This is a genomic window from Bradyrhizobium sp. USDA 4011 (assembly GCF_054063415.1).
The window spans coordinates 7756983-8206422 of record NZ_JBSSGG010000001.1 but is presented as its reverse complement, the minus strand read 5'-3'; the positions used below and the strand labels follow the sequence as shown (position 1 = coordinate 8206422).

At 64.4% G+C, this 449440-nt stretch carries 430 protein-coding genes, 7 tRNA genes, 14 pseudogenes and 1 riboswitch (2 of these 452 only partly in view); of the genes and pseudogenes, 164 read left to right on the top strand and 287 right to left on the bottom strand.

The features are described from left to right. The 4 genes from clpX to ACVW1C_RS38970 form a co-directional block, all read right to left on the bottom strand. Positions 1–1162, bottom strand: partial view of an ATP-dependent Clp protease ATP-binding subunit ClpX gene (gene clpX, locus ACVW1C_RS38985; protein WP_018271869.1) — the 5' portion only. The gene continues 113 nt to the left of window position 1, outside the view; 1162 of the gene's 1275 nt are visible here — the first part of the coding sequence; the start codon lies at positions 1160–1162; the stop codon falls past the left edge of the window. A gap of 454 nt (positions 1163–1616) precedes the next feature. Then, positions 1617–2252: an ATP-dependent Clp protease proteolytic subunit gene (locus ACVW1C_RS38980; protein ID WP_097673521.1), complete on the bottom strand. Its 636-nt coding sequence runs from the start codon at positions 2250–2252 to the stop codon at positions 1617–1619. Between the two features lie 206 nt (positions 2253–2458). Then, complete coding sequence (gene tig, locus ACVW1C_RS38975; RefSeq protein ID WP_456762757.1) at positions 2459–3817, bottom strand: trigger factor; 1359 nt, start codon at positions 3815–3817, stop codon at positions 2459–2461. Between the two features lie 165 nt (positions 3818–3982). Next, positions 3983–4067: transfer RNA gene (locus ACVW1C_RS38970), tRNA-Leu, on the bottom strand. Positions 4068–4202: 135 nt separating this feature from the next. Here ACVW1C_RS38970 and ACVW1C_RS38965 point away from each other — a divergent pair. From ACVW1C_RS38965 to ACVW1C_RS38950, 4 genes are all read left to right on the top strand, one after another. After that, complete coding sequence (locus ACVW1C_RS38965) at positions 4203–5534, top strand: multicopper oxidase family protein (protein WP_456763281.1); 1332 nt, start codon at positions 4203–4205, stop codon at positions 5532–5534. Between the two features lie 31 nt (positions 5535–5565). Beyond that, positions 5566–6651, top strand: a complete 1086-nt coding sequence (locus tag ACVW1C_RS38960; RefSeq protein ID WP_456762756.1) for an enolase C-terminal domain-like protein — start codon at positions 5566–5568, stop codon at positions 6649–6651. A gap of 97 nt (positions 6652–6748) precedes the next feature. After that, positions 6749–7627 (top strand): hypothetical protein, encoded by an 879-nt coding sequence (locus ACVW1C_RS38955; protein ID WP_456763280.1) that lies wholly within the window; start codon positions 6749–6751, stop codon positions 7625–7627. A 103-nt stretch (positions 7628–7730) separates the two neighbouring features. After that, entirely contained in the window at positions 7731–8441 is a 711-nt protein-coding gene (locus ACVW1C_RS38950; protein ID WP_173642607.1) for a hypothetical protein, read from the top strand. Positions 8442–8474: 33 nt separating this feature from the next. Here ACVW1C_RS38950 and ACVW1C_RS38945 read toward each other — a convergent pair whose 3' ends face one another. Both ACVW1C_RS38945 and ACVW1C_RS38940 read right to left on the bottom strand, forming a co-directional pair. Then, complete coding sequence (locus ACVW1C_RS38945; protein ID WP_456762755.1) at positions 8475–9302, bottom strand: tetratricopeptide repeat protein; 828 nt, start codon at positions 9300–9302, stop codon at positions 8475–8477. Positions 9303–9460: 158 nt separating this feature from the next. Next, positions 9461–10426 carry a LysR family transcriptional regulator gene (locus ACVW1C_RS38940; protein ID WP_456762754.1) on the bottom strand — a complete coding sequence of 322 codons (966 nt, stop codon included), beginning with the start codon at positions 10424–10426 and terminating at the stop codon, positions 9461–9463. 101 nt (positions 10427–10527) lie between these two features. Between ACVW1C_RS38940 and ACVW1C_RS38935 the strand changes: the two genes are divergently transcribed. Beyond that, on the top strand, positions 10528–11355 hold the full coding sequence (locus tag ACVW1C_RS38935; protein WP_456762753.1) for an oxidoreductase: 828 nt from the start codon (positions 10528–10530) through the stop codon (positions 11353–11355). Between the two features lie 46 nt (positions 11356–11401). Here the strand turns inward: ACVW1C_RS38935 and ACVW1C_RS38930 are convergent, their stop codons facing one another. The 4 genes from ACVW1C_RS38930 to ACVW1C_RS38915 all read right to left on the bottom strand — a co-directional run bounded on the left by ACVW1C_RS38930 (position 11402) and on the right by ACVW1C_RS38915 (position 14591). Beyond that, positions 11402–11701 (bottom strand): DUF1330 domain-containing protein, encoded by a 300-nt coding sequence (locus ACVW1C_RS38930; RefSeq protein WP_097673515.1) that lies wholly within the window; start codon positions 11699–11701, stop codon positions 11402–11404. After that, positions 11698–12480: a Crp/Fnr family transcriptional regulator gene (locus ACVW1C_RS38925; protein ID WP_456762752.1), complete on the bottom strand. Its 783-nt coding sequence runs from the start codon at positions 12478–12480 to the stop codon at positions 11698–11700. Before ACVW1C_RS38925 ends, ACVW1C_RS38930 begins: the two co-directional genes overlap by 4 nt. Positions 12481–12652: 172 nt before the next feature. Next, entirely contained in the window at positions 12653–13117 is a 465-nt protein-coding gene (locus ACVW1C_RS38920; RefSeq protein WP_456762751.1) for a GNAT family N-acetyltransferase, read from the bottom strand. Further along, positions 13092–14591 carry an NAD(P)H-hydrate dehydratase gene (locus ACVW1C_RS38915; RefSeq protein WP_456762750.1) on the bottom strand — a complete coding sequence of 500 codons (1500 nt, stop codon included), beginning with the start codon at positions 14589–14591 and terminating at the stop codon, positions 13092–13094. The genes ACVW1C_RS38920 and ACVW1C_RS38915 overlap by 26 nt, the downstream gene beginning before the upstream one ends. 354 nt (positions 14592–14945) lie before the next feature. On the opposite strand from ACVW1C_RS38915, the gene ACVW1C_RS38910 reads away from it, so the two are divergent. From ACVW1C_RS38910 to ACVW1C_RS38900, 3 genes are all read left to right on the top strand, one after another. Beyond that, entirely contained in the window at positions 14946–15284 is a 339-nt protein-coding gene (locus tag ACVW1C_RS38910) for a P-II family nitrogen regulator (protein WP_011441447.1), read from the top strand. Between the two features lie 151 nt (positions 15285–15435). Next, the gene (gene glnA, locus ACVW1C_RS38905) at positions 15436–16845 is read left to right on the top strand and encodes a type I glutamate--ammonia ligase (RefSeq protein ID WP_456762749.1); all 1410 of its coding nucleotides are present in this window, start codon (positions 15436–15438) and stop codon (positions 16843–16845) included. A 158-nt stretch (positions 16846–17003) separates the two neighbouring features. Beyond that, a complete protein-coding gene (locus ACVW1C_RS38900; protein WP_456762748.1) occupies positions 17004–17453 on the top strand; it encodes a GNAT family N-acetyltransferase in 450 nt (149 codons plus the stop codon). 204 nt (positions 17454–17657) lie between these two features. Here ACVW1C_RS38900 and ACVW1C_RS38895 read toward each other — a convergent pair whose 3' ends face one another. Next, entirely contained in the window at positions 17658–17921 is a 264-nt protein-coding gene (locus tag ACVW1C_RS38895) for a tautomerase family protein (RefSeq protein ID WP_456762747.1), read from the bottom strand. 152 nt (positions 17922–18073) lie between these two features. Here ACVW1C_RS38895 and ACVW1C_RS38890 point away from each other — a divergent pair, with 152 nt between their 5' ends. Beyond that, the gene (locus ACVW1C_RS38890) at positions 18074–19051 is read left to right on the top strand and encodes a GlxA family transcriptional regulator (RefSeq protein ID WP_456762746.1); all 978 of its coding nucleotides are present in this window, start codon (positions 18074–18076) and stop codon (positions 19049–19051) included. A gap of 64 nt (positions 19052–19115) precedes the next feature. Here ACVW1C_RS38890 and ACVW1C_RS38885 read toward each other — a convergent pair whose 3' ends face one another. From ACVW1C_RS38885 to ACVW1C_RS38860, 6 genes are all read right to left on the bottom strand, one after another. After that, positions 19116–20012: a haloalkane dehalogenase gene (locus ACVW1C_RS38885; protein WP_456762745.1), complete on the bottom strand. Its 897-nt coding sequence runs from the start codon at positions 20010–20012 to the stop codon at positions 19116–19118. A 60-nt stretch (positions 20013–20072) separates the two neighbouring features. After that, on the bottom strand, positions 20073–21140 hold the full coding sequence (locus tag ACVW1C_RS38880) for an extracellular solute-binding protein (RefSeq protein ID WP_456762744.1): 1068 nt from the start codon (positions 21138–21140) through the stop codon (positions 20073–20075). A 90-nt stretch (positions 21141–21230) separates the two neighbouring features. Then, the gene (locus tag ACVW1C_RS38875; RefSeq protein WP_456762743.1) at positions 21231–21422 is read right to left on the bottom strand and encodes a membrane dipeptidase; all 192 of its coding nucleotides are present in this window, start codon (positions 21420–21422) and stop codon (positions 21231–21233) included. 75 nt (positions 21423–21497) lie between these two features. Beyond that, a complete protein-coding gene (locus ACVW1C_RS38870; protein WP_456762742.1) occupies positions 21498–21725 on the bottom strand; it encodes a hypothetical protein in 228 nt (75 codons plus the stop codon). Continuing rightward, on the bottom strand, positions 21647–23803 hold the full coding sequence (locus tag ACVW1C_RS38865) for a PAS domain S-box protein (protein ID WP_456762741.1): 2157 nt from the start codon (positions 23801–23803) through the stop codon (positions 21647–21649). The genes ACVW1C_RS38870 and ACVW1C_RS38865 overlap by 79 nt, the downstream gene beginning before the upstream one ends. A gap of 478 nt (positions 23804–24281) precedes the next feature. Further along, on the bottom strand, positions 24282–25052 hold the full coding sequence (locus ACVW1C_RS38860; protein ID WP_456762740.1) for a gamma-glutamyl-gamma-aminobutyrate hydrolase family protein: 771 nt from the start codon (positions 25050–25052) through the stop codon (positions 24282–24284). 276 nt (positions 25053–25328) lie between these two features. Here ACVW1C_RS38860 and ACVW1C_RS38855 point away from each other — a divergent pair, with 276 nt between their 5' ends. Further along, entirely contained in the window at positions 25329–26492 is a 1164-nt protein-coding gene (locus ACVW1C_RS38855) for an AI-2E family transporter (RefSeq protein WP_456762739.1), read from the top strand. Here the strand turns inward: ACVW1C_RS38855 and ACVW1C_RS38850 are convergent. The 5 genes from ACVW1C_RS38850 to ACVW1C_RS38830 all read right to left on the bottom strand — a co-directional run bounded on the left by ACVW1C_RS38850 (position 26485) and on the right by ACVW1C_RS38830 (position 29750). Then, entirely contained in the window at positions 26485–26721 is a 237-nt protein-coding gene (locus ACVW1C_RS38850; RefSeq protein WP_456762738.1) for a hypothetical protein, read from the bottom strand. The two genes, ACVW1C_RS38855 and ACVW1C_RS38850, sit on opposite strands and share 8 nt — an antisense overlap. A gap of 43 nt (positions 26722–26764) precedes the next feature. Beyond that, positions 26765–27982 (bottom strand): GGDEF domain-containing protein, encoded by a 1218-nt coding sequence (locus ACVW1C_RS38845; protein WP_456762737.1) that lies wholly within the window; start codon positions 27980–27982, stop codon positions 26765–26767. A gap of 246 nt (positions 27983–28228) precedes the next feature. Further along, on the bottom strand, positions 28229–28705 hold the full coding sequence (gene rpsI, locus ACVW1C_RS38840) for a 30S ribosomal protein S9 (RefSeq protein WP_092114692.1): 477 nt from the start codon (positions 28703–28705) through the stop codon (positions 28229–28231). Beyond that, a complete protein-coding gene (rplM, locus tag ACVW1C_RS38835; protein ID WP_050405657.1) occupies positions 28705–29169 on the bottom strand; it encodes a 50S ribosomal protein L13 in 465 nt (154 codons plus the stop codon). The genes rpsI and rplM overlap by 1 nt, the downstream gene beginning before the upstream one ends. A 152-nt stretch (positions 29170–29321) precedes the next feature. After that, positions 29322–29750 (bottom strand): PaaI family thioesterase, encoded by a 429-nt coding sequence (locus tag ACVW1C_RS38830; RefSeq protein WP_456762736.1) that lies wholly within the window; start codon positions 29748–29750, stop codon positions 29322–29324. Between the two features lie 70 nt (positions 29751–29820). On the opposite strand from ACVW1C_RS38830, the gene ACVW1C_RS38825 reads away from it, so the two are divergent. From ACVW1C_RS38825 to nadC, 8 genes are all read left to right on the top strand, one after another. After that, a complete protein-coding gene (locus ACVW1C_RS38825) occupies positions 29821–30648 on the top strand; it encodes an enoyl-CoA hydratase (protein ID WP_456762735.1) in 828 nt (275 codons plus the stop codon). A gap of 106 nt (positions 30649–30754) precedes the next feature. Beyond that, entirely contained in the window at positions 30755–31339 is a 585-nt protein-coding gene (locus ACVW1C_RS38820; RefSeq protein WP_456762734.1) for a CoA-binding protein, read from the top strand. A 149-nt stretch (positions 31340–31488) separates the two neighbouring features. Then, a complete protein-coding gene (locus ACVW1C_RS38815) occupies positions 31489–32769 on the top strand; it encodes an O-acetylhomoserine aminocarboxypropyltransferase (RefSeq protein ID WP_456762733.1) in 1281 nt (426 codons plus the stop codon). Positions 32770–32925: 156 nt separating this feature from the next. Beyond that, positions 32926–33330, top strand: a complete 405-nt coding sequence (locus ACVW1C_RS38810; protein ID WP_456762732.1) for a hypothetical protein — start codon at positions 32926–32928, stop codon at positions 33328–33330. Between the two features lie 14 nt (positions 33331–33344). Beyond that, the gene (locus ACVW1C_RS38805; RefSeq protein WP_456762731.1) at positions 33345–34304 is read left to right on the top strand and encodes an NUDIX hydrolase; all 960 of its coding nucleotides are present in this window, start codon (positions 33345–33347) and stop codon (positions 34302–34304) included. A 54-nt stretch (positions 34305–34358) separates the two neighbouring features. Beyond that, positions 34359–35345, top strand: coding sequence for a quinolinate synthase NadA (gene nadA / locus ACVW1C_RS38800; RefSeq protein WP_456762730.1), 987 nt, complete (start codon positions 34359–34361; stop codon positions 35343–35345). Then, positions 35342–36892 carry an L-aspartate oxidase gene (locus ACVW1C_RS38795; RefSeq protein ID WP_456762729.1) on the top strand — a complete coding sequence of 517 codons (1551 nt, stop codon included), beginning with the start codon at positions 35342–35344 and terminating at the stop codon, positions 36890–36892. Before nadA ends, ACVW1C_RS38795 begins: the two co-directional genes overlap by 4 nt. Continuing rightward, positions 36889–37740 (top strand): carboxylating nicotinate-nucleotide diphosphorylase, encoded by an 852-nt coding sequence (nadC, locus tag ACVW1C_RS38790; RefSeq protein WP_456762728.1) that lies wholly within the window; start codon positions 36889–36891, stop codon positions 37738–37740. The genes ACVW1C_RS38795 and nadC overlap by 4 nt, the downstream gene beginning before the upstream one ends. A gap of 21 nt (positions 37741–37761) precedes the next feature. Here the strand turns inward: nadC and ACVW1C_RS38785 are convergent, their stop codons facing one another. Then, the gene (locus ACVW1C_RS38785) at positions 37762–38847 is read right to left on the bottom strand and encodes a COX15/CtaA family protein (RefSeq protein ID WP_456762727.1); all 1086 of its coding nucleotides are present in this window, start codon (positions 38845–38847) and stop codon (positions 37762–37764) included. Between the two features lie 193 nt (positions 38848–39040). On the opposite strand from ACVW1C_RS38785, the gene ACVW1C_RS38780 reads away from it, so the two are divergent. Next, on the top strand, positions 39041–39250 hold the full coding sequence (locus ACVW1C_RS38780; RefSeq protein WP_050400909.1) for a DUF2842 domain-containing protein: 210 nt from the start codon (positions 39041–39043) through the stop codon (positions 39248–39250). Here ACVW1C_RS38780 and ACVW1C_RS38775 read toward each other — a convergent pair. Further along, on the bottom strand, positions 39247–40275 hold the full coding sequence (locus ACVW1C_RS38775) for a polysaccharide deacetylase family protein (protein ID WP_456762726.1): 1029 nt from the start codon (positions 40273–40275) through the stop codon (positions 39247–39249). The genes ACVW1C_RS38780 and ACVW1C_RS38775 overlap by 4 nt on opposite strands. Before the next feature lie 169 nt (positions 40276–40444). Here ACVW1C_RS38775 and ACVW1C_RS38770 point away from each other — a divergent pair, with 169 nt between their 5' ends. Then, the gene (locus tag ACVW1C_RS38770; protein WP_456762725.1) at positions 40445–41638 is read left to right on the top strand and encodes a GNAT family N-acetyltransferase; all 1194 of its coding nucleotides are present in this window, start codon (positions 40445–40447) and stop codon (positions 41636–41638) included. Positions 41639–41641: 3 nt separating this feature from the next. Here the strand turns inward: ACVW1C_RS38770 and ACVW1C_RS38765 are convergent, their stop codons facing one another. Continuing rightward, positions 41642–42580 (bottom strand): LysR family transcriptional regulator, encoded by a 939-nt coding sequence (locus ACVW1C_RS38765; protein WP_456762724.1) that lies wholly within the window; start codon positions 42578–42580, stop codon positions 41642–41644. Positions 42581–42901: 321 nt separating this feature from the next. Between ACVW1C_RS38765 and ACVW1C_RS38760 the strand changes: the two genes are divergently transcribed. Then, entirely contained in the window at positions 42902–44239 is a 1338-nt protein-coding gene (locus ACVW1C_RS38760) for an MFS transporter (RefSeq protein WP_456762723.1), read from the top strand. Between the two features lie 37 nt (positions 44240–44276). Here ACVW1C_RS38760 and ACVW1C_RS38755 read toward each other — a convergent pair whose 3' ends face one another. Then, positions 44277–45236 (bottom strand): LysR family transcriptional regulator, encoded by a 960-nt coding sequence (locus tag ACVW1C_RS38755; RefSeq protein WP_456762722.1) that lies wholly within the window; start codon positions 45234–45236, stop codon positions 44277–44279. A gap of 137 nt (positions 45237–45373) precedes the next feature. Between ACVW1C_RS38755 and ACVW1C_RS38750 the strand changes: the two genes are divergently transcribed. Further along, positions 45374–46354, top strand: a complete 981-nt coding sequence (locus tag ACVW1C_RS38750) for a tripartite tricarboxylate transporter substrate-binding protein (protein WP_456762721.1) — start codon at positions 45374–45376, stop codon at positions 46352–46354. 9 nt (positions 46355–46363) lie between these two features. Here ACVW1C_RS38750 and ACVW1C_RS38745 read toward each other — a convergent pair whose 3' ends face one another. Beyond that, complete coding sequence (locus ACVW1C_RS38745; protein WP_456762720.1) at positions 46364–48700, bottom strand: GumC family protein; 2337 nt, start codon at positions 48698–48700, stop codon at positions 46364–46366. 175 nt (positions 48701–48875) lie between these two features. Here ACVW1C_RS38745 and ACVW1C_RS38740 point away from each other — a divergent pair, with 175 nt between their 5' ends. The 4 genes from ACVW1C_RS38740 (at position 48876) to ACVW1C_RS38725 (ending at position 53726) form a co-directional block, all read left to right on the top strand. Then, positions 48876–49514, top strand: a complete 639-nt coding sequence (locus ACVW1C_RS38740; protein ID WP_456762719.1) for a polysaccharide biosynthesis/export family protein — start codon at positions 48876–48878, stop codon at positions 49512–49514. 3 nt (positions 49515–49517) lie between these two features. Next, a complete protein-coding gene (locus ACVW1C_RS38735) occupies positions 49518–50657 on the top strand; it encodes a glycosyltransferase family 4 protein (protein WP_456762718.1) in 1140 nt (379 codons plus the stop codon). Between the two features lie 115 nt (positions 50658–50772). Next, the gene (locus ACVW1C_RS38730) at positions 50773–52314 is read left to right on the top strand and encodes an undecaprenyl-phosphate glucose phosphotransferase (protein ID WP_456762717.1); all 1542 of its coding nucleotides are present in this window, start codon (positions 50773–50775) and stop codon (positions 52312–52314) included. A gap of 143 nt (positions 52315–52457) precedes the next feature. Next, entirely contained in the window at positions 52458–53726 is a 1269-nt protein-coding gene (locus tag ACVW1C_RS38725) for an O-antigen ligase family protein (protein WP_456762716.1), read from the top strand. Here the strand turns inward: ACVW1C_RS38725 and ACVW1C_RS38720 are convergent. After that, positions 53698–54192, bottom strand: a complete 495-nt coding sequence (locus tag ACVW1C_RS38720) for a MarR family transcriptional regulator (RefSeq protein WP_456763279.1) — start codon at positions 54190–54192, stop codon at positions 53698–53700. The genes ACVW1C_RS38725 and ACVW1C_RS38720 overlap by 29 nt on opposite strands. 123 nt (positions 54193–54315) lie before the next feature. Between ACVW1C_RS38720 and ACVW1C_RS38715 the strand changes: the two genes are divergently transcribed. Next, the gene (locus ACVW1C_RS38715; RefSeq protein WP_456762715.1) at positions 54316–55515 is read left to right on the top strand and encodes an FAD-dependent monooxygenase; all 1200 of its coding nucleotides are present in this window, start codon (positions 54316–54318) and stop codon (positions 55513–55515) included. A gap of 131 nt (positions 55516–55646) precedes the next feature. On the opposite strand, the gene ACVW1C_RS38710 is transcribed toward ACVW1C_RS38715, so the two are convergent. The 3 genes from ACVW1C_RS38710 to ACVW1C_RS38700 form a co-directional block, all read right to left on the bottom strand. Continuing rightward, entirely contained in the window at positions 55647–56822 is a 1176-nt protein-coding gene (locus ACVW1C_RS38710) for a saccharopine dehydrogenase family protein (protein ID WP_456762714.1), read from the bottom strand. A 92-nt stretch (positions 56823–56914) separates the two neighbouring features. Then, positions 56915–57700, bottom strand: a complete 786-nt coding sequence (locus ACVW1C_RS38705) for a DUF169 domain-containing protein (RefSeq protein WP_456762713.1) — start codon at positions 57698–57700, stop codon at positions 56915–56917. Between the two features lie 91 nt (positions 57701–57791). Beyond that, entirely contained in the window at positions 57792–58586 is a 795-nt protein-coding gene (locus ACVW1C_RS38700) for a YdcF family protein (RefSeq protein WP_456762712.1), read from the bottom strand. A 66-nt stretch (positions 58587–58652) separates the two neighbouring features. On the opposite strand from ACVW1C_RS38700, the gene ACVW1C_RS38695 reads away from it, so the two are divergent. From ACVW1C_RS38695 to ACVW1C_RS38680, 4 genes are all read left to right on the top strand, one after another. Continuing rightward, complete coding sequence (locus ACVW1C_RS38695) at positions 58653–59594, top strand: acetamidase/formamidase family protein (protein WP_456762711.1); 942 nt, start codon at positions 58653–58655, stop codon at positions 59592–59594. A gap of 87 nt (positions 59595–59681) precedes the next feature. Then, a complete protein-coding gene (locus ACVW1C_RS38690; RefSeq protein ID WP_456762710.1) occupies positions 59682–61508 on the top strand; it encodes an AMP-binding protein in 1827 nt (608 codons plus the stop codon). A 173-nt stretch (positions 61509–61681) separates the two neighbouring features. Beyond that, positions 61682–61882, top strand: coding sequence for a hypothetical protein (locus ACVW1C_RS38685; protein WP_016844973.1), 201 nt, complete (start codon positions 61682–61684; stop codon positions 61880–61882). Between the two features lie 109 nt (positions 61883–61991). Beyond that, a complete protein-coding gene (locus tag ACVW1C_RS38680) occupies positions 61992–62468 on the top strand; it encodes a GcrA family cell cycle regulator (RefSeq protein WP_456763278.1) in 477 nt (158 codons plus the stop codon). Between the two features lie 140 nt (positions 62469–62608). On the opposite strand, the gene ACVW1C_RS38675 is transcribed toward ACVW1C_RS38680, so the two are convergent. The 3 genes from ACVW1C_RS38675 to ACVW1C_RS38665 form a co-directional block, all read right to left on the bottom strand. Then, positions 62609–63571, bottom strand: coding sequence for an SDR family oxidoreductase (locus ACVW1C_RS38675; RefSeq protein WP_092114716.1), 963 nt, complete (start codon positions 63569–63571; stop codon positions 62609–62611). A 379-nt stretch (positions 63572–63950) separates the two neighbouring features. Further along, positions 63951–64130, bottom strand: a complete 180-nt coding sequence (locus ACVW1C_RS38670; protein WP_456763277.1) for a hypothetical protein — start codon at positions 64128–64130, stop codon at positions 63951–63953. A 440-nt stretch (positions 64131–64570) separates the two neighbouring features. After that, positions 64571–66106: a porin gene (locus ACVW1C_RS38665; RefSeq protein ID WP_456762709.1), complete on the bottom strand. Its 1536-nt coding sequence runs from the start codon at positions 66104–66106 to the stop codon at positions 64571–64573. 453 nt (positions 66107–66559) lie between these two features. On the opposite strand from ACVW1C_RS38665, the gene ACVW1C_RS38660 reads away from it, so the two are divergent. Next, a complete protein-coding gene (locus ACVW1C_RS38660; RefSeq protein WP_456762708.1) occupies positions 66560–67072 on the top strand; it encodes a MarR family winged helix-turn-helix transcriptional regulator in 513 nt (170 codons plus the stop codon). A 62-nt stretch (positions 67073–67134) separates the two neighbouring features. On the opposite strand, the gene ACVW1C_RS38655 is transcribed toward ACVW1C_RS38660, so the two are convergent. The 7 genes from ACVW1C_RS38655 to ACVW1C_RS38625 form a co-directional block, all read right to left on the bottom strand. Continuing rightward, positions 67135–67212: transfer RNA gene (locus ACVW1C_RS38655), tRNA-Pro, on the bottom strand. Between the two features lie 97 nt (positions 67213–67309). Next, complete coding sequence (locus tag ACVW1C_RS38650; protein WP_456762707.1) at positions 67310–67903, bottom strand: MerR family transcriptional regulator; 594 nt, start codon at positions 67901–67903, stop codon at positions 67310–67312. A gap of 123 nt (positions 67904–68026) precedes the next feature. Beyond that, complete coding sequence (locus ACVW1C_RS38645) at positions 68027–68362, bottom strand: integration host factor subunit alpha (RefSeq protein WP_456762706.1); 336 nt, start codon at positions 68360–68362, stop codon at positions 68027–68029. A 130-nt stretch (positions 68363–68492) separates the two neighbouring features. Continuing rightward, positions 68493–69470, bottom strand: coding sequence for a beta-ketoacyl-ACP synthase III (locus tag ACVW1C_RS38640; protein WP_456762705.1), 978 nt, complete (start codon positions 69468–69470; stop codon positions 68493–68495). Continuing rightward, on the bottom strand, positions 69467–70528 hold the full coding sequence (plsX, locus tag ACVW1C_RS38635; protein ID WP_456762704.1) for a phosphate acyltransferase PlsX: 1062 nt from the start codon (positions 70526–70528) through the stop codon (positions 69467–69469). The genes ACVW1C_RS38640 and plsX overlap by 4 nt, the downstream gene beginning before the upstream one ends. A gap of 325 nt (positions 70529–70853) precedes the next feature. Beyond that, positions 70854–71441: a YceD family protein gene (locus tag ACVW1C_RS38630; RefSeq protein ID WP_456763276.1), complete on the bottom strand. Its 588-nt coding sequence runs from the start codon at positions 71439–71441 to the stop codon at positions 70854–70856. Next, entirely contained in the window at positions 71438–71989 is a 552-nt protein-coding gene (locus ACVW1C_RS38625) for a ubiquinol-cytochrome C chaperone family protein (protein ID WP_456762703.1), read from the bottom strand. Before ACVW1C_RS38625 ends, ACVW1C_RS38630 begins: the two co-directional genes overlap by 4 nt. 191 nt (positions 71990–72180) lie before the next feature. Here ACVW1C_RS38625 and ACVW1C_RS38620 point away from each other — a divergent pair, with 191 nt between their 5' ends. Continuing rightward, positions 72181–72606: an outer membrane protein assembly factor BamE gene (locus ACVW1C_RS38620; protein ID WP_224924451.1), complete on the top strand. Its 426-nt coding sequence runs from the start codon at positions 72181–72183 to the stop codon at positions 72604–72606. Between the two features lie 151 nt (positions 72607–72757). Then, the gene (locus ACVW1C_RS38615; RefSeq protein WP_456762702.1) at positions 72758–73765 is read left to right on the top strand and encodes a Bug family tripartite tricarboxylate transporter substrate binding protein; all 1008 of its coding nucleotides are present in this window, start codon (positions 72758–72760) and stop codon (positions 73763–73765) included. 167 nt (positions 73766–73932) lie between these two features. On the opposite strand, the gene ACVW1C_RS38610 is transcribed toward ACVW1C_RS38615, so the two are convergent. The 9 genes and pseudogenes from ACVW1C_RS38610 to glyA all read right to left on the bottom strand — a co-directional run bounded on the left by ACVW1C_RS38610 (position 73933) and on the right by glyA (position 82507). Further along, a complete protein-coding gene (locus ACVW1C_RS38610) occupies positions 73933–74088 on the bottom strand; it encodes a hypothetical protein (RefSeq protein ID WP_456762701.1) in 156 nt (51 codons plus the stop codon). Between the two features lie 151 nt (positions 74089–74239). Next, positions 74240–76361 (bottom strand): annotated as a pseudogene (locus ACVW1C_RS38605) (sodium-translocating pyrophosphatase). Between the two features lie 223 nt (positions 76362–76584). Next, the gene (gene thiL, locus ACVW1C_RS38600) at positions 76585–77586 is read right to left on the bottom strand and encodes a thiamine-phosphate kinase (protein WP_456762700.1); all 1002 of its coding nucleotides are present in this window, start codon (positions 77584–77586) and stop codon (positions 76585–76587) included. Between the two features lie 138 nt (positions 77587–77724). Further along, a complete protein-coding gene (gene nusB / locus ACVW1C_RS38595) occupies positions 77725–78219 on the bottom strand; it encodes a transcription antitermination factor NusB (RefSeq protein WP_092114726.1) in 495 nt (164 codons plus the stop codon). Between the two features lie 2 nt (positions 78220–78221). Then, positions 78222–78713: a 6,7-dimethyl-8-ribityllumazine synthase gene (gene ribH, locus ACVW1C_RS38590; RefSeq protein WP_092114727.1), complete on the bottom strand. Its 492-nt coding sequence runs from the start codon at positions 78711–78713 to the stop codon at positions 78222–78224. 213 nt (positions 78714–78926) lie between these two features. Further along, entirely contained in the window at positions 78927–79535 is a 609-nt protein-coding gene (locus ACVW1C_RS38585; protein WP_456762699.1) for a riboflavin synthase, read from the bottom strand. Further along, positions 79535–80695 (bottom strand): bifunctional diaminohydroxyphosphoribosylaminopyrimidine deaminase/5-amino-6-(5-phosphoribosylamino)uracil reductase RibD, encoded by a 1161-nt coding sequence (gene ribD / locus ACVW1C_RS38580; RefSeq protein ID WP_456762698.1) that lies wholly within the window; start codon positions 80693–80695, stop codon positions 79535–79537. Before ribD ends, ACVW1C_RS38585 begins: the two co-directional genes overlap by 1 nt. Continuing rightward, positions 80692–81174, bottom strand: a complete 483-nt coding sequence (nrdR, locus tag ACVW1C_RS38575; RefSeq protein ID WP_050400938.1) for a transcriptional regulator NrdR — start codon at positions 81172–81174, stop codon at positions 80692–80694. The genes ribD and nrdR overlap by 4 nt, the downstream gene beginning before the upstream one ends. Before the next feature lie 31 nt (positions 81175–81205). Continuing rightward, the gene (gene glyA / locus ACVW1C_RS38570; RefSeq protein ID WP_456762697.1) at positions 81206–82507 is read right to left on the bottom strand and encodes a serine hydroxymethyltransferase; all 1302 of its coding nucleotides are present in this window, start codon (positions 82505–82507) and stop codon (positions 81206–81208) included. Between the two features lie 846 nt (positions 82508–83353). On the opposite strand from glyA, the gene ACVW1C_RS38565 reads away from it, so the two are divergent. Then, positions 83354–85633 (top strand): TonB-dependent siderophore receptor, encoded by a 2280-nt coding sequence (locus ACVW1C_RS38565; protein ID WP_456762696.1) that lies wholly within the window; start codon positions 83354–83356, stop codon positions 85631–85633. Between the two features lie 236 nt (positions 85634–85869). Here ACVW1C_RS38565 and ACVW1C_RS38560 read toward each other — a convergent pair whose 3' ends face one another. The 5 genes from ACVW1C_RS38560 to ACVW1C_RS38540 all read right to left on the bottom strand — a co-directional run bounded on the left by ACVW1C_RS38560 (position 85870) and on the right by ACVW1C_RS38540 (position 92043). Then, entirely contained in the window at positions 85870–88086 is a 2217-nt protein-coding gene (locus ACVW1C_RS38560) for a TonB-dependent receptor family protein (protein ID WP_456762695.1), read from the bottom strand. Between the two features lie 52 nt (positions 88087–88138). Then, the gene (locus ACVW1C_RS38555) at positions 88139–88522 is read right to left on the bottom strand and encodes a DUF2946 family protein (protein WP_456762694.1); all 384 of its coding nucleotides are present in this window, start codon (positions 88520–88522) and stop codon (positions 88139–88141) included. A gap of 556 nt (positions 88523–89078) precedes the next feature. Further along, complete coding sequence (locus ACVW1C_RS38550) at positions 89079–90578, bottom strand: tripartite tricarboxylate transporter permease (protein ID WP_456762693.1); 1500 nt, start codon at positions 90576–90578, stop codon at positions 89079–89081. Then, positions 90578–91078, bottom strand: coding sequence for a tripartite tricarboxylate transporter TctB family protein (locus ACVW1C_RS38545; protein ID WP_456762692.1), 501 nt, complete (start codon positions 91076–91078; stop codon positions 90578–90580). Before ACVW1C_RS38545 ends, ACVW1C_RS38550 begins: the two co-directional genes overlap by 1 nt. Beyond that, positions 91075–92043, bottom strand: coding sequence for a Bug family tripartite tricarboxylate transporter substrate binding protein (locus ACVW1C_RS38540; protein ID WP_456762691.1), 969 nt, complete (start codon positions 92041–92043; stop codon positions 91075–91077). Before ACVW1C_RS38540 ends, ACVW1C_RS38545 begins: the two co-directional genes overlap by 4 nt. A gap of 410 nt (positions 92044–92453) precedes the next feature. Between ACVW1C_RS38540 and ACVW1C_RS38535 the strand changes: the two genes are divergently transcribed. The 4 genes from ACVW1C_RS38535 to ACVW1C_RS38520 all read left to right on the top strand — a co-directional run bounded on the left by ACVW1C_RS38535 (position 92454) and on the right by ACVW1C_RS38520 (position 95159). Beyond that, positions 92454–92687 carry a hypothetical protein gene (locus ACVW1C_RS38535; RefSeq protein ID WP_456762690.1) on the top strand — a complete coding sequence of 78 codons (234 nt, stop codon included), beginning with the start codon at positions 92454–92456 and terminating at the stop codon, positions 92685–92687. A 111-nt stretch (positions 92688–92798) separates the two neighbouring features. Then, positions 92799–93188 carry a PRC-barrel domain-containing protein gene (locus ACVW1C_RS38530; protein WP_456762689.1) on the top strand — a complete coding sequence of 130 codons (390 nt, stop codon included), beginning with the start codon at positions 92799–92801 and terminating at the stop codon, positions 93186–93188. Positions 93189–93438: 250 nt separating this feature from the next. Then, positions 93439–94202 (top strand): IS5 family transposase gene (locus ACVW1C_RS38525; RefSeq protein ID WP_456762688.1). Its coding sequence is split into 2 segments (ribosomal slippage): positions 93439–93774 and positions 93777–94202, totalling 762 coding nucleotides; the frame shifts between segments, so codons are not numbered across the junction. Between the two features lie 834 nt (positions 94203–95036). Beyond that, positions 95037–95159 (top strand): hypothetical protein, encoded by a 123-nt coding sequence (locus ACVW1C_RS38520; RefSeq protein ID WP_456762687.1) that lies wholly within the window; start codon positions 95037–95039, stop codon positions 95157–95159. A gap of 626 nt (positions 95160–95785) precedes the next feature. Here ACVW1C_RS38520 and ACVW1C_RS38515 read toward each other — a convergent pair. From ACVW1C_RS38515 to ACVW1C_RS38500, 4 genes are all read right to left on the bottom strand, one after another. Continuing rightward, positions 95786–96007: a hypothetical protein gene (locus ACVW1C_RS38515; protein WP_021078384.1), complete on the bottom strand. Its 222-nt coding sequence runs from the start codon at positions 96005–96007 to the stop codon at positions 95786–95788. Between the two features lie 20 nt (positions 96008–96027). After that, a complete protein-coding gene (locus ACVW1C_RS38510) occupies positions 96028–96258 on the bottom strand; it encodes a hypothetical protein (protein WP_298369124.1) in 231 nt (76 codons plus the stop codon). Positions 96259–96444: 186 nt separating this feature from the next. Next, positions 96445–96963: a transcriptional regulator LdtR gene (ldtR, locus tag ACVW1C_RS38505; protein ID WP_024583358.1), complete on the bottom strand. Its 519-nt coding sequence runs from the start codon at positions 96961–96963 to the stop codon at positions 96445–96447. A 664-nt stretch (positions 96964–97627) separates the two neighbouring features. Next, positions 97628–98089, bottom strand: coding sequence for a DUF6163 family protein (locus ACVW1C_RS38500; protein ID WP_016845013.1), 462 nt, complete (start codon positions 98087–98089; stop codon positions 97628–97630). A 207-nt stretch (positions 98090–98296) separates the two neighbouring features. Here ACVW1C_RS38500 and hemB point away from each other — a divergent pair, with 207 nt between their 5' ends. Then, positions 98297–99361 carry a porphobilinogen synthase gene (hemB, locus tag ACVW1C_RS38495; RefSeq protein WP_456655464.1) on the top strand — a complete coding sequence of 355 codons (1065 nt, stop codon included), beginning with the start codon at positions 98297–98299 and terminating at the stop codon, positions 99359–99361. Positions 99362–99366: 5 nt separating this feature from the next. Here the strand turns inward: hemB and ACVW1C_RS38490 are convergent, their stop codons facing one another. Further along, positions 99367–100005: a DUF6151 family protein gene (locus ACVW1C_RS38490; RefSeq protein WP_456762686.1), complete on the bottom strand. Its 639-nt coding sequence runs from the start codon at positions 100003–100005 to the stop codon at positions 99367–99369. A gap of 157 nt (positions 100006–100162) precedes the next feature. Between ACVW1C_RS38490 and ACVW1C_RS38485 the strand changes: the two genes are divergently transcribed. Both ACVW1C_RS38485 and ACVW1C_RS38480 read left to right on the top strand, forming a co-directional pair. Further along, on the top strand, positions 100163–100720 hold the full coding sequence (locus ACVW1C_RS38485; RefSeq protein WP_456762685.1) for an RDD family protein: 558 nt from the start codon (positions 100163–100165) through the stop codon (positions 100718–100720). An 86-nt stretch (positions 100721–100806) separates the two neighbouring features. Further along, positions 100807–101583 carry an arginyltransferase gene (locus tag ACVW1C_RS38480; protein ID WP_092114746.1) on the top strand — a complete coding sequence of 259 codons (777 nt, stop codon included), beginning with the start codon at positions 100807–100809 and terminating at the stop codon, positions 101581–101583. An 11-nt stretch (positions 101584–101594) separates the two neighbouring features. Here the strand turns inward: ACVW1C_RS38480 and ACVW1C_RS38475 are convergent, their stop codons facing one another. Further along, a complete protein-coding gene (locus ACVW1C_RS38475) occupies positions 101595–102977 on the bottom strand; it encodes an Nramp family divalent metal transporter (protein WP_456762684.1) in 1383 nt (460 codons plus the stop codon). A gap of 121 nt (positions 102978–103098) precedes the next feature. On the opposite strand from ACVW1C_RS38475, the gene ACVW1C_RS38470 reads away from it, so the two are divergent. The 4 genes from ACVW1C_RS38470 (at position 103099) to ACVW1C_RS38455 (ending at position 108071) form a co-directional block, all read left to right on the top strand. Further along, positions 103099–104229 (top strand): PspA/IM30 family protein, encoded by a 1131-nt coding sequence (locus tag ACVW1C_RS38470; RefSeq protein ID WP_456762683.1) that lies wholly within the window; start codon positions 103099–103101, stop codon positions 104227–104229. Beyond that, positions 104226–104885, top strand: coding sequence for an OB-fold-containig protein (locus ACVW1C_RS38465; protein ID WP_456762682.1), 660 nt, complete (start codon positions 104226–104228; stop codon positions 104883–104885). The genes ACVW1C_RS38470 and ACVW1C_RS38465 overlap by 4 nt, the downstream gene beginning before the upstream one ends. A 3-nt stretch (positions 104886–104888) precedes the next feature. Next, on the top strand, positions 104889–106634 hold the full coding sequence (locus tag ACVW1C_RS38460; RefSeq protein WP_456762681.1) for a flotillin family protein: 1746 nt from the start codon (positions 104889–104891) through the stop codon (positions 106632–106634). Between the two features lie 195 nt (positions 106635–106829). Then, positions 106830–108071, top strand: a complete 1242-nt coding sequence (locus tag ACVW1C_RS38455; RefSeq protein ID WP_456762680.1) for an MFS transporter — start codon at positions 106830–106832, stop codon at positions 108069–108071. Positions 108072–108178: 107 nt separating this feature from the next. Here the strand turns inward: ACVW1C_RS38455 and ACVW1C_RS38450 are convergent, their stop codons facing one another. Beyond that, positions 108179–109432, bottom strand: coding sequence for an adenylate/guanylate cyclase domain-containing protein (locus ACVW1C_RS38450; protein ID WP_456762679.1), 1254 nt, complete (start codon positions 109430–109432; stop codon positions 108179–108181). 176 nt (positions 109433–109608) lie between these two features. Here ACVW1C_RS38450 and ACVW1C_RS38445 point away from each other — a divergent pair, with 176 nt between their 5' ends. Continuing rightward, positions 109609–109800 (top strand): hypothetical protein, encoded by a 192-nt coding sequence (locus ACVW1C_RS38445; RefSeq protein ID WP_456762678.1) that lies wholly within the window; start codon positions 109609–109611, stop codon positions 109798–109800. A gap of 46 nt (positions 109801–109846) precedes the next feature. Here ACVW1C_RS38445 and ACVW1C_RS38440 read toward each other — a convergent pair. The 12 genes and pseudogenes from ACVW1C_RS38440 to rpoZ form a co-directional block, all read right to left on the bottom strand. Then, positions 109847–109969, bottom strand: a pseudogene (locus ACVW1C_RS38440) (N-acyl homoserine lactonase family protein); the annotation flags it as partial. Positions 109970–110124: 155 nt separating this feature from the next. Next, positions 110125–111087 (bottom strand): cation diffusion facilitator family transporter, encoded by a 963-nt coding sequence (locus tag ACVW1C_RS38435; protein WP_456762677.1) that lies wholly within the window; start codon positions 111085–111087, stop codon positions 110125–110127. Between the two features lie 115 nt (positions 111088–111202). Then, positions 111203–113458, bottom strand: coding sequence for a DNA topoisomerase IV subunit A (gene parC / locus ACVW1C_RS38430; RefSeq protein WP_456762676.1), 2256 nt, complete (start codon positions 113456–113458; stop codon positions 111203–111205). Positions 113459–113530: 72 nt separating this feature from the next. After that, complete coding sequence (gene recO, locus ACVW1C_RS38425) at positions 113531–114280, bottom strand: DNA repair protein RecO (protein WP_456762675.1); 750 nt, start codon at positions 114278–114280, stop codon at positions 113531–113533. A 141-nt stretch (positions 114281–114421) separates the two neighbouring features. Then, the gene (locus tag ACVW1C_RS38420) at positions 114422–114802 is read right to left on the bottom strand and encodes a hypothetical protein (RefSeq protein WP_456762674.1); all 381 of its coding nucleotides are present in this window, start codon (positions 114800–114802) and stop codon (positions 114422–114424) included. Positions 114803–114846: 44 nt separating this feature from the next. Further along, positions 114847–115770, bottom strand: coding sequence for a GTPase Era (gene era / locus ACVW1C_RS38415; RefSeq protein ID WP_456762673.1), 924 nt, complete (start codon positions 115768–115770; stop codon positions 114847–114849). Continuing rightward, positions 115763–116584 (bottom strand): ribonuclease III, encoded by an 822-nt coding sequence (gene rnc, locus ACVW1C_RS38410; protein ID WP_050422613.1) that lies wholly within the window; start codon positions 116582–116584, stop codon positions 115763–115765. The genes era and rnc overlap by 8 nt, the downstream gene beginning before the upstream one ends. Beyond that, positions 116581–117342: a signal peptidase I gene (lepB, locus tag ACVW1C_RS38405; RefSeq protein WP_456762672.1), complete on the bottom strand. Its 762-nt coding sequence runs from the start codon at positions 117340–117342 to the stop codon at positions 116581–116583. Before lepB (ACVW1C_RS38405) ends, rnc begins: the two co-directional genes overlap by 4 nt. Before the next feature lie 282 nt (positions 117343–117624). Beyond that, positions 117625–118041 carry a holo-ACP synthase gene (gene acpS, locus ACVW1C_RS38400; protein WP_298369081.1) on the bottom strand — a complete coding sequence of 139 codons (417 nt, stop codon included), beginning with the start codon at positions 118039–118041 and terminating at the stop codon, positions 117625–117627. Further along, entirely contained in the window at positions 118038–118811 is a 774-nt protein-coding gene (locus ACVW1C_RS38395) for a pyridoxine 5'-phosphate synthase (RefSeq protein ID WP_456762671.1), read from the bottom strand. The genes acpS and ACVW1C_RS38395 overlap by 4 nt, the downstream gene beginning before the upstream one ends. An 89-nt stretch (positions 118812–118900) precedes the next feature. Then, positions 118901–121192, bottom strand: a complete 2292-nt coding sequence (locus tag ACVW1C_RS38390) for a RelA/SpoT family protein (protein ID WP_456762670.1) — start codon at positions 121190–121192, stop codon at positions 118901–118903. Between the two features lie 216 nt (positions 121193–121408). Beyond that, positions 121409–121801, bottom strand: coding sequence for a DNA-directed RNA polymerase subunit omega (gene rpoZ, locus ACVW1C_RS38385; RefSeq protein WP_016844003.1), 393 nt, complete (start codon positions 121799–121801; stop codon positions 121409–121411). A 360-nt stretch (positions 121802–122161) separates the two neighbouring features. Between rpoZ and ACVW1C_RS38380 the strand changes: the two genes are divergently transcribed. Beyond that, a complete protein-coding gene (locus tag ACVW1C_RS38380) occupies positions 122162–122794 on the top strand; it encodes a LabA-like NYN domain-containing protein (RefSeq protein ID WP_016844002.1) in 633 nt (210 codons plus the stop codon). Continuing rightward, positions 122775–123434: a uracil-DNA glycosylase gene (locus tag ACVW1C_RS38375; protein WP_456762669.1), complete on the top strand. Its 660-nt coding sequence runs from the start codon at positions 122775–122777 to the stop codon at positions 123432–123434. Before ACVW1C_RS38380 ends, ACVW1C_RS38375 begins: the two co-directional genes overlap by 20 nt. Before the next feature lie 41 nt (positions 123435–123475). Here ACVW1C_RS38375 and ACVW1C_RS38370 read toward each other — a convergent pair whose 3' ends face one another. From ACVW1C_RS38370 to dapA, 4 genes are all read right to left on the bottom strand, one after another. Further along, the gene (locus ACVW1C_RS38370; RefSeq protein WP_456762668.1) at positions 123476–124072 is read right to left on the bottom strand and encodes a peroxiredoxin; all 597 of its coding nucleotides are present in this window, start codon (positions 124070–124072) and stop codon (positions 123476–123478) included. A gap of 49 nt (positions 124073–124121) precedes the next feature. Then, positions 124122–124595, bottom strand: a complete 474-nt coding sequence (gene smpB / locus ACVW1C_RS38365) for an SsrA-binding protein SmpB (RefSeq protein WP_456762667.1) — start codon at positions 124593–124595, stop codon at positions 124122–124124. A 1-nt stretch (position 124596) separates the two neighbouring features. Beyond that, positions 124597–125013 (bottom strand): large conductance mechanosensitive channel protein MscL, encoded by a 417-nt coding sequence (mscL, locus tag ACVW1C_RS38360; protein WP_456762666.1) that lies wholly within the window; start codon positions 125011–125013, stop codon positions 124597–124599. A gap of 84 nt (positions 125014–125097) precedes the next feature. Further along, a complete protein-coding gene (dapA, locus tag ACVW1C_RS38355; protein WP_456762665.1) occupies positions 125098–125988 on the bottom strand; it encodes a 4-hydroxy-tetrahydrodipicolinate synthase in 891 nt (296 codons plus the stop codon). A 306-nt stretch (positions 125989–126294) separates the two neighbouring features. On the opposite strand from dapA, the gene ACVW1C_RS38350 reads away from it, so the two are divergent. The 5 genes from ACVW1C_RS38350 (at position 126295) to ACVW1C_RS38330 (ending at position 130866) form a co-directional block, all read left to right on the top strand. After that, entirely contained in the window at positions 126295–128823 is a 2529-nt protein-coding gene (locus tag ACVW1C_RS38350; protein ID WP_456762664.1) for a lytic transglycosylase domain-containing protein, read from the top strand. A gap of 262 nt (positions 128824–129085) precedes the next feature. After that, a tRNA-Ser gene (locus ACVW1C_RS38345) sits at positions 129086–129179 on the top strand. 198 nt (positions 129180–129377) lie between these two features. Beyond that, positions 129378–129659 carry a hypothetical protein gene (locus ACVW1C_RS38340; RefSeq protein WP_456762663.1) on the top strand — a complete coding sequence of 94 codons (282 nt, stop codon included), beginning with the start codon at positions 129378–129380 and terminating at the stop codon, positions 129657–129659. Between the two features lie 110 nt (positions 129660–129769). Continuing rightward, positions 129770–130450 (top strand): hypothetical protein, encoded by a 681-nt coding sequence (locus ACVW1C_RS38335; protein ID WP_456762662.1) that lies wholly within the window; start codon positions 129770–129772, stop codon positions 130448–130450. Between the two features lie 134 nt (positions 130451–130584). After that, positions 130585–130866 carry a hypothetical protein gene (locus ACVW1C_RS38330; protein ID WP_456762661.1) on the top strand — a complete coding sequence of 94 codons (282 nt, stop codon included), beginning with the start codon at positions 130585–130587 and terminating at the stop codon, positions 130864–130866. Between the two features lie 748 nt (positions 130867–131614). On the opposite strand, the gene ACVW1C_RS38325 is transcribed toward ACVW1C_RS38330, so the two are convergent. Then, positions 131615–132520 (bottom strand): DMT family transporter, encoded by a 906-nt coding sequence (locus tag ACVW1C_RS38325; RefSeq protein WP_456762660.1) that lies wholly within the window; start codon positions 132518–132520, stop codon positions 131615–131617. 111 nt (positions 132521–132631) lie between these two features. Here ACVW1C_RS38325 and ACVW1C_RS38320 point away from each other — a divergent pair, with 111 nt between their 5' ends. Continuing rightward, on the top strand, positions 132632–133405 hold the full coding sequence (locus ACVW1C_RS38320) for an AraC family transcriptional regulator (protein ID WP_456762659.1): 774 nt from the start codon (positions 132632–132634) through the stop codon (positions 133403–133405). An 11-nt stretch (positions 133406–133416) separates the two neighbouring features. On the opposite strand, the gene gcvA is transcribed toward ACVW1C_RS38320, so the two are convergent. After that, complete coding sequence (gene gcvA, locus ACVW1C_RS38315; RefSeq protein ID WP_456762658.1) at positions 133417–134319, bottom strand: transcriptional regulator GcvA; 903 nt, start codon at positions 134317–134319, stop codon at positions 133417–133419. Positions 134320–134514: 195 nt separating this feature from the next. Between gcvA and ACVW1C_RS38310 the strand changes: the two genes are divergently transcribed. From ACVW1C_RS38310 to ACVW1C_RS38295, 4 genes are all read left to right on the top strand, one after another. Further along, positions 134515–135018: a PaaI family thioesterase gene (locus ACVW1C_RS38310; protein ID WP_456762657.1), complete on the top strand. Its 504-nt coding sequence runs from the start codon at positions 134515–134517 to the stop codon at positions 135016–135018. Next, positions 135015–136277: an MFS transporter gene (locus tag ACVW1C_RS38305; protein WP_456762656.1), complete on the top strand. Its 1263-nt coding sequence runs from the start codon at positions 135015–135017 to the stop codon at positions 136275–136277. The genes ACVW1C_RS38310 and ACVW1C_RS38305 overlap by 4 nt, the downstream gene beginning before the upstream one ends. Positions 136278–136354: 77 nt before the next feature. Continuing rightward, on the top strand, positions 136355–137059 hold the full coding sequence (locus ACVW1C_RS38300) for a helix-turn-helix domain-containing protein (RefSeq protein ID WP_456762655.1): 705 nt from the start codon (positions 136355–136357) through the stop codon (positions 137057–137059). A gap of 74 nt (positions 137060–137133) precedes the next feature. Beyond that, positions 137134–137898: a sulfite exporter TauE/SafE family protein gene (locus ACVW1C_RS38295; RefSeq protein WP_456762654.1), complete on the top strand. Its 765-nt coding sequence runs from the start codon at positions 137134–137136 to the stop codon at positions 137896–137898. 96 nt (positions 137899–137994) lie between these two features. On the opposite strand, the gene ACVW1C_RS38290 is transcribed toward ACVW1C_RS38295, so the two are convergent. Continuing rightward, positions 137995–138261, bottom strand: coding sequence for a hypothetical protein (locus tag ACVW1C_RS38290; RefSeq protein WP_021078341.1), 267 nt, complete (start codon positions 138259–138261; stop codon positions 137995–137997). Positions 138262–138732: 471 nt separating this feature from the next. On the opposite strand from ACVW1C_RS38290, the gene ACVW1C_RS38285 reads away from it, so the two are divergent. Continuing rightward, positions 138733–138966, top strand: coding sequence for a hypothetical protein (locus ACVW1C_RS38285; RefSeq protein WP_456762653.1), 234 nt, complete (start codon positions 138733–138735; stop codon positions 138964–138966). 821 nt (positions 138967–139787) lie between these two features. Here ACVW1C_RS38285 and gatB read toward each other — a convergent pair. The 6 genes from gatB to gatC form a co-directional block, all read right to left on the bottom strand. Further along, positions 139788–141275, bottom strand: a complete 1488-nt coding sequence (gatB, locus tag ACVW1C_RS38280) for an Asp-tRNA(Asn)/Glu-tRNA(Gln) amidotransferase subunit GatB (RefSeq protein ID WP_456762652.1) — start codon at positions 141273–141275, stop codon at positions 139788–139790. Between the two features lie 118 nt (positions 141276–141393). Continuing rightward, positions 141394–142755: a patatin-like phospholipase family protein gene (locus ACVW1C_RS38275; protein WP_456763275.1), complete on the bottom strand. Its 1362-nt coding sequence runs from the start codon at positions 142753–142755 to the stop codon at positions 141394–141396. 177 nt (positions 142756–142932) lie between these two features. Then, a complete protein-coding gene (locus ACVW1C_RS38270; protein ID WP_456762651.1) occupies positions 142933–143214 on the bottom strand; it encodes a hypothetical protein in 282 nt (93 codons plus the stop codon). A gap of 3 nt (positions 143215–143217) precedes the next feature. Beyond that, a complete protein-coding gene (gene gatA, locus ACVW1C_RS38265; RefSeq protein ID WP_456762650.1) occupies positions 143218–144693 on the bottom strand; it encodes an Asp-tRNA(Asn)/Glu-tRNA(Gln) amidotransferase subunit GatA in 1476 nt (491 codons plus the stop codon). After that, positions 144690–144932, bottom strand: a complete 243-nt coding sequence (locus ACVW1C_RS38260; protein ID WP_456655437.1) for a hypothetical protein — start codon at positions 144930–144932, stop codon at positions 144690–144692. Before ACVW1C_RS38260 ends, gatA begins: the two co-directional genes overlap by 4 nt. A gap of 23 nt (positions 144933–144955) precedes the next feature. Beyond that, positions 144956–145243, bottom strand: coding sequence for an Asp-tRNA(Asn)/Glu-tRNA(Gln) amidotransferase subunit GatC (gene gatC, locus ACVW1C_RS38255; RefSeq protein ID WP_092114784.1), 288 nt, complete (start codon positions 145241–145243; stop codon positions 144956–144958). A 360-nt stretch (positions 145244–145603) separates the two neighbouring features. Between gatC and ACVW1C_RS38250 the strand changes: the two genes are divergently transcribed. Then, on the top strand, positions 145604–145780 hold the full coding sequence (locus tag ACVW1C_RS38250; protein ID WP_456762649.1) for a hypothetical protein: 177 nt from the start codon (positions 145604–145606) through the stop codon (positions 145778–145780). Between the two features lie 68 nt (positions 145781–145848). Here ACVW1C_RS38250 and ACVW1C_RS38245 read toward each other — a convergent pair whose 3' ends face one another. From ACVW1C_RS38245 to ACVW1C_RS38235, 3 genes are all read right to left on the bottom strand, one after another. Then, on the bottom strand, positions 145849–146163 hold the full coding sequence (locus ACVW1C_RS38245; protein ID WP_456762648.1) for an NIPSNAP family protein: 315 nt from the start codon (positions 146161–146163) through the stop codon (positions 145849–145851). A 126-nt stretch (positions 146164–146289) separates the two neighbouring features. Beyond that, positions 146290–147366 carry an NAD(P)H-dependent flavin oxidoreductase gene (locus tag ACVW1C_RS38240; RefSeq protein ID WP_456762647.1) on the bottom strand — a complete coding sequence of 359 codons (1077 nt, stop codon included), beginning with the start codon at positions 147364–147366 and terminating at the stop codon, positions 146290–146292. A gap of 18 nt (positions 147367–147384) precedes the next feature. Further along, positions 147385–148365 carry an NAD(P)H-dependent flavin oxidoreductase gene (locus ACVW1C_RS38235; RefSeq protein ID WP_456762646.1) on the bottom strand — a complete coding sequence of 327 codons (981 nt, stop codon included), beginning with the start codon at positions 148363–148365 and terminating at the stop codon, positions 147385–147387. A gap of 117 nt (positions 148366–148482) precedes the next feature. Between ACVW1C_RS38235 and ACVW1C_RS38230 the strand changes: the two genes are divergently transcribed. The 3 genes from ACVW1C_RS38230 (at position 148483) to ACVW1C_RS38220 (ending at position 150861) form a co-directional block, all read left to right on the top strand. Continuing rightward, complete coding sequence (locus ACVW1C_RS38230; RefSeq protein WP_456762645.1) at positions 148483–149373, top strand: LysR substrate-binding domain-containing protein; 891 nt, start codon at positions 148483–148485, stop codon at positions 149371–149373. Positions 149374–149449: 76 nt separating this feature from the next. Continuing rightward, positions 149450–149932, top strand: coding sequence for a Holliday junction resolvase RuvX (gene ruvX / locus ACVW1C_RS38225; RefSeq protein WP_456762644.1), 483 nt, complete (start codon positions 149450–149452; stop codon positions 149930–149932). A 2-nt stretch (positions 149933–149934) separates the two neighbouring features. Continuing rightward, entirely contained in the window at positions 149935–150861 is a 927-nt protein-coding gene (locus ACVW1C_RS38220) for an AEC family transporter (protein ID WP_456762643.1), read from the top strand. 46 nt (positions 150862–150907) lie between these two features. Here ACVW1C_RS38220 and ACVW1C_RS38215 read toward each other — a convergent pair whose 3' ends face one another. The 5 genes from ACVW1C_RS38215 to ACVW1C_RS38195 all read right to left on the bottom strand — a co-directional run bounded on the left by ACVW1C_RS38215 (position 150908) and on the right by ACVW1C_RS38195 (position 156387). After that, positions 150908–152119: an ABC transporter substrate-binding protein gene (locus ACVW1C_RS38215; RefSeq protein ID WP_456762642.1), complete on the bottom strand. Its 1212-nt coding sequence runs from the start codon at positions 152117–152119 to the stop codon at positions 150908–150910. Between the two features lie 228 nt (positions 152120–152347). Further along, on the bottom strand, positions 152348–153106 hold the full coding sequence (locus tag ACVW1C_RS38210) for a hypothetical protein (protein WP_456762641.1): 759 nt from the start codon (positions 153104–153106) through the stop codon (positions 152348–152350). 157 nt (positions 153107–153263) lie between these two features. Continuing rightward, positions 153264–154037, bottom strand: coding sequence for a CPBP family intramembrane glutamic endopeptidase (locus tag ACVW1C_RS38205; protein WP_456762640.1), 774 nt, complete (start codon positions 154035–154037; stop codon positions 153264–153266). A 10-nt stretch (positions 154038–154047) separates the two neighbouring features. Next, the gene (locus ACVW1C_RS38200; protein WP_456762639.1) at positions 154048–155691 is read right to left on the bottom strand and encodes an acyl-CoA dehydrogenase family protein; all 1644 of its coding nucleotides are present in this window, start codon (positions 155689–155691) and stop codon (positions 154048–154050) included. 24 nt (positions 155692–155715) lie between these two features. Continuing rightward, on the bottom strand, positions 155716–156387 hold the full coding sequence (locus ACVW1C_RS38195) for a M15 family metallopeptidase (RefSeq protein ID WP_456763274.1): 672 nt from the start codon (positions 156385–156387) through the stop codon (positions 155716–155718). A 332-nt stretch (positions 156388–156719) separates the two neighbouring features. Between ACVW1C_RS38195 and ACVW1C_RS38190 the strand changes: the two genes are divergently transcribed. From ACVW1C_RS38190 to plsY (ACVW1C_RS38180), 3 genes are all read left to right on the top strand, one after another. After that, positions 156720–157673: an aspartate carbamoyltransferase catalytic subunit gene (locus tag ACVW1C_RS38190; RefSeq protein ID WP_456665126.1), complete on the top strand. Its 954-nt coding sequence runs from the start codon at positions 156720–156722 to the stop codon at positions 157671–157673. A 4-nt stretch (positions 157674–157677) separates the two neighbouring features. Further along, complete coding sequence (locus ACVW1C_RS38185) at positions 157678–158979, top strand: dihydroorotase (RefSeq protein WP_456762638.1); 1302 nt, start codon at positions 157678–157680, stop codon at positions 158977–158979. Positions 158980–159205: 226 nt separating this feature from the next. After that, a complete protein-coding gene (plsY, locus tag ACVW1C_RS38180; protein WP_456762637.1) occupies positions 159206–159802 on the top strand; it encodes a glycerol-3-phosphate 1-O-acyltransferase PlsY in 597 nt (198 codons plus the stop codon). Between the two features lie 140 nt (positions 159803–159942). On the opposite strand, the gene ACVW1C_RS38175 is transcribed toward plsY (ACVW1C_RS38180), so the two are convergent. After that, a complete protein-coding gene (locus ACVW1C_RS38175) occupies positions 159943–161181 on the bottom strand; it encodes an amidase (RefSeq protein ID WP_456762636.1) in 1239 nt (412 codons plus the stop codon). A gap of 101 nt (positions 161182–161282) precedes the next feature. Here ACVW1C_RS38175 and dprA point away from each other — a divergent pair. Next, a pseudogene (dprA, locus tag ACVW1C_RS38170) lies at positions 161283–162397 on the top strand (DNA-processing protein DprA). A gap of 148 nt (positions 162398–162545) precedes the next feature. On the opposite strand, the gene ACVW1C_RS38165 reads toward dprA, so the two are convergent. Then, complete coding sequence (locus tag ACVW1C_RS38165; RefSeq protein WP_456762635.1) at positions 162546–162947, bottom strand: winged helix-turn-helix transcriptional regulator; 402 nt, start codon at positions 162945–162947, stop codon at positions 162546–162548. A 99-nt stretch (positions 162948–163046) separates the two neighbouring features. Between ACVW1C_RS38165 and ACVW1C_RS38160 the strand changes: the two genes are divergently transcribed. Beyond that, positions 163047–163655 carry an FMN-dependent NADH-azoreductase gene (locus tag ACVW1C_RS38160; RefSeq protein WP_456762634.1) on the top strand — a complete coding sequence of 203 codons (609 nt, stop codon included), beginning with the start codon at positions 163047–163049 and terminating at the stop codon, positions 163653–163655. Between the two features lie 56 nt (positions 163656–163711). Here ACVW1C_RS38160 and ACVW1C_RS38155 read toward each other — a convergent pair whose 3' ends face one another. Next, the gene (locus ACVW1C_RS38155; RefSeq protein WP_456762633.1) at positions 163712–163876 is read right to left on the bottom strand and encodes a hypothetical protein; all 165 of its coding nucleotides are present in this window, start codon (positions 163874–163876) and stop codon (positions 163712–163714) included. A 159-nt stretch (positions 163877–164035) separates the two neighbouring features. After that, complete coding sequence (locus ACVW1C_RS38150; RefSeq protein ID WP_456762632.1) at positions 164036–164809, bottom strand: SDR family NAD(P)-dependent oxidoreductase; 774 nt, start codon at positions 164807–164809, stop codon at positions 164036–164038. Positions 164810–164918: 109 nt separating this feature from the next. Between ACVW1C_RS38150 and ACVW1C_RS38145 the strand changes: the two genes are divergently transcribed. Next, entirely contained in the window at positions 164919–165392 is a 474-nt protein-coding gene (locus ACVW1C_RS38145; protein WP_456762631.1) for a winged helix-turn-helix transcriptional regulator, read from the top strand. A 300-nt stretch (positions 165393–165692) separates the two neighbouring features. Here the strand turns inward: ACVW1C_RS38145 and ACVW1C_RS38140 are convergent, their stop codons facing one another. Next, positions 165693–165836, bottom strand: coding sequence for a hypothetical protein (locus ACVW1C_RS38140; protein WP_456762630.1), 144 nt, complete (start codon positions 165834–165836; stop codon positions 165693–165695). Positions 165837–166161: 325 nt separating this feature from the next. On the opposite strand from ACVW1C_RS38140, the gene topA reads away from it, so the two are divergent. From topA to ACVW1C_RS38120, 4 genes are read left to right on the top strand one after another with little or no spacing between them, the layout of a single operon-like run. Beyond that, positions 166162–168933 carry a type I DNA topoisomerase gene (gene topA, locus ACVW1C_RS38135; RefSeq protein WP_456762629.1) on the top strand — a complete coding sequence of 924 codons (2772 nt, stop codon included), beginning with the start codon at positions 166162–166164 and terminating at the stop codon, positions 168931–168933. Then, a complete protein-coding gene (rnr, locus tag ACVW1C_RS38130) occupies positions 168934–171294 on the top strand; it encodes a ribonuclease R (RefSeq protein ID WP_456762628.1) in 2361 nt (786 codons plus the stop codon). Next, positions 171285–171722, top strand: coding sequence for a DUF983 domain-containing protein (locus ACVW1C_RS38125; RefSeq protein WP_456762627.1), 438 nt, complete (start codon positions 171285–171287; stop codon positions 171720–171722). The genes rnr and ACVW1C_RS38125 overlap by 10 nt, the downstream gene beginning before the upstream one ends. A 36-nt stretch (positions 171723–171758) precedes the next feature. Further along, positions 171759–172508 carry an NUDIX hydrolase gene (locus ACVW1C_RS38120; RefSeq protein WP_456762626.1) on the top strand — a complete coding sequence of 250 codons (750 nt, stop codon included), beginning with the start codon at positions 171759–171761 and terminating at the stop codon, positions 172506–172508. A gap of 28 nt (positions 172509–172536) precedes the next feature. Here ACVW1C_RS38120 and ACVW1C_RS38115 read toward each other — a convergent pair whose 3' ends face one another. Further along, positions 172537–173052, bottom strand: a complete 516-nt coding sequence (locus ACVW1C_RS38115) for a GDSL-type esterase/lipase family protein (protein WP_456762625.1) — start codon at positions 173050–173052, stop codon at positions 172537–172539. 147 nt (positions 173053–173199) lie between these two features. Between ACVW1C_RS38115 and ACVW1C_RS38110 the strand changes: the two genes are divergently transcribed. From ACVW1C_RS38110 to ACVW1C_RS38100, 3 genes are all read left to right on the top strand, one after another. Further along, positions 173200–174525, top strand: a complete 1326-nt coding sequence (locus ACVW1C_RS38110) for an LLM class flavin-dependent oxidoreductase (RefSeq protein ID WP_456762624.1) — start codon at positions 173200–173202, stop codon at positions 174523–174525. Between the two features lie 128 nt (positions 174526–174653). After that, positions 174654–174821 carry a 50S ribosomal protein L33 gene (rpmG, locus tag ACVW1C_RS38105; protein WP_018271988.1) on the top strand — a complete coding sequence of 56 codons (168 nt, stop codon included), beginning with the start codon at positions 174654–174656 and terminating at the stop codon, positions 174819–174821. Positions 174822–174931: 110 nt separating this feature from the next. Next, a complete protein-coding gene (locus tag ACVW1C_RS38100) occupies positions 174932–175462 on the top strand; it encodes a hypothetical protein (protein ID WP_456762623.1) in 531 nt (176 codons plus the stop codon). Here ACVW1C_RS38100 and ACVW1C_RS38095 read toward each other — a convergent pair. The 3 genes from ACVW1C_RS38095 to ACVW1C_RS38085 all read right to left on the bottom strand — a co-directional run bounded on the left by ACVW1C_RS38095 (position 175459) and on the right by ACVW1C_RS38085 (position 178798). Next, positions 175459–175587, bottom strand: a complete 129-nt coding sequence (locus tag ACVW1C_RS38095) for an inositol phosphorylceramide synthase regulatory subunit KEI1 (RefSeq protein ID WP_244549481.1) — start codon at positions 175585–175587, stop codon at positions 175459–175461. The genes ACVW1C_RS38100 and ACVW1C_RS38095 overlap by 4 nt on opposite strands. A gap of 71 nt (positions 175588–175658) precedes the next feature. Beyond that, positions 175659–177062, bottom strand: a complete 1404-nt coding sequence (locus ACVW1C_RS38090) for an ammonium transporter (protein ID WP_456762622.1) — start codon at positions 177060–177062, stop codon at positions 175659–175661. 503 nt (positions 177063–177565) lie between these two features. Beyond that, positions 177566–178798, bottom strand: coding sequence for an MFS transporter (locus tag ACVW1C_RS38085; RefSeq protein ID WP_456762621.1), 1233 nt, complete (start codon positions 178796–178798; stop codon positions 177566–177568). Positions 178799–178931: 133 nt separating this feature from the next. Between ACVW1C_RS38085 and ACVW1C_RS38080 the strand changes: the two genes are divergently transcribed. Both ACVW1C_RS38080 and ACVW1C_RS38075 read left to right on the top strand, forming a co-directional pair. Then, the gene (locus tag ACVW1C_RS38080; RefSeq protein WP_456762620.1) at positions 178932–179534 is read left to right on the top strand and encodes a TetR/AcrR family transcriptional regulator; all 603 of its coding nucleotides are present in this window, start codon (positions 178932–178934) and stop codon (positions 179532–179534) included. A gap of 132 nt (positions 179535–179666) precedes the next feature. Then, positions 179667–180872, top strand: a complete 1206-nt coding sequence (locus ACVW1C_RS38075) for a serine hydrolase domain-containing protein (protein ID WP_456762619.1) — start codon at positions 179667–179669, stop codon at positions 180870–180872. 141 nt (positions 180873–181013) lie between these two features. Here the strand turns inward: ACVW1C_RS38075 and ACVW1C_RS38070 are convergent, their stop codons facing one another. Next, the gene (locus ACVW1C_RS38070; protein ID WP_456762618.1) at positions 181014–182387 is read right to left on the bottom strand and encodes a PleD family two-component system response regulator; all 1374 of its coding nucleotides are present in this window, start codon (positions 182385–182387) and stop codon (positions 181014–181016) included. Between the two features lie 15 nt (positions 182388–182402). Beyond that, positions 182403–182768 (bottom strand): response regulator, encoded by a 366-nt coding sequence (locus ACVW1C_RS38065; RefSeq protein ID WP_057845669.1) that lies wholly within the window; start codon positions 182766–182768, stop codon positions 182403–182405. Positions 182769–182996: 228 nt separating this feature from the next. On the opposite strand from ACVW1C_RS38065, the gene ACVW1C_RS38060 reads away from it, so the two are divergent. Continuing rightward, positions 182997–183296 carry a DUF3572 domain-containing protein gene (locus ACVW1C_RS38060; RefSeq protein WP_050425563.1) on the top strand — a complete coding sequence of 100 codons (300 nt, stop codon included), beginning with the start codon at positions 182997–182999 and terminating at the stop codon, positions 183294–183296. Beyond that, positions 183275–184591: a DNA polymerase IV gene (locus ACVW1C_RS38055; RefSeq protein WP_456762617.1), complete on the top strand. Its 1317-nt coding sequence runs from the start codon at positions 183275–183277 to the stop codon at positions 184589–184591. Before ACVW1C_RS38060 ends, ACVW1C_RS38055 begins: the two co-directional genes overlap by 22 nt. Positions 184592–184757: 166 nt before the next feature. Here ACVW1C_RS38055 and ACVW1C_RS38050 read toward each other — a convergent pair whose 3' ends face one another. Both ACVW1C_RS38050 and ACVW1C_RS38045 read right to left on the bottom strand, forming a co-directional pair. After that, positions 184758–185159: a RidA family protein gene (locus ACVW1C_RS38050; protein WP_194460999.1), complete on the bottom strand. Its 402-nt coding sequence runs from the start codon at positions 185157–185159 to the stop codon at positions 184758–184760. Positions 185160–185285: 126 nt separating this feature from the next. Beyond that, on the bottom strand, positions 185286–186149 hold the full coding sequence (locus ACVW1C_RS38045; protein WP_456762616.1) for a cell envelope integrity EipB family protein: 864 nt from the start codon (positions 186147–186149) through the stop codon (positions 185286–185288). Positions 186150–186412: 263 nt separating this feature from the next. Here ACVW1C_RS38045 and ACVW1C_RS38040 point away from each other — a divergent pair, with 263 nt between their 5' ends. From ACVW1C_RS38040 to ACVW1C_RS38025, 4 genes and pseudogenes are all read left to right on the top strand, one after another. After that, positions 186413–186880, top strand: coding sequence for a RidA family protein (locus tag ACVW1C_RS38040; protein ID WP_456762615.1), 468 nt, complete (start codon positions 186413–186415; stop codon positions 186878–186880). Between the two features lie 3 nt (positions 186881–186883). Further along, entirely contained in the window at positions 186884–187636 is a 753-nt protein-coding gene (locus ACVW1C_RS38035) for a glycerophosphodiester phosphodiesterase (RefSeq protein WP_456762614.1), read from the top strand. A 178-nt stretch (positions 187637–187814) separates the two neighbouring features. Next, a complete protein-coding gene (locus ACVW1C_RS38030) occupies positions 187815–189065 on the top strand; it encodes a GNAT family N-acetyltransferase (RefSeq protein ID WP_456762613.1) in 1251 nt (416 codons plus the stop codon). A 52-nt stretch (positions 189066–189117) separates the two neighbouring features. Beyond that, positions 189118–189545: pseudogene (locus ACVW1C_RS38025) on the top strand (HIT domain-containing protein). 108 nt (positions 189546–189653) lie between these two features. Here the strand turns inward: ACVW1C_RS38025 and tsaA are convergent. The 3 genes from tsaA to ACVW1C_RS38010 all read right to left on the bottom strand — a co-directional run bounded on the left by tsaA (position 189654) and on the right by ACVW1C_RS38010 (position 192573). Next, the gene (gene tsaA, locus ACVW1C_RS38020; protein ID WP_176530837.1) at positions 189654–190145 is read right to left on the bottom strand and encodes a tRNA (N6-threonylcarbamoyladenosine(37)-N6)-methyltransferase TrmO; all 492 of its coding nucleotides are present in this window, start codon (positions 190143–190145) and stop codon (positions 189654–189656) included. A gap of 3 nt (positions 190146–190148) precedes the next feature. Next, positions 190149–191129, bottom strand: coding sequence for a Bug family tripartite tricarboxylate transporter substrate binding protein (locus ACVW1C_RS38015; RefSeq protein WP_456762612.1), 981 nt, complete (start codon positions 191127–191129; stop codon positions 190149–190151). A gap of 361 nt (positions 191130–191490) precedes the next feature. After that, on the bottom strand, positions 191491–192573 hold the full coding sequence (locus ACVW1C_RS38010; protein WP_456762611.1) for a transglycosylase SLT domain-containing protein: 1083 nt from the start codon (positions 192571–192573) through the stop codon (positions 191491–191493). A gap of 121 nt (positions 192574–192694) precedes the next feature. On the opposite strand from ACVW1C_RS38010, the gene ACVW1C_RS38005 reads away from it, so the two are divergent. Next, complete coding sequence (locus ACVW1C_RS38005; protein WP_456762610.1) at positions 192695–193624, top strand: glycine/sarcosine/betaine reductase selenoprotein B family protein; 930 nt, start codon at positions 192695–192697, stop codon at positions 193622–193624. A gap of 228 nt (positions 193625–193852) precedes the next feature. Here the strand turns inward: ACVW1C_RS38005 and ACVW1C_RS38000 are convergent, their stop codons facing one another. Continuing rightward, positions 193853–194866: a bile acid:sodium symporter family protein gene (locus tag ACVW1C_RS38000; RefSeq protein WP_456762609.1), complete on the bottom strand. Its 1014-nt coding sequence runs from the start codon at positions 194864–194866 to the stop codon at positions 193853–193855. A gap of 104 nt (positions 194867–194970) precedes the next feature. Here ACVW1C_RS38000 and ACVW1C_RS37995 point away from each other — a divergent pair, with 104 nt between their 5' ends. Beyond that, positions 194971–195822 carry a LysR substrate-binding domain-containing protein gene (locus ACVW1C_RS37995; RefSeq protein ID WP_456762608.1) on the top strand — a complete coding sequence of 284 codons (852 nt, stop codon included), beginning with the start codon at positions 194971–194973 and terminating at the stop codon, positions 195820–195822. 285 nt (positions 195823–196107) lie between these two features. Here the strand turns inward: ACVW1C_RS37995 and ACVW1C_RS37990 are convergent. Continuing rightward, positions 196108–197161, bottom strand: a pseudogene (locus ACVW1C_RS37990) (phenylacetaldoxime dehydratase family protein). Positions 197162–197196: 35 nt separating this feature from the next. Beyond that, positions 197197–198207, bottom strand: a complete 1011-nt coding sequence (locus ACVW1C_RS37985) for a carbon-nitrogen hydrolase family protein (protein ID WP_456762607.1) — start codon at positions 198205–198207, stop codon at positions 197197–197199. Between the two features lie 208 nt (positions 198208–198415). Between ACVW1C_RS37985 and ACVW1C_RS37980 the strand changes: the two genes are divergently transcribed. The 3 genes from ACVW1C_RS37980 to ACVW1C_RS37970 all read left to right on the top strand — a co-directional run bounded on the left by ACVW1C_RS37980 (position 198416) and on the right by ACVW1C_RS37970 (position 201427). Next, the gene (locus tag ACVW1C_RS37980; RefSeq protein ID WP_456762606.1) at positions 198416–199372 is read left to right on the top strand and encodes an AraC-like ligand-binding domain-containing protein; all 957 of its coding nucleotides are present in this window, start codon (positions 198416–198418) and stop codon (positions 199370–199372) included. A gap of 149 nt (positions 199373–199521) precedes the next feature. After that, positions 199522–199875 carry a PilZ domain-containing protein gene (locus ACVW1C_RS37975; RefSeq protein ID WP_456762605.1) on the top strand — a complete coding sequence of 118 codons (354 nt, stop codon included), beginning with the start codon at positions 199522–199524 and terminating at the stop codon, positions 199873–199875. A 130-nt stretch (positions 199876–200005) separates the two neighbouring features. Further along, complete coding sequence (locus tag ACVW1C_RS37970; RefSeq protein WP_456762604.1) at positions 200006–201427, top strand: MFS transporter; 1422 nt, start codon at positions 200006–200008, stop codon at positions 201425–201427. Positions 201428–201512: 85 nt separating this feature from the next. On the opposite strand, the gene clpA is transcribed toward ACVW1C_RS37970, so the two are convergent. Both clpA and clpS read right to left on the bottom strand, forming a co-directional pair. Continuing rightward, entirely contained in the window at positions 201513–203918 is a 2406-nt protein-coding gene (gene clpA, locus ACVW1C_RS37965; RefSeq protein WP_456762603.1) for an ATP-dependent Clp protease ATP-binding subunit ClpA, read from the bottom strand. 259 nt (positions 203919–204177) lie between these two features. Beyond that, entirely contained in the window at positions 204178–204510 is a 333-nt protein-coding gene (clpS, locus tag ACVW1C_RS37960; protein WP_106318898.1) for an ATP-dependent Clp protease adapter ClpS, read from the bottom strand. A gap of 498 nt (positions 204511–205008) precedes the next feature. Between clpS and ACVW1C_RS37955 the strand changes: the two genes are divergently transcribed. Continuing rightward, entirely contained in the window at positions 205009–206904 is a 1896-nt protein-coding gene (locus ACVW1C_RS37955) for a pilus assembly protein TadG-related protein (RefSeq protein WP_456762602.1), read from the top strand. Positions 206905–206977: 73 nt separating this feature from the next. Here the strand turns inward: ACVW1C_RS37955 and ACVW1C_RS37950 are convergent, their stop codons facing one another. Next, a complete protein-coding gene (locus ACVW1C_RS37950) occupies positions 206978–207313 on the bottom strand; it encodes a phasin family protein (protein WP_021078275.1) in 336 nt (111 codons plus the stop codon). A gap of 425 nt (positions 207314–207738) precedes the next feature. Between ACVW1C_RS37950 and ACVW1C_RS37945 the strand changes: the two genes are divergently transcribed. Continuing rightward, a complete protein-coding gene (locus ACVW1C_RS37945) occupies positions 207739–209532 on the top strand; it encodes a serine hydrolase (protein ID WP_456762601.1) in 1794 nt (597 codons plus the stop codon). Positions 209533–209778: 246 nt separating this feature from the next. Here the strand turns inward: ACVW1C_RS37945 and ACVW1C_RS37940 are convergent, their stop codons facing one another. Continuing rightward, the gene (locus ACVW1C_RS37940; RefSeq protein WP_456762600.1) at positions 209779–210498 is read right to left on the bottom strand and encodes a DnaJ domain-containing protein; all 720 of its coding nucleotides are present in this window, start codon (positions 210496–210498) and stop codon (positions 209779–209781) included. A gap of 129 nt (positions 210499–210627) precedes the next feature. Between ACVW1C_RS37940 and ACVW1C_RS37935 the strand changes: the two genes are divergently transcribed. Further along, on the top strand, positions 210628–211035 hold the full coding sequence (locus tag ACVW1C_RS37935; RefSeq protein ID WP_456762599.1) for a DUF302 domain-containing protein: 408 nt from the start codon (positions 210628–210630) through the stop codon (positions 211033–211035). A 13-nt stretch (positions 211036–211048) separates the two neighbouring features. Here ACVW1C_RS37935 and ACVW1C_RS37930 read toward each other — a convergent pair whose 3' ends face one another. The 3 genes from ACVW1C_RS37930 to ACVW1C_RS37920 all read right to left on the bottom strand — a co-directional run bounded on the left by ACVW1C_RS37930 (position 211049) and on the right by ACVW1C_RS37920 (position 214513). Continuing rightward, complete coding sequence (locus ACVW1C_RS37930) at positions 211049–211789, bottom strand: VWA domain-containing protein (RefSeq protein ID WP_456762598.1); 741 nt, start codon at positions 211787–211789, stop codon at positions 211049–211051. Between the two features lie 93 nt (positions 211790–211882). Further along, a complete protein-coding gene (locus ACVW1C_RS37925; RefSeq protein ID WP_456762597.1) occupies positions 211883–212824 on the bottom strand; it encodes an alpha/beta hydrolase family protein in 942 nt (313 codons plus the stop codon). A gap of 765 nt (positions 212825–213589) precedes the next feature. Further along, on the bottom strand, positions 213590–214513 hold the full coding sequence (locus ACVW1C_RS37920) for a division plane positioning ATPase MipZ (protein WP_456762596.1): 924 nt from the start codon (positions 214511–214513) through the stop codon (positions 213590–213592). A gap of 289 nt (positions 214514–214802) precedes the next feature. Between ACVW1C_RS37920 and panC the strand changes: the two genes are divergently transcribed. Beyond that, complete coding sequence (panC, locus tag ACVW1C_RS37915; RefSeq protein WP_456762595.1) at positions 214803–215654, top strand: pantoate--beta-alanine ligase; 852 nt, start codon at positions 214803–214805, stop codon at positions 215652–215654. Between the two features lie 117 nt (positions 215655–215771). Here the strand turns inward: panC and ACVW1C_RS37910 are convergent, their stop codons facing one another. From ACVW1C_RS37910 to ACVW1C_RS37890, 5 genes are all read right to left on the bottom strand, one after another. Then, positions 215772–216212, bottom strand: coding sequence for a DUF1489 family protein (locus ACVW1C_RS37910; protein WP_420964403.1), 441 nt, complete (start codon positions 216210–216212; stop codon positions 215772–215774). A gap of 119 nt (positions 216213–216331) precedes the next feature. Further along, entirely contained in the window at positions 216332–217267 is a 936-nt protein-coding gene (locus ACVW1C_RS37905) for a hypothetical protein (RefSeq protein WP_456762594.1), read from the bottom strand. Between the two features lie 151 nt (positions 217268–217418). Then, on the bottom strand, positions 217419–217622 hold the full coding sequence (locus ACVW1C_RS37900; RefSeq protein WP_092114848.1) for a hypothetical protein: 204 nt from the start codon (positions 217620–217622) through the stop codon (positions 217419–217421). 216 nt (positions 217623–217838) lie between these two features. Beyond that, positions 217839–218207 (bottom strand): YidB family protein, encoded by a 369-nt coding sequence (locus tag ACVW1C_RS37895; RefSeq protein ID WP_456762593.1) that lies wholly within the window; start codon positions 218205–218207, stop codon positions 217839–217841. Between the two features lie 116 nt (positions 218208–218323). Then, positions 218324–218977 (bottom strand): glutathione S-transferase family protein, encoded by a 654-nt coding sequence (locus tag ACVW1C_RS37890; RefSeq protein ID WP_456762592.1) that lies wholly within the window; start codon positions 218975–218977, stop codon positions 218324–218326. Positions 218978–219101: 124 nt separating this feature from the next. On the opposite strand from ACVW1C_RS37890, the gene ACVW1C_RS37885 reads away from it, so the two are divergent. Then, a complete protein-coding gene (locus tag ACVW1C_RS37885) occupies positions 219102–219779 on the top strand; it encodes a DUF599 domain-containing protein (protein WP_456762591.1) in 678 nt (225 codons plus the stop codon). A gap of 13 nt (positions 219780–219792) precedes the next feature. Here ACVW1C_RS37885 and ACVW1C_RS37880 read toward each other — a convergent pair whose 3' ends face one another. The 5 genes from ACVW1C_RS37880 to ACVW1C_RS37860 form a co-directional block, all read right to left on the bottom strand. Next, on the bottom strand, positions 219793–220701 hold the full coding sequence (locus ACVW1C_RS37880) for a hypothetical protein (protein WP_456762590.1): 909 nt from the start codon (positions 220699–220701) through the stop codon (positions 219793–219795). Positions 220702–220929: 228 nt separating this feature from the next. Then, a complete protein-coding gene (locus ACVW1C_RS37875) occupies positions 220930–221106 on the bottom strand; it encodes a hypothetical protein (protein ID WP_456762589.1) in 177 nt (58 codons plus the stop codon). A 171-nt stretch (positions 221107–221277) separates the two neighbouring features. Beyond that, positions 221278–222063 carry an aldo/keto reductase gene (locus ACVW1C_RS37870; protein ID WP_456762588.1) on the bottom strand — a complete coding sequence of 262 codons (786 nt, stop codon included), beginning with the start codon at positions 222061–222063 and terminating at the stop codon, positions 221278–221280. A gap of 72 nt (positions 222064–222135) precedes the next feature. Then, positions 222136–223455, bottom strand: a complete 1320-nt coding sequence (locus ACVW1C_RS37865) for a cytochrome-c peroxidase (RefSeq protein ID WP_456762587.1) — start codon at positions 223453–223455, stop codon at positions 222136–222138. Between the two features lie 36 nt (positions 223456–223491). Next, entirely contained in the window at positions 223492–225201 is a 1710-nt protein-coding gene (locus ACVW1C_RS37860) for a phospholipase C (RefSeq protein ID WP_456762586.1), read from the bottom strand. A gap of 156 nt (positions 225202–225357) precedes the next feature. Here ACVW1C_RS37860 and ACVW1C_RS37855 point away from each other — a divergent pair, with 156 nt between their 5' ends. Next, positions 225358–225969, top strand: coding sequence for a LysR substrate-binding domain-containing protein (locus ACVW1C_RS37855; RefSeq protein WP_456762585.1), 612 nt, complete (start codon positions 225358–225360; stop codon positions 225967–225969). Here ACVW1C_RS37855 and ACVW1C_RS37850 read toward each other — a convergent pair. The 4 genes from ACVW1C_RS37850 to ACVW1C_RS37835 are packed head-to-tail and all read right to left on the bottom strand — an operon-like array spanning position 225938 to position 228568. Then, positions 225938–227104 (bottom strand): MFS transporter, encoded by a 1167-nt coding sequence (locus tag ACVW1C_RS37850; RefSeq protein ID WP_456762584.1) that lies wholly within the window; start codon positions 227102–227104, stop codon positions 225938–225940. The two genes, ACVW1C_RS37855 and ACVW1C_RS37850, sit on opposite strands and share 32 nt — an antisense overlap. Then, positions 227101–227526: an arsenate reductase (glutaredoxin) gene (arsC, locus tag ACVW1C_RS37845; protein ID WP_456762583.1), complete on the bottom strand. Its 426-nt coding sequence runs from the start codon at positions 227524–227526 to the stop codon at positions 227101–227103. The genes ACVW1C_RS37850 and arsC overlap by 4 nt, the downstream gene beginning before the upstream one ends. Further along, complete coding sequence (locus ACVW1C_RS37840) at positions 227523–228209, bottom strand: aquaporin (protein ID WP_456762582.1); 687 nt, start codon at positions 228207–228209, stop codon at positions 227523–227525. Before ACVW1C_RS37840 ends, arsC begins: the two co-directional genes overlap by 4 nt. After that, on the bottom strand, positions 228209–228568 hold the full coding sequence (locus ACVW1C_RS37835) for an ArsR/SmtB family transcription factor (protein WP_456762581.1): 360 nt from the start codon (positions 228566–228568) through the stop codon (positions 228209–228211). The genes ACVW1C_RS37840 and ACVW1C_RS37835 overlap by 1 nt, the downstream gene beginning before the upstream one ends. Positions 228569–228617: 49 nt before the next feature. On the opposite strand from ACVW1C_RS37835, the gene ACVW1C_RS37830 reads away from it, so the two are divergent. Further along, positions 228618–229169 (top strand): DUF6428 family protein, encoded by a 552-nt coding sequence (locus tag ACVW1C_RS37830; RefSeq protein WP_456762580.1) that lies wholly within the window; start codon positions 228618–228620, stop codon positions 229167–229169. A 15-nt stretch (positions 229170–229184) separates the two neighbouring features. Here the strand turns inward: ACVW1C_RS37830 and ACVW1C_RS37825 are convergent, their stop codons facing one another. The 3 genes from ACVW1C_RS37825 to mgtE form a co-directional block, all read right to left on the bottom strand. After that, positions 229185–229394, bottom strand: coding sequence for a hypothetical protein (locus tag ACVW1C_RS37825; RefSeq protein WP_456762579.1), 210 nt, complete (start codon positions 229392–229394; stop codon positions 229185–229187). Positions 229395–229587: 193 nt separating this feature from the next. Further along, entirely contained in the window at positions 229588–229908 is a 321-nt protein-coding gene (locus ACVW1C_RS37820; RefSeq protein WP_456762578.1) for a helix-turn-helix domain-containing protein, read from the bottom strand. Positions 229909–230002: 94 nt separating this feature from the next. After that, entirely contained in the window at positions 230003–231424 is a 1422-nt protein-coding gene (mgtE, locus tag ACVW1C_RS37815; RefSeq protein ID WP_456762577.1) for a magnesium transporter, read from the bottom strand. Positions 231425–231523: 99 nt separating this feature from the next. Between mgtE and ACVW1C_RS37810 the strand changes: the two genes are divergently transcribed. Both ACVW1C_RS37810 and ACVW1C_RS37805 read left to right on the top strand, forming a co-directional pair. Further along, positions 231524–232363, top strand: a complete 840-nt coding sequence (locus tag ACVW1C_RS37810; RefSeq protein ID WP_456762576.1) for a polysaccharide deacetylase family protein — start codon at positions 231524–231526, stop codon at positions 232361–232363. Between the two features lie 95 nt (positions 232364–232458). Beyond that, positions 232459–233835 (top strand): polysaccharide deacetylase family protein, encoded by a 1377-nt coding sequence (locus ACVW1C_RS37805; protein WP_456762575.1) that lies wholly within the window; start codon positions 232459–232461, stop codon positions 233833–233835. Positions 233836–233848: 13 nt separating this feature from the next. Here the strand turns inward: ACVW1C_RS37805 and ACVW1C_RS37800 are convergent, their stop codons facing one another. The 8 genes from ACVW1C_RS37800 to ACVW1C_RS37765 all read right to left on the bottom strand — a co-directional run bounded on the left by ACVW1C_RS37800 (position 233849) and on the right by ACVW1C_RS37765 (position 240898). Continuing rightward, positions 233849–234235 (bottom strand): transposase, encoded by a 387-nt coding sequence (locus tag ACVW1C_RS37800; protein ID WP_456762574.1) that lies wholly within the window; start codon positions 234233–234235, stop codon positions 233849–233851. A 279-nt stretch (positions 234236–234514) separates the two neighbouring features. Beyond that, positions 234515–235507 carry a Csu type fimbrial protein gene (locus ACVW1C_RS37795; RefSeq protein WP_456762573.1) on the bottom strand — a complete coding sequence of 331 codons (993 nt, stop codon included), beginning with the start codon at positions 235505–235507 and terminating at the stop codon, positions 234515–234517. Positions 235508–235595: 88 nt separating this feature from the next. Beyond that, positions 235596–238019: a fimbria/pilus outer membrane usher protein gene (locus ACVW1C_RS37790; RefSeq protein ID WP_456762572.1), complete on the bottom strand. Its 2424-nt coding sequence runs from the start codon at positions 238017–238019 to the stop codon at positions 235596–235598. A 16-nt stretch (positions 238020–238035) separates the two neighbouring features. Further along, complete coding sequence (locus ACVW1C_RS37785; protein ID WP_456762571.1) at positions 238036–238716, bottom strand: fimbrial biogenesis chaperone; 681 nt, start codon at positions 238714–238716, stop codon at positions 238036–238038. A gap of 143 nt (positions 238717–238859) precedes the next feature. Further along, entirely contained in the window at positions 238860–239510 is a 651-nt protein-coding gene (locus ACVW1C_RS37780) for a Csu type fimbrial protein (protein WP_456762570.1), read from the bottom strand. A gap of 343 nt (positions 239511–239853) precedes the next feature. Then, on the bottom strand, positions 239854–240228 hold the full coding sequence (locus tag ACVW1C_RS37775; RefSeq protein WP_456762569.1) for a hypothetical protein: 375 nt from the start codon (positions 240226–240228) through the stop codon (positions 239854–239856). Between the two features lie 247 nt (positions 240229–240475). Then, positions 240476–240560, bottom strand: a tRNA-Leu gene (locus tag ACVW1C_RS37770). Positions 240561–240652: 92 nt separating this feature from the next. Beyond that, entirely contained in the window at positions 240653–240898 is a 246-nt protein-coding gene (locus ACVW1C_RS37765; RefSeq protein ID WP_021080574.1) for a FliM/FliN family flagellar motor switch protein, read from the bottom strand. Positions 240899–240958: 60 nt separating this feature from the next. Between ACVW1C_RS37765 and lipB the strand changes: the two genes are divergently transcribed. Then, a complete protein-coding gene (gene lipB / locus ACVW1C_RS37760) occupies positions 240959–241687 on the top strand; it encodes a lipoyl(octanoyl) transferase LipB (RefSeq protein ID WP_456762568.1) in 729 nt (242 codons plus the stop codon). A gap of 3 nt (positions 241688–241690) precedes the next feature. Here lipB and ACVW1C_RS37755 read toward each other — a convergent pair whose 3' ends face one another. After that, positions 241691–242116, bottom strand: a complete 426-nt coding sequence (locus ACVW1C_RS37755) for a tautomerase family protein (protein WP_456762567.1) — start codon at positions 242114–242116, stop codon at positions 241691–241693. Positions 242117–242231: 115 nt separating this feature from the next. Here ACVW1C_RS37755 and ACVW1C_RS37750 point away from each other — a divergent pair, with 115 nt between their 5' ends. After that, positions 242232–243089: a LysR family transcriptional regulator gene (locus ACVW1C_RS37750; RefSeq protein WP_456762566.1), complete on the top strand. Its 858-nt coding sequence runs from the start codon at positions 242232–242234 to the stop codon at positions 243087–243089. 32 nt (positions 243090–243121) lie between these two features. Here ACVW1C_RS37750 and ACVW1C_RS37745 read toward each other — a convergent pair whose 3' ends face one another. From ACVW1C_RS37745 to ACVW1C_RS37735, 3 genes are read right to left on the bottom strand one after another with little or no spacing between them, the layout of a single operon-like run. Next, the gene (locus ACVW1C_RS37745; RefSeq protein ID WP_456762565.1) at positions 243122–244558 is read right to left on the bottom strand and encodes a TIGR01777 family oxidoreductase; all 1437 of its coding nucleotides are present in this window, start codon (positions 244556–244558) and stop codon (positions 243122–243124) included. After that, positions 244555–245220: a DUF4166 domain-containing protein gene (locus ACVW1C_RS37740; protein ID WP_456762564.1), complete on the bottom strand. Its 666-nt coding sequence runs from the start codon at positions 245218–245220 to the stop codon at positions 244555–244557. Before ACVW1C_RS37740 ends, ACVW1C_RS37745 begins: the two co-directional genes overlap by 4 nt. 23 nt (positions 245221–245243) lie before the next feature. Continuing rightward, complete coding sequence (locus ACVW1C_RS37735) at positions 245244–245801, bottom strand: GbsR/MarR family transcriptional regulator (RefSeq protein WP_456762563.1); 558 nt, start codon at positions 245799–245801, stop codon at positions 245244–245246. A 167-nt stretch (positions 245802–245968) separates the two neighbouring features. Here ACVW1C_RS37735 and ACVW1C_RS37730 point away from each other — a divergent pair, with 167 nt between their 5' ends. Next, the gene (locus tag ACVW1C_RS37730; RefSeq protein WP_456762562.1) at positions 245969–246781 is read left to right on the top strand and encodes a class I SAM-dependent methyltransferase; all 813 of its coding nucleotides are present in this window, start codon (positions 245969–245971) and stop codon (positions 246779–246781) included. A 7-nt stretch (positions 246782–246788) separates the two neighbouring features. Here the strand turns inward: ACVW1C_RS37730 and ACVW1C_RS37725 are convergent, their stop codons facing one another. From ACVW1C_RS37725 to ACVW1C_RS37705, 5 genes are all read right to left on the bottom strand, one after another. Beyond that, positions 246789–247088, bottom strand: coding sequence for an acylphosphatase (locus ACVW1C_RS37725; protein WP_456762561.1), 300 nt, complete (start codon positions 247086–247088; stop codon positions 246789–246791). Beyond that, positions 247085–247951, bottom strand: coding sequence for an isocitrate lyase/PEP mutase family protein (locus tag ACVW1C_RS37720; RefSeq protein WP_456762560.1), 867 nt, complete (start codon positions 247949–247951; stop codon positions 247085–247087). The genes ACVW1C_RS37725 and ACVW1C_RS37720 overlap by 4 nt, the downstream gene beginning before the upstream one ends. 101 nt (positions 247952–248052) lie before the next feature. Further along, on the bottom strand, positions 248053–250068 hold the full coding sequence (locus ACVW1C_RS37715) for an acetyl-CoA carboxylase biotin carboxylase subunit (RefSeq protein ID WP_456762559.1): 2016 nt from the start codon (positions 250066–250068) through the stop codon (positions 248053–248055). Between the two features lie 175 nt (positions 250069–250243). After that, a complete protein-coding gene (locus tag ACVW1C_RS37710) occupies positions 250244–250450 on the bottom strand; it encodes a hypothetical protein (RefSeq protein WP_456762558.1) in 207 nt (68 codons plus the stop codon). Between the two features lie 53 nt (positions 250451–250503). Further along, positions 250504–250632, bottom strand: coding sequence for a hypothetical protein (locus ACVW1C_RS37705; RefSeq protein WP_456762557.1), 129 nt, complete (start codon positions 250630–250632; stop codon positions 250504–250506). Between the two features lie 158 nt (positions 250633–250790). Here ACVW1C_RS37705 and ACVW1C_RS37700 point away from each other — a divergent pair, with 158 nt between their 5' ends. Both ACVW1C_RS37700 and ACVW1C_RS37695 read left to right on the top strand, forming a co-directional pair. Beyond that, a complete protein-coding gene (locus tag ACVW1C_RS37700) occupies positions 250791–251588 on the top strand; it encodes a thermonuclease family protein (RefSeq protein ID WP_456762556.1) in 798 nt (265 codons plus the stop codon). Between the two features lie 80 nt (positions 251589–251668). Then, positions 251669–254137 carry a PAS domain-containing protein gene (locus ACVW1C_RS37695; RefSeq protein WP_456762555.1) on the top strand — a complete coding sequence of 823 codons (2469 nt, stop codon included), beginning with the start codon at positions 251669–251671 and terminating at the stop codon, positions 254135–254137. Positions 254138–254156: 19 nt separating this feature from the next. On the opposite strand, the gene ACVW1C_RS37690 is transcribed toward ACVW1C_RS37695, so the two are convergent. The 4 genes from ACVW1C_RS37690 to ACVW1C_RS37675 form a co-directional block, all read right to left on the bottom strand. Next, a complete protein-coding gene (locus ACVW1C_RS37690) occupies positions 254157–254405 on the bottom strand; it encodes a septal ring lytic transglycosylase RlpA family protein (RefSeq protein WP_456763273.1) in 249 nt (82 codons plus the stop codon). Positions 254406–254560: 155 nt separating this feature from the next. Beyond that, positions 254561–257272: a bifunctional diguanylate cyclase/phosphodiesterase gene (locus ACVW1C_RS37685; protein ID WP_456762554.1), complete on the bottom strand. Its 2712-nt coding sequence runs from the start codon at positions 257270–257272 to the stop codon at positions 254561–254563. A gap of 132 nt (positions 257273–257404) precedes the next feature. After that, positions 257405–257923: a hypothetical protein gene (locus ACVW1C_RS37680; protein ID WP_456762553.1), complete on the bottom strand. Its 519-nt coding sequence runs from the start codon at positions 257921–257923 to the stop codon at positions 257405–257407. A gap of 147 nt (positions 257924–258070) precedes the next feature. Next, positions 258071–258565 carry an ArsI/CadI family heavy metal resistance metalloenzyme gene (locus ACVW1C_RS37675; protein WP_456762552.1) on the bottom strand — a complete coding sequence of 165 codons (495 nt, stop codon included), beginning with the start codon at positions 258563–258565 and terminating at the stop codon, positions 258071–258073. A gap of 94 nt (positions 258566–258659) precedes the next feature. Here ACVW1C_RS37675 and ACVW1C_RS37670 point away from each other — a divergent pair, with 94 nt between their 5' ends. The 5 genes and pseudogenes from ACVW1C_RS37670 (at position 258660) to ACVW1C_RS37650 (ending at position 265864) form a co-directional block, all read left to right on the top strand. Then, positions 258660–258887: a hypothetical protein gene (locus ACVW1C_RS37670; RefSeq protein ID WP_456762551.1), complete on the top strand. Its 228-nt coding sequence runs from the start codon at positions 258660–258662 to the stop codon at positions 258885–258887. 92 nt (positions 258888–258979) lie between these two features. Further along, positions 258980–259330: a hypothetical protein gene (locus ACVW1C_RS37665; RefSeq protein ID WP_456762550.1), complete on the top strand. Its 351-nt coding sequence runs from the start codon at positions 258980–258982 to the stop codon at positions 259328–259330. A 114-nt stretch (positions 259331–259444) separates the two neighbouring features. Next, positions 259445–260668, top strand: coding sequence for an efflux RND transporter periplasmic adaptor subunit (locus ACVW1C_RS37660; protein ID WP_456762549.1), 1224 nt, complete (start codon positions 259445–259447; stop codon positions 260666–260668). Continuing rightward, entirely contained in the window at positions 260661–263885 is a 3225-nt protein-coding gene (locus tag ACVW1C_RS37655; RefSeq protein ID WP_456762548.1) for an efflux RND transporter permease subunit, read from the top strand. Before ACVW1C_RS37660 ends, ACVW1C_RS37655 begins: the two co-directional genes overlap by 8 nt. A gap of 138 nt (positions 263886–264023) precedes the next feature. Continuing rightward, positions 264024–265864 (top strand): annotated as a pseudogene (locus ACVW1C_RS37650) (alkaline phosphatase family protein). 39 nt (positions 265865–265903) lie between these two features. Here the strand turns inward: ACVW1C_RS37650 and ACVW1C_RS37645 are convergent. Next, a complete protein-coding gene (locus tag ACVW1C_RS37645) occupies positions 265904–266485 on the bottom strand; it encodes a hypothetical protein (RefSeq protein ID WP_456762547.1) in 582 nt (193 codons plus the stop codon). 388 nt (positions 266486–266873) lie between these two features. Here ACVW1C_RS37645 and ACVW1C_RS37640 point away from each other — a divergent pair, with 388 nt between their 5' ends. Together ACVW1C_RS37640 and ACVW1C_RS37635 are read left to right on the top strand one after the other, a co-directional pair. Then, positions 266874–267533, top strand: coding sequence for a peroxiredoxin (locus tag ACVW1C_RS37640; protein ID WP_207830171.1), 660 nt, complete (start codon positions 266874–266876; stop codon positions 267531–267533). Positions 267534–267554: 21 nt separating this feature from the next. Beyond that, entirely contained in the window at positions 267555–269018 is a 1464-nt protein-coding gene (locus ACVW1C_RS37635; protein WP_456762546.1) for a cryptochrome/photolyase family protein, read from the top strand. 72 nt (positions 269019–269090) lie between these two features. Here ACVW1C_RS37635 and ACVW1C_RS37630 read toward each other — a convergent pair whose 3' ends face one another. Further along, entirely contained in the window at positions 269091–269963 is an 873-nt protein-coding gene (locus ACVW1C_RS37630) for a DMT family transporter (RefSeq protein ID WP_456762545.1), read from the bottom strand. Between the two features lie 177 nt (positions 269964–270140). Here ACVW1C_RS37630 and ACVW1C_RS37625 point away from each other — a divergent pair, with 177 nt between their 5' ends. Then, positions 270141–270311, top strand: coding sequence for a hypothetical protein (locus ACVW1C_RS37625; protein ID WP_456762544.1), 171 nt, complete (start codon positions 270141–270143; stop codon positions 270309–270311). 154 nt (positions 270312–270465) lie between these two features. Here ACVW1C_RS37625 and ACVW1C_RS37620 read toward each other — a convergent pair whose 3' ends face one another. Beyond that, complete coding sequence (locus ACVW1C_RS37620; RefSeq protein ID WP_456763272.1) at positions 270466–271980, bottom strand: winged helix-turn-helix domain-containing tetratricopeptide repeat protein; 1515 nt, start codon at positions 271978–271980, stop codon at positions 270466–270468. Positions 271981–272137: 157 nt separating this feature from the next. Between ACVW1C_RS37620 and ACVW1C_RS37615 the strand changes: the two genes are divergently transcribed. Next, positions 272138–273346, top strand: a complete 1209-nt coding sequence (locus tag ACVW1C_RS37615; RefSeq protein WP_456762543.1) for an acyl-CoA dehydrogenase family protein — start codon at positions 272138–272140, stop codon at positions 273344–273346. Next, positions 273343–274278, top strand: coding sequence for a GNAT family N-acetyltransferase (locus ACVW1C_RS37610; protein WP_456762542.1), 936 nt, complete (start codon positions 273343–273345; stop codon positions 274276–274278). Before ACVW1C_RS37615 ends, ACVW1C_RS37610 begins: the two co-directional genes overlap by 4 nt. 41 nt (positions 274279–274319) lie before the next feature. Here ACVW1C_RS37610 and ACVW1C_RS37605 read toward each other — a convergent pair whose 3' ends face one another. After that, positions 274320–274667 (bottom strand): hypothetical protein, encoded by a 348-nt coding sequence (locus ACVW1C_RS37605; RefSeq protein WP_456762541.1) that lies wholly within the window; start codon positions 274665–274667, stop codon positions 274320–274322. A gap of 290 nt (positions 274668–274957) precedes the next feature. Here ACVW1C_RS37605 and ACVW1C_RS37600 point away from each other — a divergent pair. After that, positions 274958–275243, top strand: a pseudogene (locus tag ACVW1C_RS37600) (helix-turn-helix domain-containing protein); the annotation flags it as partial. Between the two features lie 271 nt (positions 275244–275514). Here ACVW1C_RS37600 and ACVW1C_RS37595 read toward each other — a convergent pair. Further along, positions 275515–275637: a hypothetical protein gene (locus ACVW1C_RS37595; RefSeq protein WP_256459054.1), complete on the bottom strand. Its 123-nt coding sequence runs from the start codon at positions 275635–275637 to the stop codon at positions 275515–275517. 233 nt (positions 275638–275870) lie between these two features. Further along, positions 275871–276317 (bottom strand): hypothetical protein, encoded by a 447-nt coding sequence (locus ACVW1C_RS37590; protein ID WP_021080599.1) that lies wholly within the window; start codon positions 276315–276317, stop codon positions 275871–275873. A gap of 222 nt (positions 276318–276539) precedes the next feature. Between ACVW1C_RS37590 and ACVW1C_RS37585 the strand changes: the two genes are divergently transcribed. Further along, a complete protein-coding gene (locus tag ACVW1C_RS37585) occupies positions 276540–276827 on the top strand; it encodes a hypothetical protein (protein WP_456762540.1) in 288 nt (95 codons plus the stop codon). Between the two features lie 86 nt (positions 276828–276913). Continuing rightward, positions 276914–276990 (top strand) — tRNA-Arg (locus tag ACVW1C_RS37580). Positions 276991–278688: 1698 nt separating this feature from the next. Here the strand turns inward: ACVW1C_RS37580 and ACVW1C_RS37575 are convergent. Beyond that, on the bottom strand, positions 278689–279054 hold the full coding sequence (locus tag ACVW1C_RS37575; protein ID WP_456762539.1) for a VanZ family protein: 366 nt from the start codon (positions 279052–279054) through the stop codon (positions 278689–278691). 603 nt (positions 279055–279657) lie between these two features. Here ACVW1C_RS37575 and ACVW1C_RS37570 point away from each other — a divergent pair. Continuing rightward, a complete protein-coding gene (locus tag ACVW1C_RS37570; RefSeq protein WP_456762538.1) occupies positions 279658–280512 on the top strand; it encodes a sterol desaturase family protein in 855 nt (284 codons plus the stop codon). Between the two features lie 97 nt (positions 280513–280609). Here ACVW1C_RS37570 and ACVW1C_RS37565 read toward each other — a convergent pair whose 3' ends face one another. After that, the gene (locus ACVW1C_RS37565) at positions 280610–281620 is read right to left on the bottom strand and encodes a helix-turn-helix domain-containing protein (RefSeq protein ID WP_456762537.1); all 1011 of its coding nucleotides are present in this window, start codon (positions 281618–281620) and stop codon (positions 280610–280612) included. Positions 281621–281792: 172 nt separating this feature from the next. On the opposite strand from ACVW1C_RS37565, the gene ACVW1C_RS37560 reads away from it, so the two are divergent. After that, positions 281793–282938, top strand: a complete 1146-nt coding sequence (locus ACVW1C_RS37560; protein ID WP_456762536.1) for an alkane 1-monooxygenase — start codon at positions 281793–281795, stop codon at positions 282936–282938. A gap of 26 nt (positions 282939–282964) precedes the next feature. Here ACVW1C_RS37560 and ACVW1C_RS37555 read toward each other — a convergent pair whose 3' ends face one another. The 6 genes from ACVW1C_RS37555 to ACVW1C_RS37530 all read right to left on the bottom strand — a co-directional run bounded on the left by ACVW1C_RS37555 (position 282965) and on the right by ACVW1C_RS37530 (position 286287). After that, positions 282965–283180: a hypothetical protein gene (locus ACVW1C_RS37555; RefSeq protein WP_456762535.1), complete on the bottom strand. Its 216-nt coding sequence runs from the start codon at positions 283178–283180 to the stop codon at positions 282965–282967. A gap of 103 nt (positions 283181–283283) precedes the next feature. Next, positions 283284–283655 carry a hypothetical protein gene (locus ACVW1C_RS37550; RefSeq protein WP_456762534.1) on the bottom strand — a complete coding sequence of 124 codons (372 nt, stop codon included), beginning with the start codon at positions 283653–283655 and terminating at the stop codon, positions 283284–283286. Positions 283656–283791: 136 nt separating this feature from the next. After that, positions 283792–284085: a hypothetical protein gene (locus ACVW1C_RS37545; RefSeq protein ID WP_342728547.1), complete on the bottom strand. Its 294-nt coding sequence runs from the start codon at positions 284083–284085 to the stop codon at positions 283792–283794. 203 nt (positions 284086–284288) lie between these two features. Continuing rightward, the gene (locus ACVW1C_RS37540) at positions 284289–284711 is read right to left on the bottom strand and encodes a zinc-ribbon domain containing protein (protein ID WP_456762533.1); all 423 of its coding nucleotides are present in this window, start codon (positions 284709–284711) and stop codon (positions 284289–284291) included. 138 nt (positions 284712–284849) lie between these two features. After that, positions 284850–285302: a MaoC/PaaZ C-terminal domain-containing protein gene (locus ACVW1C_RS37535; RefSeq protein WP_456762532.1), complete on the bottom strand. Its 453-nt coding sequence runs from the start codon at positions 285300–285302 to the stop codon at positions 284850–284852. 151 nt (positions 285303–285453) lie between these two features. After that, positions 285454–286287 carry a bifunctional 5,10-methylenetetrahydrofolate dehydrogenase/5,10-methenyltetrahydrofolate cyclohydrolase gene (locus ACVW1C_RS37530; RefSeq protein WP_456762531.1) on the bottom strand — a complete coding sequence of 278 codons (834 nt, stop codon included), beginning with the start codon at positions 286285–286287 and terminating at the stop codon, positions 285454–285456. Positions 286288–286333: 46 nt separating this feature from the next. Beyond that, a riboswitch (ZMP/ZTP riboswitch) is annotated at positions 286334–286413 on the bottom strand. Between the two features lie 215 nt (positions 286414–286628). Between ACVW1C_RS37530 and ACVW1C_RS37525 the strand changes: the two genes are divergently transcribed. Then, a complete protein-coding gene (locus tag ACVW1C_RS37525) occupies positions 286629–287045 on the top strand; it encodes a hypothetical protein (protein WP_173642391.1) in 417 nt (138 codons plus the stop codon). A gap of 121 nt (positions 287046–287166) precedes the next feature. On the opposite strand, the gene ACVW1C_RS37520 is transcribed toward ACVW1C_RS37525, so the two are convergent. Both ACVW1C_RS37520 and ACVW1C_RS37515 read right to left on the bottom strand, forming a co-directional pair. After that, positions 287167–287685 (bottom strand): hypothetical protein, encoded by a 519-nt coding sequence (locus ACVW1C_RS37520; protein WP_456762530.1) that lies wholly within the window; start codon positions 287683–287685, stop codon positions 287167–287169. Between the two features lie 217 nt (positions 287686–287902). Further along, on the bottom strand, positions 287903–288541 hold the full coding sequence (locus ACVW1C_RS37515; RefSeq protein WP_456762529.1) for a hypothetical protein: 639 nt from the start codon (positions 288539–288541) through the stop codon (positions 287903–287905). A 261-nt stretch (positions 288542–288802) separates the two neighbouring features. Between ACVW1C_RS37515 and ACVW1C_RS37510 the strand changes: the two genes are divergently transcribed. Further along, positions 288803–289186, top strand: coding sequence for a VOC family protein (locus ACVW1C_RS37510; protein ID WP_173642388.1), 384 nt, complete (start codon positions 288803–288805; stop codon positions 289184–289186). Between the two features lie 15 nt (positions 289187–289201). Here the strand turns inward: ACVW1C_RS37510 and ACVW1C_RS37505 are convergent, their stop codons facing one another. Next, positions 289202–289633, bottom strand: coding sequence for a hypothetical protein (locus tag ACVW1C_RS37505; protein ID WP_375789532.1), 432 nt, complete (start codon positions 289631–289633; stop codon positions 289202–289204). Between the two features lie 238 nt (positions 289634–289871). Between ACVW1C_RS37505 and ACVW1C_RS37500 the strand changes: the two genes are divergently transcribed. Beyond that, positions 289872–290222 (top strand): GrlR family regulatory protein, encoded by a 351-nt coding sequence (locus ACVW1C_RS37500; protein ID WP_456762528.1) that lies wholly within the window; start codon positions 289872–289874, stop codon positions 290220–290222. Positions 290223–290439: 217 nt separating this feature from the next. Here the strand turns inward: ACVW1C_RS37500 and ACVW1C_RS37495 are convergent. The 13 genes and pseudogenes from ACVW1C_RS37495 to ACVW1C_RS37435 all read right to left on the bottom strand — a co-directional run. Beyond that, positions 290440–290640 (bottom strand): annotated as a pseudogene (locus ACVW1C_RS37495) (SMP-30/gluconolactonase/LRE family protein); the annotation flags it as partial. Between the two features lie 163 nt (positions 290641–290803). Further along, positions 290804–293485: a PAS domain S-box protein gene (locus tag ACVW1C_RS37490; protein ID WP_456762527.1), complete on the bottom strand. Its 2682-nt coding sequence runs from the start codon at positions 293483–293485 to the stop codon at positions 290804–290806. Positions 293486–293751: 266 nt separating this feature from the next. Continuing rightward, on the bottom strand, positions 293752–294693 hold the full coding sequence (locus tag ACVW1C_RS37485; protein ID WP_456762526.1) for a DMT family transporter: 942 nt from the start codon (positions 294691–294693) through the stop codon (positions 293752–293754). Next, the gene (locus tag ACVW1C_RS37480) at positions 294669–295613 is read right to left on the bottom strand and encodes an alpha/beta hydrolase (protein ID WP_456762525.1); all 945 of its coding nucleotides are present in this window, start codon (positions 295611–295613) and stop codon (positions 294669–294671) included. The genes ACVW1C_RS37485 and ACVW1C_RS37480 overlap by 25 nt, the downstream gene beginning before the upstream one ends. Positions 295614–295731: 118 nt before the next feature. Further along, positions 295732–296529, bottom strand: coding sequence for an NUDIX hydrolase (locus tag ACVW1C_RS37475; protein ID WP_456762524.1), 798 nt, complete (start codon positions 296527–296529; stop codon positions 295732–295734). Continuing rightward, a complete protein-coding gene (locus ACVW1C_RS37470) occupies positions 296529–297488 on the bottom strand; it encodes a dihydrodipicolinate synthase family protein (RefSeq protein WP_456762523.1) in 960 nt (319 codons plus the stop codon). The genes ACVW1C_RS37475 and ACVW1C_RS37470 overlap by 1 nt, the downstream gene beginning before the upstream one ends. Before the next feature lie 159 nt (positions 297489–297647). Then, positions 297648–298526: an SDR family oxidoreductase gene (locus ACVW1C_RS37465; RefSeq protein WP_456762522.1), complete on the bottom strand. Its 879-nt coding sequence runs from the start codon at positions 298524–298526 to the stop codon at positions 297648–297650. Positions 298527–298708: 182 nt separating this feature from the next. Further along, on the bottom strand, positions 298709–299569 hold the full coding sequence (locus ACVW1C_RS37460) for a MaoC/PaaZ C-terminal domain-containing protein (protein WP_456762521.1): 861 nt from the start codon (positions 299567–299569) through the stop codon (positions 298709–298711). 253 nt (positions 299570–299822) lie between these two features. Next, a complete protein-coding gene (locus ACVW1C_RS37455) occupies positions 299823–300212 on the bottom strand; it encodes a Zn-ribbon domain-containing OB-fold protein (protein ID WP_021080623.1) in 390 nt (129 codons plus the stop codon). Continuing rightward, a pseudogene (locus tag ACVW1C_RS37450) lies at positions 300212–301370 on the bottom strand (thiolase domain-containing protein). The gene ACVW1C_RS37455 and the pseudogene ACVW1C_RS37450 overlap by 1 nt, the downstream one beginning before the upstream one ends. A 326-nt stretch (positions 301371–301696) precedes the next feature. Beyond that, positions 301697–302782 carry an IS4 family transposase gene (locus ACVW1C_RS37445; RefSeq protein ID WP_456756830.1) on the bottom strand — a complete coding sequence of 362 codons (1086 nt, stop codon included), beginning with the start codon at positions 302780–302782 and terminating at the stop codon, positions 301697–301699. A 228-nt stretch (positions 302783–303010) separates the two neighbouring features. Further along, entirely contained in the window at positions 303011–303373 is a 363-nt protein-coding gene (locus tag ACVW1C_RS37440) for a hypothetical protein (protein WP_456762520.1), read from the bottom strand. Positions 303374–303445: 72 nt separating this feature from the next. Continuing rightward, complete coding sequence (locus ACVW1C_RS37435; RefSeq protein ID WP_456762519.1) at positions 303446–306940, bottom strand: indolepyruvate ferredoxin oxidoreductase family protein; 3495 nt, start codon at positions 306938–306940, stop codon at positions 303446–303448. Positions 306941–307174: 234 nt separating this feature from the next. On the opposite strand from ACVW1C_RS37435, the gene ACVW1C_RS37430 reads away from it, so the two are divergent. Continuing rightward, positions 307175–308401 carry a c-type cytochrome gene (locus ACVW1C_RS37430; protein WP_456762518.1) on the top strand — a complete coding sequence of 409 codons (1227 nt, stop codon included), beginning with the start codon at positions 307175–307177 and terminating at the stop codon, positions 308399–308401. Positions 308402–308405: 4 nt separating this feature from the next. On the opposite strand, the gene ACVW1C_RS37425 is transcribed toward ACVW1C_RS37430, so the two are convergent. After that, a complete protein-coding gene (locus tag ACVW1C_RS37425; protein ID WP_176530683.1) occupies positions 308406–309047 on the bottom strand; it encodes a trimeric intracellular cation channel family protein in 642 nt (213 codons plus the stop codon). Between the two features lie 157 nt (positions 309048–309204). Between ACVW1C_RS37425 and ACVW1C_RS37420 the strand changes: the two genes are divergently transcribed. After that, positions 309205–309633 (top strand): hypothetical protein, encoded by a 429-nt coding sequence (locus ACVW1C_RS37420; protein ID WP_456762517.1) that lies wholly within the window; start codon positions 309205–309207, stop codon positions 309631–309633. 64 nt (positions 309634–309697) lie between these two features. Here the strand turns inward: ACVW1C_RS37420 and ACVW1C_RS37415 are convergent, their stop codons facing one another. Genes ACVW1C_RS37415 through ACVW1C_RS37405 form a run of 3 tightly spaced genes read right to left on the bottom strand, consistent with a single transcriptional unit; the run spans position 309698 to position 311264 of the window. After that, positions 309698–310516, bottom strand: a complete 819-nt coding sequence (locus tag ACVW1C_RS37415) for an isocitrate lyase/PEP mutase family protein (protein ID WP_456762516.1) — start codon at positions 310514–310516, stop codon at positions 309698–309700. A gap of 56 nt (positions 310517–310572) precedes the next feature. Beyond that, on the bottom strand, positions 310573–310926 hold the full coding sequence (locus ACVW1C_RS37410; protein ID WP_456762515.1) for an antibiotic biosynthesis monooxygenase family protein: 354 nt from the start codon (positions 310924–310926) through the stop codon (positions 310573–310575). A 29-nt stretch (positions 310927–310955) separates the two neighbouring features. Next, the gene (locus tag ACVW1C_RS37405) at positions 310956–311264 is read right to left on the bottom strand and encodes an NIPSNAP family protein (protein ID WP_229167744.1); all 309 of its coding nucleotides are present in this window, start codon (positions 311262–311264) and stop codon (positions 310956–310958) included. Positions 311265–311429: 165 nt separating this feature from the next. On the opposite strand from ACVW1C_RS37405, the pseudogene ACVW1C_RS37400 reads away from it, so the two are divergent. After that, a pseudogene (locus ACVW1C_RS37400) lies at positions 311430–312127 on the top strand (ArsR/SmtB family transcription factor). Positions 312128–312438: 311 nt separating this feature from the next. Next, the gene (locus tag ACVW1C_RS37395; protein WP_456762514.1) at positions 312439–312708 is read left to right on the top strand and encodes a GCG_CRPN prefix-to-repeats domain-containing protein; all 270 of its coding nucleotides are present in this window, start codon (positions 312439–312441) and stop codon (positions 312706–312708) included. 69 nt (positions 312709–312777) lie between these two features. On the opposite strand, the gene ACVW1C_RS37390 is transcribed toward ACVW1C_RS37395, so the two are convergent. The 3 genes from ACVW1C_RS37390 to ACVW1C_RS37380 all read right to left on the bottom strand — a co-directional run bounded on the left by ACVW1C_RS37390 (position 312778) and on the right by ACVW1C_RS37380 (position 315532). Next, positions 312778–313089 carry a twin-arginine translocation signal domain-containing protein gene (locus ACVW1C_RS37390; protein WP_456762513.1) on the bottom strand — a complete coding sequence of 104 codons (312 nt, stop codon included), beginning with the start codon at positions 313087–313089 and terminating at the stop codon, positions 312778–312780. A 425-nt stretch (positions 313090–313514) separates the two neighbouring features. Next, positions 313515–313862 (bottom strand): hypothetical protein, encoded by a 348-nt coding sequence (locus ACVW1C_RS37385; RefSeq protein ID WP_176530676.1) that lies wholly within the window; start codon positions 313860–313862, stop codon positions 313515–313517. Positions 313863–313999: 137 nt separating this feature from the next. Then, positions 314000–315532, bottom strand: a complete 1533-nt coding sequence (locus tag ACVW1C_RS37380; protein WP_456762512.1) for an acyl-CoA carboxylase subunit beta — start codon at positions 315530–315532, stop codon at positions 314000–314002. 161 nt (positions 315533–315693) lie between these two features. Here ACVW1C_RS37380 and ACVW1C_RS37375 point away from each other — a divergent pair, with 161 nt between their 5' ends. Continuing rightward, entirely contained in the window at positions 315694–316095 is a 402-nt protein-coding gene (locus ACVW1C_RS37375; protein ID WP_456762511.1) for a DUF4260 domain-containing protein, read from the top strand. Here the strand turns inward: ACVW1C_RS37375 and ACVW1C_RS37370 are convergent. Then, positions 316088–316888 carry a PilZ domain-containing protein gene (locus tag ACVW1C_RS37370; protein WP_456762510.1) on the bottom strand — a complete coding sequence of 267 codons (801 nt, stop codon included), beginning with the start codon at positions 316886–316888 and terminating at the stop codon, positions 316088–316090. The two genes, ACVW1C_RS37375 and ACVW1C_RS37370, sit on opposite strands and share 8 nt — an antisense overlap. 163 nt (positions 316889–317051) lie before the next feature. Here ACVW1C_RS37370 and ACVW1C_RS37365 point away from each other — a divergent pair, with 163 nt between their 5' ends. Continuing rightward, positions 317052–318053 (top strand): dienelactone hydrolase family protein, encoded by a 1002-nt coding sequence (locus ACVW1C_RS37365; RefSeq protein ID WP_456762509.1) that lies wholly within the window; start codon positions 317052–317054, stop codon positions 318051–318053. 9 nt (positions 318054–318062) lie between these two features. Here ACVW1C_RS37365 and ACVW1C_RS37360 read toward each other — a convergent pair whose 3' ends face one another. Continuing rightward, a complete protein-coding gene (locus ACVW1C_RS37360) occupies positions 318063–318989 on the bottom strand; it encodes a DMT family transporter (protein WP_456762508.1) in 927 nt (308 codons plus the stop codon). 153 nt (positions 318990–319142) lie between these two features. Between ACVW1C_RS37360 and ACVW1C_RS37355 the strand changes: the two genes are divergently transcribed. Beyond that, complete coding sequence (locus ACVW1C_RS37355) at positions 319143–320498, top strand: aminotransferase-like domain-containing protein (protein WP_456763271.1); 1356 nt, start codon at positions 319143–319145, stop codon at positions 320496–320498. A 61-nt stretch (positions 320499–320559) separates the two neighbouring features. On the opposite strand, the gene blaOXA is transcribed toward ACVW1C_RS37355, so the two are convergent. The 4 genes from blaOXA to ACVW1C_RS37335 all read right to left on the bottom strand — a co-directional run bounded on the left by blaOXA (position 320560) and on the right by ACVW1C_RS37335 (position 324195). Then, positions 320560–321372: a class D beta-lactamase gene (gene blaOXA / locus ACVW1C_RS37350; protein ID WP_456762507.1), complete on the bottom strand. Its 813-nt coding sequence runs from the start codon at positions 321370–321372 to the stop codon at positions 320560–320562. 132 nt (positions 321373–321504) lie between these two features. After that, positions 321505–321768 carry an EscU/YscU/HrcU family type III secretion system export apparatus switch protein gene (locus tag ACVW1C_RS37345; protein WP_456655294.1) on the bottom strand — a complete coding sequence of 88 codons (264 nt, stop codon included), beginning with the start codon at positions 321766–321768 and terminating at the stop codon, positions 321505–321507. After that, entirely contained in the window at positions 321765–323345 is a 1581-nt protein-coding gene (fliK, locus tag ACVW1C_RS37340) for a flagellar hook-length control protein FliK (protein ID WP_456762506.1), read from the bottom strand. Before fliK ends, ACVW1C_RS37345 begins: the two co-directional genes overlap by 4 nt. A 64-nt stretch (positions 323346–323409) precedes the next feature. Beyond that, complete coding sequence (locus tag ACVW1C_RS37335; RefSeq protein ID WP_456762505.1) at positions 323410–324195, bottom strand: ATP12 family chaperone protein; 786 nt, start codon at positions 324193–324195, stop codon at positions 323410–323412. Positions 324196–324265: 70 nt separating this feature from the next. Between ACVW1C_RS37335 and ACVW1C_RS37330 the strand changes: the two genes are divergently transcribed. The 5 genes from ACVW1C_RS37330 (at position 324266) to ACVW1C_RS37310 (ending at position 330819) form a co-directional block, all read left to right on the top strand. Next, positions 324266–324721 carry a hypothetical protein gene (locus ACVW1C_RS37330; protein WP_456762504.1) on the top strand — a complete coding sequence of 152 codons (456 nt, stop codon included), beginning with the start codon at positions 324266–324268 and terminating at the stop codon, positions 324719–324721. Positions 324722–325068: 347 nt separating this feature from the next. Then, positions 325069–326877 carry a multicopper oxidase family protein gene (locus ACVW1C_RS37325; RefSeq protein ID WP_456762503.1) on the top strand — a complete coding sequence of 603 codons (1809 nt, stop codon included), beginning with the start codon at positions 325069–325071 and terminating at the stop codon, positions 326875–326877. After that, a complete protein-coding gene (locus ACVW1C_RS37320; protein WP_456762502.1) occupies positions 326877–329033 on the top strand; it encodes an alkaline phosphatase family protein in 2157 nt (718 codons plus the stop codon). Before ACVW1C_RS37325 ends, ACVW1C_RS37320 begins: the two co-directional genes overlap by 1 nt. A gap of 135 nt (positions 329034–329168) precedes the next feature. After that, the gene (locus ACVW1C_RS37315) at positions 329169–329627 is read left to right on the top strand and encodes an N-acetyltransferase family protein (protein WP_456762501.1); all 459 of its coding nucleotides are present in this window, start codon (positions 329169–329171) and stop codon (positions 329625–329627) included. A gap of 133 nt (positions 329628–329760) precedes the next feature. Next, a complete protein-coding gene (locus ACVW1C_RS37310; RefSeq protein ID WP_456762500.1) occupies positions 329761–330819 on the top strand; it encodes an MBL fold metallo-hydrolase in 1059 nt (352 codons plus the stop codon). 41 nt (positions 330820–330860) lie between these two features. Here ACVW1C_RS37310 and ACVW1C_RS37305 read toward each other — a convergent pair whose 3' ends face one another. Together ACVW1C_RS37305 and ACVW1C_RS37300 are read right to left on the bottom strand one after the other, a co-directional pair. Continuing rightward, positions 330861–332075 (bottom strand): amidohydrolase family protein, encoded by a 1215-nt coding sequence (locus ACVW1C_RS37305; RefSeq protein WP_456762499.1) that lies wholly within the window; start codon positions 332073–332075, stop codon positions 330861–330863. A 123-nt stretch (positions 332076–332198) separates the two neighbouring features. Continuing rightward, complete coding sequence (locus tag ACVW1C_RS37300) at positions 332199–333392, bottom strand: RluA family pseudouridine synthase (RefSeq protein WP_456762498.1); 1194 nt, start codon at positions 333390–333392, stop codon at positions 332199–332201. A 39-nt stretch (positions 333393–333431) separates the two neighbouring features. Between ACVW1C_RS37300 and ACVW1C_RS37295 the strand changes: the two genes are divergently transcribed. Further along, a complete protein-coding gene (locus ACVW1C_RS37295; RefSeq protein WP_456762497.1) occupies positions 333432–333629 on the top strand; it encodes a hypothetical protein in 198 nt (65 codons plus the stop codon). A 324-nt stretch (positions 333630–333953) separates the two neighbouring features. Here the strand turns inward: ACVW1C_RS37295 and ACVW1C_RS37290 are convergent, their stop codons facing one another. Then, positions 333954–334364: a hypothetical protein gene (locus ACVW1C_RS37290; RefSeq protein WP_456762496.1), complete on the bottom strand. Its 411-nt coding sequence runs from the start codon at positions 334362–334364 to the stop codon at positions 333954–333956. 405 nt (positions 334365–334769) lie between these two features. Between ACVW1C_RS37290 and ACVW1C_RS37285 the strand changes: the two genes are divergently transcribed. Next, positions 334770–335096, top strand: a complete 327-nt coding sequence (locus tag ACVW1C_RS37285) for a hypothetical protein (protein ID WP_456762495.1) — start codon at positions 334770–334772, stop codon at positions 335094–335096. Between the two features lie 233 nt (positions 335097–335329). On the opposite strand, the gene ACVW1C_RS37280 is transcribed toward ACVW1C_RS37285, so the two are convergent. The 3 genes from ACVW1C_RS37280 to ACVW1C_RS37270 all read right to left on the bottom strand — a co-directional run bounded on the left by ACVW1C_RS37280 (position 335330) and on the right by ACVW1C_RS37270 (position 339772). After that, entirely contained in the window at positions 335330–336868 is a 1539-nt protein-coding gene (locus tag ACVW1C_RS37280; RefSeq protein WP_456762494.1) for an arylsulfatase B, read from the bottom strand. A 214-nt stretch (positions 336869–337082) separates the two neighbouring features. Then, positions 337083–338417 (bottom strand): replication-associated recombination protein A, encoded by a 1335-nt coding sequence (locus tag ACVW1C_RS37275; protein ID WP_456762493.1) that lies wholly within the window; start codon positions 338415–338417, stop codon positions 337083–337085. Beyond that, positions 338414–339772 (bottom strand): DegQ family serine endoprotease, encoded by a 1359-nt coding sequence (locus tag ACVW1C_RS37270; protein ID WP_456763270.1) that lies wholly within the window; start codon positions 339770–339772, stop codon positions 338414–338416. Before ACVW1C_RS37270 ends, ACVW1C_RS37275 begins: the two co-directional genes overlap by 4 nt. A gap of 344 nt (positions 339773–340116) precedes the next feature. Between ACVW1C_RS37270 and ACVW1C_RS37265 the strand changes: the two genes are divergently transcribed. Next, positions 340117–341715, top strand: coding sequence for an OprO/OprP family phosphate-selective porin (locus ACVW1C_RS37265; RefSeq protein WP_456762492.1), 1599 nt, complete (start codon positions 340117–340119; stop codon positions 341713–341715). Positions 341716–341787: 72 nt separating this feature from the next. Here ACVW1C_RS37265 and ACVW1C_RS37260 read toward each other — a convergent pair whose 3' ends face one another. Further along, positions 341788–342168, bottom strand: a complete 381-nt coding sequence (locus ACVW1C_RS37260; RefSeq protein WP_456762491.1) for a winged helix-turn-helix transcriptional regulator — start codon at positions 342166–342168, stop codon at positions 341788–341790. Positions 342169–342286: 118 nt separating this feature from the next. Here ACVW1C_RS37260 and ACVW1C_RS37255 point away from each other — a divergent pair, with 118 nt between their 5' ends. The 3 genes from ACVW1C_RS37255 to ACVW1C_RS37245 all read left to right on the top strand — a co-directional run bounded on the left by ACVW1C_RS37255 (position 342287) and on the right by ACVW1C_RS37245 (position 345811). Continuing rightward, positions 342287–343300: a zinc-binding alcohol dehydrogenase family protein gene (locus ACVW1C_RS37255; RefSeq protein ID WP_456762490.1), complete on the top strand. Its 1014-nt coding sequence runs from the start codon at positions 342287–342289 to the stop codon at positions 343298–343300. 241 nt (positions 343301–343541) lie between these two features. Next, positions 343542–344621 carry a phosphotransferase gene (locus ACVW1C_RS37250; RefSeq protein WP_456762489.1) on the top strand — a complete coding sequence of 360 codons (1080 nt, stop codon included), beginning with the start codon at positions 343542–343544 and terminating at the stop codon, positions 344619–344621. A 62-nt stretch (positions 344622–344683) separates the two neighbouring features. Continuing rightward, positions 344684–345811: a hypothetical protein gene (locus ACVW1C_RS37245; protein ID WP_456762488.1), complete on the top strand. Its 1128-nt coding sequence runs from the start codon at positions 344684–344686 to the stop codon at positions 345809–345811. Between the two features lie 6 nt (positions 345812–345817). Here the strand turns inward: ACVW1C_RS37245 and ACVW1C_RS37240 are convergent, their stop codons facing one another. The 33 genes from ACVW1C_RS37240 to rpsL form a co-directional block, all read right to left on the bottom strand. Then, complete coding sequence (locus tag ACVW1C_RS37240) at positions 345818–346114, bottom strand: DUF1330 domain-containing protein (protein WP_456762487.1); 297 nt, start codon at positions 346112–346114, stop codon at positions 345818–345820. A 9-nt stretch (positions 346115–346123) separates the two neighbouring features. After that, positions 346124–346918, bottom strand: a complete 795-nt coding sequence (locus tag ACVW1C_RS37235; RefSeq protein ID WP_456762486.1) for an SDR family NAD(P)-dependent oxidoreductase — start codon at positions 346916–346918, stop codon at positions 346124–346126. A gap of 219 nt (positions 346919–347137) precedes the next feature. After that, positions 347138–347554: a 50S ribosomal protein L17 gene (rplQ, locus tag ACVW1C_RS37230; RefSeq protein ID WP_176530652.1), complete on the bottom strand. Its 417-nt coding sequence runs from the start codon at positions 347552–347554 to the stop codon at positions 347138–347140. A gap of 207 nt (positions 347555–347761) precedes the next feature. Continuing rightward, positions 347762–348793, bottom strand: a complete 1032-nt coding sequence (locus ACVW1C_RS37225) for a DNA-directed RNA polymerase subunit alpha (protein WP_092114981.1) — start codon at positions 348791–348793, stop codon at positions 347762–347764. A gap of 118 nt (positions 348794–348911) precedes the next feature. Continuing rightward, positions 348912–349301: a 30S ribosomal protein S11 gene (gene rpsK, locus ACVW1C_RS37220; RefSeq protein WP_006021048.1), complete on the bottom strand. Its 390-nt coding sequence runs from the start codon at positions 349299–349301 to the stop codon at positions 348912–348914. 114 nt (positions 349302–349415) lie between these two features. Continuing rightward, positions 349416–349784: a 30S ribosomal protein S13 gene (gene rpsM / locus ACVW1C_RS37215; protein ID WP_173637151.1), complete on the bottom strand. Its 369-nt coding sequence runs from the start codon at positions 349782–349784 to the stop codon at positions 349416–349418. Positions 349785–349975: 191 nt separating this feature from the next. Next, on the bottom strand, positions 349976–350902 hold the full coding sequence (locus ACVW1C_RS37210; protein WP_456762485.1) for an adenylate kinase: 927 nt from the start codon (positions 350900–350902) through the stop codon (positions 349976–349978). A gap of 71 nt (positions 350903–350973) precedes the next feature. After that, entirely contained in the window at positions 350974–352308 is a 1335-nt protein-coding gene (secY, locus tag ACVW1C_RS37205; protein WP_024578584.1) for a preprotein translocase subunit SecY, read from the bottom strand. 157 nt (positions 352309–352465) lie between these two features. Continuing rightward, on the bottom strand, positions 352466–352951 hold the full coding sequence (gene rplO / locus ACVW1C_RS37200; RefSeq protein ID WP_176530648.1) for a 50S ribosomal protein L15: 486 nt from the start codon (positions 352949–352951) through the stop codon (positions 352466–352468). 21 nt (positions 352952–352972) lie between these two features. Further along, positions 352973–353164 carry a 50S ribosomal protein L30 gene (gene rpmD / locus ACVW1C_RS37195; protein WP_092114985.1) on the bottom strand — a complete coding sequence of 64 codons (192 nt, stop codon included), beginning with the start codon at positions 353162–353164 and terminating at the stop codon, positions 352973–352975. A 39-nt stretch (positions 353165–353203) separates the two neighbouring features. Continuing rightward, positions 353204–353779, bottom strand: a complete 576-nt coding sequence (gene rpsE, locus ACVW1C_RS37190) for a 30S ribosomal protein S5 (protein WP_028349043.1) — start codon at positions 353777–353779, stop codon at positions 353204–353206. Positions 353780–353837: 58 nt separating this feature from the next. After that, the gene (gene rplR / locus ACVW1C_RS37185) at positions 353838–354197 is read right to left on the bottom strand and encodes a 50S ribosomal protein L18 (protein WP_029081760.1); all 360 of its coding nucleotides are present in this window, start codon (positions 354195–354197) and stop codon (positions 353838–353840) included. Positions 354198–354208: 11 nt separating this feature from the next. After that, positions 354209–354742: a 50S ribosomal protein L6 gene (gene rplF, locus ACVW1C_RS37180; RefSeq protein WP_092114986.1), complete on the bottom strand. Its 534-nt coding sequence runs from the start codon at positions 354740–354742 to the stop codon at positions 354209–354211. Between the two features lie 14 nt (positions 354743–354756). Next, positions 354757–355155: a 30S ribosomal protein S8 gene (rpsH, locus tag ACVW1C_RS37175; protein WP_021081651.1), complete on the bottom strand. Its 399-nt coding sequence runs from the start codon at positions 355153–355155 to the stop codon at positions 354757–354759. Between the two features lie 16 nt (positions 355156–355171). Next, positions 355172–355477 carry a 30S ribosomal protein S14 gene (rpsN, locus tag ACVW1C_RS37170; protein ID WP_074126938.1) on the bottom strand — a complete coding sequence of 102 codons (306 nt, stop codon included), beginning with the start codon at positions 355475–355477 and terminating at the stop codon, positions 355172–355174. Between the two features lie 46 nt (positions 355478–355523). Next, a complete protein-coding gene (gene rplE / locus ACVW1C_RS37165) occupies positions 355524–356081 on the bottom strand; it encodes a 50S ribosomal protein L5 (RefSeq protein WP_021081652.1) in 558 nt (185 codons plus the stop codon). Then, positions 356074–356388 carry a 50S ribosomal protein L24 gene (gene rplX, locus ACVW1C_RS37160; protein ID WP_173637157.1) on the bottom strand — a complete coding sequence of 105 codons (315 nt, stop codon included), beginning with the start codon at positions 356386–356388 and terminating at the stop codon, positions 356074–356076. The genes rplE and rplX overlap by 8 nt, the downstream gene beginning before the upstream one ends. Next, the gene (rplN, locus tag ACVW1C_RS37155) at positions 356388–356756 is read right to left on the bottom strand and encodes a 50S ribosomal protein L14 (protein ID WP_011473865.1); all 369 of its coding nucleotides are present in this window, start codon (positions 356754–356756) and stop codon (positions 356388–356390) included. Before rplN ends, rplX begins: the two co-directional genes overlap by 1 nt. Before the next feature lie 75 nt (positions 356757–356831). After that, the gene (gene rpsQ, locus ACVW1C_RS37150; protein WP_092114991.1) at positions 356832–357080 is read right to left on the bottom strand and encodes a 30S ribosomal protein S17; all 249 of its coding nucleotides are present in this window, start codon (positions 357078–357080) and stop codon (positions 356832–356834) included. Between the two features lie 10 nt (positions 357081–357090). After that, positions 357091–357297: a 50S ribosomal protein L29 gene (gene rpmC / locus ACVW1C_RS37145; RefSeq protein WP_021081654.1), complete on the bottom strand. Its 207-nt coding sequence runs from the start codon at positions 357295–357297 to the stop codon at positions 357091–357093. A gap of 5 nt (positions 357298–357302) precedes the next feature. Next, positions 357303–357716 carry a 50S ribosomal protein L16 gene (gene rplP / locus ACVW1C_RS37140; protein ID WP_016843752.1) on the bottom strand — a complete coding sequence of 138 codons (414 nt, stop codon included), beginning with the start codon at positions 357714–357716 and terminating at the stop codon, positions 357303–357305. 30 nt (positions 357717–357746) lie between these two features. Further along, positions 357747–358448, bottom strand: coding sequence for a 30S ribosomal protein S3 (gene rpsC / locus ACVW1C_RS37135; protein WP_018272135.1), 702 nt, complete (start codon positions 358446–358448; stop codon positions 357747–357749). A 20-nt stretch (positions 358449–358468) separates the two neighbouring features. Beyond that, positions 358469–358855, bottom strand: a complete 387-nt coding sequence (gene rplV / locus ACVW1C_RS37130) for a 50S ribosomal protein L22 (RefSeq protein WP_018272136.1) — start codon at positions 358853–358855, stop codon at positions 358469–358471. Between the two features lie 10 nt (positions 358856–358865). Then, positions 358866–359144, bottom strand: a complete 279-nt coding sequence (gene rpsS / locus ACVW1C_RS37125; RefSeq protein ID WP_018272137.1) for a 30S ribosomal protein S19 — start codon at positions 359142–359144, stop codon at positions 358866–358868. Between the two features lie 12 nt (positions 359145–359156). Next, positions 359157–359990 carry a 50S ribosomal protein L2 gene (rplB, locus tag ACVW1C_RS37120; protein WP_021081655.1) on the bottom strand — a complete coding sequence of 278 codons (834 nt, stop codon included), beginning with the start codon at positions 359988–359990 and terminating at the stop codon, positions 359157–359159. 12 nt (positions 359991–360002) lie between these two features. After that, on the bottom strand, positions 360003–360302 hold the full coding sequence (locus tag ACVW1C_RS37115) for a 50S ribosomal protein L23 (RefSeq protein WP_029081770.1): 300 nt from the start codon (positions 360300–360302) through the stop codon (positions 360003–360005). After that, complete coding sequence (gene rplD, locus ACVW1C_RS37110; protein WP_173637158.1) at positions 360299–360919, bottom strand: 50S ribosomal protein L4; 621 nt, start codon at positions 360917–360919, stop codon at positions 360299–360301. The genes ACVW1C_RS37115 and rplD overlap by 4 nt, the downstream gene beginning before the upstream one ends. A 1-nt stretch (position 360920) precedes the next feature. Continuing rightward, entirely contained in the window at positions 360921–361640 is a 720-nt protein-coding gene (gene rplC, locus ACVW1C_RS37105; RefSeq protein WP_456762484.1) for a 50S ribosomal protein L3, read from the bottom strand. Positions 361641–361694: 54 nt separating this feature from the next. Continuing rightward, entirely contained in the window at positions 361695–362003 is a 309-nt protein-coding gene (gene rpsJ, locus ACVW1C_RS37100) for a 30S ribosomal protein S10 (RefSeq protein ID WP_002712302.1), read from the bottom strand. 94 nt (positions 362004–362097) lie between these two features. After that, positions 362098–363288 carry an elongation factor Tu gene (gene tuf, locus ACVW1C_RS37095; protein WP_456762483.1) on the bottom strand — a complete coding sequence of 397 codons (1191 nt, stop codon included), beginning with the start codon at positions 363286–363288 and terminating at the stop codon, positions 362098–362100. 39 nt (positions 363289–363327) lie between these two features. After that, positions 363328–365400, bottom strand: coding sequence for an elongation factor G (gene fusA, locus ACVW1C_RS37090; protein WP_456762482.1), 2073 nt, complete (start codon positions 365398–365400; stop codon positions 363328–363330). 30 nt (positions 365401–365430) lie between these two features. Next, entirely contained in the window at positions 365431–365901 is a 471-nt protein-coding gene (gene rpsG / locus ACVW1C_RS37085; protein ID WP_050402248.1) for a 30S ribosomal protein S7, read from the bottom strand. A gap of 15 nt (positions 365902–365916) precedes the next feature. Then, positions 365917–366288: a 30S ribosomal protein S12 gene (rpsL, locus tag ACVW1C_RS37080; RefSeq protein ID WP_006611834.1), complete on the bottom strand. Its 372-nt coding sequence runs from the start codon at positions 366286–366288 to the stop codon at positions 365917–365919. Between the two features lie 698 nt (positions 366289–366986). Between rpsL and ACVW1C_RS37075 the strand changes: the two genes are divergently transcribed. After that, on the top strand, positions 366987–368195 hold the full coding sequence (locus tag ACVW1C_RS37075; RefSeq protein ID WP_456762481.1) for an FAD-dependent oxidoreductase: 1209 nt from the start codon (positions 366987–366989) through the stop codon (positions 368193–368195). A gap of 96 nt (positions 368196–368291) precedes the next feature. Here the strand turns inward: ACVW1C_RS37075 and ACVW1C_RS37070 are convergent, their stop codons facing one another. From ACVW1C_RS37070 to ACVW1C_RS37010, 13 genes are all read right to left on the bottom strand, one after another. Then, positions 368292–370304 (bottom strand): ABC transporter ATP-binding protein, encoded by a 2013-nt coding sequence (locus tag ACVW1C_RS37070; RefSeq protein WP_456762480.1) that lies wholly within the window; start codon positions 370302–370304, stop codon positions 368292–368294. A gap of 229 nt (positions 370305–370533) precedes the next feature. Beyond that, positions 370534–372594, bottom strand: coding sequence for an FAD-dependent oxidoreductase (locus ACVW1C_RS37065; RefSeq protein WP_456762479.1), 2061 nt, complete (start codon positions 372592–372594; stop codon positions 370534–370536). Positions 372595–372775: 181 nt separating this feature from the next. Then, a complete protein-coding gene (rpoC, locus tag ACVW1C_RS37060; protein ID WP_456762478.1) occupies positions 372776–376978 on the bottom strand; it encodes a DNA-directed RNA polymerase subunit beta' in 4203 nt (1400 codons plus the stop codon). Between the two features lie 127 nt (positions 376979–377105). Then, positions 377106–381224: a DNA-directed RNA polymerase subunit beta gene (rpoB, locus tag ACVW1C_RS37055; RefSeq protein WP_456762477.1), complete on the bottom strand. Its 4119-nt coding sequence runs from the start codon at positions 381222–381224 to the stop codon at positions 377106–377108. 441 nt (positions 381225–381665) lie between these two features. Then, positions 381666–382043 carry a 50S ribosomal protein L7/L12 gene (gene rplL / locus ACVW1C_RS37050; protein ID WP_050420389.1) on the bottom strand — a complete coding sequence of 126 codons (378 nt, stop codon included), beginning with the start codon at positions 382041–382043 and terminating at the stop codon, positions 381666–381668. Positions 382044–382097: 54 nt separating this feature from the next. Beyond that, positions 382098–382616: a 50S ribosomal protein L10 gene (gene rplJ / locus ACVW1C_RS37045; RefSeq protein ID WP_050402242.1), complete on the bottom strand. Its 519-nt coding sequence runs from the start codon at positions 382614–382616 to the stop codon at positions 382098–382100. 579 nt (positions 382617–383195) lie between these two features. Further along, positions 383196–384149, bottom strand: a complete 954-nt coding sequence (locus ACVW1C_RS37040; protein ID WP_456762476.1) for a 2-hydroxyacid dehydrogenase — start codon at positions 384147–384149, stop codon at positions 383196–383198. Positions 384150–384346: 197 nt separating this feature from the next. Beyond that, positions 384347–385039, bottom strand: a complete 693-nt coding sequence (gene rplA / locus ACVW1C_RS37035; RefSeq protein WP_029081784.1) for a 50S ribosomal protein L1 — start codon at positions 385037–385039, stop codon at positions 384347–384349. 6 nt (positions 385040–385045) lie between these two features. After that, a complete protein-coding gene (rplK, locus tag ACVW1C_RS37030; RefSeq protein ID WP_066499365.1) occupies positions 385046–385474 on the bottom strand; it encodes a 50S ribosomal protein L11 in 429 nt (142 codons plus the stop codon). Between the two features lie 130 nt (positions 385475–385604). Beyond that, positions 385605–386138, bottom strand: a complete 534-nt coding sequence (gene nusG / locus ACVW1C_RS37025) for a transcription termination/antitermination protein NusG (protein WP_044538613.1) — start codon at positions 386136–386138, stop codon at positions 385605–385607. Positions 386139–386158: 20 nt separating this feature from the next. Further along, positions 386159–386350 carry a preprotein translocase subunit SecE gene (gene secE / locus ACVW1C_RS37020; protein WP_173637168.1) on the bottom strand — a complete coding sequence of 64 codons (192 nt, stop codon included), beginning with the start codon at positions 386348–386350 and terminating at the stop codon, positions 386159–386161. A gap of 332 nt (positions 386351–386682) precedes the next feature. Next, positions 386683–388296, bottom strand: a complete 1614-nt coding sequence (locus ACVW1C_RS37015; protein WP_456762475.1) for an acyl-CoA synthetase — start codon at positions 388294–388296, stop codon at positions 386683–386685. A 54-nt stretch (positions 388297–388350) separates the two neighbouring features. Next, a complete protein-coding gene (locus tag ACVW1C_RS37010) occupies positions 388351–389115 on the bottom strand; it encodes a FadR/GntR family transcriptional regulator (protein WP_456763269.1) in 765 nt (254 codons plus the stop codon). A 183-nt stretch (positions 389116–389298) separates the two neighbouring features. Between ACVW1C_RS37010 and ACVW1C_RS37005 the strand changes: the two genes are divergently transcribed. From ACVW1C_RS37005 to ACVW1C_RS36990, 4 genes are all read left to right on the top strand, one after another. Further along, positions 389299–390504 (top strand): ABC transporter substrate-binding protein, encoded by a 1206-nt coding sequence (locus tag ACVW1C_RS37005; RefSeq protein WP_456762474.1) that lies wholly within the window; start codon positions 389299–389301, stop codon positions 390502–390504. Between the two features lie 665 nt (positions 390505–391169). Beyond that, on the top strand, positions 391170–391454 hold the full coding sequence (locus ACVW1C_RS37000) for a hypothetical protein (protein ID WP_456762473.1): 285 nt from the start codon (positions 391170–391172) through the stop codon (positions 391452–391454). Positions 391455–391478: 24 nt separating this feature from the next. Continuing rightward, entirely contained in the window at positions 391479–392447 is a 969-nt protein-coding gene (locus ACVW1C_RS36995; RefSeq protein WP_456762472.1) for a DUF4238 domain-containing protein, read from the top strand. Between the two features lie 427 nt (positions 392448–392874). After that, positions 392875–393474, top strand: coding sequence for a hypothetical protein (locus tag ACVW1C_RS36990; RefSeq protein ID WP_456762471.1), 600 nt, complete (start codon positions 392875–392877; stop codon positions 393472–393474). 446 nt (positions 393475–393920) lie between these two features. Here ACVW1C_RS36990 and ACVW1C_RS36985 read toward each other — a convergent pair whose 3' ends face one another. After that, positions 393921–398060: a HigA family addiction module antitoxin gene (locus ACVW1C_RS36985; RefSeq protein WP_456762470.1), complete on the bottom strand. Its 4140-nt coding sequence runs from the start codon at positions 398058–398060 to the stop codon at positions 393921–393923. A 397-nt stretch (positions 398061–398457) separates the two neighbouring features. On the opposite strand from ACVW1C_RS36985, the gene ACVW1C_RS36980 reads away from it, so the two are divergent. Next, the gene (locus ACVW1C_RS36980; protein ID WP_456762469.1) at positions 398458–399840 is read left to right on the top strand and encodes a peptidoglycan-binding protein; all 1383 of its coding nucleotides are present in this window, start codon (positions 398458–398460) and stop codon (positions 399838–399840) included. A 922-nt stretch (positions 399841–400762) separates the two neighbouring features. On the opposite strand, the gene ACVW1C_RS36975 is transcribed toward ACVW1C_RS36980, so the two are convergent. The 8 genes from ACVW1C_RS36975 to ACVW1C_RS36940 form a co-directional block, all read right to left on the bottom strand. Then, the gene (locus ACVW1C_RS36975) at positions 400763–401047 is read right to left on the bottom strand and encodes a hypothetical protein (protein WP_456762468.1); all 285 of its coding nucleotides are present in this window, start codon (positions 401045–401047) and stop codon (positions 400763–400765) included. A 75-nt stretch (positions 401048–401122) separates the two neighbouring features. Next, positions 401123–401326: a hypothetical protein gene (locus tag ACVW1C_RS36970; RefSeq protein ID WP_456762467.1), complete on the bottom strand. Its 204-nt coding sequence runs from the start codon at positions 401324–401326 to the stop codon at positions 401123–401125. A 362-nt stretch (positions 401327–401688) separates the two neighbouring features. Beyond that, positions 401689–401925, bottom strand: coding sequence for a hypothetical protein (locus ACVW1C_RS36965; protein WP_456762466.1), 237 nt, complete (start codon positions 401923–401925; stop codon positions 401689–401691). Positions 401926–401930: 5 nt separating this feature from the next. Beyond that, on the bottom strand, positions 401931–402830 hold the full coding sequence (locus ACVW1C_RS36960; RefSeq protein WP_456762465.1) for a hypothetical protein: 900 nt from the start codon (positions 402828–402830) through the stop codon (positions 401931–401933). Further along, complete coding sequence (locus ACVW1C_RS36955; RefSeq protein WP_456762464.1) at positions 402830–403630, bottom strand: helix-turn-helix domain-containing protein; 801 nt, start codon at positions 403628–403630, stop codon at positions 402830–402832. Before ACVW1C_RS36955 ends, ACVW1C_RS36960 begins: the two co-directional genes overlap by 1 nt. Positions 403631–404147: 517 nt before the next feature. Continuing rightward, the gene (locus tag ACVW1C_RS36950; RefSeq protein WP_456762463.1) at positions 404148–405080 is read right to left on the bottom strand and encodes a hypothetical protein; all 933 of its coding nucleotides are present in this window, start codon (positions 405078–405080) and stop codon (positions 404148–404150) included. A gap of 41 nt (positions 405081–405121) precedes the next feature. Further along, positions 405122–405199, bottom strand: a tRNA-Asp gene (locus tag ACVW1C_RS36945). Positions 405200–405238: 39 nt separating this feature from the next. Continuing rightward, the gene (locus tag ACVW1C_RS36940) at positions 405239–405448 is read right to left on the bottom strand and encodes a helix-turn-helix domain-containing protein (RefSeq protein WP_456762462.1); all 210 of its coding nucleotides are present in this window, start codon (positions 405446–405448) and stop codon (positions 405239–405241) included. A 116-nt stretch (positions 405449–405564) separates the two neighbouring features. On the opposite strand from ACVW1C_RS36940, the gene ACVW1C_RS36935 reads away from it, so the two are divergent. Next, positions 405565–405921 (top strand): hypothetical protein, encoded by a 357-nt coding sequence (locus ACVW1C_RS36935; protein WP_456762461.1) that lies wholly within the window; start codon positions 405565–405567, stop codon positions 405919–405921. Next, on the top strand, positions 405921–407150 hold the full coding sequence (locus ACVW1C_RS36930) for a tyrosine-type recombinase/integrase (protein ID WP_456762460.1): 1230 nt from the start codon (positions 405921–405923) through the stop codon (positions 407148–407150). The genes ACVW1C_RS36935 and ACVW1C_RS36930 overlap by 1 nt, the downstream gene beginning before the upstream one ends. A gap of 84 nt (positions 407151–407234) precedes the next feature. Here the strand turns inward: ACVW1C_RS36930 and ACVW1C_RS36925 are convergent. Beyond that, a tRNA-Trp gene (locus ACVW1C_RS36925) sits at positions 407235–407310 on the bottom strand. Positions 407311–407490: 180 nt separating this feature from the next. On the opposite strand from ACVW1C_RS36925, the gene ACVW1C_RS36920 reads away from it, so the two are divergent. After that, positions 407491–408714, top strand: a complete 1224-nt coding sequence (locus ACVW1C_RS36920; protein ID WP_456762459.1) for a serine hydrolase domain-containing protein — start codon at positions 407491–407493, stop codon at positions 408712–408714. Between the two features lie 83 nt (positions 408715–408797). On the opposite strand, the gene ACVW1C_RS36915 is transcribed toward ACVW1C_RS36920, so the two are convergent. Continuing rightward, entirely contained in the window at positions 408798–409565 is a 768-nt protein-coding gene (locus ACVW1C_RS36915) for an SDR family NAD(P)-dependent oxidoreductase (protein WP_456762458.1), read from the bottom strand. Positions 409566–409640: 75 nt separating this feature from the next. Next, positions 409641–410348: a histidine phosphatase family protein gene (locus tag ACVW1C_RS36910; protein ID WP_173637173.1), complete on the bottom strand. Its 708-nt coding sequence runs from the start codon at positions 410346–410348 to the stop codon at positions 409641–409643. Positions 410349–410488: 140 nt separating this feature from the next. Here ACVW1C_RS36910 and ACVW1C_RS36905 point away from each other — a divergent pair, with 140 nt between their 5' ends. Next, a complete protein-coding gene (locus ACVW1C_RS36905; RefSeq protein ID WP_456762457.1) occupies positions 410489–411274 on the top strand; it encodes an SDR family NAD(P)-dependent oxidoreductase in 786 nt (261 codons plus the stop codon). Positions 411275–411575: 301 nt separating this feature from the next. Here the strand turns inward: ACVW1C_RS36905 and ACVW1C_RS36900 are convergent, their stop codons facing one another. Then, on the bottom strand, positions 411576–412661 hold the full coding sequence (locus ACVW1C_RS36900; RefSeq protein ID WP_456762456.1) for an IS4 family transposase: 1086 nt from the start codon (positions 412659–412661) through the stop codon (positions 411576–411578). A 349-nt stretch (positions 412662–413010) separates the two neighbouring features. Between ACVW1C_RS36900 and argE the strand changes: the two are divergent. Further along, positions 413011–414181: pseudogene (gene argE / locus ACVW1C_RS36895) on the top strand (acetylornithine deacetylase). A gap of 39 nt (positions 414182–414220) precedes the next feature. Continuing rightward, on the top strand, positions 414221–414979 hold the full coding sequence (gene lepB / locus ACVW1C_RS36890; RefSeq protein ID WP_456762455.1) for a signal peptidase I: 759 nt from the start codon (positions 414221–414223) through the stop codon (positions 414977–414979). 36 nt (positions 414980–415015) lie between these two features. On the opposite strand, the gene ACVW1C_RS36885 is transcribed toward lepB (ACVW1C_RS36890), so the two are convergent. The 3 genes from ACVW1C_RS36885 to ACVW1C_RS36875 all read right to left on the bottom strand — a co-directional run bounded on the left by ACVW1C_RS36885 (position 415016) and on the right by ACVW1C_RS36875 (position 418681). After that, positions 415016–415930, bottom strand: coding sequence for a DMT family transporter (locus ACVW1C_RS36885; RefSeq protein ID WP_456762454.1), 915 nt, complete (start codon positions 415928–415930; stop codon positions 415016–415018). A 324-nt stretch (positions 415931–416254) separates the two neighbouring features. Further along, entirely contained in the window at positions 416255–417313 is a 1059-nt protein-coding gene (locus ACVW1C_RS36880; protein WP_456762453.1) for a phosphotransferase family protein, read from the bottom strand. A 135-nt stretch (positions 417314–417448) separates the two neighbouring features. Then, positions 417449–418681, bottom strand: a complete 1233-nt coding sequence (locus ACVW1C_RS36875) for an acyl-CoA dehydrogenase family protein (protein ID WP_456762452.1) — start codon at positions 418679–418681, stop codon at positions 417449–417451. Between the two features lie 285 nt (positions 418682–418966). Between ACVW1C_RS36875 and ACVW1C_RS36870 the strand changes: the two genes are divergently transcribed. Beyond that, positions 418967–419656, top strand: coding sequence for a TetR/AcrR family transcriptional regulator (locus ACVW1C_RS36870; RefSeq protein WP_456762451.1), 690 nt, complete (start codon positions 418967–418969; stop codon positions 419654–419656). Positions 419657–419665: 9 nt separating this feature from the next. On the opposite strand, the gene ACVW1C_RS36865 is transcribed toward ACVW1C_RS36870, so the two are convergent. Next, positions 419666–420061, bottom strand: coding sequence for a Rid family hydrolase (locus tag ACVW1C_RS36865; protein WP_456762450.1), 396 nt, complete (start codon positions 420059–420061; stop codon positions 419666–419668). Between the two features lie 241 nt (positions 420062–420302). Beyond that, positions 420303–421529 (bottom strand): CaiB/BaiF CoA transferase family protein, encoded by a 1227-nt coding sequence (locus tag ACVW1C_RS36860; RefSeq protein WP_456762449.1) that lies wholly within the window; start codon positions 421527–421529, stop codon positions 420303–420305. 286 nt (positions 421530–421815) lie between these two features. Here ACVW1C_RS36860 and ACVW1C_RS36855 point away from each other — a divergent pair, with 286 nt between their 5' ends. Further along, positions 421816–422061 carry a hypothetical protein gene (locus tag ACVW1C_RS36855; protein ID WP_456762448.1) on the top strand — a complete coding sequence of 82 codons (246 nt, stop codon included), beginning with the start codon at positions 421816–421818 and terminating at the stop codon, positions 422059–422061. 93 nt (positions 422062–422154) lie between these two features. Here the strand turns inward: ACVW1C_RS36855 and ACVW1C_RS36850 are convergent, their stop codons facing one another. The 7 genes from ACVW1C_RS36850 to nirB all read right to left on the bottom strand — a co-directional run bounded on the left by ACVW1C_RS36850 (position 422155) and on the right by nirB (position 435193). Next, positions 422155–422697 carry a carboxymuconolactone decarboxylase family protein gene (locus ACVW1C_RS36850; protein WP_456762447.1) on the bottom strand — a complete coding sequence of 181 codons (543 nt, stop codon included), beginning with the start codon at positions 422695–422697 and terminating at the stop codon, positions 422155–422157. 4 nt (positions 422698–422701) lie between these two features. Beyond that, positions 422702–424450, bottom strand: a complete 1749-nt coding sequence (locus ACVW1C_RS36845) for a thiamine pyrophosphate-binding protein (RefSeq protein WP_456762446.1) — start codon at positions 424448–424450, stop codon at positions 422702–422704. Next, complete coding sequence (locus tag ACVW1C_RS36840) at positions 424447–425976, bottom strand: flavin monoamine oxidase family protein (protein ID WP_456762445.1); 1530 nt, start codon at positions 425974–425976, stop codon at positions 424447–424449. The genes ACVW1C_RS36845 and ACVW1C_RS36840 overlap by 4 nt, the downstream gene beginning before the upstream one ends. A 14-nt stretch (positions 425977–425990) precedes the next feature. Beyond that, positions 425991–429395 carry an AAA family ATPase gene (locus tag ACVW1C_RS36835; RefSeq protein ID WP_456762444.1) on the bottom strand — a complete coding sequence of 1135 codons (3405 nt, stop codon included), beginning with the start codon at positions 429393–429395 and terminating at the stop codon, positions 425991–425993. Between the two features lie 327 nt (positions 429396–429722). Further along, positions 429723–432386, bottom strand: coding sequence for a nitrate reductase (locus ACVW1C_RS36830; protein WP_456762443.1), 2664 nt, complete (start codon positions 432384–432386; stop codon positions 429723–429725). 21 nt (positions 432387–432407) lie between these two features. Further along, positions 432408–432737 (bottom strand): nitrite reductase small subunit NirD, encoded by a 330-nt coding sequence (gene nirD, locus ACVW1C_RS36825; RefSeq protein WP_456762442.1) that lies wholly within the window; start codon positions 432735–432737, stop codon positions 432408–432410. Next, a complete protein-coding gene (nirB, locus tag ACVW1C_RS36820) occupies positions 432734–435193 on the bottom strand; it encodes a nitrite reductase large subunit NirB (protein WP_456762441.1) in 2460 nt (819 codons plus the stop codon). Before nirB ends, nirD begins: the two co-directional genes overlap by 4 nt. Positions 435194–435306: 113 nt before the next feature. On the opposite strand from nirB, the gene ACVW1C_RS36815 reads away from it, so the two are divergent. The 3 genes from ACVW1C_RS36815 (at position 435307) to ACVW1C_RS36805 (ending at position 438923) form a co-directional block, all read left to right on the top strand. Further along, positions 435307–435507, top strand: coding sequence for a hypothetical protein (locus ACVW1C_RS36815; RefSeq protein WP_456762440.1), 201 nt, complete (start codon positions 435307–435309; stop codon positions 435505–435507). A 321-nt stretch (positions 435508–435828) separates the two neighbouring features. Beyond that, the gene (locus ACVW1C_RS36810) at positions 435829–437088 is read left to right on the top strand and encodes an MFS transporter (protein ID WP_456762439.1); all 1260 of its coding nucleotides are present in this window, start codon (positions 435829–435831) and stop codon (positions 437086–437088) included. Positions 437089–437219: 131 nt separating this feature from the next. Further along, positions 437220–438923: a protein kinase domain-containing protein gene (locus tag ACVW1C_RS36805; RefSeq protein WP_456762438.1), complete on the top strand. Its 1704-nt coding sequence runs from the start codon at positions 437220–437222 to the stop codon at positions 438921–438923. Between the two features lie 101 nt (positions 438924–439024). Here ACVW1C_RS36805 and ACVW1C_RS36800 read toward each other — a convergent pair whose 3' ends face one another. Then, positions 439025–440245 (bottom strand): ABC transporter substrate-binding protein, encoded by a 1221-nt coding sequence (locus tag ACVW1C_RS36800; protein ID WP_456762437.1) that lies wholly within the window; start codon positions 440243–440245, stop codon positions 439025–439027. 36 nt (positions 440246–440281) lie between these two features. Beyond that, positions 440282–442066, bottom strand: a complete 1785-nt coding sequence (locus ACVW1C_RS36795; protein WP_456762436.1) for an acyl-CoA dehydrogenase family protein — start codon at positions 442064–442066, stop codon at positions 440282–440284. A gap of 295 nt (positions 442067–442361) precedes the next feature. Between ACVW1C_RS36795 and ACVW1C_RS36790 the strand changes: the two genes are divergently transcribed. Further along, positions 442362–443300: an IclR family transcriptional regulator gene (locus tag ACVW1C_RS36790; RefSeq protein ID WP_456762435.1), complete on the top strand. Its 939-nt coding sequence runs from the start codon at positions 442362–442364 to the stop codon at positions 443298–443300. A gap of 257 nt (positions 443301–443557) precedes the next feature. After that, positions 443558–443845 (top strand): annotated as a pseudogene (locus tag ACVW1C_RS36785) (sugar kinase); the annotation flags it as partial. Positions 443846–443872: 27 nt separating this feature from the next. Here ACVW1C_RS36785 and ACVW1C_RS36780 read toward each other — a convergent pair. The 3 genes from ACVW1C_RS36780 to ACVW1C_RS36770 all read right to left on the bottom strand — a co-directional run bounded on the left by ACVW1C_RS36780 (position 443873) and on the right by ACVW1C_RS36770 (position 445224). Further along, positions 443873–444055: a hypothetical protein gene (locus ACVW1C_RS36780; RefSeq protein ID WP_231168917.1), complete on the bottom strand. Its 183-nt coding sequence runs from the start codon at positions 444053–444055 to the stop codon at positions 443873–443875. Positions 444056–444144: 89 nt separating this feature from the next. Continuing rightward, positions 444145–444600: a cupin domain-containing protein gene (locus tag ACVW1C_RS36775; protein ID WP_173637199.1), complete on the bottom strand. Its 456-nt coding sequence runs from the start codon at positions 444598–444600 to the stop codon at positions 444145–444147. Positions 444601–444708: 108 nt separating this feature from the next. Next, positions 444709–445224, bottom strand: coding sequence for an N-acetyltransferase family protein (locus ACVW1C_RS36770; RefSeq protein WP_456762434.1), 516 nt, complete (start codon positions 445222–445224; stop codon positions 444709–444711). A 195-nt stretch (positions 445225–445419) separates the two neighbouring features. Between ACVW1C_RS36770 and plsY (ACVW1C_RS36765) the strand changes: the two genes are divergently transcribed. After that, complete coding sequence (gene plsY, locus ACVW1C_RS36765; RefSeq protein WP_456763268.1) at positions 445420–446106, top strand: glycerol-3-phosphate 1-O-acyltransferase PlsY; 687 nt, start codon at positions 445420–445422, stop codon at positions 446104–446106. 28 nt (positions 446107–446134) lie between these two features. Here the strand turns inward: plsY (ACVW1C_RS36765) and ACVW1C_RS36760 are convergent, their stop codons facing one another. Beyond that, the gene (locus ACVW1C_RS36760; protein ID WP_456763267.1) at positions 446135–446491 is read right to left on the bottom strand and encodes a cysteine hydrolase family protein; all 357 of its coding nucleotides are present in this window, start codon (positions 446489–446491) and stop codon (positions 446135–446137) included. 2 nt (positions 446492–446493) lie between these two features. On the opposite strand from ACVW1C_RS36760, the pseudogene ACVW1C_RS36755 reads away from it, so the two are divergent. The 4 genes and pseudogenes from ACVW1C_RS36755 to ACVW1C_RS36740 form a co-directional block, all read left to right on the top strand. After that, positions 446494–446982, top strand: a pseudogene (locus ACVW1C_RS36755) (amidohydrolase family protein); the annotation flags it as partial. Positions 446983–447203: 221 nt separating this feature from the next. Continuing rightward, a pseudogene (locus tag ACVW1C_RS36750) lies at positions 447204–447284 on the top strand (TetR/AcrR family transcriptional regulator); the annotation flags it as partial. Positions 447285–447290: 6 nt separating this feature from the next. Continuing rightward, positions 447291–447473, top strand: coding sequence for a hypothetical protein (locus ACVW1C_RS36745; protein ID WP_456762433.1), 183 nt, complete (start codon positions 447291–447293; stop codon positions 447471–447473). 42 nt (positions 447474–447515) lie between these two features. Next, a complete protein-coding gene (locus tag ACVW1C_RS36740) occupies positions 447516–447761 on the top strand; it encodes a hypothetical protein (RefSeq protein WP_456762432.1) in 246 nt (81 codons plus the stop codon). 138 nt (positions 447762–447899) lie between these two features. Here ACVW1C_RS36740 and ACVW1C_RS36735 read toward each other — a convergent pair whose 3' ends face one another. Further along, positions 447900–449440, bottom strand: the 3' portion of a protein-coding gene (locus ACVW1C_RS36735; protein WP_456762431.1) for a gamma-glutamyltransferase family protein. The gene runs 49 nt beyond the window's last position; the window shows 1541 of its 1590 coding nt (coding positions 50–1590); its start codon lies beyond the right edge, outside the window; the stop codon is at positions 447900–447902.

The following is a 449440-nucleotide window of genomic DNA, read 5'->3' as shown; positions in this document are numbered from 1 at the left end:
CGAGGCCCGGGAGGTCGAACATGGTCTCGAGCAGGATGCTCTCCAGGATCGACCGCAGGCCGCGTGCGCCGGTCTTGCGCTCGATCGCCTTGCGGGCGACCGCGCCAAGCGCCTCGTCGGCAAAGGTCAGCTCGATGTTCTCCATCTCGAACAGCCGCTGGTACTGCTTCACCAGCGCGTTCTTGGGATCGGTCAGGATCTTCTTCAGCGAGGTCTCGTCGAGGTCCTCCAGCGTCGCAACGACGGGCAGACGGCCGACGAATTCCGGGATCAGGCCATACTTCAGCAGGTCCTCCGGCTCGACGTGACGGAAGATCTCGCCGGTACGGCGATCCTCCGGCGCCAGCACCTGCGCCGCGAAGCCGATCGAGGTCGAACGGCCGCGCGCGGAGATGATCTTCTCGAGGCCCGAGAAGGCACCGCCGCAGATGAACAGGATGTTGGTGGTATCCACCTGCAAGAACTCCTGCTGCGGATGCTTGCGGCCGCCCTGAGGCGGAACCGAGGCCACCGTGCCTTCCATGATCTTCAGCAGCGCCTGCTGGACGCCCTCGCCCGACACGTCGCGGGTGATCGAGGGATTGTCCGACTTGCGGCTGATCTTGTCGATTTCGTCGATATAGACGATGCCGCGCTGCGCGCGCTCGACGTTGTAGTCGGCGGCCTGTAGCAGCTTCAGGATGATGTTCTCGACGTCCTCACCGACATAGCCGGCTTCGGTCAGCGTCGTCGCGTCAGCCATGGTGAACGGCACGTCGAGGATGCGGGCCAGCGTCTGCGCGAGCAGCGTCTTGCCCGAGCCGGTCGGACCGATCAGCAGGATGTTCGACTTCGCCAGCTCGACGTCGTTGTGCTTGGTCTGATGGTTAAGCCGCTTGTAGTGATTGTGGACGGCGACCGAGAGCACCTTCTTGGCATGGCTCTGGCCGATCACGTAGTCGTCCAGGACCTTGCAGATTTCCTTCGGCGTCGGGATGCCGTCGCGCGACTTCACCAGCGAGGACTTGTTCTCCTCGCGAATGATGTCCATGCAGAGTTCGACACACTCGTCGCAAATGAAGACAGTCGGTCCGGCAATCAGCTTGCGAACTTCATGCTGGCTCTTGCCGCAGAACGAGCAATATAGCGTGTTCTTGGCGTCGCTCGTGCCGACCTTACTCATTCATTATCTCCGTCCGCCGTTCGACCTCGTTTGCCAGATCGACCCAATCCGGCACAAAACCGGAGTATTTGGGTAGATAGAGCAAATTCCGTACCAAAAAAGACCCTACGCAATACTGACCGTGTGGATCACGGTTTATTCGAATCTCCGCGATCATAGCCGATGCATTACAGCCAACCATGCTGGCACCCGACTATCAAGAATTCGCTAATCGGGAGGCCGGCTCAAGACCGTGACAATACCGTGATTTTCCACGATCGCACGTGGAATACGCGTCGAAATCCACGGAACGTTGCGGGATTACCACGCCGGGCATTGAGCACGAAAGCGGAACTTTCTGCCCCACATATGCGCTTGCGGGGTACTCCGCCGTCCTGCTTTGCCGACTATGTGAGGCGTCAATGTGGAGATCACACCGACGCCTCGAGTCGCCTGTCCAGATCAGGCAGCTTTGTTAGGCCGCCTTGGCCGCCGACGGATCTTCCGGCCGCTTGTCGATGACCTTGTCGACGAGACCGAACGCCTTGGCGTCCTCGGCGGTGAGGAACTTGTCGCGCTCGAGCGCGTCCTCGATCGCCTTGTAGGTCTGGCCGGTGTGCTTCACATAGATCTCGTTGAGGCGCTTTTTGAGATTCAGGATCTCCTGCGCGTGCAGCATGATGTCGGTGGCCTGACCCTGGAAGCCGCCGGACGGCTGGTGCACCATGATGCGGGAGTTCGGCAGCGTGAAGCGCATGTCCTTCTCGCCGGCTGCGAGCAGCAGCGAGCCCATCGAGGCCGCCTGCCCCGTGCACAGCGTCGATACCGGCGGACGGATGAACTGCATCGTGTCGTAGATCGCAAGGCCCGACGTCACCACGCCACCCGGCGAGTTGATGTACATCGAGATTTCCTTCTTCGGATTCTCGGCCTCGAGGAACAACAGCTGCGCGACGGTCAGCGTCGACATGCCGTCTTCCACCGGACCGGTGACGAAGATGATGCGCTCTTTCAGCAGGCGCGAGAAAATGTCGTAGGCGCGTTCGCCGCGATTGGTCTGCTCGACGACCATCGGCACGAGGTTCATGTAGGTTTCAACGGGATCGCGCATGAAGGAACCCAAGGGTTAGGGGTGATGCAGAACGTTAAGGCTTAACCCAGATATGGACCAATTTCCGGCCGACAAGACCGGCACTGGCCGTACTAGCCACCTGGGCAGGACGCAGAAGTTCAAGCCGATTCGCGTCGGCACGCCTAGCGACGGGGACCCGCCGCGGGCGTGCTTTCGCGGTTCATCATTAACGCGAGGTGCCGCAATTAGGCGGCAGTCTGCTCGGCGTCTTCATCCTTGAACAGCTCATCCTTAGAGACCTTCTTCTCGGTCACGTTGGCGAGCTCCAGGACGAAGTCGACGACCTTGTCCTCGTAGATCGGAGCGCGGAGCTGGGCCAGCGCCTGGGCGTTGTTGCGGTAGTAATCCCAGACTTCCTTCTCGCGGCCCGGCATCTGGCGTGCGCGCTCGATCACGGCGCGCGAGACCTCGTCGTCGGTCACGGTGATCTTGTTCTTCTCGCCGATCTCCGACAGCACGAGGCCGAGGCGGACACGGCGGTCGGCGATCTTCTGGTACTCTTCCTTGGCCGCATCCTCGGTGGTGTTCTCGTCGGCGAAGGACTTGCCGGTCGAGTCCATCTCGGCCTTGATCGAGTTCCACATCAGGTTGAACTCTTCGGCGACAAGCGACGGCGGCGCCTCGAATTTGTGGCTCTCGTCGAGCTGGTCGAGCAGCGCGCGCTTGACCTTCTGACGGGTCGCCCCGGCGAACTCGGCAGTCAGGCGCTCGCGCGCGGCCTCCTTCAGCTTGTCGAGCGACTCGAGGCCGAGCGTCTTGGCGAACTCGTCGTCGATCGTGGTCTCACCGGGCGCCTCGATCAGCGTTGCGGTGGTCTCGAACTCGGCCGGCTGGCCGGCGAGCTTGTCGTTCAGGTAGTTCTTCGGAAAACCAACTTTCAGCGTGCGGGTCTCGCCCGTGCCGATGCCGATCAGCTGCTCCTCGAAGCCTGGAATGAACTGGCCGGCGCCGATCACGACCTGGATGCCCTCGCCGGTGCCGCCCTCGAAGGCTTCACCGTTGATGGTGCCCTTGAAGTTGATGGTGACGCGGTCGCCCTTCTCCGCCGCGCCCTCGGTCTTGGCGCTGTACGGGCGGCTGCCTTCGGCGATGCGCTTGATGGCATCGTCGACGTCGGCGTCGGAGACATCGACGACCGGCTTCTCGACCGAGAACGACTTGAAATCGGCGAGCTGGATCTGCGGCACGACCTCGATCGCGACGGTGTAGGTCAGGTCAGTCTTGCCTGACAGCAATTCCTCGACCTGATCCTTCTCGGTCGGCATCGTGATCTTCGGCTCGCCGGCGAGGCGGAAGCCGCGATCTTCGAAAATCTGCCGGTTGGTGTCGCTGATGGTCTGGTCGATGGTCTCGGCCATGACAGAGCGGCCGTAGATCTTCTTCAGGTGCGCGACCGGCACCTTGCCGGGACGGAAGCCGTTGAGACGGACCTTGTCCTTGAGGTCGACCAGCTTGGCGCCCGCCTTGGCATCGAGATCGGATGCCGGAACGCTGATCTTGAATTCGTGCTTCAGTCCCTCGTTGAGGGTCTCGGTGACCTGCATAGTATCAATCTTCTTCCGCTTTTGCCGCGGCCCGAGCGGCCGTGGCAGTGTTCAATCTGTTCGACGGTAAGCCTTGCGGCCTAACGTCTGTGGGTTCGGCGAACCCTCGTGCCCTTCGGGGTCCAAGGTTCTCCAAGAATTCGTCATGCAAACGCTGTAAGCGCTTGGTGCGGGCGGAGGGACTCGAACCCCCACAACTTTCGTCACTGGAACCTAAATCCAGCGCGTCTACCAGTTCCGCCACGCCCGCGCGAAAAGCATCCAGTCCGGCCGCGATGCCGCGGGCGGCCGGGCTTATAACATGCGCCCACCGGTTCGCAGCAAAAAAATGGCCGCTGGAGAGCCCGCCCTGCGACCGATCGCGACTGGACAGGTACACTTGAAAATGGTCCGCATCGGCCGGATGGCAAGCCCCCTAGCAAGTCCCGGATTTTCCCTTACCCGGCGCGACCTGATCGCCGGCCTCGGCGCCGCGACGCTTTGCCCCGCCTGGCCGGCCACCGGCTCGGCGCAGGGCCGGACGGCCGTTGCGCTGCAGGCCAAAGCCGACCGCATCTCGCTTCGTCCCGACGGACCGGAGACCCCGGTCTGGTCGCTCGGCGGCGGCGATCTCCGCTTCAACCGCGGCGAGGTGCTCGACGTGACATTCGGCAACGAGCTGCCGGTTGCCGCCGCGCTCCATTGCCGCGGGCTCGATGGCGTCCCGGCCGCGGAGCCGCTGGCCTCCCGGGCGCCCCTTGCCACGGGGGCAAAGGATACCTTCCAGCTGCCGCTTCGGCATGCCGGCACCTTCCTGTGCGAGCCGTTGTTCGGGGACGGCACGGCGCCGGCACGCCCGCGCCCGCTGATCGTGACCGGCACCTCGCCGGTCGCTGTGGATCGCGACGAGGTCTTGCTGATCGAGGAATGGCGTCTGCAGTCCGATGGAACCGCGATCCCGCCCGGCAGCGATCCAAAAGATTCGACGCAAATTCATACGATTAACGGCAAAGCCTCATACAATATCTCGGCACCGGCCAATGCCCGCCTCAGACTCCGCTTTATCAATGGCAGCCAACGCAGCGTGCTGGCGGTCAAGCTGGACAACCTCGACGTCCGGGTGATGGCGATCGACGGCCAGCCGTCCGAACCGTTCCCGGCCCGCAACGGCGCGCTGGTCCTGGCTCCCGGAAGCCGCACGGATGTCTTTGTCGATGCGGCCGGTCCGGCCGGAACGAGCTTCCCGATCCTGCTGCACGACGGCAAGCAAGCCCGCCCGGTCGGCAAGCTCGCCGTCTCGAACGAACCGCCGATCCGAACGGCGCCGTTCCCGCCGGCGCCACCGCTGCCCGGCAACGACATGCCCGCCCAGCTCGATCTGAAGAGCGCTACGCGATTCGATCTGCCGCTCGGCGCGCCCACCGAGTGGTTCCGCCCGGCAGATTTCAAGCCGTCGACCGCCCCGGCCTTTCAGGCCAAGGCAGGCCGAACCGTCGTGCTGGCCCTGACCAACCGGGGCGTGATCGCCAGCGTCTTTCATCTGCACGGCCACCACTTCCGTCTGCTCGACCGGCTCGACGACGGCTGGAAGCCGTTCTGGCTCGACACGCTCGCGGTCGAACCGGGCCAAACCCAGCACATCGCCTTCCTCGCCGAATATCCGGGCCGCTATCTGATCGAGCAGGTCGCGACCGATTGGGCCGCGCCGCGGCTCGTGCGATGGTACGGTGTCCAATAACAAGAAGTGGAAACCGCTTGAGGAAAGACCGATGAGCCAGACAGTTGCAGCGATTCGCGGAGTGAAGGCACGAAGCGTCGTGGTGCCGCTCAAGCGTCCTGTGAAGACGGCGTTTGGCGTGATCGATTCCGGTCCGCTGGTGCTGATCGATGTCGAGACCGATCAAGGCGTTACCGGCCGCACCTACATCTTCGCCTACAGCAAGCTCACACTTAACCCTCTCTGTTATCTGATCGAAGAAATCGGTCGCGAGCTGATCGGCAGGCCGGTCGCCCCGTTCGATCTGATGAAGGCGATGGACGCCAAGTTTCGGCTGCTCAGCGCGCAAGGTCTGGTCGGGATGGCCGTGTCGGGCCTCGACATGGCCTACTGGGATGTGCTCGGCCAACTCGCCGGCCGGCCGCTGGTCGAACTGCTCGGCGGCTCGGCGAGGCCGATCAAGGCCTATGACAGCTACGGCGCGGTCGATCCCGTGGCCGACGAGCGCGCGCTGCGCCGCTCGCTCGACCAAGGCTTCAAGGGCATCAAGATCAAGGGCGGCGACGGCGATGCCGCCAATGACGAGCGCGTCGTGAAGGGCGTGCGCGCCCTGCTCGGCCCCGACGTCGCGCTGATGATCGATTTCAACCAGTCGCTCGATCCGGCGGAAGCCACCCGTCGCATCTCCCGGCTTGCGCCCTACGACCTGCACTGGATCGAGGAGCCGGTGCCGCAGGAAAGCCTGTCCGGCCATGCCAAGGTCCGCGAGACCTCGCCGACACCGATCCAGGCCGGCGAGAACTGGTGGTTCCCGCGCGGCTTCGCCGAGGCGATCGCGGCCGGCGCATCCGACTTCATCATGCCCGACGTGATGAAGGTCGGCGGCGTCACCGGCTGGATGCAGGTCGCGGGACAGGCCGATGCAGCGTCGATCCCGATGTCGAGTCATCTGTTCGCGGAAGTCAGCGCGCATCTGCTCGCGGTGACGCCGACCGCGCACTGGCTCGAGTTCCTCGACTTCGCGGGCGCGATCCTCGCAAGGCCCGCCGAGATCATAGACGGCGCGGTGACCGCCCGCGGTCCCGGGCTCGGCATCGAATGGAACGAGCCGGCGGTGGCGAAGTATCTCGTGAGCTAGCGGCTCGCGGGGTCAAGGGAGGAGCCCAAGGGTCGTGCCAGTTTCTTCGCGCATTCTGCCCCCCTCTTTCGGCGATTTTCCGTCGTTGCCGGGCCTTGTGCTGGCCTGTTTCATCGGCTCATGCCTGGCCGGACCAGCGTTCGGCAAAGATCGCGACGACGACAGCGGCGCTCCGAACCCGGCAGGGGCTACGCCAAATATCTATCTCGATTTGCGGACAAGCTACGCAACGGTGCCGGCCGGCGCTTTGCCGGTAGGTTTCGGCAGCCCGGCTCTGTTTAGCGCGCTGCAGTCACTTGCGCTCGCGAACGGCAGCTCGCTTCCGACCGGCGTCTCCTTGCCGTCCCGGCAATCCCTCGCCGTCGATCTTCCATTGACGGTAGATGTCACCGATGCGGTCTCGCTGTATGCCGGCATTTCCGGCACCACGACCTATGGCCCCGCGCAGGGGTGGTCGGCCTTCGACGTCACCAGCTGGAACGTCGGCTTTCAGGCGGACCTCTACAGCCAGAACGGTGGCTCAATCCCGACCATCACGTGGCAATCGACAATCACCCAGGCAATCCCGAACGGGCCGACTGGGACGACGACCTTCAACAACATTCTCGAGTTCGACTATGCCTTCGACAAGGACGGAACGCGCGGAATGCTGGCGGGCATCCAGGACACCCGCGTCGAGGTAGCGACCGATCTCGCACGGATCCATCCAAATATCATCGGCTACGTCGGCGGCTATTATCAGTGGCCGAGCAACTGGAAATTCACCGGCCGGGTCGGAGTACAGCATTTCGGCGGCGCGCAGCTCCTGAACTTCACGCCAATCCAGTCCTTCACCGAGCCCATCCTCCGGCTTGACCTCGACCGGATGGATGACAACGACAATCGACTGTTCGGGGTCACGGCCCAAATCATCTGGGCGCCGAAGCCATCCTATCAGCTGACGCTGAGAACGCCGCTCTACCTTGTGCGCAATTGATGGAGCCTGCGGACCGCTCTTGCAATCTGCCGATCTTGCGCCTGATCGTGAGCTTCACCTTTGCAACGCATTCATGTAGGTCATCACGACATCGGAGCGCCCAATGTCCACCAACAGCAAACTGACGCTCAAATTTCGCTGTCCGAAGGAGCTTGAGGGACTAATTCCGGCCCCCATCCCGGCGGCGCAGGGCGTTCCCGATTGGCTCAAGACAATGCCTGCGACGGCCTTCTCCTCGATCAACCTGCACGACGAGGACACCATCAAGCGCTGCCCGCCCTTCGTGGACGCGATGACCTGCGGGTTCCTGCTGCCACTGGTCTGCGATCTCAGGGTCGAGAACGGCGAAATCACCTGGGATCACGACCTGCCGCCCGGAGGCACACCCGAATTTCCGCGCTCGCCGATCGGATTTCACGATCCGGGTCAGGTCAGCGGCACGCCATTGTTCGAAGCGGGCCGCTTCTTTCTCAAATTCCACAATCTGTGGACCGTCGAGGCGCCCGAAGGCTACGCGATCTACTTCACCCATCCCGTCAACCGCTTCGACCTGCCGTTCACCACGCTCAGCGGCCTGGTCAATTCGGACCTCTATACCGACAATTGGGTGCATTTCCCGGCATACTGGCACGACCGGAATTTCAGAGGTGTCCTCCCCAAGGGGACTCCGATCGCGCAATGCATCCCGGTCAAGCGAGACGACTGGACTGCGCAGGCATCCTCCTTCACCGCGGAAGAAGCCAAGCGCGTCGGCCAGTTCCGGAGTGAGCTCAGGCGGCAGCCCAACCTCTACCGGAGAAACTTCAGGGCGTGAGGCGCGACGAGATTTCGTCCAATGCGCCCGGCCTCACTCCCCGCCGAGGAATTTCGCAACGTCGCGCTGGGAGAAGAAGAAGCGACCATGCGATGTCGCGGCCATGACGAATGCCGCGCGACCCAGCAGCTGGGGCTGACCACGAATGATGGAGCGCAGCGCCGCTTCGGCAGCGTCGCGCTCACCCTGCTCGAACAAGGATGTGGCAAGGTAGGCGCGGGTCGAGCGATCGTCCGGATAGAGCGCGAGCACGCGGCGGAAAGCGTCCGCGGCTGCGGCGTAGTCGCCATGAAGGATCAGGACCCGCCCAAGCTGGTTAAGAATGTCCGGGCGTCCCGGCGCAGCATCACGTGCGGCGGTCAGGACACTCGCAGCCCGCGCGAAGTCATTTGTATCATGCAACAGCCGCCCGAGATCGAGCTTCAGATCGACGCTCTCGGGAGCCAGCGCGAGGCCCGCCTCGATCGTGCTGATCGCCTCGTCGTATTGACCGGCCTTGGCAAGCTGCCCAGCGAGTTCCTGAAACGAAGGGAGATATGGTGGGCGGCGTGCCGCCGTGCGCCGAAGCTGTGCGAGGCCGTCCGTGGCGCGCCCCGCACCGCACAGCAATGCGCCAAGCAAGGTCTCCACCTCGCCATCGTCGCCGCGGCGTGCAAGCCGCTCGAGCGGTGCAATCGCCTCGCCTCCCCGCTTTTGCCCCATCAGGGCATGCGCCAGGAGAAGCGCCGCGTGTCTGTCCTTGCGGTTTGATTTCAGGATGCTTGTCGCGATCCGCTCTGCCTCAGCAAACTGCCGCGCCCGCAACGCGGATGCGCCTTGTTGCAGCGCCTGAGCGAGGAAACTGTTCTGCCTGTCACTCACGAGGGAGATTCACGGGATGCAAAGGGATGTCATGCGGCTTTAACCCGCCTCTTCCCACGCGTCCACCAAAAGTGTCGTGACGCAGCCATGGCGGGACCGACGCAGTCGCGTCCACGCCGGCGAAGCCATCGGCCGAACACCCGGGTTGCCGCGACGGCTCAAGCGCGCTTGCGACGATCGCCCGATCGTTTGGCCCGGGGCGAGTGGACCTCCCCGCCCCTGGCAGCCATTTTCGTCTCCTCCCGCACCATATCGACGAAAGCACGAAGCCCGGCCGTCATGTGCCGGTGCCGCGGATAGTAGAGGCGCAAGCCGGGAAATGGCGGCGTCCAGTCGTCCAGCACGGCGCGCAGAGTGCCGGCGGCGAGATGCCCCGCTACCCAAAAATCGCTGACGAACGCCAGTCCCACGCCTTCGAGCGCGGCTTCGACCATCAGACTGTCATTGTCGAGGGTCAGCCTGCCCCTGACGTCCACCACCATCTGCTCGCCACCGCGCTTCTCGAACTCCCAGTGATAAAGCTTGCCGCTGGGCATCCGCCTGCGAATGCACTCATGGGCGAGCAGATCGAGCGGAGACCACGGCACCGAACAGCGCGCGAAATAATCGGGCGCGCCGACGACAATGAAGCGCGTGTCCGGGCCGCAGGGGATCGCGACCATGTCCTGCGGCACGGCTTCGGCGAGCCGGATGCCGGCGTCGAAACCTTCCGCGACGATATCGATGGGACGTCCCTCCAAGGTCAGCTCGACGTTCATGTCGGGATAGCGCCGCAGAAACTTTGCGACGACCGGGCGGAGGATCTGGTGCGCGGCGCGCTCCTTCAGGTTGATGCGCAGCGTTCCCGCGGGCGTGTCGCGGAACTCGTTCACATCCTCCATCGCGCCGGCAATCTCGCGCAGCGCGGGACTGACCCTGGCGAGGAAACGCTCCCCCGCTTCCGACAGCGCGACGCTGCGCGTCGTCCGATTGATGAGGCGCACGCCCAACCGCTTTTCCAGCACGGCGATCGCATGGCTCAACGCCGAGGGCGAAATGCCGAGCTCAGTCGCGGCCGCGCGAAAGCTGCGGTGCGTTGAAATCGCGACGACGGCGTTCAGCTCGAAAAGGCCAACATGCTGCATTGTTCTATTATCTGCATTAGGTCATGCCACTCTATGCCGATTATTGCACTAATCAAATCGCCTATATCGAGCCCGCAATCTCGATCCAAAGGACATCTCCTATGGCAAAGACCTTCCTCATCACGGGCGTTTCGTCCGGCTTCGGCCGCGCGTTGGCCGAGGCAGCATTGGGCGACGGCCATAGCGTCGCCGGCACCGTGCGCAACGAGAATGACAAGCGGACATTCGAAGCGCTCGGCGCCGGCGGACACGCGGTGGTTCTTGACGTCACCAACACCGAGGCCATCGCGCCCGCCGTCGCCGACGTCGAGCACAGGATCGGCGCGATCGACATTCTGGTGAACAATGCCGGCTATGGCCACGAGGGCATTCTGGAGGAATCATCGATCGACGATCTGCGACGCCAGTTCGAGGTCAACGTCTTCGGCGCGGTGGCGATGATCCAGGCGGTGCTGCCCTTCATGCGCAAGCGGCGCGCCGGGCATATCCTCAACATCACGTCGATGGGCGGGATCATCACGATGCCCGGCCTCAGCTACTACCACGGCAGCAAGTTCGCGCTGGAAGGGATATCGGAATCCCTCGGCAAGGAAGTCAGGCATCTCGGCATCAAGGTCACCGCGGTCGAGCCGGGCGGCTTTCGCACCGACTGGGCCGGACGATCGATGGTACGGGCGGAGCGGTCGATCGGAGACTATGACGCTATCATCGATCCAATCCGCAAACGCCGCATGGAGCTGAGTGGCTGGCAGGTCGGCGATCCCCAAAAGGCCGCGCAGGCGATGCTGAAACTCGCACTGTCGGCCGATCCGCCGGCGCATCTGCTGCTTGGCAGCGATGCCGTGCGACTGGTCGAGGAGAAAATGAAACTGCTGCAAGCCGAATTCGATGCGTGGAAGAGCATTTCGCTTTCCACCGACGTTGCTTGAGCGACATCAGCGCCGCCCACGCGCCGGTATGGCTATTCGTGCTTGCTCATGGCGGCGACGGCAGCCCCTTTACCAGCAGTGACAGCACGGTCGCACCGGCGATGCGATCCCTGGATATTTCCTGATAGGCGGGCGAGTCGAGAAAGCGGGTCGCCTCCGCCTCATCGGGAAACTCCATGATCACGACCTTGTCGCGCGTCCACTCCCCATCGAGAACCTTCGGCCTCTCGTCGGCCGCCAGCAGACGGCCGTTGAACGCCTTGAAGACGCCGGCAAAGCGGGACTGATAGCGGCGGTAGTATTCCTCCTGCGTGAACTTCACCAGTGCGATCACATAGACGGTCATTCCTGGTCCTCATTTTTGAAATGGCGTGGATTGGCGCCGTCGATACCGTCCGGACGGCGGCGGCGCGCTGATGCGACGAAATCGGCTAGACGCGCCGGCTGCGCGATCGTGATCCTGCTTCGCCGCTTGGAGATCAGCGACATCCGCTCGAACTCGGCAAGGGCGGCACCGATCCAGGAGCGGCTGACGCCGACCATGCTGGCCAGGTCTTCCTGGGTCAGCCCCGTGATCGTCGGGCATGAATTGCGGCTGTCGTTGCGGGCGAGCGACGTCAGGATGCTGCCGAGACGCACCCAGGCGTCGTCCAGGGCCTGCGGGCCGGTGCGCTCGATGCTCTCGACCGAGAGCAGCGCCAACAGCCGCGTGATGTTGTCGAGGAAACCGGGCACGCTTCGCGTGCAGGCGACAAAGTCCCGCCGCGGCATCACTGAGACCACAACGTCATCGATGGCCTCCGCGGTGAGGATACGCGGCCGGTCGAGTACCAGCGCGGCGAGGCCGAGGATCGCGCCTCCAACGAACACACCGAAGGTGAATTGCTCGCCGCTGGGCTGGGCCTGCAACAGCCTGACGCGGCCGTCCTCCAGGACGACCATCGTGTCGCTGGGCGCACCTTGCCGGAACAGGATCGAGCGTGGCGGCAGGGTCATGGTCCGCATTCGGCTGCGGATGTCCTTGCGCTGTGCCGCCGACAGTCCCGCGAGCGCGAGGCTCCATTTCGGCGACAGGCCGTCCTCCGCCGACGCAACCGGCGACTTTAACTTCGCTGCACGGCTCAACGACGATGGCCTCCTGCCGCGGAAACGCCCAGGCAATCGAGGCACTTCTCAAACGGCTTTCCAAGGGTCAGCGGCTGCCGAGACATGCTTGCTCCTCTTGCAGGGGGTTGCTCCGGTATAGCCCACGACCGGCGAATTTGAATGTCGACAAGTCGACATTCGCCGAACGCGGTCAGCCGGCCGGCCTGCGCGTCCAGAGATAGCGCATGTCGGGCTCCCTCTCCTGATTGCGGCTCCCGTCAGTCCCCTCGACCTGGACGAAGCCGCGCGACTCGTAGAAACGGCGCGCCCGCGCGTTGCGCTGGAAGGTCCAGAGTTGCAGCCGGTCCGCACCCTGCTGTGCGATCTCGAGCAGCGCGCCGCCGATGCCGTGGCCCTGCGCGGCCAGCAGCACATAGAGCTGCTCGATCCAGTCGTCGTCGAATGCGATGACGCCGCTCATCGCCTCGCCGTCGAACGCGCCCCACAGCGTGCAGGTCGCAAACATCCGCTCGCGATAGAACCAGCGATCTTCATCCGGCGTGTGCAGGCCCGCGAGCCACGGCAACGCTTCGTCGAACGCCGCGCGGTGCACGCGTGCGGCGGCATCCATGTCGGCAAGCTGGAGCCGCCTAATACTCAATCCCGAACTCGTCATAGAGACGGCGGAACACGGCCGGCAGCACTTCGGTGAGATCTTCCGCGATCAGGCCGGGCCCCGCCTCGCTGGCCCCTTCACCGTGCAACCACACACCGATGCTGGCCGCCTCGAATGCCGCCACGCCCTGCGCCAGGAAGCCGGCGATGATGCCCGCCAGCACGTCGCCGGCACCGGCGGTGGCAAGCCATGGCGGCGCGTTGGCGGCGATGGTGGCGCGGCCGTCCGGAGACGCGATCACCGTATCGGCGCCCTTCAGCAGCACCACCGCGCCGGAGCGCTCCGCCGCCGCGCGCACGCGCTCGAGCTTCGAGCGGCCGGGATGCTTGTTGGAGATATCGCTGAACAGCCGCGGAAACTCGCCCTCATGCGGAGTGAGCACCACCCCAAGACCGTCGGAGGCCTTGATCGCCTCGAACAGCCGGTCCGGCGAACCGGCAAAGCTGGTCAGCGCGTCGGCGTCGAGCACCAGATGCCGCTGCGCCGACAGCGCGGTGTGAACGAAGTCGCGGGTGCGCGCGCTGACGCCGGCACCGGGCCCGATCACGCAAGCGTTGAGGCGCTTGTCGTCGAGCAGTTCGGCGAACTGGATCGGATTGTCGACCGCGCGCACCATCACCGCGGTCAGCGCCGCCGCGTTGACCGCGAGCGCATCGCGCGGCGAGGCCAGCGTCACGAGGCCGGCGCCGGCCCGCAGCGCCGCGCGCGCAGCGAGCCGCGCCGCCCCGGTCGAGGCGATATCACCCGACACCACGACGGCATGGCCCCTTGCGTATTTGTGGCCGTCGATCCGCGGCACCGGGAACGACCAGCGCCAGGCCTGCGGCAGGTTCTCGGTGGTCAGCGGCTTGATCTCGTCGAGCACCTGCGCCGCGATGCCGATGTCGGCGACGCGCACCCGGCCGCAATACATCCGGCCGGGCAGCAGCAGATGCGCCGGCTTCTTGCGGAAGAAGGTGACGGTTTCCGTCGCCTGCACGGCCGCGCCCATGACGGCGCCTGACGTGCCGTTGATGCCGCTCGGCAGGTCGACCGCCAGCACCCGCGCACCGTTGGCGTTGATGGCCGCTATCATCTCCAGCGGGTCACCCTTGACCGGACGATTGAGCCCGGCGCCGAACAGCGCATCGATGATCAGCGCCGGCTTGCCCAACGCCTGCGGGTTGAACGGCAGCACCGGATATTTCCAGCCCTTGGCCGCCAGCGCCGCGTCGCCCTGCAGGCTGTCGCGCTCGCAGAGCAGGATCACCGACACCTCGCGGCCGCGCGCGGCGAGCTCGGCGGCGGCGACAAAGCCGTCGCCGCCATTGTTGCCGCGGCCGGCGACCACGACGATCGGCCCCTGCTCGACCAGGTCCATCGCGGCTTCAGCGACGGCCTGGCCGGCGCTCATCATCAGCGCGAAGCCCGGCGTACCGGCTGCGATGGTCAGCCGGTCGGCGCGCTCCATCTCGGTGGTGGTCAGAACGTCCATGCCGAATCCTCAATCGCTTCGCCTTTTCGAGAGGCAATTCCTGTGACGTTCGCGGGGTTTCTACTGGCCGACTGCATACGGATTGATCTATTTGCCTATTTGTTGAGCTTGGATATCATGGCCGATGTGGTTCGATACCAGCCGACTGCCTGTTAAAAGGCTGATAACATTCCGAAATCGGGGACCTTAACAACTTGGCATAGACCCTGCTTTTGAGGAAGCCGCGTACAATGCCGCTCGATGCGACCATTGCGCGTGTTTCCGGCCACCCGCCGGAAGGCTTAAGACCAACCAGACTGCGCCCCACGCGCATCGAAATCGACCCTGCAATCTGCAATGCCCGGGAGGCGCTCAGTGAAGAAGATTGAAGCCATCATCAAGCCCTTCAAGCTCGACGAGGTGAAGGAAGCGCTCCAGGAAGTCGGACTGCAAGGCATCACCGTAACTGAGGCCAAGGGATTTGGCCGCCAGAAGGGCCACGCCGAACTGTATCGCGGTGCGGAATACATCGTCGATTTCCTGCCCAAGGTGAAGATCGAGATCGTGATCGGCGACGACCTGGTCGAGAAGGCGATTGACGCGATCCGCCGCGCGGCCCAGACCGGGCGGATCGGCGACGGCAAGATCTTCGTCTCCAACATCGAGGAAGCCATCCGCATCCGGACCGGCGAATCCGGGCTGGACGCTATTTGAGCCCGGTGCTATCCGGATTTTCTGACGGCAAAAGAGAAAAAGGGCTGCTTCGGCAGCCTCATTTCGTTTCAGCAGTCACACGAACTCGCCAAAAGCGAGAATAACGTCCCTCTCCGCTGGAAACCGACCCGCACATCCATAAGGGGTATTCATGAAGACCGCCAAAGACGTCCTGAAATCGATCAAGGACAACGACGTCAAATACGTCGACCTGCGCTTCACCGATCCGCGCGGCAAGTGGCAGCACGTGACCTTCGACGTCGGCATGATCGAAGAGGACACCTTTTCCGAAGGCCAGATGTTCGACGGCTCCTCGATCGCCGGCTGGAAGGCGATCAATGAATCCGACATGTGCCTGATGCCGGACCCGGTCACCGCGACGATCGACCCGTTCTTCGCCGAGACCACCATGGTCATCACCTGCGACGTGCTCGAGCCGACCACCGGCGAGCCCTATAACCGCGATCCCCGCGGCATCGCCAAGAAGGCCGAGGCCATGGTGAAGTCGATGGGCGTGGGCGACACCGTGTTCGTCGGCCCCGAGGCCGAGTTCTTCGTGTTCGACGACGTGCGCTACTCGGCCGAACCCTACAACACCGGCTTCCGCCTCGACTCCTCCGAGCTGCCGATCAACTCGGCCACCGAATATGAAGGCGGCAACCTCGGCCACCGCATCCGCACCAAGGCCGGCTACTTCCCGGTGCCGCCGCAGGACTCGGTGCAGGACATGCGCTCCGAGATGCTCGGCGCGATGGCCAAGATGGGCGTCAAGGTCGAGAAGCACCACCATGAAGTCGCTTCGGCCCAGCACGAACTCGGCATGAAGTTCGACACGCTGACGCTAATGGCCGACCATATGCAGATCTACAAATACTGCATCCACCAGGTCGCCCACATCTACGGCAAGACCGCCACCTTCATGCCGAAGCCGGTCTATGGCGACAACGGCTCGGGCATGCACGTCCACCAGTCGATCTGGAAGGACGGCAAGCCGACCTTCGCCGGCAACAAGTATGCCGATTTGTCGGAGACCTGCCTGCACTACATCGGTGGCATCATCAAGCACGCCAAGGCGATCAACGCCTTCACCAACCCGTCGACCAACTCCTACAAGCGTCTGGTCCCGGGCTATGAGGCGCCGGTGCTGCTCGCCTACTCAGCGCGCAACCGTTCGGCGTCCTGCCGCATCCCCTATACGGCGAACCCGAAGGCCAAGCGCGTCGAGGTGCGTTTCCCCGACCCGATGGCCAATCCCTATCTCGGCTTCGCCGCGATGCTGATGGCCGGCCTCGACGGCATCAAGAACAAGATCGATCCGGGTCCGGCGATGGACAAGGACCTCTACGACCTGCCGAAGGAAGAGCTGAAGCAGATCCCGACCGTGTGCGGCAGCTTGCGCGAGGCGCTCGAGAGCCTCGACAAGGATCGCGCGTTCCTCAAGAACGGCGGCGTGTTCGACGACGACTTCATCGACGCCTATATCGAGCTGAAGATGACCGAGGTCGCCCGTTTCGAAATGACCCCGCACCCGGTCGAGTTCGAGATGTACTACTCGCTGTAAGTTCTGCGGCACTCACGAATGCGAAAGGCGCTTCCACCGGAAGCGCCTTTCGTTTTGGGTGAACGATGCCTAGGATGGGTAGAGCGAAGCGAAATCCATCATCTCAAGGCTTGCACCGGCGCGATGGGTTGCGAAACTATGATCCCGGTAATCAGCCCATGACCGAAGCGATCGTCCGATCTGCGGCAGCGCACGAACTGCCCGAGCTGCTGGAGCTTTACCGACACCTTCACCCGCACGATCCTGAGCTGGAGACAGCCGCTGCCGAGCGGGTCTGGTCGAATTTGCTTTCATCCAGCTTCATGACCGTGATCGTGGCGCAAGCAGCGGAGCTGCTTGTCTCCTCGTGCACGCTCGCGATCGTGCCCAACCTGTCGCGAGGTGGCAGATCATATGCCGTGATCGAGAACGTCGTCACCCACGCCGACTACCGTCGGCTAGGGCTTGGCCGACGGATTCTTGCGCACGCGCTCGATGTTGCCTGGCAGGCCGACTGCTACAAGGTTCTGTTGGCGACGGGCTCGAAACGGGAGGCCACGCTCCGCTTCTATGAGGAAGCGGGCTTTGAGCGTGGCGGCAAGACCTACTTCGAGGTGCGCCGGCCATAGCTACCGTCTTGAACAGATCGTGCCGCGTGCAAAAGGCGCCTCCACCGGAAGCGCCCTTTGTTTTTGGTTCCGTATCTCTCCGTCATCGCGAGGAGCGAAGCGACGAAGCAATCCACACATCCGCGTACACGCAGAGATGGATCGCTTCGCTTCGCTCGCAATGACGATGCCGTGAAGGCGGGCGCGCGCGCCCCGTTTCTTCGCTTAAGCTTTCGCCTTGGCGACCCGCCGTCCGGCGGCGTCGAGCGCCCCGAAATTGCCCGCGATCATGTCGGGCGTCGGGATCATGCCGCCGAGCGACCAGCTCGCCGGTTCGCCCTCCTCGATCTTGACCCAGACGTTGCGGCGGAAGTCGGGGTTACCCTGCCCCTCGACCTCGACCATGAGATCGGTGACGCGCTGCAGCAGCGCCTGCTTCTGCGCGACATCGAAGATGCCGCGGACGGTGGAAATGGTGACGTAAGGCATAGACTCTCTCCATTGCTGAGGTTGTGACAACGCAACGAAGATGGACCGGCACGGTGCGATCAGGCAGTGGCCGATCAGACAGAGATCGGGCAATATCTGCCACCGCCTGCCTGCGTCGATCGGGTAGGATGACGGCAAATTCCGGAGGTCCCATGAAGCTCGCGATCCTCGCGCTGGAAGGCTGCATGCAATCGGCAGTCGCCGGCATCGCCGACATCCTCACGCTTGGCAACCATGTGATGGAACTGCGCGGCGGCAAGGCGCGCTTCACCTGGCAGACGCTCTCGCTCGACGGCAAGGCGGTGCGCGCCGGCGGCGGCAAGCTGCTCGCCGTGGACGGCGCGGTCAGCAAGCGGGCGGCGTTCGACGCGATCATCGTGCCGGGCAGCCTGGTCGACCATCTGACCGCCGAGCGCCTGCAACCGCAATATGACCGGGCCGGCGCCTGGCTGCGCCAGCAACATGCTGGTGGACGATTGATCGGCGCCTTCTGCAGCGGCGTGCTGCTGCTCGCCAATGCCGGCCTGCTCGATGGCCGCCGCGCCACCATCACCTGGTGGCTGCAGAGCGAACTCCGCCGCCGCCATCCGAGAATCGACCTCGCCAGCGATGCCGTGCTCACCCAGGCCGACCGCCTGGTCTGTGCCGCCGGCCCGATGTCGTGGGTCGATCTGTTGCTGCGGCTGATCGAGCTCGTCGAAGGCCCGGAGGTCGCAAAGGTCTGCGCCGACTATGCGGTGATCGACACCGCGCAACGCACGCAGGCGATCTTCATGCCGCTCGGCTACATGCTCGCCCAGGACCCGCTGCTGATGAAGGCGGATATGCTGGTGCGGCGCACCGGCAAGGCGCCGATCACGGTGCGCGGCCTCGCGCAGGCGCTGGGCCTGAGCGAGCGCACGCTGAACCGCCGCTTCCGCGAACTGACCCACGAGCCGCCGCAGGCCTTCATCATGCGACGCCGTGTCGAGCACGCCCGCACGCTGCTGGAGACGACGGCGCAACCGATCAAGGCGATCGCTCGCGCCACCGGCTATGAGGACGAGAGCAGCTTTCGCAAGGCCTTCCGCAAGCTGACGCTGCTGTCGCCGCAGGCCTATCGCGCGCAGCGGGTGATGCGTGCAGCCTGAGATTACCCATCGGTTCAAGCTTTGCGACGCGGCTGCGGTTGCCCGGCTCTGCCCCCCTGCGCGTTCAGGACAGAAGCGGCAGCGCGCCCTTCAGGACATCCTCACCCCATTCCTGCACGAAGTGCCCGGCCGCGGTGAGCGTGACTGGCTCGGGGCAATTGCGGACCGTTTGCCGCATCTCCGCCATGACGGCCGGCCCGAGCACCGGGTCGGTCATGCCGATCACCATCGCGGTCTTGCCGGAGTATTCGCTTCGCCACCATTCGCGCGCCCTGCGTGACAGGGCCGCGCCACCGGCATTTGGCTGGTCCGGCACGAGATTCGGGAAGCGGCACACGCCGGACTTGTAGCTGGCATCGGGGAAAGGCGCGTCATAGGCCGCGGCTTCCGCGGACGAGAGTTGCGGGCAGGCACGCGCCATCAGCTTGCCGACGGCCATGTCGGGATTTGCGTTGCTCCACGCGCGCCAATCCATGAAGCCCTTCGTCAGCGGGCGGTCGCCGGTCGCGAGCATGGTATTCATGATCAGCAGCGCTTCGAAGCGGTCGGTCATGTCCATCGGGATGGTAAGACCGAGCAAGCCGCCCCAGTCTTGGCAGACCAGCGTCATGCGACCGAGATCGAGCGCGCGGATCAGGGCGACCAGGCTCTCGCGATGGAAGTCAAAGGTGTAGACGGCCTCCTCGACAGGCTTGTCGGAGCGACCGAACCCGAACATATCGGGCGCGATCACCCGATAGCCGGAGGCGACGAGGCCGGGAATCATCTTGCGGTAAAGGTAGCTCCAGGTCGGCTGGCCATGCAGGCAAAGCGCAACGCGGGCATTGCCCTTTCCCTCGTCGAGATAGTGCATGCGCAAACCGGCATAGCCGGGAAGATCGTCGCGATAGTTGGGCGCGAACGCATAGCCGGGAAGGCCATCAAAGCGTGCATCCGCGGTCCGCAAAGCCCCGATCGCCATTGTCCAATGCTCCTCGTTGTTGACTTCGCTCCCACGATGGAGGGAAGCGAAGACCGGTCGTCACACCCGGAACAGCTTCGCGTAGCGCGCCTTGATTTCCTCGCTCTGCGCCTGCACCTGGGCCGGATCGGCCTTCAGCATCTTCAGCTTGTCGAGCGGGACGTGCCCGGCCTTTTCCTTCACCCTGGCGTGGAACGAACGGTGCGCGAACTCGTCGACCAGCATCTGCTGGGTTTCGGCGCTGAAGAAGTAGCTCTGGAACAGCCGTGCCGCGTTCGGGTTCGGCGCGCTCTTGAACACGCCGCTCGGCACGATGATCAGCGGCGCGCCCTCGGTCGGGTAGACCACCTCGACCGGCTTGCCCTGATCCCTGGCCAGCACGAGGTTGTAGTCGTTGCCGTCGGCCATGACCGCGCGTTCGCCGAGCAGGATCTTCTTCGGCGGATCGGCCGCCGACTGCACCTGCATCACCCGCTGCTGCGCGAGCTTTTCCAGATACGGCCAGCCGAGATCGCGCGCCAGCACGAAGGTCGCGGTCAAGATCGCGCCGGAGTAGCCCGGGTGGCCCTTGACGATCTTGCCGCGCCATTTCGGGTCGAGCAGATCGGCGTAGCTCTTCGGCGCCTCCTCGTGCTTCACCTGCTCGGTGTTGTAGCCGATCACCTCGAACCAGGCGCAGGACGTCGCCGAAGTGCCGTCGGGATCGATCTGATCGGCCGGAAAATGCCTGGCGACGTCTTCCGGCAGATAGGCCGCGAGCCAGTCGTTCTTCTTCCAGTCGAGGTAATGCGCGGGATCGGTCGAGTTGGCTACGTCGACGGCATGGATGCCGCTGCCCTGCTCCTGCGCGATGCGCTGGAAGATGCGCTCCGCGCCGGAGCGCTCCACCCGAACGCTGATGCCGGGATATTTCTGCTCGAAGTCGCGCGCCAGACGCTCCGCCGTGTTCAGCTCGAGCGCGCTGTAGAACGAGATCTTGCCTTCCTCCTTCGCCGCCGCGATCAGCTGCGGCGTCACGGCCTCGGCTGGCGGCGGCGCCGCCCGCAGCGGTTCGGCGAACACCATGCCCGCGGCCGTCGCCGCCGTCGCCCTGAGCCAGTCGCGTCTCGACCATTCGCGGTCCTGCATTCCATGCTCCCTGAATCGGGCCGTTAACCGTCCGCGTCGTTGTTGTGCGCCGACAATAGATCACGATCGACGGAAAGAGTGCAGCGATTTTCACCGCCAGCTTCGACGGAACGCCCGCATCCAATTGTCGAACGCGATCTTGCGCAACGTGACCTCATCGAAGCCGTCCGCGCGCAAACCCTGGATCAAGTTCGGGAGGTGGCTTGCGTCCTTCAACAGAACGGGCGTGAGCGCGCCATCGCCCGCCTTCCCGGTATTCAGCGAGCTGCTGAGCCGCGTCATTATGGCCGTCGAAGATCGCAACCTTGCCGCCTTATCGAGCCGGGGCTTGCGAAAGCGATGGGTCCACGCTGTGGACTAGTTCTTCTCAGGGTTGTCGCGCAGGAAGCGTTCCAGATCGGGCTGCACGGAGTAAGGCTGCGGAACCGGATCGCCTTGAAAGTCGACCTGAAGATCGAGGCAGCGCCGCAGCATCCGCGCCAGCTCGCCGCGCCGATAGGGCTTGGTCAGCAGCGGAATGCCATGGCCGCCACGGCCCTGTTGCGCCGGCAGCGCGCCATCGCTGTAGCCCGAGGTGAACAGCACCCGCAGCCCCGCGCCGGGCGCCCGGCCATCAACGTCTCCGCCAATTGCCGGCCGTTCATGCTGCCCGGCATCACGATGTCGGTGAACAGGAGATCGAACCCGGTGCCGCGGCTGACGATCTCGAGCGCGGCATCTGCGTTTGCCGCGACCAGCACCTTGTAGCCGAGGCTTTCGAGCTGGCCCATCACATAGTCGCGGATCGTGGGGTCGTCCTCGACGCACAGGATGGTCTCGTTGCCGCCCCTGACCGGCAGATCGTCCTCCTCGATCGCGCCCTGCACCGTGCCGTCCGCCTTGGGCAGATAGATCCTGAAGATGGTGCCGCGCCCCTGCTCGCTCTTGACCTCGATCCCGCCGCCGCTCTGCTTGACGAAGCCGAATACCATGCTGAGCCCGAGCCCGGTGCCCTGCCCGACCTCCTTGGTGGAGAAGAACGGATCGAAGATCTTCTCCAGATGCGACGGCGAAATTCCGGTACCGGTATCGCTCACCTCGATCACGAGATGGTCGCCGGCCCGCTCGACGCCGTGCGCGACGGCATCGGGAACCCCGAGCTGCATGTTGCGGGTCGCAAAGGTCAGCGTGCCGCCATCAGGCATCGCATCGCGCGCATTGATGGCGAGATTGACCAGCGCGGCGCCGAGCTGGCTGCGGTCGACAAAGGCGAGCCAGGCGTCGCGGCCGAGCTCCGTCCTGATCTCGGTCTGCGACCCCAGCGTCTGCGACAGCAGCCGGACCACTTCGCCGATCAGGTCGTTGACGTCGGTCTCGGCGGGCTGCAACGGCTGCTTGCGCGCGAATGCCAGCAGGCTTGAGGTGAGTTGCGCGCCGCGATCGGCGGCATCGCTGATCAGCTTGGCGATCGCGGCAAGCTGCGGGTTATCCCTGACGCCGTCGGCGAGGATCTCGATCGTGCCGGTGATCACGGTCAGCATGTTGTTGAAGTCGTGCGCGATGCCGCCGGTCAACCGCCCGAGCGATTCCGTCTTCTGCGCCTGGATCAATTGCTCTTCGGCGCGCCGGCGCTGGGTGACGTCCCTGACAAAGGAATTGATGATCCAGCCATCGCCGCGGCGCAGCGCATTGAGCGACACCTCGACATAGAACCGGTGGCCGTCGCGGTGCACGGATGCGGTTTCATAGCGCATGCCCATGCCGCCGGCCGCGGTCTCCTGCAGGAAGCGGGTGATGCGCTGCCGGTGCGCAACCCGCAACTCCTCCGGAAAAACCAGTTCGACCACGCGCTGGCCGACCGCCTCGGCGCGCGTCCAGCCGGTCAATGCCTCGGACTGCGGGCTCCAGTCGAGCACGATGCCGTCCTGGTCGGTCTGAACGAAGGCGTCGAGCGCGGTCCTGACGATGGCCTGCGCCATCTGCTCGCTCTCCACCAGCGCCTGATGCGCCTGACGCTCCGCGGTGACGTCGCGCAGCACGATGACCGCGCCGCGCAAATTGCCGGCATCGTCGCGCAGCGGCCTGGCGTTGGCGACAAGGCAGACAGCCGGTTCCGGCCGCAGGGGTTTGACGATCAGCTCGCAATCGTCGACGTCATCGCCGCGCAGCGCACGCGCCATCGGCGTCTCAGCGATCGGCATCACAGTCGTGCCGTCAGCATAGTAGTTCTGAAAGGTGCGAACGTCGGTCAGGGTGTCAAAACCGGGTTCGACATGGTACAGCCGCCGCGCCGCGGCGTTGACGATCACGATCATCGCATGCTCGTCCGCGACCACCACCGGATCGCGGATGCTCTCGACGGTCTTCTCCAGCAGGTGCTGCCTGCTGCCCAATTGCGCGGACAGTTCGGCAAGCGTCGCAGCGAGCTGAGCGGCCTCGTCGTCGCCGCTCGGGCGTATCGAGACCGGCTCGCCGCGCGACAGCGCCTCCGCAGCCCGCACCAACTGGGCGGGCGTTCCGGACTGCGACCTCGCAATCATCTCAGCCGTCATGAACACCACCGAAACCACACCACCGGCGAGCAGAATGCCCGGCCAGTCGACGCCATGGATGAAGCCCAGCGCGAGCAGGAGTGTGACGACGGGAAGCACCATCCCGGCCGCCAGTCGGCCCGACAAATTCATCCCGACCAACTCACCGTGAGCAGTTGCACCGGAAAATGGAAAAGCAAAACAATATCGAAAAGGGTCGTCGGCGCCGGGGCAATATCGGGTGGCTTCCGCTTCTTGCTTAGCCGAGTCCGGCCCAGCAATCCGCCACTTTCGTATCCGTATAAGTACGGAGAAAGGTCGGTTAGGCGCGGAGCCCGGCGGGGTCGCGTCTCAGATGAATTTTGTGGCATCAACGCACCGATCCGGGCCAGCAAAGCCCTAAGTCGCTCCGCTCGAACGCCAGCAGAGCTCGGACGGTTCATATCGCGAGAATGCGGAAGTGTGCCTCATAAACGGTGCCGCGCATTCAGCGTCGTCCCAGCGAAAGCAGGGATCAATAACCACCGATGGTCATCGTTGAGCAGCGTTGGGACGACGAGTCTTTTCCACAGCAACCGCCGCGGAGTATGGGGTCCCTGCTTTCGCAGGGACGGCAGCGCTGCGGAGGTGCCTACGCGGCCCGCCGCCGCTCGCGCAGTGCGTCGCCGAATGCCTCGAACAGGGCGCGGTTGATCGGATTGCGCTGCGGATCGTATTCAGCGTGCCATTGCACGCCGAGCGCAAAGCCCGGCGCATCGGCGATGCGGATCGCCTCGATGGTGCCGTCCTCGGCGATGCCCTCGATCACGACGCGCCTGCCGGGCTCGAGGATGCCCTGGCCGTGCAGCGAATTGACCCGAATGGTCTCGCGGCCGAGAATCCTTGCGAAGGCGCCGCCCGGCGTCAGCGCGACGTCGTGACGGTCGGCGAACACCACGGTGGGATCGGGATGGATCTCGCCGTTCTCCAGCCGCGGCATCCGGTGGTTCATGCGGCCGGGGATCTCGCGGATCTCCGGATGCAGCGAGCCGCCGAACGCGACGTTCATCTCCTGCAGGCCGCGGCAGATGCCAAAGATCGGCACGCCGCGCGCGACGCAGGCCTCCGACAGCGCCAGCGCGACGTCGTCGCGGTGGATGTCGTAGGGCTCGTGGGCCGCGCAAGGTTCGGCGTTGAAGCGGGTCGGATGAACATTGGCACGGGCCCCGGTCAGCACCACGCCGTCGACCACGTCGAGCAGGGCGCCGACATCGGTGATTTCGGGGCTGCCCGCGAACATCAAGGGCACGGCACCCGACACCTCGGCAACCGCGCGAAGGTTGCGCTCTCCGACCATCTGGACTGTGAAACGATTTTCAATGCGATGGGCGTTTCCGATCACGCCGACCACGGGCCGTCTCATTATTGAAGTCTCGCGCAATGATTATTCTAAGTTTGCGACTTTGCGGAAACGATCATGCCTTCGAGTTCCCCCCGGATCAACTGCCTATATCTGCACAGGGGACCTTGCAGTCCTGCACAGATTCGCAGCCCTCGTGGCCCCAAATTCGGCCTGGCGCCCCACGGTCGCGCCCGGACCACGGCGCGTCAGCGGCAAACCGGCACGGCCCGCCCAGCTTGATCCCGGCGGGATTTTCGCCAAACACTGCCAGACACCGTCGCGAAGGGGGAATCACCCGTGACAGACTCGGCTGACAATCGCCTGCAGGCCCGCAATGATTTGGCGTGGGCGGTCGCCGTCGGCGGCATCGGCATCGTGCTGTTCGCCGCCCTGCTCCTGTTCGCCTGGCAGTTCGCCGCGACCCTGTTCCTGCTGTTCGCGGGCATGCTGCTCGGGGTCGGCCTGAACGCGATGACGACCCTGCTCGGCCGGCTGACCGGGCTGCCTCACGCGTTGCGGCTTGCGATCGTCTGCCTGGCGATGGCGGGACTGTTGTCCGGCATCGTGTTCCTCGGCGGCACCACCATCGCGCAGCAGGCCACGGTGTTGAGCAACACGATCAAATCGCAGCTCGGCAGCGTCAAGGAGTTTCTCGAGCAGCATGGTGTCGACACCAGCTATCTCGATTTCACCAACGCCGCTGGCGAGACAAAGCCGGAAGCGGTAACGACGACAACAACGACGCCGGCAGCGCCCCAATCGCATGGCATCCCCGGCGCCGGCGCGCTGGCTTCCAGCGGCGGCGCGATCATCAGCCAGACGCTGAAGGTGCTGCTCGGCACGGTCAGCGTCGTCGGCAACTTCTTCATCGTGCTGTTCCTCGGGCTCGCCTTCGCGGCCCAGCCGAGCATCTACCGCGCCGGGCTGCTGTTCATCGCGCCGGCCAAATACCGCGCGCAGGCAACCGTCATCGTCGACCGCATCGGCGAGACGCTGGAACGCTGGCTGATCGCGCAAATCATCACCATGACCGCGGTGTTCCTCGTCACCTGGATCGGGCTTGCCATCATCGGAATTCCGAGCTCGTTCATCCTCGGCATCCAGGCCGGCCTGCTCGCCTTCATCCCGACGGTCGGCGCGATCCTGGGCGGGCTGATCGTGGTGCTGGCGAGCCTCGCGAGCGGGTGGATCGCGGCGCTGTCGGCTTTCATCCTGTTCCTCGGCGTGCACGCGCTGGAAAGCTACGTGCTGACCCCGATCATCCAGCGCCAGGCGCTCGACATCCCGCCGGCAACACTGTTCGCGTTCCAGATCCTGCTCGGGGTCGTGTTCGGCATCTGGGGGCTCGCGCTGGCGCTGCCGCTGATGGCGATCGCCAAGGTGATGATCGACCACTTCAAGGCGGAGGATCAGGCGCCGGCGCAGACGCCCGCTCCGTCGAACGTGCCGCAGCTCAGTTGAAGAGCAGGACAGTACCGACGACCATCAGCATCACGCCGACCAGCATCGCGATCGGCCAGCGGCGCCTCGCCGGTTGGTATCGTCCCTGCGCGCGGCGTTCGGCGATCAGCGCGGTCTCGTACTCATCGGAGTCCGAGAACAGGCAGGCGAAGCCGCCGCGCGCCGAAGCCGCGTCGGCTTCGAGCGACATCAGGGCCAATTGCGGATTGCGAGTGCTGATCGACTCCATGCCGAAAGCATGGGATCGAATAGTTAACGAGCTGTTACCGCGCTCACGCGCGGGCAGGCGCCGGCTTTTGCCGCGCCGATGCCGGCAGGCCCGCGGTCTTGCGCCGCCAGTTCTCCAGCGACAGCGGCAATTCTTCCGCGGCCTCGACGCGGTTGCGGCCGCCGCGCTTGGCCTGATAGAGCGCGGTGTCGGCCGAGGCCAAGAGCACCTCGAGCTCGGTCCCGGCGGGTCCGCCGGCCACGCCGATGCTGACCGTGGTGTCGACCGCGCCGTCCTCGCAGGTGATGTTGCTGTTCTCGAACGCCTCACGCACGCGCTCGGCGACCAAGACGCCCTCCTCCAGCGAGCACGGCAGCAACGCCGCGAATTCCTCGCCGCCGATCCGGCCCGACAGATCGCTGATCCTGAGGCTGTTGACCACCACGGCTGAGAACAGTTTCAGGATCTCGTCACCGGCGGGATGGCCGAAGCGATCGTTGATCGACTTGAAGTGGTCGATGTCGAAGATCATCACGGTGACCGGCCGGCCGGCAACGGCCTCCCGCTCGATCACCCGCGTGCAGGCCTCGGTGAAGCCGCGGCGGTTGAGCATCCCGCTCAACGGATCGATCGACGCAGCGGTCTTGTGCACGGCGACCGCGCGGTCCGACACCATCATGAAGATCACGAACACCGTGCCGATCGCGTACAGCACGAGCTCGATCGAGAACAGCGTGACCCAGAAACTGCTGACGAAATTCTGGCCGTTCAGCCGCAGTACGTCGCCGACCAGGATCGGCAGCATCAGGACGCAGCCATGTGCGACCGGGATCGCGATCGCAATCCAGCGCCTCTGCATCGCGCGACGGCGCTCGCTCCAGAGTTCGGAGGCGGTCAGCGCGGCGTAGATCGCGACGATCCCGGCACCGATCGTCAGGCGCATCGCCGGATCCGCGATTGATGTCACGGCGCCGATCCACACGATCGGGCCGAGCATGAGACCCGGCAGGTTGGCCTTGCGGCCGTGGAAGATGCGCGCAGCATTCCAGACCATGCCGCAGGCGGCGAAGCCGATCGCATTGAGGCCCAGCAGAACCATCGGATCGAGCGTCGAGCTGCCGACTGTCCACAGCGCGACGGAAGCCGCACCGAGCAGATAGGCGGTGCCCCACCATTTCAGCGCGGGAATGTCCTCCTGCCTGCCGAACAACCAGAGCATGGCGCCGAGCATGCCCGCGACCATGGTGGCGAACAGATAAAGCGTCGATGGATCGAACGACATAGTGTCACCCCAGCCCGGTGATGCAACGTTCGCAGGCGCAAATAATACGGTGATGCAGCGCCAGTGCGAGCCAGCAAGCTAAAAGGCCCGAGTTCCAATTTCGTTTGCACGCACACGCAAGTTTTCATGAAAAACTACGCTAATTCGCGCCGAAGCACGCCCGGTCGAGCGCAGCAAAAAGGGCGCCTTGCGGCGCCCTCTGCAACTCGATGCTCGCGGCAATTGCCGCGAATTTGACAACCCGAATTAGCGCTTCGAGAACTGGAAGGACTTGCGGGCCTTGGCCTTGCCGTACTTCTTGCGCTCCACCGTACGGGAGTCACGGGTCAGGAAGCCGCCCTTCTTGAGGACGCCGCGCAGCTCGGGCTCGAAGTTGGTCAGCGCCTTCGAGATGCCGTGGCGGACCGCACCGGCCTGGCCGGACAGACCGCCGCCGGCGACGGTGCAGATCACGTCGTACTGGCCGTTACGGGCGGCAGCGACCAGCGGCTGCTGGATCATCATGCGCAGCACCGGGCGGGCGAAGTAGATTTCGATGTCGCGGGTGTTGACCGAGATCTTGCCGGCGCCCGGCTTGATCCAGACGCGGGCGACCGCGTCCTTGCGCTTGCCGGTGGCGTAAGCGCGGTTGAACTTGTCGACCTTCTTGACGTACTTCGGCGCGTCGGGAGCGGCCGGCTTGACCTGCGAGAGCTGGTCGAGGGACTGCAAAGTATCGGACATTATGCGGCCCTCGTGTTCTTGCGATTCAGGGAAGCGATATCGACCTTCTCGGGGCTCTGGGCCTCATGCGGATGCTCGGCACCCGGATAGACGCGCAGATTGCCCATCTGCATGCGGCCGAGCGGACCGCGCGGGATCATGCGCTCGATCGCCTTCTCGACGACGCGCTCGGGGAAGCGACCCTCGAGGATCTGCTTCGCGGTGCGCTCCTTGATGCCACCGATGAAGCCGGTGTGCTTGTAGTAGACCTTCTGGTCGCGCTTGCGACCGGTCAGCACCACATGCGCGGCGTTGACGATGATGACATTGTCACCGCAATCGACGTGCGGGGTGTAGGTGGGCAGGTGTTTGCCGCGCAGGCGCATCGCGACGAGCGTGGCGAGACGACCGACGACCAGACCCTTGGCGTCGATCACGACCCACTTCTTCGTCACTTCGGCGGGCTTGGCCGAGAACGTGCTCATGTGTGAAATCCGTGAAAAGGAAATCGGCGCCGTATGCGCCGAACTGGCGGCTTTCTAGAGAAGGTGCGGCCGCACGTCAACGTAGACGCGCGCGATTTAGATGAGCTAAAACAACAGCTTGTAAATATGGTGTAATAATACCGCTAAGAAGCCTATTGATTTGGAATGGAATAGGTCGCGGTAACATGGGCGATCGGATCGGGCGAGGTGCCAGACAGCAGGTTTACTTCACCAACCGCAAGCCGCTTGCCGAGCTTGAGCAGTCTGGCGACCGCGAGCACGTCCTGCCCCGGCAGCCCCTTGCGCAGGAAGTTGATGTTGAGGTTGGTGGTGACGGCAAGGCCGATCGGCCCGATCGCCGACAATAGCACCACATACATCGCGAAATCCGCCAACCCCATCAGGGTCGGCCCGGACACCGTGCCGCCCGGCCGCAGCATGCGCTCGCTGAAACGCTGGCGCAGCAGGGCCGTCTCGCCGTCGGCGCTTTCGATCCTGATGTCGTCGTGGGTGAACGCCTGCGGAAATTCCTTGCGCAGGAACTCCTCCAGATCAGCCACGCTCATTTTCGCAATCGCCATGCCGCCCCTGCCCTCGCTTCAGCCTGCCTGTTACATTAAGTTGTCATACAGACCAACGTGGAATTTCACCATGTCCTCCCAAGCCGCCCGCGCGGAAGCGCCGCAACACCAGCCGATCCTGCTGCGCGAGACCATCGGCAGTATCGCGCTACTGACGCTCAATCGCCCCGCGGCGCGCAACAGCCTGTCCGAGGGACTGATCGGCGAGGTGCACGCGGCGCTGAACGATATCGGTGGTGACAAGAGCATCCGTGCGGTCGTGCTCGCCGCCAACGGCCCGGCCTTCTGCGCCGGCCACGACCTCAAGGAGCTTACCGCGCGCCGCACCGACGCCGACCGCGGCCGCGCCTATTTCGCAGAGATCATGAACGCCTGCAGCGCGATGATGCAGGCGATCGTGCACCTGCCGAAACCGGTGGTCGCCTCCGTTCAGGGCATCGCCACCGCGGCGGGCTGCCAGTTCGTCGCGAGCTGCGACCTCGCGGTCGCCTCCGAAGCGGCGGCGTTTGCGACGCCGGGCGTCGACATCGGGCTGTTCTGCTCGACGCCGATGGTGGCGCTGTCGCGCAACGTGCCGCGCAAGCAGGCGATGGAGATGCTGCTGACCGGTGAACCGGTCTCGGCGGCAACGGCGCAGAGCATCGGCCTCGTCAACCGCGTGGTATCGGCCGGCACCGAACGCGACGCCGCGATGGCGTTGGCCGAGAAGGTCGCGCTGAAGTCGGCCTACACCGTCAAGCTCGGCAAGGAGGCATTCTATCGCCAGGCCGAGATGAACCTCGCGGACGCCTATCGCTTCGCGGCCGAGGTGATGACCGAGAACATGATGGCGCGCGACGCCGAGGAAGGCATCGGCGCCTTCATCGAGAAGCGCGCCCCGAAGTGGCAGGACAAGTGACATTCCGTCATTGCGAGCGAAGCGAAGCAATCCATCTCGCCACCAGGAAATATGGATTGCTTCGTCGCTTCGCTCCTCGCAATGACGCAACTGAAAAAGACCGGTAATGAATCACGACGCCTACGACGACAACTACATCCGCAGCATCCTGAACAACGTGAAATCGATCGCGATGGTCGGCGCCTCGCCGGTCAATGTGCGGCCGAGCTATTTCGCATTCAAATATCTGGCGCAGCGCGGCTACGACATGATTCCGGTGAATCCCGGCCATGTCGGCAAGGCGCTGATGGGCAAACCGTTCGTCGCATCGCTCGCGGACGTCGACCGTCCGATCGACATGATCGACATCTTCCGCAATTCGAGCCACATCATGCCGGTGGTCGAGGAGGCGCTGAAATTGTCGCCGCTGCCGAAGGTGATCTGGATGCAGCTCGGCGCACGCGACGATGCCGCCGCCGAGAAGGCGGAAGCCGCCGGTCTCAAGGTGGTGATGAACCGCTGCCCGAAGATCGAGTATGGCCGGCTGTCGTCGGAGATCTCCTGGATGGGCGTCAATTCGCGCACGCTGAGTTCGAAGCGCGCGCCGATCCCGACGCAGGGCATGCGGCTGTCGCTCAACCGCATGAGCGTCGGGGGCGGCCAGACTGCGGCATCCGACCGCGCCGCAAAAAACAAGACCGAGACGAGCTGACGTTTCAGCGGAATAATCGTCGCGATCATCCGGTCAAGCGCAGCATGCCCGTTTCAAACCGCGGCGCGCGCGCCGACGCGGCTTGACGGCGAGCGTCGTCGCCATCAGCATGCCGCGCGTTTCGACCAGGCCACAACAGGACACAAAGAATGACCGATCGCCTTCCGGGATTTTCCACCCTCGCCGTGCACGCCGGCGCACAGCCTGATCCCACCACCGGCGCGCGGGCGACGCCGATCTACCAGACCACGTCATTCGTCTTCAACGACGCCGACCATGCGGCTTCGCTGTTCGGCTTGCAGGCATTCGGCAACATCTATACCCGCATCGGCAATCCGACCAACGCCGTGCTCGAAGAGCGCGTCGCAGCGCTCGAAGGCGGCACGGCGGCACTTGCGGTTGCCTCCGGCCACGCCGCGCAGCTCGTCGTGCTGCAGCAGTTGATGAGGCCCGGCGACGAGGTGATTGCGGCGCGCAAGCTCTACGGCGGCTCGATCAACCAGTTCACCCACGCCTTCAAGGCGTTCGGCTGGAACGTGGCCTGGGCCGATCCCGACGATATCGCCAGCTTCGAACAGGCGGTGACGCCTCACACCAAGGCGATCTTCATCGAATCGATCGCCAATCCGGCCGGCAGCATCACCGACATCGAGGCAATCGCAGCCGTCGCGCGCAAGGCCGGCGTGCCGCTGATCGTCGACAACACGCTGGCCTCGCCCTATCTGATCAAGCCGATCGACCATGGTGCCGACATCGTCGTGCACTCCCTGACCAAGTTCCTCGGCGGCCACGGCAACTCGCTCGGCGGCATCATCGTCGACGCCGGCACCTTCGACTGGTCGAAGGACAACAAATATCCGATGCTGAGCGAGCCGCGCCCGGAATATCACGGCATCCGGATCCAGGAGACCTTTGGCAATTTCGCCTTTGCGATCGCCTGCCGCGTGCTCGGCCTGCGCGACCTCGGTCCCGCGCTGTCGCCGTTCAACGCCTTCATGATCCTCACCGGAATCGAGACGCTGCCGTTGCGCATGCAGAAGCACTGCGACAATGCCAAGGCGGTGGCGGAGTTCCTCTCCACCCACCCGGCCGTGTCAGGCGTGAACTATGCCGGCCTGCCCGGCGACAGGTACAACGCCCTGCAGCGCAAATACGCGCCGAAGGGCGCCGGCGCGGTGTTCACCTTCAGCCTCAAGGGCGGCTACGACGCGGGCGTCAACCTGGTGTCGAACCTGAAGCTGTTCTCGCATCTTGCGAATGTCGGCGACACCCGCTCGCTGGTGATCCACCCGGCCTCCACCACCCATAGCCAGCTCGATGACGCCGCCAAGGTGAAATCGGGTGCGGCGCCCGAGGTGGTGCGGCTGTCGATCGGCATCGAGGACAAGGAAGACCTGATCGCGGACCTCGACCAGGCCCTGCGCGCCTGATCCCGACATTGGTTCCGGAGCGGTGCGCCCGCATCGCTCCGGCGACCTTGCCCAAACGACCGTCTCGTTAACGCTTAATACCGACGGGTCTCTCGTTAACGCTCATTCCGGCATAAAGTGGCAGTGATAGGCTCCGGATGATTCGGGAGACCATTGATGCTGCGCTGGATATTGCCGCTCGCGATCGCGCTGTTTGCGATCTCGTCTGCTGACGCCGCCGACGGCCCTGTCGTCACCAAACGCGCCACCGTCAAGGCCGCGCGCCAGCTGCCGGCCGGCCTGCCGCGCCGGCACTACGCCTACCGCACCACCATCACGCAGCCGACCTATGTGCGGCGCGGACGCCAGCTCGTGGTCATCGAGCCCGAAGTGATCCCGCTCAACGCAGAGCCGTATATCCCGTTCGTGCCGGGCGAACCGCTGCTGCCGGGGTCATCGTCGCTGCCCGGCTATTACGGCAACTGGCATTCCTACAACTATTTCGGCCCGTATTACGGCGGCGCCTATGTCGACTACTGGGATCGCCTGCCCTACGCCTGCGGCGTCTACGGCTACTGCTAGCCCGGGACGCGCGCGTGGCCAGATCGCCGCAGAAGAAGACCAGCGCACCGGCTTCGGGCAACGCGGTGACCGCCGACCTCGTCGCGGTGCTGGTCGCCGTGACCGACGGCACGCCGAAGATCATGACCATCGCCGGCGGCTCAGCGCTGCCGAGCGGCCCGTTCGAGTTCACCCACCGTTCGCTGCAGACCGCGCTGCGGGCCTGGGTCGAGGCGCAGACCGGCCATCCGCTCGGCTATGTCGAGCAGCTCTACACCTTTGCCGACCGCGGCCGGTCCGGCGACGCCAGGACGCCGCATAGCGTCTCGATCAGCTATCTCGGCCTGACCCGCGAGGACCAGGTCGGCGAAGATTTCGAGGCGCATTGGTCCGGCTGGTACGACTATTTCCCCTGGGAGGATCATCGCGCCGGCACGCCGGTCTGCCTTGCGAAGATGATCGCGCCGAAGCTGAAGACGTGGGCGAAGGCGGCCCCGTCACCCACGCTGCAGCGCGAGCGCTGGCAGCGCTGCGCGATCACCTTCGGTCTCGATGACCGCGACTGGAACGAAGAACTCGTGTTGCAGCGCTACGAATTGCTGTACGAGGTGTTGCTGATCCCGGAAGCCGGACGCGCGCATGACCGCGAGGCGCCAATCGTGCCGGGCAAGCCGATGACGGCGGATCATCGCCGCATCCTCGCAACCGGGATCGCGCGGCTGCGCGCCAAGATCAAATACCGTCCGGTGGTATTCGAGTTGATGCCGGCCGAGTTCACCCTGCTGCAACTGCAACGCAGTGTTGAAGCACTCGCAGGCCGGCTGGTCCACAAGCAGAACTTCCGCCGGCTCATCGAACAGCAGGAACTCGTTGAAGAGACTGGCGCAATGGCCGCCGACACCGTCGGACGGCCGGCCAAGCTATTCCGCTTCCGCCATGCCGTGTTGGCCGAACGGGCCCTCGTCGGCACCAAGCTCCCGCTTTCGCGCACTTGACACGCCTTATGCTCAGGATAAGTATAAGCCATCTTATGCTCAAGGAGAGTATAAATGGCTGCACTCGATACCGACCTGCTCACCCGCACCGCGCCGCTCTATGAGCGCGTCAAGCGCGTCATCCCGCCGTTCGAGTGGGCCACTTTCGCCGAGGATGTCGATGCGATCCTCGAACTGAAGCGCCGCCGCAACGCGGTGGTGCTGGCGCACAACTACCAGACCCCGGAGATCTTCCACGGCGTCGCCGATATCGTCGGCGACAGCCTCCTGCTTGCGCGTGAAGCGACCAAGGTCGACGCCGATGTCATCGTGCTCGCCGGCGTGCACTTCATGGCCGAGACGGCGAAGCTGTTGAACCCGGCCAAGACGGTGCTGATCCCCGATCTCAAGGCCGGCTGCTCGCTGGCGGATTCCATCACGGCGCAGGACGTACGGCTGATGCGCGCGCGCTATCCGGACGCGCCTGTTATCGCCTATGTCAACACCTCGACCGCGGTGAAGGCCGAGTCCGACATCTGCTGCACGTCAGGCAATGCGCTCAAGGTGGTGGAATCGCTCGGTGCCGAGCGCGTCATCATGCTGCCGGATGAATATCTGGCGCAGAACATCGCCAAGCAGACCAGCAAGAAGATCATCGCCTGGAAGGGCCATTGCGAGGTGCACGAGCTGTTCACCACCGATGACGTGCGCCAGCTGCGTGAAAATTATCCGGACGTCACCATCCTGGCGCATCCGGAATGCCCGCCCGAGGTGGTTGCCGAAGCGGACTTTTCGGGATCGACCGCTACGATGCAGTCTTTCGTCGAGACCAAACGTCCGCCGCGCGTCGTGCTGCTGACGGAATGTTCGATGAGCGACAACATCGCGGCCAGCAATCCCGATGTCGACTTCGTCCGCCCCTGCAATCTCTGTCCGCACATGAAGCGGATCACGCTGAAGAACATCCGCCACGCGCTGGAGACCAATCAGCACGAGGTCACGATCGACCCCGCGATCGCCGATCGCGCGCGCAGGAGCGTCGAAAGGATGCTGGCAATATGAGGACCGATCTCTCCGATCTCAACGGCCGCCCGGTGATCATCGGCGGCGGCGCCGCGGGACTGATGACCGCGCTTCGACTCGCGCCCGAGCCGGTCGTGCTGCTGTCGAAATCGCCGCTCGGCGCCGAAGCATCCAGCATGTGGGCGCAGGGTGGCCTCGCCGCGCCGGTCGGTGCGGATGACACTCCTGCCCTCCATCTCGCCGATACGCTTGCGGCCGGCGCCGGCCTCTGTGATGCGGCCGCGGCATCCCGGATCGTTCATGCCGCGCCTGCTGCCGTGGAGCATCTGGCCGAGCTCGGCGTCGCCTTCGACCGGCGCGCCGACGGCAGCTGGCGCCTCGGGCTCGAGGCCGCGCACGGCCGCAACCGCATCGTGCACGCCACCGGCGACGGCACCGGCCGCGAGATCATGCGGGCGCTGATCGCCACGGTCCGCCAGACGCCGTCGATCACCTTGCTGGAAGGCGTCGAGGCGCGGCGGCTGCTGGTCGAGGACAATGCGGTCAGGGGCGTGCTCGCAGCCAGCGACCGCGGTACGCTCACGATCGCGACCAACCGCGTCGTGGTCGCGACCGGCGGCATCGGCGGGCTGTTCTCAGACAGCACCAACCCGGGCGGATGTTTCGGCCAAGGGCTCGCGCTCGCGGCCCATGCCGGCGCAAAACTGTCGGATCTCGAATTCGTGCAGTTTCATCCGACCGCCTTCGACGGGCCGTCGCGGCCGATGCCGCTGCTGACCGAGGCGATCCGCGGCGACGGCGCGACCCTGATCGACGAGACCGGCCGGCGCTTCATGGCCGATCAGCCCGGCGCCGAGCTCGCACCACGCGACATCGTCGCACGCGCCGTCTGGCGCCATCGCGCCGCGGGACATCGCACCTTCCTTGATGCGCGCAAGCATCCGGGGGCGGATTTCGCGCAGCGCTATCCCGTGATCAGTGCGTTCTGCAAGATGGCCGGCATCGATCCCGCCAGCGATCCGATCCCGATCCGGCCGGCGGTTCACTACCACATGGGCGGCATCGCGGTTGACGGGCATGGCCGCAGCACGGTGCAAGGCCTGTGGGCCTGCGGCGAGGCCGCGCGCACCGGGCTGCACGGCGCCAACCGGCTCGCCAGCAACTCGCTGATGGAAGCGATCGTCTGCGCGCGCTGGGTCGCCGAGAGCATCGAAGGCGTCAGCGCAGGTCCACGCGCGATGCTGAGCGACGAGGTGATGTCGCCCGCCGCCGATGCTTCCGCCGTGCGTCCGATCCTCACCCAGGGGCTCGGCGTGCTGCGCGACCGCGACGGCATCGCACGCGCGATCCGCGGCCTCTATCCGCTCGCGCGCAGTCCGAGTGCGGCATCCGACGCAGCATTGGTCGGACTAATGATCGCGGTTGCCGCCATCAGACGTGAGGAAAGCCGCGGCGGTCATTTCCGCACCGATTTCCCGCACACCGCTTTGTCGGCGACGCCGTCTTCCCTCACCCGTGACGAGGCGCTCGCCGCCGCGCACGACATCGTTGAATCCCAGCTACCAGCCAGGAGTGCGCGCTCATGACCCTCAATCCCCTGTTGCCGCTGCTGTATGAACCGATCGTGCAAACCGCATTGCGCGAGGATCTCGGCCGCGCCGGCGATATCACGGCGGACGCCATCGTGCCGGCGAGCCAGCAAGCCCGGCTGGTGATGCGGGCGCGGCAGCCCGGCGTGATCGCCGGGCTCGACATCGCACGGTCAGCCTTCCAGACGGTGTCGCCGGCGATCGAGCTGCGCGCCGAGCGGCCCGACGGCAGCGCGGTCGAACCCGACCAGGTGATCGCGATCATCGACGGTCCGGCGCGCAGCCTGCTCACCGCCGAGCGCACCGCGCTGAACTTTCTCTGCCATCTGAGCGGCGTCGCGACCGCAACCGCCACGCTCGTCAAGGCTGTCGCTGGCACGCGCGCGCAGATCGTCTGCACCCGCAAGACCACGCCGGGGCTTCGTGCGCTGGAGAAATATGCGGTGCGCGCCGGCGGCGGCGGCAATCACCGTTTTGGGCTCGACGACGCCGTGCTGATCAAGGACAACCACATCGCGCTCGCCGGCGGCATCCGCCTTGCGATCGAACGTGCCAAGGCCAATACCGGTCATCTCGTGAAGATCGAAGTCGAGGTTGACACACTGGCGCAGCTTGAAGAGGCGCTGGCACTCGGCGTCGACGCGGTCCTGCTCGACAACATGACGACCGAACAGCTCAGCCAGGCGGTGGCGATGGCGCGCGGCAAGGCGCTCACCGAAGCCTCCGGCCGCATCACGGCTGCGACCGCCGCGGCGATCGCCGCCACCGGCGTCGATTTGATCTCGGTCGGCTGGGTGACCCACAGCTCGGCCGCGCTCGATATCGGGCTCGACTATCTGTCCTGATGGATCAGCCGGCTTGATCGATCAAAGCGGCTGGCCGACCGGAACGAGGGTCGGCTGGTCGCGCTCGGTCCGGCGCGCCGCGAAGCGCTCGGCCTGCAACACCGCCAATGTCAGCACGACGATCGCGACCGCCTGGTGCGCTAGCGCCAGATCGATCGGCACCTGATGCAGCAGCGTCAGGATGCCGAGCGTCGCCTGCAGCGTGATCGCCGCCACCAGCCACCAGGCCCCCGCGATGACCGCACTTCCGGCGCGTGCACGCACCGCATCGATCGCATGCGCGATCGCCAGCGCGAACAGCAAATAAGCGGTCATGCGATGCTCGAACTGCACAGTCAGCGTGTTGTCGAACAGATTGCGCCACCACGGCGTCTCGAACCACAGCCGGTCAGCCGACGGAATCAAGCCGCCGTCGATCTCGGGCCAGGTGTTGTAGACCCGCCCCGCGCGCAGACCCGCGACCAGCGCGCCGAAATAGAGCTGCACGAAGGTGAGCACGAGCAGCACGGCGCTGGTGATCTTCAGCCTGAGCGGCGCGATCACGGACGGACGGTCCGTCAAGCGCCGCAGCGTCCAGACGATCGCCGCGAAGATCAGGAGCGCCAGCACGAGATGCGTCGCCAGCCGATACTGCGACACCTCGACGCGCTCCGAGAGGCCGGACGCCACCATCCACCAGCCGACGCCGCCCTGCAGCGCACCGAGACCGAAGATCACCCACAGCCGCCGGCCGAGTTCGCCGCTCACCGCGCCGCGCCACAGGAAATACAGGAACGGCAGCAGATAGGCGGCGCCGATTACCCGGCCGAGCAGCCGGTGGCTCCACTCCCACCAGAAAATCGTCTTGAATTGCGCGAGCGTCATCCCGGCGTTGAGCTCGCGATATTGCGGGATGGTCTTGTAGCCCTCAAAAGCCTTCATCCACTGCGCCCCGGTCAGCGGGGGCAGCGCGCCGGTCACCGGCTTCCATTCGACGATCGACAGGCCGGACTCGGTGAGCCGTGTGGCGCCGCCGACCAAGACCATCAGCGCGATCAGGGCGGCGACCGCGATCAGCCAGACCCTGACGGCGCGGAGCTGCGATGGTTGTGCGGAAATGCCGGCCATTTCGCCCTGACTTGATTGGATTTTCGGGCCCCTTATAGTCCGGCCCGCAAGCGGCGCAAGCGCCGCCTGAGGCCTCGTTCCGATCGGTCGGAACGAGGCCTCAGCAATCTTTTGTTTTGACGCGTTTTCTTTGCGCGAACCGGTGTCTGCTTCGCTCGAAAACGCTCTGGATCACGAGTCATACATATCCGCCATGGCCATACGCACCCGCAAATTGCTCGGAACCATCGCCCTGCTCATCCTGGTCGTGGTGTGGTCGCTGCTCGGCATGACGGTCGCCCAGACCCCGTGGCTCGCCAATTCGGGGCTGCTGCAGGCGATCTTCTACGTCGTCGCGGGCCTCGGCTGGGTGCTGCCGGCGATGCCGATCGTCTCCTGGATGTCGCGGCCTGACCGCGCCTAGATCGCGCCCTCGTCGCGCGCATGCCGCGTCGGCCGCACCGGCGCGAACATCACGCCCGAGAGCAGCACGCGCATCATCCGCAGCGACCGCACGCGGCCGTCCCATGCGATGCGCGGCAGTGCGTGAAGGTTGGTGCGCCCCTGCGCCTCGACCACACCTGATATGGTCGACACTGCGCTGGCGAAGCCGGCCTCCTCGGCCATCACGACATGCGGACGGCGGAACGCGTCGCGGTCCCCGAAGGGGAATGCGAAATGCTCGATCGGTCGCCGCAGCGCGCTCTCGGCAACCGCCTTTCCCATCGCGATCTCACGCTGCGCGTCGGCATCCCTGAGGCTCGACAGGGCGGAATAGTTCACCGTAGCGCTGCCGAACGTCACGTTCGGATCAGCCGCAAGCTTCGCCAGGTCCTGCCAGTCGAGCAAGGCACTGCGTGACAATTGCGCCGCATCGGCCGAATAGCGCCGGCCGAGATCGTTCACCGCATAGGACAGATCACGTGGCGACAGCTTGCGCAGCCAGCCGGACAGGAAATCGAACAGCTCGTATTTGTCCGACAGGCTCGAGACCACGAAGTGCCGTTCCCTGCCGTCGATCATCAGGCTGATGCGGCTCTCGCGCGCGATGATGTCCTCGAGCACCAGCCACCACGCCGTGCCCACGCCGTCCGGGAAGGCCGTCGGCAGATAAAGGGTGAAGGGGACGCCGTGTCTGGCAAGCACGGGATAGCCATGTGTGACGATGTCCCTGGTCGCACCATCGAAGCTCAGGCAAACAAAGCGGCGGCGCTCCGGCAGGGTCACCGCGCGGCGGCAGGCCTCGTCGATCCCGACGATGTCGTACTTCCAGCGCTTCAGCGCGCGGATGGTGCGATCGAGGAAGGCAGGCGTGATCTCCTGGGATTTCAGCGGCTGGAACCGGCCTTGGCGCGGAGGCCGGACGCGCGCGAAGCGCAGGATCACTCCGGCGCCCCCGGCCTCGTGTTCCCGCAGCCTGAAGGCGCCGCTGAAATAGGCGAGCTCCATTCGGGCCCGCCGCAAAATCCCGCTGTCCGGCGTCAAAATCCCCGCCTCTGCCCGGCGGTTCCCACAGCCCGCCGCGGCATTGTTATTACTCTTTGTTGACATTTCCCTGCGAAGGTCGGCCGCAGCCGAGACCTGTAAATCAATACCTTTAAAAAATTTGGGCTCCGAAATGATCATGGCGGCGGCAGTTGAAGGCCAGACGGCGGGAACGCGACCATGGCCGAATGCGATCCGCGTTGCCGGCGTCGACATCTTTCATGACCTCACTGCGGCCGAGGCGACCTGGCGCAGCCTCGAGACACCGCAACACAGCTACACGCCCTATCAGCGCTTCGATTTCCTCGCCAACTGGCAGCGCCAGGTCGGCGAGCGCGAGGGCCTGCGGCCCTTCATCGTCGTCGCCCATGACAGCGAACGCCGTCCGCTGCTGCTGTTGCCGCTCGCCATCGAGTCCCGTCTCGGCGCGAACTGCGCGGGCTTCATGGGCGGGAAGCATGCGACTTTCAACATGGCGCTGTACGACAAGGACTTCGCCGCCAACGCAACCGAGGCCGACATCACGGCCCTGACCGGATCGATCACCGAGCGGTCTCGCGTCGACGCGCTCGTGCTGTGTCAGCAGCCGCTGCGCTGGCAGGACCAACCCAATCCGCTGGCGTTGCTACCGCACCAGGCTTCGGTGAACGACTGCCCGCTGCTGGTGATCGAGCCCGGCGCGGCACCCGCGGCGCTGATCAGCAACTCGTTCCGCCGCCGCCTCAAGGGCAAGGAGCGCAAGCTGCAGGCGCTGCCCGGCTACCGCTACCATGTCGCAAGCGACAGCGCCGACGTCTGCCGCCTGCTCGACTGGTTCTTCCGCGTCAAGCCGCAGCGCATGGCCGAGCAGAAGCTACCCGACGTGTTCGCCGAGCCCGGCGTCGAGCAGTTCATTCGCAGCGCCTGCCTCGCGCCGCGCGCCGACGGCAAGGGCTACGCGATCGACATCCACGCGCTGGAGTGCGACGAGGAAGTGATTGCGATCTTCGCCGGCGTCTCCGACGGTCATCGGTTCTCGATGATGTTCAACACCTACACGATGTCGGCGAATTCCAAGTTCAGCCCCGGCCTTATCCTGATGCGCGACATCATCGATCGCCATGCCGGCCTAAACTACCGCGCCTTCGACCTCGGCATCGGCTCGGACGAGTACAAGCGGCTGTTCTGCAAGAACGACGAAGCGATCGTCGACAGCTTCATTCCGCTCAGCCTGCGCGGCAAGCCGGCGGCAAGCGCGCTGTCGGCCATCAGCCGCGCCAAGCGCGCCGTGAAGCAAAATCCGGCGCTGTTCGAGATTGCGCAGAACCTGCGCAGCATGTTCCGCTGAGCCTCAGCTCGCCGCTTCACCCTGCTCTGCGTCGCCACTCGGTACGCCGAGCCGCCTCATCGCGTCGAATAGCAGCGCCGCGGCGGGTGAAAGCGCACGCTTGCGCAGCTTGATCAGGCCATAATTCTCCAACAGGAGCCGGTCGCGAAGACGCAGCATCTTGAATCGCTGCGGGTCGACCAGATCGAACACCAGCATGGGAACCGGCACGATCGCGTCGATGCCGGCGGCGATTCCAACCGAGGCAAAGAATGACTCGGTGTTGATGACCCGGCGCGGCGGCGTCACGCCGCGGCTCATGAACAGCCTCTCCAGCGCCTGGCGCATGAAGGATTCCCGCGGCTGGCAAATCCACTGCTGGTCGGCCATATCCTCCAGCTCGATGGTCTCGCGGCCGGCCAATGGATGCTCCGCACGAACCAGCAGCACCGCCTCTTCTGCGCCGATCTCATAATAGTCGAATTGCCGGGGATCGATGCCGGCCGGAATCCTGGCGACGACGAAGTCGAACTCGAGCGCGAGCAGACGCGTAATCAATGGCGGGCTGGTGCTGACATCGAGCGAGATGTTCACCCGGTTCAGCTTCTCGCCGAGATACTGGATCACGTCGACGACCAGGTCGATGCTGGGTTTGGCGACTGTTCCGACGGATACGGTGCCGAGCTCGCCGGACTTGTAGCCCGCGAACTCGTCGGTGACCTGGTCGAGATCGGCCAACACGCTCTTGCCGCCGCGAATCAGGATCGAGCCATAGGCGGTGGGCTCGACGCCGCGCGCCGTCCGCTCAAACAGGGGAACCCGCGCCAGCGCCTCGATTTCGGCGAGCATCTTCGATGCCGCAGACTGGGTGATGTTCAACCGCTCGGCCGCTAGCTGCAGCTTGCGCTCATTGTCGAGAGCGACCAGCAGGCGCAGCTGGCGCAATTTCAGGTTATTGATCACGGCCTGCTACCATCCTGCCCGGCAAGGGCCTCTTCGTTCCGATTAGATCGGAACGGGGCTCCAGATTCTGTCTTGACGCGTTTTTCTTACGCGAACCGGTGTCCGTTTCGCTGGAAAATACTCTGGGGTTCCCGCGCTTATACCGCGGCGCATCATGACAGTTTCGCCGTGGCTCCATTCCCAAATGCCATTAGTCACGCGGCTGTCGATTACACAACAATGAATGCAATACTTGCAAGGGCAAGGCGACGGCCTGCGGCTGCACGAAGATGCCGCCCGGACAGCGCGATCACCGCGCGCCGAATCGAATAACCGGAAGGGATGGGAACGATGAGTGACGATGTCGAGAAGCGCGCAATCGGAAAGATGATGCGGCGGCTGATTCCGTTCCTCATCCTGTGTTACTTCGTGGCCTATCTCGATCGCGTTAATGTCGGCTTCGCCAAGCTGCACATGAATACGGCGCTTGGCCTCAGCGAGGCCGCCTACGGGCTCGGCGCGGGCCTGTTCTTCGTCGGCTACTTCTTCTTCGAAGTGCCTTCCAACATTCTTCTGGAACGGTTTGGCGCCCGGCGCTGGATCGCCCGCATCATGATCAGCTGGGGCATCGTCTCGGCGGCATTTGCGTTCATCCCGCAGATGTCCGCGGCGACCGGAATCTCGAGCGAGTGGGTGTTCTACTGCCTGCGGCTCCTGCTCGGCGCCTGCGAGGCCGGTTTCTTCCCCGGCATCATTTTCTATCAGACGCTCTGGTTCCCTTCGGTGTATCGCGCGCGCGTCATCAGCCTGTTCATGCTCGCGATCCCGATCTCGAGCATCATCGGGGCGCCGATCTCGGGTCTGCTCCTCAACCTGTCGGGGTTCAACCTGCACGGCTGGCAGTGGCTGTTCATCTGCGAGGCGCTGCCGTCGGTCCTGGTCGGCTTCGGTGTGCTCGCCTTCCTGCCCGACTTCCCACGTCAGGCGAGCTGGCTACATCCCGACGAGATCAGATGGATCCAGACCACGCTCGAACGCGAGCGGCAGCAAACCGAGGCCGTGGAGCACATCTCCGTGTTGCAGTCGCTGACCGATTCGCGGGTTCTTGCCTGTGCCTTCGTGTATTTCTGCCTCAATGCGGCGAGCTACGGCGTCGCGTTCTTCCTGCCCACCATCATCAAGGCATTTGGCGTCACCGACACCCAGACCGGCCTGATCGCGGCCCTGCCCTTCGTGTTCGGCGCGGTCGGCATGGTGCTGCTCGGCCGCCATTCCGACAAGACCGGCGAGCGGCGATACCATGTCGCCGGCGCGCTGACGCTCGCAGCCGTCGGCATCGGCCTCGCCGGTCTGGTCTCGAGCCCGTTCTTGATCGTCGGCCTGCTCTGCCTCGCGCAGATCGGCGTGTCGGCGGTGCCGCCGATGTTCTGGCCGATGCCGGCCAGCATCCTCACCGGCGCCTCGGCCGCGGCGGGCATTGCCGCGATCAACTCGCTCGGCAATCTGTCGGGCTTCGCCGGTCCCTTCGCCGTCGGCTACCTGAAGGACCTGACCGGCAGCTTCACCGCAGGGCTGCTGCTGCTCGCCGTGATGGGACTGATCGGCGCGCTGGTCACGATCAGGCTGCGGATCGATCCCGTGCTCGAACGCGCCGCGCGCGCGCCGGTGATGGCGCACTGACACCTGCGGCGGAAGAGCGCGGTGCTCGCACTGCCCGTCACGTGCGAGCACCCGTCTTGCTTGCCGCGATTTTCGCTACCTCGCGGATGCATGCGATGAATCGCTCGGCACTTGGTCGCAACGTGCGGCCTTTCAGCGTGACGATCGCGGCCGAGACGGCCGCCGTGCGCGGGAGCTGAACCGGGAGGATCTTCAGCCCGAGATCGGCGCCAGCCCACTGCGCAACCGAGCCCGGCAGAACGGTGACGAAGCGGCCAGTCGCGGCCAGCCGGCAGCACAAGTGAAGCGACAGTGTCGCAATCGGCGCATCCGGCGTCGGAATTCCGCCACAGCGGAGCATGTCCGCTACCGCGGTGCCTGGAAAGGTATCGGGCGGAGGCAGCACCCAACGCGCTTTCACAAGGTCGGCCAGCTGCAACTTGGACGCGTGCGCCAATTTGCTTCTCCTTCCCGCGACCACCACGCGCGGATCATGCAGCAAAGGCTCGACCGCCAGATCCTTCTCGTTAAACGGCGTCGGCGTCCATCCGAGCAACAGATCGATGGTGCGCTCGCGCAGCTCGCGGTAACGCAAGTCGCTGAGAACCGTCTGCGCGACGTTGATGCGGATTCCGGGATGCTGCCGCGTGAACCGGTCGATCGCCACCGGAAGCAAGCCGGCTGCGATGCTCTCCGTACTGCCCACGCGCAACTCTCCGACGCTCGGATCGGCAAGAAACTCGAGCTCCTGGAGCCCCTGCGTAAGCTCGTCGAAGATCGACACTCCGCGTCTGACCAGAGCAGCGCCATAAGCCGTCAGTTCGATGCCGCTTCGGCAGCGGTCGAACAGCCGAACCCCGAGCGCCTGCTCCATGTCAGCGACGGCGCGAGAGATTGCCGGCTGCGACATGGCGAGTTCGGCTGCGGCCTTCGCCATGCTGCCGCGCTGGCTGATGACGAGCAGGATGTGCAGATCGCGCAGCTTGATCCGGCGTCGGGCACGCTCGATGTCCTGCATCAGCATCCTTACCAAAACGGTTATCGACGCCTCAGACACTAGCATTGGACGTTTATCCCCGCCTCACGCATCCTCCGCGTGCGATGACACAGATCGTCGCGCCCCCACGGCGCGGCTCAAAGACCATGGAGGCATGCATGTTGACTCGTCGCGACTTCCTGACCGCATCAGCCGCCGGTGCCGCCCTCGTCGCCACGGGCCGGACACGGCCACTTGCCGCCCAGTCCCGCCTGAAGACGGCGCATATCTTGACCGGCTTCACGCCCGGACTGCCGGACGCCGTTGCCAGGCTCCTCGCCGGACAGATGAAGGATTATGCCGACACCATCGTCGTGGAGACCCGGCCCGGCGCCAGCGGCCGTATTGCTGTCGAGGCTGTCAAGAGCGCCCAGCCCGATGGATCGGTCATGCTGCTCGCGCCGCTTGGCTTCATCGCGCTGTTCCCGCACACCTACAAGACGCTCGGATACGCGCCACAGGACTTCACGCCGGTATCCACCGTCGGCTCGTTCGCGACACTGTTGGCAGTGGGGTCGAAGGTGCCGAACGAAGTCAGGAGTCTCGCCGACTTCGTCGCCTGGTGCCGCGCCAACCCGACCCAGGCGGCCTATGGCACGCCCGGCGTCGGCACCACGCTTCACTTCATCGGAGCGATGCTCGGCCGCACCGCCGGCTTCGACTATCTCCACGTACCCTACCAGGGCAGAGCAGCGGTCCAGGACCTCCTGAAAGGCGAGATCGCGTCGGCGGTGATGCCGATCGACAGCCTGCTCGGCCAGGTCCAGTCCGGACAGCTTCGCGCCTTGGCGACGACGGGTCCGAGCCGCCTCAAGTCTCTCCCCGAGGTGCCGACGGTCGCAGAAGCCGGCTACCCCACGCTTCAGGACGTGACCTGGTTCGGCATTTTCCTGCCGGCGAAGACGCCGCCGGCCGTCCTCGCGCAACTCAACAACTCGATCCAGGCTTCACTGCGCACCGACCAGGTCAAGTCCGGCATGGCCGGACTGTCGGTCGACGTCGACGCCATCGCGATGAACGACTTCGCGCGGCTGCTTACGTCGGAATCGGAACGCTGGAAAGGCATCGTGCAGGCGACCGGATTTACCCCCACCGGCTGACGGTGACGGTCAGGCCGCCACCACCCGCGGGCCTGCAGCGACCGTTTCCGACGGCGCACACGGCTTGCTCAGCATGGTCACGTCGGAGAAGCCGACGGCCCTGAGCTGATTGACCATCGAGCGGCGGGCATCCTGCGCCATGGCGGCGTCGGGCACGACGACCGCTTGCGCCTTTGCAGTCAGCAGCTCGGCCGGCAGGTCGACAGCCGTGCCGGCGTCGAGCAGCACGTGGTCGTAAACCCGGAGCAGCGCGTCGATCGCAAGCGCCAGCCGGGGCGATTGCAGATGCGAACGATCGAAGCCCGGACGCCCGGCGCTGACGATCTGAACCCGCGATTGCCGATCCTTGGTGATGATCTGCGCGAACGTCGCCTCGCCCTGCATCAATTCGGCAAGGCCGGGCGCGCCGGGATCGACCGTGGCCGCCGTCAGCACCGGCGAGGACGCGACGAGATCGACCACCACGACCTTGGCCTGACGCGCCATCAGACGGGCCAGCGTCAGCGCGGTCAGTGTGACGCTCTCGGCGGCAGCCGGGCCGAGCACCGTGACCATGTGGGCGGCGGGACCGGCCGCGATCAGACGCTCGGCCAGCTCATCGATCTCATTGGCCGTCCGGGTGGGCGCAGGCTGCGGCTCGCTGACGGCCGGCTCATAGGCAACTGCGGGGTCGGGCCTCAGATCAGGCTCGGGCGACAGGCTGGGCGCGAGCGGCGACGCGAGTTCAGGTTCGGGCGGCAGCGCCGGTGCCGGCTCGTCGACAGTTGCGGTCTCCATGACGGGTTCGCGGCGCCGGATCACTGCCGCGGCCGGCGCGAAGGCACGGCCCACCGCACCGGGCGCGGAGATGCGCAGCAGCTCGCCGGTGATGATGATGCCGGACGACAGCAGCAGCGTCGCCAGCGTCGCGATCAGCACGATCGGCAGCTTCTTCGGATAGGCCGGCGTGTTCGAGACCGTGGCGCGCGAGATGATGCGGCCGTCGGTCGGCGCGGCCTCGATGTTCTCGCGCGCGGTCGCCTCGCGATATTTCGCGAGATAGGCTTCCAGCAGATCGCGCTGCGCCTTGGCTTCACGCTCGAATCCGCGCAGCTGCACGTCCTGGCTGTTGCTCGACGACGCCTGCTTCTTCGATTGATCCAGGCTCACTTGCAGCGCCTGGACCCGGCCGTCGGCGACGCGGGCGTCGTTGTCCAGCGAGCGCGAAATCTTACCGGCTTCCTCGCGCAGTTGGCGGTCGAGGTCGGCGATCTGCGCCTTCAGTTCCTTGATGCGCGGATGGTTGTCGAGCAGCGTCGACGACTGCTCGGCGAGCTGTGCGCGCAGCGTGCCGCGCTGTTCGGCGAGCCGGCGGATCAGCTCGGAATTGAGCACTTCCGTAGCCTCGATCGGCTTGCCGCCCTGAAGCATCTCGCGGATCAGGCGCGCCTTGGTCTCGGCATCCGCCTTCAGCGCGCGGGCATTGTTGAGCTGCGTGTTCAGCTCGCCCATCTGCTGGTTCGACAGCGGGATGTTGTTGGTGCCGACGAACAGGCTCGACTTGGAGCGGAATTCCTCGACCCGCGAATCCGCTTCCGCGACCTTGCTGCGCAGCTTGTCGATCTCGCCCAGCAGCCAGGTGCTGGCGGACTTGGCCTGGTCCTGCCGCGCCGCCTGCTGCAGCACCAGATAGCCGTCGGCAATCGAGTTGGCGACGCGCGCCGCAAGCTCGGGATCCTCCGACTGGAATTCAATCACCATGACGCGCGACTTGTCGACCGCATAGGCCTGGAAGCGCTCGTAATAGGAATCGAGCACCCGCTCTTCCGGCGTCAGGCTGAACGGGTCACGGCCGATGCCGAACAGCGCCAGCAGCGACTTCAACGGGGAAAAGCCCCGCAGCACCGGATCGAACTCGGGACGTTCGGCGAGCTTGTTCTTCTTGATGATGTCGCGGGCGAGATCGCGCGACAGCAGCAGTTGCACCTGGCTGGTCACGGCCTCGGCGTCGAGCGAGGTGCGCTCGATGTCGCGCTCGCCGTTCGGGCGCAGGAAGGCGTTTTCGCGATTGTCGATCAGGATTCGCGCTTCCGACTTGTAGCGCGGCGTCACGACGTTGACTGCGGCAAGCGACACTGCAAACACGAGCACGGTCGGCACGATGATCCAGCTTCGCTTGCGCGCCAGCGCGCGCCCGAGCACATGCAGATCGAGATCGGTCGCCTCCGCCGGAGGCGCCGGCTTGTCGGGAGCTGATATCGGCGAAGCCGGCCTCGCAACGGCTTCGGCGGCAACGGGCGCAGACTTCGGCAATGCCCGTTGCACCGCGGCCTTTTCCTTGCCTCTACGCCAGAATGCAAAACGCATAACGAACTCCCGCGGACGCCGCGATTCCATCTCAATGGCGGCGATTACAGTCCATTAAGGTTGCTGCTGGGTTAATCGGCACGGTTGACGGATGCGGCGGCCACCACCGCTCCGTCATCGTTTGTTAACCATGCGTGCCGTTAATCGACGCCGATATTGTTGCGGGATTCCTCACATGCGCGATCTGCGCGCTCCCCTCGTTTGTCTGATTGCTGCGCTCGCGCTGTCGGGCTGCATGGGCCGGACGTCGCCGGTTGCCGGTGACCCGGCCTTCGATTCGATGGCGTATGGGCAGCCGGCCTTCGCTGCACCCGCGCCGATGGCCGTGGCCTATGCCGACCCCGCCCCGACCCGCGAGGCCTACAATCTCGGCCCCGGCGACAAGCTTCGTGTCGTGGTCTATGGCCAGGAAGGCCTGACCAATTCCTATGCGATCGATGCGGCCGGCGCGATCACCATGCCGCTGATCGGCTCGGTGCCGGCGCGCGGCCGCACCCCTACCGGGCTCGCCGCCGAGATCACGGGCCGGCTGCGCAACGGCTACATCCGCGAGCCTTCGGTGGCGGTCGAGATCGAGACCTACCGCCCGTTCTTCATCCTCGGTGAGGTCGCAGCCCCCGGCCAATATCCCTATGTACCCAACATGACGGTCGAGAGCGCGGTGGCGATCGCCGGCGGCTTCTCGCCGCGCGCCCGGCGCGACCAGGTCACCCTCACCCAGACCGATACATCGGGCGCCGGCCACTTCGTCGTTCCCTTGGGCACGCCGATCGGGCCCGGCGACACCGTCTTCGTCGGCGAACGCTGGTTCTGATCGATGGCAAAGAATCAAAATCAGGAACGGCCGCTCCGCATCCTGCATGTCGTCCGCGCCCCGGTCGGCGGCATCATCCGTCACATCCTCGATGTCGCCAACGGCCAGATCGAACGCGGTCACCATGTCGGCATCGTCGCCGACAGCCTGACCGGCGGCACGCGGGCTGACGCGGTCCTCGCCGAGATCGAACCGCGCCTCAAGCTCGGTGTCCACCGGGTGGCGATACGCCGCGAGCCGCGCTTCGCCGACTTCATGGTCTGGGCGCATATCGCCGGCCTGATCCGGAAACTGAAGCCCGATGTCGTGCATGGTCATGGCGCCAAGGCCGGCGCCTATGTCCGGCTGCGGCGGCGCTCGAACAAGGTGATCCGGGTCTACACGCCGCATGGCGGCTCGCTGCACTATCCGCTCGACACCTGGAAGGGCCGCTTCTACAGCCAGCTCGAGCGCACGCTGATGAACAGCACCGACCTGTTCCTGTTCGAGAGCGCGTTTGCCCGCGATACCTATCAGCGCACCGTGGGCAAGCCCTCGGGCCTCGTCCGCTGCGTCTTCAACGGCGTCACGTCGGAGGAATTCGAACCGGTCGCCAAGGCCGACGACGCTACCGACGTGGCCTATGTCGGCGAATTCCGGCGCATCAAGGGCGCCGACCTCCTGATCGACGCGGTCGCCAAGTTGCGCGCCGACGGCAAGCCGGTGACGCTGACGCTCGGCGGCGACGGCGAGGAGTTCGAACGGCTCAAGGAGCAGGTCAAGCGGCTATCGCTCGGCGACGCCGTCCGCTTCATCGGCCACGTCAAGGCGCGCTACGGCTTCTCGAAGGGCAGCATTCTCGTGGTGCCGTCACGGGGCGATTCGATGCCTTATGTCGTGATCGAGGCCGGCGCGGCGGGAATTCCGATGATCGCCGCCAATGTCGGCGGCATCCCGGAGATCTTCGATACCCATACCGACGCGCTGTTCGCGCCCAGCAACGCCGGCGCGATGGCCGACGCCATCAAGGCCGCGCTCGACAATCCCGCCGCGACCGCGGCGCGCGCCGAGCAACTGCGCGAACGGATTTCCGAACATTTCTCGCAGGGTGCGATGGTCGAGGGCGTGCTGGCCGGCTATCGCGACGCGTTTGCCAGACATTAACCATTTCTTGCACACGTAACCGTTTCTTCCGATTTGTCCCCTTAACTCGCGTCCGGGGGAATTTCACTGCTGCGCGCGGATGCTCATCTGCAAGCACAGGAATGGACGTGGACTCGTGGAACCGTTTAACGCACGCTCGATGCTGGATGCCGCTGCGTCTGCGACGGCAGCTCAGCCGAAGGTCGAACGCCGCCGCCGCCTGTCGCCGGCAGCGCTCGCCGTTACCAATCAGAAAGTTCGCAGCGCCTATTCGCCGGTCGTGATCGCCGGCGTGGTTCGTCTTGCCGATTTCGTGCTGCTCAGCCTGGTCGGCGTCGGGCTCTATCTCGCCTATGTCAGGCCGCTCGCCGGCGGCATCCACTGGGGATACATCGGTTCGATTCTCGGCATGTCGGCTGCGGCGGTGGTCTGCTTCCAGGCCGCCGACATCTATCAGGTGCAGATCTTCCGCGGCCAGCTCCGCCAGATGACGCGGATGATCTCGTCATGGGCGTTCGTGTTCCTGCTGTTCATCGGCGTCTCCTTCCTGGCCAAGCTCGGCGGCGAGGTTTCCCGGGTCTGGCTGTCGTCGTTCTTCTGCGTCGGCCTTGCAGTGCTGATCGCCGAACGGCTGGCGCTGCGCTCGATGGTGCGCGCCTGGGCCCATGATGGCCGGCTCGACCGCCGCACCATCATCGTCGGCGCCGACCAGAACGGCGAGAAGCTGATCGAGGCGCTGAACGCCGACGACGACACGGACATCCACGTGCTCGGCGTGTTCGACGACCGCAATGACGCCCGCGCGATGGACACCTGCGCCGGCTCACCGAAGCTCGGCAAGGTCGACGACATCGTCGAATTCGCCCGCCGCACCCGCGTCGACCTCGTGCTGTTTGCGCTGCCGATCTCGGCGGAGACACGCATCCTGGAGATGCTGAAGAAGCTCTGGGTGCTGCCGGTCGACATCCGCCTGTCGGCCCATACCAACAAGCTACGCTTCCGCCCCCGCTCCTATTCCTATGTCGGCAAGGTGCCGACGCTCGATGTGTTCGAGGCGCCGATCACCGACTGGGATCTGGTGCTGAAATGGCTGTTCGACCGCGTGGTCGGCGGCCTGGCCTTGCTTGCGGCACTGCCGGTGCTCGGACTGGTGGCGCTTGCGGTGAAGCTCGACAGCCCCGGGCCCGTGCTGTTCCGCCAGAAGCGCTTCGGCTTCAACAATGAGCGGATCGACGTCTACAAGTTCCGCTCGCTCTACCATCACCAGGCCGATCCGACCGCCTCCAAGGTGGTGACCAAGAACGATCCGCGCGTTACCCGCGTCGGTCGCTTCATCCGCAAGTCCTCGCTCGACGAACTGCCGCAGCTGTTCAATGTCGTACTGAAGGGCAATCTCTCGCTGGTCGGCCCGCGTCCGCACGCCGTGCAGAGCAAGCTGGAAAACCGCCTGTTCGACGAGGCGGTCGACGGCTATTTCGCCCGCCACCGCGTCAAGCCCGGCATCACCGGCTGGGCGCAGATCAACGGCTGGCGCGGCGAGGTCGACACCGACGAGAAGATCCAGAAGCGCGTCGAATACGACCTCTACTACATCGAGAACTGGTCTGTGCTGTTCGACCTCTACATCCTGCTCAAGACCCCGTTCTCGCTGCTGACCAAGAGCGAGAACGCGTACTGAGAATTGAACTAGCCACCGTCATTGCGAGCGAAGCGAAGCAATCCATATCGTAGCTCGAGATAGGGTCGATTGCTTCGTCGCTTCGCTTCTCGCAATGACGAAGCGGTTATTGTGTGTTTTGTACGGCGTTGCGTGAGTATCCGATGGCCTATGCGGCGACAGCCGGGACGTCCCATTCCCCGACATCGGCGCCGCCAGGCGTGCTGGCGCTGCAGCGGGCGCTGGTGTGGCTCGCCGGCGCCTCGATCGCCATCGTGTTCATCGAACCGAGCCCGTATGAACTCGTCACGCTGACCGCCTGCGTGCTGTTCTTTGGTACGGGCCTGCGCATGCAGCTCGTGTTCATGCCGCTGTTGTTCGCGCTGATCGTGCTCAATGTCGGCTACAGCATCAGCGCGGTGCCGTTCCTCGACAAGCCGGAAGTGGTGAACTGGGTCCTCACCTCCTGGTACATGGCCGTCACCGTCATCTTCTTCGCGATGGTGATGTCGGAGGATACCGAAGCGCGGCTCGACATGCTGCGCCGCGGCCTGATCGTCGGCGCGATGATCGCCTCGCTTGCAGGCATCGCCGGCTACTTTCATCTGGTGCCCGGCGGCTATGATCTGCTGACGCTGTATGACCGCGCCCGCGGCACCTTCAAGGATCCGAACGTGCTCGGCGCGTTCTTGATCCTGCCGGCGCTGTTCACGTTGCAAAGCGTGGTCACCGACCGCTTCGGCAAGGCGTTCCGCAACGCGATCGCCTTTGGCATCATCTCGCTTGCGATCCTGCTGTCGTTCTCCCGCGCCGCCTGGGGCGGCCTGATCGTCACCGCGGCCTTCATGCTGGCGCTGATGGTGTTCACCAGCCGATCGCAGGCGCAGCGCTCGCGCATCATCGTGATGACCCTGATCGCCGCGATCCTGGCCGTTGCGCTCATCGCGGTGCTGCTGTCGATCGGCTCGGTCGCCGACATGTTCAAGCAGCGCGCGAGCTTCGACCAAAGCTATGACGAAGGCCGCTTCGGCCGGTTCGGCCGCCACATCCTCGGCGCCCAGATGGCGCTCGAATTGCCGTTCGGAATCGGTCCGCTGCAATTCCACACTTACTTCCCCGAGGACACCCACAACTCCTTCCTCAACGCCTTCATGTCAGGCGGCTGGATCTCGGGCATCTGTTATCCGGCGCTGGTGTTCGTCAGCGCGATCATCGGCTTCCGCTACGTCTACAAGCGGGTGCCGTGGCAACGCGATTACCTGGCGATCTTCTCGGCATTCCTCGGCATCGTCGGCGAGAGCTTCATCATCGATACCGACCATTGGCGGCACTTCTGGCTGATGCTCGGCACGATGTGGGGCATGTACGCGGCGACCGAGCGCACCCGCGCGACACCGGCCGAGGTCAGCGACGAGCCTTTGGCGGCGGCTTGAGCTCGGCGCGCTGCTCCCGCGGCATGTCGATCACCGCCTTCAATGCTTCCGTCGCTTCCAGCACGCCCTTGTAGCCGTCATTGGCGAAGCGCAGCAACAGCCGCAATTCGTCGTCGGTGTAGCGGCTCCAGAGCTTGAGCATCGCCTCCTGCATCGGCACGTAGAACTTGCCGATCTCCGCCGCCTTTTCCTCCACCACCGAGATGAAGACCTTGCGGCGGTCGCTCTCGTCCCGCTCGCGGCGCACGTAACCCGCCTTCTCCAGACGATCGACCACGCCGGTGATCGCGCCGGTGGTCAGCCCCGTGACTTCGGCGAGGCGCCCCGCGGTCACCCGCCCCTCAAGGTAGAGAATGTCCATGCATTCCATGTCGGAATTGGAAATTCCGGCCATGTTTGCAACGGCTTGTCCGTACATCACGCCCTGCGCGGATGACCGGCGCATCGCCTCCTCGAGTTCCTGCATCAGCGCTGCGCGCGACTTCGCACTTGACAAAGCTGCTCCTATATCTTAGTCGCCTAATATCTTATTCTCTAAGATAATTAGCAACTGACCTTTCGTATCCCACAGGGATGCATGGAGCAAGGCATGACCTCACGTCCCCGTAAAGCTCTGATCATCGGCGCCGGCATCGCAGGTCCAGTAACCGCGATGTTCCTGACCCGCGCCGGCATCGAGGCCGAGCTCTATGAAGCATGGCCCTACTCCACAGGGATCGGCGGGGGCTTGCAGATCGCACCAAACGGCATGCATGTGCTGGCGGAGCTCGGCCTCGCCGACGAACTGATCCGCAGCGGCTCGGTCGCGGAGTCCTTCGATTTCTATTCGCAGGCTGGCAAGAAGCTCGGCTCGCTCAATCAGAACATGCAACAGCGCTTCGGCCAGCCCGCGGTGAACATGTGCCGCGCGACCCTGAACGAGACGCTGATCGACAAGGCCTGGGCCTCCAACGTCTCGGTGTTCTTCGAGAAGAAGCTCGTGAGGATCGAGGATCGCGGCGACCAGCCGGTCATCGCCTATTTCAACGACGGCACCACCGCCGAGGGCGATTTCGTGATCGGCGCCGACGGCGTGCATTCCGCGGTGCGGCCGCACGTGATCCCGGATGGCCCGACGCCGTTCGACACGGGGCTGATCGGCTTCGGCGGCTTCGTGCCGCGGGCCATGTTCGAGCGCCTGCCGATCGGCCAGAAGGTGGAGACGACGTTCGGGCAAAGCGGATTCTTCGGCTATGGCCTGTGCAGCCCCGACCCGGACACGGGTGCGATGTGGTGGAGCACCCAGCCGTCGCACGGCATGACCGCGGCCGCCTACCGGCTGCAGAGCCAGGACGCGATCAGGCGGCATCTGCGCGATTTCCACGCCGGCTGGCACGCCCCGATCCCCGAGATCATCGAGGCCGCCGAGAATATCGTGGTGACCGACACGCTCGACGTCGCGACGCTGCCGACCTGGTCGCGCAAGCGCACGCTCCTGATCGGCGATGCCGCGCACGCGACCAGCCCGCATGCGGGCCAGGGCGCGTCGCTCGCGCTGGAAGATGCGATGCGGCTCGGCATGCTGATGCGCGACGGCCAGGAACTCGGCATGACGTTCCAGGCGTTCGAGCGCGAGCGGCGGCCGCGTGCCGAGAAAATCGTGGCGATCGCCCGACGCAACGGCAACAGCAAGCGCGAGTTCGGCCCGACCGGCGCCTGGCTGCGCGATCACATGCTAAAGCTGCTGCTGCCGCTGTCGTCCAAGGGAATGGATTTCATGTACGCCTATGATCCGCGTGCGGCGGCGTAGTCCCGGCTGTCATCACCCGCGAAAGCGGGTGATCCAGTATTCCAGAGGCAGTCATTATTGAGCCGACGGGCCGCGGCGTACTGGATCGCCCGGACGAGCCGGGCGATGACACCGGGGTAAGCGGCGAAAACCTACTTCTCGACCTCGAACGTCAGGCCAGCGTGATCGACCAGGCGCTTGATCAGCTTGTGCTGCATCGCGGCTCCCGGCGTCCAGAAGCCGGCGGCGACGTCGGGCGTATCGCGCAACAGGCAGATCGCGCATTCCGAGATCATCTTCGAGGTCGAGCCGTAGCCGGGATCGCGATCGCCCTTGATGCCGGCGCGGACCATGCTGCCGTCGGGCGCAACCGCGAGATAAAGCAGATCGTAGCGGCCGTTCTCGCGCTCTTCCTTCGACGGCCCCTCGCCAGGCTTCGGCGCGCTCGGACCGGTCTTCTCCGCATTCAGCGCCATCACGCGTTTTGCATTGGCTTCGCCCTTCTCGCCGGGACCGGTCAGGACCATCTCGTCGTAGACGAACTCCTTGCCGTAGGGAAAGCCCATCAGCATGTTGGAGCGATGGACGTTGCGCGTGTTGATCAGCGCCATCATGAACGGCGCGGCCCATGAGTGCAGATCATCCTCATAGGCCGGCTTGCTGCCGCGGGGCTGCTTCGGGCCCTCGAAACCCGGCGTCAATGCAAACGGATTGTTGAGGATCGCGACCAGGCTCAAATCCTTGGCGACCGCATCGAAGGTGGCCTTGGCGCTCGCGGCCGTGCCGCCGGACAGCGTGCCGCGCATGTCGCGCACCCGGCCCTTGACGCGCTGCGCCGGCGCACCGAACACCCGCTTGGCTTCCTCCTGGACGAAGAAGGCGCCGAGTTCGAACGGCACCGAGTCGAAGCCGCAGGAAAAAACGATCCGCGCACCGCTGGCCTTTGCGGCGGCCTCGTGCTTGTCGATCATCTGCCGCATCCAGACCGGCTCGCCGCAGAGATCGAAATAGTCGGTGCCGCTTTCCACGCAGGCCGCGATCAGCTCATTGCCATAGAGCTGATACGGACCGACTGTCGAGATGACAGACTTGGTCTGCGCCAGCATCGCCTTCAGCGATGCGGCATCGCCGGCCTCGGCAACGATCAGCGGCGTGTCGGCGGGCGCGCCGATCGCATCACGAACCGAGGCGAGCTTGTCCTTGCTGCGCCCGGCCATCGCCCATTTCAGGCTGTCGTCGCGATAATGCGCGGCGAGATATTCGGCGACGAGCTGGCCGGTGAAGCCGGTCGCGCCATAGACGACGATGTCGAGTTTCGACGAGGACATGGATCGGGCTCCCTGCGCAGCAAAATGGGCGCCCCTTTTGTCATCGCGGGCGCGGCGACGCAATCAGCTATTTCTTGCAGCTATTTCTTGCGCTATTTCTTGGCATAGGACACGCCCATGCCGGCACGGACGTCGGCCTGGATGCCATAGGGTGCGATCGGGTAGCGCAGGCCGTTCTTGGCGAGTTGCTTCATTCCCGCGATCGCCTTCACCAGATAGGCCGGCGGCAGCGCCATCAGCATCTCTTCGTCGGGCACGCCGCCATAGCGGCGCTCGGCGAAGCACGGCAACGACAGGCTCGGCTCGCCGGTCTTCAGCGCCCGCCCCCAGGAATCCGCGCACGCGGTTTCGCCGACCACGCCCCACTCGAACTTCTTGTAGCCGGTATACTGTAGCCCGTTGATCAGGATGATCATCTGCCCCGGCGTCGCGTAGACGAGGCAGATGTCGGGCGGATTGAGGCGTCCGCTGGTCAGCGGGCTCACCGCCATTGCCTGATACTGACCGTAAGGCACCACGTCGAGCGCCTCCTGGCGCTTGCGTGCGTCTTCTGCCGTGCCGTGCCACACGCCGACATAATTCTCGCCGGCAAGCCACTTCTCGTCTTGCGGCGCGAGCCCGATCACCGCGCGGCATTGCGCGCCGACCAGATCATCGCCGGTGATGCCGACGGTCCAGCCGAGCCGCGAGGCCATGCTGACGATCTGGTCCGTGGTGTGGACCGCCGACGGGCGGCGGATTTTCGGGACCGCCTCCATCTCCTCGACGCGCGCGAACATCTTGATGCCGATGACCGTGGTCTTCAGCCGCAACAGGTTGTTCAGGTCGGCCACGATCGCGGCGAGGTCGAACTGTTCCGGCGGTGTCTGCTGTTGCATGGCGAAAACTCCCGTGATCGGCGGCTTGGCGCCGCCTGTTGATTTGATGTTAGCCGGATTGGCCGGTGGAAGCGATAAGCTCGTGGTGGGCCTAACGCGCGGCCGGTCCCGGCAGAAAATCATCGGTCTTGCCCGCCAGATGATAGGCGACCAGCCCGATCCACTCCCGTGTGCCGAGATCGGTGCGCGACAGGCCCTCGATCGCAAGCGTTGCGAAGCTCATGACATTGCCGACGCGCCAGTCGACCGGATAGGCCTCGACATTGAATCCCGCCTTGCGGAACAGCCCGACCGACCGCGGCATGTGATAGGCCGACGTCACGAGCAGCCAGCGCTCACCCGGCTTGGGATCGACCAGCGACTTGGAGAACTCGGCATTCTCCACCGTGTTGCGCGAGCGGCGCTCGATGGTCAATCGCGATTTGGCAATGCCGAGGCTCTCGAACATCTCGGCGGCGTAGTCGGCTTCGCGCCCATCGTTCGAGATCAGGTTCGCGCTGCCGCCGGTGAACACGAGGCGCGCGTTCGGATATCTGCGCGCGAGCGCCGCCGCCGCGATGACGCGATCCGCCGCAGTGCGCACCACGGGCGTGCCATGCGCAACCGACAGATCGGCATCGATCGAGCCGCCGAGCACGATGATGCCGTCGGGCGCGCCGCGCGAGGCGTCCCATGGCGGGAAGCGCTGCTCCAGGGCGGAGATCAGGCCATTGCCGAGCGGCGAGAAGCCGCAGATCGCGAGCAGCAGCAGCGAGCCAACCATCAACCTGCGGCCGAGCCGAGCAAACCGCGTCAACAGCAGAACGGCGCCGATCACGCCGATACCGATCAGGAAATTGATCGGCAGCAGTATGATGCCGAGCGTCTTGGAGAGCACAAAAAACAAGCGAAGCCTCTGCGAAGTTCTGCTACAGCGTCATACGCTGCCCGAAGCGCAATCAAAAGCCGTCACATGACCCACCATCATCTGAAATCCAGTCCCGAAACCTGCCATTGGGGCTTCTTCGAAGCAAAGCTGAAACCGGTCCTGACCATCGCGAGCGGCGACGAGGTCACGATCGAGACCGTCAGCGGCGGCCCTGACGTGGTGCCCGACCGCGGCAAGTTCATCGTGCCTCCGGAGCTCGACGACATTCATGCGAAGAGCGAGCGGATGGTGCCCGGGCACATCCTGACCGGCCCGATCGCGGTCAGCGGCGCCGAACCCGGCGACGTGCTCGAGGTCGATATTCTCGACATCCAGCTCCGGCAGGACTGGGGCTACAATCTGATCAAGCCGCTGTCCGGCACCCTGCCCGACGACTTCCACGAGACCCGCATCCTCAACATTCCGCTCGATCGCGCGCGCATGGTCGGCCGCATGCCATGGGGGCTCGATCTGCCGCTGAAGCCGTTCTTCGGCGTGATGGGCGTGTCGCCGCCGCCGGCCTGGGGCCGCATCTCCTCGCTGATCCCGCGCGCGATGGGAGGCAATCTCGACAATAAGGAGCTCGGGGCCGGCGCCAAACTGTATCTGCCGGTGTTCGTGCCGGGCGCGCTGTTCTCCTGCGGCGACGGCCATGGCGTGCAGGGCGACGGCGAGGTCTGCGTCACCGCAATCGAAACCGCGCTCACCGGCCGCTTCCGCCTGACCTTGCGCAAGGATCTCAAGCTCGTCTATCCGCGTGCCGAGACCGCCGACCATTACATGACCATGGCGATGGATCCCGATCTCGACCAGTGCGTGGTGCGGGCGCTGCGCGACATGATCGTGCTGCTCGGCGAGAAGCGCAATCTGTCGCGCGAGGACGCCTATACGCTGTGCAGCCTGGCCGCCGACCTGCGCGTCACGCAAACGGTGAACGGCTCCAAGGGCATTCACTGCATGATCGCCAAATCGGTCGTTCACGGCTGACGTCCGGTCGATAAGCCGCACTTGTGTTCCGCAAGCGCGCCTCGATACAATCCCCGCCCCAACGAACAAAAATGGACGGGGACGGATATGCTCAAGGACAGGCTTTCGCCGGCGGACGAGGCTGCGCGCGACAAGGAGATGCAGGAGACGCTCGCCGCCTGCCCGCGCATCCTCGATCTCGTTGCCCGCGGCCCGCAGGGCGCGCCGGACGCCGAAGCTGCAATCTATCTACGCTCGCCGCTCGATCCCAATCCGGTCGTGATCTCGAACGATCATCTGATGGGCTGCATCAAGGCCGCCGAGACCTATTTCCGCAGCCAGGGCATCGGCAAGGACGACGCGGTCGCCGTCCTGCTCCCGGCCTGCCCCGCGACCGTGGTCGCGATCTTCGGCGCAGCCGCCTGCGGTGTCGCCGAGCCGCTCAATTTGCTGTTCACACGCGAGGCGATTGTCGCGCAGCTCAACGCCATCAAGGCAAGGCTGTTGCTGGCGCCGCCGCCGGGCATGCCGGGCGGGCTCTATGAGCGGGTCGAGGGCCTGCAGCGCGAGGTGCCGTCGCTCCAGCGCATCGTGATCGTGCCGCTCGACGGCAGCATTGCGTTCGACGGCGAGGTGCTGCGGCCTGATCCTGCGTGGCGCGACGACTACGGCAAGTCCAAGGACATGAGCGAGGCCGACCGCGTCGCGGTAATGCTGCCGACCGGCGGCACAACAGGTCATCCCAAGGTGGCGCGGCTCACCAACCGTGCGATGGTCGCCTCCACCGTATCCTCGCGCATGGCGCTCGATTTCCATCGCGGCGAGCGCGCGATGATCACGCTGCCGCTGTTCCATGTCGGTGGCTTGTTCTGCACGACGGCCAATTGCCTTTCCGCCGGCACGACGATTTTCATCCCCGGCCCGGCCGGCGCCCGCGATCCGGCGCTGATCACGCATTTCTGGAAGATCGTCGAGAAATACCGCGTCAACATCTCCGGCAACGTGCCGACCACGCTCGGGGCGCTGGCCGACATCCCGGTCGCGGACAGCGACATCTCGAGCCTCCGCGTCACCGCCACCGGCGCCTCGGTCTGCCCACCGGAAATCGAACGGCGTTATCTCGCGACCTGGGGCGGTGCCTGCATCCAGCAGCTCTACGGCATGACCGAACTCGCCGGCGCCATCACGCACGACGTGCACGGCGTGAAGCCGCGCGCCGAGAGCGTCGGCACCCGCAATCCGCTGGTTGAGCTCGCGATCCTCGACGGCGGCAAGCTGCACACCGGGCCGTGGCCCTCGCCGGTCGGCGAACTGCTGACCAGGGGCCCGCAGGTGTTCGCCGGTTACGTCGACAAGAAGCAGACCGAAGAGGCGTTCCGCGACGGTTGGCTGCGCACCGGCGACATCTGCCGGATCGACGCCGACGGCTTCGTCTACATCCTGGGCCGCGCCAAGGACGTCATCATCCGCGGCGGCCATAACATCGACCCGCGGGCGATCGAGGATGCCGCGCTGGCGTTTCCGGGCGTGGCGCTGGCCGCGGCCGTCGGGCGTCCCGACACCTATGCCGGCGAAGTGCCGATGCTGTTCGTCTCGGCGCAGCCCGGCGCCAATATCGATCCGAACGCGCTCGCCGCCTTCGTGCAGGACAACATTCTGGAGCCGCCGGCACGGCCGCGTGTGGTCTCGGTGATCCCGGAGATGCCGGTCACACCGGTCGGTAAGATCTTCAAGCCGAAGCTGCGCGAGATCGCCGCCGGCGAGGCCGCGCGTGAGCTGCTGGCTCGGGAAGGCTTGTCCGGCGAGGTCAGTGTCGAGGCCATCACCGACCCGTCCCGCGGGATGTACCTGAGCGTGAGCGCGCCTGCGGACAAGGCCGAAACCGCTGAGCGGCTTCTCAAGAAGTTCCCAGTCAAGGTCGAGTTACGATCCTAACAACCTGATTCATATATCTAATTTGACCGCAGCGTCGCGTCGGAACCAGCTTCCGGCGCGCGCGAGCGTGCACGTCCAGTTTCATAGCTCATGGCTTGACGGACCGTTATATTCCTAAATAGACTCTAAATAGATACTTTTCAGTACATGCGTTCAGGGTTAAGCGTTTTCTCATGGCTACAGAAAAGGCCGAAACCGACCGCGTCCCGGTCACGTTGGCGCTCTCGACCATTGGTTACCTCGAGAAGCTGGTGAGACAGGGCACCCACGGCACGAGCGTCCCGGGCGTCGCACGGACATTGATCGAGGAAGGCATTCGGCTCGCCATCAAGGACGGGTTGCTTGCAATCCGCGACAACGGACGCACGCCCTGAGAGCATGATCCGGAAAATGGAATCCGGATTTCCGAAAGGATCATGCTCAGGAACTAGGTGCATGCGTGCGGGCGCGGCGGTTCAACACAGAACGTGGAACCGTCAGATGATGACCATCGAACCGAATCTTCAGCCTACCTGGACGCCGGAGCGCGTCGACCAGCTCAAGATCTACTTTGAAGCCGGTCTCTCCTGCCGCGACATCGCCGTCAATATCGGCGTCAGCCGCAATGCGGTGATCGGCAAGCTGTCGCGGCTGAACCTCACGCGCACGACGCTGGACGAACGCCGGGCAAGGCGGAAGAAATCCACCGCGCACGCCGCGCAACGGGCGACCGCGAAGCAGCAGCTCCGGTTGCTGCAGGCGGCCTACGAACAAGAGCCCGACGATGCGCCGATCGTCAGCGCCAACAACTGCTCGCTGTTCGAGCTGAGCGAGCAACGTTGCCGCTGGCCGATCAGCACGCCGGGCGCCGATGATTTCTGCTTTTGCGGCAACACGCCGCTCGGCGGCATGCCCTATTGCTCCGGGCATTACCGCCTCGCCTATCAGGCGGGATCACGCCAGCGCGCGATGCGCGGGTAGTTTCGACTGCGTCGCAGAGCGTAGATCCGTGCAGTTCCGTGATTGCGAGGAGCGACAGCGACGAAGCAATCCATCGTTCCGTTATCCGAGCATGGATTGCTTCGCGTCGCTCGCAATGACGAGGTCATTTGCACGCGAAGTCACCCGACCTTCCAGCCGGTCGCCGCCACGATGCCCTGGTAGAACTCCGGCGTGTAGGCCTGCTCGGGGGTCTTGCGCACACGCTCGTCGAGCAGATGCGCGTCGTCGCCGACCAGGATACGCCAGCGATCGGCCTTCACGCCGTCGAGGATGATCTTGGCGGCGGCAGCCGCCGAGGTCGGTGCCTCGTCATGGAAGATGCGAGCGCGGTCGAGCGCGAGCTGCTGGATGTCGGCATCCGACATCTTGGCGACGTCGATGCCCTGCCCTTGCAGACGCTGCCGGACCTGCTTGAGCTCGTCGGGATTGAGCTGGTCGGCGCCATTCTGCACCTTGCGCGAGTTCGATACGATCGAGGTGCCGATGTGACCGGGCATCACCACCGAGCATTTGACATGCGGCGCGTTGAGGCGGAGATCGTTGATCATCGCCTCGGTGAATCCCTTCACGGCGAATTTCGCCGCGCTGTAGGCGGTGTGCGACACGCCCATGCCAACCGACGCCCAGAAGCCGTTGACGCTCGAGGTGTTGACGATATGCGCCTCGTCGGCCTTCACCAGCAGCGGCAGGAAGGTGCGGACGCCGAGATAGACGCCGCCCCAGCAGATGTTGAAGGTGCGCTCCCACTGCTCGCGCGTGTTGGTGAACAGGCTGCCGCCACCGCCGATGCCGGCGTTGTTGAACAGCAAATGGATCTTGTCGGTCGCCTGCTGCTCGATCAGCTCATCGCGAAAACGCTTGTAGTGATCCTCGATCGAGACGTCGGCAACGTGGGTGGTGATGCGCAGGCCCTGCGGCAGCTTCTCGACCTCGCAGAGCCGCTTGGTCTCGGCCATCGCCTCGGCCGAGACGTCGCACATCGCGACATTGCATCCTTCAGCAACGAGCTGCCGCGCCAGCTCGCGCCCCATGCCTGTGCCGCCACCGGTGATGACGGCAATCTTTCCGGCGAAATCCTTCATGTGAGATCCGTTCCTTCCCTGATTCTTCTTGCCCTGCTTGTTCTTGGTTTCGGCTGGAGCGCGGATCGCAAATCCCAGCCGCTCGGCTGCGGCACTCTACATCACCGAATTATCGCGCAGCAACGGCGCTCGCCCTTCACGCGCAAGTGTGCCGCCAGCGGCAGATCGAGGCAGCCGGCGCTGTAACGAAATCATTCCGGGTAGCGAACAATCCGATATCTGCGCCGACGGCTCACGCTGATCAGATCAGCGCAGAAGCGGCGTGGCACGATCCATCGTCATCGCATGCGCGCTCTCAAATGCCGGGATGATGTCGCTCGATCTCGAACGCTTGTCCGCGCCTCCGTGACGCCAGGTCGGAGCGCGGGACCACTCCGCGCTATTCGGCCGTCTCGATCCGCACGGGCGCGCGACGCCGCAGAACGCCGCCGGGGACGCTCAAGGCAAGCTTGAGCAAGCCGCGCCACGAGAAGTCGATGACAACCTCATGGTGCCGCAATCCCTTGCCGCCTTTCACTAGCCCGAGATCCCGGATCAAGCAGTAATGGCCGCTGCTCATCCGAGCCAGACGGCTGTTCTTGAAGCGTCCCATGAATGACGAGAATGCACTGCGGATCGATTCCGTCAAATCTTGACGACATCGAATCGATGAGACGGTGCGGCCCCTGCTGCGAGCAGCTGTTTGCGACGGCTGCGCGCGCGGCACGATCGTCGGAGGCGGCCTGCGCCTTGAATCAAAAACCTCCGGCAGGGCATTGCCGGAGGTTTGGGAGGCTTAGCATGAGCTAAGAGCCATCATTCAATGTGTTGGCCGTCACGTATATAGTTTAGTAGATCAGCTAAGTAAATAAATTTGCCGCGAATGAATCGCATGGCACGTCTTCGTTGTTCGCCTGGACCGAAATGACGCAGCCAAGCGTCCGCTACCTACTCCGGTCGAAGAAAAACCCCGGCAGTTGCCTGCCGGGGTTCTGTAGAACGTGATCAGATCAACCGGTATTACCAGTTGCGCTGAGCGCGGAAGAGCATCTGGACAGTGTCCTGATCCTTCAGCTCGTAGGTCGCGGTCGGCTTGCCGATACCAGCCGACGAAGTGGTGACCGTGCCGGCGTACTTCTGATCGAGATGGACGTAGGTCACGTCGGCCGAGAAGGTCAGGTTCTTGACCGGGGTCCAACGGGTGATCACGCCGATCTGCGCGATGTTGTAGTCGGGGTTGCAGCTGGTCACGCCAGCGCCGCCACCGAAGGCGGTGCGGAACGTGCCACCGACGCCGCCAACGCCGCAGATGAGCGACTTGGCCGTGTCGTTGTACATGACCGCAGCGTAAGCACCGTAGATGCCGGTGTTCCAGTAGGGATCCCAGTTGTGGGTGTACGCACCGCGCATACCCCACGTCTTGATCGACTGCTGCTGACCGCCGGGGCCGAACACCGTGTCAGGCGCAGTGCCGAAGCCGACGCTGCCATACGCACCCGGGAGGTTCGAACCGCTGTAGATCGCGACCGAGCTGAACTGGCTGGCCAGTTCCTGGATGTTGTAGCGGGTCGCACCGTCGGTGTAGACGCCCTGGATGTTGATGGTGTCGCCGGGTCCGGTCGGGATGTTCTTGATCGACAGGGCCAGTGCACCAGCCCAACCCCACTTGTCGTCGGGATGACCGGTCAACTCGGTGCCGCCGTAGTAGGCAGCATGGTTGTCATGCGCGGCGACCGACGCCTGGAAGATACCCCAAGCCTGGTCGACCTTGAGCGCAGCGACGAAGTCCGGCGCGACCGTGCCGGCATAGTCGCTCGAACCGTATGCGCCACCGACCGAGAGATTGTTCACGCCAGCCTGCATGTACGCAACCTGGTCCTGTGCCGAAAGGGCCAGCGACACGCCGTTGCCGAACTGCGCGGTGTAGGTGAACTGGTTGATGCCGTTGGTGGTGCTCACGCCACCGACGAGACCGTCATAGTTGTTGCCCGGATAACCGTTCCAGGGAGCAGCGAACTGCGAGACCGCCTTACCCATGGTGAAGCCGGCAAACTGGATGAAGGCGTAGTAGACGCCGACCGTACCGGCAGCAACGCCGCCAGAGCTGGCGTTGTTCGGCGCCGCAGCGCTGCCGATCGCCGAATAGACCGACGCGCCATTGCCCTGACCGGTGTAGGTGTCCGAGGTCCAGGTGAACACCGCATCGAAATAGGTACGGACCACGCCGTACTCGGTCGCGGTGCGCGTATCGATGTTGAAGTCTTCACGCGAACGCCAGGTGTAGCCGTTGGTGAAACGGTTGTTGGCACCGCTGGCGCCGTTGACGTTCGGGCCGTAGACGCTGTTGCCGTTCACAACGACGTCGGCACGAACGTAGCCGCCCAGCTTGATGCAGGTGTCGGTGCCGGGGATGTAGTAGAAGCCCGGACCATAGAGCGAGCAAACCTTCACGTATTCGACCGCTTTGGCCTTAACGGGAAGATCGGCCGCCTGTGCCCCGCCGACCGCGACCAGCGCGGCGGCCGAGCCCAGAATAAGGCTCTTCGCCAATTTCATAGTAAACCTCCAAGTTGCTCATATGCGTAGAGTCCGGGTCGCGAGCGCCCCGTGATCCTCCCGCATTGTCCAAGACCGTTTTCCCCAAACCCCGCACCCTCAGATCAATCTGTGGTGTGCGACGGACTTGAACGATCACCGCAACGGGACGATCGAGATTCCCCTACCGCCGGGTTCAATATGCATGGGCGAGTTGCCCAATCAAAATAGTTTATAAAGTCAGGAATGCGAATGCGGCCACACTGTGTCTCGCCGGCAACGCTCGACTTAAGCCCCTTACGTGCTTTGGCAAATTTGTCGCACCCCAAATAGCCGAACCGTCACATACGCATCATAATTGCTTTACGTTCACTTGCGTTCCTGAGCGACTTACTAGAAAAAATGTCCCGTCGACGCGGGAATCAAGAAATAAATCAGCACAAAGCTGAGTCGGCACCTAGGGAAGGGGAAGCTGTGTCAGTGACCAGGAAGGATCAGGCGCGACTGCGCGCCATCGAGAATCTCGACATCATCAAACGCTTTACACTCGAGATCTCGTCCATCAACTCGCATCTCGAACGGGTCCGCCAGCTCTGGGGCAAGGCGCTTGGCGTCAGCGGTCCGCAATGGATGATCCTGATTGCGATCTCGGACCTCGACAAGGATGACGGCGTGCCGATCAACGTGGTGTCGAAGCTGCTGCATGTCGATCCGTCGTTCGTGACCACGCAGTCCAAGCTGCTCGAGCAGAAGGAGTTGCTGCGTCGCGCGCCCTCCCCGGCCGATGCACGCGTGGTCCGCCTGTCGCTGACCGACAAGACCCGAAAGCATCTGGCGGGTCTCTCCGAGCAGCACAAGGCGTTCAAGAAGACCGTGTTCGAGGAATTCAGCGAGCCCGAACTCGCCGAGTTCACGGCCAAGCTTGCGATGCTCAACAACCGCCTGGAAAAGGCCTGCCTGATCGCCGCGATGGATTACGAGACCTGACGATTGCCGCATCGGGCGCAAACATCGCCCGAATGCTCTCAAAAATCGCATGCTTTGAAAAATGGTCGGAGCGAGAGGATTTGAACCTCCGACCCCTAGTCTCCCAGACTAGTGCGCTAACCGGGCTGCGCCACGCTCCGATGCCGTTCCATTAGCTGCGATCCTGCGTTCGCGCAAGGCGGAGCAGCCCTTTAAGGGCTGCAATCCGGGCCCGGTTCCCATGGCAGCTTCCTTGGCTCAGCCGTCCTTCATCGCCGCATCGATCAGCTGCCGGCAGGCGACTAGCTCCTGCAGCACGCGTTCGAGCCGCTCCCGATCGACTGGCGGAACGGTCGGGCGCACCGGCGGCGCAGCCGACGCCTTGCCCGGGTGGGCGTGCGCCTTGTAGGTCGACAGGATCGGATCCACGTCGGGATCGACGAATCGGTAGTCGATTCCCCCCTCGTCGCCGTCGCCCTCCTCGCCGTCGAAATCGAGGCCGTCATTGCTCTCGAGACCGTCGGGCTCGGCCATGCTGTTGCCGACCGCCTCCTCGACCGCGCCAAACGAGACGGCGGCGGTCTGGTCGGCGATGCCCTGCACCGACTTGATGCCGTGCTCCTTCAGGATCCGCTGCACGCCGCGGATGGTGTAGCCTTCGCCGTAGAGCAGCCGGCGGATACCCTTGAGCAGGTCGACGTCGTCGGGGCGATAATAGCGGCGTCCGCCGCTGCGCTTCATCGGCTTGATCTGCGCGAAGCGCGTTTCCCAGAATCTCAGCACATGCTGGGGAATATCGAGCTCATCTGCGACTTCGCTGATGGTACGGAACGCATCCGGCGCCTTGTCCAAATGCCCGCTCCTCTGGCTTCAATGCCTGGAGCCTTTTCCGTTCCGATCGAAACGGGGCTCCGCATTCGGGTTTGGGCGCGTTTTCTTCACGCGAACCGGGTATCCACTTCGCTTGAAAACGCGCTAGTCGGCCTTGCCGCCGTCGCCATTGGCGACGGAATGGCCATTGATCCGCTGCTTCAGGATCGCCGACGGCTTGAACACCATCACACGCCGCGGCGAGATCGGTACCTCGGTGCCCGTCTTTGGATTGCGCCCGATACGCTGGCCCTTCTTGCGCACCATGAAGGAGCCGAATGAGGACAGCTTCACCGTCTCGCCCTTTTCCAGGCAATCGGTGATCTCCTTCAGCACCAACTCGACAAACGCCGACGATTCCGTGCGCGACAGACCTACCTTTTGGTAGACCGCCTCACACAAATCGACGCGCGTCACTGTTTTTCCGGTTCCCGTGGTCATCGCCTGCCCCGCACTCTCGGCGAACAATTTCTTGACTGAAATTAAAAGCTTAGCGCGCAATGGTCAACAGTGACCAGCATCCGGGTGCAGGAAAGATGCCGGCAACCTGCCGATACTCTTTGACGATGCGCTACCAGCGCACGAGCGCCGAGCCCCAGGTGAAGCCGCCGCCCATCGCCTCGAACAGCACCAGATCGCCCTTCTTGACGCGTCCGTCCTTCACGGCGGCCGCTAGCGCGAGCGGGATCGATGCCGCCGAGGTGTTGCCGTGCTTGTCGACTGTCAAGACCACCTTCTGCGGCGCAATATGCAGCTTGTGGGCCGAGGCATCGATGATTCGCTTGTTGGCCTGGTGCGGAATGAACCAGGTGATGTCGTCGGCGGTAAAGCCGGTGGCGTTGAACGCATCGACGATCACATCGGTGATCATGCCGACGGCGTGCTTGAATACCTCGCGGCCTTCCATCCGGAGATGGCCGACCGTCTTGGTCGAGCCGGGACCGCCATCGACGAACAGCTTCGACTTGTGGCGTCCGTCCGAGCGCAGATGCGTCGTCAGCACGCCGGGATCGTCGGTCGTGCCGGAATGCTGCTGCGCTTCCAGCACCACCGCGCCGGCGCCATCGCCGAACAGCACGCAGGTGCCGCGGTCGTTCCAGTCGAGGATGCGCGAGAAGGTTTCGGCGCCGATCACCAAGGCCCGCTTGTGGGCCCCGGCGCGCAGGAAATTGTCCGCGGTGGTCAGCGCAAAGATGAAGCCGGAGCACACCGCCTGCAGATCGAACGCGACGCCGTGGTTGATGCCGAGCCCGTGCTGGACTGCGACCGCTGTCGCCGGAAACGTGTTGTCGGGGGTCGAGGTCGCCAGCACGATCAGGTCGATCGACTGGGGGTCGATCTTGGCATCGGCGAGCGCGGCGCGCGCGGCATTGATGGCGAGATGCGAGGTGAACTCGTCATCGGCGGCGATGTGCCGCTCGCTGATGCCGGTGCGCTGCACGATCCAGTCGTCGGACGTGTCGATTCGGCTCGCCAGTTCGGCATTGGTCAAAACCCGCTCCGGCAGATATGAGCCGCAGCCGAGCACTACCGAACGTATCGCAGTCACGAGACAGCCTCCTGCGCGGTCTGCGCCTTTACCAGGGCGCCGCCATCGCGGTTGAGCATCTGATTGATCTTGGTGAGGAGATCGTAGTGGGCCATCTCATAGCCAACATCCACCGCGTAGGCAAAGCCTTCCGCGTTGATGCCGCCATGGCTCTTGACCACCACGCCGTTCAGGCCGAGCAGCAGGCCGCCATTCGACTTGTTGGGATCGAGCTTGTCGCGCAGCTTCTGGAACGCGCCGCGGGCAAACAGATAGCCGATCCGCGCCAGCCAGTTCGACGACATCGCCTCGCGCAACAGCGTGAACATCTGGCGCGCGGTTCCCTCGGCGGCCTTGAGCGCGATATTGCCGCTGAAGCCTTCCGACACGATCACGTCGGCGAGCCCCTTGCCGATCGCGTCGCCCTCGACAAAGCCGATGTAGTTGAACTGGGGCGCGTTCATCGCGCGCAGCATCTCGGCGGCCTCGCGGATTTCCCCGTGCCCCTTGATCTCCTCGGACCCGATATTGAGCAGGCCGACGGTCGGCCGTTCGAGGTTGAACAGCACGCTCGCCATCGCGCTGCCCATCACCGCGAGCGTCGCCAGATGGCGGGCGTCGCCGCCGATCGAGGCTCCGAGATCGAGCACCACCGAATCGCCTCGCAGCGTCGGCCACGCCGCAGCAAGCGCCGGGCGGTCGACGCCCGGCAACGTCCGCAGATTGATGCTGCCCATCGCCATCAGCGCGCCTGAGTTGCCGGCGGAGACCGCAACGTCGGCCTCGCCGTGCTTCACCGCATCGATCGCCAGCCACATCGACGACGCCCTGCGGGTCCGCCGCAGCGCCTGGCTCGGCTTCTCGTCATTCTTCACCGCGACGTCGGTATGGATCACCTTCGATACCGCCTTCAGCGCGGGATATTTCGCAAGCTCCGGCTCGATCTGGGCCCGGTCTCCGACCAGCAGGAATTCGCTGTCGGGATGACGGCTCAACGAGATCGCGGCGCCGGGAATGACCACCGATGCGCCGACATCGCCCCCCATGGCGTCAAGCGCGATTCGAACCTTATGAGGCATGAACGTCCCGGAAGCCTGCTCTCCCACAGCCCTTCAGATGAAGACCGCGAGCTTGAAGTCACCGCCGTCAACGGCGCGCGGCGAAACGCCGGGCCGCGACAATAGCGTGTCCGCGGTCCGACACAACCTCTTGACCACAAACAAGCGAGGCGCCGAACCGTCACGCAACACATCAAGACATACCAGAAATACATGATATTTCAAACTATTATGACATTTACTTGAAGTAATCGAAAATCCCCCTCGCGCAGGCCTGCAGGCAAGCCATCCCCTCAAATGTTGGAGCTGGCTGCCCTCAAATTCCGTCAGCTTCCCTCAACTCCCCTCAACTTCCCTTGGGCTTCTTGCCGTCAGCCTTTTCCTTCAGCGCCTTGAGCGCGGCGAAGGGATGATTTTCCGGATCAGGCGCTTCAACCTGTTGTTCAAAGACGGCATCCGCCTTGCGCGGATAGGGGTCTATGCCGAGAAACAGCGCATCGGTGGCGAGCCGGCCGATGTCGATGAAGCCGCCGACGATCGGCTCCGGCGGGTCCGGGGTCTCCTCATCGCCCTGTTCGGCGTCGTCGACGAGGTCGGCCATCTCCGGGATCTGCTCGGGCGGCGCGAACATCACGTCGATCGCCTCGTCGATCTCGTTCTCGATCGGATCGAGCGTCACCACGCAGGTCTGCCCGACCCTGGCCCAAACCCGGCCGGTGACGTGGCAGCTGCCGTCGCGTTTGGGCTGCAGATCGAACGCCGCCCGCGCGGAGACCACCTCGCGCAACTCGCCGACCTCGGCGATCGCCTTGCGCGTCGCCTCGTCGGCCACGATCTCGCGATGCAGGCCGGTATCAGGGATCTGCGCGACATTGACCAGCACGCGCCAAGGGTCCCGCGCGGCATCGGGCCGCCCTGTGCTGCCGCCGCTCATGCCGTGGTCCTCGCAGCCTGCGGCGCCGGGAAGTGCCACGCCCCCTTCGTCAACGTCGCGAGGTTCGCGCGCGCCAATACCGTCATCGCCTCTCTGGCATAGACGGCCAGTTCGCGGGCCTTGTCGATGTTCTGACCATTGAGGATGTTCTTGCAGAACGACTGGGCCAGGGCCTCGTCACCATCGGTCAGCGCCAGATCATAGGCCGCAGTGCGGCCGTAGAAGGCCTCGCCGAACGCCTGCATGCGCTTCGGCACCGTCAGATCGCCGACGCCCATTTCCCTGAGATTGTCGTCCATGTCGATGCAGAAATGATCGAACAGGGCCTGCGACAGCCCGACGCCGCCTTCCGCGGATTTCAATCGCCGCAGCACCAGCCACAGATGCATCAGAAGCAGGTCAAAACGGCCATTAACCGTGTCCGGAACGCCCAAGTCACGGTAAAACAACGGTTCTCGCGCCTGCGTCACGATCATGCCATAGATGGTCTCAATGGTGCTGCGCGCGGGCACCCGGGGTCTTCTGAAGTGATTGAACGGCCAAAGCATGACGGGTTCCGGCTGCCGGCCCCCCAAAGGACGCCTGTTGAGGGTTCGCCCATTGGAGCTCGGCATGATTGCAATCCATTGAGCTGCCCGGTACGTCAATGCTCCGGCCAATGCAAGGGGACGGATCAGTTCCGCCGATGAACCACACTCTTCCAAGACAGTCTCGCACGGCTTCCGCGCGCGGGTTCTTCATGCGCTTCCGCGCCATCGCGGTCGTTGGTCTGTTTTGCGCCGCCGCGCTCGGCGGCTGCGCCGGCGAGCAATTCCAGAAGGGCTACATCCTGCCCGACGGAGCGCTCGAGCAGATTCCGATCGGCGCGAGCCAGGATCAGGTGCTGATCGTGCTCGGCACCCCGTCGACGGTCGCAACGCTGGACGGCGAGGTGTTCTATTACATCTCGCAGCGGACCTCGCGGCCGGTTGCCTTCATGAACCAGCGCGTGGTCGACCAGCGCGTCATCGCGGTCTATTTCGACAAGAACCGCCAGGTGCGCCGGCTTGCCAATTACGGCCTGAAGGACGGCAAGATCTTCGACTTCGTCAGCCGGACCACGCCGACGTCGGGCCAGGAAATGTCCTACCTGACACCGCTCTTCAAGCTGCTGAGCTTCAACTAGAGCATGATCCGGAAAAGTGCGAAGCGGTTTTCCGAAAAGATCATGCTCAAAAAATAAGGCCTGAAGGACTGCGCCAGTTTGTCGCTTGCCCCACGGGCAAGCGGTCCCCTACGCTTGCTCGCAACAAGAAGCCTGAGCAGGGGGTAAGCGCGTGAGAGCCAGGAGATTTTCCCGTCGTACGGTACTGTCGGGCGCGGCCGCATTGTCGGCGGCGGCGATCCTGCCGCGTGCCAGTCTCGGTGCCGGCGATTGGCGGCCGTCCGAGACGGTCCGGATCATCGTGCCGGCGGCGGCCGGCGGCTCGACCGACGTGATGGGGCGGCTGCTGGCGGCGCATTTGCAGCCGCTCTGGGGCCAGTCGGTCGTGGTGGAGAATCGCTCCGGCGCCGGCGGCACCATCGGCACATCGGAGGTCGCGCGCAGCAAGGGCGACGGCCACACCATCCTGATCGGCAATCCCGGCCCCAACGCGATCGCCTTCAGCATCTTCCGGAACCTGACCTACAAGGCCGACCAGCTACAGGCGGTCTCCAACATGATCCGGATCCCGAACATCGTCTCGGCGCATCCGTCGACCGGCATCAAGTCGATCCCCGAATTGATCGCGTACCTCAAGAAGAACCCCGACAAGCTCACCTACGGCTCGTCCGGCACCGGGCAGAGCCCTCACCTCACCGGCGCATGGTTCCTGCAACTCACCGGGCTGAAGATGACGCATGTGCCGTTCCGCGGCGCCGGCCCCGCGCTGCAGGCCGGGCTCGCCGGCGATATCCAGATCCTGTTCGACAATCTCTATCCGTCGCTGCCGCAGGTGCAGGACGGCAAGCTGAACGGGCTCTGCGTCACCACGGCCGAGCGCAGCGAGTCCGCGCCCAATCTGCCTGTGATGCGCGAGGGTGCGCCGGAGCTTGCCAAATTCGACGTCGCCTCCTGGTTCGGCGTGTTCCTGCCGAAGACGGCACCGGCGCCCGTGGTCGACGAGTTGAACCGTCAGATCAAGGCGATGCTGGAGCGCGACGACGTCAAGAAGAACATCGCCGGCATGGGCGCGCGCGCCGACTACGGCACGCCGCAGCAATTCTCCGACTTCGTCAGCGCGGAGACCACAAAGTTCGCCGCCATCATCGAGAAGGAAGGCTTGCAGATGGAGGTCAAGTAACCGCCGCTGTCACAGCACCGTAGGGCGGATTAGCCGACCACGTCCGCCGTAGCTCAACGAGCGAAGGCGGAAGGCGTAATCCGCCGCGGCGGTTAGACCTATCGGTGGATTACGCTTCGCCAATCCACCTTACAATTCTATCACTCCGGAGCACGGTGCGGCCAAGGCTAAGAGGACTTGTTGATCTTCTTGATCTTGGCGTCGGTTGCTTCCATCGACATCGCCAGTTCCAGGATCGCCTGCGACAACAGCTCGATGGCCTCCTTCTGATCCTGCGATTTGGAGGCGCGGAGCGCGTAGTTCTGTGCGGATGAGAGTGACATCGATTGATCTCCGTTTTGTTCGCGTCTGGTTGTCGGCGGATATCGTCGGCGGAAAGCCGATCAATTCGGCAGTACACCGAACCAAGTCCATGCAAAACAAAAACCCCGCGGCTTGCACCGCGGGGTTTTGCATTCAGTCTTGTCGTACCGCTCAGTGCGCCAAAATCGCCAGCAGCAGCAGCGCCACGATGTTGGTGATCTTGATCATCGGGTTGACCGCCGGGCCCGCCGTGTCCTTGTAGGGATCGCCGACAGTGTCGCCGGTCACCGCGGACTTGTGGGCGTCAGAGCCCTTGCCGCCGTAGTGGCCGTCCTCGATGTACTTCTTGGCATTGTCCCAGGCGCCGCCGCCCGAGGTCATCGAAATCGCGACGAACAGACCGGTGACGATAACGCCGAGCAGCATGGCGCCGACCGCGGAGAATGCCGCCGACTTGCCGGCCGCGCCGCCGCCCGCGATCGCATAGATCACGAAGTAGACGAAGATCGGCGACAGCACCGGCAGCAGCGACGGGATGATCATCTCCTTGATCGCCGCCTTGGTCAGCAGGTCCACGGCTTTGCCGTAGTCCGGCTTGTCGGTGCCCTGCATGATGCCGGGCTTCTCGCGGAACTGACGGCGCACCTCTTCAACGATCGCGCTGGCGGCGCGTCCGACCGCCGTCATGCCCATCGCGCCGAACAGATACGGCAGCAGGCCGCCGAACAGCAGGCCGACCACGACGTATGGGTTGTTGAGCGAGAAGTCGGGATTGACCCCCTTGAAGTAGAGGTGGTTGGCGGAGTCTGCGATGAAGAATTTCAGGTCCTGATTATAGGCCGCAAACAGCACCAGCGCACCGAGACCGGCAGAGCCGATCGCGTAGCCCTTGGTCACCGCCTTGGTGGTGTTGCCGACCGCGTCGAGCGCGTCGGTCGACTTGCGCACCTCCTTGGGCAGACCGGCCATCTCGGCGATGCCGCCGGCGTTGTCGGTGACCGGGCCGAAGGCGTCGAGCGCGACGATCATGCCGGCCAGCGCCAGCATGGTGGCGGTCGCGATCGCGATGCCGAACAGGCCGGCCAGGCTGTAGGTGACCAGGATGCCGGCGATGATGACGAGCGCGGGCAGCGCGGTCGCCTCCATCGAGATCGCGAGGCCCTGGATCACGTTGGTGCCGTGACCGGTGACCGAAGCCGCCGCGATCGACTTCACCGGACGGTAGTCGGTGCCGGTGTAGTACTCGGTGATCCAGATGATCAGGCCGGTGACGACGAGACCGACCACGCCGCACTCGAACAGCGCCATGCCGGTGTAGTCGACGCCATCGAGCTTGCCGAAGCCGATCAGCCAGTTGATCACGGCCGCGACGCCGACCAGCGACAGGATGCCGGTGGCGATCAGGCCCTTGTACAGGGCACCCATGATCGACTGGCTGGCGCCGAGCTTGACGAAGAATGTGCCGATGATCGAGGTGATGATGCAGATGCCGCCGATCGCGAGCGGCAGCGTCATCATGTTCACCAGGATCGGCGTCTTGGCGAAGAAGATCGCCGCGAGCACCATGGTGGCGACCGCGGTCACCGCATAGGTCTCGAACAGGTCCGCCGCCATGCCGGCGCAATCGCCGACATTGTCGCCGACGTTGTCGGCGATGGTGGCCGGGTTTGCGCGGATCGTCCTCCGGGATGCCGGCCTCGACCTTGCCGACGAGGTCGCCGCCGACGTCTGCACCTTTGGTGAAGATGCCGCCGCCGAGACGGGCAAAGATCGAGATCAGCGAGGCGCCGAAGCCCAGCGCCACCATGGCGTCGACCACGGTGCGGCTACCGGCTTCCAGCCCCATGAACTTGACCAGCACGATGAAGTAGATGGTGACTCCGAGCAGCGCGAGACCGGCAACCAGCATGCCGGTGATCGCACCCGCCTTGAAAGCGAGTTCGAGGCCGCCGGCGAGCGAGGTGGTCGCCGCCTGCGCGGTGCGGACGTTGGCGCGCACCGAGACATTCATGCCGATGAAGCCGGCCGCACCCGACAGGATGGCGCCGATCGCAAAGCCGATCGCCACCAGGAGGCCAAGGAAGTAGGCCAGCACCACGAAGATCACGATACCGACCATGCCGATCGTGGTGTATTGCCGCCGCAGATAGGCTTGTGCGCCCTCGCGCACCGCGCCCGCGATTTCCTGCATGCGGGCATTGCCCGCATCCGCGTTCAAGACCGACTGCGTCGCCCAGATCGCGTAGACGATGGAAAGCGCCCCGCAGAGCACAATCAACCATAAAGCTGTCATTGAATGTTGCCTCAGATCCTTGATGTAACCCCCGCGCCTTCTTTATGCCGCTAGGGGGCGGCAGGCGCTTATTTTGCGAGGGCAATCCTCCCCAAAAACGGATTGCCTCAAATCGGGCGCGACCTTGCCAAAATCGTTACCGCTGTGCAACGCCACCTATGGCCGAAAACGCCGATATCGGCAGCAATTTAGAAGGAAAGTCGGCGCGTTTCGGCCGGACGTTCTAGAAATGGCTGTAGGACAGTCGCTTCAGCGCCAGTTCCCTGCCCTGTCCGTCCAGAAAGCTTGGCGGTGACAAGCCTGCAATGAGGCCGCCGATGGCGGTGACCGCGACCTTGGCCTGCCTTGCCTCGCGCACAAAGGCGTCCGCCCGATCGCCCGGGACCGCGCACAAGAGCTCATAGTCATCGCCGCCGGCCACCAAAGTCTCGAACCCGATCGCCTTGCGCGCAAGTAGCCCCGCTGCCGCAGGCGACAAAGGAATGCTCGGCACGTTGATCACGGCCGTCACGCCGCTGGCTGCGCAAAGCTTGGCCAGATCGCCGGCGAGACCATCGGACACGTCCATCGCCGCGCTGGCGTAGCTGCGGACGGCCTTGGCAAGGGCGTTGCGCGGCTGCGGAACTCGGTAGCGGGCCGCAAGAAAATCCCGGCCGGCGGCATCGTCGGCCAGTGCCGCCGCGACCGGACCGCCCCGGAGCACATCGAGGCCGAGCGCGGCATCCCCGATCGTGCCGGTCACGAACAGGCGGTCGCCGGCCTTTGCGCCTGCGCGGTGCACCATCTTGCCATGAGGCAGTCGCCCGAACGCGGTAATCGAGATCATCAGCGGCCCCGGCGTCGAGACCGTGTCGCCGCCGAGCAGCGGGCAGCCGTAATGGCTGGCGTCCTCACCGAGCGCCTGGACAAACGGCTTGAGCCAGGTCTCCTCGGCGCGGCGCAGCGCCAGCGTCAGCACGAAGCCGGCGGGCACCGCACCCTTGGCCGCGATGTCGGAGAGGTTCACGCGCAGCGCCTTGCGCGCCAGCGTGTCGGGCGGATCGTCGCTGAGGAAGTGCACACCCTCGACGATGGCATCGGTGGTGACCACGATGTCCTCGCCGGCCGCCCGCAGCGCGGCGGCGTCGTCGTCGAGACCGAACGCACCGGGGTCAGTCGCAAGCGGCTTGAAAAAGCGCGCGATCAGGGAGTCTTCGCCGGATGGACCGTCCTGACGCTCTGCCATATCGCGCGCCTTCCCCTCCGCTGTCATCGCCCGGCTTGACCGGGCGATCCAATACGCCGCGCAAGCTGTTGTTGCCAATCACCGCCGCGGCGTACTGGATCACCCGCATGCGCGGGTGATGACGGCGGAATACGTGGTTCAGCCCCGCACAAACTCGTCGCCGCGGAACTGACGTGCGATCTGGTCGAGCACGGCGTTGACCATGCCGGTCTCGTCCTTCTCGACAAAGGCGTGCGCGACGTCGACATATTCGGAAACCACGACGCGGCCCGGCACGTCCCGGCGGTGCTCGAGCTCGTAGGACCCTGCCCGCAGCACCGCGCGCAGGATCGCGTCGATCCGCTTCAGCGGCCAGCCCTTCGACAGCGCCTCGTCGATCAGGGGATCGAGCTTGGCCTGGTCGCGCACCACGCCGGAGACGACGTCGCGGAAGAACGCGGCTTCCGCCGGCAGGTATTTCTCACCCTCGACCTCGTTACCGAGCCAGTGGCTCTCAAACTCGGCGAAGATGTCGTTGATGCCCGCGCCGCCAATGTCCATCTGGTACAGCGCCTGCACGGCGGCGAGCCGCGCTGCGCCGCGCCGGTTGGCTTTCCTGTCGGGGGCTTTCGCGGGCTTCTTGTTGTCAGCCATGGTCAGGCCTTTGCCAAGCGGCGTTTGATCCGCAGCATCGCGATCGCCGCGCGTGCGGCGTCGCCGCCTTTGTTCAACTCGCTGGCGCGCGCCCGCGCCCAGGCCTGCGCCTCGGTGTTGACGGTGAGGATGCCGTTGCCGAGCGGGAATTTCCGGCTCACGGCCAGATCCATCAATCCGCGCGAGGACTCCTGTGAGACGATCTCGAAATGGATGGTGTCGCCGCGCACCACGCAGCCGAGCGCGATCGCCGCGTCATAGGGCTTGCCGTTTGCCGCCGCGGCGTCGATCGCGATCGCGATCGCGGCCGGAATCTCCAGGGCACCCGGTACCGTGATCACGTCATGGCTGGCGCCCGCCGTCTTCAGCTCGGCGAGCGCGCCTTCCAGCAGCGCATCCTGGATGTCGTCATAAAACCGGGCTTCGACGATCAGCACGCGTGCGCCGGTGATGTCGGTCTGGTCCTTGAGGGGTGCGCGCCGCGCGTCAGCCATTGCAATACCAATCGGAACTTGGGGAGGAGTTGTGCTGCGTTTTAGGCGCAGCAGGCGGTAAAGCCAAGGGCAATACTGGCCCGGATGTCACCGCGATCAGCCTGATTTTTCAGGTCGGCTTGGCCCGCAATGCATAGGCTATCCGGCTGGAAGCCGCCCGAGGTGAACAGGCAGATAAGGACGTCTGTCTCGGCCGCAATGCCGAGGCCGGGGCTATTTCATCTCCGACAGCCGCGCGGCATAGCGGGCCATCAGATCGACCTCGATATTGACCTCGCTGCCGGCCTTCCAGCCGCTCAGGGTCGTGACGGACAGCGTGTGCGGGATGATCAGCACCGAAAAGGTGACATCGTCGACCGTATTCACGGTCAGCGACACGCCGTCCAGCGTCACCGATCCCTTCGCTGCGATGAAACGCGCCAGTTCGCGGCTGGTTCGCAGCTCGAAGCGCGCCATGTCCGGAAGATCGTCCCGCTTGACGATGGTGGCGATCCCGTCGGCATGCCCGGCCACGATATGACCGCCGAGCTCGTCGCCGATCTTGAGCGCACGCTCGAGGTTGAGCCGGCCACCCTGCGCCCAGTGCCTGGCGGTGGTCATGCCGAGCGTCTCGGCCGCGGCGTCGACATCGAACCAGGTCTTGCCGTCAGCCGTGCCGGAGGCGATCACGGTGAGACAGACGCCGTTGCAGGCGATCGAGGCGCCGTCGGCGATCGTGGTCTGGTCATAGTCGCAGGCAATCCGCATCCGGTGCAGTTGCCCCTGCGCCACGGGCTTCAGGCTTACGATCTCACCGATATCGGTGACAATTCCGGTAAACATTACGCACGCTCGTAGATCATGAGACTGTCGTTATCGATGGTTTCGCTAGCACGAACCCGGAAAGCGGGCGACTGCGTGATTGCGGCGAGCGGCATTGCGTCCAGCGCGGGAACGCCATCGGCACCGATCGGTTCAGGTCCGCGGAACAGCCAGATTTCATCGACAAGGCCGGCTGCCACGAAAGAATTTGCCACGCGTGCGCCGCCCTCGACCATCAACCGTGTGACGCCCTTCTCCGCCAGCGCATGCAACACCGCCGGCAGATCGAGCCCCGGCCGCGCGCTGGACGCAACGCGGATCACCTCTGCCCCGGCAGCACCGAGCTTCATCGCGGCCGGCGCCTCGGCAAGATCCGATGTCATCACCCACAGCGGCGTCTCGCGCGCCGAATGCACGAGGCGGCTGTCGCCGGAGATCCGCAGTGCGCGATCGAGCACCACCCGCACCGGCGAGCGCGCTGCCATGCCGGGCAACCGGCAGGTCAGGAGCGGATCGTCGGCCTTCACCGTGCCGATCCCGACCAGGATCGCATCGCTCTGCGCGCGCAACAGATGCACGCGCCTCCGCGCAGCCTCGCCGGTAATCGCTACCGGCTTGTGGCCACCCGCTGCAATCTTGTCGTCGGCGGACACAGCGAGCTTGAGGATCACGCGCGGGCGCTTGTCCGTGATACGGCGGAAATGCCCGGCATGGTCGCGCGCGGCCTCCGCCGCACACAGCCCGACATCGACCGCGATGCCGGCGGCGCGCAGCTTGGCGTGCCCCTTGCCGCCGACCTCCGGATTGGGGTCCTCGATCGCCGAGACCACGCGGGCAAGCCCGGCCGCGACGACGGCATCCGCACAGGGCGGCGAGCGGCCGAAATGCGAGCAGGGTTCGAGCGTGACGTAGAGCGTGGCGCCGCGCGCCGCGTCACCCGCGCGCCTCAATGCCTCGACCTCGGCATGCGGGCGGCCGCCGGGCTGGGTCCAGCCGCGGCCGACAATCACGCCGTCCTTGACAATGACCGCGCCGACCGCCGGATTGGGCCAGGTGCGCCCGAGCCCGCGGCGACCGAGCGCGAGCGCAAGCTGCATGAAGCGCAGATCGGCGGCCTTTGCCGTTTCCTTTGCCTCTTTGGCCTTCTGCCCGAGCTGCTCTTCCAGAATGCGGAAGATCATTTTCGCAACGTCGCGATCCGCGGGTCCTCTTCGCCGGTCAGCTCGTCGAGCACGGCCTCAAAATCCTTGGCCTCGCGGAAATTCCGATAGACCGAGGCGAAGCGCACATAGGCGACGTCGTCGAGCTGGCGCAGATGCTCCATCACGATCTCGCCGATCGCCTCCGAGGAGACCTCCGCCTCGCCGCCGCTTTCGAGCTCGCGGACGATGGTGGACACCATCTTCTCCACCCGCTCGGACTCGACCGGGCGTTTGCGCAATGAGATCTGCAGCGAACGCACCAGCTTGTCGCGGTCGAACGGCACGCGGCGGCCATTGCGCTTGATCACGGTCAGCTCGCGCAGCTGCACCCGCTCGAAGGTCGTGAAGCGGAAGTTGCAGGCCATGCAGACGCGCCGCCTGCGGATAACCGCGGAGTCCTCGGTCGGACGCGAGTCCTTGACCTGCGTATCGAGAGAATTGCAGCTCGGGCAGCGCATCCGATGGGACCTCTAACAGCGACCCTGTACTTTACTGGTAGATCGGGAAGCGATCGGTCAGCGCCTTGACGCGTTCCTTGATCGCGGCCTCGACCAGCGGCGCCTTGCCGTCCGGCGACTGCGCCAGCGCGTTCAGCACTTCCGCGATCATGCCGCCGACCTGCTTGAACTCGGCGACGCCGAAGCCGCGGGTGGTCGCAGCAGGCGTACCGAGACGCAGGCCCGAGGTGACGAACGGCTTCTCGGGATCGAACGGGATGCCGTTCTTGTTGCAGGTGATCGCAGCGCGCACCAGTGCCTTCTCGGAGATGTTGCCCTTCAGGCCCTTCGGCCTGAGGTCGACCAGCATCAGATGGTTGTCGGTGCCGCCGGACACGATGTCGAGGCCGTGGCCGCGCAGCGTCTCCGCCAGCGCCTTGGCGTTCTCCACCACGTTCTTGGCGTAGACCTTGAAGTCCGGCCGCAGCGCTTCGGCGAACGCGACTGCCTTGGCGGCGATGACGTGCATCAGCGGGCCGCCCTGCAGGCCGGGGAAGATCGCCGAGTTCAGCTTCTTGGCGAGCGTCTCGTCATTGGTGAGGATCAGGCCGCCGCGCGGACCGCGCAGCGATTTGTGCGTCGTGGTGGTGGTGACGTGCGCATGCGGCACCGGCGAGGCATGCACGCCGCCGGCAACGAGGCCCGCGAAATGCGCCATGTCGACCAGGAGATACGCGCCGACCGAGTCTGCGATCTCGCGGAAGCGCTTGAAGTCCCAGGCGCGCGAATAGGCCGAGCCGCCGGCGATGATCAGCTTCGGTTTGACCTGCTCGGCCTGCTTCTGGACTTCGTCCATGTCGATGATCTGGTCCTCGCGGCGCACGGTGTAATGCGCGGCCTTGAACCACTTGCCGGACATGTTGACCGGCGAGCCGTGGGTGAGATGGCCGCCGGCGGCGAGGTCGAGACCCATGAAGGTGTCGCCGGGCTGCAGCAGCGCCAGGAACACCGCCTGGTTCATCTGGCTGCCGGAGTTCGGCTGGACGTTGGCGAAGCCGGCACCGAACAGCTTCTTGGCGCGCTCGATCGCCAGGTTCTCGGCGACGTCGACCCACTCGCAACCGCCGTAGTAACGCGCGCCCGGATACCCTTCCGCGTATTTGTTGGTCATCACCGAGCCCTGCGCCTCCAGCACCGCGCGGCTGACGATGTTCTCGGAGGCGATCAGCTCGATCTCATGGCGCTGCCGGCCGAGTTCGCCCTTGATCGCGGCGGCGATCTCGGGATCGGCCTCGGCAAGGGTTGCCGTGAAGAAGGAATCGGGCGCGGAAGCGGTCTTGGAGGACGAGGTCATCGGCGAAATATCTCCACCGCCGCAAGCCTTTACACGGGATGCGGACGGTCACGAGTGGCGGTCGAAGCTGGTTTCAGAGGGTTATCACATCACCCCAAAATGGCCAAGCCGTTGCGGTCCCCGGCGGTCAATTATGCCAGATATGGTGGGGATGGCGGGGATTGCCAGCGGGCTAGGAGCCGATCCCAACCAACGGCAGTCCACCCAACAGCCGCGTCAAAAAACGGCGAATCGGGGCATTTCCCGCTCCGGCGAGGGGCACGGCCTGCTTATTCCTCGACGAAGCGTTAGGATGCTTGCTTCCAGAACGGCTCCACCACTTCCGGTTGTCGCATTTTGCATAGCCGTAGGTGGCAATCGCAATACCTGCTTTCGTCTAGGATTCGGCGGCGCGCGCTCCAAGTCCCCGCCGACATGCTGATGTTTGATCATCATCACGATGGTTGTTGCTTCTGCCCCAGTAACGCGGCCACGGCGAAGGCAACGTGACGCCCCTTCCGGAATCGAGAAAAGCAACCGAGTCAGCTAAGGCAATCGGCGCCCTCGACCTCCAAGCGACTCAATCACCACGTAGCCGACGTCCCGCGCTCTCGATCACGTTCGATCGCGATGAAACGAGCGATGACTCGCGCGATGATTTTCAAATCGTTCAATTCTTGAATCGTTCAACACTGGATCGATTCAAAGCTCTCACGCGATGCGTGCAATTGTGTGTCGTACTCCGTTGTCTCTCAGTCACACACACCGGCTTTGCGCACAGCTTCGATACCTTCTAACGGCGCGCGGGCTGTTCGCGAAAATCACCGTGATAACGACGCCGAAGACAATTCTCTTTGGGGGCGTTGAATGACGGACGGATGGATTCGGCCGCAGCGGTTTGCCGCTTCGGCTCTGATGGTGCTTTCGGTTGCCGGTGCGGACGAGGTCTTCGCGCAGACGCAATTGCCGTCCGTGACGGTCGATGCGCCGTCGCACCGGCAAGCAGTTCGATCGCAACAGCCGTCGCAACGGACCACGCGCGCACGCAGCGCCTCGCGCCGCGCAACAGTCGCCCCGGCGGGAGCGCAGCCACAGGCAGCACAGCAGGCTGCAGGCTCAGGCGGCGGATACGAGCGCGCCAACGGCCCGGTCACCGGCTACCTGGCGCGGCAGAGCGCCAGCGGCACCAAGACCAGCACGCCGATCATCCAGACGCCGCAATCGGTGACGGTGATCAGCGCCGAGCAGATCCGCGACCAGAAGATCGTCAGCAAGTTCGACGAGGTGCTGCGCTACACGCCCGGCGTCATCGGGGGCACCTATGGCGCCGATTTCCGCAACGACTGGTTCATGATCCGCGGCTTCCCCGCGCAGAACGAGTCGCTGTTCCTCGACGGCCTGCAGCTGTTCTACACCTCCTATGCGAGCTGGAAGCCGCAGCCCTTCAATCTCGAGCGCGTCGAGGTGCTGCGCGGTCCCACCGGCATCCTGTATGGCGGCTCGGCGCCGGGCGGCCTCGTCAACGCGGTGAGCAAGCTGCCGCAGGCGGAGCCCATTCGCTACATCGAGACCGGCGTCAACAATTTCGGCAACGCCTACACCCAGTTCGACATCGGCGGCGCGGCGGCCCAGTCCGGCGGCGGCCAGGTGCAGTATCGCCTGGTCGGCCAGGCCCAGGGCGGCGGCACCCAGACCGACTATGTCTACGACAACAATTTCTTCTTCGCCCCGTCGGTGACCTGGCGGCCCGACGCCGACACCAGCCTCACCGTGTTCGGCATGGCCTCGCACAGCAACACCCGCGCGCTGAACTTCCTGCCCTATGTCGGCACCGTCACCAACGCGCCGTTCGGCCGCATTCCGACCAGCCTGTTCGCCGGCGATCCCAGCGTCGACCAGTTCCGCCGCGACCAGGAGATGGTCGGCTACCAGTTCCAGAAGAGCGTCACCGACAACGTCGACTTCCGCCAGAACGCGCGCATGGCGCATGTCGACGTCTATTACGCCGGGCTCTACGGGCTCGGCTACGCGACGACACCGGCGGCCGCCGACATCACCCGCGGCAATTTCTACACCCGCGGCATCGCCACGCAGCTCAACCTCGACAATCAGCTCGAATATCGCTTCTCAACGGGCGCGCTGCAGCACACCGCGCTGGTCGGCGTCGATCTGAAATATTACGGTATCGATGACCGCCAGGGTTTTGGCATGGGCACGAATCTCAACGTGTTCAATCCGGTCTACGGCAACAACCTGCCGTATGGCGGCCCGCTGTATCAGAACGCCTATCTCACCCAGGGCATGGCCGGGCTCTATCTGCAGGATCAGCTCAAGCTCGACCGCCTGACGGTCGTGCTGTCCGGACGCCAGGACTGGGTCGATCTGACCAACAACAACCGGATCGGCGCTTCCCAGGGCCGCGACGACAGCAAGTTCTCCGGCCGGGTCGGCGCGATCTACAATTTCGACAGCGGCGTCGCGCCCTACGTCTCCTACATGACCGGCTACAATCCTGTCATCGGCACCAGTGCAGCGGGCCAGTTGCTGCTGCCGGAGACCTCCGAGCAAACCGAGGTCGGCGTCAAGTACGAGCCGGTCGGCCTCAACGCGCGGTTCGGCGTCGCGCTGTTCGACCTCAAGCGCAAGAACGCGCTGACCACAGATCCGAACAACACGCTGTTCCAGACCCAGAACGGCGAGGTCACCTCGCGCGGCGTCGAGCTCGAGGCGGTGGCGAACATCACGCGGGATTTCAAGCTGGTGGCGAGCTACACCAATTACGAGCTGTTCGTCAGCAAGGACCTCAATCCCGCGCTGATCGGCACCGTGCCGACCAACACCCCGCGGCAGCTCGCCTCGGTCTGGACCGACTACACCTTCCGCGACGGCCCGCTGAACGGCTTCGGCTTCGGCGGCGGCGTCCGCTATGTCGGCTCGTCCTTTGCCGATACCGCGAACACCGCGCGCGTCCCGGGAGTCGTGCTCGGCGACCTCGCCCTGCACTACGAATGGGACAACAACTGGCGCGCGGCGCTCAATGTCGTGAACGTCACCGACAAGATCTACGTCGCGAGCTGCGCGACGATCAGCTCCTGCTACTACGGCGATCGCCGGCGCATCACGGCAAGCCTCGCCTATAAATGGTGAGCGTGCCGCGAAACATTCCGTTCACAAATCCATCATCGAGACAGAGGGGCGGCATTCAGCCGCCTCTCCATTTTTTTGACGCCGTCAGGGTGGTGTCAGCATGTCGCGCTAGGTTCGAACAGCGGCTACACTTGCCGCGCCCAGACTGGCCCGCTCCGAATTGCGAGCCCCGGAGCGGGCCTTTTACATGCCGAGCGCATGACAGGGTTTCACGCGACTGCCAGTCTGCATCCTGCTCACCACCGATACCGCAGCCCCGCATAGATCGCCCTGCCCGTTCCGGGCTCGAACAGCGGTGACGCCGCATTGGCGCGGTCGATGATGCTGGCGCTCGCGATATACGCCTTGTTGGCGATATTGCGCGCCTCGATATAACCGGACACCGGACCGCCATTGTCGAAGCCGGCCTTGAGGCCCCAGATCGCATAGGCCGACGTCATCAGCGTGTTGGCGCTGTCGACGAAGTAGGCCTGCGGCACCCATTCCAGATTGGGTCCGACATAGAGCCCGGTCGGATGCTTGTAGAGCAGCTCCGCCCGCACGAAGTGGCGCGGCGCACCCGGCAGCTGGTTGTTGCCGAACACGGGATCATTGTCGAACCGGAAATCGTTCAGCGTGTAGGCGACGTTAAGCCAGATCTTGTCCGGCGCTGGTCCGCCCGCGAAGATGTCGCGAACGATTGCTGCGCCCGCCCCGGCCTCGATCCCCTGGTGAACCGTCTTGTTGGCGTTGGTGACGTTGCAATTGCCGAACGCGCTGTAGAGGCACAATAGCTCGTTGTCGATTTCGGAACGATAGAGCGCGACCTCCCAGGCATAATCCGGCCGCTTCATGCGGGTGCCGACCTCGTAGGTCGTCGCGGTCTGCGGCTTGATCGAAAAGAACGGGATGTTCGGCAGAGCCGGGTTGAGGAAGTTCGGGCTGACGCTCTCGCCGAAGCTCGGCACCTCGGCGCTGCGCGAGACATTGCCGAACACCTGCCAGCTCGGATCGACCTGCCACAACAGGCCGGTCTTGGGGCTCCACAGGCTGAAGCTGCTGCGGCCGTTGAGATCGCCATTGGTCGAGAAGTTGACGTGCTGGTCGCGCACCGCGAACAGATATTGCGTGCCGGCGATGAAGGCAACGTTAGGCAGGAAGTAGAGCGAATTCTCTGCGAACGCCGAATAGTTCTCGGGCGTCTGCCGCAACGCCGAGGTCGGCGCGCCCTTGAAGCCGCCGACATTGACGAATTGCTGGGCATCGATCGTGCCGTTGAGGATATTGACGCCGGCGACGAAGCGGTTGCGGAAACCGCCGATGATGCGGTCGTCGGTCAGCTTCGCGAAGCCGCCATAGTCCTTGTAGCGATAGTCGAGCCACTGGAAGATCGGATGCATCAGGTGCCGGTCGACCCCGAACGCACCGAATTCGAGCATGGTGTCATCAAGGCGGATGGTCGTCTTGTTGGCGACCCGCACCGTATCGATGTTACGCTGCCAGTCATTGGCGACATTGACGGCAGCGGCGGTGGTCGGCGACGTCAGCGCCGTCGTCCGGTCGATGCTGCCCGGGATGCGTTGCCGCACCTCGTTGGCATTCAAGTAAAACCGGGTCTCGACGTCGGGCGAGATCTGGTAGCCGACATTGGCGCTGAGCTTGTTGCTCGAGCCGAAACTGTGATCGCGGAAACCGTCCGAGGCTTGCGTGGACGCAGTGACGAAGCCGTCCCACGGCCCGTTCGCCCCACCGGTATTGACCTGTAGCCGCCTTGTGTTGAAGGCACCGAAGTCGAACGATGCGCCATTCGGATTCGGATCGCGTCCGGTCGGCGTGACGAAATTGATCGCACCGCCGAGCGAATTGGCGCCGAACTGCAGCGCGTTGCCGCCTTTGTAGACCTCGACATATTTGTAGGCGGTCGGATCGATCTCCTGGAAATCGCCGTAGCCGTCCGAGGTGTTGATCGGAATGCCGTCCATGGTGAGCTGGATGCCGCGCAGATGGAAATTGCGCGACAGGCCGGAGCCGCGGATCGACAGCCGCGTATCGTCGCCCCATTTCGGCTGCGCGAAGACGCCGGGGACATAGTCGAGGATGTCCTTGATCGTATTGGCCACGGTCGAGTTGCGGTAGGCGGCGGCCGGCACCAGCGCGACGCCGCCCGGGGTGTTGTTGATTTCCGTGAGCGCCTGCTGCGCCGACAGCACGGCCAGCGCGGCACGGCCGCCGCCGCCGCCCTCACCATTGGCCGCCTGCACCGGCGCGGCAGGAACACGCGCGACACGCGCCGGGGCGCTGCGCGCGGCGCGCCGCTGCGAACGCACCGATGCGTCGCGCCGCTGTTGGGGTGAATCGACCGTGACGGACGGCAGTGTCGATTGCGAGGTAGATTGAGCGCCTGCAGGCGAGATGAATGCTGCGGCGGCGCCGGCGAGCGCACAGGCTCGCAGCCGCGCGATGGCGGATGACATGATTGGACTCCGAATGTGAACTGACGAACGAGGTGCGCCGAAGCGCCGGCGGTCAGGTCAGTGCCGGAGGTCCGCGGGATTGATGGTCGTAGGATCGGAAGCGTGCAACGAACCGCGCTTCGAAGGCACGGATCGTGGTGACCGCGACCGGCAGCCGCGCGCCGAGCGCGAACTCCAGCGGCGGCAGCGCGCCGGTGACGTGATGTCCGATGCACAGCGGACAGTGGATCGTGCCGCCCCGCCCGCTCTTGCCGGCATCGTCGCGGGCCGCATCGGCATCGGCGCTGTTGATGCAGAGGATCTGGCCGGCCGCCGCGGCCGCAGGCGATATGCTGGCGACGAGCAGGCTCGACAGGATGACGTTGAGGACAAGCGCGTAGGCTGCGACAAACGCCGCCGCCCTGCCCACACGATGCCTGAGAACGAACCGCCTCATCTCATACCCCGCCTCACGCGTATCACAGCGCAAGAGCGAAAAAAAACGCGGCGCCCGCCGATTCAACCGATCGCGCGACGGTGTTGCAGGCAGGCCATATGACGAATTGTCCTAGCCGCGGGTCGATATCAGAATGCACTCTTGAACTGCGCGACATAGTCGGGGCTGCCATAGACCCACATGGGGCTCGTCGCTTTGTCGTGGGCCTGTGTCGTTCATGCAGGCCGAACTCCACGGCGGAGCCGCGATCTGACGACCGACGATACCGTATCCCTGCAGCCCGTTGCCAATTGTCGGTCCCGTGCCGACATGGGCTCGATCGCTGCCCTTGCCGGCCCGTGCATGAGCGAAGGCCTCGGTCGCAACAGATGGCGCCAGCATGAGCGCCGCCAGAAGGTAGATCATCTTCATCGTTCAGCCGCCTTGATTGCGCCTCGCGCGGGCGAGGCATGTGCGTTGCTGAAAGGAAGACCGAGATCGGAGTTTGGATATTTCCGGATCAAGCAAATGTTGGCAGCGTTACCGTCTGTCTCGACGCGGCCGATGGATTCGCGTCCTAATCTTCATTGGCCTTGAAACGTCCCAGTCCCCTAAGCACGAACGGTGCAAGCAGCGCGATCAGCGCGATGCCGAGCAGCACAGCCGACATCGGGCTTTGCAGCAGCACCATGGGATCGCCGAGACTGATCGCCACCGCGCGGCGCAACTGGCTTTCTGCGATCGGCCCGAGGATCAATCCGATGACGACGGGCGCGATCGGGAAATCGAAGCGCCGCATCAAAAATCCCATCACGCCGAACGCCGCCAGCATCGACAGCTCGACGACCGACGGCTTCGCCGCGATCGTGCCCATGGTCGCGAACACCAGGATGCCGGCATAGAGCCATGGCTGCGGGATCGCGAGCAGCCGCACCCACAGCCCGACCAGCGGCAGATTGAGCACCAGCAGCATGCCGTTGGCGATGAACAGGCTCGCGATCAGGCCCCACACCAGATCGGGCCGCTCCGCGAACAACAGCGGCCCCGGATTGAGCCCGTATTGCTGGAAGCCCGCCAGCATCATCGCCGCGGTGGCCGAGGTCGGCAGCCCAAGCGTCAACAGCGGCACCAGCGTGCCCGCGGCGGACGCGTTGTTGGCGGCTTCCGGTCCCGCGACGCCTTCGATCGCGCCCTTGCCGAACTCCTCCGGATGTTTGGTCAGCCGCCGCTCGGTTGAATAGGACAGGAAGGTCGGGATCTCGGCGCCACCGGCCGGCAGCGCCCCGATCGGAAAGCCGAACAGCGTGCCGCGCAGCCACGGCTTCCATGAGCGCTGCCAATCCTCCCGCGTCATCCACAGCGAGCCGCGCACCGGCTCGAGCTTCTCCTCGGCGTGATGCCGGCGCGAGGCGACATAGAGCGCTTCGCCCACCGCGAACAGGCCGACCGCGAGCGTCGTCACCTCGACGCCGTCGAGCAGCTCGGGGATACGGAACGCAAGCCGTGCCTGGCCGGTGAGCTTGTCGATGCCGACCAGCCCGAGCGTCAAACCGATGAACAGGCTGGTGAGCCCGCGAACCGGCGAGTCGCCAAAGGTTGCCGACACCGTGACGAAGGCGACGCACATCAGCGCGAAGTAATCCTCCGGCCCGAACCGAACCGCGACGTCGACCAGCCATGGCGCGAGGAATGCGAGGCCGATGGTGGCGATGGTGCCGGCCACGAACGAGCCGATCGCCGAGGTCGCCAGCGCCGGGCCGCCGCGGCCGGCCTTGGCCATCTTGTTGCCCTCGAGCGCGGTCGCCATCGACGCGCTCTCGCCCGGCGTGTTGATCAGGATCGCGGTGGTCGAGCCGCCATACATGCCGCCATAATAGATGCCGGCGAACGTGATCAGCGAGCCGCCGGGATCGAGCTTGTAGGTCACCGGCAGCAGCAGCGCGACCGTCAGCGCCGGACCGATGCCGGGCAACACGCCGACCGCGGTGCCGAGGAACACGCCGATCAGGGCGTAGAGCAGGTTCATCGGCTGCATGGCGACCGCCATGCCGTGCGCGAGCGCGGCGAAGGTGTCCATCACAGCAGTCGCTCCAGCGGGCCGGCGGGCAGGCTCAGCGTCAACAGTTTGTCGAACGCGAGATAGATGAGGGTCGTGATCACGAGCGCGATGGCGGTGTCGGCCGCGACGGCGCGCCGGCCGAAGGCAGCCGACGTGGTGACGAACAGCGCCGAGGTGGCGAGGATGAAGCCGCCGCCGAGGCCGATAATGACGATCAGGAGCGCCAGGCCGCCGATGATCAGCCACACCGGCCTCGGATCCATGCTCTCGCGCGGCGGCAGCTTGCCGCGCAGCGCGTCGATCAGATTGCCGGCCGCGAGGATGACGAGGCCGATCGCGATGACAACCGGCATCGCCTCCGGCCCCATGCCGTACATCGTGGTGGACGGCAGCTTGCTGGCGTCCAACACAAGCACGGCGGCGAGCACAGCAAGCGCGGCGGCGATAGCGACGCCTGCGCGATCGACGCATCGCGCCGGCTCGCGCGGGAGATTTTCCGAAGCCGTGTCCGGCATCATGACTTCACGAGGCCGACGGACTTCAACACCTCGGTCACGCGCGCGATCTCCTTCTTCAGGAAATCGGCGAACGCATCGCCGCCGAGATAGGCGTCATCCCAGCCCTTCTGCTTCAGGATGTCCTTCCAGGCACCGGATTTCGCCATCTTCTCGACGGCGTCGCTCAGTACCTTGCGCTGCTCCGGCGTGATGCCGGGCGGTGCGACTACCGAGCGCCAATTGGCCAGCACCAGCTCGATCCCCTGCTCCTTCAAGGTCGGGATGTCGACGCCGGGCAGACGCTGCGCCGAGGTCAGGCCGAGCGCGCGCAGCTTGCCGGCCTTGATCTGGCCTTCGTACTCGCTGAGGCCCGAAATGCCGGCCGTGACCTTGCCGCCGAGAATGGCGGCGAGCGACTCGCCGCCGCCCGAGAACGGAATGTAATTGATTTTCTTCGCGTCGGCGCCGACCGTGCCCGCGAACAGCGCCGCCATCACGTGGTCGACGCCGCCGGCCGAGCCGCCGGCAAAGGTCACCTTGGCGATATCCGCCTTGAGCGCGGCGGCAAGGTCTTGCGCCGTCTTGATCGGCGAACTCGCCGGCACGACGATGACCTGGGTCTCCTCGGTCAGGCGCGCGATCGGCGTCACCTGATCGAACGTCACCGGCGACTTGTTCATGGCGAGCGCGCCCACCATGACGAAACCGTTCACCATCATCTGGTTGCCGTCGCCCTTGGCGCCATTGACGAACTGCGCGATGCCGACGCTGCCGCCGGCGCCGGGCACGTTGGTGACCTGGACGCTGCGCGCGACACCGGCGGCGACCAGCGCCTGCTGCATCGAACGCGCGGTCTGATCCCAGCCGCCGCCGGGCGCTGCGGGCGCCATCAGCTTGAGCTCGAGCTGCTGCGCGGACGCCGGACCGTTCGCCCCAAGCAACAGCGCGACAACCGCGCCGAACAGGCGCATGTGGGACGAGATCATGAGGCTTCCTCCTGGATTTTCAGACGCGGCCTGCCGATCGCTGGCCGCGTCCAGTCGCGTGGTCGCATCGCCAATCGAAACGCGCGGTCCCATCGGGTTATGGAATCGCTCGCCGAGCTCGCGTCTGCGCGTTGTTAGCGACCATTCGCCACAGCCTTCGGCAAGCCCGACGGCGCGACCAGACCGTGCTGCATATCGCCGCACCTCGACAGTCGGTTTTCCCTTGCCTTGATTCGAGCCGGGAGCCAGCCGGCTCGCTCGAAGTCGGAATAGCTAATGTCGCTGATCAAAAAATTCCGTCGCGGCAGCGCGGCGCGCAGCACGGTACTGCCGGTTGTTCAGCTCTAGGAACCATTGCTAGTTCTTCCCGTTCCACCTCCGCCGATAGATACGGCATTGGAGGAGAGAACATGAACGCTAAAACGATTGTCGCGGCAGCGTTGCTTGCCGCTTTTGTCACGCCGGCATTTGCAGCGGACGAATTCTACGTCGTGCAAGACGTGAAGACGAAGAAGTGCACGATCGTCGATCGGAAGCCGGTCGATGCGACCACCACCGTCGTCAGCCCGTCGGGCACGATCTACAAGACGCGCTCCGAAGCCGAGGCCGGCATGAAGACTGTCCAGGTCTGCACGTCCGACTAATGGGCGCCGAGCGCGCCAGTCACCATACTTTGGGCCGCGCCGGCAGTCGTCATCCTGGGTGACGGCATCTGCCGGATCGGTCATCTCCACTGAAGGCGAGGAGTTTCCCTTATGAAGAAGTTTGCTATCGGCTGCATCTTGGCTGCGGCGTTCGCTACCGCCGCGCATGCGGCGACCACGATGCCCGCCGCCCCGACGGACAGCTGGACCATCACCAACTACTACAAGCAGAATGTCTATGATCCGAAGGAATCCAAGATCGGGACGATCGACGACGTGCTTGTCGACAAGGCGGGCAAGGTGACCGGCCTCGTCATCGGCGTCGGCGGCTTTCTCGGCGCCGGCGAGAAGGACGTGATCGTGCCGTACACGGCCGTCAAATCGCAAAAGAAGGACGACAAGTGGTGGCTCACGCTCGACGAGACCAAGGATAGCCTGAAGGCTGCACCGGGCTTCAAGTACGATCGGGCCAGTACGACCTGGATCCCTGAGAACAAGTAACACCGAAAATCCGTCTGCTCGGCGACGCATTGCCGATCACGCAGGTTAACGAGCAAAGCGGAAACACGAGCCCCGGCGCATTCCCGCGCTGGGGCTTTTTCTTGCACCTCGAACTTCGCCGCCGCCGGGCGAACAAGCGGCAGTGAAGCCGGATTCCCCGCATTGATGACGATACCGCTAGGTGGTGTGGACTCTAAGGATTCCCTTTTAAGCGCAAATCAGATTCAAGACTGCTTTTGGGGAGGCAGTCTTGGGTGTGATGGACCGTTTGGTATTGAGCGACGCGGCTTGGGAGCGGATGGCACCGCTGATTATAGGTCGCCCCGACCAGAAGGGCTCCACTGGGCGCGACAATCGGATGTTCGTGGAAGGTGTGCTTTGGATTGTTCGCACGGGCTCTCCCTGGCGTGATCTCCCGGAGGCGTTCGGGGATTGGAACAGCGTGTTCCGGCGCTTCAGTCGATGGAGCATCAAGGGCGTCTGGTGGCGGATCTTCGAGGCGATGTCCGATGATCCGGACTTCGAATATCTGATCGTCGATTCAACCATCGTCCGGGCGCATCAGCACGCCGCCGGCGCCAAAAAAGGGGGTCTGAAGATCAGGCGATCGGCCGCTCGCGCGGGGGGCTGAGCACCAAGATACATATGGCCGTTCGTGGCTTGGGATGTCCCGTACGGTTCGCGCTGACCGCAGGCCAGAAGGGCGATGCACCGCAAGCTGCCGCATTGATCGAGGGACTACCTGCCGAGGTCGTCATGGCCGATACGGCCTATGACGCCGATCATTTGCGTCAAGCCATCGCCGCCAAGGGCGCGCTCGCCGTCATCCCCAACAACCCGTCACGCGCACTCAAATACCCGCTGGACAAGCACCTCTATACCCAGCGTCACCTCGTCGAATGCTGCTTCTCAAAGCTCAAGCAGTTCCGCCGCGTTGCAACCCGCTTCGAAAAGACCGCTCGAAATTATCGCGCCGTCGTCACTCTCGCAGCCATCGTCCTTTGGATGCGGTAAGTGTCCACACGACCTAGCGGAAGACAACGAACACGCGACAACCGACCAACCCACCGACCACCCCTTGGACGTGCTATCGGTTTCAAGATTGCTTGCTTGATCCGCAAACCAACAATCCCCGGGCGCCGGAGGTTTTACAGCGCCGGGGATCGCCACTCCGAGGGCGAAGCGGCGGCGCGAAGCCCGCCAATGTGACGGCGGATCGCATCGACCGTCGCTTTGCCAGGAACCAGAACGGCAAGCACAGAGTTGTCTGTCATAGTCGGGAGCGCGATGAAAACTCCGTCCCCGCAACTTTCAATTCAAAAAAGCTAGGTCGCTTCATTCATTCGCGTTCGCATCGCGAAGAGACGGTCGTGCATGCCGACGAAGCGGCATCATGGGATAAGTGACATGAGCGTTTTGAGATCAAGGGAATCAACCATCAGGCGGCATACAGCCTCGATGGCGCGTGCATTGATATGGCTGAAGAATACCTTCCCCGCCTGCGACGTGCCGGGACCGGAGCTCGCCACATCGCCGGTGCGTATCTCCCCAGATCCGCGCCGCGGTCCACCTAGCGTGAGGACAACCGCCGGATCTCGAACCGGGGTCAGGTAAACGGGATTGCCGGTGGGCGCCGACGCGCGGCAATCCTCTTCCCGCGCGCATTGGAGCAATGGGATGGCTGCTGAAGGAGCTTTGAGCTTGGAACCTTACGGTGTCCCGACAATCGGGCTCTTGTTCCGGGCAGGAACCGATAAAGGGAAAATGCATGGGACAAATCCGCCGCCGCGCACATGTCGGAATGGCTGATGTCCCCAGGTCAACGGAAGCCCATCTAGGAGGGCGACGATGCAGGCGAACCATCACCGCAACCATCACCATTTCGACAGCGTGGAGTTTGCCTTTGTCTGCGCGGCGGTGGTGTCGCTGATGGGCCTGCTTGCCAGCGTGGCGTGGCTTCTGCTGCGGTGAGGAATCGAATCGAAAAGGACCGTCACATGGGCGGTCCTTTTCTGCCGGTTGGAATGGACCTGTAAGAACTCAAAAGTTAAAAGATGCTCTGCAAATAAAGGTAGTGCCGGCAGAGTTGTATTACGACCATCCTGGCTTTTGAAAAAATCCGGATCAGTACGGTGTTCCGGCCGCGGAACCAGGCCGGCGGCGTTTCCGGGACACGCAGAGAGCCGCAGAAACCAGGCCGCGTGGTTGACTCGCGCGGCCCCCTCCCTCGATCGCCTCGCACAAAGCGATTTCGCCTTATCAGAAATGCGATTCAGTATATGGTTTGTCCGTCTCTCCCGATCGAGGGGCGCAGCGCATCGTCACGGGTGTTGCGGTGAGATGCGGTGGACGCTGATCGCGCGGTCGACGAATGCGCGTGATGCGGACGGCGAAGTCGTGTGTCCTGACGCCCTAGCGGCGAAGCTACGTCCCCACTGACACTGTCATCGCCCGGCTCGACCGGGCGATCCAGTACGCCGCGGCCTCTCGGCTCAAGCACAGGCGTCTCTGGAATACTGGATCACCCGCATGCGCGGGTGATGACACCGAGTGGCTGTTTGACAATTGAATCTCGCAGGGACGACAAAAAGTACGCCCTACAGCCCGGTATAGCCGGCCTTCACATGGTCGGTGCTGCCGTCGAGCTGGCGCAGATAGGTCAGCCCGCACACGGTCAACCGATGCGTATCGCGCTCGCCCGCCTCGAACAGCGTCTGCACGTACTCTGTCACCTTCGCCCGTGCTTCGTCGCTTGCAGCGGACGTGCGGTTGAGCAGCAGATCATACGTCTGCATGATCCGATCGATCGCGGCTTCCATTGAAGTCTCCGGGTTGACGCTCAGGCGACCACCAGCGTCTCGGCCTCGAACTTCGCGATCGCCTTGTTGGCGAGGCGGAGTCGGTTCAGCTCACCGCGCTGGAACAGCTTCACGATGATGCCGAGCAGGCGCTCATTGGTGGCGAAAGTGTCGGGAATGGTGCCGGATTTGCGCAGATAATTCGAGGCGATCGCGTAGGCGTCACCGACGACCTCGACGTTCAGCACCTCAATCCCGCGTTCGACCAGCATGTCCTGCCTCTCCATTGGGAGACAGGATAAAGCGCAGGGAATGGCTTGGTTCCTCGCCGGGACCGATTTATTTTCGCAGGTGCAGCATGAAAAGCGCATCGACCGGGCATGACCGATGCGTCGACTGGAGGGAGGCTGCCGGTCTTCTGGGCGGCCGGCTTGGCCATCAGGCGAAACGAGGGAGGCTCAGAGGCGATACAGGATCTGGTCGGTCCAGAAGCGCTCAAGGCGATGCAGCGACTTGTTGAGGCTCGCGAACTCCTCGTTCGAGATGCCGCCGACCTGCTCGACCGTCTTGACGTGCTTCTGATAGAGCGCGTCGACGATCTTGCGGACTTCCTGGCCCTGCGGGGTCAGACGGATGCGGACCGAGCGGCGATCGACGCGCGAGCGCTGGTGATCGAGGAAGCCGAGCTCGACGAGCTTCTTCAGATTGTAGGAGACGTTGGAGCCGAGATAGTAGCCGCGGGTGCGCAGCTCGCCGGCGGTCAGTTCCTTGTCACCGATATTGTAGAGGAGCAGCGCCTGCACCGAGTTGATGTCGGCGCGGCCACGACGATCGAATTCGTCCTTGATGACGTCGAGGAGCCGGCGATGCAGCCGCTCCACCAAAGTCAGGGCTTCGAGATAGAGCGGCTGCACCGGAGCTTGACCGGCAGCGCGATCAGCGGCATCCGCCGCCGTTGTCGCAACGGCTTTCATCATGACACTTCCCCTGTTTGTCGTTTTTATCGACTTTATTTCGACGAAACTTGTGTCCCGCCTGATAGGTCCAACGTAAGGGGGCCGTTTGAATATCCGCTTAAATAAGAGAATAAAGAGATCATGAATTTAAGACAGTGAATCGCGGATTAAGCCCATGGATCAAGGACTTTTCGCAACTGTTCATTGACGGTGGCGGGCCCTTGTTCACGCTTCGTGTGCCTCACCTGTCACATTCGGAAACAGCAGCGTCTGAATTCGAAACGGTGGCGTAACGGGTATGAGGGAACCCTTTACGGTGACCGATCGGTTACCGGAAAATTCTTCGAAAATTTTACGGGAGTGCATCGGGGCGGGACGCGCGTGGTGCGCGCAAGCGGGCCCCGTTCGTCGCCGCAGCCAGATCGGTTCCGCCGTCGACCCGCGCAAAGCCGGCCGGCACGCGCGCCGAGATCCGGTAAAATGGGTCCCGACGGCAGGTCCCGCAAAGGCGCTGCCGCGATGGGACGCCTTAAATGGGGATGCGATCTGTGGCACCCACCTAGCAGAACCAGCGACGCTGTCTTCTCGTTGCGCGCACGACTGCAATATATTACCAGTCACCGTGAGCTAATCGCCGCGCTGTCGCAGCCAGGCAACAGCGCATCGAGCCATGCGGCGCGCGGGCCTATGGCGGGCGTTCGCGCGCTGACATCCAGGCCAGCGCAAGATAGGCCGCTAGCATCAAGGCCTCGAGCCCGACCACGGTGAGGCTGCCGCCATAGATGCCCGGAAACATCAGCTCGATGACCGCCATCGACACCACGGTGGTCAGCCAGACCACGGCGCCCCACGGCGTCGCGAGCCAGAGCCCGACGGCGGCGACAAGCTCGATGACGGCGAAATAGATCGTGGCGGTCTGCCAGGCCATCGACTGGTTCTCGAAGGCCTCCTCCTCACCGCCGACAAAGCCCGTCACCTGGGCCCAGTGATAGAGGCCCTTGGCGACCGAGACGACGGCCATGATGCGCAGGAAGATGACGAGGCGCCGCGTCCACGCATTGTCGTCCGGCTCGATCCGGTCGGACGAGATCGCGCTCACCGAGATGGCGTTATCCCGCGCCTGATCGCGTGCAGAGGTGTCAGACATCCGAATCGCCGAATGGCGGCTGCAAAATGGGGTTCATGGCACAGTCTTGGCCCGCCGGGGGCCCAAAATCAATCGCCGTTGCGGCAAATCAAGGGCGCCAAGAATGCAACAGGGGTGCAATAGCGGCGCAATGACGGCGCCACTGACAGGTGCTAGAAGCACACTTATATCAAGTCCAGAGCAGCCGTCCGTCGAGGAGAACAAGACATGGCGATCAAATTCGGGCGCCCGATCGAACTGCGCGATGCGCCGCGGCGCCAGACTGATGCCCTCGCCTCCCCCTCGCTCGACCTCACGATCCGGATGCGCCGCAATCGCAAATCGGAATGGGCCCGCCGCCTGGTGCGCGAGAACGTGCTGACCACCGACGACCTGATCTGGCCGATGTTCGTGGTCGATGGCCACAACGCCCGTACGCCGGTGGCTTCGATGCCCGGCGTCGACCGGCTCACGGTCGACCAGATCGTCCGCGACGCCGAGCGTGCCGCAAAACTCAATATCCCCTGCATCGCGCTGTTCCCCTTCACCGAGCCGGCCCTGCGCGACGAGCAAGGCTCGGAGGCCCTCAACCCCGACAATCTGGTCTGCCAGGCGGTGCGCGCGATCAAGAAGGAATTTCCCGACATCGGCGTGCTTTGCGACGTCGCGCTCGATCCCTTCACCAGCCATGGCCACGACGGGCTGATCGAGGGCGGCAAGATCCTCAACGACGAGACGGTCGCGGTGCTGGTCAAGCAGGCGCTGACCCAGGCCGAGGCCGGCTGCGACGTGATCGCGCCGTCGGATATGATGGATGGCCGGATCGGCGCGATCCGCGAGGCGCTCGACGACAACGGCTTCGGCGACGTCCAGATCATGTCCTATGCGGCGAAATATGCTTCCGCCTTCTACGGCCCGTTCCGCGACGCGATCGGCTCGGCCAAGACGCTGACCGGCGACAAGCGCACCTATCAGATGGACAGCGCCAATTCCGACGAGGCGCTCCGCGAGGTCGAGCTCGACATCGCCGAGGGCGCCGACATGGTGATGGTGAAGCCGGGCATGCCCTATCTCGACATCGTCCGTCGCGTGAAGGACCATTTCGCGATGCCGACCTTCGTGTACCAGGTGTCGGGCGAATACGCGATGATCGCAGGCGCCGCAGCCAATGGCTGGATCGACGGCGAGCGCGCGATGATGGAGAGCCTGGTCGGCTTCAAGCGCGCCGGCGCCGACGGTATCCTCACCTATTTCGCGCCGCGGGCCGCCGAGAAGATCAAGGCGGAATCGTAAGGGCGCTACACCGGCCCGGCCGGCGCGGTTGGACGTGGACCGCAGAGCGGGCGCAGCGCCTCGCGCTCATCCTGCGACAGCACGCTCAGCGGGTAGATCGGCTCTTTTGTCTCGCGCTTGAAGAACGGATGCGGCCAGGCCTTGCCGCGCAGGCGCCAGCCCAACACCTTGCCGATCGCGCGCAGGATCAGCGGCAGGTTGAAGCCGGTCGATCCATTCGGGGCTTCGCCGATCGCATATTTGCCGAGGATTGCGCCGGTTGGCTTGCCGAACACCTCGTCCACGCGCGCCGCGCCGCCGTCGAAAGCCTGCGCCACGATTCCGACGAACGGGACGACAGGTGTCAGCGAGTTGCCCACCGGCGAATTACAGCAGGTGGTGTACCATCGGTACAGTCCTTTGGGCGTCAGCCGCAGCCCGGCGATCTTGTCATGCCCCTGCACGAAACTGAGCGACGCCGGGGCGACCTGGACGATGTCGGTACCGCCGTGGACATCGAGCAGATCGGCCCGGCCGATCCGATGCATGAACGCCTGGCAGTCGTCGCAATAGCAGACGACGCGGTTGACGGCCGCCGGCGCGGCGTTCGTGACCACCCCCCGAACCTCCCCACAGCGGCAGCGCAACCCGATCTGTATGCCCATATGTCCCCCGCCGTCACGCAACCTCCAGCCTACACCGAGGCAGGCGCTTTCGGCCGCCGAATCGCCGGAATATTTCGGCTAGTTAATGTTGGCGCAGCCTTGGCAGGCACACCTCGTGCTCCCATGTCCTGCGCGGGACTTTCATCGGAGGTTGGTCATGTCCGACGGCAATGACGGTGGCACCTGGCGCAGGGAAGCCTGGCGCAACGACGGCGGCGTTCCCCCGCATGCGTTCGATCCGTTGATGCAGCCGGAGCTGTTCCGCGGCGTGCTGACGCGGCGCGTGTTCGCGTTCCTGATCGACCTCTTCGTACTGTCGGTGCCGGTGATCCTGGCAGTGATCTTCATTGCCGTGTTCGGCCTCGTCACGCTCGGTCTCGGCTGGGCGCTGTTCTGGCTGGTGTCGCCGGCCTCGATCGTCTGGGCGATCGTCTATTACGGCGCCTCGATCGGCGGCCAGCACTCGGCCACCATTGGCATGCGCATGATGGACCTGGAACTGCGCACCTGGTACGGATCGCGCGGCTATTTCGTGCTCGGCGCCACCCACGCGGTGCTGTTCTGGGTGACGATCTCGTTCCTGTCGCCGCTGGTGCTCCTGGTCGGCCTGCTCAACGGCCGTCGCCGGCTGCTGCACGACATCATCCTCGGAACCGTTATTATCAACAGTTCGGTCCGGACCCTGGTCACCCCGGCTGCGCGGGCCTCCTATTAGGCCCGCCTAAACCATTTGACCGTTAGCCTCCGGGGGGCGATGCTAGCTCGGCTGCCTGTATTGTTTGTGGAGCCCGACGATCTGACGTGACCCAGCACTCGCGTGATACCCCGCAGTTCTATCTGACGGCGCCCTCTCCCTGCCCGTATCTGCCGGGCCGGCACGAGCGGAAGGTTTTCACGCACCTGGTCGGCGACAAAGCGGGCGATCTCAACGACTTGCTGACCCATGGCGGCTTCCGCCGCAGCCAGTCGATCGCCTATCGCCCGGCCTGCGACGCCTGCCGGGCCTGCGTCTCGGTCCGGGTGGTCGCCAACGAATTCCGCCCCTCCCGCAACTTCCGCAAGGTGCTGGCCCGCAATGCCGACATCATCGGCGAGCAGCGCACGGCGGTGCCGACCTCTGAGCAATATTCGGTCTTCCGCGCTTATCTCGACCGCCGCCACCGCAACGGCGGCATGGCCGACATGACCGTGCTGGACTACGCGATGATGGTCGAGGACAGCCATGTCGAGACCCGGATCATCGAGTACCGCAAGCGCAATGCCGACAGCGCCATCACCGGCCGCGGCGACGAGCTGATGGCGGTGGCGCTGACCGACGTACTCAGCGACGGGCTGTCGATGGTCTATTCGTTCTTCGAGCCGGGGCTTGAAGCCCGCTCGCTCGGCACGTTCATGATCCTCGACCACATCGCCCGCGCCCGCCGACAGGGCCTGCCCTACGTCTATCTCGGCTACTGGATCGAGGGCTCCAAGAAGATGGACTACAAGGGCCGCTTCCTGCCGCAGCAGCGACTCGCGCCGTCGGGCTGGCTGCGCGTCGACGCGTCAGGCGAGGCGCTGGCCGAGCCGCAGGACTAGCGGGTTTTCGGTCAGACGCTCCAGGTGCTGAAGATCGTATCGATCAGCAGCTTCACGTTCAGGATGACGATCAGGCCGGCGACGATCCATGCTGCCACCGCAACGGGGCGCGAAATCGCGAATGCACCCATCTTGCGCTTGTCGGACACGAAGCGCACCAGCGGGATCACCGCGAACGGCAGCTGCATCGACAGCACGACCTGGCTGAACACGAGCAGCTGCGCGGTGCCGCTCTCGCCATAGAGCGCGGCGACCACGATGACCGGGACGATCGCGATGCCGCGCGTCACCAGCCGCTGCAGCCAGTCAGGCAGCTTGAGATCGAGAAAGCCCTGCATCACGATCTGGCCGGCCAACGTCGCCGTCACGGTCGAGTTGAGGCCGGAAGCCAGCAGCGCCACGGCAAACAGCGTCGAGGCGATGCCGAGGCCGAGCAGCGGCGACAGCAGCTCGAAGGCCTGATCGATCTCGGCCACATCTGAGTGGCCGCTCTTGTGGAAGGTCGCGGCCGCCAGCACCAGGATCGCGGCGTTGACGAACAGCGCCAGCATCAGCGCGATGGTGGAGTCGGTGGTCGCCCATTTGATCGCATCGCGCCGGCCCTCCTCGGTGCGCGGATAGGCGCGGGTCTGCACGATCGAGGAGTGCAGATAGAGGTTATGCGGCATCACGGTGGCACCGATGATGCCGATCGCGATGTAGAGCATCTCCGGATTGGTGACGATCTCGCGCGAGGGCATGAAGCCGCCGATGACCGCGGCAATCGGCGGCGCGGCGGCGGCGATCTGGACGCCGAAGCAGACCGCGATGACGATCAGGAGCGCAATCACAAAGGCTTCGAGGAAGCGAAAGCCGCGGTTCATCAGGAGCAGCAGCAGGAAAGCATCGAGCGCCGCAAGCAGCGCGCCGCCGATCAGGGGAATGCCGAACAAGAGCTTCAGCGCGATCGCGGTGCCGATCACTTCGGCGAGGTCGCAGGCGATGATCGCGGCCTCGCAGGCGAGCCACAGCAGCAGATTCACCGGCCGCGAATAGGTCGCGCGGCAGGCCTGCGCCAGGTCGCGATCGGTCGCGATGCCGAGCCGCGCCGCGAGCGCCTGCAGCAGGATCGCCATCAGGTTGGAGAGCAGGATGACCGACAGCAGCGTGTAGCCAAACTTCGACCCGCCCGCCAGATCGGTCGCCCAATTGCCGGGGTCCATATAGCCGACCGAGACCAGATAGCCCGGCCCGGCAAAGGCCAGCAGCCGCCGCCACCACAGGCCTGTGCTCGGGACCGCAACGGTTGCGTTCACCTCGGGCAGGCTCCGCGCATGGCCGGCGTCGCCCCGCCAGCCGCCTGGCACGGTATCGGCAACAGAAACGGGAGACATTTCAGGGGTGCGAGCGTCCATCCAAGAAGGATGACCGATCTCCCCCTTTATTGCAACTCATTTGCAACTGCATCTAGGCTCACGAAAATGATACCAGCCATCTGGCTTGTAAAGCACTGAAGAAGTGCTTTACGTTGAATGCATGATCAAGCTGCCCGTCGAGACGCCAACCGCGACGCTGCGCTACGCCCTCGCCCCCGACCCGTCGGGCATAGAGGCGATCGAGGCGACCTTTGCGGCCTATGACCGAATGATGGCGATCCTCGCCGAGGTCGCGCCCGTCGGCGCCAATCTGGTCTCGCTGCACGCCCAGGCCTACGAGAAGATCCGCAAGGAGACGGGGCTGCCCGCGCGACTTGTGACGCTCGGCCTGCGCGACCGCGCCAACTACATCGCAGGCGCCGCCGTCCGCCGGATACCGCTCGACGACAAGTTGTTTGCAATCAAGGGCCCAACTTCACTGACCATTAGCACTGTCAGCGGGCGCGTCTTGGTGCCGTTCGACGTGCCGGGATATGTCTCGGGCTGGGAAAGCCCCTTCCCCGCGCATTTGATCTCGGATGGACGCGGCTACGAAATCCACATCGCCGTCAAATCGAAATCAGCACAACCGGAGGAGAAGACCATGCTTCACGAAGGCATCCTTGCGCGCATGGGCCGGCTTCTTGCCGCCATCGCAAGCCAGACCATCGACAACGTCGAGAGCAACAACAAGGTCGCCCTGGTCAAACAGGCGATCCGCGAGATCGACGCCGGCGCCGACGAAGCGCGCTATGCGCTCGGCAAGTCGCGCGCCGAGGAATTCCGTTTGAAGAGGCGCCGCGAAGAACTGGATACCGAAACGGCGAACCTCAACGAGAAGATCCGTCTCGCACTTGCGGAAAGTCGCGAGGATCTCGCGCGCGCCGGTGTCGCACGGCAAATTGACCTGGAGTCGCAGGTGATCGCGCTGGAACGCGCGATGGATTTCATCGAGCTCGAGATCGACGAGCAGACCAAGGCGCTGCAAGCCATGCTCGGCGCGCGGCGCGAGGCAGAGGCGCGATTGGCCGATCTCGAACAAAGTCTGATCCGCGAGGCCAAGGACGAAACCAGCCGGGGCCCATCGACGACCAATACATTGAGTGCCGAACGCGCCATGGCGGCGATTGCCCGGGTCACCGGTGTCCCCGCCTCCAGCGTGCTCGGCGACAAGGAGCTTGACGAACTCGATCGCCTGCACCGCGAAAAGGAAATCGCGGCGCGGCTTGAAAGGATCAAGTCAGAAAAATGAGTGCAGTTGGCGACATTCTGCTCGCCCCGGACGTACGGCCCTTCGCGGTCGCGGCTGCGATCATGGTGGCACTTGGCGGTATCGAGCTGCTGACCACCATGGTCGGACTTTCGATCAGCGAACTCGTCGGCAAGGATTTCGCGGTCGAGGCCGAGAGCCACAACGCTCTCAGTGGCCTGTTTCTCTGGATCAACGCCGGGCGGCTTCCCCTCCTGATCCTGATCATCCTGATACTCGGCATATTCTCGATCGGAGGCTTCCTGCTTCAGGGACTGGCGCATGCCGCAGGCACCGCCATCCCGGTCTCGATTGCGGCGGTGGTGGCTGCCGCCGGCAGCGTCCCCGTCATCAGAAATGCAAGCCGCGGCCTCGCCCGCATCATTCCGCGCGACGAGAGCTATGCGGTCAACGACAGCGACTTTGTCGGCAAGGTCGCAACCGTGTCGGTCGGCCCGCTCGATCAGGGCATGCCCGGCAGGGTCCGTCTCAAGGATGTCTTCGGCAACTGGCACACCGTGTCGGCGCGTGCCAGCGCGGAGTCCGAGGCATTGCCGGTCGGCGCCAGCGTGCTGCTGGTCGACCGCGACGCCAAGGGCTTCATTGCGATTGCCGCTCCTTCCGACCTCGTCGAACAACGATCTTCCAACAGGGCATAACACATGTGGGAACTTGCTGTACCCGTCGTTATTGGCGTCATTGCCATTCTCGTTATCGGTCTGCTCTTCGCAAAACTCTACAAGCGCTCGACGCGCGATGAGGCCTATGTCCGCACCGGCCTCGGCGGCCAGAAGGTGGTGCTCGACGGCGGCTCACTCGTGCTGCCGATCTTCCACTCCACGGCCGCGGTGAACCTGAAGACGTTGCGGCTCGAGGTCGCGCGCGGCGGCCCCGATTCGCTGATCACCAAGGACCGCATGCGCGTCGACATCGGCGCCGAGTTCTATCTGCGCGTCAAACCCGACTCTTCGTCGATCGCGCTGGCCGCGCAGACGCTCGGCAACCGCACCAATGACGCGGCCGAGCTGCGCGAGCTGGTCGAGGCCAAGTTCGTCGACGGCCTGCGCTCGGTCGCCGCGACCATGAACCTCGAGGAGTTGCAGGAGCAACGCGCGACCTTCGTCAAGGCGGTGCAGGACGCGGTCGGCGCCGACATCCAGAACAACGGTCTCGAGCTTGAATCGGTGTCGCTGACCCGGCTCGACCAGAGCGACATCAAGCACTTCAACCCGAGCAACTTCTTCGACGCACACGGCCTCACCACGCTGACCAAGATCACCAAGGAGCGTGAGCAGGAGCGCAACCAGATCGTCCGCACGACCGAGGTCAATATCGCCCAGCAGGATCTGGTGGCGCGGCAGACCACGTTGACGATCGAGAGCACCAAGCGCGAGGCCGAGCTGGCACAGCAGCGCGACATCGCCAACAAGACCGCCGCGATGCGCGCTCAGACCGCGCAGGTCGAACAGACCGCGTTGCAGAACGAAGCCGAATACCGCATCCAGCAGGAGCTCGCGGTCGCCAACAAGCAGACCGAGGCCAACCAGGCCCGCGACACCCGCAAGATCGAGGCCGATCTCGCGGTCAAGCGCCGCAACACCGAGATGGAGCGCGACCTTCAGATCGTCGCCCAGGAAAGCGCGATCGCGGTCGCGGCCAAGAGCAAGGAGCAGTCGGAGGCCCAGACCATCGCCGAGACCGCGCGGGCGGTCGCGATCGCCGCCGAGGAAAAGGTCACCACGGCGCGCGCCACCGAAATCGCCGAGCGTGACAAGATCATCAACGTGATCGCGGCGCGCAAGGCAGCCGAGACCGACGCGATGCCGATCACGGTCATGGCCGAGGCCGAACGTCAGGCCGCCGCCAACAAGGCCGAGGCCACCAATGTGCTCGCCAAGGCCGATGCGGCGGCCGCCACCACGCGCGCCGCCGGCGTCAAGGCGCTCGGCCAGGCCGAGGCCGAGGTCGCGACGATGAAGGCGGAGGCGCGCAACAAGTTGAGCGCCGAGATGATCGACTACGATCTCAACCTGGCGCGAATCAACGTGATCCCGAGCGCGCTCGCCGAGGCGGTGAAGCCGATCGAGAAGATCTCCGACATCCGGATCTTCGACACCGGCGGCATGCTCGGCCGCGGCGGCGCCAATGGCCATGCCAACGGCAATGGCGGTCTCGGGCTCGGCGACGGCCTCGCCGCGCAACTGCTGTCGGTCTCGGCGTTCAAGCCGATGATCGACAAGATCCTCTCGGAGGCAGGCTTCCCGGACGGCCCCGACGCCATGACCAACCTATTGAGTGCGCTGCGTGCCACTCAAGCGGAAGTGCCGGCCCCGTCCGTCGACAGCACGGCAACGGCGCCGACCAGCATATCGGGAGCGGGCCACGCGACGCTTGGCCCGAGGTCGTAGCACAGCGCAGGCACGATCACGGGGCCGCTCGCTTGTGATGCCAAACCTTGATGGCCTATCAGGCTCTGAACGTCGCATCGGCAAGGCCCGCCCTCCCGGCGGGCCTTTGTTTTTGGCGTTGTCGGGAAACGGGTGGGATCGGGCGTCTTCCAACCACACACTATGGCCAGATCGAATATCCCTGAGGATCCTGCCATGTCCGCCGATACGACGCGCCTGCCCGCCACCTTCAATCGCCTGGCCTGGTCCAACCTCGCCGCGCAATCGGCCGAGCAGATTGCGCTTGCGGCCGCGCCCATCGTCGCCGTGCTGGTGCTCGGCGTCGGCGAGGGCCAGACCGGCCTGTTGCAGACCGCACTGACGCTGCCGTTCATCCTGTTTGCGATTCCCGCCGGCCTCTTGGCCGACCGCGTGTCGCGGCGCTGGGTGATGGCGGGCTCCGAGGCGCTGCGCGCCGCGGCCCTTGCCGCGATCCTGCTGTTGCTGTGGTTCGGCGCGATGACCTTGCCGCTGCTCGCCTTGCTTGGCTTCATCGCGGTCTGCGGCACGGTTGCCTATAGCGTCGCAGCTCCTGCGCTGGTCCCGTCCCTGGTGACCTCGCAGCAATTGCCGGCCGCGAATGCCCGTATCGAACTTGCCCGCACGGTCGCTTTCGCCAGCGGCCCCGCGCTTGGCGGCGTGCTGGTCGGCTGGGTCGGCGCTGCGCCCGCATTCGGCTTTGCCGCGATGCTGTCGGCGATCGCGGTCGTGCTGCTCGCGGGCATCTACGAGCCGGCGCGCCAGCCCGCCGCGCGACGCCATCCGTTGCAGGACATCAAGGAAGGCGCGGCCTTCGTGATGCATCACGCCTTGCTGCGGCCGGTGTTCATCACCCAGTTCATCTTCAACACCGCGTCCTTCCTGCTGCTCGCCGTGTTCGTGCCCTATGCGGTGCGCCATCTCGGGCTCAGCGCCACCGGTGTCGGCACGACGCTCGCGATGTACGGGGTCGGCATGGTGGTCGGCGCGCTGTTCGCAACCCGCGTGATGAAGCGGCTGGCGTTCGGCACCGTGATCGGGCTCGGCCCGGTCACCGGCCTCGTCGCCTCACTCGTGATGGCGCTGACCACCTGGATTGCGACGCCGCTGCTCGCGGGCCTCGGCTTCTTCCTGCTCGGCGTCGGCCCGATCCTGTGGGTGATCTCGACCACTACGCTCAGGCAATCAGTGACGCCGCCGTCGCTGCTCGGCCGCGTCTCCGCGATCAACATCATGAGCTACGGCGCCCGCCCGCTCGGCTCCGCGCTCGGCGCCGTCGTCGGTGGCCTCTACGGCGCTGAAGCCTGCCTCTACCTCGCGGCCGCGATCTTCGCCGCCCAGGCGCTGGTCATCCTGATGTCGCCCGCGGTGTCGCTCAGGCGTCAGCCCGACATGGTCGGCGAACCGGTGCGGTGCTGAACCGCCCCTCAACGTCATTGCGAGCGAAGCGAAGCAATCCAATTCCCCCGCTTGTGGGGACATGGATTGCTTCGTCGCTGTGCTCCTCGCAATGACGGGGAGAGAGATCAGCTCGCCAGGTACCGTTCATATTTGCCGCCGACGACCTCGTCGACGGTAACGGCCGGATCCAGCGTATAGAGATCTTGGGCATGGCTGATGCCGCGCAAGACGAAGCGGCCGGTGGAGACCAGATAGTTGCGGCCGGCGGCGTCGAGGCCGGTGCGGAAATCGGTCGAGGTCAGCAACTCGCGGTCGACCGAGGCGCACATCGAAGCAATCCGGCTGACCTCGTTGACGGCGGGCCCGACCACCGTGAAATCCAGCCTGTCCTCGCTGCCGATGTTGCCGTAGAAGACCTCACCGACATGGAGGCCGACATAGGCCGTGGTCGTCGGCCGGCTCTCGTTCTCGCGGCGATCGTTCAGCACGCGGATGTTATGGCGGAATCTGTGCTCGGCGCGCAGCGCCGCGCGCCTGGCGCTTGCCATGTTCTCGCTGGTGAACATCGCCAGCACGCCGTCGCCGATCAGTTTCAACACCTCGCCGCCGGCATCATGGATCGCGTCGATCGAAGCCTGCGCGTAGTCGTTGAGGAACGGGATGATCTCGTCGGGACCGATGCGCTCGCTGATCGCGGTCGAGCCGCGCACGTCGGAGTACCACAGCACGGCCTTGATCTTCTCGGTGATGCCGCGCTGCATGCGCCCGCGCAGCACCTGCTCCGCCGTCTCGCGGCCGAGATAGACCCGACCGAGCGTGCGGGCGATCTCGACCTGGGCGGCCGACTTGATCGCGAGCCCGAGCACCGGCACCAGGTCGCGCAGCGCCGACATGTGGTTCTCGTCGAAGCCGTCCGAACGGCGGGTGGTGTAGTAGGAATAGAAGCAGTCCATCTCGCCGATCGTGCCGGCCTCGCCGAAGCGGTGCACGAACGCGGCGAAATGCTTGTGGCCCTTCTCGGCGAGGTCGCCGATCATCGAAAAACCGTGCGAGCCGTTGAGATCGATCACCATCTCGTCATGGCCGCTTTCGAGCATGTGATGGAACGCCGACCGCCGCCAGTTCTGGCTGGCCTCGCCGCTGCTGGTCGAGCCGTATTCGAAGATGTCGGCCTCGTTGCTCTCGCCGTCGTTCCAGCGGAAGCCGCGGCCCTCGAAGATCGGATGCAGGGTGTCGATGAAGACGATCGCCCGCGACAACGGCATGCCGGCGGCCCGGCAGCGCTCGCAGAAGCCGCGCAGCAGGTCGTTTTCCGGCAGGCCGGTCAGCCCCTGGCGGACCAGCCAATTCATCAGGCGCAATCGGGGCGTCAGTTCCATACGTAGGATTATGCCGGGCAATTGGTGCGGGAGGAAGGGCTGGTCGTCGCGTGACAGATGCGGACGCGAATGCGGCATTGCAAGGCCGGTCCGATTCACCATTTCGCGTGGGAACACCGCCGCCGGATTGTGGCGATTCCGCTTTCCTTTACCGCGACCTTCGCGCACAAGAGCGCATGGACAACGACGCTGGCACGCCAAACCCGATCCGACGCCTCATGCAGTGGGCGATCACCCCGCCGCAATCCTATGGGGTCTATCTGGCCGGCATCATCCTGGTCTACGCGCTGTCGTTCTACGCCGGCACCGTGAAGCCGAAGCACACGCCCGCCCCGCCGGTGACCGCACCGTCTGCCCCGCACAGCTGATCAGGCCGGTCGGGGCTGGGCGAAAGTGAAACGGTGCCGCAGCCGCTCAATCATAAAAGTCCGGCGACAGCTTCAGCCCGTCGCGCTGGGCCTTGTCGTGGTTGATCCAGAGCTGCGCCTTTTCCTTCGTCAAAGTGTCGGCGATCTTCTGCATCGTGGCCAGCGTCTGCAACATCGCAAGACCGATTGCCTTCTTCACGTTGCCCTCCATTGGCCACGCCCGCCATTCGCGCGGTCGCAATGTGCCGCGTCGTCGCCGTCCGCGGAAGATGCGCACCTGGGTCGACCGATCAATTGAATGCGAGTGCGTGGCGGTCGCGTCGGCTAGACCATTTCCGCCGGCGCCAGCCGGCAGGTCTCGCTGCTGATCTCGACCTGCAGCGTGGCGTGGTGAATGCTGAACCGCTCCGACAGCTCGGCGCAGACCCGATGCAGGAAGACATCGTCATGTCCGCCGGGCCGCACCAGATGCGCGGTCAACGCGGTCTCGCTGGTGCTCATCGCCCAGATGTGCAGGTCGTGCACCTCGGTGACGCCCTCGAGCGCGCCGAGATAGTCCCTCACCCGCTTGAGATCGATGCCCCTCGGCACCGCGTCGAGCGCGAGGTTGACGCTGTCGCGGGCAAGCTCCCAGCCGCTCAGCAGCACCACCACGGCAATGACGAGGCTGATCGCCGGATCGAGCCACTGCCAGCCGGTCGCCATGATCAGCAGCGCGGCGATCACGACGCCGAACGAGACGCCGGCGTCCGCCGCCATATGCAGATAGGCGCCGCGCACATTGAGGTCGCCGTCGCGGCCGCGCATGAACAGCAGCGCCGTGCCGCCATTGATCAGGATGCCGAGCGCCGCGACCCAGACCACGGTCCAGCTTGCGACCTCGGCCGGCTCGCGGAGGCGGTTGATCGCCTCGACCGCGATGCCGCCGACCGCGATCAACAGCAGCCCGGCATTGAACAGCGCCGCCAGGATCGAGGCACGACGATAGCCATAGGTGTGGGTGTCGGTCGGGCGCCTGCCGGCCAGCCACACCCCGCCCCAGGCCAGCAGCAGCGCGATGACGTCGGAGAGATTGTGAACGGCGTCGGAGACCAGCGCCAGCGAGTTGGCGGAATAGCCGAAGATCAGCTCGGCGATGACGAAGGCAGTGTTCAGCGACGCGCCGACCGCAAAGGCCGTACCGAAACTGTCCGGCGCGTGGCTGTGCCCGGCATGGGAATGCCTGGCGTGAGAATGCCCGTGAGAATGACCGCTGTGGTCGTGGTCGTGGTCGTGATTGTCCGCCATGGCAACCGTCGCCCGATATCGTCGGCGACGGTTATAGCCCGGCGAAATGTGGATACTATCACACCGCGGCCGTCGAACGGCGGGTTACGGCTTGCGCCTAACCCGCCAACCGCAACTACTCCACGCCGCGATTGAACTTGTTCGACTTCGGCAGGCCATGGGCGAGCCGGCCGGCGTCGGCGCGGTTGCCGCGCCAGTCGGCCAGTTCCTTCAAGGTCATGCTGTGCTCGCGGCCGGCCGAGTCCTTCCAGGTCAGGCCGGCCTTGGCATCGAAAACCGCGACATCGGACAGCTCCGCGCTGCTGTATTTCTGCAGCCGGACGCCGCGGCCCCGCGCCCTCTCCGGCACCTGGTCGAGACCGAACAGCACCATCTTGTGGTTGGTGCCGATCACGGCAACGGTGTCGCCGTTCACCGTGGTGATCGCACGGGCCTCGTTCGGCATCTCGACATTGAGCACCTGCTTGCCCTTGCGGGTGTTGCCGACGCAGTCCTCTTCCTTGACGACGAAGCCCTGTCCCTCGCTGCTCGCGATCAGGAACTTGCGCTCGCCCTTGTTGACGAACAGCGAGATGATCGCGGCGTCCTGCTCGAGGTCGATGAACATGCGGATCGGCTCGCCATGGCCGCGGCCGCCCGGCAGCTTGGCGACATCGAGCGAGTAGAACTTGCCGTTGGTGGCGAACAGCAGCAGCTTCGAGGTGGTCTCGGCAAAGAACGAGTGCTCGAGCTTGTCGTCGGTCTTGAAGGCGAGCCCCGAGAGATCCTCGACGTGGCCCTTCAGCGTCCGCACCCAGCCCTTCTCGGAGATCACGACGGTGCACGGCTCGCGCTCGACCAGGGCTTCCTCGATCGCGGCGAGATCATGCTCGGGCGCATCGGCGAAGGTGGTGCGGCGCTTGCCGAGCGGCGTCTTCGGCCCGAAGATATCGCGGACCTTGCGCACCTGATCGCTGACCTTGGCCCATTGCTCGGTCTCGGAGCCGAGCAGGCCCTCGATTCCCTTCAGCTCCTTGCGCAGATCCTTGTCCTCGGTGCGGATCTCCATCTCCTCCAGGCGGCGCAGATTGCGCAGGCGCATGTTGAGGATGGCGTCGGCCTGGACGTCGGTGAGGTTGAAGGTCTTCATCAAGACCGGCTTCGGCTCGTCCTCGGTGCGGATGATCTTGATCACCCTGTCGAGGTTCAGGTAGGCGACGAGGTGGCCGCCCAGCACTTCCAGCCGGTGCTCGATCTGCGTCTTGCGGAAATTGGAACGGCGGACCAGCACGTCGCGCAGATGATCGAGCCATTCGCGCAGGCATTCGGCAAGGCCGACCACCTTCGGGATGCGGCCCTTGATCAGCACGTTCAGGTTCAGCGAGATCTTGCTTTCCAGCTCGGTCAGCCGGAACAGCGACTCCATCATGAGCGCCGGATCGACGGTCCGGGATTTCGGCTCGATCACGAGGCGAACGTCCTCGGCCGATTCGTCGCGGACATCGCCAACCAGCGGCAGCTTCTTCTCGTTGATGAGTTCGGCGATCTTCTCGACAATCCGCGACTTCTGCACCAGCCACGGGATCTCGGTGACGACGATCACCCAGGTGCCACGCGCGCCCTCCTCCTGGGTCCAGCGCGCGCGGGTGCGGAACGAGCCGCGCCCCGTGGTGTAGGCCTCGACGATCGCTTCCTTGGAATCGACGACGATGCCGCCGGTCGGGAAGTCCGGGCCCTTGACCCACTTCAGCAGCGCCTTCGACTTGGCGTCGGGCTTCTCGATCAGATGCAGCGCGGCGTCGCAGAGCTCGGCGGCGTTGTGCGGCGGGATCGAGGTCGCCATGCCGACCGCGATGCCCTGCGCGCCGTTGGCGAGCAGGTTCGGGAAGCCGCCGGGCAGCACCACCGGCTCTTTCGACTGGCCATCGTAGTTGAGGCGGAATTCAACACCGTCCTCGTCGATACCTTCAAGCAGGAGCCGCGCGACCTCGGTCATGCGCGCTTCGGTGTAGCGGTACGCGGCCGCGTTATCGCCGTCGATATTGCCGAAATTGCCCTGGCCGTCGACCAGCGGGTAGCGCGAGGAGAAATCCTGCGCGAGGCGCACCATGGCGTCATAAATCGCCTGATCGCCATGCGGATGGAACGAGCCCATCACGTCGCCGACGATCTTGGCCGACTTCTTGAATGCCGCGCGCGGGTCAAGCCCGAGCAGGTCCATGCCGTAGAGGATGCGGCGGTGCACCGGCTTCAGCCCGTCACGGGCATCCGGCAGCGCACGATGCATGATGGTCGAGAGCGCGTAGGCAAGATAGCGCTCCTCGAGCGCATCACGCAGCGGCACGTCGTGAATTTCGGCCGGCTTTTCCGGCGGAACCTGTCGTTTTCCCATGGGGAGGCGTTAAACCTTGACGGTGAATCGGGCAAGCCGCGAATCACCGGGAATTTAGGGCCCGAATCGGCCTTACGGAACCGCTGTTCGGCTTCGCGGCCTGGTCACGGCGTTGATAAACCCGTCGCGGGCGTCGGAATGGCCTTGACCACGGGGCTCCAGCACGTGGCGCAGCAGGAACAGGCCGGTGATCTGGAAGCCGTCGCGCAGGTCTTGCTCCGACCAGCTGTTGGCGCCGCCCTCGCCTTCGCGCAGGAACGCCGGCAGCGGCAACAGCCGGTCGCGCCACGGCTCGCCGGCGGCCCGGGATACGGCGCCGCCGGATTTCGGCGACACGTAGATCAGGTCGGTGGTCTCTCCGGTCGCCGCGCAGTTTTCCAGATCGAGCCCAAAGCCGAGCTCGGTCAGCATCGCCAGCTCAAACCTGATCAAGTGGACCGCCGCGACGTCGGCATCGTCGAAATCGTCGAGCGTGCCCTGCAGCATCTCGTAGATGTCTTGATGCGGGTCGCGCTCCGGCAGCAGCCGGGCCAGCGCAGCCAGATGCGTCACGCCATAGACCGCGTGCGACGAAGCGAGCAGCGTCGCCGCCCGCAGCCGCGTGCCCTCCAGCGCATACATGCCGAGATGCTCGTCGAGTCGCGCCCGCCACACCGCCGTGACGCTGTTGCCGGGCTGCAGCAACGGGCGCATCCGCGAGCTGGCGCCACCGCGCACCAGGCCGAGATGGCGGCCGTGCTCTCGCGTCAAGAGCTCGACGATGGCGGAGGATTCGCCATGCCGCCGCACGCCCAACACGATGCCTTCATCGGTCCATTCCATGGCTGGAAATGTATCATCGTAGGGCGGATCAGCGCAGTGCAATCCGCCGATATCGCCAGGAAGTTACATAGCGGGTTAGGCCGGAGCCTGCAATCGGGCCGCGCTGGCGCGGACCCGTTGGGCTAACCCGCCCAACGCAGCCTACGCGTTGAACCAGCCCTGCGCGTCGCCGGTGAAGGAATAATACAGCCCGGCCGCGGTCAGGATGCAGGACACCACCTCGATGGCGCTGTCGAGCTCCAGGCCCTTTTCGCCGATCACCTGGACCAGCGAGATCACCGACAGCACCAGCATCACACCCAGCGCCCAACGCGGCCAGTTCTTGCGGTGCTGCGCGGCAAGCCGGACGAAATACACCAGCAGGAGGATCATGCAGCCGGCGGTCAGCGTCTCGCCGGTGATCATCTGATCGGTCCTCACGTCGGTCGGCGTGCGGTCCTGGAACGCCACCGACAACGCGTCGAGCGTCAGCGACAGATAGAGCAGCACCTCAAACCGCAGCACATTTCTGGGCACATTCATTGCTTTGGGCACGCTCATTGCTCTGGGCACGTTCAAGCGCCGGCTCATTCCTTGGGGAAATCCAGCCCCATTTCCTTGTAGCGGTCGGGATCGTCGCCCCAATTCTCGCGCACCTTGACGAACAGGAACAGGTGCACGGGCACGCCCATGATCTCGGCGATCTCGGCACGCGCCTGCGCGCCGATCGACTTGATGGTGGCGCCGCCCTTGCCGAGCACGATCTTGCGCTGGCTCTCGCGCTCGACAAAGATCGTCTGCTCGATGCGGATCGACTTGTCCTTGCGGTCGGTCCAGCTGTCGGTCTCGACCGTCGACTGGTACGGCAGTTCCTGATGCAGGTGGCTGTAGATCTTCTCGCGGGTGATCTCGGCCGCCAGATGCCGCATCGGCGCATCCGACATCTGGTCCTCGGGATAGAGGAACGGTCCCGCGGGCACCAGCCTGGCCAGCGCCTGGCGCAGATCGTCAACGCCATCGCCCGACAGCGCCGAGATCATGAAGGTGTGCTCGAAGCGCATCCGCTCGTTGGCGGCCTGCGCCAGCGCCAGCAGCTTCTCGCGCTGCACGAGGTCGACCTTGTTCAGCACCAGGATCTTCGGATGCGCCACGGTTTCGAGCTTGGCGAGGATCGCATTGGCCTCCTCGTCGATGCCCGATTTCGCATCGAGCAGCACACAGACGAGATCGGCGTCGTGGGCGCCACTCCAGGCGGTCGACACCATGGCGCGGTCCAGCCGGCGCCGCGGCGCGAAGATGCCGGGCGTGTCGACCAGGATGATTTGCGCGTTGCCCTCGATCACGATGCCGCGGATCAGCGCGCGCGTGGTCTGCACCTTGCGCGAAACGATGGTGACCTTGGAGCCCACCAGCGCGTTGACCAGCGTCGACTTGCCGACATTGGGCGCGCCGATCAGCGCGACGAAGCCACAGCGCGTCGCATCCCCCTGCCCTTTGGGTTCGTCAGTCATTGGTACCGACGCCTTCACGCTCGATCATCGCGGATGCTGCTGCTTTCTCGGCCGCGCGCTTGTTGCCCCCGAGGCCCTCGGCGGAGGCCAGGCCCGGCAGGTCAACCGCAACGCGGAATTGTGGATCGTGGTGCGGGCCGGTGCGTTCGACCTCGCGATAGACCGGCGTCGGCAATCCCTTGCCTTGCGCCCATTCCTGCAGCACGGTCTTGGGATCGCGCAGCGGCCGGCGCAGCTTGTGCATCCGTTCGGTCCAGTTGCGCTCGACGAACTGGCGCGCGGCCTCGTAGCCGCCGTCGAGAAAGATCGCCCCGATCACCGCCTCGCAGATATCGCCGAGCACGGATTTGCGCAACCGTGCGCCCTCGACCGCCTTCACCATGCCGAGCTTGATGTCCTCGAGCAGCCCGAGCGACTTGGCGACGTCGGCGCAACTTTCCTTGCGCACGAGATCGGCGAGCCGCTTCGACAATTCGCCCTCGTCGGCCTTCGGGAACGCCCGGAACAGCATGTCGGACACGATCAGCCCGAGCACGTGGTCGCCGAGGAATTCCAGCCGCTGGTAGCTGTCGGCGCGGTTGCGGGTGGCGGGCTTCAGCGCGGAGACGTGGGTGAACGCGGTGGTCAGCAGCGCGGCATCCGAGAACGTATACCCGATACGCGCCTCGGTGCCGGCGATCGCGGCCTTCTCTTCGGCCGCCTTGGCAGCCTTGCTGCGCCGCTTCTTCGGCGCGGCCGTGCTTTCGGCGGCGGGCGTCTGGCTCGGCTCGCCGGTCGGCGCTTGGTCGTTGATGGCTGCGGTATCGTCGTTCATCGCACGATGGAGAATAGGCGGTTCCACCGCACGGCGAACGGCCAGCGCCAGATCATCCAGGCCTGCTCGCCCTCGGCGATCGAGAAGAAGATCATCTGGGCACGCCCGATGATGTTCTCGAACGGCACGTATCCGACCTGCGACAGGAAGCGGCTGTCGGTGGAGTTGTCGCGGTTGTCGCCCATCATGAAGAAATGCCCGGGCGGAACAGTGTAGACGATGGTGTTGTCCATGTAGCTGTTGTCGGTGCAGTCGAGCGTCTCATAGCTGACGCCGTTCGGCAGCGTTTCCTTCCAGCGCTTGACGCGGGCAGTGGCATCCGCCGAGCCGCAAGGGTCCTCGCCGACGAAATCGCTCAGCCGCTCGCGCTTGATCGGCTCATCATTGATGTAGAGCAGCCCGTTCCGGACCTCGATGCGGTCGCCCGGCAGTCCGATGACGCGCTTGATGTAGTCGGTGGAGTCATCCCGCGGCAGGCGGAACACCACGATGTCGCCGCGGTTCGGCTCCGAGCCGAAGATGCGCCCCGAGAAGATGTTCGGCGAGAACGGGATCGAATAGTGGCTGTAGCCATAGGAATATTTCGAGACGAACAGGTAGTCGCCGACCAAAAGCGTCGCCTTCATCGACCCCGAGGGGATGTTGAACGGCTGGAACAGGAAGGTGCGGATGACGAGCGCGATCAGAAGGGCATGGATGACGACGCGGATGGTCTCGCCCACGCCGCTCTCAGATTTGGTCCCGGTGGTCGCGCTCATTGCTTTCCCAATTCCCGCAGGCCCTGATGCCCACGCGGTGGCAGAACGTTCTCTCCACGCGAAGCGTTCGACCCCCGCGTGAGGAAAATGGCCTTGATTCTGATCTTGAGGGCAAATTCCAGCCTAAACTTGGAATCCGCGTCTCGCTCGATACCCTGCGGCGTTTTAGACGGTTGTTCGCAGGGGCGCAATCAATCGCCGCCTCAAAACTTCGCAATTCATTGAAATGTCAATGATTTTTTAGTTTACCGAAGTTTTCTGGCAAATTCCGGCGCCACGCGCTCATCTGGCGGGAGCAACCGCCGAAATTATGACGAAGGCCTGCGCCAGCGGCCAATCGTCCGTGATCGAAAGGTCGATCTGCGCCTGCATACCCTCGGGTGTCAGCTCCTGGAGCCGGGCCAGCGCCCCGCCAGTCAGCCGCATCGACGGCCGTCCTCCCGGCAGGTTCACCACCCCCATGTCCTTCCACCACACCCCGCGCCGGATACCGGTGCCGAGCGCCTTGGAGCAGGCCTCCTTCGCGGCGAACCGCTTGGCGTAGGTCGCGACTACCATCTTTTCGCTGTTGGCGCGGCGCATCGCCTTGGCGCGCTCGGCGTCGGTGAAGATGCGATCGAGGAAGCGTTCGCCGTGCCGCTCGATCACCTTCGCGATCCGGGTGATGTCGATCAGGTCGGAGCCAATGCCGATGATCATACGCTGACCGCGCCTTGCGCCCTGGCACGGCCGCGGTCCATCGCCGCACGCATCTCGCGCACCGTGGCGGCGATGCCGACGAACAGCGCCTCGCCCATCATGAAATAGCCGATGTTGAGCTCGCGGATTTCGGGCAGCGCGGAGATCGTCTCCGCCGTCTCATAGTCGAGCCCGTGGCCGGCATGGACCTCGAGCCCGGCCGCCTGCGCCAGCTTGGCGCCGGCGACGATGCGCTTCCACTCGACCTCCGCCTTGTCCTTGTGACCGTCGACCACGGCGTCGCACCAGCCGCCGGTGTGGATCTCGATCACGGGCGCCTTCAGCTGCGCGGCCATCTCGATCTGCCTGGGATCGGCGGCGATGAACAGCGAGACCCTGATGCCGGCATCATTGAGCCGCGCGATGAACGGCGCCAGGGCATTGTGCTGGCCGACCACGTCGAGGCCGCCTTCGGTGGTGAGTTCCTGACGCCGTTCGGGCACCAGGCAGACCGCATCCGGCTTGGTGGCGAGCGAAATTCGCAGCATGTCGTCGGTCGCCGCCATCTCGAAATTCAGCGGCTTGGATATCTCGGCCTTGAGCCGCGCCATATCCTCGTCGCGGATGTGACGGCGATCCTCGCGCAAATGCGCGGTGATGCCGTCGGCGCCGGCCGCGATCGCGGCTAGCGCCAGCCGCACCGGGTCGGGCCGCGCCCCGCCCCGCGCATTGCGCAGGGTCGCGACATGATCGACATTGATACCGAGACGGAGCGGAGCAGCCTTTGACATGTCTCTAACCTGCAATTCTAGCCTGTCATGCGGGGGCGTAACCGTCCGAAGGGGTCGCTTCCGCTCGCCTATGCCCTGCGCATGCGTCCTTACCCGTTGACGCGTTCGACCCGTGCAACGACGGCCTTGGCGCGCAACTGCGCGATGATAGCGCTGAGATGCTTGAGGTCATAGACCTCAAGATCGATGGTCAGCTCCGTGAAATCCGGCGATTGGCGCGACATGTGGATGTTGTCGATATTGCCGTCGTGCTCGGCGATCACGGTCGCGATCTGGGCGAGGCTGCCCGGCTCGTTGACATTGTGGACCAGGATGCGCGCGGGGAAGCGCTGCGGCATGGTCTCGTCGATGTCCCAGCGCACGTCGAGCCAGCGCTCCGGCTCCTCCTCGAAATCCTTCAGCGCCGGCGACTGGATCGGATAGATCGTGATCCCCTCGCCCGCCGTGACGATGCCGACGATCCGATCGCCCGGCACGGCGCCGCCGTTCGGCGCGAACTTCACCGGCAGGTCGGAATTGATGCCACGCACCGGGATCACCGAGGTAGCGCGCGCCGGATGCGGCGGGGTCTGCGTCTTCAGCTTGGCGGCGAGCCCCTTCTTGGCGCCATAGCGCACCAGCCGCTCTTCCTTGTAGTCGGGATACATCGCGCGCGCGACATCCGAAGCCTTGATCTCGCCGCGTCCGACGGACGCCATCACGTCCTCGATCGAGGTGCGGGCGAGCCGCGGCAAGGCGCCCTTCAGCTTGTCGTCGGCATATTCGATCTTGGCGCGGGCAAACAGGCGGTCGACGATGCGGCGGCCCAGGCCAGCATACTGGTCGCGCACCGCATCGCGGGTGGCACGCCGGATTGCGGCGCGCGCCTTGCCGGTCCGGGCGAGCGCTTCCCAGGCCGACGGCGGCGCCGACTGCGCCTTCGAGGTCAGCACCTCGACCTCGTCGCCGTTCTGCAGTTCCGAGGACAGCGGCGCGAACTTGCCGTTGATCTTGCAGCCGACCGCGCTGTTGCCGACACCGGTGTGCACGGCATAGGCGAAATCGATCACGTTGGCGTTGCGCGGCAGCGCGATCAGCTTGCCCTTCGGCGTGAAGCAGAACACCTGGTCGTGGAACAGCTCGAGCTTGGTGTGCTCGAGGAATTCTTCGGGATTGGAGCTCTCCGAGAGGATGCCGATGGTGTGGCGCAGCCAGGCGAAGGCGTTCGACTCGTGCTTCAGCCGCTCATGCGGCGAGCCCGCCCCCTCCTTGTAGAACGCATGCGCGGCGATGCCGAACTCGGCGATCTGGTTCATCTCCTCGGTGCGGATCTGCAACTCGACGCGCTGCTTGCCCGGTCCGATCACGGTGGTGTGGATCGACCGGTAGTCGTTCTGCTTCGGCGTCGAGATGTAGTCCTTGAAGCGGCCCGGCACGACCGGCCAGGTGGTGTGGACAATGCCGAGCGCGCGGTAGCAGGCGCCGACATCGTCGAGGATGACGCGGAAGCCGTAGATGTCGGAGAGCTGCTCGAAGCCGACCGACTTGCGCTCCATCTTGGTCCAGATCGAAAACGGCTGCTTGCGGCGGCCGAACACCCGCGCCGTGATGCCGTTCTTCTGCAGGTTCTTGGAGAGCTGGGTTTCGATCTCGCCGATCAGGTTGCGGTTGCGCTCGGCCAGTGAATCGAGCCGCTGCTTGACCACGGCATAGGCCTCGGGATCGAGCACGAAGAACGACAGGTCCTCCAGCTCCTCGCGCATCTCCTGCATACCCATGCGGCCGGCCAGCGGCGCATAGATATCCAGCGTCTCCTCGGCGATGCGGCGGCGCGAGGCCGGCGGCACGAATTCCAGCGTGCGCATGTTGTGCAGGCGGTCGGCGAGCTTGATCAGCAGCACGCGGACGTCGTCGGCGATCGCCAGCAGCAGCTTGCGCAGATTCTCGGCCTGCTTGGCCTCGCGCGACACCAGCTCCAGCCGCTTCAGCTTGGTCAGGCCTTCGACCAGCGCGCCGATCTCATGGCCGAACACATGGTCGATCTCGGCCCGCGTCGCCTCGGTGTCCTCGATCGTATCGTGCAGCAGCGCCGCTACGATCGTGGCGTCGTCGAGCTTGAGGTTGGTGAGGATCGCGGCGACCTCGAGCGGATGCGAGAAATAGGGATCGCCGGAGGCACGCATCTGCGTGCCGTGCGCCTTCATGGCGTAGACGTAGGCGCGGTTGAGCAGGTCTTCGTTGGTGTCGGGGTTATAGGACCGGACGCGCTCGACAAGGTCATATTGTCGCATCATTCGGGTCCGCGGCTTGGCCGGCCGCTCCGCCATGGACGACGCCGGCGCGACCGCGACCGTTTCCGTTGCAGCCTGCATCTGGATGGAACTGCGGCGTCGATACGCCATGAACTCGCTGCCTCTCGCGGGACCGGAACGTCCCTTCTTCCTCAATCTAGTGCGCTTTCGAACGAAGCAGCACCCCGCGCGGGGCCCGGAACCATTCAATTTCCCGCGCCCGCATAGGACGCACCGTAACAGCAAAATTGTCAACAAAAGCAAAGGCCCGGAGCGATGTCCGGGCCTTTGGCAAATTGATCCGAGATGCGGAGCCGAATGACGAGCTTACTCGTCTTCCTCGGGCTGCTCTTCCGGGGGCGCCAGACCCTCGAGGCCCTTCAGCAGCTCTTCCTCGGTCATGCGCTCGACCGCGACCTCGGTGTCGTCGGCGTCCACGCTGGCACCGGCGGAGCCGATCAGCGGCACGGTGTCCGGCTCGGGCTCGTCGACCTCGACGAACTTCTGCAGGGAGTGCACGAGTTCCTCTTTCAGGTCCTCCGGCGAGATCGTCGAATCGGCGATCTCCCGCAGCGAAACGACCGGATTCTTGTCGTTGTCGCGATCAACCGTGAGTTGCGATCCCGACGAGATCATCCGGGCACGATGCGCGGCCAACAGGACGAGGTCGAAACGATTGTCGACCTTATCAATGCAATCTTCGACGGTGACGCGAGCCATCTCGAGGCGCTCCGTGGTAAAAGGGACCAAACATGTAGGTTATGAGGGTTAGTTATAGGGCTAGCCCCCGTTTCGCAAGGCAAAATTTGTGATTTGCCTTCCCAACAGGCTCTGATAACCCCCTCTGCCGGGGCCAGAAGGGCCGGAGCGTCTGACGACATGGCTAGGTTGCTGTCCCAGACAAGTAAATCTCTTCATTGCAATGTCAAAGGTCTAGGCTTTTTGCCCTCGCCTCACCATAATTGCGGTGGTGACTGTCGTGGGGAAAGATTCACAGTACTTTAGGCAGCAACGCCGGAAATTACGCGCGGTTGATCACCGCCGCGCTAAGAACACTAACAACCACGCGAGAACACTTTGATGTCGTCACCTGTTTCCAACAAGATCGCGCTCTTCATCGATGGAGCCAATCTTTATGCAACCGCAAAGACGCTCGGCTTCGACATCGACTACAAGCGCCTTCTCAAGGAATTCCAGAGTCGCGGCACCCTGCTCCGTGCGTTCTACTACACGGCGATTATCGAGGATCAGGAGTATTCGTCGATCCGTCCGCTGATCGATTGGCTCGACTACAACGGCTACACCGTGGTCACCAAGGCGACCAAGGAATTCATCGACGCCAGCGGCCGCCGCAAGGTGAAGGGCAATATGGATATCGAGCTCGCCGTCGATGCCATGGAGCTGGCCGAGCACATCGACCAGATGATCCTGTTTTCCGGCGACGGCGACTTCCGCTCGCTGGTCGAGGCCGTGCAGCGCCGCGGCGTCCGGGTCACCGTCATCTCCACGATTGCGAGCCAGCCGCCGATGATCGCCGACGAGCTGCGCCGCCAGGCCGACGTCTTCACCGACCTCGTCGAGCTGCAATCCAAGCTCGGCCGCGATCCGTCCGAACGTCCGGCCCCGCGCGAACCACGTCACCACTCCCCGCAATTCCTGCAGCGCGCGACCACGATGGCCCCCCGGGGAGCCGATGACGATTTCGACGAGTAATCTCGTCACCGCACCCACGCGCCCCGACAGCAACTGTCAGCTCTGTGTCAGGCTGGCCGACTTTCGCGCACAGGCCCGCACGCTCCACCCGGACTGGTTCAACTCGCCGGTGGAATCGTTCGGCGATCCGAATGCGCGGCTGTTGATCGTCGGGCTCGCTCCGGGCATGCAGGGCGCCAACCGCACCGGCCGTCCCTTCACCGGCGATTACGCCGGCGATCTGCTCTACGCGACCTTGCTCGAATATGGCTTCGCCAGCGGCGTCTATCAGGCGCGGCCGGACGACGGCTTGAAGCTGGTGGACTGCCGGATCAGCAACGCGGTGCGCTGCGTGCCGCCGCAGAACAAGCCGCTGCCGGCCGAGATCAACACCTGCCGGCAATTCCTCCGTGCCACCATTGCCACGATGCCGAAGCTGCGCGCGATCGTGCTGCTCGGGCGAATCGCGCACGAATCAACGTTGAAGGCCCTGGATATTCGTCTGGCTGCCGCGCCCTTTGTGCACGGCGCCGTGCATAGCGCGGGCACGTTCAAGCTCTACGACAGCTACCACTGCTCGCGCTACAATACGAACACCGGCGTGCTGACGACCGACATGTTCCGCAAGGTGTTCGCGACCGTGCGCAAGGAGCTCGGCTAGAGCCCTTCGCCCGGTATCCACCTCGCGAACCGATATCCACTTTATTTGGAAGCGCTCTCATCTTTCCGCGGATTGGCCCGCAGCCATTCCAGCACGTCGCCGGCATTTCGGTCAGGCGGGAACACCGGATAGAACACGTGCGTGATGCGCGCATCGTCGATGATGAGCGCTAGCCGCTTGATCAGCGTCAGGCCCGCCACCGACATCGTCGGCAATCTGAGCGCGTGCGTCAGTTCCAGCGCTTCGTCCGACAGCACCGGAAACGGCAGATGCAGGCGCGACGCCATCTCGGTCTGGTACGCATTGCTCTGCGTCGACAGCCCGAACACCTGGGCGGCACCGGCCGCCTTCAGGTCGGCGAACAGGTCGCGGAAGGCGCAGGTCTGCGGCGTACAGCCGCGGGCCCCAGGGATCATGTCCCAATCGTCGACCAGCCCGATCTTGCCGGGCTCTCCGGTTCGCGGATAGGCGAACACCACGGTGCGGCCCTCGAGCGCCGACAATGCCACCGAGGTGTCGTCGGTGGCGCGCAACCTGACCGGCGGGATCGTCATGCCGGTCAGATGCGCCGCACCGCCATCGTCCGTGGGTGCCGGGATCTTGCTCCAGTCGACATCGGTGAGGCTGCTCTGGTTCATCGGACCAATCTCCATCCGCCGTCGTCGCAGTGGCGGCGCTCCGGACACCCTATCCCCGCGCCCGCATCAGGCGGCCCTTTTCGCGGCCCCAGTCGCGCTTCTTCTCGGACTCGCGCTTGTCGTGCAGCTTCTTGCCCTTGGCAACCGCGAGCAGCAGTTTGGCACGGCCGCGCTCGTTGAAGTACAGCTTCAGCGGAATGAGCGTCATGCCCTCGCGGTCGACGGCGCCGAGCAGCCTGTTGATCTGCTTGCGATGCAGCAAGAGCTTTCGCGGCCGCTTCGGCTCGTGGTTGAAGCGGTTGGCCTGCAGATATTCGGGGATATTGGCATTGATCAGCCATATCTCGCCGTTCTTGGAATCCGCATAGGATTCCGCGATCGTGCTCTTGCCGCTGCGGATCGACTTCACCTCGGTGCCGGTCAGCGAAATGCCGGCCTCCACCGTATCCTCGATGGCGTAGTTGAAGCGGGCCTTTCGGTTTTCAGCGACAACCTTGATCGGACGTTCGTTCTTGTCGGCCACGTTAGCCCTTCTTGAGGAGGTCGCGGATTTCCGTCAGCAGCACGACCTCGTCGGACTGCTTCGGCGGCTCCGCGGGCTTGGCCTCATCCTTGCGCTTGAACTGGTTCATGGCGCGAATGACCAGGAACAGCACGAAGGCGATGATCAGGAAGTTCAGCGTCAGCGTCAGGAAGTTGCCCCAGGCCAGCACCGCGCCCTGCTTCTTGGCGTCGGCCAGGTTGGTCGCAGTGACCGCCTTGGAAAGCCCGGTGAAATAGTTGGAGAAATCGAGTCCGCCCGTGATCGCGCCGATGATCGGCATGATGATGTCGCCAACCAACGAAGTCACGATGGCACCGAAGGCGCCGCCGATGATGACGGCGACGGCAAGGTCGACGACATTGCCCTTCATCGCGAAATCACGGAACTCCTTGAGCATTTGGGAGCCCTTCTGTTCAGCGTCACGTAGCGCCATGGCGGTCACTTCCAAAATCTGGCTGCGATGGGGTTAGGTTGAAGAGCTTCAGTTGATCAGTCCGGCATGCACCATGGCGCTGCGGACGGCCTGGCGTGTCGATTCAGAGACCGGCACCATCGGCAGGCGCAGCTTCTCGTCCAGCTTGCCGAGCAGCGACATCGCATACTTCACCGGCGCAGGATTGCTCTCGATGAACAGGTTGGTGTGCAACGGCATCAGCTTGTCGTGGATCTTAAGCGCCGTGGTGACATCGCCCTTCTGCCAGGCGATCTGGAACTCCGAGCACAACCGCGGCGCGACGTTCGAGGTCACCGAGATGCAGCCGTGACCGCCATGCGCCATGTAGCCGATGATGGTCGCGTCCTCGCCCGACAGTTGATTGAAGTCCTCGCCCATCGCGGCGCGCTGCTGCGACACCCGCACCATGCTCGCGGTCGCGTCCTTGACGCCGGCGATGTTCTTCAGTTCGAACAGCCGCGTCATGGTGTCCACGGACATATCGATCACCGAGCGCGGCGGGATGTTGTAGATGATGATCGGAATGCCGATCGCATCGTTGATCGCCTTGAAGTGCTGGTACATGCCTTCCTGGGTCGGCTTGTTGTAGTACGGCGTCACGACCAGCACCGCATTGGCTCCGGCCTTCTCCGCGTGCTCGGCGAGCTCGATCGCCTCCTTGGTCGAATTCGAGCCGGCGCCGGCGATCACGGGCACCCGGCCCTTGGCCTCCTCGATGCACCACTCGACCACACGCTTGTGCTCGTCATGGCTCAACGTCGGGCTCTCGCCCGTGGTGCCGACCGGCACCAGGCCGTGCGTGCCCTCGGCGATCTGCCAGTTCACGAGGCTGCGGAATGCCGCCTCATCCACCGCGCCGTTTTTGAAGGGCGTCACCAAGGCAGTGAATGATCCCCGGAATTTTGTCTTGGCTGCCATGGACTTCCTCCAAACGCTTCAGGCTAAAGGCTAGGTCGACGGACCCTTGTTATTGTCGTGCTTCACGTCCGTGCAACCGGCACCCGGTTGATGCGAAACGTCATGAAAGGCAATTCATATCGGGTCTGACCGGCAGGCGAAAGGGCCGTACCGAACCTATTCCCAGCCGGTTCCAGCCGCGATTTCGCCGTTGTGCTGGCGCAAACAGCCGCACCGGCAGGCTTCTTAGTATTTTGTCTACGTTTTCAATCAAATAAGAACCCATGGCCCAACCGACCAGATGATTCGGGGCCGCAGAGGACTTCTGTGATCCGTTCCGCCCGCGCAGGCACATTGCGATCGACGGCGCTGGCGACGAGCCTGGCGCTCGTTGTTGGCCTTGCCGCCATCACGGCCAATGCATGGGCCGCCGAGGATGTTCCAGCCGCGAAGCCGGCTGTCCAGGATGCTGCTTCCAAGACGGCTGCCTCGAAGAATGCGGCTTCCAAGGGCGCTTCCAAGACCGACGCTTCCAAGACCGACGCTTCCAAGTCCGGCACCTCGAAGGCACACGCTTCAAAGCCAGCCGACGCCAAGAACGGCGACACCAAGACCAGCGCTGCCAAGGCGGAGGCCGCCAAGACGACCTCTTCGAAGTCCGGCACGGCGAAGACCGAAGGCGCCAGGGCGGCGCACTCCAAGACCGAGGTTGCGAAGGCCGCCGCGTCAAAGAGCAGCACGTCCAAGACCACTACGAAGCTCACTACGACGAAGCCCACTGCTGCAAAGACCACGGCGTCGAAGCCCGCTGCTCCGGCTGCGACAGGAAGCCTGCCGAACAAGCCCGCGCCCGTCCGCGCCGCCGCCCCTGCGCTGGTTCCGGCGACCCGCCAGCATGCCGCGCCGATCGCGCGCAAGCCGGTGCTGCCCGCGGCCGTGGCCGCGACATCGTCGACGTCGCAATCCGACAAGGAAGCGCTCGCGAGCGTCGTCGAGCTATTGCGCAAGCGCAAGCCGGCGGACGCCACCGAGGCCGAGGCCTCGATCTCCGATCCGGTGGCGCGCAAGCTTGCCGAATGGCTGATCCTGCGCAGCGAGGACAATGGCGCCTCGGTCGAGCGCTACCGCGCCTTCCTTGACGCCAACCCGAGCTGGCCCTCGCAGACCTTCCTACGCCGCCGCATCGAGGCATCGCTATGGGACGACCATCGCGACGATTCCGCGGTGTGGGCCTGGTTCCAGAATGAATCGCCGGTCTCGGCCAAGGGCCGGCTCGCGCTCGCCAAGGTGATGATCGGACGCGGCGACCGCGGCAATGCCGAGCGGCTGGTGCGCGAGGCCTGGCGCAACGATCCGATGAGCGAGGACACCGAAACCACCGCGCTCGATCTGTTCGGCTCGTTCCTGACCGCCGGCGACCACAAGGCGCGCATGGACACCATGCTCTACGGCACCGAAAACGAGGCCGCCGGCATCCGCGAGGCCAAGCGCCTCGGCTCCGGCTATCTGGCACTCGCCAAGGCGCGGATCGCCGCCAACCGCAAGGGCTCGAACCTGCGCGCGCTGCTGGAAGCCGTGCCAAGCGAGCTCTCCGGCGACACCGGCTATCTGTTCGCCAAGATCCAGCTGCTCCGCCGCGAGGAGAAGTTCGCCGAAGCCGCGCGGCTGATGCTGAGCGCGCCGAGGGACGCCGCGCGGCTCTTCAACGTCGACGAATGGTGGGTCGAGCGCCGCCTGCTGGCGCGCAAGATGATCGACGTCAACGAGTTTCGCACCGCCTATCTGATCGCGCGCGACGCGGCGCTGCCCGCCCGCGACATCTACAAGACCGAGCAGGAATTCACCTCGGGCTGGATCGCGCTGCGCTTTCTCAACGACCCCACCCTCGCCGCCCAGCATTTCGCGCGGATCGGCGTCGGCAGCGCCAACCCGACCGCGCTGGCGCGTGCCGGTTATTGGCAGGGCCGCGCAGCCGAGGCCGCCGGCCGCAGCCAGGAGGCGCGCGCCGCCTACGCGCGCGCAGCCGAGCAGTCGACCAGCTATTACGGCCAGCTCGCGCGCGCCAAGCTCGGCCTGCCGCAGATCGAATTGAACAGCGCGCCGCGCGGCCGCGGCGCCGATCGGCTGGAAATCGTGCGCGCGGTCGGACTGCTCTACGAGATCAACGCGCGCGAGCTCGCGATCCCGATCTTCGGCGACATGGGCGACAATGGCGATCCGGAAGCGCTCGCCGGCCTCGGCGAGCTCACCGCGCGCCACGGCGATGCCCGAGGCATGCTGCTGATGGGCAAGGCCGCGCTCAATCGCGGCCTGCCGTTCGACCACTACGCCTACCCGGTGAACGGCATTCCCTCGTTCCGCCAGGTCGGACCGGAGGTCGAGCAGAGCGTCGTCTACGCGATTGCGCGCCAGGAGAGCGCGTTCAATCCGGCGGTGGTGTCGCCCGCCCAGGCCTACGGCCTGATGCAGGTGACGCCGGACGCCGGACGCTATGTCTGCAAGCGCTCCGGCATCGGCTTCGACCTCAACCGGATGAAGACCGACCCGGTCTACAACGCGATGCTCGGCGCGGCCGAGCTCGGCGGCCTGCTCGAGGACTATCGCGGCTCCTACATCCTGACCTTCGCCGCCTACAATGCCGGCCGCGGCAGCGTGAAGAAGTGGATCGAGCGCTATGGCGACCCGCGCGATCCCAAGGTCGACGCGGTCGATTGGGTCGAGCTGATTCCGTTCTCGGAGACGCGGAACTACGTCCAGCGGATCATGGAGAACCTGCAGGTCTACCGCGCCCGCTTCGGCGGCGGCACCAGATTGCAGATCGACGCCGACCTGCGCCGCGGCGCCAGCGTGGAATGACCAGGCGCCGGCCGGTCTTCAACAGCCTTGCGAGGGGCCACCGTTAGCTCTGCGCCGACCTCGATCTAACTTATTGTTATATATTGCATTTCCTGCCCTCGCCCGAGCCACCGCACCGGAATCGGCGCGCAATATCGCGCAATATAAAGGCTCAGCGCGCGCTCCCGGGGCCCCCCGCGGCGGAGCTGCCACCAAATCACCTTGCCGCAAACTGAATCTGCCGCTTGCGGCTTAGCGCCCTCTCGGGCATATCGGCGCCATTGGAGACGTGGCCGAGTGGCTGAAGGCGGCGGTTTGCTAAACCGTTATAGGCTTGTAAAGGCCTATCGAGGGTTCGAATCCCTCCGTCTCCGCCAGTCTCATTGACATCATTGAAATTTCTGGAAAATCGCTGTTCAGCGCACGAGCGGCTACACAAGCCGCCTTTGGCCCGAACCGATAGTCACCTCCGCGTGAACGAAACATCATTCCCGGTGCGTTGAAGCGAGCGCGAAACAAACCGCGCGCAGCATCCCCTAAGTTTTTCATCACCTGAATATTTCCGGAGTAAAGCCATGCAGCAGGACAGCAGCATTCAATTCCAGGATATCGACCAGGTTTTGCGTAACGCCCAGCTTCGCCGATCTGCCGATCTAGGTCCCACGTTACGGCAGCACTTCTCATCCAAGGCAGGCAGGCTCCTCATCGCAACTTCGCTGGCTTGCATGGTTGTTGTGCTGGCGATCGTTGCCGCCCCACGGCCCGTCTCGAGCGCTGCGCTTGGCAGCGATTGGCAATGCAGCAAGGCAGCGTTTGTCTTGACGACCTGTCGTCAAATCGACCCCGCGCACTCATAGGTGGAAGTCGCAGCTTCCCCTCGGCCTGATTATTTGGCATCAAATAATCATGAAGCCTGCACGAAATGTCCGCTGGCTGGTCGAGATCGGGCTGAAGGCGAAGAAATTAGATGGATGGCCCGGGTCGCGGTCTCAGGTTAGCGGTCTGCTTCGCACTGGCCATTGTCCTGCCTGCTGCTCAGACGCCGCCAACAGTTCATCCGCCGGACGCGCGTCGTGTGGTTGACAAGGAATGTCGCGATGTCTTGCCCGCGCAGGCAAAGATACAGGCATGCCTCAACCTGCTGAGCGATCAACGACTGTCGACAGCCTATATTGCGCCGATCAACAGCGAAATATCGAGCACCTTCCAAAGCCTGCGCGACTACGACAACGCCATCAAATACAAGAAGATCGAAATTGAACGCGCGCAGAGCGCGGCGAAGCAGCCTGCTTCTTCGGCCGAAGCACTTCCTGCAAGTTTCGGCGCGATGTCTCAACGGTACACGGAGCTCGGAACACTCCAGGCGCTCAATCGCCTGACCAACATCGACAGTCAATCGGATGAAGCGCGCCGAGTCGCCACTGAGGAGCAAAGCAACTACACCATGGCGCTTCAGTACAACCCGATGAACTACAGGGCATATCGATACCGGGCTGAAATTCACAGCCTGTTCTGCGATAGCGCGTCTGCCTCTCAGGACATGGAGGCAGCGGTCAGGTTCGCTGAACAATCCGGAGATCAGAATGCCGCTCGAGACTACCAGCGCGTCACGCTTGGCGCCTGCATTCCGGCTTGGCGCCGAGAATAGCGAGATCCATCAGACTTACGTCCCGCTCGTATTCTTACGGACCCGCTCCTGGCAGGCGACTTGCGATGTATCCGTGAATAGTTCGGACGCCAGCTGTTCGCGGTGTGCCGAACTCGGACATTCGGAGCACGCACATGAACATGCATCATCGTTTTGAGACACCTCGCGCAAGCACCGGACGAGAGTCGACGGTCAGGAAGATGCTGTCCGATCTTGTCCTGGCCTGCCAGCAGATCGAAGCCGATATTGCGACCGAAGAAGCGCGCGCGGGAATCTATGACCAATCGGACGCAAGGTATCCGATCTTGGCAAGGTCGCTCAAAGAGCGGTACGACAATCTCAAGGTAACCATCGCCACACTCGAAAAAGGTGTCATTGAGCGATCTCAGCACAAATTGGTCACCGACGCGGCATAGCGCGATCCTTCGACCAACCTTCTGTCCGATGGAAGAGGCATCTCTCCGTCCCTGCCAAGCAAAAGGGCCCGCGAGAAGCACGCCCCTGCCTCCTGACTACGCCCCGAAGCACTGCCGCCTGCCGTCCGTTCGGCAGGCAGCGTGATCGACGTGATGAAACTGCGGCGCTGACCGACGTCAGCCGCTACCGCGCGTGGATGGATCGAGATTTCGATTCTCGCCGGGCGGGATCGGCCCGAAGCCGGGATATCTGTACCCGCCAGGCACGACCACTTCTTCGCTCGGACGGATGATGAGGTGCTGTCGCACGCGCCGGTGATGCGCAGTGGCCGCGTCCGCAACCGCACTCCACAGGATCACAAGAGGCAACGTCAAGACCAAGGCAACACGCATGGCGATCACTCCGTTTCACCGAACAAGTGACTGCCGACCGCGGCGTTCTATTCTACCGCGGCCTTTCACATGTGATCAAACCGCGAGATCGCCGATGTAGAGCCTGCGCGTGATCACGCAGCGTGAGCTCGCCGGACGGCGTACGCTCAACCAGGGCGACGACAATGTCCCTTCCAACGTAGTTCGCGATGAAGACCCTATCGTACAAGGCCGAATATAACACGGCCGTTGGACTCCAGACAGGCAGTGCGACGTCGATCTCAAGCCGCACCGCGGTGCAGTTATGCGGGCACGATGTCGCGACGCCGGCCCGCGAGCGATAGATCAGACATCGCTGTGACGATAGGTGACATGCTCAGGCACGCTGCGCGCGCAACAGCGGCCGCGGAAAGGCCTGCGCGCAGGCGACGCCGAGCAGTGCGAGGCCGCCGCCGATGACGTGAAACGTCCGGACCGGTTCACCCAGCATCACGATTGCGGCCGCGGCCGTCAGCACCGGCAACAGGTTCATGAAAATCGCGCAGCGGTTCGGCCCAAGCTGCGCGACCCCGCGGATCCAGAGGAACGGCAACACCACCGAGGCCAGCGCGCCCGCATAGACGATCAACGGCCAGGTCTCCGCGTTGACCTGCCGCAACGGCGCCGGCGTCGCGAGGAACGCGGGAAGCATCACGGCCAGCGCGCACAGCGCCTGCATGTAGGTGGATTGCCATCCGGTGATCGGCAAATTCCAGCGCTTCAGGAGCACGCCGTACAGGGCGTAGACGATCGCGGCGAGCAGCATCAGTGCGTCGCCCGCATGCACGCCGTTCTGCAGCAGCGACGACAATTCGCCGCCGCTGACGAGATAGACGAGGCCTGCGAACGACAGCGGCGCGCCGCAGACCATGCCAAGCGTCGGCTGCTCGCCGAGCAGCGCGGCGCTGAGCGCGACCGTCAGTAGCGGCGTCAGCGCGGTGAACACGGCCATGTTGGTCGCAGTCGTGGTCTCGGCCGCGAGATATGACAGGCTCTGGAACAGGCACATCGCAAGGAAGCCGAGGATCGCGAGCGGCCCGAGATGCGGCCAGATCGCGCGGCGATTGCGCCAGGCGGCGCGTGCCACGAACGGAGACATCAGCAGCACCGCGACCAGCAGGCGATAGAAGGTGATCGCCTGCGGACCGATCGTGTGGGCCGACAGACGCGAGACAATGACGTTGCCGGCCCACAGCACGATGGCAACGAAGGGATAGAGAAGTGCAGCATTCTTCCTGAGCATGATCCGGCAGCGCATTGGTGAAGGACGCACCAGCAACTACCTGTCGCGCCGAAGTCCGTCTCACGCTAGAATGACCTCACCTAGCGAGATTGGGACATGCGAGACTAAGACGTGTTGGACGAGCTGATCACACGGCACCTCGATTATCACGCCACGGCGCGGCCGATGGCGGCAATGGAGATCGACTATCCGAGCGGCACATCGACCGGCCTGCATGCGCATCCGCGCGGCCAGCTGCTCTATGCGATCGAAGGCGTGATGATCGTGCGCTGCGCCGAGGGCACCTGGGTGGTGCCGCCCAATCGCGCGGTGTGGCTGGTGGCCGGTCTCGCGCACGAGGTCCGGATGTGCGGGGCGGTCAAGATCCGCACCGTGTTCGTGGACAGCGACGCGGCCCCCAATCTGCCGCAGACCAGCTGCGTGTTCACGGTCTCGCCGCTGCTGCGCGAATTGTTCGTCGCCGCGATGGGTGTGCCGCTGGATTATGCGCCTGCGACGTCCGACGAGCGCCTGATGCGCGTGCTGCTCGACCAGTTGCGCGAAATCGATGTGCTGCCGCTGCATCTGCCGATGCCGCGCGACGAAAGGCTCGCGCGGATCTGCGCGGCGCTGGTGGCCCGCCCGGACGATGCCTCCACGGCGGAGCAATGGGCGCGACGGCTGAAGCTGACGTCGAAGACGATCCATCGTCTGTTCGCCAGGGAAACCGGCATGACGTTCGGCGAGTGGCGTCAGCAGGCCCGCCGGCTGTTCGCGCTGGAACGCCTCGCGGGCGGCGCGCGGGTGGTCGACGTCGCGCTCGATGCCGGCTATGCCAGCCAGAGCGCCTTCACCGCGATGTTCCGCAAGCATTTTGGCGTGCCGCCGAATGCGTTCTACCGGTAGGCCGCCGCGGCTTAGTGGTCTCCAACTGCTGACTGCGCCACCGGCCCCAATATCCATTCCCTGAACGCCGCGATCTTCGGAAGCCCCCGCCGGTTGTCGGGGCAGACGAGATAGTAGGCGAACTCCTCCAGATGCGCGGTCTCAAGCAACTGGATCAGTTCGCCGCTTTCGATCTCATTTGAGACCATCGCCGCCGGCAGCAAGCCTGCGCCCTGCCCGGTCAGCACGGCTTTCAGGAGCAGACCGCTGTCGTCGAACGAGGGACCGCGCGGCGTGCGCACCTCCGTGATGCCGTTGGCCTGAAACCACAGGCTCCACCCCTTGCGATCGGCATCATGCACCTGCGGCCAGCCCGCAAGCTCTGTGGGAGATGCGGGCCGCCCGAGACGCGCAACCAGCGACGGCGAGGCGACCGCCACCATCTCGACCGTGACGACGCGATCACTGCGCAGCCCCGGATAGCGGCCGAGGCCGTGGCGCACCGCGACGTCGATTCCGCTGCGCGAGAAATCGACCAGCGTGTTGCTGGTGACGATCTGCAGATCGATCTCGGGATGCGCGCCCTGAAACGACGCCATGCGCGGCACCAGCCAGGCCGACGCAAAGAACGGCGTGACGCTCACCGTCAGCGTACCGACGTCGACCGACGCAGCGACGCGGCGCGAGGCCTCCCCGATCTGGCGAAACGCATTGCGGATCGACGGCAGATAGTCGCGCCCGGCGTCGGTGAGATAGATGCCGCGCGGCACCCGCTCGAACAGCTTGACGCCGAGATGGGCTTCCAGCGTCTTGAGCATCTGGCTGACCGCGCCCGGCGTCACGCACAGCTCCTCGGCCGCGAGCTTCACCGAGAGATGGCGGGCGGCGGACTCGAACGCCTTGAGCGCGTTCAGGGGAGGAAGCCGGCTCTCCATGATTTAGATTTTCTAATCTAAATTGCGCAGCAAATCTGGTTTGCCAACGGGGCCTTCGCGGCACCTAATCAGCCTACCGTAACGCCGAGAGTCGCGTCAACTCAGAGAAATCCGGGCCAATAAAGTTAGTTTTTCTAATCTTTTCTACAGCTCGCGACAGCGGCTCCCGGTTGCCTGATGGAGCCAGGACAGGACATGACCGAGTTCCCAGACAAACTCGCCCTGCACGGCATCGGTGCAGGCAGCGATACCGTCCAACGCATCGACCGCATCAACGCGTCGCAACCCGGCAGCCTGCCCGGCCTGCTGGACTTTCAGTGGCTCGAAGCCGAACGCGGCCTCATCCGCGGCCGCTTCGAGATTGCCGCGAAGCACTTCTCGCCGCACGGGCTCTTGCACGGCGCAAGCATCGTCGCGCTGGCGGATACCGCGTGCGGATTCGGCTGCCTCGCCTCCCTGCCGGACGGCGCGATCGGCTTCGCGACCGGCGAGTTGAAGACGAACTTCATCGGCGCCGCGCGCGAAGGCTGCGTCAGCTGCGAGGCGCGCCTCGTTCATGCCGGGCGCACGACCCAGGTGTGGGATGCCGAGATCCGGAGCGAAGCGACCGGCAAGTCCATCGCGCTGTTTCGCTGCACGCAGATGCTGCTCTATCCGACGGCCAACGCCGGCGGCGCACCACGGGGAGAACGATCATGAGGAACGCCGTCATGCACGCCGGTCATCAGAGAGCAAAGCCGTTCCATGGCTGGTATGTCGTCGCAGCCGCCTTCGTCGTGACGTTCGTCGGCTTCGGCAGCGCCTACACGTTCTCGTCCTTTGTCGAGTCGTTGCAGCGGGAGTTCGGCGCCTCGCGCGGCTCGGTCTCGCTGGTGTTCTCGTTTGCGGGCTTCCTGTATTTTGGCCTCGGTATCGTCTCTGGCCCGCTTGCCGACCGCTGGGGCGCACGCAGGCTCGCTGGCCTTGGAATGGCGCTGGTCGGTCTCGGCATGATGCTGGCGGGACAGGCGCAGACCATCCTCCAGGTCTATGCCGCCTACAGCATCGGCATCGGTGCCGGCGTCGGTTGCGCATACGTTCCGACCTTGGGCGCCGTGCAACGCTGGTTCGTCAAGCGGCGCGGTTTTGCGTCAGGCCTCGCCGTCAGCGGGATCGGGGTCGGGACACTGGCGATGCCGCCGCTCGCGACCTGGCTGATCACGAGCCTCGGCTGGCGCGATGCCTACGTGGTGTTGGGCGTTGTCGCTGCCGTCGCCGGGATCGGAGCATCGCTCCTGATCGCCGACGATCCGCGCCGCCATGGTACCGGACCGGATGGCGATGCGCTCGAAGCGGCTTCAGGCGCGCCGCTCAGCCAGGGCGTCTCGATCCCCGGCGCGGTCAAGACCGCCCGCTTCGCCGGGCTCTATGCGGCCTGCCTGATCAGCGCGTTCGGGGTATTCGTGCCCTTCGTGCACCTGGTGCCCTTTGCCGTCGACCATCAGGTGGCGCCGACGCTCGCGGTGCTGCTGCTCGGGATGATCGGCGTCGGTAGCACCGCCGGCCGGTTCTTCCTCGGCGGCATCGCCGACCGGGTCGGCCGCGATGCATTCCTGATCGCGATGTATCTCGGCATGGCCGTCTCGCTGGCGATCTGGGCGATCGCCGGCAGCTTCTGGTCCCTCACGGTCTTCGCGCTGCTGTTCGGCGTGTTCTACGGCGGCTGGGTGGCGATCCTGCCCGCCGTGGTCACCGATCATTTCGGCGGCCGCAATGTCGGCGGCATCATCGGCATCCTCTACACCAGCGTCGCCGTCGGCACGCTGCTGGGTCCGAGCGCTGCCGGCTTCGCGTTCGACGTCAGCCACAGCTATTTCATCCCGGTGGCGATCAGCGCAGCCGCCAACTTCGTCGCCGCCCTCATCGCCGTCGCGACGATGCGAACGGCCTCGCCGATGGCTTCAGTCGCGCAGCGGTGACGGTCGGTGACCCCCGTGCTACGTTCGGGGATCACCCACCCATCGGTTCGAAACCTCTGTGATCACCCAAGTTCGCCATGACCAATGCCTGGAACTACCGGCGCGCCGCCAACGATGACATCGTCGAGTTGGCGTCGTGGCGCGGTGCCGGCTCGCTCGCCCTCAGGCCGCACTTCCATGACGAGAGCCAGATCGTGCTGGTGCTGTCCGGGTCGCGCGCCTTTCTCATCGACGGCGCGACCGTCACCGTGCCTGCGGGCCATGCCATGCTCATTCCGGCGGGAATGCTGCATGCATCGATGGCGACACCGGGCGCGGAGACGGTTTGCCTGAATGCCTATGTTCGGGCGGCCTGCGCGAGCTCATCGCTGCGGATCGTCAGCGTCGGGAGCCGCTGGCGGAGCATCGACGAGATATCGCCCGGGCACATCAGCGAGATCGCCAACGACATCCTGTCGTGCGAGCCGTCCCGCCCGGCCGGGTGCATCGATAGGGCGAAGCTCGGCTCGGCCTTGACGAAGAGCGTCGAGCCGATCGGCGCGATTGCCGCCAGCTTCGGACGAAGCCGCGAAGGGTTCAGCCGCATGGTGAGGCGCGAGCTCGGCGTCGCGCCGCATGCCTTCCGCCTGCTCGCCCGGCTCAATCTTGCCCGACAGTTGCTGCGCGCCGGCGAGCCGGTCGCAGCCGTTGCGGCGGATGCGGGCTTCTCCGACCAGAGCCATCTCACCCGCCTGTTCCGCCGCACCTTCGGCACGACACCGGGCGTCTACTGGCGCGATTGAAACGGCGTCACAGACGTTCCAGACCGGCCGGCGCTCGGCCCGCTAGCCTGCTCACCCTGCAAAAGGGGTGAAGGATGGATACCGGAACAAGTCTTCTGCTGCTCGCGGCCGGTGGCGTGGGAGGCATCATCAACGCATTGGCGGGCGGCGCGACGCTCATCACCTTTCCGGCGATGCTCGCCGCAGGCTTGCCCGCCGTCATCGCCAATGCGTCGAATGCGGTGGCGATCTCGCCGGGGCATTTGATCGCAGCGCTCGCCGATCGCGGCAAGTTGCCGCCGCCGACACGGCGCGCGATCAGCTTCGTCGCCGTCTCCACGGTCGCAGGCGCAGCCGGTGCCGGCGTCCTTTTGCTGCTTCCCGAGCGGCTGTTCGTCCTGCCGGTGCCGGCCCTGATCGCATTCGCAACGCTGCTGTTTGCCTTCGCGCCGCAGATCCAGGCGTGGACCATCAGACATCAGAATGCCGCAGCTCTGCCCTCGACCGGCGCGAGCAGTACCGTGCTCGGATTGGCGTGTGTCTATGGAGGGTTCTTCGGTGCCGGGCTCGGCGTCATCCTGACCGCGGTGCTGTCGATCACGGAACCCAACGACATCAGGGCGATCAAGGCATTGAAGAACTTGCTGGCGACCTGCGTGTCGCTCGCCGCCACACTGATCTTCATCGTGCAGGGAGCGGTGCGGTGGCCGGAGACCTCTGTGATGCTGCTCGGCGCCATGATCGGCGGCTATGCCGGAGGCCACCTGATCCGGATCCTGCCGGCTCGCATCGTCCGGCAGTTCGTCATCGCCGCCGGAGCGCTGATGACCGTGATCTACGCAGCACGATACTGGTTCTAGATGGAGCGAGGGAGCCGAGGCTCCCAGCTCGAGCTGTGCGTTTTCGAGCGACGTGGATCACCGGTTCGCGTGAAGAAAACGCGTCAAAACGAAAGCTTAGTGCGTCGTCATCCAGGCGCGGGCTTCGCGCTGGGCGGCTGCGATCTCGACGTCGGACATCTGCTCGGCGACTTCGCGGCGGTGCGCGATCGCATCGGTACGTCCCTTGAGCGCCGCCAGGTTGAACCATTTGTGCGCAGCGACGAGGTTGACCACGCCGGAGCGGCCGCTCGCCCAATACATGCCGCGCTCGAACAGCACGTCCTGGATTGCAGTCGCAGCAACCGGGACAGCGCTTTCCTGATCGATGACCCCCTGAAACATTGTCGTCATTCCCTTTTTGTTGTTGGCCGCCCTCCCCCGAGCGCGGCCCCCGTCCACTGTTAAGCTACCCTGTCATTCCCGGGCCGATCCCTGGGATCATGCCCCGCGCCGATCACTGGGATCACCGCGCGCCGTTTGCCGGCTTGTTGGGATGATCATGGCCCATCAAATTTGAAGAGCGGTTTAAGTATCGCGATGAACGGGATGTAAATCGGGCCCGCCTGGCACGTTCCCCGGAATCGCAGAAGTGCCTGTGCCGCAGGCATTTCCGGGTATTCGTGAACGCCGGTTTACCCTGGTGTTTCGGACAACGATAACCATCGCGGACAATAGCCGCGGGCACCGGCCGGTCCCGGCCGCCGGCGCATGTGGTCAATCGATGAGTTGATGGCGCGCTGGCAGGCCTGGCGGACGGTCCACGGAGCCGCGGTACGGTCGCGCGCGCAAAGGAACGCGAGGCCGTGAGGCCCGATGTCGATCCAGAAAATGGGATGTGGAAAGTGGCTGCCGGGCGCGGACTGCGCGGGCCGCCGGAACGAGGGGGTCGGCGAACACGTCAGGACCAGATTTCAGCTCGGCATTGCCGCCGGTGAAATTGCGGAACCAAGCGGGATCCGCACCGAACGAAGAAATCTCTGTTTCTTCTGCCGGACCGCTTTTGGGAAGGTCGCCCTCTCCGAAATTCGATCCAGCCGTTTGACCTGATGTCTCGCCGACACCCTCTTTCGTCAGCCAGAGCCTTGGGGTGGGAGGTGCCTCTCAGCAGTCCGTCCGCTGGCTCTCGCGACGTGCCGGCATCAAGCCGCCGGCAATCCTCTCAAGGCGAGAGGCTTACTTCTTCTTGGCGACCTTGCGGGTCTTCTTCGCAGTCTTCTTCACTGCGCTCTTCGCCTTCTTCGCCTTCTTCGCCTTCTTTGCCTTCTTAGCCATGTTGCCCTCCAGTATGTGAGATGGCTCTCGCTGCGTGCACTCGGGAAATCGATATGCACTACTTCCCGAATACACCAACAGACCGAAAAAAACAGTGTCCCGCTTAAGGAAGTGTTGACGCAGCGGTGGCAGTGCGCACAGCGCGCGGCGGCGATCAAATCGGCATTGCATTCACGCGACGATACAAGAAATGCAGCAACGGCCGACATCGGCATTTGTCAACGTTGCAGGAAACGCCTGTATTGCAGGCATTTCTTGAATTCGCATTCGAACGATCGACGCGCGATCGTCATTGCGTTGAGTCGCAAGCTGTGACGAAAAGCGGCGCGTCGCGAACGCCGAGTCGTAACTTCTGGCAACGAAAAAATTTTCGTGGGTAAGACCGCTTTTGCCTCGTTTGAGGTCACCGGGACCGGATTCGCGAACGAATCGCAGCTTCGCCGATTCGGCGCGGAAGGCGTCAGCGCGACCGTCGAGGGAGGGTGTGAGGCAAGATCACGCCGCGTTCACGCGCGCGCGACGACGCCGATGGCGACGGCGCGAGAGCATGATCCGACTGGATCATGCGCCAAGGACAACATCATTGTCCTGTTCGTTTAGACGCCGAGCTTGGACTTCAAGAGCTCGTTGACCGCCTTCGGGTTCGCCTTGCCGCCCGACGACTTCATCACCTGACCGACGAACCATTGAAGAGCCGCGGGCTTCGCCTTCGCCTGCTCGACCTTGTCGGGATTGGCCGCGATGATGTCGTCGACCACCTTCTCGATCGCGCCGAGGTCGGTGACCTGCTTCATGCCGCGCGCCTCGACGAGCGCGCGCGGATCGCCGCCCTCCCGCCAGACGATCTCAAACAAGTCCTTGGCGATCTTGCCGGAAATCGCTCCCTCGCCGATCAGATCGACGATCGCGGCGAGTTGCTCCGCCGACACCGGCGAGGCCGCGATCGCGACGCCTTCCTTGTTGAGACGGCCGAACAGCTCGTTGATCACCCAGTTGGCGGCAAGCTTGCCGTCGCGCGCCTTGTCGGCGAGACGAGCGAGCACCGTCTCGTAGAACTCTGCGCTCTCGCGCTCGGCGACCAGCACGCTCGCATCATAGGGTGACAGGCCGAAGCCCGTAATAAAACGGGACTTCTTCTCGTCCGGCAGTTCCGGCAGCTGCGCCTTGAGTTCGTCGACGAAAGCCTGGCTGAATTCGAGCGGCAGCAGATCGGGATCCGGGAAGTAGCGGTAGTCGTGCGCCTCTTCCTTGGAGCGCATCGAGCGCGTCTCGCCCTTGTTCGGGTCGAACAGCCGGGTTTCCTGGTCGATCGAGCCGCCGTCCTCGATGATCTCGATCTGGCGCCGCGCCTCGTATTCGATCGCCTGGCCGATGAAGTTGATCGAGTTCATGTTCTTGATTTCGCAGCGGGTGCCGTACGCGGTCTCGCCGTAACGGCGCACCGAGACATTGACGTCGGCGCGCAGGCTGCCCTTCTCCATGTCGCCGTCGCAGGTGCCGAGGTAGCGCAGGATCGAGCGCAGCTTGGTGACGTAGGCCTTGGCCTGCTCGGCATCGCGGATGTCCGGCTTGGAGACGATCTCCATCAGCGCGACGCCGCAGCGGTTGAGGTCGACATAGGACATCGTCGGCGACTGATCATGCAGCAACTTGCCGGCGTCCTGTTCCAGATGCAGCCGCTCGATCCCGATCGTGACGCTGCGGCCGCCATCGAGCTCGAGCACCACTTCGCCCTCGCCGACGATCGGCGACTTGTATTGGCTGATCTGGTAGCCCTGCGGCGAGTCTGGATAGAAATAGTTCTTGCGGTCGAACACCGAGCGCAGGTTGACCTGCGCATTCAGCCCGAGACCGGTGCGCACCGCCTGGCGGACGCACTCCTCGTTGATCACGGGCAGCATGCCCGGCATCGCGGCATCGACCAGCGAGACGTGGGAGTTGGGCTCGCCGCCGAACGCGGTCGACGCGCCCGAGAACAGCTTCGCGTTCGAGGTGACCTGGGCATGGACCTCCATGCCGATCACAACCTCCCAATCGCCGGTGGCGCTCTTGATCAGTCTGTGAGGGGCGGCAGATGCGGTCATGGATCTCGGTTTCCGGACAGGTGATATCTGGGATGGATTGGGCTTCGCGCAACCGATCGCGCCAGTCAAGCCGCCTTGCAGTCCCCTTGCAGCCCGTACCGGCGCATTGGGGCAGAGATCAGAGCCCGCGCCGGAACTGCTGATAGGCCTTGCTCGAGCGCAGCGCGTCCGAGCCGCCGGTGATCAGCTGGTCGACCTGCTCGGCCGGCAGCGAAAGCCGCGTCGGGATGGCATTCAGGATGCCGGCGCGCTCCGGTCCGAGCCGGTCGAAGCCGAGCCGCTCGACATAGATTGCGACGTCGCCGCACTTCCAGCCGGCGCCGACGCCGAGCCTCGTGCGATCCGCCGCCGACAGGCCGCAGCGCCAGTGCTTCAACTTGCCGGACCAGTCGTTGGCGAGCGCCGTGAAGGCGGCGTAGCTCGAGCGCACGCTGGCATCGATCGCAGTGTCGGCGGCTGCGGACACCAGCTCGACGCCGCTCGGCCCTTCGAGCGTCTGCACGAAATCGCCGGAGATGCCACGGCCGGCGTCGACCACCAGGAACAGGATGCGCCTGAGCTTGGCCGCCTGCCGTTCGCTCAGCGGCTCATAAGGGCGTTGCGCGGCGAGCAGACCGATGCTCAGCCCCGACAGGCCGTAATTGTCGACCAGGCCGCCATCGAGCAGCTTGACGTAGCGCATCGAGCCGTCGCGGTAACGCGCCTGGGCCTCGGCATAGGAGCGCAGCAGCGGCTGCGCGTTCGGATCGTTGCGCACCCGATCGAGCCAGGACGGCAGCGGCGCAGCGCAGCCGCCGGGGTAGGTTTGCAGCACGATCGGGGCGAAAGCCAACGGCACCGCGGCGGACGCCGCCACCGCTTCGGCGACACGATAGGAGCGGATGTCGCTGCACAGCGCGTCGAACGACGTCTTGCCGAACACGAACGGCGTGCGGTTGTAGATGTCTGACGCGTTGATCCACACCCGCGGCCGGCGGTCGTCCGGCAATGCCTCGAACCGCGCGCCGTCGAACAGGTTTTGATCGAGCCAGTCGGTGAACTGGCTGTCGTTGACGCCGCCGCCCAGCGCGCGCCCGATATTGCCGAGCGAGATCCTGGTCTTCAGTCCCTCCTCGGCATTGCGCAGCAGGAAGCGTTCGCGGAAATCGTCGAGCGCCGCGCGCCGCTTCAATCCGAAATAGGCCGCGGTGATCGATCCGCCGGAGACACCGGAGACGAAGTCGACGCGATCGAGCAGCGTCTTGGTGCCGGCGGCGCTGGAGCGCACACGGTCGAGCTCCTCCAGCACGCCGAACGAAAACGCCGCGGCGCGCGTGCCGCCGCCGGAGAACGACAGCGCAAGCAGCAGGTCGTCGTCATAAGCCGGAATATCGCTGACACCGTTGGCGTCGGCAGCCGCGGCGCCGAGCGGCACGTTGCCCGGGAGATTGTAGACGGTTGCGCAGCCGGCCAGGCCCACCGCCACCGCAGCCACCAGCAACGCTGACAGCCATCCCCCTATGCCCGACCTACGCACGAATACTCTCTTTGCCGCTGGCCCCCGCCCGGTTCCACCAGCCTATCACGGCCAATCTGGGCGGCGGCATGGCGGCCGAAACAGGGTTAATGCTCGCGGTGCCAAGACACCGCACAAGACACCGTACCTGGCACCGGTTGTTCAGACCAAAAGTGCGGAGACGATCCGCTCCCACTCAGCCTCAACAGTATCGCTCGCGACGGGTTGGCCGGCCCGGCGATACCAGTAGCCGGCATTGCCGAGATCGCCCTCGACGCGATGCAGATAGGCATGGACCCAGGCCGAATTGGCGTCGCTCTCGTCCTGCACGATCTTGTGCGCCTGGTCCCAGTCGCCCTTCCTCGCCCACCACAATGCGGCGAGCGGCGGCGACAGCGCCGTATCGGGCGCAGCGTCAGCGAGACTGGCGCGGAAATCCGCCATCGCTCACCACCATCTTGGCGCCGCGAACCGGCCGGCCGCCTGCTCGATCACCTCGCCGAGCGAGAACAGCGTCTCCTCGTCGAACGGACGGCCGATCAGTTGCAGGCCGAGCGGCAGGCCTTGCGTGTCCTTGCCCGCGGGCACGGCGATGCCCGGCAGGCCGGCCATGTTCACGGTCACCGTGAAGATGTCGTTGAGATACATCTCGACCGGATCGGCACCGCCCTTCTCGCCAATGCCGAACGCCGCCGACGGCGTCGCCGGCGTCAGGATCGCATGCACGCCCTTGGCGAAGCAGTCCTCAAAATCCTTCTTGATCAGCGTCCGGACCTTCTGCGCACGCAGATAATAGGCATCATAGTAACCGGCCGAGAGCACGTAGGTGCCGATCAGCACGCGGCGGCGCACCTCGGCGCCAAACCCATCGGCGCGGGTGTTCTCGTACATTTCGATGATGTTCTTGGCCGGTTCGCGCAATCCGTAGCGCACGCCGTCGTAGCGCGCGAGGTTCGACGAGGCCTCCGCCGGTGCCACGATGTAATAGGCCGGCAGCGCGTATTTGGTGTGCGGCAGTGACACTTCGACGAGCTCGGCGCCGGCGGCCTTCAGCCATTGCGCGCCCTCGCTCCAGAGCTTCTCGATCTCGGCCGGCATGCCGTCGAGGCGATACTCCCTGGGAATGCCGATCTTCATGCCCTTCACGGACTTGCCGATCGCGGCCTCGTAATCCGGCACCGCGACGTCGACCGACGTGGTGTCCTTGGGATCATGCCCCGCCATCGAGCCCATCAGGATCGCGGCATCCCGCGTCGTGCGCGCGATCGGGCCGGCCTGGTCGAGCGAGGATGCAAACGCCACGATGCCCCAGCGCGAGCAGCGGCCGTAGGTCGGCTTGATGCCGACGGTCGCGGTGAACGCGGCGGGCTGGCGGATCGAGCCGCCGGTGTCGGTCGCGGTCGCGCCCATGCAGAGCAGTGCCGCCACGGCCGACGCCGAGCCGCCGGACGAGCCGCCCGGCACCAGCGCGGTGTTGGAGCCTTCGCGCCGCCACGGGTTGGTGACCGGGCCGAAGCACGAGGTCTCGTTCGACGAGCCCATCGCGAACTCGTCATTGTTAAGCTTGCCGAGCAGCACCGCGCCGTCGCGCCACAGCTGCGAGGTCACCGTCGACTCGTAGGGCGGAATGAAATTGCCGAGGATCTTCGAGCACGCCGTGGTTCGGATATCGCGGGTCGCGAACAGGTCCTTGATGCCGAGCGGAATGCCGGCCAGCGGCCCGCCCTCGCCCTTTGCAATTTTGTCGTCGGCCGCCCTGGCCATTTCGCGGGCGCGGTCCGGCGTCTCGAGCACATAGGCATTGAGCACGCGCGCGTCCTCGATGGCGGCAAGATGCGCGTCAGTCAGTTCGCGGGCGGTGAAAGACTTGCTCGCCAGGCCCTCGCGGGCCTCGGCGATCGTCAGCGATGTCAAATCGGTCATTTATTGATCGGGCTGCAGAAGAACGGAGACAGGGTCTTGTCGTTCGCGGGATCGTCCTGCCGGGGGCTCATATTTCTCTGGGCATTTTCCCTGGCGCGTGCGGCATCGAGTGCCTCGAGATGGTCGAGCACCGCGTCCATCGCCGCATTGGGGTCGGCGACTTTCCCCTTGCGCTCCATCGCATCGAGGAAGTCCATATAAGCCTTGTAGGCCTTCTCGTCGTCGCAGAGCAGACACATCGGGACCGTCCCAGAACAGAGAACTACTCGACCACCTTCGGCACCAGGAAGAAGTGGTTCGTCGTATCAGGCGCATTGCGGACGATGTCGTCGGCGATCTCGCCGTCATTGACCACGTCGGCGCGCTTCTTCATCTCCATCGGCGTCACCGAGGTCATCGGCTCGACGCCGTCGATGTTCACCTCCGACAGCTGCTCGACAAAGGCCAGCATCGCGTTCAGCTCGCCCTGGAGATGGGGAACTTCGGCGTCGCTGACCGCGATCCGCGCCAGATGCGCGATGCGGCGGACGGTCGTGGCGTCTACGGACATTATATAGGGCCTCGGGGCTGAAAGGTCAGCCCGCCGTATAGCAGAGGCCGGTTTTGCGCCGCAACCGCGCGAATCCCTCGGCCCGGCGCTTCGGCACCCTGCCGGGCACCCGGGCGAGACGTCCCGGTGCGCATTCGGGCCGCAAAAGCCTGCGACGAAACCACTTTGCGGCTGCCACGAAGTGGTGCCGAAACATTCAGGGCGCCTACTCCCTCTAAATAGAAAAGTTCGGAGTGCGTCATGCAAACGCTGGAAAGCCGCCCCCGGTCGGAGGGCTGGGATCCTGCCCTGTGGTCGATCGGCACGGTGCTGGGGATCGCGATCCTTTACGTCGCCTGCCTGGTCTGAGCGAGGCGAGCGATGGCCAAGTCCCAAGCGAAAGCCCTGCAGGAAAAGGCCGAGATGTTCGAGCGCCGCGCCGAGAGCGCCACGGATCCGATCTCCCGGCAGCATTACAAGGAAATGGCCGCGCATTATCGCAGGCTCGCGACCGAGCATCTGGAGATCAGCCGGAGCGAGCCGGCGCGTCAGGCCTGAGACAGAGTTCCCATCCGTGCCAGCGCGGCGCCCGCCAGCGTCGGAGCGACCCGGCTTTCCACGGTCGGCTAAGCCGGCTTCGGCAGCAATGGCCGAAAAAACGACCGTTCATAGCGGGCGAAGCAGCGCGTCTCCCTCGCGAAGGCGATCGCCTTCTGAACGTCCGGATCGAGCGCCGAGTCCTTGCGGTACTGTTCGTAGGCCGCAAGGCTCGGAAAGCTGAAAATCGCCAACGCCACGTCGCTTGCGCCCTCGGACGGCAGGAAATAGCCGTGATGAGTGCCGCCAAACCTCGGCACCAGCTCCAGCCACATCGCACCATAAGCCTCGAATTCGGCGAGCTTGTCCGCACGAACTTCGTATCGCAGATAACAGGTGATCATGCCGTGGTGCTCCTGCGCCAGGTGATGTGCCAAGTGATGCGACAAGTGAACTGCCGCCTCTCCATAGCTGGAAATCCGAGGCGGCAGTCCGGGGCATACACCGAAATTGCGGGGACGGAGGCGAAATCAGCCCGCCATCTTGCCCATCCGCGCCAGCGCGGCGCCTGCCAGCGCGCGGGTCAGCTCGGCGGCCGGCATTTCCTTGCCCATCCGCACCGCCTGCCCGGCCCAGAGATTGGTGAAATCGACCTTGCCCTGTTTTTCGGCAGCCGCCTTCAGCGGCCCGAGAGCTGTCGCCGCATGCGGGAACGCCGGCGCGTCTGGTGAGATCGGGCCGACCTCGCGAATCACGCGGTTGGCGACACCGCGCGCCGGGCGGCCGGTCATTACATTGGTGATGACGGTCGATTCATCGCTCGCCTGCGCCAGCGCCACGCGGCCCGCCGCGCTGACCTTGGATTCCGGACAGCGCAGGAACGCGGTGCCGATCTGCACAGCGGATGCGCCCAGCGCAAAGGCCGCGGCGATCCCGCGTCCGTCGGCGATGCCGCCGGCCGCGACGACCGGCACCTTCACCGCATCGACCACCTGCGGCAACAGCGAGAACGTGCCGGGCTGCTCGGCGATATCATCGGTCAGGAACATGGCGCGATGCCCGCCGGCGTCGGCGCCTTGCGCGATGACGACGTCGGCCCCGTTCTCCTCGAGCCAGATCGCCTCCTTCACTGTGGTCGCCGACGACATCACGATGGCGCCCGCGGCCTTCACCCGCTGCAACAGTTTCGGCTCCGGCAGGCCGAAATGGAAGCTGACGACCTCGGGCTTCAGCTCCTCGACCACGGCGCAGAATGCCGCGTCGAACGGCGCGCGGTTCGCCGCGTTGATCGGCGCATCCGGATCGAGACCATGTTCGCGATAGTAGGGCGCCAGGCGCTGCCGCCATTGCGCCTCGCGTGCGGGATCGGCGTCGACCGCCTTGTGGCAGAAGAAGTTGAGGTTGACCGGCGCGGACACGCGCTGGCGGATGATGTTGACCTGCTCACGCGCCTTCTCGGCCGAGAGCATCGCACATGGCAGCGAGCCGAGCCCGCCGCCCTGCGCCACCGCGATCACGAGCTCCGCATCCATCACGCCGGCCATCGGCGCCAGCACGATCGGGAATTCGGTCTTGAAACGATCAATCAATCGACGGTCCGGCCACATGGTCTGTCTCGCGCTTGTTCAGGACAAAGAGGAAAGAGAATTGCGCCGACCCTGCAACCTCTGCTCGGCCTCGGCGACGATGCGGCCGACGATCTCGGCCGCGGGAACGATATCATGGATCAGCCCGACGGACTCACCGGCGAACACCGCGGCAATGTCGAAATTGGCCGCTTCCCTCGCGGCGGCGTATTCGACCGCGACCTCGTCGGCGCGCTGCATCAGCTCGATCTCGCGGCCCGACCAGCGCCGCAGATGATCGTTGGCAAGCGAACGCGCGGTGAACGGCGCCGGCCACAGCAATTTGCGCGACCAGTCCATCACGACGCCGCGCACCGTCTCGCCGCTCTTGGCCGCGCGGATCAGCTGCTTCGCCTGCTCGGGCGCATCAGCCTCGACGCTGGCATAGAAGCGCGTTCCCATCAGCACGCCGGATGCGCCGAGCATCATCATCGCCGCGAGGCCGCGGCCGTCAGCGATGCCGCCGGCTGCAACGACAGGGACCCGCCCCGCCGCGAAGTCGATGATCGCAGGCACGATATCGAGCGTGGTGCGCGACGCGCCGTGACCGCCCGCCTCCGTGCCCTGCGCGATCAGGATATCGGCGCCGCAATCGAGCGCTTGTTGCGCCATCTCCTCGCTCTGTACCTGGCAGATCAGCAGCGCGTCCGCGGCCTTGATCTTGGGCGCGAACGGCGCGGGATCGCCGAATGACAGCATCACCGCGCGCGGCCGCGCCTGCAGTGCGATCTCGATCAGCTCCGGCTGCCTGGCGAGGCTCCAGGTAATGAAACCGATTCCGAACGGGCGGTGATATTTCCTGAGCACCGCCGTCTCCGCTTCGAGCCAGGCCCGGTCTCCGTAGCCGCCGCCCAGAATGCCGAGGCCGCCCGCGTCGCTCACCGCCATCACCAGCCGGCTTCCCGTGATCATCGCCATCGGCGCCAGCAGGATCGGATGCGCGATGCCCAGACGAGCCGTCAATTCGGTGCCGATCGGCATGCGTTGCTCCCTGTTCTGGACTTGCTGTTCTGGACTCGCAGCGTAAGCGGACCTAACATTCTCGGAAAATGAATACTAGAGAACGCTACCATCTCTAAAATGGAACGGTGGTCCCAGATGGAATTGACCGACCTGCTCACCTTTTCTACGGTCGCTAGGCTCGGCGGCATCACCCGGGCCGCCGACGAGCTGAATACCGTGCAGTCCAACGTCACCCAGCGCATCAAGGCGCTGGAGGCCGAGATCGGCACGGCGCTGTTCGAGCGTCACAGCCGCGGCATGTCGTTGACCGGCGCCGGCCGCCGCCTGCTGCCCTATGCGCAGCGCATGGCGGCGTTGTCGCGCGAAGCCGTGCTCGCCGCCCGCGACGATGGCGAGCCAAAGGGGCCGCTGTCGATCGGCTCGATGGAGACCACCGCCGCGGTGCGGCTGCCGACGCTGCTTGCCGAGTTTCATCGCCGCTATCCGGCTGTGCGCCTGACCTTGCGCACCGCACCGACCGCCGACCTCGTGGCGGCCGTGCTCGACGGCTCGCTCGATGGCGCCTTCGTCGCCGGTCCGATCGAGCACGCCGAACTGTCGGCGACATCCGCCTTCACCGAGGAACTGGTGCTCGTCACCGCGCAGCGCTGGAAATCGCTCGCCGCCTTGCGCGCCGGCACGCCGGAGTCGGGCCCGACTGCGCTCGTGTTCCGCACCGGCTGCACCTACCGGCAACGCCTCGAACAGGTGTTCACCGAGTTCGGCTGGCCGTCCGCCGCCCGCTTCGAGCTCGGCACGCTCGACGGCATGGTCGGCTGCGTCGCCGCCGACATGGGCGTCACATTGCTGCCGCGCGCGGTGGTCGAGCGCGACCACGTCCAGCGCGACATCAAGATCCACAAGCTTAATCCGCAGCATGCGCATGTCGAGACGCTGTTCATCCAGCGCCGCGCCGCGCACCAGTCCAGCGCGTTGCAGGGACTTGCCGCATGCCTTGGCGGCGACGATAGGGTGATCGCCGCCTGACCGGCGTTTTCGCATGGACGGCCGCTCGCAGCCGGGCTTTGCCTCGGCGCGCGGGTGCATGCTAAGCGCTAGCGCCATGCCCGCCCCCATCCTTCCTCTGATCGAAGCCGCACCGCACTGGCCTGACCGCGGCGCGCTGGTCGGCCTCGACCTCGGCACCAAGACCATCGGCGTTGCCGTCTCCGATCCGGACCGGCGGCTCGCGACCGGCGTCGAGACCATCCAGCGCAAGCAGTTCAAGGCCGACGCCGCGCGGCTGTTCGCGATCGCGGCCGAGCGCAGCGCCGTCGGCTTCGTGCTGGGCCTGCCGATCAACATGGACGGCAGCGAGGGCCCCCGCGCACAGTCGACCCGGGCATTCGCCCGCAATCTCTCAAACCTCACCGCGCTTGCGATCGGGCTGTGGGACGAACGGCTGTCGACAGCCGCGGTCGAGCGCGAGCTGATCGGGATGGACGTCAGCCGCGCCCGCCGTGCCGAGGTGATCGACGAGCACGCCGCGATCTTCATCCTGCAGGGCGCGCTCGACCGGCTGGCGAAGCTACGCGGAGACCGCTGACGATGGCCGTGGTGATCGCGGCGCTGTTGCCGGTGTTTTTGCTGATCGTGCTCGGTTTCATCCTGAGACGCACGCTGATGCGGCTCGACACCCAATGGCACGGGCTGGAGCAGCTCACCTACTACGTGCTGTTCCCGGTGCTCTTGGTGCAGACGCTGGTGAAGGCCGACCTGACCAAAGTGCCGGTCGCGGGTGTCGGCGGCGCGCTGCTGCTCGCCGCGCTTTTGATGTGCCTGCTCTGCCTCGCGCTGCGTAGCCCACTCGCCCGCGCCGGCGTCGACGGCCCCGCCTTCACCTCGATCTTCCAGGGCGCCACCCGCTGGCAGACCTATGTCGCGCTGTCGGTGTCGGGCAATCTCTATGGCAAGGTCGGACTTGCGCTGGCCTCGGTGGCGATGGTCGCGATCATCCCGCTGGTCAACGTCTTCAGCGTCGCGGTGCTGGCGAAATATGCCTCATCCGGGAAGCGCTCCGCGGGCGCCATCGTGATGACCGTGGTGAAGAACCCGCTGATCTGGGCCTGCGTGATCGGGCTCGCCATCAACGTCACGCATGTGCCGCTGCCGAAGATCTGGCACGACGTCGCCGACGCGCTCGGCGGCTCGTCGCTCGCGATCGGCCTGCTCGTCACCGGCGCCGGGCTGCATCTGGAAGGCATCTTCCGCCCTAGCCTTGCCGCCAGCGTCGCGTTGGTCCTGAAGCTGGTCGCAATGCCCGTGCTCACGGTCGCGCTCGCCGTGTGGTTCGGCGTCACGGGCGCCAATCTCGCCATCGTCGCGGTCTGCGCCGCGGTACCGACCTCGCCGTCAGCGTATGTGCTGGCGCGCCAGATGGGCGGCGACGCCCCCCTGCTCGCCCAGATCATCACGCTGCAGACGATTTTGGCCGCGATCACGATGCCGATCGTGATCGCCGCCGTTGGGCCGTAGCATACGGCATGCGCCTGCGCTGGCCGGCGCGGTGCGCTGATCGTCGCTACTTCCCGCTCGAACCGGTGAACGCTGTATCGAGCACATCGCCGATCGGCTGCCAGCTGCGGCCGTCAAACTGAAGCAACCGCAATTGCTCGACCGGGCGGAAGCGACCGGTGTTGATCTTGATGCCGGGGAGCAAGGCGGATGCCTGATAATCCCTCAGCGCCGCAGCCTGCTTCATGACGTTTTCACGCGACAGGTCGTTGCCGCATTGCCTGAGCACCTGGACCATCGTTTCGGCGGCGGCATAGCCGTAGACTGCGGCAGCGTCGTCCTTGCCGCCGGCTTTCGTAAACTTGTCAAGGAAGCTGCGCCAGGCGCCCTGATCTTCCCTCCAGGCCGGATCGCTCGCATCCTTCAGGAAGGCGGCGGTGATGACGCCCGTCGCATTCTCGGTGCCTGCCGGCTTGAGCACCGTCTCGATCGATGACGCCATCTGGTTCACGACGAACACCGGCCGCCAGCCGTGCTCGGCCGCGGCCCGGATCACCTTCGAGGCATTTTCCGGCACCCCGGCAAACACAAAGACCTCGGCCCCCGATTGCTTCAGGATCGATATGTGGCCGTCCAGATGCTGATCGTCGACATCATAGGCGATGTCGACCCTGATGTTGTGGGCGACGTCACCCAGCCCTTGCACCAATCCCTTGAACAATTCCCGGCCGAACTGGTCATTCTCCCAAAGCGCCACGATCTTCTTTCCAGGATAGAAAGCCTGGATGTAATTGGCATAGATGCGCCCCTCCTCGCGATACGAGGGCTGCCAGCCCATGGTCCACGGATAGACCGAGGGATCGCTGAGGTCCTGATCGCCGGAGGCAACAAAAAGCTGCGGGATCTGCCGTTCGTTGAGATACTTCCGCACCGCGAGATTCTCCGGCGCGCCGAACGAACCGAACATCAAAAGCACATTGTCGGTCTCGACGAGAATGCGCGTGAGGTCCATGGCGTTGGAAACATCCGACAGATCGTCATAGGACATGAAACGGATCTTGCGACCGCCGATGCCGCCGCGTTCGTTGATCATCTCGAAATAGGCGGCTTCCGCCTTGCCGATCTGGCCGAAAATCTCGAGCGCGCCGCTGTACGGCATCAGATTGCCGATCCGGATTTCGGTGTCCGTGGCGCCCTGGTCGCGCACCTGCTGCGTGATGGCACCGAGCGACGCCAGCGCGACGACGCTGGCCAGCAGAGTTCGGATCAACATGGCCATGAGAAGAGCTCGCACGACGGCAGCCGCCGCTGCCTGGTTTCAGTCCGGCCCGCGCTCGTTCATTGATCTGGATCATAGCACTCGAAGGGGGCACTGGCATCCCCTCTGTCAGCCTCCTGAGCGGACCGCGACGCGCAGCTACCGGGTTCCGGACCATCATGCTGCAGACGATCACGGCGGCCGCTACGATGCCGATCGTGGTCGCAGCGGTTGGGCTTTAGAAGGCCCTCATAAATAGGCTCGATCTCCAGCCCGGATCCAATGCCGTTCAAAGCGCACAGGCACCGAAGGGACACAGAGCGGCGCGCTCAGCGCGTCGGGGATTTCGATTTCGCAACGATCTGCGCCGTCGCTGTAGACTAGCATTCCTTGCGAGATCCGTAACACAATACTCGAACCGCGCTGTTGTTCGTTCGACCACCGATCCAGAGCCGCTACACTGTCCGGCGTCGCAAACCCTTGAAACGCTTTGATCTTGGGAATGAGGTGCTTGACCCCAAGTACTCTCCAAAAAATGGCATCAGCGAGGACCGCGACCCAAACGTCAGCCTCGCTTGTCAGGTCTCTAGTACGATCCGTCAGCCCCTGAAGCCCACGCAAGCCAGCGTGCACGATGCGACGGAAATTTGCGGGAAATGGCGAGAACAGCAGATACCCCGGCAGATCGTAGCGCATGGTGCCGCCGTGCGTTCGCCGCCATGGCGAAGGGCACTCCGGGCCAGCATCGGTTGATCGAATGTAGAGCGCGCCTTTTGCCTCGCGGATCATCGGCCAGAAATTTCTCGCGGGCGATCGACGAATTGCATCGTGAAGATCTGCGATGGCAAGGGCAACGGGGGCCGCCTTGGCCAACTCATCGACGGCCATCGACAGGTAATGACTGTGCTGGCTTATGTACTCCTCAGCCAAGTCGCGATTCAAGCGATGAAGATGGTGGCGATAGGTCAGCATGTGCGCGTTGAACGCGTCGGGGGTTTGATTTGACATCAATCGTCCATTTTCCGAAACGCGCACGCGTACTGGAGTAGCGCCCCTATTATATCCCCGTCATTGCAAGCGAAGCGAAGCAATCGATCTCTCCGTTCGCTGAGACATGGATTGCTTCGTCGCTTTGCTCCTCGCAATGAGGGCGGAGAGAGACCGTCTACGACCCCGCCAGCCACCAGGTCTGGAGCGTCGCTGCAAAATTGTTCAGCCCGTGCAGCAGAATGGTCAGCAAGGTCGAGCCGGTACGGAAGCGCAGATACCCGAACAGCAACCCGATCGACAACACCTCACAGAGGAAGAACCAGTCGTACTGCAGGTGCATCACGGTCCAGACGATCGACGACAGCAGGATCGCGCCATAGGGGCCGAGCCTGGATTCCGACCAGCCGCGATAGAGCCAGCCGCGCGCGAACAGCTCCTCCCAGAGCGGCGCGGCCACGGCAAAGGCGATTACCAGAAGCCACAGCGCGCTGTGCTCCTGCGCCGATTTCAGCACGTCACCCATGAAACCCGGCGTCACCTCGCGGCCGGCGGCGCGGGACACCATGTCCCAGGCGCCGACCAGCACGATCAGCGCGACGACGCCGATGATCACGTTTTTCCACGACGTCCCGCGCAGCCCGAGGTAATCGGCGAACGGGATCCCGGTGCGGCGGATCGCGAACCACAGCACCAGCAGCACCATCGGCAGGCCCGCGAGGACCGAGAGCGAGATCGTCAGACCGTCGGCGACCACATGGGTGATGCCGGCCGCCGACAGTTCGCCGCCCTGCGCGATGATGCGATAGGCGATGACCGCGACCTGGCCGAGGAACATCGCGGCGAAGATCAGAAGGCCCCACAGCGCGGTGCCCCAGAACTTCCACACCTGAGGGGGACGCGGCGGCGGTTCGATGGTGGTCGGCGGAGTATCGGGATTGAGTGCGTCCATCAGCAAACCTTCATGGCAGCGCTCGCGCCAGCAGCGCGCGCTGATCGGCATCGGAGAGGTCCACCGCGCCGTACATGCCGGCGTGGCGTTCGGCAAGCCGTGTCGCCGCGAGCAGTTCGGCGTTCCCCGGCGAGACCTGGTTGAGCGCCGCGGTGGCGGCCAAGAGCGCCAGCTTCTCGACTGCAAGCCGTGCGATGCGCTCGCTGTCCGCTCGGCGGAACGATTGTCCGATCGACGCAATAGCCTCGGCGGCGCCCGGCAGACCCCTGGTCTCGTCGGCGAGCGCACGCAGGACGGCGAGCGCGGCATCGGCCTCGCGGCCGAGCGCGCGCAACACGTCGAGGCACATCACGTTGCCGGAGCCTTCCCAGATCGCGTTGACCGGCGCCTCGCGATAATGCCGCGCCAGAATTCCCTCCTCGACATAGCCATTGCCGCCGAGGCACTCCATCGCCTCGTAGAGGAAGCCGGGTGCGCTCTTGCAGGTCCAGTATTTGATCGCCGGCGTCAGCAGCCGCATATAGGCGGCCTCGCCTGCATCGATGGGCGCGCGATCGAAGGCGCGGCACAGCCGCATCACCAGCGCGATCGACGCCTCGACATGCAATGCCATGTCCGAGAGCACCGCCTGCATCAGCGGCTGGTCGGCGAGATGCTTCTGGAACACGCTGCGGTGCCGCGCGTGATTGAGCGCATGCGCCAGCCCCGAGCGCATCAGGCCGGCGGAGGCGATCGCGCAATCCTGCCGCGTCAGCTGCACCATCTGGATGATGGTACGGATGCCCTTGCCCTCCTCGCCGATCAATTCGGCATGGGCGCCGTGGAATTCCACCTCCGAGGAGGCATTGGAGCGGTTGCCGAGCTTGTCCTTCAGCCGCTGGAAGTGGATCGCATTGACCGTGCCGTCGGGCGCAAAGCGCGGCATGAAGAAGCAGCTCAAGCCCTGCTCGGCCTGCGCCAGCACCAGGAACGCGTCGCACATCGGCGCCGACATGAACCATTTGTGCCCGGTGATACGCCAGGCGTCGCCGGCGCGCTCGGCGCGCGTCATGTTGGCGCGCACATCGGTGCCGCCCTGCTTTTCCGTCATGCCCATGCCGAGCGTCATGCCGCGCTTGGTCCACCATGGCGCAAAGCTGGGGTCGTATGCGCGCGCTGAGATCACCGGCATCGTCTTCGCCAGAATGTCCGGCTGCGAGGCCAGCGCCGCGACCGAGGCGCGCGTCATCGTGATCGGGCAGAGATGACCGGTCTCGACCTGGGACGCGATATAGAACCTCGCCGCGCGCACCACCTCGGCGGCCCCGCCGGCCGGCTTGCCGTCGGCGGTCCAGGTCGAGTTGTGCATGCCGGCATGGGCCGAGTGCGCCATCAGCTCGTGATAGGCCGGATGAAACCCGACCTCGTCGCGGCGATTGCCCCTGGCATCGAAGGTTCGCAGTTTCGGTGTGTTCTCGTTGGCGAGCCGGCCGCGCTCCGCCATGGCGGCCGATCCCCAATGCTTGCCGAAATCCGCCAGCTCTGCGCTGGCCGTCGCCCCGCCATTGGCGGACACTGCGGCAACCAGCGGCGCGTCCACTGTGAAGAGGTCGACGTCCTCAAAGGGCGGCGACTGGTTCAGCACTTCGTGGGTGGTAAAGGATGCCTGCGTCATGGGCGTGTCTCGACCTGTCAGGAATCAATTGCGGCGCGACGCGATCGGGAAATCATAGGCTGGTCCGCCCGCCCCCGGCAGCGAAAAGTGCCACCACTCCTTCGAATAGTTCACAAATCCCTGCCCGGCCATCGCCGCAACCAGCCTCGTCCGCCAGCGCTTCTGCGACTGCGTGATGGCCCCCGAGGCGGTATGGCCCTTGGCATCGGAGCAGTCATACCCGGTGCCCATGTCGACGCTGCCCTCCGGGGCCCGCGCCGCGACCGGCGCGGTGCAGTCGGCGTAATCCTTGGCCGGATCGAACTTCCGCGAATTGTCGGCGCGAAGATCGACCAGCGTGAGATCGACCGCGACGCCGGTCGAATGCCCGGAATGGGTGGCGATGTAGCCGAGGCGGAACAGATCCGCCTTCGAGAACGCCGGGTTGTAGCGCCGCTCGGCGGCGGTCTCCTTGCCGTTCCTCGACCACGCCACCATGTCGGCGACCGCGCGGGCCGGCCGGTAGCAATCGAACATTTTCAGCGACAGGCTTTGCCGCGCCAGTTCTTGCTGCACGGCCTTGAGCCGCAGCCCCACCTCCCGCTTCACCACGCATTCCGCCGCGCCATAGCCCGCGATCGGCCGCCCCATGAAATTGTTGGAGGTCGCATAGCGGATGTCCTGGATGATGGTCGGATCGATGTCGCGCAGGAACATGAAGTCGCCGGGCAGGCTCTGAGCGAAGGCGGACGAGATCGACCCCGAGATCAACTCGATGGCCAATAATGCGATCACGGCAGTTTTCACGAGTCCTCGCTCCGCTGTCCTGGCTGCATGGCCGTCCAAGGCACCACCTCGCCTGTGCTCCGCCCGAGCCCGGTCGTCCACCTCTTGTTCCGGAAAGACCAGCAAAAGCAAGGCGCGGACAGCTTGCAATAGGCCCGGGCATGATGGCGGAGAAACCCGGCCCCATCTTACTCGGGGAAAACTCCTCCGGGCCCTCTTCGCGCTTGCCCCACCGGCCATCCGCGCCTATAGCTCTCGCTTTAATGACCCCATCATTAAAATCGACTTTTGTCCTCGGTCACCGGCATCTGCTGGGCATCGAGGGCCTTTCCGCTGACGACATCACGGGCCTGCTCGACCTCTCCGAGGAGTATGTCGAGCTCAACCGCCAGGTCGACAAGAAGCGCGCCAGTCTGCGCGGCCGCACCCAGGTCAATCTGTTCTTCGAGGCCTCGACCCGGACCCAGTCCTCGTTCGAGATCGCCGGAAAACGCCTGGGCGCCGACGTCATGAACATGTCGGTGTCATCGATGTCGACCCGGAAGGGCGAGACCTTGATGGACACCGCGGTGACGCTGAACGCGATGCACCCCGATATCCTGGTGGTGCGCCACCACGCCTCCGGCGCGGTCGAGCTGCTGGCGCGCAAGGTTGACGGTTCCGTGATCAATGCCGGTGACGGCGCCCACGAGCATCCCACCCAGGCGCTGCTCGATGCGCTGACCATCCGCCGCAACAAGGGCCGGCTCGAGGGGCTGACGATCGCGATCTGCGGCGACGTGCTGCATTCGCGCGTGGCGCGTTCCAACATCTTCCTGCTCAACACCATGGGTGCCCGTGTCCGCGTGGTGGGCCCCTCCACGCTGCTGCCGCGCGGCATCGAGCGGATGGGCGTCGAGGTCGCGCGCGACATGCGCGAAGGGCTGAACGGCGCCGACATCGTGATGATGCTGCGGCTGCAGCGCGAGCGCATGAACGGTTCCTTCGTGCCTTCGAGCCAGGAGTATTTCCACTATTTCGGCCTCGACCAGAAGAAGCTCGCTTACGCCAAGCCCGATGCGCTGGTCATGCATCCCGGCCCGATGAACCGCGGTGTCGAAATCGACACTTTCGTCGCCGACGGCGCCCAGTCGCTGATCCGTGAACAAGTCGAAATGGGTGTGGCGGTGCGCATGGCAGTGCTCGAAGCGCTCGCCCGCAACCTGCCGAACGCGTGACGCCATGCTGACTGACCGCCGCCCCATCCTGCTCGCCAACGCCCGCGTCATCGATCCGTCCCGCGACTTCGACGGTCCGGGCGACGTCCTGATTGCGGACGGCGTGATCCGTGACGCCAAGCGCGGCATCGGCGCCGCCGGCGTCCCCGAAGGCACCGACATCGTCAATTGCGCCGGCAAGATCGTGGCCCCCGGCCTGATCGACATGCGCGCCTTCGTCGGCGAACCCGGTGCCAGCCACCGCGAGACCTTTGCGTCCGCGAGCCAGGCCGCGGCCGCCGGCGGCATCACCACCATCATCTGCCAGCCCGACACCTCGCCGGTGATCGACAATTCTGCGACCGTCGACTTCGTGCTGCGCCGCGCCCGCGACACCGCGATCGTCAACATCCACCCGATGGCGGCGCTGACCAAGGGCATGCAGGGCCAGGAGATGACCGAGATCGGCCTGTTGAAGGCCGCCGGCGCCGTCGCCTTCACCGATGGCGACCGCAGCGTCACCAATGCCCAGGTGATGCGGCGCGCGTTGACCTACGCTCGCGATTTCGACGCGCTGATCGTGCATCACACCGAGGACCCGCATCTGGTGGGCGAAGGCGTGATGAACGAGGGCGAGTTCGCCACGCGGCTCGGCCTCGCCGGGATTCCGACCGCCGCCGAGTCGATCATGCTCGAGCGCGACATGCGGCTCGCGGCGCTGACCGGCGGGCGCTATCACGCGGCCTCGCTGACCTCGATCGAGTCGCTGGAGATCCTCAAGCGTGCCCGCGACAACGGCCTCAACGTCTCGGCCTCGGTCTCGATCAACCACGTGACGCTGAACGAGAACGACATCGGCCCCTACCGCACCTTCCTCAAGCTGGCGCCGCCGCTGCGCACCGAGGAGGACCGCAGGGCGCTGGTCGAAGCGCTCGCCTCCGGCTTGATCGACGTCGTGATGAGCGATCACAATCCGCAGGACGTCGAGGTCAAGCGGCTGCCGTTCGCGGAAGCGGCGAGCGGCGCGGTCGGCCTGCAGACCATGCTGCCGGCGGCGCTGCGGCTGATCCACAATGGCGAGATGGAGTTCAAGACGCTGATCCGGGCGATGTCGACGCGGCCGGCGGAACTGCTCGGCCTGCCCGGCGGCACGCTGCGCGCCGGGGCCCCCGCCGATGTGATCGTGATCGACGCCGACACCCCCTGGGTGCTCGATCGCGACGATCTCAAGTCGCTGTGCAAGAATACGCCGTTCGACGACGCCCGCTTCTCGGGCCGCGTGACGCGGACGATCGTCGGCGGACGGACGGTGTACGAACACGTCTAAATTGGCGTGGAACTCAGCGTACCGCGAGTTGCGACATCGCTTCCATCGTCGTTCCAACGACGATGGCGGCGACATAAACCACAAAGAAAACCTGCTCCAGCCGCCTGCGAACAGAAGCCATGATAAGCTCCCTCATTTCCAAGGCCATGGTGTGGATTGATGGTTAATATTTCATTGACGGGATTGCCAAAAATGGATCGGATCGACCGTCCAGGGAACCACCGCGATGTCTGCTGACGCGCTGCTGCTCGCCGCCTTCCTGATCGGCTATCTCCTGGGCTCGATCCCGTTCGGCATGATCCTCACCAGGCTCGCCGGCACGCAGGATCTGCGCACCATCGGCTCGGGCAATATCGGCGCAACCAACGTGCTGCGCACCGGCCACAAAGGCCTCGCCGCGGCGACGCTGATCGGCGACATGCTCAAGGGCACCGTCGCCGTCATCATCGCAGGCACCATCGACGGCCCGAACGCGGCAATGCTGGCGGCGCTCGGCGCATTCCTCGGCCACCTGTTCCCGGTCTGGCTCAGATTCCGCGGCGGCAAGGGCGTCGCGACCTATATCGGCGTGCTGCTCGGCCTGTTCTGGCCCGCGGCGCTGATCTTTGCCGTGATCTGGATCGGCACCGCCACCACCACGCGCTACTCGTCGCTGTCGGCGCTCGTCGCCGCGTTCCTGACGCCGCTGTTCCTGTGGTGGTTCGGCCACAACGCGCTCGCCTCGCTGTTCGCCGTGCTGACGCTGCTGTTGTTCTACATGCACCGCGAGAACATCAAGCGGCTGCAGGCCGGCACCGAAGGCAAGATCGGCGAGAAGAAATAACTCTCACCGTCATTCCGGGGCGATGCGCAGCATCGAACCCGGAATCCATTGGGCCGCATGTTTCGCGGTGAAATGGATTCCGGGATCGCGACTACGTCGCGCCCTCAGGTGCGCAATTGCGCACCGGGGAATGACGAGGTCTATTTTGTCAAAGCGTCCTCGACAAAGCTCGCCGCCGCCAACGCCTTTGCATCGCTGCCAAAACCCGCGATCACGGTCACGCCAACCGGCAATCCGCCCTCGGCGGTCAGCGTCGGCACGTTGACGCAGGGCACGCCCATCAACGTCCAGAGCCGGTTGTAACGGGGATCGCCGGTCGAGGCCAAGCCGTTCGGCGCGGCACCCGGCGCCGACAGCGTCAGCAGCACATCGACCTCGCCAAAAATCGCGGCGAGCGCCTGCCGCGCACGCAGCGTGACGTCCATCGCCGCATCATACTCGGCGGGCGTGCCGCCCTTGCTTTCGTCGAGCCGGCCGCGCAGCAGCGGCGGCATCGCATCGTAGTTCTGGCCGTATTCCCAGGCAAACGACTGATGCGCCTCGAACTCCTGCACCACCGGATGAATCCGCCACGCCTCGGCGATGACCTCGGGCATCGCAAGCTCGCGCACGGTTGCGCCCGCCCGCTCCGCCGCCCGCGCCGCCTTCTGCAACGCCTCCGCGCCGGATGGTTCGGGCGCGCCGGCAAATGCCTGCGTCACGACGCCGATGCGCGGTGCCGCGACGACAGACGGGACCACCAGATCAGGTCGTTTGGTCATCGCCGCCAAGCCTAGAGCAACATCGCGCACGCCGGCACCGAACAGCCCTACCGTATCGAGCGTCCACGAAAAACACTTCACGCCGACGGTCGGCAGCAGCCGGTAGCTCGGCTTGATCGCAGCGACGCCGCAGAACGAGGCCGGCCGGATCACCGATCCGCCGGTCTGCGTGCCCAATGCCAGCGGGATCATCCCGGCGGCGACCGCGGCCGCCGAGCCCGACGACGAGCCGCCCGGCGTGTGCGCGTGATTGTGCGGATTGAGCGTTGCGGTCGGATCGTTCGCCGCGAACGCCGTCGTCGTGGTCTTGCCGACGATGGTCGCGCCGGCCTGCTTCAGCGCCATCACGACCGGCGCATCGGCGCGCGGTTGATGGCCGCGATAGATCGCAGCCCCCATCTCGGTCGGGAATCCGGCGGTATCGATGATGTCCTTGATGCCGACCGCGATGCCGCGCAGCGGCCCGGCATCCTGCGCACGCGCCTTCGCGTCGTGGCGGACGAAGGCGCCGATCTTCTTCTCCTGCGCATCGATCGCCTGCAGCGATTGGCTGATGGCGGCTTCAGGCGACAGCGCGCCTTGTTCGATACGCGCTTGGAGGTCGGCAAGTGAGATCATGGGCGGCTTCCGCGAATTGGCGACCGCTTGTAGCGCGTCACGCCTACTCCGCCAATGTCGCGGTTGATCACAATCCCAGGTTGGGCGAAGCTAGAGCCCGCATGCATGACCGGTCACCCAGCACCACTGAACTCACGGACACCGAACGGCTCAACCGCCTGCGGTTGATCCGTTCCGACAATGTCGGCCCGCGCACCTTTGCATCGCTGCTCCGCCATTTTGGCGATGCGGCGCACGCGCTGGAGCGCCTGCCGGATCTCGCGCGCCGCGGCGGCGCATCGGGACCCGGGCGCATCGCGAGCGAAGCCGATGCCGCCGCGGAGCTCGCGGCCTGCGCCAAGTTCGGATCGATCTCGTCGCACCGGAGGAAGCGCACTATCCGGCGCGGCTTGCCACCATCGACGACGCGCCGCCGCTGCTCGGCGTGCGCGGCGCACGCGACACGCTGATGCGCCCGATGATCGCGATCGTCGGCTCCCGCAATGCATCCGGCGCCGGGCTGAAATTTGCAGGCCAGCTGGCGCGCGATCTCGGCGACGCCGGCTTTGTCGTGATCTCCGGCCTTGCCCGCGGCATCGACCAGGCGGCGCATCGCGCGACGATTGCAAGCGGCACGGTCGCCGTGCTGGCCGGCGGCCATGACCGCATCTACCCGCCGGAGCATGAGGATCTGCTGGCCGCCCTGCTCGAACGCGGCGCGGCGATTTCGGAGATGCCGCTCGGCCACGTCCCGCGGGCGCGCGACTTTCCCCGCCGCAACCGGCTGATCTCGGGCGCATCGCTCGGCGTCGTGGTGGTGGAGGCCGCCCACCGCTCGGGCTCGCTGATCACGGCACGGATGGCCGCCGAACAGGGCCGCGAGGTGTTCGCAGTGCCGGGCTCGCCGATCGATCCGCGCGCAGCCGGCGCCAACGATTTGATCAAGCAAGGCGCCACGCTGGTCACCGAGGCCGCCGACGTCATCAGCGCGGTCACGCCGATCATGGAGCGGCCCGTCATGCTGTCCGCGCGCGAAGACGACGAGCCGCTGGATTTTGCCAGCGATGCGCCCGATCGCGTCCGCATCATCAATCTGCTCGGACCGAGCCCGATCAGCCTCGACGATCTGATCCGGATGGCCGATGTCTCGCCCGCTGTCGTCCGCGCGGTGCTACTCGAGCTCGAGCTTGCCGGCAGGCTCGAGCGTCACGGCGGCGGGCTGGTGTCGATGATCTAGTCGGCGCTAGTTGCTCGCGCATCTCTCACCGTCATCCTGAGGAGCCCTGCGCAGCAGGCGTCTCGAAGGATGCACGGCCCGGCTGGTGGCCTCGACCCTTCGAGACGGCCGCGTTGCGGCCTCCTCAGGGTGACGGATCACCAATTCATCACTCTGCATTGCGCGCATCGAAATCATTCCGCGCGCCCTCGATCTCCGGCAGGTGCGCGAACGCCCATTCGCCAAGCGCCTTCACCGGTTTCGCCAGACCGCGACCAAGATCCGTGAGCTCGTAATCGACCCGCGGCGGGATGGTCGGAAACACCGTGCGCGTGACCAGGCCATCGCGCTCCAGCCCGCGCAGCGTGAGCGTCAGCATCCGCTGCGAGATGCCGTTGATCATCCGCTTCAGCTCGTTGAAGCGCTTCGGCCCCTCCATCAGCATCATGATCACGAACACACTCCATTTGTCGCCGACCCGCGCCAATACGGAGGCAACCGCGCGGCAATCGCTGTGGTCGGGACTCGGCCGCAGCGGCGGAGCAGTCACATGGATGTTCTCAGGTCTCATTGCTGTGCTCGGGTTTCAAAAATGTGCGTTCTTGCGGACATTTAGGGCGGTCACTCATATAGCGCCAGTTACAAACCTATACCAAAGGTGACCCCTGCCATGAAACTTCTGCACATCGACTCCTCGGTCCTCGGCCCCCACTCCGTCAGCCGCCAGGTCTCCGCGGCCGCCGTCGGGCGGCTGCGCCAGGCCAATCCCGGCCTGGTCGTGAGCTACCGCGATCTCACCCAGACCCCGCTGGCCCACCTCTCCGGCCTGCACCTCGCCGCCAGCCAGGGCGCGGCGCCGGACCCGTCGGTGCGCGACGACATCGCAACCGGTCAGGCGGTTCTCGACGAGTTCCTTGCCGCCGACATCGTCGTGATCGGCGCGCCGATGTACAATTTCACCATTCCCTCCCAGCTCAAGGCCTGGATCGACCGCGTTGTGGTCGCGGGCAAGACCTTCAGATACGGCGCCGCCGGCGTCGAGGGATTGGCCGGCAACAAGCGCGTCATCATCGCGATCTCGCGCGGCGGCTATTACGGCGCCGACACGCCGATGGCCGCGCTCGAGCACCTCGAGAGCTATCTGCGCGGCGTGTTCGGCTTCATCGGCGTCACGAATCTCGAGCTGATCCCCGCCGACGGCATCCAGGTGGGTCCCGAACATCGCGAGAAGGCCGTCGCAGGCGCGCTGCAGGCCGCCGGCAGCCTGAACGCCGCCTGACGTGTCACATTCCTGCCGTCACCTCGGTGGCGGCAGGCCGCTTCGGGTGGATGAAGTCAGAACCAGGCGCCTTGAATGCCGAAGATGACGGCGACGAGCGAGATCAACAAACCGATACCTGAGAACAGCGCGACCGTCACAAACTGCGCTGAGTCTGAGTTTTCATTTTCGGAGGTAGACGAAACCGGGATCCGCGTCGAAATGCGGGCTGCTTTCGGCATGAAGGAACTCCAAAATGATTCCGTGGTGAAAAAAATCCCCGCCTATTCAGGAGTCCGGCGAGTACGTCAAAGGTTCAATATGCGCGATGATAGTCGCGCGCGAAATCGGCCGGTGTGAACCGCTTCACACCGGCCGTTCGTTACAATGAGAAACAACCTTTATCCGCGATAGATCGGCGCGCCGGCGGGAGATGCCGTTGCACCGCCATCGATGAACAGTTCCTGTCCCTGCACATGCGCCGCGTCGTCGGACGCCAGGAACAACACCGTCTTCGAGATGTGATCGGGTTCACCGATACGTCCGAGCGGCGTGGACTTCCCGATCCGCTGTTCGAACGCTTTCTCGGCCTCGGGCGTTGCGATCGCAGCGCCCCAGATCGGCGTACGCACGGCGCCCGGCGCCACCACGTTGACGCGGATGTTGCGCGGCGACAGTTCTGACGCCATCACCCGCGCCATCGCGCGCACGCCGGCCTTGCTCGCGGCATAGGCCGAGTAGCCGGGATTGCCGAGCACCGAAATCACCGAGCCATTGAGGATGATGGACGCGCCGTCGTTGAGATAAGGCGCGACCGCCTGCACGGTGAAGAACACGCCGGTGAGATTGGTACGGATCACATTTTCGAATGCGGCGAGCGTGGTGCCGCCGACCGGCGTCTGGCCGGGAATGCCGGCATTGGCGAACAGCACGTCGTACTTGCCGAACTTCTCCGCGCCCTGCTTCACCGCGGCTTCCAGCGCCGCGACATCGGTGGCATCGGCCACCACCGCGAGCGCGTTCGGTCCGAGCTGGCGCGCCGCGGCCGCGAGCGTCTCCTTGTTGCGCCCGGTGATGACGACCTTGGCGCCTTCGGCGACGAACAGCCTTGCTGTCGCAAGCCCGATGCCGCTGTTGCCGCCGGTGATCAACGCCGTCTTGTTTGCCAGTCTCATGTCCGCCTCCAGTTGGTTGCATTATTAAACTTCGTTGCCTACCTATGGCATCAGGTTTAATATTGCAACCACACAAGACCGTGATGGCCCAACTTTCGGAGCGTGCGTCGTGAAACGAACCAGCCTTGCAGGCGACAGCTGTCCGGTGGCACGCGCGCTCGACGTGTTCGGCGACTGGTGGTCGCTCCTGATCATCCGCGACGCCAGCCTCGGCCGGCGCCGTTTCGGCGAATTCCAGGCCAGCCTCGGGCTCGCGAAGAACATCCTCACCACCCGGCTGCGCACGCTGGTCGAGCGCGGCATCCTGAAGATGGTCCCCGCCTCCGACGGCAGCGCCTATCAGGAATACGTGCTGACGCCGAAGGGCCGCGGCATCTTTCCGATCCTGGTTGCACTCCGGCAATGGACCGAGGAATTCGACGACCATCCGGATGAGATCGCGACCATCATGGTCGACCGTGACAAGGGCAAGCCGGTGAAGAAGCTCGCACTGCTTTCGCAGGACGGACGCGTGCTTGATGCGGCCGATACTGCGCTGAAGCCACGGCCTGCAGCGAAGCGCGCGCGGCGTGTATTGGCGTAGCTCCCATTGCTCGGGGCTGATGGGTGCGATCGGCACCCGGCTTTCCCTGCGCCCTCTTCGGACAGATGATGTCGCGAGAATGCGAAGCTGCGTCCTCATTCTCAGCTGTCATCGCCCGGCTCGACCGGGCGATCCAGTACGCCGCGGCTTCTCAGTTCAAGCACCGGCGCCTCTGGAATACTGGATCACCCGCATGCGCGGGTGATGACATTGTGCTGTTTGACGTCTCGAATCGCAAACCATCCTCAAGGTCGTCCCGGCGAAAGTAGGGACGACGCGGCGAGAGTTCAGCCGCGCCTCTCACGACAGCTTCCTTCGGTTGCGCGCGCGCAATTGCTCGTCGGCCTCCAGCCGGGTCATCGCGAGCAAATGGTCGAGGACTTCGAATTTGTGGCGCTGGGCGAGTTTGGCGAGCTCGGTCGCGGCCGCGGCGATCAGGACCAAGGCGTCATCCGGGCCGCCCTCCCTACCTGGCTCGTCGCCCTCCGGTCGCCGTCGGCCGGACGGCTTGGGCTTCCGCCCGCCCCCTGTGCTGCTCAAAAGGCCTATTCCGCTTCCCACCCAATATATAAAAAGATACGCCCTTTCCGGCCGCAACTCTAGGACGCATTTTTCAACCCTTGGGATCAAAACTCCACAGCTTGAGCCCTCCCTTCAATATCTGGCGATTTGACAGGGACCGCCCCAGCACCCATGTTCGCCCCGACACGGCGGGCCGCGAGTCTAGCGGAACCCGCCCTCAAGATTTCCCGTAAGCCATTGGAATGACATGAATATCGTCATTGTGGAGTCGCCTGCCAAGGCCAAGACGATCAACAAATATCTGGGGTCCTCCTACGAGGTCCTGGCGTCGTTCGGCCATGTTCGCGACCTCCCGGCCAAGAACGGTTCGGTCGATCCGGACGCCAATTTCCAGATGATCTGGGAGGTCGATGCCAAGGCCGCCGGCCGGTTGAACGACATCGCCAAGGCGCTCAAGGGGGCCGACCGCCTGATTCTGGCGACCGACCCTGATCGCGAGGGCGAAGCGATCTCCTGGCACGTGCTGGAGGTGATGAAGGAGAAGCGCGCGCTGAAGGACCAGAAGGTCGAGCGCGTCGTGTTCAACGCCATCACCAAGCAGGCGGTCACCGACGCCATGAAGGCGCCGCGCCAGATCGACGGCGCGCTGGTCGACGCCTATATGGCGCGCCGCGCGCTGGACTATCTGGTCGGCTTCACCCTCTCCCCCGTGCTGTGGCGCAAGCTGCCGGGCGCCCGCTCCGCCGGCCGCGTGCAGTCGGTCGCGCTGCGGCTGGTCTGCGACCGCGAGCTCGAGATCGAGAAGTTCGTGCCGAGGGAGTACTGGTCGCTGGTCGCGACGCTGCTGACGCCGCGCGGCGAAGCCTTCGAGGCCCGGCTGGTCGGCGCCGACGGCAAGAAGATCGCACGGCTCGACATCGGCTCCGGCGCGGAAGCCGAGGACTTCAAGCAGGCGATCGAGGCCGCGCTGTTCAAGGTCGCGACCGTCGAGGCCAAGCCGGCCCGGCGCAATCCGCAGGCGCCCTTCACCACCTCGACCCTGCAGCAGGAAGCGAGCCGAAAGCTCGGCTTCGCGCCGGCGCACACCATGCGCATCGCGCAGCGGCTGTATGAGGGCATCGACATCGGCGGCGAGACCACCGGTCTCATTACCTATATGCGAACCGACGGCGTGCAGATCGATCCGTCCGCGATCACCCAGGCCCGCAAAGTGATCGGCGAGGATTACGGCAACGCCTATGTGCCGGATGCCCCGCGCCAATATCAGGCCAAGGCCAAGAACGCGCAGGAAGCGCACGAAGCGATCCGCCCGACCGATCTGTCGCGCCGTCCGGCCACCATCGGCCGAAGGCTCGATACCGATCAGGCGCGGCTCTACGAATTGATCTGGAAGCGCACCATTGCGAGCCAGATGGAATCGGCCGAGCTCGAGCGCACCACCGTCGACATCGAGGCCAAGGCCGGCGCCCGCGTGCTGGAGCTGCGCGCTTCCGGTCAGGTCATCAAGTTCGACGGCTTCCTCGCGCTCTACCAGGAAAGCCGCGACGACGAAGAGGACGAGGATTCCCGACGCCTGCCCGCGATGAGCCAGGGCGAGGCGGTGAAGCGCCAGAGCCTTGCCGTCACCCAGCACTTCACCGAGCCGCCACCGCGCTTCTCGGAAGCATCGTTGGTGAAGCGGATGGAAGAGCTCGGCATCGGCCGCCCCTCGACCTACGCCTCGATCCTGCAGGTGTTGAAGGACCGCGGCTACGTCAAGCTCGAGAAGAAGCGGCTGCACGGCGAGGACAAGGGCCGCGTCGTGGTCGCGTTCCTGGAGAATTTCTTCTCGCGCTACGTGGAGTACGACTTCACGGCCGATCTCGAGGAACAGCTCGATCGCATCTCCAACAACGAGATCGCTTGGCAGCAGGTGCTGCAGGACTTCTGGCGCGGCTTCATCGGTGCGGTCAACGACATCAAGGACCTCCGCGTCGCCGAGGTGCTCGATGCGCTCGACGAGATGCTCGGCCCGCACATCTATCCGCCGCGCGCGGATGGCGGCGACGTCAGGCAGTGCCCGACCTGCGGCACCGGCCGGCTCAACCTCAAGGCCGGCAAGTTCGGCGCCTTCGTCGGCTGCTCGAACTATCCGGAATGCCGTTACACAAGGCCGCTCGCGGCCGACAGCGCCGAGAGCGCCGATCGGGTGCTTGGCGCCGATCCCGACACCGGGTTCGACGTCACGGTGAAGGCCGGCCGGTTCGGCCCCTACATCCAGCTCGGCGAGCAGAAGGATTACGCCGAAGGCGAGAAGCCGAAGCGCGCCGGCATTCCAAAGGGCACCTCGCCTGCCGATGTCGATCTTCAACTGGCGCTGAAGCTGTTGTCGCTGCCGCGCGAGATCGGGAAGCATCCGGAGACCGGGCAGCCGATCACCGCCGGCCTCGGCCGGTTCGGGCCGTTCGTGAAGCACGAGAAGACCTATGCCAGCCTCGAGGCCGGCGACGAGGTCTTCGATATCGGCTTGAACCGCGCCGTCACGCTGATCGCGGAGAAGATCGCGAAGGGCCCGAGCGGCCGCCGCTTCGGTGCCGATCCGGGCAAGCCGCTCGGCGATCACCCGACGCTCGGCGCCGTCGCGCTGAAGAACGGCCGCTACGGCGCCTATGTCGCGGCCGGCGGCGTCAACGCGACGATCCCGAGCGACCGAACCCCGGACGAGATCACGCTCGCGGAAGCGATCGCGCTGATCGACGAGCGCGCGGCCAAGGGCGGCGGCAAGAAGGTCAAGAAGGCAAAGGCGGAGAAGCCCGCCAAGGCCAAGAAAGCCAAGTCCGACACGACTGAGACCAACGGCGACGCCGAGGCCAAGCCTGCCAAGAAGGCGGCGTCGAAGAAGGCCGCGGCGAAGCCGAAAACGGATGCGACCAGCAAGGCGCGCGCGCCGGTCGCCTCCGGTGCCAAGACCTCGCCTGCAAAGTCATCGGCACCAGCGAAAGCGCCCGCGAAGAAGAGCGCCGGCAAGGCAAGAGGATAAGTGAAACGAAAACCCGACCATGGCTTTCCGGGCCGGGACGCCATCGTCGCCTTCATCCGCGCCAATCCAGGCAAGGTCGGCACCCGCGAGATCGCGCGCGAGTTCGGCCTGAAGAACGCCGACCGCATCGAGTTGAAGCGGATCCTCCGCGAACTCGCCGACGACGGCACGGTCGCCAAGCGCCGCCGCAAGATCCACGAGCCGGCGGCGCTACCACCGACCGTGCTCGCCGACATCACCGGCCGCGACAGCGACGGCGAGTTGATCGCCACCCCGGCCGAGTGGGACTCGGAAGACGGCACCGCCCCGAAAATCCGCATCGAGACGCCGCGGCGGCCGAAGCCCGGCACCGCCGCCGGCGTCGGCGACCGCGCGCTGCTCCACGTCGAGGTGACCGACGAGCACGACGGCACGCCCTATCGCGGCCGCGTCATCAAGGTGATCGATCACGGCCGCGCTCGCATCCTCGGCATCTTCCGCAGGAACCCCGATGGCGGCGGGCGCCTGATCCCGGTCGACAAGAAGCAGGCCGGCCGCGAGCTCAACATCGCCAAGGCCGACAGCGGCGACGCCGAGGACGGCGACCTCATCAGCGTCGACCTGATCCGCACCCGCAGCTTTGGGCTCGCCTCCGCCCGCGTCAAGGAGCGGCTCGGCTCGATCGCGAGCGAGAAGGCGATCAGCCTGATCGCGATCAACACTCACGACATCCCGCAGGTCTTCTCCTCCTCCGCGCTACGCGAAGCCGAAGAGGCAAAACCCGCGACGCTGCAGGGCCGCGAGGACTGGCGCGACGTGCCGCTCGTTACCATCGATCCGCCTGACGCCAAGGATCACGACGACGCGGTTCATGCCGAGGTCGATTCCGATCCGAACAACAAGGGCGGTTTCATCGTCCATGTCGCGATCGCCGACGTCGCCTACTATGTGCGGCCCGGCTCCGCGCTCGACCGCGACGCGCTGCAGCGCGGCAACTCGGTGTATTTCCCCGATCGCGTGGTGCCGATGCTGCCCGAGCGCATCTCCAACAATCTCTGCTCGCTGGTGCCGGGCGAACCGCGCGGCGCGCTCGCGGTGCGGATGGTGATCGGCGCCGACGGCCGCAAGCGCTCGCATACATTCCATCGCGTGCTGATGCGCTCGGCAGCAAAGCTCAATTACGCGCAGGCGCAGGCCGCGATCGACGGCAGGCCCGACGACACGACGGGTCCCCTGCTCGATCCGATCCTGAAGCCGCTGTGGTCGGCCTATGAACTGGTCAAGCTCGCACGCAACGAGCGCGACCCGCTCGATCTCGATCTGCCCGAGCGCAAGATCCTCCTGAAACCGGACGGCACCGTCGATCGGGTGATCGTGCCGCAGCGGCTGGATGCGCACCGGCTGATCGAGGAGTTCATGATCCTCGCCAACGTCGCTGCCGCCGAGATGCTGGAGAAGAAGGCGCTGCCGCTGATCTACCGCGTGCATGACGAGCCGAGCCAGGAGAAGGTGCACAACCTCCAGGAATTCCTGAAGACGCTCGACCTGCCCTTCACCAAGCAGGGCGCGCTGCGTCCCACCCAATTCAATCGCGTGCTGGCGCAGGTTGCCGGCGAGGATTACGAACCGCTGGTCAATGAGGTGGTGCTGCGTTCGCAGGCGCAGGCCGAATACTCCGCCGAGAACTACGGCCATTTCGGCTTGAACCTGCGCCGCTATGCGCACTTCACCTCGCCGATCCGCCGCTACGCCGATCTGATCGTGCATCGCGCGCTGATCCGCGCGCTCGGCCTTGGCGAAGGCGCCTTGCCGACCGACGAGAGCGTGGAGACGCTGGCCGAGATCGCCGCGCAGATTTCCGTCACCGAGCGCCGCGCGATGAAGGCGGAGCGCGAGACCACCGACCGGCTGATCGCGCATTTTCTCGCCGATCGCATCGGCGCATCGTTCCAGGGCCGCATCTCCGGCGTGACGCGAGCCGGCCTGTTCGTGAAGCTCGACGACACCGGCGCCGACGGCCTGATCCCGATCCGCACCATCGGCAGCGAGTATTTCAACTACGACGAAACCCGCCACGCGCTGATCGGCACGCGCAGCGGCACCATGTATCGGCTCGGCGATGTCGTCGACGTGCGGCTGGTCGAGGCCGCGCCGGTGGCGGGCGCACTGCGCTTTGAGCTATTGTCCGACGGTCAGACAATTCCGCGCGGCAGAAAACGCGACGGCGTCGGAACCGAGCGCCGCAGCGCGGGATTTGGCAAGGGTCCCAATAAGGGATCCGGCAAGAAAGCGCACAAGGAACGGAAGGCACGCAACAAGAAGGACCGCAAGCCGGCGAAGCCGAAGTCCGGCAAATCGAAGCGAGGCAAGTCATGGAAGTGACACCGCCGACGGTGGTCTGGACCCGCGAGGTAGCTGAGCCCGAGAAGCGCGACGTGTGGACCGCGATGAAGCGCGGGTTCCTAGGCCGCTGCCCACGCTGCGGAAAAGGCAGGCTGTTCCGCAAGTTTCTCAAATGCGATGGCCATTGCCCGGTCTGCGATCTGGATTTCACACCGCATCGCGCCGACGATCTGCCCGCCTATCTCGTCATCGTGATTGTCGGCCATATCGTGGTACCGACCGCGCTGTGGATCGAGACCAACTATTCGCCGCCGGTGTGGTTGCAACTTGCGATCTATCTGTCGTTCACGCTGTTCGCATCGCTGGCGCTGTTGCAGCCGGTGAAGGGAGCCGTGATCGGATTGCAATGGGCCCTGCGCATGCATGGCTTTGACGAGAATCCCCCTAGCGACATCCCGCCGGTCTAGCTAAACCGGGCACCAAGAAGAAATGAAAGGGATGAAATGACTGAAGCCGCCGCCCCTGCCGCCGTCGTCCACCAGGGCGAAAAGGAAGCCGATCATCACGCATACTTCCGGCCGAAGGATGCGGCGACGCTGATCCTGATCGATCGCTCCGGTGCCAAGCCGAAGGTCTTGGTCGGCAAGCGCCACGACAAGGTCGTGTTCATGCCGGGCAAATTCGTTTTCCCCGGCGGCCGCGTCGACAAGGCCGACAATCGCGTGCCGGTCGCAGCCCCGATCACACCGGAGCTCGAAGCCAATCTGTTGAAGGGCAGCCCGAAGATCACGCCCGGCCGCGCGCGCGCGCTCGCCAATGCCGCGATCCGCGAAGCCTGCGAAGAGACCGGGCTCTGCCTCGGGCGCAAGGTCGAGAAGTCGCAGAAGCTCGACGGTCCCTGGGCGCCGTTCGCCGACGCGGGACTTCTGCCCGATCCGTCCGGCCTGTTCCTGATTGCGCGCGCGATCACACCGCCCGGCCGCGTCCGCCGCTTCGACACGCGCTTCTTCACCGCCGATGCCTCGACGATCGCACATCGTGTCGAAGGCGTGGTGCATGCCGATGCCGAGCTGGTCGAGCTCGTCTGGGTCGAGATCGGCTCCGAGCCGCTCGCGGACGCGCACGCCATGACCAAGAACGTGCTCGCAGAGCTCGACCGCCGTCTCGCCACCGGCCCGCTCTGTCACGACGCGCCGGTGCCGTTCTTCCATTTCTACGGCGGCAAGATGCACAAGGACGTGCTGGGGGCTTGACCGCCGCAACGCAAGACACCGCGTCAGCTCAGCGAACCGCTGAGATCACCGAGGGCAGCATGTGAGCTGCGACCAGCCTGTGTCCGTCCGCCGTGAAGTGAATGTGGTCCGGCTGCAGATAATTGCGCAGGACCTCATTCCACCACATCGGGATGACGCGGATGTGCCGGCTGCGAAGCCGAGCCTCGATCGCAGCCAGTTCGGCATTCTGATCGCCCTGCCCGCGTCGCCTCGCGTTCCAGCCGCCGCCGCGGCGGTCGAGTAGCACGATCTTGGTCCCTTCGGGGACCGCGGAATCGAGCCGGGCCAACATGCCGGCGTTGGTATCACCGGAGATCCCCGCGTTGGTCACGTGAACATTCCGGCCCTTCGCGGCGAGCATCCCTTCGAGCTGGGCCGGCCAGGCGTCCGAACTGCTGACGCCCTTTCCCGCGACGTTGCTTGCCCCGATTGCAACGATCTGCGCCCGCGCCGGGCTTCCAACACAGAGCACCATTGCAATCAGAAACCCCGCGATCAGCAACAGCCTTGCCGGATCAATCATGTCCCCCTCCGCGATGACAAAGGCGCCGGATTGAAAATATCCTCTGCTCGTCGCCCAGATTGCAAGATTCTTCTTAAGGACCCTCATGGCGTTGCCGCCCGGCCTCCCTATCTGTTCCGCTAACGACAACAACGACGGAACGGGGCAATGGCGAAGCGTCAACTCAAGCTCGGCGCATTCATGCGGCCGATCAGCATCCACACCGGCGCCTGGCGCTATCCCGGGGCTTGGCCCGACGCCAATTTCAACTTCGACCATATCAAGACGCTGATCCGAAAGCTTCAGGCCGGCAAGTTCGACGCCTTCTTCATGGCCGACCATCTGGCCGTGCTCAACATGCCGATCAATGCGCTAAAGCGCAGCCACACCGTGACCTCGTTCGAGCCGTTCACCCTGCTCTCGGCGCTCGCGGCCGTCACCGAGAATATCGGCCTGATCGCGACCGGTTCGACCACCTTCGACGAGCCCTATCACGTCGCCCGCCGCTTCGCCTCGCTCGACCACATCTCCGGCGGCCGCGCCGGGTGGAATATCGTGACCACGTCCAATCCGGACGCCGCGCTGAATTTCGGCCTCGACGATCACATGGAGCACGCCGAACGCTACAAGCGCGCCCGCGAGTTCTACGACGTCGTCACCGGCCTCTGGGACTCCTTCGCCGACGATGCGTTCGTACGCGATGTCGAGTCCGGCCTGTTCGTCGATCCCGACAAGATGCATGTGCTCAACCACAAGGGCAAATATCTCTCGGTGCGCGGCCCCCTCAACATCGCCCGCCCCGTGCAGGGCTGGCCGGTCATCGTGCAGGCCGGCGCATCCGACGACGGCCGGCAGCTTGCGGCCGAGACGGCGGAAGCCGTGTTCACCGGCGGCGGCAGCCTTGCGGACGGACAGAAGCTCTTTGCCGACATCAAGGGCCGCATGGAGAAGATCGGCCGCGATCCCGAGCACCTGAAGATCCTGCCCGGCGCCTTCGTCGTGGTCGGCGACAGCGTCGAGGAAGCCAAGGAGAAGCGCGCGCTGCTCGACAGCCGCGTGCATTACGACAGCGCGATCGCCTCGCTCTCGGTGATCCTCGGCACCGATGCGTCCGCCTTCGATCCCGACGGGCAATTGCCGCCGATCCCGGAAACCAATGCCAGCAAGAGCGGCCGCCAGCGCCTCGTCGATGTCGCGGCGCGCGACAAGCTCACGGTGCGCCAGCTCGCCCAGCGCGTCGGCGGCTATGGCGGGCTCGCCTTCGTCGGCACGCCGCAGACCATCGCCGACCAGATGGAGGAATGGCTGACCGGCCGCGGCAGCGACGGTTTCAACATCATGTTCCCCTATCTGCCGCAGGGTCTGTTCGAGTTCGTCGACAAGGTGGTCCCGGAACTGCAAAAGCGCGGGATTTTCCGCACCGAGTACGAAGGGCGGACCCTGCGCGAGAATTTGGGCCTGCCGCGGCCCAAAAATCAGTTCTTCGGCGGGTAATAGGCCCGGATTCGGGATGGCTTTGGCTCGGAAATCCTTGACTTTGGGCGGTTTCTGGCTAGTTTCCCGGCCAAACGCGGGCCGATTTGGCCGGCTCCCGATATCCCTGCAGTTTCGAGGTTTTGCACATGGCCAAAGCGGTCACCATCAAGGTCAAGCTCGTGTCGACGGCCGATACCGGCTTCTATTACGTCGCCAAGAAGAATTCGCGCACCATGACCGACAAGCTGGTCAAGAAGAAGTACGACCCGGTCGCGCGCAAGCACGTCGAGTTCAAGGAAGCCAAGATCAAGTAAGATCGTCTGCTTCCGACGTTTCGAACGGGGCCCTCGCGGCCCCGTTTTTGCTTTGTAGGCTTGCGTCATCCCGCATTGATTCCCGGACAAGTTCCGGGCGCAGGGCTCAGATGATCGCAAGCTTGGACGAGGGAAACGCAGGCGGCTACTCGGTCGCCTACGGCCGCGAGGACATCTACTTTCCGGTCTATGTCACGGCCGCCTTGGCCGCGATCTTCCTGACCGCGAGCTGGATCACCGGCGAGATCTATTGGCTGGCGCCGGCGGCGGCGGCGGGCGCCTTCACCTATTACAACATCCCCCTGCTGGAGGCCGGTCGTCCGACCATCGGCGCCAACCAGTACGGCATTTTCATCCAGGCCTTCGGGCTGATCCGCTGGCGCGCCATCACGCGCATCGACCTCATCGAGATCGCCGAGCGCGCGATGACCGTTCACGAGTTGCAGATCGCGCTCAACGGGCCGCTCGGCAGCGCGCTGGTGGCCGATTGGCGCAAGCGGCCGGCCTACCGGCTGCTGATGCGCTTGCCGTGGCGCATGGACCATCGTGGCGTGGTCCGCGTCAATCTGGAGCCATTCGACCGGACGCCCGACGAGATCCACCGGACGTTCGTCAGGATGTGGCGCTACTACCGGAGCTAGCCCTTGAACGCCTCGTCACGCAGATGCGCGTCCGCGATACGCGCATCCGGATTGTGTGTGATGGTCATGAACCAAACGAGGCTGAAGAACAGCGACCACGCTGTGTTCCAATAGAACCAGTTCATCGGATCACCTCGAACAGCTTTGATCCGCGCAGCCGGCTGACATCGCCGGCCGTGCGGAGTGCCGCCAAAGTCTACTGCACGACCTCGCCGTGCAGTGCCAGATCCAACCCTTCGCGCTCGATGTCCCGCGTCACGCGAAGCCCGACGAAGAGATTGATCACGAACAGGATGATCAGGCTCACCACGGCATCATACACGAAAACCGTCGCGACGCCGATGCATTGATTGAGGAACTGCCCGGGATTTCCCTCTAGAACGCCGGCCGTACCACCATACTGCTCGACCGCGAATACCCCGGTCAGCAGCGCCCCGACGATGCCGCCGAGGGCATGGACACCGAAGCAGTCCAGCGCATCATCGTAGCTGAACATGCGCTTCAAGCCGGTGCATCCCCAGTAGCAGCAGACGCCGGCGGCGATGCCGATGGCGAAAGCGCCGACCGGACCGACAAAACCGGAGGCCGGCGTGATCGCGACGAGGCCCGCAACGGCACCCGAGCAGATGCCAACGACGGTCGGCTTGCCCTTCAACGCCCATTCCACCAGCATCCAGGTGAAGGCCGCCACCGCCGTGGCGATCTGGGTCACCAGCATGGCCATGCCCGCCTGCATTCCCGCCGTGACGGCGGAGCCGGCGTTGAAGCCGAACCAGCCGACCCACAGCAGCGAGGCGCCGATGAAGGTCAGCACCATATTGTGCGCCGGCCCCGTCTCGACGCGCTTGCCGAGCATGATGGCGCACATCAGGCCGGCCACGCCGGCATTGATGTGCACGACGGTGCCGCCGGCGAAATCGAGAACCTTGACATAGGCGGCGTCGTTGCCCGCCGAGAAGATCCCGTCAGGGCCCCAGACCCAATGCGCGATCGGCGCATAGACGAAGATCGCCCACAGCCCGATGAACCAGAGCATCGCCGAGAACTTCATCCGCTCGGCAAACGCGCCGGCAATCAGCGCCGGCGTGATGATGGCGAACGTCATCTGGAAGCAGATGTAAACGGACTCGGGGATGGTCGCGGCAAGCGGATTGGGATTGCCGATGCCACCCTTGCCGATGTCGCTCAGGATATCCTTGAGGAACATGCGATCCAGACCGCCGATAAACGGCGTGCCGGCACGAAACGCCAGGCTGTAGGTCAGGACGGCAAACAGGATCGTGACCAGGCAGGTGACGGCGAAGCTGGTCATCACGGTGTCGCCGACGTTCTTCTTGCGCACCATGCCGCCATAGAACAGGCCGAGCCCCGGGATCGTCATCATCAGGACGAGCGCGACGGACGTGAGCATCCAGGCGGTGTCGCCGGAGTTCGGCGTGCACTTCTCGAGAATCTTGCCGCCGCAGGCCGGCGGCGCCGCCGCCGCCGCATCCTCGGCCAGCGCGAGGTCGCTGAACAGCAGGCAAAGAACGGCCACTCCCAGCAAGGCAACCACGATTCTCACGAGCTTCCGGCGCGTATGTGTCGCAGACTCCATCATCGTTCTCCCATCACAAGAAATGCTGGCGTTCGAAATGGGCGCAGCGCGCTCCGCGGATAAGCGGCGAAGGGGCCACCTGCGCGCTCAGTTGTCGGGATATCTCGAAGTGCCGCGTTGCTGACGGTGCGATGCAGCGAAGTCGTCGCGGCATCAGGCCGGATGCGAGGCACAAGCGCTTCCTGCTCGGCGGCGCGGCGGAGGCCGTGGTGCGCGGATGGCTGGAGAATGACGGCGACTAGCCTCATCGCGGCCAGCCCTTCCCATAGGTCCCCAGGCCGGAACCGAAGCGACGGCTTCCGGCACGATTTCTAGCCAAATTCTATCAAGATTCGTGCCACCGATGCGTGCGGCGTAACACGTTGAAGACGCTGTGACTTCGATCCGAATACGGAACGGCTTCGCGCTCCATTGCACGTTATCGTAGCACGCGATCGATGGAAAAATAGGCAGCAACCGGCGACTGCCTTCGCACGGGGCAGTCGCCGTCTGGCCGGGATCGGAAGCTAGGCGGTCTTGAGCAATGGTGGCTGCGCCGGCCGGATCAACGCGAAGGCGACCTGGATGATGCCGCCGGCAAGACCGAGCGCGACGCCGATCCGCCAGGCCATGGTGTAGGAGCCGAGCGAGTCGTAGATCAACCCTCCTCCGTACGCGCCGAGGAAGCTGCCGACCTGGTGGCTCATGAAGGCAAGGCCCTGGATCATCGCCTGCCAGCGCAGCCCGAACATCTCGGCCACCGCGCCCGCGACCAGCGGACCGACGCCCATCCAGAGGAAGCCCATGATGGCGCCGAACAGCAATGTCGAGCCCGGCGTTGCCGGCAGCATGAAGTACCAGGCGAGCGCCAACGAGCGCAGGATGTAGATGCCGCCGAGCAGCGCGAGCTTGTTCCAGCGCTGGCCGGCCCAGCCGAAGAACAGCGAGCCCAGCACGTTGAAGCCGCCGATCATGCCGAGCGTCTGCGCGCTCAGCATCGGATCCAGTCCGCAGATCGCCAGATACGACGGCAGATGGGTGGTGAGGAAGACGAGCTGCATGCCGCAGACCATGTAGGCGCAGGTCATGACCACGAAGGACGCGTTGCCGAACGCGGTCTTGGCCGCGGTCGCCGCGGTGGCATTGCCGATATCATCGGCCGCGGGCTTCGGCAGCGGGACCTTGTCGACGCGACCGGCGTACAACGCGGCTGGAATCATCCCGATCGACAGGATGACGAATCCGGCAAGCCCGACACGCCAACCGAACCCTTCATTGAGCATCTGGCCGATCGGCGCCGACAGCAATGCGCCGAGCGAGCCCGCGGCGGAGACCATGCCGAGCACGGTCGAGCGCACCATCTCCGGCACCGCGCGCGCTGCGACCGACATTGCGATCGCGTTCGCCGTGCACGCCAGCGAGATGCCGATCAGCACACCGGCGCCGATCATGATGCTGACGAGCCCATTCGCCGTCGTCATCAGCACGAGGCCCGCGATATAGGCCAGCGCGCCGACCACCATGATCGGGCGGAAGCCGTAGCGCACCGTCATCGCGCCGGCGAGCGGCTGCAGGAAGCCCCAGGCGAGGTTCTGCACCGCCAGCGCCAGGGTGAAATGGGACACCGAAATGCCGACGTCGTGCGTCAGCGGCTGCATGAAGATGCCAAGGCTCTGCCGCAGCCCCATGCTCAGCGTGAGCATGATGGAGGCACCGATCAGAATGGGAAGCGTGGGACGCAGGACCTGCAACAGGGGCATTGTTCTTATTCTCCCACGACGGCGCGGCACGATAGCCACAGCCTGCGATTCACGCATGTTTTGGTTACACAGACCTGTGTACTTAGGCTATACAGGGGGCGACCTGTCAAGCGAAGAGGATCACGGACGGCGCATGGCTTCCCCGCCTCCCAAACAGACCATGAAAGAGCGGATCCTCGAGACCGCCGACAAACTGTTCTACCTGCAGGGCATTCGCGCCATCGGCGTCGACACCATCGCGGCCGAGATCGGCATCAGCAAGCGCACCCTCTACAATCACTTCCCGTCGAAGGACGCGCTGATCGAGGCCTATCTGCAGCGCCGCTTCGCGCAGCCCCGCCCCTCCGACAAGCCGCCGGCCGAGCAGATCCTCGCAACCTTCGATGCGCTGGAGCGACGATTCTCGGCGAAGGATTTTCGCGGCTGTCCGTTCGTGAACGCGGTCGCCGAGCTCGGGCCGGACGACGAGGACCGCACCGTCCGCAATATCGCTGTCGCCTTCAAGGAAAGCCGCAGGGTCTGGTTTCGCGATCTGCTGCGGCAGCTTGGCGTCACGGATGCCGAGGCACTTGCGACCCAGCTAACGCTCCTGGTCGACGGCTCGATCGCGCAGGACCTGGTGCGCGACGATCCGGCCATGGCGCGTGCGGCGAAGGAAGCCGCCCGCGTGCTGCTGGCGAATGCGGGCGTCAAGGTCGGCGGCCCCGCGCCCGCGGACAAGAAACGCACTGGATAAATCCGGTTGCGTACACAACTCCGGTTTGGTTGGTAGCGTCGACGGCACGCGACGGCATTCCCGATTGGATATTCCGTCCGGCGAGATTGACAGCGACCGCGCGACAACCTGCGGCACAACTGGGGAACGACCATGGAAGATTTGAAGGTGACGGCCACCGGTTACGATTTCGCGCCGGCGCGCGCCGCCATGCAGCGTTACATCGACAACAATCTGCTGTCCGGCATCTCCTGGTCGGTTCTGGTCGGGCGCGACATCGCCGACACAGGCTGCGTCGGATGGGCCGACAAGGAAGCGCAGATTCCGCTGCGCACCGACCACATCTTCCGGGTGTTCTCCAACACCAAGCTGATCACCTCCTGCGCGGCGCTGCTGTTGTTCGAGGACGGCCGGTTCCGGCTTGACGATCCGATCGAGACCTTCATCCCGCAGCTCGGCAACCGCAAGGTGCTGCGGCCGGGTGCGACATCGATCGATGACACCGAGCCGGCGCAGAGCTCGATCACCATCCGCCAACTGCTGAGCCACAGCGCCGGCTTGAGCTACGGTTTCTTCGATCCCGGCACCGTCATTTTCAAGGCGCTCAACGAGCGCGGCGTGCACAATCCCAATACGACTTTGGCTGAGATGGTCGACGTGCTCGCCGGTCTGCCGCTGATCTATCAGCCGGGCACGTCATGGGAATACTCGCTCGCGATCGACGTAATCGCGCGTCTGGTGGAAGTCGTCAGCGGCCAGACCTTCGACAAGTTCATCAAGGCGCGCATCCTCGATCCGCTCGGCATGGTCGATACCGGCTTCGTCGTTCCGGAACGGGATCACGGGCGGCTTGTCGCGTATTACGCGGGTGCCGATCTGATGGAGCCGATGAAGCCGGGCCTCACCCGCACCGACAATGCGCCCTTCCCCGGCGCCTATCTGCGCCCGGTCGCAAGGCTCAATGGCGGCGGCGGGCTGGTGTCTACGCTGCCGGACATGGTCGCGCTGATCCGCAGCCTGCTGCCGGGCGGACCGACGCTGCTGAAGCCGGACACCATCGCCATGATGATGTCCAACCAGTTGCCCGAAGGACAGTGGATCCGCTTCGCGATGATGGGCGAGCAACCCGGCAAGGCGCACGGGCTTGCCGGTGGCCTGATCCTCACCCCCTCGCCGATCGATCATCCCGACGCGGCCGGCGAGTTTTACTGGGGCGGCGTCGCGGGCACGCAGTGGTGGATTTCGCCTAAAACCGGCATGGCCGGCGTCATGATGGCGCAGCGTCAGATGGCATTCGTCCATCCGTTCTCGTTCGAGTTCAAGCGCATGGCCTATGACGCGGTGAAGCGCGGAAGATAGGTGACCCACCCTGTCGTCACCCGCGCGTGCGGGTGACCCAGAATTCCAGAGGCGGTGTTGTCTGAACGAGAGGCCGCGGCGTACTGGACACCCCGCGTTCGCGGGGTATGACGACCGATGCTGCTGAGAGCGTGACGCGCGCTACGCCGCGGCGGAAACCACGCGGTTGCGGCCGTCGTGCTTGGCGCGATAGAGCGCGGTGTCGGCGCGCTTGAGCACGTCAGTGACCTGCTCGCCCTTGCGCTCCAGCGTGGTGAGCCCGATCGAGATCGTGACCGTGATCCGCTTGCCGCCCTTCTCGACGGCAAACGGCTCGCCCGCGATCGAGCGGCGCAGCCGCTCGGCGACCATGCCCGCAACATGCAGGTCGGTCTCCGGCATCACGATCACGAACTCCTCGCCGCCATAGCGGCAGGCCAGATCGATGCCGCGGATCGACTTGCGGATGCGGACGGCGAATTCACGCAGCACGTCGTCGCCGGCGTCATGGCCGTAGGTGTCGTTGATCGCCTTGAAGTAGTCGATGTCGAGGATCATCAGCGCCAGCGGCTTGCCGCGGATCGAAGCCTGCTCTGCCAGCGTCGCGAGGTGGCTCTCCATGTAGCGCCGGTTGTTGAGACCGGTCAGCGCATCGGTGATCGCCATCTCGATCGAGTTCTGCACGTTGTCGCGCAGATGATCGGTGTAGCGGCGGCGGCGGATCTGGGTGCGCGCCCGCGCCAGCAGTTCGTTCTTGTCGACCGGACGCAGCAGGTAGTCGTTGACGCCGATCTCGAGCCCGCGCAACAGCCGCGTGTTGTTGTCGGCGTCCGAGACCGCGAGGATCGGCACCTGGCGCGTACGCTCCAGCGAGCGGGCCTGGCTGCACAGCCGCAGGCCATCGAAATTGTCGAGGCTGAGCGAGACGATCAGGAGATCGTAATTGCCCTCGGCCGCGTGAAACAAGGCTTCCGCCGGATTGGTTTCGACGTCGACGGTGTGCTCGGCGGAAAGGATCGGCGCCAGCTTCTCGTAGGACGACGGCCGATCGTCGACCAGCAGGATACGGCCGCCGGTGCCCCGGTCGGCGATCGCGCTGCGCTCGGGCGCCTGCATGCCGATCTCGAGCGAGGTGATGGCCCGCATGCGCAGCTCGTCGGTCATCATCTTCAGCCGCGTCAGCGAGCGCACGCGCGCGATCAGCACGACGTCGGACACCGGCTTGGTGAGGAAGTCATCGGCGCCGGCTTCAAGGCCGCGCACGCGATCGGCGGGACTGTCGAGCGCAGTGACGATGACGACGGGAATGAAATGGGTCGCCGGATTCGACTTCAGCCGGCGGCAGACCTCGAATCCATCCATGTCCGGCATCATGACGTCGAGCAGGATGATGTCGCATTCCGCGCGCGTGCAGATCTCCAGCGCCTCGGTTCCGTTGGACGCGGTCAGCACATCGAAATATTCGGCTGACAAACGGGCTTCCAACAGCCTGACGTTCGCCGGAACGTCATCGACGACGAGGATACGCGCGGACATGGCACCACAACTCCCCTATCCGATAAAGCGTCGGACAGTCTCAATAAATTTGCCGACCGAGATCGGCTTGGACAAATAGGCTTCGCAGCCGCCCTCGCGGATGCGTTCTTCGTCGCCCTTCATGGCGAAGGCGGTGACCGCGACCACCGGAATCGTGCGCAGCTCGGGATCGTCCTTGATCCAGCGCGTAACCTCGAGGCCGGAAACCTGGGGCAGTTGAATATCCATCAGGATGAGGTCGGGGCGCAGCTTGCGGACGAGATCGAGCGCTTCGAAGCCATTGCTGGTGCCCGAAGTCTGATAGCCATGCGCTTCCAACAGATCGCGAAAGAGCTTCATGTTGAGCTCGTTGTCCTCCACGATCAGGACGGTTTTGGCCATCCCGTCCCTCCCAGACTTAGGAAACAGGCCCGGCTGCGGCACCTCACGCACCGCGCGCGGAGCGCGTCGAAAATGTGAATTCAAACTAGCGCCAGAATCGCTCTAACCCGTTAACCCGATATCCAACTTCCGCAGCGTGGTTTCCGTTGCTTGAACACACGCGGAAGACTCGGGCATGATGGGCCTCTCAATAGACACCATAAGTTAACGGAAAGGCAAACCGGCGCGTTGAAAAAGCCTGTTCACAACCCCCGGGAAGTCGCTGAAATCGTTGCGATTCAGGCGCTCGGCTTCATTGCCGGCGATCCCGAGCGGCTGGGCTTGTTCCTGGCCGAAACCGGAATCGGTCCGGAGACGTTGCGGAACGCTGCGTCCAATCCTCAATTTCTTGCGAGCGTGCTCGATTTCGTGATGCGCGACGATGCCACCGTGAAGGCGTTCGCCGCCGCCTCCGAACTGCACCCGACCAACATAGCTGCCGCCCACCAGGTGCTGGGCGACCCGAAATGGGAGCGCGACGTGCCGTGACGACGGCAGCGCCAGCTTCCGACGGCCCCCTCAGTTTCTGCCGAGACTGCCTCGGCGATCTCGATATCAAGGTGAAGCGATGCAGCCATTGTGGCTCGCCGCGGCTGGTGCGTCATCGCACCCTGCCTGTGCTGGCGCTGGCGCATATCGACTGCGACGCGTTCTACGCCACCGTCGAGAAGCGCGACAATCCTGAGATCGCCGACCGCCCCGTCATCATCGGCGGCGGCAAGCGCGGCGTGGTGTCGGCTGCCTGCTACATCGCCCGCACCTACGGCGTCCGTTCGGCGATGCCGATGTTCAAGGCGCTGGAACTCTGCCCCGACGCCACCGTGATCCCGCCCGACATGGCGAAATATGTCCGGGTCGGGCGCGAGGTGCGGCAGGCGATGCAGGCGCTGACGCCGCTGGTCGAACCGCTGTCGATCGACGAGGCCTTCCTCGATCTCTCGGGCACGCAGCGTGTCCACGGCATGATCCCGGCCAAGGTGCTTGCCAAATTCGCCCGCGACGTCGAGCGCGATATCGGCATCACGGTGTCGGTCGGGCTGTCCTGCAACAAGTTCCTCGCCAAGATCGCCTCCGACCTCGACAAGCCGAGGGGCTTCGCCACGCTCGATCAGGACGAGGCGCGCGAGATGCTGGCCAGCAAACCGGTCGGCTTCATCTACGGCGTCGGCCCCGCGACGCAGGAGAAGCTGGTGCAACGCGGCTTCCGCGTCATCGCCGACCTGCAGCGCGCCGACGAGAACGAGCTGATGAAGCAGTTCGCCAGCGAAGGCCGCAGGCTGTGGCGGCTGGCGCGCGGCATCGACGACCGCAATGTGGTGCCCGATCGCGGCGCCAAGACGATCTCGAGCGAGACCACCTTCGAGACCGACATCCGCGATTTTGCAATCCTGGAAAAACTGCTCTGGAAGCTGTCGGAGAAGACCTCGGCGCGGCTGAAGAGCAGCGACCTCTCGGGCTGCACGATCACGCTGAAGCTGAAGACCGCCGACTTCCGCCAGCGCACCCGCTCGCAATCGATCCAGACGCCGACCCAATTGGCCGCCAAGATCTTTGCGGTGACGCGCGAGATGCTGGTGAAGGAGATCGACGGCACCGCCTTCCGCCTGATGGGCGCCGGCGTCAGCGCGCTGCGCCCGGGCGCGCAGGCCAACGATTCCGACATGCTCGACCGCCGCTCGGCGCACGCCGAACGCGCGATCGACAATCTGCGCAAGAAGTTCGGCAACGCCGCCGTGATCCGGGGCATTGCCTATGAGGGGCCGGGAAAGCCGGCGGAGGATTAGCTCTCAGTTGACGTCATCCCCGCGCAAAGGCTTCGCCTTTGTCGCTGGAGGTGCGAGCGGAGCGAGCCTCGAAGGGTGCGCGGAAAGACTCGGGCCGTCGCCCTTCGAGACGCGCGCAATGCGCGCTCCTCAGGGTGACGATACCTTCAGCGTCACGATGAGCTCATCAATCCGCGACGGCCACCGCCTCGATCTCGATCAGCCATTCCGGCGCCGCGAGCGCGGTGACGCCGACGAGCGTGGAGGCCGGCGGCTCCATGCCCTCGAAGAACGCCGAGCGCGCCTTGCCGATGATCGGGCGAAGCTCCGGTCTGTAACCGACCACGAAGGTCGTGATCTTGACGATGTTGGAATAGCTCGCGCCGGCGGCTTTCAGCGCCATGCCGAGATTCTGCATCACCTGCGTCGTCTGCGCGGCGAGATCGCCGGCGCCGACCACCCGTCCCTCCTCGTCGGTGGAAACCTGTCCAGAAATGTAGATCGTGCGCGCACCCGAGGCGACCACGACGTGGGAGTAAGCCGGATTGTGATGCAGACCGCTGGGGCGCAGATGGTCTGATTTGCTCATGAAGTGCCTCCCTGACACGCGTGTTTTGGGAAGCGTACTCGTGTCTGATGGTTCCGGCCAGTGCGGTCTTGCAGAGGGCTCGGGCTTTCTCCGTCCCGGCCGCGTATGCTGAGGAGGATCAGCCCCTCACTTGCAGGGCTTGGAATCCCTGACGTCGAACTTGTCCAGCGCGCCCGAGATCACGAAGTCGTTGTAATCCAGGACCAGCGCGCGGGAGACGCCGTTCTCGTAGAGCTCGAACGACATCGCATAGACCGGCGTCTGCTCGCCGTCCTTGGCGCGCGCGTCGCTGTCGTAATAGCTCACCGTCACCGGCCAGCGCGTCATGGTCTTCATCGCGTCGCTCGCGGTCGACGGATCGGGCGATGACGGCGCGCGGTCGCCTGCGATCGGCCGGCCGATCACGGTCAGCGTGTTGTAGACCTTCTCGCCGTTGTCGGAGCCGTCATAGACGGTCTGTTCGAGCACCGATTTGCCATCGCGGGCGGCGGCGATGATGTGCTGGATCTGCTCGGTCGGGAACACGATCTTGCCGTCGAGGTTGAACGTCTTCTTCACCGGCTGGGTCAGCTTCACGGTGATATGATCGCCCACGCGCTCGGCGATGCCGTCGACCGGCGACGATTCACTGTCGTTCATCCGGGTGTCGATCTTGAAGCGGTAGCTCTTGCCCGACGCGTCCTCCCAGGAGGTGGAGCGCAGATCGGACAGCGTCACCTTGCCCTCACCGCTGTCGAGTTCGGACACCTGGCGGAATTCGGAGGTGTAGCCTTCGCAGGCGCTGCCGGAGAAATTGTACAGGATGCGCCCGCGCGCATCGCTGACCGAGTTGGAGCCGCGCGATTTCACGAGGCTAAGATCGTACAGCGCCTGATGCGCGAGAAACGGCCCGCCGGCCGCAGCGGCCGCCCCATGCACCAGACCGGTTCCTGCGGCAACGGCGATCGTGAGCACCAGGGCGCGCGACGGATTCCGAAACGGCAAGGTCATGGTTTTTCCTCGAGGAGGCAGGGATTCGCCACAATAGTGACGGTGCTATTGCGCCGCAACTGGGGCAAGCCTGACAAAATAGCAATGTAAGGCGCGAGTTTGCCGCCGTTTTTGGTAGCTTTTTTCTGTGCGATTTCGCGTCACGGCCGCGCCGCGCTCACCTTAACCTCGCTTGCAACGGGCGGCACGATGCGCGAAACAATCGAAACAAACTTGGCCCTGACCGCGTTTCAGGCTTCGTGCAAATCCAATTGGGGAAAAAAATGGCGGGTACCGTCGAACAGAAACTGGCGTCACAGGGCATCACACTTCCGGAGCCGACCTCCCCGGTCGCGAACTATGTCCCCTTCGTACGCAGCGGAAACCTGCTGTTCGTCTCGGGCCAGGTCTGTTTCAACGCCGAAGGCAAGCTGATCGCCAAGGGCAAGCTCGGCGCCGGCGTCACGATCGAGCAAGGCACCGAGGCGGCGCGCGGCTGCGCGATCAACCTCTTGGCCCAAGTCAAGGCGGCGCTCGGCAATCTCGACAAGGTCGTGCGCGTGGTGCGGCTCGGCGGCTTCATCAACTCGGCGCCGGACTTCTTCGACGGACCGAAGGTGCTGAACGGCGCTTCCGATCTGATGGTCGCAGCGTTCGGCGACAAGGGCCGCCATGCCCGTACCACCGTCGGTGTCGCCTCGCTGCCCGCGGACGCCGCGGTCGAGGTCGAAGGCGTGTTCGAAGTCGCCTGATCGATGCGCGCCCCTGATTGGCTGACCAAACGGCCGGTCGCCCATCGCGGCCTGCACGATGCGTCACGCGGCGTCATCGAGAACATGCCGGCCGCCGCCAGTGCCGCGGTCGCCGGCAATTTCGCGATCGAGTGCGATATCCAGCTCACCGCCGACGGCGAGGCGATGGTGCATCACGACGATGCGCTCGGCCGCCTCACCGAGGGTTCGGGCCTGCTGTCGACCAAGACCGCAGCCGAGCTGAAGGCGGTGAAGTTCAAGGGCACCTCCGAGCAGATGATGACGCTAGGCGATCTCTGCGCGCTGGTCGCCGGCCGCGTCCCGCTGGTGGTCGAGGTGAAGAGCCATTTCGACGGCGACCGCAAGCTGGTTCGGCGGATGGCCGAGGTGCTGTCGTCCTATTCCGGCCCTGTCGTCGGCATGTCGTTCGATCCCGACCAGGTGCTGGCATTGCGTCAGACCATGCCGAACCTGCCGCGCGGCATCACCGCCCAGCGCACCTATGACGACAGTTCCTGGACCAAGCTGACGCCGGCCCAGCGCGACGGCATGCTGCACCTGCGCCACGGCTTCAAGACCGAGCCGCATTTCGTTGCCTTCTGGGTCAACCAGCTGCCGGCGCCGGCGCCCTGGATCGCCCGCAATGTGTTCGGCTGCCCGCTGCTGGCCTGGACCGTGCGGACGGCGGAACAGCGCGAGCGCGCGGCCCGCTACGCCGACCAGATGATCTTCGAGGGGTTTGTGCCGGGAACCTGACATGTCCCAGACAGGCCCTTTGCAGTCTTGAACTCGTCGCTGCGACGCACGATCTTGGCAAGGGTTGGTCAAAGCGTTGGTCGTCATCGGCGATGGCGGAATGCGGAGCATGATCCGGAAGTGGAGCCAGCTGTTCCGGAAAGATCATGCTCAAAAGAGGCACCGGTCTTCACTCTCGATGGCGTCGTCTGAAATCACCCTAGAGGCTGTGGCTGACATCGGCGGCATTCCGGCCGCCGAATGGGACGCCTGCGCCAATCCGAAGGCCGACGCGGAGAGCATCCACAACCTCGATACGCTGGCCTCGCCCATTGCCGCAGGCGATTGCCAGACGACTGCAGGTTCGAGCTATAACCCGTTCGTTTCCCATGCCTTTTTCGCCGCCGCCGAGGCCTCCAATTCGGCCTGCCCGCGAACCGGCTGGGGGCCGCGGCATCTGGTGGCAAAACTCGACGGCCGGATCGTCGGCGTCGTGCCGTGTTATCTGAAATCGCACTCGCAGGGCGAATACGTGTTCGACCGCGGTTGGGCCGAGGCCTATCACCGCGCCGGCGGCAGCTATTATCCGAAGCTGCAGGTCTCCGTCCCCTTCACGCCCGCGACCGGGCCGAGGCTTCTGATCCGCGACGGCGTCGACCGCGAGATGATCGGCTCGGCGCTGGCGCGGGGCCTGCGGGCACTCTGTAACGCCACCGAGGCCTCCTCGGTGCACGTCACCTTTGCCCGCGAGGACGAGGCAAAGTTCCTCGGCGCTCACGGCTTCCTGCAACGGACCGACCAGCAGTTCCACTGGCACAATCAAGGCTACAAGAGCTTCGACGATTTCCTGGGATCGCTGAACTCCCGTCACCGCAAGGGCATCAAGCGCGAGCGCCGCGAGGCGGTTGCGGCCGGGATCACCATCCACTGGCTGACCGGCTCAGACATCACCGAGGACGCCTGGGACGCGTTCTTCGAGTTCTACATGGAGACCGGTTCGCGCAAATGGGGCCGGCCGTATCTGACCCGGGAGTTCTTCTCGCTGATCGGCGAGAGCATGAGCCGGGACGTGCTGCTTGTCATGGCCAAGCGCAACGGCCGCTGGATCGCGGGCGCCATCAACTTCATCGGCTCGGACACGCTGTTCGGCCGCAACTGGGGCGCGATCGAGCACCACCCGTTCCTGCATTTCGAGGTCTGCTACTACCAGGCCATCGATTTCGCGGTTCAGCGCGGGCTCAAGGTGGTCGAGGCCGGCGCGCAGGGCGAGCACAAGCTGGCGCGCGGCTACCTGCCGCAGACCACCTATTCGGCGCATTTCATCGCCGATCCCGGATTGCGCCGGGCGATCGCCGATTACCTCAAGCGCGAGCGCGACTATGTCGCCGAGGTCGGCCGCGAGCTGACCGAGGCCGGTCCGTTCCGCAAGACCGTCGACGACGACGCTTGACGTTTGCCTCGCGACCGAGAAATTAGACCACAAAATCCAGGGAGCCGCCGCCATGCCCGCCGCCTATGACAACAACAACCCCTTCGCAAAAATCCTGCGCGGCGAGTTTCCCTCCTACAAGGTCTACGAGAACGAGCACGTACTCGCCTTCCTCGACATCATGCCGCGCTCGCGCCCGGGCATACGCTTGTCATTCCAAAGGCCCCTGCCCGCAACATCCTCGACATCAAGGCGGACGACTACGCCCATGTCGCACGCGCCGCCCACAAGATCGCGGCCGCGGCGATGAAGGCGTTCGAGGCCGACGGCATCACCGTGCAGCAATTCAACGAGCCGGCCGGCGGCCAGGTCGTGTTCCATCTCCACATGCACGTGATGCCGCGCAAGGACGGCGTGCCACTGTCGCCGCCCGCCAGCCACAAGGAAGACGGCAAGGTGCTGGAGGCGAATGCGGCGAAGCTGATCGCGGCGTTGAAGTAGCGGCTCGTCTTCGTCATTGCGAGTGAAGCGAAGCAATCCATCGTTCGGCATATGCGGAGCGATGGATTGCTTCGTCGCTCCGCTCGTCGCAATGACGGCGGTGACACTTCACTCAGTCTCGAAATCCCCGGCCTGCGGCGGGGCCAGCGGGGTGAACTCGCAACGGTCGGGCTTGACGTCGATCAGCGGCGTCTCGTCGAGGCAGTCGAGGCCGCGCACCCAGATGACGTTGTCCTCGACGCCGACCAGCTTCACGATCGAGGTGCCGATCGGGTTCGGGCGCACCGGCGAGCGCAGCGAAAAGGTGCCACGGGTGTTGCCGTTGTTCTTCGGGCTTTGCAGCACGATGTCGCGGCGCGACTGGTGCAGCCAGTACAGCACTTCGAGGTTCGAGTAGAAATCGACGCCCTTGATCGCGGCGACCCAGGGCTCGAAGATCTCGAGCCGGCACACCGGGCCGTCATGCCGCCCCTGCCGTGGCGTCGCCAGCCGCGAGGTCCAGGGCGTGCGGATGCGACCGATGAAGACGAGCCCGGCGTCGCGCGCCGTCGGCATGTCGACGGCGACCTCGCCCTGGCGCAGTTCCATTTCACGTACCATGTGTCAGTCCAACGATATGTTCAGCGCCTTGACCACGCCCGCCCACCGCGCGCGATCGGTGTCCACGAATTTGTCGATCTCGGCCTGGCTCTTTACGCGCAGCGGCGGAAAGCCGATCCTGACCAGCGAAGCGCGAAACGCCTCGTCGTTCAAGGCCCGGTCGAGGCTCGCCTTGATCTTGCCCGCGACCTCGTCAGGCACTTTCGACGGCGCTGCAATACCATACCAGACGCTGACCGCATAATCGGGATAGCCGCTCTCGGCAATCGTCGGCAGATCGGGCAGGTCGGGGATGCGCTCGGTCGAGGTGACGGCGAGCGCCCGCAGCATGCCTGACTTGACCGGCGGCAGCGCGGTGCCGAGCGTGTCGAACATCAGCTGGATGTTGCCTGACAGGAGGTCGGTCAGCGCGGGTCCGGCGCCCTTGTAGGGCACGTGGGTCATCTCGACGCCGGCCATCTGCTTGAACATCTCGCCGGCGAGATGAACGGTGCCGCCGGTGCCGGCCGATCCGAAATTGAGTTTGCCGGGATTCTTCTTGGCGTAGGCGACGAACTCCGCGATCGTCTTGGCTGGCACCGACGGATGCACCTCCATGATCATCGGCGCGTCCGTGATCACGGACAGCAGGCGGAAATCCCTGGCCGGATCGTAGGGCAGCTTCTTGTAGAGCAGCGGATTGAGCACGAAGATCGAGGCGGCCGTCACGAACAGCGTGTAGCCGTCGGGATCGGAGCGCGCCACCGCTTCGGCCCCGATCGCGCCCTGCGCGCCGGCCTTGTTCTCGACCACGACCACCTGCTTGAGATCGCGCCCGAGATATTCGCCGACGATGCGGCCGAGCACGTCGGTCGGGCCGCCCGCGGCGTAGGGCACCACGAGCTTGATCGGCCGTGACGGATAGTCCGCGGCACCCGCAGGCAGCACTGCTGCCAGCAAGGCAGCCAGAGCCACGATGAAGCCCGATGATGCGCGCCACGGCATGACGTTCCCCCGTTATTGTTTTCTTGGAGAACGAGAGTAACGGATAATGCGGTCGCGGCAATCAGCCGAGCCAGTATTTGCCTGACAGCATGACGATTTCGCCCACGATCACGCCGGCGAAGATCGATTTCCTCGCCAGCATGAACGCTACGAAGCCTGCGGCAACAACGCAGGGTCAAGCAAGGGACGGCACAGCGCTGCTATGCGACGATGACAGCCCCAGCCGTCATGGCGAGCGAAGCGAAGCAATCCATTCCTCCACATAAGCGGACAGGTGGATTGCTCCGCCGCTACAGCGCAAAATTGCTTTGCAATTTTGTCGCGAGCTCCTCGCAATGACGTGGAGAGTTCAACCCTTCCCTCACGCCCTGTTCTTCAGCACGAAGCACGCGCCGCCTGCCTTGCGGATGCGGTTGCACAGGCCGTCGGCCTCGGGGCGCGTGTCGGCGCCGATACGCACCTGGTAGAACATCGCGCTGCCGCGGCTGCGTAGCCGCGAGCCGAGCAGGCTCGGATCCTGATCGCCGATCACGTTCGACAGCCGCTTGATGGCACGGGCATACATCGCAAGCGCCTTGTCGCGGCTGAAGCCTGCGGCGAGCTGCACGCCCCAGACCTTGGCCGCCGACAGCGTGATGTGCTGCTCGAGCCCGGCCACGAACGGATTGGGCGCGCGCTTCAACAATGCCATCAACTCGCGGCAACTCGTGGTCGGCGCACGCTGTGGCGGCATCTTGCCGTTGCGGCCGGCGGCGGCCCAGTCGTCGACGCTGGAGCCGGTGATCGCGGAGACATAGTTGCGTGTCTCCTGCGGCATGTAGCCGGAGCCGGCGAGCCAGTCCTGGATCCGGCGCGGGCCGGCGTTGTAGGCGGCGGCCGCGAGGCCGAGATTGCCGAACTGGTTGCGCAGCTCGCTGAGGAATTCGGCCGACTTCGGCAGCGCCTGCACGGGATCGAGCGGATCGAGCAGCCCGCGCTCGCTGGCGGTGCCCGGCATGAACTGCGCGATGCCCTGCGCACGCTGGCCGCTCCGGGTCACGGGCCCGACCGCGTCGGCCTGGAAGCGGCTCTCCTGCCAGATCACGCGGGCGAAGAATTCGAGCGGCAAATCGTTCGCCCGCGCCGCCGACTCGATCATCAGGCACATCGCCTCGCGGGTGTCGCTCGCGCGCGCGTCGTCTGCAGGCTTGTCGGTTGCCGCTGCGGGCTTCTCGGCAGGTGGCGCGGGCGCGTCTGCCGGAGTTGCGGCAGGTTTCCCGGCTGATGGTGTGGCCTGCTCTCCCGGCGGCGGCGCAGGCTGCTCCGCCGGCGCGGCCGCGGGTTTCTCGGCGGGCTTGTCCGCAGGCGGCGTTGCGGGCTGCTCTGGGCTTGGCGGCGTCGCCGGTACCGCGGCAGGCGCGTCCTCCGCGCCGGCGCCGGCCGGCGGCACCAGCAACACAAGCATGACCCATGCGGCGCAAAGACCCGTTCGCATCGCAAATCTGTTCCCGCGCTGCGCGGCTTGACACCGCAGGCTCGTGGTCTAGCTATGGACTGAAATCATGGCGCGCAAAAGGGAGCGCAAAATGGCCGCAGCCTCCGACGATCAAACAGGCTTTGCCCCCGACGACGACGCCCCGATCGGCTACATGAAGCGGACCCGCGATTATTACGCCGCGATCGGCTACACCACCCCCTACCGCTGGGCGCACTACACGTCCGCCCCGTTTCAGCTGTTGAAGAGGCCGCTGAGCCAGTCCCGCGTCGCCATCATCACGACGGCGGCACCGTTCGATCCCGCCCGGGGCGACCAGGGCCCGGGCGCGAAATACAATGGCGGGGCAAAATTCTATTCGGTCTATGACGGCGACACGTCGCAGCCACACGATTTGCGGATTTCGCACATCGCCTATGACCGCACCCACACCACGGCGACCGACAGCGGCACCTGGTTCCCGCTGGCGCAGCTCAAGCGCCTCGCCGCGGCCGGCAAGATCGGCGAGGTCGCGCCGCGCTTCTTCGGCGCCCCGACCAACCGCAGCCACCGCGTCACCATCGAGACCGATGCGCCCGAAATCCTCAAGCGGTGCCGCGACGACGAGGTCGACGCCGCGGTGCTAGTGCCGAACTGCCCGGTCTGCCACCAGACCGTCAGCCTGGTGGCGCGGCATCTCGAAGCCAATGGCATCCCGACCGTCGTGATGGGCTGCGCCAAGGACATCGTCGAGCACGCCGCGGTGCCCCGCTTCCTGTTCTCGGATTTCCCGCTCGGCAACTCCGCCGGCAAGCCGCATGACGAGGCCTCGCAGGCGTTTACGCTGGAACTGGCGCTGCGTGTGCTTGAGCAAGCTCCCGGTCCGCAGACCACCGTGCAATCGCCGCTGCGCTGGAGCGAGGACGCGTCCTGGAAGCGCGATTACAGCAATGCCGATGCGCTGAGCGCCGAGGAACTCGCCCGCCTGCGCCGCGAGTTCGACGCGCAGAAGGAAATCGCAAAGGGCCTGCGCGTCGCGTAACGCCGCAGTTTGCGTCTACCGCTCGCCACACCAACGGTGTCATCGCCCGGCTCGACCGGGCGATCCAGTATTCCAGAGACGCCGGTCAGTCACGGAGAGGCCGCGGCGTACTGGGTCCCCCGGTCCCGTCTTCGCCAAGGCTTCGACGAGGCTACGGGTGCTGGGCGCGCCGAAGCCTTGGCGAAGGCGGCAAGCCGGGGGACGACAGCGGACGCAACCGCCTCTAACTCAGTGCGCTTCGACAAGCGCAGGGACAGCGTCGCAAGAATTCGTTTCCTCCGCCCCCGCATAGCGGCGCGCCAGCGCGGCGCAGGTCATCAGCTGGATCTGGTGAAACAGCATCAGCGGCAGCACGATCAGGCCGACCGATTGCCCGGCGAGCAGCACGCTCGCCATCGGAAGCCCGCTCGCGAGACTCTTCTTCGAGCCGCAGAACATGATGGCGATGCGGTCGGCACGCGAGAAGCCGAGCAGCTTGCTGCCGAAATTGGTGACCAGCAGCACGATCACAAGCAGCAGCGCATCGAGGCCGAGTACGATGGCCATCTGCGTCGCATTGACCTGATGCCAGATGCCGTGGCTGACGCCGTCGCTGAACGCGGTGTAGACGATCAGGAGGATCGAGCCGCGGTCGACCAGGCCGAGCATCGCATGATGCCTGGCGACCCAGCGGCCGATCAGCGGCCGCGACAACTGCCCTGCCACGAACGGCAGCAACAGCTGCACGACGATGTCGAGCGCGGCGTTGCCGGAGAACCCGCCATGGCTCGACAGAAGGAAGCCCGCCAGCAGCGGTGTCGCGACGATGCCGAGCAGATTGGAGGCGGTCGCCGAGCACAACGCCGCCGACACATTGCCGTGCGCGATCGAGGTGAAGGCGACCGACGACTGCACGGTCGACGGCAGGATGCAGATCAGGATCACGCCCGCCCACAGCGCCGGCGTCAGCAGATGCGGCGCCAGCGCATGGGCCGCGAGCCCGAGCAGCGGGAACAGCGCAAACGTCGACAGGAAGATCACGAGATGCAGCCGCCAGTGCCGGGCGCCGACCAGCGCCTCCGTGGTCGACAGCCGGGCGCCGTGCAGGAAGAACAGCAGCGTGATCGCCGCATCGGTGGCATAGCCGCCGATCGCGGTGCCCTGCCCGTGCAGCGGCAGCAAGGTGGCAAGGCCGACCATCCCGACGATGGCGGCGATGTAGGGGTCGACGGGCACAAATGAGCGCAGGCGGCTGAAGGTCATGGTGGCTTCCTTTCCTTGACCGGAAAATGGCTCTCCCCATGTCGATTGTGAACCGCGCTTACCGGTGTTATTGTCATGACGTTACGCAATGATGGACCGCCGCCATGCTCGACCCGGCCCAGCTCGAAACCTTCCTCACGGTGGTGCAGACCCAGAACTTCACCGAGGCCGGCCGCCGCCTTGGCCTGAAGCAGTCGACGGTCAGCCAGCACATCCGCAAGCTCGAGGCCGCCGCCGGGCGCCGCCTGTTCGTGCGCGACACCCATTCGGTCGTGCTCACCGCCGACGGCGAGGCGATGACGGGCTTTGCGCGCCCGATCCTGGAGGTCAATGCTCGCGCCCGCGACTACTTCGCGGGGTCGCAGGTGCGCGGAAAAGTCCGGTTCGGCGCCGCGGAGGATTTTGCCAGCTCGCGCCTGCCCGATCTGCTGCGTGACTTCGTCCGCCGCCATCCTCAGGTCGATCTCGAGCTGACGATCGGCCTCAGCGCCGTGCTGTACCAGCAGCTCGACGCCGGCGAGCTCGACCTCGTGCTGGGCAAGCGGCGGCCCGGCGACGCGCTGGGGCAGCTGGTGTGGCAGGACCGCCTGGTTTGGACCGCCGCGCCGGGCATGCGGCTCGATCCCGGCGAGCCGCTGCCCCTGATCCTCTACGCGCCGCCGAGCGTCAGTCGCAGCGTGGTGCTGGAGGCGATGGAGCGGTTCGGACGGCCCTGGCGGATTGTCTGCTCCAGCGGCAGCCTCAGCGGCCTGCACGCCGCGGCGCTCGCCGGTCTCGGCATCACCCCGCAGGCGCAGGGCCTGATCCCGGATGGACTCGAAGCGATGTCGGCGTCAGGCCTGCCGCCGCTCGGCAGCGTCGAATTCGTGGTCCGCACCGCCCGCCGGACCAAGCGCGGCCCGGCGGTCGAACTGGCGCAGGCCATCACGGAACGCGGCGGCCGGCTGCGGCCTTAGAAGTACAGCGATGTTTGGCTGGAATGGTCTGACGCCGCGGCCCTTCGGCTCAAGTGCTGCGGTCTCTGGAATACTCATCACCCGCATGCGCATGCGCGGGTGATGACACCGCGCAAGCTGAGGGCGTCTGCACGATTTCGGAATAATAGAATGATGCCACTGATTTGCCCGACGTGTCAAGTTGCCGTGTCGAACGCCCGCGGCCGCCGGCTCCTTTGCATGGGGTTGTTTTCGATATTTTGAATGCGGCTTCGATGCGGCCCTGCTCGGACCAGGCGGCCCGCGTCAGGCGGATGGCGCCGCCGCGAGTTGCACCGCGTTCAGCATGCCGGTCCGTTCGTGGCAGCCGAGATATTCGAAGAACTGCTCGTCGGCGGCAGCAACCGTGACCTCGTGATACAGCCTGAGCTTTGCGGCGCGGTCCCAACGTCGACAGATACTTCATCGCCGCGCCGAAGATCCTGACATGGGTCGGATGCGACTCCGCCCAGCGCTCCAGCGCCGCAAGGCTCTTCCACCAGCTCTGGCCGTAGGATTTTTCCGTCAGTCGTCCATCCGCGTCGACGACGCGCATGTAACGGTTGGCGTAGCAGCCGATCGGCACGCCGTCGTCGCGCAGGAAATCCATGCCCTCGCGCAGCACCGGCTCGACATCGTCGAGATACATCTTGCGCTCCGACGCCTCGGTGTCGCTCCAGTCCTGGCCGGAGCGGATCAGGCAGAGATTGTCCTGCGCGACCACGCGGATGCGCGCGCCGTCGCGGATCGCCCGCGGCTCGCCGCCGGGCGTCATCGCGTCGGTCTGCGACAGCGGAATGCGGTCGCGCATGCCGCCCCAATAGGCGTGCTCCTGCACCTCCCCGCTCATGCCGTCGGCGAGAACAGCGACGCCCTCCGGACGGCCGAGCGACGAGAACAGCGTCTCGTAGCGCGCAACATGCGGCCGCAGCACTTCGATGAAGCGGCCGACGCCACTCGCCGCGCCGTTGCCGGTCCAGGCCTCGCGCGCGCCGGCGAACCAGGCGTCGAAACGCCCGGCATCGTCCCAATAGGCGACCGAGACGGCGTTGGTGAAGCCGGCCTGGTCGACATATTGCGCACGATCCCAATGCGTCGGGCCGTTCTCACCGGCAAAGCGCGTTGCGATCGATGCCAGCGCCTCGGCCACTGCTGCGGTCGGCTCGCCGCGAACCTGCACGCCGAAATAGGCCATGATGACGCGTGCGACCGCGGGCTTGTGCCGCGCGACGAACGAGGGATAAGGCGGCGCGTAATCGTCGGGCACACGACGATGACGGGAGCGCGCCGTTTGCAGATGAGAGGGAATCGCGGATTCCATGGCAGTCGCCTCCGGTTGGATGTTGCCTTGATGGATTAGCTCGCGGCCGCGTCGACCTCCTCGAGACTGTCGAGCGGCAGCGCGAAATGCTCGACGCGCTTCGATGGCTTCTTGTTCAGCAGCAGACGCGTGACGTCGGGCCGCGAATAATGCCCGGCCGGGTCGGCGGCGTTCTTGGCGATCCCGATCGCGCCGAGATCGATATCGGCGAGCAGCAGGCCTTCCTGCTCGGGCGGCAGCTTCTCGGCGATCGAGCTGCCGTCCGGCCCGTAGATCGCGGCGTGTCCGCCGCCGACATGCAGCAGCGCGTGCTTGTCGTCGCGGTCGCACATCTCGTCGATCATCGCCTGCGAGACGGTGGCGCAGGGCGCCAGCACGAAGCACGAGCCCTCCACCGCGTAGACCCGCGAGGCAGCGTTGTTGACCTCCCAGCCGAGCGCCGGCGCGAACGGATCGTACAGCGAGAAGCTCGGCCAGGCCGCGACATGCACCTGCTCGTTCTGGGCGTACATCGCGTATTTCGACAGCGGCTGCAGATGCTCCCAGCAGCACAGCGCGCCGAGCCGGCCGATGCCGGGGCGGTCATGCACCGCAAGGTCGCTGCCGTCGCCCTCGCCATAGACGGTGCGCTCGGCATGGGTCGGCCGCAGCTTGCGCCGCTTGGCGATGGTCTCGCCGTCTGGCCCGATCAGCCATTGCGCCAGATAGAGGCTGCCGCCGTCGCGTTCGGACAGGCCGAGCACCGCGGTCATGCCGGCCTTCTTCACCGCCAGCCGCAGCTTCTCGGCCTGCGGGCTGTCATAGCTCAGCGAGTTATCGAAGTAGCGCTGCACAAAACCGCGCCCGATCGCCCAGGCCGGCGAGTCCAGCCAGATGTACCAGGGATAACCGGGGATAAAGGCCTCGGGGAACGCGATCAGTTTTGCACCCTTCGCGGCGGCCTCCTCGATCAAGGCAATGCTCTTGGCCACGGAGGCGTCGAGGTCGAGCCAGGCAGGGGCCGCCTGCACCACCGCAACGCGATATTTCGGATGTTCGATGCCCATGATGTCCTCCTCGTGGCCGGCCGCTCTGGCCGGTTCGTACTTGATCGGCCGCAGCCGCTTCTGACATCATGCTGCCCCGGGACCGGGAGCGCCGTTCGACCAGGACGGAAGGAAAATTCGACTGCGGAGGGGATTCCCCCGGCCGTCCCCGGTACGAAGCTTGCTTTGTTTGCGTGGCCAGCGTTTGCACTCGTGAAGGGAGGAAATCATGCCGGCCCTGTTCACCACGGAAGGCGCGCCCACGCATCGACGCCTCGCGCTCTGGCGCGACATCGTCTGCGACGTGTTCGTGCAACTCGACTGCAAGTCCGATCTCGGCACCGCTTTCCACGGCGCCATCACCAGCGCGCAACTCGGCGCGGTGAAATGCTCCGTCGTCTCGTCGGGCCGGCAACGGGTGCTGCGCACACCGTCACGGATCGCACGCACCAGCGAGGATTTTGTTCTGTTCGCGCTCGGCCAAAGTGGCGCGGGCGGCGTGGTGCAGGACGGCCGCGAGACCGTGATCCGGCCGGGCGAGTTTGCGTTCTACGACACCACCCGGCCATACGAACTGCGCTTCGACGACGACTTCACGCAGACCATCTTCCAGGTACCGCGCGCGATGCTGCACCGGCGCTTTGCCGGCACCCAGGGCCTGACGGCGACCACATTCACATCGGATCGCCCGGTGCAGCGGCTCGCCTGGCAGTTCATCAGCGGGCTGTCCGAGATCGCCGACAAGCTCGAGCCTGATAACGCGATCCGTCTCGCTGATCAGGCCGCCGACCTGCTCGCGATGGCGATCAGCGAGCGGCTCGGCGGCGCGACGCTACCGGCCTCGACGCACCGCTCCGCCCTGCTCTACCGGCTGAAGGCGCATGTGCTCGCGCATCTGCCGAATCCGGACCTCAGCCTCACCGAAACCGCCGCGGCGCTCGGCATCTCGCCGCGCTACGTCAACAGCCTGCTGGCCGACGAGGACACCTCGTTCCAGCGCTTCGTGCTGGCGCAGCGGCTCGAGCGCTGCAAGCGCGACCTCGCCTCGCCGGCACACGCGCATCGCCATATCGGCGAGGTCGCGTTCGCCTGGGGCTTTAACGATCTCTCGCATTTCGGCCGCGTGTTCCGCGATCATTACGGCTTGTCGCCGCGCGATTGGCGGCACAGCCGGGTGCCGAACTGACTTTCTCGGGTTTGCGGCGCAAAATAGCCGGGAATCCTGACCTTCCTAGATGCAAACAATTTACACTAACTCCAACGGGTTCCGCTCGTAGCCTTCTTTTCGCGGGTCCGGACCGGTACAGTCCTGCCATTGATTTAGGAGGATTTCCCATGCAGGACCGGCGCCAGAGCCCACGTGAAAAGGTGTTTTACGGTGCGGTTGCGGAGATCAATGAGCGTGGCTCGACGATGAATTGCGTCGTCCGCAACATCAGCGAAGGCGGCGCCTGCGTCGAATTTGGCGATGCCACGCGGCTGCCCGAAGAGATGAATCTCACCGTCGCGCGCAAGGGCCGCTCGTTCCTGGCGCGCATGATCTGGCGCCAGGCCAACAAGGTCGGCCTCGCGTTTCGGATCATGACCTCGGACACCCCTGTGAGCGATCTCGACGAGCGGGTCCGCCGCAGCGAGATCAAGAAACGGCAGCTGCAGCGGCGGATCAAGGAACTGCTCGGCCAGAGCTGAGCGTCCTCCCGCGGCTCCCCGGTCGCGTTTGGATCGCGGCCGATATCTGTCGTTTCGGGGGTTGCAAAGGCCAGGTTAATCCAGCATCCGGTAGGCCCGCCAATGCTGGAACCAAAGGCCATTTCACGACATGTCGTCCGCGATCATCGAGCATCCCGACGGGCTGCCGCAGCCGCAGCGCAATTGGGCCATTCTCACGATCGCACTCGGCCTAGTCATGGCGGTCGTCGACGGCTCGATCGCCAATGTTGCACTGCCGACCATCGCGCGGGATCTTGACGCCAGCCCCGCGTTCTCGATCTGGATCGTCAATGGCTACCAGCTGGCGATCACGATCTCGCTGCTGCCGCTCGCCTCGCTCGGCGAGATCATCGGCTATCGCCGCGTCTATCTGGCAGGCCTGTTGCTGTTCACGCTGGCGTCGCTGTTCTGCGCGCTGGCGCATACGCTGCCGCTGCTGACGATTGCCCGCATCCTGCAGGGGTTCGGCGCCGCCGGAATCCTCAGCGTCAATACGGCGCTGGTCCGCTTCATCTATCCGCATTCGCAGCTCGGCCGCGGCATCGGCGTCAACGCGCTGGTCGTCGCGATCTCGGCCGCGGTCGGCCCGACCATCGCCTCGTTCATCCTGGCGGTCGGGACCTGGCCCTATCTGTTCGCCATCAACGTCCCGCTCGGCATCGTCACGCTGGCGCTGGGCTGGCGCTTCCTGCCGCATACCAGGCCCGCGGTCCACGCCTTCGACTGGCAGAGCGCCGCGATGAGCGCGATCGCGTTCGGATTCGGCATCAGCGCGATCGACAGCGCCGGCCATGGCGAGGCGCTGTATCTCTGCGCGTTGGAATTCGCGATTGCCGCGGTCGCTTCCCATCTGCTGTACCGGCGGCAACAGCATCTGCCCTCGCCGCTGCTGCCGGTCGACCTCTTGCGGATTCCGATCTTCGCGCTGTCGATCGGCACCTCGATCGCCTCGTTCTGCGGCCAGATGCTGGCCTTCGTCGCGATGCCGTTCTATCTCGAGAACCACTTCGGATACTCGGCGGTGCAGATCGGCCTGCTGATCACGCCGTGGCCGATCGCGGTCGCATTCGCCGCGCCGATCGCGGGCTGGCTGGTCGAGCGTTACCCGGCCGGCCTGCTCGGCGGCATCGGCCTGCTGCTGTTCGCATTGGGTCTGGGCACGTTGGCGTTCATGCCCGCCCATTCGACGCCGATCGACGTGATCTGGCGGATGGCGCTCGCCGGCGCAGGCTTCGGCCTGTTCCAGACCCCGAACAACCGTACCATGATCGCCGCCGCGCCGCGCGAACGCTCCGGCGGCGCCAGCGGCATGCTCGGCACCGCGCGCCTGCTCGGACAGACCATCGGTGCCGCCTTGGTGGCGATGCTGCTGGCGCGCTATCCAGCCGACGGCACCAGGATCTCGCTGATGGTCGGCGTCGGCTTTGCCGTCGTGGGCGCTGTGCTCAGCACGCTGCGGCTGTCCTCGGCCGGCAGCCGCGGCGCCGACCAGGTGCGGGTCCATGAGGGCCAGCGCCTGAAGGGCGAGTAACGCTGCGCGGCAGCGCCCCCCAGTCATCCAACAAAAAGGCCGGCTGTTTTCAGCCGGCCTTTTCATGTGGTTGTTCGCTTGCGCCTCAGACCTTGACCATCGGACCCTTTGAGGCCGGCCCCTTGGTGCCGCCACCGCCGCCACCCGGACCACCCTTCGGCGGCTTACGCTTGCGCGGCGGCAGGTTCTCGGGCTTCGGGGTGACCGGGCCCTCGACATATTCGAACCCGATCTTGTCCTTGGCGGTCGCCTCGTCCTTGACCAGGACGACGCGCACGTGTCCGCCGCTCTTGAGCTGGCCGAACAGCACCTCATCCGCGAGCGGCTTCTTGATGTGCTCCTGGATGATCCGCGCCATCGGACGCGCGCCCATCTGCTCGTCATAGCCGTGCTCGATCAGCCAGGCCTTGGCAGGCTCCGACAGCTCGATCGTGACGTCGCGGTCGGCGAGTTGCGCCTCGAGCTGCAGCACGAACTTCTCGACCACCATGCCGATGACGTCGGCATTGAGGTGCGCGAAGGAGACGATCGCATCCAGCCGGTTGCGGAACTCAGGCGCGAACTGGCGGTTGATCGCCTCGTGGTCGTCGCCTTCCCGCTTCGAGCGGGTGAAGCCGAAGGCCTGCCGCGCGAGGTCCGCCGCGCCCGCATTCGTGGTCATGATCAGGATCACGTTGCGGAAGTTGACCTGCTTGCCGTTGTGGTCGGTGAGCCGGCCATGATCCATGATCTGCAGCAGCACATTGTACAGATCCGGATGCGCCTTCTCGATCTCGTCGAGCAGCACCACGCAATGCGGATGCTGGTCCACGCCATCGGTAAGCAAGCCGCCCTGGTCGAAGCCGACATAGCCGGGAGGCGCGCCGATCAGGCGCGACACCGTGTGCCGCTCCATGTATTCGGACATGTCAAAGCGGATCAACTCGACGCCGAGCGAAGCCGCCAGCTGCTTTGCGACCTCGGTCTTGCCGACGCCGGTGGGTCCCGAGAACAGATACGAGCCGATCGGCTTTTCCGGCTCGCGCAAGCCGGCCCGCGACAGCTTGATCGACGCAGCCAGCGCCTCGATCGCCTTGTCCTGGCCGAACACCGTGCGCTTCAGGGTCTGCTCGAGATGCTTCAGCACCTCGGCATCGTCCTTCGACACGCTCTTCGGCGGGATCCGCGCCATGGTCGCGATCGTGGTCTCGATCTCCTTGATGCCGATCGTCTTCTTGCGCTTGCTCTCGGCGACCAGCATCTGCGCCGCGCCGGACTCGTCGATCACGTCGATCGCCTTGTCGGGCAGCTTGCGGTCGTGGATGTAGCGCGACGACAGCTGCACCGCCGCCTCGATCGCCTCATTGGTGTATTTCAGCCGATGGTAATCCTCGAAATAGGGCTTCAGGCCCTTGAGGATCGCGATCGCGTCGTCCACCGTCGGCTCGTTGACGTCGATCTTCTGGAACCGCCGCACCAGCGCGCGGTCCTTCTCGAAGTGCTGACGATATTCCTTGTAGGTGGTCGAGCCCATGCAGCGGATCGTGCCCGAAGCCAGCGCCGGCTTCAGCAAATTGGACGCATCCATCGCGCCGCCGGAAGTGGCGCCGGCGCCGATCACGGTGTGGATCTCGTCGATGAACAGGATGGCGTTCGGATGCGCCTCCAGCTCCTTCAGGACCTGCTTGAGCCGCTCCTCGAAATCGCCGCGGTAGCGGGTGCCCGCGAGCAGCGTGCCCATGTCGAGCGAGAACACGGTCGCGGCCGCCAGCACTTCCGGCACATCGCTGTCGACGATGCGCTTGGCGAGGCCTTCGGCGATCGCGGTCTTGCCGACGCCGGCTTCGCCGACGAACAGCGGGTTGTTCTTCTGGCGGCGGCACAGCACCTGGATCGCACGGTTGATCTCGGCATTGCGGCCGATCACCGGATCGATCTTGCCGTCGCGCGCCTTCTTGTTGAGGTTGACGCAATAGGTGTCGAGCGCCTCGCCCTTCTTCTTGGCGTCCTCGTTGCCCTTGGTCTCGGTTTCCTCGTCGACGCCGCGCACCGGCCGCGCCTCGGACACGCCGGGCCGCTTGGCGATGCCGTGGCTGATGTAGTTGACGGCGTCGTAGCGCGTCATGTCCTGCTCCTGCAGGAAATACGCGGCATGGCTCTCGCGCTCGGCGAAGATCGCGATCAGGACATTGGCGCCGGTCACTTCCTCGCGACCGGACGACTGGACGTGAATCACCGCGCGCTGGATCACGCGCTGGAACCCGGCGGTCGGCTTCGCGTCGTCGGCGCCGTCCGTCACCAGGTTTTCGAATTCGGTCTCGAGATAATTGACGAGGCTGGTCCTCAGCTTGTCGAGATCGACGCTGCAGGCCCGCATCACCGCCGCCGCATCCGAGTCATCGATCAGCGACAGCAGAAGGTGTTCGAGCGTCGCGTATTGATGGTGACGCTCGTTCGCGATCGCCAATGCACGATGCAAGGATTGTTCTAGGCTTTGGGAAAAAGTAGGCATTCGCGTCCTCTATGGCCCCCGGCCATCATGATCGCCATTACCGGGTCAGGCAATAACAACCTTCGTGATCGCCATTGATATAGTTACGACGGATCGTGGCGAAAGACCGGTCCCGCGATGATGGTTTTCTTCTAAATTCGGGGCACCGGAACGTTGTCCGGCGGCGCCCCGTGATCATACGGGAACGCCGTTCGCTGCCTTCAAAAACGCGATGCAAGACCCGTTCCGCTTCCCGCGGCAGGTCAATCGTTCCCGCGAACTACTTCTTTTCCATTACGCATTGCAGCGGATGCTGATGCTTGCGCGCGAAGTCCATGACTTGCGTCACCTTGGTCTCGGCGATCTCGTAAGTAAACACGCCGCACTCACCGATCCCGTGATGGTGAACGTGCAGCATGATCTTGGTCGCCGCCTCGGCGTCCTTGTTGAAGAATCGTTCCAGCACGTGAACCACGAACTCCATCGGCGTGTAGTCGTCGTTCAGGATCAGGACGCGATACAGGTTCGGGCGCTTGGTCTTCGGCTTGACCTTGGTGATGACCGAGGTCGACGGGCCGCTGCCCGCTCCATTGCGGTTGTCGTCATTGCTCATTTTCGGCACCGGCGCGGCGGACACCGCGGGCATGGCCGAAACCGGCTCGGAGATCGGGACTGTCAACGTGTATCGCAGCATGGCTCAGGCGTTCGAATTCCCCGGGGGAAACCGGTTGGCGATTGGAAGGTGGTCGCGATTGCCGCAAGACTGATCGCGGAACCCCCAGCAATGTTTTCCAGATTGCCGCTCCCGGTCCGATCCGGCGGCCGGATCGACCTCCCGAATATGGGCCTCACGACGCCCTGCCGCAAGCGCAGACCCGCCGCAGCCCACCGGTCCGATTCCCGGCGCGACAACCCTCGGAAGGTTAATCATTTCTGGCTGATTTGACAAAGGACTAGGGCGTCCAATTTAGACGGCATTCAGGATAGCCCGCGTTTTTGCCCGCTTTTGAGCTTCCGCCGGGCCGCCCGCAGGGTTTCCACGGCCGGATTCACCATCTGTTTAGCCGCGCACGTAGAGATGGCCGCGCAATCCATTTTTGACGAGAGTGCCATGCTTGGTTCAGCCATTTCCAATCGCGTCCGCGCGGCTCTCCGCCGGTTTTCCGGATCAACCGACGGCAATGTCGCGGTGATCTTTACCTTCGCAATGCTGCCGATCCTCGCCTTCGTGGGAGCAGCGGTCGACTATACCCGCGCCAACAACGCCCGCACCGCGATGCAGTCGGCGCTCGATTCCACGGCGCTGATGCTGTCCAAGGATCTGACCATGGGCACCATCACGGCCGCGCAGATCCCGAGCAAGGCGCAGACCTATTTCAACAGCCTCTTCACCAACAAGGACGGCCAGGGCATTGCCATCTCGGCCACCTATACGACCCCGACCTCGAGCGCAGCCGCGACCATTCTCCTGAGCGGGTCCGGCTATATCAACACCTATTTCATGAAGTTTGCCGATCTGTCCGGCGGCAATTTCCAGAAGATGAATTTCGGCACCTCGACCACCACCACCTGGGGCAACGTCAAGATGCGCGTCGCGCTGGCCCTCGACAACACGGGATCGATGGCTCAGGATGGCAAGATTACCGCGCTGCGAAACGCGGTGGCCGGAACCGGCGGCCTGATCGACCAGCTCAGCGCGCTGAGCAAGAACAACGGCGACGTCTATATTTCCGTTATCCCGTTCGCCAAGGTCGTCAACCTCGGCTCGAGCAATTATAGCCAGAACTGGATCGACTGGACCGACTGGCTCAATCCGCCGACTGCGCAGCCCAACAACGGCAGCACGCAGGCGAGCTTGCCGATGAACTGGCACGCGGTGGGACCAGGTGCGAGATGCCCCTGGACCAACAGCAGCGGCGGTTTCACCTGCACGAAGGGCCCGACCAGCACGTCCAACACGACCTACATCCCCTCGAGCGGGACCTATTCGGGCTACATCTGCCCGAGCGTCGATTACAATTCGCACACGAAGTACAATGGCTGCTGGGTCAGCACGCCGGCGGGCACCGGCGTATTCTGTACGGGTTCGTCGTCCTGCAGCTGCCCGAAGAATTCGTCCGGCAACAACGTCTCCGGCTGCAGTTGCACCACGACCGGCGGCGTCACATCCTGCTCCGGCAATCTGTACACTCACGACTGGACGCAGCCGGGCCCCAACGACACCGTGGACAACAAGAACCAGCCGCGGGTCACCGCCGTCGTCGGATGGACCAACAACCAATGGACCTCGACCAACAAGACGCCAACCGTGGTGAACAACTGGCAGCAGCCCTCCACCAACCCCATCAGCACATGGACAGGCTGCATCACCGATCGCACCCAACCGAACGATGCGACCGGTGTGCTGCCGTCGACGTCCGACGTTACCACGCTGTTTCCAGCCAACGAGTACTATGAAAACAGCACGGCCTATTGCAACAGCAGCGTCTCGACGCCGCTCGAGCCGATCATCCCGCTGAGCTACAACTGGAGCGCGCTCAAGTCGGCGGTCAACGCCATGCAGCCGACCGGCGGTACCGACCAGTCGGTTGGCCTCGCCTGGGCGTGGCAGTCGCTTCTGGTGGGCGGTCCGCTGAACGCGCCGGCGGAGGACTCCAACACCACCTACAACCGCGTCATCATCATTCTCTCCGACGGTCTGAACACCGAGGACCGCTGGCCCGACTACGGCGATGGCAGTTCGCAGGCGTCCGGCAATCCGATCGATGCAAGGCAGGCCCTGCAGTGCCAGAATCTGCAGAACGCGAAGGATACCAACGGTGCGCCGATGTACACGATCTACGCGATCCAGGTGAACACCAGCACGCCCGCCGATCCGACTTCGACCGTCCTGAAGAACTGCGCCAGCAGCCCCGACAAGTTCTACATGCTGACCAGTTCGACCCAGATCCTGACGACGTTCAATACGATCGGAACCGCTCTCAGCAAGCTGCGGCTGGCGAAATAGCCGCCTGCTTCAGGCGCAACAAAAAAGCCCGGCCGAAACGGCCGGGCTTTTCGTTTGTCTTGGTCAGTAGCGCTTACTGAGCGGGCGCGAACTTGGAGACCAGGCCCTCATAGGGCTTGAAGGTCTGCTTGGCGCAGTCGCTGTACAGGCCGGCGATCTTCTGCGATTCCGCGACGAAGGTCTCATAGGACGAGCGCAGGTACTCAGTCTGCGCCTCGAGCGCCTTGTCCAGCGACTTCACGCCCGACAGCTTCTCGACGAACGACTTGGTGTCCTCAAACGACTTCTTGGCGTAGTCGCCATAGGCCGTGGCGATCGCCTGGACGCCGCTCTGCAGGTTGTTCGCAGACGCAGTGACGGACTCGAAATGCTCTTTGCCGTAGTTCTGAATGTCTTCGATCTTGACCATGGATTGGAATTCCTTTTCCCAGACTTGAAGGCGCAAATTCCCATTGCCGGGAAGCTCGCGGCCCCCCTGACAACGATTGCAATATCGCATCGCACAATAAAGTCAATGAATTTTGTGCGGCGCACAATGACATTTGCCCGAATCCTGAGCATTTGCGATAAACCCCGGGGGACTGCGCAACGGTTGCTTAATCTTTTGGAAACTCGGTCCGCCTAACCTGATTCCCGGACTTTGTTCGCCTTCCGACGGGCAGCCTTGAAAGCTGTTTGTGAACAACACCTTAGCTAGAAGAGCGACCTGAGCCGCCACGAGGGCCGATGGTTCTGCCCGAAGTGGTCTGTTGCGCAGGCAAGGATCGACGGCCGCCGGGCACAATTTCGCCTCACGAGCCGGTGATCTAGATAGAAATTGGGACGGGGAAGTAGATGCTTCGAACAACCTTGGCCTCCTCGCGGGCGCTGCGAGTTGGCGTTCTTGGGCTCGTTACCGTCACGACGGCGATCCTGATCACCAGTGATAGCGCGGAGGCGCGCCGTCACCGGCGCCACACCGCCCGTCACCATCAGAGCGAGGCCGCGCGCGAAAGCTACAGCCCGCAATTCGCGTCGATCATCGTCGACGGCAACACCGGCTCGGTGCTGACGTCGAACAGTCCCGATGGCCTGCGGCACCCCGCCTCGCTCACCAAGATCATGACACTCTATCTGCTGTTCGAGCGGCTCGATTCCGGAAAGATGAAGCTCGACACCGAGATGCCGGTTTCCGAGCATGCCTCCGAGCAGGACCCGACGAAGCTCGGCCTGCGGCCCGGCCAGACCATCAAGGTCGAAGACGCCATCAAGGGTCTCGTCACCCGCTCCGCCAATGACGCCGCGGTCGTGATCGCCGAGGCGATCGGCGGCAGCGAAGAAGATTTCGCGCGGATGATGACCCGCAAGGCCCGCGCGCTCGGCATGAGCCGGACCACCTATCGCAACGCCTCCGGCCTGCCGAACGACGAGCAGATCACCACCGCGCGCGATCAGTCGACGCTCGGCCGCGCCATCCAGGATCGCTTCCCGCGCTACTATCGCTACTTCTCGACCACGGCGTTCAATTTCCGCGGCCACACGATCACCGGTCACAATCGCCTGCTCGGCAACGTCGAAGGCGTCGACGGCATCAAGACCGGTTACACCCGCGCCTCCGGCTTCAACCTCGTGACCTCGATCCACCGCGGCAATCGCTTCCTGGTCGGCGTGGTGCTCGGCGGCCGCAGCGGCGGCTCCCGCGACGCCATCATGCGCAACCTCCTGGCCGAGAACATCGGCAAGGGCGCGACCACCCGCACGGTCGCCGCGATCACCGAACGCAACCCGGCCGACGCCAATGTCGAGGTTGCCGATGCCGACAACGCCCGCAACGCGGACACTGCGGCGGTCGCTGCGTCTGAGCCCGCCGCGGCAGCCGTCGCGGTGCAGGCGCCGCGCCCGGCCAGCAAGCCCTCGCTGATGGCGGCCGTCGCCGCCGCGTTGCCGCCGCCCCCGGCAAAGCCTGAGCCGCAGGCCAAGCCCGAGCCGGCGCCGCTGACCTCAGGCGTGATCCAGACCCAGCCGATCGCCGCGATCCCCGGCTCGGCCGAACCGATGAAGCCGGTCAAGGTGAAGACCGTCCAGGTCAAGGCCGGCCCGATCAAGCTTGCCGCCGCCGGCCCGGCACAGTCCGCGCCCCCGATCACCAGCACCATCCCGTCGCGCGGCGAAGTTCCCGAGACCTCCAATGCGATGATGGCGCGGGCCGCCGAGACCTCGAGGCCCGAGATGCCGCCGCAGCCGGCCAATTTCGGCACCGGCAACGGCATCCTCGGCGTGCTACCGGCCTCGTCCGTCCATGCACCCGCCGCCGCCCCGGCCCCCCAGGCCGTGGCCTCGATCGAACCGACCCGCAGCCTGCAGGCCGCAGCGCAGACCAGCGTCGTCAAGCCGGGTGCCGCGCATTCCGGCTGGATCATCCAGGTTGGCGCGCTCGAGTCCGAAGGCGAGGCCAACAAGCGCATCGACCTCGCGCGCAGTTCGGCCCGCGGCCTCCTCAGCAAGGCGGACCCGTTCACCGAGGTCGTGGCCAAGGACAATCGCAAGCTCTACCGCGCCCGCTTTGCCGGCCTCGAGCGCGATCAGGCCGAAGCGGCGTGCAAGACGCTGAAGCGCGCCGAGATATCCTGCATCACCGTTCGCAACTGATCGACGCGATCTGCGGATTTCAAAAGGGCCGGCGCCGCAAGCGCCGGCCCTTTTGCTTTGCGAGCCGCCGCGCGAACGACCGGCCTTTCCGCGCGCGGCGCAACCATGAAACTTCTCGTCAAGCTTTTACGGTTAAGTTTTCCCGAAAGAACGATCGGCGACGCCGGACAGCGGCAGGCCAGACGGGGCATCAATCAGAGAAATGGAAGGCAGCTCTCGGCTGTGGCGTCAGTAGCGTAGCCGGAGTTAGAGATGCGTGCGAAGCAGAGTATCCTTGGCCTCGTTCACTCGGGCAGCGAGATACGTCGAGCCCCCCTGGTCGGGATGGAGTTTCTTCATCAGGGTGCGGTGAGCCCGGCTGATGTCGTCACGCGACGCTCCCGGCTGCAGGCCAAGGATCTGATAGGCCTCCTCGTTCGTCATTTTGCCGGTCGCCGCCGCGCGGCCCTGCCCCCCTGTCCGGTCGCCCTGTGCGTCCTGACGCCAGGCGGGAAAGCGGCGGTCCAGATAGCTTTCAAGTAGCGCGACGCTTTCGGCGTCGAAGCTCGGGACCATCGCCAGAAGCTGCGACAGGTCGAATTCGTCGAGCATGCGGCCGGCCTGCGGTCCCGCCACGATCTGGCCCTTGAGCACACCGCTGTCGTGATCGAGGCTCATGTCGAGATATTGCGAGCGCACCCGCGAGCTTTGTCCCTGATTGCGCGAGCTGCCGAACATGCCGCCGAAATTGGGCAAGCCGGTGCTCCCGAACGGCGACCAGCCGAGCAATCCGGCGCCGAAGATGCCGAGCGGGATTGCGACCGCCAGTTCGCCCCGCACGCCGGTGAAGGCCGCAACGGCAAGCGCGAGCACCCCGCCCACGATCTTGATCGCACGCGCAAGCACGGCCGGATTGGCCGCACGAAACATCTGCAGCGCGGAATAGAGGATGACAACGGCGACGACGCCGGCGATCAGGGTTGGCATGTGCGGAATATAGGCGGCCCGGCGGCAAAAAGCATGCGAAGCTTCGTCTCACTGGAGCGCGAAGCGCCCTCGCGTGGCGCGGCCCCGGGCGATCGAGTAGCTTGCGGCAACCGCGCTGGAGGAAGCTTGATGGCGATTGACGGACTGATCAGCCTTCGCAGCCATGTCGGGCCGAAGCAAACGGCCGACCGGCTCAAGGCCGAATTGCAGGCGCGCGGGCTGACCTTGTTCGCCCGGATCGATCATGCCGCGGGCGCCGCCGGCGCCGGTCTTGCGCTCCGTCCGACCGAACTGTTCGTGTTTGGCAATGCGAAAGGCGGCACGCCCTTGATGCAGGCCGCGCAGACCATCGGGATCGATCTGCCGCTCAAGGCGCTGGTCTGGCAGGACGAAACCGGCGACTGCTGGTTCTCCTACAATGATCCGACCTGGCTCGCCGAACGGCACGGCGTCGCGGAAGCGACCGGACAGGTCACGGCCAACATGTCGGCGCTGCTCGGCGCTATTGCCAAGACCGTGACGTCGGGCGGAGCCTGACGCGCCAAGCGGCCTATTTCATCTGGCCGATCAGCCTGGCCGCGCCGCTCGTCGTCTTCGCCAGCTGCAGCAGCGCCTCGCGGCCGCCGGCAGCATAGGCTGCGGCGGCGCGCAGCAGCTCGCGGAGCTGTGCCGCCGCCCCGGGATCGAACCTGCACCATGCGCCGCCGGTCAGCCGCGCAATCTCGCGAAACGTCTGCTCGGCCGTCGCGTCCGCGCCCTCCTGGAACATGAAGACCGGCACCTTGAGCAGGCCGAGCTCTCCGGCGCTGGCGCACAGCGCGTCGGCGTTCTCCTCCATCGCGTCGCCCACGAACACGAGCGCGCGCACGCCTGCCGCAACCGCCTCGCGGCGGGTCTCCGACAACACCTTGCCGATCTGGGTATTGCCGCCCTGGCAGCCGATCTTGCTCATCAGCCGCGCGAGCTGCGCGCTGTCGGAGATCCAGCCCGACGCGCGGCACTCGTTGAAGCCGCGATAGTAGACGAGACGGATGTCCAGGCTGCCGAGCGAGCCGGCCTCGCGGAACATGTCCGCCTGCAGCGTGCATGCCATGTCCCATGTCGGCTGCCGGCTCATCGTGGCGTCGAGCGCGAACACCAGCCTGCCGCGTGCGCCGGCGCGATGCGGCGACATCGCGCGCGCCTTGGCCACGAACGCGGCGATGTCATTGGCGCTCGACGCCGGCACGCGAGGCGCATCGGCCGGGCGCACGTCGCTTCCGGATGTCGGTTTGATCGTCTTGCCAGCCATCAGCGCTTGCCTCGTACAGCAAACACTATGTGGGCCGCGGCATCGGATTGGTCAACGTGACGCGCCCGCCGGCCCGGATCCCGGGCGGCCCTGTCAGTTCGTGACCGACGGACCCTTCTTGGTCTCGGTCTTGGTCAGCGAGAGCGACTTCTTGACCCTCTCGCCGAAGGTCTGAGGCTTCTCGACCGGCACGTAGAGCGAGACGGGACCCGGCTCCAGAATCTTCGGCGGCGCATTCCTTGTATCGACCGGCGCGACATCGCTGTCGGTGTCGGCCAGGAATTTATCGAGCATCGCCTGGATCGAGTCCTTGGCCTTCTCGGGTCCGGTGTCGCGCATGTCGTTGTGCTGGAAGTTGGTGTTCACAACGGTGATACCGGCCTTCTCGCACTGCTCCTCGTCCGGCACCACGCCGGGATCGGGCTTGAACTGCGAGTCATGCGAGCGGAAAGACAGGATCTTGAACTTGCCGTCGGTCATGAACGGCACGCGCAGATTGTCGAGCGTGACGACCTTCTTGATCTCGTCCGGATACTGCTTGGCGAAATACATCGCGATGTCGCCGCCATTGGAATGGCCGACCATCGTCAGCTTGCTGTAGTCCGCGTTCGGCTGACGCTTCTTCATCTCCTCGATCGCGAATTTGATGTTGGTGATGCCGCGCTGATACTGCGGCAGGCGCCCGACATAGAGCTCGCCAGCCTTGGTCACCATCGGTCCATCCGACGGCAGGTCGTTCTGAATGCTGATGGCCAGATAGCCGCGCGCCGCGAACACGTTCGCGAGGAAGGAATATTCGGTAAATTTGACGGTATTGCCATGATTAAGGATCGCAACCGGGAGCTTGATCATGCCGGCGTCGGCCTGCATCTCCTTGTCGAAGCGCACGGCGACGTCGACCGCGACCGGCCGCTCATCGCGGGTCGGATCCTTGAACATGAGAGTTTCGTGACGGATCGCCCACTTGCTCGCGGTGAAATACGCACCCGTGATCACTACGGAGAGCGAAAGCAGAACGAGAATTCCACGCTTCATGACGTCCTCGAGGTGCCCGCCTTTTAGAGGGCGATTTTGGCCGGAGGCTCTTCGGCCTCCTTTTAAGAATATATGTCACAGCGGCGTGACAGGAAGTCCAAATATTGTGGCTTCGGTGGCATATCGTTGTGCGCCGCACCTATAGTTTGTGCAGATGCACACGCCTCACCGCGACGGCTCGCTCTCCTTCTCCTCTTCGACGTGAGTTCCCAAGGTCGCGTTCAAGCCTGGACCCACCTTGGATCACTCCTTAGATCGACGCTGAGGAGAAACGGGATTTCGGCTGCTTTGTTCCGGCTTTTTGGCCGTGGTGTGGCCGAAATCACCGGAAAACCACGGATTTCAACCGATTTCGGTGTAGATGATCAGCCTCAGGCCGGGATCCGTCGTTGGCCTGGAAACTGGCGTACTCAAAATTGACCCTGCCGCGCCTGGGGTGGCTGAGCACCTTCCGCCCGGCGACGCTGCCGCTCACATCATTCATGGGTTCCCCACCAGGCATCGAACTCAGAACAGCCTTGGCGGAGCCTCGCCAGCAGGTCGACGAAGCGTCTGCGCGCAGATCAGGCTGAAATGAGCATCAAAAGCGCGATGACGATTAGGCCGGCGAGGTGGCGAGCGGTGCCAACGCAGCTCCTCCGAGAAGCGACATGAACTGGCGCCGTTCCATTCGATCCTCCGTTGGTCGCCTCGCGACCGCCACACTAATCGTTTGGAGATTCTGCCTGATGCCGGGCCGCCACCGGGATTGCCCGCCTTGCGGGTCTAGCTGCCGATGATGTCGTCGACTTCCAGCGGCTTGTCGACCTGGCTGAACCATTCGGCCCGGTTGGCGGCGCGGCGGCGGCCGCGCTCGTCGAGCGGCAGCTTGAGCTGGCGCAACAGGCCCATCACCTCCTCACGGGCGGTGACGTGCCCGAGGCTCGGGCGGGTGCCGAGCGTCGCCTCGTCGATGTCGTCGAGCGCCGTCAGCCCGCGCGGAAAGAATTCGCGGTAGACCACCCGCTCGGCAAAGCCGTCGACCCAACGGAACCCGAGCCGCAGCGACAGCTGCTTCAAGCCATCGGCGACCAGCTGCTTGTTGCGCGAGCCGAGCATCGACAGCCGGTTGCGCACCACGATCCAGTCGGTCGAGGCGCCGTCGAGCTGGCGGCGCTTGCGCCTGGTGTCGCGCACCATCTCCGCGTAATGGCTCTCGCCGGTCACCGCATAGGTCGCGGGATCGACGGTGCCCAGCACGTCGAAATCGAGGAAGCTGTCGTTGATCGGCGTCACCAGCGTGTCGGCCATCGAATGCGCGAGCCGCATCAGGTAGCTGTCCGAGCCCGGGGTATCGATGACGATGAAATCATAGCCACGTTCCACCGCGCTCACCGCGGCCATGAACTGCTGGAATTCGGCGTTCTCGTTCTCCTCGATCTGCATCGTCTCGCCGTACTTGATGCAATAATGCGCGGGGAGTTCGAGATCGAGCCCGGAACGCCGCGCCCAGGCTTGGCGATTGCTGATGTAGCGGGTGAAACTCTGCTGGCGGCAGTCGAGATCGATGCTGGCAACGCGCTGTCCGGCCTTCAGGAGCGCAACGGCGATATGCAGCGCGGTGGTCGACTTGCCCGAACCGCCCTTCTCGTTGCCCAGCACCACGACATGTGCGGAGCCGGATTGACCCTGACTAGCCTGCACCAACATAATTCAATCCCCGCAAAATGATCTTCAAATCGCGCACGGCTGCGGTCAAGTGAAATGCATCACTGCGACAGGAAATCAATTGCAGCTGTCCTTAATGATGAATCGAACGCGCAAGCCGCTGCGTCGATTGGCGGCACGAGGCCTGCGATCCATGCGCGTCCGAGATCGGTTAATGCTTGCGCGGCGGTTTGCCGATTGCGGTTCGGACTTGGTAAGCTCCGCCACCTGCCGAACGCCAAACGTTCCACTTGGATTCCCCCACCCAGCTTGCCCCACGAGTCGAGACCAGATGCCGCGAAATCCCACCGTCGTCCGTACCGTCCCCGCCCTTCGTCGCGCCGTCGACACCCTGCGCGCCAAGAAGGCGACCGTCGCGCTGGTCCCGACCATGGGAGCCCTCCATGACGGCCATGTGTCGCTGGTGCGGCTCGCCAAGCGTCGCGCGAAGCGAGTCGTCGTTTCGATCTTCGTCAACCCGACCCAGTTCGCGCCGACCGAAGATTTCGGTTCGTATCCGCGCACCTGGAAGGAAGACGTCGCCAAGCTCGCCGCCGAAGGCGTCGACCTGATCTGGCATCCCGAAGTGAAGGCGATGTACCCGGACGGCTTCGCCACCCGGATCGTGCCCGAGGGACCGGCCATCGCCGGACTCGAGGATCGCTTCCGGCCGCATTTCTTCGGCGGCGTCGCCACCGTGGTCGGCAAGCTGTTCACCCAAGTCCGGCCCGATGTTGCGATCTTCGGCGAGAAGGACTTTCAGCAGCTTCGGGTCGTAACCCAGATGGCCGCGGACCTCGACCTCGGCGTCAAGGTGATCGGGTCGAAGACGGTGCGTGAACGCGACGGCCTCGCGATGTCCTCGCGCAACGTCTACCTCTCGACGGAGGAACGGCGCGCGGCCCCCGAGCTCAACCGTGTGATGAAGCAAGCGGCAGGCCGCCTGCGCGCCGGCGAGGACGCCGCGACCGCAATGGCCGACGGCGCCGCGCAGATCACCAAGGCCGGCTTCGTGCTGGATTATCTCGAGGTCCGCCACGCCGCCTCGCTGGCACCGATCGGCTCACTGAAGGACGGTCCGATGCGGATGCTGGTGGCGGCAAGGATCGGCAACACGCGCCTGATCGATAACATCGCGGTCTAAGGCAGGATCCGGAAAACTGTGACGCCGTTCATGCACCGTGACAATGCGAGCGGCTAATGAGCGCGGCCCGGGCGGCGCTTGCGCCGCGCCCGTCCGCGGCAGCCGTCTTCCGATTGCTCACAGCAACCCGAGGTCGCGCAACTCGCGGCGCATGGGTTCCGGCATCGACGCCACGCTGGCCGCGCTCGACTTGGTGAGATCTGCGGGCGCGGAGTCCGCGGTCAGGTAGCGCCAGCCCTGGAACGGCCGCATCGGCCGCGGCGAGACGGCGATCACCTTGGGCTGCATCACCAGCCGGCAGCGTCCGATGCCGTCCTTGTCACGGAACGGCTCGATCGCGATGATCTTCTCGCGCGCGGCGATCTCGCCACGGATCACCCAATACAGCGAACCGCCGGCGAGGATCTCCTCCTCGCGTTTTGGCGTCATCCGCGTGATGTGGATGTGACGGAGCGGCAGGCCCTTTTTCTTCGCGGTCGCCATCCGTTCGGCGACCCAGCCCTTGAGTTCCTTGACCGAGTCGCAACCGACGGCAAGCTTGATGAGATGAAGCGGCATGCGCCGGATGTAGCGGCCGGCGCGCGCTTTGGAAAGGGAGCGATAGCAGCGGCAGTGGATATCGGGATCTACTGCCCGGAACGGTGCAAGGACGGCGGCTCAAGCCGCCATCGTCACGCTCATTCCTGGTTCGCGGCCGCCGGCGCGCTTGCCGCGGCAGGCGGCGGCGCCGCCGGCGCAGGAGCCGGCGCGATCTGGACCGGACGCTTTGCTACAGGCGGCCGCTTCGGGGCAGCGGGCGGCGCGGCGGCGGCGCGTGCAGCCGGCGGCTGGGCCGCAGCGGCCGGCTTCGCCGGTTCGGGCGTCATGATACTGACCGGCGGCGTCGAGGACGCGCTCGGAAACTCCGCATTGGTCGGCTTGCCGGTAGGCATCGATGGCGGCAACCCTGCGATCAGGCCGTTGGCAGCCGACGCCGGTGCTTTCCAGGACGCGGCGTAGCGGGTGACCAGGTTCTCGTAGGTCCGCTCGTTCATGTTGTTGATGATCTGATGGTTGTCGCCCAGCGAGCGGAACGCGGGGCACGCGGTCGGCGTGCAGTGGTCTCGCGCCATCAGTGCGTAGGCCACCAGACCGTAGCGGTCGTGCTCGATGGCGCGGCGCAGCGCCTGCAACTCGGTGGTCGAATTGCGCTCCGCGGTCGCGAGGTCGCCGAGCGCGGTCAGGCGCGAAATCTGCGCCGCCGCATAGCTGACCGCCGCCGCGGCTGTGTCAGATGAACCGAACAGCACCTTCTCGCAGGCGTTGAGGACGGCATCTCCAGCGAGGTCGTCGACGCAGGCCAGCGCCGGCGCGGTCTGGCTGGTGAATTGCGCCGTCCGTGTATCGGCGGGCGCCGCCTGCCCGCCCGGCCCGAAGCCGCGGATCGTGGCGGCGACCGCAACCGCGATCGACAGCAGCGTGATGACGGTCAGCGCACCGTTGGCGACGGACTTTTCCGCGCGCAGCAGCGTGACCAGAACGACAATCCCAAAGAAGGCCGCCGCGGCCAGCGTCAGCCACATCGGGAAGGTCGGTGAGCGCCAGATCTGATCCAGCGAGGAAGCCCAATTCATGCGCGATGTCCCTCAACGCGGCGAAAGCACAACCGGCCACGGCGAACGCCGCCATCCCGGCGTCCAACCTTCAGCACAATGGGTCTGCGAACAGGGCCTTTTGACGGCGACGGCGCGGAACCCGCTCCAGCCACCGGCTTGCGCACGACGTTCAGGACAGCGCGAGCTGACTCTCCTTGGCCACCCGTTCGAAAGCTTCAGTCGAGCTCTTGATGCGATACTGGCAATCGTCACCATCGGTCGGCAGCAGGCGGATCACCTCATAGGTGCCGCTCGCAGCGGGGCGCGCCACGTTGCTGGCCGTGAAATAGACGATCTCGCCAATCGAGTACTTATGCTTCAACGCCCTCTCCATTTTCTTAGAGATTGCTGGCTGAGCTGACAGTCCCGATAGCTCAAGCCGGCATTTTGAGAACCCTGCGGCAACCTAGCACATCGTACCGCCCCAAATCCAGCAGGATCGGGGCATGGCGAAGGTGCGATTTTGCAGGTTTTTCAGGGCGATAGGCAGCGATTTACGTGCCAGCCGGAAATTGCCCGCCGACCTCGGCCGGAACCCGGTTCCACGGCCTCAGGCGGTATGTGGCAACTTTCCGTTGGGACTCGCGCCGTCGACCGCAGCCGGAAGCTGCTGGGCCAGCACCTTGGACAGCTGGTCGACCGGAATGTTGAACTTGGCGGCGAGCTGCTTGACGGTGTCGCTGCCTAGCACCTCCTGGAGCTGCTCGGCCGTGATCGGCAGGTTCTGGCCGGTGCCGATCCAGGATTTGACCTGCTCGCCGAGGCCGGCCTGCTCGAGCTTGGCCACGATCGCCGACAGGCCGCCCTGCCCGCCATTGCCCATCACCTGACCCAGCACGGCGGGGATGACGGCCGCCCCGAGCTGGCCAAGCATGCCTTTCAGCTCCGGTGAGTTCTCCAGGGAATCGAGAATGCCCATGGTCTAAGTCCTTTCACGACTTGCAAAACCGGTCTTTCGGATTCGATGCCTTCGGCCCCGTGGCGTCAAGCCGCGATCTTTGCCGTCGCTGTCACAATTCGGCAGCGCAGGACCGGTCATGCGTCCTCGAATCGCGCGATCCGCAGCGTCTCGGCCAGGCCGTCGCGGGTCCATTGCTGGAACGCCGGAAGCTGCATCATGGCATCGACATAATGCTGCGCCTCGGCCTTCACCGGGATCGCATAGGTGCGGAAACGATGCACCACGGGCGCGTACATCGCATCCGCCCCGGAGAATGCGCCGAACAGGAACGGACCCTGCTTGCCGTAGCGCGCGTGGCAATCGGCCCAGATCTCCTCGATCCGCGCCACATTGGCCCGCGCATCGTCCGACAGCGCGACGGCGCGGATCGGCCGGTGCAGGTTCATGCCGCATTCGCTGCGCAGCGGCACGAAGCCGGAGTGCATCTCCGCCGAGATCGCGCGGGCATGCGCGCGCGCGGCCCGATCTGATGGCCAGAGCTTCGCTTCGGGAAACTTCTCGGCGAGATATTCGATGATCGCCAGCGAATCCCACACCGTGACGTCGCCGTCGATCAGCGTCGGCACCTTGCCGGCCCTGTTGAAAGAGAGGATGCGGTCCTTGTCGGCCTGGTCGGTGTAGAGCGGAACGAAGATTTCCTCGAACGGGATGTCGTTGGCGCGCAGCGCCAGCCAGGGCCGCATCGACCATGACGAATAGTTCTTGTTGCCGATGACGAGCTTGAGCATGTCCTGGAATCCTGTTGCCACCTCAGTTTGCCATAGTGCATTGCACGCGTTCAACCTGTACATGACGCGGGATGCGGATGCAGCGCGACGCGGACCTGCCGCGCATTGACGAAGGAAGGCACCAATGACCGGCTATTGGGTCGACATCCTGGCCGTCGGCTTCTTTGCGCTGGAATGGCTGGTCTACGCCATCACACTGGAGCACACCGCCTACGGACGCGACAGCCTGTCGGCGCGGATGCATGTCTATCGCGAGATCTGGGTGCGGAATCTGCTCAACCGCGATGCGCGGATGGTCGACATGCAGATCATGGCCAGCCTGCAGAACGGCACCGCGTTCTTTGCCTCCACCAGCCTGATCGCGATCGGCGGCGCGCTGGCGCTGCTGCGCGCGACCAGTGACGCGCTCGCGGTGCTCGGTGCGCTTCCGGTCAACCTGACGCCCTCGCCCGCTTTGTGGGAGATCAAGTGCATCGGGCTGATCCTGATCTTCATCTACACGTTCTTCAAATTCGCCTGGGCCTATCGCCTGTTCAACTATGTTGCGATCCTGTTCGGCGCGATGCCGCCGGCCGGCCAGCGCGATACGCCGGAGGCCGAGGCGCATGTGATCCGCACCACGCGGCTGTTCGAGACCGCGGGCCGGCACTTCAACCGCGGCCAGCGCGCGTTCTTCTTCGCGCTCGGCTATCTCGGCTGGTTCGTCAGCCCCTGGGTGCTGTTCGCCACCACCGCCGCGGTCGTCGTCGTAATCTGGCGCCGGCAGTTCGCCTCGAACGCCTGGCAGGCGATGGGAAGCTGAGACTTGCCTCGGCTCACGATGCAAAATCTCGCGGCGTGAAGTCGAGGTCGAGCACCTTCCATTCGCCGTAGCGATCCCGCGGCAGCATCGCATAGGGCTGGCAGGCCTGCAGCGCCTCGGTCGCGCTCTTGAGCAGCAAAGGCCCCTTTTCCGATGCGGTGGCTTCGATCAGCAACGGCGCTGCGCCGAGCTTGCCGTCCGGCTTCATGAACACCCTGAGCTTGATCCTGACGTCATCGCCGGTGCTCAGAGTCGCCGGGAGCTTCATGCAGCTCTTCAGATGACGTCGGAACTCGGCGACCACGCTGGAGCCGACGTCGGCCTGCTCGGTGGCGGCGGCGTCGAAATTGTCCTTGCCGGGACCGGGGCCGTGCGGAGCTTCGGCCGGCGGCTTGATGGGGATATCGGGCGGCAGACCGAGCATGACATTGTATTTGACGGACAGGTCCGGCTCGGGCTGCACGTAGGCGGGTGGCGACGGCTCTGCCGCCTGCTGCGCCAATGGCTGGGGCATCGGCGACGTCTGGGGTGCCGGCGTCTGCGATGCCGGTGGCTCGGCCGCGGCACGCTGCGGAGCCGGGCTGGGTTTGGGCTCCGGCGGCATCGCCTGCTTCTGCGGCGGTTGCTGCTGGGTCTGCCGCGGCTGTGGCGCTGGCGTCTGCGCTGATGGTTCGGGCCTGGCTGTGTCGACAGGCTTGTCGAACGACGGCAACTGCAGCTCGGGCGTCGGCGACGGGCTCGGCACCGGATTGGGCTCGCTTTCGGCCTTGGCGACCTCCTGCGGTGTCACGATCTCGACCGGCACGGTGTCAGCGGCAACCGGATCGAACTGATGCACCTCCGAATACAGGAAAATCAGCGCGAGCAGCATCAGGTGCACGAACACCGATGCCATCAGATCCGCGTTTGGCCGAAACTTCATCCCACTCGATCACGTCGTGATGTCTCCCCGCTCGGCACCATAGCGGGCAATCAGGACCGGCCTCAATCCCATTCTGATCTGAACGGCGGATCCCGGTCGGGAGCCACCGCCGATCGTCGGCGCTCCGCCACGATTCGTGCCATCATCCGGCGGTCTCCACCTCGCTTTGAAGTTTTCCGGACAGCCGGCGGGAAGCGCGGTGACGGTGGTGATCGTCACTGCAATGTCTCAGTAGCACGCGCGGTTGCGTGACCTGCAGGGACGATTTTGGTTACCCTGGGTAGCCGCGCCCTTTTTGGCTTTAGCGCCCGGTGGATTCTGCTGCGCCACCGCTTCGGCAATGAAAAGCGGCGTCGCTACAGCACCCACGAAGAGAATACTCAAGAGAACGACAATAATTTTCATCGAAACCTCCCTTGAAAATGTCGGCCGGGAAAATGGAACGAGAGAGATCGGCCGCGGCAAGGCGAACGGAAACGGGTTTCGAAGTCAAGCTATTTTGGAACCGGGGGAATGCAACTGGGGGGTCATAACCAGCCAGGCGATGCAGGCACGCAGCCATGCGCATTCGGCCAATCATCGCGCGACGGCGCTCCCCATCGCCGAAATCGTGCGCATGTCCTCGTCCGACAGCTCGAAATCGAAGATCTCGATGTTCTCCTGAAGCCGCTCGAGCTTCGAGGTGCGCGGGATCGCCGAGACACGCTGCTGCACCAACCAGCGCAGGCAGACTTGGGCAGCCGTCTTGCGGTAACGATCGCCGATCCGCGCCAGCGCGCGATCACCCTTGACGCGTCCCTTCGCGATCGGGCTGTAGGCGACGAATGCCATGCCATGGCGTGTGCACGCCTCGATCACGTCGGCCTGGCTCAGATAAGGATGGTACTCGACCTGATCGCAGGCGAGCGGCTCGGGGCACGCCGCCACCGCCTCCTCGATCAGCGCCGCGTTGAAGTTCGAGACCCCGATATGCCGCGCCAGCCCGGCCTGCTTGACCCGCGCCAGCGCGCCGAGCGTCTCGGCAAGCGGCACGTGCGGATGCGGCCAGTGCAGCAGCAACAGATCGACCTCGGCCATACGCAGCCGCGCCAGGCTCTCTTTGGCCGAACGTTCGAGATCCTTCGCCATGAAATGTGTGGTCCAGACCTTGGTGGTCAGGAACACGTCGTCGCGCTTGATGCCGGAGGCGCGCAGCCCCTCGCCGACCTCGCGCTCGTTGTCATAGATCTGGGCGGTGTCGATGTGCCGGTAGCCGAGCCGCAGCGCCTGCTCGACGATGCGGGCGCAGGTCCGCCCGCGCAGCTCCCAGGTGCCGAGCCCGATCGCGGGAATTCTGGCACCGTTGCCTTCGACCATATTCATGCACCCATTATGCGCGCATGACGAAGACCTGCCACCTCACGCACGGGTTCCACGATGAGCCGTCGCGACCGCTCAGCGCTCCGCCTGGTAACCGTCGGTCAGCGTCTTCAGAAAGGCGATGATATCGGCTTCGTCCTGCGCGGTCATCGCGGGTGTGTCGCCGAGATGGCGCTCGAACGGCGGATCGGCGACGTCGACATTGCCGTGATGCTTTTCCGGCAGATCGTCGTATTTCCGCACCGTACCGTCGGCTGCACGCGGGTAGACCTTCTCCGGATTGGTATCGCGGAAGTTATAGAAATCCAGCACCTGCTCGAGGCTCGTGAAGACGCCGTTGTGGAAGAACACGCGGCGGGTCGCGGTGTTGCGCAAGGTCGGCGTCAGAAACATCCCGCAATATTGCGTCTGCTCGGCAATGTCGGTGCGATACGGGCCGCAGACCCCGAGATCGAAATAGTTGGGATCGCGGTTGCTGGCGAGCGCGGCGTTGCGCGGCGCGCCGAGCGCCTCATACTGGTGATCGGTGAACAACGGCGGCAGGCCGTCGCGGGTCGGCGCCGAGGTGTGGCAGCCGGCGCAATTGGCCTTGTCCGGATCGTTGAACAATTGCAGGCCGCGCAACTCGCTTTCGCTCAGCCGCGCCCTGCCTTCCAGCCAGTAGTCGAATTTGCTGCTGTAGGGATGGAAGCTCGGCTCCTCGACCTGATAGCGCGCGACCGCGAACATCGCCTCCGCGACCAGCAGCCGCGTGTCGTCGAAGACCTGAACGCCGAACAGTTCGGCAAAGCGCGGGGCATAGCTAGCCTGGCGCAGCTTCTGCGCCACCACTTCGATGCTGCCGCCGTCCATCTCATTGGGATCGAGCAGCGGGAAGATTGCCTGGTCCTGCAGCGTATCGGCGCGGCCATCCCAGAACAGTCCGCCCTGCGGCACGATGTCAACCGCCGACGCCGCGGTCCCGGTCGCGACCTTTTTCGCACGCGCAGCCTGCTGGCCTGCCGCGGCCAGCTGCGCGAAGTCGACGACGTTGTCGTCCTCGTCCTTCTCCGGCCCGATGCTGAAATTCGGTTGCCGCTCGAGATAGGTCAAGCTTGGCACGGCGCGCGTACCCTGCCGCGATTGCGCGGGGCCGCCCAGCATGACTGGCGCATCATTGGGCGGGCCGTAGGCGTGATCCGGACTATGACAGGAGGCGCAGGACAATGCGCCCGACGAGGACAGCGACGCGTCGAAGAAGATCTTCTGCCCGAGCTGCGCCATGCCGGACAACGGGGCGATCGGCGGACGCCTGAGCTGCACCGGGCTCGGATTTGTCCCCGGAAGTCCTTGGGTCTCGACTGCCGCAACAGCGCCGGCCATGCAGAGCAGGCCGGCGCCGAGAAGCCACAACATGCGGCCGTTCATATGACGTCCAGTGATCCCAGAGCGTTAGTGATGGGGATGATCATCAGGCGGGCTGACGATGACCGTGCCGGCCGTCGGATCGAGGAACAGCTTGTTCTGCTGATCGTCGCGGTCGTGATCGTGATCGTGATCGTGGCCATGATCGAAGTCGAACATGTCCGTGATCGATTCGACGCTGTCGTCGAACGCGCCGCCGCCGAGACGCTGGCCGTGAAGCCAGTTGTCTTCGATGAAGCGCACCACGGACGCCTGCGAGATGCGCGTGTGGCTGACGAAGTTCTTCTTGGCGTAAGGCGAGATCAGCAGGAACGGGATCCGCGTGCCGGGACCGCAGCGGCCGTTCACCGGCTGACCGTTCAGGCCCTTCGGCTGCGTCTGCTTGCCGATACCGCGGCCGCACTGGCCGGGACCGTTGACCTGGTCGGCGGTCGGATCGTACGAGGCGCTGATCGGCGCAATGTACTGGTGGTCGTACCAGCCGTCGGAGTCGTCATAGGTGATGATGACCGCGGTCTCGCGCCACTCCTTCTGCTTCTGCAGGAAGTTGATCAGCTCGACATTGCCAACCTGCTCATCGAGCGGATCGGAGTTGCCGGGATGACCGTCCTGATAGGCCGGCATCTTGATGTAGGAGACGGCCGGGAAGTTGCCGGCCTTCACCGAGGCGTAGAAGTCCTCGAGATCGTAGGCGTGATTGGCCGGATCGAGCGTCTTGCTGCCGGGCACATAAGTGTGGCCGATCGCGTCGACCGAGCTCGGCCGCGCATGGGTCGGGTTGGCGGTCGACTTGTAGTACTGGAACCAGGCATGGTGCGGGATGTAGTCGACGATGCTGCCGTTGACGTTGCTCGAGAAGGTGCTGCGTGCGCAATTTGTGGTGCCGTTGCTGTTCTTGAGCGTCAGGTCGAAGCCGCCCATGAAGCTGCCCCAGCTGATGTGCTCGGCATTGAGCAGGTCGCCGATGTTCCTGCTGGTCATCAGGACCTGGCTGGTCGTGCTCGAGCAGGCGTCGTAGGCAGGGTCGGTATCACCGATCAGCGTCAGGCCGCCCTGGCCGTCGGCGATCGACGATGACGTGCCGGCGATGTTCTGCGCACCGTTGGTCTGGCCGGACACCACCTCGAGCGCGCCGGGCGTCGACGGACCGAAGGTGTCGGTCCAGCTATTGTCGCTCATCGCGAAGTTCTGCGCGTAATTCCAAAGCGCGGTGACCGTGTTGCCGTCGAAATAACCCATCACCTGCCCGTTGGTGCCGAAGGCGCCGACGCCGCCGGCTGTGCCGCGACCGGTGAATTTCGGAAACAGGTCTTCCTTGCCGTTGTCGACCGCCTGCTGCTCGGGCGTATAGGCGTGGTTTTGCGAGCGCGTGTTGGCCTGGGTGCGATCGAGCCGAAACGGATTGGTCGCGCCCGTGCCGTTGGCCGGATTGGTGTTCGGGTTGTTAGTCAACAAATTGGCGTTGGCGAGGTTGTTGACCTTCGGCGTATGTGGATTCGCTATGAACGGAATCGAGCCGGTCGGATTGGCCGCATTCGGGTATGTCGCGAAATAATGATCGAACGAGCGATTCTCGTTGAAGATCACGACGAGATGCTTGATCGGCGTTGCGGTGTGGATGTCGTGCGGATGACGATGATCGTGATCTCTATCATCGTCGTGAGCGGCGGCGCTGCACACCACTGCAGCAGCAGCGACCAGACAGACTCCGACCGTCGAAAGGAATTTCGCCTTCACTTCTTGCCCCATTTTTAAGGATTTATGACGTCGACATGCGACACATTAGTCAGCGCGCGTAACAGCTCTGTGTCGGTTTTGCGATTGACGCGTCATCGCGACGCGATCGTGATGCGTTCGATTTCACGCGCCGGTTGCGGCACGCGTGAACGGATATTGGATCGATGTCATCGAATCGATCGCGAGCTCAACGACGCCGGCACGCGCCATGTTGAGACCCACTTCGATTCCTGTAGTCGCACCGAACGCACTCTTCGTCACATCGTCAATTTCGAGGCCGACGTCGCGATCCTGGCGGAGGTGCCGGAAGATCCGCGCGTCACCATGATCCCCTATCGCACGCACCGCGTGATCGTGTTCGTCAACCGGGATCATCCCTGGTTCAAGCGGAAGTCGGTCAGGCTGCGCGAGCTTGCCGACCAGCCCATCGTGCTGCGCGAGCGCGGCTCGACCACCCGGCGCGCCTTCGAGGCGACGATGCAGGCCGAGGGCATCAGGATCGAGCCGGTGTTCGAGATCGAAAGCCGCGAAGGCGTGTGGAAGGCGGTCGAACGCGGGCTCGGCATCAGCGTCGTCGCCGACTTCGAGTTCGTGCCGCATCCGAACCTGCGCGCGCTCGAGATCAGCGACCGCACCATCAAGACCCAGTACAGCATCGCCCATCAGAGCGGCCGCGGCCACTCGCCGATCATCAAGGCGTTCATCGATACGGTTCGGCGGATGAAAGGTCGTGACGCTACCGCGAGGGGCTCTTCCGTTCGGCCTTGAGGGCGAACAACGCCAGGAGTGCGGCCAGACTGAGAGCCGATGTGACCGCGAGCGTATAGCCGCCGAGCGGTGAGATCAGAAATCCGAATACCAGCGGCGCGATCGCTTGCGACAGCCGCGACGGCGCGCCGAGCAGCCCCAGCCGGTAACCGTAATCCTTGGGACCGAATATCGCCAGCGGCAGCGTGCCGCGCGCTATCGTCAGGATGCCGTTGCCGGCACCGTGCAGCAGCGCGAAGATGCCGGCGAAGCCTCCGCCGAACAGGCCGATGACGCTGGCGCCCAAGGGGTGCGTGATGCAGGCCAGTCGCGCCGACCATAGCGGATGAAAACGCTTCAGAAGGCTCGCTTCGACAATCCGTGCCGCCACCTGCGCCGGGCCGATCAGCGCGCCCGCCGCGATCGCCTGCGTTTGCGTCGCGCCCAACGCCTCCAGAAGTCGCGGCAAATGCACCGCCATCGCCGACGTGACGCTCCAGGCGGCCGCGAAGGCAAAGGCGAGCAGCACCATCGCGCGGTCGATCGGTATATGCGGCTTTGGCGTGTCGGCCGCGATCCGATGCTCGCTCTTCAGTTTGGGGACCACGAAGGCGTTGAGCGGCAGGCAGACCAGAATGTGCGCCGCCGCCCAGCCGAAGCAGGTCCAGCGCCAGCCGATGGTTGCGAGGCCCCACGCGGTGAGCGGCCAGCCGATCGTGCTGGCAAACCCGGCGATCAAGGTGATGCCGGTGATGGAGCGGCGGGCGGAGTTGCCATAGATGCGCCCGAGCGCCGCGAAGGCCGCGTCATACAGGCCAAGGCCCATGCCGACGCCGAGCAGCAGCCAGCTTGCGGCCATCAGAACGCGGCCTTGCGAAAGCCCGAGCAGGATCAGGCCGGACGCAAAAATCAGATTGGACGCGCAGAGCACTTCGCGCCCGCCCATGCGGTCGATCTGGCGGCCGACGCGCGGACCGAGCAGTCCCGATATCACGAGCGCCATCGAGAACGCGGCGAACAGCCAGTTCGTGGATATGCCGAGGTCCCGCGCAATCGGGTCGGCGAGAATCGCGGGCAGATAATAGCTCGACGCCCAGGCCAAGGTTTGCGTGGTGCCGAGCGCGACGATCAAACCATTATCTGCACGGCGGCTCATCCAGCGTGCGCACCCGGCGTCCTCGGCGGAATCACTTCGCCGTCTTCCTTGACGAACCGGCCGATGTCGGCAACGGCGAGGAGATCGAGGACGGCCTCGGACGGCCGGCACAACTTCACGCCCTTCGGCGAGACGACGATGGGCCGATTGATCAGGATCGGATGCGCCATCATGAAATCGATCAGTTCGTCGTCGCTCCATTTCGGATTGGCAAGGTCAAGCTCGGCATGGGGCGTGCCTATCTCGCGGAGCAGCGCTCGCGGTGCCATGCCCATGGCAGCGATCAGCGCGATCAGCTTGTCGCGCGAGGGAGGAGTCTTGAGATATTCGACGATCTCGGGCTCCTCCCCGCTTTGGCGGATCATGGCCAGGGTATTGCGCGACGTCCCGCAATCGGGATTGTGGTAGATCGTGATCGTCATCGGACTGCTTCCTTGGTGGTTTCGGCGCCCCGCAGGAGCCACGTCATGAACGCCGCCGCGACCATGGCTCCCAGAACCTCGGCGACGATGAATCCCGGCAGGTCCTGCGCGCGGATGCCGGAAAACGTGTCGGTGAACGATCGCGCGATGGCGACGGCCGGATTGGCGAAAGACGTGGATGCGGTGAACCAGTAGGCCGCCGTGATGTAAAGCCCGACCAGCCATGGAATCGCGGCCTCACGAAACCGGAGGCCACCGATGATCGTTGCGATCAGTCCGAACGCGGCAACGAATTCGGCAAACCATTGCGGAAATCCCGTCCTTGCCTTGGCCGAGAACTCCAGGAGCGGCAGGCCGAACATGGCGTGTGCGACCATTCCGCCGAGGATTCCCCCGAGCACCTGCGCCGCGATGTATTGCACCGCATGCGGCGGCCGGAGCTCGCCCTTGAGCATGAACACCAGCGTGACCGCCGGATTGAAATGCGCGCCGGATATCGGTCCGAGGATCGTGATCAGCACCACCAGGATGGCGCCGGTCGGAAGCGTGTTGCCGAGCAGCGCCAACGCCACGTCCTTGGTCAAGGTCTCGGCCATGATGCCGGAACCAACGACGGTCGCGACCAGCAGCAACGTACCGAGGCCCTCGGCCATCAGGCGCCGCGGCAGGTCGAAGCCGCGCATCAGACATGCGCCTTCTTCTTGGCGGTGGACGGCCCGCACCAGGCATCGGCGAGCGCCGGCGCGCAGATTTCCGGGTGGCCCGCGCAGCAATCCTTCATCAGGAAGGCAATGAGGTGGCTCAAGCCGGTGAAATCCGCCGAGTAGATGATCGAACGCGCCTCGCGACGCGGCACGATCATGCCCGCATGCTCGAGGTCCTTCAGATGAAACGACACGTTGGATGGCGATACTTCGACCGCCTCGGCAATCGCCCCTGCCGCCATGCCATCCGGGCCGGCCTGCACCAGCAACCGCACGATCCGCAGCCGCGTTTCCTGCGACAGCGCGGCGAAGGCGGTTCGGGCTTGACGCTCCTCCATCTTTCGATAATCCTACAATTCAAGAATCATTCAAATGAGGATAGCAGCCATGGATACGCTTGCCAATACCCGATCGACCGTCGGCGCCCTGCTGCCGGTCGAAGAGCTCTCGTCCGCAACGCTGCTTTCCAGCCTCGAGGCGCACAAGGAGAAGCCGCTGATCTTCAGTTACGACGGCCGGGATGTCCGCCCCAGCTACCACGTGACCGAGGTCAAAACAGGCTCATTCAGAGGGCTCGATTGCGGCGCGAACCCCGAGAGCTGGAGCGAGACCTTCATTCAGCTCTGGGACATCGAGGAGGAAAACCGGGGCCACATGCCGGCCGGAAAGTTCCTCGCGATCATCCGCAAGGTCGACGAGGCGGTCGGCTTCGATCCGCAGGCCAAGCTGACCTTCGAGGTCAGCGACGGCGTTCGGCCGATGCAAATCTATCGCGCGGAACGCATGGATGCCGGCGACGCCGCGATCCGCGTCTATCTTTCGGCGCGCCCGTCGAGCTGCAAGCCGCGCGACCGATGGCTGCAGGAACAGCAGTCCTGCTGCGCGCCGAAGACCAAGCAGCCGTGCTGCGGTAGATCGTCAGGCGACCAGCCGGCCTGACGTTCCGGTCGCAAGCTATCCGGGCTCGTCGAAGCGAGCCAATGCTCCGTCGATGAGCTCGATCTCCTCGGCGAGGGTCTCGTTTACGACCGATGGCCTGAAACCTGGGACGCTGTGGGTTCGAACATCGTCCAGCAGGTGTTGGCGATGGTCTCTGAGCTGTTCCAGCGCTCGACGATTCTTCAGCGACACGTAACCGGCAATGATCTGCTCGATGGCCTTCATGGGAAATCCACGTTTCAAAATGGGAACGTACTGCAATGCTTTGATTAAAGCGGCCAAACCGCCTTGCTGGCAAGTCCCGTGAGATCGTGCCGGGAGCGAGGGCCCCGTTGCCGTCTCCCCGCACGACACCGGTGTTGTGGCCGGCATGCGCGATCAATTGGCCGACAATGAACGCCGCGCGCTGCGTATCAGCTCACGCGGCCGTCGGCTCGCTCGACAGCGCGGCGAACACCGTCTCCGGCGAATGGGCGATCACGGCGAGCAGCGCGCGGGCGGGTCCCCGCGGGGCGCGCTTGCCCTGCTCCCAGTTGCGGATGGTTTCCACCGGCACGCCGAGCTTGGCGGCGAATTCGAGCTGGGTGAGTTGGGCCCGGCGGCGCAGATCGCGCACGGCCGGTTGCGAGGCCACAGGCCGCATCACCGCCTCGGCCGGATGTGCGGGCACGAGCGGGATTTCCTGCCCGTCGCGCAGTTCGACGATACGTCCGTCCGCCTTGAGCCGCAAGCGCTGCATGATGGCCCCCGTGATGGCCCCTCTGGAGATAGGAGCATCATCCGCCAACCCCGTTAAGGCGCGATTAACGATAAACGCGCCCGCCGGCGCCGGACTACTTCAAGCCGAACCACAGCGTGGCGATGCCGAGAAACGAGAAGAAGCCGACCACGTCGGTGACGGTCGTGACAAAGGTGCCGGAGGCGACCGCGGGGTCGGCGCGCACCCGTTCCAGCACCATCGGAATCAGGATGCCGCCGAGCGCGCCGGCGACCAGGTTGCAGATGATGGCAAGTCCGATCACGATGCCGAGGCCGGGGATCTTGAACCAGGCCACCGCGGCGATGCCGGTGATGACGGCAAAGGCGAGCCCGTTGACGAGCCCGACCATGGTCTCGCGCAGAACCACGCGCGTCGCGTTGAACGCGCCGAGCTCGCGGGTGGCAAGCGCGCGCACCGCGACGGTCATGGTCTGGGTCGCGGCATTGCCGCCCTGGCTCGCCACGATCGGCGCCAGCACCGCGAGCGCCACCATCTTCTCGAGCTGGCCCTCGAACAGGCCAAGCACCGAGGAAGCCAGGAACGCGGTGGCGAGATTGACCAGGAGCCAGTTGAAGCGTCCGCGGGCGATGGTCCAGACCGTGTCGGACAGCTCTTCAGGATGGGTAACGCCGCCCAGCGCCTTGAGGTCCTCGTCAGCCTCCTCCTCGATCACGTCGACGACGTCGTCGATGGTGATCACGCCGACCAGCCGCTCGGTGGTGTCGACCACGGGAGCCGCGACCAGATTGTACTTGCCGAACATCCGCGCGACCTCTTCCTGGTCTTCCAGCGCGGAGACCCGGCGGCGGTCCTCATCGATCAGGTCCTTGACCGGAACCGGGCGGCGGGTGCGCAGCAGCGCGTCGAGCGGCACCGCGCCCAGCAAGTGCTTGTCGGCGTCGACCACATAGATCTCGTAGAAGCGGTCCGGCAGATCGGGCGTGTCGCGCATGTAGTCGATCGCCTGCCCGACCTTCCAGTCCGGCGGCACCGCGATGAACTCGGTCTGCATCCGCCGGCCGGCGGAATTCTCCGGATACAGCAGGCTGCGCTCGATGTCCTCGCGTTCGGCCGCCGGCAGCTTCTCCAGGATCTCTTCCTGGTCCTCCTCGTCGAGGCTTTCCAGAAGCTCGACGGCGTCGTCGGATTCAAGCTCGCGAACGCCCTCGGCAACGGTCTCCGGCTCGAGTTCCTCGAGGATCTCCTCGCGGACCGTCTCGTCGACCTCGTTGAGCGCCGAGAAGTCGAAGTCCGTGCCGGTGATTTCGACCAGGGTGACGCGGTCGTCCGGCTCCAGCGCCTCGATCAGGTCGCCGAGATCGGCCTCGTGCAGTTCCGCCACCACCTCGCACAGCAGGGGCCGGTCGGCGGCGCGAATGGCCCGGGTGATCTCCGCGACGAATTCGGGGCTGAGCTGGCCCTCCTCGTCCCGCATCGGCATCCGGGCGAGCGGGTCGGCCTCGGCGGGTTCGACAACGTCGATATTCTCGGCCATGCCGTGATTCGCCGGTTTGACAGGAGGGGAAAAAATGCTCTGATGAGTGCGGAACGGATTACCTAATCGACGGTGCCGAGTGCAATGAAAAATATTGCAATGAGAAACATGTCGAGCGGCCCACGGTCAATCGTCACCGTCCTCGCGACGCTGCTCACGCTTGCGCCTGTTGCGCTGATCCCGACCGCGCCGCTTGCGCTGATCGGCTCGGCACAGGCTGCCGAATGCCCGCGCAAGGATGCGCTCGGCACCTCGCGTGTGCTCGAGGTCGATCCTGCGACCTATCCGCGCGTCGGGCTGAAGAGCTTTCCGCAGACCCTGCCGCTTCGGGATGGCGAGGTCGTGCTGACCTTCGACGACGGGCCGACACCTGGCGTCACCGACAAGGTCCTGACGGCACTTGCAACCGAATGCGTGCAGGCCACCTTCTTCATGGTCGGCCGCAATGCGGCCGATCATCCCGACATGGTCCGCAAGATCGCGCGCCTCGGGCACACCATCGGCTACCACACGTGGGACCATCCACATTCCAACAAACTCTCGACGGATCAGGCCGAAGCGAACATCAATCGGGGGATCGAAGCGGTCCAGACGGCCTTGCGCGGCATCGCGAGCACCGTCCCGAGCACGCCGTTCTTCCGGTTCCCCTATTTCGAGTCGACGCCCGCCCTGCTCGAGCGCCTGGAAAAGCGCGGTATCGCGGTATTCGGCGCCGATTTCTGGGCCAGCGACTGGAACAAGATGACCCCGGAGGAGGAACTCAAGCTGCTCACCGGGCGGCTCGAGGTCCATCGCAAGGGAATTATCCTGCTGCATGACCCGCAGATGCGAACAGCGCAGATGCTGCCTGCCTTCCTAAGGTACCTGCAGGAGCATAATTATCACGTCGTCCACATCGTCCCGGTGGCGATGCGGACCGTGTCCGACCGGGCACATTGAACCCGGGACCCAAGGTGGATTACAGACCGTTAAGGCGGCATTCATGGGGCCGCACCTAAGGATTCGTCAGTGCGTTTGGAATACGGCCGAGATTGATGATTGCAGACGTCCTGGTGATGATCCGGAAGCGGTCGCGGACCGTGATCGGCGCGGCGCTGCTGGGCTGCTGCTTGACGGCGTCGCAGGCCGGCCTCGCTGCGGATTGCCCGGGTAACCCCAACGCCCTCGGCACCTCGCGGACCATCGTCGTCGATCCCCGGGAACATCCGCGGATCGGCACCATGCAGTATCCGGAGACGCTGCCGCTCGCCGATCACGAGGTGGTGCTGACCTTCGACGACGGGCCGCTGCCGAAATACAGCAACCAGGTGCTGGCGATCCTCGCCAGCCAATGCGTCAAGGCGACCTTCTTCACCATCGGCTCCCAGGCCCGGTTCAATCCGGAGGGCGTGCGCAAGCTGGTCGCCGCCGGGCATACCGTCGGCACGCATAGCCAGAACCATCCGCTGACGATGAACAAGATGCCGCTCGAGCGCGTGCGGCAGGAAGTCGACGACGGCATCGCCTCGACGCTCGCCGCCCTCAACGGCGACAAGAGCAAGCTGGCGCCGTTCTTCCGAATCCCCGGCCTGATGCGTGCCGAGATCCCCGAAGCCTATCTGGCGTCACAGGGCATCCAGGTCTGGAGCGCCGACTTCCTGGCTGACGACTGGCGCCACGTCTCGCCGCAGCGGGTCTACGACCTCGCGATCCAGCGGATCGAGGCCAAGCACAAGGGCATCCTGCTGCTGCACGACATCCAGCCGCGCACCGTCGCGGCGCTGCCGCTCATCCTCAACACGCTGAAGGAGCGCGGCTACCGCATCGTCCATGTCGTACCCGCGACAGCGGACCGCCCGGCGACGCCGACCGAGCCTCAGCAATGGTTCATGCGTCCGCCGACCGAGACGGTCGCGATCACGCGCTGGCCCAAAATTCCGAACTTCGTCTTCACCGCGACGCGGACGCTGCCGGCCCCGGTGTTTGCCGACATGGACTGGCGCGATGCCGACATCCTCGATCACGCGCAGCGTGCGCGCGTCGGCGCATCCGTCCGCACGCTGTGGCCGCAGCCGCAGTTCATCCAACTCGCGTCAGTTTCGACATTGCCGATCCCAGCGGCTGACGTGTTTCGCGTTCCCGAAGCGCTGGACCTGACCCTGCTCGCGGCCCGCTCGGCGGCCGATCGCCGTCTCGCACAGCACGCGACAGCGGCCTCCGGAGTTGGCGCACCGCGTGCGCAGGCGATCTCGGCGCGCCAGGCCAGCCACCCGAAGCAGGCCGCGCATCAGATCCCCGCTGCGGCTCACGGCCGGCTTCACGCCGCGCCGCTGCGTGTCGCGCCGCCGGCCGCAAGCAATGCGTCGGTCCACGTCGCCAGGCGCACCCCGCGCGCCGAGGCCTCGGCGGCCAGCAAGCGCGTGCCTGACTAGGACGAATCCAGATTCAGCGGAGCCAAATGCAGATTGCGGCGAGGTAGACGAATGCGAGGAAGTCGTCTGCCCGTCGGTCATATCGCGTGGCGAAGCGGCGGAAGTGTTTGAGCTTGTTGAAGCAGCGCTCGATGCGGTTGCGTAGCTTGTAGATCGTCTCGTCGTGTGGGATGGGGACCTTACGAGAACGGGTTGAGGGGATTACCGCTTCGGCGTTCATGTCTGCGATGGTCGTGCGTAGATCGTTGTTGTCGTAGGCCTTGTCGGCCACCACGGCCTCGGCGTTGAAGCCTTCGAACAGGGCTTTTGCAGTGAGGTTGTCATGTCGTTGGCCGGCGGTGCGAACTCGCGCACGAACGAAAAGTGCACGTATCTGGTGCTGTGGTCGCGCTGCGGGCAATGAGGACGGAGTAAGCTATTGATCTCATGGTGGGCTCGGCAGGACTCGAACCTGCAACCAGTCCGTTATGAGCGGCGGGATAACGATCGGCTTGGATTGATTTGGCGCCGCTTTCGATCGAGCTTGATTGCGTTCGTTGCGTTTCGGTGAGCTCGTTTCTGCTCCGAAGCCGGTGCGGTCATCGGCTGTCGAAATTGAAAGAGTTGGACATTTGCGGCGATCGGCATCGTGTCGATTTTGATTTTCGGATTCTCAAACCGCTAATCCGGCAAGATCGGGCTAGAAGGTCACGGTGACGATGATGGTGTCGGCGTAGGCTCCTGGAGGGGGCGAGGTTTGCGGCGGAACGCGCCCATAGACTGAAACGTTCTGGTTCAACGCTGTTCCTGTGCCAAGCACGCAGGTGTTGGCACCGGACGTACAGGTTGTAGCGGATGTCGTACTTGTCCAGGCGCTGGTCCGGGCCGCGTCCGTATAGAGATTGTAATTGATGAAGCTGGAACTTGCCTGCATGCGCCGCTGGTTGCCGTTTACGTGTAGTCCATTGTCGAGGCCGATCGAGTACGGGGTCGTATTGGTGCACTTCACTGAAATCGTCCCAACGCCGTCAACATTCGACGTCAACAGCGAAGCGTTACCGAAGTTCAGTGGCGTGGTCGAAACAATGCAATTTCCGGCGATTGTCGCTGTCCAGGGCGAGGAGCCTGCATTTGTTGTCGTTCCCGGGTTCGACGAACAATTCGGGCTTGCAAGAAGATAGGCCGCGTAGGCGACGACCGGAGAGGTCGTACTCCAGACGTAGGTCCCAGGTACCGTTGCCTGCTGATTGGCGAGGAAGCGCCCATAGACGGTCAGACTTTGTTGCGCGGGTCCGCCCAAAAGAGGAAGGCTGAGATTGATGCTGACACCACCGGTGCCATACCCGGTGGTCCCGTATCCCCAGGATCCCCAGACCTGCGTGCGCCCGGAATCCATATAGAGCTCGTGTATTGCCGCATTCGCTCCACTTCCCAGTGATCGAACCGAGCTGCTGCTGTTGGGCGCCCCCTGGTTGAATTGCACACACGCATTGACCGTGCAGCCGAGGGCACAGCCGCTGCATGTTACGGTAAATGTCGAGGTCGTATCGACGGCGCTGCCGGCCAGAATGTCGACAGATCCGTAGTTGCCGGACGCCGAGGTAACGGAGCAGCTTTGAGCGTGGGCCGAAAACGATGCCGCAAATTGCAGAAGCAAGGCGAAGAGCAGGGTTCGCTTTGAGCCGATGACCACGATTTCGCTCTCGCAATGTGGGTTGGTCAGATGGGATGATCGAGGAAATTGACGTACGAAGGCACTGTTTTACGTCGGAATGACTGCATCATCGGCACGCGACCCCGGGGATCCGGACCTGTTCGCCCGGCCGCGGAATGAACGCAAACATTGCGCGGCAGCGTGCGTCGGCAAACTCGATTTCGGCTTCGTTCATTGACGAGAGCCCCTTGATATAGGCCTGTCCGTCGTAGCCTACGACAAACTCTACTCCACCGGTCATATGGCCGACAGCCCCGGCCGGCAGAACGCGATTGTCAGGCCCGACAAAGGTGACCAGCGCGGCCGCCGTCTCCTTGCGGACATCGAATCTGACGAGCATCCCGGCACGATCTGCCGGAGCGACGATGTCATGCGTCGTTGCTGCCTCTTCGTCGACCGGAAGGTTCGTCGGGTCGATCGCAATCTTGTTCTTCTGGTAGGACCGGAGCGTCGGGATCAGCAGCATTCCGCTGGAATCGGTGACGCCAGCCCGGCGGTTCTCGCTGAGGACCTCGACATCAGGCACGCCAGTCGCGACCACCGCGAAACTGTCGTCGATCCAGTTCGAAAGGAAAACGCCACCTCCCATGGTGGTGATCGAACCGCGCAATTCCAGCGATCCCACGCTGCCGGCTCCGGCCTGGCTTGCGCCTGCCTGGATGGTGCCGTAGCTCGACTTGTAGGAAGCTGTTGCCTCCCGGTACTTCGATGAGCCTTCGGAATCGTGGACGCGCCAGCCGTAGCTGCCAGGCTCCGGCCCAAGCGACTTGACAGCATCAACGCTACCGGTCGTACCGCTCCGTCCGCTCGAAACTCCGGTCGTGATCGAAGCTGAGTCGCCAAAAGGGATGCTCAAACCAGCAAACATGCCGGTATTCTTCTTGGTACGGAAATCGTGGAAGACGGTAGAGAATATCGAAGCATTGTACGGCAAAGAACGCGAGTAAGAGGCCGTCACAATATTGGACCGATGGCCCGAGTCATCGCGCAGATCGACAAAGCTTGCACTCAGGCTGGCCCGGGGGTCGAACGGCATCGGAGCGCTGAAAGTGATGCGATCGAGTGCGACCGGCGCCCGGGCGCTGCCATAGATGCCGGTCACATAGGCAAAAGAGTTCGACAATGAAGCGATACTGCCGGGCAGGTAATTGAACAGACCGTTCAGGTTTTGCAGGCCGCCGTTCAACACCACGATATTTTGCAATCTTGCGGTCGCCGAGGCAAGGTCGTCATAAGTCCCGAAGGTGTGTTGCGAACTCGCCGAAATGCTCACACCGAAGAGCCGGGTCTCATAGGAAGCGTAGCTCTGCAGACCGCGGTTCGTGCCGCTTGCGCTGCCGGCCAGGGCCACGGCCGCGACGCCGATCGTTCCGGTCCTGAAGACACCACCGATACCACCGTTGATGACACCGGCTCCGCCTTCGACGTGTGCCTCCGCCGTCAAGCCCTCGTAGATACCGCGTCGCAGGGTTGCAGACCCGACCGGCGAGCCGACATAGACGTCACTGCTCGAGCCGTAGGACAACCGCGGCAATCCGCCCTCCACCGACCAGCTGCTCAGCCCGGACGCAAGCAGGCTCGATGCCGCATAAAACGGCGCCGACGTTTGGGTTTCGTGACCTGCCGAATCCCGCACCACGAGTTGCGTTGTGCCGGCTCCGGAAATCAGCGGTATGTTGTTCACACTGAAAGGGCCGGAGCTGACATTCTGAGAAAATGTCTTGATGTTGTTGACATAGACATCGACAGTTGACGGCACTGCCGCGCTGCCACCGATCGTTGCGAGTGGTGAGGTAATGAGATCGGGCCGCAGGGCAAAATCGCGTTGCGCCTGAACGCCCCCTATCCTGACCGGGCGCGACCAGGCCAGTCCGCCGTTGATCGTATCCCCCGCAACGTAACCGATCATCCGGTCCTGATCGGAATACTGGAAAGACGAATTCAGCCTTATCGCTTGCACAGGCTGCTGCGGACCGGCGCGGACGATCGCCGACTGTTCGGCGGTGCCGTAAGGCGAAAACGCCCGGGCATCGAGCAAAAGCGATGTGCTACCGAGCCCGATCAATCCCGGGGTAGCTGCGTTGCTCGTTGAACTAAACAGGTCATAATTCAGCACCGCGCCGGGATCGCCCCGCGCCCTTGGCAGGTTCTCGCTGGAGCCGCCCGCGTCAAACAGCTGCGGTTTGCGTCCGGCTTCGTCGACGGCGATGAATATCCGCTGTGTTCTCTCCTCATATCGATACTTTAGGGTCGGGATATCATCCAGCGCGATGATCTCGCCCGGTCGATGCGGCCGGCCCGGCCGCAGGCCGAGGCTTTCCAGTTCCTCCACCGTTCCGCCGATACGACCGTCATCGAACCGCACGAATGATCCGATCGTTTGGGCGGGCACGGCGTTGATCACGACATCGAGTTGCAGATTTGTCTGGTGTTCCCCCGCACGCGAACGCCCGGCACAGAAGACTATGCCAAGCAGCGCTATCACTGACACAAGTGAAGAGCCTCTTCTACCGACGAGCCGGAGACTCAATAATCGCATGAGTCTGGCCCTTGTCGGTGTCCGCCGTAACGGCGATGGATCCGCCGGATCCAAAGCTGCGAGGATATTTCGGCGTGGCCCAACTCATGGACGAATGTCCGAGGACATAGCCGAGGAGACCGTTGCCAAAGGACAAGGTAGCTCCCGAAGAATCCTTAAGCCGCAAGTTGGCGATGCGTAGCCGCTCGTCGCCGGCATTGTTGGTCACGACGGTCAGTTGGCCAGCGTCAGTACGGAGCGCCCAGGAAATTTGTGGCCGGCTGAGCTCGCGGCCACGAAAAAACGCCGGGATCGACTGTCGTATTAAAAGATTGACGCTGCGACCTTGCCTGCCGCCTGCTCGCGGCAATTGGTCGACGATGACACGATAGCTTTCTTCGCCATCGACCGGCTGTTTCGACACCCGCACAACCCGCACGACATAATCTGAATGAGGCGCCATCCTGACGGCCGGAGGTGACGCCACCACATCGGTCGTCGGTTCAAGCCTCTCCTTGCCATCGGACTGCGACCAATGAAGCACGCGGGTTTGGACTTCGACTTCAGCATCTTCGTCATTGCGCAGTGTCAGGGAAGCCGCAGCCGCCGGGGCATTCAGTTCCAGGAGAACGGGCTCAACGCGAAGGGCGGTGGCCTGTGCAACGTCCATGCATGTCAGGCACGCGACAAACGCGGCCAGCAGAGTCGAATTTTGGTGCATCGCGATGCCCGATCGATCTGGAACGTGCGCCGGAAGGCATTTGGTCGATACGCGAAGCAACAGAACAGCGAGCCGCGGCCGCGGTCTCTACTTCAATACGTGATGGTCATGACCACCGTGTCCGTGTAGGTGCCGGTGTTCGGTGCGATGCCGGTAGCGGGAACGGTGCCGAAAATGTTGATCGTCTGCGCCGATCCGTCACCGGTGCCGAGAAAGCAGCCGTTCGTGGTCGTGCAGGTGGTGCTGCTGGTAGCCGTGGTCCAGGGATTTGTATGGGCTGCATCAGTATAAAGATCGTAGTTGATAAAATTCCCCGCATTCGCCATCCGCCGCTGGCTGCCGGACACATTTGCTCCGTTGTCCATGGCGATGGAGTACGGGCTGCCATTGGTGCAGGTGACCGAGACGGTTGTGCTGCCCGACTGCAAGGTGGTCGCGAGCGTTGTTCCGGACACGCTCCCGAAATTGAGCGTTGCAGCGTTGATTGTGCAGGCCGCCGTGATGGTGATCTGAACGGTCAAATTCGCGGTCGATGTGCCGGCCTGGGCGGACGTTTGATAACCGGATGCGACGGCGAAGAGCGCGACCGCTCCCATTCGCGAAGCCTGCCCCATCCGTCGCTTCAGCAAGGGTCCACGGTCGTCGCGGATACGAATCTTTCGACAAGGATCGAAAACCCGGCAGACCGCTTGCCTGGTCGGCCGGCAACCTTCTTCAGTATCTTCCAATGAATTCGTTTTCATCGCCAATTGTGCCGGACACGCAGGCCGTTGTCGTGAACAAGAGAATCAAAATTGGGTAAACTTTGAATGAGCAAAAGCTTAACGAGGGCCGATCGAGCTATCGACAACTATGCCTCCATCAAAAACTATAATGGTTGGCAAAGTCGGCCGGCGGATTCGGTGCCACCGGCTCTGGCTGCGCTTGGGCTTAGTCTGCCGCCCTCTGAAACCACCGGCGAGCCCTGCAGGACTCGAACCTGCAACCAGACCGTTATGAGCGGCAGCATATCGATCGCCCTCGTCAATTCTGCTCAGCTTTCGTTCGGGTGTCCCGCCTGGCCCATTTCGCCGACTAGAGCGCGATCTAGCTGACCACGATCTTGGCGACGCAGAGCAGAATCACCAGCGCCAGGAAGAAGATGTCGATATAGGATTTGATCTCGCCGGCATGCCTGAGCGCGGTGACGTCGGCGACGATCTGCTTGCGCGAGGCCACGGCATTGGGCCCCTCGCCGGCCGCAGCGGCGAGCCGCCGCGTCTCGCCCTCGAGGCGCTCGATGCGCTGGAAGAAATAGAACGAGCGCAGGCCGGAAAGGGCATGCATCGTTGCATAAACCAGGACCAGGATGGCGACCGTCGCGCGCTGCTCGTACTTCTCCAGCAGGTTCAGCGTGAAATAGATCAGTCCCAGGAACACGAAGTTGGAGAGGACACGGTAGGCGTAGCTGGCAAAGATCATCGAGGTCTCCGGGTGGGGCAGGCTTGCGGCCGCGCGGTCGGGAGACGCGGCCGCCTCCGGTCGGCAGCGCCACACCGGCAAGGCCATGCATCCGCGAATCTACCTGACCGGTGTTACAGGACCGCATCGACCGGCGCCTTCACGTCACCCGCCGGCGTTCGTCGGACCTGCCCCGGGGCGGGGCCGGCACGGCCAGTGCGCGGCCATGCTTCGAAAAGTCCAGCGATTTCAAGGATCAACTGAGGTGTGGTGCGCTCGGAGGGACTCGAACCCCCACGGTGTTACCCACTGCCACCTCAAGGCAGCGCGTCTACCAATTCCGCCACGAGCGCTAAGGATGTCGGATGGAACCCTAAGGCGCCGCCGCATCGAGGGGGCCATGTAACAAATCACGGATGCAGGGACAAGGCGCTTGATGCGTGAATTAACTGCGAACCCCGGGAGATTTCGGCAGCATCTGCTTGACCTCGACCGCAATCCGGTTGCGGTCGACCAGGACGACGCCGCTGGCCACCGGCAGGTTGTTGGCGAGGATCTTGACCTCGTCGGCCTCGGTGGCATCCAGTTCGATGATGGCGCCACGGGACAGCCGCATGACCTGGTGAATCGGCATGGTGGTCGTGCCGAGGACCACCATGAGATCTACGCTGACTTTATCAAGCGTGGGCACTTCTGAACCACCGAACGGGAACTAAATTGTGGGTGCACCTGACCACGTTAGGGTTAGCTAATGGTTAACGACCGCCAAAGCCTCGATTTGACGACCTTTGCACGCCCTTCGAGCGGCGAAGCGGTCGAATGGCGGATCTCGGACGGTCCCGTGCCCTACCCCGATTCTCTCGCCGAGATGGACGCAAGGGTGGCGGCGATAGCCGAGGGCTCGGCGCCTGAACTGGTGTGGCTGCTCGAGCACCCGCCGCTCTACACCTCCGGCACCAGCGGCAAGGCCGACGACCTGCTGGCTCCACGCTTTCCGACCTTCCAGAGCGGCCGCGGCGGCCAGGTCACCTATCACGGCCCGGGCCAGCGCGTTGCCTATGTGATGCTCGACCTCAAGCGGCGCCGGCCCGATGTGCGCGCCTATGTCGCCTCGCTGGAGCAATGGATCATCCGCACGCTCGCCGCCTTCAACGTCCGCGGCGAGCGCCGCGAGGACCGCGTCGGGGTCTGGGTGCGGCGCCCGGACAAGGGACCGGGCCATGAGGACAAGATCGCCGCGATCGGCGTACGGCTGCGCCGCTGGGTCTCGTTCCACGGTATCGCGATCAATGTCGAGCCCGACCTCTCGCACTTCCAGGCGATCGTGCCCTGCGGCGTGGTCGACCCGCGCTACGGCGTCACCTCGCTGGTCGATCTCGGACTGCCGGTCACGATGGCGGATGTCGACATCGCGCTCCGGCAGGCATTTTCCGAGGTGTTCGGCGACACCGCAGCGCGCCTGCCGGAAGCGACGTTGTAAGGCTCACGCCGCCTTCTGCGGCGCCACCTCGAGCTTGCCGGCGATGTAGCGGCGCTCCTGGGTCAGCCCGCCGAAGCCGTAAGCATCGCCCCTCACCTCATCGACATGGGCGTAGCTCTCGGTGTGGAGCGGCCCAAGCAGCTCGCCCATCCGCTTGAACAGCGCCGCGAGATAGGCCGCCTTCTCGTCCTTGGTGTTGGTGCCTTCGGTAACGTGGATGTCGAGCCAGTAGCTCGCGAGCCCCTGCTCGGCGAGCGACTTGCCGCCGGCGAACCAGTCGGCGGCGGCATCGGACTTCACGATGATTGCCGTGACCTTGGGGTCCTTGTGCAGAATCCCTGCGGTCAGCTCCGAGACGGCAGCGGCGATGTCGGACTTCAGCGACGGCCTCTCGCGGGAGGTCGCATAGGTGACGGTGATGAGCGGCATGATCGGTCTCCTTGAATTCGGTTGGCGCGGGTCAATCGCGCCTGCCCTAGCTAGACCTTTGTGCATCATCTTGGTATCTTATCTAGATAGATAGCAATGATAACGACTATTGATCATGAGGGCGACGCTCGATATCGACACCGTGCAGGCCTTCCTCCTCGTCGCCGAGCTGCAGGGCTTCACCCGCGCGGCCGAGGCGCTCGGCACCACACAGGCGGCGATCAGCATGAAATTGCAGCGGCTGGAAACCGTGCTCGGCAAGCGGCTGGTCGAGCGCTCGCCGCGCGCGGTGCGGCTGACCGCCGATGGCGCGGCTTTCCTGCATCACGCTCGCGCGCTGATCGAGGTGCATGACCGCGCACTGTCGGGCGAGACACCAGCGCGGCAGCAGTTGACGCTCGGGATCAGCGATCACGCCACGGGGCCGGAGCTGGTGCCGCTGCTGGAGCGGCTACATGCGATGGCGTCCCAGCTCGCGCTCGCCGTGACCATCGGCTTCTCGCGCGAGATGCTCGACGCCTACGATGCAGGCGTGCTCGACGCCGTGATCGTGCGCCAGGAAGGCAGCCGGCGTGGCGGCGAGAAACTGGCCGAGGACGAATTCGGCTGGTTCGCAGCCAAGCGCTTCGTCTGGCCGCGTGGCGACGCACTGCCGCTCGCCACGCTCGCACCGCCCTGCGGCGTGCGTGCCCTTGCCGTGCGCGCGCTCGACAAGGCCGGCATCGCGTGGACCGAAAGCTTCGTCGGCGGCGGCGTCACGGCGGTGGTCGCAGCCGCGCTCGCCGGCCTTGCCGTCGCCCCCCTCGTCCGCCGCATCGCGCCGCCGGGCCTGATCGACATCGGGCCCACGCACCAGCTGCCGCGGCTCGGCGCGTCAAAGGTGATGCTGCATTCGAAGGTCAGCGATCCCGCCAAGCTGGCGGCGTTGCGGACGCTGGCGGCGACGTTCCGGAGCGTTGCCGCCGCGGCGTAGCACGCGCGAGACCACCGGCTATCCCAACCTCCTCACAAGATCGCCTCGAACGCGCTTCGCAAGGTTTCGTGGCGGAACACAAAGCCGCTGCTCAGCGCCTTGTTCGGCAGCACGCGCTGGCCGCCGAGCAGCAGCTCGTTGGCGAAGTCGCCGCCGATGGTCCGCAACAGCGCGGCAGGCACGCGGAAGATCGCGGGCCGGTGCAGGCGGCGCCCCAACTCCTCGGTGAATTTCGTGTTGGTCACCGGGATCGGCGCGGTTGCATTGACTGGTCCGGACAGTTCGGGTCTTGCGATCACATGCGCGATCAGGCGCACCAGATCGTCACGCTCGATCCATGACATCCACTGCTTGCCCGAGCCGAGCGGGCCGCCAAGACCGAATTCGAACGGCGTCAGCATCCGCGTGATGAAGCCGCCGTCGGTGCCGACCACGAGACCGATCCGCAAATACGCCACGCGCACGCCGTGATCGGCAGCCGCCTTCGCCGCATTCTCCCAGGCTTCGCACAGTTCGTGGCTGAAGCAGGCATGGGATTTCGCCGACTCCGTCAGCACCTGGTCCTGCCAAAGACCGTACCAGCCGATCGCAGAGCCGCTCACCAGCACCGCCGGCTTGCGTTCGAGCCGCGCGATCAGCCTGACGACCTCGGCCGTCATGTCGACACGCGAGGCGACGATCTTGCGGCGCTTGGCTTCAGTCCAAAGGCCGTTGCCGATCGGCTCGCCCGCCAGATTGACGACGGCGTCGATCCTTGAGTCGGCGCGCAGCTGGTCGAGGCTCGTGATCAGCGTCACCGGCGGCGGCAGCATCTCCGCCTTCGCCGGGTTGCGGATCAGCGCAACCACCTGATGGCCGGATGCGGTAAGGCTTGCGGCCAGGCGACTGCCGATGAAACCGGTCGCGCCGGTGATGAGCACCGTCTGTCGCGCCGGCAATGTCTCGACCAAGGTGGCGGCCGGCCCGCTGGCCATCCGTCCCAGCCGCCTGGCGGCGGCGAAGTCGCGCGCACCGAACAGCGCAGCGCCGAAGGCCGCGGCGGTTGCGAACAGGCTTAAGAGACCCGCATAGGCCGGCACGACGGCCGTCGGCCGCATCGCCCAGCCGATCAGCACCGGCACTAGCAGCACGAGGATGGCACCATAATTGATCGCCAGCAGCGTGTGGTTGATCCGCTCGCTCGGCGGCAGCTTTCGGCTCAGATCCTCCTCGACGAAGTCCATCAGCGTGATGACGACCTCGACGACCAGCACGGCCATGATGCCGACCGCAAGAATGCCGTGCACTTCCAGCCAGCCGAGCACGAGGAACAGCAGCGCATAGAGCATGTTTCGCATGCTATGCAGCTGCAGCTCATGGCGCTGCGAAGGACGCCAGGCCAGCCGCTCGGTGAATTCGTGGTGATAGAAGGTGTCGAATGCGCCCATCGCGATCTGGATGGCGACCAGGGTCCACAGCAGCGGCGTCATGACGAGGCCTCCCTGAACACGGCGGACTGACGGATCAGCCGGCCGAAACGCGGGTGGATGATCTCCAAAGTGAAACGGAAGTCGCCGCAACCGAGATCGGAATGGGTGACGGTGAGATCGCCGGGCCTGAGCCATTCGGGTAGCGACAGGCGAAACGGACCGAGCCGCAGCGAATAGCTGACGCTGCGAAACACCAGCGCCTCGTGCTCGACCGCGATTCGCAGCGCCAGGCTGACGCCGAAGCCGACATACTCCTCGAGCCCGGTGGGTCCGGCAAAGCGCTTGGCGGAATGAATCACCTGCGGGAAGCCATCGCGGCGCGCACAGATCCGGGTCCAGATCTGGCCGCCGCTCGCGGCGTCCTCGGTGACCGTGACGATCATCGGCACGCCGGTCTCGGTGCCGGTCGGAAGCGGCCCGCCGATCAGCCGCGCGGCCTGTGCCAGCCACCAGCCGGCGCGGCTGCTTGAGGCTTCCTCGACCTCGCCGACATAGACGACGGTGTTGCCGTCCTCGAACCGCTTCGAGAAACGCCGCCAAATCGCGACCGGGAGGCGGCCCCAATCCTCGTCGGACAGCAATGCGCGGAAGCGATGGTCGTCGAGCAGTTTCGTATCGGAAGCCGGCGCTGTCGTTGAGGTGGATATCCTTGCTGTCGCCATCGCACACTCCCGCTACGCCGCCGCTATTTGGCCCTGCCCGTCGGCAGGAAACTCACGATCTTCTCGCCGAGTTTGATCAGCGCGACCAGACGTGGCCGCGGCACGTTCAGCATCTGCGTGTACCAGCGGTCGACGAGCTCGGTGAATGTCAGCATCTCCTTCAGCCGCTTGCTGGCGAGCGGGCTGATGGCGGGATCGTCGGCCGCGTCGGCGACGCAGGCGCGCAGCGCTGCCAGCGCGGGATCGATCTCGCGCTCCTTGCGACCCGCCGCGATCTTGGCAGCGACCTCCCAGATATCCGTCTCGGCCTCGAAGTGGTCGCGACGGTCGCCGAGGATCGGCACCCGCCGGATCAATCCCCAGGACAGCAATTCCTTGATCGAATTGGAGACGTTGGAGCGCGCCATGCCGAGCGTGTCGGCGATGTCCTCCGCGGTCATTGGCGCCTCGGCGAGGTAGAGCAGCCCGTGGATCTGGCTGACCGAGCGGTTGACGCCCCATTCGTCGCCCATGTCGCCCCAATGCAGGATGAAGCGTTCGACGGCGGCGGGAAGTTTTTTCTTGGCGGTTATTTCTGTCATGACAGAATTATCAGATTATTCGGAGCAAAAGTCAAGTGCCGCAGCGGCTCCGCCAAATTGGGGATACCGCACAATTCTAGGCGTTGGCGGGGGCGGATCGCTCGTTCATACTTCGAAGCCTCGGCCCGTAACGGCCAAGGTCGACTCCGCTTTCGAAGGAACACGCCATGACGGCCCCTCTTTCCGACAAGGTATTCGCGGGCTCGGTCCCGCAGCTCTACGACCGGCTGATGGTGCCGATGATCTTTGCGCCCTATGCCCGCGACCTCGCGCAACGCATCAAGGGCCACCGGCCGCGCGACCTGCTGGAGATCGCGGCGGGCACCGGCGCCGTCACCACGGTGCTGGCGACGGAATTGCCGGACACAAATATCACCGCGACCGACCTCAACGAGCCGATGCTGGCGCAGGCGAAGACGCACCTCGCGGACAAGGCGAACATCAGCTGGCAGCAGGCCGACGCGCTGTCACTGCCGTTTGGCGACGCGAGCTTCGATATCGTCGCCTGCCAGTTCGGCGCGATGTTCTTCCCCGACCGCGTCAAGGGTTACACCGAGGCGCGGCGTGTGATGAGGCCCGGCGGGCGGTACTTCTTCAACGTCTGGGACAGGATCGAGGAGAATGACTTCGCCGACGTGATGCAGCGGACGATGTTTGAGGTGTTTCCGGGCAACCCGCCGCAGTTCATGGCACGAACGCCGCACGGCTATCACGATCCCGCGCGGATACGCGCCGACCTGACCGCCGCAGGCTTTCGCGACATTGCCATCGAGTCGGTCACCAAACGGAGTCCCGCTGCCTCGGCACAGGATGCCGCCGTCGCCTACTGCCAGGGCACGCCCACGCGCGGCGAGATCGAGGCGCAGGGTCAACCGAGTCTCGAGGCCGCAACAGAGCGCGTGGCCGAGGCGCTGGCGCGCCGCTTCGGCAATGGCCCTATCGACGGAAAGATCCAGGCGCTGGTGATCTCGGCGGCGTAGCCGTGCGTCACACCGTCGGCAGGAAGGCGAACCGCTCGCCTGCCCCGCGCAGATTCAACAGATCGGGCGTGCCGTCATCGGCCTGCACGCGGTCGACGCGCGCTGAGATCGGGCCACGGCCGCACGCCTTGATCATGTCGACGACGACGGCCTCGGGGCCAGCGAACACCGCCTCGACGCTGCCGTCGCGGCGATTGCGGACCCAACCCTCGAGGCCGCGCGCGTTCGCATGTTCGTGAACCCAGGCGCGATAGCCGACGCCCTGGACGCGTCCGCTGATCGTGACTTGGCGGATCACGCCGCTCACTTCTTCAAGCCGAGGAATTCGCCGCTGCGCGCCCTGCTCTCCGCCTCTCGCATCACGCGGCTGGTCAGTTCGGACGAGGCGATGCCTTTCAGATTCTTCGGCGAGGTGCCTTCGCGCAGCGCCTTCAGCGTCTCGTAGACGGCCTGGGTTGCGGCCGCGAACGGCGCGTGGCCCTGCAGCGCAATCCTGACGCGCTGGCTTGCCAGATAATCCAGCGCGGTCATCTCCTCCGGCGCGCCGCCAAGCACGATCGGCAGCGTTGTCGCAGCCGAGAGCGCCTCGAGCTCGCCGCGCGACGTGATGCCGGTGAAGAACAGTCCATCGACGCCGACTGCCTCATAGGCCCTGGCGCGTGCGATCGCGTCGTCGAGATCAGTGATCGAAACGGCGCCGGTCCTGCCCAGGATGACGAGCGACGGATCGCTGCGGCCGTCGAGCCCGGCCTTCATCTTGCCGACGCCTTCCTCGAGCGAGATCAGCTGCGCCTTGGCCTGGCCGAACGCCTGCGGCAGCAGCGTATCCTCGATGGTGAGGCCGGCGGCACCGGCGGCCTCCACCTCCTGGACCGTGCGGCGGACGTTGAGCGCATTGCCGTAGCCATGGTCGGCATCGACCAGCACCGGCAACGTCGATGCACGCGACATCCGGCGGACCTGCTCGGCGAACTCCGTCAGCGTGATCAGCGCAATATCAGGATCGCCGAGCACGGCGAGCGATGCCACCGAGCCGCCGAACATGCCGAGCTCGAAACCGAGATCCTCCGCAATCCGGATCGAGGTCGCGTCATAGACCGAGCCCGGACGGATGCAGGTTGATCCGTTGAGAATTGATCGCAGTGCTTCGCGGCGTTTGCGGAAGGCCATGTATTCCTCTCCATCCACGTCATTGCGAGGAGCGAAGCGACGAAGCAATCCATTGTTAACGAGGAGAGATGGATTGCTTCGCTGCGCTCGCAATGACGAGTCTAGGCGAACTCCAGGATCAGTGCATCGACCGCAAGCGTGGCGCCGGCGGCGGCGTGGATCTTCTTGACCGTGCCGTCACGCTCGGCGCGCAGCACGTTCTGCATCTTCATGGCTTCCACCACCGCGAGCGTCTCGCCGGCCTTGACCTCCTGGCCCTCGGTCACCGCGATCGACACGACGAGACCGGGCATCGGACACAGCAACTTCTTGCCGGTGTCGGCCGCCGAGGTCACCGGCATCAGCCGCGCCGAGGTCGCCTCGGTCTCGGTGAAGACATAGACCGGCACCTCATAACCTTGATGCGCGAGGCGGAAGCCGTTGTTGATGGCCCGCACCTGCACGGCGACAAAATTGCCGTCGATGGTGCCCTGCCACACCGGCTCGCCCGGCGCCCAGATCGACACCAGATTGTGCGGATTGCCCGGCAGCCCGTCGGCGCCGATGAAGCGCACCGCGATGGCGTCATCCTCGCGCGCGATGTCGAGCGCGATTTCGGCGCGATCGAGCCACACCGCGCGGCGGCGCTCGCGCTGCACCACGCGGCCGCCCATCTGGCCGGAAATCTGCCGCTTGCGCTCGCCCAGCACGTGATCGATCGCGGCACCGACTGCCGCGAGCCGCCGCGCGATCTCGCCTTCGGGGGCACGCGCGGAGAATCCCTTGGGGAATTCTTCCGCGATGAAGCCGGTCGAGAGCCGGCCCTCACGCCAGCGCGGATGGTTCATCAGCGCCGACAGGAACGGGATGTTGTGCCTGATGCCGTCGACATAAAAGGCGTCGAGCGCGGTCGCCTGCGCCTCGATCGCCGCAGCGCGCGACGGGGCATGGGTGACGAGCTTGGCGATCATCGGATCGTAGTGGATCGAGATCTCGCCGCCCTCCTGCACGCCGGTATCGTTGCGGATCGTGATGCCGTCATGGCTGGCCTCAGCCGGCGGACGGTATTTCACCAGGCGGCCGATCGACGGCAGAAAGTTGCGGAACGGATCCTCGGCATAGACGCGGGACTCGACCGCCCAGCCGGTCAGCGTGACGTCCTTCTGCGCGAGCGCAAGCTTCTCGCCGGCGGCGACGCGGATCATATGCTCGACGAGGTCGATGCCGGTGATCAGCTCGGTGACCGGATGCTCGACCTGCAGGCGGGTATTCATCTCCAGGAAGTAGAAGCTCTTGTCCTGGCCGGCGACGAATTCCACGGTGCCGGCGGAATCGTAGTTCACCGCCTTGGCCAGCGCGACCGCCTGCTCGCCCATCTTGCGGCGGGTCTGCTCGTCGAGCAGCGGCGACGGAGCTTCCTCGATGACCTTCTGGTTGCGGCGCTGGATCGAGCACTCGCGCTCGCCAAGATAGATCACGTTGCCATGCTTGTCGCCGAGGATCTGGATCTCGATGTGCCTGGGATCGACGATGAATTTCTCGATGAAGACGCGGTCGTCGCCGAACGACGACTTCGCCTCGGCCTTGGCGAGGTTGAAGCCTTCGGCGACCTCCGCCTTCGAATGCGCGATGCGCATGCCCTTGCCGCCACCGCCGGCGGAGGCCTTGATCATCACGGGGTAGCCGATCTCGTCGGCGATCTGGACGGCGTGCTTGTCGTCCTCGATGACGCCGAGATGGCCGGGCACGGTCGAGACCTTGGCCTTGGCCGCGGCCTTCTTGGATTCGATCTTGTCGCCCATCGCGGCGATGGCGCCGGGGTTCGGGCCGATGAAGACGATGCCGGCGGCTTCCAGTGCGCGCGGAAAGGCCTCGCGCTCGGACAGGAAGCCGTAGCCGGGATGCACGGCCTGCGCGCCGGTCTTGCGGCAGGCGTCGACGATCTTGTCGATCAGAAGATAGCTCTCGGCCGCGGCGGGCGGGCCGATCAGCACAGCGTCGTCGGCCATCTCGACATGCAGCGCGTCGCGGTCGGCCTCGGAGTAGACGGCAACCGTCTCAATCCCCATACGGCGCGCAGTCTTGATGACCCGGCAGGCGATCTCGCCGCGGTTGGCGATCAGGATTCGTTTGAACATGCTCTTCTTGCTTGGGCTTTGGGCAGGATTCCTCCCCGCGCAATCCGGCACGGGCGATTGGGCGTAACCACTCCGTGGTACAGGAAATTGTCCCGGAGGCAACGGTCTAATGCAGACCCCGGCCCGGCGCTTGGCTGATCCTTGGCCAGTCCTTGGCGGTAGCCTGAGGGGTCGTTCAGCCCGAATAGGTCTTGAAGCGGCCGCGCGAATGGGCCTTCGCGACGGCCTTCATCAGCTCGCTGACCTCGTTCTCCAGGAATTCATTGGCCACGATCAGCGCCCGGATGGTCGCGCGCAAATTGCCGCCGCACGCGGAAATGGCCTGATCGACAGCCGCTTCCAGCCCGTCATCGTCAGCAGATTCGGGCCGTGCAGACATCATGGGGCATCCGGGATTCAGGTGGCACATCATGTTCCTATTTTGTTCTCATGAAGTCAATCGGATCTTTGCTCGGAAGCTGTCTGCTCAGGCGCCCTTCGCTTGTGCCGCCAGTGCGCGAGACATTGCACCGTCCAGATGTCGGTGATGACATCGGCAATGATGGTGATGATGAACTCGGCCATGCCAGCATCCCTTCGATGGCAATGTCCGGCCGTTTTACGTCGCGGAATGCCGATCGGGATGTGACGGCGCGCACGCATCTTTCGCGAACAGTCCTTGGTTGGATCGTACCTGCCTGTGCTAGAAGTTCGGCTGCCCGCCAAAGACCTGAAGTGAGAAAATGCGGTTTCGGAATCCGGTCATCACGACGCTTCTCCTGACATGCCTGTCCGTAAGCCCTGTCCTGTCTGCGACGGCTGCGCTGTCTGCGACCGGTGGCCCCGCCGCCACGGCGATCGTCAAGGACGCCGGCACAATTCAGCTCGGCAACACGGTCTACCGGCTCGACGGCATCGACGCGCCGGCGGCCGACCAGCTCTGCATCGACGAGCACGCCGACGTCTGGACCTGCGGGATTGAAGCGCGCGAACAGCTGACCAGAGTGATCGGCGGCAAGCCGATTCATTGCGACGATATCGGCGTCGATCCGACCTTCAAGAAGCGCCGCCTCGGCGTCTGCAAGCTCGAGGGCGACCCGACCAGCCTCAGCCAGGTGATGGTGCAGAAGGGCTACGCCCTCAACGTCGAGACATCGGCCACTGGCCGATTCAAGCCGGATCAAGCCACCGCGAAGGACAACCGTGCCGGACTTTGGAAGGGTTGCTTCGTGGCGCCGCGCGATTTTCGTCTCGGCAAGAAGGACGGCGCCCTGCTCGGCAACGCCTGCCCGGCCGACCGCGACACGCAGATCCGCAATGCGCTCTTCCCCGACGACCTGCCGATGCCGGCAAGCTGCAACATCAAGGGCAAGTATGCCGTACGCGCCCGCGTCACCGGCAATGTCGGCATCTATCACCTGCAGGCGTGCCGCAGTTACCCCGGCCTCGGCAATCCGGATCGCTGGTTCTGCTCCGAGGAGGATGCGCAGGCCGCCGGGTTCCGCAGGGCCTATAACTGCCGCCCGGCCAAAGGCAAATGAAGGGCAAGCGGTCGCCGCAAATCACGCTGGAAAAGCCGCCTCGTCCTGTGTGAAACTGCGCCGAGAGGTTGCCGGCGCGTATGACCCCACCCGATCCCGCTGATGTGCTCCCCGAGGCTGCGGCAGCCGAACGGCTGCGGCAGCACCTTGAGGAGATCGCGCGCGAACGCGATCGCGCCCATCGCGAGCTTCAGGAGCGCGAGGCCGAGCTGGCGCGGATCCAGCGTATCGCGCGGGTCGGCGGGCTCGAGATCGATTTCCGCGACGGCGTGCGCAACCGCCGCTCCCCCGAATATCTGCTGGTGCACGGCCTGCCGCCGGAGGAGGTCAACGAGACGTATGAGAACTGGGTCGCGCGCATCCACCCCGACGATCGCGAACGAACCATCAACCACCTGTTCGGCGTGCTCAAGGCCGGAGGCGAGGATTACACCGCCGAGTACCGCATCATCCGCCCGAACGACGGCGAGAGCCGCTGGATCCGTGTCGTCGCCAAGATCGACCGCGACCGCAACGGCCGCGCGCTGCGGCTGATCGGCGCCGATCTCGACGTCACCGACCAGATGCTCGCGCAGGAAACCCTGCGCGAGAGCGAGGAACGCTTCCGCCTGATCGCCGACAGCGCGCCGGTGCCGATCTGGGTGACCAAGCTCGACCGCACCCGCTCCTTCGCCAACCAGGCCTATCTGGATTTCCTCGGCCTGCCGTTCGAGGAAGCAGTCGTGTTCGACTGGCGCAAGGCGCTGCATCCGGATGATCTGCCGAAAATCCTGCAGGAGCAGATCACCGGCGAATTGTCGCTCAAGCCGTTCGTGCTCGAGGCACGCTATCGGAATGCCGCGGGCGATTGGCGCTGGCTGCGCTCGGAATCGCAACCGCGCTGGGACCCGAACGGCAAGCATATCGGCTTCATCGGCGTCGCCCATGACATCACGGCGGCCAAGGAAGCCGAGATCGAGCTGCGCAAGCTCAACGAGTCGCTGGAGCGGCGCATCCTGGAGCGCACCGCACAGCTTGAATCCCGCGAAGCGCAGACCCGCGCGATCCTGGAAACCAGCCATCAATATCAGATGTTGCTCAACCGGGATGGCGATCTGCTTTACACCAACCAGACCGCGCTGGCCGGCATCCGCGCCGCGGCCACCGACGTCGTCGGCAAACCGTTCTGGGACACGCCATGGTTCACTGCGACCGACGGCATGCCGCGCGTGATCCAGAATGCTTTTGCGACCGCGATGCGCGGCGAGGAAGTCAAGATCGAGCTGCGGCTACAGCTCCCCATCGGCGAGCGCTATTTCGATTTCGCGATGCGGCCGCTGCAGGACCAGCACGGCACGATCGTCGGCGCGGTGCCGGAGGCGGTCGACATCACCGAGCGGCGCCGCGGCGAGGAAGCCCTGCGGCAGTCGCAGAAGATGGAAGCGGTCGGCCAGCTCACCGGCGGCGTCGCGCACGACTTCAACAATCTGCTCACCATCATCCGCTCGGCGACCGACTTCCTGCGCCGCCGCGAGCTGCCGGATGAACGGCGACGCCGCTACATCGACGCGATCTCCGAGACCGTGGAGCGGGCCTCCAAGCTCACCGCGCAGCTCCTGGCGTTTGCGCGCCGGCAACCGCTCAATCCCGAAGTGTTCAATGTCGGAGCACAGGTCGATAGCGTGGTGCAGCTGATCCGTCCGCTGGTCGGCGCGCGGATTCACATCGAGGTCAGGATCGACGATCCCGACTGCTTTGCGATCGCCGATATCGGCCAGTTCGAGACCGCGATGATCAATCTTGCGGTCAATGGCCGCGATGCCATGAACGGCGAAGGCCAGCTGACGATCGGCGTCAGGAAGGTCAAGCACATCCCTGCCCTGCGCGCCCAGGCCTCGCGCAGCGGCGATTTCGTGACGGTCTCGATCCAGGATACCGGCACCGGCATCTCGCCGGAAAATCTCGACGCGATCTTCGAACCGTTCTTCACGACCAAGGAGGTCGGCAAGGGAACGGGCCTCGGGCTGAGCCAGGCGTTCGGCTTCGTCAAGCAATCCGACGGCGACATCGAGGTCACCTCTACGCCCGGGCACGGCGCAACCTTCACCATCTATCTGCCGCAGGCGATGCGCCCGGCGGACGCCAAGGTCGCGGCCAGCGCCGGCATCGAGCAGGCCTCGATCGGCCGCGGCTATCGCGTCCTCGTGGTCGAGGACAACGACGATGTCGGCCAGTTCTCCACCGAGCTGCTCGAGGATCTCGGCTATTCGGTCAAGCGCGCGGCGAACGCCAACGCCGCGCTATCGATTCTCTCCGAGAACGAGTTCGCCGCCGACCTCGTGTTCTCCGACGTGATTATGCCCGGCATGAACGGCGTCGAGCTCGCCGGCGTGATCCGCGATCGCTTTCCCGGCCTGCCGGTGGTCCTGACCAGCGGCTACAGCAACGTGCTCGCCGAGAGTGCGCATAGCGGCTTCGAGCTGATCCAGAAACCCTATTCGGTCGAGGCGCTGTCGCGCACGCTCCGCAAGGCGATCGCCGAGCAGCGGGCGACCGCCTCAAGACCCTGATCCCGTCGCCGGCTGCGCGCTACTCGATCACCACATGCGCGACGCCGAGCTGAAGGATGCCGAGCGCGCGCGCCGCCGTGGTCGAGACATCGATGATCCGTCCGCGAACGAACGGCCCGCGGTCGTTGACCCGGCACCGGATCGATTTCCCGTGGTAGGACACGGTGACCATGCTGCCGAATGGCCGCTTGCGATGCGCGCAGGTCATCTCGCCGCTCCTGCCGATGCCACGATAATAGGATGCAAAGCCACTTTCCGCGTTTGCCATGCTTGAGGCAAACAGCAACATGGCCGCGGACGTTATTGCGGTCTTCATTGATTGCCTGCTGGTCGAGCCCCGCAATGGAACGCGGTTCCACGATTTCGGTTCCGCGTCGGTCGGCCGGCAGGGTCAATTTTTTGGCACTTTTCAGCGAGAGCCGCTCAGGCGGCGTCCTCGACGCTATCGGCCGCGAGCAGCGTCCGGAGGTCCTGCGCAGGAACCGGCTTGCTGAACAGATAGCCCTGCATCTGCGTGCAGCCGAGCATCTGCACCGTGTCGCGCTGCTGATCGGTCTCGACGCCCTCGGCCGTCGTGATCATGTTGCGGTCGGCGGCGATCGAGACCACCGCGCGAATGATCGAGGCCGAGCCGCTGTTGCGGGTCACTTCCTTGACGAAGCTGCGGTCGATCTTGATCTTGTCGAACGGGAAGCGCTGCAGATATTGCAGCGACGAGTAGCCGGTGCCGAAATCGTCGAGCGCGATGTGGACACCGAGCGCGCGCAGCTGGCCGAGCGTGACCAGCGCCGCATCATCGTCGGCGATCAGCACCGCCTCGGTGATCTCGAGCTCGAGCCTACGCGGGTCGAGCCCGCTTTCGGCGAGCGCGCTTGCAACTTTCAGCGCCAGCGTCTCCGACTTGAATTGGATCGGCGAGACGTTGACCGCAAGGCGCACATGCGCCGGCCAGGCCGCCGCCTCGATGCAGGCGGTGCGCAACACCCACTGCCCGATCTCCTCGATCAGCCCGGTCTCCTCGGCGACCGGGATGAACTCCGCCGGGGAGATCATGCCGCGCACCGGATGGCGCCAGCGCAGCAACGCCTCGCAGCCGGTCACCTCGTCGCTGCGCAGATCGACCAGCGGCTGATAGTGCAGCTCGAAGCGGTCCTCCGCCAACGCACTTCGCAGATCGGCCTCCAGCGCGCGGCGCAGATTGGCCTGCTTCTCCATCGCCGGGTCGAAGAAGCGATAGGTCCTGCGACCGGCGGCCTTGGCCGCGTACATGGCGAGGTCGGCGCATTTGAGCAGGCCGAACAGGTCGGAGCCGTGACGCGGGGCGATCGCGATGCCGATGCTGGCGTCGCTCGACAGCCAATGACCGTGGCAGTCGAACGGCGTACGAAGCGACTGATAGACGCGCGCGACCAGATCGCTGACGTCGTCGTCCGACATGATGTCATGCTGGACGATCGCGAACTCGTCGCCGCCGAGGCGTGCGATGAAGTCGTTCGACCCGACCGACTGGCGCAGCTTGTCGGCCACGCGCCTCAGGAATTCATCGCCGATCGGATGACCCAGCGTGTCGTTGATCCGCTTGAACTCGTCGATATCGATGTAATGGATCGCGAACTCGCGGACGGCAGCTTCACGCAACAAGTCTTCCGCGTGACGCTGGAACAGCGTCCGGTTCGGCAGATTGGTCAGGGCATCGTAATGCGCGAGATATTCGATCTGCGCCTGCGCACGCCGCCCGTCGGTGACGTCCTCGAGCGTGGTAGCCCAGCCCCCGTCGGGTGCGCGCTTGTAGATCAGGCGGATGCTGCGGCCGTCGGGCGTCATGATCACCGAGTCCCGGATTTCATCACCCCTGGGATTGGTGAACCGCGCACAATATTCATCGACATCGCCGACGAATGAACCGAGCGCCTGGCGATGCAGGATCAGGTCGCGCAGCTGGCAGCCGGGCCTGGCGACATCGGGCGACAGGCCGAACATGTCGATGTATCGCTGGCTGCAGATCACGAGCCGCGCCGAGGCGTCGAACAGCAGGAGCCCCTGCGTCATGGTGTTGATCGCGGTGTCGAGATGCTGGCTCTTTTCGGAAAGCCGGCGCTGCGCCGCATCGTGCTGCCGCTGCAGCTGGCGGACGATCAGGAAGATCGTCATGACAACGATCAGCACCGCCAGCACAGCGGCGCAGAACTGCAGCTTGGTCTGGGCGCGCCAGTCCTCCAGCGCGCTGGAGGTCCTCGTGGTGGCAAGGATCAGGATCGGAAAATGCGACAGCGACCTGGCCGCGCCGACATTCTCCTCGCCCGAGGCGCCGACGAACCGTCCCGACAGGTTGCCGCCAAGGCTGATGACCTTCCGGAACACCGGCTGGTCGATGATGTTGCGGCCGACCACGCCGGCATCCTGCGGATAGCGCGCGATGATCGTTCCGTCGCGATGAATCATCGAAATCACGGTGTCGCCGTCCAGCGCCAGCGAGGCCACGAAGTCCTCGAAATGGCTGGGCTCGACGCCGCGGCTCGCGAAGCCGATGATCTCGCCATTGCGCCCGGTGATCTTGCGCGCAAAGATCGTGGTCCAATTGCCGGTCACCTTGCTCATCGCAGGTTCGACGATCACCGGCGACGTCGGCCGTCCCGAGGTGAACTCCTGGAAATAGCGCCGTTCGGCAATGCTGACGTCGGGCACCGGCCACATCTCGGACGAGTTGATCAGCCATCCCTTGGCATTGAACAGATTGAGCCCGCCGACATGCGGCAGCGCGGCCAGCCGCGTGCGCAGCATCTCGTGCGCGCTCAGGAGCGACATGTTCTTTTCGAACTGATCGGCGGTCTCGATCTGCTCGGACCGCAGATAGTTCACGATGTCGTCGTGGACATGCTGGAGGTCGCTGAGCTGCTGATCGAAATGCCGAGACAGCAGCAGCGCGGTGTTGTTGAGCTCGCGTTCGGACATCTCCAGCGCGCGCTCGCGAAACTGCAGCGCGAGATAGCCGGTGCCAAGCGTGATGGCGAGCACCAGCAGCGCGGCGCTCAGGACGAGCCACTGAATGGCGCCCATCCTGGTGGCGCGCAGCACACCCTTGATCGACAGCCGCCGGTACTCCGGCTTCACGCTGTTCGTTGAGATAACCGACATTTTCCTGCCCCTGCGGGTGCCCTTCTACGGGAGCACAACCCAAGGGGTCGTTAGGAAAATCAGTTATCGGACTGTTAAGGCGGATGAGTAGCCGAGCGCGATCAGCACGGGAATCCTCGGGACGCGACCGTATCAGGCGATCCCGGTCGTTTCCTTCAGGCTGCACTCGATCAACGCGCCCTCAATACTGAATTTCGAGAATGGAGAGAACGGCGTCGCGGCCTTGAGCGCGGCGAAGAATTGCGAGTCGCCCGGGCTCTTGAGGAGAAAACGGATGTGGCTGGCCGCCAGCGCATCACGCGACAGCCAGACGACGCCGGAGAACAGCGCCACGAGCATCTGCGCGTAATCGCTGACGTCAGCGAGGCCGAGATCATAAATCGGAGACACGTTGATGAAACGCGCGCTGAGAGCCGGCGACGTATATCGGCTCATCAGGAGACGCCTGACCTGGCAGACCGCGTGGACCCGTTCGCCGTCGGTCAGGTGATACAGCCCCTGACTGTCACCTTCCCTGGCAGTCAGCGCTTCAAAGGCACCGATGCCGCCAAAGGTGGCAAAATCCTCTCCGACGCCTTCAGCGTCCTTCTTCCATTGTGCCTTGATGTGACGCCAGGATCGCTCAGGATCCTTGATTGGCAAAAGCCGCATGGTTAAGGGGCTGTTAGCTCGGAGGGGAGTCGTCGCTGGGATAATATGTCGCAGGCATTAAGCCTTTGCTTACGGCGGTAGCCGGCTGCGCCGACATGACGACTGCCTGGCGACATCCTGGCGTTGGTATGCGCGACCGCCCCGAGCTCACGATCTGCAGCAGGCCGAAGCCTCGGGCGGCGCGGCCAGGGGCTGCGGCGCACAACAGGCGCTCTGCTGCCCGTCCAGATTCTCGTGCGCGACACGCGCGGTCCGCTCGCCGCTGCCGTCGCCGTAGACGATGCTCTCACCCGTCGTATGAAAGGTCTCCCACGCAATCCCCGCGGGATCGTCGATCCAAGACTTCTCGAACTTGGCATAACAGCACACCGTCTGGCCCTGCTCGATCACCTCGCCGCCCGCCTTGCGCAGCCGGCCATAGACCTCGCCGAGTTCCTCGGCGCTTTCCACCTGAATGCCGAGATGATCGAGCCCCGGCTCGCGGCCGCGGGTCGAGATCGCGAAATTGACGCGGGGATCGTCGAGCATCCATTTGGCATAGTCGGATTTCACGACGGTCGGTTCGGCGCCGAACAACGCCGAGTAGAAGCCGACCGATTGGTGGATGTCCTTGACGGCGACGTGAACATGCATGCGCTTCATGGGGGCAATCCTTTCGGGCGGCGACGCTGGATGGATATTTCAGCCCAAGCATGCTCAGATATCAACAGCGTTACAACAGGAGTCCCGCTGCGGAATGGATGCACTCACGCTGTTCGGTTTGTTCGCCGTGACGATGATGCTCGTCTGCTACGCAGCCGAAGATCGCAGCCCGTGGTTCATCCTGGCCTTCGCGGTCTCCTGCGCGTTCGGCTCGGCCTATGGCTTCCTGCAGGGCGCCTGGCCGTTCGGACTGGTCGAAGCGATCTGGGCCGTCGTCGCAGCGCGCCGCTGGCTGATGCGCCGAACCGCTGAGAGCGTGTAACGTTATAGTATCCGCGGCAATTCTGTCGCGGCGTCGAACTTGAATGCGCGCGGTCACGGCGCTAACTAGGCCCCATGGACGCATTGCGCACCATGATACAGTCTTCCGCCCATGCCGCAGGATCGCGCCGCTGGCGCAGCCTGCTTGCGGGGCTGATTTCGCTTGCGCTGGTGCTGTCGTTCTTCCACGGCTGGGCCTTCGACAGCGATGACGACGCAGCTCCCGGCTTCTCGATCGCTCAGTCGATCAACGACACCGGCGGCAAGGCTCCCGCGCATCCGGCCTCACTGCACGGCGATCACTGCCTGACCCACGTCGCCTCCGTGGCGCCGCAGGAGACGGCATTCCCGATCGCCTATGCGCCGCATCGCTATGGCGACAGCAGCATCGGGCTGGCGGCGTCGGCCGATCGCCTCTCCCCCTTCAAACCACCCCGCGCCTGATCCGGTCGGCATGACCGGCCGTGCGCCGCTGCCATCCGGCAGCGCGCACGCTTCCGCACAGATCGATGTCGCGACAGCGCAGGGCCCATCGGCATGCGCTGCAGAGAGGCGCATATGAAACGGGTTGTTCTATTTTTCGCCGGCATAGCTGCCGGCATTGCACTGATCATTCTGGCGGCCGGATGGATCGGCTGGCCGGTCAAGTTCCCGGCCACGATGCAGGAGACTGCGACCGCAGATCCACCGCGGGCCGAGGCCAGGCATGAGGCCCCCGGACATATCGAGCTTAGCGAAGACCAGATTCGTGAATCCGGCATCACGCTCGCACCGGCCAGCGGCGGCATGCTGAAGCGACATTTCCTCGCGCCGGGGTCGTTGATCCCCGATGCCGATCATATCGGCCGCGTCTCGGTCCGAGTGCTCGCGACGGTCACGGAACTGCGCAAGCGTCTCGGCGATGTGGTCGAGAAAGGCGAGATCGTCGCTGCGATCGAAAGCCGTGAGGTGGCCGACGCCAAGAGCGAATACCTCGCCGCGCGGCTCACCAACGACCTGCAGCAGACCCTCTATGCCAGACAGAAGGCGCTGGTCGAAACCCGCATCGTCTCGGAAAACGAGTTCCTGCGCACGCGGTTGACCGCGAACGACGCCCAGATCAAGCTCGACGGCGCGCGGCAGAAGCTGTTTGCGCTCGGCCTGTCGGAAAGCGAGACCGCCGATCTGCCCAGCCAGCCGCCCGAGAGCCTGCGGACGCAGTTCCTGCGCGCGCCGATCTCAGGCCGGGTGTCCGAACGGCGCGTCGACCTCGGCGGACTGATCGGGCGCGAGGGCCAGGAAAGCGAGCTCTACGTCATCGTCAATCTCGACGACATCTGGGTCGATCTGGCGGTTTCGCCGGAGGACATCAGTGCAGTTCGCGAAGGCGTGTCGGTCAAGATCCGCGCCATCGGTACCGAGGATGAAGCCAGTGCCGGCGTGATCTTCGTCAGCCCCCTGCTCGACCGCGAGACCCGCAATGCCCGCGTGATCGCGACCCTGCCCAACAAGGACCACCGCTGGAAACCGGGCACCTTCGTGACCGCAGAGGTCCCGCTGTCAGGCGCGCCGTCCACCGTGATGGTCACGAAGAAGGCGATTCAAACCATCAAGGGGACGCCGACCGTATTCGTGCGTGATGCCGACGGCTTCGAGGCGCGGTCGGTGCGGACCGGTCGCGAGGACGATGACGACACCGAGATCGTCGCGGGTCTTGCCGCCGGCGAGACCATCGCTGTGCAGAACACCTTCACATTGAAGGCCGAGGTCGAGAAGGACGAAGCGGAGCACGGCCATGATTGAGCGTATCATCGGTCTTGCGATCCAGCGACGCTGGGTCGTCATCACACTGGCGGCGGTCCTGATGTTTCTCGGCGGCCTCGCATTGACCAAGCTGCCGATCGACGCAGTGCCCGACATCACCAACAAGCAGGTCCAGATCAACACCGTCGCCCCGGCGCTGTCGCCGGCGGAAATCGAGAAGCAGATCACCTTCCCGATCGAGACGGCGCTGGCGGGCGCGCCAGGGCTGGAGAGCACGCGGTCGCTCTCGCGTAACGGCTTCTCGCAGATCACCGCGGTGTTCAGTGAAGCCACCGACATCTATTTCGCCCGCCAGCAGGTCGGCGAGCGCCTGACCGAAGTTCGCGCGCGCCTGCCGCAAGGCATCGAGCCGCGCATTGGCCCGACCACGACCGGTCTTGGTGAAATCTACATGTGGACCGTCCATTACTCCGGCCAGAAGGTGCAGAGCGACGGCGCGCCGGGCCTGCAGAGCGACGGCCGCTTCCTCACGGCGGACGGCCAGGCGCTGCAAAGCGAGGTCGAAAAGGACGCCTATCTGCGCACGGTGCAGGACTGGATCATCAAGCCGCAGATCAAGATGGTGCCGGGTGTCGCCGGCGTCGATTCGATCGGCGGCTATCTCAAGCAGTACCAGGTGCAACCCGATGCGGCGAAGCTGATCGCGCTCGGCCTCACCTTCGCCGACGTCGCCAAGGCGATCCAGAGCAACAATGTCAGCCGCGGTGCGCGCTATATCGAGCGCAACGGCGAAGGATTCGTGGTGCGGTCCGGCGGTCGCCTGGAAAACATCGAGGAGCTCGGCGCCGTCGTCGTCACCACCCGCGGCGGCGTCCCGGTCCGGATCCGCGACCTCGCCTCGCTCTCGATCGGCGGCGAGACGCGCACCGGCAGCGCCAGCGAGAACGGCCGCGAGGTCGTGGTCGGCACCGCACTGATGCTGATCGGCGCCGACAGCCGCACGGTATCGGCCGCGGTCGACGCCAAGCTGCGGGCGATCACGCCGTCCTTGCCGGCAGGCGTCGCAGTCGAGACGGTGCTCGATCGCACCCAGCTGGTCGATGCGACCATCGGCACGGTGGCGCGCAACCTCGGCGAAGGCGCGCTGCTCGTGATCGCGGTGCTGTTCGTGCTGCTCGGCAATTTCCGCGCGGCGTTGATCACGGCACTGGTGATCCCGATCGCGATGCTGATGACCGCGATCGGCATGTGGCAGGGCCGCATCAGCGCCAATCTGATGAGCCTCGGCGCGCTGGATTTCGGCCTGATCGTCGACGGCGCCGTCATCATCACCGAGAACAGCCTGCGTCATCTTGCCGAGAAGCAGCATGCGCTTGGCCGCGTGTTGACCCGCGACGAACGGCTGGCGACGGTACGGGCCTCCGCCGTGGAAATGGTGCAGCCGAGCCTTTACGGCCAGGCCATCATCCTGCTGGTCTATGTGCCGCTCCTCACCTTCACCGGCGTCGAAGGCAAGATGTTCGAGCCGATGGCGATGACCGTGATCCTGGCGCTCGCTGCCGCCTTCGTGCTGTCGCTGACGTTGGTTCCCGCGCTGATCGCGATCGGCATTGCCGGCCGCGTGCAGGAGAAGGAAAACTGGCTCGTTGCCACGTTAAAGCGCTGGTACAGTCCGCTGCTCCGGCGCGCGGTTGCAACGCCCCCGCCCGTCATCGCCGTGGCGGTCGTGTTGTTTGCGACCGCGCTGTTCGGGTTCTTCCGGCTCGGCCAGGAATTCATCCCCTCGCTCGACGAGAAGAACATCGCCATGCACGCGCTCAGAATTCCGAGCACGGCGCTGTCGCAGTCGCAGGCGATGCAGCTCTCGGTCGAGAAGGCGGTCAGCCGCTTCCCGCAGGTGTCGTTCGTCTTCTCCAAGACCGGCACCGCAGAGGTGGCGAGCGACCCGATGCCGCCGAACGCCTCCGACACCTTCATCATCCTGAAGCCCCGCGCGCAGTGGCCGGATCCGTCGCTGACCAAGGAGCAGTTGATCGAAGACATTTCGAAGGCGGTCGGCCGGCTGCCGGGCAACGTCTATGAATTCACCCAGCCGATCCAGATGCGCTTCAACGAACTGCTCGCCGGCGTTCGCGGCGACATCGCGGTCAAGGTGTTCGGCGATGAGTTCGAACCGATGCAGAAGGCCGCCAACCAGATCGCCGCAGCGCTGCGCGGCGTGCGCGGCGCGACCGACGTCAAGGTCGAACAGGCCGGCGGCCTGCCCGTGCTCGAGATCAAGGTCGACAAGGCGGCGATCGCCCGGCGGGGTCTGAGCGTTTCCGAGGTCCAGGACGTGATCGGTGCCGCGGTCGGCGGCCAGGATGCCGGCGTCGTCTACGAGGGCGATCGCAGCTTCGACATCGTGGTGCGCTTGCCGGAGAGCGTCCGCTCCGATCTCGAGGCGTTGAGCAATTTGCCGGTCGCCTTGCCGAAGGCAACGCCGAGTTCGCCGGTGCAGAGCCTGCCACTCAACCGCGTCGCGCAGTTCTCCTTCACCGAAGGGCCAAACCAGATCAGCCGCGAGAACGGCAAGCGCCGCATCGTGGTGACGGCCAATGTGCGCGGCCGCGATCTCGGCTCGGTGGTCGAGGAAGCTCAGGCAAAGGTCACGCAATCGGTGCAGCTGCCGCCCGGCTACTGGATGACCTGGGGCGGCCAATCGGAAAATCTCGCCGCGGCGCGCCAGCGCCTTGCCGTCGTGGTGCCGGCCTGTTTTGCGATGATCTTCCTGTTGCTGCTGGCGGCGATGGGCTCGGCGCGCGATGCGCTGCTGGTGTTCAGCGCGGTGCCGCTGGCGCTCACCGGCGGCGTCGCGGCGCTGTGGCTGCGCGGCATGCCGTTCTCGATCTCGGCGGCGGTTGGCTTCATCGCGCTGTCCGGCGTTGCGGTGCTGAACGGGCTCGTGATGCTGAGCTTCGTCCGGCAATTGCGCCTGCGCGGTGTGCCGATCCGGGAGGCCATCGAGCAAGGCGCCCTCACCCGCTTCCGGCCCGTGGTGATGACCGCGCTGGTCGCCTCGCTCGGTTTCGTGCCGATGGCATTCGCCACCGGCACCGGCGCCGAGGTGCAGAAGCCGCTCGCGACTGTCGTGATTGGCGGCCTGATCAGCGCGACGCTGCTCACGCTTGCCGTCCTGCCCGCGCTCTATGCACGGTACGGGCATGCCGGCAGCGCTGCGCGCAATGAGAGAACCGCGGTTCAGCCCGCGGAATGACGGCCTGCTGGCCGGCCGTCGCCAAGAAAAATCCGGCAGTTGCAGCGCTCGGCAGGCGCTGTAACATTTCTGTCATATGGCAAAACTAAACGAAAGCTGCGGCGGGCTGCCGCGGGGCTTCATCAGGGGTATAACCAAATGCGCCGTGCCATTACATTACTGTCCGCGAGCATCATCGCGCTCTCGGCGGGCGCCGCTTCCGCGCAAAATGCAAGACCCCGCAACCTCATCCTGTTCGTCCCCGACGGCCTGCGCGGCGGCATCGTAAACGCGGAGACGGCACCTGCGATGGCCGAGATCCGCGACAAGGGCGTCCACTTCAAGAATTCGCACTCGCTGTTCCCGACCTTCACGATGGCGAACAGCTCGGCGCTCTCGACCGGCCACTATCTCGGCGACACCGGAACCTTCTCCAACACGATCTATACCGGCTACACCTCGGTGCCTGCCGGCGACACCGTGGTCCCCTTCATCGAGAACGACGCCGTGCTCGCCGATATCGACGATCACTTCAATGGCGACTACCTCAACGAGGAGACGCTGCTGAAGATGGCCCGCGGCCAGGGCTTCAGCACCGCGGCCATCGGCAAGGTCGGCCCGACCCTGCTGTTCGATCACACCGATCGCGGCAAGAACACGATCGTGGTCGATGACTCCACCGGCGGCAAGACCGGCGTGCCGCTCTCCGACGAGATGAAGGACGCGCTGACCAAGGCCGGCCTGCCGCTCGCCACCCCGGGCCGCGGCGACAATGCCAAGGCCGGCGATGCCAAGACGCCGGGCACGACGGTGGCGAACGTTGCCCAGCAGGCCTACATGGCCGATGTCGCGACCAAGGTCGTGCTGCCGATGTTCAAGGCGCGCAACAAGCGTTCGTGCTGGTGTTCTGGTCGCGCGATCCGGACGGCAGCCAGCACAATACCGGCGACAGCCTCAACACCATCACCCCCGGCATCAACGGCCCGACCTCGATGGCCGGGATCAAGAACGCCGACAACAACCTCGCCCAGCTCCGCAAGGCGCTCGACGAGCTCGGGCTCTCGGCCAGCACCAACATCATGGTCTCCTCCGACCACGGCTTCTCGACGATCTCGAAGGAGAGCAAGACCAGCCCCTCGGCCAAGATCTCCTACGACGACACGCCGAAGGATTTCCTGCCGATGGGCTTTCTGGCGATCGATCTCGCCAAGGCGCTGAACCTCCCGCTGTTCGACCCCAACGACAAGAACGCCAAGGTCGCCGACACCGCCCATCCGAAGGCCGGCAACGGCGTGCTCGGCCATGACCCGGCCAAGCCTGACGTCGTGATCGCCACCAATGGCGGCTCGGACCTGATCTATCTGCCGAACCGCGACAAGAAGCTCGCCGACCGCGTCATCAAGGCGCTGCTCGAGCAGGACTATGTCAGCGGCCTGTTCGTCGACGACAAGCTCGGCACCTTCCCCGGCACGCTGCCGATGTCGAACCTCAATCTGAAGGGCAAGGCGGTGACGCCGAACCCGTCGATCGTGGTCAATTTCCGCTCCTGGTCGAGCGGTTGCGAGAGCCCGACCAACTGCTCGGTGCAGATCGCCGACACCGTGCTGCGCCAGGGCCAGGGCATGCATGGCAGCTTCAGCCGCGGCGACACCTTCAACTTCACCGTGGCGATCGGCCCCGACTTCAAGGCGGGCTATGTCGATCCGCTGCCGGTCAGCAACGCCGATGTCGGCATGACCGCGGCGCAATTGCTCGGGCTGCGCGCACCGAACAATGGCGGGCTGATCGGCCGGGTGATGTCGGAGGCGCTGCCGAACGGCATCGTGCCGAAGATGGCCGAGGGCACCATCATGTCGAAGAAGCCGTCGGCCAACGGCCTGCGCACCGTGCTGAAATTCCAGCGCGTGCTCTCGACCCGCTATTTCGACGTCGCCGGGTTCCCGGGGCGGACGCTCGGGCTCGAGGAGACCGGCGGCAAACAGAAAACGGCGGGGAAGTGATCCCCGCCGCTCTCGCCTGAAACCATTGGTTCGGGATGATCACATCATCCCGATGTCGAACACGTTGGGCAGTTGCGCCGCGAGCGGCAGCGCGGTCGCGCCGACCAGCGTCGCCACCATCGCCGCGAGCGCACGGCCGGTGCGGCGCTGACCGCGCATCCGGCCCGCGATCCATTCCAGAACCTTGGTGTCCATCTTGGTGCCCTGGGTCGGCGCCCAGCGATCGATGTTCGTGTCCGGCGACAGCGCCACCGTGCGCGGCGGCACCGGCAGGCCCGACTCGGACGCGGCATGATGGGCGATCGCCTTGGCGAGCAGGTCGTCGAACCGGCCGCCATCGCTGCGCTCGGCAGCGGCCTCGTTGATCGCGAACAGCGCCTCGATCTCGGCCCGGCTGACCGGCTCATGCTCCACCGCGGCCGCCGTCAGGATGCGCGCGCACCAGGCAGCGTCATCGGCATCGAGTGACCGGGAGAAATGGATACGGCCCTTGGTGGTGGGACCTTCGCCGGTGATCACGCCGTCGCGGACGATGGTCAGCGCATGGGCGGCGGTCTTGTGGCAGGATGGATGCAACGCACCGCTGAGAGCCTCAGCGGTCTTGGTACTTGGGGTAGACATTGTGGGAGCTTTCAATTCCTATCTGAGGCCAGCTTTTCCATGCGGGCGTAAACGAGTGGTTAATGATTCGGAACTTGGGTTCCGAGATTTTTAGATGGTTGCTATTCGGTCGCTTTGAACGCTGTAACGGTTCAGTCCTATAGCAGCCGGGGCCGGCGTGATGACCGCGATAAGCGGCTTTATCTGGGCATTTCCGAGCTTTTGTGCTGCCGCTGATATTTCGTCGCAGGAGTACGGATCAAAACAAATTGCTTGGAATTCCATCCTCAAGGAGAAATGTCTCACCTTTTTTCAGAACCCGTTCACTTAAGCCCTTCTGCGTCCTATACTGGAACAAATCACCTCAAATACAAATTTAGATGCAACTTCAAAGAGATGAGGTAAAATCATGGCACTTCAGATTGGCGCCGTCGCCCCCGACTTCGAAGCCGAGACCACCGAAGGGAAGATCAAGTTCCACGACTGGATCGGCAATAGCTGGGTGCTTTTGTTCTCCCATCCCAAGGACTTCACCCCGGTCTGCACCACCGAACTCGGCACGCTCGCGCGCCTGAAGCCCGAATTCGACAAGCGCGGCGTCAAGCTGATGGGCCTGTCGGTCGATCCGGTCGACCGTCACGCCAAATGGTCCGAGGACATCAAGGAAACCCAGGGCGCGGCGCCGAACTACCCGATGATCGGCGACACCGATTTCAACGTCTCGAAGCTCTACGACATGCTGCCGGCCTCGACCTCGGGTGACCCCCTTACCCGCACGCCGGCGGACAATCAGACGGTCCGTAACGTCTTCATCATCGGGCCCGACAAGAAGATCAAGCTGGTGTTGGTCTACCCGATGACCACCGGCCGGAACTTCCAGGAAATCCTGCGCGTCATCGACTCGCTGCAACTCACCGCCACGCACCGCGTCGCCACCCCCGCCGACTGGAAGCAGGGCGAGGACGTGATCATCGCGGGCTCGGTCAGCAACGACGAGGCCAAGACGATCTATCCGCAGGGCTGGAAAGAACCCAAGCCCTACATCCGCATCGTGCCGCAGCCGAAGTAACGGCCGGCACGCAGCGTCCGGGTGGCCCGCGCACAGCCTGTTATCGTCTGGTTCCGCGATGATCTGCGGTTGTCGGATCACCCGGCCCTGCATGAAGCGGCCAGCCGCGGCGCGCCCGTGGTTGGTCTCTATGTCCGCGACGACGAAAGCCGTGCCTTGAAACCTCCAGCCGCGCGCTCCCTCGGGGGCGCGACGCGCTGGTGGCTGGCGCAGTCGCTGCGCGCACTTGGCAGGAGTCTTGAGGCCATCGGCGGAACGCTGGTGCTGCGCACGGGACCGGCCGCTTCCGTGATCACCACGCTGGCGCGCGACATCCATGCGGACGCCGTGTTCTGGAACGACATCGCGCAGGCGCCGCATCAGGCAATTGCCCGAGACGTTGCATCCGCGCTCGCAAGCGACGGTATCTCTTCGCAAATTTTCCCTGGCGACCTGCTCGTCGAACCGAAGGCCATCCGCAACAAGGATAATCGAGGCTTGCGCGTGTTCACGCCGTTCTGGCGGCGCGTGCAGGCGCTCGGCGATCCGCCCAAGCCGTTGCCGGCACCGAAGAAGCTCGCATCCGTCAGCGGCGACGCGCGCGAAGCCCTCGACCATTGGGGCCTCGAACCGACCCGGCCCGATTGGGCCGGCGGCCTGCGCGACACCTGGACTCCGGGCGAAGCCGCGGCGCAGGCCCGGCTGAAGGCGTTCCTCGACGAGAATATTCGCGGCTACAGCGACGACCGCGACCGGCCCGACCGCGACGGCACCTCGCGCTTGTCGCCACATCTGCGCTTCGGCGAGATCAGCCCGCGCCAGGTCTGGTATGCCGCCCGCTTCGCCGCCGCCGAGCACCCGCGCCTTGCCGGCGACACCGACAAATTCCTCAGCGAGCTCGGCTGGCGCGAGTTCTGCCGCCATCTGCTGTTCGACGTCCCCGACATGGCGGATCGGAATCTGCAGGCGCAGTTCGACGCGTTTCCGTGGAAGCGCGACGCCCGTGCGCTGAAAGCCTGGCAGCGCGGCCTGACCGGCTACCCGATCGTCGATGCCGGCATGCGCGAGCTCTGGCGCACCGGCGTGATGCACAACCGGGTGCGGATGGTGGTCGCCTCATTCCTGGTGAAGCATCTGCTGATCGACTGGCGCGCCGGCGAACAATGGTTCTGGGACACGTTGGTCGACGCCGATGCCGGCTCCAACCCGGCGAACTGGCAATGGGTCGCCGGGTCCGGCGCCGATGCCGCGCCCTATTTCCGCGTCTTCAATCCGACCCTGCAGGGCGAGAAGTTCGATCCGGACGGCGCCTATGTCCGGCGCTGGGTGCCGGAGCTGGCGCAGCTCCCCAACGACCTGATCCATCAGCCCTGGACCGCAACGCCGATCGAGCTCGCGAGCGCCGGCGTCGAACTCGGCAAGACCTATCCGCCGCCGATTGTCGATCACAAGCAGGCCCGCGAACGTGCGCTCGCGGCTTATGCAAAAATCCGCAGCAAGGATTAGAGCGTTTTCGAGCGAAGTGGATACACGGCTCGCGTTAAGAAAACGCGTCAAAACAAGAATCCGTAGCAAGGATCAAGCGCGGCGATTGACCAGCAGCACCGCGGCGGCGCAGGCGGCCATGCCGGCGATCGATACCGGATCGAGCCGCTCGCCGAACAGGATGTAGGCCATCAGCGCGGTCACCGCCGGCACCAGATAGAACAGGCTCGCGACCGAGGTCGCGGCATGGTGACGGATCAGCCAGTACAATAGCCCAATCGAGCCGATCGACAGCGCAAAGACCAGCCACGCGATCGCCAAAACGAACTCGCTGGTCCAATGCACGACATTGGTCTCGAACAGCCAGGCGCCGATGCCGAAGAAGATGGTCACCGCGATGTATTGCACCAGATTGCCGGCGCGCCAGTCGATCTGGTTGCAGTAGCGGCGCTGGTAGAGCGTGCCAAGCGTGATGCTGATCAGCGAGACGCCGGAGGCGAGCCAGCCCCACCCCGCATCGCCCGTCATCGGCCGGTTGTGCAGGATCAGCACGACGCCGGCGAGGCCGAGCAGCAGCCCGCCCCATTGCAGCGGCGTGACGCGCTCGCCGAGCCAGCGGTTGGCGATGGTCGAGGTCAGGATCGGCTGCAGGCCCGGGATCAACGCCGACAGGCCCGCGGGGATCGAATGCGCGATCGCAATCGCGGTGCCGCCGAGATAGAAGCCGTGCACCATGATGCCGGCCACCGCACTGTGGAAAACGCCTGTCCGGTCGGGCCATTTCGGCCGCGCGACCGCGGCGATGACCGTCATCACCACCACCACGAACGCCATCCTGACCGCCAGATAAGTCAGCGGCTCAGCATCGTTGATGACGTATTTGGTGCCGATGAATCCCGTGCTCCACAGCACGACAAAAATCGCCGGCGCCAGACGAGCGGCAGTTTCCTCGAAGCTCTTGTTCATTGCAGGCCGTCATTGCCTGAAGATCAGGCAGCGGGCAATCGCGAATTTCCATGGCGTTGCCGGGTGCGCCCCGAAGAACGGTTTAATCGCGCGCATGCGGGAACTATCGCTGAAGGGCCTCAGGGTGAGTGAAGGGCAGCCGTATGCCACCCTCGTCCTCGTCGGTCACGACCGCTATTGCTGCTCGGCCGGACCATCGTGCCCGATGCAACGCTGTTCGGCACCGCCTTCGTGCCGATCACGTTCGATACTTTCCGCTCCTGGAAGGTCAGGTCGATCGAGCATCTGCAGCGGTTGAACGATCGCGTCATGGAGATCCACCGCATTCAGCAGGAGTTCGGCTATTGAGCCATCCCTGACGACGACGACAACGATCCCTCGCCGCCTTACCGGCCGGCTCTTCTCCAGCGCTCGAAGGAACTGGGCGTGATACGGAAGACGTGACAGCACCCGGAGAAGGCGCACGTCAACTCGCCGTTCGAGAAACAAGCGGCCGTGAGCGTCAACCCGTGAGACCGGCCTTGCGCAATCCATCGAGGAAATGTTCGCGGTCCGAGGGATTGCGGTACCGCTCGGCTCTGGCCTGGGCGAGGTCGAGAGTTCTCGCGGGCGCGGTGTTGCCATTCGCATTCAGTTCGCGACACCGTTGGCTGACGAACGCATCAGCCTCGGCCTGCGCCTCGCCGAGTCGTCCCATCTGCGCATAGCAGGCTGCAAGGAGGCCGTGCGACCACCTGTCGAACGACCGCGCCTCCATTATCGCCTTGACCGCCTGCTCGTACTCGCGCCCTGAATAAAGGGCAAGCGCGTGATACCAGTGGTACAGGTTGGGCGGAAACGGATTGAGCCGCTTGGCTGTCCCGATCCACATCAGTGCCTCGCGCCACCGTCCCCAGTAGACCAGGATGTTGGCGAAAACGGCGGCGACATCGGCATCATTTGGATTGAGCGCGAGTGCGCGGCTGAAATGGATTTCGGCCTTGGCGTCATCTTTCAGCAGGAACAGCAGCTGAGCGAAGACGCCATGAGACCAGGCGTCGCCGTCCTCGATATCAAGCGCGTTCTCGATCTCGCTCCGCGCCTCGTCCAGAGTAGCGGTGGTGGGTGATTCGAGAAACACGTCACAGACGATGGTCCAGGCGACGTTGACGTGGGCGCGGGCATATTGCGGGTCAAGCGCGACGGCGCCTCGAAAATATTCTCGGGCCTGCGCCATGGCATTCACGGTCAACTGACGCCATCGCTCGTTTCCGAGCAGGACCAGATCATAGGCGGTAATGCTGGAGGTTGGCTTGCGTCTGGCGACCTCCCGGCCGGCGTCCTCCATCCGGCCCGGCAGGGCCGCGACGATCGCCCGTACAATCTCGTCCTGCAGAGCGAAGATGTCGTCGAGATCGCGGTCGTAGCGTTCGGTCCAGAGATTGTAGCCGCTCGCAGCATCGAGCAGCTGGATGGTCACCCGCACACGGCTGCCGATCTTGCGCACACTGCCTTCGGCCACGTAGCGGACGCCGAGTTCGCGGCCAACCCGTTTGATCTCGGGTGTCCTGCCTTTGTAGGCGAAGCTGGAGTGACGGGCGACGACGAATAGTGACCTGAACCGCGACAGTTCGGCGATGATGTCTCCCGTGATCCCGTCGGAAAAATAGTCCTGCGCGGGATCGCCACTCAGATTCGACAACGGAAGCACCGCGAGCGACGGCTTGTCGGACAGCGCCGGCGTGGGTGATACGGGAGGGCTCGGTTCGGATACGGTCGCAACCGGCGGGCCAACATACCGATAGCCGCGACGAGGCAGCGTCTCGATCCAGGCCGGGCCTCCGTCGATGTCGGCAAATGCCCTCCGCAAGGCGGCGATCTGCACGGTCAGGTTGCTCTCCTCTATCGCAAGCCCCGGCCAGGCCGCCTCCATCAATGCATCCTTGGAAACCAGCGATCCCGCCCGCTCGACAAGCAGCCGAAGCAGCACCACGGCGCGCCGTCCGAGCGCGACCGGTTCGGACTCTCGGAACAGCATCTCGGCCCCGGCGTCGAGACGGAAGGGACCGAACTCGTGGATCGTCGGCATGGCTCCGGAGACTACATATTTTGCAACTTTTTCGGAATGGATTCAGGACCTCGGGGAAGCGGACGATCATGCTTCTGCAGCGGTGTCGAACCTCGAGGAGAACCCGATGCGCGATCCAGGCCATGCGGCGAAAGCGGACGGTCCGATGGCCCGTCCCGGTCCGGAAGTGAACGTCGGTGACCCGGCCCACGTTTGCCGCGTGCTCGAGGCCGTCCAGGCGTTGGCTCCGCTCATCGCTGCGCAGCGCAACGCGTTCGACAGCGGACGGCGGTTGCCAGACGCGGTTTTCGCCGCGCTGGCCGATGCCGGCCTGTTCCGCCTGTGGCTGCCGCAAGCGCTCGGCGGACCCGAACTGTCTCCTTTCGCGTTTATGCGGGTCGTCGAAGCCGCCTCGGCACTCGATGGCTCTGTCGGCTGGCTGGTCGGCAATGGCGCCGGTATGAGCCGGATCGGCGGCTACCTCGATGAGGCCGTCGCACGCGAGTGGTATGCCGACCCGCGCGCCTTTGTCGCAAGCGCGACCGGTGCGGTCGGCACGGCGAGCGCCGTCGCAGGCGGCTATCGCCTTTCCGGGCGCTGGCCGTTCGGCAGCGGCGCGCATCACGCAACGCGCTTCATGGTGCTGGCGAGCGTCAGGCCCGACGATCCGGCTTCGCCGCTTCTCTGCTGCTATCCCGGGCGGGCGGATGTGACCATCCTCGACAACTGGCATGTGTCAGGACTGCGCGGCACCGGCAGTTGCGACTTCGAAGCGCGGGATATCTTCGTGCCGGCCGCTCACGCCCATCCCTTTCTCGGGCTGCGACCAACCCAGCCCGGACTGCTCTATCGCATGCCGCCGTCATCGGTGTTCGCGTGGAGCATCTGCGGGGTGCCACTCGGCATCGCGTCCGGCGCCATGACCTCGTTCACGGAGCTCGCCAAAGGCCGCTCCGGAAACCGCGCCGCACTCAGCGATCGCGAGATCGTTCAGGCGACGGTCGGGCGGACCAGAGCGATGCTTCGCGCCGCCCGTGCGTTTCTGGTCGATGCCATGACCGAATTGATGGCCGCAACCGACACCGGCGGCCAACGGCTGGTTGAGGCGCGCGCGGACATTCGGATCGCCAACGCACATGCGGCGGAGATTGCGACGTCCGTCACCGAGATGCTGGCCGCCAGCGCGGGCGCCGTCGCCATCTTCGAGACCTGCGCCCTGGAGCGTGCGGTCGGCGATGTCCGCGCCGCGGCGAAGCATATCGCGATGAGTCCGAACAATTACGTCACCGCCGGACGGCTGGCGCTTGGGCTCGATCCCGGCACGGCGAGGTTTTGACCATCATCCGGCCACCAACGGAGTTGCCCATGTCAGTGGTTTGCCGGCCGGCACGCGCGCAGGATCTGGAATTCGCCGACGCCCTCGTCGTCTCCAGCATCAACGATCTCACGGAACGGCACGGCTTCGGCCCGATGGCGGTGTCGTCTCCACCCAATTTCCAGTTGTTTTGCATGAGGGACGATCCCGACGGTCTCTGGGTGGCGGAGGAGAACGAGCGGATCCTCGGCTTCGCCTGGAGCTGGGTCTGCGGCGACATGTGGTTTCTGGCGCAGCTGTTCGTGTCGCCCGATCAGCAGGGGCGGAGCATCGGCAACGAACTGATCAAGCGGACCATCGCGCACGCCGGGAAATCGGGCGCGTCCAACCGGGTGCTCATCACCTTCAGCTTCAACACGGTATCGCAGGGGCTCTACATTCGACACGGACTGCTTCCGCGATTTCCCATCTACAGTGTCAGCGCACCGCGCGAGCAGTTGATCGGTCATTTGCACGGTCCGCAATACGACGTCTCACCTCTCAAGCCGGAGGCCTCGACCCTGCGCCGCCTCGCGCAGGCAGACCAGCGGACCCTTGGTGTCTCGCGCGAAAAGCACCATCGCTATCTGCTCCAGGAGGGCGCGGCGACCGGGTTCAATCTCCACGATGGAAACGACTGGATCGGCTATCTCTATGTGGACGCCGGTGGTCACATCGGACCGCTCGCGGTCATGGAGCCGCACGCGGTCGCTCCGGCCTTGAGAACGGCGTTGTACCTGGCGGCCGGGGGCGGAGCGTCAAGGATATCGGCATTCCTGCCTGGTGCGAGCAAAGCGGCGCTTGATACAGCAATGGCGCACGGAATGCGGATCAAATGTCCGATGCTGCTGATGTCCTCGCGAGAATTCGGCAACTGGGGCCAGTATCTGCCGCGCAATCCAGGCTTCATGTGACCCGCGCGGGTCTCGATTCGACCGTCGCATGGCGCCGGCCGTCATCTGAGGTGATACTTCCTGCCGTTCGTGTTCGGGTCGGTATTGTCGCTGGTCGAGAACATCAAGGCCGGCCCGAAATAGCCCCAGCGATCCCGGTAAAGTCCAAATCGGCCGGCGCCCTTGTCGATGATCTCCTCCTGGGTGCTGTTCGCCGGGCCGAGCAGCCTGTCGTCTTCATACAGCCGGGCAGTCTTGATCTCGCCATCCACGTATTTGACGGGGACGAGAAACGCGTGCCCCTGATAAAAGTGAAAGGTGCCGCGCAGCAATTGCCGGTCGATCGGGCTCGCCGGAACCAGATAAAGCAATGCACTCGACGCCAGGGCAAAAAGCGTCGATCCGATCACGATGCGCGTACTGGCGGATATCTTCAACGGCACTTTCCCCGGGCTCTTGCTCGCCAGGCGTCTCCATAGCGCGCGGGTCCATCGCATACAACCGACAGGCATCCGCTACCGGTATGCCGCCGGTGCGGAAGCCGAATTGACAGGCCGCATGTCCGCACAGAGCAAGCGTCGGATCGTGGACGCGCGTCCGGCGAAGTTGCCAAGCCGAGGCATTGCGCCATGCCTGACAGCGCCGCCGCCTGATGGCTGCGCGCAGTTCGCAGGCTGACGAATATGAAGGCCGCTCCGGCTCCCTCGCACGTCTCGTCCTGAGCGAAATCGGCCTGACGTTCGGCCGCTGGCGCCAACAGCTGATTTGGTCGTCGCGTTGCGCGAGCTGTCGGCCGGCGCAAGCGTTCAGCAGGTCTCGACCGCGCTCGTCACGGCGGCGTTCATCACCATGTTCAAGAAGGCGCTCGGCAAGCCGCCGCGAAATGTCTCAGCGACGTCGTGCAAGGCGGCGGTTCGGACTTTTGCCGCCTGAAGGGCTCCGTCTGCGGTCCTTTCTGGCAAGGACGGCCGCCTATCGCCGGCTAGAGATCGCAAATGCGTGATCAGGCGCCACTGCCGGTTGCCTTCATTTGGGCACGTATCGGGAACAGGCTGCGGAACCAGGACGCAAAGGCGGCCACCGCAGGGGGTGCCGGCAATTGACGTATCGATCCCACAGCAGCTGGCAGGACGTGGATCTGCGCAATCTCGTTCGGGTCATCTCGGCCTGCACCCTCGGACTCTGGGCATTTGCGGCCGGCCTCCTGATCGGGACCTTCCTGTTTTCATGACTGGCTTGGTGGAGGCGCCGCCCGGTCTACCCGCCGCTCAAGTGATGCGCGGCGACGAACAGGACGAGCGCGCTCAGCACCAACGCTGACGCGGCGCCGGCAACTCCGCGGGCGAGTTCAGCCTTCGAAAGATTGGACCTGGTTGCCATCACAACCTCCTGCGCGTGCGAACTGAGGCCGGTCCGTTCCGGCGGTGAGGCTCGCTCTCGCTGCTCGGACCACCATCGCATCATGAGGATGAACGCATCATGAGCAAAACGAGTGGACCGTGATGCTGGTTCCAAATTCCGAGCGCAGGGTTTCGGTTCGCGGCCGCTGGCCGCGCGCGGCAAGCACGCAAAGCCGCGCTGGAAGAAGGTCCGGAGCGCGCGAGCGTCCGCGCCTACCACTCTTCCGGACAGGGATCGACGATCTTCCAGAGATCGACGCCGTTCTTGATCTTCTTCATCTCGGTGGTGAGCCCGCCATTGCGGCGGATCCAGTCCTTCACCGTATCGGGATAGTAGGACATCAGGTCGGAGGTGCCCTCGAGGCTGGTGACCTTGATGCCGAAGGTGAAGGCCTTGTCGTAATAGGCTTGGTGGAAGCCGATGCTGGCCTTCGGCGTCACGCAGATCTTGTTCAGCGGCACGATGCCGAACACCAGCGTGCAGGCCGAATTGCAGATGCCGTCGATCACGACGCGCTCGCGGCGGTCGCGGATCTGCTTGTACTTGGCCTTGTACTCCTCGACATAACCGCCATGGTCGCGCGTGATGTGCAGAACGGCCCGCGCTGGCGTGACCGCCAGAACCGAGAGCAGCAGGGCAACAAGGGGCGTGATGCGCATGGAATGTTCGAAACCGAGGGAAAGGCGGCCCGGGCGGACCTGACCGCAAGACTCTGGCCGGACTGTGTTGGCAATCCGTTAAGCATCCCCAAAAAGGCAAAATTTGGCGCGCTGTGGCTGATTTCCCGCAGCTTTTGGCGGGATTCCGGGTTAAATGAAGCGCCAGAGGAACTTGGACCGGCTACGCAAGCCGATTCCAACGTGACTACCAGGAGGCCGCCAATGACCAAGACCAAGCTTTTTGCCGCCCTCGCCGTGACCGTTTCCCTGGCCATCCCGGCCCTCACCCCGGCGGCAGCGGCCGACCTCTCGGTCACCCCGCGCCACCACCGGCATCACCACCACCACGCTTATTGGGGCCTGCCCTACCACATCAGCTATCTGCACAATTACGGCCCAGGCCCGGCCGCCGGTAGCTTCGCCTATTATGACGGCCCGTCGACCAACAAATGCTACCAGGGCTCGGCTGCCTATATCGGCCAGGATCATCGCCGGCATCCCTGCTTCTGAAGCTCAACCAAAGGCCGGCGGGAGGCGTGGACGCCGTGCCGTCCCTGCTGGCCCCGACAGCCCAAGTCTGATAATCGACCCGCAACGCGCTCGTAGCTCAGCTGGATAGAGCATCGGATTTCGATTCCGAGGGTCGGGAGTTCGAATCTCTCCGAGCGCGCCATCGTTTTCATCGATCGTACAATGGCTTGGGACGAACCGGTTTCGTTCTTGGATGATCGTTTTCGTGCTGCGAGCAAGCTGTAAGGGTCGGAAGCCCACAGACTACCTTTGATATCGCCGCTCGTTCCGCCCCTAAGCATCGCCATTAAGCGTTACTCCCGCCCAGCCTGCCGGAAAACGATATCTATTCGCCGCTTGTCGAGAACTAGCCGAGCGAGGCCGTTAGCAAATCAGCAAGTAGGTCGGCGCAGGCTTCTCAGAGGGACGGGACCGTTTTGGGGAACGTCTGACGGTCTCCGTTTCGGAGGAGCTGGCGTACAGGCCCTGGCGCCGGCTCCTCTCGGTGCCGGTGTTCTGCGTCGGCTGCCAACACCACAACGGCCGGCCGAAGCTTTCCGACCTTCCCGACCGAGACTGGTACGACATCTCGGCGCACCTCAAACGCACTTTCCTGCGACAAGGTTCGGTGGGTCGATACTCGGCAGGACCGGGCGAGGTCATCAACTTCGCGATGAGCGTTTCGGGCTGGTCCAAGTAGGCTGAGAGTTCCAAGTTGCCAGCCTCTGCTTGATCTGCTCGGCCTGCTCCTTCGTCAGTTTCTCGGCCAAACTGTAGTCGTTCAATTGGGCCGCCCCCTTGCGTTGTCGATCGTAAACCATCCAGTCGGTGCTTCCCTTTCGAACCAGGAACCTTGGCTGTATCGGTGCCGTGTAATTCACCGCAAACTCCTTCAGCAATATGAACGACCGCAATATCTTGCTAAGTATAGCACTTGGCATTCGATGCTTTTGTGAACTCGCACACACGCGCCGAACGCCCCGTGCGTTCCGCTTCGCTCCAATCGCCATCGGCGCAAGCTCGTAAAACTAACGAGCCCGCGATCACCGTTTACATCGACCATGGTTCCGCGGTTCGGACGACCGTCTTGCACGAGCCACTCGAAATCCTCATAAACTTGATTGCGAACGCAATTCCAAATTGCCGACAAAAGCTCTTGCGATCTTTTGTCGGCGCAATGATCGTACTGGCGCTCACGAAATCGATAATCCGTCCGGGCTCTGACCGAGATTGGCGGGCGATGTAGATCGCTCCAAGGTCACAGAAGTGTGTCGCGCTCGCAACGTCACAACAATTCCCTGTGTGGATGAGCGTGTTTGGACTTCACTGCATTGCGCATTTGCCCTCTACTAATATCGGACCTTCGGCGGCGATTTTTGTTGCCAAGACTTTCATTTGAAATCGGGTCCAGGAGGCCGCTGTTCAGCGGCCAGCGGCCTCTATCGTTATTTGAGATTCATCGATTGCAATGACATCTTCGACGCCAAGCTGCGTCAATCGGACTGCCTTTAGGTCATGGGGACAAGATGATTGAAGAACGCAAACCTTACGTAGCATTTGGAGTAGACCCGGCCGGCGTCGCACGCGCAACGTATGAACTTCGTTGCAGTGACGACGATGAGGCAAAGCGCCGAGCTGAGAGTTTTTTGGACGAGCACGAATTCGTCGAGTTGTGGATCGACTACAAGAGGATCGCTCGTCTGAAACGAAGCTAGGACGAGCGTAGACGCGGCATCAAACTCCGAACGAATGCCTCATTTGAACGGAGGCCGTCAGCGTCTGACTGTCATGCTCGCTTCAGCAAGGCGCGCCCCTTCTCGCCCCCTGGAGAAGCTGCTTGGCCGAAGTTCATCGGTTGAAGTCACCGGCTGGACAGCTTGCGCAGAACGAGCAGCAGTAGAAGCTGGCCCGCCCCGATACCGGCGAGGCCTCCCGCAACCTTGAAGATTGCGTCGGCCAGGTGGCCGTGCCGGTCAGGGGTTAGCAATTGCATCGCTTCGAGCGTGAACGCGCTGAAAACGACCAAGAGTGCGACCAGCATGGCGCGCCGGGGATAACCCACCACAAGGGCCAGTGCCATCACCGCGAACGCGGCGAAATGCTCGACGTGCGGATCAGCAGCAAACGAGGGGCGGTCCTGGATCGGGGACAATGTGGCGAACGCAATAAAGGCCAGCGTTAGCCAGCCAATGACTATCCCGAACGTCCTGATCCTTGATGCAAGCAAGCAACAGTTTCCAAGTCGTGGTGCCCTGGATGCACCGTCGCTGAATTAGCCCATCGCGCGTGTCAGCGACAGGCGGGATCTACGCAAAACCGTCGTCCGCAAGGACTAATCCCGATGGCTTTCCCGTAGAGCCCCCGTAAGTCGAAATACCAAGTTCTCGGTGCGCAGCAAGCGCTACGATGAACAACGAGAGGGCTGCACCTCACCTTGAAAGGCAGCGAGGCCGTTATGGAGCGCTTATACCTGGGCATTACCGTTACCAGCACATACGTCTTGGTCACGATTGCGCTGATCGTGGCTTTCATGCACTGACCGGCAGATAGGTCCGGCACGGCTGGTCTTGTGGCGAGCCACAACAACTTTCGCCGACCCGCAACTATCGACGAAAGCCCCGAAAGCCGATCGAGATCCGGCGGGAGGTCGCCCGCCAGTTTGCGGCCGACATGCAGGCCGGTACCAAGTTGCGGTTGAGCGAGCTCAATCGACTTTTTGAGTTGATGCGAACCGGGCCGATTAACGCTCCTTCAGCTTGGGCTTTCCTTCCTATTGACGCTGTTGGGAGCCGAGATGATAGGCTACCGCCATTTCAGGCGGCCATTTTCAATGCGCGATTTATTTGGACTGACTCAGCTTTTGCTGGCGGTTTTGGTCTTCGTGCCTTTCGAGCGACTGTTCGCCGCGAGGCCTCAGAAGATTTTAAGGCATGGCCTGCTGACCGACATGGCCTTCCTGTTCATCAACGGGGGGCTGGTGCTCGCCGGCGTGCTCGCCATCATGACGGCGGCCATTCTGGTCAATCAATCGATCCTGCCTGCGGCAGTGACGCAGACGATCGGCGATCTTCCCTATCTGATTCAGGTGCCCCTTGTGATCCTGATCGCCGACCTCGGCGTCTACTGGACGCACCGCATCCTGCACGTCGTGCCCGCCATGTGGCAGATCCATTCCGTTCATCACGCGGTCGAGGAACTGGATTGGCTCGCCGCGATTCACCAGCATCCGCTCGACGTGATGTTCATGAAGGCCGGCGCGCTGTTTCCGCTTTACGCGCTCGGCTTCTCCACCGAAGCGATCGGGACCTACCTGCTCGTCTACTACTGGCAGGCCTGGCTGGTTCACGCCAATGTCCGCCTGAACTATGGACCGCTGCGCCACGTCCTGGTGTCGCCGGAATTTCATCATTGGCACCACAGCAGCGAGACGGCAGCCAGGGACAAGAACTTCGCCGGGCTGTTCTCGTTCTACGATGTGCTGTTCGGGAGCGCCTACCTTCCGAAGGGGCAGTATCCGAAGGCATTCGGCGTCGATCATCCAATGCCCTCCAGCTATCTGGCGCTTCTGGCCTACCCGTTTGTCGCGTGGACCTCCAAGCGCAAGCGCGACGATCCGTCCGGCGTCCAACCTCTGTCGCAAGGTGGAGCGCCTGCACAGCCGCGCCAGAGCGCGCCGCTGAGCTAAAGCATGATCCGGAAAAGTGCGAAGCGGTTTTCCGAAAAGATCATGCTCAAACAAGGAGCTAAAGCGCGATGACGATTCAACCTGTTCTCATCGCGCTTTAGCTGCGCAAACCCTTCTCGCCGAACCAGCGGCGGCAGGCGCGGCTGAAGCTCGTGGCGTCGGTGTAGCCGAGCGCGGCCGCCATCTCGTCGCGCGATTGGGCGCCCGTCGCGAGCATTGTCCGGGCACGCTCGCGCAGCACGCCGTCGAGCAGCGGCCGGAAGGCGCAGCCCGCCTCCGCCAGCCGCCGCACCAACGTCCGCCGCGAGGTGCCGACGAGGCGCGCGGCCTCCTCCTCACCGAGCCGCTGCGGCAGCCGCGCCGCAATCAGGCTCTCGACGATCCGCGCCAGTGCCGCGGTGTCCGAGCGCGGCCTCTCGATCTCCTCTAGCGCTTCGATCGCCTTGGCGTGCAATTCCGGATCGGCAAACGGCGAAGGCCGCGCGCACAACGCCTTCGGCACGTCGAAGATGAAGGCGGCGGCATTGAACCTCACGGCGCAGGAATAATGTTGCATCAGCCGCTCCGCGCCCGCAGGCGGCGGCCAGGGAAACTGCAACGTCGCCTGGTCGATCGCATCCTCGAGCAGCTGCGCATAGACCGCGTGCACATTGAGGCTGACCGCCAGCGCAACGGCGCGCCACAGCGCGCCATCCATCGCCACTGCAGGAGAGATTTCAATCTGGATCGAGCGCGGCGTTGTGCGCAGCCGGTTGCGGATGAAGGGCGCGCGGGTCGAACCGAAGCGCGCGCCGGTGTTGAGCGCATCCGCGATGGTCGGCGCCGTCCTGGTCGCAACGTCGAGCGCCCCCTGCAGCGACGTCGACCAAACCGCCGCGGCCGACAACGGCCACAGTTCGCCATGTCGGTGGGTGATGTTGGCGGCGAGGATCACCAGCGACGACACCGGCATGTGAGCGCCGGGCTGGTCGAGCACGTCCTGCTGGATTGCAGTGCCCTGCAGCAGCTCGTCGCGTTCGCCCCGCGTCTTGCCGAACGCCCGCACCAGCGCCCGCGCATAGCTCACGGACACCGGCGTGCGAAGGGCATCGGCCTCCGACCCCTGCATTGCCTTGGCGCCCTCCCTCGCGAGCAGCCGAACACACCCGGTGGAACCGGCTTGGCGCAAAATGCCACAAAATTGGCCCATTGGGAACTGGCGGCGCAGGCCCGCCTCGCGGCATCCTCAGCATAACAACGGCGAACGCCGCCTCGAAAAGAGATGCTGGGAGGGGAATGCGATGATCTTCACGGGCACCAATGCCGCTGGCGAAACGATCACCTACCGGGACGGCAAGCGCTATCTGTGGATGCTCTCGTTCATCCCGCCGCTGATCCCTCTACTGTCCTACTGGCTCTTCCTGCGGACGCACAATCCGCTGGTGACGCTGATTCCCTTCGTCTTCATCTTCATCCTGATCCCGCTGCTCGATGTCCTGTTCGGTGAGGACACCCACAATCCGCCGGCGGAAGTGGTCGCCGCGATGGAGGCCGATCCCTATTATCTGCGGCTGGCGCGTATCACCGTGGTGTTTCCATGGATCAACTACGTTGCCCTGATCGCCTTCTTCGGCACGCAGGAGCTGCCGTGGTGGTCCTACGTCGCTTTGCTGCTCGGCGTCGGCACCATCAATGGCGGCGCGCTGTTGATCGGGCACGAGCTCGGCCACAAGGCTGACCGGCTCAACATCTTCTTCGGCATGCTCGCTAACTGCGCGGTGGGCTACGCCCATTTCCGCGTCGAGCACAATCGCGGCCATCACACCTGGGTCGCGACGCCGGAGGATCCCGCCAGCGCGCGATTCGGTGAATCGATCTATGCCTTCGCGACGCGTGAACTGCCGGGCGCGTTCAAGCGCGGCTGGCGCAATGAGGCCGAACGGCTGACCCGGCGCGGCGAGCCGGTCTGGTCGGTCAACAACGAGATCCTGCAGGGCTTTGCGCTGACGCTCGTCGTCGCGGCCATTCTGATTGCGCTGTTCGGCTGGAAGGTCGCGCCATTCATCGTCGCGCACCATTTCCTCGGCTGGTACGCGCTGACCCAGGCCAACTACGTCGAGCACTATGGATTGCTGCGCGAGAAGCTGCCGAACGGCCGCTACCAGGCGGTCGAGCCGCGCCACTCCTGGAACACCAACCACATCGTCTCGAACCTGATGACGTTCCATCTGCAACGTCATTCCGATCACCACGCCAACCCGATGCGCCCCTACCAGTCGCTGCGCGATTTCGACGATATCCCGCGGCTGCCGAACGGCTACACCGGCATGTTCGGCCTGGCTGCGATCCCGCCGCTCTGGTTCCGCGTGATGGACCCCAAGACGCTGGCGTGGGCCGGCGGCGACAAGAGCAAGCTCAATCTGGGCGAGCGGCCGGCAAGTTCGTGATTGCGGATGTCGCCCGGCTTCCGGTGCTAGATCGCGACGGACCGCCGCTTCATCGCGCCGATGCCGAGGAACGAGCCGTTCACCGACGGATACTGCCTGATGAATTCGAACGTATCAAAGCCAGGTGCTTCGAATTCCTTCAGCGCCTTCCAAAGCAGCGTCGTATCCGGACAGGCTTGGGAGTGGATGTCGGGATGTACGATGACGCTAGCGTAGTAGCGCACCAGCAGCTGATCCTGCATCGCACCGCGCAGGCCGTGATCGCCGTCGATGAGACCGAGGTCGGGCTCCCTCCCTCAACGGCGCAAGCGCATCCCGGGCGGAGATTCTTGCCGCCGCCGGTTTTCACCCGCTCGGGATCTTCCGGCGGACAGCCTCCACGCCGGCGCCGGTGACGCGATATTTCCGTCCCATCTCCGGTAGGATCCAGCCCTTCTCGATCATTCCGGCAATGGTGCTCGGGCCGACACCCGCGGGAAACGGCCGGCGATTTCGGATCGCGTCAATTGCGACCCGCTCGAGATGGGTGGCGACATGCGAGGGACGCGCGCGAAACGCCTTGGCCATGATGAGGACCGACAGCACCTCGGCGCGCCGGCGCACGGCCGAAGCGCTGCGAGTCAGTTCGTTGCTGATCTCGAGAGCGTTCTTACCGGCCCTGGCGAGTTCTCTGAGCTTCTCGTCCTCGTCAGAGCTCCAGCGCCGCACGATCCCCATCTGGCCCTCACCGCCTGGTACCCCATCTCGAACCGATGCATACGCGGGCGACGCTGATTTGCCATGTGACTTTCGGCACCTCTTGATGTGACATTGGAGACTGTCAGCATCAAGAAGGCCGATTACGAAAACACTCCTAGTGCTTGCTGGGTTCAAGCGTGATGAGCACGCCGGTCGGTTCGGGCTCGTGCGGCCGCAGCGACGTCAGCTCCGGATCGCTCCACTCGGCAAGGCTCACCACCTCGCCGGTCTGCCCCGGCATGTCGGAGGTCTGGGCGGGTTCGAGCACCTTGAGCCCGGTGGTGTCGACGAAGAATGTGTGCTCGCCGAACACGCTGTTCAGCTGCGCCACCGCCGGATGATCATCCGGAAGCACCTGCGCGTTCAGTTGCGTCATGGTCTGCTTGACTTGCGTGGAATTAAGCTTCATCCGCTGCTCCTGCTTGTTGGTTCCGGCCTTTGGATGTTTCCCTGGCTGGTTCCTCCCCGCCCGCACCCCTCGCCGGGGGCTCCGAAGTCTCGAACCGATCTGGCAACGAAACGTTCCGCACGCGCGATGCATTGACCGCGTGCGTGCGGGTTCCACATCCATCGCTATGTGAAGTGTGGCGCGACGTCGGGTGCACCCGCTCTCTACGAGGCGGAAGGCTTCTTTCTGGCGAGCCCTTCCAGATGCACGCGGCGCGCGGCGGACTTGCGTGCGCGCGCCCTGGTGCGGCAGGCCCGACAGCGCACGGCCTTGGTGAACACGTCGCCCTTGGCGGTCTCGTACCACCATTTCTGCTGCAACGGCGTCCAGACCTCGGCAACACCGCAATCCTTGCAGACGAAAGGCTCGGGCCGATAGGTTCCGCGTTCGACGAAATCAGGAATCGAATAACTGTTCGTGGGCGCGAGCTGGCTCGTGACCACGGGGACCTCGTCGCACGCCAGCGCGATCTTGTAGTCGCGCAAGCGCTGCCGTTCGGCTGCGCGTTGCGTCAGCGTGCGACGCCATTCCTCGACCTTGCGCTGCTTGGCTTCGATCTCGCCCCGCGTCTGCTTGCTGCGCTTCACGCTCATACCATCCGTCTTGCACCGACGAACTTGCCGCCCGGCAGCCCGGCCATATCAAGACGAAGTCATTGATACGCTTTGGCGCTTACCATGGTAGCCGCAGCATCGCCGGGCGGCCAGATCGATCCGGGCGGAGGTTTACGTCCGCCCCTGCTCCGCCGGCCGCATGTGGATCAGCGCATCGAGAACCAGGACAAGAACCGGACGCTGCTCGTCGTTGACGAGCTCGGTCTTGAAGATCACGACGGCGTCGCGCCGCTCCGGCCTGATGGTAATCTTCTGGATCTGGGATTGGCCGGTGAGCGTGGCTCCCGGGCGAACCGGGCTCGGCAAGCGGATCTCGAAGCTCCGCCCGACGATACCCGCCACCTTGGTCCAGATCGCGTCCACGACGAGCCGCTGATAGATCGCAATGGTGTTGAAGCCGCTCGCGATCAGGCCGCCGAACGGGCCCGCCGCAGCCGCGACGGGATCGGTATGGATCGGCACCGGATCATATTTGCCGGCGAACTCCAGGATCTCGGCTTCGCCGATCGTGTAGGTGGCGAGCTGGAATGTCTGGCCCTCGGTGAGATCTTCCGCATAAAGCAACGCGCGCCTCCGTCTGTCGCGCGACGATAGACCAATGCTGCGGGCTTTCCATGACCTCCGGGGTCAAGTTCTTCGCGCACCGTACTGCGCGCGCAAAGAAGAGACGCGCGCGCGACGCCGGCCGCTCGCGTCGCGCTGCAAGCCCCCGCGGCTATTGCAGCCGCGCCGCCCTCGCCTTCGCGGCCTTCACCGTGTTCTCCATCAGGCAGGCGATCGTCATCGGGCCGACGCCGCGCGGCACCGGCGTGATCGCGCCGGCGACCTGCACCGCTTCGTCGAAGAAGACGTCGCCGCGCACCGCGTAGCCGCCTTCCGGCTTCTCGACGCGCGTGGTGCCGACGTCGATGACGATGGCCTGCGGCTTGATCCAGTCGCCGCGCACGAGGCCAGCCTTCCCCACCGCGCTGACCAGGATATCGGCCTGGCGGCAGATCTTGCTGATGCCGCGGGTGTGGATGTGGGTCTGCGTCACGGTCGCCTGCTCCTGCAGCAACAGCGCGGCCATCGGCTTGCCCACGATGTTGGAGCTGCCGATCACCACGGCATGAGCGCCGGTGAGATCTGGCCGGATCGACTTGATCAGCCGGAGACAGCCGAGCGGCGTGCACGGCACCAAGGCATCGTCGCCGTGAAACAGCCGGCCTGCATTCAGCGCGTGCAGGCCGTCGACGTCCTTGGCAGGATCGACCGCCGCCATCACGCGCAAGGCGTCGATATGCGCCGGCAGCGGCAGCTGGATCAGGATGCCGTCGATATCGTCGCGCGCGTTGAGCGCGTCGATCCTGGCAAGCAGATCGGCCTCGCTGGCGTCATCCGGCAGGCGTTCGACCTCGCCGCGCAGGCCAAGCCGCTCGGCCATCCTGACCTTGCTCTGTACGTAGATATGGCTCGCCGGGTCACAGCCAACCAGCACGACGGTGAGGCCGGGCGCGCGGGGGCAGCCGGTCCAGTTCGCTCGCAACCTTGTCGATGACAATTTGGGCATGTGCATGCCCATCAAGAATGTTCGCCGTCATGGCACCTCCGTTTCGAAGCGGTGCCCAGGCGCGCGGCGTTCAGTCTCTGCGCTCCCCGATGGTGGTCCATCCAAGCGCCAGTCGCGCAGATGCGCCGTCATAGCCGCCCGGCCTGGCAAACGCAAATCACGCTCGCTTGCGGCCGAACCGGCGACGAATTGCTCCTGCTTTTGCCGGTGGATCGGTGCCGGGCGGGCCCCCTCCGGGGTAGGATTCGGGCAGAACTTGCGATAAGCCTCGGCGCTTGCCGGACTTTTCCGATCCCCGGCGCCATCCTTCCGGTCATCACGCCACTTCGGACATTTTCACCATGAGACATATCATCCTCGCGCTGGCGCTCCTCTGCCCGGCTGCCGCGCTTGCTCAAGGCACCGCTCCAGCCACCACGCCACCTCCCGCCGCCGACAAGCCGGCGGCGGCCTCGCAGCCGATGGTCGGCGACAAGCCGCTGGTCCAGGTCGGCAAGAAGTCGGCGGCCAAGAAGGGCGAGAAGGCCGCAGCGCCCGGCAAGCCGCAATCGGTCGCGCAGAAGCTCCAGGCCTGCCAGGATATCGACGACGCCACCAAGGAGCGGCTGATGTGCTATGATGAGATTTTCAAGCCGCAGCCCAAGCCGAAGGCCGCCCCTGCCAAGGGCGTCGCCGAATGCCGGTTCGTCAAGGAAGAGGACGAGCGGCTGACCTGCTACAACGGCTTCGCCGACAAGATTCCGCGCCTGCCGCGCTAACCACTTCGGGCCACCCGGGCAGCGGCCGCCAACCGGTTACCCGGCTGGCATCGCAGACAAGAAAATGCCGCCGCAAGTGTTTGCGGCGGCGCATCGATTGCCGGTTGCGGCGTGTCCTTGTCTACCAGGTACCGAAACCGCCGAAGAAGCCCATGCGCGGCTGCTGCTGCGCGACACGGTAGGGCTGATACATGCCGGGCTGGGCCAGCCGCATCGGCTGCTGGGAATGGGTATGGCTGCGCGCGATCTTGCGCTTCTTCGGCGCCTGCACCGGCTGCTCGGCCGGCTTCGCCTCGGCCACGACCGGCCCCTTGCGCGCGTCAGCCTTCTCCGGCGGAATGAACTGGGCGAACGTGTCACGGACGCGGGCCTGCGCCGACGCATCGCTGGCAGCCGCCGGGTTCGCTGCGGCGACCGCGTTCACCTGCGACGGAACGATGGTCGGCAGGTTGGTGTCGTACACCACCCGCTCCGGCAATTTCTGGGTCGACTTGATGCGTACCATGGTCTTGCTGTCGACGGCGGGCGACGACAGGCCCTGGCTGGCGACCACGGCCTCCTGCGGAATGATGGCATTGACGACGAAGAGCAGCGCAAGCAGCACGCCACCAACGAACAGGAAATAACGCGCCACAGGCATTTTGGTAGCTCCCCCCGCGCTACGGGCGCGGTTCAACTCGACGCGATGACATCTTCTCATCGCGCAACGAATTCATCGTCTGCGCATGATCACCCGGACAGACGCCATCCGCGCTCCCGGGTCGTTCTCTAACGGTCGGCTTATTAGTTAGTTCCTGCCCGGCCGTTACGGTTCACCCGACAAGTCACTTCCTGGTCACTTTTTCGGGATGCTGGGTTTAGGCGCGGCTGGCGGTCACGACCGTGCATTTCGCCTTGTTTGCGTTAACATTTACGAACCCGATCAGCATCCGCGGGTAGGTCTTGCGGCTCTTCATGGCGATGGTGTCCGGGATCAGCCGCTTGCGTTCGGTCACGGGGCTACCGTCGCCGCGGACGAAGGCGCAGGCGATCTCGATATCCTTCACCGCGAAATCATTGGCATTGCGCAGCGTCAGGGTGACCAGCACCTTCGAACCCAGCCCGCCGCGCCGCCAGGATTGCGAGGCGATCCGCAGCCCGTCCAGCGGCGATCTTTCAGTACCCGCCTCGGATGCTTTGGCGGCCTCGGCCGGCTGCGCGGCGGTCGCCACGCCGACCGTGGCCGGTTCGCTCGCCGGCGCGGCCGGGGCATCCTTCGCGGCTTGATTTGTGATTTGGGCAGGCTGCGCCCCGGTCGATGCATCCTGCGCGGTGCGGATGACGGCGGAAGACGCCGGCCAGACATCCTGGTTTCCGGCATCGCTCGGCTCGGGGAGCATGAACCACGCCGCAATTCCGGCGACCACGATCACCGACACCAGCAGGCTGGCGTAAAGGCCGCCCTCACCGAGACGTCCGGCGGCAAACCTTCGAAACGACGCCAAGCCGATCCGCATCGTCGTGCCCTCATCCTCGACGCCCGATCAAGCCGCCACCTAGCACAGAAGCCGCAGGCATCGCAGCATGCGCCACGGCCACAGGTCGAGCGGCCACGCGAGATCAATCACCGACGGCCGGAATGGTTTCATTCCGGGACGACAATCTTGCGGCTGGCATCATGGAGGGATGGTATCCCAACGGACCGCTCGCTAGATTTGCGCCGGCAGAGAGCGAGTGCTGCGCGCCCAAGCGCGCGCGAGAACAACAAGGAGATCGCAATGCCCGTCGTCACCTGGGATCACGTTCATCTGCGCAGTCCCGATCCCGAGGCCACCGCGACCTGGCTGCGCGACATTCTCGGCGGCGAGATCATCCGCGGCCCCGGCCGCATCGACGTCCAGCTCGGCGGCGCCAAGGTGTTCATCGCGGAGGTCACGCAAGGCGACGGCGTCAACGCCCCTCCGGTGACGCCGTATCAGGGGCTCGATCATTTCGGCCTGACCGTGAAGGACATCGACGCGGTCGCGGCCGAGATCAAGGCCAAGGGTGTCGAGTTCACCAAGGAGCCGACCACGATCCGCCCCGGCGTGCGGATCTGCTTCATCCGCGGCCCGCAGGGCATCTCGATCGAACTGCTCGAGCGCGACCAGAAATACGCGTGAGCGACGACCGATCCGCTACGTCATGCTGCCGGGCATGAAGCAGCGGATCGTCACGCCCATGTAGCTCTTGATCGGCCAGACCATCGCGCGGCCGACCCGGTTGGGCTCGGTGACCACGGCCTCGTCGGGAACATCGACCCAGGCCCCATCGAGGCGCACGCGGTAGTGCCCGTCCTTCGATTCCCAATCGACGTCGCTGACCGCGCTGCCGTCGGCGTCCGAGCAGCACGGTCCCTTGCCGCTGCGCAGACCGTCGAACCATTCCTTGAGGGGCGAATTGGCGTAGCGGCCGTCGGGATCGCGCGCCCGCGCGATTTGTACGGCCGCCGCCAACACCAGCATCATCAGCCCGAGAGACACCATCACACGGCCCGCACGACGGGCCCAAGTTCCATTGGCATTGCGAGGGCGCGCCAAACGGCCGCCCGATTCAATCCAGTCCGACATGTGTTTGCTCCAGCACTCACCGGCCAGTGCAATCAGAGCTATGCATTTCGCGGGCCAGTTCGATTCGCGCGCACGGTCCGCTGTCATCGCGCCGTCACACCGCCTGGCAGGAACCGAGGGTTCACGGTCACTCCGGATACCCCCGGAATCAACCTGCCTCATTGCACGAGGTTGCTCGCTTTGGCATAAAAAACCAATCTGGATTGCTGCGGGCGCGGCAGCCGGACCATGGGACGTCATGAAGAACGGGCTGTACTCAATCCACGTGACCCTGCTGGACGGACGCGTCGGCAAGGGCAGCGGAGTGATTCTTTTCCGCGACGGGCAAATTCTCGGCGGCGATGCCTATCTCTATTACACCGGCAGCTACACGGTGAAGGGCGACGCGTTCAAGGGCGAGGTCCTCGTGCAGCGCCACACCACGCCACGCGAGACCGACAACCCATTGTTCGGCGGGCCCGCGCCGGTCGGCATCGGCGTCTCCGGCACCTTCACCGACACCCGCGGCACCATGAGTGGAACCGCGCTGGTCGGCAAGGCGAGCCTGATCTTCGGCGCCACGCTGCACAAGCTCGCGGATATCGATTAGCTCTTCGAGACTCGCTGCTAGATCCGTCACCCTGAGGAGCGCGCCCTTGCGCGCGTCTCGAAGGGTCGACGGCCACCAGTCGGGCCGTGCATCCCTCGAGACGCCGCTTCACGGCTCCTCAGGATGGCGAAGCGAAGCAATCCAGCGGGCCGCTAGCGGAGAGATGGATTGCTTCGTCGCCACCGCTCCTCGCAATGATGCCGTTGGAAACGCCGTCTCACGTCGCGCCGTGTGCCTCGACATAGAGCGCGTAGATCGAATGGCATGACGCCATGTAGAGGCGGTTGTTGTTGGGTCCGCCGAAGGTCAGGTTCTCGCAGCGCCCCGGCAGGCGGATGAAGCCGAGCGGCTTGCCCTGCGGGCCGAACACCATGACGCCGTCGATATCCTCGGGCCTGCCCTTGAGCTGCCCAACCCGTCATCCTGAGGTGCGAGCGGAGCGAGCCTCGAAGGATGCACGGCCCGGCGGTGGCCATCGGTCCTTCGAGGCTCGCCGAAGAGGCTCGCACCTCAGCGACAAAGGCTTCGCCTTTGCGCGGGGATGACGGAGCTAAAGCTGGCGCCACCCACTCATCGCTCATTTACTCCGCCGCCTGCTCCAGCGGTGCGACGCGCGGCAGGATCATCTGAATGCGGGTGCCGTTGCCCGGCGCGGAATCGAGCGAGAGCCGGCCGCCGAGGCGCGTGGTGACGATGCTGTAGACGATGTGCAGGCCGAGCCCGGTGCCGCCCTGGTCGCGCCGCGTCGTGAAGAACGGATCGAAGGCGCGGCGGCGCACGTCGAGGCTCATGCCGCAGCCATTGTCGGCGAAGACCACCTCGACATAGTCGTTGCCGGAGGCGTGCACCTGGATCTCGACCTCGCCGGCCTTGCCGTTCGGGAACGCATGCGCGACCGCGTTGAGGAACAAATTGGTCAGCACCTGGCCATACGGCCCCGGATAGGAATTCATGATCAGGTTCGGCTCGCAATCGACGTTGAGCGTCAGATTGTGCTTGCGCAGGCCAGGCCGCAGACTCATCACCACCTGCTCGGTGAGATCGCCGAGATCGAAGGTGCGCTGGTCCGAATAATTGCGGTCGGCGGCGACCTGCTTGAACGACTGGATCAGCTCGGCGGCGCGGTTCAGATTGGCGACCAGCTGCGAGGAGGCATCCCGCGCCGTGTTCAGGAAGTCGTTGAGGCTCGAGCGGCGCAGGTCGCCGCGCTCGACCTGGGTCGCGAAGTTCGCGGTCTTGCGCTCCAGCGCCGAGGCCACGGTGAGGCTGATGCCGACGGGATTGTTGACCTCATGGGCGACGCCGGCGACCAGGCGGCCGAGCGCTGCGAGCTTCTCGGCCTCGATCAGCGAATTCTGGGTTTCCCGCAGATTGCGCAGCGCCGCCTCCGCGGAATCCCTCGCCTTACGCATCTCCTGTTCAGAGCGCTTGCGCTCGCCGATGTCGAGCGCGACCGTGACGATGTTCTCGATGTCGCCCTGGGCATCGAGGATCGGCAGCTTGTTGACCAGCCATTGCCGCATGTTGCCGGCGACGTCCTTGTACTCCTCCTCGTAGAAGCCGAGCTCGCGGCGTGCCGACAGGACCCGCTTGTCGTTTTCATCGGTCTTGGCCGCGCCGTAGCGCGACATCAGCTCGCCGGTGGTCTGGCCGATCGCGTCCTGCGGCTCGATGCCGAAGATGCCTGCCATGTAGCGGTTCATCAGCACGTAGCGCAGATTGCGGTCCTTGACGTTGATGACGGCGGGCACCGTGTCGATGACCATCTGCAACAGCCGGCGGCCTTCGGCGATGGCGTCCTCGGCGCGCTTCTGGTCGGTGATGTCGCGCACCGTGCCCTCGTAGCGGATCACCTCGCCCTCGTCGTTGCGCACGACGGTCGCGGAATCGGACAGCCACAGCACGGTGCCGTCGCGCGAGCGCACCTGATACTCGTAGTCGCGCACCGTGCCGTCGCGCAGCATCAGCTGCTGGTACTGCTCCCGTGCCGCCGGATCGACATAGACGGTGGAGGCGATGTCGCCGATGCCGTTGATCAGGTCCTGCGGCGTGGCATAGCCCATCATCCGCGCCAGCGCCGGATTGGCATTGAGCAGCGCGCCGCCCGGCGTCGTGACGTAAATGCCGTCGACGGACGCCTCGAACAGCTTGTGGTAGCTCTCCTCGGCGAGCCGCTGCTCGGCAAGCGCGCGCAGTGCCGCCTCGCGCGCGCTGTCGGCGTCGACCAGGGTCTGGCGGAACACTTCGGCGGCGCGCGCGATGTCGCCGATCTCGTTGTCGAGATCGGCACCCGGAATGAACGCGCTCTTTTCACCGCCCGCGACCTTGCGGATCGATCCGGCGATCCGGGCGAGCGGGCGAACGGTGCGGCGAACCACCAGCACCGAAGCGAACAGGCCGATCAGCACCCCCGCCGTGCCGAGCACGATGCTCTGCCATTTTGCCTCCGACAGCGTGCGCGCGAAATCGCGCGCCAGCACATGGCCGCGGCGCGAGCTGAGCTCGCGCAACAGCTCGGTGACCTTCTGGATCAGGCGGCCTTCGGCGCCAAGCACCTCGCGGTCGATGTCGGCGATCTGGCCCTCGCGCACCGAAATCGCGCTGATCGCCTCGGCATAATTGTCGACCGCGCCGCGCAGGGCGGGTTCGGCGATGGTCATCGCCCGCATGCTTTGCGCGGCCTGCTCGGCGGCCGACGTGTTGTGCGCCAACAGCGCGGTGGCAATGCGGCTCTGCGCCTGCAGCAGCGTGTTGGCCAGCGCCGCATCGTTGCTCGCGGCGACCGCCTTGTCGAACGCGTCGCGCAGCGCCGGCAGTCCGACGACGATCTCGGCACGGCGGCTGAGCAGCGCCGAGATACGCTCGATCCCGCTGCGATAGGTCGCCAGCCGCTGGGTGACGCCGTCGATCATGTCCTGCTGCTCGGGCGCCAGCTCGATCCGGGTCTTCTTCAGGATTTCGCTCAGCGACTGGGCTGCCTCTGCGACCTGCGCCGACTGGTTGCCGGGCTCGGTGACGAAGTCCCGCGCCGCCAGCCGCAGCTCGTTGGTGCGACGATCGATATCCTCGGCGATGTCGCCGACGCTTTGCAGCCGCTGCAGCTCGGCGAAGGTCGTATCGATGTGCCGGATCGCGATCACGCTGGCTGTGGACGTGATGATGATCACAGCCAGCACCAGCAGGAAGCTGCCGAACGTGAGCTGGCCAATGGAGAGGGAGAACGCACGCGGCGCTTGCGAATTCGGCGGCAATTCAGCGGTCATGTCATCAAGGCCGGGGTCCAATGCGCCCCAATATAAGGGAAATTACGGGCTTTGGGGAAACATGCTGAAGTCCCTCGCCGGCCGGCGGTGTGACCCGTGTCACCCGCCCGGTGGCCGATTCCGGCACAGGGTGAGGTCAGGCCTCGGCCGGCAGGATGCCGGCCTCCTTGATACATCCGGGGACATCCAGCCGGCGGCCGGTTTCGGGAGACAGCACATCAGCCGCGGCGGTCCTCCGCTCCGGGATCGCCATCGCGGCGATGACCTCAGGCCGTGGTGGTCCTTCGTGCCGGGATCGTCATCGCGGCGACGCCGATCACGACGCAGGCGAGCCCGATCCACGCCGTCGGGCTCAGCCGTTCGCCCAGAAAGGCGACGCTGAGCGCAACCCCGATCGGCACCCGCAGATAGGCCTGCGCGGTGGTGCCGACCGACCCCAGTGTCTGGATCAGGCGGAAGTAGATCACGAAGGCGATCGCGGTCGAGAACACCGCAAGCGCCAGCAAGGCGAGCAGCGAGCTGGTCGATGGCGTCAGCGTCCAGGGCCGTTCGACGGCGAGGCTGAGCGGAATCAGGACCGCCGCGCCCGCGATCAGCGAGCCCGCGGCCGGCGCCATCGGATCGAGCCCCTCGAAGCCGCGGCTGAAGATCGCGGCGCAGGCGTAGCAGATGGTGGCGGCGACGATCGCGACCTCGGCCACGATGCCCTCCCCGATATCGCGGAACGCATCGACGCCGACGATCAGGCAGATGCCGGCCATGCCGGCAATCACCCCGAACAGCTTGCGCGTGCTCGCGGCCTCATGGCGGGTGATCGCGGCTGTGAACAGGAAGGTGAAGATCGGCGAGGCCGAATTGAGGATGGTGGCGAGGCCGGCATCGACGAAGCGTTCGCCCCAGGCGATCAGCGTCCACGGGATCACGCTGTTGACGCAGGCCTGGAAGATGAAACGGCCCCAGGTCGGGCCATCCGTCGGCACCGTCACGCCGCGCATCCGCATGATGACGAGCAGCAAGAGCCCCGCGATCGCGGTCCGCGCCGCGATCAACGTGATCGGCGGAATGGTCGCAATCCCGAGCTTGATGAAGGTGTAGGAGCCACCCCAGAGGGTGGCGAGCGCGAGCAGCAAAGCCAGCTCGAAGCCTATAGGGGGCTGGCGCACGTCGCCGGTCGCGGGGCCGCTCAGGACGCGCTCCCTGCGAGCCAAGCGGTGGTTGCCGCAAACAAGCCTTCCCGCCCGTGTTCAAGATGCATCAAATGCGTAGCGCTCGGCACGACGACATCGGCCTTCTGCGACCCGCCCAGCGCATGTGTCAGCCAGGCGGCGTCGGCATCCTGGCAAAGGTTGTCCCATTCACCGCGGACGATCAGCGTCGGCGCCTCGACGCGGCGCGGGTCGTAGGGGAGCCGTCCCGACATCGCGCCGATGATGTCGGCCTGCGGCCCGTTTGGAATCCGGACCGCCGGCGGATTGCGTCTGCTCGCGCCGGCATCGCTCGCCAGATAGGCCGGCCCCCACTCAGCGAGGTCAGGTTCAATCAGCACCGGCGGATGGGATGGCGGGACGTCCTCGACAAATCGCTTCAACTGGTCCGCGATGGTGACCTCGCGCCATGCGCCGAGGCTCTCGGGTCGTGGCAGCCCCTGCAGCTCCCGCCGGACGATCGGCCCGAACAGCACGAGGCGACCGACGGCATCCGGACGATCGGCTGCAAAACGACCGGCCGCCATCGTGCCCCATGAATGCGCGACGATATGAACCGGCGCACCGGCGCGCACCTTGCGGATGTGATCGACCACCGCACCGACCTGGTTGGCGGCTTCCGGCGCACGGCCGAGCGGCAGGACCCCGCTCGCGGGCATCGACATCGGCCGCGGCCTGCTCGAGCCGCCGAAGCCGATGAAATCGAAACCCCAGACGTCGAAGCCGGCGGCATTGAGATCGTCTGCCCAGGATCGTCCGCCAAAGCGATAGCCGACCGACAGCGACGATGGGAACGTCGCACCGTGAACGTAAAGCACGGGGTCGCCCTCGCCCGGCCAGTGCCGCAGCAGCAGCGCGTCGTCGCTGCCGGGCAACGTCAGATGGACTTCGTCAGATAATTGCGCTTCGAAAGATGCTCGCACGTCCGCTCCTTTTGCGCCGGGCAATTGGCCCAGCGCGGTGACCGACGTGGTTATAGCGAGCTTCCGGTAGCGATACTTCGATACTCGCCGAAGTTTCGCAGCGCCGGCGCGAGCGACTTCAGCCCATCGCGCCGACGTCGAACACCTCGCCGTCGTAGCCGGCTTCCCTGGGGATCCGGAGCTGGCGGCCGGTGGCGGTCTTGGTCATCACGGGCATCACGGTGACGATCGGCTTGCCCCTGCTGTCGGCGAGCGCGGCGCCGACGTTCGGCTGCTTGCCGAGCCTGATCAGATTGCGCGTAGTCGGGAACGGCAGCTTGAAGCGGCCGGTCTCGCCGCCTTCCAGCGCCTCGCGCGTCGACACCCAGATCGAGTCGGTCGATTCCTTGCCGTCATGGGCGCCGAGTTGCTCGGGCGGCGCGGCGGCGAGGAAGAACCAGGTATCGAAGCGCTTCGGCATGCCTTCCGGCGTGATCCAGTGCGCATACGGCACGAGCTCGTCGAGTGCGAGCACCATTCCGTTGTCCGTGAGCACCTTGAGGAAGGTGATCTTGCCTTCATTCAGCGCCGCGCGATGCGCGGTCGCGATGTCGTTCGCACGCCCGGCGTCGACCAGATCCTTCGACCCCCGTGGCCGCGCCAGCAGGATGCCGCTCTCCTCGAAGGTTTCGCGGATCGCGGCGATGCGGAAACCGAGCGCATCGCCGTCGAGCCCTTCCCCGCCCGAATAGAGCGCGGGATCGGCGGCGATCTCCTTGTCGTTCTTGTCGACGCTGCCGCCCGGAAACACCAGCGCACCCGAGTTGAATTCGATCTGATGATGGCGGACCATCATGAAGACTTCAATTTCGGACGACGCTCCGTCACGCAGCAGCAGCACGGTCGACGCAAGGCGCGGGGCAACGATCTCGGTCATTACTGGCCTGCTGCACTGGATTGCGGTTGCAGATTGGCGCGACGGTCGACGCGCGCCACGCGGGAGAGCAGATAGTCGACCTCCGCCCTCGCCTGCGGCGTGATGACAGCACCGGGCTTGCGCTGGGCGCTGGAGGAGATGATGCCGCGCTTTTGCAGCACGTATTTGCGCACGGTCAGGCCAACGCCAGGCTGCTGCTCGTAGCGGATCAGCGGCAGATGCGCGTCGAACAGATCATGCGCGGCATCGCGCTTGCCCGCCTTCGACAAATTGACGACGTCGATCAGGAGCTCGGGGAATGCATAGCCCGTCATCGCGCCGTCGGCGCCGCGCTCCATCTCGAAATCGAGGAACAGGCCGCCATTGCCGACCAGGATCGACAGCGGCCGCAGCGAGCCGTCCTTCTGGAAGTTGCGCAAGGTCGAGATCTTCTCGAGGCCCGGCCAGTCCTCGTGCTTGAGCATCACGCAGGACGGCGAGTCCATCACGATCTTGCGGATCACCGCGGGCGTGAACACCACGGTGAGCGTCAGCGGATAGTCCTGCAGCACCCAGGGAATATCGTCGCCGATCGCTTCCTGCGCCTGCTTAAAGTAGCCGATGATCTGGTCGTCGGTGCGCAGATGCGGCGGCGGCGCGATCATGACGCCGGCGGCGCCCGCATCCATCGACTTCTTCGCCAGCGAGCGCATCGTGGCGAAGCCCGGCGCCGAGACGCCGACGATCACCTGCAGCTTCTTGGCGCGCTTGACGAAGCGCAGCGCGACCTGCTCCGCCTCCGCGGCGTCGAGCTTCGGCGCCTCGCCCAGGATGCCGAGCACCGTGACGCCGTCGCAGCCGACCTCGGTGTAGAAATCGGTCAGCCGGTCGATCGATGCCTCGTCGATGCGGCCGTCGTCGTGGAACGGGGTCGGCGCGATCGCAAAGGTTCCTGCGGCCTGGGCGGTGAGTTTGGTCATGGGTGCCTCATCTGTCTCCGCCTCTATACAGGGTCATTCCGGGATACGCCACTTGGCGCAGGCCTCAGATGCGCAATGGCGCATCGGGGAATCCATACTCCCGATCGTGGTTATGGATTCCGGGCTCACGCTTCGCGTGCCCCGGAATGACGGTATACATCAGAACCGCCGCGCGCCCATCTTGATCTGCTCCTCGGAGAAGAAGATCTCCTTGGCGTGGGAGGCGATGTCCTCGGCCTTCCAGCCGGTAAACGGCGGCTTCCAGCCCTCCATTTCCATCATCCGCATTTCGCGGACGCCGCGCGGGCCCGAGACGCCGAGAACCTTGCCGGTCTGGTCGCCCGACAATTCGCTGACCATGTAGAGCACGGCCGGCGCGATGCCGTCCGGGCCGAGCGCAGCACTCGGATTCTCCTTGTAGCGGGGCAGGTCCGCGGTCATGCGGGTCAGGGCGCCCGGCGCCAGCGTCCAGATCCGGATGTTGTACTTCCGGCCCTCGATCGCCAGCACGTTGGAGAGCCCCCAGATGCCGCCCTTGGCCGCGCCGTAATTGCTCTGGCCGAAATTGCCGATCAGGCCTGAGGTCGAGGACGTGTTGACGATGACGCCGCCGCCATTGTCGCGCATCCATTTGAACACCGGCTGGGTGCAGCAGAAGGTGCCCTTCAGATGCACCTTCATCACCTTGTCCCAGTTGGCTTCCTTGGCCTTGTGGAAGGTCTCGTCGAGCAGGATGCCGGCGTTGTTGACCAGGATGTCGGCGCGGCCGAAATGCTTGATGGCGTCGTCGAACACCGACTGGCCGCCGGCCATGGTCGAGATGTCGGCGCCGTTGGCGACTGCGCGGCCGCCTTCGGCCTTGATCGCATCGACCACTCTGTCGGCCATCGACTTGTCGGAGCCTGAACCGTCGCGCGGGCCGCCGAGGTCGTTGACCACCACAGCTGCGCCCTCGCGCGCAAACAGCTTCGCGTAGGCTTCACCAAGTCCGCCGCCGGCGCCCGTGATCAGCGCCACCTTGCCGTCGAGTAATCCCATGGTCGTTTCTCCGTTTTGTTCTTTCTTCTTCACCTCGCCCCGCTTGCGGGGAGAGGTCGATCGCCCTCGCGATCCGGTTGAGGGGGTACAGGTCTCTCCGCTGTCACAGTTCGCGGAGAAGCCCCTCACCCACCCTCTCCCCGCAAGAGCGGGGCGAGGGAGCCGACGGCCTCGGCGTGTGGCTACGCCAGCACCGTCTTGCCGCTCTTGATCACGGTGACGCCGCGCGACTTCACCTTGGCCTCGAACGACACCACGTTGCCGTCTTTCCACAACTCCATCGTCACGGTCTCGCCGGGAAACACCGGCGAGGAGAACCGCGCCGCGTGCTGCTTGAAGGCTGTGGGATCGTAATCGGCGTAGGTCTGCAGCACGCCGCGGCAGGTGATGCCGTAGGTGCACATGCCGTGCAGGATCGGCCGCGGGAAGCCGGCCTTCCTGGCGAACGCGGGATCGGAGTGCAGCGGGTTGCGGTCGCCGCAGAGCCGGTAGATCAGCGCCTGGTCGGGCCGCGTCGTGATGTCGACAACCTTGTCGGGCGCGCGCTCCGGCACCTTGTGCGGCTCGGGCTGGCCGTCAGATGGACCGCCGAAGCCGCCATCGCCGCGGGCGAAGCGCGAGGCGACCAGCGTGGCGAGCTTATCGCCCTTCTCGTCCTTCAGCACGGTCTGGTGGCGGATCACCGCGCCCTTGTCCTTGCCCTTGTCGAACACGTCGAGCACGGTCGAGTCGGCGGTGATGTGGGCCGCCGTCGCGAACGGCTTGTGGAAGGTGATGTCGCGCTCGCCGTCGACCACCATCACACGGTTCAGATTCATCTCGCCGGGACCGGCCCCCCAAGCCGCGACCGACGCGAAGGTCGGCACCACCTTGAGCGGACGCGGCGTTAGCACGCCCTCATTGACGAAGGCGAGCTCGTTCTCGTCCATCGGATCGGCGCCGAGACCAATGCCATAGGCATAGAGCATCACGTCGCGATCGCTGTAGCTGTATTTCTGGCCGAGGTTCTTCAGGGCCATCAGCTGTTCGTACACGATTGGCATTGTTGTTTTCTCCCCGAACTCTCTTGTCGACGGTGCCCTATTGAAGCGCCCTCTCCCCTTGCGGGAGAGGGCTGCACCGGCATCAAACGCAAACTCGTTTGGGAGAGGGGTTATCTCCACAAACACGTCTCTCGCGGAGAGACACCCCTCTTCCGGCAGCTTCCATAGCCGATGCAAAGCATCGGCGTTAATTAGTACGGCGGCCGAAGGCCGCCTACGTACCTTCCCCCACAAGGGGGAAGGTACTTTGAAGCTAGGCCGGCGTGAAGAACGGCAGCGGCGCGCCGTCGGTCGGCTTCCACACCACCTTGACCTTCTGGCCGATCTTCACCGTCTCCAGATCGCAATCGACGATGTTGGTCTGCAGCGACGGACCTTCCTTCAGCGTCACATAGGCGATCGCATACGGACCGGTCGGCGATTTCCGCATCAGGCTGTAGGTGTACACTGTGGCCTCGCCGCTCGACTCCTCCCACACCGTCTTGTCGGAGAAGCAGAACGGGCAGATCGCGCGCGGGAAGTAATGCGCTTCGCCGCAGGTGGTGCAGCGCTTGATCATGAACTTGCCCGCCTTCGCCGCTTCCCAGAACGGCGCGGTCTCCGGATTGGTCACCGGGGCGTTGTACTTCTTGGCTTCAGACATCACGCACGCTCCAGAATGCAGGTTGAGGCGGCGTGGCGAACGCCGAGCAGACCGCCGGTGCCGTGGGCGATCGCGAGGTCGCAGTTCTTAACCTGCACCTTCGGATGCGCCTCGCCGCGCAACTGGCGCACCGCCTCGAGGATCTTCGTCATGCCGCCGCGATTGACGGGATGGTTGCTGCACAGGCCGCCGCCGTCGGTGTTGAACGGCAGCTTGCCGACGCCCGAGATCAGATTGCCGTCGGCGACGAACTTGCCGCCCTCGCCCTTCTTGCAGAAGCCGAGGTCTTCAAGCTGCATCAGCACCGTGATGGTGAAGCTGTCATAGATCGAGGCGTATTTGATGTCCTTCGGCGTCACGCCTGCCTCTTCGAAGGCACGCGGGCCGGACCACACGCCGGCGGAGTATGTGAGATCGAGATCCTTGCCGCCGCGCGGGCCCTTCATCGCCTCGCCATGGCCGATCAGGCGCACCAGCGGCTTCTTCAGGCTCCTGGCAATCTCCGGCGTGGTAACGATCATCGCGCCCGCCGCCGTCGGTGACGACGCAGCAATCCATCCGGTGCAGCGGGTCCGAGATCATCGGCGAGCTCAAGACGTCCTCGACGGTCACGACCTCCTTCAGCATCGCGTGCGGATTGTATTGCGCGTGATGCGAGGCCGCGACCTTGATCCAGGCGAGCTGCTCGGAGGTGGTGCCGTAGTCGTGCATATGGCGCATGGCACACATGCCATAGGCATTGTGCGTGGTAGCCCCGTAAGCCAATTCGAAGTCCGCCTCGGCGCCGGAGGCGCGCGGCGGCATCGGGCCGGTGCGCGGCTTGCCTGCGAGCGTAACCAGCGCGACCGAACACTTGCCCGCCGCGATCGCCTCGGCGGCGTGACCGAGATGGATCAGATAGGAACAGCCACCGGTCTCGGTGGAATCGACGTGACGCAGCTTCTTGGTGTTGAGACCGAGATAATCGACCATCGGCCACAACCCGCCCGGTGCGTCGCCGGCACAGAAATAGCCGTCGATGTCGTCCTTGGTGAGCCCGGCATCCTCGATCGCCCCCTTGGCGACCTCGGCGTGCAGCTGTGCTGTTGATTTATCGGGTGCATGCCGGGTGGGATGCTCGTAGATCCCGGCAATGTAGGCCTTGCCCTTGATGGTCAAATCGCTCTCCGCTGACGTTTCTCGCTCCAGCGTTTTTCTGAACCGACGGCGCGACCTTGGCAAGCGCGGAAATATTCCGTCAGGCGAGACTGCCCTTATGCGCAGTGCGCGCACCCACAACACAGGTGTCGTCCCGGCGAAGGCCCATAGGCGCTAAGATAGTTTGATCATTGCCTGATAGCGGCGCTTGCGTCTGGGGGGCTCGCGCAGATGTCGCCGGAGAGCACGGCTTGCTCTGCGCAGACAAGCGATCGTGGGTTGGGGAATGACGGCTTGGAGCAATGAGGCGATGAGCTGACGTAGCAGGCGCCATGCGGAAGGTCCGGTCAGGCGGCTTCGTCCAAGCGGGGAGAGTCCTCGAGTTCGTCGACCAACGGCTCGAGCAGTAGAGTGATCAGCAGGTGAGCGAGGATATGGGGTTTAGCGGACCGCTGGTCAGTTCCGGGAGGTCCCTTCAAGCCAATCAAGCTCTTCAGCCGCTTGAAGCCGAGCTCAATCCGCCATCGCAACCGGTAGAGGGCAATGACGTCAGCAGCCGTGAAGTCCTCGCCCTTGAGCGAGGTCGCCAGGATTACCCAATCTGCGGCCTCAAGCGTTTGCCTGGAGAGTTGATGGCCTCCCTTCTGGGCTGTCCTGCGTGCCTTGCGTCGCGCCTCCGCGGCCGCATGCGCCGGCTTTTTGACCGCGACCAAGCGCACAGCAAGCGGTTGCGCACCGGACTTGCGCTCTATCCAGATCGGTCGATCGATCATGCCGCCTGCCAAGGCCTTGCGCAGCTCTGCGATGAGATCGACAAGGTTGCCGTTGCGATCCAGCCAACGCGCGCTCTTCCAGCCCGCGCGGATCACGAAGTCCGCGCCGGCATCGACCAGATGCGCCATGCGCTCTGGTTGCAGGTAGGCACGGTCGGCAAGACGGATCTCGCCGGCAGTCACGGGTATCCGATCCAGTGTCTCGCCTGCGCCCTCATCGGTCAGCTCGAAGTGCCCAAAGCGCTCTTGCGGAAGATCGAACGCACTGTGGATACGCCACACCGCGTTGTTTTGCCTGCCCTCGGTTCCGGCTTTGGGGACCGTCGTGGCGTCAACGATGCGGATCAGCCGACCGCGGCTTGCCTTCGGCGCACCACTCGCAAGTGCCTGACCTATCAGTTGCGCCAGCCAATCTCCGGACTGACGCAAGCGATACAACAGAGCCACGTTGGAGATGTCGACAAGGCCCACCGACGTCGCCCACGCCGCCGTCAGCCGCAGACCCCGCGTGCCCAGACAATACGCAAGGATCAGCCGCAGCAAATCAACCGCATTGGTGATCTCGCGCGGACGAACAAACGCCTTCGTCTCGCGCGCGCCAACCTCCAGAGCCTCAGCCCCACCAAGCCGAGCAACAACACGCGCCCAGTCTTCGTTCACAAGCGATTCGTGTCTCATCCCTTCTTGGAATCACATACAAATTCAACGCGCAAATCCTATTTTAGCGCCTATGGGCGAAGGCCGGGACCTACCCATAGCCACTAGGCTGCGCTCCGAGATAAGGCAGTGGCCCCAGCATCGCGCTACAATGAAATGCGGTGGTTGTGGCTCCCGTGTCGCGCTTCGCTTGCCCGGGACGACACTGAATATGTAGCGTTTGCCGGCAGGCTAGTGATGCTTTTCCAGAACGATCACCGCCCCAAGCGACGCGCATGACCACATCGATGCGGCATAGCAGTAGTTGGCCGGATAATCGCTGAGATCGAGGCGATCCACATTTGGATCCGCCAGACGACACTTCACTTCATCCTTCCAGAACGCAAAGCAATCGTCTGCCGCTATCCACCGCAGCAGAAGACCTACGTCGGCGACCACAAAGACCGAACCATCGCGCAGAAGCCGAACAATTTCTGCCTCGCCTATCGGCTCAATCCGACGCGCGTTCACCGCCCCGTTGTTGTCCCAGAGTTCCGCGAGCGGTGTCTGCGTGACGATTCTCTGACTCGCATCCATTTCCAAGTCGTGCCCCATCGAAGCATCAGCGCGTGGACGCGATGGCGGGTTACGCTTCGCTAACCGCCATCGCAGCTGAATACGTGGTATCTACTCCGCCGCCATCTGCCGCGGCGCGGGCGGCGGGTTGGCGAGGTCGGCGGCGAGTTGCGTGTAGCGAACCTTCGCCTCCTTGATCGCCTTGTCCTTGACCGGACCGTAGCCGCGGATGCGATCCGGCAGCGACAGCAATTCGACCGCGATGTCGTGATTGAGCGGCGACAGCAGGGTCAGCACCGTCGCGACATCCTTCTCGTAGCCCGCGATCAGATCGCGCTCGAGCTTGCGGTCGGCGTTGTAGCCGAAGATGTCGAGCGGCGTGCCGCGCAGGAAGCGGAATCGCGCCAGCACCCTGAAGGCCGACATCATCCACGAACCGAACGCCCGCTTCTTCGGCCGGCCCTGCGCATCGAGCCCGCCGCCGAGGATCGGCGGTGCCAGATTGAAGTTGAACTTGAAGTCGCCCTCGAACTGATCGCGCAGCTGCTTCTCGAAGCGGCCGTCGGTGAACAGCCGCGCCACCTCATACTCGTCCTTGTAGGCGAGCAGCTTGGCGTAGTTGATCGCGACCGCGCGCGGCAGCGCCTCGCCATAGCCGCCCTTGGTGGCGATGTCGCGGACCTGGTCGACCAGCTTGCGGTAGCGCTTTGCCAAACGCGCGTTCTGATAGCCGGTCAGCAGCGCCATGCGGTGGGTGATGATCTCATCGAGCGACATCGCATCCAGCGACTTGACCGGTGCGACGTCGTCGTCCTGCCCCTTCATCATCGCGGCGAGCCGCGCCGGATCGGCCGCGGCCAGGCGCCCGAGCTGGAACGCCTGCGTGTTCATCTTGATCGAGACCCCGTTGACCTCGATCGCCTGCTGAATCGATTCCGCCGACAGCGGCAGCAGCCCGCGCTGATAGGCAAAGCCCATCATCATGATGTTGGTGGCGATGGAGTCGCCGAGCAGCGCTTCGGCCGGCTTGGTGAAGTCGAAGAATGCAGAGTCCTTGCGCAGCTCGGTCTCCAGCACGCTGTTGACCTTGCGGCTCTGGAAATTGAAGTCGCGGTTGAGGATGAAATCCGCGGTCGGGATGATGTGGCTGTTGATGATGCCGACGGTGCGGCTCGCATCGCATAGCGTGATAGTGTCCTTCGATACCGCCACGACCTCGTCGGCCGCGAGGACGAGATCGGCCGTGCCGGTCACGATGCGCGAACAGGTCACGTCGGCGGTGTGCTCGGAGAGCCGGACATGGCTGAGCACCGCCCCGCCCTTCTGCGCGAGGCCAGACATGTCAAGGATCATCGAGGCCTTGCCCTCGATATGCGCGGCCATGCCGAGCAGCGCGCCGATCGTCAGCACGCCTGTGCCGCCGACGCCGCCGACCGCGATGTTGTAGGGACGATCCAGCGCGGGCTTCGAGGCCGGCTCCGGCAAGGCGCCGATATCGCCAAGCTCGGTGGGCGCGCGCCGCTTCAGGGTGCCGCCGTCGACCGTGACGAAGGACGGGCAGAAACCCTTCACACAGGAATAATCCTTGTTGCAGGTCGACTGGTTGATGGTGCGCTTGCGCCCCAATTCTGTCTCCAGCGGCTCGACCGAGATGCAGTTCGACTGCACCGAGCAGTCGCCGCAGCCTTCGCAGACGGCCGGATTGATCAGCACGCGGCGCGCCGGATCCTCCATCAGGCCGCGCTTGCGGCGACGGCGCTTTTCCGCGGCGCAGGTCTGCACGAACACGATCGCCGAGGTGCCCTTGGTGTCGCGGCACATCTTCTGGACGTTTTCGAGCTCGTCGCGATGGAACAGCTTGACGCCGGGCGCAATCGTGTCGGCCGGATAAGAACCCGGGTTTTCCGACACCAGGTAGATCTCGCGAATGCCTTCGGCGTGGAGCTGGAAGGTGATCTGCTGCGGCGACAGGTCGCCGTCGTGGCGCTGGCCGCCGGTCATGGCGACGGCGTCGTTGTAGAGGATCTTGTAGGTGATGTTGGCCTTGGAGGCGATCGACTGGCGGATCGCCAGAATGCCGGAGTGGAAGTAAGTCCCGTCGCCGAGATTGGCGAAGATGTGGTTCTCGTTGGTGAACGGCGCGATGCCGACCCACGGTACGCCCTCGCCGCCCATATGGGTGAAGGTCTCGGTCGAGCGGTTCATCCACAGCGCCATGAAGTGGCAGCCGATGCCGCCGAGCGCGCGGCTGCCTTCCGGCACCTTGGTCGAGGTGTTGTGCGGGCAGCCCGAGCAGAAATACGGCGTGCGGCTGACGGGTGCGGTCGCCTGCATCTGCGACGACTGGCGGCCGTTGAACCAGTCGGCCTTGGCGCGCAGCATCTCGGCGATTTCAGGATTGAGATTAAGTCGAAGCAGCCGCTCGGTGAGCGAGCTCGCAAGCGAGGCCACGCTGAGCTCGGCGGCGAAGGTCAGGAAGCGTTTGTCGTGATCGTCCATCTTGCCGACGATGCGCGGGCGCACGTCGTCGCGCCGGTTGAACAGCTCCTGCTTGACCTGGTTCTCGACGATCTCGCGGCGCTCCTCGACGATGAAGATCTCCTCGAGGCCGACCGCGAAATTGCGTACGCCTTCCGGCTCCAGCGGCCAGGGCATGCCGATCTTGTAGAGGCGGATGCCGATTTTGGCGGCGATCTCGGGCGTGACGCCGAGCTCGCGCAGCGCCTGGCGGATGTCCTCATAGCTCTTGCCCGAGGCCATGATGCCGTAGCGCGCGTTCGGCGAATCCATCGTGACGCGGTTGACCTTGTTGGCGCGGGCAAAGGCGATCGCGGCAAAGCCCTTGTAGTCCTGCAGCCGGCGATCCTGCTCGAACCGGTCGTCGGGCCAGCGGATGTTGAGGCCGCCCGGCGGCAATTCGAAATCGGCCGGAATGATAAACGGCGTCATCTCGTCGGTGAGGTCGATCTCGGCCGTGGTCTCGACCGTCTCGGTGATCACCTTCATGCCGACCCAGCAGCCGGAGTAGCGCGACATCGCGATACCCAGCAGGCCCATCTCGATCATTTCGTGGATGCTGGATGGGTAGAGGTAGGGCATCAGCGCGGAGATGAAGGCGTGGTCGGACTGATGCGGGACCGTGGAGGACTTTGCGCCATGATCGTCGCCGGCCAGGCAAAGCACGCCGCCGTGCTTGGCGGAGCCCGCCGCATTGCCGTGGCGGAAGACGTCGCCGCAGCGGTCGACGCCGGGGCCCTTGCCGTACCAGATGCCGACCGCGCCATCATATTTGGCGCCGGGTGACAGGGCGAGCTGCTGCGAGCCCCAGATCGCGGTGGCCGCAAGGTCCTCGTTCACGCCGGGCTGGAATTTGATGTTGTACTGCTCGAGATGCTTGCGGGCGGCGAACAGCTGCTGGTCGTAACCGCCGAGGGGGGAACCGCGATAGCCGGAGATGAAGCCTGCCGTGTTGAGGCCTGCGGCGCGGTCGCGTCTGATCTGCGCCATGGGCAGGCGGACCAGTGCCTGGATGCCGGTCATGAAGACGTGGCCGGTGCCTTGGGTGTATTTTTGGTCGAGGCTGATAGGCCCTTGGTTGATTCCCATTTAGCCCTCTTTGCGTTGGTCGCGACGCCTGCGTTTTAGCTAGTCATCCGAACTTGTTAGAACCAGTCTATGTCGGATTTTCCAGCCCGCGCAGCACAATTCTGGGCGACCGAGCCCGTCGCTCGAAAATCGCAATTTCGTGCCGGGAATATTGCAGGGCCGTTTCGGTTTCTGTCGCAGGACAGGCCCGCGGCGAAACGGCGTGACGCGTCGTGTGGACCGGAAGGTGAATGGATGCGGCGACGACCTCGAACGACCGGTGCGATTCTGGCCGGTGTGCTGTTGTGCAGCGCGTTCGCGGCTCGCGAATGCACCGCTGCGTCAACCGAAGACATCATCGCCCGCGGCCGGGCGCTCACGATCGCCGGCGACTGCGCGAGCTGCCACACCGCCGACCCGGCAAAGCCCTTCGCCGGGGGCAAGCGGATCGACACGCCGTTCGGTGCGGTGTTCTCGCCGAACCTGACGCCCGATCGCGATACCGGCATCGGCGGCTGGAGCGACGACGATTTCGTCCGCGCGCTGCGGATGGGCGTCTCGCCAAGCGGGGCGCATTATTACCCCCCCTTCCCCTACCCGTATTTCACGAAGCTGATCCGCGACGACATCCTGGCGATACGCGCCTATCTCGCGACGCTGGCGCCGGTCAGCAACAAGGCGCCGCCGCCGGAGCTGCACTGGCCTTTGAATTACCGCGGGCTGATGCGGGCCTGGAACGCCCTGTTCTTCACGCCGGGCATCATCCAGCCGGACCAGAGCAGGACCGCGGAATGGAATCGCGGCCGCTACCTCGTCGAGGCCCTCGCCCATTGCGGCGCCTGCCATACACCGAAGAATGCGTTCGGCGCCGACAAACGCGACCAGGCGTTCGGCGGCAGCATGGTGCAGGGCATGTTCGCGCCCAGGCTCGACGGCGCCGAGCGAAGTGGGCTGAAGTCCTGGAGCGCAGGCGACATCGCCGAATATCTGCAGAGCGGCCGCAACGGGCACAGCCATGCCGGCCCATTGATGTCCGAGGTGGTGGTCGATTCGACCTCGAAGATGAGCGACGCCGATGTGCGCGCGATCGCGGTCTATCTGAAGAGCCTGCCCGCCGGCGCGCCGGAGCCGCAGGTCATCCCGCCCTCGCCCACGCAGATGAGCAACGGCGAGCGCATCTATCGCGCGACCTGCATCGCCTGCCATGAGCTCGATGGCTCCGGCAGCCCACGGATCTATCCGCCGCTGCCCGGCAACGCCAATCTGCAATCGGCCAATCCCGCAAGCACGCTGCGTATCATCCTTCACGGTGCGCAGACCCTGACCACGCCTCGCGCGCCGAACGCGGGATCGATGCCGTCTTATCCGAAGCTCACCGACCAGGAGGTCGCCGATGTCGCGACCTATATCCGCAATGCCTGGGGCAATGCTGCGCCGGCCGTGAGCGCGGACGAGGTCGCGAAGGTGCGGACGGCGAAATAGCCGATCAGCGCTCCTCGTCGCTGAACACGAATTTCGGCATCTCCCATTTGTAGCGGATCGCCAGCATCCGGAACGTCAGGCCGAGGGCGAAGGTCAGCAGGGTCCAAACCGGTGGGTTGAGGTTCAGTCCGAACGCGGTCGCATAGAACAGCCCGGTCACCACCGAGACGCTGGCGTAGAGCTCGCTTCGAAACAGCAGCGGCACCTCATTGCAGAGGATGTCGCGCAGCACGCCGCCGGCGCATCCGGTGATCATGCCGGCGACGATCACGATCGGCAGCGAGGCGTCGACCTGCCAGGCCACGTCGCAGCCGGCCATCGTGAACACCACGAGCCCGATCGCATCGAGCACCAGGAATGCGAGATTGAGCCTGACCACCAGCCGCGCCAGCAGGATGGTGGCGAAGGCGCCCGCCGCCGCGATCGCAAGGTAGATCGGTTGCGCGACCCAGAGCAGCGGATAATGCCCGAGCAGCACGTCGCGGATGGTGCCGCCGCCGAGCGCGGTGATCGCCCCGAGCATGCAGACGCCGGCCCAATCCATGCTGCGTCTGCCCGCCGCCAGCGCCGCCGTCATCGATTGCGCCGCAACGGCAATGAACGAGAGCACGTGCAGCACCGAATCGGTGGGCGGCATGGTCCACATTGAAAAAGCCTCATGGAACAGGTTCGGAACCCACGGAATCGGCGGTTCCAGCATGAACAGGTTGCAACATTGGCGCGGAACATCCGCGCGCGCCAGCCATTGTCTCCAGCGTTTAGCCTAGCGCTTAGCCTTGGGGGGCTAACGGAGGAACTTTGAAATGGCTTACAACCCTGACGATCCGTATCGCGCCAACCTGACCGATGACGAAATCCGCCGTCAGGCGCGCTTCAACAGCCTGGACAACGAGCTGCAGCCGGATCCGGAACTCCAGGAGGGACCGGCCAGCAGCACCAAGATCGCGATGTTCGCAGTTGCGGTGGCCGTGGTGCTCGGCGCGCTGTTCTACGGGTTGAACAACACGTCGGTGCACGAGGCCGGCACGACGCCGTCGACGCAGACCGCGCAGACGCAACCGGTTAACCCAGCGGCGCCGCCTCCCGGCATGCGCGACGTGACGCCGAAGCCGAACAGCCAGCCCGGCGTAACCACGGGCGCGGCGCCGGCCAACCCGTCGACCCCGCCGTCTGACATGAACAAGCCGGACATGAACAAGCCGGCGGCCCCGCCGGCGCAGAATGCGAAGTAACGCGTGACGACATTGACCAGGCGCGAGCAGCGGGCCCCCACGGCCCGCTGCTTTTTTGTGGCGACTACTTGAACATCTTGTTGAGCTCGCCGCCGGGATAGCCGTTGGCGAATTCGGTGAAGGTGCCCTTTTCGGCCATCTCCTTGGCCGCCTTCATGACGCCGGCCCAGGCCATCCGCGCCAGTGCGCCGCCGACGCTGATCCGGCGCACGCCGAGGTCGGCGACCGCCTGCAACGTCAGGTCGGACGCGCCGCCGATCAAAAGATTGACCGGCTTCGGCGCCACCGCCTTCACGACCGCGGAGATCTCTTCTTTGGTCGAGATGCCCGGCGAATACAACACATCAGCCCCGGCTTCCGAATAGGCCTGCAGCCGCTCGATCACCAGATTGAGATCCTTCTTGCCCCACAGGAACGCCTCGCAGCGGCCGGTGAGCAGCACGCCACTGTGGTCGGCATCGATGGCTTTGCGCGCCGCCCTGATGCGCTCGACCGCGAGCTTGTGCTCGAACAGCGGATTGGCCGCGTCTCCCGTGGAGTCCTCGATCGAGAGGCCGGCAACACCGGTCTTGACGCCGCGCGCAACATTGACCGCAACCTTGTCCGGCTCGACCGCGAAGCCGCCCTCGAAATCGGCGTTGACGGGAATATCGACCGCCGCGCACACCGCGGTGAGGTGGTCGCAGACGTCATCGACGGTGACGCGGTTGTCGGCCTTTGCGATGGTCCAGGCAAAGCCCGCGCTGGTCGAGGCCAGCGCCTTGAAGCCGAGATGTTGCAAGGCGCGGGCGCTGCCGACATCGAACGGGTTCGGAATGATGAAGCACCCGCTGTCGTGCAGCTTCTTGAAGGCGGCTCGTTTGTCAGCAGTTGGCAGTGGCATTGGTCGCTCCCTAAAGTCGTTGGCCGCGCAGAGATAGGCACGCATATATGCGAGCGCTAGAGTTTCGCTTCATGCACCGCGCGGCTGTCCTTCGGTGCCTGATCGCGTTCGTTCAAGCCGTAGTCACGCATCACGCTCGCGACCCGCAGCCGATAATTCTCGAAGATCCGCGCGCGGCCCCTGGCCTGGGTGCGGCGGTGCTCGATCGTGTTGCGCCAGGCTTCTACCGCGGCCTCGTCGCGGAAGAATGACAGCGACACGAACTTGCCCTTCTCGGTGAGGCTCTCGTACCGCTCGACCGAGATGAAGCCGTCGATCTGCTGCAGGATCGGCTTCAGCTCGGCGGCTAGGTCAAAATAGAGCTCCCGGTGCTCAGCCTTCGGCCAGACTTCGAAGATCACGGCAATCATGGGCGCCTCCGCGCATTGTTGTGGAGTAACTATAGCTCGACCTTGCGCAGAAATGTTCGTTCCTCGGCGAGGATGAAGCGGTTTTGTTCCGCGAAGTTGAAGTTCGCCATGCCCTCGCTGTCCTGGCGCAGCCGCGCGCGATAGGCCTCGTAGGCGGCGAGACTTTCGAACGAGATCAGCGCGAAGGCGATGTTGTTGGTGCCCTCGTGCGGCATCCAGTAGCCGAGCAGATCGCCGCCGCAGCGCGGGATGATCGAAAGCCAGTTCCGCGAATACTCCTCGAACATCGCGCGCTTGAACGGATCGAGCTGGTAACGGATGAAGACGGTGACGGTCATTTGGAACCTCTCCTGTTGGCACCGTCATTGCGAGCGACAGCGAAGCAATCCATGCTTCGGCGAGCGGCACAATGGATTGCTTCGCTTCGCTCGCAATGACGACATGCGTCCGATGCCGAAGACTACCGCCTTGCCCGACCTCGATGCTTCGGCTATCATCGAACTATGAAAGCAGGACCCGACATCTCCCGGATCGCCGCTTTGGTCGGCGACCCCGCACGCTGCAACATGCTGACCGCGCTGATGACCGGCCGCGCGCTGACCGCGAGCGAGCTGGCGCAGGAGGCCGGCATCACGCCGCAGACGGCGAGCTCGCATCTCGCCAAGCTCGAGGCCGGCGGGCTGATCGAGCCCGAGAAGCAGGGCCGCCACCGCTACTACCGGCTCTCTGACCCCGACGTCGCCGATGTGCTCGAAGGGCTGCAGGGCATCGCCGCCCGCGCCGGCCATATGCGCGTGCGCACCGGGCCGAAGGAAATCCGGCGCTGCGCCGTGCCCGCATCTGCTACGACCATCTCGCCGGCGATCTCGGCGTGCAGATGCTCGACAGCATGAGGCGGCAGAAGCTGGTGCGCCAGAGCAAGCAGGCGATCGAACTCACCGGCGAAGGCAAGCGCTTCATGGCCGAGGAGCTGCAGATCGACGCCGATGCGCTGACGCATCCGCGTCGTCCGGTGTGCAAGGCTTGCCTCGACTGGAGCGAGCGGCGCCACCACCTCGCCGGTACGCTGGGCGCTGCGATGATGGACCGCTTCACCGAATTGAAATGGGCCGCGCGCGATGCTGCACCGGGCAGCCGCGTGGTCAATTTCTCGCGCAACGGCGAGAAGCGGTTCGCGGCGCTGTTCGGCGCGGGCGAGTAATATCGCGCGTTGAATTCGGCATCGGCGCGGCCATTCGCGAACTCCTTGGTTCGCTTGTCTCGCTCTCCGATACATTTCGCGCCTCGCCGCTGTGCTTCGTCGTGGTCGCGCTTGCGAAATGTTTCAGATCAATGCTGGGCGTGCTTGCGGCGCACTGACGCAGGCGTGACCTACAACATTCATGTCGCATTCAGCCCGCAACACTATCTTCGACGACATCGGGCACGGCTTCTGCGATGATCCAGCCGGGCGAATCGGTAATCTAAAGTTTGTTGCGGTGCCGCAGCGCGGCCCAAATAAGAGGAGAAGACATGAAGTATCTTTTTGCGGCAGCAGTTTTGGTGACGACCGCATTCGCCGGCATCAGCGCGGCTGACGCGGCTGGCGGCTGCGGCCCCGGCTGGCACCGCGGTCCCTATGGCGGCTGCGTCAGGAACCGCGGCCCCGTCGTCGTCGCTCCCGGTGCGGTCGTGGTCGGGCGTCCCGTTGTCGTCGCACCCGGCCCCGTCGTGGTTGCGCCGCGTGTCCGCGCCTGCCCCTATGGCTTCGCCTGGCGCTACGGCCGTTGCCGCCCGATCTGATCGCGGCACACCTGCGCAAACAAAACCCCGCCTCGCGCGGGGTTTTTCTTTTCTATCGTAGTGTGGATGTCACCAGCGGCGCCAGTGATGATGACGCCAGTGATGCCTGCGCCAATAGCGGTGGCGCCAGCCCCAATGCCTATGGTGCCAGTGCCGATGATGCCAGCGTCCGTGACCGTGATGCCAGCGCACCTCCTGGGGCTTCAGACGGTCGACCTCGTCGCCCGTGGTCACCGCCGGATGTGCATCATTGCCTGTCGGCGATCGTGCATCCCCGTTGAGGGGAAGCGGCGCGAGCGGCGCCGCCCGGGCGGTCGCCGCAAAAGTCGCCACACCGGCGGCGACACCGAAGGCCATCTTCAGAAAATCCCGGCGTTCCATCAGAGTTCCCTTTATTGCGAGTTGGACCAACTGCGTCAGCCAGTTTTTTCGCCGCGACCTGAATGCTCGCTGAACCGCGCATTCACGTTCGAGGGAATTCGACGCCGCGCGGCCGCGTTTGCAATGGCGTGACGTCGCACCACCAGCACGACGCCCACCGCTTCCTCGCGTTCCACCCGTCATGCCCATTCCGCCGGTTTCGAGAACCGTCGAACGGAACTAGCATTGCTCGTCGGGTTGCTATGCCGCAGCCGGCGCGAGCAGGCTTGATTTGCGCGATTGGTAAGCTAGCCGCGTAGCCCGCATGAGCGGAGCGATATGTGGGAACGATGCCATACGGATAAAGCGGCCCCGGATGTCGCGGAGCCTGTCATCGGGCGCGCGTTCGCGCGACCCGTTGGCTCATCCGGCTACGAAGCATAGCCTCACATCAGCTTCAGCGGCGCGTCGTGCACCAGCCGAAGATCGATGTTGCCGATCAGTCGCGCACGGCGTGCCTCGGCGCTGCTGATCGCGGCCTCGGTCTGCCGCAGCGTGCTGACATTCGATCCGAGCGACACGATGCCGCCAAGCACCAGCGCGATCGATCCGAGTGCTGCGGTCTCACCAGAACTGAACAGGCCGAGCAGCGCAGCGAACAACAACACGAACCCGCCGGCGATTGCCACTTTCGAACCGAGAATAATTCTGCGAGACCGTTCGGCGCTCTCGGCAAGTTCCTCGATCTGCGCCTCGATCTCGGAGATGTCGTCGGTCGGCTCGTCTTCAGTCATCAGGTTCGAACCTGTAGGGCCGGTTAGGCGGAGCCGTAAGCCGCCGCGGATCGCGCGGAACGAAGATGGCGGGTTACGCTTCCGCCTTCGCTCGTCGAGCTACGGCGGACAAGTCGCTAATCCGCCCGACGCATTCCTCACAACGGCAGATTGTCGTGCTTCTTCGTCGGGATTTCCACCTTCTTATCCCTGAGCATTGCCAGCGCCCGCGCGATCCGGCGCCTCGTCGAATGCGGCATGATGACGTCGTCGATGTAGCCGCGTTCGGCGGCAATGAAGGGCGACAGGAAGCGGTCTTCGTATTCCTTGGTGCGCGCGGCGATCTTGTCGGGGTCACCGATGTCAGAGCGGAAGATGATCTCCACCGCGCCCTTGGCGCCCATCACCGCGATCTGGGCCGTCGGCCAGGCGTAGTTCATGTCGGCGCCGATTTCCTTCGAGGCCATCACGTCGAAGGCACCGCCATAGGCCTTGCGGGTGATGATGGTGACGAGCGGCACCGTGCACTGCGAATAAGCGAACAGGAGCTTCGCGCCGTGCTTGATCAAGCCGCCATATTCCTGGCTCGTGCCCGGCAGGAAGCCCGGCACGTCGACGAAGGTGACGATCGGGATATTGAAGGCATCGCAGAAACGAACGAAGCGTGCGGCCTTGCGCGAGGCATCACTGTCGAGCACGCCCGCCAGCACCATCGGCTGGTTGGCGACGAAGCCCACGGTGCGGCCCGCGATGCGGCCGAAGCCGGTGACGATGTTTCTGGCGAAGGTCTCCGAGATCTCGAAGAAGTCGCCCTCGTCCACGACCTTGAGGATCAGCTCCTTCATGTCGTAGGGCTTGTTCGGATTGTCGGGGATCAGCGTATCCAGCGACATGTCGACCCGGCCGATATCGTCGAAGCTCGGCCATTCCGGCACACCGTCGGTGTTGTTCGACGGCAGGAAGTCGATCAGCCGGCGCATCTGCAACAGCGCATCGACATCGTTCTCGAACGCGCCGTCGGCGATCGAGGAGCGCGTCGCGTGCACCGAGGCGCCGCCGAGTTCCTCAGCCGTCACCACCTCGTTGGTGACGGTCTTCACGACGTCAGGGCCGGTGACGAACATGTAGCTGGTGTTCTTCACCATGAAGATGAAGTCGGTCATGGCGGGCGAATATACGTCGCCGCCGGCGCAGGGGCCCATGATGACGGAGATCTGCGGGATCACGCCCGAGGCCTGCACGTTGCGGCGGAACACGTAGGAATAGCCTGCCAGGGCAGCGACGCCCTCCTGGATGCGCGCGCCGCCGGCGTCGTAGAGGCCGATGATGGGCGCCCTCGCCTTCATCGCCATGTCCTGCAGTTTTGTGATTTTCAGCGCATGGGTTTCCGACAGCGAGCCGCCGAACACCGTAAAATCCTTGGCGAACACGAAGGTCTTGCGGCCGTTGACCGTGCCCCAGCCGGTGACGACGCCGTCGCCGGGGATCTTGCTCTTCTCCATGCCGAACTCGATCGAGCGGTGCTCGACGAACATGTCGAATTCCTCAAACGAGCCCTTGTCCAGCAGGAGCTCGATCCGCTCGCGGGCGGTCAGCTTGCCGCGGGCGTGCTGCGCCTCGATGCGCTTTTCGCCGCCGCCCAGCTTGGCGCCGGCGCGCCGCTCTTCGAGGGTGTCGAGGATGTCTTTCATTTGTTTCCGCCCGTGTTAGCTACAGTCCGCGTCCCGGCGCGAGGTGCCGGTCCGCTTCGTTCGGAATGGCTTTAGCACGGTCATTTCGGAACCGGAAAGGCGCTTGTGGGCGGGTTCGGGCGCAAAAACGGTAGGATTTTCCGACCTCTGGGGAGACAGCGATGACTGATACGACCACGGCCGAGACCGGCGCCGCGACCGGCGGGGTGCGCACCCTGCTCCGGCTGGAGGGGCTGGTGCTGTTCCTCGGGATGACCGTGCTCTACTACAAGTGGGAGGGCTCCTGGCTGGTCTACGTCCTGCTGTTCCTGGTGCCGGACATCAGCTTTGCGGCTTACCTGATCAGCCCGCGGGCCGGCGCCATCGCCTACAACGCCACCCACACCTATCTGGCGCCGGTGGCGCTGATGACGCTGGGTTTTGCCGGCGAAGGTCCGCTGGTGCTCTCGATCGCGATGATCTGGCTCGCCCATATCGGGATCGACCGCGCGCTCGGCTACGGGCTGAAATATTCCTCTGGCTTTGGCTTCACCCATCTCGGGCGGATCGGCAAGCTCAGCTGAACTGGACGCCGATCCGGCCTTTCCTGCGCCAGACCACGCGGCAATGCCGTTCTGTCGTTTCCATCTCCAGCACGAGGCGAAAGCTCTCGGGGATGGCGGAGGGATCGGTCGTCTCGACCGCAGCGCCGGTCGTGGAGAGGTTGCGGACGATGCAGGTCATGCTGCGCCGTGCGAAGCTGATCCGCGCCGCCCGCGCGACGCTTCGCCGCGATGCCCTGCGCTGGTCGCCAGCTGCAACGCTCGTCGCGCCGGTGGAGAAGCCGGAACGGATCCTGCCCTGCAGCCGTACGTCCGCCTGCATGTCGAAATGCTTGACGATGCGGGGCCTGCTGCCGACTATCGTCAATTGCAGGGACGCGAGCAGATGCTCGACCTTCACGCCGCGACCGAACGGCAGCAGCAGCCGCTCGCAATCGACCTGCTGGTCGTTCGCATCGATGGTGGAGAACACCATGTAGACCGCGCATCCACTCTCGGCGCATTCCCTCGCCGGCCTGAGCGTGATGCGCCGGAGCGACATCGAGACCACCTGTTCCATGGTCTTGCCGGCCCAGGCGGAATTGAATGCCTCGGCGACATTCTCGCCCTGATACATCGCGCGGAACTTGCGCAGCCGCCCCTCGCCCTCGACCGCCCATGCGACGAGCTGCCGGGGATCGTGGATCGCGGGATCCGGCTTCAACTCGGCGAATGCGGGAAATGGCCGGCCGGCGGCCAGTTGATCCCACTGCTCCAACAGTGCGCGCTGGCTTGGCGACCTGATCGCGTCAGGCGCAATGAACCTGAAGGTCATCTGCCCCTCTGATGTCGCGTCAGCGCGCAAGGTGGGCAGCTCCGCTTAAGGATCGCTGAAACCCGATCCGTAACAGTGCGGGCCGGCGCGGCCCGCGGCACGAATTACCGCTTGGCATGGTTAGCGCGCGCTTTACAATTCGGCCGAGTCACAGGGGGAAATCATGCTCACCTACAGCCGCTCGGCCACCATCGGCGCGGCGCTTCTCAGCGCGCTGCTGCTCGCTTGCATTGAGACCAGCGCGCAGCAGATCCCGAAGGAGATCGCGGCCCGCACCGAGATCTACGCCATCCCCTCGCTGACGATCTCCGACCACCAGTTCCTCACCGGCGACAGCAACGGCAAGCCGGTCACCGTCGGCGGCGAATTCCGCATCGCGCAGGGAACCGGCCGGCTGCCGGTCGTGGTGCTGATGCACGGCTCGAGCGGCGTCGGCGCCGCGATGGACGGATGGGTCCGCCACTTCAACGGCATGGGCATCTCGACCTTCGTGATCGACGGCTTCTCCGGCCGCGGCCTGACCGCCACCGGGCCGAACCAGGCGCTGCTCGGCCGGCTCAACCTGATCGTCGACATCTACCGTTCGCTCGAGATCCTCGCCAAGCATCCGCGGGTCGATCCCGAGCGCATTGTGCTGATGGGATTTTCGCGCGGCGGCCAGGCCACGCTCTATGCGAGCCTCGACCGCTTCAACAAGCTCTGGAACAAGTCCGGCGTGCAGTTCGCCGCCTACATCCCGTTCTATCCGGACTGCTCGACCAGCTATCTCACCGACACCGAGGTCGCGGCGCGGCCGATCCGGATTTTTCACGGCACGCCCGACGACTACAATCCGGTCGCGAGCTGCAAGGCCTATGTCGCGCGCCTCGAGGCCGCCAAGCGCGACGTGGTGCTGACCGAATATCCGGATTCCGCGCACGGTTTTGATGTCGGCCTGATCGGCAACAACACCGTGGTGGAGGCAACGGGATCGCAGACCGTGCGCCATTGCACCATCAAGGAGGGCGAAGGCGGCGTGCTGATGAACGCGGCGACGCAGGCGCCGTTCAGCTACAAGGATGCCTGCGTCGAGCTCGGCCCGCACGTCGGCGGCAACCCGGCCACCGCGCTCGAGGCCCGCAAGGCGGTCAGCGATTTCCTGCAAACGCTGTTCAAGCTCGGCTAGCCGCGCTCGTCACGCGAAGCGGCGCGCGAACACGACGCAGGCGACAACCAGCATGGTCGCAGCGATCATCGACCAGGGTACCTGCTCATGCAACAGCAGCCCGGCCAGCGCGAGGCCGAAGAACGGCTGCAACAGCTGCAACTGGCCGACGCTGGCGATGCCGCCGAGCGCAAGGCCGCGATACCAGAACACGAAGCCGACCAGCATGCTGAAGATCGAGACGTAGGCGAGCCCGAGCCAGGCCGCCGCGCCGATGCCCTGCCAGCTCGGCGGCAGCGTCATGATGGTCATCACGAGCACCACCGGCACCGAGAGCACCAGCGCCCAGGAAATCACCTGCCAGCCGCCGAGCCGACGCGACAGCGCAGCACCCTCGGCATAGCCGAGGCCGCAGACGATGATGGCAGCAACCATCAGCAGGTCGCCGGTCAGCGACGCCGATCCGTCGCCCGACAATGCGAAGGCGCCGACCGTCGCGCTGCCGATGCCGGAGAACAGCCAGAACAGCGGCTTCGGCCGCTCGCCGCCGCGCAGCACGCCGAATACGGCGGTGGATAGCGGCAAAAGCCCGATGAACACGATCGAATGCGCCGAGGTGATGTGCTGCAGCGCCAGCGCGGTCAGCAGCGGAAAGCCGATCACGACGCCGAGGGCGACGATGGTCAGCGACACCAGATCCTTGCGCTGGGGCCAGGGCTGCCGCAGCAGCGCAAGCAGTGCCGCGCCGAGCAGCGCTGCGATCGCCGCACGTGCCGAGGTCAGGAACAGCGGCGAGAACCCGGCGACGGCGACGCGGGTGGCCGGCAGCGAGCCGCTGAAGATGATCACGCCGAGCAGGCCGCTGCCCCAGCCCTCCAGCGAAGCACTGCTGCGCCCCTCACCCGCCCAAGACTTCCCCGACCAAGACTTCCCCGACAATGTCTTCGAATCGCTCATCGCACACCTCACGCTCGCAGGCGAGGATAGCGGCGACGGGCTGGCCAAGGCAGTTACGGATCAATACAATATCGCCAAACTGTATGGGTAAAGGTAGGCATACACTTGCGGCAACCATCCAATGCGCCAAAGGCGACCCGGACCGCCGGCGTGATGAACGCGATCCGCGCCAGGATCGCGAGCCGCGCGCTCGCCGCCGACGACCGCCTGCCCTCGGTCCGCAGCTTTGCCGCGACCATGGGCGTCTCGCCCTCGACCGTGGTCGAGGCCTATGACCGGCTCGCCGCCGAGGGCCTGATCCGGGCGCGGCCGGGCTCGGGCTTCTATGTCTCGTCCGCAGCGCTGCCGCCGCTGGCACTGGCCAACGACCAGCCGCAGCACGACCGCGCCGTCGATCCGTTCTGGGTGTCGCGGCAATCGCTCGACGCCGCGAGTGGCGCGCTGAAGCCGGGCTGCGGCTGGCTGCCCGCCGACTGGATGCCGACCGAGGCGCTGCGGCGCGCGTTCCGCGGCCTGGCGCGTGCCGATGATGCCGCGCTCACGGACTATGGCGCGACGCGCGGCTCGCTGGCATTGCGCCGGATCCTGATGGCGCGGTTCGCCGACGAGGGCCTCGACGTGTCGCCCGAGCAGGTGCTGCTCACGATGTCCGGCACCCAGGCGATCGACCTGATCTGCCGCTTCCTGCTGCGGCCCGGCGACACGGTGCTGGTCGACGATCCCTGCTATTTCAATTTCCGGGCGCTGCTGCGCGCCCATCAGGTCAAGCTGGTCAGCGTGCCCTACACCCCATCGGGGCCCGATGTCGCAAGCTTCGAGGCGGTGCTCGACGCCGAGCGGCCGCGGCTCTACATCACCGTGTCCGGGCTGCACAATCCGACCGGGGCGACGATGTCGCCGCAGACCGCACACCGCGTGCTGAATGCCGCCACAGCCTGCGATCTCACCATCGTCGAGGACGACATCTTCGCGGATTTCGAGCCGGAGCCGTCGGCGCGGCTTGCGGCCCTCGACGGGCTGAACCGCGTGATCCGGATCGGCAGCTTCTCCAAGACGCTGTCGGCGTCGTTGCGCTGCGGCTTCATCGCGGCGCGCGCCGACTGGATCGAGCAGCTGGTCGATCTGCAGGTCGCGACCGGATTCGGCGGCCCCTGTGCGGTCGCGACCGAAATCATCGCGAGCGTCTTGGCGACCGGCTTCTACCGTAAGCATGTCGAGGAGCTGCGCCGGCGGCTGGCGCGCGCCCGCCGCGACGTCGGCGAGAAGCTGCAGCGCATCGGCATCGAGCCTTGGCTGATGCCGCGCGGCGGTTTCCAGCTCTGGTGCCGCTTGCCGGACGGTTGCGACTCCGCCGACGTGGCGCGCGCTGCGCTCGCCGACAACATCGTGCTGGCGCCGGGCAACGTGTTCAGCACCACGCAATCGGCCACCGGCTTCATGCGTTTCAACGTCGCGCAGTGCCGCGACCCGAAGCTGATGCCGGCCTTGCTGCGGGCGATCGGGCGCTGAAGCGCTGCAAGGCGTTTGCCTGGACGACAAACGCAAAAGCGCTTGCGTAGCGATCAACCCGTCACAGCGCGACGATATCGGTGAGGCATTGCTGCGTGACGCTCATTCGCGCATCGATCTGTGCCTGGGTATTGCAGTCCATGTTCATCGCGAATACGGTGATGTCGCTGCCCTTCTCGGCCCAGCCGACCAGCCAGCCGAGCGAGCCGTGCTCCTTGTCGGTGAGGCCAGTCTTGGCGCGAATGACGGCCTCGCCGACCTTCGTGACCGGGAGAATGTCGCACACCAGCTCTTGGCTGCGCTTGCCGACCGGCAGCACGCCGCGGCGCAGCCGGTCGAGGAAATCGATCTGCTGCACCGGATCGATCCGCAGATTGCCCGTCACCCAGAACTGGTCGATGCCGCCGCCGATGTCGCGGTTGCCGTAGTCGATAACGTCGAGATACTTCTGCATCCGCTCCGTGCCGATCCGGCGGGCGATCTCCTGGAACACCGGGAAGGCCGACACCGCGATCGCCGAGCGCAGCGTGTGGTCCTTGTTCCAGGCCTCGATGCTGCGCGTCGTGCCGTCCCACTTGAAGACGTCCTTGTCGGGATCCTGCACCACGCCGGTCTCGAGCGCGATCAGCGCGTTCGGGATCTTGAAGGTCGAGGCCGGCAGCCTGCCCTCGCCCGAGCGAACCTTGTCGCTCGCGATGATCAGATAGTCGTCGACCTTGTAGCCGACGAAGGTGCCCTCGGTGCCGAGATCGAAGAACCGCTTTTGCAGGTCCTCACGAAACTCGCTGCGCTGGTAGGACACATTGGCGAAGCTGCGCGACGGCAGGATGCTCGCGGCAGCAAGCAGACCGAGCGCATGGCGGCGATGGATCACGACGGGACCTGATCTGGTTCGGGTTGACGACGATGCTGATGCCATCGTGGTGAAAGGATGGCAATGAGCCTCACTTGTTTGACGCGTTTTCTTCACGCGAAGCCGGTGCCCGCTTCGCTGAAAACGCCATCGCTACCGCGCCCGACCCGACAGCCGCAGCACGAACACCAGCACCTCGGCGACGGCTTTGTAGAGCTCGGCCGGAATCTCGTCGCCGAGCTCGACATTCGAGAGCGCGCCGGCCAAGACTTCGTTCTCCTCGATCGGGATGTCGTTGGCCTTGGCGACCTCGATGATCTTGGCGCCGATCGCGCCCTTGCCTTTCGCGACCACGCGCGGCGCGCCGGCGTGATCGTAATGCAGCGCGACCGCGAGCTGGTTCTGCATCTCGCTCATGATGCGCGGTCCAGGAAATGGCCGGCGCGCGCGGGCGCAGGTTGCGGCGGACTGCCGTCGCGGATCTCGATATCGCCGGGCGTGAGCTCGGCCCTGGTCAGCGCCTGGCTCAGCTCGGAAGCGCCGGCACGTAGCTGCGCGGCGGTCGAGGGACGCTCGGCCCACATCCGCACCGAGGTGCGCTCGCCGTTCAGCGAGACCAGCGCGTGCACCGGCCCGGCCTGCTCGACGTCGAGCGTGAAGCGCGCACGCCACACCCGCTTGGCGGCTTCGACCTCGTTGCCGCCGCTGTCGCGGGAAATCTCGAACTGCGCCATCGCCGTGCCCTGCTGGGTCAGGAACGGAATCTCGAAATTCCAGCGCGGCACCATTGCGTCGAGCTGCGGACGCGTGCCGTCGCCACGATCCGGCAACGAGGCGATCTGCAGCAGCGTCTGCCGCGCCAGTGCCGCGTCGGTGTTTTCCAAGAGGCGATGCGCGGCGGTCGCAAGCGGCGTGCCAGGGGCAATCGACGGCTCCACAACAGCCTGGGCCGACGGCAGCGCGCCGTGAAACGGCGGTGGCGGCGCGCTGCCGCGTGCGGGCACGTCGCCGGGCAGCATCTCTCTCGGCGCGGCGCCCTGCCGTGCCGGATTGCCGAGCTCATGCAGCGCTTCCTGAATGAGATTGAGCGCGCCGCCGGATGACGGGCCGGCATCGAGCGCATCCGCGAGCGCCCCGGCAAGGTGGGTGGCACCGCGGGTGATATCCTCGGCTACCGGCACGCGCGCTTGCGGCAGCAATATCTCCTGAACCTCGAGCTCGGGCATTGCCGGCGGCACAATGCCCGGGGCCGTGCCGGCACTGGCAAGCGCCGGCTGCTGCAGCGGCGTGGACGCGGGCCTTGTGGCATCGCCGGCGCCGAGCGAGGTCAGCGCCTGCCGCAGCACGATCAGCGCGGCCTTCAGATCGGGCACGCTGCCGCTCGCCGGCGCAACGCCCGAGGCGAGCGTCGCCTCCAGCAGCAGTCCGGATTTCTGGAAGCCGGCCTTGACGGCATCGCCGCTCAAATTCTCGTCGAGGCCGGTCTGCTGCGCCAGCACCTGCGCGATCGCGGCCTGCAGCTTCGGCGGCAGATTGGCCGCGGCGACCGCCGTGAGGTTGGCAAACAGCGGCGCCTGGCTGCCCTGCAGCGCCGCCGCATGCTGCGCGGTCGCGGTGATGGTGATGCGCTCGAGCGGCGACAGCACGGCCTTCGGCGCCGCGGCGACGGGTTGCGGAGCCGCGCTGGCGTTGGTCGCCTCCGGCGACAATTGCACGGCATCGCCCGTGTCGGCGCCCGGCCCGACCAGTTGCAGGCGGATGCCGTCATTGGTTTGCGAGACCGCAAGCTGCAGGTTCTGGCCCTGCTGCAGCGGCACCTCGGTCTGGACGTCGATCGACAGGCTCGCGATCGCGATCCGCACCAGATCGGCCGACAGCACCTTCAGCACCTGGGCATTGACGACGCTGCCGGCCTCCAGCGTGAGGTCCGGCGCAGCGCTGTCCGCCTCCTTCGAGGCGAGCACCGGCAGCACGGGATTGACGGCGATAGCCATGTCGGAGGTCTCGGCCAGGCGGCAGGATCAAGCCGCAGGCTAGCTTGGCGCCGTAAAGGTCTCGTTAACCGGCAGCCGACCTGAACTCCCTCAGGACGCCGGCGGCGGCCCTGAAATCGACCTGCCGGGCGGCGCGGCGCGCGGCGACCTCCTCGTCGACGCCCCATTTCTCGATGTTCCAGTCCTCGTCGACATGGGCGGCGGCCCAGACCTGGTCCTCGTCGCGGACGCCATGGGCGAGCGCCAGCGCCAGCAGCGCCGAGCCGGTCAGCGTCGTCACCACATGGAGCGCCGCGACCGACCATGGATCGGTCGGGAACGCCGCACGCGCCGCCTTGATCGCGGGCTCGGGCTGGCCGACATGCATGACCCCCTCGGCCATGACGAAATGTGCGCCGAGCGTATCGGCGGCCCAGAACAGGATCGGGTCCCAGTGCCGGGCCTCGCGCGCCACCAGCGTCTCGGGGTAGCCGGCGCGATAGAACAGCAGGTCGCTGCCGAGGAATTTTGCCGCATCGTCAGCGACCTCGTCGACGCGGTCGATCACCCCCTCGATCACGCTGTTGGCCAGGCGCGTCAGCGGCATGGCCATGGGATCGATGGTCTCGCCCTGTGCATTCCATTCGGCCGCGACCGCATCCGCAATGGCGCGGCTCGGCACCACGATCGGCTTGCCGGACGGCGAGCGTATCTGCTTGCCGTCGAGCGTGATCGCAAATCCGCCATCAGCCTCGGCCACGCCGGCGCTGGTGTAGAACCGCTTGCGCTGCGGCCTGCGGATGTGGCGGCGGACCGCCTCCTGCGGGTCGAGCGGGGACTGGTCTGGGACGTCGTCGAAGAGTTCGCGCATCGCGCCGGCCGGCTTTCGCTTGGGAGGATTTCCCTGCAAGATACGTCAGCGGCAACGGCAAATAAAGCTGATGGGACGCGGCAAATTCCTCGCGGGTCTTTCACTGGTGGCGACGGTTTTCGGAGCCGCCGCCACCGACGCCGGGTTCCGCACACCGGAATCACTGATCCGCAACGTCTACGCCCATTATGGCAAAGGCAGCGCCGCATTTTCGAATGGCCTGCCGCGCGACGACGAAACCGCCCGCCAATTCTTCGATCCCAGCCTTCGCGGCGCCTGGACCGCCCTGCACGACGCCCCCTACGATTTCCTGGTGCAGGGCCCGACGTGGCGACTCGGCCCGATCTCGATCGCAATTCCGCGCCGGCAGTTCGACAAGACCGACGTGACGGTCACATTCGACAACGAAGGCCGCGCGGTCACGCTCAACTTCATCGTCGTCAACGGACCCGACGGCTGGGTGATTGCGGACGTCGAGAGCCCGCACGATTCGTTGCGGATGTTTCTCGCGCAGTTCAGGCGCTAATCCCGATCGTCAAGACGACAGCGCGCGCTGCGATCGGCGACGCGCAAGAGAAAAATATCTGACGGTTGCCTGCGCGTCCTGCTTTCTCCGCAATTCGGTACGCCAATGGTTCATCCGATTGATCGCTCAGCAGGCTTGAACGTCGCGCGCACTTCCGCGTCGAAGTGCCGCAAGGCGCTGTCATCTGCGCGTTAAAAACCTGCCAGATTCCGGCAACAACGCGCGGCTAGCCTCGCGACACCAAACAGAAGCATTGGTCGACCATTGCGGTCGCAAGACGTGAACCGGCGTCACGCGTGGCGTCCGTACGCGTTTGCGCGCCGATGGCGGCGTATTGGCGGGGCGCCGTGGCACGACGACTTTCGACCGTTTGTTGTGCCATCGCCGCGGCGTGCCTCGGGCTTGCCGTGAGCGGCATGACGGCCTGGCTCGGCGCAACGGGCCTGCAGAATGCGCCGCAAGCGCAACATGACGTTTGTGCCCGGCCCGAGCCTGGAAGCGCGATCGAGGAATCTGCCGAATTGCGCAGCCGCGATGGTATCCTCGAAACCGGCCTCAGTATCCACGATCAGAAGCTGCCGGATGGAACGAGCCGCTATTGCTATCTGACACCGGACGGCAAGCCGTCGCCGACCTTGCGGCTGAAGCCGGGCGATCAGCTGGTCATCCATTTCAAGAACGACCTCGTCGACCTCGATACGGCAACACCTGCGATCGACCGCCCGCTCGCGGGCGCGCCGATCTGCACTGCGCGAAAGCAGGCCGATGTTTGCGAGAGCGGCGCGATGACGCCGATCTCGACCAATCTGCACTTCCACGGGCTGACGGTGCCGCCGGTCTGCCATCAGGATGACGTGCTGAAAACCTCGATCCAGCCCGACGACGCGCCGTTCGAGTACCGCCTGCGCATTCCGGATGACGCGCCACCCGGCCTCTATTGGTATCACCCGCATCTGCACGGCTTCAGCAAGACGCAGGTGCTCGGCGGCGCCTCAGGCGCCATCATCATCGAAGGCATCGAGCGCGCCGATCCACAGCTCGCTGGCCTGCCCGAGCGCGTGCTCGTGATCCGCGACCAGGATCTCGTCAATCCCGACGCGCTGCCGTCGAAATCCGAGCCGGTCATGACCAAGAGCCAGCTCGACAATGACGGCGACGTCGCCAACTCCGGCACCGGCTTCGGCAAGCCGTCGAAGGATCTCTCCGTCAATTTCGTGCCGGTACCCTATCCGAACTATCCGCCGGCCCGGCTCACGATGAAGCCGGGCGAGCGGCAGCTCTGGCGGGTGCTGAACGCGTCCGCGATCACCTATCTCAACCTCGCGCTGCTGGTCGGCCGCACGCCGCAACAGATCGGCATCGTCGGTCTCGATGGGGTGCCGTTGCAATTCCAGGGCAGCCCCTCGCCATCAGTGCAATGGGTCAACCATATCGGCCTGCCGCCGGGCTCGCGCGCCGAATTCATCGTCGAGGGACCGCCGGCCGGCGCATCGGCGTTGCTGGTGACGCGCGCGGTCGACACTGGGCCTGCCGGCGAGAACGATCCCAACCGCGCGCTGGTGGCGATCACGTCTTCAGTCAATGCAAGCGAGCCGCAGGCCGTGCTGCCCGCTCATGCCGAGCCGTTGCCGCGACCGGAGCGGCCGTGGGTCGGGACCGTCGCGCCGGTGCGCGTCAGGAAGCTGTTCTTCTCCGAGCAGCCGGAGAACCCGAACGACCCGAACAGCCCGACCAAATTCTTCATGACCGTCGACGGAGAGACGCCGAAACCGTTCGATCCGCGATCTGATATTCCCGACATCACCGCGAGACAGGGCGACGTCGAGGACTGGATCATCGAGAACCGCTCGATGGAGCTGCATGATTTCCACATCCATCAGCTGCACTTCCAGCTGCTCGACTGGTCCGGCGTCGCCGTCAACGAGCCGTTCCTGCGCGATACCGTCAACGTCCCCTACTACAACACCCGGATGCTGAAATATCCGAGCGTGCGCCTGCGCATGGATTTTCGCGATCCCAACATCGTCGGCACCTTCGTCTACCACTGCCACGTCCTCGAGCACGAGGACGGCGGCATGATGGGACGGATCAGGGTCGTGCCGCGAGACACCGCAAGTTCCACCAAGCCGCTCAACCAGCAAAAAGGAGAGCTTTAATGCGCGACAAGCACAGGTCACGTTGGCTGCAAGGTTGCCGCCTCACCCTCAGCGCGCTTGCGCTAGGTCAGTTCACCGCCGGCCCGGTGCTAGCGGAGGACTGGAATCACCACGGTGGACACGAGACGCGGTCGCCGATCAAGCACGTGATCGTCATCATCGGCGAGAACCGCAGCTTCGACCATGTGTTCGCGACCTACGTGCCCGAACGGCGCGACCAGAGCGTGTTCAATCTGCTCTCGCAGGGCATCGTCAAGCTCGATAACAACAAGAACGCGATCCCCGGGCCGAACTTCGAGAAGGCGCATCAGCAGGCGGCGACCGATACCGGCCTGAACGATGCGTTCCTGCTGAGCCCGCCGAAGCAGAACTTCCCCAAGGATCAATTGCCGGCTCCACTGGTCGGCGGCCCCAAGGTCTCCTACATCCCGAACAAATGCGGCAGCTCGCCGATCACGACCTGCGAGGCGTCGCTTGTGCTGGCGCAGCAGTCGGAATCCGGCCTGCCGAGCGAGTACTACCAGTTCCTCCTGAGCGGCGGCACCGGTCAGACCTCGCAGACCCCCGACCAGCGCATCACCAATGTCAGCGCGCTGCCGGCCGGTCCGTTCCAGCTCACCAACAGCGATGCGATGCCCTATGACACCTATTCGGCAAGCCCGGTGCATCGCTTCTACCAGATGTGGCAACAGCTGAACTGCAACCACTCGGCGGCCAGCCGTGACAATCCGTCGGGCTGCGGCGGCAACCTGTTCGCCTGGGTCGAAGTGACCGTCGGCGCCGGCGCCAACGGCGCGGCGCAGCCCTCCAACTTCTCGACGGACTACTCGCCGACGGCAACGACCACGGGCGAGGGTTCGACGGCGCTCGGCTTCTACAACGTGCAGAAGGGTGACGTGCCCTACTTCACCTCGCTCGCGCAGAAATACGCGATGAGCGACAACTTCCACCAGTCCGTCAATGGCGGCACCGGTGCCAACCACATCATGTTCGGTCATGCCGACATGCTCTACTTCAGCGACACCTACGGCAACGCCGCGGTGCCGCCGAACGGCACGCAGGTGTTCGGCGGCACCCCCGACGCCGGCATCGTGCATCAGATCGAGAATCCGAATCCGGCTGCCGGCACCAACAACTGGTACACCGAGGACGGCTACGGCGCCGGCGGCAATGGCGGCTACCCGCCGCCCTACCAGACGAGCCCGGTGTCCGGCGGCGGCTCCTACAGCGACTGCTCGGATCCGAGCCAGCCCGGCGTCAAGCCGATCCTGGACTATCTGAAGGGGATACACATCAACGCGAACTGCGAACCCGGCCACTATTATCTCTTGAACAACTACAATCCGGGTTACTTCGGCAACGGCAAGAACGCCTACACCGACACCAATCCGTCCAACACGCCGTTCACGATCCCGCCGTCGACCCGCAAGAGCATCGGCGACAGCCTGAACGAGCGGAACATCTCCTGGAAGTACTACGGCGACCAGTGGAACAACTACGTCAACGATCCCTACCAGCTCAACTGGGGCGTGGCCGGTCCGACCGCGGACGAGTACTGCAACATCTGCAATCCGTTCCAGTACGACACCTCGATCATGTCGCACCCGGATCAGGTCGCAGCCCATATCAAGGACTCGGTTGATCTGTACTCCGACCTCTCCAAGCACGCGCTGCCGGCGGTCTCGATCGTGAAGCCGAGCGGCTTCACCGACGGTCACCCATCGTCATCCAAGCTCAATCTGTTCGAGGGCTTCACCAAGAAGATCGTCGACCAGGTGCAGGCCTCGGACTATGCGAAGGACACCGCGATCTTCATCACCTTCGACGAAGGCGGCGGCTACTTCGACTCCGGCTACGTACAGCCGCTTGACTATTTCGGCGACGGCACGCGTATTCCGCTGATCGTGGTGTCGCCGTTCGCGCGGCACGGCCACATCTCGCATGAATATGCCGATCACGTCTCGATCATCAAATTCATCGAGCGGAACTGGCGCCTGGAGCCGATCACGAACCGCAGCCGCGACAACTTCCCGAACCCGGTCGCGGCGCCCGGCAATCCCTACGTTCCGGTCAACAGCCCGGCGCTCAGCGATCTGTTCGACGTCTTCGACTTCGACGACGGCGGCCATCATCATGACGGCGGCTGGGATCACTGACCACCGCACTTCGCGACATACCGATCCGCCGGCCCGAAAGGCCGGCGGATTTCGTTTTTGCCGAGCTGGATGTCCATCACCTGCGCGAGTAACGTCGCCGGCGACGCCGACCCCGCCACCTTGGAATCCCGTGCAATGCCCTCAATCGCGTTCCGCCCGGCTCAAGTCGCCGACCTTCCCGCGATCATCGCCCTGCTCGCTGACGATGTGCTGGGGCAGCAGCGAGAGGATGCGAGTTCGCCGCCGAACCGCCGATACGTCGACGCCTTCCAGGCCATCCTCGCCGATCCCAACCAGCTGCAGCTGGTGGCAACGCTTGATGACAATGTGATCGGCACGTTGCAGCTCACCTTCATCCCCGGACTGGCGCGGCTTGGTGCCTGGCGCGGACAGATCGAGGCGGTCCGGATCGCCGAGGCGCACCGCAGCTCGGGCGTCGGCCAGCAGATGTTCGAATGGGCGATCGCGCAATGCAAAGCGAGAGGCTGCGATCTCGTGCAGCTGACCACCGACAAGGCCCGCCCTGACGCGCACCGCTTCTACGAGCGATTGGGATTCGTCGGCAGCCATCTCGGCTACAAGCTGATGCTTTAAGCTTGCCGCACCGCGCGGCGAGACCGATCGGCCGCGCGATCACAACACCTCGATGCGGCGCGGCCGACCGTTGTGATATGGCGCAGGCTTTGGCAGTCTCCCTGATCACCGGAACGACGCGGGAGCCGACGGCATGCGGCACTTCATTCTTCCGACATCCTTGCTGGCCGCCATCTGGCTGCTGCTGCCGCTTCCCGCCCAATCGGCGCCCTGCCTGCTCGTCACCTTGACCGGCACCATGAGCGGTCCCGCCTTGCGCAATGGCGTCGCGGGCGCCGGCACACTTGTGCGCTACGGGGACGACAGCGCCGATTGCAATACGCTGAAGCTGCAGTTCGACGCTGGCCGTGGCACCGTCTTGCGGCTGTCGCAACTGAACGTCGATCCCGCGCAGATCGACGCGGTCTTCTTCACCCACATGCATTCGGACCACACCGAGGGCTTCGTCGACCTGCTGCTGGCGCGCTGGAACTGGAGTTCCAGCGGAGCCAGAGTCGATGTCGTCTGCAGCAGCGATGCACCCTCACCGCTCGGCTTCACCATGAGCTGCGGCAAGTTCGTAGCGCATATCGGTGACGCCTTTGTCCAGTCCGGCGAGATCGCGCAACGGATCTCGGAGGACAAGAGACGATTGGCTGGCGGACCCGCCGAGCTCGCGCACCTCATCACATTCGAGCCGAGCGACGAGCCACAGGTGGTCTGGACGAAGGGCGACGTCAAGGTGAGCGCGATCCGCTCGACCCACGTCGCGGGCCACGCCTCCTATCGCGTCGATACGCCTGCCGGCAGCGTCGTGATCGGCGGCGATGCCAGCAACGACAGCCCTGCGCCGCCCCGTCCGACCTCGACATCGGCAGAGGTCGAGAAGCTGGCGCAAGGCGCCGACGTGATCGTGCACTCGACCATGCACCCGATCATGGGTCCGGAGCGCGACAGCGGCATGCCGCCTCCGGTCTTCTACCGCCAGAGCCTGACGCCTGACCTCGGCGCCATGGCAAAACGCACCGGCGCCAAATTCCTGATGCTGACCCACCTTGCGCCGCAGGTCGGGGCGACGCATCACGGCCCCTACAAGGTGCCCGGAGGTGCGCTGACCGAGGCGGACTACCGCGCCGCGGCCGAGGCAGGCGGCTTCACCGGCACGACGATCGTCGGCTCCGATCTCGCGACGTTGCGTATTCCCGCCAAATAGACCCGGGACGACATCCTCCCGATTTCGCCTTCGGCCGGCCGTCACGGCTTTTGATAGATCACCTGACCCGCGCGGATGGTGGTGCTCACTTTCGCAAGATTGGCGACGTCGCTGAGCGGATCGCCGTCGAGCACCACGAGATCGGCGTCAAAGCCCTGCTCCACTTTGCCCTTCTTCTCGGCCTTGAAGAACCGCGCCGGATTGGTCGTCAGCGAGGCCAGCACCTGGCGTTCCGACAGCGCGCGGTGCATCAGCTGGAATTCCTGCGTGGTGTCATACAGCGTGGTGAAGCCGACATCGGTGCCGAACAGCACGGTGCCGCCGTTCTCCGAGAACTGCTTGAGCTGGTTGACGGTCGCGGCCACCAGGCGGTTGGTGACGTTGGGGTCGAGAACCACCGTCGTGAACAGCGACAGCGTCGGGATCAGCGCAGTCCCGTGCGCCTTGAACCGCGCCAGCTGATCATCGGTATAGCTTCGCTCGCTGGGCGTGGTGTGCGCGAGCACGTCGACGTCTGCTGCGATCACCGTCTCGACGCCGATCTTGTTCTGCGGATGCGCGAACACCGGCCTGCCCTGCGCATGCGCGACATCGACGGCCGCCTTGGCGATCGCCGGGTCCATGTTGATGACGGGCTTGTCGCCCATGAACGCGCCGGTGAACAGCTTGATGCCGTCCTCGCCCATCGCGAGCCAGTCGCGCGCCCACTTCGCCGCCTCCTCGGGCGTCGCGGCCTCTGGAAGCTGAATTTCGGGCGGCAGGTAGACGGGATGCCCACCCTTGGGAAACACGTTGCCGGCGAGCAGGATGTTGGGACCGGCGACCTCATTTGCTGCGATGCGCTTGCGCAGCGGCAGCGTGTTCCGTGGATCGGAGCCTAGATCCCAGACCGTGGTAAAACCCCATCGGGTCAGCATCTCGTGCATGTGCTGCGTCAGCGGTGCGGCCGGCGCCTCGCCGGCGTTGTGCCAGACATGTTCCGTGAAATGGACGTGGCTGTTCCAGAACCCGGCAACAACAGTCTTGCCGCTGCAATCGATCAGGCGCGCATCCGATGGCAGCTTGACGTCGCCGGACTTGCCGACCGCACTGATGACGCCGTCCGTGATCACGATCGCCGCATCCGGCAGCGCGGCCGCATCGGCCGATGCGTAAAGCGTGCCGCCGCGGAGCACCACGGTCTCGGCATGCGCCGCCGCGGAGCCGACAGCCGAGCCAATGAGAAAAAGCGCAATGCGTAACCAGGTCCGGATCATGGACAGCCTCTTTGATGGGTGCATGCCGGCAACGACCGGCGCGCGGCAACATAGCCGCGGCGCGATGAGCCGCTTTGATCGTTCTTGCTGTCCGCGACGGATATCGGAAGGCGGCGTCCGCCGTCACTCCTCAGGCGCGTTCTCGATCGGGTCGAAGCGATCGGCCTCGAGCCCGAGCAGATTCCATGACTGCAGCATGTGCGGCGGCAGCGGAGCCGTCGCGTCGATCACGCCGCCGCGCGGGTGCGGAATCACGATGCGGCGGGCGAGCAGATGCAGCCGGTTCTGCAGGCCGCCCGGCAGCTGCCAGTTTTCCTTGTTGAAATATTTCGGATCGCCGACGATCGCGTGATCGATATGCGCCATATGGGCGCGCAATTGATGGGTGCGGCCGGTCACCGGCTTGAGCGAGACCCAGGCGAGCTTCGTCGCCGAGGTTTCGACCACGGCGTAGTAGGTCACGGCGTGGCTGGCGCCCTCGTCGCCATGCGCCGCGATCCGCATGATGCTGTCCTCCTCGCTCTCCTCCTTGGCGAGATAGGTCGAGATGCGGCCCTGCTTCGGCTTCGGCACGCCGGCGACCAGCGCCCAGTAGATCTTGCGCGCGGAGCGATGCCGGAACGAGCCGGTCAGAGCGGTTGCGGCAAAGCGCGTCTTGGCGATCAGCAGGCAGCCCGAGGTCTCGCGGTCGAGCCGATGCACCAGCCGCGGCTTCTGCCCCTTGGCGTCGCGCATCACCTCCAGCATGTCGTCGACATTGCGCGTGATGCCGGAGCCGCCCTGAACCGCCAGACCTGCGGGCTTGTTCAGCACCATCACGTCGGCGTCCTCGAACAGGATCATGTCCTTGAGATCCTGGAGGGTCTTCTTCGCCGCTTCAGACAGGCTGGTGGCCGCCTTCGGCGTATCGAGCCGCAGCGGCGGAATACGGACGCTCTGCCCTTCTTCCAGCCGGTCCTTGCTGTCCGCACGCTTGCCGTTGACGCGCAACTCGCCCTTACGAACGATGCGCTGGATGTGGGAAAACGACAGGCCGGGGAAACGCGCCTCGAGAAAGCGGTCGACGCGCATGTTGTCCTCGTCCGCCGTCACCACCACGGTCTGCACCTTGGTAGGCAGCGGCGGCGGCTCGGCGACGCTCTTCTCCGGCTCGGGCACGAATGGCTTGGGCGCCCGCTGCTTGTCGCCAAGCCGCACCGCCGGCTTGCCGCCCGCGCGATGCGCCGACCCCCGCTCGGCGGCCGGGCCGCGATGGGGACGCGCGCCTTTGGCGCGGTCGGCGGCTGGGCGGAGAGGTCTCTTGACGCGGCGGCTCATGGGGTTGCAACTCCGAAGTTAAGCCCGTGGGTAGCGCAAATGCCGCGAATCGTCACGGCGAAATCGGTACGAATCCGGCACAACATTGGTCAAGTCGGCCGCATCAGGCAATCGACGGAGACCCTTGGAATGAGACTGGCGATTTCGGCTTTGGCGGCGGCCCTGATGCTCTCCAGCCCGGCGCTGGCCCAGCAAAGCCCGACGCCGCAGGACCCGATGCCGGAAGACCTGGCCTAGAAGCTGCTGGAACTCGGCCGCGTCGATCGCAGGAGGCGCTGGCAAAATATCGAAAACAACCCCATGCAAAGGAGCCGGCGGGCGGCGTTCGACAAAGCAACTTGACACGTCGGGCAACTCAGGGATATTCTTCTAATATTCCGAAATTGCGCAAATACTCCTCGCCCAAGGCTGTTGCATATGGCATTTGCTTGCGTCTGCAACTGACGCTTCCACGCCGCAGACAACGGACCGCGCGCTGTTCGCGGCCGCAGCCCAATCTCATCTAGGATTGGGAACGACCATGGGAGTGAACACCAGACTAAGCTTCGCCACCTGCCAACCCTACTTAGTCAAGAACATGCAGTTAGTTACGACGCGAAAAACAACGCTGTAGTCGTATGGCCTCTTTGGACGCAGGCTGACCGCGCATTGAGCGCCGCCTTCGAAGTGATCACGGCCATATCCCAGACCCACCTGCACATCGAATTCCTCCTCGCTTCCGGGGAATCTCGGTGCAACATCGGGAGATGGTCGAGGATCCAGAGTGAAACCAGCGCTGCGCAAGACACCTTCAGCGGTGTCAAACGAACTTCCTTCCGGGATGTATTGCCCGATGAGCTCGTCAATATCGATGAAGCCGCGAAGTCCGCCCCATCGGATGCGCTCGCTACTCTGTGCGGAACGAACATGATCAGCCAAGGCTCGGCGCAATAGTTCGCCCTGCCTCGCTGGATCGGTTTCTGCAGCAGTCACTCGAATTCACTCTCCTGGTTGGCAAGATCGCCAAAAAGATCTGTTGAGGATAAGATATTGCGCAGATCCATGTCCTCGCCGCTTTGTTTCCCGGCGTTCGTTGGACAACGTGGTGACCGAACTACGATCGCTACATATGGTGAACCTCTAAGGGCGTGTACTCATAAATCCGGGACCGTCCGCGTTCGAGGGGTAAGCGGACACGCGGCCTCGACCGCGGGATGTCGCCTTGTGACCCGGACCGGATATCAAACCGCGGCCAATGTGGGCCCTTCGCTCGTTAACCTTGGCTGCTTGTTCCATGTCTTCGAGAAGTTCGGTCGCACGATTGTATGGATCCTGCTACTAAACTTTAGAGAGCTGTCGCCAACATCCGGTGCGAACCGGAGATGGAGCTTAAGGTAAATGTATTCGTCCGCTAGCCTTGGGGGCCTTATTGCCGGTGCGATAGTCGGAGGCCTTTCGGCTTTCATTCAGCTTATCGCCTTTGCGGGCCTCTATTTCGGCGTTCGAGATATCTTCACCAGCCTGCCGGCCAATCCAACCGCAGGCCAAGCTCTGCTGTTCAATTTGACCGTGTATGCGATCCCGGTTCTGATAGTTCTCATCCGGAGTGGCTTTAGCGATGCTGAACCCTCCCGAAGTTCAGCCTTCTTCGGCTCGTTCATCATTACGTTTCCGCTTCCTGCCATCTGGCTTGCCTACGCATGGCAATCGCACGGCAGCATTTGAACCACACCTGTGTGAGCGATTTGGCGTCTACGAAGTCAAACCAGAGGGAACTAGTAAGGTTTGTTTGTGGCCCGTTTCGGAAGTGCAGCGCCGGCCATCGAAAGTCCGGTGACGGAGGAAAACCGGACGTCACGGTTGCACCCTCCGACTTCCGAGTTTGACCCACAAGAGACATTAACGACAGAATAGGAGTGCCACCGCAGATCGGCTTTCACGCAAGTCCTATGATCCGATCACTTCGGAAGCACGACCTTCTCTCGCGGCAGCCCGCTATCGTCGATGTCGAAGTCTGGGTCGAAGAGCGTCTTGCCCTGTGCGCCGAGGAAGGCTGGCTGGGCCTTAATCCACTCGCTTGGCTTCATTTCCTTTGCGTAGGTCAAGAGGCGCGCTTGCAGATCGTTAGCGACCTCGGGAAACAGATTAGCGACGTTATTCCTCTCCCCTGGATCCTTTGCAAGATCAAATAGCTCGGTCTTGCCCGGAAGCAGCGCAATCTTGACCAGCTTCCAATTGCCTTTGCGGATGGCTCCGCGGAAAGCCTCGACATTGATCAGGACGTCTTCATGAGGCGAAGGCTGGTTCTCCGCCAAGGTCCGCCAAATATCCTTGCCATCGAAGGGGTGGTCCGGGCTGCCCTTTGCTCCGGCGAGTGCCAGCACCGTTGGCATCACATCGACCATACCCAATGGTTCATTGACAATGCTCGGTTTGAGCTTGGTGGGCCAATAGAAGATGGTCGGAACCCGGACACCACCTTCGTGAAGGGACCCCTTGCCACTGCGGAGAGCACCATTCGAGGCTGGGGGCTTCGCACCAAGCTCTACGCCCCCACTTTCCGCACGCTCCTCAGGTGACCGGGCCCCTGTTGCAAACAGAGCGCTCTTGGCGCCGCCATTGTCGCTGCTGAATACGATGAGCGTGTTGTCGAGCATGTTCTTCTGCTTCAACGCAGTAACTATCCGCCCAACTTGGGTATCCAAATCGGTGATCATGGCGGCATAGGTGTGCCGATGGACGTCGCCGGCCGCATTCTTGTAGGCATCGATGTCCTGCTTAGGGGCTTGATAAGGTGCGTGCGGTGCGAGGGATGCCACGTAGAGGAACAGCGGCTTGGAAGTGTCGTGGGTCTTGATTATGTTGACGGCTTCATTCCCGATCAGGGTCGTAAAGTAGCCGTCTTCCTTGAGGAACTTGCCGTCCCGCTGCCAATCGACCAGTCCACCCCGCTCCTTGGTGAAATAGTCCACCTCGCCGACAAGATTGCCGTAGAAATGATCGAAGCCGCGGTTCTGTGGCCAGAATTTCTTGTCGGCATGACCAAGGTGCCATTTGCCGACCATGGCCGTTTGATATCCAGCTTCCTTTAGCGCCTGCGGAAGCGTGCGCTCGTCCGTCGGCAGTCCGTATGCATGGCTCGGAAATATGACGAGCGTTTGCAAGCCATAGCGCATGGCGTAGCGACCGGTCATGAGCTCTGCTCGCGATGGCGTGCAAACCGGCATTCCATAAAATGCTTCCGCTCGCACGCCTTCCTTGGCTAGCTGGTCGATGTTCGGCGTTTTGATGTCGCTGCCGCGATAGCCTAGATCGGCATTACCTAGATCATCGGCCAAGATGACCACAATGTTGGGCTTCGTACCCTGTCCGTATGCCAATCCGCAGGAACCCATGAGGCTGCATGCTAGGAGCGTAAACCTTATTGCCGTACGCATCATTGACGCCTCCTCCAAGAGCTTTGGGAAAAAGCTTGGCAGGCGGATCAATCCAATCATTGCGTTAGATCAAGTTATTCAAGCCGCCGGTATGCAGCTAAAGCGCCAGAGGCGGTCGAAGTCGAAGTGTATCGCACCGTACTTGGAGCAAATTGGGATTTCCGCTTGTGGGCCCTTTGCTGACATTCAATTTGGCATCGTCGATGTCTGCTTTTGAGGGCAACTCGGACATTGCATCCCGCGCACGTGCGTACCGGATTTACGAGTATACGCTCTAGCTCCCGCCACGCTCCTTGCGCAGCCGCTGCCAGTAGTCGAGCCGTTTCCTGATCTCGCGCTCGAAACCGCGGTCGGGCGGATCGTAGAAGGTCTGGCGGCCCAGCGCTTCCGGGAAATAGTCCTGGCCGGAGAACGCGTCGGGCGCGTCGTGATCATACTGATAGCCGGAGCCGTAGCCCTCCGACTTCATCAATTTCGTCGGCGAATTCAGAATGTGTTTTGGCGGCAGCAGCGAGCCGCCCTGCTTCGCGGTCTGCATCGCAGCGCCGAACGCAGTGTACACCGCGTTCGATTTCGGCGCGGTGGCGAGATAGACCACGGCCTGTGCGATCGCGAGCTCGCCCTCCGGCGAGCCCAGGAAATCATAGGCATCCTTGGCAGCGTTGCAGACCGCCAATGCCTGCGGATCGGCAAGGCCGATGTCCTCGACGGCCATGCGCACCACGCGGCGCGCCAGGAACAGCGGGTCCTCGCCGGCATCGAGCATGCGCGCGAGATAATACAATGCCGCATCCGGATCGGAGCCGCGCACCGACTTGTGCAGCGCCGAGATCAGATTGTAGTGGCCGTCGGCCGACTTGTCGTAGATCGGCGCGCGGCGTTGCAGGATGGCCTGCAACTGCTCGGCGTTGAACACCTCGCCCTTGCGCGCAGCGCGCCAGACCTCTTCGGCCAATGTCAGCGAGGCGCGGCCGTCACCGTCGGCCATCCGCACCAGCACGGCGCGCGCTTCCGCATCGAGCGGCAAGGCCTTGCCCTCGATCTTCTCGGCATTGGCAAACAGCCGTTCGATCGCGGCCGTGTCGAGCGAATGAAACACCAGCACGCGGGCGCGCGACAGCAGCGCCGCGTTGAGCTCGAACGACGGATTCTCCGTGGTGGCGCCGACCAGCACCACGGTGCCGTCCTCCATCACCGGCAGGAAGGAATCCTGTTGCGCGCGGTTGAACCTGTGCACCTCGTCGACGAACAGCAGCGTGCCCTTGCCGGTCTCGCGCCGGGCCCGCGCGGCATCGAACGCCTTCTTCAGGTCGGCGACGCCGGAGAATACCGCGGAGATCTGCTCGAAATGCAGCTCGGTGGCGTCGGCCAGAAGCCGCGCCACGGTGGTCTTGCCGGTGCCGGGCGGTCCCCAGAACACCAGCGAACCCAGCGTGCGCGTCTCCAGCATGCGGGTCAGCGCGCCGTCTGGGCCGAGGATGTGATCCTGACCGACGACGTCGGCCAGCGTGCGCGGGCGCAGCCGGTCCGGCAGCGGGTGCGGCGCGTCCTGCTCCATCCCCGCCGCAGCGAACAGGTTCGTCGCGTCCCGCGGTTGCTTGGGGTTCATCCGCCGAGCGTCACGTTGATCTGCTGGCCCCCGCGCACCAGCGTGATGCGCCAGATCCGCGACCCCGCCTTCGATACCTTGTCGAGGTCGCTGGTCCGCACGATCTTCTCATTGTTGACCGCAAGGATGATGTCGCCCTTCTGGAAGCCAACACTGGCGGCTGTGCCGTCATCGGCGAGTTCGGTGACGACGACGCCCTCCGCGCCGGCGTCGAGATGCAGCTCGTCGGCCAGCGCCGGCGAGATGTTGGCAACCCTGGCGCCCTGGAATGGCGAACGCGCGGTCAGCACGATCTCGTCGCGGTTGGTATCGGGCGCGGTCTCCAGCGGCACGGTGAGCTTCACCGGCTTGCCGGCGCGCTGCACTTCGATCTCCGCGCTGCCGCCGAGCGGACGGGTCGCGAAGCGATAGTCGAACGCGTTGGGATCGTCGATCGGCGTGCCGTCGATCCCGACGATCAGGTCGGACAGTTTGAGCCCGGCCTTCGCCGCCGGGCTGTTCGGCGCGACGTTGGCGACCAGCGCGCCGGTCGGCAGCTTCAGCCCGAGCGTCTCCGCGATCTCCGGCGTGACGGCCTGCAGCCGCGCGCCAAGCCATGGCCGCTTCACTGCCTTGCCGCCGCTCTTGGCGGAGGCCACCACTACGCGCACCATGTTGGCGGGGATTGCGAAGCCGATGCCCTGCGAACCGCCGGAGCGCGAGAAGATCGCGGTGTTGATGCCGGCGAGCCGGCCGGTCATGTCGACCAGCGCGCCGCCGGAATTGCCGGGATTGATCGCCGCGTCGGTCTGAATGAAGAATTGATAATCCGTGATCCCGACTTGCGTGCGCGCCAGCGCCGAGATGATGCCGTGCGTCACGGTCTGGCCGACGCCGAACGGATTGCCGATCGCCAGCACGACGTCGCCGACCTGCAGCTGGTCCGAATTGGCGAAGTCGAGCGTCGCGAATTTCTCCCTGTTGGTTTCCTTCAGCCGCAGCACGGCGAGGTCGGTGCGGCTGTCCTTCAGCACGATCTCGGCCTCGTATTCGCGCTTGTCGGCGAGCGAGACCTTCACCTGGTCGGCGCCCTCGATCACGTGATTGTTTGTGACCACGAGGCCGGAAGCATCGACCATCACGCCGGAGCCGAGCGAGCGCTGCATCTGCTCGGGCTGCTGCCCCGGGACGCCGAAGAAGCGGCGGAAGATCGGGTCGTCCAGAAACGGATTGCGGTTCTGCACCGTCTTGGCGGCGTAGACGTTGACCACCGCCGGCTGCACCCGCTGCACGATCGGCGCATAGGACAATTGGAGCTCGGCCTGCGAGGACGGCACGCGGCGGTCCTGGGCCGCGGCTGGGGACAGATTCCCCATGAAGGCCAATGTGCACAGAGCGGATATGGCAGCAAAGCGGACGGGTCGGAGCATTCTCACCTCTCGTGGAAACGCCGGAATATAGGCGTGTTCGCCGGGCAATTGAAGGGCGCCCGGCCGGATAACTGGCCCCCGCCGGACCGGTGCAAAACCGCCGGAAGCCGCGTTGAAGCGCGCCGCCAAGCCCCTATGATGACTGTCATCTCACTGCGCCGCTCCGCTTGTTGCCTGCGGACAACAAGCGGAACTGCGATGCCAGGCGGCGCTGTCGTGCGTCAGTCACGATCAACTCCTAGGACGTTTCAGTGAGTGAGTGGGGAATTCAAACACAACAGGGGTGCACAATGGGTGCGACAAAAGTAGGTGCAATCGCCATAGGGCTGGCAGGGGCGCTCGCCGCCTCGCCGGCCTATTCGCAATCGGCCGGAAGCGGCAGCGACGCGGAGATCGCGCTGCTGAAGCAGCAGCTGAAGATGCTCGAGCAGAAGCTCGACAAGCTGCAGAAGCAGACCAATGCCAATACCGCGACCGCAGCCAGCGCGAATGCCAACGCGAAGGCGGCGGATGCCAAGGCCGCCCGGGTCGCAAGCGCCAACGCCGCGATCCCGGTCAAGGGCCCGGTCGCGCCGTCGGGCGTCGTGGTGACGATGCCGAACAACCGGCCGACGATCTGCACTGCGGATGAACAGAACTGCGTTGCGATCACGAGCCGCGTGCACTGGGATGTCGGCGGCTACGACTATCGGCCGAACACCGCAAGTACCTCGCCGCAGAAGCTCGACAGCGGCGAGAACCTCCGCCGCGCCCGCATCGGCATCATCGGCAAATTCTTCGGCGACTGGAATTACGCGCTGATCTACGACTTCGGCGGCTCGTCCGACGGCTTCGGCGGCGCGGCACCGGGATCGCTGCCCGGCGGCGGCACCTCCGGCGTCGAGAATGCCTATCTGAGCTACACCGGCTTCAAGCCGTTCGGCGGCAAGATGGCGATCGAAGGCGGCATCATGGACATCCCGTGGACGCTGGACGAAGCGACGAGCTCCAACGACATCCTGTTCATGGAGCGCGCCTCGGCCGGCATCATCGCACAGAACATCGCGGCCGGTGACTTCCGTTCCGGCGCCGGCACCCGCTGGTGGAACGACCAGCTCTGGATCGGCGGCTATGTCACCGGACCAACGACGGGCGCGATTCACTCCGCGTCGTCAGCCGCGCCGGCCGGCACGTCCGAGCAGTATGGCGGTGTCATCCGCGTCGCCGGCAATCCGATCAGCGGCAAGAACTACTCGGTGCATATCGGCGCCGATGCGGAATGGCTGGTCCAGCCGCCGCGCAACCAGCTCACCCAGGCGCAGACGCTCACGCTGAACGACCGGCCCGAGCTGCGCATCGACCCGACGACGCTGACCTCGACCGGTGCGATCGCCAACGTCTCCGGCGCGCAGGTCTACGGCGTCGAGGCGGCTGCGACCTACGGCCCGTTCATCGCACAGGGCGAGTACTATTGGTTCAACGTCGACCGCTCCGCGAATACCGGGCTGCCGCCGTTCGGCGCGCCGAGCCTGAAATTCGACGGCGGATATGCGCAGGTCGGCTATGTGCTGACCGGCGAGAACCACGCCTACAATCCGGCAGCGGCCTCCTATGGCGGCATCAAGCCGCACGATCCGTTCTCGCTCGCCGGTGGTGGCATTGGCGCCTGGGAAATCGCCGGCCGCGTCAGCACGATGAACCTCAACGACCAGGTCGGCCAGGCCGTCGGCATCGCGGGCGGGCGGCAGACGGTCTACACCGCCGGGCTGAACTGGTACGTCAACAACAACGTCCGTTTCATGCTGAACTACCTGCACGGCGACGTCGCCAAGCAGGCCTCGGCGACCTCGCCTGTGGATGCCGGCTCGAAGTTCGACGCGGTCGCGCTGCGCACGCAAGTAGCGTTCTGACGCAATCTGATCAGCGCCGACAACAAAGGCCGGGAGCGACACGCCGCTCCCGGCCTTCTTCATTCCAGATTGTCAGGCCGCGCGCTTCGACTTCTTCACGACGACCTCCGGCACCGGCGCGCAGGACAGCCGTTCCTGATGGCCCTCGCCCCAGGCTTTCAAAATATCGATCACCGGACGCAGGCTCTCGCCGAGTTCGGAGAGCGTGTATTCGACCCGCGGCGGCACCTCGGCGTAGACCTTGCGGATCACGAGGCCGTCGTCCTCCAGCGCCCGCAGTTGCTTGGTCAGCATGCGCTGGGTGATGCCGGGCATCCGCCGCCGCAGCTCGCCGAAGCGCTGGGTGCCGGCCTGCAAATGATACAGGATCACGCCCTTCCACTTGCCGTCGATCAGGTCGAGCGCCGCCTCGACCGCGCAGCCCGGCCGGCGCGCGAAGTTCTGCCGTTTCATCGAGAATTTCCCAATAGTATACAAACGGGGACTAGTTCCCTGTTTTTACAGTACTTGCCAAAAGGGCGCTAGCGCGACAGGTAACACGGCAGGCAATCGACCACCACGGAGACCAGGCATGAAGGCCGTCGGATACCAAAAATCGCTGCCGATCGAGGCGGCGGATTCGCTCGTCGATTTCGAGATCGCCAAGCCCGAACCGAAGGGGCGCGACATCCGCGTCGCGGTGAAGGCGATCTCGGCCAACCCGGTCGACTACAAGGTGCGCAAACGCGCCGCGCCGACCGACGGTGGCTACAAGATCCTCGGCTTCGATGCGGCCGGCGTGGTCGACGCCGTCGGGTCCGACGTCTCGCTGTTCAAGCCGGGCGATGAGGTGTTCTACGCGGGCTCGATCCTGCGCCAGGGCACCAACTCGGAATTTCATCTGGTGGATGAGCGCATCGTCGGCAACAAGCCGGCCTCATTGTCGTTCGCGCAGGCCGCCGCCCTGCCCCTGACCTCGATCACCGCTTGGGAGCTGCTGTTCGACCGGCTCGGCGCGGTGCCGGGCAAGAGCCTCGATCCACGCACGCTGCTGATCACCGGCGGCGCCGGCGGCGTCGGCTCGATCCTGATCCAGCTCGCGCGCCGCCTCACCGGGCTGACCGTGGTTGCGACCGCGACGCGGCCGGAGTCTCAGAAGTGGTGCCGCGATCTCGGTGCGCATGCGGTGATCGATCACTCGCAGCCGATGAAGGAGCAGATCGAGAGCTTGAGGCTGCCGCCGGTCGGCCTCGTCGCCAGCCTTACCTTCACCGACCAGCACTACAAGTCGATCGCCGACTTCATCGCGCCGCAGGGCAAGTTCGGCCTGATCGACGATCCCGCCGAATTCAACGTCGCCGTGTTCAAGGGCAAGGCGGTGTCGGTGCACTGGGAATCGATGTTCACGCGCTCCTCGTTCCAGACGCCTGACATGATCGCGCAGCATCATCTGCTCAACGACGTTGCCGACCTCATCGACAAGGGCGTGCTGCGCACCACGCTCGACCAGACCTTCGGCACCATCAACGCCGCCAACCTGAAGCGCGCCCATGCGCTGCTGGAAAGCGGCAAGTCGCGCGGCAAGATCGTGCTGGAGGGCTGGTAGCCCCGACGCGCAGGGTGAGTTAGCCCAGCGTATTTCGCTCTGCGAACGACGGTCACGCTGACGCTAACCCGCCCTACCAACTCGCGAGATATCCCCACAGGCCGGCGCGTGGCTTTGCCAAAGCCATGACATCGCCTGTATGATTTGCGCAACGATCACCCCGTCCTCAATCCGGCCGCGCGAGACGCGGCCGGAACGGTGGTGACGCCCCAAGGGGATACACGGGGATGGGAGGAAACCGATGAGTTTGCTCACGGCCGATCCGTCGCGGATCGATCCGGAGTGGATGACGCGGGCGCTGCGCGCAGCCGGTGCGATCGACCAGGCGAAGGTCATCGAACTCGTCTGCAAGCCGGTCGGCAATGGCCTCGTCGGCGACAGCTATCGGTTTCATCTGACCTATGACGGCGATGAGCCGAACGCGCCCTCAAGCGTCATCGGCAAATTCCCGGCCGCAGATCCCGACAGCCGCCGCTCCGGTTCCGCGCACACGCTCTACATCCGCGAGGTCGCCTTTTATCGCGAACTGGCGGCCACCGTCGACATTCACACCCCGCGGCCGATCCTCGCCGAAATCGATCTTGCGACCGACGACTTCACGCTGATCCTGGAAGACCTGGCGCCCGCACGCCCGGGAGACCAGCTCGCCGGATGCGCGATCGCGGACTGCCTGACGGCGATGCGTGAGGCCGCCGCGCTGCATGCGCCGCGATGGAACGACCCGACGCTCGACGCGGTGCAATGCTTCGTGGTCGCCGCAAGCCGGCGCAGGGATCTTCGCGCGGTGCTGCCCGCCATCATCGGTCACTACAAGGAGCGCTATCACGGCGTGATCGAGCCGGAATTCCTGGATCTGATCGACCGGCTGCCAGACGCGATACCGCGCTACCAGTCCGATCGATCGGTGCCGCGAACCTTGCAGCACGCGGACTTCCGGCTCGACAACATGCTTTTCGAGGTGCGCGGCAACACCCGTCCGATGGCGACGCTGGACTGGCAGACGCTGACGGTGGGGCCAGGCATCGTCGACGTCGCCTATTTCCTGTCGGCCGGTGTCGATCCGTCCGAGCGGCGGCTTCATGAAGCCGATCTCGTGCGGTTCTATCATTCCGAGCTGATCCGGCGCGGCGTGCGGGACTATGGCTGGGATGATTGCTGGCGGGATTACCGGCGCTACACGCTGCATGGCATCATGATGGGCGTCGTCTCGGCGCTCAGCGTCCAGCGCTCCGAGCGGGGCGACGCGCTGTTCCTGAAAATGACCCGTGGCGCCTGCGCGCAAGCGCTGGACCACGACAGTTTTTCATACTGGCAGGACTGACGCGCGATCGGGCGAAATGGCTGCCGTGAAGATGACGCGTCAAGACAGCGAAAGGGATCGGCGTGCTCAACAAACTGGACGACTTCCCCATCCACCAGACGCCGGAGCCGATCGCGGTTCCCTCGACCAGCGACCGCAATGTCTATGACCGGACCTGGTTCAACGGCTACACCGCCGACGGCGCGTATTATTTCGGGATCGGCATCGCGATCTACCCGCACCGCAAGATCCTCGATTGCGCCTTCAGCGTCGTGGAGCGTGGCGGACGGCAGCATTGCTTCTACGGTTCGCGGCGGGCGCCGCTCGAGCGCACCGAGATGCAGGTCGGCCCGTTCAGGCTGGAGGTCATCGAACCGATGCGGCGGACGCGGGTCGTGCTCGACGACAATGCGACGGGTCTCGCCTGCGACCTGACCTTCTCCGCACGCACGGCCGCGATCCAGGAGGCGCGGCAAACGCTTTGGTCCGGCGACCGCCGCGCGGTGGACTCGACCCGGTTCGACCAGTTCGGCCGCTGGAGCGGCGTCGTGCGCCACCCCGATGGCGAGATCAAGGTGGACGATCACGCCTGCTACGGCACCAAGGATCGCTCCTGGGGGGTTCGCAATGTCGGCGAACGCGATGTCGGCGGCGCGCCGATGCCGCCGCCGAGCGTGTTCTTCCTCTGGGCCCCGCTGGTCTGGGACGACCACATCTCGCATGCCATCTTTTTCGACGGGACACAGGGTGAGGCCCTGGTCCGCGAGGGCATCACCGCGCCATTGTACCGGAGCGAAGCCGAGATTCCCGGCGTCGTCGATGGGCGCGACCGCCGCATGGCAACCGCGCGGCACCGCGTCAAATACGTCCCGAACACGCGCCTTGCGCAGTCAGCCGAAATCGACCTGGTCGACATCGACGGCCACACCTCGACCATCGCGCTCGACCCGATCCTGAAATTCCAGATGAAGGGCCTCGGCTACGGTCATCCGCAATGGGGCCAGGGCATGTGGAAGGGCGAGCTCGAGATCGGCGGCGAGTCGTTCGATCCCGTCACGCTCGATCCGCTGGCCCGCGAGAACGTGCACGTGCAACAGGTGGTGCGCGCCCGCCAGGGCGACCGGACGGGTATTGGCGTCCTGGAGCAGATATGCTTCGGCCCCTACCGTCCGGCCGGCTTCAGCGAGTTTCTCGACGGCGCCAAGGGTTAGCAAGGGTTAGCTCGGCGGCACGCCTTCGACGAAGATCAGCCGGCGGTCCAACGCGGTCCGCCGATGCTTGAGCGCCTCGGCATATTCCGGCGATGCGTACCACTCGCGCAGCCGCGTCATCGACGGGAATTCGACGACGATGATGCTCTTCGGCGGCGGGCCGCCTTCGACGGCCTCCGCAGCACCGCCGCGCACCAGATAGCGCCCGCCATACTGCGCGATCGCCTTGGCGGCGATGGCGCGATAGGCCTCGAAGCCTGCGGCATCCTTCACGTCGACCTCGGAAATCACATAGGCTGACATGGCCGCGCCTCAGGCGATGGTATTGACGATGCCGCCCTCGGCGCGCAGCGCGGCGCCATTGGTCGCGGAGGCCTGCTTGGAGCAGACATAGACGACGAGGTTGGCGATCTCCTCGGTGCTCGCAAAGCGTTGCAACAGCGAGGTCGGCCGGTGCTGCTTGACGAAGTTGGAGGCCGCCTCCTCGACCGACTGGCCGTTCTGCTGGGCGAGATCCTTGACGAAGGTCTCGACCCCCTCGGACATCGTCGGCCCCGGCAGCACGGAGTTGACGGTGACCGCGGTGCCACGGGTCAGCTGCGCGAGCCCGCGCGCGATCGCGAGCTGCGCGGTCTTGGTCGTGCCGTAGTGGATCATCTCGGTCGGGATGTTGAGGCCGGATTCCGAGGAGATGAAGACGATGCGGCCCCAATTGCGCTTCAGCATGCCCTGCATGTAGCCGCGCGACAGCCGCACGCCCGACATCACGTTAACCTCGAAGAAGCGGCTCCAGTCCTCGTCGGGAATATCGAAGAACGGCTTCGGCTCGAAGATGCCGGCATTGTTGACGAGGATGTCGACCTCGGGCAGAGCCGCGAGCAGCGCCTTGCACCCGGCCGATGTCGAGACGTCGGCGGCGATGCCGCGGACTTTGGCGCCTGGCACTGCCTTCTCGATCGCGGCAACCGCTGCATCGACCTTGGCCTCGCTGCGGCCGTTGATGACGACATCGGCGCCGGTTTCTGCCAGCCCCCTGGCGATGGCGTTGCCGATGCCCGCGGTCGAGCCGGTCACCAGCGCGGTCTTTCCGGAAAGGTCGATTTTCATTTGTCATCTCCATTGATGTGAATGGAGATATCGGGCGTGGGATCACGCATAGCAATTGCACCTCACCGACGCGTGAGAAACTTGAAGACATCTCGTCGTCCTGGCGAAAGCCAGGACGACCACTGGGATGGAGCGCCGCGCAAAATAAAAACGGCGCCCGAAGGCGCCGTCTTCAAAACCTGGCTCGAGAGCGGTCTAGCCGCCTCGGCGAGAGCGGCGTTACGCCGCCTCGGCTTCCTTGCCCTGGGCCGGACCGGAGTCCTGGCCCTTGGCATCGACGTCGCGATCGACGAACTCGATCACGGCCATCGCCGCGTTGTCGCCGTAGCGGAAGCCGGCCTTGATGATGCGGGTGTAGCCGCCCTGGCGGTCCTTGTAGCGGGTCGCCAGCGTGTCGAACAGCTTCTTGACCTGGTCGAGGTCGCGCAGCTCCGAGATCGCCTGGCGGCGCAGGGCCAGGCCACCCTTCTTGCCGAGGGTGACGAGCTTCTCGACGATCGGCCGCAGCTCCTTGGCCTTCGGCAGCGTGGTGACGATCTGCTCGTGCTTGATCAGCGCGGCCGCCATGTTGGCGAACATCGCACGCCGGTGCTCGGCGGTGCGGTTGAGCTTCCGATGAACCTTGCCGTGACGCATTGACTTCTTCCTTCTTCAATTCTGCCGCGGTGGTTCAGCGACAAGTTTTGCAGGTGGGCATCCTGCGTTCGCCCGCAAAAGCGCCTTGGCGCGCTTTTGCTATCTCGCTTGAGCATGATCCTCGCGGAAAACCGCTCCGCACTTTTCCAGGATCATGCTGCGTAAAATCGTGGCCGGAGATGCTCCGGCCACGACGGTGAATTCGGATCAGTAGTGATCCTCGAAGCGCTTGGCGAGCTCGTCGATGTTCTCCGGCGGCCAGCCCGGCACTTCCATGCCGAGGTGCAGGCCCATCTGGGCCAGCACTTCCTTGATCTCGTTCAGCGACTTGCGGCCGAAGTTCGGGGTGCGGAGCATTTCCGCTTCGGACTTCTGCACGAGGTCGCCGATGTAGACGATGTTGTCGTTCTTCAGGCAGTTTGCCGAACGCACCGACAGCTCGAGCTCGTCGACCTTCTTGAGGAACGCCGGGTTGAACGCGAGATCGGGGATGATCTCCTGCGTGACTTCCTTGCGCGGCTCTTCGAAGTTGACGAACACGTTGAGCTGATCCTGCAGGATGCGCGCCGCATAGGCCACCGCGTCCTCCGGCGTGATCGCGCCGTTGGTCTCGATCGTCATGGTCAGCTTGTCGTAGTCGAGGATCTGGCCCTCACGGGTGTTCTCGACCTTGTAGGAGACCTTGCGGACCGGCGAGAACAGGCTGTCGACCGGGATCAGGCCGATCGGCGCATCCTCAGGCCGGTTGCGCTCGGCGGCGACATAGCCCTTGCCGGTCGCGACCGTGAACTCCATGCGGATCTCGGCACCATCGTCCAGCGTGCAGAGCTGCAGGTCGGGATTGAGCACGGTGACGTCGCCGACGGTCTGGATATCGCCGGCGGTGACGGCGCCCGGGCCCTGCTTCTTCACGACCATGCGCTTCGGGCCTTCGCCCTGCATCTTGATCGAGATGTCCTTGATGTTGAGGACGATGTCGGTGACGTCTTCGCGGACACCGGCGATCGAGGAGAACTCGTGCAGCACGCCGTCGATATGCACCGACTGCACCGCCGCGCCCTGCAGCGAGGACAGCAGGATGCGGCGCAGCGCGTTGCCGAGCGTCTGGCCGAAGCCGCGCTCAAGCGGCTCGGCGACCACGGTGGCGAACCGGCTCGCGTCCGAGCCCGGCGTCACCTGCAGCTTGTTCGGTCGAATAAGTTCTTGCCAATTTTTCTGGATCGTCACTTGTTCACCCATGTGCCAGTCGTCGGGCCCGTCGAATGGCCGAACCTGGCGTTGGAGATCGCGGAACAGTCCGCGCGGTCAATTCCAAAAACGATCGCAGGGCGGCTGGAGGCCGCCCGCGATTTACAGATCAAACGCGCCGACGCTTGCGCGGACGGCAGCCATTGTGCGGGATCGTGGTCACGTCGCGGATCGAGGTGACGGTGAAGCCCGCAGCCTGCAGCGCACGGAGCGCCGACTCACGGCCCGAACCCGGGCCGGCCACTTCAACCTCCAGCGTGCGCATGCCGTGTTCCTGCGCCTTCTTGGAGACGTCTTCGGCCGCGACCTGCGCGGCATAGGGGGTCGACTTGCGCGAGCCCTTGAAGCCCATCGTGCCAGCCGACGACCAGGCGATGGTGTTGCCCTGCGCGTCGGTGATGGTGATGGTCGTGTTGTTGAACGACGAATTCACGTGCGCGATGCCGGAGGCGATGTTCTTGCGTTCGCGGCGGCGTACGCGGGTGGCTTCCTTGCCCATTTCAAACCTTTCCTGTGATCTCAACGCCGCCGTAGTGCCAGCGGCTACACCTCAAAACGCAAATGGCGAGCAGCGAATTTTGATTCGCTACTCCCCACCTGCAATTCGCGAAACTTACTTCTTCTTGCCGGCGATCGCCTTGGCCGGACCCTTGCGCGTGCGCGCATTGGTGTGGGTGCGCTGGCCGCGCACCGGCAGACCACGGCGATGACGCAGGCCGCGATAGCAGCCGAGGTCCATCAGCCGCTTGATGTTGATGCCGACCTCACGACGGAGGTCGCCCTCGACCAGATAGTCGCGGTCGATGACTTCGCGGATCTGCAGGACCTCCTGGTCGGTCAACTGGCTGACACGACGGTCCGCCGGGATCTTGACCTTCTCGATGATGTCGGCCGCGTTCTTCTGGCCGATACCATGGATGTACTGAAGCGCGATCAGCACGCGCTTATTGGTAGGAATGTTGACGCCGGCAATACGGGCCACGGACTTCTCTCCTGTCGCCGATCCATCACGGATACGGGCTTCTCAAGTTCTTGCTCTCTGCGGGCTTGTGTCCGCAAACGCGAACACGACGCCCTTCCCCTGATGTCCTTCGGGGCCCGGCATCGTCATAAAACTATCCAACTTGGATGCGGGGCTTATTAAAGGATTCATGTCGGTTTCGTCAACCGCTCCTAGCGTTTAGCTCGCTTTTTCGTGAGCCTTTTTGCTGCCTTTTTGGTGGCCTTTGCCCCCTTCCGGGCATTCGCGGTACGGGCGGCCTGCCTTGCGGCCTTCTTCACGGTCTTCCTGGCCGGTTGCATCGCCGTTTTCTTGGTCGTTTTCTTGGCAGCCTTCTTGGCGGCTTTGACCTTGGAGGCCGGCTTTGAGGCCGCCTTGGCCCCCTTCCGGGCCGGCTTGGCGGCCGTTTTGGCCGATTCGGCGACCTTCTTGGTCGCCTTTTTCGCGGTCTTCTTAGCCGTCCTGGACGCCTTCGAGGCGCTCTTGTGCTCCTCGTGCTCCTTCGGTTCCAGCGCGCCGAGCGCGGTCAGGATCCGGTTGATCTCGCGGGTGACGTGCTCGATGGTCATCATGCCATCGACCGTCAGGAGCTTCCGCCGCTCCGAATAATAGTGAATCAGCGGCTCGGTCATCGAGCGGTACTGCGCCAGGCGCCTGGTCAGCACTTCCGGCGTATCGTCGAGGCGCACTTCCTCGCCGCGCGCGCGGGTTTCCTCGGCGCGCTTCTCGACGCGGGCGAGCAGCGCACTCTCGTTGACGCGCAGCTCGACGACGGCGTCGAGCTTGAGGTGCTTTTTCCGGAGCAACTCGTCGAGCGCCTCCGCCTGCGGCACGGTGCGCGGGAAGCCGTCGAGAATGAAGCCCTTCTTCGCGTCGGGCTCCTCGATCCGGTCGGCGATGATTCCCACCACGACCTCGTCGGGAACCAGGCCGCCATTGGCCATGATCTCCTTGGCCTGCAAGCCGACCGGGGTGCCCGCGGCAGCGGCAGCGCGCAGCATCTCGCCGGTCGAGAGCTGAACGATCCCATGCCGGTGCACCAGCCGCTGCGCCTGGGTTCCCTTGCCCGAGCCCGGCGGCCCCAAAAGGATCAATCTCATATCTGTTTCGCCCCCCGGCTAGGTGGGCGACGTCCGCACACCCGTGTTTTGAGTTTGGAGCCGCGCCGCGATCAGCGGCGGCGGCCTCCCCTGAGCTTCGACTTCCTGATCAGCCCTTCATACTGATGGGCGAGCAGATAGCCCTGAACCTGCGACACCGTATCCATCGTTACACTGACGACGATCAAAAGCGAGGTGCCACCAAAGTAGAATGGGACCGAGGCGTAGGAAATCAGAATTTCGGGGATCAGGCAGACGATCGCGAGATAGATCGCACCGAGCACCGTGATGCGCGACAGCACGTAGTCGATGTATTCCGCGGTGCGCTCACCGGGCCGGATGCCCGGGATGAAGCCGCCATGCTTCTTCAGATTGTCGGCGGTCTCGGTCGGGTTGAACACGATCGCGGTGTAGAAGAACGCGAAGAACACGATCAGCGCGAGATACAAGAGCAGGAACAGCGGCCGGCCATGGCTGAGCTGGGTGGTGAGCCACTGGAACCACTCCGGCCCCTTGCCGGCGTTGAAGTTCGCAACCGTGGTCGGCAGCAGCAGCAGCGACGAGGCGAAGATCGGCGGAATCACGCCCGAGGTGTTGAGCTTGAGCGGCAGATGCGAGGACTGGCCCTCGAACATCTTGTTGCCGACCTGGCGCTTCGGATACTGAATCAGCAACCGGCGCTGCGCACGCTCCATGAACACGATGAAGGCGATCACGGCGACCGCCATCACGATGACGATCAGGATCAGGCCGGTCGACATCGCGCCCTGGCGGCCGAGTTCCAGCATGTTGGCGAGCGCCGACGGCAGCTCGGCGACGATGCCGGAGAGGATGATTAGCGAGATACCGTTGCCGATGCCGCGCGAGGTGATCTGCTCGCCGAGCCACATCAGGAACATGGTGCCGCCGGTCAGCGTGATCGCGGTCGAGATCCGGAAGAACATGCCGGGGTCGCTGACGACATTGCCGGCGCCTTCGAGGCCGATCGCGATGCCGTAGGACTGGAACAGCGCCAGGATCACCGTCAGATAGCGGGTGTACTGGTTCAGCGTCTTGCGGCCCGCCTCGCCTTCCTTCTTGAGCGCCTCGAGCTGCGGCGACACGGTGGTCAGCAGCTGAACGATGATCGATGCCGAGATGTACGGCATGATGTTCAGCGCAAAGATCGCCATGCGGTGGATGCCGCCGCCGGCGAACATGTTGAACATGCCGAGGATGCCGCCGGACTGGCTGCGGAACACCTGCTCCCAGATGTTGGGATCGATGCCCGGCAGCGGGATATAGGTGCCCAGCCGATAAACAAGCAGCGCACCCAGGGTGAACCAGATGCGCTTCTTCAGCTCGTCGGCTTTCGCCAGCTGTCCGAAATTGAGGTTTGCGGCAAGTTGTTCGGCTGCTGAGACCATGTTCGGCTTTCTCCCGGAGCCCGCTTCGCCGACGCCCCAAGAAACTCGTTCTCTCGGGCCGTCGGCAGACACCGGACATTATCTGGTGCGCGGCCTCGATAAGTCCATCATTCGATCTGCGGATTGCCCGCGCAGGCCGCGGGCAATGACGCAGATGTTACGCCGCCTCGCCTTCGTCCTTGGCGGGGGCCAGGATCTTGACCGAGCCGCCGGCCTTCTCGACCGCAGCAATGGCCGACTTGGAGGCGCCGTGCGCTTCGATGGTCAGCTTGGTCTTGATCTCGCCGCGGCCGAGCAGCCGCAACCCGTCCTTGGCGCGGCGCAGCACGCCGGCCTTCACCAGCGACTCGACGTTCACCGTCGCGCTCGCATCGACCAGCTTGTTGTCGATCGCTTCCTGCAGACGGTCGAGATTGATCTCGGCGAAGTCGAGCCGGAAGATGTTGTTGAAGCCGCGCTTCGGCAGACGGCGATGCATCGGCATCTGGCCGCCTTCGAAACCCTTGATGCGGACGCCCGAACGCGCGGTCTGGCCCTTGCCGCCGCGGCCCGAGGTCTTGCCCTTGCCGGAACCGATGCCACGGCCGACACGCATGCGCTTCTTGCGCGAGCCGGCGTTGTCGGCGATATCGCTGAGCTTCATCGCCCTTCTCCTTATCTCTGCTTACTCGCCGACGACGCGGACGAGATGCTGGACTTTGCTGATCATGCCGCGAACTTCAGGGGTATCCTGCAGCTCGGCTACCCGGCCGATCTTGTTGAGCTTGAGGCCGATCAGCGTCGAACGCTGCGAGTGATGGCGGCGGATTGCGCTGCCGATCTGCTCGACCTTGATGGTCTTGCTGGCCTGGGCCATGACAGTAACTCCGAATAGCGCTTCGAGAAGCGAGCGTTGTTATTCCGCCACCACTTCGGCGTCACCGCCGACGCGGCGCGACTGCAGGGTGGAGACCTTGATGTTGCGGCGCGCAGCCACCGAGCGCGGCGAATCCTGATGCTTCAGCGCGTCGAAGGTCGCGCGAACCATGTTGTAGGGATTCGACGAGCCGATCGACTTCGCCACCACGTCCTGGATGCCGAGTGTCTCGAACACCGCGCGCATCGGGCCGCCGGCGATGATGCCGGTACCGGCCGGAGCGGCACGCAGGTAGACGCGGCCGGCGCCGTGACGGCCGGCGATGTCGTGATGCAGCGTGCGGCCTTCGCGCAGCGCGACCCGCGTCAGGTTGCGCTTCGCCGATTCGGTCGCCTTGCGGATCGCTTCCGGAACTTCGCGCGCCTTGCCGTGGCCGAAACCGACCCGGCCCTTCTGATCGCCAATCACGACCAGCGCCGCAAAGCCGAAGCGCTTGCCGCCCTTGACGACCTTCGCCACGCGATTGATGTGGACGAGCTTGTCGACGAACTCGCTGTCGCGCTCCTCGCGATCCCTGCTCCGTTCGCGTCCGCCGCGTTCGCGTTCACCTGCCATGGTGTTTTCCAATCTCTAGGAGGCCTGACGCCTCTATCCTGGTAATCGTTCGTAAAGTTTAGAAGCTCAATCCGCCTTCGCGCGCCGCATCCGCGAGCGCCTTGACGCGCCCGTGATAGATGTAGGCGCCGCGATCGAACACGACTTCCTTGACACCCTTCTGCGCCGCGCGTTCCGCCAGCAGCTTGCCGACGGCCTTCGCCGCATCGATGTCGGCGCCGGTCTTGCCGGCGTCGCGCAGGTTCTTCTCCAGCGACGAGGCGGACGCGAGCGTCTCGCCCTTCTGGTCGTCGATGACCTGGGCGTAGATGTGCTTGGACGAGCGGAACACCGACAGCCGCGGACGGCCGCCTGCCGAGCGGCGAAGCGCAAGGCGGACGCGCTGCTTGCGCCGGGCATTCGTAACCTTGAGTGACATGACCGGCTCCGTTACTTCTTCTTGCCTTCCTTGCGGAAGATGAATTCGTTGGCGTACTTCACGCCCTTGCCCTTGTAGGGCTCCGGCGGACGGTAGGCGCGGATCTCGGCGGCGACCTGGCCGACGCGCTGCGGATCGTTGCCGGTGATCGTGATCTCGGTCGGCTTCGGCACCGCGATGGTGATGCCTTCCGGGATCGCGTAGACCACGTCGTGGCTGTAGCCGAGCGCGAGCTGCAGGTTCTTGCCCTGCATCGCGGCGCGGTAACCGACGCCGGTGATCTCGAGCTTCTTCTCGAAGCCCTTGGTGACGCCCTCGACGAGGTTGGCGACCTGCGCGCGCGCGGTGCCGTACATCGCCTGCGCGCGGTTGGTCTTGACGCGCGGGGCGACCTTGACCTGGCCGTTCTCGAACTTCACCTCGACGTCGTCATGCACGACGAACTGAAGCTGGCCCTTCGGCCCCTTCACCTTCACCGTCTGGCCCTCGACGCTTGCCGTCACACCCGACGGGATCGCCACCGGCCTCTTGCCGATACGTGACATCGTAAAATCCTTCCTCAGAACACCGTGAAGAGAACTTCGCCGCCCACGTTGGCGTCGCGCGCCTCGTGGTCAGCCATGATTCCCTTCGGCGTCGACAACACCGAAATGCCGAGACCGTTGTTCACGCGCGGCAGGTTCTTCACCGAGGCGTAAACCCGGCGGCCCGGCTTCGACACCCGCTCGATCTCGCGGATGACGGGCTCGCCGTCGAAATACTTCAGCTCGATCTCGAGCTCGCTGCGGCCCGAGGCATGCTCGACGCTGGCGTAGCCCCGGATGTAGCCCTCGGACTTCAGCACTTCGAGCACGTTGGCGCGCATCTTCGAGCCGGGGCTCGAGACCTTGGACTTCGAACGCATCTGCGCGTTGCGGATGCGGGTGATGAGATCGCTGATCGGATCGTGCGTAGACATTGTTCCGACCCTCCCCTTACCAGCTCGACTTCACGAGGCCGGGAACCAGGCCCTTGGAGCCGAGTTCACGCAGCGCGATGCGCGAGAGCTTGTTCTTGCGGTAGTTCGAGCGCGGACGCCCGGTCAGCTCGCAACGGTTGCGGATGCGCGTCGGCGACGAGTTGCGCGGCATCTCGGCGAGCTTCAGCGTCGCCGCGAAGCGCTCTTCCATCGGCTTGGTCTTGTCGGCGATGATCGCCTTCAGCTTCTCGCGGCGCGGGCCGGCGTTCTTCGCCATCCGCTTGCGCCGGTTGTTCTTCTCGATCGAACTCTTCTTTGCCATGCTTGGCTCCTGGGTATCCGCGTTTGAGTGGCTTTGGCTCAGCTACTCACTGCCGGAACGGGAAATTGAAAGCGGTCAACAAGGCGCGCGCCTCGTCGTCGGTCTTGGCGGTGGTGCAGACCGTGATGTCCATGCCACGCGCTTCCGAGACCTTGTCGAAGTCGATCTCGGGGAAAATGATGTGCTCCTTGATGCCGAGCGAATAGTTGCCACGGCCGTCGAAGCTCTTCGGGTTCAGGCCGCGGAAGTCGCGGACGCGGGGCAGCGCCACGTTCACCAGGCGGTCGATGAACTCGTACATATGGGCCTTGCGCAGCGTGACCTTGCAGCCGATCGGCTGGTTCTCGCGCAGCTTGAAGGTCGCGATCGCGATCCGCGAATAGGTCACGATCGCCTTCTGGCCGGCGATCTGGCTCAGCTCGGCAGCGGCGGTCTCGGCCTTCTTGCGGTCGTTGACGGAATCGCCGACGCCCATGTTGAGCACGACCTTGTCGAGGCGCGGCACCTGCATCACGTTGGCATAACCGAACTTCTCGGTCATCATGCCGCGGATCTTCTTGTCATACTCCGCGCGCAGGCGCGGCGTGTAAGCTGTATCAGCCATCGATCTCTGCTCCCGAGCTCTTGGCAACACGAACCTTCTTGCCATCGGCATGAATCTTGAACCCAATGCGGGTCGGCTTGCCGTCCTTGCCGACATACGCAATGTTGGACAGGTCGATCGGCATCTCCTTGGAGATGATGCCGCCTTCCTGGGTCTGGCTCTGCTTCTGGTGACGCTTCACCATGTTGATGCCGCGAACGAGAGCTTTGTTCTCGTCCGGACGCACCTCGAACACCTCGCCGGTGCGACCCTTGTCGCGGCCGGTGAGCACCATCACCTTGTCGCCCTTGCGGATCTTGGCAGCCATCACAGCACCTCCGGCGCAAGCGAAATGATCTTCATGTGGTTCTTGGCGCGCAGCTCGCGCGGCACCGGCCCGAAGATACGGGTGCCGACCGGCTCGGACTGATTGTTGATCAGCACGGCGGCGTTGCGGTCGAAGCGGATGACCGAACCGTCGGCGCGGCGGATGTCCTTGCGGACCCGGACCACGACGGCCTTCATCACGTCGCCCTTCTTCACCTTGCCACGCGGAATGGCTTCCTTGATCGACACAACGATAACGTCGCCCACGGTGGCATAGCGGCGCTTGGAGCCTCCAAGAACCTTGATGCACATGACACGGCGTGCGCCTGAATTATCGGCCACGTCGAGGTTGGTCTGCATCTGAATCATTGATGCACCTCGTCCTCTTTCTGCGCTTTAGCGCGCCCAAAATTTCCCTGAATGTCTTCGGCCAGGCCGAAGTAATCAGGCCGTTTTCTTGTGTTCGCCCCGGACCACGGTCCAGCGCTTCAGCTTCGAGATCGGCTTCGATTCCTCGATCCAGACCATGTCGCCCGGCTTGAACTGGTTGTCCTCGTCGTGCGCGTGGTAGTTCTTGGAACGGCGGATCGTTTTCTTGTAGATCGGGTGGGTGAAGCGGCGATCGACGCGCACCACCACGGTCTTGGCTTGCTTGTCGCTCACGACCACGCCCTGCAGAGTACGTTTCGGCATAGCTGGCCCCTTACTTCTTCTTCGCGCGCAGCTGCGCGGCGATGGTCTTGATACGAGCGATATCGCGGCGGGCTTCCCGCATCCGCGACGTGTTCTCCAGCTGCCCGGTGGCGCGCTGGAAACGCAGGTTGAAGCGTTCCTTCTTCAGGTTAAGGACCGCGTCTTCCCGCTGGTCGTCGCTCATCGCGCGAATGTCTTCAACTTTCATCTCGGCCATGGCGATTACTCCGCAATGCGCGCAACGAAGCGCGTCTTGATCGGCAGCTTGGCGGCGGCGAGCGACAGCGCCTCCTTGGCGGTCTGCACCGGCACGCCGTCGATTTCGAACATCACGCGGCCCGGCTTGATCCGGACCACCCACAATTCCGGCGCACCCTTGCCGGAGCCCATGCGGACTTCGGCGGGCTTCTTCGACACCGGCACGTCCGGGAACACCCGGATCCAGACGCGGCCGGCGCGCTTCATGTGACGGGTCAGCGCGCGGCGGGCGGCTTCGATCTGACGGGCGGTGACGCGCTCAGGCTCCATCGCCTTGAGGCCGAACTGGCCGAACGCCAACGTCGCGCCAGAGGTCGCAACGCCGTGGATACGGCCCTTATGCGCCTTCCGGAACTTCGTCTTCTTAGGTTGCATCATGGCTTTAAGCCCTCAAATTCCTGCTTTGCCTCAAGCGGCGTCGCGGCGCGAACGCGGCGTGTTGTCGCCCTCGGCCATCTTCTTGTCCTGGGCCATCGGATCGTGCTCGAGGATCTCGCCCTTGAAGATCCAGACCTTGACGCCGCAGGTGCCGAAGGTCGTGAACGCGGTGGCAACGCCGTAGTCGACGTCGGCGCGCAGCGTGTGCAGCGGCACGCGACCTTCGCGATACCACTCCATGCGCGCGATTTCGGCGCCGCCGAGACGGCCCGAGCAGTTGATGCGGATGCCCTCGGCGCCGAGACGCATCGCCGACTGCACGGCGCGCTTCATGGCGCGGCGGAACGCAACGCGGCGCTCGAGCTGCTGGGCGATCGATTCGGCGACCAAGGTCGCGTCGAGCTCCGGCTTGCGGATTTCGACGATGTTGATCACGACGTCCGACGAGGTGATGTCGGCGACCTTCTTGCGCAGCTTGTCGATGTCGGCGCCCTTCTTGCCGATCACGACGCCCGGACGGGCCGAGTGGATCGTCACGCGGCACTTCTTGTGCGGGCGCTCGATCACGATGCGGGCGACAGCCGCCTGCTTGAGCTCCTTGTGCAGGATCTCGCGGATCTTGACGTCCTCGTGCAGGAGCTTGCCGTATTCCTGCTTGCCGGCGAACCAACGGGAGTCCCAGGTCCGGTTGATGCCGAGACGCAGCCCGATTGGATTGATCTTTTGACCCATCGTCTTCTCCTGCGCCCTTCTTAGGCGCTTGCCTCGGCCTCGACCTGACGAACCACGATGGTCAGGTGCGAGAACGGTTTGAACACACGGCCCGAACGGCCACGGCCGCGCGGAGCAAAACGCTTCATCACGATGCCGTTGCCGACATGCGCCTCGGCAACGACGAGATCGTCGACATCGAGGTCATGGTTGTTCTCGGCGTTCGCGATCGCCGATTCCAGGCACTTCTTGACGTCGACCGCGATCCGCTTGCGCGAGAACTGCAGGTCGGCGAGCGCAGCCGAAGCCTTGCGGCCGCGGATCAGCTGCGCCACCAGGTTGAGCTTCTGCGGGCTGACGCGCAGCATGCGAGCGACGGCCTTGGCCTCATTGTCCGCGAGGCTACGTTCGCGCTTTGGTTTGCTCATCGTCTATTCCTCAAGCCTTCTTGGCTTTCTTGTCGCCCGAGTGGCCGTGGAAGGTCCGGGTCGGCGAGAACTCGCCGAACTTGTGACCCACCATTTCCTCGTTGATCGCCACCGGCACATGCTTCTGGCCGTTGTAGACACCGAAGGTCAGGCCGACGAACTGCGGCAGGATGGTGGAGCGACGGCTCCAGATCTTGATGACGTCGTGACGGCCGGACGCGCGCGCGGCATCTGCCTTCTTGAGCAGAGAACCCTCGACGAACGGGCCTTTCCAGACTGAACGAACCATGTCCGGCGTTCCTTACTTCTTCCGCTTGTGGCGGCTGAGGAGAATGAATTTGTTGGTCGACTTGTTGGTGCGGGTCTTCTTGCCCTTGGTCGGCTTGCCCCACGGAGTAACCGGGTGGCGACCGCCCGAGGTACGACCCTCACCACCGCCGTGCGGGTGATCGATCGGGTTCATGACGACGCCGCGGTTGTGCGGACGCCAGCCGAGCCAGCGGGTACGACCGGCCTTGCCGATCGAGATGTTCATGTGATCCGGGTTCGACACCGCGCCGATCGTGCCGCGGCAGCGGCCGTGCACGAGACGCTGCTCGCCCGAGTTCAGGCGGACGATCACGTAATCCTGGTCGCGGCCGACGATCTGGGCATAGGTGCCGGCCGAGCGCGCCAGCTGGCCGCCCTTGCCGATCTTCAGCTCGATGTTGTGCACGATCGTGCCGACCGGCATGTTGCCGAGCGGCATGACGTTGCCCGGCTTCACGTCGACATAGTTGCCGGCGACGACGGTGTCGCCCGCCGCCAGACGTTGCGGCGCCAGGATGTAGGCCAATTCGCCGTCCTGATACTTGATCAGCGCGATGAACGCGGTGCGGTTCGGATCGTACTCGAGCCGCTCCACGACCGCGGGCATGTCCACCTTGTCGCGGCGGAAGTCGACGGTGCGGTAGGCCTTCTTGTGGCCGCCGCCGCGGAAACGCACGGTGATGCGGCCGGTGTTGTTGCGACCGCCATTGCCGAGCTTGCCCTCGGTCAGGGTCTTCACCGGCTTGCCCTTGTAGAGCGCCGAACGATCGACCATGACCAGCTGCCGCTGGCCCGGCGTCGTGGGATTGTAGGTTTTCAATGCCATCGTCGTTGCGCCTTATAGTCCGGTAGTCACGTCGATGCGGTGGCCCTCTTCAAGGGTCACGATCGCGCGCTTGGAGTCCGACTGCGAGCCGAGATTGCCGCGGAACACCTTGGTCTTGCCCTTGCGAACGAGAGTGTTGACGCTCTTCACCTTGACGTCGAACAGCTTCTCGACCGCTTCCTTGATCTGCGGCTTGGTCGCCTTGCCGGCGACCTTGAACAGCACCTTGTTGTGCTCGGAGGCGAGCGTCGCCTTTTCCGTCACGACCGGCGAGATGATGACGTCGTAGTGGCGCGGATCGATGTTCTTCATTTGAAGCGCGCCTCCAGCGCATCAACCGCAGCCTTGGTCAGCACCAGCTTGTGGCGGCGGAGAATGTCGTAGACGTTGATGCCCTGGATCGGCAGCACGTCGATGTTCGGGATGTTGCGGGCCGCGGTCGCGAAACCGTTGTGCAGCTCCGCACCGTCGATGATCAGCGCGTTGGTCAGGCCGAGACCCGAGAAGTGACCGAGCAGCGCCTTGGTCTTGGCGGCCTCGAGCTGCGCATTGTCGATCACGATCAGCCCGCCGTCCTTGGCCTTGGCCGACAGCGCATGCTTCAGCGCGAGCGCTCGCACCTTCTTCGGCAGGTCGGTCGCATGGGAGCGAACCACCGGACCGAACGCACGGCCACCGCCGCGGAACTGCGGCACGCGGGCCGAGCCGTGACGGGCGCCGCCGGTGCCCTTCTGCTTGTACATCTTCTTGCCGGTGCGCCAGACATCCGCGCGGCCCTGGGCCTTGTGGGTGCCGGCCTGGCGCTTGTTGAGCTGCCACTGCACGCAACGCTGGATGATGTCCTTGCGCGGCTCGAGACCGAAGATCTCGTCCGACAGCTGAACCGAACCGGCGTCCTTGCCTTCAAGGGTGGTGACTTTCAGTTCCATCTCACACGCCCTCCTTCTCGGCTGCAGCCTCGGCAGCTTCACCGCCGGCGACCTTGAACTTGCCGGGCTTCGGGGCTTCCTTCGGCAGCGGCTTCTTGACGGCGTCGCGCACCGAGATCCAGCCGCCCTTGGAACCGGGAACGGCGCCTTCGACGAGGATCAGGCCGCGCTCGACGTCGGTCGAAACCACGCGCAGATTGAGCGTGGTGATGCGGTCGACGCCCATGTGACCAGGCATCTTCTTGTTCTTGAAGGTCTTGCCGGGGTCCTGACGGCCACCGGTCGAACCGATCGAACGATGCGAGATCGACACGCCGTGGGTGGCGCGCAGACCGCCGAAGTTCCAGCGCTTCATGCCGCCGGCGAAGCCCTTGCCGATCGAGGTGCCGGTCACGTCGACGAACTGGCCGACCACGAAATGGTCCGCCTGGATTTCCGCGCCGACCGGGATCAGCGCGTCCTCGGACACGCGGAACTCGGCGACCTTGCGCTTCGGCTCGACCTTGGCGACCGCGAACTGGCCGCGTTCGGCCTTCGGCATGTACACCGTCTTGCGGGCGCCCGAGCCGAGCTGAAGAGCGACATAGCCGTTCTTCTCGGTCGTGCGGTGGCCCAGCACCTGGCAGTTGCCCAACTTCAGCACGGTCACAGGGATATGCTCGCCGGTCTCCGTAAAGACCCGCGTCATCCCGACCTTTTGTGCGATCACTCCGGAGCGCATCGGCGTGCTTCCTGTCTTTCTGTCCGCAAGCGGCGGACGTAAAAATCCAAAACCTTAGAGCTTGATCTCGACGTCGACACCGGCGGCCAGGTCGAGCTTCATCAGCGCATCGACGGTCTGCGGGGTCGGGTCGACAATGTCGAGGAGGCGCTTGTGAGTGCGCATCTCGAATTGCTCGCGGCTCTTCTTGTCAACGTGCGGCGAACGGTTGACGGTGAACTTCTCGATGCGGGTCGGCAGCGGAATCGGTCCGCGAACCTGCGCACCGGTGCGCTTCGCCGTGTTCACGATCTCACGGGTCGACGTATCGAGGATTCGATGGTCGAACGCCTTGAGACGGATGCGAATGTTTTGGCCGTTCATTGCCGTATCTCTTTCTTCGTCGCTCAATTAGCGAATAGCGAGTGGTGAGCGGCGGGTGGGCGAACCCACCCGCTGCAAACTGACTGATCCACCCTTACTCGATGATGGCGGCGACGACGCCGGCGCCGACGGTGCGGCCGCCTTCGCGGATCGCGAAGCGCAGCTTCTCTTCCATCGCGATCGGCACGATCAGGTGCACTTCCATCGCGATGTTGTCGCCCGGCATCACCATCTCGGTGCCTTCGGGCAGGTGCACGACACCGGTCACGTCGGTGGTGCGGAAGTAGAACTGCGGACGGTAGTTGGTGAAGAACGGGGTGTGACGGCCGCCCTCTTCCTTGGTGAGGATGTAAGCCTCAGCCTTGAACTTGGTGTGCGGCTTGACCGAACCGGGCTTGCACAGCACCTGGCCACGCTCGACTTCCTCGCGCTTGGTACCGCGGAGCAGCGCACCGATGTTGTCGCCGGCCTGGCCCTGATCGAGCAGCTTGCGGAACATTTCGACGCCGGTGACGATGGTCTTCTGGGTGTCGCGGATACCGACGATTTCGATTTCCTCGCCGACCTTGATCACGCCGCGCTCGACACGGCCGGTGACGACGGTGCCGCGGCCCGAGATCGAGAACACGTCTTCAACCGGCATCAGGAACGGCTGGTCGATCGGACGCTCCGGCTGCGGGATGTACTCGTCGACATTGCGCATCAGCTCGAGGATGGCGTCGTGGCCGAGCTTCTTGTCCTTGTCTTCGAGGGCTGCCAGCGCCGAACCCTTGATGATCGGGATCTTGTCGCCCGGGAATTCGTACTTCGAGAGCAGCTCGCGGACTTCGAGCTCGACGAGCTCGAGCAGCTCCGGATCGTCGACCATGTCGCACTTGTTGAGGAACACGACGAGCGCGGGCACGCCGACCTGGCGGGCGAGCAGGATGTGCTCGCGGGTCTGCGGCATCGGGCCGTCAGCAGCCGACACGACCAGGATCGCGCCGTCCATCTGCGCAGCGCCGGTGATCATGTTCTTCACGTAGTCGGCGTGGCCGGGGCAGTCGACGTGAGCGTAGTGGCGGTTCTTCGTCTCGTACTCGACGTGAGCGGTCGAGATCGTGATGCCGCGCGCCTTCTCTTCCGGCGCCTTGTCGATCTGGTCGTAGGCGGTGAACGTCGCGCCGCCGGTTTCTGCGAGCACCTTGGTGATCGCTGCGGTCAGCGAGGTCTTGCCATGGTCGACGTGACCGATGGTGCCGATGTTGCAGTGGGGCTTGTTACGTTCGAATTTAGCTTTGGCCATTTGACTCTCCGTTCAATCGTTGACTGCCATCAACGACAATCAGGCAAACTTCTTCTGGACTTCAGCCGACACGTTCGCCGGAGCTTCGGCGTAGTGATCGAACTGCATTGTGAAGGTCGCGCGCCCCTGGCTCATCGAGCGCAGGTTGTTCACGTAACCGAACATGTTCATGAGCGGCACCATCGCGTTGATGACGTTGGCGTTGCCGCGCATGTCTTGGCCCTGGATCTGGCCGCGCCGGGAATTCAGGTCGCCGATGACCGAACCGGTGTAGTCTTCCGGGGTCACCACCTCGACCTTCATGATCGGCTCGAGCAGAACGGACTTGCCCATCTGCAGCGCCTCGCGGAAGCAGGCGCGCGTGGCGATTTCGAAGGCCAGTGCCGACGAGTCGACGTCGTGATACTTGCCGTCGATCAGCTGGACCTTGACGTCGACGATCGGGAAGCCCGCGACCACGCCGGAGGACAGCACGCTCTCGAGGCCCTTTTCGACGCCCGGGATGTATTCCTTCGGCACCGCGCCGCCGACGATCTTCGATTCGAACTCGTAGCCCTTTCCGGCTTCGTTCGGCTCGACGATGATGGTCACGGCCGCGAACTGGCCGGTACCGCCGGTCTGCTTCTTATGGGTGTAGCTGTGCTCGACCCGCTTGGTGACACGCTCGCGGAACGCCACCTGCGGCGCGCCGATGTTGGCGTCGACCTTGTAGGTGCGCTTGAGGATGTCGACCTTGATGTCGAGATGGAGTTCGCCCATGCCCTTGAGGATGGTCTGGCCGGACTCGTGATCGGTCGACACGCGGAAGGACGGATCCTCCGCGGCGAGCTTGGCGAGCGCCACGCCCAGCTTTTCCTGGTCGGCCTTCGACTTCGGCTCGATCGCGATCTCGATCACCGGCTCCGGGAATTCCATCTTCTCGAGGATCACCGGCTTGTTGGGATCGCACAGCGTGTCACCGGTGCGCGCTTCCTTCAGGCCAGCCAGCGCGACGATGTCGCCGGCATAGGCTTCCTTGATGTCTTCGCGGTTGTTCGCATGCATCAGCAGCATCCGCCCGATCCGCTCTTTCTTCTCGCGGGTCGAGTTGATGACGCCGGTGCCCGACTGCAGGACGCCGGAATAGATGCGGCAGAAGGTGATGGTGCCGACGAAGGGGTCGTCCATGATCTTGAACGCGAGCAGAGCCAGCGGCTCCTTGTCGTCCGCATGACGCACGACTTCGTTGCCGTCCTCATCGGTGCCCTTGATCGCGGGCACGTCGATCGGCGACGGCAGGTAGTCGACGACGGCGTCGAGCAGCGGCTGCACGCCCTTGTTCTTGAACGCGGAGCCGCACAGCACCGGATAGAACGCGCCGGTCAGCACGGCCTTGCGGATCAGGCGCTTCAGGGTCGCCTCGTCCGGCTCCTTGCCGTCAAGGAACGCAGCCAAAGCGTCGTCGTCAAGCTCGACGGCGGCTTCCACCATCTTCTCGCGATATTCCTTGGCCTGCTCGACCAGGTCTTCCGGGATGTCGACATAGTCGAACTTGGCGCCGAGCGACTCATCGTTCCAGACGATGCCCTTCATCTTCACGAGGTCGACGAGACCCTTGAAGTTGTTCTCGGCACCGATCGGCAGCTGGATCGCGATCGGCTTGGCGCCGAGGCGGTCGACGATGTCGGACAGGCACTTGAAGAAGTCGGCACCGGTCTTGTCCATCTTGTTGGCGAAGACGATGCGCGGAACCTTGTACTTGTCGCCCTGGCGCCAGACGGTCTCGGTCTGCGGCTCGACGCCCTGGTTGGAGTCGAGAACGCAAACGGCGCCGTCGAGCACGCGCAGCGAACGCTCGACCTCAATGGTGAAGTCGACGTGGCCGGGGGTGTCGATGATGTTCAGGCGCTTGCCGTTCCAGAACGCAGTGGTCGCAGCCGAGGTGATCGTGATGCCACGCTCCTGCTCCTGCTCCATCCAGTCCATCGTCGCGGCACCTTCGTGCACTTCGCCGATCTTGTGGCTCTTGCCGGTGTAATACAGGATGCGCTCGGTGGTCGTGGTCTTGCCGGCGTCGATATGCGCCATGATACCGAAGTTGCGGTAGTCCTCGATGGCATGTTGGCGGGGCATGAGACTGTTCCTTAAATTCCGTTGATCGCCTTACCAGCGATAGTGCGAGAAGGCGCGGTTGGCTTCCGCCATCCGGTGCACGTCTTCACGCTTCTTGACGGCGTTGCCGCGATTGTTCGAGGCGTCGAGCAGCTCCGCCGACAGACGCTCCGTCATGGTCTTCTCGTTGCGCTCACGGGCGGCCGAGATCAGCCAGCGGATGCCGAGCGCCTGACGGCGCACCGAGCGGACTTCCACCGGCACCTGGTAGGTCGCGCCGCCGACGCGGCGGGAACGAACCTCGATGGTCGGCATCACGTTCTCGAGCGCCTGCTCGAACACGCCGAGCGGCGGCTGCTTGGTCTTGGCCTCGATCATGCCGAGCGCACCGTAGACGATGTTTTCGGCGACCGACTTCTTCCCGGCGTACATCACCGAGTTCATGAACTTCGTAATGATGACGTTCCCGAACTTCGGATCCGGAAGAACTTCACGCTTCTCAGCAGAATGGCGACGCGACATCTGATCGTTTCCCGCTTACTTCGGACGCTTCGCGCCGTACTTCGAACGACGCTGCTTACGGTTCTTGACGCCCTGGGTATCCAGCACGCCACGGAGGATGTGGTAGCGCACGCCGGGCAAGTCCTTGACGCGACCGCCGCGGATCATGACCACCGAGTGCTCCTGCAGGTTATGGCCCTCACCCGGGATGTAGCCGATCACCTCGAAGCCGTTGGTCAGGCGCACCTTGGCGACCTTACGAAGCGCCGAGTTCGGCTTCTTCGGGGTCGTGGTGTAGACGCGCGTGCACACGCCGCGCTTCTGCGGCGACTGCTGCAGCGCCGGCACCTTCTTACGCGACTTCTGCACTTCACGCGGATTTGCGATCAGCTGGTTGATCGTCGGCATGCAGCCTTCACCCTTTAGTTCGCGCGGAAACCTTGAATGGCTCCGCAAATTTCTTCTCAGGACTAGCCGTCCCGTACGGCCCGCCCGACGCGGAGCAAACACCCGCGCAAAGCGAAATCGCGCCAACCACTCATCGCTGAGCGGAAAGCGCATCGACGCCACAGAGGACCGCGATCCCGAACCGTTCAGCGTTCGCTGTCCGATCCGCCACCGAGGTCATGCATCCGAATTCACTCTCAAGAGGACGCGCTCAAGAGAACTAAAATCGTCCTGGCATTGCCTAGCTATCATCGACAGCGTTTGAGCGGCATTCGTCGAGGTTGGTGCCCGTCCGGCGCTGAAAAAGGCCTTGGGGTGTTCCGTTCCGACGCTGGCGTAGCTCACCGCCTGTCGTTAAGTGAGCGCCTTGTATAATCGAGAGATAGTGAAGTCAAGCAAAACGACAAGCAAAGAAACGCCTCTGGCGCTTGCATATTTCGCATTTCGCGGCGCTCGGCGGGCGACGAAATTTGACAGCGTCCGCGCCTCCCCTCGCCTCAATCCGAATCTCCGGCACGTCTGCGGAATCGCATTATACCCGGATAAAATATGATTAGAAACAATTCTCCCCAACTTGGACCTGAAGGCCAATTTCGAAACTAAGCCTTTATTTGCCATTCGCAGCGCAAAAATTACGGTCTACGGCCACGGAAAACGTCATGCGGTACACCGACATCGCGATCATCGGCGGCGGTCTTGCGGGCTCGACCGCGGCCGCAATGCTCGGCCGTGCCGGGATACCGACCGTCCTGATCGACCCCCACCAAGTCTATCCGTTCGACTTCCGCGTCGAAAAGATCGGCGGCGACCTCCAACTCGCGCGATTCGCCCGGACCGGGATTGCCGAATCCGTGCTGCGTGCGGCGACGCTCGACGGCGAGAACTGGATCGCGCGATTCGGCCATCTGCTCGACCGGCAGCCGAGCCGGCAATACGGCATCATGTACGACGCGCTGATCGCCGCGATTCGAACCGAAATCGCCGGGCCGGCGGAATTCATCTGCGACAAGGTCGTCAATGTCGCGACCAGCTCCGAGCGGCAGCGGCTGGTGCTCTCGGGCGGCGGGGAGATCTCGGCACGCCTCGTGGTGCTCGCCAACGGGCTGAATGTCGGGCTGCGCCGGATGCTCGGCATCGAGCGGCTGGTGACCAGCTTCTGCCACTCGATCTCGATCGGCTTCGATTTCGTGCCCGTGGGCCGACCCGCCTTCCCGTTCGCGGCCATGACCTACTTCTCGGAGCGGCCGAGCGACCGCATCCCTTACATCACGCTGTTTCCGGTCGGAAACCGGATGCGCGCCAACCTGTTCACCTATCGCCCGGCCGACGATCCGTGGCTGCGGGCGATGCGGCGCAATCCGGTCGAAACGCTCAACGCTGCGCTGCCGCGGCTGCGCCGGCTCACCGGTGAGTTCGACGTGGCCGGCGACATCAAGATCAGGCCCGCCGACGTCTATGTCAGCACCGGCTATCGGCAGGCCGGCGTCGTGCTGGTCGGGGACGCCTTCGCCAGCACCTGCCCGGTCACCGGCACCGGGACCGACAAGGTGTTCACCGACGTATCCCAGCTCTGCAACGTCCATATCCCGGCCTGGCTTGCGACCGACGGGATGGGCGAGGAGAAGATCACGGCGTTCTACGACGATCCGGTCAAGACGGAGTGCGACGCCTGGTCGAATGCCAAGGCATTCAACTTCCGCGAGGTGTCGATCGGCAGCGGGCCCTATTGGCAGGCCCAGCGCTGGGCGCGCTTCCTCGGTTATCTCGGCCGGGGCACGCTGCGCCGGCTGCACCGCCCGCAGGCAACGTCAACGGCACGGTCCGCCAATCACTTCCGGCAACGTCCGCACGCCGCCGACAGGGCGTAGAGGCGCGATCAGCAAAAGCGCTTTCGCGCGAAGTGGAAAGAAAACGCGTCAAAAAGAAGCCAGCGTCCGACCATCGCCGGCGACGCGGCGCGGGACTCACGCCTCGTCTTCGTCCTCATCCTCGTCATCTTCATCATCGTCCGCGTCGTCGTCATCCTCGTCGTCCGCGTCGTGATGGACATGCCCCTGGTCGTCCCACAGCTTGCGGTAGACGCCATTCAGGGCCAGCAGTTCCTCGTGCGAGCCGCGTTCGATCGCCCTGCCGCCGGAGATCACGATGATCTCGTCCATCTCGACCACCGAGGCCAGTCGGTGCGTCGACCAGATCATGGTGCGACCCTCGGCGACCTTGAGCAGCGTGCGGTTGATCGCCGCCTCCGTGGTCTGGTCGAGCGCCGAGGTCGCCTCGTCGAGCAGCAGCACGGACGGGTTGCGGATGATCGCGCGCGCGATCGCGATGCGCTGGCGCTGGCCGCCCGACAAGGTATCGCCGCGCTCGCCGACCGGCGTGTCGTAGCGCTGCGGCAGGCTCATGATGTAGCGATGGATCTCGGCCTTCTTCGCGGCGTCCTCGACCTCGGCGTCGCTGGCCCCTTCCTTGCCGAGCCGGATGTTCTCGCGGATCGACATGTTGAACAGCATGTTCTCCTGGAACACGACCGCCATGCTGGCCCGCAGCGACTCGCGCGTCACCCGGCGGATGTCGACGCCGTCGATGGCGACGCGGCCCTCATCCGGCACGTAGAGCCGCAGGATCAGGTTGATCAGCGTGCTCTTGCCGGAGCCGCTGGGACCGACGATCGCAATGCTCTTGCCGGCATTGAGCTTGAGGCTGAGATTGTCGAGCACCGGCGTCTGCGCCCCCTCATACTGGAAGGTGACGCGGTCGAAGGAGATGTCGTTGGTGATGCGCGGCAGATCCGGCGCACCGGGGCGGTCGGCGCCGCGGGTCGGCTCGTCGAGCAGCTCCTGGATATGCCGCACTGCCGCCGCAGACTGGATCGACACCGGGATGAAATGCATGAGATGGGCGATGTTGTACGACACCTCCCAGAATGCGCTCTCGAAGGTCACGAAGGTGCCGACCGTGATCTGCCCCTTGGTCGCGAGATAGGCGCCGATCGCCAGCACCACGAGGTGAAGCAGCAGTACCGAAATGGTGACGGTGCGCTCCACCATGGTCGACAGAAACATGGCTGAGGCGGCCTTGGCCCGGACGTCGCGGTTGCGCAGCGTGAACCAGCCGAGCGCCCGGCGTTGCAGGTTGAACGCCTTGACCACCGCCTGGGCAGCGACGTTCTCCTGCACCATGCCGAGCAGCGCGGCTTCATTCTGCTTCTGCTCGTAATTGGCCAGCACCGCCTTCGGCGTCAGGATGCGCGGCCCGATCAGCGTGATCGGAAACACCAGCAAGGCGACCACGGCAAGCTGCCAGTTCAGGAACAGCATCAGGATGATGCCGGCGACCAATTCCAGGCCGGGCAGCGCCGCGCTGTTGGCGAAGGTCTTGACCGAGCCCTCGAAGGCCGACAGATCGATCGAGAAACGCGACAGGATCTCGCCGCGCTTGGTGCGGGCGAAATAGGCCGACGGCAGGTTCTGGACGTGGTCGAAGATGCGCGTCCGGACGTCGGCGATGATGCCCGCGCCAAGCCGCGCATCCCAGCGCTCGTACCAGACCGCGATGATCGAGGTGACGATGCCGGCGACCGCGAGTACGCCGAGGATCTTGTAAAGGGCCTGGAAATCCTCCTCGCCGAGCGCGTCGTCGATCAGGAATTTCAGGCTGAGCGGCATGAAGACGTTGAACAACGTCTCGACCAGCACGCCGATGGCGACGAAAGCGAGCGGCTTCTTGTAGTTGATCAGGATCGGCTTGACGAAGCCAAAGATCGTGGAGAGCGCGCCGGCGGCTTCCCTGGCGGTGAAGACGACGAGGTCCTCGTCATCATCGTCGTCGAGCTCGAACTCGTCGTCCTCGTCCTCATCATCGTCGTCGTCGGCCGGCGCGGCGGCGGGCTTGGCGGAGGCGGTAGCCGCAGGCGGACCGGCCGCGACCGACTTTTTCTTCAGCTCGGGATCGTCTGATGCAGGAGGTCTTGGCGCCATGAAACCAACCGTTGCTCCACGGCCGGCATGACCGCAAATCGAAACCGCAGCGGCGAACGCTGCTGGTACAATCCTATGCGATCACAATGAATTCGGCAAAGCGTTTGGAACGGCGTGGCGCGCGGTCCCGTGGATTCGGGATCACGGCACGGCCGCCGTTTGACGATTGGGTGACGCGAGGCCGCTCGCCTTGCGCAAGACCGCGAGCCGGTGCCGTCAGTCGTTGCCGCTAGTCGTCGTGATCCGCCTCGACCTTGTCGAAGAAGGAATAGCGCAGGCTGTCGGAGTCGGCGTACCACTGCCCCGGCCCCTTGTTGGCGGCAAGCGTCAACGTCCACAGCGCATCGGTGCAGTCGCGGCGGTGCATCGACAGGTCGAAGCCGTTGCCGAAGAACAATTCCGACCATTCCCACCAGGTGCCGAGCTTCTTCACGCCGCGCAGCAGGTCGTAGCGATCGATCACCGCCGGCGCCATGTCCGAGGTCACCGACGCGAATACGACGCCGGTCTTGACCACGCGGTTGAGCTCGCGCACCCCGCGCACAACCTGCTTCTCGCCGAGATGGCACAGCGAGGTCTCGAACACGAAGTCGAACTCATTGTCCTTGAACGGCATATCGGCGACCGAGCCGAGCTTGTTGTACTTCATGAGCGCCTTCGGCGTCTTGCCGTGGATGTAGCGGTTGTTCTCGATGCCCCAGGCATCGATGCCGCGCTCGCGCAACGCGCCGATCAGCTCGCCGCTGGCGGAGCCGGCGATCAGCAGCTTGTAGCCCTTCGCCCTGCCCCACACCGTCTTGATCAGGTCGGTCAGATAGGCCGGGTCGGTGAAGTTGCGCCAGACTTCGCTGTAGGGACCGGCGCCGCGATAATTCTCGAAATAGGTGCGGTCGATCTTGTCGGACAGCGCGCCTTCGTCTTGCGCACGGGCGCGGCGGAGCCGCATCATCTCGGTGACGATGATGTCGGTCGCGGCATCGGAGGAATCGAGCAGCCCGTTCAGCGTCGAATCGAACAGATAGTCGCCGACCACCACGATGCCGGGGTGCTGCTTCGGATCGGGACGGTGGTTGGTCATGACGTCGCGCACCGGCAGGCCGCCCGGCAGCGCGTTGACCGACGACAGCCAGCGATGGGTCTTGCCCTCGAGGAAATGCGCACGCGCATCGCCGAGCGATGCCGGCAGCGACTTCAGCGCGGCGTCGATCAGTTCCTCGTCGCTGAGATTGGCGAAGGCGAGCGCGTCGGAGCCGGCGATCAGCCAGTTCAGCACGCCGTGCTTGCCGACATCGTGGCGCGCGCCCTCATTGTAGACGCAGCAGCCGCCGAACGCCTCCGACATGAACCAGGCGCCCGGGATCTTCTCGCCCCAGAACGGCTCGTCGAACAGGATCGAGACGCGCAGATAGTGCGCCGGGCGATCGAAATAGGCGACGTGCTTGACCATCGACTTGCGCAGCTGTTCGCCGTCCCAGCGCATGGTCGCGAGCCAGGAGTGCGGCAGGCAGACCAGCACGAGGTCGAAGTCGCGCGTCTCCGGCCCCTTGCCGTTCATCATGTTGAGCTGGTAGCGGCCGCTTGCGGTCTTGCCGACCTTGAGGACGCGATGGTTGAGCTGGATGTCGGCGCTGACCTCCGAGCGCAGGCAATCGATCAGCTGCTCGTTGCCGTTCTGGATCGAATACAGGCCGATATAGCCGTCGACATCCATCACGTAGTTCTTCAGCGCGTTGAGGCCGTTGGTGTTGTGGCTCTCGGTCGCGAGGTCGGAGCGCGCCATCACCTTGAAGAACCGCTTGGCGGTCACGTCCTCGACCTCTTCGTCGAGGATCTGCTCGGCGGTCTTGTAGGCCCACGGATGTTCGTTGTCGTGGGCGCCGACGCCCTCGTAATACTCGATCGGCGACACCAGCTCGGTGCAGCGCTTGCGGAACGCCTCGATCGCGGCCGCGGTCTTCGCGCCGTATTTGCGGCGCATGCCGGGAACGTCGGCCAGCAGTTCGCCGTCGAGCTGCACCTGCTCGGCATCCATCGGGATCGTCTGCAGGCCGAAATGCTGGATCAGCTCGCGCAGCGGGTCGGGTCCCGTCATCGAGTAATCGTAGATCTCGGCGACGCCGGCCTCGTACATCGCGGGCGCGGTGTCGAATTTGCGCGTGAGAATCTTGCCCCCGAGACGGTTCGACGCCTCGAAGATGGTGATGCGGCAGAGGTCGCCGAGTTTACGCTTCAGATACCAGGCGCTCATCAGCCCCCCGGGGCCGCCGCCTACAATCGCCAAGTCGAGCATATCGATTCCGTCGTCTCCGGCACGAGCCAAACAGCCGGTCTAAGTCACCCTAGCAAAGGCACTTTTTTGCCTGAAGGGAAGATGAACAAACTGCGTGTCTGCACCGCAGCAAGGCAAGAAAGCAACAAAAAGGCCGGCAGAACGCCGGCCTTCTCGCTGACTACCGTAGTCTTGCGGATGCCTATTCCGCGGGCGGCAGCGCCAGCGGCTCCGCTTCCGGAGCCGTCGGCACGATCGCCGCCTGCTGCTTCTCGCGCTCGTCGAGGATCAGCTTGTCGCGCTTGACCGCGACTTCGCGAATCCGCGCCATCGAGGCGCCGGTGCCGGCCGGGATCAGGCGGCCGACAATGACGTTCTCCTTGAGGCCTTCGAGCGGGTCCACCTTGCCGTTGACGGCAGCTTCGGTGAGCACGCGCGTGGTCTCCTGGAACGACGCCGCCGAGAAGAAGGACCGGGTCTGCAAGCTCGCCTTGGTGATGCCGAGCAGAACCGGCGTCCCCGTGGCGGGCTTCTTGCCCTCCTCCCTGGCCTTGGTGTTGAGCGCGTCGAACTCGATCTTGTCGACCTGCTCGCCCGAGATCATGTCGGTGTCGCCCTGATCGGTGACTTCGACCTTCTGCAGCATCTGACGGACAATCACCTCGATGTGCTTGTCGTTGATGAGCACGCCCTGCAACCGGTAGACCTCCTGGATTTCGTTGACCAGATAGGCAGCGAGTTCCTCGATGCCCTTGATCGCCAGGATGTCGTGCGGCGCCGGGTTGCCTTCGACGATGAAGTCGCCCTTTTCGACGATGTCGCCGTCCTGAAGGTGGATGTGCTTGCCCTTCGGGATCAGGTACTCGCGCGGCTCCTCGGTCTTGTCCAACGGCTCGATCGAGATGCGGCGCTTGTTCTTGTAGTCGCGGCCGAAGCGGATCGTTCCCGCGGTCTCCGCGATGATCGCCGCATCCTTCGGCTTGCGAGCCTCGAACAGTTCCGCCACCCGCGGCAGACCGCCGGTGATGTCACGCGTCTTGGCGCTCTCGGTCGAGATACGCGCCAGGATGTCGCCGGGCATCACCTTCGCGCCGATGTCGACCGACAGAATGGCGTCGACCGACAGCATGTAGCGGGCATCGCCGCCACGCGCGAGCTTCATCACCTTGCCGTCCTTGCCCTTGACCACAATGGCCGGACGCAGGTCCGAACCGCCGCGCGTCGTGCGCCAGTCGATGACCACGCGCTTGGCGATACCGGTCGACTCGTCGAGCGTTTCCGAGATCGACTGGCCTTCGACCAGATCCTCGAACCCGATCGTGCCCTCGACTTCGGTGAGCACCGGGCGGGTATAGGGATCCCATTCCGCGATGCGCTGGCCGCGCTTGACCATGTCGCCTTCGTCGACGTGCATCTTCGAACCGTACTGAATACGGTGGGTTGCGCGCTCGGTACCGTCGGCATCGACAATCGCAACGACCATGTTGCGCACCATCGCGACCAGGTTGCCTTCGCTGTTGCGGGCGATCGCCTTGTTCCTGATCACGATCTTGCCGTCGAAGTTCGATTCGACGAACGACTGCTCGTTGAGCTGGGCTGCGCCGCCGATGTGGAACGTGCGCATCGTCAGCTGCGTGCCGGGTTCACCGATCGACTGCGCCGCGATGACGCCGACGGCCTCACCGTGGTTGACCGGGGTGCCGCGGGCCAGATCGCGGCCGTAGCACTTGGCGCAGATGCCGTTGATCAGCTCGCAGGTCAGCGCCGAGCGGATCTTCACCTCCTGGATGCCGGCCTGCTGGATCGCGTCGACATGGATCTCCTCCATCAACGTGTCGCGCTTGACGATGACCTCGTTGGTGGCGGGATCGCGCACGTCATCGCAGGCCGTACGGCCCAGGATGCGCGAGCCGAGCGAGGCAACGACCGTGCCGGCATCGACGATGGCGCGCATCTTGATGCCGAGCTTGGTGCCGCAGTCGGTCTGCGTGATGATGCAGTCCTGCGCGACGTCGACCAGACGGCGGGTCAGGTAGCCGGAGTTCGCGGTCTTCAACGCGGTGTCCGCGAGGCCCTTGCGGGCGCCGTGGGTCGAGTTGAAGTACTCGAGCACCGACAGACCTTCCTTGAAGTTGGAAATGATCGGCGTCTCGATGATCTCGCCCGACGGCTTGGCCATCAGGCCGCGCATGCCGGCGAGCTGGCGCATCTGGGCCGGCGAACCACGCGCACCGGAGTGCGCCATCATGTAGATCGAGTTGATGTCGGCATCGGCGCCCGTCGCCGTCTTCTTGGTCGACGAGATCTCCTTCATCATCGCCTTGGCGACTTCTTCACCGGCCTTCGACCAGGCGTCGACGACCTTGTTGTACTTCTCGCCATGGGTGATCAGACCGTCATTGTACTGCTGCTCGAAATCCTTCGCCAGCGTACGGGTCTGGTCCACGATCTTCCACTTCGACGCCGGCACGACCATGTCGTCCTTGCCGAACGAGATGCCCGCCTTGAAGGCGTTGTAGAAGCCAAGCGCCATGATGCGGTCGCAGAAGATCACCGTCTCCTTCTGACCGCAGTGACGGTAGACCTGGTCGATCACGCCGGAGATCTCGCGCTTGGTCATCAGCTTGTTGATGATGTCGTACGAGATCTTGGCGCTCTTCGGCAGCAGGTTGCCGAGCATGACGCGGCCCGCGGTGGTTTCGATCCACCGCTTGGACAGCTTGCCTTCCTCGTCGAGGCCTTCCCACCGGTATTTGATCTTGGTGTGGAGGTGGATGACCTTCGAATGCAGGGCGTGCTCGAGCTCGGCCATGTCGCCGAAGATCTTGCCCTCGCCGGGCAGGCCTTCGCGCATGATCGAGACGTAGTAGAGGCCGAGCACGATGTCCTGCGACGGCACGATGATCGGCTGGCCGTTCGCCGGATGCAGGATGTTGTTGGTCGACATCATCAGGACGCGCGCTTCCAGCTGCGCTTCGAGCGACAGCGGAACGTGCACGGCCATCTGGTCGCCGTCGAAGTCGGCGTTGAAGGCGGCGCAGACCAGCGGATGCAGTTGGATCGCCTTGCCCTCGATCAGCACCGGTTCGAACGCCTGGATGCCCAACCTGTGCAGCGTCGGCGCGCGGTTGAGCAGCACCGGATGCTCGCGGATCACCTCGTCGAGGATATCCCAGACCTCCGGACGCTCCTTCTCGACCAGCTTCTTGGCCTGCTTCACCGTGGTGGACAGACCCTTGGCGTCGAGCCGCGAGTAGATGAACGGCTTGAACAGCTCGAGCGCCATCTTCTTCGGCAGGCCGCACTGATGCAGGCGCAGCTCGGGACCGACCACGATCACCGAACGGCCCGAATAGTCGACGCGCTTGCCGAGCAGGTTCTGGCGGAACCGGCCCTGCTTGCCCTTCAGCATGTCGGCGAGCGACTTCAGCGGGCGCTTGTTGGCGCCGGTGATGACGCGGCCGCGGCGGCCGTTGTCGAACAGCGCGTCGACGGCCTCCTGCAGCATGCGCTTTTCGTTGCGGATGATGATGTCGGGCGCACGCAGCTCCATCAGCCGCTTCAAGCGGTTGTTGCGGTTGATGACGCGGCGATACAGGTCGTTGAGGTCGGAGGTCGCGAACCGGCCGCCGTCGAGCGGCACCAGCGGGCGGAGGTCCGGCGGAATCACCGGCACGACCGTCATGATCATCCATTCCGGCTTGTTGCCGGAGACGCGGAAGGCCTCGACGATCTTCAGACGCTTGGCGAGCTTCTTGTGCTTGATGTCGGAGTCAGTCTCCGCCATGTCGGCACGCAGCGTCGCCTCGAGCTTCTCGAGCTCGAGCCCCTTGAGCAGCTCGCGGATCGCTTCCGCGCCGATCATGGCGGTGAAGCTGTCCTGGCCGTACTCGTCCTGCGCCTTCAGATACTCGTCTTCCGACAGCAGCTGACGGTCCTTCAGCGCGGTCAGGCCCGGCTCGAGAACGACGTAGTATTCAAAGTACAGGATCCGCTCGAGATCCTTCAGCGTCATGTCGAGCAAGAGGCCGATGCGCGACGGCAGCGACTTCAGGAACCAGATGTGAGCGACCGGCGCGGCCAGCTCGATATGGCCCATGCGCTCGCGCCGGACGCGCGACAGCGTCACTTCGACCGAGCACTTTTCGCAGATGATGCCCTTGTACTTCATCCGCTTGTACTTGCCGCACAAGCACTCGTAGTCCTTGATCGGCCCGAAGATGCGCGCGCAGAACAGGCCGTCACGCTCCGGCTTGAAGGTGCGGTAGTTGATGGTCTCCGGCTTCTTGATCTCGCCGTAGGACCAGGACAGAATCTTCTCCGGAGACGCGATCGAAATCCGGATCTGGTCGAAGACCTGAGCCGGCGTCGTCGGATTGAAAAGATTCATAATCTCTTGATTCATGGTCTTCTCCTCGCGTGCCGATCGTCACCGGCAGCAAATTCGAAACTTTCATTCAACGCGCGCCCCACTCAACGTCCGAGCGGAGCGCGAAGGCCCGGCGCTTTCGCGCCGGGCGTAAATCAACGCGTTACTCGGCCGCTTCCGACGTCGGCGCCGGTCCCACCTTGGAATTGTGCAGGTCGACGTTGAGGCCGAGCGAGCGCATTTCCTTGACCAGCACGTTGAACGATTCCGGAATACCGGCCTCGAAGGTGTCGTCGCCGCGCACGATCGCCTCGTACACTTTGGTACGGCCGGCGACGTCGTCCGACTTCACCGTCAGCATCTCCTGCAGCGTGTAGGCGGCGCCGTACGCTTCCAGCGCCCAGACCTCCATTTCTCCGAAGCGCTGGCCGCCGAACTGCGCCTTGCCGCCCAGCGGCTGCTGGGTGACGAGCGAGTACGGACCGATCGAACGCGCGTGGATCTTGTCGTCCACGAGATGGTGCAGCTTGAGCATGTAGATGTAGCCCATCGTCACCTTGCGATCGAACGCATCGCCGGTACGGCCGTCATAGACGGTCGACTGGCCGGAGGCGTCGAAGCCCGCGAGCTTCAGCATCTCCTCGATGTCGGCTTCCTTGGCGCCGTCGAACACCGGCGTTGCGATCGGCACGCCGTGGCTCAGGTTGCGGCCGAGTTCGACCAGCTCGTTGTCGTTCAGCGACTTGATGGTTTCATCCTCGCCATAGATCTTCTTCAGGGTCTCACGCAGCGGCTTGAGATCCTGCTTCTGATAGTAGGCGTCGATGGTCTGGCCGATGCGCTTGCCGAGGCCAGCGCAGGCCCAACCGAGATGGGTCTCAAGGATCTGACCGACGTTCATGCGCGAAGGCACGCCGAGCGGATTGAGCACGATGTCGGCATGCGTTCCGTCCTCGAGGAACGGCATGTCCTCGATCGGCACGATTTTCGACACCACGCCCTTGTTGCCGTGACGGCCGGCCATCTTGTCGCCGGGCTGGATCTTGCGCTTCACCGCGACGAAGACCTTGACCATCTTCATCACGCCGGGCGGCAGCTCGTCGCCACGCTGAAGCTTCTCGACCTTGTCGAGGAAGCGCTGCTCGAGGCCCTTCTTCGATTCGTCGTACTGCTTCCGCATGGCCTCGATCTCGGCCATCAGCTTGTCGTTCGGCGAGGCGAACAGCCACCACTGCGACTTCGGATACTCGTCGAGCACCGCACGGGTGATCTTGGTATCCTTCTTGAAGCCCTTCGGGCCGGCGATGCCCTGGCGGTTCTCCAGCAGCTCGGCGAGGCGGTTGTAGACGTTGCGGTCCAGAATCGCCTGCTCGTCGTCGCGGTCCTTGGCCAGACGCTCGATCTCTTCCCGCTCGATCGCCAGCGCACGCTCGTCCTTGTCGACGCCGTGGCGGTTGAACACGCGGACTTCCACGATGGTGCCCTGCACGCCCGGAGGCACGCGCAGCGAGGTGTCCCGGACGTCGGAGGCCTTCTCGCCGAAGATGGCGCGGAGCAGCTTCTCTTCCGGCGTCATCGGGCTCTCGCCCTTCGGCGTGATCTTGCCGACCAGGATGTCGCCGGCGCGGACTTCCGCGCCGATGTAGACGATACCGGCTTCGTCGAGGTTCTTCAGCGCTTCTTCCGAAACGTTCGGAATGTCGCGGGTGATTTCCTCAGGACCGAGCTTGGTGTCGCGGGCCATCACCTCGAATTCTTCGATATGAATCGAGGTAAACACGTCGTCCTTCACGATCCGCTCGGAGAGCAGGATCGAGTCTTCGAAGTTGTAGCCGTTCCACGGCATGAACGCGACCAGCACGTTGCGGCCGAGCGCGAGCTCGCCGAGATCGGTCGACGGACCGTCGGCGATGATGTCGCCCTTCTTGACGATGTCGCCGACCTTCACCAGCGGACGCTGGTTGATGCAGGTCGACTGGTTGGAGCGCTGGTACTTCATCAGCCGGTAGATATCGACGCCCGACTTGGTCGGATCGAGATCCTCGGTGGCGCGGATCACGACGCGGGTGGCGTCGATCTGGTCGATCACGCCCGAGCGGCGCGCGGCGATCGCCGCGCCCGAGTCACGGGCGACCACGCCTTCCATGCCGGTGCCGACGAACGGCGCCTCGGCGCGAACCAGCGGCACCGCCTGGCGCTGCATGTTCGAGCCCATCAGCGCGCGGTTGGCGTCGTCGTTCTCGAGGAACGGGATCAGCGCCGCGGCGACCGAAACCAGCTGCTTCGGCGACACGTCCATGTAGTCGACCTTGTCCGGCGTCACCGGCAGCACTTCGCCGGCATGACGGCAGACCACGAGGTCGTCGGTGAAGCGGCCCTTGGCATCGAGCGGCACGTTGGCCTGCGCGACGCGGTAGCGGCCCTCTTCCATCGCCGACAGATAGACCACCTCGTCGGTGACCCGGCCGTCCTTGATCTTGCGATAGGGCGTCTCGACGAAGCCGTACTTGTTGACGCGCGCGAACGTCGCCAGCGAGTTGATCAGGCCGATGTTCGGACCTTCCGGCGTTTCGATCGGGCAGATACGGCCGTAATGCGTCGGATGCACGTCGCGGACTTCGAAGCCGGCACGCTCGCGGGTCAGACCGCCCGGGCCAAGCGCCGACAGGCGCCGCTTGTGGGTGATCTCCGACAGCGGGTTGGTCTGGTCCATGAACTGCGACAGCTGCGAGGAACCGAAGAACTCGCGCACCGCGGCAGCCGCCGGCTTGGCGTTGATCAGGTCCTGCGGCATCACGGTGTCGATGTCGACGCTCGACATGCGCTCCTTGATGGCGCGTTCCATGCGGAGCAGGCCGATCCGGTACTGGTTCTCCATCAGTTCGCCGACCGAGCGCACCCGGCGGTTGCCGAGGTGGTCGATGTCGTCGATCTCGCCCTTGCCGTCGCGCAGGTCGACCAGCGTCTTGATGACCGCCAGGATGTCTTCCTTGCGCAGCGTGCGATGGGTGTCGGGCGCATCGAGCTCGAGGCGCATGTTCATCTTGACGCGGCCGACCGCGGAGAGGTCGTAGCGCTCGGCATCGAAGAACAGCGACTGGAACATCGCCTGCGCCGAATCCAGCGTCGGCGGCTCGCCCGGACGCATCACGCGGTAGATGTCGAACAGCGCGTCCTCACGCGTCAAGTTCTTGTCGGCCGACAGCGTGTTGCGGATATAGGCGCCGACATTGACGTGGTCGATGTCGAGCAGCGGCAGGTCCTTGTAGCCCTGCTCGTTCAGCACCTTGAGCGACTTCTCGGTGATCTCCTCGCCGGCTTCGGCGTAAATCTCACCGGTCTTCGGGTTGACGAGGTCCTCGGCGAGATAGTTGCCGACAAGCTCCTCATCCGACATCCGCAGGGCCTTGAGGCCCTTTTCCTGCATCTGACGCGCGCTGCGCACGGTCAGCTTCTTGCCGGCCTCGAGCACCACCTTGCCGGTGTCGGCGTCGATCAGGTCGTTGACGGTCGAATAGCCGCGGAAGCGGTTGGCATCGAACGGCACGCGCCATCCGTCCTTGGTCCGCTTGTAGGTGATCTTCTTGTAGAAGGTCGACAGGATCTGCTCGCCGTCGAGACCGAGCGCGTACATCAGCGAGGTCACGGGCAGCTTGCGGCGGCGGTCGATACGCGCGAACACGATGTCCTTGGCGTCGAACTCGATGTCGAGCCAGGAACCGCGATACGGGATCACGCGCGCGGCAAACAACAGCTTGCCGGACGAATGGGTCTTGCCCTTGTCGTGGTCGAAGAACACGCCGGGCGAACGGTGCATCTGCGAGACGATGACGCGCTCGGTGCCGTTGACGACGAAGGTGCCGTTCATCGTCATGAGCGGGATATCGCCCATGTAGACGTCCTGCTCCTTGATGTCCTTAACCGACTTGGCGCCGGTTTCCTCGTCGATATCGAACACGATGAGGCGCAGCGTCACCTTGAGCGGCGCAGCGAAGGTCATGCCGCGCTGGCGGCACTCGTCGACGTCATATTTCGGCTGTTCGAACTCGTAGCGGACGAATTCGAGCATCGAGGTGCCGGAGAAATCCGAGATCGGAAATACCGAGCGGAACACCGCCTGCAGGCCCTCGTCGAGGCGACCGCCGGCCGGCTCGTCAACCATCAGGAACTGGTCATAGGACGCCTTCTGAACCTCGATGAGGTTCGGCATCTCGGCGACTTCCTTGATGTGACCGAAAAACTTGCGTACGCGTTTGCGACCGGTGAATGTCTGCTGCGCCATCGTGGCCTCTCATTTTCGTCGCCTTTGTGGGGCGAACCTTCCGGAACGCGATTGCCATCGCCCCCGGGTTGAATTTCGAATCGTCCCGAAGGAACAAAGCGCAAAGTCAGGAATTAAATCCCCGGCCCGGCCCCATCACCTCCAAAACGCAAAACGACGCGCGAGGCGCATCACTGCACCCGCCCGTCCAAACGCTCCGCTTTACGGACTGAAAAAGCCCGAAATCTGACTGTCTCCCAACGGCTTCCGCCGAGGGCCCTGCCGCCCCCGCCGCCTACCGTGTTTTTCCGCTGCCGACCCGATATGGGATGGCAATAAAGGAGATTCGAGGGTTAAGTCCACGCATCCCCACACTTTTTTGTGTCCGGCGCGCCACGCGACAACCTGTCGCACGCCGCTTGCATGGCCCGGGAGCGCCGCGTGGCGCTCCCGGATCGCGCATTACTTGAGTTCGACCTTGGCGCCAGCCTTCTCGAGCTGGGCCTTGATCTTGTCGGCTTCGTCCTTGTTGACGCCTTCCTTGACGGGCTTCGGAGCGCCTTCGACGAGGTCCTTGGCTTCCTTCAGGCCCAGGCCGGTGATGGCGCGGACTTCCTTGATGACTTCGATCTTCTTGTCGCCGGCGGCAGCCAGCACGACGGTGAAGTCGGTCTTCTCTTCAGCCGGAGCAGCGGCAGCGCCGCCGGCAGCCGGGCCGGCAACCGCGACGGCGGCAGCGGCGGACACGCCCCACTTTTCTTCGAGGAGCTTGGCGAGTTCGGCGGCTTCGAGCACGGTGAGGCTCGAGAGGTCGTCGACGATTTTCTGCAAGTCAGCCATTGATCTGTTTCCTTAAACGTTTGGTTCGAACCAGGTTTGAGATTAGCGAAGGGGTCAGGCCGCTTCGCTCTTTGAGGCATGAGCCTGAATGACGCGTGCGAGCTTGGCCGCGGGCGCGTTGGACAGCTGAGCAAGCTTGGTCGCCGGCGCCACGAGGAGGCCAACGATCTTGCCGCGCAGTTCGTCGAGCGACGGCAGTGAGGCAAGCGCCTTCACGCTGTCGACATTCAGGACGGTTTTACCCATCGAGCCGCCGAGGATGACGAACTTCTCGTTCGCCTTGGCGAATTCGATGGCAACCTTTGGCGCCGCAACCGGATCGTTCGAAGTAGCGATCACGGTCGGCCCCTTCAGCAGGGAGCCGATGGCAGCGACGTCAGTGCCTTCAAGAGCAATTTTGGCGAGACGGTTCTTCGAGACCTTCACCGACGCACCCGCCTGCTTCATCTGCATGCGCAGCTTCTGCATCTGGGCCACGGTGAGGCCGGAATAATGAGCAACGATCGCAACCGACGTGGTCTTGAAGACCTCGTTGAGTTGTTCGACCGACTCTTTTTTTGCCGCTCGTTCCACAGCAAGCTCTTTCCGGTTGGCGGCCTTTCCGCGAAGGCAGGACCGCCGGGTTGCACCCATCGTCCCGCCCTAAACCTGATCCGTTGGGCGCAAGACCCTTCGGACATGCCGGGCAAGACGACATCTAGAAGCCTGCCCTCCCAGAGCCTTGCGGCCATGGGCTGTCGAGGTTCGAACCAAACCAGCCTCCGAGCCGCGAACAGGCCGCGGCGTGGAGCACAAAATCCGGTCTTCACCCGTCTATGCAGGCCATGCGATTAAGCCATTGAAAACACGAAGTTCTCGCGGGCGCCTGCAGTCTCGGACAGGATCGGGCTATCGGCCGGGGCCGAATGCCCTGCTCTCATTCCATCGGAGGCGACGGGTCTCCTTCCTTTCGAGCATCCTTGCGGGCATGCGGAAAGGAATGATCTCCTATCATCTCAGGTTTTCGGAATGCGAGCACAGACATGCCAGCAAGTGCCAGCACGCCCGGAAGCCGCTATGTAACCGGTCCCGCCCTGCTTGCCAAGAGCAAATTTCAGACCAGTTTCACATTGCGGCCGGGGAACCGGTTTCGAGACCGGAACCGCCAGCCGCTCAGGCGCCCCTTACCTCATACGGCAGCGGCTTGCCGGCGAAGAACGCGTCGAGATTGGCGAGCACGCAGTCCTGCATCGCCACGTGCGATTCCAGGGTGTGGCCGCCGATATGCGGCGACAGCACGACGTTCAGCAGCGCCGTTAGTTCGTCCGGCGCATGCGGCTCCTTGGCGAACACGTCGAGGCCGGCGCCGGCGATTGCGCCATCGGTCAGTGCCGCGACCAGTGCCTTCTGGTCGATGACGGAGCCGCGCGAGATATTGACCACGATCCCGCTGCTGCCGAGCCGGCGCAGGATATCGGCATTGACGGCATGGACCGTGTCCGCGCCGGCGCGCACCGCGATCATCAGCACGCTGCACCAGTCGGCGAGCGCCTCAAGGCTCGGAAAGTGCTGATACGGCACGTCCTGCCGTGAGCGGCTGAAATAGCCGACCTCGGTCTCGAACGCCGCGACCCGCGCCGCGATCTTGCGGCCGATCTCGCCAAGACCATACACGCCGACCTTGCGGCCGCGCATGCCGGCCTGCGGCCGCATCATCGGCGACGGCTTGGCGGCGATCCAGTCACCGCTGCGGACGTAATTATCGGCGACCGGCAGGCGGCGGGCCGCCGCCAACATCAGCGTCACCGCGATGTCGGCAACCGATGCGGCATTGGCGCCGGGGCTGTGGCCAACCGCAATGCCGCGCTTCGCCGCTGCGGCAAGATCGATCCCCTCATAGCCGGTGCCGTAGCAGATGATCGCGCCAAGCTTTGGCAGCATGTCCATCGCCTCGCCGCCAAGCGGGGTCCCGCCCGCCGTGACCATCGCCCGGATCTCGCCGAGCTCCGCCGCCGAAAACATCTCGGTCGGCCGCTTGCCCGCGGCATTCAGCAGCTCGTAGCGCTCGCCGAAGCGCACCAGCTCGTTTCTCGGAAAGCGCGAATAGACCAGCACCTTATCGGGCATTGTTGTTGTTTCCTGCGAGCGGCTTCACCTGGAGCCTTTTCCGTTCCGATTGAATCGGAACGAGGCTTTGGATTGTTGTCTTGGCGCGTCTTCTTGATGCGAGCCGGTGGCCACTTCGCGCGAAAACGCTCCGGCAAAACAAAGGGCGGAACCGGTTGCCCGATCCCGCCCCTCTTTATTTCGTCACGACGAAAACCTCAGCCGAGGATCGTGCCCGGCTCGACCTTCACGCCCGGGCCCATGGTGGAGGAAACCGCCACGCGCTGGATGTAGGTGCCCTTGGAACCCGCCGGCTTCGCCTTGGAGACCGCGTCCGCGAGCGCCTTGACGTTCTCGACCAGCTTGTCCTCGGAGAACGAGGCCTTGCCGATGCCGGCCTGCACGATGCCGGCCTTCTCGACGCGGAACTCGACCGAGCCGCCCTTGGCGCCCTTCACGGCGTTGGTGACGTCCATGGTCACGGTGCCGATCTTCGGGTTCGGCATCATGCCGCGCGGACCGAGCACCTTACCGAGGCGGCCGACCAGCGGCATCATGTCGGGGGTGGCGATACAACGATCGAAGTCGATCGCACCGCCCTGCACCTTCTCGACCAGGTCTTCGGCACCGACGACGTCGGCACCGGCGGCCTTGGCTTCCTCAGCCTTGGCGCCGCGCGCGAACACGCCGACGCGGAGCGTACGGCCGGTTCCGTTCGGCAGGTTGACGACGCCGCGGACCATCTGGTCGGCGTGACGCGGGTCGACGCCGAGATTGATCGCGATCTCGATCGTCTCGTCGAACTTCGACTTGGCGCGCTCCTTGACCATCTTGATGGCGTCCGCGAGCGGGTAGAGCTTCTCGCGATCGACACCCTCACGGGCCTTCTTCAAACGCTTTCCGATTGCCATGGCCAGTTACCCCGCAACTTCCAGACCCATCGAACGGGCAGAGCCCTCGACCATCTTCATGGCCGATTCGATGGTGTCGCAATTCAAGTCCTTCATCTTCTTCTCGGCGATCTCGCGCACCTGCGCCTTGGTCACCTGGCCGGCCTTGTCGCGGCCCGGCGCCTTCGAGCCGGACTGGATCTTGGCAGCCTGCTTGAGGAAGAACGACATCGGGGGCGTCTTCATCTCGAAGGTGAACGAACGATCGGCGTAGATCGTGATCACCACCGGGATTGGGGTATTCTTCTCTTCCTTCTGGGTCTGCGCGTTGAACGCCTTGCAGAACTCCATGATGTTGAGACCGCGCTGACCAAGCGCGGGGCCGATCGGGGGCGAAGGATTCGCCGCACCGGCCGGGACCTGAAGCTTCAGGTATCCGGTCACTTTCTTTGCCATTTATCGCTCCTGTTGTGCCGGACGGTGCCGGCGGTTTCAGGTTCCGTGGTTCGGTTGAAGGGGCTGGCGACCGCCTCCTTCCTCCCACGGCCTCTCACTTGACGCGGGGCATATACCCCACGCCGTCCGGTCAGACCACCTTTTCGACCTGACCGAATTCCAGTTCCACGGGGGTCGCACGGCCGAAGATCGACACCGCGACCTTCACGCGCGAGCGCGCCTCGTCGATTTCTTCCACCACGCCGGAGAACGAGGCGAACGGGCCGTCGGCCACGCGCACGTTCTCGCCGATTTCGAACGATACCGACGCCTTGGGACGCTCCACGCCCTCCTGCACCTGGTGCAGGATCCGCATCGCCTCGGATTCCGAGATCGGCATCGGCTTGTTTTCAGCGCCCAGGAAGCCGGTCACCTTCGGGGTGTTCTTGATCAGATGGAACGCCTCGTCGGTCAGCTTCATCTTCACCAGCACATAGCCCGGGAAGAACTTGCGCTCGGCGTCGATCTTGCGGCCGCGGCGCACCTCGGTGACCTTCTCGGTCGGCACCAGCACCTGCTCGAACAGCTCTTCCAGCCCGCGCTGCTTGGCCTGCTCCCGGATCGATTCCGCGACCTTCTTCTCGAAGTTCGAATAGGCGTGAACGATGTACCAGCGCTTGTCCATCAATTGAGTTCCCATGCTCATCAGTGGATGCCCAGTATCAGGGTGATGAGGTAGCGGATGACCTGGTCCGCGGCGAAGAAGAAGATCGAGGCCAGCGCCACCATCACGAACACCATGATGGTCGTGATGGTCGTCTCGCGGCGCGTCGGCCAGGTGACCTTGGCGGTCTCCGAGCGCACTTCCTGCAGGAATTTGAACGGGCTGAAAGCCATCGTGAGATCCGCGCCCGTCTCCGGACGATTTGCAACGTTTCAAGGAATCCGAACAGCCGACCTTGCGGACCCAGCCCTCGTTTGGAAGGTTGAGCCGATAAACGAGCTCGAATGTTCGGGGAATTAGGCCGCGCCGGATATCCGCGATCAAAGCGGGCCGGCTGCGAGTGCCGGGTATCTACTGCGAGACCGGCCAAAGGTCAAGGTCGGCGGGGTCGCGCCCCACCCCGGCCGCGCCCGCGGCGGATCGGAACGGGGCCCCTCGAATCAAGGACTTAGGCTGATGGTGCGAGGTCCGTTGCCCCGGCCGCCCACCGCGGCGGCCGGCTGGATCACCCGGCAAAGCTCTTCTGGACCGCCTGATCCAGCGTGGCACCGCCGACATAGCGCTGGCGCAACTCGCGCTTGAGCAGCTTGCCGCTCGGGTTCTTCGGCAGGCTGTCGACGAAGATGACCCGCTTCGGCACCTTGAAATGGGCCATCGACGCCGCGCAGTGCTTGATCACGGCCTCGGCATCGAGGCTCTCGCCCGCCTTGGCCACCACGATCGCGGTCACCGCCTCGATCCAGCGCGGATCGGGCAGCCCGACCACCGCGACCTCCGACACCGCGGGCAGCCGGTAGATCATCTCCTCGACCTCGCGGCTCGCGACGTTCTCGCCGCCGCTCTTGATCATGTCCTTCACGCGATCGACGACCGTGATGTAGCCGTCGGCATCGACGGTCGCGAGATCGCCGGAATGAAACCAGCCGCCGGCAAACGCCGCCGCGGTCTTGACCGGATCGTTGTAGTAGCCGGACAAGAGATGCGGCGAGCGGTGCACGATCTCGCCGACCTCCCCGACCCCGACGTCGGTCATGTCCGGCTTGACCACCCGCGTCTCGACATTGATCGCGGGCTTGCCGGCCGAGCCTGCCTTCGGCAGCTGGTGCTCCGGCGCCAGCACGGTCGCGAGCGGCGCGATCTCGGTCTGGCCGTAGAAATTCCAGAACTTCACGTCGGGCAGCCGGCGCTGCAATTCGAGCAGCACCTCGACCGGCATGATCGAGGCGCCGTAATAGCCCTTGCGCAGGGACGACAGGTCGGTGCGATCGAACGCGGGCGAGCGCAGCATCGCGATCCAGATCGTCGGCGGCGCGAAGAACGCGTTGATCCTGTGGGCCGCGATCAGCGCCAGGACATTGTCGGGCACCGGCTTGCCGGTAATGAGACTGGTGGCGCCGAGATAGATCGCGGGTCCCAGGAAGACGTCGAGCTGCGCGCAATGGTACAGCGGCAGCGCGTGCAGCACGGTGTCGTCGGTCGCCATGCCGCCGTCGATGATGCAGCTGACATACTGCCACATCACGGCTTCATGGGTGAGGATTGCGCCCTTCGGCAGCGACTCCGTGCCGCTGGTGTAGATGATCTGCGCGGGATCGCGACTGTCGACCGAGACCTCCGGCGCCGAGGCGTCGCTGTGCAGCAGGCTGTCGAACGTCGTGATGCCGTCGGGCGCGGTGGCCGGATCCTCGCCGGGCAGCCAGATCAGGGTTTCGACCGCCGAGCCCTTGGCGGCCGCAGCGCGCGCCGTCTCCACGAAATCGGGCCCGACCGCGAGCAGCTTCGCACCGGAGTTGGCGAGGATGAAATTGATCTCGTCGGGATTGAGCATGAAGTTGATCGGCACCAGGATCGCGCCGATCCGCGCCACTGCGAAACGCAGCGCGGCGAAGCCGTGCGAGTTGCGCGACAGCACTGCAACGCGATCGCCCTTCGCAATGCCAAGCGCGAGCAAGCCGCGCCCGAGCCGATTGCAGATCGCGTCCAGCTCCGCGAAGGTCCAGCTCACCTCGCCGCAGATCAGCGCGGTCTTGTCGGGGTAGCGCTTGGCCGACCGGCGCAATAGATCGCCGATGCTGTGCTCGCGGGCGCGCTGGATGGTTGCTGCGATGTCTCCGCTCATGAAGTCCCTCCCGAATGTGCTTTTTGTCGTTGTCTTGTCTTCGCCGCGTAGTCGCTATTGCCGGGCGGCGTAGGCGTGTTCCATGTAGGTGTGCTCGACCGAGCGATCGAGCGAGGCGATCTTCTCGAAGCCGCGCCGCCAGTCCTGCAAATGCCGCCGCGTCCACAGCACGCCGGCCTCCTTGTCGCGCCGCGTGATCGCATCGAGGATGTGGCGATGCGCCTCGACAAGGCGCGCGCCGCCCTCCGGCACGCCGCCGACAATCATCTCGGTGGTCGGAAAGAACAGCTGTGCGGCAGGCTCGCGGGCGAGCTGCAGCACGCGGTTCTGCGAGGCCTTGGCCATCAGCACGTGGAATTCCGCATCGAGCTCGGCGAGATCGGCGGGATTGCCGACGACAGCCGCGCTGCGGTCGAGATTGCCGGCGAGCGCCGCGATGTTCGCCTCGGTCGCCCGCTCCACCGCCCCCTCGACGCTCGCGACCTCCAGCGTCATCGACGTCTCGAACAATTCGCGGAACGTCACCTCGTGCAGGATCAGCGCGCGGGACAGCCGCGTGGCCAGCTTGTTGTAGCGCGGCAGGCAGGCCTGCAGGCGGCGACTGGAATCGCGGCGGATCAACCCGCCCTCCTCGAGCACACGAATGCCCTCGCGCACCGTCGAGCGGTTGACGCCGAACTGCGCGACCAGTTGCTGCTCGGTGCCGATCGGCTCGCCCGGCTTGATCCGGCCGTTGATGATCTCGCGCTCGATCGCGTCCGCGACCTTCTGGTAGGCCGGCGCGACATCGATGCGTCGGAACAGCGGCGTGGCGGGCATCTTCACTCCGGGAGGCTCCCGATTGTCGTTTGTCGGACAAAGAATAGGCGAAGGCATTTGGAGCGTCAAACTGGCTGTTCTTGGCCGGATTGTCGCACCCGCCCGGCACGAATTGACAGCGGAACCGGGCAAATCTAGCTTTGTCGGACAAACCGATAAGAACATCCTGGGAGGCGCATCACCATGAAATCCATCGTCACGAGTCTGTCCGCCGCCGGCCTGATCGCCGCCGTTCTGGCGGGGCCCGCGCTCGCGCAGCAGACGCCGCTCAAGATCGGCGTGCTGACCGATTTCCAGTCGGTCTATTCGGACATCGGCGGCGCCGGGAATGTCGAGGCCACCAAGATGGCGATCGAGGAGTTCGGCGGCTCGATGTTCGGCAAGCCGATCGAGCTCGTCACCGCCGACGCCCTCAACAAAGCCGACGTCGCCGCCACCATCACCCGCAAATGGTACGAGGCCGAAGGCGTCGACATGATCATCGACATGCCGACCTCGGCGACCGCGCTCGCCGGCATGGAGATGTCGAAGCAGTTCGAGAAGATCATGATCGTGACGGACGCGGCGAGCTCCGACATCACTGGCAAGTCCTGCTCGCCCTACACGCTGCACTGGACCTACGACACCTACGCCAACGCCCACACCGTCGGCAGCGCGATCGTGAAGAGCGGCGGCGACAGCTGGTTCTTCATCACCGCCGACTACGTGTTCGGCCATTCGATCGAGCGCGACACCGGCGATGTGGTCCGCGCCGCCGGCGGCAAGGTGCTCGGCAGCGCCCGGCATCCGCTCAACACGCCCGACTTCTCGTCTTTCCTGCTGCAGGCGCAATCGTCGAAGGCCAAGATCGTCGGCCTCGCCAATGGCGGCGGCGACACCATCAACGCGATCAAGCAGGCCGCCGAGTTCGGCATCGTCGCGGGCGGACAGAATCTGGCTGGGATCGTGATGTTCATCTCGGATATCCACAGCCTCGGGCTGAAGCTCGCGCAGGGCCTGATCATCACCGAGGCCTACTACTGGGATCTCAACGACCGCACCCGCGCCTTCGGCAAGCGCTTCTTCGAGCGCATGAAGCGGATGCCGACCATGAACCAGGCCGCGACCTACAGCGCCACCCTGCACTACCTCAATGCGGTGAAGGCCGCCGGCACCAAGGAGACCAAGCCGGTGCTGGCGAAGATGCGCGCGACCCCGGTGCGCGACGCCTTCACCGACAACGGCGTGGTGCGCGAGGACGGCCGCATGGTGCACTCGATGTTCCTGTTCGCGGTCAAGAAGCCCGAGGAATCGAAGGCGCCGTGGGATTACTACAAGGTGCTCGCCGAGGTGCCCGGCGACCAGGCGTTCCGTCCGCTGAAGGACGGCGGCTGCCCGCTCATCAGGTGAGTGAATACGATAATGGCCGGGGCCCAGGACCTCGGCCAACATATTCAAATAATTGGGTAAAAGCTGGCAGGAGTGGCAGGGCTCGAACCTGCGACCCCCGGTTTTGGAGTTCGGCTAGGTGCTTCCCTTCTCGTCCCTGCCGCGCACAGATCATCCTGTTCTATTAGGCCTTTTCGCCCTTCGAAGCCGTTCTAGTTTCGTTCAATCCCGTCCTGTTTCAGGTGGTTTGTTAGCAAAACCGTTAGCAGCTCGTTCGCGATCTGCCCCGACTAGCGACGGTAATGTCCGGTTCAATTGGCAGCGAGCAGCTTCTTCTGCGCACCGTGAGCTAAACACTCCAACGAGCGGGCTAAGTGTGCGTGGCGCGGCCGCGTGTGCGGCCTTCCTGCCGCCCTCTCTTAGCCCGTCCGGTCCCTTGCCACTCCTCGCACGAAGCAACAGGTCTGCCCCTTGCGCTTAGCGTGTGCCCGCGAAATACTCTCCTTCTGGTTTTAGGGGGCCGGTTGGTGCGCCTTTTGTCGATCGTAATCTTGGGGGCCGCGCTGGCGTGCAATGCGAGCGCAGTAGCAGCGGAAGATGGCCCGGAGTGCTTCTCGAAATTCACAAAGTTCAACGTCTGAGAAAAGGCGCGAGAGGCCCAGGCCGGTTTGGCCGCGACGCTTCCAATGAAGATGAACGCAAATATCACGATGTCCACCGCGATTGCCATAGGGCCACGGGTCATAATCGCTGCAGTCTGGAACATCGACAAAGCCGAGTTCGATGCTCGGTTAAAAGCAAACAATACGACTGTGGCCGATCTGGCCTCGAAGATGGATATTGCGACAAAGAACTCCGTTTGCAGCTTGGATGTCATGGCTGCATTCGTCAGATTGGGCGGCCAAGTCCAGTATCTCTACCGGACGCTGGATGGCACTATCGTTATGTCGCCTCTTGTTGCTGCCTGCTAATCAGAACGCCGTAGATAGAAACCCATGGCGCTCGATCATTACGTCTCGCAGGTTCACCTGAAAAACTTCTACTCTCCGGCGATGGATGGCTTGATGTACGCCATCCGCAAATCGGACCTGAAGCGGTTCCCGACCAAATCGCAGGACGTGTGCCGCATTGAGGAGGGCAGTACCAACGCATACCTCACGAAGGATCGTGCCGTTGAAGAGTTCCTGAAGGATGTTGAGCCGCGCTACAACGCTTCGGTCGCGAAGTTGCGCGAAAACAAGATGGATCAGGAAGCTATCGCCAGCCTTGCGGGATTTGCCGCCTACATCGTGGCGTGCTCGCCTACGGCGATGCGTCTGCACTCCGGCCCCCTCAAAGCCCAGCTTGAGGCAACGGCGGTCATGCTCGACAACCAGGGCGCAATCCCGCAAGCGCCGGAAATTCTCGGCGGAAAGTCGATCACCGAACTATTGGCTGATGGTACCGTGAAGTTTACGGTTGATCCCAAATATCCGCAGGCCATCGCGATTGCCAACATTCTGCACCACACTTCTGTTTTCGGAAATTCGCCGTGGGAAATCCTGCACAACGGCGAAAATGAAAGTCCATTCTTCACTAGCGACTACCCGGCTGCCATCGAGGCGTTCGACATCAATACCCCGATTAACCGCATCGTACCTCTTGCGCCGGACATCGCCGTGCGGATCAAGCCGGACATTAACCTGTCAGGCGTGAAGCCCGACATCACCTTTGCAAAGTTTAACGCCACGCACCGCTATTTGAGGCGCTCCGAAGTCCTCGAAATCAATCGCCTGCTAGTGCGTTGCGCGGAGGACATGATCTTCTTCCGCGATGATGGGGATTGGATCGAGGACTTCGTTGCCAAGAACCGCCGCTACCGCATCGAACCGGTGACGCACAAGCTCCCGCATGGAAGCGGCCACGTTCTAGTCTCCACGCACCGAATTCTTGCCCAACCTGAACAGACCAAGGAAGGCGAGTGATCCAGCAACCACTTGGAGGGAGAGCGAAACTCAAATGACCTCAGCGGAGGCGGTTAAAAACGAGATCGAACGATTTTTGAAATCACCCGAACCAGAAGTTCTGTGCATTACAGGAGCATGGGGCGTCGGGAAAACATATACTTGGCAGACTGTTCTAGACCGCGTCCGGGCCAAACGAGCGACGGGCCTATCACGCTACTCATATGTTTCGCTGTTCGGCATTATCCTTGCTGCCACGGCCCCACTACAGGCGAGAGAGGCGGACTGGGCTAGAAATTGCGCCGTCCAAAGCAGGGCTTCTGCACCGCCGCGAGCGAACAACCACGGCAGCAACAGTTGTCCGACATCGAGGGATTGATTCTCATCAAACCAAATTGGGCGCAATGTGCCACGAATAACATGGCTTTATTTGTGCACGAGGTGCGTCATGCTGAACGGATTTTTGAAACCTCGATTGTCTGTAATAGCGCTCGCTCTAACCTTCTTCTTGCAACCCGCTGCCGCATTTGACAGGGATGCGGCGCTAAAAACCATTAGAATGTCAGTCGCCGATGTTAAGGCGAAGGCGCAAGACATTCCTTACTCATCGCTGGCACGCGACCCCCACAATTGGCTTGGCGCGGTGGTCACATTTCGTGGCGAAGTAGTGCAAGTGATGGAAGACGGATTGGACGTCATATTGCGCGTCAACGTGACTAAGGACATTGAGTTCGATTCTTGGAGGGATACAGTTCTTGTATTCTACACAAAGGCTTCCGCCTCCGAGTCGCGCATCCTTGAACATGATATTGTTCGGTTGTGGGGTGGCTTCGTTGGGATCGAAACGTATAAAGCCATATTTGGCAATCCAGTTTCAATTCCGGCGGTGATTGCCCGTGTGATCGTACAGGATGGACAGAACGTTAGCGGTGTTGATGCTGCCGTGGCCGCCGCAACTGCCGCAGCGCCGGTGACCGCCGCTTCGGATAATCAACGCATATCGAAAGAAGAGGAGCAGCGGTTGAGGTCATCAATTGTTGAGCGTTGAATTGGACGAAACATGTTTTTGAGGAATGAGGTCGGCCTCAGTTGGCGGCCTCATTCAATTTGAAAGATAACTAAGGTAAAAAATCCAGCTCACCGTTGACCGAGATCAATCCTCGCACTGAGCCGTCCGCAATTCTACCGTTCATGACGAAGCTGCCGAAGTGGCCCACCTGCGCGAAGTGCCACAAGCCCTTGACCTTCCACCCACCAAAAGGGCGGAGTGCGGGACACATGTCATGCACACATTGCGAGGGGGCGGAGAACCAGCCGGAAACCGATCGCGCTTTTCGAAAAGACGCCGCCACGCTGAGAGCGTAACGGTATCTCTCTCCCTCATTACTCAAACTGGCCCGCACGCTTCCATCCGGGCCGGTAGATGGCCCCAGCAGCCAGCCTCCCATGGCCCCCAAAAGGCTGCTGGGGCCGCTCGCGGCGCCATTCGAATGCTCACCGTCCGGAAAGCATGCGACGCCTGATCTTCGCCTCCGTATCTTCCCGATTAGCTTCATGATCATAGGTTTTCGCCAGCGTCATCAAAAGCCTAGAGGCGACGAACGGGTGCGAAATCTGAATGGTGGATCCCCACCTGCGATACTTTTCCGCCAAACCACGCTCCTGATCGCCGCCTTCACCTCGCGCGTGAACGCCGCGCGAATTATATACGCCGGTATGTGCGCCATTCATCATTGGCTCGGACTGGATGTCCTCCATTACATCGCGAACCGGCTCACATGGCCAGACGCCGTCCTTGCCGACCGGCGCATGCGACAGCAATTTGCCAATGCAAATGTCGGCAATCTCTCCTCTATCTAGCTCAGCGCACTGTTGACGAACGGTCGCGATCCACTTCGCAAGGCGATCTACTTCCAATTCGCCGAGGTCGTTGTGACCCGGGATAAGATCGAATCCATCCAATAGCTTGTAACCGCGCTCCGCCAGAGTCTTGATACGATCCGGCGGGACCTCGGACTCGGTTGGATCAGGCGCGCCGTCCTTCCGTTTGTAGGTCCACGAAACTGCCTGTACAAAGAGTTCAGGATGCGCCTCAACGTACCGTTCGAGATTGGGAATGCCATAGCCGTCCCGGCTATCCCACGGTCGCGCCAGCACGTCGATGTAGGCAAATTCTAAACCTGCCTTCTGTTCAAGCGTTAGCGTTGGGCCGTTGTTCAAGTGCTTGAATGCTTCTTCAACGTGATAATGCTCGAGCAAGTAGTGGCCTGGCTGGTCATCGCCACCCTGCGCCATCGCCGACATTAGGTTGAAAAGAACCTGAGCATCGAGCTTGCCTGGTTCTAACTGAATGCATGAGAACGCGGCTCGCGGCCGGTTCGCCTTCAACAGTAGCTCGACGCCTTGGTTGTTTTCTGAATCCGAGTTGTGAATCCAGTAAGGCGCCACACTGCTCCAATACTTGGCCTTAGCTGCCTCGTTCAGCCTATTAACCAGCTCCCAGGTCTTCCTGCCGTACGGCGCAAGAACAAACAGCGGAACGATTTCGTCGTCGGACAATCCCGCCGCGACGCTCGTGAGAACCGACTCTAGTTTATCGTCATTTCCGACAAAGGTACGGAGCGCGCCGCCAATAACATTCCGGTAGGTGTGAGCCTCTTCCTTGCCTGCAACGATCGGACCGAGGGCGAGTCGGAGCACTTCTTCAAGTTCTTGTTGGCTCAGCACGGCACTAGCTGCGATCACTCCGATCAACCATGCGGCATTTCCACGCTTAGCAAGTTCCAGAAGCGCGGCGAGCCCACGCTGCTCTAGGATTTCTCGTAATGCCTCGGCTCTCAAACTTTGGATACGCTCTTCGCGAGCGGTGTAGTTGACACTTTCGATATCCTCGATCTCGTCAGCGGATTCTTCGATCCAAGTGTTGCGGAAGAGCCAAGCATGCTTGTTTAAGAGATCACTCGGCTCCAACGCCATATATGCGGCCTTGCCCGCCACAGCGAAGTTTGACGGAGCGCCGCCTTTCTTCGCGCGAAGCGCAACACGTCGCGATAACGTTGCGACCCGAATTTTTTCGCGCATGGCGGCTTTATCGTCATCACTAGCCCTATTCTTGGCCCATGCTTGGATCAGCGCCCATACGCGTTTCTGGTCGGCCTCAATCAGGCCCGGAAGACGATCCACCAGATCGCACAGCATTCCGCGCGAGTGATCATTCCAGGTCAGCGCCATCTCGACCATCTCGCGCACAAACTCATTAATCGGTTCCCACGTCGGGAAAGGTTCGCCGAACCCATAACCGTCTGGACGCCAGCGCGGCTTATGACTGTAATCACCGACGCGACTATGTATGCTGAACTGCGCGACACAAATTTTCCATGCGACGTCCGGGAATTTTTGCGCCAGCTTCTTCATCAGTTCCACTCGTTCTCGCGCGTTTGCCGCTGTCTGCGGCATCCATGCTCGGAATATTGATTCCAACGAGTGCATTGGCTTGTTGACCCAATTATCGTTGATCTCAACCTGCGAGAGCTGGGCTAGGATGTAGGCGGCACGAGGCAACGTCACCGGGCTCCACGACAAGCCCTCCAATGCCCACAGCAGACCCGTGCGGCTGGGGCTATGCCCGAACACACCTGTATCAACCGGGCGTAGAAGGCCAAGCACCGCAGGATCCTTAGACCGGAGATCGCGTTCAATGATCGAAAGGAATTCGTCGGGTGCTGCTTCCGCGTAGGTTGGAAGGTCTCTGTCGTTGGCCTCCAATATCCGCGTGGTCAACGGTGTCGGGAGCAGATCACGCACAACGCGCACCACTTCAATCTCGGTGTCAACGCCAAGCTGCCGCTTGAACAAGTGCCCGCCATGCACGGCTAGCAACACCAGAGTCTCCGAGATGCCTGCGCGGAAAAGGGAGGAAAATTCGCGCGTCTTTCCGTGGATAGGTGCAGCCCAGCGCTGATCTTCATCAAGATCGAGTGCTGGATCGTCTTCACCAAGGACCATCCGCGCCATGGAGAAGTAGTGGCCTAAGTCTTGAGGTGTTACCGCGTGGGCGACCGCGTACAGCAGATCGACTTTTGAGATTACGCCTCTGTAGGTGCCGAGCGACCACATCGGCGCGTCGTTTAGCTGAGTGAGGCTCTGGCACTCCTTCTCAAGATCGTCATAAGGTCTGCCTCCGGCCAGGAGCGAGAGACCCAGCCTGTCGGTCTCATTCTGGCTGTTCCACGCGCCGACGAAGAGGAAGGGCACAAGCCTTGCCGCAATCAGTCGATCCGCCGCCCATTCTGGCGTCTGCACTGCAGGCACCGTGGAAAGTTGACGCCGCAAAACGGTCAGCGATCGTCCCGAAGCGTTCGCAAGGCGCGAGGTTTCATCGCGGTCCTTACCCATTTCTTCGAGCGCCTTGTTGAAAGTGTCGTAATTCGCCGGATCGAGAACAATGTCAGGCTCGGTGGTCGCCGCATTGCGCGGGTAGACGACAATGCAGTGCATTGAATTCGCGTACGGTGCGAGTTCGCGCTCGACCTCCCGTGTGAACACGACCGGAATGAAGGCCTGCGCGCCTGTCGCCAAGCGCGGGAGGACCCCAGGCTGGTCGAACACCAGCACGCGGTCCCGATACAAGGCCAGTTCTTCGCCGCCGCGCTCACTAAACAGTTGAGCGAGAAATGCAAGCGCCTCTTCGGTCGAGTCCGCTGCTATCAGGATTGGTCGTTCGGGGAGCTTGGTCAGGCGCGAAAGCATTGTACGCTTGGTCGCCTCGATCGCCGAACTGAACAGCGCGCCAGTTAGGGAGGGTATCGAGACATCAGCCCAGTTGGCCCAACACTTGTCGAGCGAACGAACATGTTGCGCGGGGATGTTCGTCTCATTGGCAAACCACGCCTGCCCTGGTAGCGACTGCTCCAGCCATTGCTCTAGGTCACTGGCGTCGTAGGCACGAACCTCTTTCCAAAGTCGTTTCGCCTGCTTTGCTGTCACCCAGGCGGCCTTTCCTGGCCAGCGGCGGGGTGTCACGAAGACAAAAGCAATTCCGACGCGCTCGTCTCTCTCAAGAGCTTTCACGTTCTTGTCGAAATCGCCGTCAGCCTTCGCCTTGGGATCATCGTTTGTGCCAAACTCCCAGCCGGAACGTCCGGCAGGCACCCAAGGCGTTCCTTCGCTGGCATCCACGAACCCATCCCAGCCAGGTCGTTCAGCATCGTCGTTGCCTGGAAAATCTACTTTCTTCAGCCCACTGCCTGTCGAGTGCACCAGAGTACGTAAGAAAACTGCCAAGCGGCTTCGAGCCGGGATGTTGTGCGCAACCCAACTTTCGATGTCGTTGGCCTTAATTGCCAAAAAGGGCGGCACGTACGCCTTCGCTTCAACAGGAGGAGTTATCTGTTTTGCGTGCGCTTCTTCGTACCTCGCCTGCATCGCCATCAGGTCCCTGCGAGGGTAGTTGAACACTTTTTCTAAGCGCGCCGCCATGTCAGCCGACAGGGAGGCATTGCCGTTGAGCAGGTTCGACAAGGCCGGGCGGCCTACGCCCATTAATCTGGCGGCTTTCGTGACTGACATACCGATCGGAATGACGTCCGCCTTAATTCTGGCTCCCGGATGAGGGGCGTCTTCTCCAGCGTCCACGCAAAACTCCGTTCCACAAGTGGTGCAATTCAGAGCCACCGTATTGTGTCGCGCTACAGAATACAAGGACGGCAACCAAGTTGCGTTTCGCGTTCGGCTAGCCACGCCTCTTTGATTAGCGAGGCTAGCGATCCGCAGGACGAAGACCAGAGGGCGAGAGACGACGCTGATGCAACTGCGCGGAATATTAGCCCCGGGCGAGTGTTTATTGGGCGATTTCCTTTGACCTCACGATTGGCAACCGCCAACGCGACCGCTCGCTTTCGTGAGGCGCGCGACGATTAGGTTCTGTTTGCGACGTCGTGGCGCTGAACAGCAGCTCCAGCAATTGATACGAATCAACGGAGTGGGGCTGCAAAGAGCAGAAAATTATCCGACGTGCAGAGGACGTTTCCACATGCCTCAGAAAGTCATTTGGATAACCAAGCTCGCAACCGGAATTGCATCGGCCCTGCTTTTGAGCGCAGGATCAGTACGCGCTATCGATGGACCGAGTTTCGACTGCAGTCATGGCGTGAACACCGCTCTAGCAGTGATATTATGCAGTAATTCAGATGCCGCCAGCGCGGACTGGAATATGAGTTCGGCATTTTGGGCAGCCTCGAAGAGCGTTCAAGACGAAAGTGAACAGAACGCATTCAACCAATCAATAAGCTGGCGATGCGGGCTTCCTCCGCAACCCTCGCAGCTTGATCGAGTTTACGGATTTCCACCGCCACCGATACAGCCGATCACTCAATCGCAAGTAAACTGCGTCATCAGCGCGTTCAACGCGCGCACAGCAATATTGAGGGCAAGGCTCAGCCGTGACGCTCTCCTCGAGTCAAAGCTTACCCCAGAACAGCACATCGAAATTCAACAAGCACTGATCATCAAAGGATTGCTGCGCAACCGCGTGCAGAAATACCGCGCGACTCCAGATGGCCAATTTGGTCCAAACACCCGGGCGGCAATCCGCGACTATCAACGAAGTATCGGCGCAAGTCCGACAGGTTACTTATCTGATCAGCAACGTGTATCTGTCCTTGAGAGTCCGGAACAGATAGAAGCTCGCGAAGCACGTGCTGCAGCCGAAGCCAAGGCTAAACAAGCGGCGATCGACGCTCAGAAGCTGGCTGAAGAGCTCGCAAGACGCGCGGAGGAACGGGCTAAACAAGAAGCAGAGGAGCGAGAAAGAAAGCGGCTGGAGGAGGACGCAGCAAGAGCCGCCGAGTGGCGACAACAAGTTGATGAGGCCCAAAGAAAGGGACCGGAGTACGCGGCCAAAGTGTCTGACGTGAAATGGACGTTGCGAGAACACATGAACCCTATGACTGAGGAGATGGAATACACGGTACTATCTAGACAAACCAATGGCACAGGTGCGGTCGCAAGCGTGGAGGGATTCTGCGATAGAGATCACGTGCCGTTCCAAGCGACGCTGGAAAACGACCGCGAACCAGCTGCCTCGCTCGGTTTCATCACCTCGCGTTTTGATAACGGCATCGTCGGCAAGAAGCGCATCAATGACGGTTCGGTCGAATCGATCAGTTTCCAAGCCGAGAAATGGAGAAATAGAATAACCGTTGCGCGGCTCGTTTTTGATCACGACGGTTTGGAAGCAGCGGAAACGACATGGCGAGTGCTGGCCGAAATCGAAACTTCGCGTGGCACGTTGTATATTAAGATTCCAATGTTCAACGAGAATATCCAGAAGCTGATTGCGAATTGTCAGCATCAGTACGAAGCTGAGAAGCAGCGGGGCGGACACCCCGACGCACCGATGTCGCAGCCAATGTAGAACATCCGAGAAGCTAAAAATGACCGCTGCTTGATCTCGCTCAATAGATGAGGGCAGGCACCTGGTGAGCACTTCCGGTTTAAGATATCGGGTCCCAAGGCCGCGGACCGACAGGTAGATTGCTGATGGCCCTACCTGCAGTTCGGGGGTGCATTTGCGCTTGCGGGGTCAGCCGCAGGGCGCGACCACATGCGGTAATTGCTCTGGTCTCCCGCTCCGCCATTGCTAAGAGCCGATCCAGCCGCTCAAGGCCACCGTCGACGCCAGTCCACTCAATTTCGAATCGTGCGATCTGCATTTCGAGCAACCGCGCGCGGCAGACATGACGACAGTACGCCACCAGGATGGGATGTGTAGCCCGAGCTAGCCAATCAGAGGGCAGTGAACCAACGACTTGACGCCAGACACTTCCCTGTGCATCCGACAACTCGGAAGGCGGTGTTGGAGGCGTGTGTGGCCCTGCGTCAATGACTACGCTTGACAATTCCGAGCACGATTTCCTGCCGCGTTGCCGCATAGTCCATTCTCAGGAATTCTGGACGATTTTGATTTTGATGCCATCGACCGGTCGGTCGTTAGACGGGGCGCAATAAAACGCATCGCCCCCCGGCCGATTTATTTGTCCCAACGCCAGTTTGAGAGGGGAATTCGCTGCCCGCGCCATTTGAGCGTCATGTCCTCACCGCGCCAAGTTGTTGATGGCTGCGTGTGGCTTGACTCACGGTCGAGCAACGCTCGCGCCTTTGCAGTAGCCACGCGTGATCTCGTGCGAGCGGATTCGGACGCAGCGAGGATCAGCCTTGCCCTTCGAGTGGCACGACGCGAGCGCGCGATCCGCTCGGCGAGCGTCGTCTCTCCGCCTTGCCGGTCCTCAATACTCATTGCGATGGTGTCTCCGTTGATCAGTATGATTGCCTCATCTTTATCCTTGCCTTCGCGCTGTGGCGGCAAGCAACGCGGTCTCGAACAGCTGCCGATCAGCGGATTTAAGCCGATCCCTCGACGACATCAGGTCGCCCGCAGCGAGGATGAGCCGCTTGAGTCTGGCATGATCCTCGTCGGACAAGTCACGCGCCGCGACCACTATAGAACCAAGGGCGCGGACCAGATGGTCTATTTCGTCCGTGGAATTAATGCTCGCGCCGTTGTTGCTCACGACAACATCGCGCGGCGCGACGCTGTCGACGATATCCGCAAGCTTACGCATCGTGCGTTTTCCCAAAGTGGTTGATTTTTCATTTGGGAGATCATACGCAACAAGAGGCCATTAGAGCGTGACGCGTCACCGTTTTTTTGCGATGGCCGACTTGACCAGGCTGGCGATGACGAGGCCGATCAAAGTGCGCCACGTGCGGTCATTGACCGGCACATCATCAGCGTTTTCGAGCGTCAAATCGGAAGCGAGTTTGTGGATCACAGATTCAGGAAGCGGAACTTGAAAATAGCTGAGTGGGTCGCGCCGATGTTGTTTCGCACGCTCGCGCAAGTGGCGCATACGGCTGCGTGTGAGAAGGCGCCGTCGCTCAGAACTAGTGGTGCGATGTGAACGCCTCATTGAGCGTGTCTCGCTTACGACCGAGGCTCTGGTGCCCTCGCTCCACGATATGTGGCTGGCTCGCGCGAGCCTCGTCGTCGCAGCTTATCACGATATGGGCCGTGGACCGCGCGCCTCGGTGCGGCACGAGAGGGGCCCTCGCGGGGTAGATTAGCGTGGCTTGCTATCGAGCGTGGCCGATCCGGTCACCAGTGACGTCGCGCCGAGCCCGTGGCAAGCCCGCTGATGCGTCGGCGCGAGCGCCGCTGTCTCAGGCCGGGCGATCTCCGGCGCCGCACCGGTTGGGCTGCGCTTCAACATGGCGGGTCCCCCAATCGCGGCCAGCCGATCCGCGCCCGCCGCGTTCGCAGGTCCTTGGCGCCGAGGCCGTGCAACACGATTACCGTCGTGCCGTCGACCGGATCAATCTTCCTGCATGGTCCGGCCGGGCGCGGCGGTGGCTCGTTGCGGCGGAAGCCGCGATACAGGCGGACGGTCTGGCCGCGCCGGATCGCCTCACGCTGCCGACGACTGATCTTGTGGCCTGCCATTCCTCTCACTCCTCGCTCGATGGTGCAAAACCCTCGTCGCCTTCCACCAGCTTTTCCAGATCACCCGCCCACACACATTGCGGATCGGCATCGCCATCGAACCGGACTAGCCATGATCGGTCCAGCGCATCCCACCACACCCAGCAGACATTCAGCTTATCCGGATGGGCGACGATGACGCCGGGGCCGTGCTGCCTGTGACGAACCCGATCGCCGACGGCCAGCGGAGCGCGCTTCGCCTCGAAATATTTTTGGCGCCGCTCTGCATCGGCGATCCTGGCCTCGGCCATGGCGATCTCCCGCAGCAATTCCTCGCGGGTCGTCTCGGCGCAGTTCTCCGCGTCCCAGCGTGCTTGCCATTTCGTCATCGCCGTATCGTAGGCCTGTTTCAGCTCGGCCGTGGAGGGTGCGAACGTCTGCGTGTTGCGCAGCTCGCGGGCGGCATCCTGCATGCTGAAGAAATGCGGCGCCCACTCGACCACATCCTCGATCATCTGCGGCACGAACACCTCAGGGTCCTTGACGCCATTCGGAAAGCTCGCGATCAAGATCGTGACGAACCGAGCGATGGCGGATTCGCGGACCTCGTCGTCGCTCCACCAATCGGCAGGCACGCGCTCATCGTGCATCCGTGCGAGATCACCATTCAGCAGCGCGGCGCGAACAGCTGACTGCTCGTATTCAACGATGCAGTTCCGCGCCAGCGCCAGCTCGTCCGGTGTTGGCAAGCGTTCCCCCTCGCGTCGCAGTTCGCCGAGCCGTTCGGCGACGTCCCACATTCGGCGAAAGTAGAAGTCCAGCGTGTCGAGTTTGTCGCCGAGCACCTTCAACTGTTTTGCGCTCGGCCATGGCGACGACGGTGCAGGCGGTGCGGCGGGCGGGATGACGGTCAGCTTCTTGCCCATCACCGCCCCCTCGCTTTGGCGTCGGCGTAGTAGGCGGTGCCGACCTCGGCGGCGGTGCGCTTGCGGCTGGTGCGTTGCACGGCGGTGGCGCCGGTCCCAGCGGGTGGAGCTGCCTGCCAGCCGCCTGCGAGCCACTTCACCGGGTTTGGCAGATACTGCGGCTCCCGCACCGCAGCCCATGCCCGAGCGCTGCCAAGGATCGCCTCGGCGCCGTGCTGGCCGACCGCCTTGGTGAATGCTTGGCGCACCTTCACCGGATCGTCCGAGTGGCCGCGCTGCCAGAGTTGTTGGAACTCGACCCACGCAACCCCTCCCTCTTCAGGCGGCGCGGCGCCAGCCGCGCGCCGCCGGGAGGCGTCCTCTCCCTCCCTAGAACCATCTAAGGATGGTTCTAAGGTTGAATCGGGTGAAGTGGGCTTCACCTTTTTCTGCGCTGGACTGCACCTTTTAGCGCGCTGGACTTCATCTTTTTCATCCTGAAAAGGTGAAGTCGACTGCACCTTTTCGTCGTCCTCATTCTCGATCAGCCGATAGGTATTCGACCTGCTGCGGCCGCGATGCCGCTCGACCTGCAGATGGCCACTCGCTTCCAGCCGGGTGATCAGATCGATCACGGCCCGCTCAGTGACACCGATCGCGGCGGCGAGCGTCGGCAGGCTAGGCCACGCCGTGCCCGTCTTCCGGTTGACAAACTGGCTGATCGTGAAAGCGAGCTTGAAAGCTGTCGGGTGCAGCGTGCGGTCGCCATGAACCTGTCGCAGCCACGCGAAGATGCGACCAGTGAAATCATCGTCGCTCATGAGCGTGCTCCTCGCCTGGGGAGAGGCTTGCGGTTACCGGCACCGAAAGCTTCATCCTCCGGCCAAAGCTCTTCGATGAGTCGATCGACGCGCCGCCGTTCCCTGCGCTTGGCTTCGACTCGCTCCCGTTCGGCCCGCAGTTCAGCCTCTTTGGCAGCACGGATCGCGGTGCGTGAGAAGACGCACGGCTGGCGACCGCATTTTGTCGAGCACAGCAGCTTTACCTTGTTGCGCTCATGCTTCATCCGTTCGGACGGATTTAGATAGACCTCGACCCCGCAAACCGCACACAAGCCCGTTCGGGTCCACCATGGGCCGCCCGGATAACTACCGCCAAGCGGCGCGCAGTCTCTGCACAGCCGCGCGGTGTATGATCCAGTGCGCAACGCTATCAATTCCGTCACCAGGTGCGGCCGGACACCCGGGTAATGACGTTTGCGAATACCTTCTGGTACGCACACCTTCCAACATTCTAGCGTGCCCGGCTGACTGCACATTCATGTGGCGCCGCTATCGCTCATTTCGTGCCGCCCTTGACGTACTTCGCCCATTTCCCCAGTGTCTCACGTTCGGACTCCTCCGCGACCCGCAAGATCGCTAGCTGCTCCTGATCGATATGCCGTTCAATGCAGTTGCGAACCAAGTCGCGGAGTGTCGCGGCCGGGATCGCGTCTAGCTCTACCGACTCGCGGTTGTTGAATTTCTTGGCGCGGGAGTCAGACATCTTGGTTGGACGGGTCGGAAGACGCCATTGCGCGACTTGTTCGCGAGTCACCGCCGGACATTCGAAATGAATTTCGGCGTTCGGAGCATAGCGCCGAAGTTTCGCTTCGATGTCGCGAGCCGCGTCGCGTCCGCTCGGGTCCAAATCGCCGAAGTGATAAATCCACGCAGGCTTGCCGTTCGCCTTGATGGCTTCTGCTGCACTATGCAGGAAGGTCAAGCTGGCATATCCGCGTGCGGTCATCAGCGGCACATCGTACTTGTCCGTCTCTTCCATGAGAACGCCAGCGAGGGCATCCTTCTCACACCACACTTCCACGTAAACAGGCATCGCGGCCCACAGATCACGACGATAGAATTTCGATGTGGCATTGAGGCAGGCATCAAGGCCGGTGAACGTTGTTGGCTTACGCATCCATCTTGTATTATCCGCGATCAGGGTGAACGGGATTTCTCCCTTTTCGCGCATGTCCACCAGCAGACGGATGACAGTCCTCTGGTATTCGATCTCCAGCTTTCTAATCAGGCCGCGAACGGTTAGAGCATAGAAGACTTGCCGCACTGTCTGGGGATTATCCTGCTCCAGGATTTGCCGGATGCCGTCTCGAATGCCGGTGACGATTGCCTTGGTCCGTCTGGACCGCTTTTTTATGTCGCTAGCTACATAAGCGGTTTGACGAGGCGAGACTTGCGCAGCCAGAGCGGCCGTCGTATTGGGACTTCCCATTGCATCCTCCTCGATGCTTTGCCGCAGTTGGCGCTGCGGATTGGTGGAGCGGAGGAGACTTGAACTCCCGAAGGTCGATCAGCTTGACAGGCAATGACCTTCGCGACCCTGCCCGCTCCATAAAAAGAGCAAGCCCCGGCTGAGAGGCCGGGGCTTTTTCATGCGATCTCACCGAGCATACGATCCAGCGCAGCGGTCGGAATAAGCAATCGCTTGCCGATTTTGATGACCGGCAGATCGCCGCGATGCACGGCTTCGTATGCTTGGTTTCGCCCAATCCGTAACCGCTTCGCGGCCTCGTCAATCGTCATAGTCGCAGTGGTCGGCGCTGCGACGGGCGTGGCACGCTTCTTTGCACTCTTGGCCATCTATCACGTCTCCTTTCTTCGGATCGTGAGAAATCATTCCGATTCCTTACACCTCCCCGACCGTGTTGACAAGTATTTCTCGCGATCATAAGAAAAGGGATGAAAAGGGAAATGAGATGACAAAGAAGGAAGAGAAGCGCCTTGGGCGACCGATCAAACCTGCGGCGAAGGGCACACGCGTCAGCCTTGGCCTCAAGGTGCGGCCGGAGGTGAAGAAAAAGATCGATGAAGCCGCCCAAAAGTCCGGCCGTACCCAGAGTCAGGAAGCGGAGGCGCTAATCGAGCATGCGCTAGCGCCGTACTTCATGCTCGAAGCCATGCGGGCGACGTTGGCCGAAATCGAGAAGGGCAACATCGAGGCGGCCTTTCGCAAGGCTGGGTACGTGAAAGTCCGAACGCGATACGGCGACGGTTGGCTGCCGCCGGGCTATCCGCTGCCGCGCAGTGGATTTATCGAGCAGGAGGATAAGTGATGGCAGGCAGCATCAAGCAACGTTCGGAAGGTTCGTTCTCGCTGATCATCGATCTGCCACGCGAGCGCGGCGAGAAGCGCAAACAAAAGTGGGTCACCTACAAGGGGACCAAGCGCGAGGCCGAGAAGGAATTGGCTCGGCTCATCACGGAGTTGGACGACGACAAATATGTGGAGGCCTCAAAGTTGACAGTCGGCCAATGGGTCGACCAGTGGATTGAGAGTGGCGCGCCAGGACGACGGCGGAAGAAGGTCAGTCAGCGGACGCTAGAGCGTTACGGGCAACTGCTCCGGACGCATGTCAAGCCAGCGCTCGGCCACCGATTACTACAGAAACTGCGTGCACCAGAGATCGACAGGCTCTATGCGAAGATGGCGGATGCGAAGGCAATTTCGCCGCGCACGCAGCATCATGTCCACACCGTTCTCGGGTCCTGTTTGGCGACGGCGCATCGCAAGGGACTCATCGCCGCCAATCCCATGCTGCGGGTCGAGCAAATCCCCGCGCCGGAGGCCTTTGACTTTGATCCCGATGACGATGAACGGATCGATGACATCGGCGAGGGTCTTACGGAAACCGAACTGGCAATACTGATTGCCGGGTTTAGGTCGTCGACCATCTACACTACCGTTGTGCTAGCAGCAGCCATCGGCGCTCGGCGCAATGAATTGCTGGCGCTGCGGTGGTCTGATCTCGACGTCGACAAGAAGACGCTGCGGATTGAGCGGGCTCTAGAGCACACGAAGAAATTCGGAATCCGGGTCAAGCCGCCGAAGACCAAGCGCGGGATCAGGACTGTCGATCTGGATGCCGCCGTGATTGCCATGCTACTCAAGGAGAAGGAGCGGCACCTGCGGCTCTATGCTGGCGTTCCTGACGGTGCCGAGGTTGATCTGTCCCTGATCCGGCTGCCCGCTGATGCGCTGATGTTTCCGGCTATCTCGGTGTCCTTCACTGCGCCGCGTCACCCACGCAACTTCTCGCGGGACTTCGCCGACCGCGCCGAAACCCTCGGATTCGGTAGGACGCGGTTTCACGACCTGCGGGGCGTCCACAGCACCGCCCTGCTTGACGCAGGCATTCCGGTGCATACCGTGGCCCAGCGGATCGGCGACGATCCCGCCATCCTGTTGCGGGCCTACACCAAACGAAAGCGGCTGAAGAAGGCCGACGAGAAGCTGTCGGACGCTATCGCGGGCTTGACCGCCGGATTTCTCAAGGTTGGTTGAATCGGGCGCCCGCCCCCTGTTAGCAAACCGGTTAGCAAATCCGGGGCAGCGCCGTGAAAAGCTAAGCTAAGTCATTGATTTTACTGGCAGGAGTGGCAGGGCTCGAACCTGCGACCCCCGGTTTTGGAGACCGGTGCTCTACCAATTGAGCTACACTCCTGCAGGGAACCTGCGTCGCCGCCGGTTCGCGCCGTTTCAAGCACAGGGCATGGCCGGATTGCAAGGGCGAAGCGGTGAAGCTTCTGTTCATTGCAAAACTTCTGCGCCAGACTTCGGCCATCACTCCAAGATCACCCCACGTCGGCGCTCCGCCGCAAGAATCAAGAACCCGGGAGAGACCATGAACGCCCAGACTGCCACCAAGCACGCCGCCAGCCAAACCACCCCGTCCCTCCCCCTCGCCAAACCCGAATCGATCGGACTGTCGAGCGCGCGGCTGCAGGCGCTGTCCGACACCTTCAAGCGCGAGGTCGACAAGGGAACCGCACCCGGCTTCACGGTGCTGGTGGCGCGGCGCGGCCAGATCGGCTGGTTCGATGCGATCGGGCGGCAAAGCCCGGCGGCGTCGGCGCCGATGACGCATGACACGATCTTCCGCATCTTCTCGATGACCAAGCCGATCGTCTCGGTTGGCATCATGATGCTACTGGAGGACGGCCACTTCCTGCTCAACGACCCCGTCGCGAAATTCATCCCCGAATTCGCCAAGACCAAGGTCGGCGTCGAGCACAACGGCAAGCTCGAGCTGGTCCCCGTCCAGCGGCAGATGACGATCCAGGACCTGCTGCGCCACACCTCCGGCCTGACCTACGACCACACCGGCAATGGCCCGGTGCAGCAGCTCTACCAGCAGTCGCGGCTGCGCAGCCGCAAGATCACCAATGCCGAGCACGCCACCATGCTCGCCGGCATGCCGCTGATCTGCCAGCCCGGCGCCGAGTGGAACTACAGCCGCTCCACCGACATCCTAGGCCGCATCATCGAAGTCGTCAGCGGCCAGACGCTCGGCGCGTTCCTCACCGAGCGCATCCTCTCACCGCTGCAAATGAACGAGACCGCCTTCCACACCCCGGAGGCCAATGCCGGACGGCTTGCCGAGGCCTTTGCCAACGATCCCTGGACCAACGAGAAGGTGCAGCTGTTCAACATGCTGGAGAAGCCGGCGATGGAATCCGGCGGCGGCGGACTGGTGTCGACCACGATGGACTATGCGCGTTTCGCGCAGATGCTGCTGGGCGGCGGCTCGCTCGACGGTGTCAGGATCATCGGCCGCAAGACGCTCGAATTCATGGCCTCCGACCACCTCGGCGCCGGCGTCAAGGTCCAGGGCACGCTGGTGTCGCCCGGCCACAGCTTCGGCCTCGGCTTTGCCGTGCGCATGCAGCAGGGCATCGCCCCGTTCTCCGGCTCGGTCGGCCAGTACTTCTGGAGTGGCATGGCCGGGACGTTCTTCTGGATCGATCCGCGCGAAGAGCTGATCGCGGTCTTCATGATGCAGGGCCCGGGCCAGCGCGAATATACCCGCTCGCTGGTACGCAACGGCGTCTACGCGGCGGTCGAGTGAAGTCATTGCGGCTCGAGATCCCCGATGCGCAATTGCGCATCGGGGGTTCGCGCTGACGCGCGCCCCGGGGATGACGCTTCGCGTCAGCTGATCGTCGCGCCGCCGTCGATCACGATGGTCTGGCCGGTCATGAAGTCGCCGGCGCGCGAGCCCATCAACACGGCGGCGCCGGCGATCTCGTCAGGCACGCCGATGCGCAGCAGCGGCGAGCGCGCGGTCGAGGCCTTCAGCGTGTCCGGATTGTCCCACAGCGCCTTGGCGAAGTCGGTCTTGATCAGGCCAGGTGCGATGCAGTTCACGCGGATATTGTGCTTGCCATATTCGCAGGCGAGGTTGCGCGCGAGCTGCATGTCGGCGGCCTTCGAGATCGCGTAGGCGCCGAGCACGGTCGAGCCCTTGAGGCCGCCGATCGAGGACACGATGATGATGGAGCCGTCCTTGCGCTCGATCATCTGCGGCACCACCATCGAGATCAGCCAGTTGTTGGCGACGATGTTGTTGTCGAGGATCTTGCGGAACTGATCGTCGGAGATGCCGGCAAGCGGACCGTAATACGGGTTCGACGCCGCGTTGCAGACCAGCACGTCGATCTTGCCGAAGGCGCGATTGCTCTCGTCGACCAGATTTTGCAGGTTTTCCTTCGACGAGATGTTGGCGGCGATCGCGACCGCGGTGCCCTTGCCGAACTTGCCGTTGATGTCGCCCGCGACCTGCTCGCAGACATCGGCCTTGCGCGAGGAGATCACGACCTTGGCGCCGTGCTCGGCCATGCGCTCGGCAATGGCGAGCCCGATGCCGCGCGTCGAGCCGGTGATGACGGCGACTTTTCCCTTCATGTCGAACAAGGTCATGTTTCTCTCCCTGATGTAAGGCGTTTGAATTCTGAGTTCAGCTTAGGCAGCGTTCCGGAGTTGCGATAGCGGAAATCACGCAAGCTTGCTCGCCGGCCGGACTTCAGGTCCGGACGGCTGATGCATCGCGGCGTGGCGCGGATCGGCGATCCAGGGTTGCTGGTTCACCATCGGCAGCCGCCAGGTCGACAGGCCGATGCCTGCGATGTGATCGAGCCGCGTCACCGAAACGTTGTCGATGTCGAACGACAGGCCCCGGTCCGGCTGGCCGCCGAGCGCAAGACCGACCGCGGCCCGGATCACGCCGCCATGGCCGACCGCAATGATGTTCTTGCCCGGCTCCGCAGCCGTGATCCGCACGATCGTGCGGCAGACCCGCGTATAGAGATCCATGAAGCTCTCGCCGCCGGGCGCGGGCTCGTTGACGTCGGCAAACCAGCTTCTGCCGGGTGGCTGGCGCGCGAGCAGTGCCGCCCGGTTCATGCCCTGCCACTGGCCGAGATGCTGTTCGGCGAAGTCGCGTTCCTGCGTCATGTTGGCCGGTTTCGGAAAACCTGCGGCCCAGATCGCTTCCGCGGTCTTGTGCGTGCGCTTCAGATTGCTCGAATACCAGACCGCATCGCGCGGCAGCATCTTGGCGACCGCCTCGAACACTTCGATGTCGCCGGTGTCGCAGTCGATATCCTCTTGTCCGTAGATGTTGCCGCCGTCGCTGCGCACCGGCGCGTGGCGAACCCACCACCACCGCGTCACCGTCACGTTAGGCTTGTCTGGATTGGACATCGGATGAGCCCTTCAATACTGTCCCCCGTCGCTGTACGTCACGCCGCACATCGTCTCAAGTGCTTCGGACGTTTGAAATTTTGTTTGAATTCCGTCGCGCGGCAGACGCGCCACGGACCATGTAAACAGGGAGAAAAACCATGGGCCGCCTCGAAGGCAAATCCGTCATCATCACCGGCGCTGGAAGCGGCATCGGCCGCGCCGCCTCGCTGCTGTTCACCAAGGAAGGCGCCAAGCTGATCGCGGTCGATCGCACCGAGGGCGTCAACGAGACCGCCAAGCTGGTGCGCGATGCCGGCGGCACGGTCGAAGCCGTCACCGCCGATGCCGGCTCGGAGAGCGACGTGAAGGCCTTCATCGACAAGGCGGTTTCGAAATACGGCAAGCTCGATGGGATCTGGGCCAATGCAGGCGTCAGCGGCGGCCTCGTGCCGCTCGCCGACCAGACCGTGGAACACTGGCAGGAAGTGCTGCGCATCAATCTGATCGGACCGTTCCTCGCGATCAAGCATTCGATCCCGCACATGACCAAGCAGGGCTCCGGTTCGATCATCTGCACCGCCTCGGTCGCAGGCCTGAAGGCCGGCGCCAGCGGACATCCCTATGGCGCGAGCAAGGCCGGCGTGATCAGCCTGGTGCAGACCACCGCCTACTCGCTCTCCGGCACCGGCGTGCGCATCAACGCGGTCTGCCCGGGCCTGATCGAGACCGGCATGACCAAGCCGGTGTTCGATCGCGCCAAGGAGCGCGGCACCCAGGACAAGATCGGCCAGCTCAATCCGCTAAAGCGCCCCGGCCAGCCGCACGAACTCGCCGCGATGGGATTGTTCCTGGCGAGCGACGAGGCGTCCTACGTCAACGGCCAGGCCATCCCGGTCGACGGCGGCCTCACCGCGTCGATGCCGTATACGGGCAAGCCGATCTAGCAACGGCATTCTCCGTTCGCGGCGCGAGTCTGCATGGTGCGATGACGGCGCCACATCCACCACCGTCGTCCCGGCCGCCCGGATGACTCCACATTCACGACCGTCGTCCCGGCGAAAGCCCATAGGCGCTAAGATAGTTTGATCATTGCCTGATAGCGGCGCTTGCGTCTGGGGGGCTCGCGCAGATGTCGCCGGAGAGCACGGCTTGCTCTGCGCAGACAAGCGATCGTGGGTTGGGGAATGACGGCTTGGAGCAATGAGGCGATGAGCTGACGTAGCAGGCGCCATGCGGAAGGTCTGGTCAGGCGGCTTCGTCCAAGCGGGGAGAGTCCTCGAGTTCGTCGACCAGCGGCTCGAGCAGTAGAGTGATCAGCAGGTGAGCGAGGATATGGGGTTTAGCGGACCGCTGGTCAGTTCCGGGAGGTCCCTTCAAGCCAATCAAGCTCTTCAGCCGCTTGAAGCCGAGCTCAATCCGCCATCGCAACCGGTAGAGGGCAATGACGTCAGCAGCCGTGAAGTCCTCGCCCTTGAGCGAGGTCGCCAGGATTACCCAATCTGCGGCCTCAAGCGTTTGCCTGGAGAGTTGATGGCCTCCCTTCTGGGCTGTCCTGCGTGCCTTGCGTCGCGCCTCCGCGGCCGCATGCGCCGGCTTTTTGACCGCGACCAAGCGCACAGCAAGCGGTTGCGCACCGGACTTGCGCTCTATCCAGATCGGTCGATCGATCATGCCGCCTGCCAAGGCCTTGCGCAGCTCTGCGATGAGATCGACAAGGTTGCCGTTGCGATCCAGCCAACGCGCGCTCTTCCAGCCCGCGCGGATCACGAAGTCCGCGCCGGCATCGACCAGATGCGCCTTGCGCTCTGGTTGCAGGTAGGCACGGTCGGCAAGACGGATCTCGCCGGCAGTCACGGGTATCCGATCCAGTGTCTCGCCTGCGCCCTCATCGGTCAGCTCGAAGTGCCCAAAGCGCTCTTGCGGAAGATCGAACGCACTGTGGATACGCCACACTGCGTTGTTTTGCCTGCCCTCGGTTCCGGCTTTGGGGACCGTCGTGGCGTCAACGATGCGGATCAGCCGACCGCGGCTTGCCTTCGGCGCACCACTCGCAAGTGCCTGACCTATCAGTTGCGCCAGCCAATCTCCGGACTGACGCAAGCGATACAACAGAGCCACGTTGGAGATGTCGACAAGGCCCACCGACGTCGCCCACGCCGCCGTCAGCCGCAAACCCCGCGTGCCCAGACAATACGCAAGGATCAGCCGCAGCAAATCAACCGCATTGGTGATCTCGCGCGGACGAACAAACGCCTTCGTCTCGCGCGCGCCAACCTCCAGAGCCTTAGCCCCACCAAGCCGAGCAACAACACGCGCCCAGTCTTCGTTCACAAGCGATTCGTGTCTCATCCCTTCTTGGAATCACATACAAATTCAACGCGCAAATCCTATTTTAGCGCCTATGGGCGAAAGCCGGGACGACACCAAATATGCTGCGCGGCTTGTGAGTGAAACTTCCGCATTCTTGCGACATGTTCTGTCCGAGCTTTGCTCTTCGTTCCGCCCGCTCCCTTGAAGAGGGCGCAGGGAAAGCCGGGCGACGGAAGCGGAGCCGCAATAACGTCCCGCAGCGGCCCTAATATTGCTTGGCCCCGGCAGGCAAACCAGCTGTTATACTTTGCTGGCAGGATCGCCGGTACATCAGCAATTCCTCGCACACTCCCTCGCACACGAACAGGCAATGCAACATCAACGCCCCGACCGTATCCGCAAGCTATTGGCCGACCTCGTCGCGTTCGACACCATCAGCGACCGCAGCAACCTGCCCCTGATCGACTACATCGAGCGCTACCTCGCCTCGCTTGGCGTCAGCGGACAGCGCATCGTCGATGACACCGGACGGAAATCCTCGTTGTGGGTCACGATCGGCCCCGAGGACAAGGCCGGGCTGGTTCTGTCGGGGCACACCGGATGTCGTGCCGGTTGCGGGACAGGACTGGAGCCACAACCCGTTCGAGCTCGTCGAGCGTGACGGGCGGCTGTACGGCCGCGGCACCACCGACATGAAAGGCTTTGTCGCGGTCTGTCTCGCGATGGTTCCGGAAATGCTCGCGGCCGATCTGAAGACGCCGATCAATCTTGCGATCTCCTATGACGAGGAGATCGGTTGCGTCGGCGTGCGCCCTATGCTGCGCGACGTCGCACGCAAGCCGATCAGGCCGCTCGGCTGCTTCGTCGGCGAGCCGACCCAGATGCAGGTGATCATCGGCCACAAGGGCAAGCACGGCGTGCGCGCCACGTTCCGCGGGCTCGCCCGCCACTCCTCGATCGCGCCTGATGGCGTCAACGCCATCGAATACGCGGCCGACCTGATCACCGAAATCCGCCGCCGCGCCGCGCTGCTGGCCGCGGATGCCGAGCGAGACAGCCTCTACGACGTCCCGCACTCGACCCTGCTCACCAGCATCGTGCATGGCGGCGCCGCGCTAAACATCGTGCCTGACAGTTGCGTGGTGGAATTCGAATGCCGCGGCATCGGCATCACCGAGTCCCGGCAGGTGACGGACGCGATCATCGCCTGGGCCAAGGCCGAGATCGAGCCTGCCATGCGCAAGCGGCATCCGGAGTGCGGCGTCGATTTCGAGGAAATCCTCGACTACCCCGCACTCGACACCGCAGCGGACGCGCCCATCGTCACGCTCGCCAAGCAGCTCGCCGGCCGCAACGACCACGCCAAGGTCGCGTTCGGCACCGAGGCGAGCCTGTTCGTCAGCATGGCCAATGTGCCGTCGGTGGTGGTCGGCCCCGGCTCGATCGCGCAGGCGCACACGCCGGACGAGTTCGTCGAGATGTCGCAGCTCGCGGCTTGCGGAGAGTTCGTCGCGCGGCTGATCGCGCATTGCGCGAAGTGATGCGGTCATGCGTAGGGCGTGAAACAGGAACCCGGGACCATGTCGACCGAAAAGCAACGTCAGCAAGGCGGAACCGCGGAAACCTTCCGCGTGGCCGTGCAGGCGCTGATCATCGCGCTGGTGATCCGCACCTTCCTGTTCCAGTCCTTCAACATCCCGTCGGAGTCGATGGAATCGACGTTGCTGGTCGGCGACTACCTGTTTCTCTCGAAATACAGCTACGGCTACACGCACTACTCCCTGCCCTTCTCGCCGCCGCTGTTCTCCGGCCGCATCTTCGGCTCCGAACCCAGGCCGGGCGACGTCGTGGTGTTCCGGCTGCCGAGCGACGACTCCGTTGATTTCATCAAGCGCGTGATCGGCCTGCCCGGCGATCGCATTCAAATGATCGACGGGCAGCTGTACATCAACGGCACCGCGGTGAAGCGCGAGCGGGTCGACGACTATGTCGATCGCGACGAGGGGCCGCGCCCGGTCCGCGTCAAGCGCTGGCGCGAGACCCTGCCGAACGGGGTCAGCTACGACACGCTCGATCGCATCGAGCGTTCCGAATACGACAACACGCCGGTCTATGTGGTGCCGCCCGGGCATTTCTTCGCGATGGGTGACAACCGCGACAACTCGGCCGACAGCCGCGTGCCGCCCGCGCGTGGCGGCGTCGGCTACGTGCCGTTCGAGAACCTGATCGGGCAAGCCAAGGTGATCTTCTTCTCGATCGGCAACGAAGCGCCGGCATGGCAGGTGTGGCGCTGGCCGTCCTCGGTGCGCTGGGACCGGCTGTTCACCGGCATTCACTGATGTTCAGAGCGCAGGCCGGGTTAGGCCTTCACAGCATCATAACCCGTCCGGCGGCAGGCCGGGCCCCGTCGCGGCCGGGCGGAGCTTGTCGCGCTTGCGCTCGCGGTAGAAGGCGTAGAGGCCCGAGGCGACGATGATCGCAGCGCCGGTGAGCATCTGAACGTCCGGCTGGTGGCCGAAGGCGAGATAGCCGAGCAGCATCGCCCACAGCAATGCGGAGTAACGGAACGGCGCCACCGCCGAGATGTCGCCCGTGCGCAGCGACACGATGATGCATTGATAGCCGATCAGGATCAGCACCGCGGCAAATACCAGCAGGCCGAGGGCGTGGCCCGACGGCGCCTTCCAGCCGCCAAGCGGCACCAGGACGGCAGCGCCGGCCGTCGTCACCGTCATGGTGGTGAGCAGCGTGATGAACACGGTCGGCAGCGCTTTCGGGATGCGGCGGGTGGCGAGATCGCGCACCGCGCAGAAGCCGACCGACCCCAGCGCCAGAAGCGAGGCCTGGCTGAAGCCCTCCGCCCCCGGCCGCACGATGACCAGCACGCCGATGAAGCCGGCGGCGATCGCAAGCCAGCGCCGCCAGCCGACCGGCTCGCCGAACACCAGCGCCGCGCCCAGCGTGATGACGAGCGGCAGCGCCTGGAAGATCGCCGAGGCATTGGCGAGCGGGATCTGCGAAATCGCCGAGAGATAGGTCAGCGTGCCGCCGATCTCGCCCAGCACGCGCAATCCGACCGGCCAGATCAGCAGCGCGCCAAAACTGCGGAGCGCGTCGCGGTACCAGGCGAGTGCCGCGACCAGCACCATCGCGACCAGACCGCGGACCAGCAGGATCTCCCCGATGTTGAGCTCCGCCGACACCGCCTTGGTGATGGCGTCGTTGGCCGTGAAGCTGGCCATGGCGGCCGCCATGAACAGGCTGCCGCGAAGATTCGAGGAAAGGGCCAAGGTGAAAATGTCCGATCAGGACCAGGGCGCGCGTTGACCGGACTGACTTGCCAAAGCGGCGCAGCGAACTCAAGTCACAGATGGCTACAATGCGGAAACATGCCGCAGCTCGCAGAAGCGGTTGCCCTTTGCCCCCTCGCCCCGCTCTTGCGGGGAGAGAGAGTTGGGGTGAGGGGCTGTCTCCGCGCAATCGGCAACAGACGATTTGCGGAATTCCCCCTCACCCGGATCGCATCTTCGATGCGATCCGACCTCTCCCCGCAAGCGGGGCGAGGTTAAGAAAAAAGCGGCGCGAGCCCTGAGGATCGCGCCGCGTTTCTCGGATCAGGTTGCGCCGGCCTTCTGCGCGTATTCCCAGGACGCCTGCGACAGCGGCACGGTGCGCTTGGCCGACTCGAGGGCCTTGGCATTCGCGGCGGTGCCGTCGCGAACCCGGCCCGCAATGCCCTGCGTGATGCCGGCGAGGCGGAACAGGTTGTAGGAGAAGTACCAGTTCAGATCCGGCACAGCCATGCCGGTGACGTCGCAGTAGATCTGCGCGGCCTCGTCCTGGCTCGGAATGTTCAACGCCTTGAGGTCGGCATTGGCGAGGCCCGGCATGGTCCACTGCATCAACAGATAGGTGAAGTCGGCCATGGGATCGCCGAGCGTCGACAATTCCCAGTCGAGCACCGCCTGCACTCGCGGCTCGGTGGCGTGGAAGATCATGTTGTCGAGGCGATAGTCGCCGTGCACGACCGAGACGCGCTTCTGCTCTGGCACCGTCCTCGGCAGCCACTCCGCGAGCTTCTCGAATTCGGGAATGTGCTGCGTCTCGGAGGCGCGATACTGCTTGGTCCAGCGGTCGACCTGGCGCGCAAAATAATTGCCGGGCTTGCCGAAATCGCCGAGGCCGATCTTTTCGGGATCGAGCATGTGCAGCTTCGCCAGCGTCTCGATCTTGCTGGTGAAGATCTTGCGGCGCGCGTCGGGCTCCTGGCTCGGCAGCGTCGGATCCCAGAACACCCGCCCCTCCTCCATCGACATGACGTAGAAGGCCGAGCCGATCACCGCATCGTCGGTGCACAGCGCGTAGGCTTTCGCGACCGGGAAATTCTGCTTGCCGAGCGCCGCGATGACGCGGAACTCGCGATCCACCGCATGGGCCGACGGCAACAACTTACCGAACGGCCGACGGCGCATCACGTAATTGCGGCCGGGGGTCTCTAACTTGTAGGTCGGGTTGGACTGGCCACCCTTGAACTGCAGGACCTTGAGCGGGCCCTGATAGCCCTCGACGTGTTCCTGCATCCAGGCCGCGAGGTTCGCCTCGTTGATACGATGGCGCTCCTCGACTTCCCTTGTGCCGGAAAATTCTTCGTCTTTCCTGACGCCGTCCGCCACGATGACGCTCCCTCAATTCAGTTTTTTCGGGAGCGCCGTCGGACGCTCCTTCAATCAGGCTGGCACGCCAGCCTGATTTCTCTTTTTCATTCTGAGCACGATGTCAGCGCCAACGCCATGCGTTCCGCGTCATGCTCAGTGCGACGTGTTTGCATACTTCCGAAGTTCAAGTCTGGCAATGGCGCGATTGTGCACCTCGTCCGGACCGTCCGCCAGGCGAAGCGTGCGGATGTGGGCATAGGCCTTCGCGAGCCCGGCCTCGTCGGAGACGCCGCCGCCGCCATAGGCCTGGATCGCCTGGTCGATGATCTTCAGCGCCATGTTCGGAGCTGCGACCTTGATCATCGCGATCTCGGCCTGCGCGGTCTTGTTGCCGACCTTGTCCATCATGTCGGCGGCCTTGAGGCACAACAGACGGTTCATCTCGATATCGGTGCGGGCCTCGCCGATGCGCTGCTCCCAGACCGAGTGCTCGATGATCTTCTTGCCGAACGCGGTGCGCGAGGCGAGCCGCTTCACCATCTTCTCCAGCGCTTCCTCGGCTTGGCCGATGGTGCGCATGCAGTGATGGATGCGGCCCGGGCCGAGACGGCCCTGCGCGATCTCGAAGCCGCGACCTTCGCCGAGCAGGATGTTTTCCTTCGGCACGCGGACGTTTTCGAGCAGCACCTGGGCGTGGCCATGCGGCGCGTCGTCGAAGCCGAACACCGGCAGCATCTTCTCGACCTTAATGCCGGGGGTGTCGAGCGGCACCAGGATCTGCGACTGCTGCTGATGCTTGGCGGCGTTGAAGTCGGTCTTGCCCATCAGGATCGCGACCTTGCAACGGGGATCGCCGACGCCCGACGACCACCATTTGCGGCCGTTGATGACGTAGTGATCGCCGTCCTTCTCGATGCGGGTCTCGATGTTGGTGGCGTCAGAGGACGCAACCGCCGGCTCGGTCATCAGGAAGGCGGAACGGATCTCGCCGTCCATCAGCGGGCGCAGCCATTTGCGCTTCTGCTCCTTGGTGCCGTAGCGGATGAACACTTCCATGTTGCCGGTATCGGGGGCTGAGCAATTGAACACTTCCGAGGCCCAGGAGATGCGGCCCATCTCTTCCGACAGCAGCGCGTATTCGAGGTTGCTCAATCCCGCGCCGTGGAATTCGTCATCCTCGTGCGAGGACGGCGGCATGAACATGTTCCAGAGGCCCTCGGCCTTCGCCTTCTTCTTCAGATCCTCAAGGATCGGGATCACCTTCCAGCGCGGGCCTTCGGCGTCCTGCTTGTCGTAGATCGGCACGGCAGGGCGGACATGCGTTTTCATGAAAGCCTGAACGCGCTCAAGCCATTCCTTCTGCCTGGCCGACATCGTGAAATCCATGGGACGCTCCTCGTTTCCTAGACTTGGGCTTTGGACATGGGCCGCGGACCTCGGCCTTGAACTCGGGCCTTGGCCTCTTGGGCAACATTGTTGACCTCGCCTCCGCGGCCGGCAAGGGCGTTCACGGAAACGGCGGCGGTGGTGTGCCAGAACGCCGCCCCGCGATCAGCGGATTGACATTTCCGGCTCTTCAAACGATAGTTTCATACAAATGTTTGAAATGCAACTCCCCGTCGTCTTCGTCATTCCCCGCCGCACCGCGGAATAACGGAAAGGCTCAAGACCATGGCCAGCGACCAGACCCGATCCGCCATTCTCGCCGCCGCCGAGCGGCTCTATGCCGACCGCGGCTTCGGCGACGTCACGCTGCGCGACATCGTCGCGGAGGCGAACGTCAACCTCGCGGCGGTGAACTATCATTTCGGCTCCAAGGACGAATTGATCGCGGAGCTGTTCGTCACCCGCAGCATCCAGACCAACCGCGAACGTCTCAATGAATTGAAGGCGGCCGAGGAATCAGGCGGCGGACGCGCCTCGATCGAGGACATCATGCGCGCCCTCGTCGGCCCCACTTTGCGCGGCTGCCTCGGGCCCGATCGCGAGGGCTCGACCGCGGCGCGTTTCATGATCCGCGCCTCGATCGAATCCGTGCCGCCGATCCGCCGCATCAAGAATCGCGAGGTCGATCACTTGCGCAAATTCGCCGCCGCGATGCGCCGCGCGCTGCCGGGCCGCGACGACACCGAGCTGTACTGGGGCCTGCACTTCGCGCTCGCGATGGCGCATCACACCATCCGCGAGAAGGAACGCCTGCTGCGGCTGTCGGAAGGCAAATGCGACCTCGACGACGTCCGCGCAATCATCGATCGCGTGGTGACGGTCTCGGTGATGGCGCTGACGATGAGCGACGCGCCGAGCAAGCCGGCGCTGCGGCCGGTCGTGGTGCACGGCAGGCTGACGCGCCAGGATTTGTGAGGCCTCGCCTCACACCATCGCGATGCAGTCGATCTCGATGTCGAACGGGCCGGTCCATTCCGGGATGCAGACGAAGATCCGCGCCGGCAGGTCATCCGCGAAATATCTGCGGTAGATCGCGTTGAAAGTCGCGAAGTGTCTTGCCGAGGTACAGAAGATGTTGCACTTCATCACGCTGTCGAAGGACGCGCCGGCCGCCTCCAGACACTGTTTGAGCTGCTCCATCACCAGCTCGCTCTGCCGCTCGATCGAGGCGCTGGCGGCGATCTCGCCGGTTGCCGGATCGAACGGCGGCAGGCCGGAGACGAAGATCATGTTGCCGGCGCGGGTGACTGCCGAGGCCGGCGCATTCCAGCGCTCCAGCCAGCTCGAGATCGGTTCGACGCGGACCACTTCCCGTTTCATGATTGGCACCTTCGATAGGGATCGATGGCGCCAATCTAGCAGGCTCGTGTCAATGATGATTCGATGCAGGTCGAAGTGTTGTAGCCGACCAACCAGCCCTCTCCCCGTCATCCTGAGGAGCGCGAAGCGCGTCTCGAAGGATGCGCGGCCCGGCTGGTGGCCGATTCATCCTTCGAGGCTCGCTCCGCTCGCACCTCAGGATGACGGGAAGAGCGGACCGCCCGCGGCTCCGAAGTCAGCGTCACAGAATCCCCTGCGCCTTCAGTCCTTCGACCTTGGCGTCGTCATAGCCGATGGTCGCCAGCACGTCCTTGGTGTCGGCCCCTAACAGCGGCGGGGCGCGGTAGTCGGTGATCGGCGTGCCCGAGAAGGTCAGCGCATTGCGGATCAGCGACAGGTTCGGCTCGAAGGGGTGATCGACCTTGACCCGCATGCCGCGCGACTGCACATGCGGATCGCTGAACACCTGCTCGAAATTGTTGATCGGGCCGGACGGCACGCCCGCCTCCTCGAGCTTCTCCAGCCAGTAGGCGACCGGATGCTTCAGGAACAGGCCGGCGAAGATCGCCATGATCTCCTTGCCGTGCACGACGCGGTCGTTGTTCTTGATGAAGCGCTTGTCGTTGGCGAGCTCGGGTTCGCCGAGCACGGCGCAAGTGCGCTGGAACTGGCCGTCATTGCCGACCACCAGCATCAATTCGCCGTCGGTGCAGCGAAACACGCCGGCCGGCATGCCGCCATTGCCCCAGGTGCCGCGGCGCGGCGGCATGGTACCGTTGACGAGATAGATCTGCAGCCAGTGCGACAGCGAGGCAATCACCGTGTCGAACAGGCAGACGTCGACATGCTGCCCTTCGCCATTGTTGGCGTCGCGATGGTAGAGCGCCGACAGAATTCCGATCGAGGTGTTCATGCCGGTCATGTAGTCGACGATCGAGGGGCCGACCTTCATCGGGCCCGCACCGGGCTCGCCGTCGATATGGCCGGTGACGCTCATCAGGCCGCCCATCGCCTGCAGGATCGCGTCATAGCCAGCGCGCGTGGCGTAGGGGCCGGTCTGGCCGAAGCCGGTCACCGAGCAATAGATGATGCCGGGGTTGAGCTGCTTGATGGTGTCGTAGTCGAGGCCGTAGCGCTTGAGATCGCCGACCTTGTAATTCTCCATCATCACGTCGACCGACTTGGCCAGCTCGCGGATGATCGCCTGCCCTTCGGGCTTGGCGATGTTGACGGTGACGGACTTCTTGTTGCGGTTGGCGCAGAGGTAGAACGAGTTGTTGTTGTTCGCCTTGCCTTCGGGATCCTTGAGATAGGGCGGGCCAAAGGCGCGGGCGTCGTCGCCGCCGCCGGGCCGCTCGATCTTGATCACCTCGGCGCCGAGATCCGCCAGCATCTGGGCCGACAGCGGGCCCGCGAGCACCCGCGTGAGGTCGAGAATCTTGATGCCCGAAAGTGGCAGAGCCGACATGAACGTTCCTCCGAAATCTCGCTAAATCTTGATTATCCGGCGCCGGACCGTGTCTTGCCCGTTTCTTGCCCGTCTCCTGGGCGCGCCAGAGCTTGGCGATACACCATTTTGCTGCCGCGAGCACTGCATTGTCGGCATGAAGCCATCCCCGTGTGGCGCAACGGCGGGGACCCTTCGGGAACCGGCCGCGAGTATCGGGCCGATTGCCGCCACGCGAAATTGTGAAGTTGGCCGACACCGATTTGCCGCAGCATCAGCGGCATTTTACCGCGACGAGGAGGACATCATGCGGACGATCACGACAGCCGGGCTGCTGCTGACCCTGCTTGCGGCCGCAACGCCGCCGGCGGATGCGCGCAGCGGCCATGGCCATGGCGGCGGATTGCACGGCATGCATGCCGGCGGCGCAAGTCGCGGCGGCGGATTTGCCGCCGACAAACGCCACGCCGACGACCCCTACACCAAGGCAGCCTCCGAAGAGGAGGACCGCCTGCTCAACAACAAGCTGAAGAGCATCTGCCGCGGCTGCTAAAGCGCGATGAGATCAGGTTGAATCGTCATCGCGCTTCCGGGAGTTAATCAAGTGCTCCCGAGGTTCGGCATCTGCGGCTTTGTACGGGACCGCTCAGAACGGCGGCGGTCCGGGATTGGGTAGGGCTACGTCGAAGGCAGTGACGACGGTAGCGATGCAGCGGTAGAAGCCGCAGAGCGCCACCAGTTCGACCACGCCCTTCAAGCCCAACGCCTGCTGCAAGCGCTGCTGCAGGAGGTCGGGCAGAGACTCTTGCGCCACGACATGGCGGGCCGCGCTGCAAATGTCGACGTAGAGAGCGCTCATGGGCGGAGCCGCGAAATCACCAGCCTGCAATGCGTTCACCACCGCCTGGGGCACGCCGGCGGCGAGAGCGATCGGCGCATGCTGCTCCCATTCATAGGCCACGCCAAGGCCGCGCGCCGTCGCCAGGATGGCGAGTTCGCGCACGTCGGCGCTGAGCAGGCCATGAAAGCGCAGATAGCTGCCGAGATTGCCGATATGCTCAGCCAGCACGGGATTGTTCATCAACGCCAAATACATGCCATGAAGCCCGCCGCGCGGGCCGGCCAGGCGCCGGTAGATGGCGCGGCCCTCGTCGTCCAGATCCGGCGTCGGGTCGGGCAATTGTGCCATGGCTTCAGTCCAGCGACGCCACTTTGGCGCGGTTCCAGGGGCCCACGGGCGTGGTGGCGTCACGGTCGCAGCGCACATCGACGATGAACGTGCCGCCCGAACGAAAGGCGTGCTCGAAGGCGCCGACCAGGTCGCCGGGCTGCTCCACCACCACACCGTCGGCACCGAGCGAGCGCGCAAATTGCACCCAGTCGTGGGTGCGAAGCAGGGACAGTTCGGCTGCGGCCGGGCTCATCTGCTTGGCGCGCAGGTAGACATTGCCCAAGGCGCCGTTGTTGATGACGACGTAGACGATCGCGAGACCGTGACGCGCCGCGGTCTGGATCTCGATGCCGTGCATCAGCATGCAGCCATCGCCGGTGATAACCGCACACGGCAGTTCCGGCCGCGCCAGCTTGGCGCCGATTGCCGCGGGAATGGCCCAACCCATCGGCGCCATGGCGGTGGCGGTGAGATAGGCGCTGGGCCCATGACTTTGCCAGTAATGCCCGCCAAAGACCCGATGCGCGCCGGAATCGACCAGCAGCACGCAGTCGCGCGGGGCCACCTGACGCAGGTCGGCAACGGCGCGCGCCGGATGTATGGGCACCGCATTGCTCCGGGTGTTGGCCACATCGTACAGGCGCGGCATGGCGCGTATACGCGCGGTCCATGCGTCGCGCGCCGCCCGGGTGCCGGCAAGAGCGCTGCGCACGGGCTCGTCGTCCAACATCCAGCGCACAAACTCGCGCGCGTCGCCCACCACGGACCCGGTCACCGCATAGTCGCGACCGAACTCGCAAGCGTCGATGTCGACCTGTACGGTGACCGCCGGCAGGTTCGGGTTCCACGACATGGTGTCGCGCTGGCTTAGGCCCGAGCCCAGGATCAACAGCACGTCGGCCTTCACGTCGGCCGCCGGCGGCGAGTCGGGGCCGGTGTCGTCCTCCGGCGTCAAGGCCAGTGTCGAATGGCGCGTCCCGCCATAGCCAAACACGCCCAGCGACAGGCGATGGTCTTCCGGGATTACGCCCTTGGCGCGCAACGTGGTGGCAACCGGAATGCCGCAGCTATCGGCAAGCCGCACGAGGTCCTCCGTGGCGCCGGATCTCACGCAGCCGTTTCCGGCCAGAATGGCGATGCGCGGGCCTGCCGTCAGCAATGCTCGCGCGGCGGCCGCGGTCTCCCGGTCCAGCACACGCGGCGGCGTTGCCAGGCCGTATTGCAGCGGGCGGTAGGCCTCGGTCACGGGCCGCTCGTGCAGATCTTGCGGCAGGCTCAGGAAGACCGGCCGCGGCGAGTCCCCCACCATGGTGCGCAATGCCACATGCAAATGATGCGGCAGCAGACTGACCGCCGGCACTTCCTGAGCGAACGCCGTCACCGGCCGCATCAGGGCGACGTCGTTCATGCCCGTACCGCTGCCGTCCTGGAATGAACCGCGGCCTTCCCAGTCGCTTTGCACTTCACCGGTCACGGCGAGGATCGGCGACTCGTCGGCATAGGCATTGGCGAGCGCCGCTACCAGATTGGCCGCGCCCGGCCCGCCGATGCCGAGGCATACGCCGAACCGGCCGCTTGCCCGCGCATAGCCGTCCGCCATGAAGCCCGCGCCGCCTTCATGGGCGGCGACGATGGCTTTCACGCCGGTGACGTCGCCGAACTCGGTGAGGAAGCCGTCGATCAATCCGCCGGGCACCATGAAGACATGGCTGATGCCTTCCTGCTTGAGCGCGCCGAGCACGAATTCGATAGCGTTGGGTGGTTTGTTCATAGCGTCATACCCAGTTGGACTGCGGCCGGCTTGCGTCCCTCGCTGACCGCCAGCGCGGTACGCACGCCGGACTCGATGGCGCCTTCGATCCACGCATGCTTGAGCGAGGTGTGCTCGCCCGCGAAGTGAACCTTGCCGCCTTCCGGCTCGAGCAGGTAGGGCATCAACATCTCGAACTGCCCCGGCGCAAAGATGGCCGCCTCGCCGCACGCGAAAGGATCCTGCATCCAGCTCTTGCTGGTGCCACCGACATATAGTTTACGCACGCCCTCGCCGTGCAACGCGCAGACGCCGTCCAACGCAAACTGCAGGCGCGTGGGCTCCGTCAGCGAGTCCCAGCGCAAGGCGTCCTCGCCCCAGACGTAGCTCGCGAGCACGACGCCGCCCCGGTCGGAGCCCATGTCGTGGCTCGGGTAGTAGATGTAGCGGTTGGCAAGGTCGGTGGTGGAGCCCCCGCCGTAGATGTCGTCGTCCTGCTCCCAGAAGCGGCGGCTGAATTCGAGCAAGACCTTGGTGGCGGCGTCATAGTGCAATTCGCGAATGGCACGCCGGCGCTGCGGCACGAACAACGGGTCAGTGCGCACGAATCGCAGGCTGGAAAACGGGATCGCGACAATGGCCGAGTCGCCCTTGAAGGTCTCGCCACTGGTTGTACGCAGACTGACTCCGCTACCGTCCCAGCTCAACGCGCTCAGGCGCTGGCCAAAGCTGATGCTGTCTTTCAGCGCTGGCAGGAAGGCTCGCGGCAACAAGTCGTTGCCGCCGGGTATCTGCCAATAACGAACCTTGTCATTGATGATGGCAAGCTCGATAAAGGCCTGCACGAAGGACGTCATCAATCGCGATTCCAAATTGTTCAGCACGACGATCATCTCGATCGCTTCCTCGGAATACAGCGTCTGCTCCTTCAGGAAGCGGCGCACCGAGAATTCGCCGAAGCGTTCGATCACCACCGGCCATCGCGACGCCGGATCGGCCTTGATGAAATCGCGCAGCGGCGCCAGCGCGGCGTCCAGCATTTGCTGCGAGGTCAGGCCTTGCTCGCCCGGCGGCAGCGGGAAGTTCAACTGGCCGGCGGTGTAGGCGCTACGCCTGATCTTCACGCCGTTGACGAACAGCCATTCATTGTTGCGCGACACCGGGTCGGCAGCGTCGCGGGTCGCGGGGTCGATGTCGACGTTGAAGAAGGGTTCACGCGGCAACTTGAACAGGTCGGCGAATGCGCTGGCAAGCTGGTGCTGGCTCGGGATCCGCATCGCGCCTGCTTCGGCATAGAGATCGCCGCTGAAGGAGCGAAAGGTATGCACGCGGCCGCCGACATAATTGTTGGCTTCCAGAATGCGCACGTGGTGGCCCGCGTTGCGCAAAAGATACGCCGCGGTCAGGCCGGCCATGCCGGCGCCGACAATGATCACGTCCTGCGGGCGCGCCGGTCGCGGCAATCCCCGCTGGACGATTTGGACGTACTCTTTGATGATCGGGTCCAGCGCCTCATCGCCCAGATCATGCAACAGCGACTCTTCCATGGCGTTATTTCCCTTTATGATGCTTGGAGCAGCGTACGGGCTTCGCGTAGATCAGGTTCGTCATACCCTTCGGTGAAAGCGGAACAGGCGGTTTGCAGTTGATGCCCGTCGCATCGTCCCCGGTGATGGCGCTCCAGGCGATAAAGGCTCATCGCCGCGCGCAGCTCGAGTGACCGGTTATTCTGCCGGCGCGCCAGGGCCAGCGCCTGGTGCAGGCTGTCCCGAGCGGCATCCGCCGCGCCGGCGTCTTCGGCGAGCAGCAGTTCGGCTTTCAGGCGAAGCAGTTCAGGTTGCCAGCGGCGCTCGAGGGTGTGCTCGATCCGCTCCAATGCGTCGTTCACGGCGCGCAACCCCGCGGCCGCTTCGCCGTTCTTGAGATACAGCTCGGCCAGCATGGCCAGGTAGTTGGGCTGGGCCAGTTCGGCACCGGTCGCCTGCACCGCCTCGATGCCGCGCAGCATGGTGCGGATGCCTTCGGCCGTGTGGCCTTCCTCGCCCAACAGCCAGCCCTGAAGCACGGAGCCCCGCGCTTCCCAGTAGGAGAAGCCGCGCTCGGTGGAGCAGGCCATCAACTGCTGCAGGCAATCACGCGCCTGATCCGCGGCCCGCCTGAACTGATGCAGCAGCGACGCGTAGTACAAGGCGTGCGCGAGGCTCGGCAGATGCGACAACTCGTGCGCAAGGCGCACCGATTCCTCGCTGCGCGCCAAGGCCTGCTCGGCGAGGCCCTGATGCCACAGCGCCCAGGCGCCGCAGGAAAGACTGGTGATGCGCGGGTCGCTCGCCGCTACACTGACATGCTGCCGCGGGTCGTACAGCGCCACGGCTTGTTCCAGGTTGGCGGCGGCGGGCTCGATCTCGCCCTGGTAGTACTGAGTGGTGCCCATCGCATAACGCGCCATCGACCACTGTGTGTCGACGTTCGATTCCTCAGCCGAGGTGATGAGTTGCTCGGCGAGACCGCGCGACGTGGCCAGGCGGGCACGGTTCAAGTAGTAGCGCCACAGTCCAAACAAGACGGTGAACCGCTGCTCGGCCTCGCCCAGTTCGTTCGCGAGTTCGCGTGCCCGCTCATAGGTCCGCTCAACCTCCGGCGCCGCATAGCCGCGCGCCGCCATCAGCGCCGGTCCGAGACCGAGCCTCACCTCAAGTTCCTGCCTGGACCGCTCGGACCCTGCGGGTAGGCCGGCCAACAATTCCAGCGCCGCATTGAACTGGCTGATTGCCTCGCGATGCGCCGCGCGCCCTACTGACAATTGCGCCGCGCGCTGCCACTGCGGGATGGCCTGTGCGGCCAGGCCGGCCTCGGTGTAGTGATAGGCCAGCACCTCGGGTTGCCCCTGCGTAAGGGGGGCGAAGCTTTCCACCAGTACCTGGGCGACGCGCTGGTGAAACAGCTGGCGCGTGCTGCGCAGCAGGGAGCCATAGGCGGCGTCTTGCACCAGCGCGTGCTTGAAGGTGTAGGTGGCGCTGGGCGGCAAGCCGTGTTGCTGCAACACCTCGGCGACGACAAGCTGCTGCAACGACTGGCGCAGCGTCGCCTCGTCCATTTTCGCCACCGCATGCAACAGGTCGTAGGCAAAACTGCGACCCAGCACGGCGCCAAGTTGGGCCACAGTTTTGGCCGTCGATAGACGGTCCAGGCGCGCCATCAACGAGTCATGCACCGTGGCAGGAATGGCCAGCGGGGTAAGCGGCCCCACGAGTTCGTAGCGCTCGCCAAGGTCCCTCAGCAGACCAAGCTCCATCACCGTCTTGGTCAATTCCTCGACGAATAGCGGCACGCCATCCGTCTTCTTGATGATCTGCTCCAGCACCTCCGCCGGCAGCGGCTTGCTACCCGTCACCTGGAGCACCAGCTGGCTGATCTCGCTGCGCGCCAACCGGCCGAGGCGCAGCGCGTTGACCTGCGGCCGCGCCCCCCAGGGCGGCTGGAAGTTGGGTCGGGCCGCGGTCAGCAGCAGGATGTTGGCGGTGGGCACCTGATCGATCAGCAAGCCCAAAAGTTCCAGCGTGGAAGGATCCAGCCAATGCAGATCTTCGACCACAAGCAGGACCGGTTTGCGTGCGGCCAGCGCCAGCAGCAGAGTGAGGATCGCTTCCAGCGTTTCCTTCTGCGTGCCGGCCGTCGCGGCGGGTTGGCCAGCTTCGCTGGGAAGGGACAGCAAGGCGGCGAACACGCTCGCCATGCGGGCGTCGCCGAGACCATGCAAGGCGAGGCCCTGATGCAGCTTGGCCAGGCGTGCCGGCGCATCGTCGCCGGGCTCAAATCCCAGCAGCCCTTGCAGGAGATCGATGACCGGGTGTAGCGCGGTGTTCTGGTGGTACGCCGAGCCGCTGGCGGAGAAGCACAGGGCGTCACCGGCCGACACATGGGCGCGCAGCATATGGACCAGGCGCGACTTGCCGATGCCGGCCTCGCCGCTGAGGCAGACCACCTGCCCCGTTCCTTCCACCACCTGGGCCCAGCGGTCTTGCAGCAGCGAAACCTCGCTGTGCCGCCCCACCAGGGCCGTTAGTCCCGCGGAGGTGGCGGCTTCGAAGCGGCTGGCCGTCTTGCCTATGCCGCGGATGCGATAGCCATGCGTGGGGGGCGCGATGCCCTTGAGCGCCAGCTCACCCAAATCCTCGTAATCGAATGCGCCTCCGGCCAGGCGGCGCACCTGCTCGCTCACCACGATACTGCCGGGTTGAGCTACGCCTTGCAGCCGCGCGGCGAGGTTTGGTGTGTCGCCGACCACCGTATGCTCCTGCGCGGAGCCTTGTCCAATGAGGTCGCCGACCACCACGACCCCCGTCGCAATACCGATGCGGATTTGCAGCAGGTCGGCGGCCCGCGTCTCCAGGCCGGCAAGGACGGCAACGATTTCCAGACTGGCGCGCACGGCGCGCTCCGCATCATCTTCATGCGCGAGCGGATAGCCGAAATAGGCCACGATGCCGTCACCCAGGAATTTGGCGACGAAACCTTCATAGCGCGCGATGACGCCCGAGCACGCGTCCTGATAGGAGCGCATCACCTCGCGCATGTCCTCGGGATCGAGCCGCGCCGACAGTGCGGTCGAGCCAACCAAATCGCAGAACATGACGGTCAACTGACGACGCTCCGCGGCGTCCCGCGGGCCCGGTTCGGCCGACGTCGGTTGCGATACCTCAGCCTTTTCCGTGGCGCTCAATTTCGCGATCGCCTTGAGGAGGCGCTTGCGGTGCCCCAACGGCACGCCGAGCTTCTCAAGATCGATCTCGTTCAGCTCAAGCAGGACTTCGGCATCGATTTCGTTCGCCCGGAACAGCGTTCCATATTGTTCGAGGCCCAGCTCCAGCAACCATCCCTCGACATCCATGGTCGCATCCCAATTGGTTTCAAAATCCTTTGCAGTAAAATCCCATTGTGCGCCGCTGCTTTCGTAGCTCGACAATCGCCTGCAGCGGGAGCTTCATCAGGCCGGCCCGACTTTCGGTCACCTGCCGGCCTTCAGCCTTAAATCATTGGCGCACGCAACGTGGCACTTCGATCGAAGTGCCGGAAAACTGATGAATGATTTGTGCGGAATCAACCGAAAATTGATGGAATCGCAACTGCAGCGCCAGATACTGCAAACCGTATCCTTTATTGCGACTTCCATCGGAATGAACGCTATCTGAAGTTTCTTGGGTAAACTATTGCACGTCTTCCGGCAATACGCAATGAATACAGCCGCTTCGGATCATGCGTCCATTCACTCGGCTCAAGCCGGCGCCGGGCCTCAGGACGCGATCGCCTGTCGCGGCTGCGCGGTGGCGCCGATCAGCTTGCTGATCTCGGGCTTGCAGCCGCCGCAATTGGTGCCGGCCTTCAGGCAACGGCCGATCGCCTCGACGCTGCCGGCGCCCTTCCTGATCTCGGCCGTGATCTGGTGCCGTCCGATGCTGAAGCAGGAGCAGACGATCGGACCGACATCCTCGCCCGCGCCGAACGGCCGCCCGGCGAGCAGTGCCATCCGCGCATTGGCCGACAATTGTTGCTCCGCGAACAACCCGGCGAGCCACGCCCGCGACGGCAGCGCGTGATCGGGCGCGATGAACACGCAGCCCTCGAGCCGGCCGTCGCGCACCGCGGCGTAACGGAAATGGCCCGCGGCCGGATCGCGATAGGCGATCCATTCAATCTCGACGCCTTCGAGGCCGAGCTGCGCCCGCGCCCAGTCGCGCCAGCTCTCCGGGCGAACGTCGAGCGCGAGCTCCAGCCGCGTGCAATCGCCGGCCTTGCCGTAAACCCAGTAGCCGGTTGCCGGACGCTTGATCGCATCGCGGCTCAGGATGAAGGCGTGCCATTTCGGCGCGTACGGATCGGCCTTGACCGGCGTGTGCTTGGACTCCGGCTGGCCGGACAGCGGATCAACCGCCGGATTGACCAGCGCGTTGACGCGCCCCTCGCCGGCAAATTCCTCGTTCCAGTGCATCGGCACGAATACGCAGCCCCGGCGCTGATCGGCGCTGACCACGACGCGCGCGATCATCTCGCCCCAGCTGCTCGTCAGCCGCACCAGCCCTTCATTCTGCAGCCCGGCCTGCCGCGCATCCTCGGGGTGGAATTCGGCATAGGGCTCGAAGATATGCGACAGCAGCCGACCGGTCTTCCCGGTCCGGGTCATGGTGTGCCACTGATCTCTGATGCGGCCGGTGTTGAGCACCAGCGGAAAATCGCGGCTAGTCGCATGGCGCGCGGCGCGCGGCGCGACCGGCACGAAGCGCGCCTTGCCGTCGGGCGTGAAGAATTTCTGGCTCTCGAACATCCGCGGCGTGCCGGCCGGATGGTCAGATGTCACCGGCCACTGCACCGGCGCGAGCGCGTCGTAGGCGTCGTCATCGAGCGCAGCCAGCGCCGAGATGTCGAAATCGCGCCGGCCGTTATTCTCAAAGCCCGACAATTCGGCGTGCTCGCGGAACACCTCCGCCACCGAGGCGTAGTCGAAGCCCGGATATCCCATGCGGACCGCGACATCGCAGATGATCCGCCAGTCGGCGCGCGCTTCGCCCGGCGCTGACAGGAACGGCCGCTGCCGCGAGATCCGGCGCTCGGAATTGGTGACGGTGCCGTCCTTCTCGCCCCACGCCAGCGCCGGCAGCAGCACGTCGGCATGACGCGTGGTGTCGGTGTCTCGCATGCAGTCCGTCACCACCACGAGCTCGCAGGCGTCGAGCGCGGCGCGCGCGCGGTCGGCATCGGGCAGGCTCACCACCGGATTGGTCGAGATGATCCACACCGCCTTGATGCGGCCGTCGGCGATCGCATCGAACATGTCGACCGCCTTCAGCCCGCCCTTCTCCGCAATCACAGGCGCGCGCCAGAACCGCTGCACCAGTTCGCGATGCGCCGGGTTCTCGATCTCCATATGCGCGGCGAGCTGGTTGGCGAGACCGCCGACCTCGCGGCCGCCCATCGCGTTGGGCTGGCCGGTGAGCGAGAACGGCCCCATGCCGGGACGGCCGATACGTCCGGTCAACAGATGGCAATTGATGATGGCGTTGACCTTGTCGACGCCGCTCGACGACTGGTTGATGCCCTGCGAATACAGTGTGACGACGCGCTCGGTCTTCGTGAACCAGTCGAAGAACAGCCCGACCGCGCCTTCGGTCAGGCCACAGGTCGCCGCGGTCTGCGCCAGGGTCTGGCCGGCCACCTGCTTGAGGGCGTCGACGATCCCCGTCGTGCAATTGCCGACAAAGCCGCGATCGACCGCATTGCTGCCGGCGAGGAACGCGAACAGCCCGTTGAACAGCACGGAGTCGCTGCCGGAGCGCAGCGGCAGATGCAGATCGGCGCCCTCGCAGGTCGCGGTGCGGCGCGGATCGATCACCACGATCTTGGACGCCGGGTTCTTCTCCTTCGCCGCCAGCATGCGCTGATGCAGGATCGGATGGCACCACGCAGCGTTGGAGCCGACCAGCACCAGAAGGTCGGCCTGCTCGAGATCCTCGTAGCAACCCGGCACGGTGTCGCTGCCGAAGGCACGCTTGTGCCCCGCGACGCTGGAGGCCATGCACAGCCGCGAATTGGTGTCGATATTGGCGGTGCCGACAAAGCCCTTGGCGAGCTTGTTGATGACGTAATAGTCCTCGGTCAGGAGCTGGCCGGAGACGTAGAACGCGACGGCGTCGGGCCCGTGCTCGCGAATAACGCGACTGAAGCCATCGGCGACACGATCGAGCGCGTCATCCCAGCCCGCCGGCGCGCCGTCGACGACAGGCGCGAGCAGACGCCCGTCGAGATCGATGGTCTCGGCGAGCGCCGAACCCTTGCTGCAGAGCCGGCCGAAATTGGCCGGATGCTGCTTGTCTCCCTCGACCCGAACGGCGCCCGCCGCGTCCCTCGACGCGATGACGCCACAGCCGACACCGCAATAGGGACACGTGGTCTTGACGGACATGGCTGGCCGATCCTTGCCCGCTCAGCTCACCGCGGCCGCCTGCCGCACCGACAGCCAGATAACGCCGTTCTCGACCTTGGCCGGATGGGTATGCGTGCAGCCTTCGTCGGGCGCGACCGCCTGCCCGCTGGCCAGCTCGATGACGAAATTATGCAGCGGACAGGTCACGCGCTTGTTGTGCACGATGCCTTGCGACAGCGGCCCGCCCTTGTGCGGGCAGCGGTCGTCGAGCGCGAACACCTCGTCGCTCTCGGTGCGGAACACCGCGATGTTGCCGCCCGGCGTGCGCACCACGCGCGAGCCGAGCCGCGGAATGTCGTCGAGCGCGCCGATTTCGATCCAGCTGGTCATGCGAGCTCCAATTCGGCGAGAGGCGCGAACTCGTTGCGGTCGACGCCGCGGCTGGCGCGCTCGGCCCATGGATCGGTCTGCGCGAATTGCTGCGAGTGGGCAAAGCGGGCGAACAGCGCCTTGCGGTTCGCGATGTCGTCGACCACCCGCTTCCTGATCTGCTCGAGACCGACGCGGTCGCACCATTTGTACATGCGCTCGAGATACCAGCCCTCCTCGCGGTAAAGCTGGGTCAGCGCCACGATCACCTCGAGCGTCTCGTCCTCGGTCTCGACCTTGGTCAGGAACTCGGTGCCCTTGATGTGCAAGCCCGCGGCGCCGGCGAAATGGATCTCGTAGCCGGAATCGACGCAGACCACGCCGACGTCCTTGCAGGTCGCCTCCGCGCAGTTGCGCGGGCAGCCCGAGACGCCGAGCTTGACCTTGGCCGGCGTCCACGAGCCCCACATGAACTTCTCGAGCTTGACGCCGAGACCGGTAGAGTCTTGAGTGCCGAAGCGGCACCATTCGGAGCCGACGCAGGTCTTCACCGTGCGCAGGCCCTTGGCGTAGGCATGACCCGACACCATGCCGGCATCGTTGAGATCGGCCCACACCGCCGGCAGGTCCTCCTTCTTGACGCCAAGCAGGTCGATGCGCTGGCCGCCGGTGACCTTCACCGTCGGGATGTTGAACTTCTCCGCGACATCGGCGATGGCGCGCAGCTCGCTCGGCGTGGTGACGCCGCCCCACATCCGCGGCACCACCGAATAGGTGCCGTCCTTCTGGATGTTGGCGTGGACGCGCTCATTGATGAAGCGCGACTGCTGGTCGTCGCGATACTCGCCCGGCCAAGTCGCGAGCAGGTAGTAATTAAGCGCCGGACGGCAGGAGTGGCAGCCGTTGAGCGTCTTCCATTCCATGAAGCGCATGACGGCGGGAATGGTCTTGAGCTGCTGCTCGACGATGACGCGTCGAACGTCGTCGTGGCTGTGATCGGTGCATTTGCACAGCGGCTTGACCTTCGGCGCCGCCGAATAGTCGCCGCCGAGCGTGAACGCCAGCACCTGCTCGACCAGGCCGGTGCAGGAGCCGCAGGACGACGAGGCCTTGGTATGGGCGCGGACGTCGTCGAGCGTGAACAGCTTCTTCTCGGAGATCGCCTTGACGATCGCGCCTTTGCACACGCCATTGCAGCCGCAGATCTCGGTCTCGTCGCTCATCGCGGCAACCGAGTTCTGGCCGCTGACGCCGCCCTCGCCGAGATTGGCGGCGCCGAACACCAGGCGCTCGCGCATATGCGAGACGTCGGTGCCGTCGCGCAAATGCTGGAAGTACCAGGGGCCGTCGACGGTGTCGCCATAGAGCACGGCGCCGACAATCTTCTTGTCCTTCAGGATGATGCGCTTGTAGACGCCGCGATTGGCGTCCTGCAGCACGATCTCCTCCTTGTCCGGGCCCGGCGCGAAGTCGCCGGCCGAGAACAGGTCGATGCCGGTGACCTTCAGCTTGGTTGAGGTGACCGAGCCGTCATAGGTGGCAAAGCCCTTCATCGCGAGGTGGTTGGCGCAGACCTTGGCCTGATCGAACAGCGGCGCGACGAGACCGTAGGTCTGGCGGCGGTGCTGCACGCATTCGCCGACTGCGTAGATGCGGCCGTCATAGGTCTGCATGGTGTCGGAGACGACGATGCCGCGCTCGCAGTAAAGCCCGGCCTTCTTGGCGAGCTCGAAGTTCGGGCGGATGCCGACTGCCATCACCACGAGATCGGCCGGCAGCTCGGTGCCGTCGCCGAAGCGCACGCCGGTGACGCGGTCCTCGCCCAGAATTGCCTGGGTCTGTGCCGGCATCTTGAACACCATGCCGCGCTCTTCCAGCGACTTGCGCAGCAGTCCGCCGGCCACCGGATCGAGCTGGCGCTCCATCAAGGTGTCGAGCAGATGCACCACCGTGACGTTCATGCCGCGCTTCATCAGCCCGTTGGCGGCTTCGAGGCCCAAGAGGCCGCCGCCGATCACGACCGCGTTGCGATAGTCAGTCGAGGCCTTGATCATGCGGTCGACATCATAGATGTCGCGGAAGCCGATCACGCCCGGCAGGTCCTTGCCCGGCAGCGGCAGCATGATCGGATTTGAGCCCGTCGCGATCAAAAGGCGGTCGTAGGGTACGCGCGCGCCTGCCTCGGTGACGACTTCGCAGGTGCGGCGATCGATCATGCTGATCGTCTCGCCCTTGCGCAGCGTGATGTTGTTGTCCTCATACCAGTCGACGGTATTGAGCATGATGTCGTCGACGGTCTTCTCGCCGGCGAGCACCGGCGACAGCAGGATGCGGTTGTAGTTGCCGTACGGCTCGGAGCCGAACACCGTGATGTCGTAGAGATCGGGGGCGCGCTCGAGCAGCGCCTCCACCGTACGGATGCCGGCCATCCCGTTGCCGATCACCACGAGCTTCTGCTTGGTCACTTTGTCGAGCATGGTCTGCCTTTCAATTCCGACGGCGCTGCGCAGCGACGCGATGTGCGTCGTTGATGGGCACCGATAAAGGTTGGAGTTGTAGGAAGCCCAGCCGCGGGCGCAGACCGTCTTCGATGACGACCGATGTTCCGTTGTCGGTTGATATTCAAAACGCGTGCCAACTCGGCACGAACGAATCTCTTTGCAAAATCAACAGGTTTTCCGTGACCTCGCATGTGCCTGATGATGCGTCGCGCGGCCGGCTGGCCGAATTTTTAGCCACGGCGATGATCTCTTGTGCAGCACAGCATCGCCGGCCGCGATGGCAATCGTGAACCCGCCACTGATACGCCATCGCGCGCTCGTGGCGCGTCGCACAAGAAAGCATCAGCGTGCGCGTTTGCGCGGCGGCACTCGCTCCAAGCCGCGCCAATTCCGATCGCCGAACTTGGTTCGGGATCTCGCGGCAACGTCTTGCGACTGCAAGGCAAAGCGACGCAATCGATTCGATGGCACGCAAATTGCTGACCTGAACTCTTGACGGAGTGCGTCTCAACGACGAGCGCGCACACGCATTCACCCACATTCGATTTATCTGCGCCTGAGATGGCCGCGCGTCTGCGGCTGCTCCGCCGCATCACTGCGAGACGATTGCGATGAAGCTAGCCGAGTTCAAGAAAGCCGGTCACTGGCCGACACTGCTCGCCGCGTTCCTGTACTTCGACATCAGTTTCATGGCGTGGGTCGCGCTCGGACCGCTGATCGTCTATATCGCACGCGACATGAATCTGGCGGTCAACGAGAAGTTCACCCTGGTCGCCATTCCCGTGCTCGCCGGCGCGTTGTTGCGGGTGCCGATGGGCATTCTCGCCGACATCATCGGCGCCAAGCGCACCGGCATCATCGCTCAGCTCGTCGTGATCGCCGCGACCGCGGCAGTCTGGCATTTCGGGCTGCCCAGCAAGCTCGCGATTGAGCTGTTCGGGCTTGCGCTCGGCGTCGGCGGTGCCTCGTTCGCGGTCGCGCTGCCGCAGGCGAGCCGCTGGTATCCGCCGCAATATCAGGGCGTCGTCATGGGGATTGCCGGTGCCGGCAATATGGGCGTCGTGCTCGACACGCTGCTTGCACCAAGCATTGCCGAACATTGGGGCTGGCAGGCCGTGTTCGGCTGCCTCTTGATTCCGATGCTGATGGTGCTTGCCTATTACGCTGTCGCAGCCAAGGACGCGCCGGGCGAGCGCAAGCCGATCTCGCTGAAAGCCTACGGCGCGCTGCTGAAGGATTCCGACAGCCGCTGGTTCATGTTCTTCTACTTCATCACCTTCGGCGGCTTCGTCGGCCTCGCCAACGCGCTGCCACTCTATTTCACCGTGCAGTATCACGTCTCGGGTGTCGCGGCCGGCATGCTGGTCGCGTTGATCGTCGCGTTCGGCTCGGGATTCCGCCCCGTGGGCGGCATGATTGCCGACCGCATCGGCGGCATTCGTTCGCTGTCGATCCTGTTCGGCGTGGTCGTCGCGGCCTATGTCGTGATCGCCTTCATGCCGGAGGGCCCGACGGCGCCGGCTGCGGGCGGCTGGGCGTTGACCGAGTTGCCGCGCATCGCGTGGATCTCGGTGCTGCTGTTCTCGATCGGCGTGCTGGCGCTCGGCATGGGCAACGGCGCGGTGTTCCAGCTGATCCCGCTGCGCTTCCGCCACGAGATCGGCCTGATGACCGGGCTTGTCGGCTGCGCCGGCGGCATCGGCGGCTTCTTCCTCGCCCAGACGCTCGGCTTCGCCAAGGGCATGACCGGCGGTTTCGGCGCCGGCTTCCTGTTCTTCGGCGCGCTGGCGTTGCTTGGCTTCATCGGACTTGCGATGGTCAAGGTCCGCTGGCGCACCACCTGGGGCGCGGTGTCGGGAGCGCGCGTCTGACGGACATAGCGTTTTCGAGCGAAGTGGACGCCGGTTCGCGTGAAGAAAACGCGCCGAAACAAGAATCTAGAGCCCTGTTCCGATTGAATCGGAACGGGGCTTTAGTCCCCCGGGGAGAGGATGGCTCGGACGTGGCGAATGGCGCGCAACCGGATCTGGGCGTCCGCGTCGGTTTCGCCAGCGAAACCGGCAAGCGCGCCGCCAATGAGGACTACGTCGCCGCCTGCCTCGGCCAGCCGGGCTCAGTGCACCGTGACGTCGTGGCCGCGGTCGCCGACGGCGTCGGCGGCCACAAGGGCGGACGCGAGGCCGCGGAGGTCGCGGTCCGCAGCTTCATCGACGCCTATTATTCGCTGCCCGAGACGCTCGGCGTGCGCCGCCGCGCCGCGCGGGCGCTGGAAGCCGCCAACAGCTGGATCCACAGTCAGGGCCGCGTCGATGCCGCGCGCAGCGGCATGGCGTGCGCGTTCTCCTCGATCATCCTGTCGCGTCGGCAATGCCATGTGATCCATATCGGCGACACCCGCGCCTACCGCCTGAGCGACGGACGGCTGGAGCGCCTGACGCAGGACCATATCGCCGGCCGCGGCGACCTCGCCCACATGCTCAATCGTGCCATCGGTTTCGAGGAGTTCGCCCGCTTCGACTACACCTCGGTCGGACTGCGCCAGCATGACCGTCTCGTGATCTGCAGCGACGGGGTCCACGGCGCGCTCTCCGATTCCCGCCTCCAGCAACTGCTGGAGGAGCGCACGCCGCCTGACGAGTCGGCGCGCAGCATCGTCGATGCCGCGCTCACGGCCGGCAGCAGCGACAACACCACCGCGCTGGTGCTGGACGTCGTCGACCTGCCGCCGGCGGATCGCGACGATCTCACCCACGCGATTGCGACGCTGCCGATCCTCGACTTGCCGGAGAGCGGCGACACGATCGACGATTTCGCGCTCCACGACGTGCTGTCCGACGGGCGCTACAGCCGCCTGTTCAAGGCGACCGACAAGCGCGCCGGCCGCGAGGTCGTGCTGAAGTTTCCGCATCCGCGGGTCGCCAGCGAAGGCTCCTACCGCCTCGCCTTCGTGCGCGAGGCCTGGGTGGCCGCGCGCGTCCGCAGCCTCTGGATCGGCGAGATCATCGAGGTGCCGGCGGAGCGGCAGACCAGGCTCTATTCGGCAATGCCGCTCTACGAGGGCGAAACGCTGGAGCAGCGGCTTGGCCGCGCGCCGCGGCTGTCGCTCACCGAGGGCATCGCGATCGCAACCAAGCTGGTGCGCGCGGTCACGGCGTTGCATCGCGCCGGCATCATCCATCGCGACATCAAGCCCGACAATGTGATCCTGCTGAAAGACGGCGGATTGCGCCTCGTCGACCTCGGCGTCGCGCGCGTGCCACTGCTGGAGGATTTTCCGGCCGAGGATATTCCGGGCACCGCGAGCTACATGGCGCCCGAGCTGTTCGGCGGCAAGGCCGGCGATGAGGCCTCCGACCTGTTCGCGCTCGGCGTCACCGTCTACCGCATGTTCACCGCGAACTATCCGTTCGGCGAGATCGAGCCGTTCTCGCGGCCACGGTTCGGCAAGCCGGCACCGCTGTCGCGCTACCGGCCGGACCTGCCGGCCTGGCTCGACGCCGTGATCGGCAAGGCGCTCAGCGTCGAACCCGCGCAGCGGTTTGGCGACGCCATCGAGTTCGCCCACGAACTGGAGAACGGCGCGACCTGGGCTGGGCCCGCCGTCACGGCCCGCAAATCGCTGCACGACCGCGATCCGGTGACTTTCTGGAAGGTGCTCTGCGCCGTCCTGGCCCTGATCATCGTGGTGCTGCTGGCGCGGCACTAGTAGGCTATTGAAGACGTATTCCGAGGCAGCGACGAAGCTGACTTCACCGCGAGGCCATGGAATACTTCTTCAACTGCTTGCTAACGGTGCGAACGCAAACATCACTGAGCCTTCGTCACAAACGGACAACCTCCATCCGCGAGCGGCCGCCAGGCTTCGCCCGGCGAAATCGTCGCAATCACCTTTTCGTAGTCCCAAGGCTCGCGCGATTCGGATGGTGATTTGGCCTGGACCAAATACATCGACCGCATCACCTGCCCATCCTCGCGGATCTGTGCATTCTGCGTCATGAAATCGTTGACCGGAAGCTTGCGCATGGCGGCGGCAACGGCGCCAGCATCGTCGGTTCCGGCCGCCTGCACTGCCTTCAAATAATGTATCACTCCACTGTAGACGCCGGCCTGGATCATGGTCGGCGCCTGCCCGTGCCGACGCGCCATGAAGCGATGACCGAAGGTCCGGGTTGCCTCGTTCTGGGTCCACGAGAACGACGTCGCATAGATGATGCCCTGCGCCGCCTCAAGGCCGAGCGAATGCACGTCCGTGATCAACATCAGAAGAGCGACGATGTTCTGGTCGGCAGATTTTCCGATGCCGAACTCCGAAGCCTGCTTTAGGCTGTTGACCGTATCGCCGCCCGCGTTCGCCAATGCAATGACTTTCGCCTTCGAGTTCTGTGCCTGAAGCAGGAACGACGATAGGTCCGACGCACCGAGCGGATGGCGAACCGAGCCAACGACCTTGCTCCCCGCGGTCGTGATGAAGCTTGATGCATCACGCTCCAGCGCATGGCCGAAGGCGTAGTCCGCGGTCAGGAAGAACCACGTATCCGCGCCCTTCTTGAGCATGGCCTTGGTGACGGCGGAGGCTTCAGCGTAAGTGCTATAGGTGAAATGAAACCCATAAGGCGAGCACTGCTTTCCGGTAAGATCGGAACTACCGGGCCCAGAAATCACAAAGATGCGCTTCTTCTCGCGGGTGATGGCCTGAATGGCCAGCGCCGTCGCCGAATTGCCGCCATCGGCAATCAGATCAACACCGTTCTCGTCGATCCAACGACGCACGATGCCGGAGGCGATATCGGGCTTGTTCTGATGGTCGGCGGACATCAGCTCAATCTTCTTGCCGAGCACAGTCGGGCCAAAATCCTCGATCGCGAGCCGGGCCGCTTCGACCGACCCCTCGCCCCCAAGATCGGAATAAAGTCCCGACATGTCGTTGATGACGCCGATGCGCACCACGTCGCCGGACACCTGCGCGCGCACGGACCCAACCGCAGCCAGATACAAGACCGCCGTGAGCGCGGCCGCAATCGATCGCATAGAGACCTCCCCGCGATGTTTTTTGTTCTCTTGTGGTCAGGCGGTCAGGGACCTGATCGCTTGACCGAATGTGACCGGCGCATCGCTCAGCATCAGATCGATGGCGTCGCGCTCCCACGCGTCGTCGGCCGGGGCCAGTGGATCCTTCGTTGACAGGCGATGCTCGAGCACGAATCGCGACAGCAACAGCCGCCTTGCGTCGACCTCGGGCTGGCACCCCTCCCATGCTAGCGTGATCGCCGATGCCGCGTGGTAGAGCGCGCTTGCCGCAAGCCGGGCTGCATGCTCCGCTTCACGATCGGCCGCCAGCCGCTCGGCAAAGGCAATCGCCCGGTCGAGCGCAACGCGTAGGCGCTGGCGGAACGGCTCCGGCAACGCCTTCGCCTCCTCGAGGCGCGCCTGAAGGACAGCGGCAAGTGCCCGGTGCGCGCCACTCTTGCCAACAGCCCGCGAGATGATGTCGAGCGCGTTGATGTTGCTGGTGCCCTCCCAGAGCACGCCGACATGGGCATCGCGCACCAGCCGCGGCTGCACCCATTCCTCGATATAGCCGTTGCCGCCGCGCACCTCCATCGCACCGGTAGCGACCGGAATGTTGTCGCGGCAGGCGCGGTACTTCAACAGCGGCGTCAGGATGCGCAGCAGGTCCCTCGCCTGCGCCGAACCGGCATTGGCATCGTCGATCGCGCGCGCGGCCACCAGCATCATCGACAGCGCCTGCTCGGTCGGCACGATCAGCTTCATCAGCTGACGGCGCAGCAGCGGGAAATCCATGACGCGCCGGCCAAATGCCGCGCGCGACGAGGCGCTGACGACAGCTTCGTTGACGCAGCGGCGCATCATCGCGGCGGCGCGCACGCCGTGCGACAGGCGCGAGAGGTTGACCTGCTCCATCATCTGCTTGAGGCCCTGCGCCGGATCACCGACGAGATAGGCGACCGCGTTGTCGAGCCGGATCTCGCCTGATGCCATCGACTTGGTGCCGAGCTTGTCCTTGAGACGGACAATCCGGTAGCTGTTGCGCCGGCCGTCCTTGAGGCGGCGCGGCAGTGCGAACAGCGCGAGCCCCCTGGTGCCGTCGGGCGCCCCTTCCGGCCGCGCCAGCATCAGCGCGACGTCGGCATCGGCGTGCGAGCAGAACCATTTGTCGCCGGTCAGACGCCAGATGTCGCCATCCCGGCGCGCAACGGTCTCGATCGCGCCGACATCGGAGCCGCCCGCCCGCTCGGTCATGAACTGGGTGCCCTTCCACAGCGTCGCCATGTCGTCCGACAGCATTTTCGGCAGCAAATAGGCCTTGAGCTCGTCGGAACCGAACTTGCGGATCAGGTGCGTCGAGGTGTCGGTGACGCTGATCGGGCACATCAGCCCGAACTCGGACTGCACGAACAGATACTGAAACACATATTTGGCGACCGCCGGCAGCGGCCGGTCCATGCCAAGCACGCCGGCGCGATGGCTCATGGCGTGAAACTGAAAATCACCGAAGGCGATCGCCTCCATCTCGCGATAGGCCGGATGATAGTCAATCCAGTCCTCGTCGCGGCCAAAGGCGTCCCTCGGATTGAGCACCGGGGCATGCTTGTCAGCGGTCCGCGCCAGCTGATCGAGCCGGCCTCCCGCCAGTGCGCCGAGGCGGTGAAAATGCGGCTCCAGCCGCTCGCGATCCGCGCGCGACAGATACAGGCCGAGCAGGCCGCGCAATCCGCGATCGAGATCGTAGAAGTTGAGACCCACGCAATCATGCGAGATGTGCCGGGCCGGATCGGCCGGCTCCGCGGCATTGTCGGGGCTGCGAAGGTCGCGCGCACTCATCTGCATCGGGGCTCTCCCTTGTCTGGGCTGACGTCGCACGGGCTATGCCGGTGTGCGGGATGTCATGCTCGGCGTTCAAACTTGGCGTGCAACATCGAGAACCGTCACGGCGATGTCCACCGCCTGCCAGCCGTGCGCGAATAATTTCAGATACGTGGAGGAAATGTAGGTCGCGCGCGGGTCGATACTGCACCGCGGACTCTTGACCCCGGTCGGTTTCGCTGCACACTCGCCAGCAGAGCCGCGATCACGTGCATGTTGCGGCGCACCAAGCGAAGCCCAGGGATCCGAACGGCAAGAGATGAAGGGAGTTCGCTCCGATACCGAGCCCTCGCCGCGGCGGGGCCGTAGGCGCATCGTCGCCGACCGGGTGCGCGCGCAGCTCGACGATCCTTCGGCCACGATCATCGAGGCCAACCGGCATGACGAGCTGTTTCGTGCTGCCGACGGCAGCTCCGATCCGTCCGTCGTCAAATCGGCGCACCGCGTGCTGCGCATCTTCGAGTATTTCGCCGAGATCGAACGGCCCGCGGCGATGACCGAGATCGCGCGCCGGCTGAACTATCCGCCGTCGAGCACGTCGGCGCTTTTGAAGAGCCTCGTCGAACTCGGCTATCTCGAGCACGACCGGCAGGCGCGCAGCTATCTGCCGACGGTCCGCGTCGCCCTGCTCGGCGGCTGGCTCAAGAGCCAGACGCTCCCCGCCGGCACGCTCGATGCCATCACGCGCGAGCTGCACGAGGCGACACGGCTGACCACCTTCGTCGTGGCGCGCAATCAGCTCTACAGCCAATACATCCGCGTGCTGCAGGGCACGACGCCGGTGCGCTACTATCTCGAGCCGGGCGCACGGCGATTGTTGACCCACTCAACTCCGGGCCGCGTGTTCCTGAGCCTGATGAATGACGAGGACGCCCGGCGGATCGTGCAGCGGATCAACGCCGAGGAAGCCCCGTCATCAGCCGTCCGATTCGGCGATATCCAGCATGCGCTGGCGACGATCCGCCGGCAGGGCTTCGCCTATACGCGCGACATGGGAACCCCCGGCCTGAGCGCGATCGCAATGCGACTGACCGAGACCGACCAGACGCCGCCGCTTGTCATCACCGTCGCCGGCCCGGGCTCGATCATCTCCGCGGAGGCGAAGGCGATCATCGGCAAGATGCGCGAGCTCGTCGAGCGCCAGTCGCCCGGCCTGCTGCCGCAGATCGACACCGACGCGGCGCCGGTCGAGACCTGAGACCGGGCGGGCTACGCGGCGCAAACGCGTCCAATCGATGTTCCTACGACCCCGCGCGGCGGATCGTGATCCGGGTCTCGTCGGTCATGTCCTTGAGCTCCTTGTTCGGCTCACGAGGCGAACTCGGTCTCGGGCCACAACGGCTCGTTTCCCGCCAATATCCTGTTCGACGGCAACGGGCTCTGGATGATTGGCTGGGAACCCACCTATCGCACCGATCCGCTGGTTAATCTGGCGCTCGTCGGCGACAGCGGCCGCTCGCAGGCAGCTTCGGCGGCGGCGCCGGCAGCCCGCCCTATCTGCCCCAGGCCTGGGACGCCGGCGCGCTGCGCTTTGCGGTGCGCGAGCCGTTTCCAAGCCGCACCTCGCAGGTCACCCTCGTCTGCGGCAGCCTCGAACGCGCCGAGCGCCTCAGCATCCGCTCGCTGATGCCCGACAACGGCGTCATCTTCAGCGACGGCATCGAGGCCGACCGGCTCGACTTCAACTCGGGAACGGAAGCCCGGATCACGGTCGCGGACCGCGAAGGCCGGCTGGTGGTGTGAGGCGGCCGCACGCTCTTGCGGCGCAGCTCACTGCGGCACCGGATGCAGCCGCGCCAGCTGATCGAGCGACAACCCGGCCTCGCGCTCCGTCAAGGGAAAGCGGACAATGATGTCCTGGCGCGCGAGCTGGCCCCACAGCGCGTCCGACGACCATTTCTGCGGCTCGGGTCCGCGCGGACCATCAATCCAGATGAAATACCATTCCGTCATGGACGCGACCAAATCTCCCTGGCCGGAAGATTGGTCCTTCGCCGGCCAATCCGCAACGCCGGATTTTTCGCCGGCCTGCGGTCCAGGGCCTATTCGTATGGCCGGCCGTCCTTGTGCAGGAAGCGGCCGTCGGAGCTCGGGCTCATCATGTCGATGTCGGAACAGGTGATGACGTCGGCACGCGAGCGCGAGCCGACCTCGAGATAGGTCGCCGTCATCTGCGACCGGTTGATCATGTGGTGCCCGTTGCCGGAATTCTTCGGGAACGCCGCGCAATCGCCGGCGCGCAGCACCGTCTCGCCGCCGTCCTCGATCAGCACCACCTCGCCGGCAAGCACATAGACGAACTCATCCTCGTCCGAATGCCAATGGCGCTGGCTCGACCAATTGCCCGGCGGCAGCCGCATCAGATTGACGCCGAAATCGGCGAGCCCGCCGGCGTCGCCGAGCCGCTGACGGATTCGTTCCGCGCACGGTGCGGCGAACTCGGCCGGATAGCCGGTCCCCTTGCGTTCCGGCACTTTTGTCAGATCGATCTTCGGCATGGCAGCGTCCCCGGGGGCGATGACAGCAAACGAATGCGTGGCCCTAAGCGTGGATCTGGAGCTATCGCAACGGGCCGCCGGAATTGTGACGGTTCACTTTGTGCGACGTCAGTCGCGCCCGAGCAGGTCCTTCGCCATCAGGATGTCGTCGTAGTAGCGGCCGTCGATCTTCAGCGCGTGCTGCTCCAGCCCGTACTCCACAAAGCCCATGCTCCGGTAGAGCCGGACGGCCGGCTCATTGCCCTTCACCACGGCAAGATGCACCAGTTCGACCGATTGCACGGCGAACTCGAGGGCGGATTCGACCAGAAGCCGGCCGACACCGCCGCGTCGCGCCGCCTGACGCACATACATGCTCACCAGCGCGCCCTTGTGCTGCCGCTTTGGCCCCTCGGCCGCGACAAAGCCGACGATCCCGGCAAGTTCGCCGTCGCGAAACGCCCCGAGGATCACCGCACCGCGCGTGAGCCGGTCCGCGAACCATTCGACGGGATGCACGCTCTCCGTCTCATACGCACTGCCGAAAGCCTCCGGACTGAAGCGCAGCGCTTCGAGACGGATGTCGCGATAGAGCACAGCGTCCGCAGGCAAGAGGCGGCGAATCTCGATTGATTGCGTCGTCACGTGTCCTGTCTCCGTCGCGGCAGCATCGCCGATCGATCGGCATGTCGATCGCGGTATCTATCGCAAGGCCAACCTATTCCAAAGGGGATTGGAGCGCATAAGGGAATCACCTCCTCGTATCCACGATATCGGCCGTCGCATGGAGGTAGACTCCGGATGACGCTTGCCCGACACTGGCGTATCGAGGAGAAGCTGATGGTTTTTTGGATTGCGAGCGCGGCTGGATTGGCGACGGCTTACCTCCTCGGTTCTATACCCGCGGGCTATCTGGCGGGGAGACTGCTCAAGGGCATCGACATCCGGGAACACGGCTCCAGGTCCACCGGGGCCACAAACGTGTTGCGTACCCTGGGCAAGTGGCCCGCGTTGGCGGTCCTGCTGGTCGATGTGCTGAAGGGCACCGGTGCGATCGCGTTTGCCCGCTGGTTCTATCCCTGGCTCGGGACATTACCGTCGGTCACGCCACCGACGGCGATCGATCTGCAAACCTTGCTGCCTTGGGCGGTCTGCCTGGCCGGACTTGCGGTATTGTTGGGGCACAGCCGTTCGATCTGGCTGAATTTCACGGGTGGCAAATCCGCCGCGACGGGGCTCGGCGTGTTGCTGGCGCTGTCCTGGCCGGTCGGTTTCGGCGCCGCTGCAGCCTTTGGCGTTGTGCTGGCAATTTCCCGGATCGTTTCCCTGAGCTCAATGTCGGCGGCACTCATTGCGATCGCACTGGTCTGCGCCCTGGAGCAGCCATTGCCCTATCGGCTGCTGGTCATCGCAGGTGGCCTTTACGTGATCGCGCGCCACCGCGCGAACATCCAGCGGCTGCTTGCCGGGACCGAGCCGCGCCTGGGATCCGGTGGACGAGAATCGCAAGCCGCGTCACAAGGCTAGTGTGTGCACTCGGAGCGCGACCGATCCGTCACGGCGTTGGATCTACTCCTGAAGTGGCCTCGATGACGTTTGACGAATGCGTCACAAAGCCGAAGCGTTTCTTGACGTTGAACAGGGTTGCTTCGACGCAGTAGCCCGGCGAGGTCGTTGCGCAGCAGTCTTCAACCAGGAGACAACCGTAGCCCAGGAAGTTCGCGTCGGTGAGCGAATGCAGCACGCATTGATCGGTGTTGACGCCGGCAAACAGGATCGTCTTGGTTCCGAGATTGCGCAGAATGCTATCCAGCGGCGTGTCCCAGAAGCCGCTGATCCGGTACTTGTCGACGTGAATGTCCCCGGGTTCCTGCTTCAATTCATCGACAACGGCCGCGGCCCAGCTGTCCATCTGCAGCACACGCGCGCCACTGCCCGGCAACGGCTCGCCAAGGCCGATGCCGTACCGCGCAGCAGCTTGCCGAGGCCAGCGTCGCCATTTTCACCAATGCCCCGGGTGCGCACGCATTTCCGCCCGTCTTGCTGCTCCGCGATGCCGGTGTCACCGTGTTCTCCGGCAACGACAACATCCGCGATTCCTGGTGGCCCTACGGCGACGGCGATCTGCTCGAACGCGCAATGATGGTCGGCTATCGCTCCGGCTTCAACACTGACGATCAATTGGCCGCGGCCTTTGACATGGTGACGACCAACGCAGCGCGCGCGCTTGGCCTCAAGGACTACGGCCTCACCGTCGGCGGGACGGCGGATTTCGTCGTGCTCGATGCCCGGCATGTCCAGGAGGCCGTGGTCGCTCGTCCCAAGCCGCGCGATGTCTACAAGGCTGGCCGGCTCGTCGCGCACAACGGCGCGATGGTGGCGGCCGGCGCCCGGAAGCAGTGAACATGGAGGAATCGCCCTTGACGAACAGTCGTAATGCCGATCTCAATCCCAACTGCTTGCGCCGGGAACCGGTCCGATGCCCGATGTGGCCTGATGCGGACGTGCCCTGCGTGAGTACCCGAGCCCAGGCAAGGTTGACGCCGTGACAGAGACGACAGCACCGACAAGCCCCACCCGCACCACCACACGCGGAAAGCGGCCTCGCGCTCACCAAGGAAGCGATCCTGCGCGCCGCGACCTTCGAGTTCTGTCACAATGGCCTCGGCGGCGCACGTGTCGAGGCCATTGCGCAGCGCGCCAAGGCCAACATGCGCCTGCTCTACGCCTATTTCGGCGACAAGAACGGGCTCTACATAGCCGTCCTCGAGGACGTCTACACCGAAATTCGCGCCGCCGAACAGCGGCTGAAACTGGATGATCTCGAGCCGATCTCCGCAATGAGCGGGTTGATCGATTTCACGTTCACGTTCTTCGGGCAGCACCAGAACTAGATCGCCCTGATCAACACCGAGAACCTTCAGCGCGGACGCAATATGCGCAAGTCGCGCAAGATTGCCGAGCTCACTTTGCCCCTGGTTGCAAGCATCAAAAGCATTCTGCGGCGAGGCGTGGAGGCGGGCCTGTTTCGCGATGACGTCGATCCCATCCAGCTCTATGTCTCAATCACCGCGATGAGCTATTTCCACGTTTCCAACCGGTACACATTGTCGGCGATGTTCGACAAGGATCTCGGCGCGCCGGACTGGCTGGAGCTGCGCCGCAAGCATGCGCAGTCTTGACCTGGCTGACGGCCCCTGTCGGGGATCGCAAGGACAAGTCGGCAGGATCGAAGGCGACGGCCCGCCTCGGCAAGCCGTCCCGCTAGCGGGGCAAGCCGCACGACGCAATATCGTGCGGATCGAGAGCAGCGATACCCCTCAGCGGGTCGCAACGACGCCGTCGCTGCGCGGATCGCTGGCCCCTTCCATCAGGCCATCCGGATGCCAGACGATTGCGCCGGCATGTCCCATGACCTCCTCGAACGGGCCGGTCACCTGAATATCGTGGCCGAGCGCGCGTAGCCGATCGATGATCGCGGGATCGAAGCGGGATTCGAGCTTCAAATTGTTGTTTTCCTCGCCCCAGGTGCGACCGAGCAGCCAGCGCGGCGCCGTAATCGCCGACTGCAGCTCCTGGCCGTGCATAGCGTAGCGGGAGAAGATGGCGGCCTGAGTCTGCGGCTGCCCTTCTCCGCCCATCGTGCCGAACGAGATCAGCCGCCCGTCGCCGAGTTCGGCCATCGCCGGCTGGATCGTGTGGAACGGCAGGCGTCCTGGATCCAACCGATTGGTATCGGTCTCGCCAAGGCTGAAGCTCGTTCCGCGATTTTGCCAGGTGACTCCGCTCTCGGGCAGGATGACGCCGGAGCCAAATTCCCAGTAGACGCTTTGAATGAAGCTGACGCTGAGCCCGCTGCGATCGGTCGCAGCGAGCCACACGGTGTCGCCCTGCTTGGACGGATCGGGCCACGGCGCGGCGCGGCGGTCGGAGACGGTTTCGTGAAGCGCGGCGAGCGATTGCTCGGACAGGAATTCGGCGGCCGGGCGCTTCATGTAGTCGGGATCGGTCACGTGGCCGTTGCGAATACGGAACGCAGCTTTCGTGCATTCGACCAGCCTGTGCAGATGATCGACGCCATCGGCTTCGCCAGCGATGCGCCGGGCATAAAGCGCCAGGATCAGGAGCGAGGCCAGCCCCTGCGTCGGCGGAGGCATGTTGAAGACCTTGTGTCCGGACACCTCGACCGAGAGCGGGGTCACCAGCGATGCCTGATGTCGCTCCAGATCAGCGAGCCGCAGCGGGCTCCCTACCCGCTCGAGGTCGGCCGCCATCGAACGCGCCAGTTCGCCGCGATAGAAATCAGCCAGCCCGGCCTTGGCCAGACGCCGCAGCGTCGCGGCGACACGCGGCTGCCGCAGCCGCGCACCGAGCGCGAGTGGGGTGCCTTGCGGCAGATAAACCTCGGCATAGCCGGGCACGTTTTCGAGCTCATGCCGCTTCTTGCGGATGTTCTCGTGCAGCGTGCTGGTGACGGCCACGCCCTCCTCGGCATGCCGGATTGCGGGCTCGAGCAGCCGCGCCATCGGCAGCCGACCGTCATGACGATCGCGGCTGAGCTCATAGGCCTTCTGCCAACCGTCGACCGTGCCGGCGACGGTGAGCGCGGCGAGCGGGCCGCGGCCGGGAATGCTGCAGCCACGCTCGCGATACCAGCTGCCATCCGCTGCCATCGCAGCCCGTCCGCAAGCCTGAATCCCGACCGGCATCGAACCGGCGCGGCCGACCAGCCAGAAGCTGTCGCCACCAAGGCCGTTCATGTGCGGATAGACCACGGCAATCGTCGCGGCCGCGGCGATCATCGCCTCGATCGCATTGCCACCTTCCGACAGGACCGCGAGTCCCGCCTGCGCCGCGAGGT

Excerpts from the sequence above, each read along its gene's own strand:
- ACVW1C_RS38980 (WP_097673521.1), bottom strand. The coding sequence starts at position 2,252 with ATGCGCGATCCCGTTGAAACCTACATGAACCTCGTGCCGATGGTCGTC.
- tig (WP_456762757.1), bottom strand. The coding sequence starts at position 3,817 with ATGCAGGTCACCGAGACCCTCAACGAGGGACTGAAGCACGAATTCAAG.
- ACVW1C_RS38965 (WP_456763281.1), top strand. The coding sequence starts at position 4,203 with ATGGTCCGCATCGGCCGGATGGCAAGCCCCCTAGCAAGTCCCGGATTT.
- ACVW1C_RS38960 (WP_456762756.1), top strand. The coding sequence starts at position 5,566 with ATGAGCCAGACAGTTGCAGCGATTCGCGGAGTGAAGGCACGAAGCGTC.
- ACVW1C_RS38950 (WP_173642607.1), top strand. The coding sequence starts at position 7,731 with ATGTCCACCAACAGCAAACTGACGCTCAAATTTCGCTGTCCGAAGGAG.
- ACVW1C_RS38940 (WP_456762754.1), bottom strand. The coding sequence starts at position 10,426 with ATGCAGCATGTTGGCCTTTTCGAGCTGAACGCCGTCGTCGCGATTTCA.
- ACVW1C_RS38935 (WP_456762753.1), top strand. The coding sequence starts at position 10,528 with ATGGCAAAGACCTTCCTCATCACGGGCGTTTCGTCCGGCTTCGGCCGC.
- ACVW1C_RS38930 (WP_097673515.1), bottom strand. The coding sequence starts at position 11,701 with ATGACCGTCTATGTGATCGCACTGGTGAAGTTCACGCAGGAGGAATAC.
- ACVW1C_RS38920 (WP_456762751.1), bottom strand. The coding sequence starts at position 13,117 with ATGACGAGTTCGGGATTGAGTATTAGGCGGCTCCAGCTTGCCGACATG.
- ACVW1C_RS38915 (WP_456762750.1), bottom strand. The coding sequence starts at position 14,591 with ATGGACGTTCTGACCACCACCGAGATGGAGCGCGCCGACCGGCTGACC.
- glnA (WP_456762749.1), top strand. The coding sequence starts at position 15,436 with ATGAAGACCGCCAAAGACGTCCTGAAATCGATCAAGGACAACGACGTC.
- ACVW1C_RS38900 (WP_456762748.1), top strand. The coding sequence starts at position 17,004 with ATGACCGAAGCGATCGTCCGATCTGCGGCAGCGCACGAACTGCCCGAG.
- ACVW1C_RS38895 (WP_456762747.1), bottom strand. The coding sequence starts at position 17,921 with ATGCCTTACGTCACCATTTCCACCGTCCGCGGCATCTTCGATGTCGCG.
- ACVW1C_RS38890 (WP_456762746.1), top strand. The coding sequence starts at position 18,074 with ATGAAGCTCGCGATCCTCGCGCTGGAAGGCTGCATGCAATCGGCAGTC.
- ACVW1C_RS38885 (WP_456762745.1), bottom strand. The coding sequence starts at position 20,012 with ATGGCGATCGGGGCTTTGCGGACCGCGGATGCACGCTTTGATGGCCTT.
- ACVW1C_RS38880 (WP_456762744.1), bottom strand. The coding sequence starts at position 21,140 with ATGCAGGACCGCGAATGGTCGAGACGCGACTGGCTCAGGGCGACGGCG.
- ACVW1C_RS38875 (WP_456762743.1), bottom strand. The coding sequence starts at position 21,422 with ATGACGCGGCTCAGCAGCTCGCTGAATACCGGGAAGGCGGGCGATGGC.
- ACVW1C_RS38865 (WP_456762741.1), bottom strand. The coding sequence starts at position 23,803 with ATGAATTTGTCGGGCCGACTGGCGGCCGGGATGGTGCTTCCCGTCGTC.
- ACVW1C_RS38860 (WP_456762740.1), bottom strand. The coding sequence starts at position 25,052 with ATGAGACGGCCCGTGGTCGGCGTGATCGGAAACGCCCATCGCATTGAA.
- ACVW1C_RS38850 (WP_456762738.1), bottom strand. The coding sequence starts at position 26,721 with ATGGAGTCGATCAGCACTCGCAATCCGCAATTGGCCCTGATGTCGCTC.
- ACVW1C_RS38845 (WP_456762737.1), bottom strand. The coding sequence starts at position 27,982 with ATGTCGTTCGATCCATCGACGCTTTATCTGTTCGCCACCATGGTCGCG.
- rpsI (WP_092114692.1), bottom strand. The coding sequence starts at position 28,705 with ATGTCCGATACTTTGCAGTCCCTCGACCAGCTCTCGCAGGTCAAGCCG.
- rplM (WP_050405657.1), bottom strand. The coding sequence starts at position 29,169 with ATGAGCACGTTCTCGGCCAAGCCCGCCGAAGTGACGAAGAAGTGGGTC.
- ACVW1C_RS38830 (WP_456762736.1), bottom strand. The coding sequence starts at position 29,750 with ATGGCGATTGCGAAAATGAGCGTGGCTGATCTGGAGGAGTTCCTGCGC.
- ACVW1C_RS38825 (WP_456762735.1), top strand. The coding sequence starts at position 29,821 with ATGTCCTCCCAAGCCGCCCGCGCGGAAGCGCCGCAACACCAGCCGATC.
- ACVW1C_RS38820 (WP_456762734.1), top strand. The coding sequence starts at position 30,755 with ATGAATCACGACGCCTACGACGACAACTACATCCGCAGCATCCTGAAC.
- ACVW1C_RS38815 (WP_456762733.1), top strand. The coding sequence starts at position 31,489 with ATGACCGATCGCCTTCCGGGATTTTCCACCCTCGCCGTGCACGCCGGC.
- ACVW1C_RS38810 (WP_456762732.1), top strand. The coding sequence starts at position 32,926 with ATGCTGCGCTGGATATTGCCGCTCGCGATCGCGCTGTTTGCGATCTCG.
- nadA (WP_456762730.1), top strand. The coding sequence starts at position 34,359 with ATGGCTGCACTCGATACCGACCTGCTCACCCGCACCGCGCCGCTCTAT.
- ACVW1C_RS38795 (WP_456762729.1), top strand. The coding sequence starts at position 35,342 with ATGAGGACCGATCTCTCCGATCTCAACGGCCGCCCGGTGATCATCGGC.
- nadC (WP_456762728.1), top strand. The coding sequence starts at position 36,889 with ATGACCCTCAATCCCCTGTTGCCGCTGCTGTATGAACCGATCGTGCAA.
- ACVW1C_RS38785 (WP_456762727.1), bottom strand. The coding sequence starts at position 38,847 with ATGGCCGGCATTTCCGCACAACCATCGCAGCTCCGCGCCGTCAGGGTC.
- ACVW1C_RS38780 (WP_050400909.1), top strand. The coding sequence starts at position 39,041 with ATGGCCATACGCACCCGCAAATTGCTCGGAACCATCGCCCTGCTCATC.
- ACVW1C_RS38775 (WP_456762726.1), bottom strand. The coding sequence starts at position 40,275 with ATGGAGCTCGCCTATTTCAGCGGCGCCTTCAGGCTGCGGGAACACGAG.
- ACVW1C_RS38770 (WP_456762725.1), top strand. The coding sequence starts at position 40,445 with ATGATCATGGCGGCGGCAGTTGAAGGCCAGACGGCGGGAACGCGACCA.
- ACVW1C_RS38760 (WP_456762723.1), top strand. The coding sequence starts at position 42,902 with ATGGGAACGATGAGTGACGATGTCGAGAAGCGCGCAATCGGAAAGATG.
- ACVW1C_RS38755 (WP_456762722.1), bottom strand. The coding sequence starts at position 45,236 with ATGCAGGACATCGAGCGTGCCCGACGCCGGATCAAGCTGCGCGATCTG.
- ACVW1C_RS38750 (WP_456762721.1), top strand. The coding sequence starts at position 45,374 with ATGTTGACTCGTCGCGACTTCCTGACCGCATCAGCCGCCGGTGCCGCC.
- ACVW1C_RS38745 (WP_456762720.1), bottom strand. The coding sequence starts at position 48,700 with ATGCGTTTTGCATTCTGGCGTAGAGGCAAGGAAAAGGCCGCGGTGCAA.
- ACVW1C_RS38740 (WP_456762719.1), top strand. The coding sequence starts at position 48,876 with ATGCGCGATCTGCGCGCTCCCCTCGTTTGTCTGATTGCTGCGCTCGCG.
- ACVW1C_RS38735 (WP_456762718.1), top strand. The coding sequence starts at position 49,518 with ATGGCAAAGAATCAAAATCAGGAACGGCCGCTCCGCATCCTGCATGTC.
- ACVW1C_RS38725 (WP_456762716.1), top strand. The coding sequence starts at position 52,458 with ATGGCCTATGCGGCGACAGCCGGGACGTCCCATTCCCCGACATCGGCG.
- ACVW1C_RS38720 (WP_456763279.1), bottom strand. The coding sequence starts at position 54,192 with ATGCAGGAACTCGAGGAGGCGATGCGCCGGTCATCCGCGCAGGGCGTG.
- ACVW1C_RS38715 (WP_456762715.1), top strand. The coding sequence starts at position 54,316 with ATGACCTCACGTCCCCGTAAAGCTCTGATCATCGGCGCCGGCATCGCA.
- ACVW1C_RS38710 (WP_456762714.1), bottom strand. The coding sequence starts at position 56,822 with ATGTCCTCGTCGAAACTCGACATCGTCGTCTATGGCGCGACCGGCTTC.
- ACVW1C_RS38705 (WP_456762713.1), bottom strand. The coding sequence starts at position 57,700 with ATGCAACAGCAGACACCGCCGGAACAGTTCGACCTCGCCGCGATCGTG.
- ACVW1C_RS38695 (WP_456762711.1), top strand. The coding sequence starts at position 58,653 with ATGACCCACCATCATCTGAAATCCAGTCCCGAAACCTGCCATTGGGGC.
- ACVW1C_RS38690 (WP_456762710.1), top strand. The coding sequence starts at position 59,682 with ATGCTCAAGGACAGGCTTTCGCCGGCGGACGAGGCTGCGCGCGACAAG.
- ACVW1C_RS38685 (WP_016844973.1), top strand. The coding sequence starts at position 61,682 with ATGGCTACAGAAAAGGCCGAAACCGACCGCGTCCCGGTCACGTTGGCG.
- ACVW1C_RS38680 (WP_456763278.1), top strand. The coding sequence starts at position 61,992 with ATGACCATCGAACCGAATCTTCAGCCTACCTGGACGCCGGAGCGCGTC.
- ACVW1C_RS38675 (WP_092114716.1), bottom strand. The coding sequence starts at position 63,571 with ATGAAGGATTTCGCCGGAAAGATTGCCGTCATCACCGGTGGCGGCACA.
- ACVW1C_RS38670 (WP_456763277.1), bottom strand. The coding sequence starts at position 64,130 with ATGAGCAGCGGCCATTACTGCTTGATCCGGGATCTCGGGCTAGTGAAA.
- ACVW1C_RS38665 (WP_456762709.1), bottom strand. The coding sequence starts at position 66,106 with ATGAAATTGGCGAAGAGCCTTATTCTGGGCTCGGCCGCCGCGCTGGTC.
- ACVW1C_RS38645 (WP_456762706.1), bottom strand. The coding sequence starts at position 68,362 with ATGACCACGGGAACCGGAAAAACAGTGACGCGCGTCGATTTGTGTGAG.
- plsX (WP_456762704.1), bottom strand. The coding sequence starts at position 70,528 with ATGCCTCATAAGGTTCGAATCGCGCTTGACGCCATGGGGGGCGATGTC.
- ACVW1C_RS38630 (WP_456763276.1), bottom strand. The coding sequence starts at position 71,441 with ATGAGCGGCGGCAGCACAGGGCGGCCCGATGCCGCGCGGGACCCTTGG.
- ACVW1C_RS38625 (WP_456762703.1), bottom strand. The coding sequence starts at position 71,989 with ATGCTTTGGCCGTTCAATCACTTCAGAAGACCCCGGGTGCCCGCGCGC.
- ACVW1C_RS38620 (WP_224924451.1), top strand. The coding sequence starts at position 72,181 with ATGCGCTTCCGCGCCATCGCGGTCGTTGGTCTGTTTTGCGCCGCCGCG.
- ACVW1C_RS38610 (WP_456762701.1), bottom strand. The coding sequence starts at position 74,088 with ATGTCACTCTCATCCGCACAGAACTACGCGCTCCGCGCCTCCAAATCG.
- thiL (WP_456762700.1), bottom strand. The coding sequence starts at position 77,586 with ATGGCAGAGCGTCAGGACGGTCCATCCGGCGAAGACTCCCTGATCGCG.
- nusB (WP_092114726.1), bottom strand. The coding sequence starts at position 78,219 with ATGGCTGACAACAAGAAGCCCGCGAAAGCCCCCGACAGGAAAGCCAAC.
- ribH (WP_092114727.1), bottom strand. The coding sequence starts at position 78,713 with ATGGCTGACGCGCGGCGCGCACCCCTCAAGGACCAGACCGACATCACC.
- ACVW1C_RS38585 (WP_456762699.1), bottom strand. The coding sequence starts at position 79,535 with ATGTTTACCGGAATTGTCACCGATATCGGTGAGATCGTAAGCCTGAAG.
- ribD (WP_456762698.1), bottom strand. The coding sequence starts at position 80,695 with ATGATCTTCCGCATTCTGGAAGAGCAGCTCGGGCAGAAGGCCAAAGAG.
- nrdR (WP_050400938.1), bottom strand. The coding sequence starts at position 81,174 with ATGCGCTGCCCGAGCTGCAATTCTCTCGATACGCAGGTCAAGGACTCG.
- glyA (WP_456762697.1), bottom strand. The coding sequence starts at position 82,507 with ATGACCTCGTCCTCCAAGACCGCTTCCGCGCCCGATTCCTTCTTCACG.
- ACVW1C_RS38565 (WP_456762696.1), top strand. The coding sequence starts at position 83,354 with ATGACGGACGGATGGATTCGGCCGCAGCGGTTTGCCGCTTCGGCTCTG.
- ACVW1C_RS38560 (WP_456762695.1), bottom strand. The coding sequence starts at position 88,086 with ATGTCATCCGCCATCGCGCGGCTGCGAGCCTGTGCGCTCGCCGGCGCC.
- ACVW1C_RS38555 (WP_456762694.1), bottom strand. The coding sequence starts at position 88,522 with ATGAGGCGGTTCGTTCTCAGGCATCGTGTGGGCAGGGCGGCGGCGTTT.
- ACVW1C_RS38550 (WP_456762693.1), bottom strand. The coding sequence starts at position 90,578 with ATGGACACCTTCGCCGCGCTCGCGCACGGCATGGCGGTCGCCATGCAG.
- ACVW1C_RS38545 (WP_456762692.1), bottom strand. The coding sequence starts at position 91,078 with ATGATGCCGGACACGGCTTCGGAAAATCTCCCGCGCGAGCCGGCGCGA.
- ACVW1C_RS38540 (WP_456762691.1), bottom strand. The coding sequence starts at position 92,043 with ATGATCTCGTCCCACATGCGCCTGTTCGGCGCGGTTGTCGCGCTGTTG.
- ACVW1C_RS38535 (WP_456762690.1), top strand. The coding sequence starts at position 92,454 with ATGAACGCTAAAACGATTGTCGCGGCAGCGTTGCTTGCCGCTTTTGTC.
- ACVW1C_RS38530 (WP_456762689.1), top strand. The coding sequence starts at position 92,799 with ATGAAGAAGTTTGCTATCGGCTGCATCTTGGCTGCGGCGTTCGCTACC.
- ACVW1C_RS38520 (WP_456762687.1), top strand. The coding sequence starts at position 95,037 with ATGCAGGCGAACCATCACCGCAACCATCACCATTTCGACAGCGTGGAG.
- ACVW1C_RS38515 (WP_021078384.1), bottom strand. The coding sequence starts at position 96,007 with ATGGAAGCCGCGATCGATCGGATCATGCAGACGTATGATCTGCTGCTC.
- ACVW1C_RS38510 (WP_298369124.1), bottom strand. The coding sequence starts at position 96,258 with ATGCTGGTCGAACGCGGGATTGAGGTGCTGAACGTCGAGGTCGTCGGT.
- ldtR (WP_024583358.1), bottom strand. The coding sequence starts at position 96,963 with ATGATGAAAGCCGTTGCGACAACGGCGGCGGATGCCGCTGATCGCGCT.
- ACVW1C_RS38500 (WP_016845013.1), bottom strand. The coding sequence starts at position 98,089 with ATGTCTGACACCTCTGCACGCGATCAGGCGCGGGATAACGCCATCTCG.
- hemB (WP_456655464.1), top strand. The coding sequence starts at position 98,297 with ATGGCGATCAAATTCGGGCGCCCGATCGAACTGCGCGATGCGCCGCGG.
- ACVW1C_RS38490 (WP_456762686.1), bottom strand. The coding sequence starts at position 100,005 with ATGGGCATACAGATCGGGTTGCGCTGCCGCTGTGGGGAGGTTCGGGGG.
- ACVW1C_RS38485 (WP_456762685.1), top strand. The coding sequence starts at position 100,163 with ATGTCCGACGGCAATGACGGTGGCACCTGGCGCAGGGAAGCCTGGCGC.
- ACVW1C_RS38475 (WP_456762684.1), bottom strand. The coding sequence starts at position 102,977 with ATGGACGCTCGCACCCCTGAAATGTCTCCCGTTTCTGTTGCCGATACC.
- ACVW1C_RS38470 (WP_456762683.1), top strand. The coding sequence starts at position 103,099 with ATGATCAAGCTGCCCGTCGAGACGCCAACCGCGACGCTGCGCTACGCC.
- ACVW1C_RS38465 (WP_456762682.1), top strand. The coding sequence starts at position 104,226 with ATGAGTGCAGTTGGCGACATTCTGCTCGCCCCGGACGTACGGCCCTTC.
- ACVW1C_RS38460 (WP_456762681.1), top strand. The coding sequence starts at position 104,889 with ATGTGGGAACTTGCTGTACCCGTCGTTATTGGCGTCATTGCCATTCTC.
- ACVW1C_RS38455 (WP_456762680.1), top strand. The coding sequence starts at position 106,830 with ATGTCCGCCGATACGACGCGCCTGCCCGCCACCTTCAATCGCCTGGCC.
- ACVW1C_RS38450 (WP_456762679.1), bottom strand. The coding sequence starts at position 109,432 with ATGGAACTGACGCCCCGATTGCGCCTGATGAATTGGCTGGTCCGCCAG.
- ACVW1C_RS38445 (WP_456762678.1), top strand. The coding sequence starts at position 109,609 with ATGGACAACGACGCTGGCACGCCAAACCCGATCCGACGCCTCATGCAG.
- ACVW1C_RS38435 (WP_456762677.1), bottom strand. The coding sequence starts at position 111,087 with ATGGCGGACAATCACGACCACGACCACGACCACAGCGGTCATTCTCAC.
- parC (WP_456762676.1), bottom strand. The coding sequence starts at position 113,458 with ATGGGAAAACGACAGGTTCCGCCGGAAAAGCCGGCCGAAATTCACGAC.
- recO (WP_456762675.1), bottom strand. The coding sequence starts at position 114,280 with ATGGAATGGACCGATGAAGGCATCGTGTTGGGCGTGCGGCGGCATGGC.
- ACVW1C_RS38420 (WP_456762674.1), bottom strand. The coding sequence starts at position 114,802 with ATGAATGTGCCCAGAAATGTGCTGCGGTTTGAGGTGCTGCTCTATCTG.
- era (WP_456762673.1), bottom strand. The coding sequence starts at position 115,770 with ATGACTGACGAACCCAAAGGGCAGGGGGATGCGACGCGCTGTGGCTTC.
- rnc (WP_050422613.1), bottom strand. The coding sequence starts at position 116,584 with ATGAACGACGATACCGCAGCCATCAACGACCAAGCGCCGACCGGCGAG.
- lepB (WP_456762672.1), bottom strand. The coding sequence starts at position 117,342 with ATGAGCGCGACCACCGGGACCAAATCTGAGAGCGGCGTGGGCGAGACC.
- acpS (WP_298369081.1), bottom strand. The coding sequence starts at position 118,041 with ATGATCATCGGCATTGGCTCCGACCTGATCGACATCACCCGGATCGCG.
- ACVW1C_RS38395 (WP_456762671.1), bottom strand. The coding sequence starts at position 118,811 with ATGTCAAAGGCTGCTCCGCTCCGTCTCGGTATCAATGTCGATCATGTC.
- ACVW1C_RS38390 (WP_456762670.1), bottom strand. The coding sequence starts at position 121,192 with ATGGCGTATCGACGCCGCAGTTCCATCCAGATGCAGGCTGCAACGGAA.
- rpoZ (WP_016844003.1), bottom strand. The coding sequence starts at position 121,801 with ATGGCTCGCGTCACCGTCGAAGATTGCATTGATAAGGTCGACAATCGT.
- ACVW1C_RS38380 (WP_016844002.1), top strand. The coding sequence starts at position 122,162 with ATGTCGTCACCTGTTTCCAACAAGATCGCGCTCTTCATCGATGGAGCC.
- ACVW1C_RS38375 (WP_456762669.1), top strand. The coding sequence starts at position 122,775 with ATGACGATTTCGACGAGTAATCTCGTCACCGCACCCACGCGCCCCGAC.
- ACVW1C_RS38370 (WP_456762668.1), bottom strand. The coding sequence starts at position 124,072 with ATGAACCAGAGCAGCCTCACCGATGTCGACTGGAGCAAGATCCCGGCA.
- mscL (WP_456762666.1), bottom strand. The coding sequence starts at position 125,013 with ATGCTCAAGGAGTTCCGTGATTTCGCGATGAAGGGCAATGTCGTCGAC.
- dapA (WP_456762665.1), bottom strand. The coding sequence starts at position 125,988 with ATGGCAGCCAAGACAAAATTCCGGGGATCATTCACTGCCTTGGTGACG.
- ACVW1C_RS38340 (WP_456762663.1), top strand. The coding sequence starts at position 129,378 with ATGCAGCAGGACAGCAGCATTCAATTCCAGGATATCGACCAGGTTTTG.
- ACVW1C_RS38335 (WP_456762662.1), top strand. The coding sequence starts at position 129,770 with ATGGATGGCCCGGGTCGCGGTCTCAGGTTAGCGGTCTGCTTCGCACTG.
- ACVW1C_RS38330 (WP_456762661.1), top strand. The coding sequence starts at position 130,585 with ATGAACATGCATCATCGTTTTGAGACACCTCGCGCAAGCACCGGACGA.
- ACVW1C_RS38325 (WP_456762660.1), bottom strand. The coding sequence starts at position 132,520 with ATGCTCAGGAAGAATGCTGCACTTCTCTATCCCTTCGTTGCCATCGTG.
- gcvA (WP_456762658.1), bottom strand. The coding sequence starts at position 134,319 with ATGGAGAGCCGGCTTCCTCCCCTGAACGCGCTCAAGGCGTTCGAGTCC.
- ACVW1C_RS38310 (WP_456762657.1), top strand. The coding sequence starts at position 134,515 with ATGACCGAGTTCCCAGACAAACTCGCCCTGCACGGCATCGGTGCAGGC.
- ACVW1C_RS38305 (WP_456762656.1), top strand. The coding sequence starts at position 135,015 with ATGAGGAACGCCGTCATGCACGCCGGTCATCAGAGAGCAAAGCCGTTC.
- ACVW1C_RS38300 (WP_456762655.1), top strand. The coding sequence starts at position 136,355 with ATGACCAATGCCTGGAACTACCGGCGCGCCGCCAACGATGACATCGTC.
- ACVW1C_RS38295 (WP_456762654.1), top strand. The coding sequence starts at position 137,134 with ATGGATACCGGAACAAGTCTTCTGCTGCTCGCGGCCGGTGGCGTGGGA.
- ACVW1C_RS38290 (WP_021078341.1), bottom strand. The coding sequence starts at position 138,261 with ATGTTTCAGGGGGTCATCGATCAGGAAAGCGCTGTCCCGGTTGCTGCG.
- ACVW1C_RS38285 (WP_456762653.1), top strand. The coding sequence starts at position 138,733 with ATGTCGATCCAGAAAATGGGATGTGGAAAGTGGCTGCCGGGCGCGGAC.
- gatB (WP_456762652.1), bottom strand. The coding sequence starts at position 141,275 with ATGACCGCATCTGCCGCCCCTCACAGACTGATCAAGAGCGCCACCGGC.
- ACVW1C_RS38270 (WP_456762651.1), bottom strand. The coding sequence starts at position 143,214 with ATGGCGGATTTCCGCGCCAGTCTCGCTGACGCTGCGCCCGATACGGCG.
- gatA (WP_456762650.1), bottom strand. The coding sequence starts at position 144,693 with ATGACCGATTTGACATCGCTGACGATCGCCGAGGCCCGCGAGGGCCTG.
- ACVW1C_RS38260 (WP_456655437.1), bottom strand. The coding sequence starts at position 144,932 with ATGTGTCTGCTCTGCGACGACGAGAAGGCCTACAAGGCTTATATGGAC.
- gatC (WP_092114784.1), bottom strand. The coding sequence starts at position 145,243 with ATGTCCGTAGACGCCACGACCGTCCGCCGCATCGCGCATCTGGCGCGG.
- ACVW1C_RS38250 (WP_456762649.1), top strand. The coding sequence starts at position 145,604 with ATGGCCAAGTCCCAAGCGAAAGCCCTGCAGGAAAAGGCCGAGATGTTC.
- ACVW1C_RS38245 (WP_456762648.1), bottom strand. The coding sequence starts at position 146,163 with ATGATCACCTGTTATCTGCGATACGAAGTTCGTGCGGACAAGCTCGCC.
- ACVW1C_RS38240 (WP_456762647.1), bottom strand. The coding sequence starts at position 147,366 with ATGTGGCCGGACCGTCGATTGATTGATCGTTTCAAGACCGAATTCCCG.
- ACVW1C_RS38235 (WP_456762646.1), bottom strand. The coding sequence starts at position 148,365 with ATGCCGATCGGCACCGAATTGACGGCTCGTCTGGGCATCGCGCATCCG.
- ACVW1C_RS38230 (WP_456762645.1), top strand. The coding sequence starts at position 148,483 with ATGGAATTGACCGACCTGCTCACCTTTTCTACGGTCGCTAGGCTCGGC.
- ruvX (WP_456762644.1), top strand. The coding sequence starts at position 149,450 with ATGCCCGCCCCCATCCTTCCTCTGATCGAAGCCGCACCGCACTGGCCT.
- ACVW1C_RS38220 (WP_456762643.1), top strand. The coding sequence starts at position 149,935 with ATGGCCGTGGTGATCGCGGCGCTGTTGCCGGTGTTTTTGCTGATCGTG.
- ACVW1C_RS38215 (WP_456762642.1), bottom strand. The coding sequence starts at position 152,119 with ATGGCCATGTTGATCCGAACTCTGCTGGCCAGCGTCGTCGCGCTGGCG.
- ACVW1C_RS38210 (WP_456762641.1), bottom strand. The coding sequence starts at position 153,106 with ATGTCAAATCAAACCCCCGACGCGTTCAACGCGCACATGCTGACCTAT.
- ACVW1C_RS38205 (WP_456762640.1), bottom strand. The coding sequence starts at position 154,037 with ATGGACGCACTCAATCCCGATACTCCGCCGACCACCATCGAACCGCCG.
- ACVW1C_RS38200 (WP_456762639.1), bottom strand. The coding sequence starts at position 155,691 with ATGACGCAGGCATCCTTTACCACCCACGAAGTGCTGAACCAGTCGCCG.
- ACVW1C_RS38195 (WP_456763274.1), bottom strand. The coding sequence starts at position 156,387 with ATGTTCCTGCGCGACATCGATCCGACCATCATCCAGGACATCCGCTAT.
- ACVW1C_RS38190 (WP_456665126.1), top strand. The coding sequence starts at position 156,720 with ATGACCCCATCATTAAAATCGACTTTTGTCCTCGGTCACCGGCATCTG.
- ACVW1C_RS38185 (WP_456762638.1), top strand. The coding sequence starts at position 157,678 with ATGCTGACTGACCGCCGCCCCATCCTGCTCGCCAACGCCCGCGTCATC.
- plsY (WP_456762637.1), top strand. The coding sequence starts at position 159,206 with ATGTCTGCTGACGCGCTGCTGCTCGCCGCCTTCCTGATCGGCTATCTC.
- ACVW1C_RS38175 (WP_456762636.1), bottom strand. The coding sequence starts at position 161,181 with ATGATCTCACTTGCCGACCTCCAAGCGCGTATCGAACAAGGCGCGCTG.
- ACVW1C_RS38165 (WP_456762635.1), bottom strand. The coding sequence starts at position 162,947 with ATGAGACCTGAGAACATCCATGTGACTGCTCCGCCGCTGCGGCCGAGT.
- ACVW1C_RS38160 (WP_456762634.1), top strand. The coding sequence starts at position 163,047 with ATGAAACTTCTGCACATCGACTCCTCGGTCCTCGGCCCCCACTCCGTC.
- ACVW1C_RS38155 (WP_456762633.1), bottom strand. The coding sequence starts at position 163,876 with ATGCCGAAAGCAGCCCGCATTTCGACGCGGATCCCGGTTTCGTCTACC.
- ACVW1C_RS38150 (WP_456762632.1), bottom strand. The coding sequence starts at position 164,809 with ATGAGACTGGCAAACAAGACGGCGTTGATCACCGGCGGCAACAGCGGC.
- topA (WP_456762629.1), top strand. The coding sequence starts at position 166,162 with ATGAATATCGTCATTGTGGAGTCGCCTGCCAAGGCCAAGACGATCAAC.
- ACVW1C_RS38125 (WP_456762627.1), top strand. The coding sequence starts at position 171,285 with ATGGAAGTGACACCGCCGACGGTGGTCTGGACCCGCGAGGTAGCTGAG.
- ACVW1C_RS38120 (WP_456762626.1), top strand. The coding sequence starts at position 171,759 with ATGACTGAAGCCGCCGCCCCTGCCGCCGTCGTCCACCAGGGCGAAAAG.
- ACVW1C_RS38115 (WP_456762625.1), bottom strand. The coding sequence starts at position 173,052 with ATGATTGATCCGGCAAGGCTGTTGCTGATCGCGGGGTTTCTGATTGCA.
- ACVW1C_RS38110 (WP_456762624.1), top strand. The coding sequence starts at position 173,200 with ATGGCGAAGCGTCAACTCAAGCTCGGCGCATTCATGCGGCCGATCAGC.
- rpmG (WP_018271988.1), top strand. The coding sequence starts at position 174,654 with ATGGCCAAAGCGGTCACCATCAAGGTCAAGCTCGTGTCGACGGCCGAT.
- ACVW1C_RS38100 (WP_456762623.1), top strand. The coding sequence starts at position 174,932 with ATGATCGCAAGCTTGGACGAGGGAAACGCAGGCGGCTACTCGGTCGCC.
- ACVW1C_RS38095 (WP_244549481.1), bottom strand. The coding sequence starts at position 175,587 with ATGAACTGGTTCTATTGGAACACAGCGTGGTCGCTGTTCTTCAGCCTC.
- ACVW1C_RS38090 (WP_456762622.1), bottom strand. The coding sequence starts at position 177,062 with ATGATGGAGTCTGCGACACATACGCGCCGGAAGCTCGTGAGAATCGTG.
- ACVW1C_RS38085 (WP_456762621.1), bottom strand. The coding sequence starts at position 178,798 with ATGCCCCTGTTGCAGGTCCTGCGTCCCACGCTTCCCATTCTGATCGGT.
- ACVW1C_RS38080 (WP_456762620.1), top strand. The coding sequence starts at position 178,932 with ATGGCTTCCCCGCCTCCCAAACAGACCATGAAAGAGCGGATCCTCGAG.
- ACVW1C_RS38075 (WP_456762619.1), top strand. The coding sequence starts at position 179,667 with ATGGAAGATTTGAAGGTGACGGCCACCGGTTACGATTTCGCGCCGGCG.
- ACVW1C_RS38070 (WP_456762618.1), bottom strand. The coding sequence starts at position 182,387 with ATGTCCGCGCGTATCCTCGTCGTCGATGACGTTCCGGCGAACGTCAGG.
- ACVW1C_RS38065 (WP_057845669.1), bottom strand. The coding sequence starts at position 182,768 with ATGGCCAAAACCGTCCTGATCGTGGAGGACAACGAGCTCAACATGAAG.
- ACVW1C_RS38055 (WP_456762617.1), top strand. The coding sequence starts at position 183,275 with ATGGGAGCGCGACGTGCCGTGACGACGGCAGCGCCAGCTTCCGACGGC.
- ACVW1C_RS38050 (WP_194460999.1), bottom strand. The coding sequence starts at position 185,159 with ATGAGCAAATCAGACCATCTGCGCCCCAGCGGTCTGCATCACAATCCG.
- ACVW1C_RS38045 (WP_456762616.1), bottom strand. The coding sequence starts at position 186,149 with ATGACCTTGCCGTTTCGGAATCCGTCGCGCGCCCTGGTGCTCACGATC.
- ACVW1C_RS38040 (WP_456762615.1), top strand. The coding sequence starts at position 186,413 with ATGGCGGGTACCGTCGAACAGAAACTGGCGTCACAGGGCATCACACTT.
- ACVW1C_RS38035 (WP_456762614.1), top strand. The coding sequence starts at position 186,884 with ATGCGCGCCCCTGATTGGCTGACCAAACGGCCGGTCGCCCATCGCGGC.
- ACVW1C_RS38030 (WP_456762613.1), top strand. The coding sequence starts at position 187,815 with ATGGCGTCGTCTGAAATCACCCTAGAGGCTGTGGCTGACATCGGCGGC.
- tsaA (WP_176530837.1), bottom strand. The coding sequence starts at position 190,145 with ATGGTACGTGAAATGGAACTGCGCCAGGGCGAGGTCGCCGTCGACATG.
- ACVW1C_RS38015 (WP_456762612.1), bottom strand. The coding sequence starts at position 191,129 with ATGCCGTGGCGCGCATCATCGGGCTTCATCGTGGCTCTGGCTGCCTTG.
- ACVW1C_RS38010 (WP_456762611.1), bottom strand. The coding sequence starts at position 192,573 with ATGCTTGTGTTGCTGGTGCCGCCGGCCGGCGCCGGCGCGGAGGACGCG.
- ACVW1C_RS38005 (WP_456762610.1), top strand. The coding sequence starts at position 192,695 with ATGGCCGCAGCCTCCGACGATCAAACAGGCTTTGCCCCCGACGACGAC.
- ACVW1C_RS38000 (WP_456762609.1), bottom strand. The coding sequence starts at position 194,866 with ATGACCTTCAGCCGCCTGCGCTCATTTGTGCCCGTCGACCCCTACATC.
- ACVW1C_RS37995 (WP_456762608.1), top strand. The coding sequence starts at position 194,971 with ATGCTCGACCCGGCCCAGCTCGAAACCTTCCTCACGGTGGTGCAGACC.
- ACVW1C_RS37985 (WP_456762607.1), bottom strand. The coding sequence starts at position 198,207 with ATGGGCATCGAACATCCGAAATATCGCGTTGCGGTGGTGCAGGCGGCC.
- ACVW1C_RS37980 (WP_456762606.1), top strand. The coding sequence starts at position 198,416 with ATGCCGGCCCTGTTCACCACGGAAGGCGCGCCCACGCATCGACGCCTC.
- ACVW1C_RS37975 (WP_456762605.1), top strand. The coding sequence starts at position 199,522 with ATGCAGGACCGGCGCCAGAGCCCACGTGAAAAGGTGTTTTACGGTGCG.
- ACVW1C_RS37970 (WP_456762604.1), top strand. The coding sequence starts at position 200,006 with ATGTCGTCCGCGATCATCGAGCATCCCGACGGGCTGCCGCAGCCGCAG.
- clpA (WP_456762603.1), bottom strand. The coding sequence starts at position 203,918 with ATGCCTACTTTTTCCCAAAGCCTAGAACAATCCTTGCATCGTGCATTG.
- clpS (WP_106318898.1), bottom strand. The coding sequence starts at position 204,510 with ATGAGCAATGACGACAACCGCAATGGAGCGGGCAGCGGCCCGTCGACC.
- ACVW1C_RS37955 (WP_456762602.1), top strand. The coding sequence starts at position 205,009 with ATGCTTGGTTCAGCCATTTCCAATCGCGTCCGCGCGGCTCTCCGCCGG.
- ACVW1C_RS37950 (WP_021078275.1), bottom strand. The coding sequence starts at position 207,313 with ATGGTCAAGATCGAAGACATTCAGAACTACGGCAAAGAGCATTTCGAG.
- ACVW1C_RS37945 (WP_456762601.1), top strand. The coding sequence starts at position 207,739 with ATGCTTCGAACAACCTTGGCCTCCTCGCGGGCGCTGCGAGTTGGCGTT.
- ACVW1C_RS37940 (WP_456762600.1), bottom strand. The coding sequence starts at position 210,498 with ATGCCAACCCTGATCGCCGGCGTCGTCGCCGTTGTCATCCTCTATTCC.
- ACVW1C_RS37935 (WP_456762599.1), top strand. The coding sequence starts at position 210,628 with ATGGCGATTGACGGACTGATCAGCCTTCGCAGCCATGTCGGGCCGAAG.
- ACVW1C_RS37930 (WP_456762598.1), bottom strand. The coding sequence starts at position 211,789 with ATGGCTGGCAAGACGATCAAACCGACATCCGGAAGCGACGTGCGCCCG.
- ACVW1C_RS37925 (WP_456762597.1), bottom strand. The coding sequence starts at position 212,824 with ATGAAGCGTGGAATTCTCGTTCTGCTTTCGCTCTCCGTAGTGATCACG.
- ACVW1C_RS37920 (WP_456762596.1), bottom strand. The coding sequence starts at position 214,513 with ATGTTGGTGCAGGCTAGTCAGGGTCAATCCGGCTCCGCACATGTCGTG.
- panC (WP_456762595.1), top strand. The coding sequence starts at position 214,803 with ATGCCGCGAAATCCCACCGTCGTCCGTACCGTCCCCGCCCTTCGTCGC.
- ACVW1C_RS37910 (WP_420964403.1), bottom strand. The coding sequence starts at position 216,212 with ATGCCGCTTCATCTCATCAAGCTTGCCGTCGGTTGCGACTCGGTCAAG.
- ACVW1C_RS37905 (WP_456762594.1), bottom strand. The coding sequence starts at position 217,267 with ATGAATTGGGCTTCCTCGCTGGATCAGATCTGGCGCTCACCGACCTTC.
- ACVW1C_RS37900 (WP_092114848.1), bottom strand. The coding sequence starts at position 217,622 with ATGGAGAGGGCGTTGAAGCATAAGTACTCGATTGGCGAGATCGTCTAT.
- ACVW1C_RS37895 (WP_456762593.1), bottom strand. The coding sequence starts at position 218,207 with ATGGGCATTCTCGATTCCCTGGAGAACTCACCGGAGCTGAAAGGCATG.
- ACVW1C_RS37890 (WP_456762592.1), bottom strand. The coding sequence starts at position 218,977 with ATGCTCAAGCTCGTCATCGGCAACAAGAACTATTCGTCATGGTCGATG.
- ACVW1C_RS37885 (WP_456762591.1), top strand. The coding sequence starts at position 219,102 with ATGACCGGCTATTGGGTCGACATCCTGGCCGTCGGCTTCTTTGCGCTG.
- ACVW1C_RS37880 (WP_456762590.1), bottom strand. The coding sequence starts at position 220,701 with ATGAAGTTTCGGCCAAACGCGGATCTGATGGCATCGGTGTTCGTGCAC.
- ACVW1C_RS37875 (WP_456762589.1), bottom strand. The coding sequence starts at position 221,106 with ATGAAAATTATTGTCGTTCTCTTGAGTATTCTCTTCGTGGGTGCTGTA.
- ACVW1C_RS37870 (WP_456762588.1), bottom strand. The coding sequence starts at position 222,063 with ATGAATATGGTCGAAGGCAACGGTGCCAGAATTCCCGCGATCGGGCTC.
- ACVW1C_RS37865 (WP_456762587.1), bottom strand. The coding sequence starts at position 223,455 with ATGTTGTGGCTTCTCGGCGCCGGCCTGCTCTGCATGGCCGGCGCTGTT.
- ACVW1C_RS37850 (WP_456762584.1), bottom strand. The coding sequence starts at position 227,104 with ATGAGCCGCCGTGCAGATAATGGTTTGATCGTCGCGCTCGGCACCACG.
- arsC (WP_456762583.1), bottom strand. The coding sequence starts at position 227,526 with ATGACGATCACGATCTACCACAATCCCGATTGCGGGACGTCGCGCAAT.
- ACVW1C_RS37840 (WP_456762582.1), bottom strand. The coding sequence starts at position 228,209 with ATGCGCGGCTTCGACCTGCCGCGGCGCCTGATGGCCGAGGGCCTCGGT.
- ACVW1C_RS37835 (WP_456762581.1), bottom strand. The coding sequence starts at position 228,568 with ATGGAGGAGCGTCAAGCCCGAACCGCCTTCGCCGCGCTGTCGCAGGAA.
- ACVW1C_RS37830 (WP_456762580.1), top strand. The coding sequence starts at position 228,618 with ATGGATACGCTTGCCAATACCCGATCGACCGTCGGCGCCCTGCTGCCG.
- ACVW1C_RS37825 (WP_456762579.1), bottom strand. The coding sequence starts at position 229,394 with ATGAAGGCCATCGAGCAGATCATTGCCGGTTACGTGTCGCTGAAGAAT.
- ACVW1C_RS37820 (WP_456762578.1), bottom strand. The coding sequence starts at position 229,908 with ATGCAGCGCTTGCGGCTCAAGGCGGACGGACGTATCGTCGAACTGCGC.
- mgtE (WP_456762577.1), bottom strand. The coding sequence starts at position 231,424 with ATGGCCGAGAATATCGACGTTGTCGAACCCGCCGAGGCCGACCCGCTC.
- ACVW1C_RS37810 (WP_456762576.1), top strand. The coding sequence starts at position 231,524 with ATGAGAAACATGTCGAGCGGCCCACGGTCAATCGTCACCGTCCTCGCG.
- ACVW1C_RS37805 (WP_456762575.1), top strand. The coding sequence starts at position 232,459 with ATGATTGCAGACGTCCTGGTGATGATCCGGAAGCGGTCGCGGACCGTG.
- ACVW1C_RS37785 (WP_456762571.1), bottom strand. The coding sequence starts at position 238,716 with ATGGACGTTGCACAGGCCACCGCCCTTCGCGTTGAGCCCGTTCTCCTG.
- ACVW1C_RS37780 (WP_456762570.1), bottom strand. The coding sequence starts at position 239,510 with ATGAAAACGAATTCATTGGAAGATACTGAAGAAGGTTGCCGGCCGACC.
- ACVW1C_RS37775 (WP_456762569.1), bottom strand. The coding sequence starts at position 240,228 with ATGATCTTTGCCAGCTACGCCTACCGTGTCCTCTCCAACTTCGTGTTC.
- lipB (WP_456762568.1), top strand. The coding sequence starts at position 240,959 with ATGGTTAACGACCGCCAAAGCCTCGATTTGACGACCTTTGCACGCCCT.
- ACVW1C_RS37755 (WP_456762567.1), bottom strand. The coding sequence starts at position 242,116 with ATGCCGCTCATCACCGTCACCTATGCGACCTCCCGCGAGAGGCCGTCG.
- ACVW1C_RS37750 (WP_456762566.1), top strand. The coding sequence starts at position 242,232 with ATGAGGGCGACGCTCGATATCGACACCGTGCAGGCCTTCCTCCTCGTC.
- ACVW1C_RS37745 (WP_456762565.1), bottom strand. The coding sequence starts at position 244,558 with ATGACGCCGCTGCTGTGGACCCTGGTCGCCATCCAGATCGCGATGGGC.
- ACVW1C_RS37740 (WP_456762564.1), bottom strand. The coding sequence starts at position 245,220 with ATGGCGACAGCAAGGATATCCACCTCAACGACAGCGCCGGCTTCCGAT.
- ACVW1C_RS37735 (WP_456762563.1), bottom strand. The coding sequence starts at position 245,801 with ATGACAGAAATAACCGCCAAGAAAAAACTTCCCGCCGCCGTCGAACGC.
- ACVW1C_RS37730 (WP_456762562.1), top strand. The coding sequence starts at position 245,969 with ATGACGGCCCCTCTTTCCGACAAGGTATTCGCGGGCTCGGTCCCGCAG.
- ACVW1C_RS37720 (WP_456762560.1), bottom strand. The coding sequence starts at position 247,951 with ATGGCCTTCCGCAAACGCCGCGAAGCACTGCGATCAATTCTCAACGGA.
- ACVW1C_RS37715 (WP_456762559.1), bottom strand. The coding sequence starts at position 250,068 with ATGTTCAAACGAATCCTGATCGCCAACCGCGGCGAGATCGCCTGCCGG.
- ACVW1C_RS37710 (WP_456762558.1), bottom strand. The coding sequence starts at position 250,450 with ATGATGTCTGCACGGCCCGAATCTGCTGACGATGACGGGCTGGAAGCG.
- ACVW1C_RS37705 (WP_456762557.1), bottom strand. The coding sequence starts at position 250,632 with ATGGCCGAGTTCATCATCACCATCATTGCCGATGTCATCACCGACATC.
- ACVW1C_RS37700 (WP_456762556.1), top strand. The coding sequence starts at position 250,791 with ATGCGGTTTCGGAATCCGGTCATCACGACGCTTCTCCTGACATGCCTG.
- ACVW1C_RS37695 (WP_456762555.1), top strand. The coding sequence starts at position 251,669 with ATGACCCCACCCGATCCCGCTGATGTGCTCCCCGAGGCTGCGGCAGCC.
- ACVW1C_RS37690 (WP_456763273.1), bottom strand. The coding sequence starts at position 254,405 with ATGGCAAACGCGGAAAGTGGCTTTGCATCCTATTATCGTGGCATCGGC.
- ACVW1C_RS37685 (WP_456762554.1), bottom strand. The coding sequence starts at position 257,272 with ATGTCGGTTATCTCAACGAACAGCGTGAAGCCGGAGTACCGGCGGCTG.
- ACVW1C_RS37680 (WP_456762553.1), bottom strand. The coding sequence starts at position 257,923 with ATGCGGCTTTTGCCAATCAAGGATCCTGAGCGATCCTGGCGTCACATC.
- ACVW1C_RS37675 (WP_456762552.1), bottom strand. The coding sequence starts at position 258,565 with ATGAAGCGCATGCATGTTCACGTCGCCGTCAAGGACATCCACCAATCG.
- ACVW1C_RS37670 (WP_456762551.1), top strand. The coding sequence starts at position 258,660 with ATGGATGCACTCACGCTGTTCGGTTTGTTCGCCGTGACGATGATGCTC.
- ACVW1C_RS37665 (WP_456762550.1), top strand. The coding sequence starts at position 258,980 with ATGATACAGTCTTCCGCCCATGCCGCAGGATCGCGCCGCTGGCGCAGC.
- ACVW1C_RS37660 (WP_456762549.1), top strand. The coding sequence starts at position 259,445 with ATGAAACGGGTTGTTCTATTTTTCGCCGGCATAGCTGCCGGCATTGCA.
- ACVW1C_RS37655 (WP_456762548.1), top strand. The coding sequence starts at position 260,661 with ATGATTGAGCGTATCATCGGTCTTGCGATCCAGCGACGCTGGGTCGTC.
- ACVW1C_RS37645 (WP_456762547.1), bottom strand. The coding sequence starts at position 266,485 with ATGTCTACCCCAAGTACCAAGACCGCTGAGGCTCTCAGCGGTGCGTTG.
- ACVW1C_RS37640 (WP_207830171.1), top strand. The coding sequence starts at position 266,874 with ATGGCACTTCAGATTGGCGCCGTCGCCCCCGACTTCGAAGCCGAGACC.
- ACVW1C_RS37630 (WP_456762545.1), bottom strand. The coding sequence starts at position 269,963 with ATGAACAAGAGCTTCGAGGAAACTGCCGCTCGTCTGGCGCCGGCGATT.
- ACVW1C_RS37620 (WP_456763272.1), bottom strand. The coding sequence starts at position 271,980 with ATGCTGTTCCGAGAGTCCGAACCGGTCGCGCTCGGACGGCGCGCCGTG.
- ACVW1C_RS37615 (WP_456762543.1), top strand. The coding sequence starts at position 272,138 with ATGCGCGATCCAGGCCATGCGGCGAAAGCGGACGGTCCGATGGCCCGT.
- ACVW1C_RS37595 (WP_256459054.1), bottom strand. The coding sequence starts at position 275,637 with ATGGCAACCAGGTCCAATCTTTCGAAGGCTGAACTCGCCCGCGGAGTT.
- ACVW1C_RS37590 (WP_021080599.1), bottom strand. The coding sequence starts at position 276,317 with ATGCGCATCACGCCCCTTGTTGCCCTGCTGCTCTCGGTTCTGGCGGTC.
- ACVW1C_RS37585 (WP_456762540.1), top strand. The coding sequence starts at position 276,540 with ATGACCAAGACCAAGCTTTTTGCCGCCCTCGCCGTGACCGTTTCCCTG.
- ACVW1C_RS37570 (WP_456762538.1), top strand. The coding sequence starts at position 279,658 with ATGCGCGATTTATTTGGACTGACTCAGCTTTTGCTGGCGGTTTTGGTC.
- ACVW1C_RS37565 (WP_456762537.1), bottom strand. The coding sequence starts at position 281,620 with ATGCAGGGGTCGGAGGCCGATGCCCTTCGCACGCCGGTGTCCGTGAGC.
- ACVW1C_RS37560 (WP_456762536.1), top strand. The coding sequence starts at position 281,793 with ATGATCTTCACGGGCACCAATGCCGCTGGCGAAACGATCACCTACCGG.
- ACVW1C_RS37555 (WP_456762535.1), bottom strand. The coding sequence starts at position 283,180 with ATGCAGGATCAGCTGCTGGTGCGCTACTACGCTAGCGTCATCGTACAT.
- ACVW1C_RS37550 (WP_456762534.1), bottom strand. The coding sequence starts at position 283,655 with ATGGGGATCGTGCGGCGCTGGAGCTCTGACGAGGACGAGAAGCTCAGA.
- ACVW1C_RS37545 (WP_342728547.1), bottom strand. The coding sequence starts at position 284,085 with ATGAAGCTTAATTCCACGCAAGTCAAGCAGACCATGACGCAACTGAAC.
- ACVW1C_RS37530 (WP_456762531.1), bottom strand. The coding sequence starts at position 286,287 with ATGCCCAAATTGTCATCGACAAGGTTGCGAGCGAACTGGACCGGCTGC.
- ACVW1C_RS37525 (WP_173642391.1), top strand. The coding sequence starts at position 286,629 with ATGAGACATATCATCCTCGCGCTGGCGCTCCTCTGCCCGGCTGCCGCG.
- ACVW1C_RS37520 (WP_456762530.1), bottom strand. The coding sequence starts at position 287,685 with ATGCCTGTGGCGCGTTATTTCCTGTTCGTTGGTGGCGTGCTGCTTGCG.
- ACVW1C_RS37515 (WP_456762529.1), bottom strand. The coding sequence starts at position 288,541 with ATGCGGATCGGCTTGGCGTCGTTTCGAAGGTTTGCCGCCGGACGTCTC.
- ACVW1C_RS37510 (WP_173642388.1), top strand. The coding sequence starts at position 288,803 with ATGCCCGTCGTCACCTGGGATCACGTTCATCTGCGCAGTCCCGATCCC.
- ACVW1C_RS37505 (WP_375789532.1), bottom strand. The coding sequence starts at position 289,633 with ATGTCGGACTGGATTGAATCGGGCGGCCGTTTGGCGCGCCCTCGCAAT.
- ACVW1C_RS37500 (WP_456762528.1), top strand. The coding sequence starts at position 289,872 with ATGAAGAACGGGCTGTACTCAATCCACGTGACCCTGCTGGACGGACGC.
- ACVW1C_RS37490 (WP_456762527.1), bottom strand. The coding sequence starts at position 293,485 with ATGACCGCTGAATTGCCGCCGAATTCGCAAGCGCCGCGTGCGTTCTCC.
- ACVW1C_RS37475 (WP_456762524.1), bottom strand. The coding sequence starts at position 296,529 with ATGACCGAGATCGTTGCCCCGCGCCTTGCGTCGACCGTGCTGCTGCTG.
- ACVW1C_RS37470 (WP_456762523.1), bottom strand. The coding sequence starts at position 297,488 with ATGACCAAACTCACCGCCCAGGCCGCAGGAACCTTTGCGATCGCGCCG.
- ACVW1C_RS37465 (WP_456762522.1), bottom strand. The coding sequence starts at position 298,526 with ATGGGATTACTCGACGGCAAGGTGGCGCTGATCACGGGCGCCGGCGGC.
- ACVW1C_RS37460 (WP_456762521.1), bottom strand. The coding sequence starts at position 299,569 with ATGCCAATCGTGTACGAACAGCTGATGGCCCTGAAGAACCTCGGCCAG.
- ACVW1C_RS37455 (WP_021080623.1), bottom strand. The coding sequence starts at position 300,212 with ATGTCTGAAGCCAAGAAGTACAACGCCCCGGTGACCAATCCGGAGACC.
- ACVW1C_RS37440 (WP_456762520.1), bottom strand. The coding sequence starts at position 303,373 with ATGGGGCACGACTTGGAAATGGATGCGAGTCAGAGAATCGTCACGCAG.
- ACVW1C_RS37435 (WP_456762519.1), bottom strand. The coding sequence starts at position 306,940 with ATGGGAATCAACCAAGGGCCTATCAGCCTCGACCAAAAATACACCCAA.
- ACVW1C_RS37430 (WP_456762518.1), top strand. The coding sequence starts at position 307,175 with ATGCGGCGACGACCTCGAACGACCGGTGCGATTCTGGCCGGTGTGCTG.
- ACVW1C_RS37425 (WP_176530683.1), bottom strand. The coding sequence starts at position 309,047 with ATGTGGACCATGCCGCCCACCGATTCGGTGCTGCACGTGCTCTCGTTC.
- ACVW1C_RS37420 (WP_456762517.1), top strand. The coding sequence starts at position 309,205 with ATGGCTTACAACCCTGACGATCCGTATCGCGCCAACCTGACCGATGAC.
- ACVW1C_RS37415 (WP_456762516.1), bottom strand. The coding sequence starts at position 310,516 with ATGCCACTGCCAACTGCTGACAAACGAGCCGCCTTCAAGAAGCTGCAC.
- ACVW1C_RS37410 (WP_456762515.1), bottom strand. The coding sequence starts at position 310,926 with ATGATTGCCGTGATCTTCGAAGTCTGGCCGAAGGCTGAGCACCGGGAG.
- ACVW1C_RS37405 (WP_229167744.1), bottom strand. The coding sequence starts at position 311,264 with ATGACCGTCACCGTCTTCATCCGTTACCAGCTCGATCCGTTCAAGCGC.
- ACVW1C_RS37395 (WP_456762514.1), top strand. The coding sequence starts at position 312,439 with ATGAAGTATCTTTTTGCGGCAGCAGTTTTGGTGACGACCGCATTCGCC.
- ACVW1C_RS37390 (WP_456762513.1), bottom strand. The coding sequence starts at position 313,089 with ATGGAACGCCGGGATTTTCTGAAGATGGCCTTCGGTGTCGCCGCCGGT.
- ACVW1C_RS37385 (WP_176530676.1), bottom strand. The coding sequence starts at position 313,862 with ATGACTGAAGACGAGCCGACCGACGACATCTCCGAGATCGAGGCGCAG.
- ACVW1C_RS37380 (WP_456762512.1), bottom strand. The coding sequence starts at position 315,532 with ATGAAAGACATCCTCGACACCCTCGAAGAGCGGCGCGCCGGCGCCAAG.
- ACVW1C_RS37375 (WP_456762511.1), top strand. The coding sequence starts at position 315,694 with ATGACTGATACGACCACGGCCGAGACCGGCGCCGCGACCGGCGGGGTG.
- ACVW1C_RS37370 (WP_456762510.1), bottom strand. The coding sequence starts at position 316,888 with ATGACCTTCAGGTTCATTGCGCCTGACGCGATCAGGTCGCCAAGCCAG.
- ACVW1C_RS37365 (WP_456762509.1), top strand. The coding sequence starts at position 317,052 with ATGCTCACCTACAGCCGCTCGGCCACCATCGGCGCGGCGCTTCTCAGC.
- ACVW1C_RS37360 (WP_456762508.1), bottom strand. The coding sequence starts at position 318,989 with ATGAGCGATTCGAAGACATTGTCGGGGAAGTCTTGGTCGGGGAAGTCT.
- ACVW1C_RS37355 (WP_456763271.1), top strand. The coding sequence starts at position 319,143 with ATGAACGCGATCCGCGCCAGGATCGCGAGCCGCGCGCTCGCCGCCGAC.
- ACVW1C_RS37345 (WP_456655294.1), bottom strand. The coding sequence starts at position 321,768 with ATGAGCGAGATGCAGAACCAGCTCGCGGTCGCGCTGCATTACGATCAC.
- fliK (WP_456762506.1), bottom strand. The coding sequence starts at position 323,345 with ATGGCTATCGCCGTCAATCCCGTGCTGCCGGTGCTCGCCTCGAAGGAG.
- ACVW1C_RS37335 (WP_456762505.1), bottom strand. The coding sequence starts at position 324,195 with ATGCGCGAACTCTTCGACGACGTCCCAGACCAGTCCCCGCTCGACCCG.
- ACVW1C_RS37330 (WP_456762504.1), top strand. The coding sequence starts at position 324,266 with ATGGGACGCGGCAAATTCCTCGCGGGTCTTTCACTGGTGGCGACGGTT.
- ACVW1C_RS37320 (WP_456762502.1), top strand. The coding sequence starts at position 326,877 with ATGCGCGACAAGCACAGGTCACGTTGGCTGCAAGGTTGCCGCCTCACC.
- ACVW1C_RS37315 (WP_456762501.1), top strand. The coding sequence starts at position 329,169 with ATGCCCTCAATCGCGTTCCGCCCGGCTCAAGTCGCCGACCTTCCCGCG.
- ACVW1C_RS37310 (WP_456762500.1), top strand. The coding sequence starts at position 329,761 with ATGCGGCACTTCATTCTTCCGACATCCTTGCTGGCCGCCATCTGGCTG.
- ACVW1C_RS37305 (WP_456762499.1), bottom strand. The coding sequence starts at position 332,075 with ATGATCCGGACCTGGTTACGCATTGCGCTTTTTCTCATTGGCTCGGCT.
- ACVW1C_RS37300 (WP_456762498.1), bottom strand. The coding sequence starts at position 333,392 with ATGAGCCGCCGCGTCAAGAGACCTCTCCGCCCAGCCGCCGACCGCGCC.
- ACVW1C_RS37295 (WP_456762497.1), top strand. The coding sequence starts at position 333,432 with ATGCCGCGAATCGTCACGGCGAAATCGGTACGAATCCGGCACAACATT.
- ACVW1C_RS37285 (WP_456762495.1), top strand. The coding sequence starts at position 334,770 with ATGTATTCGTCCGCTAGCCTTGGGGGCCTTATTGCCGGTGCGATAGTC.
- ACVW1C_RS37280 (WP_456762494.1), bottom strand. The coding sequence starts at position 336,868 with ATGATTGGATTGATCCGCCTGCCAAGCTTTTTCCCAAAGCTCTTGGAG.
- ACVW1C_RS37275 (WP_456762493.1), bottom strand. The coding sequence starts at position 338,417 with ATGAACCCCAAGCAACCGCGGGACGCGACGAACCTGTTCGCTGCGGCG.
- ACVW1C_RS37270 (WP_456763270.1), bottom strand. The coding sequence starts at position 339,772 with ATGGGGAATCTGTCCCCAGCCGCGGCCCAGGACCGCCGCGTGCCGTCC.
- ACVW1C_RS37265 (WP_456762492.1), top strand. The coding sequence starts at position 340,117 with ATGGGTGCGACAAAAGTAGGTGCAATCGCCATAGGGCTGGCAGGGGCG.
- ACVW1C_RS37260 (WP_456762491.1), bottom strand. The coding sequence starts at position 342,168 with ATGAAACGGCAGAACTTCGCGCGCCGGCCGGGCTGCGCGGTCGAGGCG.
- ACVW1C_RS37255 (WP_456762490.1), top strand. The coding sequence starts at position 342,287 with ATGAAGGCCGTCGGATACCAAAAATCGCTGCCGATCGAGGCGGCGGAT.
- ACVW1C_RS37250 (WP_456762489.1), top strand. The coding sequence starts at position 343,542 with ATGAGTTTGCTCACGGCCGATCCGTCGCGGATCGATCCGGAGTGGATG.
- ACVW1C_RS37240 (WP_456762487.1), bottom strand. The coding sequence starts at position 346,114 with ATGTCAGCCTATGTGATTTCCGAGGTCGACGTGAAGGATGCCGCAGGC.
- ACVW1C_RS37235 (WP_456762486.1), bottom strand. The coding sequence starts at position 346,918 with ATGAAAATCGACCTTTCCGGAAAGACCGCGCTGGTGACCGGCTCGACC.
- rplQ (WP_176530652.1), bottom strand. The coding sequence starts at position 347,554 with ATGCGTCACGGCAAGGTTCATCGGAAGCTCAACCGCACCGCCGAGCAC.
- ACVW1C_RS37225 (WP_092114981.1), bottom strand. The coding sequence starts at position 348,793 with ATGGGTGAACAAGTGACGATCCAGAAAAATTGGCAAGAACTTATTCGA.
- rpsK (WP_006021048.1), bottom strand. The coding sequence starts at position 349,301 with ATGGGCAAGGAAGCCACCCGCGTACGCCGCCGCGAACGCAAGAACATC.
- ACVW1C_RS37210 (WP_456762485.1), bottom strand. The coding sequence starts at position 350,902 with ATGAGATTGATCCTTTTGGGGCCGCCGGGCTCGGGCAAGGGAACCCAG.
- secY (WP_024578584.1), bottom strand. The coding sequence starts at position 352,308 with ATGGTCTCAGCAGCCGAACAACTTGCCGCAAACCTCAATTTCGGACAG.
- rplO (WP_176530648.1), bottom strand. The coding sequence starts at position 352,951 with ATGAAGCTCAGCGATATCGCCGACAACGCCGGCTCGCGCAAGAAGCGC.
- rpmD (WP_092114985.1), bottom strand. The coding sequence starts at position 353,164 with ATGGCCCAGGCCAGCAAGACCATCAAGGTCGAGCAGATCGGCAGCGCA.
- rpsE (WP_028349043.1), bottom strand. The coding sequence starts at position 353,779 with ATGGCAGGTGAACGCGAACGCGGCGGACGCGAACGGAGCAGGGATCGC.
- rplR (WP_029081760.1), bottom strand. The coding sequence starts at position 354,197 with ATGTCACTCAAGGTTACGAATGCCCGGCGCAAGCAGCGCGTCCGCCTT.
- rplF (WP_092114986.1), bottom strand. The coding sequence starts at position 354,742 with ATGTCACGTATCGGCAAGAGGCCGGTGGCGATCCCGTCGGGTGTGACG.
- rpsH (WP_021081651.1), bottom strand. The coding sequence starts at position 355,155 with ATGTCTACGCACGATCCGATCAGCGATCTCATCACCCGCATCCGCAAC.
- rpsN (WP_074126938.1), bottom strand. The coding sequence starts at position 355,477 with ATGGCAAAGAAGAGTTCGATCGAGAAGAACAACCGGCGCAAGCGGATG.
- rplE (WP_021081652.1), bottom strand. The coding sequence starts at position 356,081 with ATGGCTGATACAGCTTACACGCCGCGCCTGCGCGCGGAGTATGACAAG.
- rplX (WP_173637157.1), bottom strand. The coding sequence starts at position 356,388 with ATGGCTGCCAAGATCCGCAAGGGCGACAAGGTGATGGTGCTCACCGGC.
- rplN (WP_011473865.1), bottom strand. The coding sequence starts at position 356,756 with ATGATTCAGATGCAGACCAACCTCGACGTGGCCGATAATTCAGGCGCA.
- rpsQ (WP_092114991.1), bottom strand. The coding sequence starts at position 357,080 with ATGCCGAAACGTACTCTGCAGGGCGTGGTCGTGAGCGACAAGCAAGCC.
- rpmC (WP_021081654.1), bottom strand. The coding sequence starts at position 357,297 with ATGGCCGAGATGAAAGTTGAAGACATTCGCGCGATGAGCGACGACCAG.
- rplP (WP_016843752.1), bottom strand. The coding sequence starts at position 357,716 with ATGATGCAACCTAAGAAGACGAAGTTCCGGAAGGCGCATAAGGGCCGT.
- rpsC (WP_018272135.1), bottom strand. The coding sequence starts at position 358,448 with ATGGGTCAAAAGATCAATCCAATCGGGCTGCGTCTCGGCATCAACCGG.
- rplV (WP_018272136.1), bottom strand. The coding sequence starts at position 358,855 with ATGAGCAAACCAAAGCGCGAACGTAGCCTCGCGGACAATGAGGCCAAG.
- rpsS (WP_018272137.1), bottom strand. The coding sequence starts at position 359,144 with ATGGTTCGTTCAGTCTGGAAAGGCCCGTTCGTCGAGGGTTCTCTGCTC.
- rplB (WP_021081655.1), bottom strand. The coding sequence starts at position 359,990 with ATGGCATTGAAAACCTACAATCCCACGACGCCGGGCCAGCGGCAGCTG.
- ACVW1C_RS37115 (WP_029081770.1), bottom strand. The coding sequence starts at position 360,302 with ATGAAGAACATCGATCCGCGCCACTACGACGTCATCATCTCGCCGGTC.
- rplD (WP_173637158.1), bottom strand. The coding sequence starts at position 360,919 with ATGGAACTGAAAGTCACCACCCTTGAAGGCAAGGACGCCGGTTCGGTT.
- rplC (WP_456762484.1), bottom strand. The coding sequence starts at position 361,640 with ATGCGCTCCGGAGTGATCGCACAAAAGGTCGGGATGACGCGGGTCTTT.
- rpsJ (WP_002712302.1), bottom strand. The coding sequence starts at position 362,003 with ATGAACGGCCAAAACATTCGCATCCGTCTCAAGGCGTTCGACCATCGA.
- tuf (WP_456762483.1), bottom strand. The coding sequence starts at position 363,288 with ATGGCCAAAGCTAAATTCGAACGTAACAAGCCCCACTGCAACATCGGC.
- fusA (WP_456762482.1), bottom strand. The coding sequence starts at position 365,400 with ATGCCCCGCCAACATGCCATCGAGGACTACCGCAACTTCGGTATCATG.
- rpsG (WP_050402248.1), bottom strand. The coding sequence starts at position 365,901 with ATGTCGCGTCGCCATTCTGCTGAGAAGCGTGAAGTTCTTCCGGATCCG.
- rpsL (WP_006611834.1), bottom strand. The coding sequence starts at position 366,288 with ATGCCGACGATCAACCAGCTGATCGCAAATCCGCGTGAAGTGCAGAAG.
- ACVW1C_RS37075 (WP_456762481.1), top strand. The coding sequence starts at position 366,987 with ATGCGGTACACCGACATCGCGATCATCGGCGGCGGTCTTGCGGGCTCG.
- ACVW1C_RS37070 (WP_456762480.1), bottom strand. The coding sequence starts at position 370,304 with ATGGCGCCAAGACCTCCTGCATCAGACGATCCCGAGCTGAAGAAAAAG.
- ACVW1C_RS37065 (WP_456762479.1), bottom strand. The coding sequence starts at position 372,594 with ATGCTCGACTTGGCGATTGTAGGCGGCGGCCCCGGGGGGCTGATGAGC.
- rpoC (WP_456762478.1), bottom strand. The coding sequence starts at position 376,978 with ATGAATCAAGAGATTATGAATCTTTTCAATCCGACGACGCCGGCTCAG.
- rpoB (WP_456762477.1), bottom strand. The coding sequence starts at position 381,224 with ATGGCGCAGCAGACATTCACCGGTCGCAAACGCGTACGCAAGTTTTTC.
- rplL (WP_050420389.1), bottom strand. The coding sequence starts at position 382,043 with ATGGCTGACTTGCAGAAAATCGTCGACGACCTCTCGAGCCTCACCGTG.
- ACVW1C_RS37040 (WP_456762476.1), bottom strand. The coding sequence starts at position 384,149 with ATGCCCGATAAGGTGCTGGTCTATTCGCGCTTTCCGAGAAACGAGCTG.
- rplA (WP_029081784.1), bottom strand. The coding sequence starts at position 385,039 with ATGGCAATCGGAAAGCGTTTGAAGAAGGCCCGTGAGGGTGTCGATCGC.
- rplK (WP_066499365.1), bottom strand. The coding sequence starts at position 385,474 with ATGGCAAAGAAAGTGACCGGATACCTGAAGCTTCAGGTCCCGGCCGGT.
- nusG (WP_044538613.1), bottom strand. The coding sequence starts at position 386,138 with ATGGACAAGCGCTGGTACATCGTTCACGCCTATTCGAACTTCGAGAAG.
- secE (WP_173637168.1), bottom strand. The coding sequence starts at position 386,350 with ATGGCTTTCAGCCCGTTCAAATTCCTGCAGGAAGTGCGCTCGGAGACC.
- ACVW1C_RS37015 (WP_456762475.1), bottom strand. The coding sequence starts at position 388,296 with ATGAGCGGAGACATCGCAGCAACCATCCAGCGCGCCCGCGAGCACAGC.
- ACVW1C_RS37010 (WP_456763269.1), bottom strand. The coding sequence starts at position 389,115 with ATGCCCGCCACGCCGCTGTTCCGACGCATCGATGTCGCGCCGGCCTAC.
- ACVW1C_RS37005 (WP_456762474.1), top strand. The coding sequence starts at position 389,299 with ATGAAATCCATCGTCACGAGTCTGTCCGCCGCCGGCCTGATCGCCGCC.
- ACVW1C_RS37000 (WP_456762473.1), top strand. The coding sequence starts at position 391,170 with ATGAAGATGAACGCAAATATCACGATGTCCACCGCGATTGCCATAGGG.
- ACVW1C_RS36995 (WP_456762472.1), top strand. The coding sequence starts at position 391,479 with ATGGCGCTCGATCATTACGTCTCGCAGGTTCACCTGAAAAACTTCTAC.
- ACVW1C_RS36990 (WP_456762471.1), top strand. The coding sequence starts at position 392,875 with ATGCTGAACGGATTTTTGAAACCTCGATTGTCTGTAATAGCGCTCGCT.
- ACVW1C_RS36980 (WP_456762469.1), top strand. The coding sequence starts at position 398,458 with ATGCCTCAGAAAGTCATTTGGATAACCAAGCTCGCAACCGGAATTGCA.
- ACVW1C_RS36975 (WP_456762468.1), bottom strand. The coding sequence starts at position 401,047 with ATGCGTAAGCTTGCGGATATCGTCGACAGCGTCGCGCCGCGCGATGTT.
- ACVW1C_RS36965 (WP_456762466.1), bottom strand. The coding sequence starts at position 401,925 with ATGGCAGGCCACAAGATCAGTCGTCGGCAGCGTGAGGCGATCCGGCGC.
- ACVW1C_RS36960 (WP_456762465.1), bottom strand. The coding sequence starts at position 402,830 with ATGGGCAAGAAGCTGACCGTCATCCCGCCCGCCGCACCGCCTGCACCG.
- ACVW1C_RS36955 (WP_456762464.1), bottom strand. The coding sequence starts at position 403,630 with ATGAGCGACGATGATTTCACTGGTCGCATCTTCGCGTGGCTGCGACAG.
- ACVW1C_RS36950 (WP_456762463.1), bottom strand. The coding sequence starts at position 405,080 with ATGGGAAGTCCCAATACGACGGCCGCTCTGGCTGCGCAAGTCTCGCCT.
- ACVW1C_RS36940 (WP_456762462.1), bottom strand. The coding sequence starts at position 405,448 with ATGGCCAAGAGTGCAAAGAAGCGTGCCACGCCCGTCGCAGCGCCGACC.
- ACVW1C_RS36935 (WP_456762461.1), top strand. The coding sequence starts at position 405,565 with ATGACAAAGAAGGAAGAGAAGCGCCTTGGGCGACCGATCAAACCTGCG.
- ACVW1C_RS36930 (WP_456762460.1), top strand. The coding sequence starts at position 405,921 with ATGGCAGGCAGCATCAAGCAACGTTCGGAAGGTTCGTTCTCGCTGATC.
- ACVW1C_RS36920 (WP_456762459.1), top strand. The coding sequence starts at position 407,491 with ATGAACGCCCAGACTGCCACCAAGCACGCCGCCAGCCAAACCACCCCG.
- ACVW1C_RS36915 (WP_456762458.1), bottom strand. The coding sequence starts at position 409,565 with ATGACCTTGTTCGACATGAAGGGAAAAGTCGCCGTCATCACCGGCTCG.
- ACVW1C_RS36910 (WP_173637173.1), bottom strand. The coding sequence starts at position 410,348 with ATGTCCAATCCAGACAAGCCTAACGTGACGGTGACGCGGTGGTGGTGG.
- ACVW1C_RS36905 (WP_456762457.1), top strand. The coding sequence starts at position 410,489 with ATGGGCCGCCTCGAAGGCAAATCCGTCATCATCACCGGCGCTGGAAGC.
- lepB (WP_456762455.1), top strand. The coding sequence starts at position 414,221 with ATGTCGACCGAAAAGCAACGTCAGCAAGGCGGAACCGCGGAAACCTTC.
- ACVW1C_RS36875 (WP_456762452.1), bottom strand. The coding sequence starts at position 418,681 with ATGGATTTCACGATGTCGGCCAGGCAGAAGGAATGGCTTGAGCGCGTT.
- ACVW1C_RS36870 (WP_456762451.1), top strand. The coding sequence starts at position 418,967 with ATGGCCAGCGACCAGACCCGATCCGCCATTCTCGCCGCCGCCGAGCGG.
- ACVW1C_RS36865 (WP_456762450.1), bottom strand. The coding sequence starts at position 420,061 with ATGAAACGGGAAGTGGTCCGCGTCGAACCGATCTCGAGCTGGCTGGAG.
- ACVW1C_RS36860 (WP_456762449.1), bottom strand. The coding sequence starts at position 421,529 with ATGTCGGCTCTGCCACTTTCGGGCATCAAGATTCTCGACCTCACGCGG.
- ACVW1C_RS36855 (WP_456762448.1), top strand. The coding sequence starts at position 421,816 with ATGCGGACGATCACGACAGCCGGGCTGCTGCTGACCCTGCTTGCGGCC.
- ACVW1C_RS36850 (WP_456762447.1), bottom strand. The coding sequence starts at position 422,697 with ATGGCACAATTGCCCGACCCGACGCCGGATCTGGACGACGAGGGCCGC.
- ACVW1C_RS36845 (WP_456762446.1), bottom strand. The coding sequence starts at position 424,450 with ATGAACAAACCACCCAACGCTATCGAATTCGTGCTCGGCGCGCTCAAG.
- ACVW1C_RS36840 (WP_456762445.1), bottom strand. The coding sequence starts at position 425,976 with ATGGAAGAGTCGCTGTTGCATGATCTGGGCGATGAGGCGCTGGACCCG.
- ACVW1C_RS36830 (WP_456762443.1), bottom strand. The coding sequence starts at position 432,386 with ATGTCCGTCAAGACCACGTGTCCCTATTGCGGTGTCGGCTGTGGCGTC.
- nirD (WP_456762442.1), bottom strand. The coding sequence starts at position 432,737 with ATGACCAGCTGGATCGAAATCGGCGCGCTCGACGACATTCCGCGGCTC.
- nirB (WP_456762441.1), bottom strand. The coding sequence starts at position 435,193 with ATGCTCGACAAAGTGACCAAGCAGAAGCTCGTGGTGATCGGCAACGGG.
- ACVW1C_RS36815 (WP_456762440.1), top strand. The coding sequence starts at position 435,307 with ATGACGACCGATGTTCCGTTGTCGGTTGATATTCAAAACGCGTGCCAA.
- ACVW1C_RS36810 (WP_456762439.1), top strand. The coding sequence starts at position 435,829 with ATGAAGCTAGCCGAGTTCAAGAAAGCCGGTCACTGGCCGACACTGCTC.
- ACVW1C_RS36800 (WP_456762437.1), bottom strand. The coding sequence starts at position 440,245 with ATGCGATCGATTGCGGCCGCGCTCACGGCGGTCTTGTATCTGGCTGCG.
- ACVW1C_RS36795 (WP_456762436.1), bottom strand. The coding sequence starts at position 442,066 with ATGCAGATGAGTGCGCGCGACCTTCGCAGCCCCGACAATGCCGCGGAG.
- ACVW1C_RS36790 (WP_456762435.1), top strand. The coding sequence starts at position 442,362 with ATGAAGGGAGTTCGCTCCGATACCGAGCCCTCGCCGCGGCGGGGCCGT.
- ACVW1C_RS36780 (WP_231168917.1), bottom strand. The coding sequence starts at position 444,055 with ATGACGGAATGGTATTTCATCTGGATTGATGGTCCGCGCGGACCCGAG.
- ACVW1C_RS36775 (WP_173637199.1), bottom strand. The coding sequence starts at position 444,600 with ATGCCGAAGATCGATCTGACAAAAGTGCCGGAACGCAAGGGGACCGGC.
- plsY (WP_456763268.1), top strand. The coding sequence starts at position 445,420 with ATGGTTTTTTGGATTGCGAGCGCGGCTGGATTGGCGACGGCTTACCTC.
- ACVW1C_RS36760 (WP_456763267.1), bottom strand. The coding sequence starts at position 446,491 with ATGGACAGCTGGGCCGCGGCCGTTGTCGATGAATTGAAGCAGGAACCC.
- ACVW1C_RS36745 (WP_456762433.1), top strand. The coding sequence starts at position 447,291 with ATGCGCCTGCTCTACGCCTATTTCGGCGACAAGAACGGGCTCTACATA.
- ACVW1C_RS36740 (WP_456762432.1), top strand. The coding sequence starts at position 447,516 with ATGCGCAAGTCGCGCAAGATTGCCGAGCTCACTTTGCCCCTGGTTGCA.